A 461,373-nucleotide genomic window follows, 5' to 3' on the forward strand; every position below is an offset into this window, starting at 1 on the left:
AATAAATGAGTGATTTTTTAAGTTTTACTCTTGAAAATATTCGCAATGGCGGAGCTTTTATGGCATGGTTGGAGTCGCGTCGTTTAGAATGGGCTCCTTTGATGGCTGCAAGACTTAAATATCTTTTAGAAGGACGCACTTTTGTATTAATGTGTGATGAACAAAGATCTTGGTATGAAGAGTATTTTTTAAAAAATATAAATTCAAAAGCCACTCGTCCCATGCTCCCTTTTGTGTCGTTAAATTCTTTATGTAAGAAGAAAGTACAAAGTTCAGAAGATATAGCTTTACTTAATGACTTGCTTGACATTTCTTTTCCTAATGGTTATGTATATTTTTATATAGGAAGTGCTTCTGATAATAAATCTTTAATCGCTAAATCAAGAGATGATAGTTTATTGTGGCTTTTTGATGAGCAGTTACAAGATAGTTTTTATTTAAATTCTAAAGATAAAGACTTGGATATCAAGCTTATTAGTTTATATCAACTTTTTGATGTAAGTTTGGATGCAATATTATTTTCCAAGGTGCAATTAGGATAAATATTTTGTTTATTAGTAAGATTATTATCAGTGAAGATTTTTTAGGTATTAAGGAAGAAATGATTAATAATTTTGGTATTAAAAAATTAAGATTTTTTATACCACAAAATGAATTTTTACTTGATGATGCAAGAGCGGTTGAAAAAGAAAGCTATATCGCAGAAACTGAAGAAAAAATTATTGTTTTAATGGCGGATTCTTATAGGATAGAAGCGCAAAATTTTTTACTTAAACTTCTTGAAGAACCTCCAAAAAATATTAAATTTCTTATCGTGGTACCTTCTAAAAATTTACTTTTACCTACCATAAAATCGCGTCTTATTTGTGAAAAAAGAAAAGTTGAAAAGGAGGTTAAAAAACTTGATTTAGACCTTAAAAGAATGGATTTAAGAATGCTTTTTGATTTTTTGCAAAAAAATGAAAATTTGGATAAAAATGAACTTATGGATCAAATTGCATTACTTGCTAAAGAATGTGTAAAATATAAAGATTTTAATGCTGAAGAATTAGAGTTCTTTTATGAAAGTTATGAGCTTGCAAAATTAAATTCTAAAAGTGGGGTACTTTTGGCTACTCTTTTATTAAATTACTATACAAAGAAATAAAATGAAATTTTTTAAAATCAATCCAAATACCGATTTTAATTTACTTTGTTCTTTCATAAATCCCCATAAAATGGGGCAAAAGATCATGAGTGAAAAAACAAAAACTCATTTTATTTTTATCAAAGATATTTCTACTCCTGCAGCAAATATTTTAAAGCAAGATGCTTTAAGAGTAGGAGCTGAACTCATCACCCATAAAGAAGTAATTACTGCCAAAATTACTCATTCAAATGCGCTTTTAATGGCAAGTAAAGAGCAAATTCAAAAGCTTATTGTCAAAGAAAAACTTCAAGATTTTGGACTTAAAAATTTGGCTCTTTTTTTGCAAAAAGATTTTTTAAAACCGAAAAAAGCCGAGCTTATGGCAGTAATTAATGTCAATGAAGACAGTTTTAATGCAAAAAGTCGTGCGAGTGAAGAAGACTTTGAAAAAAGGCTTAATGACTTTCTTGCTTTAAAGCCTGAATATATCGATATAGGTGCGGTAAGTTCAAGACCTGGGAGTGAGTATTGTGGTAAGGAAGAGGAATTTAAAAGACTGAAAAAAGTACTTGACTTAATTTATGAGAAAAATTATTACGAACAAGCGATTTTTAGTTTAGATAGTTTTGATGAATATTGTCTAGAATATGCTTTAAATAAGGGTTTTAAACTCATTAATGATATTACAAGTTTAAGAAATCTTAATCTAGCCAAACTTGCAAGTAAATATGAGGCAAAATATTGCTTAATGCACATGCAAAACAATCCAAATAATATGCAAGATAATCCTTTTTATGAAGATTTGCTTGATGAGATGACTTTATTTTTTAAAGAAAAACTTGAACTTTTAGAAAGTTTTGGAGTAAAAGAAAGTATTTTAGATGTAGGTATTGGTTTTGGAAAGAGTGCGGGGCATAATATGATTTTAATCAAACACTTAGAACATTTTTTGCAATTTAATAAACCTTTACTTATAGGTGCGAGTCGCAAAAGTGTGATTAATGCGTATTTTCAAAGCGAGATTAAAGATCGTTTAGCAGGAACTTTGTATTTGCATTTAAAAGCTTTTGAAAATGGTGCTAGTATTATAAGAGTGCATGATTTATATGAACATAAACAACTTTTTGCTTTAGCGCAGGCAATGGATAATATAGGAGTTTAGATGAAAAAAGAAGAGTATTTAGAAAAAGTTGCTTTAGCAAATTTGTGGATGAGGGCATATTATGAAAAAGATGAACCCTTGGCTAGCGATGAAGAATACGATGCTTTAATCAGAGAATTAAGTGTTTTTGAAGAACAAAACAAAGATGAAATTTCAAAAGACTCTCCAACGCAAAAAATAGCTCCTATCATACAAAGCGAGTTTAAAAAAATAGCTCATTTAAGGCGTATGTGGTCGATGGAAGATGTGTTTGATGAGAGTGAGCTTAGGGCTTGGGTAAAACGCGCAAAATGTGAAAAAAACTTTTTTATAGAGCCTAAATTTGATGGAGCGAGTTTAAATTTACTTTATGAAAATGGTAAATTAGTAAGCGGTGCCACTAGGGGCGATGGCGAAGTGGGTGAGGATATAACGCTTAATGTTTTTGAGATAGAAAATATACCTAAAAATATAGCCTATAAAGAAAGGATAGAAATTCGTGGAGAAGTGGTGATTTTAAAAGATGATTTTGAGAAAATCAACGAAAAAAGAGCCCTTTTAAATCAAAGTTTATTTGCTAATCCACGCAATGCTGCAAGCGGGAGTTTAAGGCAGCTTGATACAAGCATCACTAAAGAAAGAAATTTGAAATTTTATCCTTGGGGAGTAGGGGAAAATACCTTAAATTTCACCAAACACAGCGAGGTGATGCAATTTATCAGAGAGCTTGGTTTTTTAAAGGATGATTTTGTAAGACTTTGCGCTAATTTAGACGAAGTTTTAAAAGCTTATGATGAGCTTTTAGTTTTAAGAGAAAAAAAACCTATGATGATGGATGGAATGGTGGTAAGAGTTGATGATCTTGCACTTTGTGAAGAATTAGGCTATACGGTAAAATTTCCAAAATTTATGGCAGCTTTTAAATTTCCTGCACTTGAAAAAACCACGCGTTTAATAGGGGTAAATTTACAAGTAGGAAGAAGTGGAGTGATCACTCCTGTGGCGGTTTTAGAACCTGTAAATTTAGATGGGGTTGTAGTAAAATCAGCCACCCTTCATAATTTTGATGAAATTGCAAGACTTGATGTTAAAATCAATGATTTTGTAAGCGTGATAAGAAGTGGTGATGTTATTCCTAAGATCACTAAGGTTTTTAAAGAGCGTAGAGAAGGTTTAGAGATGGAAATTTCACGCCCTAAACTTTGTCCTACTTGCCAAAGTGAGCTTTTGGATGAAGGAACTTTAATAAAATGTCAAAATATAGATTGTGAAGATAGACTTGTAAATTCTATCATTCATTTTGTTTCTAAAAAATGTCTTAATATCGACGGACTTGGAGAAAATATAGTAGAACTTTTATACAAGCACAAAAAAATCACTACGCTTGAGAGCATTTTTCATTTAAAATTTAGTGATTTTGAAGGTTTGGAAGGCTTTAAAGAAAAGAAAATCAACAATCTTTTAAATGCCATAGAGCAAGCCAGAGAATGTGAGCTTTTTCGTTTTATCACGGCTTTAGGGATAGAGCATATTGGCGAGGTTGCGGCTAAAAAATTAAGTTTAAGTTTTGGTAAAGAGTGGCACAAGCAAAGCTTTGAAGCTTATGCCAATTTAGAAGGTTTTGGAGAGCAAATGGCCTTAAGTCTTTGCGAATTTACGCGTGTTAATCATACAAGAATTGATGAATTTTACAAGCTTTTAAATTTGAAAATAGAAAAACTTGAAATCAAAAGTGATAGTATGATTTTTGGTAAAACTTTTGTGATTACAGGTACTCTTTCACGTCCAAGAGATGAGTTTAAGGCTTTGATAGAAAAGCTTGGGGGTAAGGTAAGCGGCTCTGTTTCTAAAAAGACTGACTATGTGCTTTTTGGAGAAGAGGCAGGTTCTAAACTTAGCAAGGCTAAAGAGCTTGAAGTAAAATGTATAAATGAAAGTGCTTTTAATGAGCTTGTTAAAGAATAGTTCTTATATTTTAACGCTTTTAAGCCTTTTTGGCTTTTTGCTAACTTGGCAAAGGAGTGCTTTTTCTTTATTTTTTTTAATTCCTATTTTTTTAACACTTTTTTGGGAATTCTTTTTATTTTTAAAGCTTAGAAAAAATATTATAAAAGAAGCTACTTTGATTAAGGGAAGTTTGTTTTATCGTATTAGTATGGGGGATTTTTATCTTTATATTTTTAGCTTTTTTTTGGCGATTTTTGGACTTGTTTCTTTATTTTTAAATTTTTTAAATCTTGAAAAAATTGATTTTGTTTTTATATTTATAATTTTACCTTTATTGATGATATTTTTAAAAAAAGAATTGCATTTGCAATTTGTAGATAATGCTTATAATGATTTTAGAATAGTTGTTATCGCTAGTTTTTTTACTGCTTTATTTTATGCATTTTATGGGTTTTTTTTTACTTACAATGAACTTTTAAATTTAGAACTTTTTTCTAGGAAAATCATTGCTTATAAGAGTGCTTCTTTTGTTTATTTTGATTTTTTATCTGAATTTTTACATTTTGTTTCAAATTTAAAATTTTTTATTTTTTCTTATTTTGGATATTTGGGGTTTAGGGCTTTAAATTTTATTTTTGATTTTTTTAATTTTTTTATGTTTTGTTCTCTTTTGGCTTTTGTTTTTAATTTTGTTTTGAAAATAAACATAAAAATAATTGTTTTATTTTTATGTTTTATCATGGTTTTAGGAAATTATTTTTTAAAAGAGCAAAGAAATAATGCCTTAAAATCCGAACAAGAGCAAATACTTTTATGGATGAATAATTTTAATTTTTTAAAAGATAATAACTTAAGTTTAATTCAAAAAGAAAAAGATCTTTTTGAAAAAGATCTTAAAGATCTTAGAGAAATTTTTAAAAAAAATGCTTTTGAAATAGGTATTTGGTGGTTTTCTAAAGAAAAAGAAGACTTAGAAAAAAGAATAAATGAGAGTTTAAAATGAGATTTGATTTTTTTGTTTCAAAGCGTTTAAATATCAGTAGAAATAAAGCCTTAGAGCTTATAGAAAATGAAGAGATTTTACTTAATGGTAAAAGTTTTAAAGCTTCTTTTGATGTGAAAAATTTTTTAGAAAATTTAAAAAAAACGCAAGATTTAAATCCTGAAGATATACTTTTAGCCAATGAGTTAAAATTGGATCTTTTAAGTGAAATTTATGTTTCAAGAGCAGCTTTGAAATTAAAAAAATTTTTAGAAGAAAATGATATTGAAATAAAACATAAAAATTGTCTTGATATAGGATCTAGTACGGGCGGTTTTGTTCAAATTTTACTTGAAAATCAGGCTTTAAAAATCACTGCTCTTGATGTGGGTAGTAATCAACTCCATCCAAGTTTAAGAGCAAATGAAAAAATTATCTTGCATGAAAATACAGATCTTAGAGCCTTTAAAAGTGAAGAAAAATTTGAACTTGTTACTTGTGATGTGAGTTTTATTTCTCTTATTAATTTACTTTATTACGTCGATAATTTAGCTTTAAAGGAAATTATTTTACTTTTTAAACCTCAGTTTGAAGTGGGAAAAAATATCAAAAGAGATAAAAAAGGTGTTTTAAAAGATGACAAGGCAATCTTAAAAGCAAGAATGGATTTTGAAAAAGAATGTGCTAAGTTAGGTTGGCTTTTAAAAAATACGCAAAAATCAAGCATTAAAGGAAAGGAAGGTAATGTTGAATATTTTTACTACTATATCAAAAATTAATATTACTTCTTTAGCCATAGGTTGTTTTGATGGTATGCATTTAGGACATCTAAAACTTGTAAAATATTTAGATGAGAATGGGGCTTTGCTAGTTATTAATAAATTTAAAGGTCAATTTCTTTGTTCAAATCGTCAAAAAGAAGAAATTTCAGGAAAAAAAGTTATAGAAGTGGATTTTGAAAGTATAAAATCTTTAGATGGTAAAGATTTTTTAAGCTTTTTGAAAAAAGAATTTACCAGTTTAAAATTTATAGTCGTGGGTTATGATTTTTCTTTTGGGAAAAATAGGGCTTATAGTGCTAAAGATATTGAGTTTTTAAGTGGGATAAAAACTATAATAGTTGATGAATTTAGCATAGGTGGAATAGGTGTTCATGCAAGTTTAATTAAGGATTTTTTATCAAGAGCAAATTTGCAAAAAGCAAAAGAATTTTTAGGGAGAAATTATAGCATCAAAGGAAAGGTAATTAAAGGACAAGGCTTAGGTTCTAAAGAACTTTTTGCAACTATAAATTTAGATTGCGAAGGTTATTTTTTGCCTCAAAATGGTGTTTACGCTACTTTGTTAAAAAGTCAAAGAAAAACTTATAAAAGTGTGAGTTTTTTAGGTGTAAGATCAAGCGATGAAAATTTTGCTATAGAAAGTCATATTTTAGAAGAATTGGGTGAAAATTTCACGCAAGGAGAGTTTTTTGAACTCGAGTTTATATCTTTTCTAAGAGAGAATCAAAAATTTCAAGATCTAAAAAAACTTAAAAATCAAATTACTAAAGATATAGAACAGGCTAGAGAATTATTAAGGAAAAATGATGAAAGATGAACTTTTTAAACAAAGCCCTAAAAAACAATTTGAATTTGATAAAAGCGTGGCTAGTGTTTTTGATGATATGATCAATCGTTCTGTACCATTTTATAGAGAAAATTTAGAACTTTGTGGCAATTTATTGGCTAAAATTTTACCTACAAATGCAAGTGTTTGCGATTTGGGCTGCTCAAGTGCTAATTTTTTGATTTTTTTGGCAAATCTAAGAAAGGATTTTAAACTTTTTGGCGTGGATAATTCTGCTTCCATGCTTGAAGTTGCAAAATCAAAAGCTAAAGCTTATGGGCTTGATATAAGTTTTTTTGAAGCTAATTTATGCGAATTTGATTTTTTTACTTGCGATGTTTTTGTAGCAAATTATACCATGCAGTTTATTCGTCCTCCTAAAAGACAAGAATTGCTTGATCAAATTTATAAAAATTTAAACTCTAAAGGCATTTTGATTATGAGTGAAAAAATCCTTTATGAAGATGCTTTTTTGTCTAAAAATATCATAGAACTTTATGCTGATTATAAAGAAAAACAAGGCTATTCTAAGTTTGAAATCGCAGCTAAAAGAGAAGCTTTGGAAAATGTTTTAATTCCTTATAGTCAAAAAGAAAATTTAAATATGCTAGAAAAGGCAGGTTTTAAGAAAATAGAAAGTATTTTTAAATGGGCAAATTTTGAAACTTTCATAGCTTTTAAGGATTAGAAATATTTTCATCTTCCCATTCATCTTTTGGAAAACCTATCTTATATGCATTAACACAATCTTGACTAATGATAGCTTTGTGTCTGCATTCTAAACTTCTTTTTTTTGCTTCCTCGGGGTGATTTTGATAATATTCTACACTTTTGGTTTGTTCGCATGCTGCAAAAAATATACCAATAAGGCTTAAAAAAAGAGTTATTTTCATGGTCATTTTTCCTGTGTCATATTAACATCATCGCTAAAGATAGAACTTTGATTGTTTTCTGTTGTTTTGGAAGGATAAATTTCAGAAGGTGTTTCTGCTATAGGTGGTATTATAATACTTTCATTATTTTCTGAACTTTGGTTAATATCTTTTGTGGTTTTTTCTTTTTTTAAATCATTTTGTTTTAAAGCTTCTAATATTTGATTATCAGATTTTTTCGGTGTGTTTGGACTGTATTTACCCTCTTCATTTGTTGGTTTAACACCAACTTTTAATGCATTAATACAATCTTCGCTAAGAGTTCCGCTTTCTTTGCATTCTTTCGCTTTTTCTTTTGCTTCGCTAGGAAGATTTTTGTAGTAATTTTCTGTTTTACTATCACAAGCTGTTATATTAATAACTATTAAAATTGCAAGTAAAATACTTAGTCTTCGCATTTATCAATCTCCTAAAATTTTTAATATCTTAGCAAACTTGTATAAAGCAACGATAAATTATTTTTCTTCATTGTAAGAAAAAATAGGTAAAGACCATTGATATTTGATAGCTAAAAGCCTTGCAAAAACTCCTATAAAAAGAGTTAAAAGTGTGCAAACTAGGGCATTAAGCTCAAGCCAAATTATTAGAGAATAATAGATTGCTCCTGCAATTATGGCAATTCCTGCATAAATTTCTTTTTGAAACACCAAGGGGATTCTCATACATAAAATATCTCTTAAAATTCCACCAAAAACACCGGTAATTACAGCGGCAGCAACGGCTATGATAAAGCCATGGTTTTGATCTATAGCTATTTGAGCTCCAAGTATGCTAAAAACAACAAGTCCTATAGCATCAAGAGTTAGAAATAAAGTTTCAAGTTTGGTTACTACGCGCGGAATTTTTGTGGCTACAAGGGCGCAAAAACAGATTAAAATAATATATTCAGGATGTTTAACCCAAGTTAAAGGATAATGTCCTAAAAGCACATCTCGTATGCTTCCGCCTCCAATTGCTGTTACGAGAGCAATAAAAATAACTCCAAAAAGATCCATTTTGTGGCGTCCTGCAGCTAAAGCTCCTGTCATTCCTTCTGCGGAAATACCTATGATATAAAGAGTGGTTATCGTAAGAGCATTTATCTCCATAATTTATACCTTAAAATTTATCACAATTTATTTGATACTGTTTAATATTTTCATCATTTACTTCGTGGTTTGGTGCTTGATAGCATTCTTTAAATTTCGGAGTTTTAATAATTTTCACATAAAAACTTGGTATAGCAATACGGTTTTTAATGTATTGTGGTTCTTTATCGTAAAGTACTAAATTTAAAACTTCGATACTTTGAAATTCTAAAGCTAAATTTCTTTCTCTTTGTTCGATTTCATTCCAAATTTTATTATTTATTTGTGCATTTTGTGGGGTAATATTACTCATTAAAAATACTGAATTTTGAGCAGCTTTACTAAAGCTAAAAGAAGCATTGGGTGCAGTGTGTCCTCGTGTGTAACCACTGTTTTTATAATTACTCCAAGTAGTGCGGTATTTTTTAGGAATATTTGTATCATCTTCAAAGCGAGGGCGTTTTTTGATTTGTCTATCTTTCAAATTTGAAGCTTCTACCTTATAAGCAACAGCTTTTGTGCCTTTGAGTTTATAATCATAGCAATTTAGATAAAAAAACTTATCTAAGATTTGCGAGCAATTTATATTGTTAAAATAAGAAGAAAAATCAGCACTAGGCTTGTAAGGTTCTAAGGCAAAAATATTAAGAGATATAGTGAGTAAAAAGATGAAAATTTTCATTTAAGTTCCTTATCTTTACTTTTGCAAAGATGATTTAAAAAACATTCTTTACATAAAGGTTTTTTAGCTTTACAGGTGTAACGTCCAAAAAGAACCATGGCTTGATGAAGATAGTTAAGATTATCTTTAAATGTGCGTGTTAAATCTTCTTCTGTAGCTTCTGGAGTTTTTGCTTTGCTAAGTCCTAAGCGGTGAGAAACTCTAAAAACATGAGTATCTACAGCCATGAAATTTGCTCCGCACCATTCTATTAAAACTACATGAGCGGTTTTTTGTCCTACGCCTGCTAAGGATTTTAAATTTTGTTCATCAAGGGGAATTTCTCCGTCAAAATTTTCACAAACTGCTTTTGCCATTTTTATAAGATTTTGTGCTTTATTATTAAAAAATGAACAAGTTTGTATATAGGTTTTAAGACTTGATAAATTTGCATTTGCAAGGGATTTAATATCAGGATAAGCTTTAAAAAGATCAGGAGTGATGAGATTAACTCTTTTATCAGTGCATTGGGCTGAAAGCATTACGCAGACTAAAAGCTCATATAAATTTGAAAATTTAAGCTCTGTTACAGGCTTGTCAAAATGTTTTAAAAAAAGTTCTTTGATTTCTAAATTTCTTTTCATTTTTTAATTTTAGTTAATTAGCTTTAAACCAAGTTTAGATATAATTGATTTTATATACATTATTATTAAAAAGGAAACCTAATGAAAAAATTTTCTTTAGTCGCAGCAACTTTGATTGCAGGTGTAGTTTTAAATGTAAATGCAGCTACAGTAGCTACTGTTAATGGCAAGAGCATTAGCGATACAGAAGTAAGTGAATTTTTTGCCCCTATGCTTAGAGGACAGGATTTTAAAACTTTGCCAGATAATCAAAAAAAAGCTCTTATTCAGCAATATATTATGCAAGATTTAATTTTGCAAGATGCTAAAAAACAAAATTTAGAAAAAGACCCTTTATACACAAAAGAACTTGATCGTGCAAAAGATGCAATACTTGTTAATGTTTATCAAGAGAAAATTTTAAATACTATTAAAATTGATGCGGCTAAAGTTAAAGCTTTTTATGATCAAAATAAAGACAAATATGTAAAACCTGCAAGAGTGCAAGCAAAACATATCTTAGTAGCGACAGAAAAAGAAGCTAAGGATATTATTAACGAACTTAAAGGTTTAAAAGGTAAAGAACTAGATGCTAAATTTAGCGAGCTTGCTAAAGAGAAATCAATTGATCCAGGTTCAAAAAACCAAGGTGGTGAGCTTGGTTGGTTTGATCAATCAACTATGGTAAAGCCTTTTACAGATGCTGCTTTCGCGCTTAAAAATGGTACTATTACTACAACTCCGGTAAAAACGAATTTTGGTTATCATGTAATCTTAAAAGAAAATTCGCAAGCTAAAGGTCAAATCAAATTTGATGAAGTAAAACAAGGTATTGAAAACGGACTTAAATTTGAAGAATTTAAAAAAGTTATCAATCAAAAAGGCCAAGATCTTTTAAATAGTGCTAAAGTGGAATATAAATAATGGGTGTTTTAGACATTGTAAAAGCAGGGGTGATTAGCGGAGATGAGCTTAATAAAATTTATGACTATGCTAAAGCAGAGGGTTTTGCTATCCCTGCTGTTAATGTTGTAGGAACTGATTCTATTAATGCAGTTTTAGAAGCTGCAAAAAAAGTTAACTCTCCAGTTATTATCCAGTTTTCAAATGGTGGGGCAAAATTTTATGCAGGGAAAAATTGTCCTAATGGAGAAGTTTTAGGTGCAATTAGTGGGGCTAAACATGTACATTTGCTTGCTAAAGCTTATGGTGTACCTGTGATTTTACACACTGATCATGCTGCAAGAAAACTTTTGCCTTGGATTGATGGGCTTATTGAGGCAAATGCACAATATAAAAAAACCCATGGACAAGCTTTATTTAGTTCTCATATGCTTGATCTTAGCGAAGAAAGTTTAGAAGAAAATCTTAGCATTTGTGAAGTTTATCTTCAAAAACTTGATGCTTTAGGTGTCGCGCTTGAAATAGAATTAGGTTGTACAGGTGGCGAAGAAGATGGAGTGGATAATACAGGTATTGATAATTCCAAGCTTTATACCCAACCAGAAGATGTAGCTCTTGCATATGAAAGACTTGGAAAAATTAGTGATAAATTTTCAATCGCAGCAAGTTTTGGAAATGTACATGGAGTTTACAAGCCAGGAAATGTTAGCTTACAACCTGAAATTTTAAAAAATTCGCAAAAATTTGTAAAAGATAAATTTGCTTTAAATAGCGATAAGCCTATAAATTTTGTATTTCATGGCGGTAGCGGTAGTGAGCTAAAAGATATTAAAAATGCAGTAAGCTATGGCGTAATTAAGATGAATATTGACACAGATACTCAATGGGCTTTTTGGGATGGGGTGCGTGAATATGAACTTAAAAATAGGGCTTATTTGCAAGGACAAATTGGAAATCCAGAAGGTGATGACAAGCCAAATAAAAAATACTATGATCCGCGTGTTTGGTTAAGAAGCGGTGAAGAAAGCATGATAAAACGTCTTGAAATCGCTTTTGAAGATTTAAACTGTATAAACAAAAACTAAGCATTTTAAAGGCTTAGTTTTATTTTGTTTTAAAAATTTTTATCAAATTAAGTAGCAATCTTTAAAATAAAATTTTTAATGAGGTATTGGTTTCATGGATATTAAATCAGATGAAATTTCAGAACTTGTTTTGCCTGAAGGCAAAGATGCAAGAGGTTCTTTGGTTTATTTTAAAATTATTTTTATTCCAGCTTTTCTTTATATTTTGATTTTATTGGGTTATTTTAATGTAATTGACTTTAAGGTCGAATTACATACGGTTATTATGACAGGTGTGATTTTTTTTACAGCATTGATTTTTGCTAGACATAGTGCTGAGTATGCGTATAGTATTTTTGAACAACAAAAAGATGAATTTAAACAGGCTTTAAAAAGACATATTATGAGGCATTTTCTTGCCATAGGGAAAGACACGAAATCAAATGCCAATTTTGATGACTTTGCTTATACATATATTAAGGGTGCAAGAAATGAGAATTTTGCTAGTATAGGTTCGGCAATTTTTCCAATGATGGGAATTTTAGGAACTTTTATCAGCATAGCTTTTTCAATGCCAAATTTTAGTTCTAGTGATACAGCTGCTTTAGAACAAGAAATTGCAGATTTGTTAAGTGGAGTGGGAACTGCTTTTTATGTTTCAATTTATGGAATTTTTCTTGCATTATGGTGGATGTTTTTTGAAAAATATGGTAAAAGCAAAATAGATCGTTTGCTAAATCGTCAAAAAAACGCTACAAGTGGATTTTTTTGGACAAAAGAAGAGCTTGATCAAAGATATTTAACTGAGAGTTTGCAACATTTTGAAAAAATTGGAGCAATTTTTAAACAAGTTAGTAATGATGATTTTTTTGCAGAGCTTGATCATGCTATTGATAGAAAATTTGGTATTTTCCAAGATATGCTAAATGTAGAAGAAAAGGCTATTAGATTAAGTAGTGAACATATCAAACAAACCATGGGTGAGCTTAGTAAAGCACAAAGAGATCAACGCGATCTTGGAAAGCTTTATAGTGAAATGTTAAATGGTATAGGTTTGCTCAATCAAAATTTAAAAGAAATCAATACAAGAATGTCAGAACAATATAATCGCTTGCTTGATATCAGTAGTGATAAAATTCATCATCTTGATAAGACGCTAAGTGCATTTGATGAAAAAATAGAGCGTTTTGGTAAAAATTTTGAACTTTATGAAAAAGCAATGTTGGAAAGTCAAGAAAAGGTTTTTGAGGGATTTAAAGCAAGCTTGTTTGAAGGTATGCATAAATTTAAAGAAGTATATGAAGAAGAAAAAAGTATTGATGCTAAAATCAAAATGATGGATGAGCTTAAAAAAGAAATGAAAGCACTTGATGAAGAAACAAGTCAAATGATGAGCAAGCTTTCTGGGGATGAAAATCAGAATAAAGAAAATGAAACCAAACAAATAGAAGATTTTTCAGAGTCTAAGACTGAAGAAAATCAAGATGAAATTCAAGCAGAAATATCTAAGCAAGAAAGCAATGATGAGCTAAAAAATGAAGATAAAGAAAATAAATGAAAAATGAGTCAAAAGAAGATAGCAATTTTTGGATAGCTTATGCTGATTTAATGGCAGGATTGCTGTTTGTTTTTATTTTGCTAATAGGTGCTATTGTTGTAAAATATGTTTTAACTCAAAGTGATTTAAAAGAAATTAAAGATAATCTCAATAAACAAGAGACACGCTTAGAGGAGAGTAAAGAAGAGCTTAGAAATAAAGAAGCCATAGTGTTTAAACTAAGTTCTGATTTAAACAATGCTTCTAGTGCTTTAAATCTTGCTAATTCTCAAAAAGCAGAATTAGAGGCTAATATTACAAATTACAAGCAGTTAAGCAAAGATTTAAACTCAACTTTAGATAATAAAGATAAGCAAATTTTGATTTTACTAGGTCAACTAGAGAAAAAAGATGAAGAGCTTAAAAATTTACAAGAAGATTTTCAAAAAGCTAAAGAAAAGGTGCAAAATCTTGGTTTGATTCGTGAAAATTTAAGCAAGGAATTACAAAGTAAGCTTGATAATAATATCACTATAGATGAAAAGACAGGATCTATTTCTTTGCCTGCTGAAGTACTTTTTGATAAAGATTCTTATGTGTTAAAAAATGAGGCAAAGGCAAGTTTGAGAAAAATCTTAAGCGAATATTTTGATGCTATTCTTGAAGATCCAAAAATTTTTTCTAACATTGAAAATATCATTATTGAAGGACATACTGATAGTGATGGATCTTATATTTATAATTTAGATTTGTCGCAAAAAAGAGCTTATGAGGTGATGAATTTTATCTATACTTTTTATAAGAGTGATAAGCTTCAAAAGCTTTTAATGGCAAGTGGACGTTCTTTTTCAGATCCTGTGTTTGTCAACGGAGTTGAAGATAAGGATAAGAGTCGTCGCATAGAAATAAAATTTAGCATTAAAAATGATAATGCTTTAAAGGATGTAGAAAAATTCTTTGAATTTCATTAAAACAATTAGTCCTATACAAAAAATCAATTTTAACGGATTTGAATTTTATATTAAAAGAGATGATTTATTAGGGGAAATTAATGGAAATAAAGCTAGGAAACTTGCTTTTTATATCCATCAAAGATATCCTAAAAATCAATCTTTTGTAAGTTATGGAGGAAGCCAAAGTAATGCTTTGGCGGCATTAAGTATTTTTGCTAAACAAAGATCATATAAGCTTGTTTTTGCTTGTGAAAAAATTTCTACTTTTCTTAAGAATAATCCTTGTGGAAACTATGCTTTAGCTTTAGAAAATGGTGTTGATTTTGTAGAAAATATCTATTCTTTATCCTTAAAGCAATTTGCTTTGTCTTTGTGTAAAAAAGATGATGTTTTTATAGAACAAGGTATAGCTAATTTAGAAGCTCAATATGGCTATATGGAACTTGCTCAAGAAATTCAAATGCAAAGTCAAAGTTTAAAGCTTGATTTTGATATTTTTTTACCTTCGGGTACAGGCACTTCGGCAGCTTTTTTGGCAAAGTATTCTAAATTTAAAGTATTTACTTGCGCTTGTGTAGGTGATATTAAATATCTTAAAAAACAAATTTTAACATTAGATCCAAGCTATGATTTTTCAAATTTAGAATTTTTAACAAGTGATAAAAAATATCACTTTGCTAAGCCGTATAAAGAATTTTATGAGCTTTATATGGATTTAAAGTTAAAGTGTAATATAGAATTTGACTTGTTGTATGATATTTTAGGATTAAGTATAGCATTAAAACAAGAGTGGAAAAAACCATTGCTTTATATACATCAAGGTGGAATTTTAGGAAATTCCACTATGCTAGAGAGATATAAATTTAAAAAATCAGTTTAAAATTCCATAGATAAAAATGATTAAAATAATCAAAGGTACTATATATTTTACATAATAAAACCAAATTCCAAACCATGAACTTTTAAGTGTATTGTTATTGCTAAGTTCTTTTAGACTTTCTTGTTTGCCTAAAATCCAACCTACATAAATACAGCAAAAAAATGCAGTTAAAACAAACAAAATATTTCCACCAATGAAATCAAAACTATCAAAAATGTTTTTTCCTTTGATGATAACAATATCACGCCAAGGCCCATAAGTTAGAATACAGGGAAGATTGCCAAGTATGAAGATAAACCCTAGAGTTAGGTTAATAGAAAGATTTTTAGAATATTTAAATTTTTCTTCTAATACGCTAATAATAACTTGATAAATTGGCAAGCTTGTGGTTAAAGCTGCAATCAAGAGTAAGACAAAAAATAAAATACACACAATGGTGCCAAAATGGATATGAGAAAATGCTATAGGTAAAGTTTCAAAAACCAAAGAAGGCCCGCTATCTGGAGCAAGTCCCGCTGAGAAAAGTGCTGGAAAAATCATAAAACCAGCCAAAACAGCTATGATAGTATTTAAAACCCCTGTATAAATAGCGGTTTTTGCCATATTTTCATTTTTATTAAGATGAGATGAAAGTGTTATCATTACCCCAAAACCTAGGGATAAAGCAAAAAAGACTTGTCCTAAAACATTGATTAAAAGTTTTGGTGATAAAATTTTACTAAAATCAGGTTCAAGATAAAATTTAACTCCAGCCATAGCTCCATCAAGGGTTAAATTGCGTCCTACAACAATAATAAGACAGATAAATAATAAAGGCATTAAAAATTTTACGGATTTTTCTATACCATCTATAATGCCTCTTTTTAAAATAATATAATTAATAATTACAAAAACAGTGGTAAAAATACCAACTCCTAAAGGATTGAAGGCTATTTTGTCGTTAAAAAACTGATGAGTAAATTCTTTGCTTACTACATTGGCAAGACTAAAATTCCCTAGGGTTAATTCCCAAATATAAACTAAAACCCATCCTCCAAGTACCATGTAGTAAGCCATTATGCCAAAGCTTCCTAAAAGTCCCATATATCCAATACTTTGCCATTTTTGTTTGAAAGCATCTACGCTATTTGTCATCGCTTTTCTGCCTATGACATTTTCAACTAAAATAACAGGAATGCCTATGATAATCATGGCTATACAAAAAACTAATACATAAGCACCGCCACCATTTTCTCCTACAAGATAGGGAAAACGCCAAGTTGCTCCAAATCCTATGGTTGCTCCAGCAACTGTTAGAATATAAGTTAGTGTGCTACTCCATGTTTGTCTTTGCATGATTATCCTTTCGAAAAAGAATTATTTTACCTAAAAATAACTTTAAAAACTTATAAGCTATCCATATAGCTTATATCGTAAGTATTTTTTAAGCGTTTGTGTATCGTTTCGTGCCAATTTTGAGATATGAGAGAGTTTAATTTTTCTAATTTATCTAATAAATTCGGATTTTGCTTAAGAATTTGATGCGGGGAGTAAAAAAGTTGATTGAGTTCAAATACACTAAGTGAAGTAGAATTTTTTTCTAAAATTTTAATGTTTTCATGCTTTCGTATTTGTCCAACTTGTAAAACTTTATAATACCATCCACTCAAGCCCGTTTTAAAAATTTCATGTGTAAAATTTGGATTATTGTGAATTTTAGAAATTTTTACACAAGGTTTTCTAGGTTCGCTTACTTGCAGTATTGCATTTGAAAATTGATGTATATCACCTATGCAAACATTTTGTTCACAAAGCCCATCGATGCTCAAATTTTCACCCATTGAGCCAAAATTTAGCTTTTTATTAAGAAATCTTTCCCATATAGGATAGTTTTGACAAGAGTTGGCAAAAATAGCCTTATAGTAGCCTCCATGATGAATTTTATCAGCTATTTGATCATCTAAAATACTTAGAAAATCAATTTGTATTTCTTCTAGGTAAGTATCTTTAATAAATGCGCTTTGGAAATTTTTATAGTTTTTGATTTTCCCTATTTGCAAACTTTGAATTTTCATGGTTCTAGTTTTTTTAATAAATCATCAGCACTGATAAAACCCGTGATTTTTAATTTTTCTTTTCCATTTTCAAAGAAAATTAAAACAGGTGGGCCAAAAACATTAAATTCTTTCATGGTTTTAATTTGTTCATTATTATTTTCGCTTACATCAACTTTGATAAGTTTGTAATTTTGCATTTTTTGTATGATTCTTTCATCGCTAAAGGTTAATTCATCTAAAAGTTTGCAATTTTCACACCAAGATGCAGTAAAATCAAGCATTATAGGCTTTGTATTTGTTTGTATTTCTTGCTTTAATTGTTCAAAATTGTTGATATAATCATAGCTTAAAGCATGTTTTGAGGCAGATATAGTATTGAAATTTAAAGGATTTAAGAAATTTTTAGCCCCAAAAAGTCCTCCTAGGAAAATACTTAGAGAATAAGCTAAAATAAGAATTAAAATACTTTTTTTAATTTTAGAAATTATTGTAAAACTTTTTTCAAAAATTCCCATAAAAACACTAAAAAATACACCTAAAATTCCATAGGCAATTAAAATGTAATTTTCTTCAATAATTCTAGAAAGTATCCAAATAGCCATAGCCAACATAACAAAACCAAAGAAAATTTTTACTTTTTCCATCCAAAAACCAGGTTTAATAAAACCTAATCCTAAGCCTATGAAAAGCAAAGGTATACCCATGCCAAAACTCATGATAAAAAGTGCACTACCACCTAATAAAGCATTGCCTGTATTGGCTATATAAATTAAAGCACCTGCTAAAGGAGCTGCTACGCAAGGACCTACTATTAAAGCAGATAAAAATCCCATGATGGCTATACCTACAACTCCCTTCCCTTTTTCGCTTTTTTTATGTATAAAGGTTTGAAATCTTAATGGCAATTCAAAACGAAAAGCTCCAAACATAGCAAAAGCAAAAGCTATGAAAATTAGAGCAAAAAGAATTAAAATAATAGGTTTTTGTAAAATTCCTTGAATACTTGCTCCTAGAAAACTTGCTATAACTCCAGCAATAGCATAGGCTAAAGACATGAAAAAAACATAGATAAAAGAGAGAAAAAAACTATATTTTTTTGAAAATTTAGCATTACTTTTTGCTACGATAAGAGAAGATAAAATCGGAATCATAGGTAAAATACAAGGTGTTAAGGAGAGTAAAAGTCCATAGCCAAAAAAACTTAGCAAAATCCAAAAAAAGTTATCTGTTGCTAAAAAATTTGCTATAGAGCTTTCTTCAGATTCAATTTTAGTTTTTTTATCTGTTTTTTGAGCTTTGTAAGGTTTTGAAATTTCAAAAGCATCTTTTTTAGAAATGAGATCAAAGTACCAAGTTTGAGGATTATAACACAAGCCTTGTTCAGAACAGCCTTGAAATTCGAGTTTGATTAAATTTGTGGTATTTTTTGCAAAGCGCTCTAGTAATAAATTTGGCAAAGCTAAATTTAATTTTTGATAATAAACATTTTCATTACCTCTTGTAGAACTTTGAGGTAGATTAATCAAAGAACTTGTATCTTTTTCGTTTATATATAATTTAAGTTTATTAGAATAAAGATAAATATCTTTTCCAAGTTCAATATCAATTGAGATAGAGTTATTATAAGAGTTTGATTTTACATTAAAAGCTTCATTTAAAGATAATATAGAAGCAAAACATAAACAAAAACTTAATAAAATAATACCAAAAATACGCATAAATTTCCTAAAAACTTATTTTTTCCTTTATTTTTAACTTCAATTATAATTTATTATGGTAAATTTACTTTAAATACTTTATAAAGGTTTGAAAATGCAAGAAAATAATTCTCCAAAAGCGCAAGCGGTTGTTAAAAAGAATGAAATTTATGTTTCTGTTAAAAGAAAGAAAAGTACAATAGAATATGAAAAAGATTTAAAGAATTTGCAAATTGAGCTTTTGAAATTTCAAAATCATGTTAAAGCCAAGGGTTTAAAGGTTCTTATACTTATAGAAGGGCGTGATGCGGCTGGAAAAGGTGGGGCGATTAAACGTTTGATTGAGCATTTAAATCCGCGTGGTTGCCGCGTTGTGGCTCTTGAAAAACCTAGTGATGTGGAAAAAACACAGTGGTATTTTCAGCGTTATATAGCACATTTGCCCTCAGCCGGTGAGATTGTGATTTTTGACAGATCTTGGTATAATCGTGCAGGAGTAGAACCGGTTATGGGTTTTTGTACACCGCAACAACATAAAGATTTTTTAAGAGAAGTGCCTTTGTTTGAAAATATGATTTCAAATAGTGATATTATTTTTTTTAAATTTTATTTTTCAGTATCAAAAGACGAGCAAAAAAAACGTTTTGAAAAACGCCGAAGCGATCCACTTAAACAATATAAATTATCTCCTGTGGATCAAAAATCGCAAGAATTATGGGATAAATATACTTTAGCTAAATACTCTATGCTTTTAGCATCTAATACTCCAACTTGTCCTTGGACTATTATTTCTTCTGATGATAAGAAAAAAGCAAGATTAAATTTATTGCGTTTTATACTTTCTAAGGTAGAATATCCAAATAAAAAAACTGGAGATTTTTCCAAAATTGATGCAAAATTAGTGCGTAGTGGAGAAGAAGAAATACGAAAAATGGAGGCGAATTTGGAAAAACTTGACAGTAAAAAAGCAGATGAGAAAATAAAAGATTTAGATTAAGGAAAAGAATGCAAAAGCTGGTTGAAAATTTAGCACTAAAGTACTATGATAAAGTAGTTGATTTAAGACATCAAATTCATATGCATCCTGAGCTTGAATTTGAAGAAGAAAATACAGCCCATTTAGTGTGTAAAATTTTAGATGAGTTTGGCATTAAATATCAAAAAAATATTGCAAAAACAGGAATTTTAGCTATTATAGAAGGAAAAAAGAAGAGTCAGAAAAAACCAAAATGTGTTCTTTTAAGAGCGGATATGGATGCTTTGCCTGTGCAAGAAAAAACTAATCTAAGTTATGCTTCAAAAATTGATGGTAAGATGCACGCATGTGGACATGATGGACATACAGCAGGACTTTTGGGAGCTGCTTTGATATTAAATGAGCTTAAAGATGAATTTTGTGGCACGATTAAGTTTATGTTTCAGCCCGCAGAAGAGGGAAGCGGTGGAGCTAAACCTATGATAGAATCAGGTGTATTGGAAAATCCTTATGTTGATGCGGTTTTTGGTTGTCATTTATGGGGGTCTTTGCTTGAAAATACTGTTCAAATTGTAAGTGGCGAAATGATGGCTGGAACGGATATTTTTGATTTGGAATTTATTGGCAGAGGAGGACATGGAGCTCATCCGCATACTTGTATAGATCCTATAATTATGGCAACGCAATTTGTAAATAATATACAAAGTGTTGTTTCTAGGCGTTTAGCCCCTTATGAAGCAGGGGTGATTACCGTAGGTCAAATTTGTGCAGGAACTACTTATAATGTTATTCCTGCAAATGCTTATTTAAAAGGAACCGTGCGTTTTTTAAATGATAAAACACAAGATATTTTAAAAAGTTCTCTAGAAGAAGTGGCTGCTGCTACAGCAAAATCTAATGGTGGAGATTATAAGCTTAAATATACTAAAGAATTTCCTCCATTGATTAATGATGAAAAAGCTGTTTTAATAGCAAGAAAAGCTTTTGCAAAGGTCTTAGGAGAAGAAAATATCATTGTTTCTTCTAAACCTGACATGGGGGCTGAAGATTTTGCTTTTTTAACACGAGAAAGAATGGGAGCTTATGTATTTGTTGGAATTTCAAAGGATTTAAATCATCCAGCTTTGCACCATAGTTCTACTTTTTGTTGGGATGATGAAAATTTAAAAGTTTTAATGCAGGGTGATGTGATGATGGCTTTAGAATTTTTAAATTTATAAAATAGAATTAAAAATTCACAAAAAATTCACAAAAAATGAGTAAAATTTAATCTTGATTTTTCTTTAGGATTTGTTATTATGAAAAAGAAGATTGTTTTAATCATTTTAATTGCAATACTTGGAAGTGTTGGGGCTTATTTTATTTTTTTTAATAATGATGAAAAAATCAGCTATTTAACTCAAAAAATACAAAAAAAAGATATATCTCAAACCATAGAGGCAGTAGGAAAGGTATATGCCAAAGATCAAGTCGATGTAGGTGCTCAAGTTAGCGGACAAATTATAAAACTTTATGTTGATGTGGGAACTCATGTAAAGCAAGGTGATTTGATCGCTCAAATTGACAAAGATAAACAACAAAACGATTTAGATATTACAAAAGCTCAGCTTGAAAGCGCTAAGGCTAATTTAGAGAGTAAAAAAGTTGCCCTTGAGATTGCGAATAAGCAATATCAAAGAGAGCAAAAACTTTATGCAGCTAAAGCAAGTTCTCTTGAAAATTTAGAAACTCAAAAAAATAATTATTATACTTTAAAAGCCAATGTTGCAGAGCTTAATGCTCAAGTAGTTCAGCTTGAAATCACTCTTAAAAATGCACAAAAAGATTTAGGTTATACAACCATTACTGCTCCTATGGATGGTGTTGTGATTAATGTAGCTGTAGATGAAGGACAAACAGTTAATGCTAATCAAAACACTCCTACTATAGTCCGTATAGCTAATTTAGACGAAATGGAAGTAAGAATGGAAATAGCAGAGGCTGATGTGAGTAAGATAAAAGTAGGAACAGAGCTTGATTTTTCTTTGCTTAATGATCCTCAAAAAACTTATCATGCTAAGATTGCAAGTATAGATCCAGCTGATACTGAAGTGAGTGATTCTAGTACAAGCTCAAGCTCATCAAGTTCGAGTTCTTCAAGCTCAAGCTCATCAAATGCTATTTATTATTACGCAAAATTTTATGTAGCCAATAAAGATGATTTTTTGCGTATTGGTATGAGTATACAAAATGAAATTGTCGTAGCGAGTGCAAAGGCTGTTTTAGCAGTGCCAACTTATGCAATTAAAAGCGATCCAAAAGGCTATTATGTTGAAATTTTGGAAAATCAAAAAGCTGTTAAAAAATATGTCAAACTTGGCATTAAAGATTCTATCAATACTCAAATTTTAGAAGGTGTAAATGAAAATGAAGAATTGATAGTAAGCTCAAGTGCTGATGGTTTAGCTCCTAAAATGAAGTTGAGATTTTAATGATTTTTCTTAAAAATATTTGCAAAAATATAGGCGAAAATGCCATTTTAAAAAATGTAAGTTTAAGTATAGAAAAAGGTGAATTTGTTGCTATTATAGGACAAAGTGGAAGTGGTAAAACTTCACTTTTGAATATCATAGGAACATTAGATACACCAAGTAGTGGAACTTATGTTTTTGATGAGTATGAAGTCACTAAACTTAATAATGATGAAAAAGCAAGATTAAGGCGTGAAAAAATAGGCTTTATATTTCAAAGATACAATCTTTTAAGCTTGCTGAGTGCTAAAGAAAATGTTTCTTTACCTGCAGTTTATGCGGGAAAAAATTTACAAGAAAGAAGTCAAAATGCTAAAAAACTCTTAAATGATTTAGAATTAGCTCACAAGTTAGATTCTAAGCCAAACGAATTAAGCGGAGGGCAGCAACAACGCGTTTCTATAGCAAGAGCTTTAATCAATGGCGGAGAGCTTATTTTGGCTGATGAGCCAACGGGAGCTTTGGATAGTAAAAGCGGTATTATGGTGCTTGAAATTTTACAAAAACTTAACGAGCAAGGTCATACTATAGTCTTAGTAACTCACGATCCAAAAATTGCAGCACAAGCTAAAAGGGTTATAGAGATTAAAGATGGAGAAATTTTAAGCGATACTAAAAAGGAAAAAGCTCAAGAAAAACTTATTTTAAAAACAATGCCCAAAGAGAAAAAAACACTTACTTTGCTTAAAAATCAAGCCTTTGAATGTTTTAAGATAGCTTATTCTTCCATACTTGCACACAAACTTCGTTCTATTTTAACTATGCTTGGAATCATCATAGGTATTGCTTCTGTAGTTTGTGTTGTAGCTTTAGGATTAGGCTCTCAAGCTAAAGTGCTTGAGTCTATTGCAAGACTTGGGACAAATACTATTGAAATTCGCCCTGGAAAAGGATTTGGGGATTTGCGTTCGGGTAAAACAAGGCTTAATTTTAGTGATTTAGAAACGCTAAGATCTTTAGAATATTTAGAAGCAGTTGATGCTCATTCAAATACTTCAGGAGTGGCAACTTATACCAATATTTCTTTAAGCGCAAGAGCTGAAGGAGTAGGGATAAATAATTTTGCTATAGAAGGTTTAAGGATAGATGCGGGAAGAATTTTAAATAATGATGATGTAAAAAATAGTACCAATGTTGCTGTATTGGATTTTAATGCTAAAAAAAATCTTTTTCCTGATGAAAAAAGTGAAAATATTTTAGGTCGTGTGGTGCTTTTTAATTCTCAACCTTTTAAGATTATAGGAGTTTTGCAAAAAGATACAGACAAGCCTATAGAAGATAATGTAGTACGTCTTTATATACCCTATACAACACTGATGAATAAGCTTACAGGAGATAGAAATTTGCGTGAAATCATAGTTAAGGTTAAAGATGATGTGAGTTCAACTTTGGCTGAAAATGCTATTATAAGAATTTTAGAAATTAAACGCGGACAAAAGGATTTTTTTACTTTTAATTCTGACACTTTTAAGCAAGCTATTACAGCAAATAAACGCACTACAACCATACTTACCGCTTGTGTGGCTGTGATTGCTTTGATTGTTGGGGGTATAGGAGTGATGAATATCATGCTTGTTTCTGTAAGTGAAAGAACAAGAGAAATAGGCATACGCATGGCTATAGGGGCTAGAAGAGAAGATATTATGATACAGTTTTTAATCGAAGCGGTTATGATTTGTACTATAGGGGCGATTTTAGGTGTGATTTTATCGATTTTTGTTATTTTTGCTTTTAATACTTTAAGTACGGATTTTCCTATGATTTTAAATGCCTATTCTGTGCTTTTGGGACTTTTAAGTTCTATGTTTATCGGTGTGGTTTTTGGTTTTTTCCCTGCAAGAAATGCAGCAAATTTAAATCCTATTAGTGCATTATCAAAGGAATAAAATGAAAATAATACTTAGCATTTTTTTAGCATTTTTCTTGAGCGCTTGTGGTGTAAAACTTAGCTTGCCTAAAGAAGTTGATTTAACTCAAGAACAAATGAAAGATTTAAATCTTACTTATGATTGGTATAGATCTTATGATAATGCAAAATTAAATGAATTTCTAAATTTTGTTTTATTGAATAATAGTGATATTAATATTGCTAGAAAAACTTTGCTTTCGGCTTTGGCTAGAGCTGATTTGATTGATTATGATTTATATCCGACTTTAAGTGGAAATTTGGGTTTTGGTGCGGATAAAGATTTAAATTCAGGCAAACAAAGTAAAAATTTCAATAATTCTTTAAATTTAAGCTATGAGCTTGATATTTATGGCAAATTAAGAGATAGTGCAAGTGCGAGTGAATTTAGTGCAAAAGCAAGTGCTTATGATCTTGAAAATTTAAAAATAAGTATGATCAATACAGCTTTAAATGATGTGTTTGAGCTGGCTTATTTTAACGATGTAGATAAATTGCTTCGAGCTTATCTTTCAAATTTAGAACAAATGAAAGAGCTTTATAACTATAAATACAAGCTTGGAAAAATAGAAGAATTAGATCTTTTAAACATAGAACAAAGCTTATTAAGAGCTAAACAAAATTTATTAAGCAATGATCAAAATCGTAATTTACTCATAAAAAATTTACAAGATTTATTGGCAAGGCAAGAAGGTTTTGCTTACATAGAGTATTTTAAAACTTTATCTTTAAATGATTTTAAAACCTTAAGTCCTGATTTTAATATACCTTTAAAAGCTTTAGCGTACCGTGCAGATGTGAGATCTAAACTCAATAGCTTAAAATCAGCCTTTAAGGATTATTCTTCCATGCAAAAATCTATTTTGCCTAGTATTTCTTTAGGTGGAGCATTAAGCGGAAGTGATAAAAAAATCGATGATAGTTTTAAATTTGAAATTTTAAGTGGCAATGTTAAGATTTCTTTACCTTTCTTAGATTATGGTAGAGTAAAGCAAAATATCAAAATTTCACAATTTACTTATGAGCAACTTTTAATTTCTTATGAGCAAGCCTTGCAAAGTGCGATGAATGAATTTGCATTGAATTATAAAGATTATCAAAGCGACACCTTGCTTTTGCAAAATTTGCAAAATATTAACATTAAACAAGAGCTTATCACTAAGGCGTATTATGAAAAATATATTTTAGGAAAAAGTGAATTAAAAGATTATTTGGATGCAAACAATACTTTAAATTCTACCCAGCAAGAATTTTTAAGAGCTAGATTTAATCTTTTAAAAACCATTAATTCTTACTATCAAATCACAGCTTTAAGTTTTAATGATGAAAACTTAGAATTTCCTAAGTATTAAATTTAATAATCAATGATATTTTTTAAATCCTCGAGTAACTTTTTAGCCATCAGCTCATAGCCTTTTATAGTAAGATGTACATCATTGAGCGAAAGCTTTTGTTCTATCCATTTGTTTTTTCCCCCACTATCTTGCATAAACTGATGCATATCAAAAATAAGAGTTTTTTCTTCTTTAGCAACTTCATATAATGCTTTGCGTATGGTAAAAAAATCAGGAGCAAGCTTGTAGTTTTTACCTTGTTTTTGAACTACAGTTGGTGGAGAGATTAGCATGATAACAGCGTTTTTATTGTAAGTTTTTAAAATACTAATCCATTTTTTTAAATTATTTTTGAATTTTTGTTTTTCAAACCCTTTAAAGAGTGCATCATTAGAACCATAGGCAAGAATAATTAAATCATTGTGTAAAAGTCCTAGTTCTTTTTTTACAACTGTTTGATTCCAAGAGAGCCATAAATCACTTTTGGCACCATTGATTGCAATGGTATCTAAGAAAACATTATTATCTTTATTTGTGATGAAATATCCTCCTAGCTCAGCATCTTTTTGTAAGGCTGAAATTTGCAAAGGAAGATCAAGTTCTAGTTCTTTATAAGACCATTTGTTAATTTGTGTAGTTCTTAACTCATAGCTTTGGTTTTTTGCATCTTTGATGCTAAAAGCATTGGTATTTTGTTTGGCTTTAAATAAAAATCCTATCTTGAATTTTTTTTTATCTAAGGTTGTATCAAGGTTGATTTTTGCGCCTTTGATTTTTGCTTTGGCTATTATCCCACCTAATGGAAAATTATGTCCAGCATTAGCAGGATTTCTTGAGTTTAAAATTTCAAAGTTTTTATAAGAATAAACAAGATTAAGATTTTGTTGATATTTGGGCTGTAAAGGATAGGCAAAACCTATAGAGTTAGAGCGGATTAAATATCCTCTTATGACACGCGGAAAGAAATCAGCCGCCATATGAGAATCTCCATAAATTCTAATTCCTATGTTTTGATTTTTTTCTAATTTTTTTTCTAGATTTTTAAGATCTTTTTTTAATACATAACTTGTTAAAGCAGAGTGATTTTTGTTTTGATTGAGTATGGAATCTATTGTGTCATTTGTATTTAAATTTTGTGCATAAGAGCTAGTAAAAATAATAAAAAACAATAAGATAATTTTAAATTTATTTACTAGCATTTTCTTCCTTAAGTTTTATGTGTTCTAATAAAAGTTTAGACATTTCTCTTGCACCACTTGGAGTAAAATGAACCCCATCATCTGTTCTTACTTTTATACTTCTATTGTTTTCATCTTTTATATAAGCTGAGTATTCATCATTGACACTAAAAAATAGCTTAGTGTTGATAAAAATTTCTTTATTTTTAAGAATTTCATCGCTGTAAATTTTATTGAGCACTTGTATTTTTTTGTTCAAATCTTCTTTTTTTACAGGAGGGATTTCAAACCAAAAAACTTTGGCTTTATGTTTTTTAGCGATTTTAATGATTTCATCTACACGACTTGTGTAAATATCTATCCAAGAAGGGGAGCCAAAACGATGGTAATTTCCTCCTTTTTTAATATCCCAAGGATCATTAGCGCCAAGAAGAACAACAAGATATTTAATATTTGAGTTTTTAATAAAAGCTTCATTGGTGGCTTTTGACCAGTCAAAATAGGATTTATAAGAAAGGCCTGTATTTTGTTTACTAAGATCGGTTACCTTAAGATTTAAATTTCTTAAATCTCTATTTAAGGCTATTGCAACACCTTGCATTAAAGAATCTCCGATAAATAAAAACTCATCTCCATTTTGTAGCTCTAATTTGGTATTGTCGATAAAACTAATATTTGCATCTTGGATTAAGGTTAGATTTGTTTCTTTATGAGAAGTGTTTTCATCATTTTCTAAAGTGTTTAGAACTTTATCTATTTTACTTAAGTTTTCATCTGTTGATTTACTTTCTTGATTTGTAGTTTCTTCATTGGTTTGAGGCAAGGGTTCGTTGCTTAAAATTGCACGAATTTGTTCTAATTTAATTTTGAAGCCATTGGCTTCTTTTAAAAGATCATTATGAGGATAGAATGCAAAATGATATTTTTGTTCTATATAAGAGCTAATGCTCTGATTCATAACTACAACAACCAAGCCAAGCACTATAATCAAAATGAAGAAAAATCTAACTACACTCATCTAAAAACTCGAATAAATAAAATCAGGAATTCCATCTGGCATAAAAGCAAAAACCAAAAGTAAAATAAAAGCTATAATAAAAGGTTTTAGCAAAAATGGAGTAAGATTTAAAATCTTAATGCAATATTCTTTAAAATTAATAAATAAAGGATAGATCATAAAAAGAACCCCAAAAGCAACCAACATATAGATATCGTTATAAGATGGAATTTGGAAGAAATTATAATAACAAGCTTTAAAATATTCTATTGCATCTTCTAGATTTTTGCTATAGTAAAAGAAAATCCAAGTAAAACATACAAATTGAAAGGTTAAAAATCTTCCTAAAGCTGGAATTTTTTGTAAACTAAATTTGCTTAAAGCTAGCAAATGTATAAAAACTATGCCAATACCATGCAATAAACCCCAAACAATAAAAGCAAGTGTATTGCCATGCCACATACCTGAAAGTATAAAAGCGATGAGTATGTTAACTATAGTGCGTGGCATTCCTTTTCTATTGCCTCCTAAAGGTATATAGATATAATCTCTTATAAAGGTTGAAAGACTGATATGCCATCTAGCCCAAAAATCTTTTAGGTTTTTTGCAAGATAAGGCATGTTAAAGTTAGGCGGAAGGGTAAAACCTAACATTAAAGCAAAAGCACAAACTAAATCAACATATCCGCTAAAATCGCAGTATATTTGAATTGCATAGGCGTAAATTGCGCTTAAAAGTTGTATGAAATTATAAGATTGTGGAAAGTCTAAAATACTTTTAGCATAAATTCCAAGGTAATTGGCTATTAAAACTTTTTTAACTATACCAAAAACAAGCAAGATGATGATTAAATTTGCATGTTTAAATTCGCGTTTTTGATAGGCCTGTTCAAAGAAAAAAGAACTTCGCATAATAGGCCCTGAAAGTAGTGTTGGAAAAAATGATAAGAAGGTTGCTAAATTTAAAAAACTTTCTAAACGGCGTTTTTGATAAACTTCCACAAGATAAGTGATAGAAGTAAAGGTATAAAAACTAATTCCTATTGGTAATACTAAATCAATATTTAAAAATTCTAAACCGAAAAAATTTAATATCTCATCAACACTTCCTTTGATGCTAGGAAAGTATTTAAAAAAACATAAATTTAAAATAATAAAAGCTATACAAGTAGCGAAAATATAACGCTTGCGACGCACAAAAATTAGCAAGGCGAAATAGTGTATAAAAAAGGTATATATAAATAAAACTAAGGCGAAATAAGGATTGATTAAAATATAAATAATATAAGAGAAAATTAAAATTAAAATATTTTGTATTTTATAATCATTTTTAAAAGTCCAATAAATAGCAAAAAAAGCTATCATTAAAATACTAAATTCTAGAGAAAAATAAGTCATACCTTCAATCCAAAGCGAGATTTGCCCATAGTAGGGCAAAGATTATTTTTTTCTACTTAATGCAATATTTTTGATGTATTGATCAGCTAAATAAAGTCCATTTCCGTGTTCTCCGATTAATTTAATCTTGTCAACTATACCGCGGAAAAGTGCTTCTTCTTCGTGTTGTTCGCTTACATACCATTGTAAGAAATTAAAAGTAGAATAGTCTTTATGTGTTAGCATGTGTTCAACTAAAGTATTGATTGACTTTGTGATAAATTGCTCATGTTCATAGGTTTTTTCAAAAACATCAAGTAAAGATTTGAAATTTTGTTCAGGCTGTTTTACTTCTTGAAGCTCTACATGAGAATCTGTTTCATTAAGATAAGTGATAAGCTTTTTAGCATGATCGCTTTCTTCGCTTGCATGTGCAAACAAGAAGGCTCCAGCTCCATCAAGACTGTTTTCATAACACCAAGAACTCATACTAAGATATAAGTTTGCTGCATACATTTCTTTGTTTATTTGTTCATTGAGTAATTTTATAACTTCTTTAGAAAGCATTCTTATCTCCTTATTAAAATTTAAAATGTTTTGTAATGATATATTATTTTTTTAAAAACAAGCTAAATTTTTTGATAGTTAAAAATTATATTTAAGAAAAATACAAAATAAAAAATGTTTCCAAAATGTTTCCAAGTTTTTTTAAACTTCCATTACTTTTTTTAAAGTTAAGGAGAAAAAATGAAAAAAATTCTATCTTTAAGTGTGGCAAATCTTGCACTTTGTGGTGCTTTAAGTGCAGCAGATTTAAAAATCGCAGGTTCATCGACTGTGTATCCTTTTACTTCTTTTGTAGCTGAAGAATATGCTTCGATCAAAAATACAAAAACTCCTATAGTAGAGAGCTTGGGAACAGGGGGTGGATTTAAGGTATTTTGTGAAGGAACTACTGATATTTCTAATGCTTCAAGACCTATGAAATTAAGCGAATTTGAAACTTGCAAAAAAGCAGGGGTAACTGATATAGTAGGGATGATGATAGGTTATGATGGTATAGTTTTAGCTCAAAATAAAACCAATGCTCCATTAAATATCACAAAAAAAGAACTTTTCTTAGCATTGGCAAAAGAAATTCCACAAAATGGAAAACTTATACCAAATCCTTATACAAACTGGAATCAAATCAATAAAAATTTACCAAATCGTAAAATTAGTGTTTATGGTCCACCATCAAGTTCAGGAACAAGAGATGCTATAGAAGAGCTTGTAATGAGCGATGTGTCTAAAAAAATTCCTGAGTATAAAGGCGAGTATAAAACCATACGCCAAGATGGTGCTTATATCCCAAGTGGTGAAAATGATAATCTAATCGTTTCCAAACTTACTATTGATAAGGATGCTTTTGGAATTTTTGGTTATAGCTTTTTAGTGAGCAATTCAGACAAAATCAATGCTGCTAATATCGATGGTGTTACGCCAAGCGAAGAAAGTATCGCAGATGAAAAATACGAACTTGCAAGAAGTTTGTTTATTTATATCAATGCTAAGAAAAATCCAAAAGAAGCCTTTGATTTTGCAAAAATTTATATGAGTGATGATTTGGCAAAAAGTGGTGGAGAGCTTGAAAAAATAGGACTTGTTCCTTTAAGTGATGATAAATTAAAAGCTTCTCAAAAACATGTAGAAGATAGAAAAATTTTAAATGATGAGCTTGTAAAAGCTGGAAAAGTTTTTTAAGGAAAAACTTTGTTAAAAGAAAAAATAATCAAATTTGCACTTTTTTTATGTGCTTTTGTAAGCGTGATAGTAAGTTTTGCTATCATGCTTACAATTTTAATTGAAGCTTTAAAATTCTTTCAAAAAGAAAGCGTTATTACCTTTTTATTCTCAAGTCAGTGGGCAGCTGATGCAGCTTTTATGAATGCAGATGGCACGAGCAAACAAGGTGTTTTTGGAGCGCTATCGCTTTTTTGGGGAACTTTTTATATTTCATTGATTGCTATGCTAACGGCTTTACCTTTAGGGGTTATGTGTGCTATATATTTAGGTGTTTTTGCTGGCAAAAAATCTAAAAATTACTTAAAACCTATTTTAGAAATCATTGCAGGGATTCCTACTGTTGTTTTTGGATTTTTTGCGGCTATAGTTGTAGCGCCTTTTATAGTGTGGTTTTTTTCTTTATTTGGCATACAAGCAAGCTTTCAAAGTGCTTTAGGCGCAGGTTTTATCATGGGGATCATGATAGTACCTATAGTGGCTTCGTTATCTCAAGATTGCATTGAAGCAGTAAGCGAGAAAAGGATTAATGGCGCTTATGCTTTAGGTATGACAAAAAAAGAAGTGGTTTTTGCCGTGATTTTACCTGAGGCTATTCCTGGTATAGTTGCAGCTTGTCTTTTAGGACTTTCAAGAGCCTTAGGCGAAACTATGATAGTGGTGATGGCAGCTTCTTTGCGTCCAAATTTAACTTTAAATTTTTTAGAAGATATGACAACGGTAACGGTAAAAATCGTAGAAGCTTTAAGTGGAGATCAAGCTTTTGATAGTTCTTTGGCTTTAAGTGCTTTTTCTTTAGGTTTGGTGCTTTTTGTCATCACTTTAATCATCAATATGTTTAGCGTTTATCTTATCAATCGCTTTCACAAAAGGAAAAATTTATGAAAAAACTTTTTAAAAAAAGACAAAAAGCTTCAAAGTCTTTTAAAAGACTTTGTAAAATGGGGCTTTATATTAATTTAATTTTTCTTTGTATCTTTTTAGGAAGTGTGGCTTATCTTGGATTTCCTGCTTTTAAGCAAACCTATATTTTTGTAGAGGCTAATAGAAATTCTCCTGCTTATGATCTTTTATCTCGTGCTGAGCAAAGAAAGATAAGAACAGGGCAAATCACTGAAAAATCTTGGCTTTTGGCAAATTCAGAAGTAGATCAATATATGAAGCAAAAATATAATCGCCTTAGTGAAAAACAAAGAACTTTAGTCGATGATCTTATGCAAAAAGGCGAGATAGAGCTTAAATTTAATAGCAATTTCTTTTTAAATGGGGACTCAAAATCTCCTGAAAATTCAGGAATTTTATCTTCAGTTGTAGGGACTTTGCTTGTTATGCTTGTTTGTATGGTTGTGAGTGTTCCTATAGGCGTTGCAGCGGCAATTTACTTAGAAGAATTTGCGCCACAAAATATCCTTACACATTTTATAGAAGTGTGTATTAACAACCTTGCAAGTATTCCAAGTATCTTGTTTGGACTTTTAGGACTTGGAGTGTTTATCAATCTTTTTGGAATGCCTCGCTCAAGTGCTTTAGTGGGTGGGCTTACTTTGGCGATCATGAGTTTACCTATTATCATTGTTTCAACTAAGGCAGCTTTAAAAAGTGTGGACATTAACATGAAAAATGCCGCTTATGCCTTAGGTATGACTAAGGTTCAAATGGTAAAAGGCATTATGCTACCTTTAGCTATGCCTATGATTTTAACAGGTTCTATTTTGACTTTAGCAGGGGCTATAGGCGAGACAGCACCTTTGATGATTATCGGTATGATAGCATTTATCCCTGATGTAGCTAGTTCGATTTTTGATTCAACTAGCGTTTTGCCTGCTCAAATTTACTCATGGTCGGCTATGCCAGAGCGTGCATTTTTAGAAAGAACCGCAGCGGGTATTATTGTGCTTTTAGGACTTTTAGTCGTATTAAATCTTAGTGCAATATTATTAAGAAAATATTTTCAAGGAAAATTAAAGTGATAGCAAAAACAACAAATTTAAATTTATTTTATGGAAAAAAACAAGCTTTATTTGATATCAATATGCAAATAGAACAAAACAAAATTACTGCACTCATCGGTGCTTCAGGATGTGGTAAATCCACTTTTTTGCGCTGTTTTAATAGAATGAATGATAAAATTGCAAAAATCGATGGTTTAGTGGAAATTGAAGGAAAAGATGTTAAAAATCAAGATGTAGTAGCCTTGCGTAAAAATGTAGGCATGGTTTTTCAACAACCTAATGTTTTTGTAAAAAGCATTTATGAAAACATCTCTTATGCACCAAAACTTCATGGTATGATTAAAAACAAAGATGAAGAAGAAGCTTTGGTGGTGGATTGCTTGCAAAAAGTGGGGCTTTTTGAAGAGGTTAAAGATAAATTAAAGCAAAATGCCCTAGCTCTTTCAGGCGGACAACAACAACGCCTTTGTATCGCAAGAGCTTTAGCGATCAAACCTAAACTTTTGCTTTTAGATGAGCCAACTTCTGCACTTGATCCTATAAGTTCAGGCGTGATTGAAGAGCTTTTGAAAGAATTAAGCCATAATCTTTCTATGATCATGGTTACGCATAATATGCAACAAGGCAAACGCGTAGCTGATTATACAGCATTTTTTCACCTAGGTGAGCTTATAGAATTTGGAGAAAGCAAGGAATTTTTTGAAAATCCAAAACAAGAAAAAACCAAGGCTTACTTAAGCGGTGCTTTTGGGTGAGATTTATTTTTTGGAAATTTGATGATATAATTAATTAAAAATTTCCAAAAAAAGGTTTAATATGATTATAAACCAAATTTATTCTATAGATTCTTGTGATGATGTAGAATTAAATATCAAAAGGGGAAGTAAATTAGAATTTAGATTGACTTATGATGATAGTAAAGAAATAGAAGCTATTGTTTGTATTATTCCAGGTGGTGCTGAAGATATGAATAGTTATATTTATATTGATGATTATTTGACTAGAAATTATAAAGTTGCTGTTATTAATATTAACTATCATTGTATAGGAAATAGACCTCATTTGGGTTCTAGTTTTTATTTGGATGATATAGATAAATTCATTTTAGATACTAGTTTAAAGGCTATAAATTTAAAATGTATAAATGTTTATGGTATAAATTCTTATGAAAATCTAAATAATGCTTTTATAAGAATAGATCAAGAAATTCAAAAATTAAAATTAAATCAACAATTACATCAAAACTATAAGTTAAAAACACATGTAAGTTTTTTACCATTTAAAAATGAATATCAAAATTTTGGTATAATGCAAGCTATGGATATTTTAAATGCTATTTTTTATATAAAAGAAAATTCTCCATTTAAACTAATGAGGGGGGGGGGGGGGTATTAGAACGATTTTGTTTGGAAATTCATATGGCGGATATTTAGCAAATTTATGTGCAAAAATAGCTCCTTGGAGTATTGATTTTATATTAGATAATTCTTCTTTTGTTAATTTGTTTGGAAATATTTTTAGACTTATAGGTTTTGGAAAAGAAATCGATTTTACTAGATATCATGGAACATATGATGATACTTTATTTAAAAATATATTTTTATATTTAAGTGATAAAACTTATTGGAATAATAATAAATTTTCAAAAAATTATTTTTCAAATGCTAGAAAAATCATAAGAGAACCATTAAACAAAGAACATCTAATAATACAAAGCTTATACCCAAATCCAAAATATATTTTATATCATAGTATTTTTGATGAAAGATCTCCTTTTAAAAATAAGGAAAATTTTGTACATATTTTAAAAGAATTAAATTTTAAAGTAGAATTTTTTGCTATTTCACAAGTTGATAATAAGTTTATTAAAAATTTAAATCATGGAATGGGATTGAGCACAAAATTATTTTTTAAAAAACATTTATTGCAAATATTAAAAGAACCTTTGCAAGATAAAATTTGCAAGAAGGAAGTCTCATATAAATGTGATGAGCTAGTGTATACTTTCAAAGAAGAAAATCATCAAATTATTTTAAATATAACAAATTGAGTATATTAAATGTTTATATTTAAAAAAGTAATTTTTAAGTAGAATTGTTTTTTAAAAAAATATTTAAAAAAAGAGATAAGATAACATCATGGCAAAAAAACAACTCTCTTTAACAAGACTCAGTTTTCCTATATTTTGGGATTTGCTTTCTAAGTATTTAACCGTGATTATCAATACCGCTATGGTGTCGCATTATTCTAATTTTCTTGTTGGTGCTATGGGCGCTGGAAATCAAATTTTAGATCTTTTTATCACTATTTTTTCATTTTTAAGTGTGGGTTGTAGCGTGGTGATCGCACAAGCAATTGGTGCAAAAGATCATGTTTTAGCAAGAAAAGTGATTCATCAAAGTTTGTTCTTAAATGCACTTTTAGGCTTTGTATGCGGTGTGCTTATTTTATGGCATGGGGAGTATTTGCTTTATCTTTTAAAAATTCCACAAGAATTGCTCAAAGATAGCGAAATTTACTTACATATGCTTGCAATTTGTTTGTTTTTTGATGCCATAGGTATTGTTTTAGCTGCTATTGTAAGGGTTTATAATATGGCTTATTGGGTCATGTTTATAGGTTTTTTGATGGATATAGTGGTGATTTGTGGAAATTATTATGTTTTGCATTATACAAAGTCAGAACTTTTTGGAATAGGGCTTAGTAATATTTTTGCTCGCATTGTTGCTATAGTTGCTTTGTTTGCGATACTTTTTTATAAACTTAAAATTCATCTTAAAATCAAAGAAATGATAAAACTTGAAAAAGAAGTTTTAAAAAAGGTTTTAAATATAGGAGGATTTTCAGCAGGGGAAAATCTTTTGTGGATAGTCCAATATACTATAGCTTTTGCTTTTGTAGCAAGCTTAGGTGAGGCGAGTTTGAGTGTGCAAACGATTTATTTTCAAATTTCAATGCTTATCATGCTTATAGGACAAGCTATAAGCATAGCTAATGAAATCATAGTAGGTAAATTAGTCGGTGCTAGGTATGAAAATATCGCTTACAAACATGCTTGGCGTGCTTTATATTTTAGTGTAATAGCGAGTGCTTTAGTGGCGTTTTTAAACTATCTTTGTCAAGATTTTACTATGCAAATTTTAGGGCTTAAAGAAGAGCTAAAAAATTTAATGATACCTTTATTTGCTCTTTCAATCTTTCTTGAAATTTCACGAACTTTTAATATAGTTATGGTTAATTCCTTGCGCGCAAGTGGCGATGCTAAGTTTCCATTTTTTAGCGGACTTGTTTTTATGATGGGGGTATCTTTGCCTGTGGGTTATGTGCTTTGTTTTCATTTTAATCTTGGAATTTTAGGAGTTTGGATAGGATTTTGTGCAGATGAATTTTTGCGTGGAATGGTAAATTCATACAGATGGAAAAGTAAAAAATGGCAAGGCAAAGCTCTAGTTTAAAATCATTTATTTATAAAGATGAGTGCTATTTTTATTCTAAAAAATGCATAAAAACTTTAAGATTAAGGCTAAATGAAAAGGGTGAATTTGTTCTTAGTATTCCTTATTTTTGCACCTTTAAAAGTGTTTATGAGTTTTTAGATAAATCAAGTTCTTGGATAAATGAGGCAAAAACAAGATTTGAAAAAAAAGTTTTAAAAGATGATGAGTTAATCTTTTTAGCTAAAAAATATCAAATTATTTTTGATGAAAATGCCAAAAAAATTTATTTTGATAAAGATAAAATAATTTGTCAAAATAAAGCAAAATTGGATTTATTTTTAAGACAAAATGCTAAAAAGATTTTTACTTTTTATCTTAAAAAATGGAGTAAAAAAACAGGCTTATTTTACACGCATTTAAGCATTAAAAATATGAAAACACGTTGGGGTTCTTGCAATCACAATAAAGCTTATATTAATTTAAATTTAAAACTCATTCAAAAAAGTTTAAGAGCTATTGAATATGTGATTTTGCATGAAATTAGCCATTTAAAATTTCCCAATCATAGCAAAGAATTTTATACTTTTATAGAGCATTTTATGAGTGATTTTAGGCAAAGAGAGAAAGAATTTTTAAGTTAAAAATGTTATATTTATAGTTTATTTTTCAAAAAAGGCATAATATGACTTTGGATTTTGATTTTATTTATAATGCAGATAATGATATTTTTGAATATTTATTGCGTTTTTATGCGAAAAATTACAATTATATCCTTAGTAAAGAAGAAAATACTTATCATTTTTCTATCGATGCAGATGAAGAAAATTTAAAGACTTTTTGCGATTCTTTGAATTTCATGAGTCATAGCGTTTTTTTGAAAAAATTTGATGTAAAAGCGGGGCAGGGTTTTAACCCTTGTATACCAGAAGATAAAGAATTTTCAAGATTTTCTTATATTACTCATTTAAATTCTAATGCTTATCAAGAAAAAAAACTTTTAAACAAAAACGAATGGGGCGTGTTTTGTGAGTGTGAATTTTCAAGCAATTTATCAGAATTTGAAAAAATCAATGAAGAAAATTTCAATACTTTTTTAAATCTTGCCTTTGATTTGTTAAGTCAAGAAAAAAAGATTTATTTGAAAGATAAAAACGGCATTTATGAATTTTCTTTGTTTAAGAACGAATTTATAGGAGATTTTTTACTTCCTTGTGATATTAAAGCTATAAATTCAGTTTTTGTTTGTTCAAATGAAAATTTAAAACTTCTTGCAAGTTTAGAAAAACCTTTGATGAAGCTAAGGCTTAATGCTATGTTTAGAAAAAATCACAATCTTGATTTTAGTGATTTTAAAATCAGACTTGCTAGAGATTTGTTTTGCTTTGCTTTAGGTTTGAAACTTTTTGAAAATGAGTATAAATTTTTAAGCGTAAAAAAGATAGAAGAATATCAAAAAGATTTTTATATCAGTGCTTTAGATGAGCAAGTGGTGGTTTTGGAAGGCTTTGAATTTATCAATGCTAAGGCAAGAGAGCTTATTTTTTCTAAAGAAGATAAAAATATGGCAAGAATTTCTTATCTTGTAAGCCGTTATAAAGAAAAGGTTTTTATTTTAGAGCTAAGTAAGGATTATGAAGATATTTTGCTTATCAATAAAGAGCTTAATTTACTTAAACTTTGCTTACCAAAACACAGCAAAGAACTTTATAAAGAGATTAAAAAAGATGAAATTGGTGCAAGGCTTTTAGAAAATTTTAACAAGGAATTTCCTCTTTTAGATGAAAATTTTGAGCTTCAAAACAATTTTTATTCCTTGCTTGGCTTGCTGGGTAGAGTGCTAAATTTGGGTAGAAATTTACAAGAGAGTGCTAGCGAGCTTTTAAAAATCGCTGATGAGTCAAAAATGCCTCGTGGGGTAAAGATTGATTATCGTTTGAAAGAAGATAAAAGTTTTGATTATACAAGGACTTTAAGATCTGCCATGAGTTTTATGTTAGCAGGTGTAGATAGTGCTAATATCGCTTATGGAGCGGTTGAGAGTTTGGCTTATTTCTTGCGTGATACTTATGATGAATTAAGAGAGAAAAAGCAAAGTGATTTAGCACTTATAAGTGGATCTTTGTTTGAACATAAATCTTTACTTAAAAATACTTTAAAACATCTTAAAAATTGTCAGTTAAGCGATGCGCCACTTAGGGTATAAGATCAAAATTTCAGGTCTAGTTCAAGGGGTGGGTTTTCGCCCCTTAGTTTATGAACTAGCTTTGAAATCAAAGCTTTTTGGAGAGGTAAGAAATGATGGTTTTGGGGTAGAAATTATTCTTGCTTGCACTCAAAAAGAATGTCAAAATTTCATAGAAAATTTAAAAAATCATCTCCCGCCTTTAGCAAGAATAGATCAGCTTATAATCACGCAAATTTCTATTTCAAACTATGAAAATTTTAGCATCACTCCTTCTTTAGAGAATACAAAAAGCACGCCTATGTTAAGTGATTTTGCACTTTGTAAGGAGTGTAAAAAAGAATTTTTTGATGAAAAAAATCCACGCTTTTTATATCCCTTTATCACTTGCACACATTGTGGGCCACGCTTTAGTATTATAAAAAGTCTTCCTTATGATAGAACCCATACTTCCATGCAAGAATTATTGATGTGTGAGTTTTGTAAAAGCGAATACGAAGATCCTAAAAATAGGCGTTTTCATGCCCAGCCCATCAGTTGTCCTAAGTGTAAAATCAATGTTTTTCTTAAAAATCCAAAGGGTGAAATTTTAGCCAAAGATCAAGAAGCTTTTATACAAAGTGCGAAGTTTTTAAAGGAAGGTAAAATTTTAGCCATTAAAGGCATGGGCGGTTTTCATCTCATGTGTGATGCGTTTAATGAAGAAGCTTTAAAAACTCTAAGACTTAGAAAAAATCGCCCCAAAAAACCCTTTGCTTTGATGTGTAAAGATTTACAAAGTGCTAAAGAACTTGCCTTTATAGATGAAAAAGAAGAAGCTTTACTTGGTGGGGTTTTGGCTCCTATTGTGATTTTAAAGGCAAAAAAAGCCTTTTCTTTAATCGCTCCCGATGTAGATAAAATCGGCATTATGCTAGCTTATACGCCTTTACATCTTTTGCTTTTTGAGTATTTTAAAGGAAGCCTTGTAGCAACAAGTGCGAATTTAAGCGGAGAAAGTATCATTAAAGATGAGTTTAATTTGCGTCAAAAACTTGATAAAGTTTTTGATTTTTATTTGGATTATGATAGGGAAATTATCAATGCAAGTGATGATAGCATCGCTCAAGTGGTAAATGGCAAAACTATGTTTTTGCGTACTTCAAGGGGTTTAAATCCCTTTTATTTGGAAAGAAATTTTAATAAAAAAGGCACTTTTTTAGCTTTGGGTGCGGAACTTAAAAATGAATTTGTGATTTTTTATGAAAATAAACTTTTAATTTCTCCTTATATAGGGGATTTGAAAAGTCTTGATGTGCATGAGAGATTTTTTAAACTTTTAGAATTTTTTAAACAAAATTATGATTTGAAATTTGATGCGATTTTGTGCGATAAACACCCGCATTTTAGCTATGCAAAAGAATTTGAAGAAAGGATTAAAATTTCTCATCATTATGCGCATTTTTGTGCGGCTTATTTTGAATACGAAGAAAATTTTGCAAAAGATGAAAAGGCTTTAGCTTTTATTTGTGATGGAACAGGTTATGGCGAAGATGGCAAAATTTGGGGTGGAGAAGTTTTTGTAGGAAATTTAAAAGAATATGAAAGAATTGCACATTTTGAAAATTTCACTCTTATAAATAGTGATATTAAAAATATACAAAATTTAGCCTTAAGTCTTATTTTTCATTATGATTTAGAAGATAAGGCTAAGGAGTTTTTAGCAAAAATTCCAAAAATCAAACTTGAAAATCTTAAAAAAATTTATTCTCATTCTAACTTACAAACAAGTTCTTTAGGACGCATTATCGATGCTTTTGGAAGTATTGTTTTTAACTTAGAAAAAAGTTCTTATGAAGCTCAAGTTGGCTTAATGTGTGAAGCTTTTTATGATAAAAATCTTGATTTTTCTTATAAGCTTTTTGTAGAAAAAGGGCAGGTTAATTTTAAAAATTTAATCCTAGGGGCTTTGCAAGATGAAAAAACTAAGGCGATTACAGGTATGTTTAATGCCTTGGCAAATTTTATCATAGATTTTAGCAAAGATTATGATTTAAAAGTGCTTTTAAGCGGAGGGGTTTTTCAAAACAAAACCTTGCTTGAAATTTTAAAAGCTAAAAATTTTGATTTTTTTATACCTTTAAAGTACCCTTGTAATGATAGCTCCATAGCCTTAGGACAAATGGTGCATTTTTTAAATTTAGAAAAATAAAGCAAATATTCTAAAAACTCATAATTTTTTAATGCTTTTAAGGTTAAAATGAAACAAAAAATATATAAGGAAAGAAAATGTGTAAAGATTGCGGCTGTTCTATAAATTCAAGCCATACGCATGGTCATCATTACGACCACCATCATGAAAATCCAAGTTTAAAAGAAAGCAAAACCATAGAAGTGATTTCTAAAATTTTAAGCAAAAATGATGAAGAAGCTAAGCACAATAGAGCGCATTTTAATGAAGCTAACACGCTTTGTATCAATTTAATGAGTTCTCCAGGTAGTGGAAAAACCACGCTTTTAGAAAGCACGATTAAGGCTTTGAAAAATGAACTTAAAATTGCTGTGATTGAAGGGGATTTAGAAACCAATAATGACGCTCTAAGGGTAAAAAATGCCGGAGCTTTGGCGTATCAAATCACTACAGGACAAAGCTGTCATTTGGACGCTTTTATGGTGCATGAGGCTTTGCATCATTTAGCCATTGATGATGTGGATTTGCTTTTTATAGAAAATGTTGGAAATTTGGTTTGTCCTGCAAGTTATGATTTAGGAGAGCATTTAAATGTGGTTTTGCTTTCTGTTACCGAAGGAAGCGATAAACCGCAAAAATATCCTGTGATGTTTAAAAAGGCTGATATAGTTTTAATCACAAAGGCAGATTTAGCTCATCATTTTGATTTTGATGTTAAAGAGGCGACTAGGTTGATTAAAGAATTAAATCCTAGAGCAGATATTATCACCCTTGATGCAAAAAATGGCACCAATATGGAGCTTTGGTATAAGGTGCTTAAACTTAAAAAGGAGCTTTTTTAATGTGTTTGTCTATACCTTCTGAAATTTTAGAAATCGATGAGTTAAACAATGCTTTAGTACAAACTTTAGGCGTGAAAAGAAAAGTTAATTTGGATTTGATTGATGAACCTTTAAAACAAGGCGATTATGTATTAATCCATGTAGGCGTTGCTATGGAAAAAATCGACAAAGAAGCTGCACTAGAAAGCATTAAAACCTATCAAGAAATAGTAGAAAAAATGAATAGTGGAGAGATAAAAAGTGATGAAGGAGATTTGGGTTTAAATGAATTTCATCGATGAATTTAGAGATAAAGAAAGCATTTTAGCTTTAAAAAAACTCATAGAACAAGAACTTAAAAATCCTATTAATATCATGGAAATTTGCGGTGGGCATACGCATAGTATCATGAAATATGCTTTGCCTTCTATTTTGCCAAAGGAAATTAACTTTATCCATGGGCCAGGATGTCCTGTTTGTGTTATGCCAAGAGTTCGCATTGATACAGCTATCAAGTTAGCCTCCATGAAAGATACGATTTTTTGTACTTTAGGGGATCTTTTAAGGGTGCCTGGAAGTGAAATTTCTTTACTGGATTTAAGAGCTAAAGGGGCTGATGTTAGAGCGCTTTATTCTCCGCTTGAGGTTTTGGAAATTGCTAAGCAAAATTTAAACAAAAATATCATCTTTTTTGCTATAGGTTTTGAAACTACTACGCCTATGAGTGCTTTACTTCTTCAAAAGGTTATAGAAGAAAAAATAAATAATGTCTTTTTTCATATCAATCATATCACAGTTCCAGCACCTGTAGAAGCGATCATGAATGATGAAAATGTAAAAATCAATGCTTTTTTAGGTCCTTCTCATGTGAGTGTGATAACAGGTTATGGTATTTATGAGCCTTTAGCAGCAAAATTTAAAACCCCTATAGCGGTGAGTGGTTTTGAGCCAGTTGATATTTTAGAAAGTGTGTTAAATATCATAAAACAAAGCAATGAAGGCACTTTTAAAGTGTATAATCAATACAAAAGAGCCGTAAGCAAAGAAGGCAATGTTAAAGCACAAAATTTAGTAAAAAAATACTTTAGGGTGTGTGATTTTGAATTTCGTGGCTTAGGACTTATTAAAGATGGAGGCTTGGAGTTAAAAGAAGAATTTAGCGCTTACGATGCGAGTAAAAAATTTGATTGTACGGTGCAAAGTAAAAATGAAAGCAAAGCCTGTATTTGTGGGCAAATTTTAAGAGGTTTGGCCAAGCCTTATGATTGTAAAGTTTTTGGCAAGGCTTGTACGCCAAGAAGTCCTATAGGAAGTTGTATGGTTTCTGGCGAGGGTGCTTGTGCGGCGTATTATAAATACTCAAAGGTGAATGCATGAAAAATATTTCCTTAGCCCACGGAGGCGGTGGAGAAGAGATGAATGAGCTTTTAACTAAGCTTTTTAAGATCTTTGATAATGAAATTTTAAACGCAAATAATGATGCAGCGATTTTGGGAAATTTGGCTTTAAGCACGGATTCTTTTGTTTTAAGTCCGATTTTTTTAGATGAAGAGGTTAATATAGGTAAACTTTGTGTTTGTGGTTCTATTAACGATGTTTTGATGGTGGGTGCTAAGCCAAAATATCTAAGCTTAGGGCTTATCTTAGAAGAAGGTTTTGAGCTAGAAAAATTAGAACGTATTTTAAAAAGCATTAAAGAAGAATGTGAAAAATGTGGAGTTATGTTAGTTTGTGGCGATACTAAAGTTGTTCCTAAGGGTAAAGCAGATGAAATTTATATCAACACTACAGCCTTAGGTGAAATTATTTCTAAAAAAGAAAGTAAAAATATCAAAGCAGGGCTTAGCATACTTCTTTCAGGCGATATAGGAAGGCATGGAGCTAGTGTTTTAATCAAAAGAAATGAGCTAGAAGCTGATATTAAAAGTGATTGCAAGGCTTTGAATAAAGAGGTTTTAGAGCTTTTAGAAAAAGATATAAAGGTTGTGGCCATGAGAGATGCTACTCGCGGGGGGCTTAGTGCGGTTTTAAATGAGTGGGCAAAGCAAAGTGGAAATGATCTTTTGATCTTTGAAGAAAAAATCATCGTTCAAGATGAGGTTTTAGGACTTTGCGAGCTTTTTGGTTACGAAGCGTATGAGCTTGCAAATGAAGGCACTTTTATACTTTGTGTGGAAAAAGAAGATGAGTTAAAAGCCTTGGAAATTCTAAAAAAATACAATGTAAATGCGAGTATTATAGGAGAAGTTTTAGAAGAGAAAAAAGCACGCGTGATCTTACAAAACGCTTATGGAGCAAAACGCTTTTTAGAAAGTCCTAAAGGCGAACTTTTACCAAGAATTTGCTAATGCACGAATTAAGTATAGTAGAATCTTTAATCGAACTTTGCGAAGAAAATGCCTTAAACAATAAGGCTTGTAATGTGCAAGAAATTTATGTAAAAATCGGGCGTTTAAGCGGTATAGAAGTGGATCTTTTTAAGCGTTGTTTTGAAACTTTTAAAGAAAACTCAAATATTTGCAAAAATGCTAAACTTTTTATAGAGCTTGCTCCGCTTGAAATTTTATGCTTAAAATGCGATCAAACAAGTATTTTAGAAGAAAATGTTTTTAAGTGTCCTAAATGTCAAAGTATAGAATATAAAATCATACAAGGTGAGGACTTACATCTTATGCGACTTGTGATGAAATAATATATTTGGCGTTTTTGTTACAATAGTAAATATTTTATCGATATTATTATTTTAATATTTAACAACCAAGCTAAAAAAATCATAAATTTTGAAATTTTATCTAAAAATGCAAAAACTAAAAAAATATATTTTTAAATTTATTTTAAATAAAATTTAAAAATATTATAAAAATATTGATAATATTTCATACAAATTTATTCTTATTTAAGATATTTTAATTTAAACTAAAAATTTAAACCAAAATTTTAATAATAATTTAAGTATAATTATTATATAGTCTTCACTATTTTCTTATTATAGTTTTATATTATTTTTAAATATAAACAAGAAAATATAAATATAAAAGGAAAGGGAATATTTATGAATAAAACTGCATTAACTAAAACATACACAAAAGATATACAAAATTTCTGTTTAAATTCTAAAAAGATAGTTTTATCTTTAGCTACTATTTCTTTTTCGGCAAGTTGTACTCATGCTACACTTACTCCTGAAATAGAAACTTACGAAGAGACAAATAGACATGCTAAAGCTAGGTCAGGTTTTCGTTTTAAAAGTTCGAATAATGAGACTATAAATAATTTACAAACTTCAACTAAAACTATAAGTAGCACCGGCAATACTCTAGTTATAGAAAGTGGTGGAACTATTACTATTTCTAATGGTGAGCAACAAGCGGTCAATTTCACTCAAGATTCTTCAACTTCTACCTTTTTAAATCAAGGAACTCTTATAGGTGGAAACAATACTGCTAGTGTTCAACTAGGAGCAAATAACAATAACGGTGTTACCATAGAAACCTTTAATAATCAAGGCATCATAGGCAATGGTTCTTCTAAATTTGGAGTAACAGTTTGGGGGGGGGGGTAAAGATAACCCTAAATCTATAATCAATAATTTTAGTAATAGTGGAACTATTCACTCTAATGCTGGTGAAAGTATTTATTTTGGTAACGCCAATATATCAAGTTTTGTTAATAGTGGGACTATTAAGAGTAAACAAGGTGCAGGAGTAAATATATCTCAAGGAACAAGTATAGAGAATTTTAACAATACCGGAACTATTGAAGGCAAGAGAATAGGTGTAAATGTTCGTTCAACAATAAATACCTTCGTCAATAACGGTTTAATTGCTGCAACGAACGATGGAATACAGATAAATGCTAATGTAAAAACATTAATAAATAAGGGAACCATAAAAGGACATGCTACATCTATAAGATCATTAAGTGGAACTATAGAAACATTGACCAATGAAGGCATTATGGATGGTAAAAGTGCTGGTATTTACATGAGCGGAGGTCGTGTTAAAACTCTTATAAATAAAGGTACCATTAATCATACAGACAGTTCGGTAGGTTGGGGTGCTGGTATAAAACTCGAAAATGGTGGTACCATAGAAAATATCATCAACACAGGAACTGTCAATTCTGCTGGTTTTGGAATATCTGTAACTCATGGTAAATTTGGAACACTTACCATAAAAAATGGAGGTACAGTTTATGGCAAATACGTGGGAATAGGAGTGGGTCAATGGCAAACTCTAGGAGATTTATATATAGATGGAAGTTCAAATAATGGCAGAGTAAGTGGAATTTATAGTGATCAACGTGGAATTTCATTAGATGCTGGCTCACGAACTCAAAAAATAGAACTTAAAAATGGCGGCATTATAAAAGGTAAGATCCATGGTATAAGATTGGATAATGGTGCCTCTTTAAGTGGAGAAATGATTTTATCTGGCGAAGGTTCTAGGGTAGAAGGTGGAAGTGGTGCTGGTATATTGAATCGAAGTGGAAAAATAGAAGGCTCTATAACCATAAAAGATGGAGCAACTGTTACGGCTACTTCGAATCGAGCCATAGCTAACTCTCGCTCAGGAAGTATAACAGGTGGTATTACTGTTAGTGGGAAAAACACTAAACTTCAAGGAAATATAATCAATATAGGTAATGCTTCTATAGGTAGTGATATCAAGATAGAAGATGGAGCTAAGGTAGAAGGTGGTCTTGTTAATCAAGATAATGGAAGTATCTCAGGAAGTGTTCAAGTAAGTGGTGGTAGTAGTATTGATTCCATTACCAATGAGGGTAATGGAGCTATTTCTGGTTCAATTACTGTAGATAAAGATAGTAAACTTGATTCTATCACTAACACTTCTACATCATCTACAGGTATAAGTGGTTCTATTACTAACAATAGTGATAATAAGCTTGAAATTTCTAATTCAGGTAATATCGGTGGTAAGATTGAAAGTACAGGTAGTGCTGATATGGTGATTAGCAATAGTAATGGTGGAACTATTAGTGGCGGTATTAGTTCTTCAGGAAGTGGAAGCACTAGTATTTCCAATTCACAAGGCTCAACCATAAATAACGGCATCACTGTTTCAGGATCAGCACAAGTTGAAATCTCCAATCAAGGCTCAGTAGGTAAAGATGAAAATGGTAATACAGTAACTAACAATGGTAGTGGTAGTGTTGGAATCAAAGATTGGCTTGTTTCTACAGATAAAAACACAGGTAAATTAAACACTGTGGTTATAGGTGGAAGTAGAGCTTTTAATGTAAAAGTAGAAAACATCACCGTAGATCAAAGCAATGTTGATCTTGAAGAGCTAAACGATATAAACAACATCATCTCAGGTGTTAATCAAAACAATATTGGCAATATAGGAACCAATGGAAGTGGAGAAATATCTTTAAGCTATGATCCAATAACAGGAAAGCTTACTACAGATTTTAATCTTAATGCTTCCATATCAGGTGCAACCTTTAGATCTTTAATCTCTACTACTTCAAGAAGATCAACCTTTATAGATAATGTTATGGGTAATTCTATGCAAAGCTTTGCTTTAGCTTCTTCAAGTAAATCTCAAAGCATCGCTATGTCTGAAAAGGGTAATTTATATGCAGATGCAAGTGATTATATAAAGAGTGATTTAAATAATGGAAGCTATGGTTCTAATAAAGAACATTCTTTATTCATCCTTCCTTATACTTCTTCACAGAATGTTGAACTTTCTTTAAATGAAGAAAGTAAAGGACACACTAAAGGAACCATTATAGGTTATTCTACTTTAAAAGACAGTGGAATATATGGTGTGTATGCAGGTTATGAAGATACAAAAATGGGTTCAACTTATTTTGATATTAATAATAGAACCTATTATGCAGGTTTAAAATACTTTAATACCTTATTTACTACAGAAAAAGGTCAAGAAGTTTATATCAAAGCTCAAGGTAAAGCTGCTTTGATTAAAAATGATTTAACTGAAAAAATAGGAAATAATGAAGCTAAAGCTGAACCTAATTCTTATGCTTATGGAGTCAATACAGCCTTAGGTATGAATTTTATTTCTAATAAAGATATATTCTCTCCTGAAATAGGTCTTGCTTATGAAGGAGGTTATACTGAAGCTTTTTCTATGAAAGACACCATAGGACAAGCAACAGTTAAAGGTGGAGAAAGAACCTATGCAAACTATTTAAATCTTTTCTCTACTAAAACAAGTCTTACTTGGTTTAGAGATTGGTTGCCTAATTTAAAAACTTCAGTAGAACTTGGAGCTAAGTTTAATATCAATCCTAAAGTAGAAGCTGAGGCTAGATTTGGTAATATAAAAGTAAGTGATGAGTTTGATTTACCAAGAGTACAAAAATTTGTAAGCACTTCTTTTATCGTTCCTGTTAATGAAGCTTTCTATTTTAGTTTAAACTATAATGGAATGTTTGATAAAGATGGCAATACCCATACAGGATTTGCTCAGTTTAATTATCTTTGGTAATCTTATAAAAGATAATACTTAGTTTAATTAGTTTACTCTCCTACTTGTTAAAAATTTCATCCTGATAATTTTAAAATTATTAGGATGGATGTTTTTAAGGTTATTAAACTCTTTTTAGATTGCAATCATTCTTTTAAAGTATTTTAAAAACTCAGTTAAGATTAACAATACAATCATTTTAAATTATTTTAATACGATTAAAAGAAGTGAAGAGGATTGAAGAGTAAAAATTAACTTTTTAAAATCCTTGCAAGTTTAAGCAAATTTGAAATTAAAAATTCTTTTTTTACGAGCTTAGAATTGGTTTTAAGCTCGTATTCGCATTTAAGCAAAAGAGTGAAAATTTCTTTATATTGTTCGATTTTTAAACTAAAGGCTTGAGAGCTTAAATTTTGTCCCACTTGAGGAGGTGGAGTATAGCCTAAAAGCTCTTTAAAATCAATTTTACCATTGACTTTAGCATAAAGTGCGATTTTAAACAAACGATAAAAAGAATTATACAAAGAGTTGATTAAAGCAATTTCATTAAAATTATCTAAAATTTTTTCAAGTTCGCTTTTAAAGTCTTGTTTCTTTAAAATTTTATCAAAAAAGCTTTCAAAACTTCCTGTATTCAAACTATAGCAGTATTGTTCTATGGTTTTTTCATCTACTCTTAAACCACTAAATTTATTAAGCTCACTCGCAGCAAGATATAAGTTTTCATCAAAACTTGTAAAAAGAGTAAATAAAGCATTTTGAGTGATTTCAACCCCTAGTTGTTTTGCTTTTATGCTTAAAAGCTCCACGCCTTCTTTAGCTCCGTTAGCTTTAAAAAATCTTACAAAATGAGGAGAGAAAATTTTTTCTATATCGCTTTGTTTAGAACTTTCATCATAAAGCTCTAAAAGAAAGAAATTGTCCGTATTGTTTTTACAAAGTTCGACTAAAACTTTAAGATCTTTTGTTGGAATTTTTTTAGAAGTTTTAATTTCGAGTAATTTTTTTTCACTAAAAAGCGATCCTGCGCTTAAAAAATCACTCGCACGAGTGAAGTTGTATTCTTCAAAAAAAAGTTTCAAAGTTTCATCGGGCTTATATTTTTCTTTTATAAATTCAGCATAAAGTTCGCTTTGAAAATTATCTGCTCCATAAAGAAAGAAAAAATTAGGTATTGAATCTTTAGAAAGTAAGATTTGAAGCTCTTTTCTATACATTTTCTTCCTTTATAAGTCTTTGGGTGATTTTAGCATAAATTTTTGCCATAACTATATCCGCTTCCATGATTTGTACTTCAACATTTTCTAGCAAATTTACACGCGTATCATAAAGGATTATATCCGCTCCTTTGATTTCATCATCTAGTTTGGCTATGCAAACTCCATCATTTTGGACAACTAAAGCTTTAAATTTTTTGCCTATATTTTTAGCTGCCCATCTAGCAAATTTTCTATCCATAAAATCAAAAGCAACCTTATCCGCCTCTCTTTCAAGTGTGCTAAGATTCTCACAAGTGCTTTCTATGTTTAAAAGTAGATAATTAAAAAGTTTTTCATCGTTTTTTTGCTTGGCTTTTAAAAGTCTGTGCAAAATAAGATCAGAATACCTTCTTATAGGGCTTGTAAAATGTGAGTATTTATCAAAACCTAAGCCAAAATGTCCCGCATTGACGCTAGAATATTCCGCTTTTTTTTGTGCTTTGATGATGAGTTTATCTACTTCTGCTCTTAAATTTAATTCATCGGCTAAAGCTTGTATGTCGCGTATGAGCTCAGGAAGATTGGGCTTAAAATTTACATCGATGCCTAGTTCGCGTAATTCATTTAAAAGCTTATCGATTTTTCTTACATCAGCACTTAAGTGATTTCTAAAAACACCTATATCTATGAGTTTTGCTGCGGCTTTATTGGTTAAAAGCATACAATCTTCGATCAAATTATGCGAAGGCGTGTCTTTTTCAAAAACTGTACTTTTTAGACTTAAATTTTCATCTAAATTCATTCTTAATTCTTCGGTGCGAAATTCAAAGGCATTTTTAAGACGCATTTTGCGTAAATTTTTTGTGATTTCAAAAAGCTCATAAAGCCATGAAAGCTCTTTTAAATCAGGTTTTTGTATCAAAATTTTATCAACTTCATCATAATTAAAACGGCGTTTTGAATTGATAATACCTTCAAAAAGTTCTTCTTTTATGACTTTATTTTCATGATCGAGTGTGATTTTAAAACAATACGCTAAGCGATCTAAATGAGGTTTTAAAGAACAGATATTTTCACTTAAAGGATGCGGTAACATAGGTATAGCAATATGTGGAAAATAAATAGAAAATCCACGATTTCTTGCTTCTTTATCTATAGCACTATAAGCATAAACATATTCGCTAACATCAGCAATAGCTACATAAATTTCTCGTTTTTGGGTGTCAAAATAAATCGCATCATCAAAATCTTTTGCATGTATAGGATCTATGGTGCAAAAAGGCAAGGCTCTTAAATCCATGCGATTTTTATACATACTCGCATCAACACTATCACCGTTTGCTAGAGCTTCTTTGATACAAGCGTCGCTAAATTCGTTATTTTTATTAAAAAGAGCTAGGGAGATTTTTTCATCTACGCTTTCATCATGGATATGCCCTAAAACTTCTATGATATTGTTATTTTCATTTTCTATTTTTAAAATTGTCCCTAAAGGTAGTGCTTTTAAGGATTTTTGAGAAGCTTTTAAGGTGGTGCTTAATCCTGTTTTGATATTCATTCCAAGCACGGCTTCGCCATACCTTTTGGTGATCACTAAAGAGGTTTCATTGGCTCTTTTTAGAACCAAAATCACCTTTGCACTGGGGCGTTTTTTCTTTAAAGGTAGAAGTTTTACTGCGACTATATCTTTATAGTTTGCGCCTTTTAGGTTTTTGTTTTCTATCAAAAGATCTTTTTTGAAACTTTCATCAAAGCATTGTAAAAAACCTGTGCCTTTACTCGAAATATCAAGTACTCCAAAGGCAAAACCATTGTTAAGATAGTATTTGTTTTTGTGTTCTTTGATGATATGATTGGTTAAAAGTTCTCTTAAAATTTGTTTAAATTCATTGTTTACTTCGTGAGAGCTAATGCCATAACTAAGACTGTTTAAAAATTCTTTCACTTTTGATACTTTATGATTTTTTGTAAAATTCTTACATAAAGTTTATAAAAAAAATATGAAATTTATACTTTAATTGCTATAATAATACCTTTAATTTTTGAATTTTTAAGGAGTGAATATGGCTATTACAGTATATTATGATAAAGATTGTGATTTAAATTTAATCAAATCAAAAAAAGTAGCAATTATAGGCTTTGGCTCTCAAGGGCACGCTCATGCGATGAATTTAAGAGATAATGGCGTAAATGTAACTATCGGACTTCGTGAAGGTAGTGTAAGTGCTGTTAAAGCAAAAAATGCTGGTTTTGAAGTGGTGAGTGTGAGTGAGGCTTCTAAGATAGCGGATGTGATTATGATTTTAGCTCCTGATGAAATTCAAGCAGATATTTTTAATGTCGAAATAAAACCAAATTTAAGTGAAGGCAAGGCTATAGCTTTTGCACACGGTTTTAATATCCATTATGGTCAAATTGTTGTTCCAAAAGGTGTAGATGTTATCATGATAGCACCTAAAGCACCAGGTCATACAGTAAGAAATGAATTTACTCTAGGTGGTGGCACTCCTTGTTTAATAGCTATCCATCAAGATGAAAGCAAAAATGCTAAAAATTTAGCCTTAAGTTATGCAAGTGCGATCGGGGGTGGACGTACAGGTATTATAGAAACAACCTTTAAAGCCGAAACAGAAACAGATCTTTTTGGTGAGCAAGCTGTGCTTTGTGGTGGACTTAGTGCTTTGATTCAAGCAGGTTTTGAAACTTTGGTTGAAGCAGGTTATGAACCTGAAATGGCTTATTTTGAGTGTTTGCATGAAATGAAACTCATTGTGGATTTGATTTATCAAGGTGGTATTGCAGATATGCGTTATTCTATTTCAAATACTGCAGAATACGGCGATTACATCACAGGGCCAAAGATTATCACTGAAGAGACTAAAAAAGCGATGAAAGGTGTTTTAAAAGATATACAAAATGGTGTTTTTGCAAAAGATTTTATCTTAGAACGCCGTGCAGGTTTTGCTAGAATGCATGCAGAACGCAAAAATATGAATGATTCTTTGATAGAAAAAACAGGACGCAATTTGCGTGCTATGATGCCTTGGATCAGTGCTAAAAAATTAGTAGATAAAGATAAGAACTAAACATTGTCAAAGAAAAAATTAGTTCAAATTCAGCGTTATTTAATCATAGCTATACTTTTTTTACTTTGCATAGCTTTAGCTTTGGGAATTTTAGTAAAATATCAAAATTCCCAAGATGTTTCTTCTGTTAAGCCGGATTATTTTATTGATAAACAAGAAGATTTAATTTCATTAAATAAAGATCATTATGAAATTGGTATTTTTCAAGAGAATGAGTTTGATAATAATAAATCTGTAAGTATTTTAGAGCAAAAAATTCAAGAAATTGATGATTTAAATACAAGTTTAAATGAGCAAAATTTAAGTAGTGTGGAGCAGAATTTAAGTTTAGAACAAAATTTTATTCTAAAAGATACAAATTTAACCCAAGATCAAAATTTAACTTTTAATGAAGATATTCATTTAAATAAAATTTCTAAAAAACCAAAACTTGCTATTATTATCGATGATATGGCAAATGCAAGTCAGGTTAGAGGTTTAAAAGCTTTAAATTTAAAGTTAAATCCTTCTTTTTTTCCGCCAGATAAAAACCATAGCGAAACGCCAAAACTTGCTTTAAAATTTGATTTTTATATGGTGCATTTACCTTTAGCAGCGATTAATTACAATAAACCTGAGCTTGATACTTTAAATCCAAATGATAGCAAAGAAAGAATTTTTAAAAAAATCAAGCAAATTAAAAAAGATTTTAAGGATTTAAGATATATCAATAATCACACAGGAAGTTTATTTACAAGCAATGAAGAAGCTATGAGAAAGCTTTACGAGGCTTTAAAAAATCAAAATATATTTTTTGTAGATTCTAAAACTATAGGAAATTCTAAGGCAAATAAAATCGCTAAAGAACTCAGTATGCCTTATATACAAAGAGATGTGTTTTTGGATAATGAAGATGATATTAATTATGTTAAAAAACAACTTGAAAGTGCGGTAAAACTTGCACAAAAAAAAGGTTTTGTTATAGCCATAGGACATCCTAGGAAAAATACTTTTAAAGCTTTAGAGCAAAGTAAGGATTTGTTAAAAGGCGTTGATCTTGTGTATTTGAGTGAAATTTATGGCAAGTGAAATTTTGCCTGATGAATTTTTAGAACTTTTTAAAGATTTAAAAAAGCCTCCTAAAAAATTACACTATAAAGGAAATTTATCTTTATTAAAACAAGATAAAATCGCTATTATAGGTTCAAGGCGTATGAGTGTTTATACGAAAAATTGTGTTTTTTCTTTAGCGAGTATGCTTAAAAATGCTCATCTTTGTGTGGTAAGTGGCGGTGCTTTGGGTGTGGATATCACCGCAAGTATGGCAGCTATGCCAAATACTATAGGTATTTTTGCCAATGGTTTAGATCAAATTTATCCAAGAACTAATGAAAAAATCATTAAACAAATTTATGAAAATGCTTTAGCTTTAAGTGAATACGAAGATGATTATTTGCCAAAAAATTATGATTTTTTACTAAGAAATCGTTTGGTTATTGCTTTAAGTAAGGCCGTTGTGGTTGCACAAGCAGATATAAAAAGTGGTTCCATGCAAAGTGCAAAACTTGCTTTAGAACTCAATAAACCTTTATATGTTTTACCACAAAGACTAGAAGAAAGCACAGGAGCTAATTTTCTTTTAAAGGAAAATAAAGCAAAGTTAATTTGTGATTTTAAAGAATTTGTAAGTGAGTTTGCAAGTATAGATATAAATCAAGATGAGTTTTTAGAGTTTTGTAAAAAAGGTGTGAGTGTTGATGAGGCTTTAAAAATTTATGGACAAAAAGTTTATGAATATGAACTTGAGGGAAAAATTTCCATAGAAGGGCTTTTTATAAGGGTTTTAGCATGAGAGCTTTGGCTTTAGATGTAGGTTTAAAACGCATAGGTGTAGCGCTTTGCATAGATAAAAAGATCGCTTTGCCTTTAGATGCAGTTTTAAGAAAAAATCGCAATCAAGCCGCTAATGAAATCAAAAATTTACTTAAAATACATGAAATTTCTTTACTCATTGTAGGCATTCCTAAGGGTGGATCAAGTGAAGAAGAAATGACAAGACGCATTAAGCATTTTGTTTCTTTGCTTGAATTTGATAAAGAAATTTGCTTTGTAGATGAAAGCGGAACAAGCAAAGAAGCTTTAGGATACGGCGTAGCCAATACACGCAAAAAAGATGGTAAATTAGACTCTTTATCCGCTTTTATCATGATAAAGGATTATTTTGCTCTCTAGAATAGAAAAACTTTATACCAAAGATGAAATGCAAAATATTTTATCTTCTTTTGCTCAAGAAAAAAATGTTTGTGTATTTGCAAATACTTTAAAAACTAGCATTGAAGAATTAGAAAAAGAATTTTTAAAACAAAATTTAAAATTTAAAAAGATCAATGCTTATTGTTATTTGTTTGATGCCAAAGATAAGGCTATCTTAAGTTCTATGAAAGCTTTTAATGAGGCGCACTTTTATATACAAAATTATTCTTCTTATTTGTGTGCTTTAAATTTAGAGGTCAAAGCAGGGCAAAGGGTTCTTGATATGTGTGCAGCTCCGGGTGGCAAAAGTATCAATCTTGCAAATTTTATGCAAAATACAGGTTATTTAGCTTGCAATGAGATGAGTAGGGATAGATTTTTTATTTTGCAAAAAAATCTTAAAAATTACGGCGTGAATGCTAAAGTTTTTATGAAAGATGGTAAAAATATAGGCAATTTATGCCCTTTAAAATTTGATAAAATCTTACTTGATGCACCTTGTTCAACTTTTGCTAAAATAGGTTTTGATTTGGAAAAAAGTTATAAAGAAATCAAAAATATTGCAAAAACTCAAAAAAAACTTCTACATTCTGCTTTAAAGGCATTAAAAATAGGCGGAGAGCTTGTATATAGTACTTGCACCTTTACCAAGGAAGAAAATGAAGAAGTGATAGAGAATGCTTTAAAAAGTGAGTTTAAATTAGAGCTTTTAGATATTGATTTGGAAAATGTTGAGGCTAAAGCAGGGCAAAGTGAAGAATTTGCTGAAATTTCAAAATGCAGACGGATTTTACCAAGCTTAGACTATGATGGATTTTTTATAGCTAAGCTTAGGAAATTATGTTAATTAATAAAATTATTCACATTTAAATACAAATTCATAAAAAAACTTAAAAAACAATAAATAATTTTTTCTTTATTTTAAAGCTTAAAGTTCTATTTTTAAGTACTTTGAAAAGAAAATCACAGCGTGAAAAGGCTGTGAATAAAGTTGAAATTTTTTTAACCTTAAAAAGATGAAATTAGTCTGATTGTATTTTTTGCAGTTTTGGAGCTATTATAGCTTGACAATATCCTTGATTGGGATTATTTATAAAATAATGTTGATGATAGTTTTCAGCTTTGTAATAAGTTTGCAATCTTGAAATTTTAGTAACTATTTTTTTGCTAAATATTTTTTGCTGTTCTTCGATGAAATTTTGAGCTAAAATTTTATCTTCTTCATTTTCGTAAAAGATTATTGAGCGATATTGTATACCAATATCTCCACCTTGTTTATCTATACTTGTTGGATCATGAATTTTAAAAAAGAGTGTTAAGATTTCAAGAAGAGAGATTTGTTTTTCATCGTAATTTATTTTGACAACTTCTATGTTGCCATCACCATTACACACGCTTTCATAGCTAGGATTTGGATTTCCTCCGCTATATCCAACTTCAGTATCGATTACACCTTTTAGGCGTTCAAATACGGCTTCAACGCACCAAAAACAACCACCACCTAAAACGATATTTTTCATTGCGAGTTTTCCTTGAGTTTAGCCCTTTGAAGGGCTAGGATTATTTGTAGTTTTTGATTGCTTTTTCTAAAATTTCAATTGCAGCTTTTTCATCTTTGAAATCTTGCACTTTAACCCATTTATTTGGTTCTAAAATTTTATAAGTTTCAAAGAAATTTTTGATTTTATTTAAAGTTGCTTGTGGTAAATCTGTGTAAGTTTTTATATTATCATATCTCGCATCTATTTTTGAATTTGGAACTGCAAGAAGTTTTTCGTCCATTCCACTTTCATCTTCCATGATTAAAACACCGATTAAGCGACAAGGAATCACAGCTCCAGCTTGGATAGGATATTCATTAAGCACTAAAATATCTACAGGATCACCATCATCAGCCAAAGTATTAGCAATAAAACCATAGTTTGCTGGGTAAAACATCGCGCTAGCCATAACGCGATCTACCATGATAGCACCGCTATCTTTATCGATTTCGTATTTTATATTTGAGCCATATGGAATTTCAATTACGGCATTGATTTTATTTGGAATATCTCCGATTTTGATTTTGTTTAAATTCATTTTTTCTCCTTATATACTTTGAATTTTTTTAATCAGTTCTTTCATGTCTGCAACGATAGGTTCGATAGCGCGCTCTCCATCGATAATAAAATGAAGTTTTTTCTTTTGATAAAAATCTAAAATTTCATTTAAAGGTTCTGTATAAACTTTCATTCTATTGTAAAACACTTCTTCATTATCATCTGCGCCGCGATTTCTGCCTAAAACTCTTTCTTTGGCAACTTCTTCGCTTACTCTTACTTCTATGACGCCTTTAAGACAAATTTCATTTTGCTCACTTAAAACCTTATCAAATTCCATCATTTGCTCTACGCTTCTTGGATAGCCATCGATGATGATAGTTTTAGTTGGAGCAGCTTTTAGAGCACAAACTATAGTATTTATAACAACATCTAAAGGAACAAGATTGCCTTTGGAGATAAAACTATCTATAGTTTTTCCAAGCTCGCTCCCACTTGCTACTTCAGCTCTTAAAAGATCTCCTGTTGAATAGTGTGTAATATTTGTCGCATCTGCTTGTGCGATTAAACTAGCATCGGTAGTTTTTCCACTACCTGGTGCACCTATGATTAAAAACAATTCTTTCATTTTATATTCTCCCTTAATTTGATTCCTAATTCTCTCATTGCTTCATTGCTAGCAGGCGATGGTGCATCTGTCATTAAGCATTGCGCTCTTTGGGTTTTTGGAAAGGCTATAACCTCTCTTATGTTGTTTGCTCCTGTAACTAGCATGATGAGTCTATCAAGTCCTATAGCGATACCTCCATGTGGTGGAGCACCAAAACTTAAAGCATCAAGCAAGAAGCCAAATTTTTCTTTTTGTTGTTCTTCATCGATATTTAAAAGTTTAAATACTTTTTGTTGAATATCATTTTTATGGATTCTTATACTACCTCCACCTAGCTCAACGCCATTTAACACTACATCATAAGCAATAGATGAAATTTCTTCTAAATCAGTCTCATCAATATTTTTTGGCATGGTAAAAGGATGGTGCATCGCAGAATAACTTCCGTCATCATTTTGCTCAAACATAGGAAAATCAACAACCCATAAGAATTCCAAGGCATTTGGATCTATAAGTTTTAACTCGTTGGCTAAGAAAATTCTAAATCTTCCCATATAATCAAGCACGGTTTTTTTAGCTCCTGCACCGAAAAATACCACATCTCCTACTTCAAGCTCACAGCGTTTGCTTAGCTCATTTAAATCTTCTTCGCTAAAGAATTTACAAAGTGGACCTTTAAGCCCATCTTTTTTAACTTGTATGAAAGCTAAGCCTTGGGCGCCAAATTTACGCACAAATTCTTCAAATCTTTGCATTTGTCTTTTTGAAAAAATAGTATCGCCTTTTGGAACGCGTATGGCTTTGATGCGATTTTTCTTTGTATCTTTGGCAATATTTGCAAAAATTTCATTATTTGACTTAGTGAAAATATCAATCACATCAATAAATTTAAGATCAAATCTTAAATCCGGCTTATCAGAGCCATAATTTTCCATAGCGTCTTTGTATTGCATTTGTCTAAAAGGGGTTTGAATTTCTTTGCCGCAAGCTTTGAAAATATCTTTTAAAAAAGTTTCAGCTACCTTGATCACATCTTTTTGTTCGCAAAAGCTCATTTCAACATCAATTTGTGTGAATTCAGGTTGGCGATCAGCTCTTAAATCTTCATCTCTAAAACATTTTGCAATTTGAAAATAACGATCAAAACCGCTACACATTAAAAGTTGTTTGAAAAGCTGAGGGCTTTGTGGAAGAGCATAAAATTCACCCTGATGCACACGAGAAGGCACGAGATAATCTCTTGCGCCTTCGGGAGTAGCTTTGGTAAGAATAGGGGTTTCAACTTCTAAAAATCCCATATTTGCCAAAGAATTTCTAGCTGCTATACAAGCTTTAGAACGCAAGGCAAAATTTTCATAAAGTTTAGGATTTCTTAAATCTAAAAAGCGATATTTTAAGCGTAATTCTTCATTTACACTTTCATCAGCGATAGCAAAAGGAGGTACGGCACTTTCATTTTCTATGGTAAGTTTAGAAACAACTACTTCGATTTCTCCTGTTTTTAACTTAGGATTTACAAGTCCTTCGCCACGCGGACGAATAGTACCTTCTGTAATAAGTACAAATTCATTTCTTGCATTGGAAGCGATTTCATGAGCTTCTTTACTATCATTTGGATCGCAAACAAGTTGGATAATACCGCTTCTATCTCTTAAATCTATAAAAATAACTCCACCATGATCGCGGTAGCTATTTACCCAACCGCAAAGTTTAACGCTTTGACCAACATGGGAAATTCCCAAGTCTGTATTATAATGACTTCGCAAATTTATTCCTTGAAAAAGATTTTTTAAGATAATGAGCAAAATTATAGTATTTTTATTCTTTTGCTTTGCTAAGATTTGATATAATTTTTTATGCAAAATAAAATAGATTATAAAAATATTAAAAAAATTGGACTTGTTACGCGACCCAATGTGAGTTTAGATAAGGAAATTTTAAAACTTCAATCGATTTTATCTATATATAAAGTTGAACTTATATTGCTTAAAGAAAGTTCTGAAATTTTAGATTTGCCAAAGTATGGATTGGATGATTTGTTTAAAATATCCGATTTTGTTATTTCTTTAGGTGGAGATGGAACTTTGATTTCTTTATGCCGTAAAGCTTGTGAATATGATAAAGCAGTTTTAGGAATTCATGCTGGACATTTAGGTTTTTTAACAGATTTTAAAGTTGATGAAGCTGAAAATTTTTTTCAAGCTTTTTTTCAAGGAGAATTTAGAATAGAAAAGCCTTATTTGTTAAGTATTTTTTTAGAAGATAGGCAAGGAAAAATTTTAGAAAAATTGGCTTTTAATGATGTGGTTATCAGTAAAAACAATCAAGCTTCTATGGCTCATATAGAAGTTTTTAGAAAAGAAAAGAAATTTAATGAATATTTTGGAGATGGGCTTATTGTTGCAACTCCTGCGGGTTCAACAGCTTATAATTTAAGTGCAAATGGACCCATAGTTTATACTTTAGCTCAAGCTTTTATCTTAACTCCTGTTTGTTCTCATTCTTTAACACAACGCCCTATTGTCTTGCCAAAAGGTTTTGAAATAGAGATTATGGCAAAGGATTGCATGCTTTGCATTGATGGGCAAGAAAATTATAAAATGAATGATTTTAAAAGTATAAAAGTGGGTTTAAGTGATAAAAATGTGGCTTTAATTCATCCAAAAAATAGGGATTATTTTCAAATTTTAAAAGAAAAATTACACTGGGGAAATTGATGATAAATAGAATTTTTATGAAAGAAAATCTTGGTTTTAAAAAGGCTGAGCTTGAAATTTCTAAAGGGCTTACCGTTTTTACAGGCCTAAGTGGAGCTGGAAAATCGGTCTTGTTTAAAGGAATTTTATCCGCATTTTCTTTGAGTGAAAGTGAGGCTAAAATTGTCGAAATAGAAGTAGATGATAAGTTGGATTTAGAAAGTTTTGGTATAGAAAGTGAAGAGGAGAATGTTTTTAAGCTCTTAAAAGAAAAAAACACAAAATATTTTATTAACAATCAAAGCATAGCGAAAAAAAGTTTGCAAAATTTAAGTAAAACTTTTATTAAGTATTTAAGCGCAAAGGAAAATAACGAATTTGGAAATGAAAAATTTTTAAATCTCTTAGATGCCTTGGAGATGCAAGAAAATACAAATTTTGTTTCCTTTTTAGAAGATTTTAAAAAAGATTTTAATGCTTATAGTCAAATTTCTAATGAGCTTAATGCAATTTTAGAAGAAGAAAAAAAAGTAGAAGAATTAAAAGAACTAGCTAGAGCACAAATTGAAAAAATTTCAAGCATTAATCCTAAAATAGGTGAGTATGAAGAGCTTTTAATACTTAAAAAAAAGCTTTCTAAAAAAGATAAATTAGAAGAAGCTTGGAGTAAGGCAGAGCGTATTTTTGAGCTTGAAAAAGTTGTTATTGAAGCTTTAAATTTAAGCGAAGTTGATGCGAGTTTTTTTAGTGAATGTTTAAATGAATTGCGTGTGATTTGCGAAAATCAAAAAATGGAAGATTTGGATTTTGATGTGGAGGCGCTTTTAGATCGCATTGAAAATTTATCCTATCTTATCAAGCGTTATGAAAGCATAGAAAATGCTTTAGAAGTTTTAAAACAAAAAAAATATGAGCTAGAGCATTATGAAAATTTAAGTTTTGAAAAAAAAGAACTTGAAAAAAAATTTCAAGAATTAAAACAAAAATTAGAAGAAAAAGCACAAATTTTAACTCAAACAAGAAAGAAAAACCTTAAAAAATTAGAAAAATGTTTAAATAATTATCTTAAAGATCTTTATATGAAAGATGCAAGTTTGACGCTTAAAGAAAATGAAAAAATTTCAATTTTAGGCAAAGATGAGATAATGCTAGATATTAATTTAGCTCATTTAAAAAATTTAAGTTCGGGTGAATTAAATCGCTTAAGACTTGCTTTTATAGCCACAGAATGTAATATTTTAAATACAGGCAAAGGGATATTATTTTTAGATGAAATTGATGCAAATTTAAGCGGAAAAGAGGCTATGAGTATAGCTAAGGTTTTAGAGGAACTTTCTAAGTTTTATCAAATTTTTGCTATTTCTCATTTGCCTCAACTTTCCTCTAAGGCACATAATCATTTTTTAGTTGAAAAAAATGGTGAAGAAAGTAAGGTAAAAAAGCTTGATCAAGAAGAAAGAATTAAAGAACTTGCTAGGATGGTAAGTGGAGAGCTTGTTAGTGATGAAGCGATCGAATTTGCTAAGACCTTATTTAAGAATTAAGCGGATTTTTTATTTTGCTATGTTAAAATATATAACTATAAAAATTTCCTTTCTTTTGAAACAAATATAATAAAAAATTTTAGATATAAAGGTATTTTACACACTATGAATAAGAAAATTTTAATTATTGATGACAATAAAATGCTCGGCAAACTTTTGGCTAAAAAAATTCAAATGACTTTAGATTATGAGGTAGATATTGCTTTTGGTTTTGCTGAAGCTAAGGAGTTAATGAATAATGATTATTTTTTAGCTTTTGTGGATTTATGCTTGCCAGATGCCCCAAATGGTGAAGTTGTGGATTATGTTATAGAAAAGAAAATTCCTGCTATTGTTCTTACGGCTAGTGGTGATAAGGCTACTAAAGAAAAATTTATGGATAAAGATATATTAGATTATATTTTTAAAGAAAGTGAAACTTGCATTGATGAGATTATTAGTTCTATTGTAAAACTTAATCAATATGCAAAAACTAAAGTGATTGTAGCTATGAGCAAGCTACCTGAACGTAATGAAATTAAAAAAATACTTACTCAAAGACAATTTAATGTTTTAGCTGCGGCTCATGGCGAAGAAGCAATGAGTTATTTAAATGATAATAATGATGTTAAGCTTATTATAGCAGATGTCAATATGCCAGTAATTAGCGGTTTTGAGCTTTTGACTCAAGTAAGAGAACGTTTTAGTGATGATGAATTAGGTGTGATTCTTTTGGGGGATCATAATGATTCATTTGAAGCGAATTCTTTTAAAAATGGAGTTAATGAGTATTTGTTTAAGCCTTTAAGCAAAGAAAGTTTTAATTGTCGCTTAGATCGTTGTTTATCTTACATGGATGATAAAAAATTTTTAAGCACTTATAATGTTTTAGATCCTGTATCTGGGGTTAAAAATTATAATGCTTTAATCGATGGAATAGATGATTATTTTAACGAAATAGCAACAAAAGACGAGGAATTTGCTTTTGCTTTCTTAGATATAGATAATCTTCAAATGATTAACGATGAATACGGCCGTGAAGTTGGTGATGAAGTAATTAAAATCTGCGCCAATGAAATAGTTAATGAAACTAAAGGAAGAGATCTTGTAGGTAGATATAGTGCAGAAAAAATTTGTATTTTACTTAAAAATATATCTCAAGAAAGAGCGATTAAAATCTTTTCTCGTATACGAGTAAATATAAAAAAGGCTGGTGTTTTGGTTAATTTAGATGAAGTCTTTTTTACAGCTTCTATAGGCGTGGTTTTTGGAAAAAGTGGAGATAAGATTGATTCTTTGGTTGATAAAGCAAGTAAAATATTGTCTCAAGCAAAAGATAATGGCAAGGATAGAGTTGAAGTATGTTCTTAAATCTTGATTTTCAAGATGGTTTAAGGATTGTTGATACACATTGCCATCTAGACAGTGAAGCATTTAAAGATGATTTAGATGAAACTTTAAATCGTGCTTTTAAAAATGGTATAGAGAAAATCATCATACCTGGTGCTGATATAAAAGATTTGCCCTATGCAGCTACAATTGCTCATAAATATAAAAATATTTTTTTTGCAGCAGGGGTGCATCCTTATGAAATTGATAATTATGATGAGAAAATTTTAAGGCAGTATTTATGCGATGAAAAGTGTGTAGCTGTAGGTGAATGTGGGCTTGATTATTTTCGTTTTAAAAGTGATCTTGCTGAAGAAATTCAAAAAGAAAAAGAAAATCAAAAAAAGATTTTTATCGCACAGCTTGAACTTGCTATTGAATTTAAAAAACCTGTTATCATTCACTCAAGAGAAGCAAATCATGATACCTATGAGATTTTACATGGGTATTCTAAGGATCTTGTAGGAGGAGTTTTACACTGCTTTAATGCAAGCGAACATTTGCTAACTCTTTTTGAAGATGGATTTTATTTTGGTATTGGGGGAGTTTTAACTTTTAAAAATGCTAAGAAATTAGTTGAAATTTTACCTAAAATTCCAAAAGATAGACTACTACTTGAAACTGATGCTCCATATCTTACTCCAGAGCCTTATCGCGGTAAAAGAAATGAACCTTTGTTAACTCAATTTGTAGCAAACAAAATGTGTGAAGTATTGAATTTATCAAGAAAAGAGCTTCTAGAAATTTGTTTTAACAATTCTGAAAAATTATTTTTTAAAGGTTATTAATGAAAAAAAAATTATTGTGTTTTTTAATATGTTTTAATTTTCTTTTTGCACAAATTAATACTCCTGAATTTTATGAAAGACAAATGAATGTTTTAAGAAATTTAGATATTAATCCAAGTTTTATTAGTGATTTGATTTTTGTGCAAACTCAACAAGATATAAAATCAAAACATGCTCAAACTTTAATAGATAGTATGCAAAATTTTTCAAAAGTTACTCCTATGATAAGAAAAATTTTAGCCCAGCAGGAAGTTCCTGATGAGATTTTGTATCTAGCTATGGTTGAATCAGGCTTGAAAACTCATAGTGTTTCTAATGCCAAGGCTGTAGGGGTTTGGCAATTTATGCAACCAACAGCTAGAAATTTGGGTTTAAGAATCGATGCTTATGTTGATGAAAGGCGTGATCCGGTCAAGTCAACTTATGCCGCTACAAATTATTTAAAAGAGTTAAAAGAAGAATTTGGCAAATGGTATTTAGCACTTTTAGCTTATAATTGCGGAAATGGCAAGCTAAGACAAGCTATCAAGCAAGCAGGAAGTGATGATTTAAGTGTTTTATTGAACCCTGATAAGAAATATCTTTCTTTAGAAACTAGAAATTTTATAAGAAAGATTTTAACGCTTGCTTTTTTAGCTAATGATAGGGATTTTTTGCTAGATAAAGATGCGTCTTTAATGAATTATGCTTTAAGCAATGAATTTGCAAAAGTTGATGTGCCTTCTTCTGCATCTTTAAAAGAAATAGCTAAAAATTTAAATATGGATCTTGCAACTTTTAAGAAATATAATCCACAATTTAAACATAATTTTACGCCTCCTGGTAAAGGGTATTATATGTATATACCACTTAATAAAGTAGCATTTTTTGATAAAAATTTTAAAGCAGAAAAACTTGCAAAGGTTGATACAACTATACCTATGACAAGAACTTATACCGTTAAGTCTGGTGACTCTTTATATAAAATAGCAAAAAATTATAATATAAGTGTTGATGAAATTCGAGAATTCAATAAAATAGCAAAAAATCATCTTAGTATTAATCAAAAATTAATTATACCAATCAAGGAGAATAAAAATGCAAATAAAAACAATTACACTAAAGTTGTCAGCCGTTAGTCTAGGGGCTTTATTTTTTAGTGGTTGTTTAGGCACTAGTTTTTTTTCTAGCTTGGATAATGCTCAAGTGTATTATCCTTCAAATGATTTTAAAAGCAGTCCTAGTTCTTCAGGGGCTAAAGGAACGATGAAGCCTTATACTATCAACGGTAAAACTTATTATCCTACTGTCGTAGCAGTAGGCGAAACTGCTGATGGTATTGCGAGTTGGTATGGGCCAGGCTTTCACGGCAAGAAAACCTCTAATGGCGAAACCTATAATCAAAATGCTTTAACCGCGGCTCATAAAACTTTACCTATGAATACCATCTTAAAAGTAACCAATCTAAATAACAATCGTCAAGTTACCGTTCGTGTGAATGATAGAGGTCCTTTTGTAAATAATCGTATTATAGATTTATCAAAAGGAGCTGCTAGTCAAATTGATATGATTGCTTCAGGAACAGCTCCAGTAAGGCTTGAGGTTATAGGGTTTGGATCAAGTAATTCGGGTAATAATATTGTACATTCTAATGTAAACTATGGAAATAGTGGAGAGATTGCAAATAATGGACAAATTTATGAAGGTGGAAATTTCATGGTTCAAATTGGAGCCTTTAAAAACCCAGCTGGAGCACAAACGATAGCAGCAAGATATAAAACTTATAGAACTTATAGCTCTACTATACGCACAAGTTCAGTGGATGGGTTAAATCGCGTTTTCTTAACAGGCTTTAGAAGTGAAGATGAAGCAAGGGATTTTGCTGCAAGTGGTGCATTTACAGGTGCATTTGTTGTAAGAGAGTAGAAATTATGACAGAATTGATTTTTTTGGATGTAGATGGCTGTTTAACTGATGGAAAAATTATTTATACTTCTAATGGAGAATTTATTAAAGAATTTGATGTAAAAGATGGAGCAGCTATCGAGGCTTGGCTAAAGCTTGGTAAAAAAATTGCTATTATTACAGGTAGAAATTGTCCTTGTGTTGAAAAAAGAGCTAAAGATTTAAAAATAGAAATTTTATATCAAGGCATCAAGGATAAGTTAGCTTGTGCAAAAGAAATTTTACAAAAACTTAATTTAGATTTTTCTCAGTGTGCGGCTATTGGGGATTATTTTAACGATAAGGCTTTGCTTGAAAGTGTAGGACTTAGTTTTAAGCCAAAAGATGGTCATAAAGATTTAAATGTAGACATAGTGCTTAGCAAAAAAGGTGGTAAGGCTGCTGTAGCACAGATGATAGAAATTTTAGTAGAAAAAAATCATCTAGAAGAAGAATGGAATAAGCTTTGGCTATAAAAATTTTTGGAATTTTAATTGCTCTTTTTACAATTACTTTTACGATTTTAAGTTTGCAAGATCCATATTCTTTGAATTTGCAAACTAATGCTTTAAATTTTAAAAATATTGAGGCTAAAAATTTGAAAGCTTATGAGAGTAATACTAGTACAATTAAGGCATATTATAAGGCAAATTCTTGGGTGAGATATGCAGATAGAGATGAATTTAATGATTTTATTACTTTAAATTTAGATTTTAATCTTAGTGCAAATCGTTTAGAATTTTTTAATAAAGATATGAGCAAGGTTTTATTTGAAGGAAATGTTACTTATATAGGTGCTAATAATGTCAAAATTATTTCCCAAGAGGTAGAATACGAACCTAAGAATAAAGTTCTATATATAAATACTGATTTTAAAGCTCTAATTAATGGAAGTATTATTAACGGAAATACTTTAAACTATGATGTAAAAAACAAAATTTTAAATATCCAAGGAGTAAATGCGTGGTTGCAAGACAAATAATTTTATTGTTAGCTTGTGTAAGTGTAACTTGGGCAACTCAAATTGAAGTAAAAGCTTTAAATTTTTACTCAGATGAAAATAAGGGTGAAAGTATTCTTAGTGGAAATGTAGAAGTAATTAGAGGTGATGATATTTTAAATTCTGAAAAATTGATTATTTATACGGATAAAAATCGCAAACCTATTCGTTATGAAGCAATGCAAAATGCTAGGTTTAAGATTGTTTTAAAAGGTAAAACTTATAAAGGTAGTGGAGATAAATTTATTTATAATGTTATTAAAGATACTTACGAGATTAATGGTCATGCTTATATAAATGAGCTTGGAAGCAATCAAAAACTTTTTGGTGATAAAATAATAGTCGATAGAAAAGCTAATATTTATCGAGTGGAGAGTAAGGATCAAAAACCTGCTCGTTTTGTATTTGACCTTAAAGACAAATGATAATTAGTGCTAAATTTATCACTTCTTTAGTGAAATTTGATGAGAATTTGAGCTCAAATTTTAGTGAAGTAGCATTTTTAGGGCGTTCTAATGTCGGAAAAAGTTCTTTAATCAATTCTTTGTGTAAACAAAAAAATTTAGCCAAAAGTTCGGCAACTCCTGGAAAAACTCAGCTTATAAATTTTTTCGAAGTAATTTGCAAAAGAAATGAAGAAAAATTTAATATCAATTTTATCGATTTGCCAGGGTTTGGTTATGCAAAGGTTTCTAAAAATTTAAAAGAAATATGGAATCAAAACTTAGATGAATTTTTAAAATTAAGAACCTCGATAAAGTTATTTATACATTTAATCGACTCAAGACATACTCATTTAGAGATCGATGTAAATTTAAATGACTATTTGAAAAGATTTTTACGACCTGATCAAAAAATTTTAAAAGTTTTTACCAAATGCGATAAATTAAATCAAAGTGAAAAAGCTAAGTTAAAAAATGAATTTAAAGACTCTATTTTAGTTTCAAATTTGAATAAATTTGGCCTTGATTCTTTAGAAGATATTATTATCAATCAAACTTTAGGTCTTGATAAATGAGAAGAAATTTAAGTGCTTATAAAGCAAAATTTAATGGAGCTTATGTCTTTTTAGGATTTTTTTTTCTAATTTATCAGATTCTTGGTTCGACTTTTGTATATACCCCGTTACTTTATGGGATTTTTTTCTGTTATATGTTTTGCTTATTAGAAGAGAGAGAGAGAACTTTTTCAAAGCTTGATTTTAGATGGTATTTTTCTTTATTTTTTTTATTTTTTACTGATATAACTTATAATTTTTTTATTTTTTCATCTTGGTTGGCATTTTTTATTTTTTATTATCTTTGTGCAGATTGGATTAAGACAAATTTAAAAATTGGTAAATTTATCCCTGTTGTTTTTGTGCTTTGTGCTTACGGCATTATTTTGTTTTTGGATATGATATTGTCTTATATTGGAGATGAAAAAATTAAAATTTTAGGATGGGCGTATATTGTTTCAGTTTTTATAGAATGTTGTTTAGCTTATGTGTTTTTTAAAGGTAAAATTTAAATGAGAATGCGTTTAGTTGTTGGATTTATACTATTGTTTTTTATATTTTTATTAAGTCGTGTGTATTATTTGAGTATAAAATCAAATGTATATTATGAAGAGCTTGCTAAACAAAATGCCATAAAAACTGAATTTTTACCACCTGTTAGGGGTCAAATTACAGATAGAAATGGAACTTTATTGGCTATTAATGATTTGGGTTTTAGTATTTCTATTAAACCTTATTTAAGTATTAAAAAGTCAAATAAAGGAATTTTAGATAAAGAATTATCTGAACTTACAAATTTATTTCCCGATTTAAATGCTAGTAAATTAGCAGAAATTTATAAGAGAAATGATTCTTACTATAATCAAGATTTTATTAAAGTTGTAGATTTTATACCCTACGATGAGATTATTCCGCATTATTCAGAGTTAAATCTTAATAAAACAATAAAAATAGATCCTGTTGTAAAAAGAAAATATCCTTTTGGAAAATTGGCTTCGCATATTATTGGGTATGTAGGTAAGGCAAATTTGCAAGATGTTCAAGAAAATGAAATAGCAAAACTTTCTAACTATACGGGAAAAAGCGGTATAGAACGCTATTATAATGATATTTTACAAGGAGAAAAAGGAACTAGGGTTTATAAGGTTAATGCCTTAAATCAAGAAGTAGAACAGCTTTCTTACACTCCTGCTATGTCTAATGATATAGAACTTACGATAGATATAGAGCTTCAGTCTTATTTAACTTCATTGTTTGAAGGGAATGCTGGAGCTGCTATAATTATGAATGTAAATGATGGATCTATTTTAGCTGCAGGGAGTTTCCCTGAATATGATCTTAATCCTTTTGTAACAGGGATTTCTTTTAAGGATTGGGATGAGCTTTCAAATAGTCTTGATCATCCTTTTACAAATAAACTTATAAATGGATATTATCCTCCAGGTTCTGTTGTAAAAATGGGAGTAGGGCTTTCTTTTTTAAATTCTAAAAATATTAGCCCGTCGACTCAATATGTTTGCAATGGAAGCATTGAGCTTGGAGGCAGGTTTTTTAGATGTTGGAATCGATCAGGCCATGGACCTGTGGATTTAAAACATGCGATAAAATATAGTTGTGATGTTTATTTTTATAATGGCAGTTTGCAAGTTGGAATCGATCAAATAAGTGAAACTTTATCTCGCATTGGCTTTGGAGCGAAAACAGGGGTAGATTTACCTAGTGAATTTGTAGGAACTTTACCAAGCAAAGAATGGAAGATGCAAAGATATAGACAATCTTGGTTTCAAGGTGATACTTTAAATACAGCCATAGGTCAAGGTAATTTTCTTGCAACACCTATGCAAATTGCTAGATATACGGCTCAAATCGCAAAAGGTGGAGAGGTTATACCTCATTTTTTAAAAAGCATAGAAAATAATAATACAACTATAGAAAATCAAATGGATGAAAATAAAAAAGAAATTTTTACTTTATTTGAAAAGAGTCAATTGCCTTATATAAGAGATGCAATGTATGCCGTTGCCAATGAGCAAGGAGGAACCTCTTATCGTTATTTGCATAATCTTGATGTGAAAGTTGCAGCAAAAACAGGAACCGCTCAGGTTGTGGGATTTTCACAAACAGATAAAAATAGGGTCGATGAAAAACAATTTGAGTATTATACTAGATCTCATGCGTGGCTTACTTCTTATGCTCCTTATTCTAAGCCAAAATATGTAGTTATCGTTCTTTTGGAGCATGGTGGGAGAAATATTACTTCAGGGGCAACTGTAGCTAAAATTTATCAAAAAATGATTGATCTTGGATATTTTAAATAATTTTTAGTTGTAAATTGAGTTTTTCAAAAAAAACTTTTTTAGCAATTGGTTTAAAAACCTTGTATTAAATAAATTATAAGTTTAATACAAGGAAAATTTATCTATATTAACAAAAGTATCTTAAAAGATGGCTTTTGTTCTTTTTTCAAGCCAAACTAGAGCTTTTGGATAATCACCTAGCTTAGGAGAAAGTTTTTCAAATACTTCTTTGTGGTAATTGTTTAACCACTCTTTTTCTTTTTCATCTAACATTTTTGTATCAATACAAGATATTTCAAAAGGACAAAGAGTAACAGGTTTAAAGTATAAAAACTCTCCAAAATCTTTATTTTTAGGATTTTCTACTTTGGTATGAATAACTAAATTTTCAAGTCTTATACCCCATTTACCTACTTTATAAATACCTGGTTCTATGGAGGTTAGCATACCTTCTTTGGCTTTTGTTTTTTCAAGCACAGGGGATAGATAAGATAAAACTTGTGGACCTTCATGGACATTTAAAAAATATCCCACGCCATGTCCTGTGCCGTGTATATAGTCAATTTGTTCTTTCCATAAAGGTGCGCGTGTGATTGCATCAAGTAAGGGCATAGCTATATCTTTTGGAAAAATTGCACTGGAAATGGCAATATGTGCTTTTAAAACCAAGGTATAGTCATGAATTTGTTCTACATTAGCCTTTCCTATTGGTACAACGCGTGTAATATCTGTTGTGCCGTTTTTATATTGTCCACCAGAATCAATAAGTAAAAGCCCATCTTTTTTAAGATAAGCAAAACTCTCTTTTGTGGCTTTATAATGTGGATATGCTGCATTTTCGTTAAAGCCTGCTATAGTGGCAAAACTATCACTTATGTAGTACTTGCTTTGTGCTCTAAATTCGCTTGCTTTAACATCTATGTCTAATTCGCTTATTAGTTCTTTATTTTCTATCGCTTCTTCAAGCCAGGCAAAAAATTTACATAAAGCCACTCCATCTTCTATCATAGCATCTTGTATATGCGCTATTTCTTTTGTATTTTTAGCTGCTTTTAAGTGAGTGCTTGGATTAATTTCTTGAATGATTTTTACGCTTTTATCTAAAGAATTTATGAGTAAAGCGGTCATTTTTGAAGGTTCAATAAGCAAATTTGTATTTGCAAGTTTTTCAAGCTCCATGATGATTTCATCATAATTTTTAAGCCAAAACCCATCTAAATTTAATTTTTTTTCAAGTTCTGAATTTACTTTTTTCTGATCAACAAAAAGCAAGGCTTTGTCCTCCAAGATTAGCAAATGACTTAAAAATACAGGATTATAATTTACATCATTCCCTCTTAAATTTGTAAGCCAAGCTATATCATCAAGGCTGGAGATTAAATGAGAGGTAACATTTAAATTTTTCATTTTTTGACGCACTAATGCTAATTTTTCTTTTCTTGAGTAAGAGCAGTATTCTAGTTCGTGTTCATAAATTTTTTCTTGTGGTAAAGTGGGACGATCTTTCCAAAGCGGACTTATCAAATCTATATGTTTTAAATTTGCCTTGCAATTAATCTTTAAATCTTTTTGCAAAGATAAAGGTAAAAGTGCAAAATCGATGCCTAAAATTTGATCTTCGCTTAAATTTTTTTCCAACCATTTGGTAAAAGTATTTTTAGCATCTTGCTTTTGTAAAAGTATGCCACTACCTTCTAATTCCTTTTGTGCTTGAAGCCAATATCTTCCATCTACCCACAAAAAGCCCTCTTCTTGTGTGATAAGAACTGTTCCAACAGAACCCTTAAAGCCACTGATAAAGACTCTGTTTTTGTAATATTCTGGTAAATATTCGCTCAAATGCGGATCCGCGCTTAAGATGAGATAGGCGTCAATATTATTTTCTTTCATTAATCTTCTAAGTTCTAATACTCTTTGTTTGTAAATACTCATATTTTCTCCTTAATATTAATTTTTAGTATTTTATTGATAGGTTTTTTGAGTATAAGTAAAATTATAACAGCACCAAGTAATATCCACATATATTGGTAAAATAAATTTGGCAAATAAGCTATATTTTCTTCACTTGCTTTACCACCTATGAATCCAGCTAAAGCATTACCTAATGCACTTGCTACAAACCAAAGTCCCATGACTTGAGATTTAATTAAATTAGGTGCAATTTTTGTCATTATAGAAAGTCCCACAGGGGAAAGGCAAAGCTCTCCTAAAACCATAAGCAAAAAGCTACTGACAAGCCACCAAGGTGAAACTAAAATAATTTGTGATGAATTTTCTAAATTTTCTCTTAATGTATTAGCATCGCCATTTAAACTAATTGCATGATTTGAAGCTAAAGCCATTATTAAAAATGCCAAAGCTGCACCCAAAAGTCCTAATGCAAATTTAATAATAGATGAAATTTCTTTATTATTTTTGGCACATATAGTCCATATAAAAGCACTAAAAGGTGCAAAAAGTATAACAAATAAACCTCCAAGAGATTGAAACCATATTGTAGGAATTTCATAATTTAATATGGTTTTATCTGTTAATTTTTCTGCAAAAAAATTAAAAGAAGTGTATTGTTGCTCATATACTGACCAAAATAACGCAGCCGCTAAAAATAAAACAATAAAAATAATTAAATTTCTTTTTTCTTCTATTTTTAAAGAAGTAAAAGCGAAAAGATATAAAAAATAAATTCCAGCACAAGCTAAGATAGTTAGAATAATATTTTTATTAATAACTTGTGCATCTAATTTTATAAAACTACCAAGGATTAAAAATATTGCTCCAAGCAAAACAATACCTGATACAATGATGATGTAAAATGCGTTTTTGCTTTTTTTGCTTGGTCTATCCCAAGTAGAGTCTATGCCAACTTTTTCATCAAATTCTTTTAAATCAGGCATAGTTTTTAGGTAGAAAATAATTACCGCTAAAAGCATACCAATCCCACCTGCACCAAAACCAAAATGCCATCCGTATTCTTTTTGTAAAAAGCCGCAAATTAAAGGAGCTACAAAAGCACCAAAATTAAAGCACATATAAAAAAGAGTAAAACCAGAGTCACGCCTTGCATCATTTTTTTTATAAAGCATTCCAACCATTACAGAAGCACAAGTTTTAAAAAGTCCTGTACCTATAACCAAAAAAACCATACCAACAAAAATCATTTTATTGTTAAAATAAGAAAAGGCTATGCACAAATGTCCAAATGCTATAGTTAAAGCACCTAGTAAAATTGCTCTTTTTTGTCCTAAGTAATTGTCCGCAAGCCATCCACCTGGCAAAGCAGCAAGATATAAACAACTTGCAAAAATTCCCATAATTGCACTTGCTTCTTCAGGTTTTAAGTTCATTCCACTTTTTTCAAAACTTGCTATCATAAAAAGGTAAAGCAAGGGACGAATTCCGTAAAAAGAAAATCTTTCCCAAAGCTCAGTAAGTGAAAGAGATAAAAGTGGTTTTGGATGTCCAAAAAATGAAGTATCTAAATTTTTTACATTTTTACTCAATTTATATCCTTTGTGTATTTTTATTTATAAATTATAGACAAGAAATTAAAAAATATGTATAACTTTGTAATATTTTTAAATGATTTATATCATAATGTTACTTTTTTGCAAATATAAAAAAAGAAATATTAAGATCAATTTTCAACTTTGGTGTATTTTGTATTTTAAGTTTAGTTAGATAATTGCTTATTTTTTTGTTAAGATGGTTTTTTAGCAATAAAAAGCAAAAGTGCTACAACAAAAAGCATCCACATGCATTGTCCAAAAATATTAGGAAGTTGATCGATGTTTTTAATATTGACATTTCCTCCTATAAGTCCTGTAACAAAATTTCCAAGCGCACTTGCTACAAACCAAAGTCCCATGATTTGATTTTTGATTAAATCAGGGGCAACCTTAGCCATTATAGAGAGTCCAATAGGAGACACGCATAATTCCCCAAGTGTTAAAAAGAATATACTTATGATAATCCAAGCCATGGATATTGGCAAACCATTGTTGTTTATTAGATTTTGTGAAGCAAAGGTCATCATCATAAAACCAATACCGGCAAATAATATTCCTAAAGTAAATTTTCCAATGGAAGAAAAATATATATTTTTTTCTCTAAAAATATCCAAATATAACTTGCTATAGGAGCAAGTATGATGATAAAAATTGGATTAAAAGATTGAAACCAGTTTGTTGGAATTTTCCAATCAAAAATATTTCTATTTGTAAAATCTTGCGCAAAAAGATTATAAGCAGTAGGTTTTTGTTTAAAAGCACTCCAAAAAAAAGTGGCTGCAAAGAATAAAACAATTAAAATTGTTAATTGCTGTTTTTCTCTTTTATTTAAAGCTTTAAAAACAAAAAGATATATGAAATAAATTACCAAGCATAGTAAAATTACAATTAGAAGTTTTTTTTGATAGTATTATATGGGATTAATATTTACAAGATTAATAAACATTAGAAAAAATCCAATAATACTTAACAAGCTTATACTTAGTATAAGAGTTAAATTTTTTACTTTTTTAAATGGTTGTTCCCAGTTTTGCTTTAAGGTACAATTTTTATGAAATTCTTCAAGCTCAAGGGCAGCTTTAAAATATAAAATAAGCAAAGAGATTAGCATACCTAAACCTCCTATGACAAATCCTAAATGATAATTCCATTTTGCTTGAACAAAACCACATATAAGAGGAGCAATGAATGCTCCAATGTTAATTCCTATATAAAAAATCGTATAGCCAGTATCGCATCTTGTATCATTTTGTTTATACAACATTCCAACTGTTACAGAAGCGTTAGTTTTAAAAAATCCAGTACCAATAACGATAAAAGAAGTCCTAGGAAAAATATAGGTGTGCTTAAAATAGATAAGGCTATGCTAATATGTCCTAAAGCTATAATAAAAGAACCTAAAAATAAAGCCTTTTTTTGCCCTAAATAATTATCAGTAATCCAGCCTCCAGGAAGTGCTGCTAAATACAAGCATCCTGCAAAAATGCCATAAATTGCCGAGGCGTATTCAGTGCTTATTCCAAGTCCACCTTTGCTTATGGTTGTTGCCATGAAAAGCACAAGTAAAGATCGTATGCCATAAAAAGCAAATCTTTCCCAAAGTTCTACCATTGATAGAGAGAATAAAGGCTTGGGATGACCTAGTAAATTTGTATCGAGTTTTTGTATTTCTTGTTTAGTCACTTCCCAATACCTTTCTTTTTTATGCTTAAAATATTTTAACTAATAGTAATAGAAAAATAATTAAATTACAATATTTTTAAATATTTTTTTTATAATAATATTTAAAAATATAATATTTTAATATTATTATAAATTAACAAATTTAAACATTAAATCAAGCTTTAATTTTAAACCCTGTGTATTGTATAGTTTTATTTTATCAATTTTTAAAGCTATAGGAAGATTTTCTAAATTTTGTATAAAATTGAGCAAGTCTTTAAAGTTGCCATTTAAACTTAGAGAAGCATAATTATAGTGAATAAAATTTTTGTTTTCTTGGGAAAATTTTATTTCATTAATGATTAAATTTTTGGATAAATTATTGATTTTTTTATTGAAAAAATCTTTATCATAAAAAAATAAATGCAATTTTTCTTTATAGTATTTTAATTTTTCTTCTTCTGTTTTTATCTGTTTTGTTAGCTTTGTCTCTATTTCTTTAAGATGTGAATTTTCTATTTTTGCTTCATTTAATGCAAGGTAATTATGTTCTACTAATGTTTTTTGAAAAATATCTTCCAAAAAGTGATCGTGAATTTTAAAAGCTAAAAACAAAGCACAAAGGCAGATAAAAGAAATAAAAAGAAATTTTTCCCTAGGATTTAAATTTTGCAAAAATATTTCTATTTTATTCATGTATGACTTCTAATATGATATTAAATGTTTCTTCATTTTTATCAAGAATTTTAAAAGCAGAATTTAGATTTTCTAATGCTCTTTTAAAGTGGTTTTCATCGATAAAAGAAAGAATGATTTTTGTTTGTTCAAATTCAAGATTTGTGATTTTAAGTTTATTGGAATTAAGCCATGATATGATTTGATTTAGAATGATTGCCTTATTTTTGTCTAAATTGATTTCTTTTGTTATGGTGGATAAAATATGAAATTGTTGTTGTGTAGATGATATTTTATTAGAAAGAGTAAAGTTTAAATCTTGTATGTTTGTTAATAATTTTTGCTTATCTTGTTTTAGTTTAGAAATTTCTTCTTGTATGATAAAATTTTTATTTTGAATTTCCTTATTTTGTTTGTACTCTATAAAATCTTTAAATAATAAAATCATCATGCTAAGACTAAAGCTAAAAATAAATATTAATATAATTTTAAAAGAAATAGATATTTTTATTTTATTATGCTTGATAAAATTACAATTTTGATCTAGATTTTTTATACTATATGAACTTAATTTCAATAAACTATTTTTATCAAGAATATCATTTAGATTTAAACATTTTATTTGAGATGAGAAGTAATGTTTGATTGTATCCAAATCCTGATAAAGTAGCAATTTGCTTTCATAGTGTTTTAAAAGTTCTGTAAATCGATTTTGTTTAAAAAATAAATCCATATTACCTGGATTGAAATTTTCGATTTTTTTAAGATTGATAAATTTTCCTTCTTGGTAAAAATATAAATATAAAGTTTGATCATATAAATTTAAAACACAATAATCACTTTCCTCAATAAATCTTTCATCAAACAAAGCTTGAAAAATTAAAGGCTCAGGAAAGCAAAAACGACTTTTTTTCAATTTGTAAACAGGCGCTAAAAAACAATGATAAATTTCATTATGTTTAAAAAAAGCTATTTGATAGTCAAAGGGTTTGCTTAGCTTAAAATCTGCGGTTAAATTGTTAAAAAGTTCGTCTTCTTTGGATATTCCTGTTCTTTGAGCATAAAGCAAATCTGTAGATTTTATAAAATTTATTTTATTTAATGAATTAATTTTCATCATTTAAAAGTTTTTTTAAAAATTCTTCATCTTTTTGCCAGTTTTTTTTCACTGTTACGAAAAGCTTTAAAAGTACTTTTTTTTGTGCAAGTTTTGAAATTTTAAAGCGTGCATCTTTGCCTATTCTTTTTAAAGTTGCCCCTTCTTTTCCTATAAGCATACCCTTGTGAGAGTTTGTATCTGTGATGATATTGGCTTCTAGGATTAAAAGATTAGGTGTGTCTTTGGTGCGATTGATAAGCACTTCACTACTATAAGGAAGCTCATCGCTTAAATTTTCATAAATACTTTCAAGTATGAAATCTCTATAAAGTTCTTTTTCGCTACTCGCACTTAAAAATTCAGGATCATAAAAATACTCATGTTCATCAAGGTATTTTACTATCTCATCTAACAAGCCTTTTTTATAGCTTTTTTTCTTAGAAGAATAAGGAATGATAGCCTTAAAATGTTGGCTAAATTTTGCATATTCGCTAAGTTTTTTTAAAAGCGTAGCATTGTCGGTTAAATCTACTTTATTTAAAGCGATGATATGTGATGCTTGTGGGTTTAGACTAAGGAAATTTTCATAGTCTTTTGTACTATCAAAAACACTTGCCACAAATAAAATCACATCACAATCTCCCATGGATTTAATAGCACTTTGGACAAGCAGTTGATTAAGCGTAGCACCGCTTTCGTGAAGTCCTGGGGTATCGATGAAAATGATTTGATTTTTTTCATGCATCACTATGGCTTTGATTTTACGCCTTGTGGCGTTTTGTTTGTGAGAAACTAGGGCGATTTTTTCTTCTAATAAGGAATTGATTAAAGTACTTTTTCCTGCATTAGTACGCCCTATGATACTAACAAAGCCACTTTTCACAAAATATACCTTGCAAGATCTTTATTTTCTATGATATCTCCGAGTTTTTCTTCTACCATTTTTTTATCCACTACGAATTTTTTACCCGCATACTCATCAGCTTCAAAGCTTAGATCTTCAAGTAATTTTTCTATTACAGTATGTAAGCGTCTAGCACCTATATCTTGCATTTCTTCATTGGCTCTTGAAGCTATTTTTGCTATTTCTTTAATAGCTTCATCATTAAATTCAAGTTCTAAATTTTCAGTTTTTAAAAGCTGAGAGTATTGTTTTAAAAGTGAATTTTTAGGGCGTGTTAAAATTTCATAAAGAGCTTTATCATCAAGACTATCTAATTCCACTCTTAAAGGAAAGCGTCCCTGAAGTTCAGGGATAAGATCACTTGGTTTGCTAAGATGAAAAGCCCCTGCAGCGATAAAAAGAATATGATCGGTTTTTAAAGTACCTATTTTTGTTTGTACATTTGATCCCTCGACTATAGGAAGTAAGTCTCTTTGCACCCCTTCTTTACTTGGATCTTGGCGGTTTGAATTTCCGCTTGAAACAGCGATTTTATCGATTTCATCAATAAAAATAATACCTTCATTTTCCGCTCTTTTTAAGGCTTCGCTTTTGATGCTTTCTTGGTCTAGGATTTTTTCTCCTGCTTCATTTTTTAAAGCATTTTTAGCGTCTTTGATTTTCATTTCTTTTTTGACTTTTTTACTGCCAACGCCTATAACCTTAACTATATCTTGCATTGCACCCATTTCAGGAGGTAGGTTAGGATTGGTATCGAACATATTTTGTGAAATTTCTATCTCTATGGTGCTTTCATCAAGATCACCATTTCTTAGTTTAGTTCTCATTTTTTCAAGACTGTTTTTATATTCTTCTTGTTTTTCATCGCTGATACCCTTTGGTAAAGGTGGCAAAAGTTTTTCTAAAATTTTATTTTCTATAAATTCATCGATTTTATCTTTGTTTTTTTCTCTTTGCTCATTTTTTACCAAATTTAAAGCTGCATTGGCAAGATCTCTTACCATGCTTTCTACATCACGACCTACAAAACCTACTTCAGTATATTTACTCGCCTCGATTTTGATGAAAGGAAAGCCCATCATTTTAGCTAAACGCCTAGCGATTTCTGTTTTTCCTATACCTGTAGAACCTATCATCAAGATATTTTTTGGCACTATATCATCTTGCAACTCAGGGCTAAGTTGCATTCTGCGGTAGCGATTTCTTAAAGCTATAGCTATGATTTTTTTAGCTTTTTTTTGTCCTATAACATAATCATCTAAAAATTTAACAATTTCTTTTGGAGTTAGATTCATTTCTCATCCTCGATTACATAAGTTTTGATATTGGTATTGGTATAAATGCAAATTTCACCTGCGATTTGAAGGCTTGATTTTACAAGTTCTTCTTCATCTAAATCGGTATGTTTTGCTAAGGCTCTAGCAGCTGAAAGTGCATAGTTTCCACCACTTCCTATAGCTGCGATTTGCCCATCTTCAGGTTCGACCACATCGCCTGTACCAGAAAGTAGAAAAATGTGATTTCTATCAAGTACGAGCATCATGGCTTCAAGTTTTCTTAGGTATTTGTCTTTTCTCCATTCTTTAGAAAAGTCAATCGCTGCTTTTAAAAGATCGCCTTTAGAACTTTGAAGGAGATTTTCAAACATATCAAAAAGATTAAAAGCATCAGCTGTTGATCCTGCAAAACCTGCTAAAACTTTGCCATTGTTGAGTTTTCTAATCTTTACAGCATTGCCTTTTAGCACCGTATTTCCAAAGCTTACTTGTCCATCTCCGCCAATTACGGATTTATTTTTACCTTTGTAAGCTAAAATCGTTGTTGCGTGAAACATTATTCTGCCTTTATATTTATGTTAAATTTAGCATGGATTGCGTGTCCAAGTTTTACGCTTACTTCGTGGATTCCTAAGCTTTTTAAGGTATCACATTCTAAACTTTTTTTATCGATTTCTATATGGCTTTGTTCTTTTAGGGCGTGAGCGATTTCATCTTTGGTTACGCCACCAAACAAACTTCCATTTGCACCTATGGGTTTTGAAATTTCAAGAGTGATTTTGCTAAGTTCTTCTTTGAGTTTTTCTAAATTTGCGATTTCAAAGCGTAAATTTTCAGCCTCTTTTTTCTTGTCGCTTTCATATTTTCTTAAAACTTCATTAGTAGCTGCTTTAGCAAAGCCTTTAGCGATTAAGAAATTTTGTCCGTAACCGTCTTTTACTTCTTTTATTTCTCCTGCTTTTCCAAGTGCTTTTACATCTTTGATTAATAATACTTTCATTTTATTCCTTTATTAAAATTTTCTTCCATTTTTTCCTGCGATGATAAAACGCAAAGCATTAAGCTTGATAAAGCCTGCTGCATCTTTTTGATTATACACTTCATCTTCTTCAAAAGTACAATAAGCTGCGTTAAACAAGCTATCGTTCGAACTTTCTCGTCCTATAACCATCACATTGCCTTTATAAAGCTCGAGTTTTACTCTGCCATTGGCGTGAATTTGAGACTCATCGATTAAGGCTTGAAGCATCATTCTTTCAGGCGAGAACCAATAGCCATTGTAAATTAAACTTGCGTATTTTGGCATGAGTTCATCTTTTAAGTGTGCTGCTTCTCTATCAAGCGTGATGCTTTCAAGCGCCCTGTGTGCTTTTAAAAGTATGGTACCGCCTGGAGTTTCGTAACAACCACGGCTTTTCATACCTACATAGCGATTTTCTACTATATCAAGGCGTCCTATACCGTGTTTGCAGCCTAGTTCGTTAAGTTTGGTTAAAAGTCCTGCAGGACTTAGTTTTTCTCCATTTATCGCTACTAAATCTCCTTTTTGGAAATCAAGTTCTATAATTTCACTTTCATTTGGAGCATCTTTTGGGCTTTTACTCCATCTCCACATATCTTCTTCAGGTGCGTGTGCAGGATCTTCTAAGATAAGTCCTTCGTAAGAAATATGAAGTAAATTTGCGTCCATAGAATAAGGAGATTTTCCTTTTTTCTTAGAAATATCAATACCGTGTTTTTGTGCATAAGCAAGGAGTTTTTCACGACTGTTTAAATCCCACTCACGCCATGGAGCGATGATTTTTAAATCGGGATTAAAAGCAAGATAACCAAGTTCAAAACGCACTTGATCATTTCCTTTACCTGTGGCACCATGACTTACTGCATCAGCACCTGTTTGCAGGGCGATTTGTGCTTGAGTTTTTGCTATAAGTGGTCTTGCTATACTTGTCCCTAAAAGATATTCTCCTTCATAAATCGCATTGGCTCTAAACATAGGAAATACATAATCTTTAACAAATTCATCTCTTAAATCTTTAATGAAAATATTTTCTTCTTTTATGCCTAAAGAAAGGGCTTTTTTTCTTGCAGGTTCGAGTTCTTCACCTTGACCAATATCTGCTGTAAAAGTTACAACTTCACAATTATACTCATCTTGAAGCCATTTTAAAATAATGCTCGTATCAAGCCCCCCAGAATACGCTAAAACTACTTTTTTTACTTCATTTTTCATAAGATATCCTTTGTTAAAATAGATTTGAAAATTGTAAAATTGTATCCAAATTTCATTAAAGAAAAGTTTTTACTTGCTATTTTCTTAAAAAATAAAGCAAAGGCGTAAGCAAATTTTGTTCCAAAAATTGATTTTTTTTGCTAAAATTGCTTTTATGAGAGTAGATAAATTTTTAAATGTAGTTAATATCACGAAAAGAAGAGCTATTTCTGAAGATATGTGTAAAAGTGGTGTAGTGGGGATTAATGGCGTTATTGTTAAAGCGAGTAAAGAGGTTAAGGTGGGTGATATTATCACTTTACATTTTACTGAATACACTCAAAAATATAAAGTCCTAGCTATACCTAGTACGAAAAGTATTCCTAAAAACGCACAAAATGAATATGTGGTAAAATTATGAAAGAATTTATTTTAGCAAAAGATGAGATCAAAACGATGCTTCAAATAATGCCTAAAGAAGGTGTTGTTTTACTTCAAGGAGATTTAGCTAGTGGAAAAACAAGCTTAGTGCAAGCTTGGGTTAAATTTCTTGGTCTTGATGCAAGGGTGGATTCTCCAACTTTTTCCATTATGCAAAAATATGAAAATCATGATATTTGCATTTATCATTATGATATTTATCAAGAAGGTTTAGAAGGACTTTTAGCAAATGGTTTATTTGAAAATTTTTTTGAAAAAGGTTTACATTTGGTTGAATGGGGCGGTGAAAATTTGAAAAAAACTTTAATGAAATTTGGAATTTCTACTATCCAGATTAAAATTAGCATTAAAGATGACAAAAGAAAGTATGAAATTTATGAGTAAATTAGAAATTGTAAATTTAGAAAAAATTATTAAAAAAACTAAGATTATACATGGAATTTCTTTAGAGGTTAATAGCGGAGAAGTTGTAGGACTTTTAGGGCCAAATGGTGCAGGAAAAACGACAACTTTTTATATGATATGTGGACTTATTTCCCCAAGTAGTGGAAAAGTTCTTTTAGACGGTTTAGATGTGACAAAAGATCCTTTAAACAAAAGAGCTAGATCAGGGATAGGTTATTTACCTCAAGAAAGTAGTATTTTTAAGGATTTAAGTGTAGAAGATAACCTGCTTTTAGCGGCTCAGATTTTTTATAAAGATAAAAAAATTTTACATGATAAAGTTGAGCAAATGCTTGAACTCTTAAGTATAGAGCCTATTCGTTTAAGGAAAGGTTTAAGTTTAAGTGGAGGTGAAAGAAGGCGTTGTGAGATCGCTAGAAGCTTGATGTGTGAACCTAAGTTTTTGCTTCTTGATGAGCCTTTTGCAGGTGTTGATCCTATAGCAGTGGCTGAAATTCAAACTTTAATTAAAGAGCTTAAAAGATTGGGGATTGGGGTTTTAATTACCGATCATAATGTGCGTGAGACTTTGGCTATTTGTGATAGAGCTTATGTTATAAGATCAGGTTCTTTACTTGCTAGTGGGAATGCTGATGAAATTGCAACCAATAAAGATGTGAAAAAGTATTATTTAGGAGCGGAGTTTAAACTCCTTGATTGATGTTAAAGCAAAAAATCACCCAAGCACCCAAGACTAAAATTTCTCAAACTTTACGCTCTTGGTTGCCGATTTTACAAGCAAACATAGAAGATTTAAAAGAAAATTTAGATAAATTTGCTGAGGATAATCCTTTCTTAAATGTTCAAGATTCGATACAAACTCATGATAAGGGTAAGAATTATTTTGATTCATTTTATAAACATAATGTAAATTCGGCTTTTGTGGATAATAAAGGACTTGCCAAAAAAAGTGTTTATGAGCTTTTAAATGAACAGATTCTTCCTCCTTTGTTTCCTACAAACAAATCTCAAGAACTTGCAAAAAAAATTATAGAATGCTTAAATGAGGAAGGATATTTTGAATACGATGAAGAATTTTTAAAAGAGTATTCCTTAGAAGAAATTGAGCGAGTAAGAGCAAGATTTAAATTTTTAGATCCTGTAGGAGTGGGAGCTAAAGATTATAAAGAAGCATTTTTATTTGCTCTTGAAAATATGGAATTAGATGAAGATATTGATGAGTTTTGTAGAATGTTGATTATGGATTTTGAAAATATACAAAACTATACCAAAGAGCCTTTATATAAAGAAGCATTAGCTGTACTTAAGCGTTTTAGCACTCCTCCTTTTTTGGAATATTTTGAAGATTCTCGTATAATTGTTCCTGATATTTTTGTTTATAAAGAAAATGGTGAAATTAAAGTAAAAATCAATGATGATTATTATCCTGAAATTTCAATCCAAACTGATGGTTTAGAGCATGATTTTTTAAGTCATTACATCAAAGAAGCAAAAAATTTAGTCGATGCTCTAGCGATGAGAAAAGCTACTCTTTATAAAATAGGGCTTATGATAGTAGAATATCAATATGATTTTTTCATGGGAAAAGAGATAAAACCTATGACTTTTAAGGATTTAGCACTTGATTTAGAACGCAATGCTTCGACTATATCAAGAGCTGTGGCAAATAAATATTTAAGTTGTGAAAGAGGACTTATTTCCTTGCGTGATTTTTTTGCTTTTGCTCTTGATGAAGAGGGAGAGACTTCAAATGTAGGTGTTAAAGAATTTGTGGCAAATTTAGTAAAGAATGAAGATCGCAATAAACCTTTAAGCGATAGTAAAATTTTAGAATTAATCAAAGAAGAATTTAAAGTCGATATAGGGCGAAGAACTATTACAAAATATCGCAAACATCTTAATATAGCAAGCTCTACAGATAGAAAAAAATTATATGAGCTTGAAGGATAAAATTCTATCAATCTATCAAACCCATTACACTTTTGTTTTATATTTAAATTTAATTTAAATAATATAAAAAATTATTGTTTTATTTTTAGAAATATTATTCTTTAATTTAAAAATATGATACAATAATAACTGTTTTTAAATATTAATTTTCAAAGGAGTTAAAATGGACTTTTTAACCAGTCTAGATGAGAGTATTCAGTTTTTGATACAAATCATCATTGTTTTAATTTGTCTTTTTTACGGTGCAAAAAAAGGTGGTATAGCTCTTGGCTTACTCGGTGGTATAGGTATTTTAATGCTTGTTTTTGCTTTTCATATAAAACCTGGAAAGCCCGCTATAGATGTAATGCTTACTATCTTAGCTGTGGTTGTTGCAAGTGCGACTTTACAAGCAAGTGGCGGTCTTGATGTAATGCTTCAAATAGCTGAAAGAATTTTAAGACGCAATCCTAAATTCTTAACCATTTTAGCTCCCTTTGTAACTTGCTTTTTAACCATACTTTGTGGGACAGGACATGTGGTTTATACTATTATGCCTATTATTTATGACATAGCGATTAAAAATGGAATTCGTCCAGAACGACCTATGGCAGCAGCTTCTATATCTTCACAAATGGGTATTATTGCAAGTCCTGTTTCTGTTGCAGTTGTGAGTTTAACAGCTTTGCTTTTAAATGCAGAACATAAATTAGCAGGTTTTGATGGCTATATCAATCTTCTTCAAATTACTATACCTAGTACGCTTTTTGGTGTTTTATGTGTGGGAATTTTTTCTTGGTTTAGAGGAAAAGATTTGGATAAAGATGAGGTTTTTCAAGAAAAACTTAAAGATCCTGAATTTAAAAAATATGTTTATGGTGATTCTAAAACACTTTTAGGTGTTCAACTTCCAAAAAGCAATTGGATTGCAATGTGGATTTTCTTAGGAGCTATTGCTTTAGTGGCTTTATTAGGTATATTTGATTCTTTACGCCCAAATTGGGGACAAGTTGTAAAAAATGGCATTCCTCAAGTAGATGCTTTAGGCAATCCTAAAATGGATATTTTATCTATGGTTTCAGTGATTCAAATGTTCATGCTTTTAGCAGGTTCTTTGATTATCATCTTTACTAAAACAGATGCAAAGAAAATCGGCTCTAATGAAATTTTTAAATCAGGTATGATAGCACTTGTTGCGGTTTTTGGAATTTCTTGGATGGCTGATACTATGTTTGCAGTTCACACTCCTATGATGAAAGCAGTACTTGGAGATATAGTAAAAGAGCATCCTTGGACTTATGCTGTAATGCTTCTTTTAATTTCAAAATTTGTAAACTCTCAAGCAGCGGCTATTTCAGCTTTTGTTCCTTTGGCTTTAGGAATTGGTGTTGAACCTGGTGTGATTGTTGCTTTTGCGGCTGCTTGTTATGGATATTATATTTTACCAACTTATCCAAGCGATTTGGCTACTATACAATTTGACAGATCAGGTACTACTCACATTGGTAAATTTGTTATCAATCATAGTTTTATTTTACCAGGTCTTATAGGTGTAATCACTTCTTGTATAGCAGGATATTTTATCGCTATGGCAGCGGGTTATCTTTAACAATTTTTAGCAGGATTTTTCCTGCTAAATTCTTCATTTGTCTTTTTATTTAATATAGATAAAAATTATAAATAAATCATAAAATTAGTATTAATCAAAATATAAGCTTAACAAGGATAGAATAAATCCTATTTTGAATCAATGAGAAAGGGCTATCCTATGGATATTATCTTTGCTTCTACTTTTAGCTTTTGGTAGTTTATGGTTTTTTATCTATTTTTGTGAAATTCAAACTTAGGACATGCGGATGATATTTTTACTAGTTTTAAGCTTAATACTTGCTCTTTATTTATTTTATGCTCTATTATATCCTGAAAAATTTTAAAGGAAAAATATGCTAGAAATTTTAATAACACTGATTATAGCTTTTATATTGGCTTTAATTTTTGGAAACTATCTTTATAAAATTGCAAGCTGTAAAAAAACTATTTTTGATTTTATTTTTAATCCAATTGATAACTTAATTTATAAAATTTGTGCAATTGATAGAAAAAATATGACTTGGCAAAAATTATTCTTTGCATTTAATTGCTTTTAATGCCTTAGTGGCTATTTTTTCTTTCGTGATTTTTTATTTGCAAGATAAACTTTTTTTAAATCCCAATTCGATAAATTCTATGAAAGGGGATTTGAATTTAAACACTGTAATTAGTTTTACTACAAATACAAACCTTCAGCATTATAGTGGAGAGAGTGCTTTAAGTTTGCTTTCCCAAAATACAGGCATTTTACTTGCTATGTTTGTTTCAAGTGCAAGTGGATATTCTGCTTGTATGGCTTTTTGTCGTGCTTTATGTGGTATGCAAATGGGAATTTTATGAAGATTTTACGCGTATTATTACGCGTTTGATGTTGCCTTTAAGTTTTATTTTGGCTGTAATTTTTATCTCTGAAGGCGTGGTGTAAAATTATCACGCAAATTTTAGCGTGCTTACTTTAGAAAATAAATTTCAAAGCATTGCCACAGGCCCTGTTGCAGCTCTTGAGTCTATAAAACATTTAGGGACAAATAGGGGTGGTTTTTTTGGTGCTAATTCAAGCATGCCTTTTGAAAATCCTGCTTTACTTACAAATTTTTTGCAAATTTTATCCATGATGCTTATTCCTAGTGCCTGTGTTGTAGCTTTTGGATTGATGGTTTATCATAGAAAAGAAAGACAAGGTTTTGCTCTTATGGGAAAAGAAGGGGGAGTTATTTTTGGTGCAATGGGGATTATTTTTATCATTTCTTTGCTTTTAATTTATTTTAGCGAAAAAATGTCAAATCCAAATTTGGATTCTTTGGGTTTAAATGCAAATTTGGGAAATTTGGAAGGTAAAGAAATAAGATTTGGCACAGATGGTTCGAGTTTATTTAGTGCTGTAACTACTGCTTTTACTGCAGGAAGCGTTAATAATATGCACGATAGTTTAAATCCATTAAGTATCAGTGCTACTTTGCTAAATATGATGCTAAATGTAGCTTTCGGTGGCGAAGGAGTAGGGCTTATGAATATGATTATTTATGTGCTCTTAACCGTGTTTATTTGTGCATTAATGATAGGTAGAACTCCAGAATTCTTGGGTAAAAAAATAGAAAGCGCACAAATGAAGCTTATAGCTTTGGTAATTCTTATCCATCCTTTATTAATCCTTGTTTTAAGTGCATTAGCTGTTGTTTTTGCAAAAGATAGTATAAGCAATCCTAGCTTTCATGACTTGGCTCAAATTTTGTATGAATTTAGTTCTTCGGCAGCAAATAATGGTTCAGGACTTGAAGGTTTAAAAGATGATAATTTATTTTGGAATTTAAGCACAGCTTTTGCTATGTTTTGTGGGCGTTATTTGGTTTTAATAGCTCAGCTTGCTATAGCTGGATCGCTTTTGGCTAAAAATACACAAGAAAATACTGCAAATTCTTTAAAAACAGATAATTTAACTTTTATGTTTGTGCTTGTTTGTATTATATATATTTTTGCTGCACTTACTTTTTTTCCAGTGCTTACTTTATCAAGCGTTGCAGAATATTTATCTTTATGGCATTAAGGAGAGTCAATGTCTAAAAAACAAAATAAACTCATTACAAAAGAAATTTTAAATAATGCCATAAAAGGAGCATTTTTAAAATTTGATCCACGCTTGATGGTAAAAAATCCTGTTATGTTTATGGTGGAAGTTGGATCGATTCTTACTTTGATTTTAAGTATTTTTCCTACTTTATTTAATGGAAATTCTGATGAAAGAATTTATAACATCTTAATCGCTTTTATTTTATTTATAATCTTGCTTTTTGCAAATTTTGCAGAAAGTATTGCAGAAGGAAGGGGTAAAGCCTAAGCAGCTACCTTAAGACAAAGCAAAAAGGATTCTAAAGCTAGACGCATAAAAAGTGATGGCAGTGAAGAAATGCTTAATTCTAGCGAGTTAAAAATAGGTGATATAGTTTTAGTTAAAGCAGGTGAACTTATACCTAATGATGGAGAAATTATAGAAGGTGCTGCAAGTGTTGATGAATCAGCTATTACAGGTGAAAGTGCACCTGTTATGCGTGAAGCGGGCGGTGATTTTTCTTCTGTTACAGGTGGGACTACGGTTTTAACTGATTTTTTAAAGATTAAAATTTTAGTTGGAGCTGGGGAAAGTTTTTTAGATAAAATGATCAATCTTGTAGAAGGTGCTGCGCGTCAAAAAACTCCAAATGAAATTGCTCTTAATACTCTTTTAATTGCACTTAGTTTGAGTTTTTTGGTGGTGGTTGTAAGTTTATATCCTTTTATACAATTTTTAGGCGTGAGTTTGCCTATTTCATGGTTAGTAGCATTGCTTGTATGTCTTATTCCTACAACTATAGGGGGGGGGCTTTTATCAGCTATAGGAATAGCAGGTATGGACAGGGTAACGCGTTTTAATGTGATCGCACTTTCAGGCAAGGCTGTTGAAAGTTGTGGTGATGTTGATACTATGATTTTGGATAAAACAGGAACGATTACTTTTGGAAACCGTTTGGCAAATGAATTTTATGAAGTCCAAGGTATAAGTAAAGAAGAAATGATTAAAGCTTGTGTTTTATCCTCTTTAAAAGATGAAACTCCAGAAGGTAAAAGCATAGTTGCATTGGCTTAAAAAATGGGTTATGAATTAGAAGGTAATGATATTAAAGAATTTATCGAATTTAGCGCTCAAAATAGAATGAGTGGTGTGGATTTGCAAGATAATATAAAAATTCGCAAAGGTGCTTTTGATGCTATAAGAGCTTATATAAGCGAAATGAATGGAAAAATTCCTAGCGATTTAGAAACTAAGGTAATGGAAATTTCAAATCTTGGTGGTACTCCTTTGGTAGTGTGTAAAAATGAAAAAATTTTAAGAGTGATTTATCTAAAGGATATAGTAAAACCAGGACTTAAAGAGCGCTTTGATGAGCTTAGAAAAATGGGCATAAAAACTTTAATGTGTACCGGAGATAATCCTTTAACAGCAGCTACTATAGCCAAAGAAGCAGCCAATATGATAGATCTTGATTCTAATCCTACTAAAATTTTAGAAGTAGTTGAAATAGGAAAAGGTTTGCTTATTACTAGAGGCAGTCTTACAACTTTTAGTATGGCAAATGATATTGCTAAGTATTTTGCTATTTTACCTGCTATGTTTAGTGTGGTTTTACCTCAAATGCAAATTTTAAATATTATGCATTTAGCTACCCCGCAAAGCGCTATTTTATCAGCACTTATTTTTAATGCTATTATTATACCTTTGCTCATCCTATTGCTATGCGTGGAGTTAAATTTAAGCCTATGAAAAGCGAGCATTTGCTTTTAAGAAATTTAAGTATTTATGGTTTAGGTGGTATGATCGCACCTTTTATAGGGATAAAAATAATTGATATTCCTACAGCTTGGATACTTAGAATTTTAGGAGTGTGATATGCTTAGAACTTTGCTTAGTTTTTTTGTGGTAATGCTAATATTGCGTACTCTTATTTATCCTTTTGCTTTAAATACAGTTGCAAAATTTATTTTTCCTTATCAATCAAGTGGAAGTTTAGTAGATAAAGAAGGTCGTCCGACTTTGGATGTAAGCAAAGCGGTAGGTTCAAAGCTTTTGGGTCAAGATTTTAATAAACCTTATTTTCTACATTCAAGAACATCTGTGTCAAATTACAATACAAGCGATACAAATGAAAGCAGTGTAAAGTTCAGGTGGATTTAATTATGCTATGTCAAATCCTGCTTTAAAAGAGCGTGTGCAAAAAGATTTGCAAAAATTTTTAGATGAAAATCCGCAAATTACAAAAGAACAAATTCCTTTGGATTTGTTAAGCGCTTCAGGATCAGGTCTTGATCCTCATATCAGTCTTCAAGCAGCCCTAGTGCAAATTCCTAGGATAAGTCAATCTTCAAAAATCACCAAAGAAGAATTAGAAAAAATCATTCAAGAAAATACAGAGTCTAAATTTTTAGGGATTTTTGGGGAAGAAAAGGTTAATGTTTTAGCCGTTAATATAGCTATTGCTAAAGCCATGAAAAAAGAATAAACATGCAAAGACAAAGTCCTGAACAAATTCTTAAAAAACTTGAGGTTAAAGCTAAGGAAGAAGAAAAAAACAAACTTGCAAAATTAAAAATTTTCTTAGGTTATGCTGCAGGTTCTGGAAAAACTTATGCTATGTTAAGTGAAGCCAGAACTTTAAGGGATAATGGAGTTGATGTTGTTTTAGGCTATATAGAGCCTCACGATAGACCTGAAACAATGGCTTTAGCACAAGGTTTTGAAAGTATAGCTAATCTTGAAATTCCTTATAAAAATATAGTATTAAAAGAATTTGATTTAGACGCTACCCTTAAGAGAAAGCCTGCTTTGGTTTTAGTAGATGAGCTTGCACACTAATGCTAAAGGCTTGCGTAATGAAAAGCGTTTTCAAGATATAGAAGAACTTCTAAAAGCAGGGATTGATGTTTATACTACTTTAAATATACAGCATTTAGAAAGTTTAAATGATTTAGTCGCTAATATCAGTAAGATAGAAGTTAAAGAGCGTATTCCTGATCGTATTTTTGATGAGGCTGATCAGGTTGAACTTGTTGATATTGAACCTAATAAGCTTTTAAAAAGAATGCAAGATGGTAAAATTTATAAGGAAAAACAAGCCAAACTAGCACTTGAAAATTTCTTTCGCCAAGAAAGACTTATAGCTTTGCGTGAGATTGCCTTAAGAAGACTTGCTTCAAGAGTGAATTTAAGAGCAAGTGAACAAAGGCTTATTAATGATGATTTAGCTTATCATACTGGAGAGCATATTTTAGTTTGTATTAATGCTTCAAATGCAAAGGTTATCGTGCAGCTGCAAGACTTGCTTTAGCTTTTCATGCTAAATTGAGTGCGCTTTATATAAAAAATCCCAATATTAAAGAAGCAAAAGCCTTAGAAGAAAATATAGAACTAGCTAAAAGTTTTGATGCTGAAATCATTAGCGTATATGATGATATAGCAAGACAAATTGCAGAGTATTCAAGCCTTAGCAATGTTTCTAAAATTGTTTTAGGCAAAAATAAAGATAAAAAAAGTTTAAAGAAGAGATTTTTGAAGCTGTTGCTAAAAAAGCACCCGATATTGATTTATATCTTGTTAATGAAAATCAAATTTCTACTCCTAAAATACGAAGTAAAAAAAGTTTTGATTTTTTAGGTTTTTTAAAAATCACAGGAGTTTTGCTTTTAGCAACTTTTATAGCTTTTGTATTTCATAAATTTAATACTCAGCCAAGTAATATAGTTATGATTTTTATTTTAGCAGTTTTTGCTTCTTCTTTTATTTCTGACAATAAAATTTTCGCCTTTTATTCTTCTTTGGTAAGTGTTTTGATTTATAATTTTTTCTTTTTAGAACCTATTTTTAGTCTTAAAGTTCATGATAGTGGAAATATTATTACTTTTACAACTATGTTTATAGTTGGATTTTTAACAGCTGTTTTTACTAGAAGATTAAAATTGCAATCTAAAGAACTCACTAAAAGAGCTTATAGAACAGCTATTTTACTTGAAAATAGTGAAAATTTAGCAAGAGTGAAAAGCAAACAAGAGCTTTGGGAACAACTTGGAAATCAAGCTTTAAAATTATAAATTTGCCTATTATTATTTATCCTATAAATAAAAACAATATTTTATCGAAACCTTTGTTGTTTTTTAACGATGATAAGCAAATGTTAAAAAATTGTTTTAGTGCTGATGAGATTGCTATTGCTCAATGGGTTGCAACAAATAAAGAAAGAGCAGGTGTTTGTACAAATACCCTGCCTAATGCTAATGCTATGTATTTACCTATAGAAGATGGGAAAAAACTAAAGGGGTTATAGGTATAGTTTTAAAAGAAAAACGTCCCTTACAAGACTTTCAGTATGAAATTTTAAGTGCTTTACTTAATGAGGCAGGAGTTAGAACAAGGGATATATTTTTATTATAAATCCCTTAATTTATTAATCTCATCTCTAATAGCAGCAGCTTTTTCAAACTCAAGTGCTTTAGCTGCTTCAAGCATTTGTTTTCTTAACTCTTTGACAAGTTTAGCTCTTTCGCTAGCAGGTATTTTTTCTAGTTTTTTACCTTTGCGATAAATTTCGCCTAAATCCTCTTCATTTTTCAAACTCTCTTCAATATGGCGTTTGACTGAGGTTGGGGCAATATTGTATTTTTTATTATAAGCCATTTGAAGTTTGCGGCGTTCATTGGTGGTATCCATAGCTTCTTGCATGGATTTTGTGATTTTTTTGCAAAAAAGCAAAACCTTACCATTGACATTTCTAGCTGCTCTTCCCATGGTTTGGATTAAACTTGTAGCGCTTCTTAAAAATCCTTCCTTATCTGCATCCATAATGGCAATGAGTGAAACTTCAGGTAGATCTAGTCCTTCTCTAAGTAAGTTAATGCCAATTAGCATATCAAAAGCACCGCTTCTTAAACCTCTTATGATTTCATTGCGTTCTATAGCATCGATGTCTGAGTGCATGTATTTGACTTTTATACCAAGCTCTAAATAATACCTTGTAAGTTCTTCAGCGAGTTTTTTAGTTAGCACAGTCACTAAAACACGTTCATTCCTTTGTATGACTTTTTTAGCCTCATCAAATAAAATTTCAACCTGATTATCACTATCTTTTAACTCTATTAAAGGATCAAGCAGTCCCGTAGGACGCATGATTTGATGAAAGATGTTTTCTTTGCTAAGTTCAAGTTCTAAAGGTGCAGGTGTGGCTGAAACAAAAAGAAATTGACAATTTTTATGGATAAATTCATCAAACATTAAAGGACGATTATCCAAGGCTGAAGGCAAACGAAAACCATAATCTACCAAGGTTTGTTTTCTGCTTCTATCTCCTGCAAACATACCTCTAAATTGTGGTAAAGATACATGGCTTTCATCGACTATAACAAGAAATTTCCTATTTTTAATCGCAAAATAATCAAAAAGCGTATAAGGAGTATCACCTTCTTTAAGCCCTGTTAAATGCCTTGCATAGTTTTCAACTCCTTTACACATTCCTGTGCTTGTAAGCATTTCAAGATCAAATTCAACCCTTTGTTTAAGGCGTTGATATTCTACGAGTTTATTTTCATGTTCAAAATAAGCAAGGCGTTCGTTAAGTTCTGCTTTTATGTCTTTTATCGCTTGTTTTAATCTTGTTTCGCCCACGCTAAACTGGCTTGTAGGATAGAGTATGAAGCGTTTTAAATCTTTACCTTTTTTATTTTCTAAAACATTGTAATGATACATAGCATCAAGCTCATCGCCAAAAAATTCAAGTCTTACTACTTCATCTTCATAATAAGCTGGATAAATATCTATAATATCTCCTTGAACTCTAAAATCTGCACGATCAAAAAAATTATCATTTCTTTTATAACCCATATCTACAAGTTTTTTTAAAAGTTCTTTTTGTGAAATTTGCATACCTAGTTCAAAGATTAAAACCATGCCTATGTATTCATTTGGATTACCAAGTCCATAATTTGCCGAAACACTAGCTATGCAAACTACATCTTCATAACTTAAAAGAGAAGCAGTAGCGCTCAGTCTTAAACGCTCTAAGTCTTCATTAATGGAGCTGTCTTTTTCTATGAAAACATCAGTGCGTGGGATATAGGCTTCAGGTTGATAATAATCATAATAAGATATAAAATATTCCACATGATTTTTAGAAAAAAAGCCTTTAAATTCGCTATAAAGTTGTGCACAAAGGCTTTTGTTGTGACTCATGATAAGAGTAGGCATATTAAGTTCTTTAATGACATTTGCCATGGTAAAGGTTTTTCCACTTCCTGTAACGCCTAGTAAGGTTTGATATTTGTTGCCTTTTTTTATACTTTTTACTATACCTTTTATGGCTTCTTGTTGATCAGGACTAGGTTTAAATTCGCTGGTAAGTTCTAACATTTTTCTACTTTATTTTTATTTTTGAAAAAATTTTAAAAGAAAATGCTTTAATTAAAAATTAATTGACAATAAAAACCTAAATTTAAATTTTTTTCTGCTACAATATCAAATAATATTTTCCATAAATTACAAATTTCTTAAGAAGGCAAAAATATGTTTGATGAAAAAATAATCAATACTATGACAGATAAAGTAAATGAACTCATTGAAAAATATAACGAAGTTTGCGAAGCCAATGAGGCTTTAAGAAATGAGCTTGTAAGCGTTAAAGCACAAAATGAAGCAAAAAGTAATCAAATCATGCGTTTAGAAGAAGAACTTAAATCTCGCAATATAGAAAGCGAAGATATTTATAAGAAAATAGAGGCTGTTCTTGGCAGATAATCTAAAACAAGTCATTGTTAATGTTAGTGCAAAAGATTTCATTGTTAAGTGCAGTGAAGAATTTGCAAATTTTTTAGAAGATGATATCGCTTTGATTTCTGGCGGTACTAAAAAAATAGAACTTAAACGCTTTGTAGATGCGTTTGTTAAAAAAAGTTATGAAAATTATATTTTAGAAAGAGAACTTAAGAAACTAATAAAAGCAATCAATGAAGAACTCCCGACAAAATGAATAAAGCTTTTACTCTGCTTGAGCTTGTTTTTGTGATTTTGATTTTGGGAATTTTATCAAGCTTATCTTTATCTTTTATCAATACTACAAAAGATGAGGTTAAAATTTTAAAATTAAAAATGGACTATGAAATGCTAAGCTCAGCTCTTGCTTTAATGCGTAGTCAAATGAGACTTAAAAATTTAAATTTTCCAGAAATTTTAGATAATGCGCAAAACAATCAAGCCAAAGAAAAACTCTTTTATTGTTTAAATGATTGTGATTATTCTTTGCTTGATACACCTATTTATTCTGATTTTAAATCTTGGATAAAAATAGGTAAAAATCACTATAGATTTGCATTAAATGCCAAAGAGATGGTTGAATTTATTTATGATTCTAAAGAAGGTTTGTTAAAGTGTATAGGAAGTTCTAGATGCAAAGATCTGATATAAGATATTATGAACTTGCAATTTGTGGTTTGTATTTGGATAATTTAACTTTTCATAGTTTTGATGAAATCAAACCTTTAACACAGGTATTAGTGGATTTAAAATCTAAAAAAAATCTTAAAGCCATCGTACTTAAAGAATGTCAAAAACCTGATTTTAAAACTATAGAAATTAAAGAAATTACAAAGTATTTTCTAACTCCTTTGCAACTTGAATTGGCAAATTTTATTGTTTATTATTATGCTTCAAAACTTGGTTTTGTTTTGGGCTTTTTCGAAACTAGTCCTAAGTATGAATGTCAAAAAATGTTTTTTAAAGATACCCCTAAGCTAAGCAATCAACAACAAAATGCCTTAAGTTTTCTTCAAAAAGAAAACAATTCTTTGCTTTTTGCTGATACGGGTAGTGGCAAGACTGAAATTTATATTTCTTTAATAAAAGAGTGTTTAGAACAGGGTAAGCAAGCTTTACTTTTGATGCCAGAAATCGCACTTACTCCACAAATGCAAAAGCGTTTAGAAGTGTATTTTAAGGATAATTTTTTCCTGTGGCATTCTAAAATTTCAAAGAAAAAAAAGCAAGAATATTTAGAGTGTTTTTGCAAGGGAGAAGTGCTTTTAGTAGCGGGTGCAAGATCGGCTTTGTTTTTACCCTTTAGAAATTTAGGACTTATTGTAGTAGATGAAGAACATGATAATTCTTATAAGGCTTCTAATCAGCCTTTTATCAATGCGAGAGATTTAGCACTTTTTTTGGGTCAAAAAAATAATATTAAAGTGGTTTTAGGTTCTGCAACCCCATCTTTAACGAGTTTTTACAAACAAAAAAGTTTTAGACTAAAAGGAACTTTTTTTGAGAGTAAAAAGCATTTTTTATATGATGAAAATGAGCTTGGTATAACGCCTATGCTTTTAAGCGAATTAGAAAAAAGTTTAAAACATCAAAAACAAGCTATAGTGTTTTTACCTACAAGGGCTAATTTTAGGCAAATCATTTGCAAGGATTGTGGGGAAACGATAAAATGTCCTTTTTGTTCTATTGCTATGAGTATGCATAAAAAGAAAAATGTTTTAAAATGTCATTATTGTAATTATACTTCTTTAATAGAGCAAAATTGTCCAAGTTGCAAAGGAGAAATGTTAGAAGCTAGAAAAATGGGGACTGCTGAACTTTTAGAGCTTTTGCAAAATGCTTTGCCTTTAGCAAAAATAGCAAAATTTGATAGCGATGAAATCACAAGCGTTAAAAAGCTTAATATTATTTTAAAAGACTTTAATGAAAATAAGATCGATATACTTATTGGCACTTCTATGCTTGCTAAAGGACATGATTATCATAGTGTGGATTTGAGTGTGATTTTAGGGCTTGATGAATATTTGTTGCGTCCTAGTTTTAGAGCGAGTGAAGAAACTTTAGCTTTAGCTATGCAAGTTGCAGGCAGGGCAGGGCGTAAAGGCGAAGCAAGAGTGCTTTTGCAAACAAAAAATAGAGCTTTTTTTGAAAGGTATATAGAGAATTATGATGCTTTTTTAAAAGATGAGTTAGAAAATAGAAAAGATCTTTACCCCCCATTTAAACGCCTTTTAAGAGTTCTTATAGAAGATAAAGATCAAAAAAGTGCACAAAAACTTTGTGAAAAATTTGCTTCTCAATTTAGAAATATCAAACAGGTAGAATTGGTAGGCTATGGAATTTGTGGAGTTGAAATGCTGTATGGAAAATATCGTTTTTATTTGTTGCTTAGAAGTGAAAATCATAAAGCTTTAGTGGCAATTGAAAATTATATTTTGCAATTTAAAAATGCAAGTGCGGATATTGATCCTATTGATTTTGTGTAAGTGATATGATTATTTATCTTTGTATATTTTTTCAAATTCTTTATAATATTTCCAAGAATCAATAATATGAGGATGTGTTTGTTTTAAATGATTTAGTTCATTTTCAAATATATTAAAAAAAGTGTAAATAAGTGATTTATTTTTTATAAAATAATCTATTACATCTTTTTCTTTCATCATTTTTGATTCTGTTTCATCTATGGTTATTTTAATTTGATATAAAAAATCATACAAATAATGTTTAATTGTTGAAAATAAAAGATTGTTTTGTTCTAATTGCTTAAAATCATTTTTATCAATATATACACCCATATCATTACATAGGTCGTTTTTTATAATTTCTTGTATTATGTCTATTTTTTCATGATTGATATGTTTTCTGTCTAAAATTATGGGAATGCTAGAAGTTCTATCAATATTGAAATTTTTATTATTTTTAGGAGTATTGAGATAAAAGGTGTTATTAATATCTTTAGAATTTGCATAAAGTGTAATAGGAAAAAGATAGCGAATATAACCTCTAAATTCTTTAATTTTAAATAAATCTAATTTATCTTTATGGGGGGGGGTAAAATTAAAATTTATAGCAAGTAAATTCATGGTATCGAAGGCCTTTGATTGGCGGATTTCTTCCATATCAAGATAGTATACATTGTCTTTGTTAAAATATTTTAATAAATAAGAGATGATAAAAACTTCTTGTTGTAGTTCATTTATATCGATTTTAATTTTATGATTTTGATGAGTAAGATAGTTGATGTAATAACGCCAATCATAAGTTAGATTAAATTCAGGGGGATAGTTTCTTAAAACTTTACTCCAATCTCTTCCCCAGCTATGCTTTAAAAGTCCTATTGGATCTCGAACTCCGCAAATAATCTTAGAATTAAAATCTAATAAAGATAGATATTTATCAAAATAAGGTAGATTAATTTCTGATATATTAATAGCATATTGAGCAATTGTATTATCATTTAGACACATGTAATTAATACAATATCTCTCTTTGCTATCAGGTGGTAAAACCCAGGAGGCAAAACAAGTTACATCGCAACATTGATTAAGGTATCTTAAAAATGCTGCTGCTCCAACGCCATGTGGAGAAATATAGATAAATTTATAGTGTTTAGGTAGGGGTAAATTTAAATCCCAAGCTAATTCTGCGCAATGTCGACTAGAATCTATTTCTATAAAATTAGGATTGATTAAAGGTGGATAAGGATGTTTTGTTGATAAATATCTATCCCTAAATTCGTTAGAATTGAGCCAAGTGCAAATTGTTTCAATATTTTTCAAAACAAAGGTAAAAAATTTTTCATTATTCGAATTTTTTAAAGCTTGTAAAAGAATTTGAGCTAGGGTTGGAGTTAGGTTATTTTTTATATAGAGTAAAAGATTTTGCATATAACCTCTTTTAATTGTATTTAATTTATATATAATTCATAAATATTTAAATGTCATGAAATTTAAATATATTATCAAAAATAAACTTTAATTAAAGCAATAAAAAGTTAAAATTTGATATTAAAATTTTTCAAAGAGTGAAGTTATGGAGTATAAAAGATTTAAAACCAGACAAATCAAAGTAGGAAATGTTTTAATAGGCGGTGATGCACCCATTTCAGTTCAATCTATGCTTTTTACTAAAACAAGAGATATAGAAGGTTCTTTAGAACAAATCAATCGTCTTTATTTTGCAGGAGCAAACATAGTGCGTTTGGCGTGCTTGGATATGGCTGATGCAAGGGCTTTAAAAGAGATTAAAGCTAAAAGTCCTCTACCTTTAATCGTAGATATTCATTTTAATCATAATTTGGCTGTATATTGTGCTGAATTTATCGATGGCGTGCGTATAAATCCTGGCAATATAGGCTCTAAAGAAAATATTAAAGAAGTGGTAAAAGCATGTAAAGAACGGGGTATCCCTATACGCATCGGTGTAAATCACGGCTCCATAGAAAAACAATTTAGTGATAAATTTGGTTATGGTGTCGATGCCATGCTAGAAAGTGCGATGTATAATATCAAGCTTTTAGAGGATTTAGACTTTTTTGATATTAAAATTTCCATGAAGACTTCAGATGCTCAAAAAACTATAGAAGCTTATGAGAGATTAAGACCGCTTTGTGATTATCCTTTTCACTTAGGGGTAACTGAAGCAGGAACTAAATTTCATAGCACTGTAAAAAGTTCTATAGCTTTAGGAAATTTACTTCTTAAAGGTATAGGCGATACTATGCGTGTTTCTATGACGGGTGAGCTTGAAGAAGAAATTCGTGTAGCAAGAGCAATTTTGCAAGATAGCGGAGTACAAAAAAGCGGAGTAAATATTATTTCATGTCCAACTTGCGGTAGGATTCAAAGTGATTTGTTAAGTGCGATTAAAATCGTAGAGGAAAAAACCAAGCATATAAAAGAACCTTTAAACATCAGTGTCATGGGTTGTGTGGTAAATGCTTTAGGCGAAGCCAAGGGCGCTGATGTGGCTATAGCCTTTGGGAAAAATCAAGGACTTGTCATAAGACATGGTGAAGTTGTAGCTAAATTAAAAGAAAGTGAACTTGTAGATAGATTTTTAGCTGAAGTTGAAGATGAGGTTAAAAGTAGGGCTGTAAAAGAATAAAAGCCTAAAAGCAAGGTTTAACCTTGCTTTTAGAATGGCCATATCGCTTCTATAACTTTACTACCCCAAGGTTTTCTTGTGCTTCTATCCACTTCTCCTTCTGTTTTATATAGAATTTTAGCATCTGCTATATATTTACTATCTATAGTATTGTCTTGACCGATGTCATAAGGACGAATAACACCGCTTAATTGTATGATTTGCTTCTCTCCGTTGATTAAAAGCTCTCTTGAACCTTCGATAAAATAATTACCATTTGATAAAATTTTAATTACACGTGTTGAAATTGTAGTATTGAAACTTTCATTTCTACTTTGTGAGCCTGTTCCTGTGTAGTTGTTTGAACTATTGGTTTGAAAGCCTATATTAGAATAAGCATTGACTTTATTAAGAGCATTAGCTACCACTCCTGAACTTCCTGTTAAAGCACCTCCGCCTAAATTTGAGGTATTAGTTCTACTTGTTGCTTTATTAGCTTGTGTGCTTTGAGTGGTACTTTCTTGTATAACAACTGTAACTAAATCATTTACATTCATAGCTTTTTTATCTGAAAATAAAGGATTATCCCCTTTGCCAAAAAGCGATCCTGGTGCACTTTCTACATTATTGCTTTGTTTTGGTGCAAGTTCTTCTACATAAGCAGGTGGTTTCATTGAAATTTGCGGATCAACCGTTGCAGAACAACCAAAAAATGCAAACGGTAACACATAAAATAAAACTTTTTTCATTTTCGTCCTTTAAAATATGAATTTTTATTTTTCTTTGTTAAAATTAGAAAAAGCAAAGAGTGTTCCACATTTATAAATTCAAGGAGAAAATGATGGCAAATCTTTATTTGATGAGATCTAGAAGTGATGAGTTAAATACTATTATTAGTACAAATTTGCTTAAAAATTATAGCAAAATTTACAAAAATATCGCAATTTATTGCCCTGTGATATACATACATCGCGTTCCTGTTTTGCAGGGTTGGTTGGAAGAATTTAATATCAATCAAACCGTAAAAAGCGCTTATGGTTTTACCTTTAGAGAGGCAATGGAGGAATTTAGCAAAGATCCTCATAATTTTTTTAATGTTATTTTAGAAGAATACGAAGAGTTAAAACGCAAATACGATTTTGTGCTTGTAAATAGTTTTTGCGAATTTGGAATACTTGATGGATTTGATCTTAGTATAAAATTGGCTAAAAATCTTAATACCCCTATCGCTGCTATTATTAACGATGAAGATAAACTTATAGCTCAAAAATATTTTGATCATGCTCTAGATGGTCGTAATTATGTTTTGATTAATGAAAATTTTAATTTTGAAGAAGTGCAAAAACTTAAAGAATATGATTTTATAACTCCTCATCGTTTTAAATATGAATTAATCAAACAAAGTATAAAAAATAAAAAAACCGTTGTTTTGCCAGAAAGTAATGATGAGAGAATTTTAAAAGCTGCTGAAATTTTATTAAAAAGTAAAGTTGTTGATCTTATTTTATTGGGCGATGAAGAAAAAATCAAACAAGATGCTACTAGATTAAGTCTTGATTTAAGTGCTATGCAAATTATGAATCCACTTAATTCAGAATATAATCAAGAATTTACTTCTATTCTTTATGAAGCAAGAAAATCTAAAGGCATGAGTTTAGAAGAGGCTAAGATGCTAGTTCAGGATAAAACTTATTTTGGAACTTTGCTTATACATACTGGAAAAGCTGATGCTATGGTTAGTGGAGCATCAACTACTACAGCTGAAACGATTCGCCCAGCATTACAGCTTATTAAAACCAAAGAAGGTATTAGTTCCGTTTCAGGAATTTTCTTTATGGGGCTTGAAGATCAAGTTTTAGCTTTTGCTGATTGTGCTGTAAATCCAAGTCCAACTGCCGAACAGCTTGCAACTAGTGCTTATGTAAGTGCTATGACTGCTAAATCTTTTGGACTTGAACCAAGAATAGCTTTGCTTTCTTATTCTAGTGGCGATAGTGGTAAAGGGGAAAGCGTAGATCTTGTAAAAGAAGCATTAAAGATTGCTAAAGAAAAATACCCTGAGTTAAATATAGATGGTCCTATGCAGTTTGATTGCGCTTATGATCCAAAGACTGCAGCAAAGAAAATGCCAAATTCTAAGATAGCAGGCCATGCAAATGTATATATTTTTCCTGATCTTAACGCAGCAAATATTTGTTACAAAGCAGTTCAAAGAACTGCTAATGCTTTAGCAATCGGTCCTATTTTGCAAGGTCTTAAAAAACCTGTTAATGATTTAAGTCGTGGATGTTTGGTAGATGATATTGTAGATACTGTTATTTTAAGTGCTATACAAGCTCAATAGAAAGGAATAATAAATGAAAATTTTAGTTTTAAATTCAGGTTCTTCATCGATTAAATTTAAATTTTTTGATAATAAAATCGTTAAAGCCAGTGGATTGGTAGAAAAAATTGGAGAGCAAAATTCAAAGGTTGTATTAAAAAATACTTTAAATAACGAAAGTTTTGAAAGAGAATTAACAATAAATAATCACGAAGAAGGACTTAGTATAGTCAACGAGCTTTTTAAAGAATCAGGAATTTTAGCAGATTTAAATGCGCTTGATGGCTGTGGTCATCGTATAGTTCACGGGGGAAGAAATTTAAGTGAGCATTGTTTAGTAGATGATTATGTTCTTAAAGAGATAGATAGGGTTAGTATTTTTGCTCCTTTGCATAATCCTGCCCATTTAGCAGGTATAAAAACAATGATCAAAGCTGCACCTAGTGTTGCTAATGCAGCTATTTTTGATACAGCTTTTCATCGCACTATGCCTGATTTTGCTTATATGTATGCTTTGCCTTATGATTTTTATGATAAGCATAATATTAGAAGATATGGTTTTCATGGGACTTCTCATGCTTATGTTAGTTCTAGAGCGGCAAAATTTCTTCAAAAAGATCAAAATGAATTAAATGTCATCTCTGCTCATCTTGGAAATGGTGCAAGTGTATGTGCTATAGAAAAAGGTAAGAGTATGGATACTTCTATGGGCTTTACTCCACTTGAAGGACTTATTATGGGAACGCGTTGTGGAGATTTAGACCCTGCTATTTTACCTTTTGTTAGTCATCTTAAGGGTTTAACTATAGAAGAAATAGATACACTGATGAATAAAAAAAGTGGAGTATATGGAATTTGCGGTTATAATGATTTTAGAGATATAGAAAGAGAGATAGAACAAGGTAATGATAAAGCACGCTTGGCTCTTGATATGTTTTGTTATCGTCTTGTTAAATATATAGGATCCTACTTTGCTGTGTTGCCAAAAACCGATGCTATTATTTTTACAGGTGGTATAGGAGAAAATGATAGTTTGGTTCGACAAAAAGTATGCGAGAGATTAGCTCATCTTGGTATCGAGTTAGATTTTGAACTTAACAAACAAAGGATTTCGGGCGAAAGAATGATAAATCATGCAAATTCTAAACTTAAAGTGCTTGTTATTCCTACAGATGAAGAATTAGAAATCGCTAGAATCACAGAAGAACTTATCGGTAAAAATTAAATTTTAAAAACTATATAAATCTTTCATTTATATAGTTTTTAGCAAGGTTGTATATTCACTTTGCTTTTCATTTAAAACTTTAAAAGTGCTTATCATGTAAGAAAATTCATCATCACTTAAATCATAAAGTTTTTTAACCAATAAATCATTTTTTGCTCTTAAGATATCATAAGCCTTTTTAGTTTTTGGAATTTCTTCATTTTTTATATTAAATTCTTGTTTTAGCTCATCAAAATGATGATTTTTATCATTGTAAAGCTGTAAAAGCAAAGCATTTTTAGCGAGGGTTTTATAAATTTCATTGTTTTGAATTTCTTCATCACTTGGTTGAGGCAGAGGAATTCTTTCTAGATAGGTTTTGCTTACATTGATTTGCACCATATTTCTTATGATAAAATCAACCACTAAAGAATTAAACAAAGCCAAAACAAATAAAATTCTTTCATAAGGCACTATATCCATGCAAATTGCATCATCTTTTACAATATATTGTTTCGGAATATTAGAATAAACACTATTTCCGCACCCGCAATTTTTTGGCAATAAAGAAGCTATCAAGGTTCTTTCATTTGTATCGCTTGCAATAGTTCTATATCCAAGTCTAAAAAATTCTCTATCGTATTTTATCAATTTAGGATTTAATTCTTTCCCAGTAGCTTTTTTAGCTCTTGAAAGTTCTTTGCTTTTTAATCGCTCGTCAAATTTAGCCTTTTCTAAAAAATAAGTAGCTTGGCTAAAATTTGTATCAAACTGATGTATCATTTTGCCTTCAAATAAAGGCAAAAGTCCTTCCCTAAACTCTTCTATAAACAAATCTTTATCATTTGTCATATGAAGTTCATTTACAAAATCTATATAATCAAAAGACAAGTTTTGAAAAGCATTGTAGCATTTTCTTAGAATTTCTAAAGCCTGTTTGTCTTTTAACTCCATTAAAGCTAGGTGAGTTGGGCTTAGTTTTTTGATATCTTTTAAACTTAGAGTTAAAATTTCATCTTTGTTTTTTAATGAGTTCATATCTGTTTTATAAAACATCGTTTTGATTTTGTGAGTGTGATTTGCTTGTGTGTTTTTTACTTGCATAAGAGCAAATTTATAGCTTTTATGCACATCAGCAAATATAGCTTGTCTATTTTCAAAACTATAAAAATATTCTAAAGTTTTATTTTCTAAAATTTCTTTTCTTAAAGTTAAGCTTCCATCTTCAAACATCAAAGCACTAGGAAGTACATAAGCTAAATTTCCATCTTGTTTTAAAAGAGAAAGATTTTTTTCTACAAAAAGACGAAATAAATTTCCATCTCCACTGCCTTTGTTTAAAGGATAAGCTTTTTTATAATACTCGCTTAAATCATTTATATATGCTTTTTGTTTTTCATAATTTTGCTTTATATAATCTTTCGCTAGCAAATTGTCTTGAATTTCTTTTTTCTTGCTAGCGATTAAGCTTCTATAATCGCTTTTATATTGCGGAAAGAAATCATCGTCACTAAATTTAGTTTTATCCCAAGGTGGATTACCTATGATGATATCAAAGCCTTTAAAGACTTGATTTTCTACGATTTCAGGAAATTCTAACTCATAGTTAAAGAAATTAAATTCTTTTTGATATTTGCTAATGACAGCTTTTGCTTGTTCATTTTGGCTTAAATTTTGTATATCATCTTGACTTAGGGCTTTTAGAATTTGTAATTCTTCTTTGTTGACAAAATGAAGCGTGTTGATATAGTTTAGATATAAATTTAGTTTCTTAAGTTTTGGTGTGATTTCATTTTGATAGATTTGTTTAGATTGTTTGATTTGTTCTTCGTTGGTATCTTTTAGATTATCAAGTTTTTCAAATACTTCTTGTAAAATTTCAAATTCTTGTGTTATGGAATTTGTAAAAAGGTTGCTTGAGTTTTGTTTTATCAAATCTTTAAAATCACTTAGATTAGAATTTATCAAAGCATTGCCGCACTTTATGTGGTGTTCTATAAAAGAAAGTGGGGTTCCAAAGATAAAACTATCTATCCAAAGGCTAAGTTTAGTAAGCTCTATGCTAAAAGGGTTTAAATCCACCCCATAAATAATGCGTTTTAGTAAAAGTCGTTTTAAAATATCACTCTCATCTATTTCATAGTCTTGCACAAAATCTTTTATATAGTTTAAAATATTTTCTTTTTCTTCTTCGTAAAGTTCTTTTAAATTTGTAAAATGATCAAAATCTGATAAAACAATGTGTGTAATAGCATTTAAAACTCCAACTAAAAAATGTCCACTACCGCAAGCATTGTCTAGTATTTTAAATTTCAAAATATTTTCATTGTTTAGTTTGTCTTTTAAAGCACTTTGGATTAAAAAATTAGCTATGGATTGAGGTGTGTAAAAGCTTGCGCTTGCTTTTCTTGAGTTGCTAGTATTTTTAAGGTAAATTTGTCCTTTTTTGTAAAAGGTGTATTTTTCTACTTTTTTTGATTTTTCTAAAATTTTGAAATCATAATTATCAAAATAACATTCTATTTCTTTTGATTTTTCTTTATAGCTTACATAGTAAATATCTTCATTTGCTATTTCAAAAAAATAAGAAAGCAAGCCTTCATAAATCGTGCCTAAATGTTCTACACTTAAAGTTTTGTAATCTCTTTTAAAGCTTAGATTTTTATCTTTAAAATTTAATAATTGGTTTAAAATGAATTTTAAATCTTTATCATTAAAGATTTTTGGCGTGCTTAAAAGAGCGGTTTTGCTCTCATCAAACAAACCGCCATTAAAAACAGGCATGTCAAAATTGCCTTTGCCTTTGTTGTAAATGTTGAAAATATTTTCAAGTTCTCCAAAGCCACCACTTGAGCTTTCATCTTCTTGTAAATTTTCAAGTAAGGTTCTAAGACTGATTTTACTTTTAAAATACTTATGTTTTTCTAGTATAATTTCAAATTTATCTTCAAAATAAGCAATAAATAAAAGCCTAAAGATAAAATATAAAGAATTTTCATAGATTAGTTTTAAATCCGCCTTTGTTTTATTGTAAATTCTAGAGCCTATGAATTCAAATAAAGATTCATTTCCATTGGTTCCGTAAATGATAGATTTTAAATCATCTTCTATTTTGATTTTTGAAAGTTTATTGTTTTGTAGAGTTATTTCTAAATGATCTTCTTTTTCTGTGAAATTAAAAGCGCTAAATACACTATAAAAATACGCAAAAGCTTCAATATTTTGATCTTCAATGATTTTTTCTAGATTGATTTCGTAAAAAACTTTGTTTGAATTCAGTATAGAATTATCATAAAAACGCCAAAATCTACCATTGGTTAAAAAACCATAATTTTTCTTAAGATTGCCTAGATATCTTAGAATTTGAAAGTGAGGGTTGTCTTTTACTTTTTTATTGTCTATTTCTATATTATAAGCTTTTGACTCTAAAATGATTGTGAAATCATTGCTTGATTTTTTTGTTTCTTTGTCTAAATTTTCGTATTTTGATTTTAATTTGTCATTGCTAAAAAGTAGAAAATCAGGTTTTTCCAATTTTCCTTGTATGATTTTTTCATCTTGTCTTACAAAGCACCATCCTAAAATTTCTAATACTTTTGATATAAATTCATCTTCAAATTGATGTTCGTTTTGTTTTATAAATTTATTTTTGTCGTAAATTTTTGTAATTTTAGTTAAAATATCTCTAAAGGCTTTTTGATTTGCGTTGAAATTATAAATCTTAGGAAAGTCAATTTCTAAAGAATAGCTTGTAAAAAGATTATTGTTGAGGTATTTTTTAAGTTCTTGATAGTAATTCATGGCTTTCTTTCTAAAGTATTTTTAAAAATTTGACATTTTAAATTATATCTAAAAAACTTTAAAGACTTGTGCTTATTTATGAAAATGATTTTTTAGTTGGAATTAATTTTCTTTGGATAAAATTTTAATTAAAAAATAAAGCGTGGATTATGAAAAAATTTAAAGAATTTAGCCTTCGTTTTTTATTTAAAGTATCAGAGCAACCTGTTCTTATAAGAGATTTATTAGAGGCAAATGCACTTTTTAACGATGGAATGCTTGTAGATCCTTCTAAGCTAAATTTTAATTTCAAAATTCTAAATTCTTATATTTATTTTGGTGTTTTTTGCGCTGTGATTTTATTGCCATTGCTTTTAATTACTCATTATTTTTTAACAAAGCTTGACTTTCATATAAGCATAGTGAGCGCTGTTATGGTTACTGCTTGTGTATTTATAGGATATGATATTTTTAAAGTTTATACTCGCAAAATAATCTCAAAAAAAATAATACAAAAAGCCTGGGCTTTACACTTTCCTTATTTTGCTTATGAAAAGTACTCTACAATGGCGGGTGAATTTTATAAAGAAGCTTTAAAAGAAGAAATTCCAAAAGCAAATTTAGAGCAGTATGTTTTAGATAAGATTATTCATTCTAAATAATCTAAAATTTGATTTTGGAATCGCATATTTTCAAGTCTTCTTTTTAAGTCTTTATTTTCCTCGTTTAAAACACTTTCTTCTGTTCTTAATGTAGCAATCTCTCTACTAAGATAATAAATTTGATTTCTAATATAAATTTGTGGGGCAAATAAAAATAATGTAAAACTAACAAGTAAAGCTGCAAAAAGAAGATGATTGAAGTTTAGGTTTCTATCTTCTTTGGTAGCATTAGAGAAGCCTTCTAGTAAAATATTTTTTGCCTTTTGAGCATCTTCATCATTTTGTTGTTTTTCTTGAGCTTGATTAGATGGTTTTGGAAGTTCTTGTTTATTTTCTTGTGGTGTTATTTTTTTTTGTAAATTTTCTAAACTTTTCTTGATATTAGGTTGATTTTTAACATCTAGTTTTTTTTCTATAATTAGGGGTTTTTGTATTTTAGTTTCTGTTTTTTGAATTTTTTCTATAGAATTTGTAAGTCCCTTTTTTTCTTGTTTTGTTTGAGTGGTAGCTTGATTGCTTTTTGTTTGAATTTGTGTTTTGGTTTGGATATTTTTTATTTCGTTTGCTTTTTTTCTGCTAAATAAAAAATTTTTTTTAGTTTTTTTATTTTCTCCTTTTCTTCTTTCTTTCATTTTGGAAAAAATTTTTTTAGCAAGAGATTGCTTTTCTTCTAATTTAACATTGATTAGATCTTCTTTTAAATATATATTTGATTTTTTAGTATGTTTTGACTCATACTCTTCATCGAGTTCTTCTAAGAATTTATTAGGAGTCTTTTTTTTAAAACGACGTCTTAAAATATCATCGCTAGAAATTTCATCTCTTAAATCATCATCAAGCGGTTTGCCTTGATTTATGGCGCGAGAAAATTTCAGCATTTTTTGGCGTATGTTTTGGCGTTCTTTTATAAAATCATCTTCTAGCATTATTTATTATCCAAATTATTAAAATAAAAAGCCCGCATTTTAGCACAACTAGAGCGAGAATTTTTTAAAAGTTCTTCCTTGCTCGCACTTATAGCTTTTTTAGTTATTATTTGTCCTAGGCTATGGTTATTTCCACATTCGCAACGCATTATTTTTTCATTACAAATGCAGTTTTTTGACCATTTTTTGAAAAATTGTTTTACTATTCTATCTTCTAAAGAATGAAAGCTAATGATAGCTAAAATGCAATTTTTTGGTTTTAAATTTTCTAAATGCCCAAGAAAATCTTTAAGCACTTTAAGTTCTTGATTTACTTCTATTCTAATGGCTTGAAATGCTAAAGTAGCTTTGGAAATTTTTCTATGATTTTGTTTACCTTTTCCTATGATTTGATAAAGCTCTTTGGCACTTTTGATTGGATTTTTACTTCTTTTTAGGCAAATTTTTTCAGCAATAAAATGTGCATCATGTAATTCTCCATAATCTTTAAAAATGGAAGTTAATTGCTCTTTTGTATAAGTATTAATAATCTCATAAGCCGATATTTTGGAGTTTTGATTCATTCTCATATCCAAAAAGTCAGAATTTACACTAAAACCTCTTTCGTTATTATCAAGCTGAAATGAAGAAACTCCAATGTCTGCTAAAATACCTCTTAATTCTTCTTTATGTGAAATTTTTTCTAAAACTTCACTAAAATTACTTTGCATAAAAGTTATCCTATTGCGAAAATCTTTAAGACGTTTTTTAGAAAATTCTAAAGCTTGTTGATCTTGATCACAAGCAATGAATTTAAGATCAGGATGATTTTTAAGCAAAGCTTCACTATGTCCGCCAAATCCTAAAGTGCAGTCTAAAAAATAACCTGTTTTAAGATTTTTAAAAATCTCTTGAACTTCATTAAGCAAAACTGGGATATGAGGAATTTCCAAAATCAATCCTAATAAATTTTTATAAACTATAATTATAACTAAATTTCATTGTAAAAATCATAAAATTTAAAGAACAAATATTTTTTGGTAAAAATTTTATAATTAAACTCCACTTAAACACTTCTACGATACAATATCTGGTTTAAATTTAATCAAGGAATGATATGCTTACTTGGATGCAACATCACAAAAAATATCTTGTTGTTACTATATGGGTTAGTACTATAGCTTTTGTTGGCGCTGGCTTTTTAGGTTGGGGTGCTTATGATTTTAATCTCAATAGAAGTTCGAGTGTTGCAACTGTAGGAAATGAAAAGATAGGTTTTAGCGAATTTGATACTAGATATAGACAAATTTTAAGTTATTATAATCAAATTAGCAATGGTGCTTTAACTCCAGAAAATGCTGAGCAACTAGGCATTAAAAATATAGCTTTAAGCTCTCTTGTTGAAGATAAGCTTTTGTTAAATTTTGCCAAAGATTTGGGTATTGGTGTAAACGAGAATGAAATTTTACAAAAACTTGCAAATACTAGAGAATTTCAAGATCCTACAGGGGATTTTAACAAAACAATTTATTATGAACTTTTAAATGCCAATAATTTAGCTCCAAAAGATTATGAAACACAACTTGCAAATGAAGTAATTACCGATAAACTTAATCAAATTTTTAATATTCCTAGCAAAGATGAGGAATTAAAAATGTTAGCTTCTAGTTATTTTATGCAAGATGCTTTAAGTATTGCAAAAATTGATTATGACAAAAAAAATATTAAGATTAACGAAGAGGATTTAAAAAAGCTTTGGAATGAACATAAAGAAGATTATAAAACTAAAAAAATATATGAAATTTCAACTTATTTTTTGCCAGTTAGCAATGAGAAAATTGACGACAAAGAATTAGAAAAATTTTATAATCAAGATGAAAATAAACTAAAATATAAAGATTTTGCAGGTAAAGTGATGGATTTTCAGTCTGCTAAAAATGAAGTTGCTAAAGATTACGCCTTAATGCAACTAAAGAATGTGGCTAATGCTAAATTTTTAGATTTAAAAAATGGGAAAGATAATTTTCAAAAAGATCAAAATATTAGTGAATCTGATGTTTATTATCCAATTGATCTTTTGAGTAAAGCTAAAAATGGAGATGTTTTACGGCCAGCACCTTATAATAACGGATATATCATAGTTAAACTAAATAAAGTAGATCCTATAAGAAATAAAACTTTTGAAGAAGCTAGAGAAGAAGTTTTACCTATGTATTTAAGCGAACAAACTAGAAAAAATTTAGAAGAAAAAGCTAAAAATAGTTTAGTAAATTTTAAAGGCGATGATATAGGCTTTGTAAGTCGAGATAGTTCTCGCGAGAGTGTAAAGGTTAGCGATAAAATATTAAACGATTCTGAATTTGCTTATTTTTTAATGAATGTATTTAATACTGATCAAAATAGTTCTTATGTGGTCATTAATGACAATAAAGCAATATTATATAAAATAAATAAACAAAAATTAGATATGAACTCCGATAAATTTGAACAATACAAAACTATGCTTGAACAAAATTTGCAAAATTTAAAAGCAAATGAGCTTAAGCAAGAACTTGTTAATGAACTTAAAAAGATATATCCGATAAAAATTTATTATAAAGGGAATTGATTTTGAATATATTAGGAATTGACTTAGGCTCAACCCAGACTTGTGCCATTATTGCTCAAAAAGATGAAGATGGATTAAAAATTATTGGTTTTTCCAAGTCGAAAACCAACGGGGTTAAAAAAGGTGCCATTACCAATATAGAGCTTGCTTCTAAATCTATTGAAGAGGCTGTTAGAAGTGCTGAGATGATGAGCGGAGTTCATTATGATAGGGTTGTGGTGTCTATATCAGGTGCTTATACTAAAAGCGTTGATAGCATAGGTGTTGTTAATATTCCAAATCATGAAATAGGCATTAAAGAAATTCATCGTGCTGTAAGTACAGCTAAGCATACTGCCAATCTACCAAGTGGTTATGAAATTATCCATGTTTTGCCTTATAATTTTAAGGTTAATGATCTTGAACATGTTGATGATCCTTTGGGAATGAGTGGTAATCGTTTAGAAGTTTCAACCCATATAGTGATTTCACAAGAATCTCATATTAAAAATCTTAAGAAAGCAGTTGAATTAGCTGATTTAAGAGTGGATAATATAGTTCTTTCAGGATATGCTTCAGCTATAGCTTGTTTAGATGATAGCGAAAAGGAATTAGGTGCTGTTTTGATTGATATGGGTGGAGCGATTTGTGATATGGTTGTTCATACTGGAAATTCAATTAGATATAATGATTGTTTGCAAATTGGCTCGATTAATATCACCCAAGATTTATCAATGGCATTGCATACACCTTTAAAAGAAGCAGAAAAAATCAAGCTTAATTATGCAGCTCTTTCGCAACAGCCTAATACCCTTATACAAATTCCTTCAATGGGTGATGAAAGAAAAGTTAATGAAGTTTCTTTGGATATTATTTCAAACGTAATTTATGCAAGAGCGGAAGAAACTTTGATGATTTTGGCAAAAATCTTAAGTGATAATCGTTATGCCAATGCTATAGGTGGCGGAGTTGTTTTAACAGGTGGAATGACTAAGTTAGCAGGTATTGATGAGCTAGCTCCTGCAACATTTGATAATCGCTCAGTTAGACTGGCTACTGCAAGAAAAGATTTGATTACTGGTTTTAGTGAAATTTTTAATGATCCTGAAAATACTTGTGCTATAGGACTTTGTTTATATGGAGCGGGATATTTTACGCCTTATGAACTTGATTCTAATGAGAAATTAAGATATAAAGGGGAAATTGAAAATTTTAATCGTCAAATTAAACAAGATATTGTTTTGCAAAAAGATACAGAAAGTGAAATAAAATCTGATTTTTTTGATGAAAATTTGCAAGAAAATGATACAATTGCAATACAAGAACAATTAGATTTTAAAGAGCCAAAAGAAAAAAAACCTAGTGTTTTTTCAAATATCTGGCATAAAATTATGAATCAATTTTAACAAGGAGAAATTTTTATGAGTGAATTTTTAGTAGAAGAAATGCAACATAATAAAGGTGCAAAAATTAAGGTTATAGGCTGCGGTGGCGGTGGCGGTAATATGATTAACCATATGGTTAAAATGGGATTAAATGATCTTGATTTAATTGCAGCGAATACTGATGCACAAGCTATTTCAATTTCATTAGCAAAAACTAAAATTCAACTTGGCGAGAAAAAAACTAAAGGTTTGGGCGCTGGTATGCTTCCTGAAGTAGGTGCAGAAAGTGCTAGAGAAAGTTTTGAAGAAATAAAAGCAAGTCTTAGTCAAAGTGATATTGTATTTATTGCTTCAGGTTTTGGTGGAGGTACTGGAACGGGTGCCACTCCAGTTATTGCACAAGCAGCTAAAGAGATTGGAGCTTTAACTGTTTCTGTTGTAACTATGCCTTTTGCATTCGAAGGAAAACAAAGAAAAAAACTTGCTGAAAGCGGTCTCCTTGAGCTTAAAAAAGAAAGTGATTCTATTCTTGTAATTCAAAATGAAAAATTATTGAGCATTATTGATAAAAAAGCAGGCATTAAAGATGCTTTTAGATTGGTTGATGATATTTTAGCTCGTGCTGTAAAAGGTATGGTGTCTATCTTACTTGATAATGGAGATATTAATGTTGACTTTGCGGATGTAAGAACCATCATGAGTCATCGCGGACTCGCGCTTATGGGTGTTGGTAGTGCTAGCGGTGAAAATGCTATAGAAGAGGCTCTTTCAAACGCTATAGAATCTCCTTTGCTTGATGGAATGGATATTAAAGGTGCCAAGGGAGTTATTTTACATTTTAAAACAAGTTCTAATTGCTCTTTGTTTGAAATTTCGGCAGCAGCAAATAGTATACAAGAAATTGTTGATGAAAATGCTAAGATTATTTTTGGTTCTACCACAGATGATAGCATGGAAGATAGAGTTGAAGTAACTATTATTGCGACAGGGTTTGAAGATAAAGATACAGCAGCTAAAAAATCTACCGAAGAAGCTCAAGCTTCTAAGAAAAATCCTTATTTAAGTCTTAAAAAGGTAAGCGGTGGTTACGATGAAGAGATAATGGCGCAAATTGAAACACCAACTTTCTTGCGTCGTCAAATGGATTAAAATTGATTTTTAAAGCAAGATTGAGTCAAATCTTGCTTTTTATAGTTTAAAATTCTCTCCTAATAATCTTTCAAATATTTATTTTTCTTTGTTTTTAAAAGTTGGAACACTCTTTGCTTTTATAGTTATAAAATCTTAAATTTATAGGTGAAAATATGCAAAATGGATATTATCAAGCAACTGGCGGAATGGTAACTCAGTTTAATAAACTTGATGTGATTACTAATAATCTTGCCAATATCAATACAAGTGGATATAAAAGAGATGATGTGGTTATTGCAGATTTTAAAAGGATTTTTAAAGAAACTCAGGATGAGTTGCCTATAGAAAATCACACAAGAGATGCATCTCGTTTTGTAAATACTACAATAGATGAAATCCCACAAGTTTCTCAAGAATATACGGATTTTAGCCTAGGTTCTTTAAAGGCCACAAACAATCCTTTGGATTTGGCAATGACTAGAGAAGATGCTTTTTATTTGGTTCAGACCAAAGATGGAGAAGTAAGATTAACCAAAGATGGAAATTTTCAACTTGATGATGAGGGTTATTTGGTAAATAAGCAAGGATACAAGGTATTAAGTAGTGATTATTTTAATAATCCTCAGAATGCTGGCATACGCATTCCTAATGGTGCTGTTCAAATTAGCGTTGATAAAAACGGAAGCATTGAAGTTGACGGAGCTCAAAATGCAAGATTATTTGTAGCACAAGTAGATGATATAAGAGCTTTGCAAAAAGATGGGGATAATGTCTATAAAATAGATGATCTAACCCGTATTAGAGATTTGAAAAACTCCAATGCTATTCGCCAAGGTTTTTCTCAGGGATCAAATGTTAATCCAGTTACTGAAATGGTAGGACTGATTGAAGCAAACAGAATGGTAGAAATGTATCAAAAAGTTATGACAGCTCATATGGATGACTTAAATCAAGAAGCTATCAATAAGCTTGCAGCTGTTAAATAATTTAAAATAAAATAAAAAAGGATTCAAGATGATGAGATCACTTCATACTGCTGCTACAGGAATGGTAGCGCAGCAAACACAAATTGATGTTACTTCAAATAACATCGCCAATGTTAATACAGCAGGTTTTAAGAAAAGTCGTGCAGAATTTGCTGATCTTATGTATCAAGTTATGAAGTATGCAGGAACTTCAACTTCAGCTACTACTCTTTCTCCTTCGGGTATAGAAGTGGGTGTGGGTGTTCGTCCAACAGCGGTAACTAAAGTTTTTACTGAAGGAAATTTAAAATCAACAAGTACTGATGGTCTTGATATGGCTATTGCAGGCAATGGGTTTTTTCAAATACAACTTCCTGATGGCACTATAGGATATACTAGAAATGGGCAATTTACAAAAGATAATGAAGGTAATATTGTAAATTCAGATGGTTATAGACTTTTACCTGAAATGACAATACCTGAAGGTGCAACAGCAATTAATGTTGCTACAGATGGAACCGTTTCTGTAATGTTACCAGGGGAACAACAAGAAACTCAAATTGGCCAAGTGGAGCTAGTTCAGTTTATAAATCCAGCGGGTCTTCATTCTATGGGTGATAATCTTTATCTTGAAACAGGAGCAAGTGGTGCACCTTTTGCGGGTATAGCAGGGCAAGATGGACTTGGAACCATAAGACATGGATTTATAGAACTTAGTAATGTTCAGCTTGTTGAAGAAATGACAGATCTTATCACAGGACAAAGGGCTTATGAAGCGGGTTCTAAGGCAATTACAACAAGTGATGATATGCTAGGAATTGTAAATCAGCTTAAGCGATAGTTGATATAAAATAAATAATTTTTAATTCTTTTTTAGTTTAATGGCGTGTTAAACGCCATTAAATTTTTAGCAAGAGTAGCAAGTTTTAAATTCATAAGCAGTTGGACGAGCTTCTACTGGCCAAACTTGTGTTTCAAATTTTAAATGCTGATAGTCATCGATAAAAATATCGCTCATTACAGGTTTTAAATAAGAATTATGTCGGATTAAAGCTTCTAAACTTCCTCTTAGAGTATGCGGTAATTGCTCTATCCCTTTTTCACGTATTTCATCCAAAGTAAGATCAAATAAATTTTCATCCATAGGACCTACAGGAATGGTTTTATTTTTGATTCCATCAAGACCTGCCATTAAAAGACTAACAAAAGCTAAATAAGGATTAGCAGTGCTATCAGGGAAGCGAATTTCTATGCGAGCTGAATTTTTACCTATGCCATAAGGAACGCGACAACTTGCTGATCTGTTTTGACAAGAATAAGTTAAAATACAAGGAGCTTCAAAGCCAGGAACTATTCTTTTGTAAGAGTTGGAACTTGGATTTGTAAAAGCTGCGACACTTCTAGCATTTTTTAAAATTCCACCTATATAATTTATAGCAGTTTGACTAAGTCCACTGTATCCATCTTTATCGTAAAATAAATTTACCCCATCTTTCCATAAGCTCATATGAACATGCATACCATTGCCATTATCTCCGTATAAAGGTTTTGGCATAAAAGTGGCAGTTTTGCCATTTAAATGAGCTACCATTTTTACAACATATTTATAAATTTGAACATTGTCAGCCGCTTCTACAAGCGTGCCAAAATTTACTCCTATTTCAGCTTGTCCTTGTGCAACTTCATGATGATGAACAAAAGTTTTAAGGCCTACTTTTTCAAGAGTTTGAACCATTTCAGAACGAATATCTACTAAAGAATCAATTGGCTGAACTGGAAAATATCCACCTTTGTTTCTTGGCCTGTGTCCAGTATTGTAGCTATCAGTAAATTCTCTATCATCATTCCACTCTCCTTCTTCGGTATCAACTTCATACTTAGAACAATGAGTAGTATCAACTATTTTTACACTATCAAAAACAAAGAATTCATTTTCTGGTCCAAAGTAAGCAGTATCAGCTATGCCACTATTTTTAAGGTATTCCATTGCTTTTTTTGCTATGCTTCTTGGACATTTTTCATACATTTGTCCTTTGTAAATATCATACACATCACAAAACACTATGATAGTAGGGTCAGCTGTAAAAGGATCTAAAAAAGCACTTTGTACATCAGGTTTTAAAATCATATCTGATTTTTCTATAGGTTGCCATCCATGAATTGAGCTTCCATCAAATGGAATACCAGTTTGAAATGTTTCTTCATTGATTGCATGAAGATTATAGGTAATATGATGCCAAGTTCCTATCATATCTGTAAAACGAAAATCAACAAAAAGCACTTCATTTTGTTTGCAAAATTTGAAAAAATCATCTATATTATTAACAAATTTTCCCATATTTTTACTCCTTTTATGTAATTAAATTTATAAAATTATATCATAAAATTTTTAATTAAGATTTAATTAATATATTTTTTTTAATAAATTTAAAATTTAATTTAAAAAGATTAAAAAATAAAAATTTATATTTTTGTTTTAGATAAAATTGATTATAATTTTGAGCAATTATTGAAAATCTAGATTTAAAAAAAGGAAAAAAATGACTCAAGAAGAGCTTGATGCTTTGATGAATGGTGATGTTGATCTTGATTCAGAGACAGAAGCAGATGTAAAAACCGAAGAATCGAATACCGAAGAAGATGCTTTGATGTTAGAAGATGTCAAAATAGCTGATTACAAAACTAATCCTAGCGTGGTATGGCCACCACCCCCACCAAATCAGGAGCATAAAGTTGTACATCAGTTAGATGATGTTACAAAAGATAGCGAGCTTAAAGCAACGGAAATGATGGATAAGCTTGAAAGTATTAATAATTTTTTTGCGAATTCTGAAAGTTTACTCAAAGAAATAAATAAAGCAATAGAAAAAAATATTGATATTTTTTCTAAACTTAGTGAAAAATTTCCTAATGTGGAAAGTTTCAGTGAAGCTTTAGAATTAAACAATCAAGCTAAAAAAAGTTCCAAGGAGATTGTCGGAAATCTTCAAAGCGGACAAGATGAAGTGATGATGGCAATGGATGCAATGCAGTATCAAGATATACATCGTCAAAAAATCGAACGTGTTATTAATGTAATGCGTGCTTTAAGCCGTTATATGAGTTCTTTATTTGAAGGTAAAATTGATGATAAAAAACGTGTAAGTTCTGCAGTGCATATTGAAGGTGATAGTACTGCCGATGTTGTAAGTAATGATGATATAGAAGCTTTAATTGCAAGTTTAGGGCAAAAATGATCATTCCTGAAATAGTAGCTCCTGCAGGAAATTTCACAAAATTAAAAATTGCTTTAGCTTACGGCGCAGATGCGGTTTATGCGGGTGTGAATAATTTTTCTTTAAGATCACGCACCGCAAGAGAATTTAATTATGAAAGTTTTGAAGAAGCTATTAAATATACCCATAAGTGTGGTAAGAAAATTTATGTTACTTTAAATGGTTTTCATTTAAGCTCCCAAATTGAAGGTTTAAAAAGACATATATTAAAATTACGCGAGATGAAACCCGATGCTTTTATTGTAGCTTCTGTTGGAGCTATGCGTCTTGTTAAAGAGCTTGCACCTGAAATTTCTTTACATGTTTCTACTCAGGCAAATATTTTAAATTATTTAGATGTTCAAGTTTATAAGGATATGGGTGCTAAAAGGGTTGTAATTGCCAGAGAATTAGGGCTTAAAGACGCTAAAGCTTTAAAGGAAAATTGCGATATTGAACTCGAAGCCTTTGTGCATGGTTCTATGTGTTTTGCTTATTCAGGGCGTTGTTTAATAAGCTCTGTGCAAAGTGGAAGAATGAGCAATCGTGGATCTTGTGCAAATGATTGTAGATTTAATTATGAGCTTTATGCTAAAAATCCAGAAAATGGCACTTTATTTCGCTTAGAAGAAGATGAAAATGGTACTCATATTTTTAATTCTAAAGATTTAAATCTTTGTTCTTATATAGAAAAAATCATGCAAGAAAATTGTATCAGTGCTTTTAAAATAGAAGGGCGTACTAAAAGCGAGTATTATGTTGCGCTTACAACAAGGACTTATAAAATGGCCATACAAGATGCTTTAGAGGGTAAATTTGAGTCAAGTAAGTATGAAAAAGAGATTGCTACACTTAAAAATCGTGGTTTTACAGATGGCTATCTTGTTTCGCGTCCTTTGGAAAAAACCGACACGCAAAATCATAATACAAGCATAGAAGAAGGTTCTCATCAAGTGCATGCTATAAGCGAAGATGGAAGCTTTTTTAAATGTAAAGGGAAAATCGTTTTAAACACGCCTTATGAAATTTTAGCCCCTTTAGGCGATGTGATTCAAACTTGCGATAATGAACTAGGTAAAATTTATCAAAAAGAGGATAAATATTTTATAGAGTTTAAAAAACTCATTGCTAAAAACAATAAAGAATTTAGCGAAATTCATAGTGGCAATGAACATGAAATCCAATTACCAAATAAAATCAGTGCATTAAGTTTTTTAAGAAAGGAAATATAGATGAATTTTGTTTCTATTTTAATGGGAAGCAAGAGTGATTATGAGACTATGAAAGAGGCTGCTAAAACTTTAGAAAGTTTTGGGGTAAAGTATGAACTTATTATCTCATCAGCTCATCGTAGTCCAAAAAGAACAAAAGAGTATATTGCAAATGCTGAAGAAAAAGGTGCGAAAGTTTTTATAGCAGCAGCTGGAATGGCAGCGCATTTAGCTGGAGCTGTTGCAGCTTATACAACAAAACCTGTTTTGGGAGTGCCTATGTCAGGAAGCAATCTTGCAAGTATGGATTCTTTGTTTTCTACGGTGCAAATGCCTAGTGGAATTCCTGTAGGAACTTTAGCTATTGGTAAGGCTGGAGCGATCAATGCTGCTTATTTGGCTATGCAAATTTTAGCTATTTATGATGTTGATTTAGCACAAAAGCTTAAAGAAGATCGTCTTGAAAAAGAAAAAAAACTTGTATCTGATTCAAAAGAAGTAGAAGTTTTATTATAAGGGATAAAAATGCAAACCTATCTTGAACTTGAAGAATTTTGTAAACTTGTGCATTTAAATGAAGATGTGGTTAAGGGTATGATAGCCAATGGGGCTTTAAATTTTAAAGAAGAAGAGGGTAAAATTTACATCGAAGCTCATCAAGGTACTTTTAGTGTAGTACCTAGTTCTGCAAAATCTCAAACTGCAATGGTAAATTCAATGACTTTAGCAGGAGAAAGTTTTGTTGAAAAAACAATAGGAACTATTTTAAATTTGCATGAAAAAGTTTTAGATGCTAAAGATGAAACACTTGAAGCATTAAAAAATGAGAATAAATTTTTAAAAGACGCCCTTTATTCTATGCAAGAACTTTATGATGAAGATAGAAAAACTATAGAAACCTTAAACAATGAGCTAAAACATGCGCGTGAAGAGATAGAATTTCTCAAGCGTAAATATAAATTAATGTGGAGTAAAACCGCAGAAATTTTTGGAGCTAAGACAGAGCCTGATTTGGAAATGAATAAAAATTTAGAAAAACCTATTGAAAATATGGAACAATAAAGAGAGATACAATGACTTTTTCACAAATGATACTTAATTTGCAAAATTATTGGCAAGAGCAAGGTTGTGCGATTATGCAACCTTATGATATGCCAGCAGGTGCAGGAACCTTTCATCCAGCAACTTTTTTAAGAAGTTTAGGAAAAAAACCTTGGGCAGCTGCTTATGTGGCTCCAAGTAGAAGGCCTACTGATGGACGTTATGGTGAAAATCCTAATCGCTTAGGTGCTTATTATCAATTTCAAGTTTTGATTAAACCTAGTCCTGATAATATTCAAGAATTATATCTTAAAAGTCTTGAAAATTTGGGTTTTGATTTAAAAAGTCATGATATTCGTTTTGTTGAAGATAATTGGGAGAGTCCAAGTTTGGGTGCTTGGGGTTTAGGCTGGGAAGTATGGCTTGATGGTATGGAAGTCACTCAATTTACTTATTTTCAGCAAGTTGGTGGTATAGCAGTAGATTTAGTAAGTGCTGAAATTACCTATGGTCTTGAAAGAATAGCCATGTATCTTCAGAATGTTGATAATGTTTATGATATAGTTTGGAGTGAATTTAATGGAGAAAAAATTAAATACGCAGATGTGCATAAGCAAAGTGAATATGAATTTAGTAAATACAATTTTGAAGTAAGTGATATTAAAATCTTAAATGAGCAGTTTGAAAACTCTTACAAAGAATGTAAAAATATTTTAGAACAAGGATTAGCTTTACCTGCTTATGATTATTGTATGCTTGCTGCACATACTTTTAATCTTTTGGATGCAAGAGGAGCAATTTCTGTAGCACAAAGACAAGATTATATGTTAAAAATTCGTGAACTTTCAAAAAATTGTGCTGAAATTTATAAGAAAAATTTAAATGAAGCTGAGTGAAATTTATAATTTTTTAGATCAATTAAGTCCCTTTAATATCCAAGAATCATGGGATAATAGTGGAATTTTGCTTGGAGATAAGGATGGTGAAATTTCAACTGTTTATTTAAGCTTAGATATTGATGAAAATATTATTAAAGAAGTGAGTGAAAATTCTTTAATTATCACACATCACCCTTTGATATTTAAAGGTTTAAAAGATTTATATGACAAGACTTATCCTAGGGCTTTTATTAAAGAAATGATTTGTAAAAATATTTCTTTAATCAGTATGCATACAAATTATGATTTAAGTCATTTAAATACTTATTTTACGGAAGAAATTTTAGGTTTTAAATTTTTTTTTAAAGACGAATTTTTAATTTATGTAGAAAATTCTATGTCTTTTGAAACTTTGTGTGACTGGGTGAAAAAAAAGTTAAATTTACAAATTTTACGTGTAAGCGATTGTGGCAAAAAAGACATTAAGCGTATTGCTATATGTACTGGAAGTGGCGGGGATTTAATTTCTAAAGTAGATGCAGATTGTTTTTTAAGTGGAGATTTTAAATATCATCAAGCTTTAGAGGCGCTTAGCAATCAAATCAGTCTTATTGATTTAGGTCATTTTGAAAGTGAGAGATATTTTTCTCAATGTTTAGCAAAAGACTTGAAAAATTTGCCACTACAAGTTATAATAACAGTTTCAAAAAATCCATTTCAATATTTTTAAGGAAAATAAATGAATAAATATCTCAAACAATTAGTGCTTTTATCAAAAATAGATCAAGAAATTGATAGTTATGAACCAAAAATAGACAGTATTAATAGGACTTTAAAAGATGCTGAGTTAAAAATAGGAAAAATCAACACAGATTTAGAAAAAATCGATGAAGAAATCAAAGATATAGAAAATCAAAAAGTGCAAAATAATGCTCATATTTCCGAGTTTTCAGCAAAAATTAAAGAGCTTTCTAAAAAAAGTGGCGCAGTAAAAACAGAAAAAGAAGCTAATGCTTTAAAAATTGAAGAAGATATTGCAAAAGAGCAATTAGACGCTGCAAATGATGAGATTGTAAGACTGGATAAAATTTTAGAGAATAAAGAAACTTATAAAAAAGAACTCGAAGAAGAAAAAATCAAACAAGAGCAAAACATTAATGAGATTAGAGTAAGTATTAAATCTGAAATGGAAGTTCTTGAAAAAGATAGAATGAGTGTTTATGATAAAAAAACCAAACTTGTGGGCGAGATGAATCAAAAAGTTCTAAGTTTTTATGAGAAAATTCGCAAATGGGCGAAAAATACTGCTGTAGTACCCGTTAAGAAACAAGCATGCTATGGATGTTTTATGAAAATTTACGATAAGACCTATCTATCTGTTGTAAAAGGCGAAGAGATTGTAACTTGTCCTCATTGTGGAAGAATTCTTTATAAAGAGCAAGAAGAACAAAATTGATCTTTTTTTATTATTTTTTAACTTGGATGGCATTTTTATTTTGTGCTGTCTTTATTCTTTTGCTTTCTTTTTTAAAATCCAAATACAAAACTAGTTTAAAATCCCGATTTTTTCTTTATAAAAATTTACATCAAGAAAAAGCTGATGTACATTTTCATGCTTGTTCTTACGGGGAGGTAAGAAGTATTAAAACTTTGGTTTTGAAATTTGATTCAAGAATAACTACTATTACTCAAACAGGTTTTGAATGTGCAAAAGAATTTTGTAAAAAGGTAAATTATCTTGCTTTTGAAAATTTTTTGCCTTTTTGGCTTAAGCCTTGCAAGGTTTTGGTAATTTTTGAAGCAGAATATTGGCTTATGCTTGTTTTTATGGCACGTATTTATAAGGCTAAGATTATTTTGCTTAATGCGAGAATATCTGATAAGTCTTATCATTCTTATCAAAGATTTTCTTTTTTTTATAAAAAAATTTTTTCTTATATTGATGAAGTTTTTGCTCAAAGCGATTTAGATAAAGCAAGACTTGAAAGTTTGGGAGCTAAAAATGTTAAAATTTTTAAAAATATTAAGGCAAATTTAGAAATTAAAAATAATAAAATTTATACCAAACCTAAGGAAAAACTTATCATTTTTGCCAGTACTCATAAGGATGAAGAAGAGCTTTTGCTTGATCATTTTAAACTAGAAGAAAATGAAAAACTCATTATCGCCCCACGACACCCTGAACGTTTTAAAGAAGTTGAAAATTTGCTTTTAAACAAAGGTTTAGAATTTGAAAAATTTAGTTCTTTGAAAGATGAAAATAAGAAATTTTCTAAAAAAATTTTGCTTTTAGATGCTTTAGGGGAGCTTGTAAATTTTTATGCAATTTCTGATGTTGTTGTGCTTGGAGGTTCTTTCATAGAAGGCATAGGAGGACATAATCCTATAGAAGCGGCATATTTTAACAATGTATTAATCAGTGGGAAATTTATTCACAATCAAAAGGTTTTGTTTGAAGAAGTGGAAAATGTATATTTTTGTGAAAAATTAAAAGATTTAAATGATAAAATTCATTATTTAAATTTAAAAGCTAAAATTTCCAAAAAAGAAAATTTAGATCTTATCATACAAACTATACAAAAGGGAATTGATGCAAGAAAAAGCTTATAAACTCTTAGCTTTGCAAGAAAAAATTTCAAATCGTGAAGCTAAAGATTTGATTGATAAGGGTTGTGTTTTTTCACATGGAAAAAAAGTTGTGGTTGCTAGAGCTTTGATGAGCGATAAGGCAAGATTTAATGTGATAAAAGCTAAAAATCCTCAAATTATTTTTGAAGATGATAAGATTATTGCTATTAATAAACCTTATGCTTATGTGAGTGAAGATTTAGAGAAAAAATTTAATGCCAAGCTTTTAAATCGTTTAGACAAAGAAACAAGTGGTGTGATTTTGCTTTGTAAAGATGAAGATTTTAGAAAGCTTTGTATAGAAGAATTTAAAAAACACAGGGTTTATAAAAGTTATATTGCGGTTTTAGATGGGGTTTTGGCTGAAGAGGTTGAAGTGAATGAACCTATTTTTACTATAAAAGTAAAAGGCGGGGCGTTAAGTAAAGTTTCAAAAGATGGTTTAAGTGCTTTAAGTATCATTACTCCTATCATGATGCAGTCAAAAAAAACCTTAGCAAAAATAGTTATTCAAACAGGTAGAACTCATCAAATCAGAGTGCATGCTAAATTTATAAAACATGGCGTTGTAGGTGATGAAAAATATGCTAAAATTTCAAGCGATAGAATGTATTTGCATAGCTATGAAATTAAAATTTTTAATTATCATTTTAGGGCTAATTTAGATAGTGGTTTTGCAAAATTTGGCTTTGATATAAAAAATTTAGATTTTTAAAGCCATTTAAGAAAAAATTTTGTATAATGCAAGGTTTAATTTAAAAATTTTATAGAAAGGTGATAAAGTGTTTGAGTTAGTCAGCGAATCTTTTAAATCAGCGATTAATAAATTACGTTTTGTTGATGATGAAAAAGCACTTAAGAACGCTTTAGAAACCTTAAAAAAAGCTCTTTTAAAAGCAGATGTTCATCATAAGGTAACTAAAGAGCTTTTGACTTTAATAGAAGAAGATGTAAAACAAAATGGCATAGGTCAAAAACAATTTTTAAATGCCATTAAAATAAATTTAGAAAATATTTTAAGTGTCAATGGCAAAAATCAAGGTTTTGTTTTTACTTCTAAACCCCCAACAGTAGTTCTAATGGTAGGTTTGCAAGGAGGCGGTAAGACTACAAGCACTATCAAACTCGCAAATTATTTAAAATTACGCAATAAAAAAGTTTTAGTTGCAGCTTGTGATTTGCAGCGTTTAGCGGCAGTGGAGCAACTAAGACAACTTTGTGAAGCTAATGAAATTGAACTTTTCTTTATAGAAAATGAAAAAGATCCTATTAGAGTTGCTAAAGAGGCTTTAAAAAAGGCTGAAAGTTCCATGGTGGATGTTTTGCTTGTAGATACTGCTGGACGTTTGGCTATAGATGAGGCTTTGATGAATGAATTAAAAGCAGTTAAGGATGTTTTAAATCCTGATGAGATTTTCTATGTTGCTGATGCAATGAGTGGTCAAGATGGGGTTAAGACTGCGGCTAGTTTTAATGAAGCTTTGAATATCAGCGGGGTAATTTTATCAAAATTTGATGCAGATACTAAAGGTGGAGTAGCCTTGGGTATAGCAAAACAAATCGGTATTCCTTTAAGATTTATTGGTGTAGGTGAAAAAGTAGCAGATTTAGAAGTTTTTATACCAGATCGTATAGTAAGTCGCATTATGGGCGAGGGTGATTTGGCTACTTTAGCTGAAAAAACTGCTGCAGTGATTGATGAAAAAGAAGCTAAAAAACTCAATCAAAAAATCAAAAAAGGGGAATTTAATTTTAATGATTTTCTTAACCAAATGGAAAGTATTAAAAAATTAGGAAGTATGAAGTCTTTAATCGGTATGATACCAGGACTTGGTGGAATGGCAAATGCGGTAAAAGATATAGATTTGGATAATTCTAAAGAAATTATACACATTAAAGCAATGATTTCTTCAATGACTCCAAAAGAAAGAGAAAATCCTGATTTATTAAATAATGCTAGAAAGCGTCGTATAGCAGAGGGAGCAGGTCTTTCTCAGGTAGAAGTCAATCGTTTTTTAAAACAATTTAGCAATGCAGCAAAACTTGCAAAAAGATTTTCAGGTAAAAAAGGAATGGAGAGTTTGACACAAATGATGAGTCAAGCTAGAAGACAATTTTAAATTTTATTTATAAATACTTTTTATAGTATCTATAAATAAAATTTTTAATTTTTTAAGGAGTATAAATGACAGTTATTAGACTTACAAGAATGGGTAGAACCAAAAGACCATTTTATCGTATTGTAGTTACGGACAGTAGAAAACGTCGTGATGGTGGTTGGATAGAAAGTATTGGGTATTATAATCCTATGGTAGAACCTGAAGTAATTAAAGTTGATGCAGAGCGTTTAGCTTATTGGAAAAGCGTTGGTGCAAAACTTAGCGATAAAGTTGCTTCTATCACTAGCAAATAATCATGGTAGAGAATTTTCTTAGAGAATACGCAAAATTAATTGCAGATTATCCTGAACAGATTGATACTCAAAAAATTGAATTAAGTGAAAATTTTTTTGAGATTGTTCTTTTTGCACATAAGGTTGATACAGGTAAGCTTATAGGTAAAAATGGAAAAATGATCAATGCTATAAAAACTGTAATCTCTGCTTATAAGAGCAAGGATGCAAGTTCTTATAGAGTAACGGTAAAAGCACTTGAGTGAAAAAGATTTTGTTCAAGTTGCAAAACTTGGTAAAACTGTGGGTCTTAAGGGTTATGTAAAATTGCATAACCTGAGCGACTTTTCTTCTCAATTTAAAAAAGATGCTACTTTTTTTATAAAAAACACTAAAGAAATGTTAAAGATTAAGCATTATAATACAAGCAATTCTACTGTTTTATTTGAAAATTATGAAGATATAGAAAAGGCCAAAGAATTAACTAATCTTATTCTTTTTCAGAGTATCGAGAAAAGTAGACAAACTTGTAAATTAAAAAAAGATGAGTTTTTTTATTTTGATATTTTAGAGTGTGAAGTTTTTGAAGAAGATAAGAGATTAGGTAAAGTGGTTGATATCTTGGAAACTGGAGCTTCTTATTTATTTGAAATTCAAAGTGATGAAAAATGGGTTGAAAAAAAATATCCTAAAATATTTTTTATTCCATATTTAGATAAATTTGTTAAAAATATAGATATAGAAAAACGACAGATTTTTTGCACGCAAGATGCTTTTTTAATTTTAGAAAATTCATGAAATTTAGCTTCATTTCTTTGTTCCCTAATCTTATGGAATTTTACTTTCAAGATTCTATACTTGCAAGAGCAAAAGAAAAAAAACTTTTCAAACTTAATTTTTATAATCCAAGAGATTTTTCTAAAAATTCCTATCATAAAGTCGATGATTATAAAATAGGTGGTGGAGCTGGACTTTTGATGCAAGCTGAACCTATGTATGAGGTGCTAAGAAGTATTCAAGAAAAAAAAGAAAATCCCTATTTTATTTTTTTAAATCCAAGTGGTAAAACCTTTAATCAAAAAGACGCCAAACGCTTAAGTAAAAAAGAACATATAGTTTTTGTATGTGGGCGCTATGAAGGTATAGATGAAAGAGTGCTTGAAATTTTTGCGAATGAAATTTTTAGTATAGGGGATTTTATTTTAACAGGAGGAGAATTACCTGCGCTTGTAATGTGTGATGCGATTTTAAGAAATGTTAATGGGGTTTTAGGAAATATGGAAAGTTTGAAAGAAGAAAGCTTTGAAAATAATTTACTCGAAGCGCCTGCTTTTTCAAAACCTTTTATTTTTGAGAAAAAAAATAAAAAATTTTATACTCCTTCAGAGTTTTTAAAGGGTAATCACGCTAGAATTGCAAGTTTAAAAACTACTTTGGCGTCTTGCAAAACGAAATTTTTTCGTCCAGATTTATTTTTAGAGCATGAACGCAAAAAATAAGGGATTTTTTATGAAAAATAAATATATAGAACAATTTGAAGCAAAACAAATTGAAGGTAAAAATGTTCCAGATTTTCGTGCTGGTGATACTTTAAAGCTTGCAATTCGCATTAAAGAAGGGGATAAAACAAGAATCCAAAATTTTGAGGGTATTTGTATTGCTAGAAGAGGTAATGGCGTAAGTGAAACTTTTATCGTGCGTAAAATTGGCGCTAATAATGTTGGCGTTGAGAGAATTTTCCCTATTTATAGTGAAAGTTTAGAAAGTATTACTGTTTTGCGTCGTGGTCGTGTACGCCGTGCAAGATTATTCTACTTAAGAGATAGACGTGGTAAAGCAGCGCGTATTAAAGAGCTTAAAAAATAATTTATAATTATTTTCTATTATAAGTTTAACAATTAAATAATTATAATTAATTTATAATTATTATTTATTTGATTTTAATTATTAATAATACTCTTGTATAATATTTCTTGTAAATATTATACAAGGAGAGAAAATGTTTTCTATTAAAAAAACTTTATTAATACTAGCAAGCGTGCCAATGTTTTTGAGTGCTACTGAATATCAATTAAGTACTCATGTCTTGGATATTACTTCTGGACAACCTGCTCCTAAAGTAAAAGTTGAGCTTTATAAGTTGGAAGCAAATCAACAGTGGAAAAAAGTAAGTGAAGAATTTACCGAAGAAAATGGTAGAATAGGAGATTTATTACCATATGAAAAAGCTGAAAATAGGGCTTTTGGAATTTATAAGCTTAAATTTTTTACAAAAGACTATTACACATCACACAAAATAAATACTTTTTATCCTTTTGTAGAGGTAAGTTTTGAGCTTTCTAAAGATCAGAAACATTATCATGTTCCAATAACCCTTTCTCCTTTTGGTTATTCAACTTATAGAGGAAGCTGATAAATAAAACGAAAGAAAAAACCATGTGGACTAAGAATTCTTGGAAAAACTATCCTATAAAACAGCAACCTATCTATCCAGATCAAGAGGAAATGAATAGAGTTTTAGCAAGACTTGAGAAACTTCCTCCTTTGGTTTTTGCTGGAGAAGTGAGAAATCTTCAAAAGTCTTTAGCAAGAGTTTGTAAAAAAGAAGCTTTTTTACTTCAAGGTGGAGATTGCGCTGAAAGTTTTGAAAATTTTGGCGCTGTAAATATCCGTGATATGTTTAAAATTTTACTTCAAATGGCTATAGTACTTACATTTGCTGGTGGATGTCCTGTTATAAAAATTGGTCGTATTGCAGGGCAGTTTGCCAAGCCAAGAAGTAGTGATTTTGAAGAGTTAGATGGTATAAGTCTTCCTAGTTATCGTGGTGATATTATTAATGGTTTTGAATTTAGTGAACAAGCACGCATTCCTGATCCACATAGAATGCTTGAAGCTTATTATCAAAGCGCAACAACGCTAAATTTGTTGCGTGGATTTGCTAAGGGTGGTTTAGCAGATTTACATGAAGTACATCGTTGGAATTTGGGCTTTTTAAAAAAGAGTGAACTCCATAAGCAATATACTGATATCAGTGAAAAAATTTCACAAGCTTTAGCTTTTATGGAAGCTTGTGGAATTAATACAAGTAATACTCCAAGTCTAAGAGAAGTTAGTGTTTATACTTCACATGAAGCTTTACTTTTGCCTTATGAAGAAGCTTTAACTAGAGTGGATAGTTTAAGTGGAGAAATTTACGATTGTTCAGCTCACATGCTTTGGATAGGTGAAAGAACAAGGGCGCTTGATGAAGCTCATGTGCATTTTTTAAGTGGAGTAAAAAATCCTTTAGGGGTTAAAATAGGACCTAGTGCAAGTGCTGATGATATCATAGCTTTAGCAAATGTTTTAAATCCAAATAATGAAGAAGGAAGATTAAATATTATTATCCGCATGGGTGCAGATAAAATTATCAATAATTTGCCAAAAATTTTCTCTAAACTTAAAAGTGAAGGTTTAAATTTAGTATATAGCATAGATCCTATGCATGGAAATACGGTAAAAGCAGGCAATTTTAAAACACGTGAGTTTGATAAAATTATGCAAGAAGTGAGATCTTTTTTTGAGATTGCAATAAGCGAAGGGGTTTATCCAGGTGGAGTGCATCTTGAAATGACTGGGAAAGATGTAACAGAATGCACAGGTGGTGCAAGCAATGTTACTGCTCAAAGCTTGGAAGATCGTTATGAGACTCAATGCGATCCAAGACTTAATGCGGATCAAGCATTAGAACTTGCTTTTTTAATCGCAGATTTGGTAAAAAAGGCTAGAAAATGAAATTTTATGGTATTAAAAATTGCAATTCTGTAAAGAAAGCTATAGATGCTTTAACACAAAAAGGTATTGTGTTTGATTTTATGGATATTAAGAAGATTAATCAAGATATTTTATACACATGGTTAAAACAAAAATCTTTTGAAGAACTTATCAATACTGCTGGATTAACTTCTAAAAAACTTGGCTTAAACAAAGAAAAAGTTAAAAATTTAAATGAAAAAGAACTTGAAAAAATTGTATTAGAAAATCCAAGTTGTATTAAGCGTCCTATTATCGAGTATGAGCAAAACATATATATTGGTAAGGAATATGAGAAAATGTTATGATAGAGTGTTTGATTACACTCTATTTTTTATTAATTGATTAATTTCATTTTGATATGGAAATCTTTCACTTTCGCAATTAATAAGTTGTGTTTTAGAGAAGATAACTTTTCCGTCTACTTCAACGATAAAATCACCTCTGCCGCCAATTTCAAATTCTACTTCAACATCTTTGAAATCGCTTTGTAGTTCTTCTGCAATCCTTGCAGCTTGTGGGCGATAATTTCAAAGATTGCAATAAGCAATTTTTACTTTCATCATTTCATCCTTTGAAAAGTTCTTTTTATTAAGATTAAAATCTTAGACTTTATTATAGTTTATTTTGGCTGAATTTTTGCCTTTTTGTCAAATTTAAGTTGAAATTTAGGGCTAATTTCTTTCAAATTCAGCGAGAAAAATTTATAATTTTTATCAAAATTAAAATAAGCCTTAAAAAATTAAAGGAAGAAAATGAGTCAATTTACACACTTGCATTTACATACAGAATATTCTTTGCTTGATGGAGCCAATAAACTTAAAGAATTAGCTTTGACTTTAAAAGAGCAGGGTGCTACAAGTGTTGCTATGACAGATCATGGAAATATGTTTGGGGCAATTGATTTTTATCAAACAATGAAAGCACAAGGTTTAAAACCTATCATTGGTATGGAAGCGTATTTACATAATCATGATGAATTAGATGATAAAAGTTCTCGTCAGCGTTTTCACCTTTGTTTGTATGCAAAAAATGAGATCGGATATCAAAATTTAATGTATTTAAGTTCTCAAAGTTATATTAAAGGTTTGTATTATTATCCGCGTATCAATAAAAAGCTTTTGGAAGATTATAGCGAAGGTCTTATTTGCTCTTCTGCTTGCTTGCAAGGTGAAGTAAATTGGCACTTAAATACTTATAGTGAAAGAAATGTGCGTTTTGGTGCAAAAGGCTATGAAGCAGCAAAAGAAGCGGCATTATGGTATAAAAAAGTTTTTAAAGATGATTTTTATTTTGAAATCATGCGTCATGGTATAGGCGATCAAAGAATGATAGATGATGATATTATCAGACTTTCTAAAGAATTAAATATAAAAATCATTGCTACAAATGATACGCATTATACTTTTAAAGAAAGAGCGGCTGCCCATGAGGTTTTTATGTGTATAGCCATGGGAAAAAAACTTAACGATCCTGATAGAATGCGTCATAGTGTGCATGAATTTTATGTTAAAAGTCCTGAGCAGATGAGTGAGCTTTTTGCAGATATTCCAGAAGCTATAGAAAATACACAAGAAATCGCACAAAAATGTAATTTAGAGCTTAATCTTGGCAATCCCACTCCACCGAATTTTAAATTTACAAGAGAATATGCTAAAGATCATAATATTATCTTACCTGAAGAAACAAAAGAATTTAGCTTTGATAATGATGACATGGTTTTTGAAGAACTTTGTAAAAAAGGACTTGAAGAGAGATTAAAATTTATCGATGAAAGTAAGCATGAAGAATACAAACAAAGACTTGAAGTAGAAATTAACATCATTAAAAATATGAAATTTTCAGGTTATATGCTTATTGTTCATGATTTTATTAAAGTGGCTAAGGATAAAGGTATTCCAGTAGGCCCTGGAAGAGGATCAGCTGCAGGAAGTTTGGTTTCTTATTGTTTAAGGATTACGGATTTAGATCCTATTCCTTATAGTCTACTTTTTGAGCGTTTTTTAAATCCTGAGCGTGTGAGCATGCCTGATATTGATGTGGATTTTTGTCAAGACAGACGTGCTGAAGTGATTGATTATGTGATTGATAAATATGGAGCGGATAAGGTTGCACAGGTGATTACCTTTGGTAAACTTTTGGCTAAAGGGGTGATTCGTGATGTGGCTAGAGTTTGTGATATGAGTATTCAAGATGCTGATGAACTTGCTAAACTTGTGCCTGAAGAGCTTAAAATCACTCTTGATGCTGCTTATGAAAAAGAACCTAAAATCAAAGAATTTATCGATCGTCATCCTAAAGGTCTTGAAGTTTGGGAGTATGCAAGAGCTTTGGAAGGATTAAATCGCAATGCTGGTATGCACGCAGCGGGTGTTGTAATTTCTAATGAAAGTTTATGGAAGAAAACTCCGCTTTTTAGACAAAGTAAAAATGATGAAAGACATTTAGTAACGCAGTATTCTAAAGATCATTTAGAAGATGTGGATTTGATAAAATTTGACTTTTTAGGTCTTAAAACTTTAACAGTAATTAATAATGCAATCAAGCTTATTAAAAAGCGTTACAATAAAGACATTATTTGGGAAACTATAGATGTAAATGATAGCAAGGTTTATAAAACCATACAAAGTGGAAATACTTTAGGGATTTTTCAAATCGAATCAGGCGGTATGCAAAGCTTAAATGCACGCTTAAAACCAGAGCGTTTTGAAGATATCATTGCGGTTCTTGCGCTTTATCGTCCAGGTCCTATGGAATCAGGAATGCTTGATGATTTTATCGATAGAAAGCACGGTTTAAAAAGCATAGAATATCCTTTTGACAGTTTAGAAAAGGTTTTAGAACCTACTTATGGGGTTATTGTTTATCAAGAACAGGTTATGCAAATTGTTCAAATTATAGGTGGCTTTTCTTTAGGAGGTGCTGATGTAGTGCGTCGTGCTATGGGTAAAAAAGATCCTGAGAAGATGAAGAAGCTTAAGACTGATTTTGCAGATGGAGCAGAAAAACAAGGATATGATAGAGTAAAAGCTGAAGATTTATGGGAGCTTATCGTAAAATTTGCAGGATATGGTTTTAATAAATCTCACTCTGCGGCTTATGCGTTGATTACTTTTCAAACAGCTTATTTAAAAACTTATTATCCTAGTGAATTTATGGCAGCGCTTTTAACAAGCGAAGAAAACAATGTGGATAAAATTGCTGTTTATATTGATGAGATGAAAAAAATGAATATTAAACTTTTACCTCCATCGATTAACAAAGCGATCCGTGAATTTAGTGCTTTAGAGCAAGATGGCAAGGATGCTATTATATACGGACTTGGGGCTATAAAAAGTGTGGGTATTCCTGCAGTTGAAAATTTACTTGAAGCAAGGCAAGATGGAGAATTTAAGGATATTAATGATTTCTTAGGTAAGATAGATCCTACCAAGATAAACCGTAGAACATTAGAAAGTCTTATTAAAGCAGGGGCTTTTGATGAGTTTGGTTTTACTAGAAAAGCTTTGTTTGATAATATGGAAAATCTTAGCGAAGCATCGCGTAAAATGGCTGAAGTAAGAAAAAATGCTGCAAGTTCTCTTTTTGGTAAAGAGGAGTTAACTTCAGGTGTTCAAGTAAATTTTACTCCCAAAAATGAAGAATTTGAAGTGATGGAAAAATTGGGATATGAAAAAGAAATTTTAGGAATTTATGTTTCAGGCCATCCTTTAGATCGATTTTATGAACAAATTAATGCCATAGATTATGTTAAAAGTTTAGAGTTTGAAGGTTTAAAAAACAATGGAGAAATTTTAAGTATAGGTAAAATTGAAGATTTTAAATCTATGATGAGTAAAAATAATAAGCGTTATGGTAGAATTGAAATTTTGGATTATTATTCTTCGTTTGATGCTACTGTATTTGAAAGTAATGTAGAAGAAATAGAAAATATCATTAAAGATGAAAATTTGAAAAATAATGCTTATGGTTTTGTATTGGGATTTAAAGCTGAAGGAGGGGAAAAGCCCAGCTTTTTTTTAAAAGCAATTAAAGACTTGCAAAGTCTTGAAGATGGTGAGATTAAAGCTATAAAAAAATTTGGCACAAAAAAAGATTTTAAAAATAAAGAAGAAAATCATTTTACCGCAGAACCTAAGGAATTTGAAAAAAATATCATAGAGCTAGATTTGACAAGGTTAAATAGAGAATTAATCTATGAAATTCATGAAATTGCTAGAAATGCACATAATCCTAATGAAAAAAATAATAAAAAACTTGTTTTAAAAGTTATTAGCGCGGGATCTTGCCTGCTTTATCATACAGATTTTATTATCTCTGATAGTATAGTAGAGGAAATTTCTAATAAATATGCTTAAGTAAGATTGTTTTACTTAAGATTTTTAAATAAAATGCTTCCGAGTCTTACCAGGTTGGATCCGCATTTTATAGCAATTTCAAAATCATTACTCATCCCCATAGAGCAAATCTTAGCCCCATGTTTTTGAAGTTTTTCATAGATTTTATAGGTTGTTTCAAAACTTTTTTCAATTTCTCTTTGATCTTCGCTGTGTGAACCTATGCTCATAACTCCACAAAGATTTAAATTAGGACATTCTTCTTGAATTTGTAAATATTCTTCTATAGCTTGATCCGGATTAAGTCCGCTTTTGCTGAGTTCATTGGCACTATTGATTTCTAGTAAGGTATCTAGTTTATAATTTAGTCTTTTATCCATGGCTTTTGCTATTTTTAATCCATTACAAGAATGCCAGAGTATTGGTTTTTGCTTGATTAAAAGATTGATTTTATTGCTTTGTAGCGTTCCTATAAAATGCCATTTTATATTTAAATCTTTTTTATCAAGAATTTCTTTTTTTTGTACTAGGGTTTGAACTTGATTTTCTCCAAATTCTGTAATTCCTTGAGTAAAAAGTTTTTCGATAATATTTGCATCAACATATTTGCTTGCTGCTACAAGACGGATATTTTTGGTTTTTTCTAAAATTTGTTCTAAAGTCATTTTTATAAAAAGAGAAGCCCTAGATTAGGGCTTTTATCATTGTAATAAGCTAGCAATTTTGCTTTGAAGTTGCATGTTAGATTGTGCAGCGACGAAAGCAGCTGCATTTTCTTTTAGGTAATTGCTATTAAAATCATTGACATTTTTTGCCATATCATTATTCAGCAAATTATTTTCAGCTGCTTTAGTATTGATGCTATTTTGCACACTAGCATTGATATTAGAAGTGATGGCATTGATACTCGATCCTATTTCACTTCTTAAAGCACCAAGTTGATCCATAAAATTTGTAATACTGTCTTGATTATCTATGCTAAGACCACTAGTTGTCAATGGATTTAAATTGGTCGTTTCAGTTCCACTTCCTACTACAAAATTCATAGTTTGGAATACATTTTTTCCATTATAGGTAGCATTATTAAAAGAATCATTAATGGACTCTTGTATGCGTGTTGCTTCTGTTCTTAGCATGCTTTTTTGAGAATCACTTAATGCTGCATTATTCATCTTTACGGAGAGTTCATTAAGTCTATCAGCACTTTGAGAAATATTTGTCAGGCTTGCATCTGCAATTTGTAAAACACCAATAGCATCATAGGCATTTGCGACACCTTGATCTATAGTGCTTGATTGAGATCTTAAAGAATCAGCAATAGCTAAATTAGCACTATCAATCCCACTTATCGCACGGACAGCTGCAATGTTTTCTAAAGCTTTTTCACTAGCTTTTTGAGCATTATTTAAATAATAATTTTGTTGCATCATGCTTGCATCAGAGATCATCATAGCCTACTCCTCCTTATAAATTTTTATTGGATTTTAGCATTTTTTTGCTATTTTAAAGCTTAAGAAATATAGAAAAACTTGCATTAATAAAATAATTTTTATAACCACTTCGCTTGCATTATGTATACTAAGAAATTCTTGGCTTTTTGTAGCTTGTTCGCCCAAATTTTGAAGTTCAATAATGGTATTTGTAAAATACAAAACAAACACTAAGCTCAAAATTAAAATGAGTATAGTAAGCATTAATTTTGAGAATTTAATCTGAAATTTCATATCTTCTTTTGCAAAAGAATAGATTTCAAATAATAAATTAATAATAGAAACAAAAATTAACAAATATCCCATTTTAATGAAAATTTGAGTCATCATTAAGCCACTTTGAAAACGACTTAAAACTCCCTCGCCTATAAGGTTAGCTGGGTAAAAAATTACTGGTGCAACAACTATTCCTAGTATGAGTTCAACCCCTATGATGGAGCCAAGTAAAAATAAATTAACAGCTTTCAAGAGTTTCTCCTTTTATTTTTTATCATAACGCATATTTGTAAATTTAGCTATAAAAGCACGATTATAACCTTGTTCATCTTTGAAAAAATCAACAATGAAATTATTTTGATATAAAATTTTTTCCAAAATTTCTTTTTGATCATAGCCAAATTCGCAAGCTAAAAATTTAACTTTTTTATCAAGGGAAAAATGTATGATTTCTTCTAGAATTTCATATCCTTTTTCTCCGCCAAATAAAGCCTCTTTGGGTTCTTTTTGCACCCAAATATCTATAGGATATGAATTTTTAATATAGGGCGGATTTGAAAAAATAAAATCATAATTTTCTTTAATTTGCTTAAAATTACAAAGTTTAAAGTCAATCAAGTGATCGACTTTGTGTAATTTGGCATTCTCTAAAGCTAATTCTAAGGCTTTGGGATTGATATCGCAGGCTGTGATTTTTAACCCAAGTTCTTTGGCTAAAACAATGCTTAAAATTCCGCTTCCAAATCCTATTTCTAAAATCCCATTAAAAGTATTTTTTTTGCATAAATTTAAAATTTGAAAAAGTAAAATTTCACTATCGTAGCGAGGGATTAGAACACCTTTTTTTATCTTAAATTCTAATCCCCAAAAATCTACTTTTTCAAATATATATTCAAAAGGTTCTCCAGATTTAAAACGCCTTATAAGCTCAAAATAAGGTTCATGATCTATTTGTATATCTTGGTTTAAAAATAACCAAGCTTTATCTTTTTTTAGATATTCGCAAAGTATAAATACTGCTTCATTTTCATAACCTTTTAAGCTAGATTTAGCTTCCATAAGAGCATTTTTTATAGTCAAGAAAGAGCCTTGATTCTATCACTAATACTTGGATGACTGAGATAAAAAAATGTATATATTTTACTTGTTTTGATAAAAGCTTTATTTTCTCTTGCTAGAGCTATCAATGCATTTTTCATATCTTCTTTGCTTGTAACTTTAGCTCCGTGTTGATCAGCTGCAAATTCATTTTTTCTACTTAAGGCATTAAGCATAGGAGAGATTAAAAAGCTAAAAATATTCGCCAAGATAAACAAAAGAGCAAATACGCCACCATTTACTCCTTCTAGATGACTTTCTAAGTAAACAAATTCAGGTAAATTTGCAAAAACAAAAAAAAGTAAAAACATAGTTATAGCGCCGTTAAATAAAGCTTTGATAATATCCTTATGAACAAAATGTCCAAGCTCGTGTCCTAAAACAGCTAAAAGTTCTCTTTCATTTAAGGCTTTTAATAATGTATCAAAAAGCACCACTCTTTTGCTTTTAAAAAGTCCACCAAAATAAGCATTTAAACGTTTATCTCTTTTGCTTGCATCAATAACATAAACCCCATTTGCACTAAACCCGCATTGTTTCATTAAAGAGCTGATTTTTTTCAGTAAATTTTCATCGTCTAGTTTTTCCATTTTATTAAAAATAGGTGCTATCAAGGTAGGGTAGATGAGATTTATAATCACTATAATACAAAAGGCAAAAATAAAGGCTGCAATCCACCAAAAAGTTCCAAAAAAATCATAGCAAAAAAGCAAAGTATAAAGGATTAAAAATCCAAATATTAAAGTTAAAATAAGACTTTTCATAGTGTCTTTGATAAAAAGTTTTACAGTCATATTTGAAAAACCATGGGCTTTATCTTTGATAAAACTTTCATAAATACTTAAAGGTAGATTTAAAATACTTGTGATTATTAAAAAAGATAATAAAAATAAAGTATTTTCAAAACGAGTGTTGTTTAAGATAAGTAATTCTTTAAGGTATAAAAATCCAAAACCTATCCATGCAATATTGATGATTAAATTATAAAAATTGGAAAATAGTTTAAATTTTTCATTTTCGATGGCAATATTTGCTGCATTTTGATAGTCTTTTTCGCTTAAAATTTGAGCTTGTTTGTTTTTTTCTCTTTCTAAGAAACGAATTTGAGTATAGGAAATCCAAGATAAAAGTGCTGTGTAAAGACATAAAATTGCAATTAAAGTCATTATTTTTCCTTGATTAGTTTTTTGCGAATTCTAGCTTAAAATAATGAAATAAAGTTAATAGTTTAAAATCTAAAATAATATTCTTTTCAACTAAGTTGGTGTATATTTATAAAAAAAGGATTAAAGAATGTTTTTTAAGAAAAAGATTTCACAAAAACAAAAAGAAAAGCCTAAAATTCCAATCAATGATGTGATTTTAGATGACAGACTTTGTAAGTTTAAAAATAAAGTGCAAAAGATAAGCAAAGATGAAGCTTCGGCAAGTCTGCTTGCTAGACAATTAAGCAGACTTATCAGAGCTAATAAATTTTTAATTTTGACATTTTTTCTTAGGGCGAAAAACCTTAACAACTTCATCATTTGCTTCTATATAAGCACCTTCTATTAAATCAATGCAATAAGGTATAGCTGGAAAAACAGGCTCTAGACATTCTTTTATAGCTTTGGGATTTCCTGGTAAATTAATGATAAAAGATTTATTGCGAATTCCTGCACTCTGTCTTGAAAGTATAGCTGTTGGCACATATTTTAAACTTTCTAAGCGCATAAGCTCTCCAAAACCTGGCATCATTTTATCACACACGGCTTCCGTGGCTTCTGGGGTTACATCACGAAGTGCTGGACCTGTACCTCCGCTTGTAACAATCAAATCGCATTTTTTTTCATCTGCTAGATAAAGTAATTTTTTAATGATCAAATCATAATCATCGGGGATTAATTCTTTATGATAAATAATATCATTTTTTATATATGAATTTAACACTCTTTCAATTTCAGCAGTGGCTTTATCTTCGTATATACCACTACTTGCTCTATCGCTTAGGGTTAAAATTCCTATGTTTATTGCATCCATTATTTCTCCTTAATAAATTTTTATAACCATCCTTTTTTCTTGAAAACAACCAAAGGTAAAATGATAGAAATTACCATCACGCCAAGCACTATGGGATAAGCATAGTGAAGTTCAAGTTCGGGCATGAATTTAAAATTCATACCATAAACAGTTCCTATTAAAGTAGGTGGCATCATGGCAACAGTTGCAACGGTGAAAATTTTAATGATTTTGTTTTGTTCTATGTTGATTTGGCTGGCTAAAATGGTTTGGATATTATCTAAGATATTAAGTTGCGAAACACTAAATTCAACCAAAGAATTTAAGTCTTTTAAAACTATAGTGAGATTTTGTTTTATATCTTTATCGATTTTATCGCTTTTTAGCAAAGAAGTCATAGCGCGACGCTTATCAAACAAAGAATCTCTTACCCGCATATTAAGCTCTTGTAAACTTGAAATATCCTTTAGCATTTCATCATAACTATATTCATCTTTTTTTTCTAAAACACTTGTTCTTAAGCGTCTTGCTTCTTTATCTATCCATTCTAGTAAATCCGCATCTTTTTCAACGCGTACTTCAAACATTTTATCAATAATATCAAAACCATCTTCAAAATTCTTCGGACTAGCTAAAATCCTTGCTTGAATTTCTTCAAAAGTGCTAAATTCGTTATATCTTATAGTAAATAAGATATTTTTAGCGGTAGCAAAAGTAACAATTTCTGTGCGAAGCTTGATTAAATTCCTATCTTCTTCATCACTTTTAAGATCTCTTACTAAAAAATGAGCATTGATGGTTATTGTCGCATTATCTTCCCAATATTTTGCGCTAAGTTCTATTTCTTCCCTTTCTTCTTTTGTAGGAAACTCAAGATTAAATTCACTTGATATAAAAGCAATTTCTGCTGCACTTGGATGAAGTAAATCAATCCATAAAATATTTTGTGGTAGTTCTTGACTATCGAGATTAAAATTGATTCTTTGAACTAAAGCATTTTGAGTTTTGATATAAATATAAAGCATGATCGCTCCTTGTTTATGACTTTAAAATTATAACCTTGTTTGCTTAAAAATTAACTTGTTTCTAAAATGTTTCTAAAACTCATTAAATTTCCAAAATATTTTTTGAAAGGAAAAAAATGAGTAAGAAATTTTTCTTAAGTTTAGGTCTTGTTGTCTTATTGTTTTCAAATTCACAAGCTATTGATGAGAATTTGATTAAAGCTGCGCAAGCAGAAGGTAGGGTAAATTCTTTAGCTATGCCTGATACTTGGGCAAATTGGAAGGATACTTGGGCAGATCTTAAAAATCTTTATGGCATAGAACATAGTGATACAGATATGAGTTCAGCTCAAGAAATTGCTAAATTTAAAGCCGAAAAGAAAAATGCAAGCGGTGATATAGGGGATGTAGGGGCTTCTTTTGGAGAGATAGCGGTTAAACAAGGAGTAGCTCAGCCTTTTAAGACAAGCTACTGGGATCAAATTCCAACTTGGGCTAAAGATAAAGATGGAAATTGGCTTTTAGCTTATACAGGAACCATAGCTTTTATAGTCAATAAAGATGTAGTAAAAGATATACCTAAAACTTGGCAAGATTTGCTTAAGGGAAATTATAAAATTACCGTGGGTGATGTAAGTGTAGCAGCTCAAGCTGTGAGTGCAGTTTTGGCAGCTAATTATGCCTTAGGTGGGGATGAAAAAGATTTAAGTCCTGCTTTAGCTTTTTTTAATACTTTAGCCAAACAAGGAAGACTTGTAAATAATGATGTAAGTATAGCCAATCTTGAAAAAGGTGAAGTTGAAGTGGGTTTAGTTTGGGATTTTAATGGTTTAGGCTATAGAGATAAAGTGGGCAAAGATCGTTATGAAGTTTTAATCCCTGCTGATGGTAGTGTTATTTCGGGTTATACAACTATTATCAATAAATACGCAAAACATCCAAACGCAGCTAAATTAGCCCGTGAATTTATACTTTCTGATAAAGGACAAATCAATCTAGCAAAAGGTTATGCAAGGCCAATAAGAATTGATCATATTACCTTGCCAGATGATATAAAAGCTAAACTTTTACCAAGTGAGCAATACAAAAATGCAAGAGCAATCAAAGATCAAAAAGCTTGGGAAAAAAGCGCTAAAGAATTGCCACAACTTTGGCAAGAAAAAGTTATAGTGGATATGAAATAAAGGAGATTGGATGAAAAAGGTTATTTTAACAAGTGCTATGCTTTGCAGTGTTTTATTTGGAGTTCAAGAGTATGAGGCCAATTTAGCAGGGCATATTATCATAGATTCTAAAAGTACAGTAAAACCTCCTAAGGATGCTCCTGATTTTTTTAAAACTTATGGGAAATTTGCAAATATCACTAGAGAAGAAAAAATTGGAACTTTTAAATCCAAGGGAAACAGGGAAACAGATTTTTATTTACCTTTTAAAAATCAACCTATACAAGGACATAGTGGGATAAAATATATTCCAAAAAAAGATGTTTTTTGGGTGATTAGTGATAATGGCTTGGGTAAAAAGTATAATTCTTATGATGCTATGCTTTATGCTCACGAGTTTAAATTTGATTTTAAAAACTCAAAATACGAACTTTTAAAAACAGTTTTTTTTAAAGATAGTGATAAAAAATACCCCTATCCTATAACCACCGAAACAACCAAAGAAAGGTATTTAAGTGGGGTTGATTTTGATACTGAGAGTATACAGGTTATCAATGATGAATTTTATATAGGTGATGAATTTGGTCCTTATTTGCTTCATTTTGATAAGAATGGGAATTTAAAAGAAGTTTTTGATGTGTATGTGGAGGGTAAAAAACTTATTTCTCCTGATAATCCAAGTTTAAAATTTAGCGATAAGCCTGATGGAGAAAATGAGAAATTTAATATCAAACGTTCTAAAGGCTTTGAAGCTATGGCAAGCTCTAAAGATGGTTCTAAACTTTATTTGCTTTTAGAAGGAAGCATTTATAATAACAACGCTTATGAGAATGAAAAAGGCAAAGAATATCTAAGAATCATAGAATTTGATGTAAAAAATAAAAAATTCACCGGAAAAACTTATAAATATTTCTTAGAAGATAAAAGCCATTCCATAGGTGATTTTAATATGATAGATGATAAATACGGCATCATCATAGAAAGAGATCAAAAAGAAGGCACTAAAGATAAGACTTGCAAAGAAGGTGAAGATACTAAGCATTGTTTTAATAATGTAGCCCAATTTAAAAGAATTTACAAGGTTAAATTAGATGATAAAACCCATGAAGCTCAAAAAATTTCTTATATAGATCTTTTAAATATTAAAGATAGAAATAAAATTTCTAAAAAGCCTTTGGTAAATGATAAATTTGTTTTTCCTTTTGAAACCATAGAAGGTGTGGATATAGTAGATGACTCTCATATAGTCGTAGAAAATGACAATAACTTTCCTTATTCTTCAAGTAGAGAACCTAATAAAACTGATGATAATGAATTTATTTTACTTGAAGTAAAAGATTTTTTAAAGAGTAAATGATGTCCAAAGTTATTTTAGTTGTGCTTGATGGCTTAAATTGTAAAAGTGCTAGTATAAATATGGGATATTTAAATGCGCTTTGCAAAGAGAATTTAGGCAAATTTTATTCTTTAGAATGCGAACTTCCTAGTATGTCTCGTCCTTTATACGAGTGCTTATTAACAGGCGTAAAGCCTGTTTTAAGTGGGATAATTAATAATAAATTGAGTTTTTCAAAACAAACAAGCATTTTTGACCTTTGTAAAGAACAAGGCTTAAAAGCTGGAGGCGCAGCTTATCATTGGGTTTTTGAGCTTTATAATAAAAAAGAATTTATTCCTTCTTTACATCGCCATATAGAGGATGAAAATTTAACTTTGCCTTATGGACATTTTTATTATGAAGATGATTATTTAGATTCTCATTTATTTGCAGATGGAGAGCATTTAAGAAACAAATATAATCTAGATTTTACTCTTATACACTCTATGAATATAGATGATGCAGGACATAAATTTGGCTCACACTCTATCGAGTATGCTAATAAAACCAAAAAAGTTGATAATTTGATTTCTGAGTATTTGCCTACTTGGTTAGAACAAGGTATTAATGTAATCATCACAAGCGATCATGGTATGACAGAGGGTAAAAGTCATGGAGGCTTAAGCGAAGATGAAATTTTAGTGCCTTTTTTCACTTTTGGTAGTGCTTTTTCGTATGAAAATGCCAAGATAAAACAGGATGAAATTTGTGGCAGTGTCTGTGAAATTTTAGGACTTAAACACGATAAGAGATATAATGATGAAATTTTAAAGGCCAAAAAATGAAAGAAAAATTTCTAGCCTTTTTAAGTATTTTACCTTTTTTTATAGTTTTTACTTTTTTTATGATAGCACCTTTGATTTGGATTGTTTTTAATGCTTTTTATGTAGAAGAGGATGAAATTTATTCTTTAGCCAATTTTATACATATTTTTGAGTCCAAATTCTATCTACAAAGCATTATAAATTCTTTACAAATCAGTTTTATTTCTAGTATTTTTGGACTTTTAATAGGGCTTTTGGCGAGCTATTCTTTATTTATTTTAGCTCCATCAAAAATATGTAATTTTCTCTTTTCTTTAAATACTATGATAAGTAATTTTTCAGGAGTTCCTTTAGCTTTTGCTTTCATTATAGTTCTTGGAAGCAATGGTGTAGTTAATGTGTTTTTGAAGAATTTAGGTATAGAGCCTTTTGTTAGTGTTTATGCTAATTTCGGGGTAAATATTGTTTATGTGTATTTTCAAATTCCTTTGGCGATCTTGCTTTTGCTTCCAGCTTTTAAAAGTCTTGAAAATTCACATTTAAATGCTTGTAAAATGTTAGGTGGAGGCAATTTTTTATATTGGTTAAAAATAGCTTTGCCTTTGCTCGCTCCTGCTTTGTTTGGTGTTTTTGTGATTTTATTTGCCAATGCTTTTGGAGCTTATGCGACTATTTATGCTTTAAGTTCGGGAAATTTTAATGTCGCTCCTGTAAGAATCGCTGCTTTAATCGCAGGCGATATCAATCTTGATCCTTATATGGCTAGTGCTTTAAGTATCATTATAACTATTATCATGCTTGTTGTTACCTTTATGGCCAATTTCCTTTCTAAAAAATATAATTTTAAGGTGCTTTAAATGAATGAAAATTTGAGTTTAAAAGCTAAAATTTATCATTATGCAGTTTTGTTTTTGGTTTTTTTATTTTTAGCTTTGCCTTTAATGGCTACTTTTTTATATTCTATTTCCACTTCTTGGGGTGTAAGTGTTTTGCCTGATGATCTTACGCTTAAATGGTATCAAGAACTTTTTCATGATGAAAGATTTTTACTTGCTCTTTGGCATTCTTTGCTTGTTTGTGTGGGCAGTATTTTACTTTCTGTGATTCTTGTTTTTCCTTTGGTTTTTGTGCTAAATTATTATTTTTTAAAATTAAAAGCCTTTGTAAATATACTTATTATCATGCCTTTTGCTGTACCTCCTATAGTTAGCTGTGTGGGGCTTTTGCAACTTTATGCTGACAATATAGGAGGCACAGCTTGGATACTCATTTTTACTTATTTTACTATAGCTTTGCCTTTTATATATAGGGCTTTAGATAATGCTATGTCTAATGTCAATTTAAATGAACTCATCGCATCTAATGCTATGCTTGGAGGTTCTTTAATGGGAGCGATTTTTAAGCTTGTCTTGCCTAATTTAAGAAATGGAATTTTGGTGGCAGTTTTTTTAAGTTTTTCTTTTTTAATAGGCGAATTTTTATACGCAAATATTCTTGTAGGAAGTGCTTATGAGACTTTACAAGTTTATCTTTATAATATCAAAAATCAAAGCGGGCATTATTCTAGTGCTTTGGTAATAGTTTATTTTGTATTAATTTTTATAACAACTTTTATAGCTAGTTTGATTAAGGAGTGAAAAATGGCTTATTTAAAGATTAAAAATTTTAAAAAAGCTTATGGGGATAAAATTATTTTTGAAGATATTAATTTTAGTGCTAAAAAGGGTGAGTTTATAACCCTTTTAGGCCCAAGTGGCTGTGGAAAATCCACTCTTTTAAGGTGTATAGCAGGGCTTAGCCAAATTAATGGAGGAAAAATTTCTTTAAATGATAAAGATCTTACCAAATTAAGTCCTCAAAAAAGAAATATAGGTATGGTTTTTCAAAATTACGCTCTTTTTCCAAATCTTAACATTTTTGAAAATGTAGCTTTTGGTTTAAAGATCAAAAAAATGGATAAAAAGGACATAGAAAAAAGAGTGAAAAAAATGTTAAAACTCGTCGAGCTTGAAGAATACGCTAAAATTTATCCACATAAGCTTTCAGGCGGACAAATGCAAAGAGTGGCTTTAGCAAGATCTTTGGTGACTAAACCTGATTTACTTTTGCTTGATGAGCCTTTATCGGCACTTGATGCTAAAATTCGTAAGCATTTAAGGGTGCAAATTAAAGAAATTCAAAAAGAACTTGAACTCACCACTATTTTTGTAACGCACGATCAAGAAGAAGCTTTAGAGTTATCCGATAGGATTATTTTAATGAATGAGGGTAAAATCATACAAAATTCCAACGCAAACAATCTTTATCTTTTGCCAGAATCTCATTTTGTGGCTAGCTTTATAGGAAATTACAATATTTTAAGCCCTAAAGAGCTTGATAGCTTGGGTTTAAAACACGATTTTAAAAAAGATATAGCCTTGCGTCCTGAAACCATAGAAATTTCTAACGAAGGCTTAGAGGCTAAGATCAAAGAAAAATCATTGCTAGGTAATATCATACGCTATAGGGTTAGAGTGCAAGAAATTGAATTTAAGGTAGATACTTTAAATTTTAGCACTCATAGTACTTATGAAGCAGGTGATAAAATCGCTTTAAAATTCAATCTTTCTTTAGCAAAAGAGTTAAAATGAAGCTTGTTTTATTTGATTTAGATGATACTTTAATACAAGGCGATAGTGCTAAACTTTGGCTTAAATTTTGTGTTGAAAAAGGTTTTTTACCTCAAGAATATTTAGAAAAAATCGTTTTTTATCAAAAACAATATCAAGAAAAAAAGCTTGATATGGATGAATTTATGACTTTTTTTCTTCAAAGTGTTAAGGGTAAAAATGAAGATAGAATTTCATCTTTAGTAGATGAATTTATAAAAATTTATATAAAACCTTATGAAAAAGCTAAAGAACTTATAATCAAATATCAAGATCAAAGGTGTATTATAATTTCAGCTACGGCTGAATTTTTAGTTAGAAAAATCGCCTCTTTTTTGGGGGTGAGAGAAAGCATAGCCATAAAATGCGAGCGTGTGGGTGATAAATTTAGTGGAAAAGCTTATGGGATTTATAGCTTTAAGGAAGGCAAGGTTTTAAGACTTAAGGAATATTTGGGTAAAGATTATGAAAAATGGATGAAAGATTCTTATTTTTTTAGTGATTCTATCAATGATTTACCTTTACTAGAGTCTGTTAGCAAAGCCTTTGTATGTAATGGTGATGAAAAAATTTTAAAAATTGCAAAAGAGAGAAAATATGAAATTTTAACTTTTTAAGCTATAAGCGTGAAAATTCACGCTTATTCTAATTCATATTTTTTAATTAAAGTATTATAAAATCCATCAGTTTTTGCTTCATCTATGCCTTTGTTAAATATTTCAATAATATCTTTTTGTTTATTTTTATCAAAAGCAAAACTAAAGCCTTCTCCTCCATCTGTTTCTTGGTAGAAACTTACCAATTCTGGATTTTCAGCTAAAAAACCTTTAGCAGTATCTTGATCAGCTACAATAGCATCGATTTTGTTGTTTTTTAGTGCTAAAACAGCTATGTTTAAATCTTTATTGCTTTGTACTTGTGCATTTTTGATAGCTTTTACAGTATTTTCTTGTAAAGTTCCTAGTTGAACTCCTATTTTTTTACCTTCTAAATCATTTTTCGTTTGAAGAGAGTCGTTGTTTTTTAGCTTAAGATAAAGATTTTTACTCATATAGTAAGGTTTGGTAAAATCAACACTTTGTCTTCTTTCGTCAGTTGCGCTCATAGCTGAGGCAATCATATCGATTTTGCCAGCTTTTAAAGCAGGAATCAATCCATCGAAATTGGTTTCAACCCAAACAATTTTAATACCATTTTTTTTGGCGATCTCTTCAACCAAATCAGTATCAAAACCTGTAAGTTTTGAGTTTTCTTTATAATTAAAAGGTTTATAATTTGGAGCAGTTCCAACCTTTAATTCTACACTTGCATTTGATTCTTTATTTTTAGAATCACTACAAGCACCTAAAAATAAACCAACTAAAGCAACTAGGGCAATGCTTAATATTTTTTTCATTTTTTTCCTTTGATATAAAATGTTTTAAAATTATACTTATTTTAAATTTATATTTAATTAAGTCTGGATCAATTTTTAGAAAAGTTATATTAATGTTGTGCTTTTAGATAATATTTAAATAATTATAAAAGTATTTTTTTAATATTTAAAATAAAATTTTATTTAAGAATATATTAATATAAAATTTGTTAAATTTTCATTAAATTTAAATATTGAAAAATAAAATATCAAATTAATATTTTATTTTATAATCAACTCAGGACATACGGGATAGTGTTGCAAATAATCAATTTGCGATAAATCAAAAGGATTTTATTTTAGTGAGAAATGAGATGAAAAAATATTTTAATATTTTTAAAATTTTTACAAATAAGACAAATGCAAAATTTGGATTGGGCGTTTGTAGTGTGGTTTTATCTTCTTCGGTTTGTTTTGCTGCGGTTCAGGCTACAAGCAAGGATGGAAAAATTTTTTATATTTCTGAACATTCTTTTAAGGATAATCAAGTTTATGATCTTCAAGCAGAAATTTTTAAAAAAATTAATGGAAAAAATTTCTATGCTTCTAAGTCAAAATATCCTATATCAAATTTAACTATGATTTATAATAACCCTAAATCTGGAAATAAAAATTTATCCAAGCTTGAAATTTTAACTCCGGATACTTCAAAAGAAGAGATCATAACAGCTTTTAGCACTTTAGGAACCGTATCTTCAGATACTCAAGCCGTTCCTAGTTCTTTTATACCTTTTATTGTAACAGCTTATGCTCAAAATACAAATGCAACAAATAATAAACTTATATTAGAAAATGGAGAATTATCTTCTGTGTATTTTTGCAAACCAAGCATAGGGGATTGTGGAGTGCCTAATAATTCTCAAAAAAGGCGATCGTTTTAAGTATTTAATTACTGCGGCGTTTACTGACAGGGGGGGGGGATTTAACAATCAAACCATTTTAAAAGAAAACTCCTATATTAATAATGGGTGTAGAAAATATCTACACCTTGCCCTTAAATGGAGCTCCTTATATTTCAGGATCTGTAGCTTTTGATGGTGAAGCTAAGGACAATAAATTAATCTTAGAGTCAAATACAAAAATTGACCTTCATAATTCCCAGTATTTTTCAGATGAAGAAGGTAAGGATATTTATGATGAAAGAATTACTCGTTTAATGGGAGCTTTTGGCATAAATTCTAATTTACAAAACAATAAAGTTCTTATCGATTCAGCTAATATCGTCCTTCATGGGCCAGATGGTGAGTATACAGCTCGTTCGACCTTTGAAATTTTGGGTGCTTTAGCTGATGTAAATAATCTTAAAAAATACAATGTAAGTAAAAATTCTGTAATAATTAAAAATTTAAATTTAGATTTAATGGTAAATTCGCAAAATAAAATAACTTTTTATGATGCTGTTTTATTTGGAGAAATTTACGGTGGAAGAACATTACAGGGTAATGCAGAGAAAAATTCTATAGAAGTTTATCATTTTAACTCATTAGATCATCTTAATAAAAACATTAAAACACATGCATCGTTAAACCTCTATGGTGGGTATTCTAACGATGGTGAAGCTAATGGAAATAAAATTGTATTTCGCCTTAAAAAACCTTTAAAAATCAGTGATAATTTTTATGGAAAAAATTATTACAATCTTTACGGAGGTTTTGCTACAGAGGGTGCGAATTTTAATATTATTGATATACAAAATGATTTAACCTATGAAAAAGTTCCACAAAATTATTCTGATAAATTTACTGTATATGCAGCTAGAACTTTAAGTGGAAAAGCAAATAATAATACCTTAAGTATAAAAGATTCTGTTATTTCATTGCCTTTATATGCTTTTATTACAAGTGAAACTACGCTAGATGGTATAGACTATATCGCTGATGAATCAAACAATAATGAAGTAAATTTTGAAAATATTAAATCATCTAAAAATTTAAGTTTGATGATCAATGCTAAAAATGTTTCAAATAATAAAATAAATTATAATCTCATTCAGAGTTTAACCGAAGCGAGTTCTTTAGGAAAGGGCTCAAAAATTATTTTAAAAGCAACTCAAAATGCAAACAACAATCTTATAAAGCTTAAAGATTGTTCTTCGGCTGCCGTGGAAAGTTCGTGCATCATAAAAGCAGATAAAGAAAGTGCTTTTAATAAAATCATCAACAACACAGTTTTTAGTACTGCCTCAGATAAAAGACAAGGTTATGTGGGGTTGATAGCTGGAGTGTCTGCAAATTCTCATGATAATATCATGGAGCTTGTTAATTTAAATATAGATGAGTATAAAAATCAAGATGCTATATTTTTAGCTCCATCTGGAACTTCGGATATTTCAAATTTTAAATCTTATAACAATACTTTATATTTAGGTGGAGAGTTAAATTTCTTTAAAGATGTAAATATCGATTTGCTTTCTGGTTCTGTTTTTCATGAAGTAAATAAAAAAGGCAAAATAATCACTCAAATTCTACCGCATCAAGAAGATTTTTCTAAAAATAATCGTTTGATTATAGATACTCAAGATGTCAAATCAGAAGTGGTAAATAACTTTGAAAATTTTACTTTTATTTTACCAAATAAAATAAAAAATCCTATCTTGACTATAGAAAAACTTATAAATCTTCCTTCAAATGGAAGTATGGAAATTCTTGCTAAAAATAAACCAACAAAAGGAAAATATATTCTCATACAAAGTGATGTTGGAATTTATGATGGTGACAATAGATTGTTAAATCAACAAGAATTAGAAAATTTGTTAGAAAAAATGAAAAATAATAAAAATAAATTTAATTACAACAAGATAGAAAAGTTGGCTAAAAGTACATTGAAAAATGTAAATTTTAGCTTTGAAGTTTCAGATGATGCAAAAATAATTTATATCAACATACTTTAAAGGAGAGTAACATGAAAAAGATGAGTAAACATATAGTTTTATCATTTGCGGTGAGTTCTTTGCTCTTTTCTCAAGCTTATGCTTTGCCACAAGGAGGTAAATTCACTCATGGTACAAGTGGGACTATCCATACCTCTGGCAATACTGTAACGATTGCAGGAAAAGGACAAAATCATGTTATCCAATGGGGTGGCGGTTTTAATATAGGACAAAATGAAAGTGTAAATTTTAACGGCAAAAATCAAAACTACCTAAACATTGCTTATCAAAAAGATGCTTCTAAGATAGACGGAGCTTTAAATAGAGGGAATAACAATATCTTTTTAGTTAATCCTATGGGAGTTTTGATTGGCAAAACAGGAACTATTACTGCGGGAAAATTTGTAGCTAGCACAACAGCTTTAAGCGATGATAATGTCAAAACTTTTTTAGAGAAAGGAGCTAGTTTCTCTCCGGCATTTGATGTAAGCAAACAAGGAAATATTATAAATCTTGGAAAGATCAATGCAGATAATATTGTTTTAATAGGAAATAAGGTTGAAATCAATAAAGGAAAAATTACTTTGGATGTATTAAAACTTGAAGGTAATAAAGTTTATGTTGATGCTGGAGTGGTAAAAGATACAAAAAATATCGTAGCCAAAGCAGAGCAAGAAGTTATCATTCAACAAAGCATAACAAGTTTTGAAGAAAATGGAGCTTTATTGGGTAATTCTAGTAGTAAATTTAGTTTTGATGATAGTAGTAAAGTTAAAAACTGGACTAAATATGGAAGTATTGCGGATGCAACAGAATGGAATAAATTTGCTGATTTTTGGAATGTAAATAAAGAAAAATTTAGAACAGCTTTTGATCATTTTCGTTTGATTGATGATATTGATTTTAGTGGCGTGAAAACATACATAGTAGGTGATAATACAAGCAATGCTTTTGCTAAATCTTTCGATGGTTCTGGTTATGCTTTAAAAAATGTTAATATTAATTCATCAAATCAATATGTAGGAATTTTTGGAGTTGTTCAAAATAGCTATATAAGAAACCTTAATATTCAAGGATTGAAAATTGCTTCAACTGGTTATGATGCTTATGTTGGAGGTATAGTAGGGCAAAATATTGCAAACAGTTATACGGGTTTTGAAAATGTGACTGTTAATGATCTCGTTATTAATACAGCTGTAAATACTAAAGTTGGCGGAATAATAGGCTGGGGAAATGGTAGTGGAGGGAATAACACTATCAATTTTACAAATGTTGCTATTAATAATATAAGTATAGTAGCAAAAAAAGGTTCTTATGTGGGTGGCATAGGCAGACAAATTGATGGTGGTAATTTTAATAATGTTGTGGTTAATGACATAGAAAAACTTATAACTTCTGGGAATGATAGTAAAACAGGAGGATTTACTGGAAAAGTTGGAAATTTAAAGATTAATAATGCTTACTTATTTTATAAAAATGGAGCAATTTTGAGTGCTGGAAACTATAAAACACAAGCTGGAAAAGTTATTGGTGATCCTGGAATTAGTGTAAATAATAATTTTAGTAATATTTATGTTTATCATAATTTAGAAAATGGTTACATTGATGAAGGACAGAATTTTTTTAAGTCTGTGCAATATAATAATGAAGTAACAGGAAAAAAAGATTTTGATAGCGCTGTAAGAAAGAAATTTAACGATATAAAATATCTTAATAATAATTCTTATGCTTTTGCTGATTCTTTTACCAAGGTAACAGATGCTGTGAAATTATCCAAAGACGACTTTGACCCTAAATTACTTCAAAGAATTTTAGATGATTTGATGAATGGAAAATACACTTATGATTTTGATACCAAAACTTGGACTTACGCAGATAGCAAGGGTGTGGCAGGGGAAAATGAAGCCAGTGAGATCACTCAAAGTTTAAATTTCTTAAATGCATTTAAAGATACTGGAGTAGAACAAGAATTTTTAAAGTTATGGCAAGGTTCGCAAGAACAAAGTTATAAAAATTATACCAATCTTTATGAAAAATGGACGCAAAAGAAAACTGCTATGGATAAAATCAAAACCGGCAAAGGTTGTTTCGCTAGTTTTAAAGAAGAATTATAAAAATACCAAGAAGCCTTAGCTCAACTTGACAAAGAAAATAAAAACTATGAAAAATCAAAGAATCAGGCTTAGTTAGCGATGAAACGCTTAGAGTTATGTATGCAAAACTTTTAGAACAAAAAGAAGCTCTTGAAAAGCAGTTTGCGGATCTTAGTGGAAATGAAGGATTTCACTATAAGCTTGAAAATGAGATTCTAAATTCTCAAGGTTTTGCTATAAATGGAAGCGATGTAGATGGTAAAGTGTACACTGGAAAATATAATTTTGAAGGAAAATTAGCCTCATTGCCAGAAAAATCAAATATATCTATCTATGAGCCAGATAAACAAAAAAAAGAGGGAGGGGGTGAAGATCCAGACAAACCTTCTGTATTGCCGCCTGAAATTCCTGAAAAGGTTGTAGAAGCTCCTATAAAAATTCAAACTAAAGTAGACACAAAAAAAGAAGATGATGATCAAGTGGACATAGGAGAAGTAGATGCTAGAAGTAGTGGTTTGCGTTGTATTGTAAGTGATAATTTTAAGACAATGAACATTTGTGTAAATGCAAAATAGGAAATAAAAATGAGAAAAATTTTAGTTGTTTTAATCTTATTGTAAGTATTTTCACATGCTGAAGAGCTAAATAATAATAAAATAAGAGAGCTTATAGAAAGCTCTTCTGAAGCAAATGGACCACAAAATAAAAATTAAAAAATACATTAAAAAATCAAAAAAGCCCTGTAAATTTTAAAGAGCAAAATACTACAAATATTGCAAATTTACAAACTGATCAAAATGAAGCTAAGGTTTTTGTAAGAGAGTATGTTTTGCATATCGATAATAAAGATTTGACATTTAAAAAATTAAGAATTAGCGAAAAATAAATTCAAGATGCAATAGCTGAATATCGCAACCAAGAATTAAGCTTACAAAATTTAAAAGATATAACAAACATTATAGTTTATTATTGTCAATTAAGTGGCCATCCTTCGGCAACTGCTTATATACCACCGCAAGATTTAAGTTCTAACAAAGTGCAAATTAACATAGTTTTTGGAACTTTTAGGAAAAGTAATTATTAAAAACAACTCAGGTGTCAGAGATTATGCTTTAGAGAGTAAATTGAACAAAAATCTTAAAGGGAAAGTTATCACAACTAAAAATGTGGAAAATGAAATTTATAAAATCAATGAAATATACGGAATCCAAACCAATGCTAATTTACAATCAGGTGATGGTTATGGAGAAAGCGATGTTATTATAGAAGTAAACAAAGGTGAGATAGTGCAACTTTAACTTTATATTCTAACAACTATGGGGCTAAAGAAACAGGTCGTTTTAGAGCAGGAATGAGTCAAAGTTTAAACAATATAGCAAGATAAGGGGATAACTTAAATTTTTATCTTCAAGATAGTGATGAAAATCAAACAGATTATGGGATTAATTATAGTACTTTTATAGGGAATTTAAAAATTACTCCATTTGCAACTCAAGGACATTATGTTCCTGGCAGAATTTATAGAAATCTTAGTTTTTATAGGGACTCTATGAATGTTGGAGTAAATTTTTCTTATCCTGTGTTTTTATATACTGAGTATTCTTTATATCTTGTTTCGGGTTTTACTCATAAAAAGATTAAAGATTATTATCTTGATGGTTTAGTAAGCAATGAAAAAGCGAGAAATAGTGTAAATTTGGGCATAGAAAGAACTTATAGAGGTTTGGAGAATAATGTCCTAAGTTATACTTTAAATTTTATATATGGTAATGTTGAAAATGATGGTGATTTTTCTGGATTTAATGAAGTAAATTTAGGAAATTTTGGAAAAATGAATTTAAATTTAAGCAACAAATATCAATTCTAAGAACGCTTAACTCACATTTTTCAACTTAATTATCAAAAAGTTATCAGCGATGCTGTTTTAGATAGTAGTGAATCCGTATCTTTAGGTAGACCTTGTGGTATATGTGTTTGTTTAGAAGGTGAGGGAAGTGCGGATAATGTTGTTTCTGGCGCCTTGGGAATAAGATTTCAAACACCTTTAGAAGGGCTTTACTCGACTCCTTTTTATGATATAGGGTATTCTTGGTATGAAAATAAAGAATATCAAAGTGAAAATCATTATCTTATGGATGCAATGGGTATACAAATACTCTATACAAGAAGTGCTAATTTTTATGTAAAAATGGATGCTGCAAGAGCTGTTCATCGGTTTAAACACGATGGAGAACATTGAGCAAGAGTTTATGCAAGCCTAGAAAAATACTTTTAACTTTGGGGTGATTGGAAAATCCCCCCCCCCCCGCCATTTTTAAACCCACCAAATACTTAATATAAATACTTACACAAATATTTATACTATTTAATCCTTTGTTTAATACACTTTTAAGTTTAATTGGTTATACTTTCATTTCCTTTTTTTGAAAAAAGGACTTAAAATCTTTTAAATTATAAAGTTTCACTAGCTTAGTAGATTTTATAAATTAACTCTTTTGGTTTTTGTCTTATAAACTAAAAGCTTTTTTATAAATCTTGTTTTTTAATTTAAAAACTTTTCTTTTAAAAATGATTTTTTGTTTTGTTCTTTTAACTTAGTATTGTTATTCAAATCTTATTAGTCAATCTTTGAAATCTAAATAAGTGATCGATTGAGCCAGAAAAGATTTAGGCATAAGCAATTATGTAAAATCTATTCAATCTAATAATTAAAAAGATTAAAAGCTTTTCTTTTAATCTTTCATAACTTTTTCTTTGAAGAAAAAGATTAAACTATCTATAATTTTTATGGAGAGTTTGATCCTGGCTCAGAGTGAACGCTGGCGGCGTGCCTAATACATGCAAGTCGAACGATGAAGCTTCTAGCTTGCTAGAAGTGGATTAGTGGCGCACGGGTGAGTAAGGTATAGTTAATCTGCCCTACACAAGAGGACAACAGTTGGAAACGACTGCTAATACTCTATACTCCTGCTTAACACAAGTTGAGTAGGGAAAGTTTTTCGGTGTAGGATGAGACTATATAGTATCAGCTAGTTGGTAAGGTAATGGCTTACCAAGGCTATGACGCTTAACTGGTCTGAGAGGATGATCAGTCACACTGGAACTGAGACACGGTCCAGACTCCTACGGGAGGCAGCAGTAGGGAATATTGCGCAATGGGGGAAACCCTGACGCAGCAACGCCGCGTGGAGGATGACACTTTTCGGAGCGTAAACTCCTTTTCTTAGGGAAGAATTCTGACGGTACCTAAGGAATAAGCACCGGCTAACTCCGTGCCAGCAGCCGCGGTAATACGGAGGGTGCAAGCGTTACTCGGAATCACTGGGCGTAAAGGGCGCGTAGGCGGATTATCAAGTCTCTTGTGAAATCTAATGGCTTAACCATTAAACTGCTTGGGAAACTGATAGTCTAGAGTGAGGGAGAGGCAGATGGAATTGGTGGTGTAGGGGTAAAATCCGTAGATATCACCAAGAATACCCATTGCGAAGGCGATCTGCTGGAACTCAACTGACGCTAAGGCGCGAAAGCGTGGGGAGCAAACAGGATTAGATACCCTGGTAGTCCACGCCCTAAACGATGTACACTAGTTGTTGGGGTGCTAGTCATCTCAGTAATGCAGCTAACGCATTAAGTGTACCGCCTGGGGAGTACGGTCGCAAGATTAAAACTCAAAGGAATAGACGGGGACCCGCACAAGCGGTGGAGCATGTGGTTTAATTCGAAGATACGCGAAGAACCTTACCTGGGCTTGATATCCTAAGAACCTTTTAGAGATAAGAGGGTGCTAGCTTGCTAGAACTTAGAGACAGGTGCTGCACGGCTGTCGTCAGCTCGTGTCGTGAGATGTTGGGTTAAGTCCCGCAACGAGCGCAACCCACGTATTTAGTTGCTAACGGTTCGGCCGAGCACTCTAAATAGACTGCCTTCGTAAGGAGGAGGAAGGTGTGGACGACGTCAAGTCATCATGGCCCTTATGCCCAGGGCGACACACGTGCTACAATGGCATATACAATGAGACGCAATACCGCGAGGTGGAGCAAATCTATAAAATATGTCCCAGTTCGGATTGTTCTCTGCAACTCGAGAGCATGAAGCCGGAATCGCTAGTAATCGTAGATCAGCCATGCTACGGTGAATACGTTCCCGGGTCTTGTACTCACCGCCCGTCACACCATGGGAGTTGATTTCACTCGAAGCCGGAATACTAAACTAGTTACCGTCCACAGTGGAATCAGCGACTGGGGTGAAGTCGTAACAAGGTAACCGTAGGAGAACCTGCGGTTGGATCACCTCCTTTCTAGAGTACAAAGTAATAAGTCTCACAACTATTACTTCAATATATAAACTCAATTGATTCTTGTTTAGATTTCAAAGATTGATGATAAAGCTAATTGTTTATGGGGAATTAGCTCAGCTGGGAGAGCGCCTGCTTTGCACGCAGGAGGTCAGCGGTTCGATCCCGCTATTCTCCACCATTTATTAAGGGCCTATAGCTCAGCTGGTTAGAGTGCACCCCTGATAAGGGTGAGGTCACAAGTTCAAGTCTTGTTAGGCCCACCATAAAAAAGATTTGAATAAAGAAGCTTTAAAATCTAAAGCAAGTATATAAAATAGATTAAATATAAAATATAAACTCTATACTTAGATTTATTTTTATCTTTAACTATAAAAGAATATACTTTAATAGATATAAGTAGCATATACATTATGCATTTATATTTATAATGATTATGTTAATATATATACTTCCTTTAGGTTTTAAACCTAAATGTTCTTTTAATTATCATTGTTAAGAGTCACAAGCAAGTTTTAATAAAAACAATTTTACAGGACTTGTTAAAGGATAAAACCTATTTATCTTTTCTTTAGTTTAACTTAACTTTTAGCTGTCTTCTCTTCTATGAATAAAGAGAATATTAGATTTAAGGATTATAAATTAAAGACAAGTTTCAAACTCACAGCTTAGTTGAGACTAAATCATTTAGTTTTATATTAAGTGTTTGAATGCTTTCCGTCTTAAGATAAAGAAGTCTTATCATAAAAACTTTAACAAGGAAGTGATGCGTTTTAGAATCAATAATAAAAGGTAAAAAAGGTAAGCTACTAAGAGCGAATGGTGGATGCCTTGACTGGTAAAGGCGATGAAGGACGTACTAGACTGCGATAAGCTACGGGGAGCTGTCAAGAAGCTTTGATCCGTAGATTTCCGAATGGGGCAACCCAATGTATAGAGATATACATTACCTATATAGGAGCGAACGAGGGGAATTGAAACATCTTAGTACCCTCAGGAAAAGAAATCAATAGAGATTGCGTCAGTAGCGGCGAGCGAAAGCGCAAGAGGGCAAACCCAGTGCTTGCACTGGGGGTTGTAGGACTGCAATGTGCAAGAGGTAAGTTTAGCAGAACATTCTGGAAAGTATAACCATAGAGGGTGATAGTCCCGTATGCGAAAAACAAACCTTAGCTAGCAGTATCCTGAGTAGGGCGGGACACGAGGAATCCTGTCTGAATCCGGGTCGACCACGATCCAACCCTAAATACTAATACCAGATCGATAGTGCACAAGTACCGTGAGGGAAAGGTGAAAAGAACTGAGGTGATCAGAGTGAAATAGAACCTGAAACCATTTGCTTACAATCATTCAGAGCCCTATGTAGCAATACAGGGTGATGGACTGCCTTTTGCATAATGAGCCTGCGAGTTGTGGTGTCTGGCAAGGTTAAGCAAACGCGAAGCCGTAGCGAAAGCGAGTCTGAATAGGGCGCTTAGTCAGATGCTGCAGACCCGAAACGAAGTGATCTATCCATGAGCAAGTTGAAGCTAGTGTAAGAACTAGTGGAGGACTGAACCCATAGGCGTTGAAAAGCCCCGGGATGACTTGTGGATAGGGGTGAAAGGCCAATCAAACTTCGTGATAGCTGGTTCTCTCCGAAATATATTTAGGTATAGCGTTGTGTCGTAATATAAGGGGGTAGAGCACTGAATGGGCTAGGGCATACACCAATGTACCAAACCCTATCAAACTCCGAATACCTTATATGTAATCACAGCAGTCAGGCGGCGAGTGATAAAATCCGTCGTCAAGAGGGAAACAACCCAGACTACCAGCTAAGGTCCCTAAATCTTACTTAAGTGGAAAACGATGTGAAGTTACTTAAACAACCAGGAGGTTGGCTTAGAAGCAGCCATCCTTTAAAGAAAGCGTAATAGCTCACTGGTCTAGTGATTTTGCGCGGAAAATATAACGGGGCTAAAGTAAGTACCGAAGCTGTAGACTTAGTTTACTAAGTGGTAGGAGAGCGTTCTATTTGCGTCGAAGGTATACCGGTAAGGAGTGCTGGAGCGAATAGAAGTGAGCATGCAGGCATGAGTAGCGATAATTAATGTGAGAATCATTAACGCCGTAAACCCAAGGTTTCCTACGCGATGCTCGTCATCGTAGGGTTAGTCGGGTCCTAAGTCGAGTCCGAAAGGGGTAGACGATGGCAAATTGGTTAATATTCCAATACCAACATTAGTGTGCGATGGAAGGACGCTTAGGGCTAAGGGGGCTAGCGGATGGAAGTGCTAGTCTAAGGTCGTAGGAGGTTATACAGGCAAATCCGTATAACAATACTCCGAGAACTGAAAGGCTTTTTGAAGTCTTCGGATGGATAGAAGAACCCCTGATGCCGTCGAGCCAAGAAAAGTTTCTAAGTTTAGCTAATGTTGCCCGTACCGTAAACCGACACAGGTGGGTGGGATGAGTATTCTAAGGCGCGTGGAAGAACTCTCTTTAAGGAACTCTGCAAAATAGCACCGTATCTTCGGTATAAGGTGTGGTTAGCTTTGTATTAGGATTTACTCCGAAAGCAAGGAAACTTACAACAAAGAGTCCCTCCCGACTGTTTACCAAAAACACAGCACTCTGCTAACTCGTAAGAGGATGTATAGGGTGTGACGCCTGCCCGGTGCTCGAAGGTTAATTGATGGGGTTAGCATTAGCGAAGCTCTTGATCGAAGCCCGAGTAAACGGCGGCCGTAACTATAACGGTCCTAAGGTAGCGAAATTCCTTGTCGGTTAAATACCGACCTGCATGAATGGCGTAACGAGATGGGAGCTGTCTCAAAGAGGGATCCAGTGAAATTGTAGTGGAGGTGAAAATTCCTCCTACCCGCGGCAAGACGGAAAGACCCCGTGGACCTTTACTACAGCTTGACACTGCTACTTGGATAAGAATGTGCAGGATAGGTGGGAGGCTTTGAGTATATGACGCCAGTTGTATATGAGCCATTGTTGAGATACCACTCTTTCTTATTTGGGTAGCTAACCAGCTTGAGTTATCCTCAAGTGGGACAATGTCTGGTGGGTAGTTTGACTGGGGCGGTCGCCTCCCAAATAATAACGGAGGCTTACAAAGGTTGGCTCAGAACGGTTGGAAATCGTTCGTAGAGTATAAAGGTATAAGCCAGCTTAACTGCAAGACATACAAGTCAAGCAGAGACGAAAGTCGGTCTTAGTGATCCGGTGGTTCTGTGTGGAAGGGCCATCGCTCAAAGGATAAAAGGTACCCCGGGGATAACAGGCTGATCTCCCCCAAGAGCTCACATCGACGGGGAGGTTTGGCACCTCGATGTCGGCTCATCGCATCCTGGGGCTGGAGCAGGTCCCAAGGGTATGGCTGTTCGCCATTTAAAGCGGTACGCGAGCTGGGTTCAGAACGTCGTGAGACAGTTCGGTCCCTATCTGCCGTGGGCGTAAGAAGATTGAAGAGATTTGACCCTAGTACGAGAGGACCGGGTTGAACAAACCACTGGTGTAGCTGTTGTTCTGCCAAGAGCATCGCAGCGTAGCTAAGTTTGGAAAGGATAAACGCTGAAAGCATCTAAGCGTGAAGCCAACTCTAAGATGAATCTTCTCTAAGCTCTCTAGAAGACTACTAGTTTGATAGGCTGGGTGTGTAATGGATGAAAGTCCTTTAGCTGACCAGTACTAATAGAGCGTTTGGCTTATCTTTAATAAAGCATCACTTCCTTGTTAAGGTTTTTAAGAAGACTTTGAATATAGATAATATTTAGAGTTTAATAGAAATCTTTCAAGTAGAGTTTGTATTAGAACTTGCTCTTAACATTGTTTTTTAAGTATTCTATATAAAAACTTATCAAAGATAAAAGATAAGAAAAGAAGAAAGAGAATAAAGAAAAAAGTAAAGGAATAAAAGATTAAGTTTTATTCTTAAATTCAATCTTTCAAAGAATATTTAAATAACAATGTCCGTGATTATACAGATGTGGAAACGCCTTGCTCCATCCCGAACCAAGAAGCTAAGCACATCGTGGGTGATGATACTACGCCTTACTGGCAGGGGGAAAGTAGCTCATTGCGGACTTGTTAATTCTGCTTTATCTTATTCTTATAGATTTAAAATCTTAGTTTTTATATGTCAATCGTTGTTTTTATATTTAATTATTTTTTTATGTTTATAGGTTTAATTAGCTTGGGTTGATTTAATTTGTAGTTTTATATTTAAATTGATTTGTTGTGTTGTCAGCTTAGCTATGGTTGTTGATTGGCTTGGGTTAATTTAATGGTTGTTTGAGTTGTTTAGTTTATATGTTTTTATATCTCAATTATTCTTTTATGTTTACTTGTATAGGTTTATTTATTCAATCTATTTTTATGTGTCAATTGTTCTTTATATGTCTAGTTTATATTTTATTATGTAGGTTGGGTTTATTCAATAATTGGGTTGGATTTTTAATCACTCAAGTTTATTTTATAGTGTTTATTGAGGTTTATGGGTTGGGGTTGTTATACACTTCTTGGTTGGGTTAGGGGTTAATGTTGGGTTAGGGTGGATAGACTATGATTGTCTATTCTTGTTGGCGAGAATGAATGTTATACTTGAGATAAATTTTTATCATCGATAGTCTTGCTATTTAATTGATGTTTGTAAAAGAGTGTGTGTAATTTATGGCTTGTTTGGGTTTGGGTGGGATTAGCTTGGTTAATTTATGGTTTTTTATTGTTAATCTTATAAATTAAATTTATTGGTTTAATCAATTAAATTAATTATGCTTGCTTGATTTATTGCTTTATGGGTCGGTTGAGATTGTTTTTGTCTGGGTGATTGAGATTTATTGTTTGCTTGTTCTTTACCAATACTTTTATTTTATAGTGTTTATTGAGGTTTTATGGGTTGGGGGTTGTTTATGATGAAATAAATATTGCTGTAAATACATGCAAGGGTTTAGTGTTGTCTAAAAAAAGATTACTTGCTTTAAATTTATCTTTTTTTATTCAATAAAACTCTCACTTCTTAAGTGGGAGATGAATTGCTTACAGTGTTGTTGTACAGCTCTAGTTAGGTATTTGACATAATCAGTAATTTTTTATAGAATACCTATGCGGAATAATGCTAGAAACTCTTAAAAAATATGCAGAAAATCAAGGCATAGAAGATAATTACCCTAAAAAAATATATAACCAAAAAGAAAAAAAGCCCTAATGGAACAAAGCAATGCAAATAACCAAAGGTTTTAAATATAGAATTCTACCTAAACAAAGAACAACAAAAGCTTATTAATCATCAATGTTTCATCTATATCAAGCCTATAATATTTGTTTAAATTTACAGCAAGAGCAGTGGGATAAAAATAAGAATTTAGATAAAAAAGATAGGAGTTATTTAAAGGCAAGTAAGATAGATAATCAATAAAACTAGCCTTATAAAAGCAAGAGAATTAAGCTATAAAAGTGTTGTAACCCAACAAGCAAGGATTAATCTTCTCGTGCCTTAGAGCAAGTAATTAGAGATAAAAACAAAGGCTTTCCCAAATTTAAAAACTCTAAATTTGCAAAGCAAAGCTTTAATTGGAATAATCAAGCCTACAAAATCAAAGATAGTGATACTACTAAGTTTAAGATATTTAGACTTATGAATACATTTTTTAAAATGCGTTATCACAGAGATTTACCAAATACTTATAAGTTTAATCAAATCACTATTATCAAAAATCACAATAAATACTATTTAGCTTTTAGTATCATTTATGATGAATCAAATGCTTCTTTAATATCTAGCAAAGATTTTGATATTAAAAAAGCAGTTGATATTGATTTAAATATCAATGAGATTACCTTAAGCAGTGGAGAGTTAATAGCTACTAACTCAAAGCTACTTAGTAGAGCTGAATATTAAAAGATTGCAAAGAAAACAAAGCAGGAGAATATTAAAAACAAAAAAGGAGAAAACAAAGTTAAGCCATAATTTCAAAAAAACACAATTAAAATTAAATAAAATCTATGAAAAAAGTTCAAATATCAAAAAGGATAGTTATCACAAGATAACTTCAAAACTCATACAAGAATTTGACTTGCTAGTAGTTGAAGATTTGCAAATTAAGAATATGTCTAAAAGAGCTAAATTAAAGAATATAAAAGCTAAAAGTGGTTTAAATAAATCTATTCTTAATACTTCATTCTATCAATTCTCTCAATATCTAGAGTATAAAGCAAAGCATAATGGCAAATTCTTTATAAAAGTCAATCCACAATATACAAGCAAAACTTGTAGTGTATGTGGAAATATCAAAAAAATCTTATGTTTAAAGATAGAGTGTATCTTTGTGAAAAATGTGGCAACACTTTACATAGAGATATTAATGCTGCAAATAATATCTTAAAGCGTGGATTAAAGTTGTTTGGGTTAGGAATTAGCCTTGAGGACTATAAACTCAAAGCCTTTCGAATTAGCTAATACTAGTTAGCTTTAGCTAGGAAGCTTCTACTTCTAAGCGTTAGCAAAGCTGGAGTGATTTGCATTAAAAATAGAGTATATTGTGAAAGATTTAGCTTAATTTATATACCAATGGTATTTTTATATGAAAAGTTTTTTCATATTGTGGAAATTTTTTAGAAGCTATGCGTATAGTTTCTAAAGCACTTTTATTTAGAAAATCATATTTTGAAGGTTTAAGTATTTTTAAATTTTCTAATTTCTTTTCTTTCGTCCAAGTAAATTCTACAAGAACTTCCCCACTCATACGCATTTTTCTAGCTTGTCTAGGGTAAATTAAGGCTTCATCTATTGCTGATTTTATTTCTTTTAAAAGCTCGCTATTGCTAGTTAAAGATACGCTTTGATGAGAGTTGGTTTGCGGGGTTTGTTGCTGCACGATCGGTTGTTGCGAGCTTGTATCTTTTTTGGGTTGACTTATTGTTTTAGGGTTTATTGAGGGAATTGCCTTTTTAGGTTTGGTGATAGGTTTTTCTTTTCTTGTTTTTGTTTTTTTGATTATTTCTCGTACAGATTCTTCGGGTTGTATGCTAGAAGGTTCTTGTATAGTTTGTATTGGCTGTGTCGGTTTTATATCGGAGGAATTTTGTACAAAATGTTTTATCGCTATATTAAATTTATTTTCTTTAATAGTGTCATTGGGTTGTATGTGTAAAAAATTTTTATAATAAAGAAAAACAAAAAATAAAGGTGTAAAAACAAATAAAGTGATAAGAGAAGATTGATTTTTATGATTGCTTATAAATGCTTTCATTTTTACTCCATTTATGATTTTAATTTCTATTTTTTGTTTAATAAAAACTATAGAGAAAATAGCAATAAAATACCCAAAGTATACTCTATATATATAGGTATTTTTATTTTTCTACTTATTTCTTTAAAAAGCTTATTTTTCAAGAATTATAGCAAGAAAAAATAAATTTTTAATTAATACTAATTATCACAATTGATACAAAATTTATCTTAAATTAATAATTATTATCATAATATTTTGATTTCTAATTAATATTTAACAAAAGGAGAAAAATGAAGAAATTATGTCTATCGGTTTGTGCCATTGGCCTTTTGGCTTCTAATGCTATATCGCAAAATGTAGAGCTAGACAGTTCGATCATTAGTGCTTCTGGATTTGCTCAAGATATTAAAGAAGCTCCTGCTACTATCAATGTTATCACTAAAAAAGAATTGCAAAGTAAGCCTTATAGAGATATTGCAGAAGCTATTGCAGACATCCCAGGTGTTGATTTATATGCTAGCAAGGGAAAAACAGGTTCTTATAATATCACTATGAGGGGTATTACTGGATATACTTTGGTTTTGATTGATGGGCGTCGTCAGGGTATTGGCGGAGAGGTGGGCCCTAATGGTTTTAATGAAATTTCAAATTCTTTCTTACCTCCAATTTCTAGTATAGAAAGGATAGAAGTTATAAAAGGTCCTATGAGTACTTTATACGGATCCGAAGCTTTAGGTGGGGTGGTAAATATCATTACCAAAAAAGTGAGTGATAAATGGGAAACTTCTGTAAGTTTGGATGCTCTTTTAAATGAAAATAAAGACTGGGGCAATACTTATGGAGCAAGTATTTATTCTAGTGGTCCTTTGATGAATGATAAATTAGGTCTAACGCTTCGTTTTAGAGAATTTTACAGACAGCAATCTAATGTTGAATTTACAAATGGAAGTGGACAAAGAGTTCCAGGAGATCAAGCTCAAAGTCCTACAAAGGCAAATAATTTTAACATAGGAACAAGAATTAGTTATTTAGCTAATGATTATAATACCTTTATATTTGATATAGATTTTTCAAGAAATCATTATGATAATAAAAAAGGTCAATTAGGAACTATTACAAAACCAGGTGATAAAGGTAGCTTAATAGGTGGTTATACTGATATAATGGAAGTTGATAAATTTGTGACTTATTTAAGTCATGAGGGTGTTTATGAAAACTTTTCTATCACTTCTGGTTTGCAGTATAATAGAGTAAGCAATAACGGCCGTGAAGTCGTAGGACAAGCCACGCAGCCGTTTTTGGGAGAAAATAGGGATATAGTCGCAGAAGATATTATCTTAGATACTAAGTCTGTTATTCCTCTAGGACAAAGTCATATTTTAAGCGTAGGCGGTGAATATAGGCTTGAAAAAATGCAAGATAAAATAGCTAATCCTACTAATTTTGATCAGTATTTATTGGCAATATTTGCAGAGGATGAGTATAGTATAAAAGATGATTTAAGATTTACTTTTGGAGCAAGATATAATCATCATGAAATTTTTGGAAACAATGTTTCACCAAGAGCTTATTTGGTTTATAATCCTACCGATGAACTTACTTTAAAAGGCGGTGTATCTACGGGTTTTAGGACTCCTTATGCAAATCGTTTGATAAATGGAGCTTATAATTATAGTGGTCAAGGTAGATTCCCTATATATGGAAATCCTGATTTAAAAGAAGAGACATCTTTAAATTATGAAATAGCAGCTATTTATAATAATGATTTATTTTATGTTTCAGCAACAGGTTTTTTAACAAATTTTAAAGATAAAATTTCAACCCAAAGATATGACAAAAATAATATGATTCCAGGAATTGGTACTTGTAATGCTGATAGATGTTTTAGAGCGATCAATCATGGTAAGGTTGAGTACAAAGGTGTAGAGCTTGGAGCAGGGATAAGCCCTCTTGATAATTTAAATGTAAATTTTGCTTATACTTATCTTGATAGTGAGGTTAAAGAAGCACAAGATAAAAGTGTGATAGGTAAACCTGAGCAGGATAGTTTAAAACATAATATTATGTTGAAAACTGAATACAGCTTCTATAATAAAATTACCCCTTGGATAAAAGGCGAATGGCAAATAGATCGCTATATGGGTGATACTAATATAAATAGGGAATATTATAAGGATATCTTTTTAGCTTCTATGGGTGTGCGTTATGATATCAATAAGCAATGGAGTATCAACGCAGCTATTTATAATCTTTTTAACAAAAGTTTTACAGATGGTTGGGAATCTTATCAAAATAGCGGTACTACTACTTGGGTCAATACTTACAATCGCATAGAAGAAGGAAGAAGAATATATATTTCCATTAATGGTAGTTTTTAAGCTTTGATAGAAAAGCCAAAGAGCTTGTAAAGGCTTCTTTGGTTTTTTGTTTATAGCATCTTGTGCTTTTAAAAAAGTTAAATTATCGAATCTATTTAAAATTTCTTATCTAATTATCACCCTGTTTACCAATATTGAAATATATCCTATCCTTATAAAAAAGTAACTAATAAAACTTTAGTTATATAGACTAAATAAAATTAAGTATATTTTTTTATATTTATACTTGACAAAATAACACTCAATGTTGTATAATATATCTAGCAATCAAAAAATAGAGTGCTAGATATAAAGGAAAACATGATGAAAAGTCGAGATAAAAAGGATTTGATTTTAGAGTCTATTATCCAAACTTATCTTTTGGATAATGCACCTATTGGTTCTAATGAATTAAATTCAAACCTTTGTATACCTGCTTCGACTATACGCGTTTATCTTAAAAGACTTAGCGATGAGGGTTTGATCACTCAGCTTCATATAAGTAGTGGTAGAATTCCTACTATTTTAACGATGCAAAATTATTGGCAAAGTTTTTGGGAAAAAGAACAAGATAAAAATATCCATATCAAAAACGAAAGCTTTTTGAAAGAGTTAAGTAAAGAATTTGAAATTTATTGTCTTGTTTATGGAGGTAGAAGTTTAGTACTTAAAGAAGTACTAGATCTTAATACTAAATTTATAGTGCTTGATTTTGAAGATGAAGAGCTGGTTTTAAAATACGAAAAAGAAGCGTGGAATTTTTTACAAAGTCTTATAGGGCTTGATCTTTCTAGTATAGAAAAAATAGCTTTGAGAGTTCATTTTATAGATCTTGTAGAAAAAATAGCTAGCTTAAGACAAAATTTGATTTGCTATAGAAGCAATGAAGAAAGAGCTTATCAAATTTATCAAAATGATGAATTTGTTAAGCTCTTAGATTGTCAAATTCACCGTCATTTTAAAGAAAGTCTTGAATTTGAACCTTTATTTAAAGAAGGTTTTATGGGGCTTAAGGTAGATGCGCAGTTTTTGGGCGAAGATGTAAATATTATCTTAGCAGGTAGTGTTTATACGGATTATAAAAAGATATTACAATACATAAAGGAGGCGGCATGAGCGAACAAAAGCAAGAAATTGAAAATGAAAATGCACAAAATTCTGAAAATTTGCAGGATGATTTGCAAGATAATGAAAAAAACGAAACAAATGAATTACAAAAAGAATTAGAGGAATTAAAAGATAAATATATGCGTGCAAACGCTGAATTTGAAAATATTAAAAAAAGAATAGAAAAAGAAAAGCTAAGTGCTATGGCTTATGCAAATGAAAGCTTTGCAAAGGATTTGCTTGATGTTTTAGATGCTTTAGAAGCAGCTGTTAATGTCGAATGCCAAGATGAAATTAGCTTAAAAATCAAAGAAGGAGTGCAAAATACTTTAGATTTATTTCTTAAGAAACTTGAAAAACATGGGGTGGCTCTTATCAAAGATGAAAAAGAGTTTGATCCTAATTTACACGAAGCAATGTTTCATGTAGATAGTGAAAACCATCAAAGTGGTGAAGTGGTTCAAGTGCTTCAAAAAGGTTATAAAATAGCCGATCGCGTGATCCGCCCAACCAAAGTTAGTGTAGCAAAATAAATTTTAATAAAAGGATAAAAAATGAGTAAAGTTATAGGTATAGATTTAGGAACAACCAATTCTTGTGTTGCTGTGTATGAACGCGGCGAGAGCAAAGTAATCCCAAACAAAGAAGGAAAAAACACAACTCCTTCAGTGGTAGCTTTTACAGATAAAGGCGAAGTTTTAGTAGGCGATAGTGCAAAACGCCAAGCGGTAACCAACCCTGAAAAAACCATTTATTCTATCAAAAGAATTATGGGTTTAATGATCAATGAAGATGCGGCTAAAGAAGCTAAAAATAGACTTCCTTACCACATCACCGAAAGAAATGGTGCGTGCGCAATAGAAATCGCAGGTAAAATTTATACTCCGCAAGAAATTTCAGCAAAAGTTTTGATGAAATTAAAAGAAGATGCAGAAGCTTTTTTGGGTGAAAGTGTTACTGATGCGGTGATTACTGTGCCTGCTTATTTTAACGATGCACAAAGAAAAGCAACAAAAGAAGCAGGAACTATCGCAGGACTTAATGTATTAAGAATTATCAACGAGCCTACTTCAGCAGCTTTAGCTTATGGGCTTGATAAAAAAGATAGTGAAAAAATTGTGGTTTATGATCTAGGTGGGGGAACCTTTGATGTTACCGTACTTGAAACAGGGGATAATGTAGTAGAAGTTTTAGCAACAGGTGGTAACGCTTTCTTAGGTGGTGATGATTTTGATAATAAACTTATAGATTTTCTAGCTAATGAATTTAAAGATGAAACAGGCATAGATCTTAAAAATGATGTTATGGCTTTGCAACGCTTGAAAGAAGCAGCAGAAAATGCTAAAAAAGAATTAAGCTCAGCTAATGAAACTGAAATTAATTTACCATTTATCACAGCAGATGCAAGTGGGCCAAAACATTTGGTTAAAAAACTTACTAGAGCTAAATTTGAAGGTATGATTGATTCTTTAGTGGCTGAAACCATCACTAAAATCAATGAAGTAGTAAGCGATGCAGGGCTTAAAAAAGATGAGATCAAAGAAATCGTTATGGTAGGGGGCTCTACTCGTGTTCCTTTAGTGCAAGAAGAAGTGAAAAAAGCCTTTAATAAAGATCTTAATAAGTCTGTAAATCCTGATGAAGTTGTGGCTATCGGTGCGGCGATTCAAGGTGCGGTTATAAAAGGTGATGTAAAAGATGTGCTTTTACTTGATGTTACTCCGCTCTCTTTGGGTATAGAAACTCTAGGCGGGGTAATGACTAAGATTATCGAAAAAGGTACAACTATTCCAACTAAAAAAGAGCAAGTTTTCTCAACCGCTGAAGATAATCAAAGTGCTGTAACTATCAATGTTTTACAAGGGGAAAGAGAATTTAGTCGTGATAATAAATCTTTAGGAAATTTTAATCTTGAAGGAATTCCACCAGCACCACGCGGTATGCCACAAATCGAAGTTACTTTTGATATCGATGCAAATGGTATTTTAACTGTTAGTGCAAAAGATAAAGCAACAGGTAAGGCTCAAGAGATCAAAATCACAGGTTCAAGCGGACTTAGCGAGGAAGAGATTAATAACATGGTAAAAGATGCTGAACTTCACAAAGAAGAAGACAAAAAACGCAAAGAAGCTGTAGATGCTAGAAATGCAGCTGATAGCTTGGCGCATCAAGTAGAAAAATCTTTAAGTGAGTTGGGTGAAAAAGTTGCCGCTGCTGATAAAGAAAATATTCAAAAAGCTCTTGATGATTTGCGTGAGACTTTGAAAAATCAAAATGCAAGCAAAGAAGAGATTGAAAGCAAAATGAAAGCTTTAAGTGAAGTTTCTCACAAACTAGCTGAAAATATGTATAAAAAAGATGAGCCAAACACAGCAAATGATAAAAAGAAAAAAGATGACGATGTAATCGACGCTGAAGTTGAGTAATCTTAAAATCTCTATTCAAGCCTTTTTAAAAGGCTTGAAAATTTTTTAAAATTTTAAAAAAATGACAAAATCTGTAAAATATAATTTTTTTATTAGCTTGCTACCTAATTTTTCATTGATTTTTTAACCAATTCTTTTTGAAGTTCTAATTTAAATCAGACAATTCATTTTAGTGTAAGCAAACTAAAAAATTAGCAATAAAATAAAATTAATCTAAAAACTTTTTAGATATAATCTTAATAAACATAAAAGGAAAAATTTGAATTTATCATTTAAAACCTTTGATATTTCCAATACACAACGATCAAAAGCTAAAAAAGTGCAGGGTAAAAAATATGAAATTTTTCTTAATGAAAATGAGCACAGTCTTATAACTCCTAAAGTGTCTTTTAAAGAAATTTTGAGGTATTATTATCTTTATCCAAAAAATGCCATCCCTTCTTTTAAGTTACCTTTTTTCAAGCCTGATTTGAGTGGTTTTAGCACTCCGCATATTACTTGGCTTGGACATTCTTCGCTTTTTATAAGTTTTAAAGAATATAAAATTTTGATCGATCCTGTTTTTAACACTCATGCTTCGCCTATTTCTTTTATTAACAAGGCTTTTAAAAATGCTCCTGTTTATAATGTAAATAATTTTAATGAAATTTTTGCTGTGATTATCACGCATTCACATTTTGATCATTTAGATGCTAAGAGTGTCAAAGCTTTAAAAGAAAAAGCACGATTTTTTATCACACCTTTAAAAGTGGGAAATTATCTAAAAAGCTATGGGGTGAGTGAGAAAAAAATCATAGAGCTTGATTGGTGGAGCGGCATAGAATTTGGTGATTTAAAAATCATTGCAACACCTGCACAACACAGTTCAAGCAGGGGAGATGGTAAAAACAAAACCCTTTGGGCTTCTTTTGTGATGGAATTTTTAAGTGTAGATAAGAGAGTGTTTTTTAGCGCAGATGGAGGGTATTTTACACATTTTAAAAAAATAGGTGAGTATTTTGGAGATTTTGACTTAGCTTGTCTTGAAAGCGGACAATTTAATATCGCCTGGCCATATTCACACTCTTTTCCTGAGCAAATTTTAAAAGAAGCAAAAGATCTTAATGCAAAAGCTGTCATGCCTATACATTGGGGGAGATTTTTAGCAGGAACTCATGCATGGAATGAGGTGGTAAAATTTCTTTATGAAAATTTAGATTTACCCCTTATCACACCAAAAATGGGCGAGGCTTATGAAGTAGGAGCTAAATTTAAACAGGATTTTTGGTGGAAAGAAGAATAAATTAACACAAGTTTATAATTTATATTTTGGCTTTTGCTATAGTTTTATAAAACTAAAAAAGGAGATTTTGTGAAAATCATTCAATGGAATGGAGCGGAATTTAGCCCAAAAGAAGTGAAAATCAATGTTTTAATTGATAATGAAAAAGGTAAAGAAATTCAAATTTTATTAGCTAAAGATAGCGTGATGAAAGAGCATAAAGCTCCTTTTGCTATACATGTTCAAGTTTTAAGCGGTAAAATTTGGTTTGAAGTGGAAAAGGAAAAATTTGAATTAAATGTTTTAGATATGATAGGCCTAGAGGCAAATGTAGCGCATTCTTTAGGTGGATTGGAAAATTCTATAATAAGATTGAGTTTAAATAAATCAGATAGTATTCAAAGGGTAAATGCTGTGCTTAAAAAGCCTTGATTTTATTTTGATTTTATAAGGTTTTAATTTGCTTAAATAATTCTAGGCTTTAACCTAGAATTATTTATAGTTTTTAATGAAATTTGCTATTCTTTCTAAACCTTTTTTGATAAGCTTATCGCTCGTAGCATAAGAAAGCCTAAAATATCCATCCATTCCAAAACCTATACCTGGAACAACGGCAACTTTTTCTTGTTCAAGTAATTTTTGGCAAAATTTCATAGAATCTTTTTCTATTTTTTGTATATTTACAAAAAGATAAAAAGCACCTTCTGGTTTATAAATACTGATCTTTGGGATTTGTTTAAGCATATCTAAGGCTAAGTTACGGCGTTTTTCAAAAGCTTGACGCATTTTTTCTATATCTTCATCACATTCTCCATTTAAAGCAGGAATGGCTGCATGTTGAGTGATGGAGCAAATATTTGAAGTGCTTTGTCCTTGAAGTCTTTTAACAGCTGAAATTAGGGCTTTATTTTTGCTTGCCATATAGCCAAAACGCCATCCTGGCATAGCTCCACATTTGCTAAGTCCGTTAATGGTCACAGTGCGTTTTAAAGCATCTTCGCTTACACTTGCAAAAGCTACAAAATCAAAACCATCATAGCGAAGTTTTTCATACATTTCATCACTTAAAACAGTAATTTGCGTTCCTTCTAAAACTTTAGCAATTTGAGTTAATTCTTCTTTAGAATAAATCGATCCCACAGGATTTGAAGGAGAATTTAGCATCAAAACTTTGGTTTTAGCTGTGATAGCTTTTTTTAATTGTTCAGCGGTAATTTTAAAGCCATTTTCTTCTAAGCCTTCTATAAATACAGGTTTTCCACCTGCAAATTTTACCATTTCAGGATAGCTTACCCAGTAAGGACTAGGGATAATCACTTCATCATCTTTTTCTACTAAGCATTCTATACATTCAAAAAGAGAGTGTTTTGCGCCTACATTGGTGATGATTTCATTTGTTTCATAATCAAGATTATTATCTTTTTTAAATTTGGTTTGAATAGCTTTTAATACTTCAGGAATTCCTGCAACAGCAGTGTATTTTCCACATCCTTTTTCAATAGCACTTATAGCGGCATTTTTGATGGTTTGTGGTGTGTCAAAATCAGGTTCACCCGCTGAAAAACTAATGATATCCTCGCCTTTGGCTTTAAGTTCATTGGCAAGTGCAGTGATAGCTAAAGTGATAGATTCTTCTAAAACTTGAGATCTTTTTGTAAGCATTTTTCAATCCTTGATAATTTTTGTTTAATTTTAGCAGAAAATTGCATTTTTACAATAAATTTAATTTAAAAATGAGTTGTAAATTTCAATAAATGTGAAAATTTGTATTAATTTTTAGGAAAAATTAATACGCATAATAATACATATAATTTTATGTATTATAAAAAATTATTATTTTTGTGATTCAGGTTGTTTTAATATAAGATTTTCAAGTTCTAAAATTTTCTTTTCTAACTTTTCTAGTTTGTCATCGCAATTTGCATCTATGGCTCTAATGTTTTTATTTTTACGCTCTTCGATAATATAAGCAGGAATTCCAACGGCAGTTAAATTTGCACCTACATCTTTAACCACTACAGCATTTGAGCCTATTTTGGCATTTTCTCCTATGGTGATATTGCCAAGCACTTTTGCGCCTGAGCCTATGATCACTCCTTTTTTTATGGTTGGATGGCGTTTAGTACCTTTTTCAAGGCTTGTTCCACCTAAAGTAACGCCTTGATAAATTAAAACATCATCTTCTATAATTGCTGTTTGACCTATAACCACTCCATTGGCATGATCTATAAAAATACGCCTTCCAAGTTCTGCTCCAGGGTGCAAATCTACCCCAGTTAAGAATTGTGAAATTCCGCTAATCATTCTAGCAATGCGTTTAAAATTTCTTATGTAAAAAAAATGTGCAAAGCGGTAATTTACTACAGCCCATACTCCAGGGTAATTAAAAAAAAGTTCTATACAAGAATTAAAAGCTGGATCTTGTGCCTTTGGCTGAGAAAAATCTTCTTTTATAATACCCCAAAAATTCATCTAAACTCCTATGCTTTTTAAATAACCATTATCATTTAAGAAAAGATAAAGTTCGCCTAAAATATGCTTTTTTTGCTTATCATTTACAAGCTTAGAATTACTTATGCGTTCATTAAGTATATCCATGATAGCGTGTATATCATAGTCTAAATCTTCTAAGGTATCAAGTATGGATTGCGCTTCTATAATCCCCTCGACTTCATAGCCTTTTTCATTGATGCTTATAATAGCTTCAGTAGGATGAGTAAAAAGATTGTGTTTCATTCCAAGTACTTCTTGATAGGCACCTACAAGAAAAAACCCTAGAAAATAATTTTCTTTTTCTACATCTACATCGTGCAAAAATAAAGGTTTATCTTTAGAGTATGAAATTTCTCCATCGCTATCGCAGGTTATATCCCAAATACTTGCACTTCGTGTCGGTTCTTCATCTAAGCGATCAAGTGGCATGATGGGGAAATTCTGTTCTAAACCCCAAAAATCAGGCATGCTTTGAAAGAGCGAAAAATTTACCAAATACCTTTCTTGCACTTCATCTTGTATGGCAAGTAAATCCGCAGGATTTTGCTTATCGCCTAAAAGCAAGATGGCTTTTTTTGTAATCAAATGAGTTAAAATTTCAGCATTGGAACGATCTTGTAAATCCACATAGCCCAAATCAAAAAGAGTTAAAATACTCTCTAAATGATCTATGCTATCGTGCAAGTATTCTAAAGCATTGGAAGGTTTTATACTTTTATAAAGATCATAAAGCTCATCGATAAGTTTTGGATTTTGTTTTTTAAGTATGAGTTTGTTTTCTGCGTATTCTTGAGAAAAAAGTTCTAATACAGGAGCGATTAAAACAGCGTGATTAGCTGCTACAAAACGTCCACTTTCTATGAAAATATCAGGCTCTAAATCTTTTTTTTGTTCGGCTATGTTTTTTAGGATAAAAACTACATCGTTAGCGTATTCTCTTAGGGTGTAATTTCTACTTTTTTCATTTTTAAATTGTGAGTATTCCACAGCTAAACCGCCACCAAGATTGATAGCTTTTAGATTTTTAGCTCCCATTTTTCTAAGTTCTGTATAGATATTTCCTGCTTCATTTAAGGCTTTTTTCAAGGGGTGAATTTCGGTAATTTGTGAGCCTAGATGAAAGTGAATCATGGTAAATTGTTCTAAAAGTTTGTTTTCTTTGAGTAAATTTACCGCTTCTATGAGTTCAGTGGATGTAAGTCCAAATTTAGAATTAATCCCACCGCTTTTTGCCCAAATTCCAACTCCAGCAGAATGCAAACGTACACGTAAGCCTATATTTGGTTTAGGTTTAAAGCGTTCTTTAGCTATGTCTATGATAGCTTCAAGTTCATTAAGTCCTTCTATGGTTAAAGTGATATTATGTCCCATTTCAGCTGCGATAAAGCCTATGTTGATAAGTTCTCTATCTTTAAAGCCATTTACGGTAATAGGTGCGCCTTCGTTATTATAAGCCATAGCGAGTAAAAGCTCTGCCTTAGAACCTGCTTCAAGTCCATAGTTATAGTCTTTTCCAAGTTTTACAAGATTTTTTACAAAACCAGGGTATTGATTGACCTTTAAAGGATAAACAGCGTTAAATCCTCCTTTATAGCCAAATTCCTTTCTTGCTTTATTGAAATTTCCGTAAATATTTTCAATTTGTTTTTGGATAAGATGAGGAAATCTTAAAAGTAAAGGCCCCTTGTATCCATCATCTCTTAATTCTTTAACTATATCAATAATAGCAGGTTTTTTCTCGTAATTGATACAAACTTTACCATTTTTGATAATGAAATTTTCATTTCCCCAAATATCAATACCATAATCCATCATAAAACCTTCTTTAAGTCTGAAATTTTAATCATTTTTTCTTCTTTTTTTGCTAAATTTTTATAAAACAAACTTTCATTTTGTGCTTCATTTTCTCCCATACAAAGAAAAATTTCAGTATTATTTTTATCCGCGTTTTCAAGATGTTTGGCTAGTTTTCTTGCTTCATAGCTTAAAAGTACTTTATATTCTTTTCTTAAATTTGTAGCGATATGCAAAAGTTTTTGGATATAAATTTCATCCATAGCACAAAGATAAATTCCTTCTCTTTGAATCTTTTCTTCTTTTTGTTCTAAAATAGTTATAATTCTTTCTATACCCATGGCAAAACCTATACCATAGCCACTTTTTCCACCTAAATACTCTATAAGTCTATCGTAGCGTCCTCCACCTGCGATAGCAGCCTTTGCTCCTATTTCATCGCTTATAAATTCAAAAGCCGTTTTAGAATAATAATCCAAACCCCTCACAAGTTTTGAATCTAACTCAAATTTAACTCCATTATCCTTTAAAATTTGTTGCAGTGTTTCAAAGTCTTTTTGGCAAGAGGTGCATAAATTATTGATCAAAAGCGGAGCATTTTCAAGCAAATTTTGACAATGCTCATTTTTACAATCTAAGACACGAATAGGATTTAAATTTTTTCTACGCAAACAATCTTCACAAAAACCTTCTTTGGAATCTAAGAATTCAACGAGCCTATCGCGGTATTTTGGCAAGCATTGTAAGCAGCCTAAAGAATTAAGTTGAAGTTTAAAATCAATGCCAAGGCGTGAGAAAATTTCTACTAGCATTAAAATAATGCTTGCATCTTCATAAACATTAGGTATGCCAAGGCTTTCAACTCCAAATTGATGAAATTCTCTTAAGCGACCCTTTTGAGGTCTTTCATAACGAAACATAGAACCATGATAAAACCATCTTTTCACACTAGTGTTTTTATCGAGTTTTTTTTCTATATAGGCACGCACCACCCCAGCAGTTCCTTCAGGACGCATGCAAACATGATTTTCGCCTTTATCGATAAATTCATACATTTCTTTACCTACTATATCAGAACTTTCTCCTACGCTTCTTTTAAAAAGGGTGCAAAGTTCTAAATGCGGTGTATTGATAAAAGTAAAGCCATAGTTTTTAGCTACTTCTTCGCAGGTTTTAATCACTTTTTCATAATAATACGCATCTTTATCTAATAAATCTTTCATTCCTTTTAAAGCGTTAATCATTGTAAAAATTCCTTTATTTGTTGGTGTAATTTTTCTTTACTTTCTTTTGCGTCAAGTGTTAAAATTTCTACAGAAATTTTTTCTTTTAAAAAATGAAGCACTTTTTCGAGTTTGTCCTGTACACTTAAAAAATACTCAATGCCACGTTTTTCTATACTATCTAGTTCTTTTTGACTGAGGCGTTCTTGGATAAGGTTTGCATCTCCTTTTAAAAAGATAATTTTTTGTGGAAAAAAATTTTCTAAAGCAAAACTATTTAAAGCAAAAAGCAAATCGTTTTCAAAATCTTTGGCATAAGCCATGCCTGAAATAAAACTTCTATCGCTAATAATGAGTTTGTTTTGATTGGTTTTTAAGATTTCTTCAAAATGTTGAGCACGATCAGCTAAAAAAAGCAAGAGTTCAGCTCTTTTGTTAATAGGATGAGTTTTATTAAGTAAAATTTCTCTTAAATGTTTTCCAAGTTCTGTTCCGCCAGGTTCGAGTGTGAAAATGGCATCTTTGTAAATTTCTTTTAAAAGTGAAATTTGCGTACTTTTTCCTACGCAGTCAATACCTTCAAAAACTACATACAAGATTGATCCTTTAAAAAAGGTAGAATTTCTTTTGGAACAAGAGAACTTACATCACCCCCATGTGCTACTATAGAACGCACAATAGAACTTGAAATAAAAGCATGTTTTAGACTTGGCATAAGATAAATGGTTTCCATATCTTCCCAAAGTGCGTGATTTGCATAGCCAATTTGCAATTCGTATTCAAAATCACTCACTGCTCTAAGTCCACGGATTATAGTATTAACTTTTAATTCTTTGGCTAAATCTACAAGTAAATTATCAAAAGCAATGATTTTAACATTTTTTAAATTTTGTGTTGCGAGTAGGGCTAGTTCTTTGCGTTTTTCTAAATTATAGCAAGGTTTTTTATGTTCACTTTTTGCTATGGCAACGATGACTTCATCAAAAATTTTTAAAGCCCGTTTTATAACATCTAAATGCCCGTTGGTAATAGGATCAAAAGTCCCAGGATATAAACAAGTCATTTTTGCTCCAATTTTTTTTAAAAATATAACAAATTTAAACTAAAAATTTTGCCATTTTTCATATAAATTGTGTTTTATTTCTAAAAGATCTAACCATTTACCTGCGATAAAATTTTCCATTTGCTCTAGATTGTTTGCTTTAGAATAGCTTGCGATAATAGGAGGGGCGATAATAACTCCCATTTGGCTAAGTTTTAACATATGTTCTAAATTTAAAGTAGAAAAAGGCATTTCGCGTACGCCTAAGATAAGTTTTTTTCTTTCTTTTAAGGCCACTGCTGCAGCACGCATTAAAAGAGTGTCTGCAAAACCAGCGTGAATTTTTGCTAAACTTGAAATTGAACAAGGAGCAATGATGGTTTTTTCTATTCCAAAAGATCCACTTGCTACACTTAGACTTAAATTTTTATCATCTAAAAAATAAGTGTATTTAAAATTTTCTTGACAAATTTCTTCTAAATTTGCTTGATTTTCAGTTTTGAAGCTAAGTTTTGCACCTTGGGTTAAAATGCAATAAAGTTCGCATTGGTTTTCTAGATTTTTTAATAATTTTAAGCCTAAATTGACACTGCTTGAACCAGAAATTCCTAATAAAACCTTCATTGTATAATCATCCTATTTTTACCCACTACGATGCCTTGCATAACTTTACCTTCTTTGTTTTTTGCACGAATCCTTTCGCCCATATTTGCACTTTGCAAAGCCACAAGTTCGATTAAAACATCAACATTTGCTTCGCTTAAAATCCCGATTATAGGATCATTTCGGCGTATTAAAGCTGTGGTTTTAAACATATTTGCTCTTAAAATGGCGTTTTTGTTAATATTGCTTTTAGCTACAAGATTATCTACATCATCTAAGGTTAAGGCATTTAAAGGAACTTTATCAAAATCAATCAATACGCTTTTATAGTCAAAAGCTCCAAGTTTATCTCCTCTTTTTATAGCGCGTTCGCTTTTTAAAACTTCTAAATTTGCTTGAATGAAATATCTAAAAAATACATTTTTTTGTATATTTTGCGGAGTTTTAAATTCAGCCCTTAAAAAGCCTTGTGCTTGATTAAAACGCCCATTAGCGATTCTTAGAAATTCATATTGATCAAAATCTTTAGGCAATGATGTTATTTTTAAATCAATTTGAGAAATTATAATTTTAGGAAAATTATTTCTAAATTCTTTAGCTAGTGCTGTTTTGATTTCTTCTAAACTAGCTGCTTGGATATAATTTATCACAATAAAAAAAGTTAAAAAAATAATTTTCATTTTTATCCTAAGAATTATAATGCAATAAATAGTATTTTAGCTTTTATAAGTTTAACAAAGCCTTTAGAAGGCTTTGTATAGAGTTAAAAAGTAGGGATAACAGAGCCTTTGTATTTTTCTATGATAAAATTTTTAATTTTATCGCTTGTTAAAATTTCTTTAATAACAAGACTTTTTTGACTTGTTTCTTCACCTTTTCTTGTAGCTAAAACAATAGCATATAAACTATCTTTATCTTCCATAAAAATACCATCTTTTAAAGGGTTTAAGCCTGCTCCAAGAGCATAGTTTGTGGTAATAATAGCCAAATCAGTATCATTTAGGGCTCTTGGAAGTTGTGCGGCTTTAAGCTCTATAAATTTAAGTTTTTTTGGATTTTTACTTATGTCAATAGGGGTTTTAAGGGTGCTTTGACTTTTAAACTCTATTAAATTTGCTTTAGCTAGTAAATCAAGAGCTCTGCTTTCATTGGTAGCATCATTAGGTATAGCGATTTTAGCACCATTAGGAATGTCTTTTATATCTTTTATGGAGTTAGAATATATAGCCATAGGAACTAAAACAATAGCACCTAAAGAACTTAATTTTGTTCCTTTGTGGGTATTAAAATCATCTAAAAAAGGTTTATGCTGATATAAATTTGCATCTAAATCTTTTTCATTTAAAGCGATGTTAGGTATATTATAGTCATTAAATTCCTTAACTATTAACTTCCAACCTTTTTCTTGAAATAAGGGTTTAGAGAAATTTAAAATTTCAGCATAAGGCGTTGGTGTTGCACCTATGATTATGGTTTTATCCGCCCCAAAACTAAGGCTAATTGTAAATAAAACACTTAAAAATATTTTTTTAATATTCATATTATACTCCTAAAAAGCTGGGATTAATATATCTTTATAATGTTCATTAATGATGGCTTTAAATTTATCGCTTCTTAAAATTTCATCAATTACTTTGGTTTTTTCGCTATTTTTATCTTCTGAGTGTACCACAACATAATTTACATAAGGGCTATTTTTATCTTCCCTAAAAATAGTATCTTTACTTGGATTCAGACCGGCTCCAAGTGCGAAATTAGAATTAATTATAGCAATATCAACATCATCTAAAGCTCTTGGAAGTTGTGCGGCTTTAAGTTCTATAAATTTAAGTTTTTTTGGATTTTTGTTTATGTCCAATGGGGTTTTTAGAGTATTTTTGTTAAGCTCTATTAATTTTGCTTTCTCTAAAAGCTCTAAAGCTCTGCTTTCATTGGTCGCATCATTAGGTATAGCAACTCTAGCACCTTCTTTAAGATTTTCTAAATTTTTGATTTTTTTACTATAAACTCCTACTGGAGCTATAAGTACAGGCGTTGTTGCAATTAAATTTGAACCTTTTTTTAGGTTGTATTCTTCTAAAAAAGGTTTGTGTTGATATAAATTTGCATCAAGTTCTTTTTCCTCTAATGCACGATTGGGCAAAATATAGTCTGAAAATTCTACTATTTTAAGCTCATACCCTTTGTTTTTAAAATCATCTTTCATTAGTTCTAGTAAGCTACCAAAAGGATTTGGAGTGGCTCCTATAGTAATGTTTTGTGCAAATAGGCTAGATAAATTTAGAATGTAAGCGAGTATAATAATTTTAAATAAATTCATAAAAACTCCTTTGTATTTAAGAAAAAAGTCCCTAGGTAAGGGACAAAATTAAAAAGCAGGTAAAACAGATCCGTTGTATTTTTCTATGATAAATTGTTTGATTTTATCACTTTGTAGAGCTTGGATTAAGGCTTTGATTTTTGGATCGTTTTCATGTCCCACTCTTACAACAAGAATGTTTGCATACGGGCTTTCTTTATCTTCGATAAATACGCTATCTTTTGCAGGATTTAGATTTGCAGAGAGAGCGTAGTTGGAATTAATTACAGCAAAATCAACATCATCCAAAGCTCTTGGAAGTTGTGCGGGCTTTAATTCTACAAATTTAATTTTTTTAGGATTGTCTATAATATCAAGAGGTGTTTTTAAAGCCTTATCTTTAAATTTTACCAAACCTTTTTTTGCAATAATATCTAAAGCTCTACTTTCATTGGTTGGATCATTTGGAATGGCGATTTTAATCCCTTCTTTAATATCATCTAGACTTTTGTATTTTTTGGAGTAAACAGCCATAGGTTCTATGTGTATGGCAGCTACTTTGATAAGTTTGGTGCCTTTGTTTTTATTAAATTCTTCCAAATAAGGAGTATGTTGGAAAAAATTTGCATCGGCTTCTCCGTTATCAACAGCTAGATTAGGTAAAACATAATCCGTAAATTCTTTGATTTCAAGTTTATAGCCTTGTTTTTCTAAATCAGGTTTTACTTGTTCTAGGATTTCAGCATGAGGGACGGGAGTTGCTGCAACTGTGATGGTTTCTAATGCATTTGCATTAAGACTTAATGTTAAAATACTTGCTATAAATAAAGATTTGATTTTCATTTTTTTCCTTTTTAGTCATTTTGTGCTTGCTTTAATCTTAATAAATTCACTCTGACTATCAGGAAGAAGTATATAAAAACTTGTTGATAGTCAGATTAACGCATCTGATACATCATTTTAATTCCTTTAGTTTTTTGTTTAAATTTTACTTAAAAAAACTTATATTTATCTTAAAAGGAGATATAATCTCCTTATTTTTTGAAACCTTTATAAAGCAAACTTCCTAAAAATAAGATAAAAACAATTACTTGCCAAAAGAAATTTTCATCATTGTTTATATTGATAACTATACTAACTCCAAGTAAAATCAATAGAGTGGCAATGATATATGTAGTTTTACTATTTTTAGCCCAAGTATAAAATAAATTACCTAGAATTTGAACTAACTGAACTAATATAAGTAAAATAACTACAGTTTGAATCATAACTTCTTTGTTAAATCTTTCATAACCATAGCGAATAGCGACATCTCCCAAACCTCCACCACCGACAGTTCCAGCAAGAGCAGAAAAACCAATGGTAAAGATCAAAGTTAGGGTAATTCCGCTAATTATAGCAGGAAGGGCCTCACTAAAGATAACCTTGAAGATAATTTGAATATTGCTAGCACCATAACTTTTTGCTGCTTCTATGATTCCTTTGTCTATTTCTTTAAAAGCGCTTTCAAGCATCTTTGCCAAATAAGGAGCTATTCCGATAGCTAAAGGAACTATGGCAGCATTTGTACCTATGCTTGTGCCTACTATGATTTTAGAAAGTGGTAAAAGAACAACTATAAGAATTAAAAATGGAAAGGCGCGTAATATATTGGTAATAAAATCTAAAATACTATAAGCGATTTTATTTTCTTTAATTCCATTTTTATCCCAAATAGCAAGTAAAATTCCAGGAATGATAGCCAATAAAAATCCAAATAGTACAGCCATTAAACTCATATAAATTGTTTCATTAAGCGCAGGTTTTAAAATGTTTTCATAATTTTCACTGAAACTTGTAATAGAACTTAAACTCACTTCTTTAATATCCTGCCAAGAAAATTCATTAAAAAATTGAGAAATTCTACTAAAAAAAGCACTGATGATAGAGATGTTTTCTTCATTCATGATGCCACCTCCCATAATACTCCACTTTTTTCTATGTAATCAAGAACCTTGTCTTTATCCTTTTCATTTATATTTATAACTAAATTTCCCAAGGCTTTTCCATTCAGTTTTTCTATTTTACCCCAAACTATGTTAAAGTCTATATTTAGAGTTCTTGCCATATGAGTGATGACGCTATTTTGGGCAACTTCTTTTGGAAAGTAAAGTTTGATATTAAGTCCGTGCTCAGGCAAGAAGTCGCTTTCTCCTAAAAATTCTTTCATTTTGGCATTAGGCCTTAAAAAAAGCTCATCAATTGCTCCACTTCCTATGATTTGTCCATGTTCAAGTAATAAAGCTTTTTGAGCTATGTCTTTTACCACATCCATTTCGTGAGTTACTAAAACAACAGTAATCCCAAATTCAGCATTGATTTTAGATATAAGCTCTAAAATATTTTTTGTAGTGTTTGGATCAAGAGCCGAAGTAGCTTCGTCACTAAGTAAAATTTTTGGGTTTAAAGCTAAGGCTCTAGCAATAGCAACGCGTTGTTTTTGCCCTCCGCTCAGTTCTCTTGGGTAGGATTTGTTTTTATGATCAAGCCCTACGATTTCAAGTAAGGAATTGACTTTTTGGGCAATTTCTTTTTCGCTCATGTATTCTTTATTAAAAAGCTTGGCATGAAATTTACACTGAGTATAGTGTGTTCTTAAAGGCATAGCAACATTTTCAAATACATTTTTGCGCTCCATTAGGGCAAAATTTTGAAAAATCATCCCTATATCTTTTCTAAGCATTCTTAACTCTTTTGATTTTTTTTGACTTAAATCTTTAATTTCTTGATCAAAGACTTTTAAACTTCCTTCTTGATAATTCTCAAGTCCATTAATACATCTTAAAAGAGTGGATTTTCCAGCTCCACTATGACCTACTATGGCGTAAATTTCACCCTTTTTAATCTCCAAAGAAACATCGTTTATCACGAGTTCCTTGCCATAATATTTTTTTAAATTTTTTATTTTTATCAAATTTTTAACCTCTTAGATTTTGAAGTTCAACTGATATTTTTTCAAGTTGAATTTTTAAATTTTCTAGAGCTTCTTTATTTTGCTCCACCACCTCTTTAGGTGCGTTAGCGATGAATTTTTCATTTGAAAGCATGGAGTTAAGCTTGAAACTTTCTTTTTCAAGCTTATTTTTTTGATTTTCAAGTCTTGTTAAAATACCACTTAAATCAACATTTTCAAGCGTAATAAAAATTTCTAAATTCTCGCTAACATCACATATTGCCTTTGGTAATTTTTCTTCACTAAATTCTATTTGCTCGCACTTTGCGAGCATTATGATAAAATTCATATAAGCTTTGATTTCATCTTTGATTTTTTTATCGTTAAATTTGATATAAGCTTTTTCTATTTTAGAATTTCCAAGATCGATTAAACTTTTAGCACGGCGGATACTAACTATGCTTTCTATGAGCAAAGAAAAGATTTTTTCTATATTTTTATCTTGTTCTTTAAATTTTGGATATTTGCTTATCATAATAGAAGGGCTTGTTTTAAGTTCTGTATCGCTTAGTTTGTGGTATAAATACTCGCTGATAAAAGGCATGAAAGGATTTAAAAGTTTTAAAGCTTCTTTGAAAATACTACCAAGTTCTTTAACGCTCGATTTTTCGGCTTTGCTAAGCTCTATACCCCAATCGCAAAAATCATCCCAAAAGAATTTATATAGAGTATTGGCTGCATCATTAAAGCGATAATTGTCTAAATTTTCTCTTACATCCTTAACACAAGTTTGAAATTTGGCATAAATATATTTTGCTAATTCTGAATGAAGTGTGATATTTTCCAAATCTTCAAATTTACTTTCATTTAAAAGCAGATAATTTGTAGCATTATAAATTTTATTTGTAAAATTTCTAACTTGTAAAAGTTTATCATTGCTAAGTTTAATATCGCGTCCTTGTATAGCAAGAAGTGCTAAAGTAAAGCGTAAAATATCAGCACTATATTCTTTAATGCTTTCATTTGGGTCGATAACATTTCCAAGGCTTTTACTCATTTTTCTACCTTGCTCATCTTTCACAAGAGCATGTAAATAAATATCTTTAAAAGGAAGTTGATGTAAGACATTGGTGCTTTGAAACATCATTCTAGCCACCCAGAAAAATAAAATATCAAAACCTGTAATGAGTAAAGAATTGGGATAAAAATCTTTTAAATCCTTTTCAGACCAAATTTTATCTTTACCCCAATTTTCATTTCCCCAGCCTAGAGTACTCATAGCCCAAAGTCCTGAAGAAAACCAAGTATCAAGCACATCTTCATCTTGTTTGAAATTTTGACTTTGACATTTTGGACAAGTTTTAGGCGTATGTTGGCTTGCCCATTCATGAGAGCATTCGCAATAATACACAGGAATTTGATGCCCCCACCAAAGTTGTCTTGAAATACACCAATCTCTTAAATCTTTCATCCAAGCATTAAAGCTATTTATCCAGTGATTTGGGTAAAATTTACTTTCTCCAAGCGCAACTTTTTCTATACTTTCTTGGGCGATTTCTTTTTTTACAAACCATTGTTTGGAGATATAAGGTTCAACTATATTGTTGCAACGATAACAATATCCTATTTGATTGTTATACTCTTCTATTTTTTCTATAAAACCAAGACTTTCAAGTTTGGCTACGATTTTTTCTCTTGCTTCTAAGCGTTCTAAACCTTGAAACTCTAAACAATGTTCGTTTAAAATTCCTTTTTCATCAAAAACACTTATAAAATCTAAATTATGTCTAAGTCCTACTTCATAATCGTTCATGTCATGAGCGGGAGTAACTTTTACAACTCCTGTTCCAAATTCTTTTTCTACATGTTCATCGGCTATGATTTTAATGGCTTTTTTGCTTATAGGCAAAATCACTTCTTTGTCCACAAATTTAGCATAGCGTTCATCATCAGGATGCACCATAACTGCAGTATCGCCAAAAAAAGTTTCAGGACGCGTTGTGGCTACTACTAAAAATTCATCGCTATCTTTTAAAAAGTATTTAATATGATAAAGTTTTCCTTTGTTTTCTTTGTATTCAACTTCTATATCACTTAAAGCACCGTCGTGAGTACACCAATTTATCATGTAGTTTCCACGTACAATAAGTCTTTTATCATAAAGTTCTACAAAGGCTTTTTTTACGGCATTAACCAAACCTTCATCCATAGTAAAACGCAAGCGACTCCATGCAGGAGTGATGCCTAGTGTTCTCATTTGGTCTAAAATTTTTCCACCGCTTTGCTCTTTCCACTCCCAGACTTTTTCTATAAATTCCTCTCTACCTAGTTCTTCTTTTTTAATGCCTTGAGCAAGGAGTTGTTTTTCTACAACATTTTGAGTGGCAATACCTGCGTGATCAAGCCCTGGTTGATAAAGAACCTTATAGCCATCCATTCTTTTATAACGCGTCATAATATCTTGTAGAGTAAAAGTTAAAGCATGTCCTATGTGTAAAACTCCAGTGACATTAGGAGGAGGCATCATAATGCAGAAATTTTTATCTTTTTCTTGTATGGTTTTATTGCCATCGATTTCAAAATATCCGCGTTCTTCGCAAATTTGATAATACTCTTTTTCTAAATTTTTATCATACATTATTTGCCTTTATTGTTTTAGCTTATTTAATAGAGCTAATTTCTATAATTTCACAAAACGGGAAGAAATATTGTGCTGTGTTAAGTCCAGTTTTCAAACTTTTGATATGTTTAGAAAAATCACTTCCTTTGCCATCTTTTTTAATTTGAAGTTTAAGTCTTTCTAAAATTTCTTCACGTGCTATATGTTCATTTAATTCTTTTGGATTGTTTAAATATGGGCTTAATCTATCTAAACTAATATATTTATAAGCTTTTTTCATATCTGAAAAGATAATTTCTTTGTTATAGATAGTTAATTTCATTTCCCCTTTTGGTAGCATTTTGACAAAAATACTTAGATAATAATCTTTTGCATTATCTTGTATAACGCTTAGCATATCTTTTAACAGATTGATTCTGTATTGGCTTAAAAATTTTCCATCTAAAATATAAACTTTCATATTTTCTGTGCTAAGTTCAGGTTCTAAACGACTGTTTTTTCCTATGCTTAGATACTCTCTAGCGGTATTTAGATATTTATTTTTGTTTGATTTGTTTGATTGAAGTTCTTTTTTTACAGCTCTTTCTCTTTCTAAGATCTTTTGTTGTTTGCTGATTTCTTTTTTAAGAGCTTCTATTTTGGCTTGTTTATTTTCTTGTTTTAATTTTTCTTTATCCGTATCTAAAATTTGCTTATTTTCATTTGTATTAATATTATTACTTGCATTGGTGTCATTATTTAAGCTTTGATTGTTTTCGCTTATTGATGTATTCAATGTATCGTTATTTAAGCTTTGATTTTCATCTAATAGGTTTGTTTCTTGCTTTTGGATGGTATTGTTATTAATATTTATATCTGATGAATTATTGTTGGTTTGGATCGAGGGTGAATAGGAATTATCGTAGTTATTGGTATACGATTTTTGTTCGGTGTAAGTGTTGGTATTTAAGGTGTAATTCTTTGGTTTTGAATATTCAAAAAGATAATAATATGTTCCACCTAATATTACAATAACAGCAATTAATATGCCAACAATAATAGAAAAAATTTTCAAATTCATTTGCTATCCCTTAAAAACAGAAAGTTAAATAATTTTAGCATTGTACTATAATCTAATATAAAGTAATTTTAAATTTTTATATTTTTAAGTAATTTTTTTTTATAATTTTAACTTTTATAAGGAAAATAATGCCACTTTCAAAATTAAATAATGAACAATATCTTGCTGCTACTGCTGATTTTGGACACAATCTTGTTATTGCAAGTGCAGGGACGGGAAAAACTTCTACTATTGTTGCAAGAATTTCTTATCTTTTAAGCAAGGGAGTGGCACCTCAAAAAATCATGCTTTTAACTTTCACAAATAAAGCCAGTAAAGAAATGATAGGGCGTTTAGGGAAATTTTTTGATAAAAATATTACCAGTAAAATACTTGCAGGAACTTTTCATAGTACGGCTTATACCTTACTTAGAAATGCGGATAAAAATATAGCCTTAAAGCAAGCAAGCGAGTTAAAAACTCTACTTAAAAGTGTCTATGAAAAAAGAACTTTTAGGCATTTAAGTGATATAAAACCTTATCAATCAAGTTATTTATATGATCTTTATTCTTTGTTTCAAAACAAAGCGCACAATCAAGATTTTTATACTTGGTTTTGCCAAAACTACGAAGATCAAAGTATTTATGCTGAAATTTATGAAGATATTTTAAAAGAATATGATAATGAAAAAAAGCGTTTTAATTATGTAGATTTTAATGACTTGCTTATCAATCTAAAAGATCTTTTAAAAGAAGAAAAATATGAATTTGATGAAATTTTAGTAGATGAATATCAAGACACAAATACTTTGCAAAGTTCCTTAATAGAGGCTTTTCATAGTAAAAGTTTGTTTTGCGTAGGGGATTATGATCAAAGTATTTATGCTTTTAATGGAGCGGATATTAATATCATAGGTGGGTTTAAAGATCGTTTTAAAGATGCAAAAATTTTTTCTTTAAATAAAAACTACCGTTCATCAAGAAGTATTTTAGCTTTGGCTAATAAAGTGATTTTAAATAACGAAAGATTATATCCAAAAGAACTTATTGTTACAAGAAATGATGAGTTTAAAGCCCCATCTTTGCTTACTTTTGAAGAATTATTTGATCAGTATCAAAATATAGCCAAAATGATACTTACAAGCGGAGTAAGTTTGGAAGAAATTGCCGTGATTTTTCGCAACAACTCAAGTTCTGATGGGGTTGAAGTAGCTTTAAGGGAGCAGGGCATTGCAAGTGTGAGAAAGGGAAGTGGAAGTTTTTTTGAAAGTTTAGAAGTTAAAGCTTTTAGCTCTATGCTTGCTCTTGTGGTAAATCCTAAGGATATTATGGCTTTTATTCATTTGGTTCAATATACCAAAGGTGTGGGTGGAGTTTTAGCAAAAGAAATTTTTGACGCACTTTTAAAATTAGGGCATGGAAATTTAATAAAAGGTTTTTTAGATCCTGATAAAAATGTAAATTTGCAAAATCATCAAAAAAGAAATTATCAACTTGGGCTTTTTGCGGATTTAGAAGAATTAGCCAGCGAAACTCGTTTTAAATTTGAGAGTGAATTTGATGCACATCCTATTTTAAAACTTTCAAAAATCAATGATTTATGTGCTAGAAATTTAGAAAAAATTTATCTTTTTTTAAAAAAAGCTATGGAAATAAAACATTCTTTGACTTTGGTAAATTTAATTTGTGAAAATTCTTTTTATAGAGAAATTTGTGAAGAACTTGCAATCAAAAGAGCAACAAATAAAGCAGGACAGGTGGATTTATTAAGAAAGAGTGAAAATTTAGAAAAAATAGAAACAAAATTCAATGTCTTAAAAGAGCTTACAAAAAATTATAGTGATATTTATAAGTATTATAATTTTCTAACTTTAGGTGCAAGCGAAATGAGTAGTGGCAAAGGAGTTAATTTGCTTAGTGTGCATGCAAGTAAGGGCTTGGAATTTGATCTTGTTTTTGTGATTGATCTTGCGCAAGGTCGCTTTCCTAATCAAAAGCTTATGGGAATGGGTGGAAGCTTAGAAGAAGAAAGAAGGCTTTTTTATGTTGCAGTAACTAGGGCAAAAAATATACTTTATTTAAGCTATGCTAAATATGATAAAAATAAAAAAACTTCTTTCGCCCCTTCTCGTTTTCTTATAGAAGCAGGGCTTTGCAAGGGAGAGTTAACTATAGATTGATAAAATTTCCTTTATATTATTATAAAGAAAGGTTTATTTTATGAAAAAAATATTAATTTTAAGTTTAGCAGCAGCAAGTTTTTTAAATGCTGAAATTTTAGTTTATGGTCCAGGTGGTCCCGCTCCTGTGCTAAAAGAGCTTGCTTTAAAATTTGAAGAAAAAACAAAAGAAAAGGTGATTGTAACCGCAGGTCCAACTCCAGCTTGGATAGACAAAGCAAAAGAAAATGCAGATTTGATTTTTTCAGGCAATACTTCAATGATGGATGATTTTGCTAAAAAAATTCCAAGTTTAAGTTTGGAAAATTTAAGCGTTTTAAATGTGCGTCCATCAGGTATTATCGTGCGTCCAAATAATCCAAAAAATATTAAAAATTTTGAAGACATTTTAAAAGATGACATAAATGTTATGGTGGTTGATGGCGCAGGACAAGTTGGACTTTATGAAGATATGGCTTTAAAAAGTGCAAAAAGAGAAAATTTGGTAAAATTACGTAAAAATATAAAAATTTATGCTAAAAATTCCAAAGCTGCTGTAGATGAGTGGAATAACAATCCAAATATTGATGCTTTAATCATTTGGTCTCATTGGGCAAAGGCTTTAGGCGATGATAAAGCTTTATTTATCAAAGATAAAAATGCAGTGATTTATCGTGCAGCTGAAATTGCTCCTACAAAAAAAGGTTTAGAAAATAAAAAAGCTTTAGAATTTGTAGATTTTATTAAGAGTAAGGAAGCTCAAAAAGTGTGGAAAAAATATACTTGGAAAGAAGTAAAATAATTTTGAGTGAAATTAAAAAATAATTAATATTTATAGGATATAATCACTCCTAAAACATTAATTGCAATAATGTTTAAAATATCAAAAAAGGAAATTAAATGAGTACAGTAAATTTTAAAGGAAATCCTGTAAAACTTAAAGGAAATTCAGTAGAAGTTGGAGCAGATGCTCCTAAGGTAAATCTTAAAGCTAAAGATTTAAGCGTGATTGAAATCGGTGCAGCGGGTAAAACTCAAATCATTTTAAGTGTTCCAAGCTTAGATACACCAGTTTGTGCTACAGAGGCTAGAGAATTTAATAAAAAAGTAGCCAGTTACAATGGTGCTGAAGTGATTGTAGTAAGTATGGACTTACCTTTTGCTATGGGAAGATTTTGCAGTACAGAAGGTATTGAAAATTTAAGTGTTGCAAGTGATTTTGTGGCAAAAGAATTTGGTGAAAAATATGGTGTTTTGATAAATGAAGGTGCTTTAGAAGGGCTTTTAGCTCGTGCCGTATTTGTGATTAAAGAGGGTAAAGTGGCATATAAAGAACTTGTAAATGAAATCACAGAAATGCCAGATATTGCAAAACTTGATGCATTTTTTGGTGGTTCTAGCTGCTGCGGTGGTTGTGGTTGCCATTAATTTTGATTAAGCCCATTCTTAGGGCTTAATTTTTATATCTTCATTTTTTTATTATTTTAAGTTGATTATATTTTAATTGTTAAGTTGATTATTTTTAATATTTATTTTGTGTAAGAATAATATAAAAAGGACAATAAAACTCCTATAAAATAGAGCTTTAAAATTATTATTTTTATTAAAATTTCAAGAGATTTTTATACTTCATTTTTTATAATAAGATGATTTTTTTATTTTGGAGGAATAAGGATGAATAGAAGGGATTTTATTAAAAATACCGCTATTGCAAGTGCTGCTAGTGTTGCAGGGCTTAGTGTTCCAAGCTCTATGCTTGGCGCGCAAGAAGAAGATTGGAAATGGGATAAAGCTGTTTGTAGATTTTGTGGAACTGGCTGTGGAATTATGATAGCTAGAAAAGATGGCAAAATCGTAGCAACAAAAGGTGATCCTGCAGCACCCGTAAATCGCGGACTTAATTGTATCAAAGGTTATTTTAATGCTAAGATCATGTATGGTGAAGATCGTCTTGTTATGCCTTTGCTTCGCATGAATGAAAAAGGCGAATTTGATAAAAAAGGCAAATTTCAACAAGTTTCTTGGCAAAGAGCCTTTGATGAAATGGAAAAACAATTTAAAAAAGCCTACAATGAACTCGGCGTTACAGGTATAGGGATTTTTGGTAGTGGGCAATACACTATCCAAGAAGGTTATGCTGCTTTAAAGCTTGCAAAAGCGGGTTTTAGAACAAATAATATCGATCCAAATGCAAGACATTGTATGGCCTCTGCAGTGGTTGGTTTTATGCAAACTTTTGGTGTAGATGAGCCATCAGGCTGTTATGATGATATAGAGCTTACAGATACTATTATCACTTGGGGAGCTAATATGGCTGAAATGCACCCAATCCTTTGGTCAAGAGTAAGTGATAGAAAACTAAGCAATCTTGATAAGGTTAAAGTTGTTAATCTAAGCACTTTTTCTAACCGTACTTCAAATATTGCTGATATTGAAATTATTTTTAAACCAAATACAGATTTGGCTATTTGGAACTACATAGCAAGAGAGATTGTTTATAATCATCCAGAGGCTATGGATATGAAATTTATCAAAGATCACTGCGTATTTGCAACTGGTTATGCTGATATTGGTTATGGTATGAGAAATAATCCAAATCATCCAAAATTTAAAGAAAGTGAAAAAGATACGGTTGAAAAAGAAAATGTAATCACTTTAGACGATGAAGAGGCTACTTCTTTATCTTATCTTGGCGTTAAAGCGGGTGATAAATTTGAAATGAAACATCAAGGTGTGGCTGATAAAAACTGGGAAATTTCTTTTGACGAATTTAAAAAAGGTTTAGCCCCTTATACTTTAGAATACACTGCAAGAGTAGCCAAAGGTGATGATAATGAGTCTTTGGAAGATTTTAAGAAAAAACTTCAAGAATTAGCTAATCTTTACATAGAGAAAAATCGCAAAGTCGTAAGTTTTTGGACTATGGGCTTTAATCAACACACAAGAGGTTCTTGGGTAAATGAACAAGCTTATATGGTACATTTTTTGCTAGGAAAGCAAGCTAAACCAGGTAGTGGAGCCTTTTCTTTAACAGGACAGCCAAGTGCCTGTGGAACAGCTAGGGAAGTAGGAACTTTCTCACATCGTTTGCCTGCAGATATGGTTGTAGCCAATCCAAAACACAGAGAAATTTCTGAAAAAATTTGGAAAGTTCCTGCAAAGACTATCAACCCAAAACCAGGTTCTCCTTATCTTAATATCATGAGAGATTTAGAAGATGGAAAAATTAAATTTGCATGGGTGCAAGTGAATAATCCATGGCAAAACACTGCAAATGCAAATCACTGGATCGCAGCAGCAAGAGAAATGGATAATTTTATTGTTGTAAGTGATTGTTATCCTGGAATTTCAGCAAAAGTAGCTGATCTTATTTTGCCAAGTGCTATGATTTATGAAAAATGGGGTGCTTATGGTAATGCTGAAAGAAGAACTCAACATTGGAAACAGCAAGTTTTACCTGTAGGTGCTGCCATGAGTGATACTTGGCAAATTTTAGAATTTGCAAAACGCTTTAAGCTTAAAGAAGTTTGGAAAGAGCAAAAAGTGGATAATAAGCTTACCTTGCCAAGTGTTTTAGAAGAGGCAAAAGCTATGGGTTATAGCGAAGATGATACACTTTTTGATGTACTATTTGCCAATAAAGAAGCAAAAAGCTTTAATCCAAACGATGCTATCGCAAAAGGCTTTGATAATACCGATGTTAAAGGTGATGAGAGAAAAATTCAAGGCAGTGATGGAAAAGAATTTACAGGCTATGGCTTTTTCGTTCAAAAATATCTTTGGGAAGAATATCGTAAATTTGGCTTAGGGCACGGACATGATTTAGCGGATTTTGATACCTATCATAAAGTAAGAGGTTTAAGATGGCCTGTGGTTAATGGCAAGGAAACACAGTGGAGATTTAATACTAAATTTGATTATTATGCTAAAAAAGCGGCTCCAAATTCAGATTTTGCTTTTTATGGTGATTTTAACAAAATGCTTACAAATGGGGATTTAATAGCTCCTAAAGATGAAAAAGAGCACAGTATTAAAAATAAGGCTAAAATTTTCTTTAGGCCATTTATGAAAGCACCTGAAAGACCAAGTAAAGAGTATCCATTCTGGCTTGCAACAGGAAGGGTTTTAGAGCATTGGCATAGTGGAACTATGACTATGCGTGTGCCTGAGCTTTATCGCGCTGTGCCTGAAGCACTTTGCTATATGAGTGAGAAAGATGGAGAGAAATTAGGCTTAAATCAAGGTGATTTGGTTTGGGTGGAATCTCGTCGCGGTAAAGTAAAAGCAAGAGTAGATATGCGCGGAAGAAACAAACCGCCTGTAGGACTTGTGTATGTGCCGTGGTTTGATGAGAATGTATATATCAATAAAGTTACTTTGGATGCGACTTGTCCACTTTCAAAACAAACTGACTTTAAAAAATGCGCTGTAAAAATTTATAAGGCTTAATTTAGGGTTTTGATTAAATGAAAGGTAGAAGAGAATTTTTTGTTAGTGCTTTTAAGGCTGCATGTTTATGTACAGGAGGTGGATTTTTGGCTAATTTGGCTTTAAAAGCCGATGATAATTATACCTTGCGTCCTCCTGGAGCTGAAGATGAAGCTAGATTTTTAAGCAAATGTATTCGTTGTGGGCTTTGTGTAAAAGCCTGTCCTTATGATACTTTAAAGCTTGCTAGCTTGTTAGATAGTCCAAAAAATGGCACGCCTTTTTTTAAGGCAAGAGAAATTCCTTGCTATCTTTGTAAGGATATTCCTTGCATTAGAGAATGTCCAACTGATGCTTTAGATAAAAAGCATTTAGAGCAGGGTATAGAATCTTTGAAAATGGGTATTGCTATTGTTGATAGTGCTTCTTGTGTGGCACACTGGGGAATTCAATGCGATGCTTGTTATAGAGCTTGTCCTTTGATAGATAGGGCTTTAAAACTTGAGCTTAAACGCAATGAACGCACCGCCAAGCACGCTTTTTTACTACCTAGTGTGGATCATGAAGTGTGTGTAGGTTGTGGGCTTTGTGAACTTGCTTGTATTACTGAAAAACCGGCCATTCGTGTTTTGCCAAGGGAGTATGTATTGGGAAAAGCAGGATCTCATTATGTAAAAGGTTGGGATGAAAAAGATGAAGGTCGTATAAAAAATGCAGATACTTCAAAACATTTTGATGCTAAAAAAGCAACCAATTATTTAAATGATGGAGAATTGTGATGAAGTATTTAATTGCTAGACGCATCGTTCAGCTTGGAATTTTAGCGCTTTTTAGTTTTAAAGCTACAGATTTTATCTTGCAGGGAAATTTAAGTTCTTCTAGACTTTTTAATACCATACCTTTAAGCGATCCTTTTGCGGTTTTGCAAATCATTCTAGCAAGCTGGAGTATAGATTTAGTGGCTTTAATAGGAGCTTTGATTATATTTTTTATCTATGGTTTGCTTTTAGGAAGGGTTTTTTGCTCTTGGGTTTGTCCTGTTAATTTAATCACAGATTTTGCTGCTTTTGTGCGAAATAAATTAACCCTTAATAATAAATTTTTAATTTTGCCTAAAAATTTACGCTATTTTGTATTGGTCTTGGTTTTAGTCCTTTCTTTTGTATTTTCATTGCCTGTGTTTGAAAGTTTTTCTTATATAGGAATGATACATAGAGGGATTATTTTTGCTACAAGTTCTTGGATTTTTGTAGCCTTTATACTTTTTTGTATCGATACTTTTTTAAGTCCTAGGGCAATTTGTTCACATTTTTGTCCACTAGGAGCTTTTTATGCTTTTATTTCTCGTTTTGCTTTGCTTAAAATAAAGCATGATAGTGATAAATGCACTAAATGTTATGAATGTATCCGTATTTGTCCTGAAAAACAGGTTTTGTGGATGGTTGGAAAAGAAAGTACTAGCGTGAAATCAGGAGAGTGTATAAGGTGTGCAAGATGTATAGAAGTTTGTAATGATGATGCTTTGAATTTTAATATTTTTGATTTAAGGAATAAATAATGAAGAAGAAATTGGTTTTATTAGGAAGTGCTGCAGTGGTATTTTTTGCCGCTTGTGCAATGAATAGTGGGGTAAGTTCGGAACAAATTGGACTTAGAAAAGCAAGTTTAGAAAATGAAAATAAAGTAAATTTAGTGGAAGCAAATTTCACAACTTTACAACCTGGGGAATCTACTCGTTTTGAGCGTTCTTATGAAAATGCACCACCATTAATTCCGCATGCTATTGAAGATTTGTTACCTATAACTAAAGATAACAATATGTGCTTAAGCTGCCATGATAAGGCTATAGCAGCAGATGCTGGTGCAACTCCACTTCCTGCTAGTCATTATTATGATTTTAGACACAATAAAACCACAGGAGATGTGATTAGCGATAGTCGTTTTAATTGCACTCAGTGTCATGTTCCACAAAGCGATGCAAAACCTTTAGTGGGAAATAACTTTAAACCTGAATTTAAAAATGAACAATTAAAAAGTCGTTCAAATTTAATTGATGTGATTAATGAGGGTGTAAAGTAAATAAATGAAAAAATTTCTTTTTATTTTGAGTCTTTTTTGTGTTTTGTCTTATGCTTATGAGCTGAAATTAAATGCTAATATAACAGCTTTAAAGCTTGATAAGCAAAACTTATATATAGGCACTGATAAAGGTGAAATTTTACAATATAACATTAAAGATAAAAGTTTAAAAGAACTTTTATCTTTACCAAAGATTAAAAATTATTATGGTTATGATTTTGCTAAGATTTATAACATTGATGTTTTTAAACATACACTTTTAATACTTAGCGAGGGTGATTTTGGTGCTAAAAATTTAAGTTTTTATAAGGAAAATTTACAAATCAAAAAGCTCGAAGAAAATAGCATAATAAAAGCATTTTTTATCAATGAAAACACTTATCTTTTGATTTCTATTGGTTCTGAAATAGAATTGATTGATAAAAGTTTAAAAAATATAAAAAAATTTAATTTTTCCCATTCTAGTCTTAATGATGCAGTTTTAAATGAAGATAAGAGTAGACTAGTTGCAGGTTTTGAGAGTGGCGAAGTAGAACTTTTTGATTTGAAAAATTGGAAGATGTTAAAAAACTATGATAAAATGCATAAAGATAATATCTATCAAGTAGATTTTAAAAATAATGTTATTTTAAGTTGTGGAACGGATAGGCGTATAGGAGTTGTAAAAAATGAAGAGCAAAATTTTTTGCAAAAAGATTTTTTGATATATACTTGTGCTTTAAGTCCTAGTGGAGAATTCGCTGTTTATAGCGATAATGAAGCTGGAGTTAGTGAAGTTTTTAGCACAAGTGATTTTAAGCCTGTTAAAACTTTTAATAATGAAAATTTGATGAGTGAGTTTATTATTTTTTTAAACAATAAAGATTTTATCGTTTCAGGCTTTGGTGATAGTATAATGTTTAGGAGTATTGATGAATAATCTTTCTAGTGTTTTGATTTTAGCAAAAGAAGAATATATAAATGATTTAAAAAAGGCTATATCTGAAATTCCTTTTTGTTCTGTAGAACTTTGTGAAAATGAAAAGATTATAGTTGTGATTGAAAGTGAAAATTTAGAAGATGAGTTAAACTCTTATAAAATGCTTGAGAAATTGCCAAATATTATCAGTATTAATATGGTTTTTTCTTATCAAGATTTAAATGATGATATCCAAAAAGCAATCAATAGCGGCGCAATAGAAACGATAGAAAAAAATGAAAATGCTGAGAATGTTCGCTACTATGGTAGTGTATTTAATCAATTTTCTTAAAGTGTAAAGATGGTATTTTTAATCCCATTGCTTATTATAATTGGTGTTATTTTTGGAATTGATTATGTGTATTTTAAAAATCAAGATTTAAAAGCGCAAGTTAAAAAAGAACAAAAAGAATTAAATTCTAGTTTAGAGAAAGAAAAAAAAGAATATATAGAAAAACTGTTTAAAACAAAATAGACATTAAAAAACATCTTATTTTCTTAAAGATAAATTAAAAAGCTTTTTGCTAGAATTAAAGAAAAATTTTAGGAAACAGTGATGAAAAATACAGTCACTGAAGCTTCTATCTATGAGGCTCAAGGGTTAAAAGACGAAGCTTTAGAAATTTATAAAAATATCTTAAAAGAAGATCCGGATAATCAAAACGCTATCGATGCGGTTCGTCGTCTTAGTGGTTTTAGATCCAAGCATAAAGACTTAAACACTCAAATGTTGGATTTTTTTATTAATATGAAAAGCGATGAAGAAATTAATGAATTTAAAAGGTGGTTGATAAAAATATGAATTTGGAAGATTTAGCTAAAAAAACCATTAGCGAAGTTAGCTCTATCATGGAAGAGCAAAGAAGACAAAATGAAATTTTAAAAGAACAAGAATTAAATAGAAAAACTGAAATAAAAGATGAATTACCACCTATGGAGTTTGTATGCGAAGAGCTTGATACTCCGCAAGACTTAGAAGATAAAATTTCTATGGCAAAATTTGAAGAAGAGCAAAAAATACAAAATAATATTGAAATTTCTACTCAGGAAAATAAAGAGTTTAAAAAAGAAGAGCCTTTTTTACAAAGTGAAATTTTAAATCCTAGTGTTATGACAGAGGTTCAAACGCTTAATGAGGATATTTTTTTAAAACATCTTAGAGAGAGAATTTTAGTTCTTTTTGAAGGTTTAAATAGCATAAAAAAAGATGATCTTGAAAATAGGTTAAACTTGACCATAAATTTTTTAGAGTTTTTACTTGCAAATATCGAAGATAAGCTTAAAAAATAATCCCGATTTACAGTTTATTGCTGAGTTTTTAAAGCCTTATACCAAACGAGCGTATTTGGTTGGAGGTAGCGTTAGGGATTTGTTTTTAGGCTTAAAAATTTGTGACTATGATATAGAGCTTTATGATATAAAACCTAAAGATTTTGAAAAGATTATGCAAAAATTGGGCGCACAAGGCTTTGGAAAAAGTTTTTTTGTGTATAAGTTTAAAAATTATGATTTAGCTCTTGCTAGAACCGAAAATAAAATAAGCTATGGACATAAAGGTTTTGAAGTTCAAATTTGTAATGATGAAAAACTTGGCGCCAAAAGACGCGATTTTACCATAAATTCTATGATGATTAATCTTTTTAACGATGAGTTTTTAGATTTTTATGGAGGATTAAAAGATCTAGGAGCAGGCTTTTTAAGGCATATTGATAAACAAAGCTTTCAAGAGGATAGTTTAAGAGTATTAAGAGCAGTAGTATTTGCTTCAAGGTTTAACTTTAAGATAACTAGCGAAAGCTTGAAATTGATGCAAAGTATGGATATAACTGATCTTAGCAAAGATAGGATCAATGCGGAGCTTTATAAATTCTTTAAAAGTCCTAGACTTGATGTCGGCTATAGATATTTGCAAGAACTTGACTTAGAAAAACAGATTTTCGGCTTTGAGAGTATTTTTAAGAGTTTGGAATTTCAAAATTTGCTCAGACAAAGTAGAGAATTTGTAAAAAGCGATGCTTTATTCTTGTATTTGTATTTGAATTTTTTTAATTTAGAAAAAGATATATTTTTTAAAAGAACCAAACTTCAAAAAGAATACCTAAAATACGCAAATCAAGCTTTTTATCTTGATGATATAAGTGATTTTGAGCTAGCAAAAATTGCTTTTGAAATGCCTTTGAAGGAATGGCTTGGACTTTGGAGTAAAAAGCGTATTGAGCAAGCTAAAAGATTAGGGCTTTATGAGAATAAGTTTGAAAGTAAAATTTTAGCAAAAGATTTCATAAATGCTGGATTTTGTGGTAAAATTCTTGGCCTAAAGCTTCAAGAAGCAAGAGAGAATGAATTAAAAGAATATATAAAAGGTTTAGCTAAATGATTTCTGTATTAAAAATTTGCACCAAAGATCAAAAAGGTTTAATCTATAGAATTTCTGATGTTATTTTTAAATATCATATCAATATAGTAAAAAACGATGAATTTGTAGGCGAAGGAATGTTTTTTTTTCGTGCTCTTTTAGAAGGTGAGTTTGATAAAGAAGCTTTTATAGGAACGCTTGAGGCTATGCTTGGACAAGAAGCCTTGATAGAGCTTTGCGAGAAGAGAAAAAAAGATATTGTTGTTTTTGCTACTAAAGAAAGTCATTGTTTGGGAGATTTGCTAATAAAGCATTATAGTAACGAACTTGAAGCAAATATCAAAGCTGTGATTTCAAATCACAACTCTTTAAAGGATTTAGTTGAGAAATTTGAAATTCCTTATCATTTTATCAGCGCTGAAAATTTAGATCGTAAAGAGCAAGAAAATCAGATTTTAAAATGTCTTGAACAATATAAATTTGATTATTTGGTTTTAGCAAAATATATGCGAATTTTATCTCCTGATTTTGTTAGGCATTTTGAAGGCAAGATTATAAATATTCACCATTCTTTTTTACCTGCATTTATAGGAGCAAATCCTTATAAACAAGCCTTTGAAAGAGGGGTTAAAATAATTGGAGCTACGGCACATTTTGTAAATAATAATCTTGATGAAGGTCCTATTATCACTCAAGCTGTTTCGCCTGTAAACCATGAATTTACTTGGCAAGATATGCAGCAAGCAGGTAGAAATATAGAAAAAGATGTTCTTTCAAAAGCACTTGATTTGGCTTTTGAAGATAGAATTTTTATATATAATAATAAAACTATAATATTTTAATGTGATAATTTTATTATAGTTTTATTTAAAGCATTAAAAAAATAATCAATATCCTCTTTTTCATGCGTATAATGCAAGCTTATTCTTAACCAACCTGGTTTTGTTTTAAGTTTTTGATTATCTTTTAAGCCTAGCAAATCATGACCATAAGGCCCAGCACAAGCACATCCAGCGCGTGTTTCTATGTGGTATTTTTTACTAAGTTCGTAAGCGATATCAAAAGGAGAAATTCCTTTGATATTGAAAGCAAAAATAGGCAATCGGGTTTTTAAATTCTTTGCGTATAAAATTAAATTAGGTATAGTTTTTAGTTTTTCAAAAAAATAATCTTTTAGAATTTCTTCTTTTTTTTCTATATTTTTAATCCCTATAGAATCTTTGATTTTAAAAGCTAAGCTAGCGCGAATGAGTTGTAAAATTCCAGGTGTTCCTCCTTCTTCTAAAGCTTCTTCATTGCAAAGGTAGCATTGTGAAGTGCGAGAAACATAGCCCACAGTTCCACCTGCTGCAAAGCTAGGCTTGTTTCCACAAAGATCTTTTTTGATAGCTAAAAGTCCAGAACCGCCAATACCACCGATTAATTTATGAGAACTTATAAACAACGCATCATAGTATTGACAAGATATGTTTTTATAGGGAATGAAACTAGATGCATCAAAAGCAACTATCCCTTTAAATTTACGAACCATTTCAGAAATGCGTTTGTAATCACTTAATATCCCAGTAACATTTGAAGCTAAAGAAAAGCTAGCGATTATTTTTCTTTTTTTGTTTTTTTGTAAAGTTTTTTCTAGAAAATCAAAATCAATTTCCCCATTTTTATCCAAGGGAATTCTAATACATTCGCACAAGCCTTCTCGAAATGAAAGTTCATTAGAATGATGCTCATAAGGCCCTACGATAACTAAAGGTAAGGTATTTTTATCAATTTGCGTAAAATATCTTTCTTTTACAAGAGGGGGAATGTAAATGCCGATCAATTCTTGAAATTTTTTAATAGCACTGCTTGATCCTGTTCCGCAAGCTATAAGGGCAAAATTTTCATCTAATGATAAACTTTTTTTTATATCTTTTCTTGCTTGTTCGTAAGTTTGTTGAGTTTTAAAAGAATTCAAAGAGCTATCAGAATGTGTGTTTGCATAGGTTGGGAGAATTTTTGAAATTTCTTTTTCTACACATTTTAGAGCTAAAGCACTTGCTGTGAAGTCAAAATGCAAAATACCTTTTTTTAAGATCAATTCTTTTTTTAAATCTGAAATTTGCAAATACAATCCTTATAAAAATTTGCTAAAATTATACTATAAAAATGCTTTATAAAAGGAAAAATATAAAATTTAAGAACTTTGTAGATTTGCATAAGAATTTGTCTTTAAGCAAGCTTTTTGATTTTTATAGTGTGTTTGAAGGTTTTGAAAAATTAAACATTTTAAATTTTGAAGACGATGTATTTACAAATATAGAGCGAATTTTGCTTGATGATTATCTAAAAATTAAAAGTTATTTCGCCTTGGATGAAACAAGTTCTTACGCTCTTACTTTACTAGCTAAAAACAATCGCAAGCGTTTTTCTATCAATAGAAAAATTCAACATTTTAAAGCTTTATCTACACTTAAATATCTTTTAGAAACAGGTATAATAAAACTTGAGTATAGTAAGGAAGCTAAAAAAATAAAAGATAAAAGACAAAAAATCAAAAAAGAACTAAGATCTTATGTTGTCCAAGATAAGATTATATTTAGCAACCATTTTACTCGTTTCTTTTTTTATTTTTTAAAGCCCAATGAAAAGCTTATTTTGCAAAATCGTTATAAAGAAGTTTTAGAATGCATTAAGGAAAAATTTGAGCTTTATCAAAGTTTTTGTTTTGAACAACTTTCTAGAGAATTGCTTGAGAAAAAATTCAATATCAACGGAGTGCAAAGCTACTGGGATAAGAATTTAGAACTTGATCTTTATTATCAAAATGAAAATTTGTGTTTTGTCGGAGAAGTTAAATTTAAAAATAAAAAAATTTGTAAAAATATTTTAAATCTTTTAAAATCAAAAGTAAAGTCTTTAAATTTGACTCCAAATTATTACATTATAATCTCAAAAAATGGTTTTAGCAAGGAATTTGATAAAATATGCGAACAGAATTTGCTTTTACTTGATTTGAATGATTTTAAGATTTTATTAGAGGAATGATAAATGAATGAAAGTATTTTAAAAAGTTTAGACTCAAATGAAAAAGAAACCCTACAAAAAGGCTTAGAAAGTCTTATAGAACAAACTTATGTAATAGAAAATGAATACAAAACTTTAAATGAAAACTATAATTCCTTACGCGCAATGGTTGATGAGATTATAGAGGTATTGCCTAGTGCGCTTTGGATTTTAGATAAAGAAAAAAATATTATTTTACAAAATCAAGAAGCCTTGAAAAATCCAAAATTACTTAGTATCATTAGTCTTGATAAAATTCGCGATGAGCTTGAATTTGAAGGTAGGTTTTATGCGGTAAAAATCATAGCACATAATGAAAAAACTATAGTTTCAGCTACAGATATTAGCGATGAAAAACGCAATGAAAGGCTTGCAAGCATGGGTAGTGTAGCGGCTCATTTGGCACATGAGATAAGAAATCCTATTGGATCTATATCTTTGCTTGCTTCAACCCTTTTTGCTCGTAGTGAGCTTAAAAATAAGCATATAGTTCTTGAAATCCAAAAGGCTATTGCTAGAGTAGAGCGTATCGTAAATTCAACTTTACTTTTTACTAAGGGTGTGCACATCAATGCTTTAAATTTTAATCTTTTAGAGTTAAAAGAAGAGTGTGAAAGTGCCATTAACTCTTATAATTTCACTTCTCAAATAGACTTTGAAATATCTTTTTTGGATAAGCAGATTTGTGCTGATAAAGCTCTTCTTGGTTTGGTTTTGCAAAATTTGATTTATAATGCTATTGATGCGATAGAAGAAAGCGAATGTGAAAAGCCTATGATTAAAATTTTAGCAAGTTGTGATAATGAAAAAATATGCATCAGAGTGTATGATAATGGTTGTGAAATAAAAGATGAGAAATTGGTTTTTGAAGCTTTTAAAACAACAAAACTTAAAGGCAATGGGCTTGGCTTGTCTCTTTCTAAAGAAATCATAAACGCTCATAAAGGAGAGTTAAGTTTTCAAAGCGATCCTAAGAATTTTTATTTTACCTTGCCTTTGATGTGATAAATATTTTCTTTTCACCCCAAAACGGAACAGATTTTGCTTATATTATTTTAATATATTTAGATTGAAGGCAAAAAAATCTAAATCAAGGAATTAATATGAGTATCTTTAGCATTAATGATAACTCAAATTATAATTCTATACTTTCACAAGTAAAAGCTAATAAAGAAAGTAAAGAAAATTCTAAAATAAGTTTTGCTAATGCTTTTTTAAAACAAAATGCTAGTAAGTTAAGCGATATAGAAAGTAAAAATTCACAAACTCTAGCAAGAAGTGAAGTATTAAATTCTACTAATACAACAAATACTAGCAATAACACTAATCTTAGCATTAATAATACCACTCAAACAGCTTCCCCTAATTATAATATATCAAGTGAATTTAAAAACTCTATTTATACTCTAAAATACAAACAAGCAGATATAAGCACTTCTACCAATACAGCCTATGGTTATAGTGTAGATAAAGATGGCTATATGGGAAGTGATTTTAACAAAGCTGCGGGACTTCCTGAAGATTTTAAGATACATAAATCTACTTTGGATGAGATATATAACTTTAATGAAGCACAATATCAAGATATAAAAGAACAGCTAGGAATTTCTCGCTATTTTACCAATATCGATATGGCTGATACCATAAAACAATACTATAATCAATTTAATCAAATTGTTAATCATACTTTTAATGATACCAATAAAACAAGTTTCACTGAAGCAGATATAAATTCTATGCCCAAGGGTTATATTTCTGTTGGCTATAAAGGTTTAGATTTTTCAGATCAATCCAATCCTTATAATGCATTAGGACTAGTTAATCATTCTAACACAAAAGTAACTAATGTTTTTAAAACAGATGATGAATTTCATGAAGCTCAAGCAATACAAATGGGAATGATGGGTATTGATTTTTATTCGCAAAAATTAAATATATCAACTCAAAGTTTATCACAAGGAGCTTTAATGGAAGGTGGATTTAATCCTGATATGTCAGTTTATCCACAAAATGAAGATGGAAGTTATTCTAAAGAAGCTTTGTTTATGAGCTTTTTAAAATCAGAAGGTGGTTATATGGTTGCAGGAAAAAATACAACTATTGCACCGCAAGCAATGAATTATAATCTTAATGTTGCCAAACAAAGTATTCCAAAATACTCTAATGTAGATTTCGATGACATCATGACAGGCAAAGTAGATTTTGCAAGTTTATTAAAAGGTTATGCACAAGATGGCTGGCTTGATGCAGATATATATGCAATGGATAAAGGAGTTGCTTGGCAAAATGCAAGCATAGGTTATGGTGGAGCTTGGTTTGATAATCAGTTTAATCAAGCAAAAGCTAATGGTTGGAAAGCAAGTAACCAAAGTATAGACTCTTATGTTAATTCTATAATGGATAGATTAAATAATCTTATAGGGCAGACTAGGGTTTAGGAAGTATTTGCACGAAGTCAAATTGAAAATGATGACATTTGCAAATACTTATGCAAATCACATAAAGCTAGGTGCATCGTTTGAAAAGAGTATCAAATCTCCGTGTTTTGTTTCTTTAGCTAGAGTTTGAACTAGCTGACTCTTTTCTTTAAGTATAATGGTTTTTATTTTTAACTCTTTTTTGAAAATTTCAGCATTGATTTGTGCACTAATGATAGCAAGATCAAAACACTCATTGATGATTTTAGCAAGTTTTATATTTTCTTCTTCGCTTACTTCTACTATACCAGGACTTACTAAAACTTTGCGTCCTTTATAGCTTTTACAAAGTTTATAGCTTGTGCTCATACCTTTAAAATTTCCATTAAAACCATCATCTATGATAAATTTAGGCTCTCTTGAAAGCACTTGCAAGCGATGTTCTACGGAATTTATATTTAAAACTTGCTTTTGAATTTTTTCTAGTTTTATGCCAAGATAATGAGCACAAAGTATACAAACACAAAGATTTTGCGCATTAAAATCCCCTAAAATTTGACTTTTAAAATCATAGGATTTATTTTCTATATCGACTTTAAATTCTAAACCTTCAAGACTTGAATGAATAAGACTTAATTTCTCATCATAAAGGCTGATGAGTTTATCTTCTTCTTTTTGGGTGCTAGAGTGTAAAAAAGCCTTTTCTAGTCTTTTGGAATTTAAGGCTTCAAGTTTGGTTGAGCGGATATTTTCAACACTTTTAAAATACTCTAAATGTGCATTGCCTATCTCTCCTACTATGCTGATGTGAGGTTGTAAAAAACGAGTGATTTCATCAATATCGCCTTTAAGTCTAGCACCTGCTTCAGCTATGTAAATTTGAGTATCTTGGCTTAAATTGGTGTTGATATCAGCAACTATGCCTAGCAAGGTATTGACAGAGCGTGGTGTTTTGTAGCTTTTAAAGTCATCTTTTAAAAGTTCGTATAAAAAATTTTTAATACTTGTTTTTCCAAAACTTGCGGTAATGAGTATGATTTTTAAATTTTCATTGGCTCTTAGTTTGGCTTTGGCTTGTTTTTTATAATATAAATTTGTAAAAAACTCATAAATTTTAAGACTAAATAAAGCAAAAGGAAGGCTAAAAAGATTAAAAAGAAAAGAAAAACGCAAAGCAAGGATAGCAAAAATAGCATTATAAACAAAAACAAAAACAAAAAACCATTTAACCTTACTTGTAAAAACAAGCTTTTTATCTATACCTTTGTTCCAAAAATACAAAATCGGAGTATGGATCAATGCAAAATATGCCAAAGAGTATAAAGGAAAAGCTAAGAATAAAAAATAAGGAATAAATAAAAAATACAAATGCCACAAAGGTTTATGATAATGAAAAAACACGCGTTTAAATTTATAAGAATACCATTGTAAAGCACTCATAAGATAAAAAGCTATACAAAAATTAAAAAATAAAGAATTAATAAAATAAAGAGTATTGACAAGCATTTAAATTTCCTTAATTTTTTGAGCTATGAAAGCAGAATGTTTTAAAAAGAAAAAATGATTTCCCTCTAAAGGATAAAAAGTGCTATTTTTTAAAAATTGATGCATTTTTTCACCACAATACAAAGGCGTAGATTCATCGCTTTCCCCCCAAAAAACCAAGCTTTTAGCCTTTTGCTTGGCAAAAATTTCACTAAAATCCTCATCAACAACCCTTTTAAAGGTTTCATACATCATAGGACTAAGATTTGCTCCATCTTTACTAGCAAAATAGCGATAAAATTTTCCCAAACCAAAGAGTTTTAAAATTTTAAAAATACGGATTTTAAAACGCACTTTTAGAGATTTTTTAGCCAAAATTCCTGCACTTGAAAGTAAGATTAGAGTGTCTTTTTCTTTTGCGAGTAGGGTACTTACTTTTCCGCCAAAAGAATGCCCCATGAAAAAACAGACATTGAGTTTTTTTTGTTTTAAAAAAAGTTCTGTGATATTGGCGTAATCTTGAGTGTTTAAAATTTCTTCCACGCTTGAATTTCCAAAACCCGCCAAATCCATATAAATTTGACAAAAATCTTTTAAAAAAGGACAAAAACTTTGCTTCATAAGTTCTTTATTAGCTCCCCAGCCGTGTAAGATAAGTATTTGCGGTAAGGAAAGATCGCCTAAAATTTCATAAGAAATTTGATAAGTTTTGTTTTTATAAGAAAGTTGAGTTTGAGCCATTTTAAGCCTTTTGATTTTTGTAGATATTTTCTAAAAGTTGCATGGCATTTTGTAAGCGTTCAAATTCTTTCATACTAAGCATTACAGCTTCAAATTTGTTATTTTTTAAAATAACTATTTTTCCACTTTCACTTTTTTTGAGTTTTTCCATAATGGGGCTAAAATTTCTTACCACCTCGGTGGCAGTGTAAATTTCATCTTGTTTAAAAGAGAGCATTTTTCTTCCTAAAATACGCTAAATTTTATGTATAATTTAGCGTATTTTGACTTAAAAGCTTATAATTTTCCTTTTTGTCCGTTGATGGAGTGAAGGAAGTTGTAGTTGATTTTTATCATTTTTTCAAGTGAAATTTGATCAGCTAAAGCGTTTAAAGTGGTATTAAAATCTTTAAAAAGATAATTAGCCAAAGAACCAGGATTTGGGTTGATTTCATTTAAATATATTTCATTATCCAGTATAAAAAAATCGCAGCGTATTAAAGCACCTTTAAACAAAGGATTGTAGATCTTTTTAAAACTGTCTTTGAGTTTTTCTTTTAATTCTTCGCTTAAATCCGCTTCTATAAGCTCATTGTGTCCTGAAAAGCTAAGATATTTTTGTTCAAAGTCTAAAAATTCTTTTTTCTTTGGCTCTTCTATGATGGAAAAAACAAACTCATCATTGATCATACATCCTGCAAGATTGTATTCTTTGATATTGTTTTTAAATTCTTCCACTACAAGATCATTATCAAATTCAAAACCTACATCTTTGGCATATTCTAAATCTTTTTCATCTTTTACTATGCTAATGCCTATACTACTTCCAAGTCTTGCAGGTTTGATAATGCAAGGAAAATTAAGCTTTTCTTTAGAGTTTTGATTTTTTCTTAGCATGGTATAATCAAGTGTTTTTACTCCAACGCTTTTGGCATAAAGTTTGGTAAGTTCTTTGTTGAAAGATAATACACTAGCTTCAAGCCTAGGTCCTATAAATTTAATAGAATAAAACTCAAATAAAGCCGCAATTTTTCCATCTTCTCCATCTCTACCATGGATAAGATTGATCACGCATTCGCACTCTAGTTTATTTTCTTTTAAAAAGCCTTTGCTAAAAAAACCTCCTTGTTTGATGAAAAGTTCTTTTTCTTTTTTATAAGCTTTGGTACTAAAAGTTTTAGAATTCATTTTTTCACTTGGGATATGATAAAATCTTCTTTCTTCATCACAAAAAATAAATTCTAAATTTTGATTGATAACTTTTTTAAGTACTACAGCACTTACTATACTGATCTCATGTTCATAAGAATTTCCGCCAAAAAGTATTGCAAATTTCATTTTATTCCTTTATCCTAGTTTTTTAAGAGCTTCTTTGATGAGTTCGCTTGTGCCTGTTGCTTGAGCACTTGCTAAAACACTTATGATTTTTTCTTGTTTAAAGCCTAGAGTAAGAAGTGCGGCTAAGGCTTCGCTTTTATCATCGCTTACATTTTCAAGTTTGGTTTTTGTGTCAGAAAGTTCTACTATAATGCGTTTTGCACTTTTTGGACCTATGCCAGGTACTTTTTTAAGCACGCTTTCATCGCCCAAACTTAACGCTTTGTAAAAAGAATTTACATCAAGACTAGAGCATACCGCCATAGCAGTATTTGCACCCACTCCATTGACTTTTAAAAGCATTTCAAACATTTTTTGTTCATCTTTATCCAAAAAGCCATAAAATTTATTAGAATCTTCTTTGATGATTTGAGTGATAAAAAACTCATGCTTTTCTTGAGTTTGAATTTTAGCAGAACAAAAAAGCGAAATAAATATCCCATAGCTTAAACCACTAGTGCATTTAACAATGATAAAAGTAGGTTCTTTTTTTGTGATTATTCCTTCGATGCCGACAACCATGCTATATCCTTTTCTTCATAATCTAATTTTTTATGTATTTCTATACTTTCTTGGTTGTTTTGTATGACTTTTTTAATGCCTATAAATTTAGCACTTTCATTAACAAATGAAGAGTAAAAAATATCTTCTTTAGGCTCTAGAAGTGAAAATTTGATTTCATTCATATCAGTCCATTTGCCGCTTTTATTTATAAAAGTTGCTTCAAAAAGCATTTTTTGCAAATTGATTAATTCTAATTGTAAAGATTTTTTGCGTTCAAGAAGTTCTTTTTCTTCATTTTGTAGTTTATTTAATTCAAGATTTTGTAAAGAGAAATCTTTTAGGGCTTTTTCGTATTGTACAGGAACATTTTGACCTTGATTTTTAAGTTCTGTTATCTTTTTTTCAACGCTTAAAATTCCATTTTTGCTTGATAAAATGTATTGTCTTATTTTATTTATTTTATGATTTAACTTAGAAATTTGCTCTCCTAAAATCGCAAATTCTTCATCATAATTTTTATCAAGAGTTTTAATTTTAGCATGAAATTTATTGTTATCCCCGTTAATGCGTTCTATTGTGGTGTTTTCAAAAAACACACAAGAATTATTACTTTCTAAATTTTCTATATAGATTTTATCAGCTTGTATATTTCCGCCTAAACTTTTTTTAATTCTCACTTCTTTGGCTTTGATTGTTCCACCTTCGAGCAAATCTATATTTAAAATTTCGGCTTCTGCAAATCCTCTATGAGTTTTTATATAGGCTTGTTTGGCTTGAATTTTGGCTTTAGAGTGTGTAGTGCCTTCAATTTTCATTTTGGTGGCATTAAGTTGAGTGTTGCTTCCTACGCTTCCGACTACATTTAATTCTTCACATTCTATCCCAACGCCAGAATTTACAGCATCTTTTACTTCTGAAAGAAATTTTATATTGATTTTGACATTTTTGTCTAGTCCAGCTCTTATAATCCCTATATTTTTAAAATCTACCCCATTAAAATCTAGTTCATTTGCAATATCAAATTTTTCACCATCTTGTACTACATAACCTTTTTTTAAGGCTATATATTCTGTGTATCCATCTTGCTCTACTTGTTTAAAAGCTGAAGAACAAGAAAATTTAACTTTATTTTCATTTGCGGCTAAAACTTTTAAGGTGTGCAAATTTAAGTCTTTTCCTTCTTTACCTTGTTTAAATTTGGCGTGTTTTAAAACAACTTCATTTTCATCAACAACAATAATACCTGAGCGTTTTTCATCGATAGTGTAGTTTTTGGTTTTTTCTTTATAAGTCAAGATCAGGGACTCATCTTGACTTTCTATAGGATCAATACCTTGTGCAACGGTGATTTGTATAGTTTTATTTAAAGGGGTGTTTTTATGTTGGTTGCAAAAAGACATTAAATTTCTCTTAAAATCAAAAATGCGGATACCTATTAAAAATTTAAGTTTCAACATCTTTTTATAAATATTTTGCAAAAGTTCTAGTGCTAGTTTTTCATGAAAGTCTAAATTTGTAAAATCAATTTGAGCAACTATTTTGGTTAAATTTTTATTTGCAACTAGTTTGACTGCTTGAGATGCTTTGCTTTGGTTTATACCGTGGAAAATTTCTATTTTGTATTCTTGCTTGATTTGAAGATCATTTTTTAAAAAAATTTCATCTTTATCAAAAAGAATTAATTCTTTTTCAGAGATTTTTCCCCATTCTAAATCTCCAAAACGATATTGTGTAGAAAATGCCAATAAACTAAAATCAAGCTCATTTAAGCTAAGGTTTGTTCGTGAAGCTACGCTTAAAAGCTCTCGAGCTGGATTTTCTGTATAGGCAATAATTTTTTCATCCAAAGCCAAAACTTTCCCCTTGTAAAAAATTAAGAATGTAATTATAGTCAATTTTTAATCAATTTTAGTTAAAATAATTCTCTTTATATTTTGAAATTTATGAAAAAATTTAATGAAGAGTTTAGTATTTAAAAATTTTATTATCAATGCTTTAGGAATTTTATTTTCAAGAATTTTAGGGCTTGCTAGAGATGTTTTAATAGCGCTTTTTTTAGGAGCAGGGCTTTATAGTGATATTTTTTTTGTGGCTTTAAAAATGCCTGCTTTTTTTAGAAGAATTTTTGCAGAAGGGGCTTTTGGACAAAGTTTTTTACCTAATTTTGTAAAAGCGAAAAAAAAAGGAGCTTTTTGTGTTAGTGTAATGATGCAATTTAGCCTTATAGTTTTTTTATTTTGTCTTTTGGTAAGTTTTTTCTCCTCTTTTTTTACTAAGCTTTTTGCTTTTGGGTTTAACGCAGATACTATAGCTTTAGCGGCTCCTTTGGTGGCGATTAATTTTTGGTATTTGTTTTTTATTTTTTTAGTTACTTTTTTAGGAGCTATTTTAAATTATAGACAAAAATTTTTCATTACCTCTTTTTCTGCGGCATTATTTAACTTAAGTATTGTTATAGCTGCTTTTTTTGTGGATAAAAATGCACCGCAAAATACACTTTATTATTTTTCTTATGCAACGGTTTTAAGTGGGGTGGCACAGCTTATTTTACATTTGCTTGTTTTAAAAAACAATCCTGTAATCCGTGCTATGGCTTTAAGTATAAAATTTAAAAAAGCCAAGGCGAAATTACAAGGTTTTTATGGCAATTTTTTTCATGGAGTTTTAGGTTCTTCTGCGACTCAATTTAGCTCATTGCTTGATACAACTATAGCTAGTTTTTTAATGAGCGGGAGTATTTCTTATCTTTATTATGCAAATCGTGTCTTCCAACTTCCCCTTGCACTTTTTGCTATCGCTCTAACTCAAGTTTCTTTTCCAAAAATTTTAAAACATTTAAAAAGTGGTCAAGAAAATTTAGCCTTAAAATTTATGCAAAGAGCATTAGCGCTTTTAAGCATTTTGCTTATTGCTTCTAGTATTGTAGGTTCTGTGTTTGCTTTGGAAATTTCAAAGCTTTTATTTGAAAGAGGAAATTTCACTCACGAAGATAGTGTGATTACGGCTTATGTTTTGATTGCTTATCTTATAGGGCTTTTACCTTTTGGTTTGCAAAAGCTTTTTTCTTTGTGGCTTTATGCAAAATTTAAACAAAAAACAGCAGCTTGGATCGCGGTAAAATCTTTAATTATCAGTGCTTTATGTTCTATGGCTTTTATATTTTTGATTAAAGATGAAAGTTTAAAGGTTATTGCAGTAGCACTTTCAAGCTCTATTAGTGCTTTTTATTTGCTTGGAGCTAATATCAAAGAATTTGGTTTTAAGAAATTTTTTGCTTTAATATCTATTAAAATTTGTTTATTGATTATAGCTGCTTTGATTGTTTTTACAATCTTACTTATTTTGATTAAACCTTATATTTTAAGTTTTTTTATAGGAATTTTTACAAGTTTTAAAGGAGTTTTTTAATGAGATTATTAGACAGTGTAACAAAAGAGAAAATAAAACTTGATAAAAAAGATATTAGTATTTACTTATGCGGGCCTACGGTTTATGATGATGCACATTTAGGACATGCAAGAAGTAGTGTTTGTTTTGATCTTTTGCGTAGGGTTTTACTTGCTCAGGGCAATAGGGTAAAATTTGCTAGAAATTATACAGATATTGATGATAAGATTTTGAAAAAAATGGCTCAAAGTGGTCAAACTTTAGAGGAAATTACGGAATTTTATATCAAAAGTTATGAAGAGGATATGAGGGTTTTAAATGTATTAGATCCTGATTTTAAACCTCGTGCAACGCATTATATAACAGCTATGCTTGATTTGATTAAAAAGCTTGCTAAGGATGGGTTTGTTTATACTCTAGAAGATGGAATTTATTTTGATACAAGTAAAGATGAAAAATATTTAAGCCTATCAAATCGCAATTTAGAAGAAAATATCTCTCGTCTAAGTAATGAAGTGCAAAAAAGAAATGAAAGCGATTTTGTGCTTTGGAAATTTGATGAAAATTTTTACGAAAGTGAATTTGGCAAAGGGCGTCCAGGTTGGCATACTGAATGTGTTGCTATGATTGATTCTATTTTTGAAAATACTCTTGATATACATGCTGGAGGGATAGATTTGCTTTTTCCTCATCATGAAAATGAAGCTGCGCAATGTCGTTGTGGATGTAAGAGAAAATTAGCAAATATTTGGCTTCACAATGGTTTTGTAAAAATCGATGGCGAAAAAATGAGTAAAAGTTTAAATAATAGTTTTTTTATAAAAGATGCTTTAAAAGAATTTATGGGCGAGGCTTTAAGATTTTATCTTTTGAGTTCTCATTATAGATCTCATTTTAATTATTCTTTATCGGATTTAGAAAATGCTAAAAAACGTTTAGATAAATTTTATCGTCTTAAAAAAAGATTGGATTTAGGTGAAATTTCTGATTTTGATGTTTTAAATGATATTGAAATAAAAAGCGAAATTGCTAAGCAAATTTTAGAGATTTTAAATGATGATTTAAATGTTTCTAAAGCCTTAGCTCTTTTGGATGATTTTATCAGTAGTGCAAATTTAGAGTTGGATAAAGAAAGCAAAAATAAAATTTTAAAACAAAATATCAAAGAAGCTTTAAGCGAGCTAGCTAAAATTTTTGGCTTTGGTTTTATGGATACAACTTTATATTTTCAATGGGGTGTAAGCAAAGAAGAACGAGAAGAGATTGAAAAGTTAATTTTAGAAAGAACTGAGGCTAAGAAAAACAAAGATTTTAACACAGCTGATGCAATAAGAGAGCAATTAAATAGTAAAAAAATCACTCTTTTAGATACTCCAAATGGAACAATTTGGGAGAAAATAAATGCATAATGAGATGAATTTAAAAGAGGTTTTAATACGCTTTAAGCCCTTTTATAAAAGATATTGGAAACAATTTGCTATAGCTATTTTTGGTATGATTTTAGCAAGCGGAGGAACTGCTGGAAGTTTTTATGCTTTAGAGCCTATTTTAAATTATATTTTCGTTGAAAAAAATGAAGCTTTACTTTATACAGTGCCTTTTTTGCTAGTATTGATGTATTTTTTTAAAAATCTTGGAACTTATTTACAAAGTTTTTATGTTTCCTTTATAGGAACAGATATGTTAAGAGTATTGCGTGCTAGGGTTTTAAAAAATGTTTTACGCTTGGATATGGATTTTTTTAAACGCTATAGAAGCGGAGAGCTTGTAAGTCGTTGTACTAATGATATTAATGCACTTCAAAGTATAGTATCAAACATTATTCCTGATTTTTTTAGAGAGCTCTTAACTGCTATAGGACTGCTTGCGGTAGTCTTGTATCAAAGTCCTACTTTGGCTTTTTTTGCTTTAGTGATTTTGCCTTTAGCTATTTTTCCTTTGGTATGGTTTGCTAAAAAAGTTAAAAAATATGCAAGAAATATACAAGAAACAAATTCGGATTTACTTTCTTATTTGGGTGAAATTTTTTCAAATATTGAATTGATCAAAGCTAATGATAATGAAAAAAAAGAAAGTGATAAATTTGCTAAGCATAATGATACTTTATGTAAATTAAACCTAAAATCCGCACGTATTGATGCACTTACAAGTCCTTTAATGGATATGATGGGTTCTGTTGGGGTTGCTGTGGTGATTATTGTAGGGGGTAGAGAGGTTATCAATGGTTCTATGAGTGTGGGAAGTTTTATCAGTTTTGTTTCGGCACTTTTTGCGATATATACTCCTTTAAAGCGTCTTTCGTCTTTATATGGAAAACTTCAAGGTGCTGTTGCGGCAAGTGAAAGAACTTTTTATTTATTGGATTTAGAACCTCAAATTAAAGGTGGAAGCAAAGAATTAAAAAACATTGAAAAAATTAGCTTTGAAAATGTTGAATTTGCTTATGAAAACCCGCATAAAAGTGTTTTAAAAGGCGTAAATTTTGATTTTGTTAAAGGGCAAATGCTTGCTCTTGTAGGGACAAGTGGGGGTGGCAAATCTTCTATTATTAATCTTTTGATGTATTTTTATGAAAAGCAAAAAGGTAAAATTTTACTTAATCAAGAAGATATTAGCACTTTTACCATAGAAAGCTTACATGCTAAAATAGGACTTGTAACGCAAAATATTTATCTTTTTAATGATAGTTTTGCTGCAAATATTGCTTATAGCGAAGAGTTAGAAGAAGAAAAAGTCATCCAAGCTTTAAAATTGGCCAATGCCTATGAATTTGTTAAAGAAATGGGCGGGATTTGGGCTGAAGTGAAAGAACATGGTAAGAACTTAAGTGGAGGGCAAAAACAAAGAATAGCAATCGCTAGAGCTTTATATAAAAATCCTGATGTGCTTATTTTTGATGAAGCAACTTCAGCTTTGGATAATGAAAGTGAAAAAGCAATAGTTAAAACTATAGAAAACTTAAAACAAGACAGATTGATTTTAGTGGTTGCACATCGTTTAAGCACTATAGAAAATGCAGATAAAATAGTAGTATTGGATAAGGGCAAAGTATTGGCAATAGGTAAAGATGAAGAGCTTTTGCAAACTTGTTCTTTATACCAAAAATTTAAAAGCAAAGAAAAAACAAAGCCTAGCTTTAGTTAATTTTAGTTAGAATTTTAAAAAGGATTAAAAAATGGCTTATGAAATGATAAAACCTTTACTTTTTAAGTTAAACCCTGAGCATGCACATGCTTTGGTTGAATATAGCTTAAGGGCTTTAAGTGCTAGTTTTCCAGGAGCTTTAAGTTTTTTAGCACACAAATATATAGTTGATGATGAGAGTTTAAGACAAAATTTACTTGGACTTGATTTTAATAATCCTGTAGGTTTAGCAGGAGGCTTTGATAAAAATGCCACTATGATAAGACCTTTGAGTGCTTTAGGATTTGGTTTTTTAGAAGTGGGAACTTTTACTCCAAAACCTCAAGAAGGCAATGAAAAGCCACGCCTATTTAGACTTGTAAAACAAGAAAGTATACAAAATGCTATGGGTTTTAACAACGAAGGTGCTGAAAAGATTGCTTTAAGACTCACAAAAACTTATCCTTTTGTTTTGCCTTTAGGGGTAAATATAGGGAAAAATAAAATCACTCCAAATGACAAAGCCTTGGAGGATTATTTTACTTTGTTTAGAGATTTTAAGGATTTGTGTGATTATTTTATCGTTAATATCTCATCTCCTAATACTAAAAATTTAAGAGAGTTGCAAAATGATGATTTTTTAAATACCTTGCTTGAAGAAGCCAAAAAAATCACTTCTAAGCCTATTTTGATAAAAATTGCTCCTGATATGAAAATAGATGATGCTTTAAATTTATGTGAAAATGCTATTAAAAAAGGTGCAGATGGGTTTATATTAGCCAATACTAGTGTTGATTATAGCTTGCTAGATAATAATCGTACTTTTGGTGGTATTAGTGGAAGGTTGATTACAGAAAAAAGTGGTATTTTTTTCAAAGAAGTAGCTAAAATTCTTTTTGGCAAAACCTTGCTTATTGCAAGTGGAGGGATTGATAGTGCTGATATTGCTTATGAGCGTATTAAAAATGGGGCTAATTTGGTGCAAGTTTATACAGCTTTGATTTTTAAAGGTCCTTCTTTGGTAAAAAATATCAATCAAAATCTTATAGAGCTTTTAAGAAAAGATGGTTTTTTACACATTAGCGAAGCTGTTGGGGTAAATTTAAAATGATTGCTTATGAAAAAATTCAATTAAAAAACAAGCTTGAAGTTTATGCTTTGCCTGTAAATAAAAATAGCGATGTGATTAGCGTTGATATTTTTTATAAAGTGGGTTCAAGAAATGAGATCATGGGAAAAAGTGGCATAGCTCATATGTTAGAACATTTAAATTTTAAAAGTACTAAAAATTTAAAAGCTGGCGAATTTGATGAGATTGTTAAGGGTTTTGGTGGTGTGGATAATGCAAGCACAGGTTTTGACTATACTCATTATTATATTAAATGTGCGAAGAAAAATTTAGATAAAGCTTTGGAACTTTTTGCAGAACTTATGGAGAATTTAAATTTAAAAGATGAAGAATTTCAGCCTGAAAGAGCAGTGGTTTTAGAAGAGCGTAGATGGAGAACAGATAATAATCCTTTGGGATATCTTTATTTTAGACTTTTTAATCATGCATTTATGTATCATCCTTATCATTGGACTCCTATAGGTTTTTTTAAGGATATAGAAAATTGGAGCATTGAAGATATTAAAGAATTTCACAGTATTTACTATCAACCTAAAAATGCGATTTTACTTGTAAGTGGCGATATAGAAAGTAAAGAAGTTTTTGAGCTTTCAAAAAAACATTTTGAAAAGATTAAAAATACTAAGACTATGCCTAAAATTCACACAAAAGAGCCTAAGCAAGATGGAGCAAAAAGAATATATTTGCATAAAAACTCAGATACTGAACTATTAGCCCTTGCTTATAAAATTCCAAATTTCAAGCACAAAGATATACCTGCTTTAAATGCTTTATCCGAGCTTTTAGGAAGTGGGAAAAGTTCTTTAATGAGTGAAATTTTGATTGATAAATTAAATTTAATCAATGATTATTATGCTTATGTTAATGATTGTATAGATGAAAATTTATTTATTTTTATTTGTAATTGTAACCCCAATGTTAATGCAGAAAAAGTAGAAAAAGAGCTTTTAAAAATCATTGATAAGCTTAAAATGGGTAAAATTTCTCAAAAAGATTTGCAAAGAGTGAAAAATAATGTCAAAAGCGATTTTATTTTCTCACTTAACAATGCTAGTGCAGTGGCAAATATTTATGGTTCATATCTAGCAAGAGGAGATATTAATCCTTTGTTAAATTATGAGAAAGATATACAAAATTTGGAATTAAAAGATTTGATTTCTTGTGCTAAAAAATATTTTATTCAAGAAAATTCAACTACGGTAATTCTAAGAAAGGATTCAAATGGATAAAAATATTATTATTGGGGCAATGACGGCCCTTATTACACCGTTTAAAAATGGAAAAGTTGATGAGCAAAGTTATGCAAGATTGATTAAAAGGCAAATAGAAAATGGCATCGATGCAGTAGTTCCAGTAGGAACAACAGGAGAAAGTGCAACTTTAACCCATGAAGAACATAGAACTTGCATAGAAATAGCCGTTGAGACTTGTAAAGGAACTAAAGTTAAGGTTTTAGCAGGTGCGGGAAGTAATGCAACTCATGAGGCAGTGGGTTTGGCTAAATTTGCTAAAGAGCATGGTGCTGATGGGATTTTAAGTGTGGCACCGTATTATAATAAACCTACGCAACAAGGACTTTACGAGCATTATAAGGCTATTGCGCAAAGTGTAGATATTCCTGTGCTTTTATATAATGTTCCAGGAAGAACAGGTTGTGAAATTTCAACGGATACTATTATCAAGCTTTTTAGAGATTGTGAAAATATTTATGGAGTAAAAGAAGCGAGTGGAAATATCGATAAGTGTGTGGATTTGCTTGCACACGAACCTAGAATGATGCTTATTTCAGGGGAAGATGCGATCAATTATCCTATATTTTCAAATGGTGGAAAGGGAGTGATTTCAGTAACTTCAAATTTATTACCCGATATGATTAGCGCTTTAACTCATTTTGCTTTAGATGAAAATTATAAAGAAGCTAAAAAAATCAATGATGAGCTTTATAATATCAATAAAATTTTATTTTGCGAAAGTAATCCTATTCCTATTAAAACGGCTATGTATTTAGCTGGATTGATAGAAAGTTTGGAATTTAGACTTCCTCTTTGTTCTCCAAGTAAGGAAAATTTTGCTAAAATTGAAGAAGTGATGAAAAAATATAAGATCAAAGGATTTTAATGAATACAGAATTTCAAGGAAAAACTTTAGTGATTAGCGGTGGAACTCGCGGGATAGGCAAAGCTATAGTTTATGAATTTGCTAAAGTGGGTGCAAATATAGCTTTTACTTATAATTCTAATGCGCAAATTGCTGATGAAATGGTTCAAGATTTGGAGAAAAATTATAAAATCAAAGCTAGAGCTTATGAGTTTAATATCTTAGAACCTGAAACCTATAAAGAACTTTTTGAAAAAATTGATGTGGATTTTGATAGAGTGGATTATTTTATCTCAAATGCTATCATTTCAGGACGTGCGGTTGTAGGTGGCTATACTAAATTTATGAAGTTAAAACCAAAGGGAATTAATAACATTTTTACAGCCACAGTAAATGCTTTTGTTGTGGGCGCACAAGAAGCAGCTAAAAGGATGGAAAAAGTAGGGGGTGGAAGCATTATTTCTATCTCATCTACAGGAAATTTAGTGTATATAGAAAATTATTCAGGTCATGGTACAGCAAAAGCCGCTGTAGAAGCTATGGCAAGATATGCGGCTACTGAACTTGGAGAAAAAAATATCCGTGTAAATGTCGTAAGTGGTGGGCCTATTGAAACTGATGCTTTAAGAGCTTTTACAAATTATGAAGAAGTAAAACAGGCTACTATAAATTTAAGCCCTTTAAATCGCATGGGGCAGCCTGAAGATTTGGCTGGAGCATGTCTTTTTCTTTGTTCAAGTAAGGCAAGTTGGGTGACAGGACATACTTTCATCGTTGATGGTGGTACAACTTTTAAATAAAAATTAAGAAAAATCAATGGATTTTTCTTAAAAATATTTTTCAATCAAGTTTTAATTTCCACCCTAAAAAAACACTTAATAATGCAAGTAAAAAAATAAAATTTAAAGTCCAATTACCAAAACCTATAAAACCTATAGATAATACGCTGTAAAAAAATCCTCCTACAGCTGAATAAATACAAATCGTACTTAAAGATCCATTTTCTGCCATTTTTTTACATGGGCAGATTTTATAAAATTTTTTATCATTAAATTGATTTTTCTTTTTATTTCCCAAAAATAAACCAAAAAGGGCAAAAAGATTTAAAAAAATAAAAGCATATAATAAAATTTGATCTAATTCCATTTTAATATACCTTAAAAATATCTAAGCCAAGAGGGTAGATGGACTTGCTCTTCTTTTAAAGTAGTTTCTTGTCCATGTCCTGGCAAAAGTTTAAAATCTTCTTTGTAAGTCATAACTTTTTCTAAGCTTTGTTTCATTAAATTTGCATCTGAATAAGGAAAGTCCCATCTTCCTATGCTTCTATAAAATAAAAAATCTCCACTAAACATGATATTTTTACCTACAATTTCTATCATAGTGCAACCTGGTGTATGTCCTGGTAAAAAGTGAAATTTAAAGTCAAGTCCGCCTATAGAAATGATATTTTCATCATCAATCAAATAATCCGCTTTGCTAGGCATAAAACCTTGATTAAAAGGATCTTCAAGCATAAAAGTATCATTTTTATGAATATAAATGGGGATTTGATAGGCTTGTTTTACTTTTTCATTATCCCAAACATGATCGTAATGTCCGTGAGTGTTTAAAATCGCTAAAGGATTTTTTACATGTTTTTTGATGAAATTTAGCGCATCAAAACCAGGATCAATTATAATTTCTCCATGCTCACCAAATAAAATATAACAATTTGTCTCATAAGCTCCACAAGCTTGTTTGATAATTTGCATTTTTTGCCTCTTTAATAAAAAATTTGCCTTAAATAAATATAATTATACATTAAATTTTTTAAAAGGCAAGCTTTATGGATTGGCAAAAGATTACGGAAAAAATGTGTGATTTTATACAAGAAAAAGTGAAAAATTCTCAAAGTCAAGGTGTGGTTTTGGGGCTTAGTGGCGGGATTGATTCTGCTTTGGTAGCAACGCTTTGTAAAAGAGCTTTAAAAGAGAATGTTTTTGCTCTTTTAATGCCAACTCAAATTTCAAACAAAGCCAATCTTGAAGATGCTTTAAGGCTTTGTGCGGATTTAAATCTTGAATATAAAATCATAGAAATTCAAAGCATTTTAGATGCTTTTATAAAGCAAAGTGAAAATACCACTCTAGTATCTTTGGGAAATTTTGCAGCGCGTATTAGAATGAGTTTGCTTTATGATTATTCTGCTTTGAAAAATTCTTTAGTCATAGGCACTTCTAATAAAAGCGAATTGCTTTTAGGTTATGGTACGATTTATGGGGATTTAGCTTGTGCTTTTAATCCTATAGGATCGCTTTATAAAAGTGAAATTTATGCCTTAGCAAAATACCTTAACTTGCATGAAAATTTCATCAAAAAAGCTCCAAGTGCGGATCTTTGGGAAAATCAAAGTGATGAGGCGGATTTAGGTTTTTCTTATGCAAAAATCGATGAAGGTTTAAAAGCTTTAGAAACTAATGATGAAAAACTTTTAAGAACGCTTGATCCTTCTTTGATTGCTATGTTAAAAAATCGCATGCAAAAAAATGCTTTTAAGGGAAAAATGCCTGAAATTTTGGAAATTTAAACAATGAATGAAGAAAAAAATTATGAACTTTGGCTTGATAATTATTTTTTTAAGCCCAATTTTTGGCAAAAATGCCTTGCTTTTATACTTTTACCTTTAAGTGTGCTTTATGCTTTTTTTGCGATTTTAAATACTTTTTTTCGTAAAAAAATAGTTTTTAAAAAACCTGTTATTAGCGTTGGTAATTTAAGTTTTGGAGGTAATGGAAAAACCCCGCTTTGTAAAGCTATAGCAAGGGAATTTGATGGCGTTTTTATAGTACTTAGGGGCTATAAAAGAAAGTCTAAAGGTTTGTTTGTTGTTAAAAATCAAAATGAAATTTTATGCACCTTAGCACAAAGTGGCGATGAAGCTATGGAGTATGCTTTTGAAGAAAATATCAAAGGTGTGATTGTGAGTGAAGATAGAGTAAAAGGTATTGAAAAAGCCTTTGAATTGGGAGCTAAAATCGTTGTACTCGATGATGCTTTTTCTAAATTTCATATTAAAAAATTTGATATTTTGCTTGAAAGCAAAATCAAACCTTATTTTGATTTTACTTTACCAAGTGGAGCTTATCGTTTGCCAAAATTTTATGAAAAAAGGGCTGATTTTATTGCATTAGAAGGCAGGGATTTTGTGCGTTATTCTTTTGTAAAAGAAAATCCAAAGGCTGTTTTGGCAACTGCTATTGCTAAACCTTTTAGATTGTATGAGCATTTTATCAAAGCAAGGGCTTGTTATTTTTTTAAAGATCATTATGAGTTTAAAAAAGAAGAATTAGAAAATTTGCTAAAAAAACATAATTGCGATACACTAATGCTTACTTTTAAGGATTTTGTTAAAGTTAAAGATTTTGGTTTTAAATGTCAAATTATAGAATTAAATATAGAATTAAAAGATTCATTAAGGGAAAAAATAAAAACTTATATCAAGGAGTTTGAGCAATGAAATTAGTCGAGAGTAGAAATGTAAATAATGTATCAAGTTTTAAGGAAGCTTTGATTAACCCAAACGCCCCAGAAGGAGGGCTTTACTCGCCTTTAAATTTGCCTATTTTTGAAGGAGAAAAATATGCCAATTTGTCTTATAAAGATTTTGCTTTAAAGCTTATAGAAAGTTTTGGTTTTGGCGAAGAAGAGCTTTTTAAAAAGGCTTTGAAAAGTTACGAAAGCTTTGATGATAAAAATACACCTATTTCTTTGCAAAAAATCTCTGAAAAAACCTATATTAACGAGCTTTGGCATGGGCCTACAAGAGCTTTTAAAGATATGGCTTTACAGCCTTTTGGCGTGCTTTTAAGCGAATTTTCAAAGGATAAAAATATTTTAATTATTTGTGCTACGAGCGGCGATACAGGACCTGCAACCCTAAAAAGCTTTGAAAATGCAAAAAATGTTAAAGTAGCTTGTATGTATCCAAAAGGTGGCACAAGTGGAGTTCAAGAGTTGCAAATGCGAGCTTTAGATAAGGATAATTTGAAAGTTTTTGCTATAGATGAGGATTTTGACGCAGCGCAACGCACTTTAAAAGAATTGCTTTTTTCAAAAGATTTTCAAAACAAAATTAAAGCTTTAAATTATGAGCTTTGCGCAGCGAATTCTGTAAATTTTGGGCGTATTTTATTTCAGATTATTTATCATTATTATGCGAGTTTAAAACTTTTTAATGAGTTTTTAGAAGAAGTACAAATCATTGTTCCAAGTGGAAATTTTGGCAATGCTTTAGGAGCTTTTTATGCTAAAAAAATGGGAGCTAAAATTTCAAAAATCAAAATCGCTTCAAATGTGAATAATATTTTGAGTGAATTTTTTAATCATGGCGTTTATGATTTGCGTGAAAAAAGTCTTAAGAAGACTATTTCTCCAGCTATGGATATACTTATTTCATCTAATATCGAAAGACTTTTGTTTGCGAAATTTAAAGATAAAAGAACCAAAGAACTGATGAATTTGTTGAAAAATGAGAGATATTTTAAACTTGAAAAAGAAGAATTGCAAAGTTTACAAGAAGATTTTGAGGCGGATTTTTGCACCGATGAAGAATGTATGCAATTTATCAAACAAAGCAAGATTTTAATCGATCCGCACACCGCAACTTGTTTTAAAATGCTTGATCCTTTAAAACCTAGCATTATTACCTCTACAGCAGAATGGACAAAATTTACTCCAAGTATGATAAAAGCTTTATACGATAGGGATTCTAAGAATGAAAAAGAAGATTTAAAATTTATAGCTAAAGAGTTTAATGTCCAAGTTAAAGATGAAATTTTGGCTTTATTTGACTTGAAAAATAGCGATGAAAAGGTATTTGAAGCCAAAAATATAAAAAAAGAAATTTTAGATTGGATGCAAAAATGATTATTATTCCTGCAAGATTAAAATCAAGTCGTTTTCATGAGAAAATTTTATGTGATGTAGGTGGAGTGCCTATGTTTGTGGCTACTGCAAGAAGGGTAAGTAGTGTGGATGAAGTTTGTATAGCTTTAGATGATGAAAAGGTTTTAAGTATCGCTAAAGAATATGGTTTAAATGCAGTTTTAACAAGCAAAAATCATGAAAGCGGTACGGATAGGATTAATGAAGCTTGTAAGAAACTATCTTTAAAAGATGATGAGATTATTATCAATGTCCAAGCTGATGAGCCTTTTATAGAATGTGAAAATTTATTAAAATTTAAAGAATTTGCAAGTTCTTGCTTGGATAAAAAAGCTTTTATGGCGAGTTGTTATAAAAAAATCACTCAAGAAGAAGCTATGGATCCTAATTTGGTTAAAGTGCTTTGCGATAAAGAAGGATATGCTTTGTATTTTTCAAGAGCTAAAATCCCTTATGAAAGAGAAAATTACGAGGAAAGTTTTAAAGGGCATTTAGGCATTTATGCTTATAGTGTAAAAGCTTTAAGAGAGTTTTGTTCTTTATTAAGTTCTACACTTGAAAGAGCGGAAAAATTAGAGCAATTAAGAGCTATAGAAAATGGTAAAAAAATCAAAATGCTTGAAATTTCAACAACAAGCATGGGGATTGATACCAAAGAAGACTATGAAAAGGCTTTAAAAATTTATTTAGAAAAATAACTCCACCCCAAAACGGAACAGATTTTGCTTATATTATTTTAATATATTTAGATTGAAGGCAAAAAAATCTAAATCAAGGAATTAATATGAGTATCTTTAGCATTAATGATAACTCAAATTATAATTCTATACTTTCACAAGTAAAAGCTAATAAAGAAAGTAAAGAAAATTCTAAAATAAGTTTTGCTAATGCTTTTTTAAAACAAAATGCTAGTAAGTTAAGCGATATAGAAAGTAAAAATTCACAAACTCTAGCAAGAAGTGAAGTATTAAATTCTACTAATACAACAAATACTAGCAATAATACTAATTTTAGTATAAGTAGTAAGACAAGTTCTCCTAATTATGATATATCAAGTGAATTTAAAAACTCTATTTATACTCTAAAATATAAACAAGCAGATATAAGCACTTCTACCAATACAGCCTATGGTTATAGTGTGGATAAAGATGGTTATATGGGAAGTGATTTTAACAAAGCTGCGGGACTTCCTGAAGATTTTAAGATACATAAATCTACTTTGGATGAGATAGAAAGATTTAATCAAAATGGTATGGCTGATGAAACTAGTGGAAACTATTATAATAGTTTTGATATGGCTTCTATTGTTAAATCCTATTATAATAGCTTTAATCAAGTAATAAGAGCATTTCCAAATGATAAAACAAGTTTTAGCAAAGCAGATTTAGAGCAATTACCAAAAGGATTAAATTATATTAATAATGAAGACAATGAAAAAATTGTAAAAAATATATTCAATACAGAACAATTTCACGAAGCACAAGCGATTAAATATTCTACTATGGGTTTGGATATGAACCTTATGAAACTTGACTTTTCTCCACAAAGTATGGAGCAAGATCCTTCAATTGAAGGTGACTTTAATCCTGATATGTCAGTTTATCCACAAAATGAAGATGGAAGTTATTCTAAAGAAGCTTTGTTTATGAGTTTTTTAAAGTCTTATCCGCCTTTTCCATCTTCAAATCAAGTTGTTTTAAGTCCTGAAGCAAAAGTTTTGGAAGCACAACGTAAGCAAGAAATGAAAGCAAATCCTTCTTTTGATATTTCCTTAGACGACATCATGACAGGCAAAGTAGATTTTGCAAGTTTGTTAAAAGGCTATGCACAAGATGGCTGGCTTGATGCAGGTATATATGCAATGGAAAAAGGAGTTAAATGGCAAAATGTATACGTAGGCAGTGGAATCTCTTTTGATAGAGAATTTCATCAAGCAAAAGCTAATGGTTGGAAAGCAAGTAATGAAAGTATAAATTCTTTTGTAAATAATATAATGGATAGACTTAATAATCTTATAGGGCAGACTAGGGTTTAGAAGTTTTAATTTTTTAAGTTTGAAACAAATTGCTAATAACAAAATAAGATAAAATTAGTATAATTTTTTTACAAAAAATTTTGAAAGGAAATTATGAAAAAAATTATTTTGATTTTTATCTCTTTTTTTGCTTTAAATTTGAGTGCAAAAGATTTGGTTGTAGGAATGGAGCTTGGATATCCGCCTTTTGAAATGAGCGATAAAACAGGCAAAGCAAGTGGAATTAGCGTGGATTTTTTAGAAGCTTTTGCAAAGAAAAACGGCTATAAACTTGTAGTAAAAAATATCGCTTGGGATGGTTTAATACCTGCTTTAAAAACAGCCAAGATAGATCTTATTATGTCCTCTATGACAATTACCGATGAGAGAAAGAAAGTGGTGGATTTTAGCATTCCTTATGCTAAGGCAAATTTGGCTATTTTAACTCCTTTGAACTCTGATATTACAAATATCAAAGATTTAGATAAAAAGGGCAAAGTTTTGGCTTTAAAGCGTGGCTCTACAGGACATTTATATGCGGTTAAAAATTTAAAAAATGCAACTATTAATTTATTTGATAAAGAAAATGCTGCTATTTTGGAAGTGATTCAAGGTAAGGCTGATGGATTTTTTTATGATCAACTTACGATTTATCGCACTTGGCAAAAACATCAAGATACAACCAGAGCCATTTTGGCGCCTTTTCAAGAAAATCCTGAGTTTTGGGGTATAGCAGTACAAAAAGGCAATGCAGAACTTAAAAAAGAGCTTGATGAATTTATTGCAGAAAGCAAAAAAGATGGGCTTTTTGATTCTTTAGGAGAGAAATATCTTAAAGATGTTAAAGATACTTTTAAAAAGAATAATTTAGAATTCTTTTTCTAAGAAGGATTTTCCTTCTTAGGTTACAAAGCTTTCCACAAGCCTTTGCACTAGCAAATTCCATCCATCCACTAATACAAAAATTAAGAGTTTAAAAGGTAAAGAAATCATAGTAGGAGGTAGCATCATCATACCCATAGCCATTAAAACTGAGCTTACAACCATATCTATGACTAAAAAGGGCAGGTAGATTAAAAACCCTATTTCAAAAGCGGTTTTAAGCTCTGAAATCATAAAAGCAGGAACTAAAACCGTAAGGGGAACATCATCTATGGTTTTGGGATTGGGTAGATTGCGTATGCGATAAAAAAGGGCTAAATCTTTTTCGCGAGTATTTTTAAGCATAAAATCTTTAAAAGGCTTTGCTCCTTTTATAAAAGCCTCTTCATAGCCTATTTTTTCTGCTAAATAAGGTTTTATACCTTCATTATAGGATTTTGTAGCTACAGGTTCCATGATAAAAAAAGTTAAAATTAAAGCCAAGGTTACCAAAATAGTGTTAGGTGGCATACTTTGCGTCCCCATAGCTTGTCGTAAAAATGAAAATACTACAATAAGACGCAAGAAAGAAGTCATAACAAAAACTATACTTGGAGCGAGCACAAGTATGGTTAAAACAATCACTATATTTAAAGTAGTAACAAGCTGATTAGGTGTATTGGGTGCACTTAAGTTTAAATTTACTGTAGGGATAGTTGCTTCAGCAGCAAATAAGCTCATGCTTAAAAGTAAAAATAATAATATTTTTTTCAAAATTTAAAAACCTTTTTTTGTTTTTTATTAAAGAAATTTAAATTTTATCTTTTGATGACTAAAAACTAGTTTAAGGGTATTAGGATTTTAACTTTAAACTGCTAAAATAGTCTTTTAGACTTCTTAATAACAAAGGTAAAAAATGAAAACTTCTATTTTGATTTTAGCGGCAGGATTAGGCACTAGAATGAAATCACAAAAGCCAAAGGTTTTGCAAGAGCTTTGTCAAAAAAGTATGATTTTACACATTTTAAAAAAGGCTTTTGCTTTAAGTGATGATGTAAGTGTAGTTTTATCGCATCAAAAAGAACGCGTTGAAAAAGAAATTTTAGAATATTTTCCAAAAACACAAATTTTAGAGCAAGATTTGCAAAATTATCCAGGAACTGCGGGAGCTTTAAGTGGGTTTGAGCCTAAAAATGAAAGAGTGTTGATTCTTTGTGGTGATATGCCTTTGGTTGAGCAAACAAGTTTGGAAGCTTTGTTGGGTAATAATGCAAAATTAAATCTAGCAGTTTTTAAAGCAAGAGATCCTAAAAGTTATGGTAGGGTGGTGATAAAAAACGATAGCGTTGAAAAAATTGTTGAATTTAAAGATGCAAATACGCAAGAAAAAGAGATAAATACTTGCAATGCTGGGGTTTATGTGATTGACTCGAGGCTTTTAAAAGAGCTTTTACCTTTGATTGATAACAATAATGCGGCAAAAGAGTATTATTTAACCGACATTGTAAAACTAGCAAAAGAAAAAGATGTGATGATTAAAGCAGTTTTTGTAGATGAAGATGAATTTATGGGTATTAATGATAAATTTGAACTCAGTATAGCTGAAAATTTCATGCAAAAAAAAATTAAAAAATACTGGATGCAACAGGGTGTGATTTTTCATTTACCGCAAAGCACTTTTATAGGTGCAGATGTTGAATTTGTAGGTGAATGTGAAGTATATGAAAATGTAAGGATAGAGGGCAAAAGTAAGATTATAAACTCTATCATTAAAAGTTCAAGCGTGATAGAAAATTCCATCGTAGAAAATAGCGATGTAGGGCCTTTGGCACATTTGCGTCCAAATTGTGAGTTAAAAAACACTCATATAGGAAATTTTGTAGAATGTAAAAATGCAAAGTTAAATACCGTAAAAGCAGGGCATTTGAGCTATTTAGGAGATTGTGAGATAGATAGTGGAACCAATATAGGCTGTGGGACTATCACTTGTAATTATGATGGGGTAAAAAAGCATAAAACCATCATAGGAAAAAATGTTTTTGTAGGTTCTGATACGCAATTTATCGCACCTGTAAAAATTGAAGATGAAGTGATCATAGCAGCAGGAAGCACAGTAAGTGTCAATGTAGAAAAGGGTGCTTTGTTTATCAATAGAGCAGGGCATAAAATGATAAAAGATTATTATTATAAGAAATTTCAAAAATGAAAACCATACTTTTAGCCATTAGCGGTAGTATAGCTTTTTATAAATCTTATGAGCTTATTTCTTTGTTTAAAAAAGAAGGCTTTAGGGTAAAAGTTTTGCTTTCTAATGGTTTGTTAAAATTTGCTAGCAAAATGAGTTTTGAAGCCTTGGTTGATGAAGTTTTATGTGAGGAAAATGAAAGTTGGCAAAATTCAAACAATCACATAGCTTTTAGCAAGGATGTAGATCTTGTTTTGTTTGCTCCTGCAAGTGTTAATTCTATCAATAAACTTGCTTTTGGTATAGCGGATAATCTTTTTATCCAAACCTTAATCGCAGCAAATAAACCTCTTATCATAGCTCCTGCGGCAAATACAAATATGTTTCATCATTTTAGCACGCGAAATTCTTTAAAGATACTTAAAGAAAATAAAGCTTTGATTATAGAGCCTATTTGTAAAGTTTTAGCTTGTAAAGATGAAGGCGTAGGAGCCTTAGCTGAAGTTAAGGATATTTTTAATATCACCAAAAGAGAGCTTTTAAAAGAAAAGTTTTGGTGCGATAAAAGTGTAGTTATCACAGGTGGCGGCACAAAAGAAAAGATCGATGATGTGCGTTGTGTGAGTAATTTTTCAAGTGGAAAAATGGCAAAGGCCATAGCTGACGCTTTTTATTTTTTAGGAGCTAGGGTAAAACTTTTAAGCTCTGTGGAATTTGATGCGCCTTATGAGCTTTGCAAATTTGAAAGTTCTAAGGATCTAAAGGAGCTTTTGGATAAAAATTTAAATCATGACTTTTTGATTATGACGGCTGCGGTGAGTGATTTTATCCCTCAAAGTGTAAAAGGGAAAATTAAAAAAAATGAGCATTTACAGGGTTTAAATTTGCATCTATCTTTAAATGAAGATTTGCTTAAAACTTGCAAATTTCAAGGCAAAAAGATAGGTTTTAAGATGGAATTTGATTCTCAAAATGCCTTAGAAAATGCGAAAAAATCTTTAAAAGATAAGCAACTTGATATGGTTTGTCTTAATATCATTGATCAAAAAAATTATTTTGGAAGCGATCAAAATGAGCTTTATTTTATCACTTTAAACAATGAAAATAAAAGCACTTTGCAAAGCAAAGAAAAATTGGCATTTGAATTAGTAAAATGGTGTGAAAAATTATGAGTATGATTAATTCTACCTTACCTATACAAATGAAAGTTTTAGCTAAATCAGGTTATGGACATTATACGCTTTTATTAAATCATAAAAAGATTCAAACCAAAAGCATGATAGAGCTTGAAATTGGTGCTGAATATTTAGCTGAACTTTATATGCAAAATGGTGGAGTTATACAATTTAAACATCTTTCAAAGCGTCCTAATTTTAAACCTTTTGAAGAGGGATTGGCTTTGATAATCGCTATTTTAGAGGATAAAATTTCTTATAAAAAATTCATCATACAAAATCTTTTAGATTGTAAAGATATAGAGCGTTATCAGATATTAAAAGAAATGCTTTTTGCAAGTTTTGAAAATATTTATCATATTCCTTTTATCTTTGAAAATAAATCTTGCTTGTTTCAAATGCGTAAAAGAGCAAAATATTTAGAAATTTACTTATATTTTAGTGTTTTTGGAGCTTTGAAAATTTTAATAGATTCACAAGGTGTTAGTATTTTTACACCTTTTGCTAAGGTGCGAAAATTTTTAAACGAACATTTAGATTTTAATGTATCGCAAGAAAACAAGATTGAACCTTTGTTTGTTTTCAAAAGGCTTTTTGATTTTAAAGGATGAAAAATGAATGAATTAAAACACCTTGCTGTTGTTATGGATGGCAATAGGCGGTGGGCTAGAGCTAAGGGTTTTTTGGCAAAGCTTGGATATTCCCAAGGAGTCAAAACTATGCAAAAATTGATGGAAGTTTGCATGGAAGAAAATATTTCAAATTTAAGCCTTTTTGCTTTTAGTACGGAAAATTGGAAGCGTCCTAAAGATGAAATTGATTTTATCTTTGAACTTTTAGATCGTTGTTTAGATGAAGCTTTAGAAAAATTTGAAAAAAATAATGTGCGTTTAAGAGCTATAGGTGATTTATCGCGCTTGGAAGATAAAGTAAGAGAAAAAATTACCTTAGTTGAAGAAAAAACAAAGCATTGTGACGCACTTTGTGTTAATTTGGCTATAAGTTATGGTGCAAGAGATGAGATTATAAGAGCTGCTAAGCGTGTGATTGAAAAAAAACTTGAGCTAAATGAAGAAAATTTAACGCAAAATTTAGATTTACCTTTAGATGTGGATTTGATGCTTCGCGTTGGAAACGCTAAAAGACTTTCAAATTTCTTACTTTGGCAGTGTTCATATGCTGAAATTTATTTTAGTGAAACTTTATTTCCATCTCTTACCAAGAGAGAATTTAAAAGGATTATTAAAGAATTTAGAAATAGAGAAAGAACTTTTGGAAAATGATATTTTTCATAATAATTCTAGGGGCTTGTTTGGGTTCTTTTTGCACAAGTTTGGCAAGTAGGATAATTGAAAAAAAGCCCTTTTTTATCTCGCGCTCTTTTTGTTTTTCTTGTGATACAAAATTAAAATACTATGAAATTATTCCTATTTTTTCTTATATTTTTTTAAAGGCAAAATGTCAAACTTGTAAATGTCATTTGCCTATTTCTTTGTTAATCAATGAAATTTTAGGCGCAATTTTGCTTATTTTGGTTTATTCTTTAAGTCAAAATTTTTATGATTTTTTATTTTTATCTCTATTTTTATTTAATCTTTTCTTACTTTCTTTAATTGATATTAAACTCAAAGCCGTACCACAAATTTTACTTTGGAGTGCTTTTTTATTTGCTTTTTTTTACGCCTTTAGGGAGAGTGAAATTTTACATTTTTTGATTTTTAAAGAGTTTAGTGGAGGTTTTTTACTAAATGCTTTTAGTTTTGGAGGATTTGTTTTTTTATTAAAAAGTTTGGTTTTTTTTCTAATGAATTTCCAAAAAAAAGATGAAATTTTAGAAAATTTGGGTGATGCTGATATTATTATTATGTCTTGTATAGGTGGAATTTTAGGTTTTGAGTATGGATTTTTAGTATTATTTATAGCTTCTATTTTGACTTTGCCTTTTTTTATTTTTTTTAGAATTAAAGCAATAAAAGAGCAAGAACTTGCTATGATACCCTTTTTAAATATCGCTTTTGTGGCAGTTTTATTTTATAAAAACTTAGGATTATTCTAATGAAGCTTAGTTTAAGATATGTTTTAAATCAATTTTTAAGTACGAATTTGTCTATATTTTTCGTACTTTTTGCTATTGTATCTATGGTGTTTTTTATTCAACTTGCAAAACTTACTTCAAGCATAGAGATTAGTTTTTTGGATCTTTTAAAGCTTTATGGGTTTATGTTGCCTAGAATTTTAATTTTTACCTTGCCTATATCTTTTTTTATTTCTTTAACTTTGGCTTTGTTTAGGCTTTCTAAGGAAAATGAAAGCATAGTACTTTTTACTTTGGGATTTTCACCAATGATTTTGGCAAAATTTTTCCTTAAAATTGCAAGCTTGATTAGTGCTTTTATGCTTGTTGTGGCTTTGGTAATGATACCTATAGTATTTGAACTTCAGGATAACTTTGTAAACTATAAAAGCACTCAAGTGAAATTTAACTACAAAACAGGAGAATTTGGACAAAAATTTTTAGACTGGATGATTTTTATAGAAAAACAAGATAGTGATAAGTATGAAAACATAATTATGTATCGCCCTAAACATAAAGCAGATGATAAAGAACAACTTATCATAGCCAAAGAAGCGCATGTGCAAAGAAAAGATGATAGCTTTGCTTTTAGCTTGAATCAAGGCAAAATGTATAATTTTGAGCAAGGTCAAAGTATTTTTAGTGGAGAATTTGACACTTTAGTAGTAAATACTCAGTTTAATACAGACAATCTTCAAACAAAGAAATTTTATGAATACTGGAATGATTTAAACGAAAATCCACAAAGAGCAAGAGAATTTGTGATTTATACAACTATAGCCTTGTTTCCACTTGCTAGTACGCTTTTTGCGCTTTGTTTTGGTTTGGTTACTTATCGTTATGAAAAAGGCTATGTGTATTTAGGTATGTTTGGAGTGATTGCTATATATTTTGGACTTTTAAGTTCTTTTTCTCAACCTCCAATTTTGGCTTGCCTTGGAATTTTTTCTTTAAGTTTATTTGTTTCGGCTTATTGTTTTAAGAAAATGATTTTGAGTCGTTATTGATGAAAATAAAAATTATATTTTCTTATGATGGCACTGCTTTTTTAGGTTCTGCTACTCAGCCTCATAAAAAAGGTGTTCAAGATGCTTTAAGTGGGGCCTTATCGCATTTGGGTATTTTTTCACCTCTTTTGATGGCTTCTCGTACAGATAAAGGAGTACATGCAAGCTATGCTGTAGCTAGTGTGGAGTGTGGAGATTATTTTACAAATTTAGAATATCTTCAAAAACAGCTTAATAAATTTTCCCATCCTTTTATCCATATCAAAAAAATTGAAAAAGTAAAAGATGATTTTGAAGTAAGATTTGATGTAAAAAGTAGAGAATACCGCTATATATTTTCTCACTCTTCTTATAGTCCTTTTATGGCTTCTTATGTGCATTTTTATCCTAAATTTGACTTAGATAAGGCTAACGAGCTTTTGGGTTTTTTTGTGGGAAAAAAGGATTTAAAGTTTTTTTGCAAAAGTGGAGGAGATAATAAAACGACTTTAAGAGAAATTTTTATTGCTAGAGCTTATGCTTATAAAGATTTTAGCATTTTTCATTTTAAAGCTAATGGTTTTTTAAGAGGGCAAATTAGATTAAGTGTAGCAAGTGTTTTAAAGGTTTTAGAAGGAAAAATGAGTGAAAAAGAACTCAAAGAACAGATTGAGGCCAAAAAGCAATACAATCACTTTTTAGCACCGCCAAATGGACTTTATTTAAGCCGTATATGTTATTAAAAACTTTCATAGAAATTAAAGGCCTTTTGGGTTAAAATTTTTCTTATTTCTTCTTGATGTTCTTTACCTTTGGTTTCTAGGGTAATTGAAATCATCGCATCGCCATAATCAAGCTTGGTGGAAAATCTATCATAGTCGATTTTTACTATATTTGCATTGGCTATTTTTAAGCTGTCTGTAAGGTGTAATAATGCCCCAGGTTTATCTACTAAAGTAACATGAATTTGCATTTTTCTGTAGGATTTAAATAAACCTTTTTCTATGATGATATTTAGCATTTGTGCATCGATATTGCCTCCGCTTAAAACTACGCCAATTTTTTTATGATTTTGTGTATTTATTTTTTGATGAAGTAGGGTGGCTACACTCGCAGCTCCTGCACCTTCAACTATGATTTTATGTTTTTCAAGTAAAAACAATACCGCATTAGCGATTTCTTCATCATCAACTTGGATAAAATCATCTACGCATTCTAAAATAATATTAAAATTAATAGGATTTGCATCACGCACAGCAATACCATCGGCTATAGTGCGTACGCTTTTTGCATTTTTGATTTTTTTGGCATGAAAACTTTCATACATTGCAGGAGCTCCTTTGGCTCCAACTCCGATGATTTTAATGTTTGGATTGATTTGTTTAGCTACACTTGCGATACCACTTATAAGTCCTCCACCTCCAACAGGTGTGATAATCATATCAAGATCGCTTATTTCATCAAGCATTTCAAGCATCAAAGTTCCTTGTCCTGCCATTACAAATTCATCTTCAAAAGGATGGATAAAACTAAGATTATTTTCTTTAGCATAAGAGGTTGCAAAGACATAAGCTTCATCAAAATTGTCCCCTTTGAGTATCACCTCTGCTCCTAAGGCTTTTGTAGCAGAAACTTTTAAGAGCGGAGTAGATTCTGGCATTACAATAACTGCTTTAATGCCAAATTTTTTTGCACTAATGGCCACGCCTTGAGCATGGTTTCCTGCACTTGCCGCAATGACTCCGTGTTGTTTTTGTTCAGCGCTAAGATTGGCTATTTTATTATAAGCTCCACGAATTTTATAAGCACCTGTAATTTGTAAATTTTCATTTTTAAGATAAATCTCACTTTGACAAATATCACTTAAAAAAGAAGAGTATATGAAAGGAGTTTTGTTTACAAACTCTGAAATTTGTTGTTTTGCTTTGTAAATTTTATTAAGCTCTAACACTATTTTTCCTTTGTTTTAAAATACGGATATTCTAGCATAATGCAACGATTTTGTATAAAATTTATATCTAATTTTTTACATTCTTCTTTGGCTGTTTCGTTACTAATACCAAGTTGAAGCCATAGGTTTTTAATATTTTTTTCAACAAGCTTAGGAAGAATTTCTAGTGCCACTTCCCCTTTTCTAAAAAGTATAAGTGTATCGATTTTTTCTTCTATTTGATCTAAATTTCTATAAACTTTTTCATTTAAAATAAACTCTTCTTTAGGATAAATAGGAAAAATTTTATAATTTTTTCTTTGTAAAAATTCTGCTACCCTATAAGAAGCTTTTGTCTTATCTGGACTTAAAGCAAATATGGCAATATTTTTACTTGTATTTATAATATAAGAGATAGTTTCTTTTTCATTCATTGTTAACCTTTGTTTTGGTATTTTATCTTAAATGATTAAAAAATTAACTAAAGTGAATTTAAAAAATGAAAAAAGTGTTATAATATAGCAAATTCCGAAGTTTAATAAGGAGGGAAAAATGGAAGAATTTTATCCATATACTTTAACAATCCATCTTCTTTGTGCTATTTTGTTTATAGGTTATTTGTTTGTTGATGTATTTGTTTTGGGTGTAGTTAAAAAGAAAAATCCTAATTTTGACAAAAGTCTTTTTAGTGCTACTGGGGTTAAAATAATGCCTTTTGTGGTTCTTTTGCTTTTTTTAAGCGGAGGTGCTTTGGCAGGTTTTCATTTTAAACCTTTAAATTTACTTTTTGCTGTAAAAATTATTTTGGCTTTTGGAATTTTATCTTTAGTTGTTTTTTCTTTATTTTGTCATTTTATATTAAAGAAGAAAAATCCACTCGGTGTTTTTATCCACCCTTTTGTATTTGTGCTTTGTATCGCGATAGTAATACTGGCTAAATTAATGAATTATTTTTTTATACCTTGCTAAGAAATACTCCACATTCAAGATGTGGAGTATTGACAAATTGATCAAACAGAGCAAACTCTTCCACTCTATGTGTTAGGCTTAATTCTTTTAAATTTTCTTTTAAAGTGATAGGATTGCAAGAAATATAAATAATATTTTCATATTTTTTTATTAAGTCAATTACGCTTTTATCAAGTCCTGCACGGGGTGGATCAACTAAAACATGAGAGAAATTAAAATCATCTAATCGAATATCTTTTAAACGAAAAAATTCTCTTTCTTTTTTGATAGCAAGACTTAATTCTTCGCTTGAAAGTCTTGCAAAGTGGATATTTGTTGTATTGTTAAGCTCGCAATTTTTTAAAGCAAAATTAATATTGCTTTTTGAAATTTCAGTGGCTAAAACTTTAAAAAAGAATGGTGCTAAAGCTAAAGTAAAATTTCCATATCCACAGTAAAGCTCAAGTAAATCCATTCTTTTTTGAGTGTTTAAAATTTCACACACCCAAGTAATCATTTTTTCATTTATAGTAGTGTTAGGTTGAATAAAACAATCGTTGTTAAATTCATAAAATATTTTTCTACCTTGAATATTTAAAGTTTGTCTTAGATTTTCTGTTTTAAAAATAAGCTTTTTGCCTTTACTTCTTGCTATAAGGTTGATATGAAGAATATTGCTTAAATTTTCTAAATTTGACTTTATATCTTCTATATTTTTATGATAGAGTAAAGTTACGCTAAGTTCTTGCTTTGTGGTTAAAAACTCCACGCCAAAAAGTTTTTCTTTTAATTTGTTATCTTGACGCAAGTATTCTAGAAGTTTTGGCATAAAAGTACAAATTTTTTCATCAGCAAAATCTAAATATTCTATAATGTACTTTTTTTTGTTTTTTGGATCAAACATCGCATAAAAAAGCGTATCGTCATGATAAAATGAAAGTTCAGCTCTTGTACGATAATGCTTATCTTTTGAAGCAAAAAGTTTAAAATCCTTTGTATAAAATTCTTTAAAATATTTTTTTATGAAAGAATGCTTTTCATCTAAAGTAAGAAAATTTCCAAAATTTTCAAGACTCATGGAACTTTCTTTCCGATAAGTCTTAGTAAAAGTGCAATAAGTATGAAATTTAAAGGCAAGACAAACCAAACGCTAAGTCCTAAAGATACAGGAATATATCCAGCGATTAAAGAAATGCCACAGATAAATAAAGCATAAGGAATCTGTGTTCTTACATGCTCCATATGATCGCATTTTGCACTCATAGATGAAAGGATTACATTGTCTGAAATTGGTGAACAATGGTTTCCAAAAATCGCACCTGTTAAAACGCAGCTTATATTAATAACCATATAATGATGCATAGCGTTTGCATCCATGCCATTGATTTTGGCGATTTCATGAGCTAAAGGCACAGCCAAAGGCATTAAAATCCCCATAGTTCCATAGCTTGTTCCTATGGCAAAAGAAATGGCTGAAGCAAAAGCAAAAATAGTAGCAGGCAAAATAAACTCAGGCAATTTATCTGCAAGCAAACTAGTGATAAATAAAGAAGTTCCTAGATCTTTTACTATACTTGAAAGCGACCAAGCAAATAAAAGCAATACTATGGTAAAAATCATGGTTTTCCAGCCATATATCCAAGTTTCTACCGCTTCTTTAAGATTGAAAATTTTACGACGCACCCCGATAAAAATCGCTACAATAGCAGCAAACAAAGCAGCTTGGAATAACACCACAGAAGAATCAGCATTTCCAAAAGCAGCCCTAAAAGTTTCAAAAGACAAAGGATTGGCACTTGCTTTTGCAAGTTCTTCGCCTTCTAAAGTGCTAAGTCCATTAAAATAAAATCCTAATATAGCTAAAATGATTAAAGTAAAAATAGGAACAATAGCATCAAAAGTACGAATTTTAATACCTTCTTTTGGTGCTAAAAATTGATCTTCTAATTCAGTAGTATCTAGTGTGCCTGATTTAGGTAGAGGAGCAATTTGTCCTGTGGTTCTTGCACGCACTTCAGCCTTGTACATAGAACCAAACTCACGCCCCATGATTGCAGTCATGACTACAAAAAAAAGCATGAAGATATTATAAAAACGATAAGGTATGGTTTCAACAAAAATTCCAAAAGCACTAATATTGCTAATGCCTATGTGTTCATAAGCGGTTTTAATTAAAGAAACTTCTAAGCCTATCCAAGTAGAAATTACAGCTATTCCTGCCACAGGAGCTGCGGTAGAGTCGATAATAAAGGCAAATTTTTCACGAGAAATTTTAAATTTATCTGCCAAAGGACGCATAATTGGACCTACGATTAGTAAATTAGCATAGTCATCAAAAAATATTAAAAGCCCTAAAAACCAAGTGTTAACTTGAGCTGATACAGCTGATTTGGCTCTTTTGGCAAATTTTAATGCTACAGCTTTTGCACCTCCCATTTTTGTGATAAGTGCCACAAGACCACCTATACAAAGAATTTGTAAAATGATTCCTGCATTTACTGGATCTGAAGTTGAACCTAAGATATAAGAAATAATTTTTGAAAAAGATTCTACTGTAGTATTGTAATAATTTACAAAAGTTAAATGTTGTGCTTTAAAAATATTTGCAGAAAGGCTAAGTAGAAAAGTTCCACTTAAAACTCCAGTAAAGAGCGATAAAATAACATCTTTTGTGATAAAGGCTAAAGCAATAGCAACTAAAGGTGGTATAAGCGTAAAAGCTCCAAATAAATTAGCATTTGCAGCTGCTTCTGAGGAGTTTGCAAATGCAACTAAAGGTAAAAACAATGAAACTAAAAATTTATTCATTCATCTCTTTCTATATAAAATCCATTCCAAGTTTGTGTTACCGGCATAAGCTCGATTTCATTAACATTAATATGGCTTGGTAGGTTAATGATAGACATTACCACTTTGGCAATATCATTAGCACTGATAAATTGCGTATTTTCATACACTGCATCAGCTTTTTGGATATCTCCTTTAAAACGCACTTCACTAAATTCAGTTTTGCAAAGTCCTGGAGCAATGTTTGTTACTTTGATATTGCTTCCTCTAAGATCATTTCTTAAGGCCAATGAAAATTGTCCTACAAAGGCTTTGGTTCCACAATACACATTGCCTCCAAAATAAGGATTGCGTCCCGCAACCGAACCTAAGTTAAAAATATAAGCATTTTTTTGTTTACGAAGTATAGGAATAACAGCTTTTGCAACATATAAAAATCCTTTGATGTTTGTATCTACCATAGTGTTAATATCTTCAAGGTTTAATTTATCAAATTCATCTACCCCTAAAGCTAAACCTGCATTATTAAAAAGCACATCAATTTCTTGAAATTCTTTAGGTAAATTTTCAATAGCTTCAAAGATTTCTTTTTGATTTCTTACATCTATGCAAAGGGTGTAAATCTTATCTTTATAAGCATTTTTTAGCTCTTCTAGACGCTCTTTGCGTCTAGCAAGGGCGATTACTTTGTAGCCTTCTTGTATAAAAGCTTCAACACAAGCTCTACCAAAACCTGAACTCGCTCCTGTAATAAATGCGGTTTTCATTCCAAACTACCTCCGTAAAATAGATTTTCGTTTGCTTTTAAACCCAAGCTTTTTAGATAATCAGCATTTTCTTTTTTACCTGCTGCTAGCGCAAAGTCAAGTGCATTAAAACCAAGATCATCAACAGCGTTAAAATTTGCTCCTTTTGAAATAAGAAGTTTTAAAATTTCAACATTTCCATAGGCTGCAGCATGCATTAAAACATTTTTTGAAGTGTGCTCTAGAGCGCAAAATGTAATAAAATAAGGCGTATTTGAACCTATGTTCGCACTTAATGCTAATTTTTCATTGTTATTAATATATTTTTGATTAACATTTGCTCCATTATCAAGAAGTAGTTTTATGATATCAAGACGATTAAACTCTATGGCATAAAAAAGTGGGGTTTTACCAAAGGCATTGGCTTGATTAACATTCGCTCCATTTTGGATTAAAAAATTTGTATTTTCATAATTTTCCAATGCGTAAAAAATAGCACTTTCATAACCTTCGTCAATCCTAGCACCAAAACGAATCAAAAGTTCTAAAATTTCTTTTTCTCTTTGATTTAAAAGCGCTGCTTGCAAGGCTATAGTAAGATCATCTTGGCTTGGATTATTTGAAAAAATAAAATCTTGTATATAAGATACTGAATAATTTTTATTTGACATGATTTTTGCTAAAGGACTAATATCTTTGTAAATTTTTGTTTCACCAACAGCCCAATTTAAAAATTCGTTTAAGGCATTGCTAGTATAGTAAATATTACTACCTTTGTCAAAATTAAAATTACTTTCAAAATACTTTTCTAAAGGTTCTATAGCATTGTTATATTCTTTCCAAAAAGCTTTGTAAAGTCTAAAATTTCCTATACTTTGATATGCCCAATATCTAAAATAAGATTTTAAAATATCATATTTTTTTTCTAAATTTTCGGGTGTATCTAAAGTTTTTTGATAAGCGATGGGATCGATAGCTATTTTTAATAATAAAAAATCAAATTGTTGTAATTTTGGCAAATAAGCCACACCATTACAAGAGCTATTGCTTCCGCGAATTTCATTGGAAATTGCATAGAGTTTTTTTGTAAAATCTTGATTTTTTAAAGATTCTTTACAGCTTGAAGTTATATTTAAATAATCTAAATTTGAACTTTCATTTAGCAATGTTTTATTATTTTTAATGTTGTCGCAGTTAATGGCATCGCTAGCCATTAAACTTGCAAAACAACAAAAGGAAGTGAATAATAACTTCAATATTTTTCCTTTGAAAATTTTAATTTTGTTATTTAATCCAAATAAGTATTAAATTTGAATTAATTTTCAAGTTTGAAATTTTCAATCTCATTAAAATTTAAATATCTATAGATATTTGCCTTATGCTCATCACTTAGTTTTTCGCTGACAATTTGTAAGTATTCTTCCTTGCTTGGAATTTTACCTAAAATCGCACAAACTGCCGCAAGTTCTGCACTGCCTAAATATACTTTAGCACCCATTCCCATACGGTTGTCAAAATTTCTTGTAGAAGTTGAGAAAACTACAGCTCCATCATTTACTCTAGCTTGATTACCCATACACAAAGAACAACCAGGAACTTCTATTCTAGCACCTGCTGCGCCAAAGATGCTGTAATAACCTTCATTAGTAAGTTGTGCTTTATCCATTTTTGTTGGAGGCACTACCCAAAGTCTGGTTTTAAGTATGCCTTTATCTTTTAAAATTTCTCCTAAAGCTCTATAATGTCCTATATTTGTCATACAAGAGCCTACAAAAACTTCATCTATATTTTTTGGACGCTTATCATCGGCTAAAATTTCACTCAAAGTCGCCACATCATCAGGGTCATTTGGACAAGCTAGGATTGGCTCTTTAATGTCATTAAGATTAATATCTATAATATAAGCGTATTTTGCATCTTTATCTGCTCTTAAAAGAGTAGGGTTTTTAAGCCATTCTCTCATTTTTTCAGCCCTTCTAGCAAGGGTAGCTTTATTCTCATATCCTGCTTCTATCATAGCTTCAATTAAAGAAATATTGGATTTGATATATTCGCTTACACTTTCTATGCTTAAATCCACACTGCAAGCAGCTGCAGATCTTTCAGCACTTGCATCACTAAGTTCAAAAGCTTGTTCGACTTTTAAGTTTGGCAAGCCTTCTATTTCTAAAATTTTTCCTGCAAAAATATTTTTCTTATTTTTCTTTTCAACGGTAAGTTGTCCTTGTTTGATTGCATAATAAGGTATAGCATTAACCAAATCTCTTAAGGTAACTCCAGCTTGTAATTCCCCGCTAAAACGCACTAAAACACTTTCAGGTACATTTAAAGGCATAGAACCAGTAACCGCAGCAAAAGCCACAAGTCCACTTCCTGCAGGGAAAGAAATTCCTATAGGAAAGCGTGTGTGAGAATCCCCACCCGTTCCTACGGTATCTGGCAATACAAAACGATTAAGCCAAGAGTGAATAACCCCATCACCTGGTTTTAAACTCACCCCACCACGACTTGTCATGAAATTGGGCAAGGTTTTATGTAAATTTGAATCGCTTACTTTTGGATAAGCAGCTGTATGGCAAAAGCTTTGCATCACAAAGTCTGCATTAAAACCTAGGCTTGCAAGTTCTTTAATTTCATCTCTAGTCATAGGACCTGTAGTATCTTGAGAGCCTACGGTTAAAGTCATAGGTTCTATATACATACCTGGACGCACACCTTCAACTCCACAGGCACGACCTAGCATTTTTTGAGCTAAGGTATAACCACCGCTTGAAGATTTAGGTTGTTCAGGTTTGGTAAAGATATTTTCACTTTCCATGCCTAAAAATTCTCTAGCCTTAGCACAAAGCCCACGACCTATGATAAGTGGGATTCTTCCTCCTGCTCTAACTTCATCTAAGAGAGTGTTTGGACTGAGTGTAAATTCTGCAATTGTAGAGCCATTTTTTATGATTTTTCCATCATAAGGATGAATTTCAAACTCATCGCCCATTTCTAAGTTTGTTACATCACAGATGATAGGTAAAGCCCCGCTATCTTGAGCAGTGTTAAAGAAAATCGGTGCTATGGTTGAACCCATTACTATACCACCGCTGTGCTTGTTTGGCACACCTTCTATTTCTTTTCCTAAGTGCCATTGTATGGAATTTATTGCCGATTTTCTACTTGAACCTGTTCCTACAACATCACCTACATAAACCACTTCGCGACCGCTTTTTTTAAGCTCTTTGATTTTTTCTAAGGATCCTGTTTGTCTTACCTTTAGCATGGCATTTGCATGTAAAGGAATATCGCTTCTTGTAAAAGCATCTCCTGCAGGGCTTAGATCATCGGTATTTGTTTCCCCTGCTACTTTAAAAACTATACATTTAATCACTTGTGGTAGTTTTTCTTTTTTATTAAACCAGTCCGCATTTGCCCAGCTTTGTAAAACTTCCTTAGCGTGTGGATTGTTTTTGCTAAGTTCAGCTATGGTATGGAAATTATCATGTACAAAAATAATATTTTTCAACACTTCTGCAGCATCTTTGGCTATGTTTTCATCTTTTAAGGCATCGATTAAAACTTTAACATTATATCCGCCTAGCATAGTTCCAAGCATTCTTAAGGCTCTTTTTTTGTCTATATTTGGAGCACTGATTTTGCCTTTAAGTATGGAATCTAAAAATTCACATTTTACTAAAGCTGCATCATCAACACCAGGATTTACTCTATTTTCTAAAAGATTTGCAAGCTCTTCATTATTTTCATTTTCAAGTAATTTACAAAGTTCTCTAGTTTGATTTGCATTTAAAGGAAGGGGTGGTATACCCAAAGCGGCTCTTTCTTCAACAAGTTTATTGTATTCTTGCATAAAAGACATTTTCTACTCCTTAAATATTTTTTATTATAATTGTAGCTCTTTGAAGGATAAAAAATGTTTAAAGTTTATTATAAAATGCCTTTATGTTACCTATCTTTACATAGTGATGGAAAATTTTTAACTAGAGTTGATTTTTGTGATAATAAAAGATCAGAAAAAAATTGTAGTTTGCTTGACTTAGCAAAATATGAACTTGATTTATATTTTACTCATAAGCTTAGAAAATTTAGCATTCCTGTTTTGATACAAGGTACAGATTTTGAATCAAAGGTTTATAAGGCTTTAATGAAAATTCCTTATGGTAAAATGGTTACCTATAAAGATATAGCCCAAAAAATCAATCATCCTAAAGCTTTTAGAGCTGTCGGAAATGCAAATTCTAAAAATCAAATTCCTATTTTTATACCTTGTCATAGAGTTATTGCAAGCAATGGCATAGGAGGATATAATGGAGGGCTTGAAATAAAAAGATTTTTGCTTGAAAATGAAGGAGTGAATTTAAAATAAGCTTGGGGTTTGATTTTCTTTGTTTTCAAATTCTTGTTCAAAAATATCATAATTTTCAAGAATTAAACAATATTTAAAATTTTTTAATTTTCTTAAATCTGAAAGCTGATTATAGGAAAAATCGCAAAATAAAGAATTTTTAGAAGCAATTTTAAAGTCTTTTATGTTTTTAAATTTTTCTTTCCAGAATTCAAAGGTATTTTGGTTGTTGCTTACAATAAACGCTTGAGAGCTTGAACCAAAAGGAGTGATTTCAAATTTATCATCAATAAAATAAATTTTAAAATCATCAATCTTATTAAAGTCAAATATTATTTTTTGATTTTTTTCTTTTAAAAAAGAAATAATTTTTGCAAAACTATTTGCGTAAAAAAAAGGCAAATTAAGATTTTTAAAATATAAATTTTCACAAATCAAAGTTGTAAAAAAGAAGCTAGATCGCGATAATAAGGTAAAATTAGCATCTTTTAGACTATGAGAATAGGCACAAAGTTTATTTAAGTAATTTTCTTCACAGTAGCAAAAAATTTCACCCTTTTTTGCTTTGATTAGTTTTTCAAAATCAGCAAAAATATTTCCTTTTAAAATGTTAAAATAAAAAGCCTTACAAAGACTTAGTTCGTAAGATTTAAAAAGCAAAAATTCACATTCTTTATCTTCGCAAAAAAAGCGTAAAAATCTTACAAGAGCTTGTTCTAGATTTTCTACTCTAAAGTAAAAAATGTCTTTATCTTCAATAGTAATGTCATTTTCTGTAATTATAGCATAAGCGCCTTTTTTTACAGCTTGGGTAATTTCTTTTTTATTGTTATTAAAGAAGGCAAAGCCTGCTTTAAGTTCGTTTAAATTTATGGCAAAACCTTCCACGCTTAAAACGCTACCTTCATGAATGAGCGTTGCGTTTAAAAGTTCACCTAAATTGCTAATTTGCATATTTTAGCCTACTAAAGAACCGTTTTGCACAAGTTGTTCAGGGGTGATTAAAACAAGCTTATCTCCGCTTTTTGCAGAAAGTATCATACCATCGCTTTCATGTCCAAAAATTTTAGCTTTTTTAAGATTGCTTATAATGCAAACTTGTTTACCGATTAAATCACTGGCTTTATAGTGTTTTGCTATGCCTGAGAGTACTTGACGGATTTCTTTATCGTCAAGTTCGAGTTGAAATTTCAAAAGTTTTTCGCTTCCTTTTATATTTTGACAATCAAGCACCTTAGCGACTTTGATTTCAATTTTTGCAAAATCATCGATTTTTATTTTAGGACTTTCTTCTTTTTTAGGTTCTTCTTTAATTTCTTGTTTTAAAAGAGCTTTTTCTACTTTTGGAAATAAAGCTTCGCAAGGATTTGCTTTAAAATCTAAAAGTTCATTATCAAGTATTATTTTTGCGTAATTTGTAGATGAAATTTCAAAATTTAAAGCTAAGGCCACCTTTTGACAAGACTTTGGTAGAGTAGGGCTTAATAAAAGGCTTGTTTTGGCTAAAATATTTGCACAAAGTGCTACTAAAGCATTAGCTTGTTCGTGTTTGTTTTCTTTGATTAAATTCCAAGGTTCGTATTTGCTAATAGCTAAATTTGCCACACTTAAGGCTTTAAAAAGTTCTTCTAAATAACGATTACACTGTAAGTTTTCTAAAAATTCTACCGCTAAATTTAAGTGTTCTTTTGCTTGATTTAATTCAACATTGTAAAATTTTAAAACACCTTCTTTTGAAATATTTCCTTGAGAATATTTTGTACTCATACCTATAATGCGATTAAGTAAATTTCCAAATTCATTGCTTAGTTCAGCATTGATACGATTTATCAGCATATTTTCGCTAAAATCCCCATCATTACCAAAAGGTACTTCTCTAAGCAAGAAATATCTAAAAGCTTCGCTTCCATAAGTATCAACCACTTCTTTAGGTTTTACAACATTGCCTTTAGATTTGCTCATTTTTTCACCTTCTTTAGTCCACCAGCCATGTGCACCTATAAATTTTGGCAAAGGTAAATCTACGCTCATTAAAAAAGCTGGCCAATAAATGGCATGAAAACGCAAGATATCTTTTCCTACTAAATGCACATGCGCAGGCCAAAATTTAGCATTTTCTCCCTTGCTTTGAAAATCAAGCGAACTTATATAGATAAAAAGTGCATCAAGCCATACATAAACAATATGTTTATCATCATTAATTTCTTGAGGCAGTTTAATCCCCCAATCAAAACTTGTTCTTGTAATGGAAAGATCTTTAAGGCCGCTTTGGACAAAATTTATAAGTTCGTTTTTTTTGTTTTTTGGCAAGATGGGATCTTTTTCTTCATACCATTGTAAAATTTTATCTTGATATTTTGAAAGTTTGAAAAAATAGCTTTCTTCTTTTAAAATCGTAGTGTTTTTGCCACAATCTGGACAAGAACAATCATTGATAAGCTGACTTTGAGTAAAAAAGCTTTCACAAGAAATACAATAGTGTCCTTCGTATTCATCTTTATAAATATCACCTTTTTGCCACATTTTTAAAAACATAGCTTTAACAAATTCAATATGCCTTGTATCAGTTGTTCTTGCGTAAATATCATAGGTGATTTCAAATTCATCCCATAATTTTTTAAATTCAAAACTGATTTTATCAGCGTATTCTTGAGGAGTGGAATTTCTTAGTTTGGCAGCTTCTTCGATTTTTTGTCCATGCTCATCTGTTCCTGTTAGAAATCTTGTTTCATGTCCTTGCAAACGATAAAATCTTGCTAAAGTATCGGCTATGATGGTAGTATAAGCATGACCTAAATGAGGCACATCATTTACATAATAAATTGGTGTTGTAACATAACGCATTTTTTTCCTTTAAAAGTCAAATCCGCCTTCGGTTTTACCCTTAGACATACTATTATAGACTGCATCCACATAATTTTTTCTAGTTTGGCAGTTAAAAATTTCATCGCAATTATAACAAGAGTTTAGATTTTTTGAGTTTTGACATGAAAGTAAAATTTCTTTCTTTTTATCCATATCTTGTTCAAATTCATCTCTAATTTCATTCATTGTAAGCCTTTAAAAGTTTTGAAATTTCATATTCTGAGCCAAAAAAACAAGGAGTTGTCGCATGGATTTTATCAAATTCAAGTTCAAGCAAGGAATGGTTTTTTCCATTTGTAGTTTTTCCGCCTGCTTTTTCTATGATAAAGGCTAGAGGAAAAACTTCAAAAAAGGCGCGAAGTTTACCATTAGGTGCATCTTGTGTTGCAGGATAACTAAAAATCCCACCCCCTTTTAATAAAATTTGATTGATATCGCTTACCATGGCTCCAGAATATCTTAAGCGATAGCCTTCATCAAAAAGATTTTTGATAAATTTAGCGTGTTTTTCTTCCCAAAATTTTTGCGTTCCGCCTGTAGCATTAATCTTGCCTTTTTCATTCATTTTAAGATCTTTTATAAAAATAAATTCATTATTTGCATTTAAGCGATAAAGTTTTGGCTGATCTTTGCAAATCACAAGTTCTAAGCGTGCTCCATACATACTATAAAGTGCAGCTCTTAAATTTTTAGCATTTGCTTTTTCTTCATAGATAGCAAAAATAGAACCTATGGCAAAATTAACATCCATTAAGCTAGAACCATCTAAAGGATCATAAGCTACGATAAAATTTGCCCTCTCGTTAAGCGTTAAAATTTCGTCTTTTTCTTCACTTATGATGGCTTTAATGCTTGAACATTGACTTAGAGTTTTTGTGATGATTTCATCGCTTAAAACATCAAATTTGAGTTGGGTATCGCCTGTAAAATTTTGATTTTGACTGTAGCTTGTATCGGGAAATTTTAAAGCGTTAGAAATTTCTAAAACCGCTTTTTGTATATAAGAAATCACTTCTTGCATTTTATAATTCTCCTTGTAAATTTTTAGCATTTTTAAGTATGTATTGGCAAATAGCTTGTATATCGTTTAAATCAAGCCAAGTAAGATAAGGGTGAGAAATTTTTTCATAGCTTGCAATAGCGTTTGAAAAAGTAAAATAACTTTCATCAATTTCTTTACAAAATACGCTAATGCGTGGTAAATCAAGAGTTTTTAATCCTTCAACCAAACAAATGTCAAAATTGGGTGCTAATTTTAAAGCTTTTAAAATATCTCTATTTTTATGAGAAAAAAAAGTTGTTCTCGTAGGGCTTAAAACCATGACTTCAGCCCCACTTTGAAAAAATTTAAAACTATCTTTACCGTTAAAATCAAATTGAGCTTTATCGGCAGGATCATGTTTAATGATTAAAACTTTTAAATTTTGTTGCAAAAAATTATTAGCTATTTTGGTAATAAGTGTAGTTTTACCTGAATTTGACGGGCCGCTAAAAGCCATGATAAGTTGTTTCATAAAATATACTCTTAATTTTTTTGTAAAATTATATCTTTTTAAACCAAAAAATAGGGTTAAAAGGCTACAATAATACTAAAAAATATGGAAAAAGAATGAAAATTTATAGTGTAATTTTAGGTGCTTTTTTGCTTGGAGCTTGTTCTTTAAAAGATCAGGCGATTGTGGATACAAATTTAAAATCTCAAACTTTAATGTTTACTCAAAAATACAAAATCACACAAGATAAGATTAATGCCATTATAACTATGTCTTATTTAAACCCAATTCTAGACAAGACAAGTAAAGATGATGTATTGGCCTTGTCTTTTACTCCAAATACATTAAAAATTCAAAATTTAGAAGTTTTTATCAATAATAAAAAAGCCAATATTGAAAAATTGGATAATGAGTATTTAAAATATATAATACAAAACAACTATACTGATTATTTTAAAGCATCTCTTCCTAGTGTCAAGGAAGAGACTAGGCTTGTAGCTAAGATTTGTTTAGATCATTTGCCTTGTTTTGAATTAAATTTTCAAAAATATCCGAAATCTTTATACTATCGTTCAGAAGATGTCGATACACAATATAATTAGCTAGAACTTTTTTTCCGTAAATTCGGCTTTCTTGATAAGGAACTAGCTCCATAGACAAGAAAGGTTCAAATTTGCCTGTCTTAAACATATCATTTCTTGCAAGCATACGGTTAGTAAATCCTATACCGCCATTATAAGCATAAGCGACAAAAAGCGGAGATTTTAAACGTGATTCAAGGTAATTTAGATGATGGTTTCCAAAGTAATATGCTATTTCAGGTTTAAACATAAAATCTTGATCGAAATTTGGAATTTTTAATTCTTTTTCCCCTATGTGATTGGCCAAAAATGGCATAAATTGCATCATGCCTAAAGCATAAGAAACTGAAATAGCAGTTGGAATAAAACGACTTTCTTGTCTGGCAATAGCCAAAATTAAAGCTTGTCTTGTTTTGTTATAGTCTTTTATATTGTCATAATAAGGCATTATAAAATAATGTTTTTTAAAATTATTTTTGCGTTCTAATATGTAAGCATAAATAGGCAAGGTTTCTTGTGTGTCAAATTCTTTTGCCAAGACATCTAGTTGACTTGCGTTAGCATCGCGAATTTGTTTGTTTATTTTTTGCCAAGCAAAAGGATCTTGCATATTAAAATTATTTTTTTTCTTGCTTGGATTAAGGCTTTCTATCTTTGGAAAAGGTGTGTTAGTAAGTTCTTTTGCGTAAAGACTATAAATATTTAAAGAAGAACTTTGCGATAAAGTTTTTAAATCTTCTTCATTGTTTTTAATCAACCACATCCAAAATATAGCATTGTCTTTATTGCTTTGCGATTTAAAACTTTGTGCCGCCTTTTTAAAAAAGTCATAAGCAAGCTCTGTTTTATCATAAGTTAAGGCATTGACTCCTAAATAGAAAGCAGAATCTTCACTTACATTTTCAGGATTTATTTCTAGTATAGAATATCTAAATTTTGGATTTTCTTTTTTAATAATAATATTTTGTGCAAAATCTTTAAAACCAATGTGGTTTGGTAGTTTATTGACTAAACTTGTATTTAAATCTAAGTCGTATTTTTTAGAATAATTATAAAGTTTAAAAAAACCATTAATATCTTCTTTTTGTACTATATAGCTCATAGGATCAGAAGTATTAAAAGCTAGCAATAAATTTGTCAAATCAGGTCTTTGATTTTTAAAGGTTTGAGCTAAAGTAGTTCGGTCTTTGGAATTTAGACTCGCTATAAAAACTAATGAATTTAAGCGCACACTTTGACAAGTTAAATTTGCATCTAAGATAGTATTTGCTATATAGGTATAGCATTTAGCATATTTTGGGTTGATATAAGGCTTTAAAGGGATGATTTTTTCAAGTTCAGATTTAATTTTTCCTATATAGCGAAAAATATGAGAATTTAAATCCTGTGCATCTTTTTTACTGATTTTATTTTTTTCTAAAAGCCTATAAATATAATAATCCTTAGCAAGTGAATTTTCTTCCTTTTTGAGTTTTTCTATACTATATTGTGTAGCATTTAAACTTGAAAAAATAAATAAAAAAACGAGTATTTTTTTTATCACAATATACTCCTTAAGATATTCCCAAGAAAAATGCCAAGAAACTGCAATGCTAAGACTATAATCAAAGGCGCAAGATCAATATTACCAATGCGTGTTGGAATTTTTCTAACTAAGGCGTAAGCAGGGTAGCTTAGTTTATATAAAATTTGCACTATAGGATTATAAGGATCAGGGTTTACCCAGCTTAGAAGTGCTGTGATGATAATAATCCAAGTATAAATGTTAATGACAATTTGTAGTACTTGAAAAATAGAAATAATAAAAGAGTCTATAACCATAGTTAAATCCTTGCTAATTCGTGAATAAAATTTTTAATATAAGGATAAAGATCGCTAAGCTCAGGTCCGTGGATATTTCCTGTTAAAATTATCCTTAAAGGCATGAAAAATTTTTTACCTTTTAAGTTGCTTTTGTTTAAAAGTTCATTTTTAAAATCTTCATAATTTTCAAAAAGTTCAATATCTTTTAAGAGTTCTTTTAAAATTTTACATTCTGTTTCAAACTCGCCAAAATTTTTTGCGTTAAAAATAGCTTGCATTTTTTCTTTAAGTTCTTTTATAGTACTTGTTTCTTGAGTGTAAAATTTAGCAAGTTGTGCAAGATCTTTGTTTAAATCTAAAATTTTATTAAGCTCATCATCTTTGATCATTTTGATATGTTCACGATTGATTTGTAAGAGTTTTTTAAGATCAAATCTTGCGGGAGCTTTTGAAACTTTAGAAATATCAAACCATTTTATAGCCTCTTCTAAGGTAAAAATTTCACAAGGAGTTTTATTGCCTAGCATGATCAGATAGTTTGCGATTGCGCTAGGTAAAATTCCACTTTCAAGTAGCCATTTTACAGAAGAATGTGCTTCTCTTTTACTCATTTTAACACCTTCTTCGTTTAAAATGATAGGCAAGTGTGCATAAGTCATGGCTTTATTATAACCTAAGCTTGCGCGGATATGTTCTTGTTTTGGAGTGTTTGAAACATGATCTTCTCCGCGTATAATACAAGTGACATTTTCAAGCATATCATCAACCGCACAAGCAAAATTATAAGTTGGAGTTTTATCCGTTCTCATAATCACAAAAGAGTCTATGTTTTCAGGCTCAAAACTAAGCTCGCCTTTGATAAAATCAGTAAATTTCATAGTATGAGTAGGTTTTTTAAGACGGATAACAAAGGGTTTTTCACATTCTAAAACATCAATATCGGCTAGTTTTTCACAAGTGCCATCGTAGCGATAAGCTTTACCTTGTTTTTTAGCCAGCTCTTTTTTTGCTTCAAGTTCTTCTTCGGTGCAAAAACAAGCAAAAGCTTTTTTTTCGCTTACAAGTTTTAAAGCCATTTGGCGATGGAATTTTAAATTTTCACTTTGTATATAGTAATGCTGCCATGAAATACTAAAAAGATTTAAAATTTCTTTGATTTCTTCTTCTTTTCCTGCTATATTTCTAGCCTTATCAGTATCTTCAATACGTAAGATAAAATCCATATTTTTTTGTCTTGCACAGATATAATTAAAAATTGCTGCGCGTAAATTTCCTATGTGCATATCACCTGTGGGAGAAGGTGCAAAACGGTACATCTTATAGCCTTTAAAATTATTTAAAAGCTTATTATAACAGAAAAATTTATACGGATATTTAATTTTACTTGGTTATAATACTTTTATGATATTTTTAATTTTTTCTTTCATTGTGTTATTAATTTTTGGCTTAGCAAATGTTTATATTTATAAAAGATTAATCAAGAAAATTACTCTTTTTAAGTATTTTTATAAAATTTTTTCCTTTATTTTTATTGTGCTTTTTTTAGCTCAAGCTGTGTTTTTAATATTTCGTAGAGATGAATATTTAAGTGATACTTGGTATGAAATTTTAGCCATGTTTTATGCGCCGACTTATTGTTTGTTTTTTATGACTTTAGCATGGGATTTTGTTAAATTGATTTTAGCTCTTATGGGTAAAAGAGATAAAACATATAATCTTATTTTGCGTTTGATTTTTGAACTTTCTCTTATAGTTTTAAGTGTGTTTTTAATTTATGTAAGTATAAATAATGCTCTAAAAACACCTGAAGTAAAGAGTGTTGATGTTGAAATACCAAATCTTAAAAAAGATTTAAAAATTGTCATGCTTACTGATATACATTTGGGTAAAAATTTGCATGAAAATTTTTTAGACAAGCTCATCACTAAAGTGAATTTGCAAAGTCCTGATATGGTTGTAATAGTAGGGGATCTGATTGATACTAATCCTAAAGATTTAAAAAATTACATCTCAAAACTTAATGATTTTAACTCCACTTACGGAACTTTTTATGCTTTGGGAAATCATGAGTATTATCATGGTATCAATGAAGTTTTGGATTTGCTTAGAAAACATACTAATATGAAAATTTTAGTCAATCAAAATTTAGATTTAGGTTTTATAAATATTGCTGGACTTGGAGATTTAGCCGGACTTGATAGGGGTTTATATGCTCCTGATTTAGCAAGAATAAAAGTGGATTTAAATACAAGTAAAGCTAGTATTTTACTCACACATCAACCTAAAACAGCTTTGCTTTATGATTTAAGTGATTTTGATCTTGTTTTAAGTGGGCATACACATGGAGGGCAAATTTCCCCTTTTATGTTTTTAGTTAAACTTCAGCAAGGTTTTGTTCATGGGCTTTATGATTTAGGAGAAAAAACTAAGCTTTATGTGAGTAGTGGAGCAGGATTTTGGGGGCCAAGTCTTAGAGTTTTTGCTCCGAGTGAAATAGTGATTTTAAATTTAAAAGGAAAAAAATGAGTTTTTCAAAAGAAAGTTCGAGACTTTTTGGTTTTGTAGCGGGGATTAAATTTCCTAAAATGATACAAAAAGTTATTAATGAAAATTATGTTAAGTATTTTAATATCAATATGAGTGAATTTAAAGCTCCTTGTGAATATGAGAGTTTAAATGCTCTTTTTACAAGAACTTTGCAAATTCCAAGAAAATTTGAAGAAGGTTTTATCAGTCCAAGTGATGGTAAAATTTTAGAGTGTGGAAGTACTTTTTTAGCAAATGAAGAACATTTTGCTTTTTCTATAAAAGGACATGCTTATAGCGTTGAGGAGCTTTTAAAAGATAGCTTTGAAAAAGATGAACTTAAAAATGGGCTTGATTATGTCAATATTTATCTTTCTCCAAAAGATTATCATCGTTATCACAGCCCTTGTGATATGCAAATTTTAAGTGCAACTTACACAAGTGGAGTGCTTTATAGCGTAAATGAAAAACATTTAGAACGCATTAGTAATTTATATGTAAAAAATGAAAGAGTGAGCTTGAAATGTCAAAATGAAAAAGGTATTTTTTGGCTTGTTTTTGTAGGAGCGCAAAATGTAGGAAAAATGCGTTTTAATTTTGATGCAAGCATACAAACCAATGCTAAAATTTCTCATAATTTTACTAGAAAATATGAAAATTTAAATTTCAAAAAAGGCGAAGAACTAGGAAATTTTGAGCTAGGTTCTACTATAGTTTTAATCTCTCAAAAAGGACTTTTAACTTTTAATTTAAAAGTAGGGCAGGGTATTAAATTTGGAGAAAAAATAGCGGATTAGTTTTTAGGAGTTTTATTTGCCATTTGATAGATAAAGGCAAAAACTTCAGCTACAGCTTTATACATATTAGGTGGAATTTCATCACCTAAGTCAAGCTTGCTTAAAATTTCTATTAAATCTTCATCTTCTTTAATAGGAACTCCGTGTTCCTTGGCTAAAGAAATAATTTTAGCAGCACTTTCGCCTTTGCCACTTGCAAGCACTTTTGGTGCAGAGTTTTTTTCTTTTTGATAGCCTAGAGCTACAGCTTTTTTAATCGATCTTTTGATTTTGCTCATACTTTTTTATCCATACCCATTTCAAGATCTAAATTTTTCATATTTCTAGTATCAAATTTACTTCTTATGATATCACCTACAAAGAAATTTGCACTTAAAAGTCCTGCTTTATTGATATTTCTTTTAAGCTCATGGGCATTTTCATAGATGGTTTTTCTAAATTCAATATTTTCTGCCATAATATTAATATCTATATATTTTTCATTATTTAAAGAAATAAGAATTTCTAAATCCCCAAGTTTTGCAAATTCGAGTTTAATCTGAGCAAAAAATTTGTCCTTTTTTCCGCGTCTAAACATAATTTTAGAATCATTTAAATCATCCCAAGAAAAAGGCAGATAAGTATTGATAGAATCATTAGCTAAAGACATAAGCTGATTGATTTCAATTTGCGCTAAAAGACGATTAGCTTGATTGTATACAGCTTCATTGCCTTCATTTTTAGCTAAATTTGAAATTTGCAAAAGTGTTGATTTTACATCATGATGTAAAGATTCAGCTATATCTTGTTCTGTTTTTGGTTTAATTTGTGCTAGATCTTTGATAGAAAGATTGAGTTTGTGTTCGAGATTTTTAAGTTCTGCTTGATTAAGCTTGGCATTTTGAGTATAGGGTTCAAGTTCTTTTAAGCTTTCATTAAGTCTACGAGAAAGATTGCTTAAATTTTTACTTAAATCTTGCACTTGTTCTAGATCTAAATTTTCTACATTAAATGCTAAATTTTTTACAATATTTTGTTTTATAAATTCCTGATTTTTAAAAATATTTTGCATAGTTTGGTTATTGTTAGATTGAATATTTTGAGTATTATTTAAATTTTGCGTATTGTTTGTGTTAGGATTTGAAGTGTTGGTATTTGTATTGATTGAAGTTTTGTTTTCTGTTTTTGTTTCATAAAATTTTGGATTTTCTTTGATATTTTCTTCGTGAGTTTTTGTGCTAGAATCTAAATTTGCATTAACTTCTTTTTTAGGTAAATTTTCTTCGTTTTTTACATCTTGTTTAATATCGGTTTTAGCATCATCTGCGAGAGTTTCTTCTTTTGATACTTTTATATGTTTTTCTTCATCTTGGTTTTTTGTGTTATGATTAAGTTGTTCTTCTTTGATATTTTCTTTATTGCTTAAAAGATTTTCTAAAATATTTTCTTTATCTTGTATTTTAGAAGCTTGATTACCTAGTATATTTTTTAAAGTATTTTCAAGTTTTTCAAAGGCTGTAGCAGTTTGCTTAAGGATGTTTGGATCTTTTATCATTAAATTTTCTGGTTTATTAAGAGCTTTGAAAAAATCATTTTTGATGGAATTTAATTCTTTTAAAATTTTATTAGCTATAGGGGTGATTTTTTCTTGAGCATGACTGGGGTTTTTACTTATATAATTTTTAAAATTTTCCAATTTAGAACTTAAATTTAAAAGTGCTTTAAAAGAACTTTGATTTAAAATTTGCTTATTTTCATTTTTGCTAGAATTAATAATATTTTTTAATTCTTTTAGAGTATTTTTTGGATTTAAATTTGTATTTGCAAGTTGGGCTATCTGAACGCTTAGTTTTTCACTACTAAGACCTTTGATTGTGCTTAAAAGAGAATGAAAACTTTTGGGTAGCAATTCTTCGTTTAAGGCATCTTTTAATTTAGCTTCTAAAAATACGCCCGAATTTTTAAATAAAGGAGCTAAGTTATTGTTTTTTATTTCACTGGCAGGTTTTAAAATTTGATTTAATCTATCTAAAACTTGTGTAAAAGTATCGCTTTTTGCAAGTTCTGTGCTTAAAGTTTTTAATTCATTAGCAAAATTAGGAGCTAAATTTAAATTTTTTCCTTGTTTAAGTACAGGGGAATCGGGATTTTTTTGAGCATTGATTTGATCTAAAAGTTTATTAACAAGTTCTTTTAATTTGGTACCTGTTTCATTTTGAACAAATTTTGCTAGTATTTCTTCACTACTAGCGTCCTTGCTTAAACCTAAATTTTGCTTTAAAGCTTGTGCAAGTGCTTCTTTTGGATTGTCCTTTAAATTTGTTTTATCTTTTGAAGTAGAGTTATCTACTTTTAAATCATTTTTTTGTGTATTGGCAATTTGACTTGCTAGTTGAGTATTAATCATCAAATATCACCATATTTCCAGGTTTTTTCTTAAATTTTTTATTTAAAATATTTGGTTTATTGATAGCAAAAAGAATTAAAAATGCTAGAGAAATTATATAAAACCATAAAAAACCTTTGATTTCAAAGTATTGCATTAAAAAACCTAAAACTAAAGGACCAAACAAAGAGCCTAAAGAATAGCAAAAAAGAACCCCACGACCTAACTCTACGCCTTTATTTTTGCTTACTAAAACATCATTTGCTCTAGCAAGTGCTAAAGCATATAAACAAAATATTCCTATACCAAGAGTAATTCCTAAAAAATATTGCATATACAAGTGAAGTTTAAAAAAGATAAATATAAACATGGTGATAAATCCTATGCTTGCACAAGTGATAATGGCAAATTTACGACCAAGTTTGTCCGAAATAGTTCCTATGATGGTTTGTGCAATAAAACCACCTAAAACCCCACAAAATATAAAATAAGAAACCGCTTTTGTATCAAAACCTTGCAAAAGTATAAATAAAGATGCCATAGAAAAAAAGCCATTTATAAGCATTCCAGCTATAAAGCTTGTGACGATAGCCAAAGGAGCTATATCAAAAATTTTAGGTATAGAAATAGGACTTGATGCGGGCAAAACAGGTTCTTTGATTTTAATCAAATTTAAAGGTAAAGATGAAAGTAAAATTAAAGTTGCACTGAGAATAAATACACTATGTTTGCTTAAATTTAACGCTATGATTAAAACTCCAATACCAAATGCAAGATAAAAAACAATTTCATAAAAACCTAAAATTCTAGATCGAATGGCATTTTTGCTTTTTTCATTAAGCCATGATTCTATGACCATTAAAAGTCCATAATAGCAAATTCCTATGAAAAATCTTAAAACAGCCCAAAAAATAAGATTTTCGCTTACTGTATGAAGCATGGCTGAAATTCCAAAAATAGCCCCAAATAGCCCAAAAGAGCGTATATGACCTATACGAGAAATAATTTTATGAGCACTGATGGTTCCAACAAGGGCGCCCACAAAAAAACAAGAACTTACCATTCCAACAGCTAAAGAACTTTCTCCGTTTTCTTTTAATATAACACCTATAGAGCTTACTATCAAGGCATTACCTGCAAATAAAAATGCCATACCAGCAAAAAGCGCTGTCATTGATTTAATAATTTTTTTTGGACTCATACTTTTTTATATATAAAATAAAAATAAACACACAAACTAGCAAGGATGAAATTCCACAAATATAAGCAAAGATATCTAATTTATCTTGGCGATGTAAAAATAAAAATCCAGCAACCAATATCACATAAGCCATCAATTTAAAGAGAGTAAAAAACATAGCAAAAAAATGGATTTTCTCTTTAACATTTGGCTTTAAATCGTCTTTTAGAACTTTAAAATGAATAATTTTTGATAAATTTTGTTTTTTTTTGATAAAAAGCGATGAAATAAAATTAAAATCTTTTTCATAATTTTTTGATTTTTTTATAATGACTTTTTTATAATTTAAATAAGAAACAAAAATAATCAACAAAACACTAAAAAAAGCTATTTCATAGCTTAAAAATGTATTTAATTTAAAATGATTTAACGATGAAAATATGATCCAAAAAAATAAATGAATAATGGCAAAAGTATAAAATAGAGCTTTTTTATGTTCCATTATTTGTTCTTTTCTTTTTGAATTTTTTCTTTGATCAACTCATCTCTTTCTTTAAATTCTTCATAGCTTTTTACTTGAACTTTATAAGCTTTATAAACATTAAGTATGGCAGCACTGATCCCCCAAAAAACTCCAAGCCAAAAAAGCCAAGGATAAGGAGTAAATTTTTTAAGCAAATATCCTATTCCCACACCTATAAATACAGCAACAACCATAGAGATGCCAAGACTTAAACCATCCGCAGCTTCAAGAGTTTTGCGAACGATTTTTTGTCTTTTGTTGTTAGAATTTTCTAAGTGATTTTTTTCTTCTTTTAAAATATTGCTCATATTCTTTTAAAGCTTTCCCTAACAGCCTCTAATGTTATATCTATAACTTTATCATCCATTTTTGAACATATAAAGCCTGTTTCAAATTGAGAAGGTGCTAAATAAATTCCATTTTCAAGCATATTTTTGTGAAATTTTGAAAATAATGCTAGATCAGATTTTAATGCATCTTGGTAATTTAATACAGGATTTTTGGTGAAAAAGTATCCAAACATAGAACCTACATGACAAACTTGCAGTGGAAGTCCTTTTTCATCTGCTAATTTTTTCATTCCTTGGGTAAGTTTTTTTGCTAATGTTCCAAGTTTGTCATAAAGTTTGGTTTTATTTTTGGCTTTTGTAAGACTTGCTATACCTGCAGCCATTGCCAAAGGGTTTCCACTTAAAGTTCCTGCTTGATAAACTCCACCCAAAGGACTTAAAATATCCATAATTTCAGTCCTAGAAGCAAATGCTGCTGCAGGTAGACCGCCTCCTATTACCTTACCAAAAGTAATTATATCTGCTTGAATATGATTGATTCCATAGGAACCAAGGTAAGATGCCCTATATCCACTCATTACTTCATCAAAAATCAGCAGAGTTTGATTGTTTTTACAGATCTTAGCAAGTTCTTCTAAAAAATCTTGTTTAGCTGGAACTAACCCCATATTTCCAGCAATAGGCTCAATGATAACACATGCAATATCTTTATTTTTTTCAAAAAGCTCTTTAACGCTATTTATATCATTATATTTTGCTACTAAAGTGTGTTTGGCCACATCTTCTAAAACACCCAAAGAACTAGGAGAGTTAAAAGTAGCAGCACCACTTCCTGCACTCACTAATAATGAATCAGAATGCCCGTGATAACATCCTTCAAATTTTAAAATTTTATCTTTTTTAGTAAAGCCACGGGCAAGACGAATAGCACTCATGGTTGCTTCTGTTCCACTGCTTACAAAGCGGATTTTTTCTAAATGAGGAAAATCAGATAAAACAAGCTTGGCAAGTTCAGTTTCTAATAAAGTTGGAGCTCCAAAACTTGAACCTTTGTGAAGTGCTTTTTGGCAAGCTTTTTGTATATCTTTATCGCAATGTCCAAAAAGTAAAGGCCCCCAGCTTTGAACATAGTCTATATAAGAATTTCCATCTATATCGAAAATATAAGCACCTTTTCCATGGGAAATAAATTTTGGCTCACTTTGAACATTTGCAAAAGCACGAACTGGAGAATTTACACCACCTGCGATGAATTTACACGCTTCTTTAAAAGCTTTTTTGTTTGTCATTTTTCTTCCTTGCTAAATTGCTTGATGTAATTATATAAAGTTACAATTTCATCATTTGTTAAAGAGTAATTTGGCATGATTGATTTTGCGTCTTTACTCTGATTAAGAGAATTTTTAAAATTCTCAAAACTAAGATTTTGTATACTTGGAACTTTATAAGCTGTTTGAATACCATTTTTCATATAATATCCTAAAATTCGTTCGCTTCCATCTGCTCCATGACATTCTTTACAACTAATGCCCCTTGGATTTTCATAAAGCATTTTAGAGTATTCTTTAAGAGTGATAAAATCAGCGCCAAAAAGACTGATACTAAATAAAAAAAACATTAAAACAATTTTCAAAGTTTCACCTTGTTAATGAAGTTTTAATATGATACAATTTTTACTTTAAAAAAGTGATTAAATTTATAGAAGGAAAATAATGACTTTGCTTGATGGTAAAGCTTTAAGCGCAAAAATCAAAGAAGAATTAAAAGAAAAAAATCAATTTTTGAAAAGCAAAGGGATTGAAAGCTGTTTGGCTGTTATCTTGGTTGGAGATGATCCTGCAAGTCAAACTTATGTAAAATCTAAGGCTAAAGCCTGTGAAGAATGTGGAATTAAATCTTTAGTTTATCATCTTAATGAAAATACTACACAAAATGAACTTTTGGCATTGATTAATACCTTAAATCACGATGATAGTGTTCATGGAATTTTGGTTCAGCTTCCCTTACCTGATCATATTTGTAAAGATTTAATACTTGAAAGTATTATAAGTAGTAAAGATGTTGATGGCTTTCATCCTATTAATGTAGGATATTTAAATTTAGGCTTAGAAAGTGGGTTTTTGCCTTGTACTCCACTTGGAGTTATGAAGCTTTTGAAGGCTTATGAAATTGATTTAGAAGGAAAAGACGCTGTTATTATAGGTGCTTCAAATATAGTAGGTCGTCCTATGGCTACTATGCTTTTAAACGCTGGAGCTACAGTAAGCGTTTGTCATATTAAAACCAAAGATTTGAGCCTTTATACTAGGCAAGCTGATTTGATTATAGTAGCAGCAGGTTGTGTGAATTTACTTCGATCGGATATGGTAAAAGAAGGAGTGATTGTTATTGATGTTGGAATCAATCGTCTTGAAAGTGGAAAGATAGTTGGAGACGTGGATTTTGAAGAGGTATCTAAAAAATCTAGTTATATAACTCCTGTTCCAGGTGGAGTAGGTCCTATGACTATAGCCATGCTTTTAGAAAACACAGTTAAATCTGCTAAAAATAGACTTAATTAGGGAAAATCTATGGAAATTTTAAAGAAATTATATAAATTTTCACAGTCTTGGACTGGAACTGTAGTTATTGTTCTTTTGGTGATTTTTTTCTTTATACAAGCTTTTGTTATTCCTTCTGGTTCTATGAAAAACACCTTATTGGTAGGGGATTTTTTATTTGTTAAAAAATTTAGCTATGGTATCCCAACTCCTCATATTCCTTGGTTGGAAATTCCTGTTTTGCCAGATTTCAATAAAGATGGGCATTTGATAAAAGCACAAGGGTCACAAAGAGGAGATATAGTTGTTTTTAGAAATCCTAGAAATGAAAAAGAACACTTTGTAAAGCGTTGTGTAGGCACAGGAGGAGATAGGATAGTTTATGCAAATAAAACACTTTATGTAAGAATGCATGAGGGTGATGAATTTATGAAAGAACATTATCCGAATGATCTTGTTGCTCTTGGAGGGCAAATTTATGTAAAAGAACCTTATAAACAAAAAGGTATTCATTATGATCCAAAAAAAGATATAGAAAGCGATATTTTACGCTTTCTTAGCATAGGTGATTTTGCTATGTCTCCAACTTATATTAAAGAACTTGGAAATCATATAGGTTTTAGCGGCGGAAATGCTTATGTTTTTGATGTGCCTGAAAATGAGTATTTCATGATGGGTGATAATCGCGATTATTCTTATGATAGTCGTTTTTGGGGTTCTGTTCCTTATAGGTTGATAGTAGGTAAACCTTGGTTTGTATATTTCTCTTGGGATAAAGATAAAAATGTTCGCTGGGAAAGGATAGGGCGTTTTGTTGATACCTTGGAAAATGATGAACAATATATCCATGATCATGATGATGAGGATAAATTAAGCTAATGTTTGTGAAAAACACAAACATTATATTTTTAAAAGCGTGATTTCATCACCTTTTTTTAATTCGCTTATATTTTCTTCACTTATAAGTAAAAATTCACTTTTAATAAGTGGAAGTATCATACCAGATCCAAATTTATTTTCATTAAATGGTGTAAAAATATCTTTTTCTAAATTTCCTAAGATGAGATTATTTCTTCCGCTTTTAAGCTTTAAATCCATACCCATTTTGCCATAAAATGTTAAAGGATTGTCTAGGTTTCCACTTAATAAATTAATGATTTTTTTAGCAAAAATAAAACAAGAAAGATAAGCTGCCATAGGATTTCCTGGTAAAATCAATACGAAATTTTCACCTTTTCTATAAAGCTTAGTAGGTCTTGCAGGGCGTGCTTTTAAACCTTTAAAAAGTGGAGTAAAGCCTAATTCATCTAAAGCTTTTTCCATAAAATCAGCCTCGCCAACGCTTGCACCTCCTGAAGTGATTAAAAGATCAAAATTTGTATTTTCTAAAGCCTCTTTAGTGCTTTTAAAATTATCTTTGATAATACCTAAATAAGAAGCATTTTGAAACATGGTTAGCAAAGGTAAAGCATTGGCATTATAAATACTTTCTTCATCGCATTCTTGCCAAGGTTCTTTAAGTTCATTTCCGCTTGAAAAAATGCCTATGCGAATTTTTCTTATGACTTCTATTTTATAAAGCCCTTGAGAAGCAAGTAGGGCGATATGTTTATCATTAAGTTTAGTGCCTTTTTGAAGCAAAAGTTCGCCTTTTTTTAATTCTTCGCCTTTGTAGCGATAGGCATTGTATTGTTTAGGGGTTTTTTTAATGATGAGTTTATTTTCTTCTATATACTCATCTTCTAACATTAAGATAGTATCAGCATTTTTGGGCATTTTAGCCCCTGTCATGATTTTATAGCATTCATTCTTAGCAACTGTATAAAAATTTTTATCTCCTGCAAAAATAGTCCCTTTAATCTCCAAAGCCTCATTGATATCAGTATAATTAAAAGCATAGCCATCAAGAGCAGCATTGTCAAAACTAGGTAGATTTTTTCTAGCGTATAAATCTTTAGCTAAAATTCTATCCTTTGCTTTTTCAAGGCTAATAAGCTCACTTTCATCTAAACATGAAATTTGATTTTCTAAGTCTTTTAAGGTTTCAAAGATATTTTTCATTCTTCAAGCCTTGTGATTTTCACACCCAAATCTTTAAATTTTTCTTCTAAATTTTCATAACCCCTATCAAGATGGTAAATTCTATGGACTTTGCTTGTACCTTTAGCTGCAAGAGCTGCTAAGATAAGGGCTGAAGAAGCGCGCAAATCTGTAGCCATGACATCAGCAGCGTTAAGTTCTTTTCCGCCTACTATGGTAGCAATATGACCATTGAGTTTAATATCCGCACCCATTCTTAAAAGTTCACTTACATGCATGAAACGATTTTCAAATAGTCTTTCATCAATAATACTAGTTCCATTAGCTTTTAAAGCTAGTGCCATAAACTGCGCTTGCATATCGGTTGGAAAGCCTGGATATTCACTTGTCATGATTTCTACAGGTTTAATTTCTTTAGCAGGAAGTAGGGTGATACTATCTTCTGCAATCAAAGTTTCAAAACCCATTTGATGAAGTTTTGCTAAAACTGCACTAAGATGAGTGGCGTTAACTTTATCTAAAGTAATTTTAGAATTTGTAATAGCCCCTGCACAAAGATAAGTTCCTGCCTCAATTCTATCAGGTATAACGCTAAATTCTTTAAATTCTAAAAGTTCTCCATCACTACCATAAATTTCAAGTTCATCTGTACCTATGCCTTTGATTTCAAGTCCTGCGTCTTTTAAAACTTCGCAAAGTTGAACTACTTCGGGTTCTTTTGCAACATTTAAGAGCTTGGTTTTACCTTTGGCTAAAGCTGCTGCCATGATGATGTTTTCACTACCCGTAACCGTGATTTTATCAAAAAGAATTTCATTGCCTTTTAAATTTCCACTAGCTACGACATAGCCTTGTTTAATTTGTATATTTGCCCCCATTTTTTCCAAGGCTAAAAGATGTAAATCAATAGGTCTTTGTCCTATGGCACATCCACCAGGCAAAGATACTTCACAATGCCCAAAACGAGCAAGCAAAGGCCCTAGAGTAAGTATAGAAGCACGCATTTTACGTACAATGTCATATTTAGCTATGGTTTGATTAAGAGTGTTTGTGTTTAATAAAGCACTATTGTTTTGAAAATTGACCTTAGCTCCTAAATTTTCTAGCAAAGATATAAGAGTTTTTATATCAGCAACATTAGGAACATTGTTGATTTTTACTTCATTTTTAGCAAGTATGCTTGAAACGATCAAGGGTAGGGCAGCATTTTTTGCTCCGCTTATTGTAACATTTCCGCTTAGATGATTTGTGCCTTCGATTTCTAGATAAGTCATATTTTTCCTTGAAAAAGTTTAAAAATGCATCATTATAGCATTCTTAAACTTTTGAAAAAATATAATCAAGTTTGTTGGCTTTGGAGTTCTTGAATTTGAGCTTGAATTATATCTGCTTGAGATTTTAGCACATCAATTTGTTTTTGAAATGTCGTTTTCATTTGTTCGTTAGCGTTTGTCATTTTTTGAGTAAGTTCTGCAATTTTAGCTAAAATTCCAGCTAATTTTGCTATTAAAGCCTCTAATGCGGGATTTACGCCACCTTTGCTATTTTGAATGGAATTTTGGTCTTTGTGGTTTTCTATTTTTTCTTGACTTACTTTGATTTCATATTCTTTTTCATTTTTTGAATTTGTTTGACTTAAACTTCTTGCTTCATCTGAATTTGAATTTTAACCACATTGTCGCTATGAACATTACTTACCAAATCATTGTCTTTGTTTATTTGTGTTTGATAATTGCTAAAATTTTTTGTCAAAGTATCTATTTTCATCTTAAATCTTTTTAAATTAATTTATATTGTTATCGGTTTTTTTATTTATAAATTTATATTAATGATAGTTATTTTAAGGATATTTTGCTTTAGATTTTTATATTTATATTTTAAACGCAAAAAAAACTAAAGTTTCATAAAGTTTTTAAGTATTTTTTTACCTTTTTGAGTTAAAACCGCTTCAGGGTGAAATTGTAATCCATAAATGGGATATTTTTTATGTTTAATTGCCATAATGATATTTTCTGAATTATGAGCTAAAATTTTGCATTTTTTAGGCATAAAACTGATATGTAAAGAATGATATAAACAAATTTCAATTTCTTTTTTAATACCCTTAAAAATAGGATCTTTTTTAAAATAAAGTTTAGAAATTTTACCATGCATAGGATTTTGCATTTTAGAAACCCTACCGCCAAAAACTTCAGCTATACACTGATGCCCTAAACATATACCTAAAATTTTTTTATTTTTTTTAAAATATTTGATTGCTTTTAAGCTTAATTTAGATTCCTTAGGAGAATGAGGCCCAGGAGAGATGATAAGATGAGTAAAATCAAATTTTTCTAATTCTTTGGCTTTTTTAAAGGTATCATTTTTTATCACTTTACATTCAAAACCAAGTTCTTTAAGATAATAGATGATGGTATAACTAAAAGAATCATAATTATCTATAAATAAAATTTTCTTCATTGTAATTTTACCTTTTTTAAACCACGCACGGAATTAATGCAATAAATATTTTCTGCTTCAAATAAATCTTGTTTAAATAATGCTTTTTCTTTTATCAAACCAAGATTGACTAAGAAATTTCTATATACGCCATTTAACATACCACTTTGAATTTGTGGAGTATAAAATTGAGCGTTTTTTTCTAAGATGAGATTGGTTCTTGAGCCTTCGCAAAGTTCATCTTTTTCGTTAAAAAAAGCTATGTCATAACACAAGTTTTGCTGCCATTTGTATGAGTGTTGATTATAAAAACTACGTAAAGAGCTTTTGTGATAGAGATTGTCACTTTTTGAGTTAATTTTATCATCACTTAAAAGCAAAATATCGTTTGAATTTTGTTTTAAGGCACTTTGTTGAAATTCGTATCTTCCGTCTCTGTATAAAATAAGCTTTAAAATTCCTTCTTTATGTGGATTTTTAAAGGGTAGGGGAAAATTATAAAATAAAGAGTGTTTTTTGTGGAAAATTTTTTCATCGAGTTTAAAAAGTGTAAAATTTTGATATTCTTTATAAGAATTTTTTTGATTTAAAACATTATAAAAATCTTTAAAGAGCTTGTGAGTATTAAAATTAAATTTAAGAGCTGAATTTATAAGCCTTAATAAATGTTCTTTTAAAAATAAAATTTGAGAATTTTTAAAATACATGGTTTCAAAAAGATAAAAATCACAAGGATTTAAGATTGCACTTTTAAGTTTTAATTCTTCAAATTCATCTTTGAATTTTGAGTCCCAAACTAAGCCGCTACCCGTGCTATAAGTATAAATTTCATCTTGTTTTTCTAAGGTGCGTATGGCTACGCTAAATTTATTTTTATTTTTGTGTATTAAACCTATAGTTCCGCAGTAAATACCACGATCTCTTTGTTCTAATTCTTCAATAAATTTAATGCTTTCAAGCTTTGGAGCACCTGTAATAGAACCACAAGGAAAGAGAGCTTTAAAAATTTGATATAAAGAAATATTTTTTTTAAGTTTTCCTTGTACGCTTGAAGTCATTTGATGTAAAGTAGGGTGACTTTGAATTTCAAAAAGTTTGGTTTTTAAGCTTTTTTTTGTGATGATTTTTGAAAGATCGTTGCGTAAAAGATCACAAATCATAACATTTTCACTCAGATTTTTTGTATCATTTTGCAAGAAAATTTTATTTTCTTCATCTTTTATAGGATCTTTATCACGCTTAATTGTGCCTTTCATAGGTTTTGTAAATATTTTTCTTTTTTTAGTTTTGAAGAAAAGTTCAGGAGAAAAGGATAAAATTTCTCTTGTTTCATCTTTTATAAAAGCTTTAAATTCAGTATCTTGTCTAGAAAGCAAAAGTTTAAAAAGTTCAAAAGAATCCATTTTGCTATGAAATTTAAAATTTTGAGTAAGGTTGATTTGATAAACTCTTCCTTTAGAGATTGCCTCTTTAACCTTGATGAAATTTTCTTTGTAATTATCTTGATCTAAAAAATTTATAAATTCAGGAATAAATTTTTCTTCATCGATATCTTCTTTTTGAAATTTTTTTCTTTTTTTAAAAGCAAATATAGACAAATAAGCTTTTTTGCTTGTGAAATTTTTATCTTGAAAATATCTATATAGCTCATAATCAGCAAGCATTAAAATATAAAAATCATTTTTATATTTTTCTATAAATTTAAAGCACTTTTTACTTTCTTTGTGGTTAAAGGCTTTTAAAGTGTGTTTTAAATCATGGTAAAAATATTTACCAAAAACAGCATAGTTTTCAAGAGTCACTTAATTCCTTTGCAACCTGTGCGGCAAGTTTTAATTTATCATTATCAAAATGAGTGTAAATTCTTGAGGTATTTAAACTTGCATGCCCTAAAGCTTCTTGAACTAAAACTAAATCTTTTTGCTTTTTATAAAGCAGGGTGGCAAAAGTATGACGCAACATATGAGCACCATTTTTTTGTTTGCGAATTCCTGCACGAAATAAAAGCTGTTCTACTATGCGACTGACATAAGATTGAGTCAGTGGAGTGCCTTTTTTATTGACAAAAAGTAGGGCGTCTTTACTCATATAATTAATACTTACATTTTTAAGCAAATCGTAAATAAGTTCTTTTTTTATCATTACAACACGATATTTATTGCCTTTAGCTCTTATTCTTATGATATAAAGATCGTTTTCTTCGCTAATATCACCCATTTTGATATTGATAGCTTCACTTACCCGTATGCCTGTAAAAATGATGATTTTAATAATAAGTTTATTGCGTACAGTATTGTTTCTAAAATCTGCATTTTCAATAGCATCAAGAAATTTTTTAAGCTCTTCTTCACTCATAAATTCAGGTAATTTTACCCCTTTAGAACCTGCTATACCTGCCCAGTTTTTAAGATTGATATCGAAAATATGCGCTTTTTCATCTTCTTCATTTTGCTTGTCTAAAAAATCAAAAAAATTAATCACAGCAATACGGTAATTTTTTTTGCTTGCATCTGATAAAGCACCTGTTATACTTGCTAAAACTTCTACAATGAGTTCTTCATCAATCTGTTTTAAAGAGTAAAGCTTATAAAAATTTAAATATTCAAATACTTTTTTTAAAGGATTAAAATAAGTATTAACTCCACTTAAACCAGCATTTCTTGCTTTTTTTACTAGAGCATCAAGTTCATCAATATTTTTTACACCTTTTGTAAGAGCAAAATTAACTTCTGCTAAAGCTTGTGGATTTTTTAGCTCTTTGTTAGATAGCGAATTGAGTTTAAATTTTACATATTTTGCTAGCCAAAATAAGAATGATTTTTCAAAATTTTCTTCACAATCTAAAGGGTATTTCATGAAAACTTTTCCTAAAATCTAAAATTTTTTAGCTTTTTAACTATAAAAGGTATTTTAGTATTAACTTAGTAAAAAAAAGCTTTTTTAGGAAAAAGTTTGTTTTTATATGCAAGGCAAAAAGATTGAAATATTTTTATTAAATAAATCTTATATCAATCATAAAAAGATATGATAAAAGGTAAAAATATGTAAAATTTATAATTTTGTATTGAAAACTGTAATTTTCAAACTTTTTTATATACACCTAGATTATTCTACTTTGATATAGATTAAGCTACTATTTTTACATACTTTTATGATTTTACCTTTTGAGTGAAATAAACTTATCCATAAAATACAATGTAAAAAATTGATAATTTTATTTCGTAAATTAAAATTATATTTTACTTTTCTTGAAAACTATAAAGAATATTTAAAAATTAAATTATTTTATATTATTATCAAAATATACATAAAAATGATAACTTGTGCATTAAATTTTTTAATCCCCTATTCTTGATTTTTAGTTAAAGTAAATATTCTTAGTTATAACATTTTTTAAGAATATTTTTATTTTAATAGTTTTATAATGGTTATTACATAAAAACTTAATAAAAAGTTTTATCAAAACCAAATTTCAAGGAGAGGGTAATGAAATTTCCAGTAAAATTAGCAAGATCTATTGTTGTATGTGCTTTTTTAGCAGGTATAAGTGCTAGTGCATTAAGTGAAGGTAAAGAATATGTAATTCTTAAAAATCCTATTGCTAACGCTGATAATTCATTGATTGAAATTTTTTCTTATCGCTGTACTCATTGTTATGATCATCACAAATTTAATACCATGGGTAAAGTTAAAGAAAAATTACCTAATTTAACTTACAAATTTTATCCTGTAAGTTCTATGGGAGATTATGGAAGGCAAGCTAATGAAATTTTTGCTTTTGCGGCATTTAAGGATGGTGTAAATAAAATTGATCCTACGGATAAAAATAGCTTAACTCATAAAGTTGCTGAAGCTTATTTTAATGCATATTTTAAGAAAAAACAAAGATGGGAAAATGGTAAAAATCCTGAAGCTTTTTATAGTGTCGGTTTAAAAGCAATGAATGTAAGTAAAGCTGATTTTGAAAATTTCTTAAAAACTCCAGAGGCTTTGATTGAAATTACTAAAGAACTTAGCAAGCAAAAATGAGTTGTATAAAAATGAAAGATAAATGCAGAAATTTTTCACTTTCTAAATGGCAAGATACGCGTGAACCTTGGTTAATTTTGATTATAGTTACTATAGGACTTACTTGTATAGCACATTTTTTATTTCAAGAATATCTTTTTATGGAACCTTGCGAACAATGTGTATATATAAGATTTGATATGCTTGTTATGGCTATAAGCGGTATGATTGCATTAATCAACCCTACAAATAATATTATAAAAATTTTTTCTTATAGCTTAGCTTTTTATGGAATTTGGCTTGGCTTGGAGCATTGTCTAACTTTAAATCATATTCATGAAGTGGTTCATTCTGAAAATCCTTTTGCAGGTGTAGATGGATGTCGTGAAATTCCTATTTATCCATTTAATTTACCTTTGCATGAGTGGGCTCCTAGTTGGTTTTTGCCAACAGGAGAATGTGGGATGGATACCCCTGTAGTTCCAAAAAATACTTATAATCATCTCAATGCTTTTCAAAAATTTTTTATAGGAACTCTACCTGATTTTGAAAATGGGCTTTATAGCAATGGTTGGTATTTGATTCCTAGTTTAAAGTTTATGAATATGGCAATTTGCTGTCTTATAGCATTTTTATGTTGTTTTATTGTGCTTTTTGCAATGTTTATAGCCTATGTTTTAGATAAAAATAAACCTAATGCTAAAATTTTTGCATTGGTGATTGTTATTTTGGTTTTAGTGCTTAAATTTATAGGCGAACCAAAAAATCCAAATCAAAATATAGTTAGTTTAATTTATTTGAATCAAGTCGTTTTAAGATGCTCTTAAAATACGCAACAAATTATTTTTGTTGCGTATTATTAAAATTTTATTAAGCTATTTTAGGATGGCTTAAATAATTTTAAAGGATTTATCATGAGACTTAGCAAAACTCTTTGCATGGCACTTTTGGCGTGTTCTACCCTGCTTGCGCCTAATGCTTTAATGGCCATGGGTGATCCTAGTGGAGTGAAAATAGATTAGCAAATTCAAGGACAAATGGGTATGATTAAAATGAATCCTTATGGATTATCTCCTTTGACCGCTATTATCATGAATAATGCCTATGTTTTAAGTGATATAAAAGTAACCATTGTTCCTAAACCAAATGGCCAAACTATCTCTTATAATGTGAATTCTAAAATGGCTAAGACTTATGGTGGAATTCCTATTTTTGGACTTTATCCTTCTTATAGTAAAGGTAAGTTATGCTAAATCTACAAATAGTAAAAGTCAAAAAATCATTCATGAGATTTATAAAATTGCAACTCCAGGGGTTAGTATAGAACCAAGTGGAAGGCACTGATCAAAGAGGAACTCTTTTTGAAAATGTGAAAGTATTAAAAATGGATCCAAAATTTTCAGATAGGCTATATTTAGTAAATAATGCTCCTGGAAAATAATCTGGCAAAGACTCATAATCTGTATGGAATAATCTTGTAGGTGGTGCTATGGAATGGGATGGAAATTCAAATGTCTTTATTATAAGATACCAAGGGTGAAATCAGATGGTATTATGATAACAATAAACTAATGAACTGGGGCAATATTTACAATCGTGGAATTATGATAAGTTTTCGTCAAAACAAAGATGGAGCTTTAACTTGGGGATTTGGTCAAAGATATGTAAAATACGATGTCTGGGAAGAGAAATTTTCAATCGCAAATTACCTGCTGCCTATATAGATTTTTTCTCATGCTATGGACAATATGCAAAAAATGGGCATTATCTTTGCGTCCAAGATAGTAAGCATGTACGCACAGTGTGTGATACTATTATAGAAGTAGATGAGGATGGTAATGTTGTTGATGATTGGAGATTGTATGAGATTTTAGATCCTTATAGAAGTACCATTATCAAAGCTTTAGATCAAGGTGCAGTGTGTTTAAATATAGATGCAAGCAAAGCGGGTAAAACTTTAAGCGATGAAGAGCTTGCCAAAATGGATGAAAGCGACAAATTTGGAGATATAGCAGGTATAGGCAGGAATTTGGGCTCATGTAAATAGCGTTGATTATGATCCAAGTGATGATAGTATTATTATTTCTAGTCGCCATCAAAGTGCTGTTGTTAAAATTGGTCGTGATAAAAAATAAAATGGATTTTAGGGGTACATAAAGGGTGGAATAAAGAATTTCAAAAAATATTTATTGCAACCTGTAGATAAAAATGGCAAAAAAATTGTTTGCGATGATTATAGCAAATGCCCAGGTTATGAAAATGACAATGGTGGATTTGATTTTACTTGGACGCAGCATACAGGCTGGAGAATTGATAGTAAATCAAACAAGCGTTATATGTATATAAGTGTTTTTGATAATGGTGATGCAAGAGGAGCTGAACAACCTGTATTTGCAAGTCAAAAATATTCTCGTTCTGTAATTTATAAAATCGATCAGCAAAATAAAACTGTGGAACAAATTTGGGAATATGGCAAAATCGTGGAAATGAATGGTTTTCTCCTGTAACTTCTTTAACTCAATATGAACCAGATAAAAATTCTATTATGGTTTATAGTGCAACAGCCTGAATGGCTTTTGATCTTAGTAAAGGTGTAAGTTTTGGAGAGCCAAAACCTGAAATTGATGAATTTAACTGGGGTGCCAAGGAGCCTTCGGTTCAAATTCAATTTAGCGGTTCAGGAACGGGTTATCAAGCAATGTCTTTTAGTGTTGATCAATAAAAATTACCAAAAAATAAATTTTGGCGGCTTATTTATTTTAGTTAAATAAAATTATCTTTGAAAATTTTATTTAACTAAAGGATATAATATGCGTAAATTTTTTTGCAAATTTGTTTTAACGCTTGTATTTTGTTCAAGTTTTGCATTAGCAAATAATAGTTTTATTACTCTTAATCCAAGTTTACCTAGCTCTGAAAATAGTGTAATAGAAGCATTTTCTTATAAATGTATACATTGTTATAATCATCATAAATTTGGAACCCTTGAAAAACTGAGAGAAGCTTTTCCAAATTTACATTTTAAACTCTATCCTGTAAGTTTAACGAATGGGGAATTTTCCAAAGAAATGAATGAGCTTTTTGCCTTTGCTCAATACAAAGATGAGCAAAATGGTAAAGATGCGAGTTATTCTGATAGTTTATCTCATAAACTTGCTGATATTTATTTTGTTTCTTATTTTTTAAACAAGCAAAGAAATTTTTCAAATTTAGATGAATTTTACGACATAGGTTTAAAGGCTATGAATGTAAATAAAAATGAAGTATTAAATTTTTTAAATACCCCAAAAGCTAAAGAAATTTTAAGCGAGTTTCAAAGAGCTAATGATATAGCTAAAACCTATGGTACCCCTGCTTTTGTTGTTAATGGAAAATATCAAATTAACCCAAGCGCAATCAATTCAATGCAAGATTTAGAAGATCTAGTTAAAAAATTAAGTAATATGAAATAATAAATTTTTAAGGCAATAAAAATTGCCTTAAAATTATTTTTTGATCATATTTGTATAAGGTCCATAGCGATGTTGGGTTGTAGAAAAGCTATCGTCATAAGATTCTACATCCATATCCTAAAGACTTAACCTTTCTATTTGGAAAGTCTTTATCTCTATTTGCTTTAATAGGGCGAGCTTGTGAATTCATGTAAGCTGCTACATCATAAGCATCTTCAAGACTTAAGTCAGGCACACCTTGAGGCATATTTTCTTTAATATAAGAAGCAGCTTTGATAAGACGATATATTCCAGCTCCTGTATTATAACTATCATCACCCCAAAGTGGTGGATTAAAGATAATACGCCCCTGCGCTATCCTCATTTTAAGCCCTAAGCCATTTTCTTGATGACAAACGGCACATTTATCCATATAAATTGCCTTACCTTTTTTAGGATCAGCTGCTCTTAAGATGAAATCTATCTTCTTAAGTCCCTGTCCTTCTATCTTAGCTCCTACTGGAACTCCTTGAGATAACCATTGCATATAAGTTAGCATGGCTTTCATTTCAGGTGTATCACTAGGCATTCTTTTGCCATTCGTAGAGCGTTCAAAACAGCCATTGATCCTATCTGCTAAGGTAATTGCTTTATCTCCTCTTGCATTATATTGTGGAAATCTTGCCCAAATTCCTACAAAACCTGATTGATTTTGCACACTTCCACCATTAGCATGATAGCTTGAACAAGAAAGATTATTTCCCGCAAATCTTTTTTTTAGGATCTTTGGCTTGTGGACCCACATATTTGCTTGTTTCATTAAGAATTTTATTTCCCAAAATAACCATTTTGCTATATTCTGAATTTTTTGGCATTTTAGTTTCATCTATAGTGCCATCTTCATTTAATTCCTTAGGTAAATTCCATTTGGCAGTAGGCAGATCAATACCTGTAGCACTCTTAGTTTTTTCCAAATTTGGATCTAAGGCTAAAGCACAACTTCCACATAACAACAAAGTTAAAACTATAGAAAATTTATTCATCAATTTCCCTCCTTATTTTGCGTAATTTAAATTCAGTATAAGACTTTATTTAGAAAAAGTCAATAAAACCTAATTACATTTTAAGAAAAAAGCTTTAAACCTTAAAATAATATTCGTTTATATTTAAAATAGAACTTATATATTTAAAGCAAAAATAAAGTTTTTTTGCTATAATAAAATCTTGCAATATTTTTAAAGGTTAGGTTAATGAAAAATTTAAGCATTCAAGAAAAAAAAGACTTAGACAACTGCGTTTTTCAAAATCTTGGAAGGCAAGATACTTTTACTTTAAGTGTGGTTTTTAAAAATTTTTATTTAAAAATTAAAGCATTTATTTATTCTAAATAATACCACTTAAAATCTTTTTTTGTGTAGGAAAGATCTTTAAAAGAAGGCGATTGGATAAATAGTTTACACTCTTTATCCAAATTTTCTATTCCGTATATTTTCATAGCCATTCTTGAGTCATGTCTTGTAAGTTCTATTCCAACGCAAGTTTGATTGTTGATTTTGTAAAGTAAAGTGCCACCGTCTTTTTCATCTATATTTAAAATATCCAAATTCTTATTTTTACTCATATCTTTTACATCTTTACTAAAAGAATATCGGAGTTTATAATATATCATAATATCCTGCATGGTATTTTTCAAATTTTGCAAATTTTCATTAATCAAATATCCATTATTTTTATAAAGTTTTAAAAAATCTTCATTAAGAAATTTTTGAAAACTTTCATCTTTAGATAATTTTTGACAAGAATTATAGCTATTTAAAATTCTAACTTGACTGGCTTCTATTAAAAGTTCAAGGCAATCTTTATTTTCTTGTGAAAATTGCACTAATTTAACTTCTTGAATCTTAAAATCTTTATTCGGTTTTTTTTCATAAGCAAAATCATTTAATTTTTCATAAATATTAGCAAAACTTAAAGAATATAAACTAAAAAAAATTAAAATACACTTTTTCATTGAAAAAAATCTTTGTATTTATTTTTTAGAAATTCCACCACTTCTAAAATTTCATCAACCCCTTCTTTGTTGGAATTTTCGAGTACATTATCTATATTATCAATATAAGCTTCTATTGCATTTTCTAATTTTTCTCTTTTAACTCCAGCGTATAAAAGCATAGCTTCTAAAACTATGCTAAGCTCATATTGTAAATCTTCTAATTCATTTTTTAAGGTTTTATTATTGTTTTGATTCATTGTTTTCTTTTTTAAGTTCTTTGCTTTTAATTAAATCAATAATTTGAGCCTTAATATAATTATAATTTGCTCCATCTTTAAATGTCACAAAAAGTCCACCACTAGCATTTTTATGTCCGCCACCACCTACTAAATTTTTAGCCATTAAACTTACATCTATTTTTCCATTTGCACGAAAACTTAAGGTTTTTCTAGAACTAACATCAATAAAAAAGTCATAATCAGGATTTTTTACTAAAAAATCATTTCCAATAACAGAAGTATTTCCTATATTTGAAGTTAAGATGCCTTTATGGCCTTCATATTCTATGCTGAAATTTTCTTTTAGCTCACTTAGTTTTTCAACTACAAAATAAGAAATTAAATTAGAAAGAGTATCATCATTTTTTCTGGCAAAATAATCCTTTTTTATAAAATGAGTAGCATTATCGAGTAAAATATTTGCATTTTCTTTTCCTATAAATTTCCAAGCCTTATCAAGCAAGAAAAACATATAATCAATTTGAGATTCTTTAAACATTACACGATTTATTTCTTTTGCATTGGCAATCAAGCCTAAAAAAACCTTTCCAAGTTCAAAATTTTCATCCTCGCTTAGCCAAATATCAACAGCATTAACCACATCAACAAATTTTGAAAGTTCTAAAACAGGAGTACAGATTTTAGAGAAAAAATCATAAACGATTTTGGTTGCACATCTTTTAGAATCAAGTAAATACCAAGAATATTTTTGAGCACATTCTTCACCACTTTGATGATGATCAAGAAGAAAAATTTTAGTATTTTTCTCTTTGCAAATTTTTTCAAATTCTTCGCATTGATTTAAATTTAAATTTAAATCTGTTATTAGAATAATAGCTTTTCCGAAATTTTCATCTTTTTCTATATCGCCTATAATAGAGTTAAAATTTTCATTAATTTCTTTGCCATAATTAGAATTATAAAATTTCACATTTTTAAAATAAAAATTTACTATAAATTGACAAGCATAGCCATCAAGATCTGTATGCGAAAGATGATAAATTTTCATTATATTCCTTAAAGTTCTATCCTAATAATACCCTCGGTATTAAAATTTGTATTTTCTGCAATTTCTGCAAAACTTAACACTACTATATTAATGCTAAAATTATAACAAATATCAGCAATGAATTTTCTAAGCTGCGGTTCAACGCAAAGTATAAAAGGCTTGATACGACCATTTGCTACTGCGGCAACTTCAGCCCTTAGAGTATCTACTAAAGTACCTGTTTGAGCTACACTTAAAGGCAAGTGATAACTTCCATCTCTAAATTGTACATTTTCCATTAAAACCGCAGAACTAGCAGAGTCTAAGATAAAAATATCCAAATTTCCTTTATCATCTAAATACATATTTGTAATCATTCTAGCTAAGGACGCCCTTACATGTTCAATAATCATATCAAAACTCTTGCTTACTTCTGCTATATCACTTACAGATTCTAAAATAGTAAGCATATCTTTAATTGGTATGTGATGCTTAAGCAAGTCTTTGAGAATTTTTTGAATAAGACTTACAGGTGCAACACCTAAAGCACCTTCTACGATGATTGGATAATCATTTTTAACCTTATCAAGAAGATTTTGTACCTCTTGGCGTGTGAGAAGTTCGCTTGCGTGCGCTTTGATAAGTTCGCTCATATGTGTTGAAATAACACTTGCAGGATCTATTACTATATAGCCATTTAATGTTGCTTCATCTTTTAAATTCGCATCAATCCAAAGTGCATCAGAGTTAAAAGCGGGTTCTTTTGTAGCAATCCCTTCTATCTCTTCTGTGATAAAACCACTATCCATGGCTAAATATTTATCCGGATAAATTTCAGCACTTGCTATAGACACGCCCTTGAGTTTAAAACTATACTCATTTGGTTTAAGTCTTAAATTATCTCTTATTCTTATTTTTGGCATTAAAAATCCTAAACTTTCAGCAATACTTCTTCTCATTGAGCGAATTCTTTCTGTAAGTTCGTTTTCAGCAAGCTTAATAAGTCCGTATCCAAGTTCAAGTTCTAAAATTTCAACTTTGAGTATATCGTTAATCTTGTGCTCTTCTTCTTTGAGAATTTCTTCTTCGCTTTTCTTAGCAGGCGCTGCCGTTGTCCCACCTGCTCCACTTTGAGATGCAGCTGCGGCACTTGGTTTGCTTTTTTTAACTGTAGTTATATCAATTTTACCTTCCTTAACCTGCTTGGTAAGATAGCCAAGGCTTAAAAATACTAAAGCCATAAAGCCCAAGGATAAAGTTGGCAAACCAGGCACTAACGCAAAGATAAAAAGTACAAAACCTACTATTAAAAGCGTGCGATATTCGCTTAAAAGTTGAGTTAAAGTTCCTTCTGCAAAATTTTCCTCATCTTTGCTTGCACGAGTGATAATTATAGCGGTTGCAGTAGAAGTAATAAGCCCTGGAATTTGAGATACAAGTCCATCACCTATGGTTAAAATAGTATAAGTAGAAGCAGCATCGCTTAAAGCCATATCGTGCTGAAAAGATCCTATTAAAAAACCACCTATGATATTTATAATAGTTATGATAATTCCTGCAACAGCATCTCCTTTGATAAATTTAGAAGAACCATCCATTGCACCATAGAAGTTTGCCTCAGCAATAACTTCTTGACGTCTTGCTCTAGCGGTTTGTTCATCAATAAGTCCTGCATTTAAATCTGCATCAATAGCCATTTGTTTACCCGGCATCGCATCAAGTGTAAATCTTGCTTGTACTTCAGAAACCCTTGTACTACCTTTTGTTACAACCATGAAATTAATCAATACTAAAATACAAAATACAATCACGCCAATGACCATATTTCCACCAACAACAAATTCTCCAAATGCTGCTATAATCTCACTCACAGCTTCAGGGCCGTTTTGCCCTTCGCTTAAAATCATCCTTGTGGTAGCTATATTTAATGAAAGCCTAAATAAAGTGATAATCAAGATTAAAGTTGGAAAAGTTGTTAAATCTGTCGGTTTGGGTATATAAATAGAAATTAAAATAATTAATACCGATAAAGCTATACTTAAAGCCAAGAAAAAGTCCAAAATAGGACTTGGTAAAGGAACTATAATAATAGCTAAAATACAAACTAAAAAACCAACAATAGTCAAGCTTTTAGCTTTTAAAACAGGAGCGATTAAAGGCCCCAAGAAAGGAAAAACTAAATCGACTATTTTATTTTTTGCCATTATTTTTCATAATATCTTCTAAAGTAATAGAATCTAAAAATTCATCTACTTTATTTTGTAAATTTACTAACATAGGCATTAAGGTGCAATTTTCTTCTTTATTATTTGGACAAGTGCCACCACTGCATTCAAATACACTGATATCCTTTTTTTCAGCACTATTAACAATTTCTTTTATAGTATATTGACTTGGTTCTTTGATTAAAACAAAACCACCTTTTGCCCCTTTAAAGGATTTTAACAAGCCATCTTTAGCTAAAGTTTGTAAAATTTTAGCTAAAAAACTTTTAGGAATATCAAGCTCTAAAGCTAAAGAATCTACATCTTGAGGTGTTTCTTTTTGAGAAATATAAATTAAAGAAAGTAAAGCGTATTCGCTAGCTTTGGTAAATAGCACAGATTCTCCTTGTTATAACTACAGAAATAGCTGTAATTATAATAAATAATTCTTAGAAAAAGACTTAAATTTTGACAAAACCTTCTAAAAAAGATAAATTCAGTTTATTTTTTGCTTTTTAAGATAAAATTACAGTTCTTTAATTTTATTATTTTACCAATCAGGAGGTCTATCATGGCTTTGGATTCGGCCAAAAAAGCAGAAATAGTTGCGAAATTCGCTAAAAAACCAGGTGATACTGGTTCAACAGAAGTTCAAGTAGCTCTTTTAACTGCAAGAATTGCAGAACTTACAGAACATTTAAAAATCTACAAAAAAGACTTTTCATCAAGATTAGGACTTCTAAAACTTGTAGGTCAAAGAAAAAGACTTTTATCTTATCTTAAAAGAAAAGATTATAATTCTTATAGTAAGTTAATTACTGAATTAAATCTTAGAGATAAATAATTTTTAAGCCCTTTTTACGGGGCTTTTGCCTTTTAAATTTCTTCTTTTGTAATCAGTTTTATATATCAAAAATACAAGAAAAATCTTACAAGATTTCCCTTTGTCCTTTGGCATCAGGTTCGCTTAAAATCCCGTTTTGCGTAAGTTGTTCAATAATATTTGCAGAGCGGTTATAGCCGATTTTTAAACGGCGTTGTAAATAAGAAATGCTTGTTTTTCCATCTTCTAAGATTACTCTTTTAGCTTCTTCATAAAGCTCATCTACTTCCCCATTAAAGCTTTCATTTGTTGTAACACCTACGCTTTGTTGATCCTTTAAAAAGCTTTCATCATATTCTACGCTTTGTTGATTCTTTAGAAAATCCACGATTTTTTCTATTTCAAATTCGCTTGCAAAAGGCGCATGCAAACGCACTATAGAGCTTGTTCCAGGAGGAGTAAATAAACAATCCCCTCTTCCAAGTAAACTTTCAGCACCCATAGCATCTAAAATAACTTTAGAGTCAATTTTTTGCCCTACTTTATAAGAAATTCTACTTGGTAAATTCGCTTTAATTAGTCCTGTTACAACATCAACAGAAGGTCGTTGTGTAGCTACAATCAAGTGGATTCCACTTGCTCTTGCCATTTGCGCAAGTCTTCCTATATAAAATTCTACATCTTTACCCGCAGTCATCATCAAATCAGCAAGTTCATCGATAATTACTACAATAAAAGGAAGTTCTTCTCCGCCTAATTCTTTCATTTTTTCATTGTAATTTTCTATATTTTTGGTTTTTGCATCAGCCATTAAGCGATAGCGTCTTTCCATTTCAGCTACCATATTTGAAAGCGCATTGACTGCTTTTTTTGGATCTGTGATAACAGGAGTTAAAAGATGAGGAATGTCATTATAAATGCTAAATTCAAGCATCTTAGGATCTATCATCATCAAACGCAAGGTTTTTGGAGAGTTGCGATATAAAAGACTTAAAAGCATAGAATTTATCCCCACACTTTTACCACTACCTGTCGTTCCTGCGATGAGTAAATGCGGAAGTTTTTTAAGATCGGTTACAAAAGCATTGCCTACTATATCTTTACCTAAAGCTATGGTTAAAGGACTTTTAGCGTTTTTAAAAACTTCACTTTGTAAAATTTCTCTTAAATAAATGGTTTGAATTTCATCATTTGGAACTTCTATACCTACAACATCTTTTCCTGGTATTGGAGCTTGAATACGGATTGATTTTGCCATTAAAGCCATAGTTAAATCATCTTGTAAATTTAAAATACGACTTACTTTCACATCTGCACTAGGACGAAATTCAAAAGTAGTTACCACAGGACCAACATAAGTGCTTATAACATCGCCGCCTATTTTAAAACGACGCAATTTTTCAAGAAGATTATAAATTTTTTTATCTATTTCACTTTCATTGATTTCTTGTTTGTGTTCTTTTGGATTAGCTAAAAAATCTAATGGCGGCAAGGTGAAATCTTTTGGTTTTTCTACTTCGCCCTGCTCTATTTCACGCAATAAAGCTTGGTTAATAGCAATTTCTTTGGCTAAAACTGCTTTTTGAAGTTTAATTTCTTGATCATTTGTTTTTTCATTATCGATTTTAGTTTCTGTATTTTGGATAAAATCGAGTGTATTTTTTTCTTCTATAACTATTTCATTTATATTTTTTATAGGAGTAGGTTCTATATAAGGATGATTTAACTCTTCTACAATGGGAGCAAATTCAAAGATATTGTCTGCTTTATCTAGATTTTTATTTTCATTTATTTTGTCTGATTCTTCTGTTTCTGTTTTAATTGTTTTTGGGCTATTAAAACTATATTTATTCCCTTCTATAATATCGCTTGAATTTATCGCATCATATTCTTCTAATTTTTTAATTTCTTGTTTTACTTTATTTTCTAAAATTTCATTTTGATAGGCTTTGTATTCTTGTTCTAGTTTTTCTTTTTTTATCAAATTCTCTCTAAGTTCAAGCTCTTTTGTAAAAATTTTTGGTTTAACTTCTTGATTAGAAACTGGAATTTCAATATTTTTACGTTTATAACTTGGCTCATCTAAATTTTTATTTGTATCTATTTGCTTTATATCTTCAAGTTTTTTAGGTTTTAAAAAACGTTCAGGAATCATATCTACCTCTTCTTCTGAAATAAAATTAAAATCTTCATCAAGACTAATGCTCATTTTACTAGCCTTTTGTGCGAAATTTCGCACTTGTTGAGAATGCTCATAAACAAAACTTCTTGATTCTTTTAAACTTTGTTTATCAATCTCTATGGTTTCATCTAAAATTTGATTTTTTAGTTTTTCAAAATTTTCCTTGGCCGTGGTAATTGAATTTTTACTTGCATTGATATTGCTATCTTTAATTATCTGTTCTAAGTTATTGGTTTCCCCTTTTTTGTTTATTTGTAAATTTCCATAAATACTATCTTGCAAAATATTTAATTTTGGAGCTATAGGTTCTGATTTACCTACATCTTCTTTCTCGTTTTCTCCACCAAATACACGCATAAGTAAAGATTTAAAAGCTTGCTCTATTTTTAATAAATAAGTAAAATCTAATTCTATTTTTAAAATTTCTTTTGCAAATTTTGGAAACAATAAAACCAAAGAAAATAGTAGAAGTAAAAGAGCAAAAATTCCGCTCCCTGTACGCCCTAAGATTATAGAAAAAAATCCATATACAATTTCTAAAATATACCCAAACTCTCTATAAAAGACAGAAAATAAAAGCAAGGCAGAAAAAAAGGCCAAAGAAAAACCAAAAAGCTCCCTACGCTTAAAATTTTCTATTTTATATTTTTTTTTATAGTAGAGATAATTTAATATAAGCAAAGAAAATGGATAATAATACCCAAATTCTCCAAATAAAAATAAATTAGCCTTGTAAACCCATTCTCCCATGCCAGGTGCTAGCATACAAAGACAAAGATAAAAAATAACAAGCGTGGAGCTGGTAAAAATGGCTTCTTTTTTAATATTCTTTCCTTGAAAATAAAATCAAAGCCAAATTATACCATAAAAAATTTTACATATAATTTAATAAGCTAAGTTGAGAAATTGTTGTACTAGCTTTAAGAGAAGCTTGATATGCAAGTTGAACTTGCATTAAATTCATCATTGCCTCACCATAATCTACATCAATCACATTTGATTTTATACTTTGGACATTAACGCTTAAAAAGGATGTGCGTGTATTAACACCTTCGATAGTATTATGATATGCTCCCATAGTTGTATTAAGCTTGCTAACATGATCTGCTAAATGATCAAGTCTTTCTAAAGCTCCTTGCATACCTGTATTTCTAGGGTTTTCACTTTCGGAGTCTGCTCTCATATTGCCTTTTAAAACAGCATCAATCATTGAATCTAAATCTTTAATAATATCCACATTTGGCTCATCTATAGTTAAAGAATTATTCGCGCTAAAACTAAAATTTGGACCATTTTGTACAGTAGAAGTTGTGGTAAAAGGAGGTGCTGGAAATTGGCCACTTTGAGAATCACTAAGAGAAATTTTTATATTAGTGCCTGAAGAAAGTTTATCAGTAACACTAATACGACCTTTATAATCCATACTTACATCAACAGTAGCTTGTGAATCTTTCATGAGTTGTTGTATTTGGGTATAATCTGCATTATTAATTTGACCATTATTGGCTTGTATGGTTGTTGTAGGAATTTTATCTGCAGCAAACATACCTATAATATCATTAATTTGACCATAAGTAATATCATTTGATCCTGTAACAACCCCACTATTTCCAGTTGCAGGATTAGTATGCATAATAGGAAAGCTTATGGTTTGACCTGGATTATTAGGATCAGGATAGCTTACAGTTGAAGTTTGTAAATTTATAGTAACATCGTAAGAATTTCCACCTTTGGAATTGACTTTTAAATTTAAAGTAGTACCATTTAGGCTATCTCCTGCCATTACCTCGCTAAGTTTGGTTGAATCAGTGGCATAAGCATTGCTTCCTTTGATAACTTGAGAAACATTACCATAAACAGTATTGCCATTTTTTTCAAAATACACATTATCGTAATCAGCTCCATTAGCAGCATTTCCATCTGTATCTGTCATTTTACTTTTGATAAAATCAGTTTGTTTTAAATCGATTGTGAATTGTTGATTGTTGATTGTTACAGTTACAGGGTTGTTTAATTTTGTTATATCTCCATTACTAGGAGCAGCCGTAGCAGCTTGCATAACCCTATTTGTAACTTCATTCATTGAAATACCCTCTTGATTAGCAGCTTCAATAATATTTTTAAGTTCATCTTTGGTATCAGCTTGTGGTGTGAAAGCTACAGCATGAAAATCGAGTTTATTATTACCTTGCTTTAGATCTGTAATTTGAATTTGACCACTATCATTCATACTTACTTCTACTACTTTATTATTTGGAGTATTACCATAAAGAGCTCCAATATTTTCCATTACATCTTCTAAAGTATCTTCGGGTTTGACGAGTACAGCACTTTTAAAACTTGTTCCATCAGGCTTGGTTCCTTGAACATAAAGAGTTGTTGGAGGAAAATCTAGTTTGCTATCATCATACTCAAAGTCTTTGTCAGCATCTAAGCTATTATCTTTTACATAACCTTGTCCGATAAGTTGTTGCCATTTAGAATCTCCTGTGAGATATTTAGTTTTATCAGGGTCTTTATTTAAATCCCAACGATTATCTGTAAAACTAACATTAGTGCTTATTTGTTTTTTATAGTCTCCATCTGCTTTAAAAAATAAATCCCAACCTGGTATATTGTATGGGCTTTCAGTTCCAGCTCCAGTTACTACATTAATATTATTTTTATCTCCATAATAATTTCCATTAGAATCAAAAGGTTTGTTTGCAACTTGAGAACCTGCAAAAAGATACTGACCATTAACACTGGTATTTGCAAGCTGAACTATGCTTTCTTTTATACGTTCTAGTTCTTTTGCTATAGCTTCTCTTGAGGTTTGAGAATTGCTATCGCTTGCAGCTTGGGTTACTTTAACTTTAAAATCTTCAAGAAGTTTAACCATATCTTGTAAAGCTTTCATACTATTTTGAGTCATTTCTTGAGCTCTACTTGTTGATTCTTTTACTTGTTCTAATGTTTTAATTTCATATTCAAGACGCGTATTATCTATATAAGTGCTTGCATCTTCATATGAATTTTGTATTTTCAAACCTGAAGCAAGTTGTTGAGATATCTGATATAAAGCACTTTGACCGCCCATAGAATTATTCACACTATTTGTGAAGTTAAGTTTATTTGTAATTCTCATTTTTTTCCTCTAAAGTATTAAAGTTAAAATCTTTTCAAACATTGCTAATAAACAAAAGCAATAACTGTTCCAAAAATTTAAATTATATAATTTTATATTGTCTTTTTGAAAATACTTTTTATTTTTAAAGTATTTTTTAGCCTAAAAAAGTATAATTTTAGCTTTAAATCTTAAAAATGAGCCCGAGTGGTGAAACTGGTAGACGCGCCAGACTCAAAATCTGGTAAGGGCAACCTTGTGTCGGTTCGAGTCCGACCTCGGGCACCACTTATTTTTTGCGGGAATAGCTCAGGGGTAGAGCACAACCTTGCCAAGGTTGGGGTCGCGGGTTCGAATCTCGTTTCCCGCTCCATAGAATAAAAAATATAAAATCTCTTTAATTATAAATTCTCGCTTTTCTCTAATACTAAAAAATACTCATTTTCTAGAATTTCAAGTTCTTTTTGCATTACTTCAAGCTCTTGATAAAGCTTGTTAATACCTATTTCTTGATATACATTTGGATCGGATAAATCTTGATTTAATTTAGCTATCCTTTGCTCTAAAAAATCTATTTTTTCAGGATGGTTTTTTAATATCTCATTTTCTTTGTAGCTCAATTTTTTGGAGCTTTTTTCTTTTTGGTTATTATTTTGCTCTTGGGTTTGAAGCTCTAAAGCAAAATTATCCAATTCTTCAATTTCTTTTTCATTTTCAAGATATTCAGTATAAAGAGTGTGTAAAATATTTATATATCCATTTCCCTCAAAAGCATAAAGTTTTGTTGCGATTTTATCAACAAAATATCTATCGTGTGATACTAGCAAAATAGCCCCTTCAAAACTAAGTAAGTATTCTTCTAATATATTAATCGTAGCTATATCAAGATCATTAGTTGGCTCATCTAAAATCAAAACATCATATTCTTTAGTAAAAAGCAAGGCTAAAGCAACGCGATTTTTCTCTCCGCCACTTAAAAGAGCCACGCTTTTATCTAAAAATTCCTTAGGAAATAGAAAATTTTTCAAATATCCATAAACATGCATATTTTTACCACGAACTTCAACCCTATCTCCACCATTGGGACAAAAAATTTCAAGCAAGCTTTTATCAGAATTTACCAAGCTTCTAGCCTGATCAAAATATCCTATCTTAAGCTCTCCGCGTTTTATTTCACCGCTATCTTGTTTTATTTGCCCTAGAAGAATTTTTAACAATGTTGATTTTCCACAACCATTTCTTCCTACGATAGCTATGCGTTCACCTTGTAAAATACGCGTTGAAAAATCTTTAAAAAGATTTTTATTGTTTATATTTTTGCTTATATTTTTAAGCTCAAAAAGCATTTTTTTACGATTGATCGTTTTTTCTCCATTAAAATTTAAAGCCGCTCTTGAAATTTCAAGTTTTAAGCGTTTGATTGCCCCAGGATTTTTTTTCGCTTCTTCACGCATTTTAAAAATGCGTTCTTTTCGTCCTTCATTTCTTTTAAGTCTTGCTTTAACCCCTCTTCTAAGCCATTCTTCTTCGCTTTTTAATTGCTTTAAAAGAGTTTCATGGCTCTTAGCAAGGCTTTGCAAAATTTGTGTTTTTTTCTCTAAATAGTTTGCATATCCGCCTTTAAAAATACTAAGCTTACCCTGCTCTACTTCTACACACTTGTGTGCTATAGCGTCAATAAAATATCTATCATGGGAAATAAAAATCACACACATCTTTGAATTTTTTAGCAATTCTTCCAAAAAGCTTGTCATATATACATCTAAATGATTAGTTGGTTCATCAAGCAATAAAATATCAGGATTTTTTAGTAAAAGTATGCAAAGCCCAACGCGGCGTATTTCTCCACCACTTAAAGTAGATATAATGCGATTTTCATACTCAAGTAAACTAAATTCTTTTAAAACGCGTATTATTTTAGATTCTATACTCCAAGCATCTTTACTATCAATCAAAGTCATAAGCGTATCTATTTTTTGAAGATAATCTTTATTACTAGGATCTTCTTCTAATTTTTTATGCAGTATTTCATATTCTTCTAAGGTATTGTAAATTTCTACAAGCTCTTGCTTGATGGCTTCTTTTACGCTTAAATTTGCATTAAAATCAACGGTTTGTGAAAGCATGGCTATGCTTTTTCCATTTTGTCTTATTATTCTACCGCTATCTAAAGGAAGTGTGCCTAAAAGCGTTTTTAAAAAAGTAGATTTTCCTTCTCCATTTTTGCCTATAATAGCAATCTTTTCTCCCTCGTTTGCGCTAAAATTTACTTCATTTAAAACTATTTTGTCTCCAAATTTTTTTGAAGCTTCAATTAAATCTATAAGAGCCATTTTTTATCCTTGACTGAGTTTAAAGCTAAAACTAGAACCATAACCTAAAGTGCTAGAAATTTCAAGATAACTTTTATGTATATTTAAAATTTTCTTTACTAAAAAAAGTCCCAAACCAAAAGAATTATCACTTTTTACATCAATTTTATAAAATTTTTTTGTAATCAATTTTATTTTATCTTCTTCTATGCCTTTTCCAAAATCTTGCACTATTATCTTTTGATCTCTTGCTGTTAAAATGACTTTTTTTTGACTATATTTTAAAGCATTAGAAAGCAAATTTATAATCACTTGCTCGATTAAAAATTCATCAGCCTTAACTTTCGTGCTTTTACCTTGCAATGCAACTCTTTCAAAGCCTGGGTTTTTAGTGATTTTTTCACATAGAGAAAAAAGATCGAATTCTTGCATCTGCAAGGCTTCACTATTAAGATTAAAAACAAAATTAAGCTTATGGGTTAAAGCATTAAGTTTAACGCTTTGACGTGAAATTTTTTCTAGTAATTCCTTTTTTAATTTTTTATCTTCCAATTTCTCATCTTTTAGCATCTCTAAGCTAAGATCAATCACGCTTAATGGATTTTTAAGCTCATGAGAAATAGCAGAAATCACGCTAGCAAGCTGAGTATTTTTTAAAGTGATTTTATCGCTTTGTTTTTTATTTTTTTGGGTATTCTTTAGAATTTTATCCTTAGTTTTTAAAAGTTTCTCATTTAGTAAATTAAATTCTTTAAACATTCCTTTTTCTAATATAACAACTTTATGATCCCCTATAGAATCCAAAAAATCCAAAATTTTATTAAAATTTTTCTCTATTTTTCTACCTAACAACAACATTAAAATAAAAACAAACAGCAAGCATACTCCAAAACCGATTGCCATTTTTGTCCAAAAAAGTTCTAAATCTAAAAAACGAGGATAAACAATAATAATATATTTATATCCTTTGTAAATAAAGCTTTTAGTGAGAATTTTTTTTGAATTGAAATTTAAAATTTCTCCTTCTTTAAGATTAGAAAAAAAATCAGGATTTTTTACAGAACTTATTTTCATATCATTGTTTAGGATAATAAAATCAGCCCTAGTATCTTTAGCAAAATCCTTGATATTAGCATCATTTAAATGCTCTAAGAGAGAAAATTTTAAAACATCATCAAGGCTTTTGATTTTTTGTTCATATTGTTTTATAAGCAAGAAATTAAGATAAGAATTAGTAAAAGTATAAAAAATAAACCCAAAAATCAAAGCCAATACAACAAAAAAAACTATAAAAATATTTTTAGTTTTTAGCATAATTTATAGCCAATACCCCTAACACTTATAATATGATCTTTTAGTTTTGGAAATTTATTTCTAAGTCTTGTTAGAGCTATATTGATTGTTTTATCACTTGTAGTATCATCTTTCCAAACACTTTCGCTTAAAAATTGTCTAGTAAGCAAGGTATTTGGATTTTCAAAAAAACATTTTAAAAGCTCATAGTCAAGATTTGAGATTTCTAATTTTTGATTTTTGTAAAAGAATTCATAACTAACCAAATCTAAAATAAAATCACCAAAAGATAGTTTTTCTTCTTCTTTTTTATGGCGTTTTAAAATTGCTTTAATGCGAAGCAAAAGCTCATTGAAATCAAAAGGTTTACAAACATAATCATCACAACCACTTTCAAAGCCTTCGAGTAAATCTTGATGTAAAGCCTTGGCTGTAAGAAAAATAACTGCTTCTTTATATCCTTGCTCTCTTAAATCTTGAATTTTTTCTAAAGAATCTCCACTGGGCAAATTTCTATCGACTATTAAAAGATCAATTTGCTCATTATCGAGCAAATCTTCAACTCCAAAAAAATCCGCTAAAGATATAACTTCATAACCACTAGATTTTAACTTTAAAACAAGCAGTTCGTTTAAATCTATATCATCTTCTATAATTAAAATTTTAAATTTCAACATATTGGACAAATACACACGCCTCTAATTGTTTTAGTTCATCTAATACTTCTTTTTGAACTTTTTCATCAATCAAAACAACAGCCAAAGCATACCCAAAACCATCTCTACCAAGCCTAAAATCAGCTATGTTGATATTTTTAGCTGCCAAAACGGAACTGATTTTAGCTATAACTCCTGGTATGTCTTTGTTTTTAAAAATAATCATTTTTCCCTTTGGCTTAAAATCAGTTTTAAAGCCATTTAATCCAACTATGCGTTGTTCATTTTCATTAAACACTGTTCCTGAAACACTGATATTTGAATTTTCGGTGATAATTTTAACGCTAAGTTTATTATTATAACCACTATTTGGAAGAGTTTCGCAAGATAATTCAACTCCTTTTTCTTTGGCAACAAATTCTGCATTAACATAATTAATTTTCTCTCCTAAAATTCCACCCAAAGCACCAACAGCTGCAAAAGTTAGCATAGAATTTGCATACTCACCAATAATTCCTTCAGCCTCTAATTTAATACTTTTTATAGGATTTTTATCAATTTGAACAGCTAAAAAAGCCATTTTAGAAACAAGTTCTATATAAGGAGCTACAAAAGGTGGTAAGTCTTCAGTTTTAATTGGTAAATTTAAGGCATTAGGATAAGCCACGCCTCGTGCTGCACTTAATGCTTGCTCACAAGCTTCTCTTGCGATATTGTCTTGACTTTCTAAAGTATTTGCTCCTAGGTGAGAAGTAACTGAAATATTTTCAAAGTCTAAAAGAGGATGATTGGTTGCGGGTTCTTTATCGAACACATCTATACCAAGCCATGCTATTTTACCACTTTTTAAACCTTCATATAAAGCCTCTTCTGTGTATAATCCTCCGCGAGCACAATTTATTAATCTTATTCCATCTTTCATTTTTGCAATTTCTTGCTTTCCTATCATACCATTGGTTTCTTTGGTTTTTGGTGTGTGAATGGTAATAAAATCACTTTTTTCTAAAATTTCATCCAAATTTTTTGCTTGTTCCATATCTAAATCTGTAATCTTAGAAGCAGAAATATACGGATCATAGGCTAAAATTTTCATACCAAATGCTTTAGCACGGATAGCTACTCTTGAACCTATATTTCCAAAACCTATAACCCCTAGCGTTTTATTCATCAATTCAATGCCATACCATTTTTCTCTTTCCCATTTTCTTTCAATTTTTAAAAAATTATGAGCATTGACAAAGCTTCTAGCTGATGTTAAAAGATGTGCCATTGTTAGTTCAACTGCGGCAATAGTATTTGCAGTTGGGACATTCATCACAATCACTCCTCGTTTAGAACACTCTGGAATATCAACATTATCTACACCCACCCCAGCACGCACAAGCGCTTTTAATTTTTTGGCATGATTTAAAAAATTTACATCTACATCCGTAGAACTTCTAGTAATTGCAACTTCAATATCGCTTAGCATTTGCATAAGTTCATCTTTTGGAAATTTTGCAGCTTCTATAAGCTCAATATCTTCAGCTTTTCTTAGAATATCGACACCTTTATCCAAAATAGCATCACACACTATAATCTTTTTTTTCATAACCAAATTTCCTTTACTTCTGTATTTATTTTATATTTTTTTAATTCTTTGATAATATCATCTATAAGTTTTTCATTGCCTGTATCCAAAAAGATTTCTGGACTATCGCCAGATTTAAGAAGAAAATACTTCACATTAAAAGAATTTAAAGTCTGCCTTAAGCAAAACATAGAATAAATATCATATTTTCCAACTATAAGCTGATAATATTTATTTTTCTCCTTAAGCTCGCTAGTATCTGCATCAAAATATAAGGTAAATTTTTCTGCTGCTGGGGTAAAATCTCTTGTAGGCCATTTTGCTAATTCTTCTTGCCATGAAAGATCTTGATTTTGGGTTTGAATGCTTGGCTGCGTATTTGTATCTTTAGCAAATTGTGGAATGAAATTTACATTAGCTTTAAATTGCCAAAGCAATGTAAAAACAACAGCAAGCAAAATGAGTAATAAAATACTCAAAATGCTTATTGTAATGTATTTTTTCATTAAGCTAGCTGATCTTTAATGATATCACCTAAAGTTACTTTATCATCATTATTGATTTCATTAAGAACTTCTCTTTCTTTCATTCTAACAAGATTTTTGACACTTAGGCGAATTCTATTTTTCTTTTCATCAATAAAAACTATAGCAGCTTCAATATCGTCGCCAATTTTTAAATTTTCAAGCATAGAAGTGCTTATATCTTCTTTATGAATTAAAGCATCAACATTTTTACTTAGCTCTACAAAAACACCAAAATCTTTAATATCACGGATAGTGCCTTTTACAATATCGCCGACTTTATGAATTTTGGCATATTCTTGCACTGGAGAACTGTTTAATTCTTTTGTGCTTAATGATATTTTTTGGTTTTCTTCATCTATTTTGATAATTTTTACCTTGATTTTATCCCCTTGAGAGAATTTGTCTTTACATTTATCGTTTCTATCCCAAGAAGCATCTTCATTATGCAATAGACCTTCAATACCGCCAAGTTTAACAAACGCACCAAAAGAAGTTACTGAGGTAATTTCTCCTTCAACCACATCCGCAATTTTGTAAGATTTCATAAATTCATCAAAAGGTCTAGAAAGTAAATTTCTTAAAGAAACTCTTAAGCGTCTTTCATTTGGATTGATTTCAATTACTTCAACATCAATTTCTTGACCTTTGTTGATATAATCTTTTGGATTTTTAATATTTTTATCCCAAGAAATTTCACTGATATGTAAAAATCCTTCTATATCATTTCCTAAATCCACAAAAGCACCATAAGGCTCTATATTTGATACTATTACTTTAATGGTATCACCTATATCAAGAGTATTTTTTATCTCGCTCCATGGATCGGGTAAAGCCGCTTTTATAGACAAGGATAAATGTTTGCGTTCTTTATCATACTTTATAACTTTAACTGGAACCTTATCACCCTCTTTATAAAGTGTTCCAGGATTTACAGGTCCTTTGTAAGAAATTTCGCTGTAATGAACAAGACCATCAACACCTCCTACATCCACAAACATACCATAAGTAGTAATTTTTTTCACAATACCTTCAATTAAATCTTCTTGTTGTGCTATATTATTGATCAATTCTTTGCGTTTTCTTCTCTCGTCATCTAAAGTTTTTTTACGAGAAACAATGATACTTTGCTCATCTTTGTCGATTTTAATAATTTTAACTTTAAACGTTTTGCCTATAATATTATTTGTTTCTTTGAAGCCATATTGAGATTTTGGTAAGAAAAATTCAACATCATTTTCATCAACAACTATCAATCCGCCTTTATTTTTTCCAACTACTTTTACGGTAAAAATATCATCTTGATTTTCTTGATAGTTTTTAATAAATTCGATAACTTTTTCTTTTCTCAAAGCTTTTTTATGAGAAAGTAAAGATCTGCCACCACGAGAACCCATAACAGCAACTTTAATACCATCGCCTACATTAAATAATAGCTTAGAATTGTCATCTTGTATTTCGCTAAGAGCTAAAATACCTTCAGATTTTTTACCTATATCTACATAAACTTCATCATTTTTGATCTCTACAATCACACCCTCTGTTGTAGCCTCTTCTCTTGATTTATCAAAAGCTTCTAAAAGCTGTCCAAAATCTTCTTCCTCAAGATAATCATCTACGCCGCCTTGAACTTTTTTGTTCACCTCGCTCATTATGGTCCTTTAAAATAATTTTTAGAAATTGATTGATTTTACCTTATTTTTCTTTAATTAGTGTTAAGTTTTTTTATTTTTGTTAATTTTTTTTAAATTTTTGACTTTTTTATTCTATTTGAAAACATTTTTTAATTAATTTTAAAATTTTTTATTTTGGCGATAACTTTTTGTATGATCCAATCAGGAGTACTAGCACCTGCACTAATGCCGCAATGTTTTTTATCCAAAAACCATTCTTTTTTTAACTCTTCTTCGGTTTCAATTAGATAGCTATCTTCACAATTGGTTTTTGCAATTAAAAAAAGTTGTTTTGTATTGGCTGAGTTTTTACCCCCTACAACAACCATAACATCACTTTTAAGCGAGAGTTCTTTAATGGCATCTTGATTTTTAAAGGTTGCATCACATATAGTGTTAAAAACTCTTACTTCTTTGGTTTTAAGTATTAACAAATTTACTATCTCCATAAAATGCTCAGGCTTCTTAGTTGTTTGGCTTACTACAGCTATTTTATTAGGAAGTTTTATATTTTGAAGTTCTTTTTTATCCAAAACTACATAAGCTTTTGTACTTACATAACTTTTGACTCCTTTAACTTCGGGATGATTTTCATCTCCAAAAATAACAACTTCATAACCCTCCTTACTCATTTGCTCGCAAATTTGTTGTGGTTTTGTAACAAAAGGACAAGTGGCATCAAAAATTTCTATATCTTTTTTTCTCAATTCTTCTAAATCTTGCTTTGTAATACCATGAGTTCTTATAATAGCCTTTTTTTCATTACTTAAAGCTTGTATATTTTCCAAAGTTTTGACATTAAATTTTTTTTGCAAACGAGAAATTTCTTCGTTATTGTGAATAAGAGGGCCTATAGTTGCAGCATCTTTTATTTGTTCTGCTTTTTTAATAGCTCTTTTAACACCAAAACAAAAACCATAGTTTTTTGCTAATTCAATAATCAATCCTAGCTCCTAAATTTGATAAAATCTCTATAAAATTTGGAAAAGAAGTTTTTATACAATCACTATCATCAATCTCGATTCCACAAAGCAAACCTAAAATAGCAAAACTCATAGCAATACGGTGATCTCCATAGCTTTTAATTTTTGAAGATTTTAGTTCGCATCCACCTTCTATTTCAAAACCATCATCAAGTTCTCTAGCTTCAACACCACAAAGCTTTAGATTTTCAACCATCACAGCAATCCTATCGCTTTCTTTAACGCGTAATTCTTTAGCATTTATTAAACTAGATTTACCCTTAGCCAAAGCAAAAGCTATAGCCAAAGCAGGCGCTTCATCTATTAACCAAGCGATATTATCTTTAACTTCTATGCCATTAAGCTTGCTAGACTCCACCCTGATCTCACCAATAGTTTCAAAATCATTTTGAGTTATTGTCATTTCAAGTTTGGCACCCATTTTTTGCAAAATTTTATACGCCTCTATACGAGTAGGATTAAGCAAAATATTTTTTAAAATAATTTGAGTTTTAGGTAAAATAATAGCTGCTAAAACAAAATAAAAAGCCGAAGAAGGATCATTAGGAATGATTATATTTTGAGCTTTTAAAGGTTTTTTTAAAGGATTTATTTCAAGACTTAAGCCATCATTACTAACCCTTATTGGAGCTTTCATAGCCTTTAGCATGTTTTCACTATGATTTCGACTAAGAGAAATTTCACTAAAAGTGCATACATTATCAGCTCTAAAAGCAGATAAAATCATAGCTGTTTTAACTTGAGCCGAAGAAATTTCGCTTTTAAAATTAAAAGCTTTTAATTTTTGACCTTCTATACAAAGTGGAGCTAAATTTGCCTCATTTCTTCCATAAATTCTAGCGCCTATTTGAGTAAGTGGTTTGCTTATCCTTCTCATAGGACGATTGTTTAAATACTTATCTCCACTTAAAACAAAAAAACCAGAAATTCCTGCTAAAAATCCTATCATCAAACGCATAGCAGTTCCTGAATTTCCACAGTCTAAAATACAATTTGGAGATAAAATTTCTTTAGGGGGTATAATTTTGACGCAAGAATCTTTTTGTTCAATTTTAGCTCCAAGATTTTTTATAATTTCAAGAGTGTTTAAAGTATCTTGAGCTAAGAGATAATTTTGAGCCTTATTTTCTTCTTGTGTTAAAAGCGAAAATATAGCAAAACGATGAGATATGCTTTTATCTGCTGCTATATTTTCAAGTATAGCATTTACAGGGGTTTGCAATTTGTAAATTTTCATCTTAAATCAAGACCCAAATTTTTAAGAGTATTTAAAATTTTATCCATACATTCATTCACTTGATTATCTTCTAGAGTTTTATTTATATCCCTAAAAGAAAAACTTATAGTAATGCTATAAAATTCTTTAAGGTTTTCATCACTATAAATATCAACTAAACGAAAATTTTCAAGTATTTCTAAATTCAATTCTTCGATACAATTTTTAATCTGATTGTATTCAAAACCTTTAGGTATTAACACACTAAGATCTCTAGTGATAGCTGGGAATTTGGAGTAAGGCTTAGCTATTTTAAAATCTTGCCTGATTAAATCTAAATCAAGTTCGCAAATATATGTTTTTGGTAAATCTCTCTCATTTTCTATTTTTAAATGCAAACGGCCTATAAAACCTACTTTAATATCTGATAGATAAATATCTGCTTGTTCATAAGGGCTTAAAATATTATATTTTGATGATTTTAGTTTAAAATCACCTATAATATTTTTAATGTCTAAAAGAAAATCATAAAATTGCACCGATTCAGGTTTTGCCTTGTTGGAAATTTTAGCTTCTTCTTTTAAGCCAGAATGGATAAATGCGATATGGTTTAATTCTTGATTATTAACATTGAAAACAGCCCCTAGTTCAAAAAGTTTAATAATTTTTTTAGAATTTTTTGCATTTAAACTTGCTGCATTTAACAAATGATTTAAAAGGGTTGTTCTTAAAGTATTAAGTTCTGCTGTAATTGGATTGATTAGTTTTAGTTTAACAGAGTCAAAACCCAATCTTTTAAGTTCTTCTTCATTATCCAAAACGTAATGTAAGCTTTCAAAATAACCACTAGCTACTGCTCTTTTCCTTAAATTTAAAAATTCAATATACTTTTTATATGCAGAATTTAAACGATTTTTTTCTATAAATTCTAAACCCTTGGAGGCAATATTATCAATACCTATAATTCTTACAACTTCCTCGCAAATATCTGATAAATTTTTAATATCAGGACGATGTAAAGGTGCTTTAACATTTATAAGCCCTTCACCTGAAAGTATGAGCTCAAAACCTAATTTCTTTAATATTTTTAATACTTCATCTTTATCAACATTTTGCCCTATTATATCGCCAATACTTTCAATACTTATTGGTATGATTGGTAATTCTTTGTCGGTTAAAATTTGTTGAGAAGAACTATAAATAACAAGATTTGGAATCTGCTCAAAAATACTAAGCAAAAAATCCATTCCTAAATTTAATTTAGGTTCACTTCCCCTAAAACTTCTATAAAGCATTTTTTCATCTTGATCTTTATGATATATTTTAGCATCTGCAATTACCAATGGATCGGTATAATTAGCCTCAATAATAATTATTTTAGAATCATCTTTACATCTACTTTCATTATTTTGGAAAATTCCGCTAAAGCTTAAAAGTTTATCTTTGTAAGATACTTTTGTTTCTCCATGCACTTGCTTGCTTAAATTAATGGTAAATTCTTCATCTTTTTCAGAAAAACTACTTAAATCATAAGCATTAAAAAGAACACCAGTTGAATGCGTTGCATAATTTAATAAATTTTCTATGGAATTTTTTCCCAAACCTTCAATTTGAGCAAGTCTTAAACTAAGCAATAAATTTGTTTGAATTTCTTCTTTTAGCCCTATGGCTCGATAATTATAAAGTCCATTAAGTTCTTTCTCAGCTGCTAAGCGCAAAATTCTACCGATACCTAAAACATTTTCACTTTCTTTAAATGGTTTTGGTTCTTTTAAATTTAAATTTAAAGCTGCGGCTAAATCACGAGCTATACCATAAATACTTAAACAATCACCCCTATTAGGAGTAAGTTCCACTTCTATTAGCTCATCATTAAAAATTTCATAAGTATTTAAAGGTCTCCCAAGTTCTAATTTCCCTATACTCTCATCTAAAAGCATAATTCCTTCATTGATTTTTTCAAAACCCAGTTCTAAACTAGAACAAAGCATACCACAAGAATCCACTCCTCGTAATTTTGCTTCTTTTATTTCCATACCGTTTGGCATGATAGCACCTTTAGTTGCAACAGCTACAAATTGTCCTGCATCAACATTTGCAGCACCGCAGACAATTTGCAAGGTTTCACTTCCGATATCAACTTGACAAATGCTTAATTTATCTGAATTTTCATGTTTAATTTTTTCCTTAACATAGCCTACAACAACTTTATCTGGAGCCTTTAAAGCGCCAACCCTATCAACTTCTATACCTATAGAGTTTAAAGTTTTAGCTATTTTATCCGAACTTATTTCTTCAAGTTCTAACCAATCATTCAACCAACTTTTAGTAATTATCATCTAAACTGCTCCAATAATCTCAAATCACCTTCAAATAAAGATCTTAAATCTGGAATTTGATGCAAAAGCATTGCAAAACGTTCTACTCCCAATCCAAAGGCATAACCACTTACATTTTCATAGCCAACAAAATTATAAACATTAGGATCAACTATTCCACATCCTAAAACTTCAAGCCAACCTGTATGTTTGCAAACTCTACAACCCTTTCCTTTGCAAAATACACAAGAAATATCAACTTCAGCAGAAGGTTCTGTAAATGGAAAAAAACTTGGACGAAAACGAACTTTCACATCCCCAAACATATAACGCAAAAAATCTTCCAATACACTTTTTAAATTTGCAAAGCTAACCTTTTGCCCTTCTTCCACCACAAGGCCTTCAACTTGATGAAACATAGGAGTATGCGTAATATCAAAATCTCTTCTAAATACAGCACCAGGGGCTATCATCCTAATAGGAGGTTTTTGTGCAAGCATTGTCCGTATTTGCACTGGCGAAGTTTGTGTTCTTAAAAGCCTTTTATCATCAAAATAAAAGGTATCTTGCATATCTCTTGCAGGGTGAGATTTAGGTAAATTTAACGCTTCAAAATTATGAAAGTCATCTTCTATTAAAGGCCCTTTTTCTATGCTAAAATTCAAAGCTATAAAATACTCTATGATTTTATCCATGGTGCTCATAACAGGATGCAAGGCACCTGTTGTAATACTTTCATCAAAATAGTTAAAATTTAAAGCATCTTGTTTCATTCTTTCTTCTAAAGCAAGATTTTCCAAATCTTTAAATTTGGCTAAATAAGCCTCATTAAATATTTCTTTTTGTGCATTTAATTTAGCAGCAAATTCTTTTTTCGCCCCATCTTCTAACTCTTTAAGCTTTGTAAAGCCTTCTGTTAAAATACCTTTTTTTCCAAGAACGGAAATCCTAATGGCTTCCAAATCATTTAAATTCTCACATTTTTGAATCTGTTCTATAAAATTTTGCAATTTTCTTACCTTAAATAAAATATTTCAAGTTCTAATTCTATTAAAAACTATTTTAAATTCAGCATAAAAACCAAACTTTAAAGATATAATTGTATCAAACCAACAGTAAAAAAGGATAAATAATGCAAGAAAAAACAATTTTTGAACTCATAGTTGAAGGTAAACTTCCATGCAATAAAGTGCTTGAAAGTGACGATTTTCTAGCATTTCATGATATTGCACCCAAAGCACCCATACATATACTTATAATCCCTAAAAAACATTTTAAAGACTTTCAAGAATTTGATCCTGAACTTATGGCCAAAATGACAAGTTTCATACAAGAATTAGCTGTTCTTTTAGGTGTAGATAAAAGTGGATATCGCTTGGTAACAAACTGTGGAAAAAATAGTGGACAAGAAGTTTTTCATTTGCATTTTCATATGCTTGGAGGTTTTGAACTGCCTAAGGAAAAAACAAAAAAAGAAAATCCTCAAGCTTTATTTTAGTTTAAATGGTAGAAAAACTACCATTTAAACTATTTTGTCAAAGGTAGCAACATTCCCTCGTATAATTTTTGATAAATTTCATCACCGCATAACTTTTTAGCTAGCTCTAAACCAAAAAGAATTGCCGTAGCTGGACCTGCTGAAGTTATAACATTTTTATTTACAACTACAGCCTTGTTAACACGATTTCCATTAAGTCCAACTTCACAACTAGGATAGCAAGCAAACTCGCCCTCTAAAACACCTGCTTCATTTAAGACTATAGGAGAAGCACAGATTGCGGCAACAATTTTATTTTTGCTATGAAGTTGTTTAATGATATTTAAAATAACATTTGAATTCTTAAGATTCATCATACCTTCAAAGCCACCCGCCAAAGCAATGGCATCTAAATTTTCTATATCAACATCCTCTATAGAACAATCTGCTTTTATACTAATGCCATTAGCACCTTTTACTAATAACTCACTGTTTAACGAAGCTATAACAACTTCCAAATCTGGATTTAATTCTTTTGCTCGTTTTAAAACATCCGCAATTCCTATAAATTCAGCTTCCTCAAAACCTTGAGCCAATGGAATTAATACTTTTTTACTCATTTTGTTCTCCTTTTTTATATTTTTTAAATCTTTCTTCTCTTTCTTTGTTTTTTTGCATCATTTGACGATTAAAACCTATGACCAAAACAATCATTAAAAACACAAAAATAACTATTAGAATGAAATCTAAAATTTCCATAAATACAACCTTATTTTTGGGAAATTCTAACACATTTTTTTAAATCTTTAGAGAAAATTCAAAGATATTTCTATAAAATCTTTTTTTAAATAATTTCTCTGAAAAGGTTTACAAATTGAATCAGAAAAATATAAAAATTTTTGTTTTTTTTGTTATTATTATTTTATGGGGCTATTTTTCTTTCCCAATAGAAATATTAAAAATTCAAGATCCTAGTGGAGTTGTAAGCTATGGCTATACAGAAAATGCAAAAGCTTATTTAAAAAGTTATCTTATTACACTTTTATTAACTGCTTGCGCTGTTATTATCGGAGTGATTATTGGTTTTAGTTTAGCTATTTTACACTTCTCTAAATTTAAAACGCTTAATTTTATTATAGATGAATATATAGACATTATACGAGGAACACCAGTAATTTTACAATTGATGATTTTTGCTTTTGTAATTTTTACTTTTATAGATAACCTTTATGCAGCCATTCTTGCACTAGGACTTAATAGCTCGGCTTATATAGCAGAAATTGTAAGAAGTGGCATTAATAGTGTAGATAAGGGACAAATGGAAGCTGCAAGAGCAATGGGGCTTGATTACAAAACTTCAATGAAAGAAATTATTCTTCCACAGGCTACTAAAAACATTCTACCTGCATTAGCTAATGAATTTATTTCTTTATTTAAGGAAACTTCTGTTGTAGGATTTATTAGTGTTATTGATATTACCATGCAAAGTCAAAGCTTGCAAGCCGTACTTTACAATCCAAAACCTATTATTTTCACTGGACTTGTTTATTATGTAAGTGTAAAAATTTTTAGCTATTTTGCAAAAAAACTTGAACTTAGGATGAATAAAAATGATTGAAGTTAAAAATTTACAAAAAAAATATGGAGAATTAGAAGTTTTAAAAAATATTAACACTACAATCTCAAAAGGCGATGTAATAGCTATCATAGGTCCAAGTGGAGGCGGAAAAAGTACATTTTTACGCTGCATCAATCGCTTAGAACTAGCTGATAGTGGGGAAATTTTAATCAATAAGCAAAACATACTTGATAAAGAAATTGATATTAACAAGATCAGGCAAAAAGTTAGCATGGTATTTCAGCATTTTAATCTTTTTGCTAATAAAAATGTTATGGAAAATTTATGTTTAACGCCCATTAAAACAGGAATTTTAAGTCAAGAAGAAGCCATAAAAAAAGCAAAATTACTTCTTGCTAAGGTGGGTTTAGCAGACAAAGAAAATATAATGCCCCATAAGCTCTCTGGCGGACAAAAACAACGCATAGCTATTGCTAGAAGCTTGATGATGAATCCTGATGTTATTTTATTTGATGAACCTACTTCAGCTCTAGATCCTGAAATGATAGGCGAGGTTCTAAGCATTATGAAAGATGTTGCAAAAGAAGGTTTAACTATGCTTGTAGTAACTCATGAAATGGGCTTTGCTAGAAATGTTGCCAATCGTATATTTTTTATGGATAAAGGAAAAATTGCTGTTGATGGAAGCCCTAAAGAAGCATTTGAAAATCCTAGCAATGAAAGATTGAGAGAATTTTTAAACAAGGTTTTAAATCATTAATTCATAAGCCACTAAGGCTTATGAATTTTAATCCCAACATTCAGCGTTTTTAATTCCAAGTTTGCTAGCATTAAATTTAGGATCTATACCAGATTTTTGTTGCATATTAAAATCTTTTAAAACTTTATTTACTATACCACCTAAAAGCAATAAAGATATAATATTTGTCGTTGCCATGAAAGCCATAGTCAAATCAGCCAAATTCCAAGCAAGTTTTAAATTCATTTGCGAGCCTATAAAAATCATAGCCACAGCTGTAATTCTAAACAAATTCATTACAAATTTGGAATTTGTTAAATATTTAACATTAGCTTGAGCATAATAATAATTTCCTATTAAAGAAGTTATTGCAAAAAGAACAATAGCTATAGTAATAAAATGGATTCCAAAGCTACCGTAATACTCACGCATAGCTTCTTGAACTAAAGGCATTCCACCATCAATTTTACTTTCTCCAAGTCCTAAATATGCCATAGAAAAAAGAACTAAAAATCCAGAACTTGTACAAACAACAACATCAATTAAAACTGAAAAGGCTTGTATAACACCTTGTTTAGCTGGATGACTTGTCAAAGCTGCTGCAGCTGCATTAGGTGCCGAGCCCATACCCGCTTCATTTGAAAAAAGTCCTCTTTTAATCCCTATAACCAAAGCAGAACCAGCAAAACCACCAAAAATCGCTTTAAAATCAAAAGCACTTTGTAAAATCATATGAATCACAGAAGGAATTTTATCAAAATTCATTAAAACAGCAATCACGGCAAGTAAAACATAAGCTAAAGCCATAAAAGGAACAATTAAAGAACTAATTTTACCTATTTTAGTATGGTGAGAAAAAAACATCCATGCACCAAAAATAGTTAAAACAATACCAATAATCATTGGCCAAGAACTTGATGCAAAATCTACAGCAGCATTTGGATTAAACATATCATAATAAACTTTAAAAGACGAAGTCATTGTTTGACTTTGAAGTCCATTAAATCCATAAGCATAAGTAATAATAAGAATAAAAGCAAAAAAAGCTCCAAAAAAATGTGAGCCTAAGGCTTTTTTTATATAATAAGCTGGACCACCTTTAAACCCGCCTGTATCATCTTTTGATTTGTAAACTTGAGCTAAGGTACTTTCAGCAAATGCTGAGGCACCACCAAAAAATGCCATAACCCACATCCAAAATAAAGCACCAGCTCCACCTGTAGCCAATGCCAAAGAAATTCCAGCAATATTTCCTATACCAACTCTAGAAGCAGTTGAGATCATTAATGCTTGAAAAGGTGAAATATGTTCTTTAGCGTGTCCTTCGTTTTTTTCTGTAAGAATTTTAAATACAGAACTCAACATACGAAACTGAACAAAGCGAGTTAAAAAACTATAATAAAGCCCACAAACAATAAGTAAAACTACCATAATAATGTCTGTATTTGGGACAATCTTATTAGCTATAATATCAGACGCTTTATTGGCAAAATCTAGCATAATATCTAATTTCATCCAAACTCCTCAAAAAATAATCTAAATTTTACTTTAACATAATTTTTATAAAAAGGACTTTATGATTTTATTTGTTTTAAGCTATTGTGTAAATTTGAAACTTTTAAGAAGCAAAATTTCTAAAATTTTGTCTTAAAGCTTCATAAGAGATTATACCAACGCTTGTGGCTAAATTTAAACTTCTTCCATAAGATTTCATAGGTATAGTTATAGCATTTTCCCAGTTTAATTGCATTAATTCCATAGGCAAACCATAACTCTCACTTCCAAAGAATAAGAAATCATTTTTTTGAAATTCTGCATCAAAATAAGCTTTTTGACTCTTAGTTGTTGCGAAAAAAAAGCGATTTTTATAAATCATATTTTCATTCAAAAATTCTTCAAGATTCTCCCAAATAATAGGCTCTAATTTATCCCAGTAATCAAGTCCTGCCCTTCTAACAGCCTTTTGTGAAATATCAAAAACAGTTGGTTTAACAATATGAAGTTTAAAACCAGCATTAAAGCACATTCTACCTATACTACCTGTATTTTGCGGTATTCTAGGGTGAACTAAAACTATATTAAACATATTTATACTAGAACTCTTTGAATATTAGGATTTAATTTTACTAAAATTTCATAGTTAATAGTATGAAAAAAATCAGCCCAAATATCAGCATCTTTAAACACGCAAATTTCCTCACCAGAATTTTCACAAGAAAAACTATCCATTGACATCTTTCCAAGCATTGTTTTTCCATTTCCAAGTACCAACTCCCCTTTTCCATTGTAACGGAAAAGACCATCAGCATAACCCAAATCATAAGTTGCTACTTCCATATCCTTTGCAGCAGTAAAAATGCCTCCATATCCTATGCTCTGTCCTTTTTGTAAAATCCTTTGACTTAATCTATGAGCATACAAACTTAAAACTCTTTTTAAATTTGAATCCCCATATCCAAATTGAACAAGCCCAACTCTACAATATTCATCTTCAGGAATTTTCCCTCTAAATAATGCTGCAGAATTATACGAATGAAATAATAAATTTGAAAAATATTTTTTTACTATCTTTTTAGCTTTTTGAAAATTTTCTTTTTGAACAAAAAAACTTCCATCCATTTCATCTGCACTAGCAAAATGTGTAAACATTCCAGTAAGTTTTAAATCACTACCTTGAATAAGATTTATAGCATGCTCTAAATTTTCTACACAAATTCCATTGCGATGCATGCCTGTATCTATTTTTAGATGTATTTTTATATCTTGCTTGTAATTTTTTACTTGAGAAATGTCATTTAAAGCATAAATAAATCGAGAATTTTCATTACCATGAGGACGATGTGATAGTATTAATATATTCTCAAAAAATTCTTCGATTTCTCGAGCTTCTTCTTCACTCTTAACAGCAACAAAAGAAACTCCTAAATTTTTGGCTAATGGAGCTAAAAGCTTAGCTCCATGTCCATATGCATTATCTTTAAAAACACAAATTAATCTTTGAAAACTCCCTATTTTTTTAGCAATATGTCTTAAATTGTATTCATAAGCTTTTTGATCAATTTTTATTAAAGACATTTATTGCTCTGCTAAAATTTTCATTTTACCTTTACTATCTATCTTAACGTATAAAATTTTATCGCCTCTAAACTGATAGTTTTTAGTGTAATAATCCTCATAAAATGAAATTCTATACATAGTTTCATTTTCTAAATTCGGATAAGGGCTGATATTAATATCTGAAAATTTAATCTTTTTATCTTCTTTACGAGAAAAAATAGATTTTTTCATGGAAGCAAACTGTTCAAATTTCATTTTATCAAAACGTTTAAATTCTTGCTCATCATAAAAACTTAAATAGGCGTTAGTGTCACTATTTGTCCAAGCTAGTTTCCATGTAAAAAGATCAGCCAATAAACTAGCGATTTGATCCTTTTTAGCTCTAATTTTTTCTTTTTCTTCTGTCATAACAAAAACTTTTTTATCTTGCACAACTTTTGCAAATTTCTCCAAATTATTATTAAATAAAGCAATACACCCTCTTGTTTTAAATTCATCAAGTCTAGAACCATCTAAAGGATAGCCATGGATCCAAATACCACCACCTGTTTTTCCTTGTACTTTATCAAGTAAATTTGGATAAGTTGTGGCAAAAGCAAAGGGACCATAATAAGGATCACCTGGATTAAACTTACGGCCTAACTCATAAAAACCTACTGGCGTTTTCAAATCTCCTTCTATTTTTTTATCACCCATTAATCCAGTTATTATTTCTTTTTGTTCAAAATCTTTTCTTATTTTTCCGTCCTCGTAAGAATAAACACGGAGAATTTTATCTGTTTTATTTGCAAGCACGATAGCAACATTATCATCATAGTATCCAAGTGAAATATTTTTATCTCCTATTTCACTTAACCAAAAATCCTTTTGAGTTAATTCTTTTTCAATCGCTACACCAACAGCATCTAATCCTTGATTAAGATAAATTTTAACAAGATCTGAGGCATGCAACACCAATGAAGAAAGTGCAATTAATAAAGCAAGTCGTTTTAACAATGTTTTTCCTTAGGTATTTCAAATTTTTTTAAGTCAAAAATGTTTGTGATTATAATATTTTTTTTCTTAAAAAATATTAATTATATTAACAATGCAGCCTTATTTATGATATAATTTTTACAAATCATAAAGGCTTGTTTTAAAAGGTTGTCTATAATGATAAGAAATTTTTTTATAGGAATGTCTTTTTTAGGCATTTTGTTTTTAGCTTTTTATACATTATATGATAAAAAGAAAGAAAGTATATTTAGCTTAAATACATGCCAACCTCTAACTTGTGACTTAAATTTACAAGATTGTGTTTTTTCTTTTAATAAAAAAAATATTGAAGTTTCAGCTTACCCAAAACCTATAAAAATTTTCAATAAAACTACTATAAAAATTAAGAATTTTCCTCATTATTCTAATTTAAAGATTAAAATTTATAGTTTAAATTCCTATATAGGCGATATCATTCCTAAATTTAATATAGTTAATGGTGATATTCTTATAAATTTTATAGGTAGAAGCATTACCGATGATTCTAGATTTAGGGTTGAATTTTTAAACAATAATGCTCCAACTGGTTTTTTCTTTGATTTTGATGTTACTATGCAAAAAAATTTCAAACAGGTAACACACATTGAAAAATTTTCAAAATTTTATATTCAAATAAAAATATTTTTTGATATAATGAACAAATATTTAATATTATAAAAATAAGGATACAATATGAAAAAAATTCTTCTCTTAGGTGCTCTTTTTGCTGTAAATCTTTGGGCTGTTAATGATATAGAGGTAAAAAATGCCTTTGTAAAACAAACTCCACCTCATGCGCAAAATAGTGCTATTTTTCTTACTATTTTTAATAATACTGATAAGGATATTGCTCTAATAAGTGCCAAAAGCGATATCAGTGAAGTCAGTGAACTGCATACACATATACATAAAGATGGAAAAATGATGATGCAAAAAATTCCTGAAATTATTATAAAAGCTCATTCAAGCACAGAGCTTAAATCTGGAGGTTACCATATAATGCTTTTAAAACTAAAAAAACCTATTATTAAAGACACGAAGGTAAATTTAGATTTAAAATTTAATAATCACAAAACCATAGAGTTAAAAAATATTGATTCTAAAGAATTTTAATTAATGAGAAAAATTATTTTTATCTTAGCTTTTGCTTTTGTTATTGCTATTTTATATATTATTTTTGATTTTTATGTAATAAAAGATTCTCAAAAAATAACAAAAACTGATTTTTCTACCCCATTGACTTGCGATCTTAATGTTAAAGACTGCACATATAGTTTTAACAATAAAAAAGTCTTAATTTCCCTAAATCCCAAGCCCTTACAATCTTTAGATGTTACAAATCTAAAGATTGTAAATCTAGGAAATTATAACAACTTAGGAATTAAAATTTATGGATTAAATATGTATATGGGCGAAATTAAACCTAAAATACATCGATTAAATTCAACAGACTATGAAAGTAAAATAGTTCTTGCTGCTTGCGTTTTAGATACTATGCGTTTCAGGGTAGAATTTATGGATAATAATAAACCCATAGGGTTTTATTTTGATTTTGAGCTAAAAAAATGAAAAAAAATATTATTTTGTTTATAGTTATAGTTGCCATTATTTTAGGTGTAATATTTTTTATTAAAAATCATCAAAATTCTTATGATTTTATCTTAAAATCAGACTTAAAAGAGGAAACCACCCTAAAAGATTTTAAAGGAGATAAGCTTATTATCTATTTTGGATATACTTATTGCCCTGATGTTTGTCCGGCAACTCTTAGTTTAGTAGGCAAAGCCTTAAAGCAAATCAATAATCCTAAGGCTCGCCTTCTTTTTATTTCTTTAGATCCAAATAGAGATAATAACTTAAGCAATACAAACGAATGGTTACGATACTTTTACCCAAAAGCAGATGCCTTAATTGCAAAAGATGAAAAAACTCTTCAAAAAATAACAAAACAATATAATGTTCAATATCAAAAAATAGATCTAAATGATTCTTTTATGGGTTATTCTATAGCACATAGCAATATGCTTTATCTTATTGATGAAAAAGGTCATTTTTATAAAGAAATTAGCGATTTAAATCCACAAGAAATTTTAAGAGAACTTAGAATTTTTCTAAATTCTCAATAATTATACTTAAGCAAAAAGATCAGTTGAGAGGTATCTTTCAGCCGTATCGTTTAGCATAGTTAAAATTCTTTTATCTGGAAATTTCTTTGCTAGCATACTTGCGGCAAATACATTTGCTCCACTTGATATACCTACCATTAAACCACTTTTGGCAAGTTCTTTGGCTGTATTTATAGCATCTTCATTACTTACTGTGATCACTTCATCTATAACTTCTTTATTTAAAATAGCAGGTATAAAATTCGCCCCTATTCCTTGTATTTTATGGCTTCCCGCTTCACCTTTGCTAAGCAATGGAGAATTTAGAGGCTCGACTCCAACAATATGCACTTTTTCTAATTTTTCTTTTAGTATTTCCCCAACTCCACTAATAGTACCGCCAGTTCCAAAACCAGCTACAAAAATATCAAGTTCATTATCCAAATCTCTTAAAATTTCTAAAGCCGTATTCTTACGATGCGCATTTTTATTTGAAATATTTTCAAATTGAGAAACCATAAAAGAATTTAGAGTATTTAATAATATTTCATTTGCTTTATCAACCGCTCCTTTCATTCCTAAATTTGCAGGAGTTAATTCTAACCTAGCGCCAAAGAGTGTTATTATTTTTCTTCTTTCTAAACTCATAGATTCGGGCATTACAGCAATAAATTTAAGTCCCAAATCTGCACAAATCATAGCCAAAGAAATTCCAGTATTTCCACTAGTTGCTTCAACTATTGTAGTATCTTGATTAATTTTTTTACTATCTAAAGCATCTTTAATCATTTCAAAAGCTGCTCTATCTTTTATAGAATGACTAGGATTTAAAAATTCACATTTAGCAAAAACATTGATACCAAATTTTTTCAAATGTATAATAGGAGTATTTCCTATAAGCTCACTTACTTTTTCATATACTTTCATAATTTTAATATCCTTTTTTATTTAATAATGATAGTTTTATAAAAGTTTAAAAAAATAAAGTAAATAAAAGATACAAAATATCTGAATTAATTAAGAAAGAAGGCTAGAATTTATCTAGCCGAAGTTTTATTTTTTCTTTTTGCCGCTTGCTTTTGCAACAGCTTCTTTAAGGTTTTTACCTACCTTAAATTTTGCAACTCTTGTAGCAGGAACTTTGATTGTTTTTCCTGTGCTTGGTACTCTAGCTTCTCTAGCAGCTCTTTCTTGAGTTGAAAAAGTACCAAAACCAATAAAACTGATGCTATCACCTTTAGCTAAAACATCAGTAATAGTAGAAATAACTGCATCAGTAGCAGTAGTAGCGTCTTTTTTTGTTAGCCCAGCTGTTTGAGCAACTAATGAAATAAAATCTGCTTTAGTCATAAAAGCTCCTTTGTTTTAATTGAAACGCCTAATTTTAGCATATTTAAAAAACAATATCAAGTAAAAAACAGCTTTTTTTAAGTTTTTTTCAAAAAACTTTATTATTTTTTCTTATATCTTTCAAATTCTCCACTATTATCAATTTCATTACCAATTTTCTCGTATAAATCATAATAAAATTTAACAAATTCTTTACACTTAGGCATAATAGGAAGAAAAATATTATCTTCAATTTCACAAAATCTACTTAAAAACTCTTTTGCATCAAGTCTTAAAGCATAGTGTTTTGCTAATTCATGATAATTTTTTAAAGTTAGTTCTTTAAATTTTTCATAATGCCCTAAATCAAAATTTATCTTCAAATTATTATTTTCAAAAATCAATACTTCACTTTCAAAAAGCAAACTAAGATGAATAAGTCCTTCTGTATAATAAGGTCTAACTTCATCAACCCTTTGCCAAGAAATAAGTCCAATAGCTCTTTTTATAAGTTCATGAAAAACAGGCATTATCAAGTCATCTTGTTCATGATAAAAGAAATTTATAAGTCCACCTGTAGTAGCTTTATATTCTTCTATATTTTTAAAAAAACCACTCTGATTCATTGTTTTTTCGGTATCATTAGCAATAAAAAATATATGACCAAATTCATGGCCTATAGTTGATACTTCATAAACCCTTTTCCAAATTTTTTCCTGATAAAATAAAATATTTCTTCCAAAATCCAAAAATTCTTTATCAAAAACCTCGCTAGAAATTTTCATAAAAGGCTTTGTTTTAGCATTTTCATATACAAAATTTATAAAGGCAAATATTTTTTTGCCCGCCTTAGAACTTACAAACTCATCATTTGGAACGACTTGAGCTGAGAATAAACCTTTAAGTTCAGCACCATAAAATATCATCGGAGTGCAAATATAAAGTTGAGTTTTTTCTATATTAGATAAAACTTCTTTTTCTAATTCACAATCTTCAAGTCCTATATTTTTATAAACATGTTCAAAACTTTCCTTAATTTCACTACCAAATTTCAAAACATCAAAATCATTTTCATCTTCTATTCTTATATCCCATTCTAATGCCACCGCATGAGTATAATTATCTTCATAATATTCTAAAGGATGTCCCACTTGTAAAGGTGATTTTACTTTCATCCAAGCAAATTCAGCTTCTTGCCAAGCTTTTATAACCCTATCTTCATCTTTTTCACAAAACGCTAATTTTAATTTTTCAAAATATTCTATATAAGCTTTTTCCTCTTCGCTGCTAGCAAATATTTTAAGCTGATCAATCATATTTTCAAAAGCAAATTCTAATTTTAAAATTTCATTCTCGAAAAATCTCGCATAAGGAACAAATTTCCATAAATTTCCTATTCTAACTAAAACACCATAGCTTCGCTCACAAATTTCTCCTTCTGGAGTTTTTTGATATAAATGATTTTTACGTAAAAATTCCATTGCATCATCTAAATTTGGAAATTGAGTAGATAAAATTTTATTATTTTTTTCTATAATTTCTTTAGTCCAAGAAATTTCAAAAATATTCATAATTAAACCTATATTATGCACTCCTTGTATTAAAGACTGATAAAAATTATTTAAAAGCTTTTTCTCTTTTATTTCATTAATTAAATTTTGATGTTCTTTTTCATAAAACTTTCTAACCTCTTCATAGAACTTATGTTTTAACTCTATAATCTTATCTTCCTTAAAGTTGTTTTTTTTCCACTCTTGAACTAAATTTTCTTCCTTTAAATCAACCAAACGCCTAAGTATGGCTAGCATAGTTGTTTTATCTTGTTTTAACTCACTTAAAGAAATCAAAGATCTAAAATACTCGCCCACATCTTCTTTGTCTAAAAACTCATATAACGCATTATTTCTTTCTTTGTATTTTCTAACCAATTTAGCTATTTCTTTAAAATTATTCATACTTTTATTCTCCTTTTTAACTTTTTTAATTATAATTCATTTTTTAAAATAAGGAGTAAAAATGAGAGATATGGGAGAACCAAAATTAAAAATTGTAGCTATGCCAAGTGACACAAATCCAGCAGGAAATATTTTTGGCGGATGGATACTTTCACAAATCGATTTAGCAGGAGCTATCGCAGCAAGAGAACTTTCTCCTGAACGCGTTGTAACCATCTCTATGGATAAAGTAGTTTTTAAAGAACCTGTTTTTATAGGCGATATAATTTCTTGTTACTCTAAAGTTGTAAATGTGGGCAACACTTCAATCAGCGTTGAAATAGAAGTCACAGCTCAAAGAGTGGATTCTCAAGGTTGTACTTCTTGCATTAATGTAACTTCGGCTTTAGTAACTTATGTAAGTGTTACAAGAGATGGAAAGAAAAAGCCTATTAGTGAAGAACTTAAAAGAATTCATGGCTTTTTAAATGCTTAAAGCTTATTTTGTATGATAAAACTTTATCCTTTAAGCTTATCAGCATTTATTTAAACCGCCACTATTATATTTTTTATCTAGACATTCTTTGAAAAATTCCCCTCTGGTTTTTGGAATTTTTCCTGGATGTTTTTGTTTCATGTGTTCTAAATACTTATCATAACTAGAAAGTCCCACCAAGGGATGAAAAAACCTTTCGGCTTTTTCATAATAATACTTAAATTTTTTGAAATTCATCAATCTTAATATACTTAGTTTCTTTAAGAGGAATTTTAATTTTACCTAAGCAAATTCCTATACAAGAAATTATAACAAGCAAGGTAGCTATCATAAAGAACACACAAAGAATTGCATTAAGTAAATTTCCAACTTTATTTTGAGTGGCTATTGAAATTTCTTTTTTAATTGTAGAAATTTCTTTTTCATCTTTAGTATTATTTAATTTAAATTCTAAATCTTTAATTTTTTGACTTTGTATGCTAACGGCGGCTACATGACTTACCGCATTTGCTATTTTATTGCCTTCTTCATAAGGCATAATTTTTTGAATTCCTCCATACAGAGTTGCCACTAAGACAAATACCGCAGGTACTAAAGTAACCCAAGTATATCTTGCCTTGCCCATTTTTACAAGTATAGTTGTAGCAAGAAGCAAAGCCATACCCGCAAGCATTTGATTGCTCACGCCAAAAAGAGGCCAAAGCGTATAAATTCCTCCCTTAGGATCAATGGCACCTTGATAAAGAAAATATCCCCAACCTGCAACACTTAAAGCCGTAGCCAAAAGTCCAGCTGGATAATTATGAATATCTCCTAAAGGTTTATAAACATTACCCAATATATCTTGCACCATAAAACGACAAGCCCTTGTCCCAGCATCCACCGCTGTTAAAATAAATAAAGCTTCAAACAATATAGCAAAATGATACCAAAAAGCCATCAAATCCACGCCGCCAAAAAGTTCATGCAAGATCAAAGCTACACCTATAGCAAAAGTCGGGGCTCCCCCTGTTCTTGAAAGTATAGTATGCTCTCCTATATTTGTGGTTAAAGTAGTAATTTCTTCAGGAGTAATACTAAATCCCCAACTTGAAATAGTTTGTGCTACATTTACAACATCTGTTCCTATCAAAGCAGAGCTTGAATTTATAGCAAAATAAAGACCTGGATGTAAAATACAAGCACAAATTAAAGCCATAATCGCCACAGCACTCTCAGCAAGCATAGAGCCATATCCAACAGCCAAAGCATGAGTTTCGTTTTCAAGCATTTTAGGAGTAGTTCCACTAGAAATCAAAGCATGAAAACCACTGATCGCACCACAAGCAATGGTAATAAATAAAAATGGAAACACTCCACCTGCAAATACTGGACCTGTTCCATCAAAATACTGAGTATTTGCTTTTGGCATTTGTAAATCAGGAGCAACCAAAACAATAGCTACAGCCATTACCACAATAACACCGATTTTCAAAAAAGTTGAAAGATAATCTCTTGGAGCAAGTAAAAACCACACAGGTAAAACAGAAGCAATAAAACCATAAGCCATCATAACAATTGCCAAAGTTGGAGCTTCTAAAGTAAATATTTTAGCCCAATAAGGATCAGCAGCTATAACGCTACCATAATGAATAGCCAAAATTAAAAGCACAAAACCTATTATAGAAGCCTCCCCTACTCTACCTGGACGGATAAAACGCATATAAATGCCCATAAATATTGCTATAGGAATAGTCATTGCGATAGTAAATAAACCCCATGGAGATTCTGCTAAAGCTTTTACAACCACCATAGCTAAAATGGCAATAATAATAAGCATAATGCCAAAAATCGCCACCATAGCAACTCCACCTGTAAATTTACCCATCTCATCCTTAATCATCTCGCCAAGACTTCTACCTTTTCTACGAGTAGATATAAAAAGAACAACAAAATCATGCACAGCACCCGCTAAAACTCCTCCTACTAAAATCCAAAGCATAGAAGGCAAATATCCCATTTGAGCGGCCAAGATAGGTCCTACTAATGGACCTGCTCCTGCAATAGCAGCAAAATGATGTCCAAATAATACAGCTTTATTTGTAGGCACAAAATCACGCCCATCATTTTCTACAAGTGCTGGTGTTGCACGATTTTTATCAAGTTCTAAAACCTTATAAGCTACAAAACGCCCATAAAATCTATATCCTATCATATAAATACATACAGCAGCAACCACCAAATAAATCGCTGATACACTTTCGCCATTTTGTAAAGCTAAATAACCAAAACAAATAGCGCCTAAAGTTGCAACAAACAACCATAAAATTTTAGTACTTAACTGAGTCATATTTCTCCTAAGAAAATAAAATATTTTCAAAGAATAGCAGATTTATAGATTAAATTGTATAGAAAGATGTTTAGTTTTTTCACATTTTTAAAAAAATATATGTTTTTTGTTTCTTTAAGTAGCATAAAAATGAAAAGCTTAAAAATAATCTTTAAGCTTTTTTAATCTAAATAAAGAGAGAATTTACACTTTCGTTATGATAAACACGACGTATTACTTCAGCAAAAACAGGTGTAACGCTTAATACTTTAATATTTGGTAATTGCTCTTTTAAAGGTATAGTATCTGTTACCACAAGCTCATCTAAAACTCCACTTGCTATTCTCTCATAGGCTTTTCCACTTAAAACTGCATGAGTACAGCAAGCCATAACAGATTTTGCACCTTTTTCTTTTAAAGCTTCCGCGGCTTTAACTATAGTGCCAGCAGTATCAATAATATCATCCACTAAGATAACTTCTTTATCTTTTACATCTCCAATAATATTCATTACTTCACTTTCATTGGCTTTTTCACGACGCTTATCAACTATAACTATATCAAGTCCTAAATGCTTTGCAACACTCCTAGCTCTTGCAACACCCCCTATATCTGGACTTCCTATAATAGCATTTTTAAAATGTTTGGCTTTAATGTAATCATTAAAAACTATACTTCCATAAAGATTATCTACTGGAATATCAAAAAAACCCTGAATTTGTCCTGCATGCAAATCTATCGTAGCTACGCGATCAATCCCAGCTGCTTGAATCAAATTAGCCACAAGTTTAGCAGTAATTGGCACTCTAGGATTTGCTTTTCTATCTTGTCTCGCATAGCCAAAATATGGGATAATAGCCGTAATTGAATTTGCACTTGAGCGACGCAAAGCATCTGTAAGAATTAAAAGTTCTATTAAATTATCGTTTGTAGGAGCGCAAGTACTTTGAATAATAAAAACATCCTTTCCGCGTACACTCTCATCAATTTGAACGCTAATCTCTCCATCACTAAACCGCTTTACTCCAGCATCACTTAAAGGCAGGGAGAGATATTTAGAAACTTGTCTTGCAAATTCGACATTAGCTGAGCCTGAAAAAATTTTATAACCTCGCATAAAAAACCTTAATCAATAAAATTATGAATTAATACAAAAGATTTTAATAAAAAAAATGTTAAAAACTGCTGTAAATTTAAAAAGCTTATATAAAAATATAAGCTTTTTTAAGAAATGTAAGCTGTCTTTTTGGCATAATATCTTACCAACATAGAAAGCGAAAAACATATTATAAAATAAATTCCCGCAACAACACCTATCATCGCTAAAATTTCTTCAAAACTTGTTAGTTTTGCCAATATAGTTTTTGAATTATAAGTAAGTTCAGCTATACCTAAACCCGCTAAATAAGCTGTATCCTTTACAGTGGTTACAATTTGAGATAATAAAGCAGGTATTATTTTTCTAAAAGTTTGTGGTAAAATAATATAAAAAAGAGTAAAAAATTTACCAAAACCTTGAGAATAAGCTGCTTCAAACTGACCTTTTGGTATAGAATTTAATCCACCTCTAATAATTTCAGCCATAACCGAACTCGTATAAAGTGAAAATCCTATAGTACCCCAAAAAGCTTGAGGAAATTGTCCAAAAAATACAGGTAGAACAAAACAAGCTGCAAGCATCCATAATAATAAAGGAGTATTTCTAAAAATATCTATATAGCAAGCTGCTAAAAATTTACTTAATCTATCCCCATAATTTTTAGTTATAGCTAAAAAAGTTCCAAAAACAATCGAAATAATACAAGTTGCTAAGGCTATTTTTAATGTCAGAAATAAACCTTGCATTAAAAATTCAATATTTTGTGCATTAAAAACATTTTCCATTAACAACCCTTTATCTCGTTAAATGTGCTTTTTTTAATTTATTTTCATAAGCCTTTGCAAAATAAGCCAAAGGATAACAAATTATAAAATATAAAACCGCTGCAAATATATAAGCTGGCGCATAATTTCCATAATCAGCTGCATAGCTATCAGCAGAATGCATTAACTCAGCTCCACCTACAATAAGCAATACAGAGGTATTTTTGATTAAATTTACCATTTGATTTGTCATCGGTGGTAAAATAATTCTAATGGTTTGAGGTACTATAATATAACGCATTTGTTGAATATAAGTAAACCCTTGAGAAGCAGAAGCTTCAAACTGACCTCTTGGCACAGCCAAAATTCCACTTCTAACCACCTCGCTTACATAAGCTCCGTGATAAGCTCCAACACCCAATACACCAATAGTAAATATATCAAGTCTTATACCTAAAACAGGCAAGGCATAAAACAAAAAGAAAATTTGTATTACCAAAGGAACATTTTGAAAAAGCTCTACGTAAATTCTAGTGTAGGCTCTGATAATTTTAAATCTACTTGTAGCCATAACTCCGCCTATAGTTCCAAAAATTGTAGCTATAAGCAAAGCAAGAATGCTTACTTCTAAAGTATAAATAAAACCATTAATAAAAGCATCTTTATTATCCAAAGCATCTAAAAATTTCCATACCGCAAAAGGGCTTATACTATTTTCATCATATAAACCCCAAGAAGTAAGAATTTGTCTTAAATGTTCAACAAAACCTACACTTTCATTCATATTATAAACCCCATTTTTTCGCTAAAGCATCAATTTCATTTTTATGTTCTTTTACAAAATCATCAACATATTTTGCAAAAGCTGGATCATCTTTTTTGGTTACAATACCATAACTTTGTGGTTCAAAACTATCTGGCAAAATTTCACTTTTATCATCCACATAACCTAACAATATTGATTTGTCTACAGAAAACGCATCAACTCTTTTAGCATCTAAAGCAGCTTTTATACTTGGATAATCAGGAAATTCACTAAATTTAACATCAATGCCAATTTTTTTAGCAGCTTCACCTATAGCTTTTTTTGTAGTTGCAGCTTGAGCCACTCCAATATTTGCACCTTTCATATCAGCTAGAGATTTATAATTTTTTTCTTTTAAAACCAAAAGCCCTATAGCATCTTGATAATAAGGCTCTGAGAAATTATAAATTCTTTTTCTCTCTGGAGTAATAGTAAAAGTTGCTATCACTGCATCTACACTACCATTATCAAGCAAAGGGCCTCTTGTTTTAGCATTAACTGCAACTAGTTTTATTTTTTTATCATCACCTAATATACTTTTAGCTAGCAATTTGGCAACATCTACTTCGAAACCTTTAATTTCACCTGTTGCTTGATCAAGTAAAGCGTAATGTGGAACATCATTTTTAACACCAACTATTAATTGTCCTTTAGATTTAATAGACTCAAGTTTACCTTCTGCTGCATTAGCATTACTAAATGCAACACAAGCACCTAGAGCAAAAACTGCCAACTTTAACAAAGATTTTCTAAAAACCATTTTTTCTCCTTTCAATTTTGGTTAATTTTTAAGAATTTTCCCTAAAAAGAGTCGCGCTCTTTCAGTTTTTGGATTTGAGAAAAATTCGCTAGGAATATTTTCTTCCACAATAGCACCATCTTCCATAAAAATAATCCTATCTGCTACTTCTTTTGCAAAACCCATTTCGTGTGTAACAACCACCATGGTAGTATTGCTTTGATGTGAAATTTCTTTCATTACATCTAAAACCTCTTGTATGGTTTCTGGATCAAGGGCTGAAGTAGGTTCATCAAATAAAATATAGGGTTTTTTAGTACAAAGTGATCTTGCTATAGCAACGCGTTGTTGTTGTCCACCTGAAAGGGTTGCTGGATAAACATTTGCTTTATCCAGCAACCCTACAACTTTTAAATACTTAAAAGCTGTTTCTTCAGCTTCTTTTTTAGATTTTTTTTGAAGTTTCATTGGAGCTAAGGTCAAATTTTGCAAAACCGTCATATGTGGATATAAATTAAAATGCTGAAAAACCATTGCACAATATTTTCGGCAAATTTCAATTTTATTTTTATGATTTAAAACAAGATTGTTAACTACGACCTCTCCTGAACTAACTTCTTCAAGCCCATTCATGCAACGGATAGTTGTACTTTTTCCACTTCCACTTGGACCTATAATAACAAGCTTCTCACCTTCTTTAACAGAAAGATTAATATTCTTTAGAACATGATGAGTTCCGTAGTATTTGTTTACATTTTTTAATTCAATCAAGTTTTTTCCTTTATTTTTAGCTAAATATAAAATTAATTGAAATTATTTTATCATTAAATAAAGAAAACTACTTCAAAATGTAACTTATTTTTACTAATAAATTTCCAAAGTGTAACTTTTAGTAATTTTTAGAATTTATACTTTTTCATAGTAAACACCTCTTGGAGAGAAAATCTTTTTAAAATAAATAGTCTCTGGAATTAAATCAGCATTGCCAACATAAAGCCTTCCTTTATCATTTAAAATTCTATGAAATCTCTCCATAAGTTTTAGTTTTGATTCATGATCAAAATAAATAATCATATTTCTAGAAGCTATAATATCAAATTTTCCCAATCTTGAAAATTTTTCTTCAAAAACATTGCAAAGTTCAAATTTACAAGTACAAAGCTCATTTTTATTAATAGTATAAAATTTATCTTCGCTTTCTAAAAAAAACCTTCTTTTTTCACTCTCGCTCAATCGCTGTAAAGTTCTTCCTTGATATTTTCCAAGTTTTGCTTTTTCAATCACACTTGAATTAATATCAACGCCTAAAATATACATATCTTTAATAAAATTCTGTGCAGCCAATAATGCCAAAGAATATACTTCTTCTCCACTTGAACAAGGGGCGCTTAGGATATTTACTCTCTTTTCTAAGCTTTTGGCATAATAAATTATTTCTTTCAATTGAGCCAATTCTCTTAAAAAATAAGTTTCACCTATGGTTACAAAATCTAAAGTTTCTTGTTTAAGTTGTCTATTGCTTTTTAATTTTCCCAAAAATTCGGAAAAATTTTTAGTATTAGTTCCTTCAAGAAATTTATTCAACTTTAAAGCTAGTATATTTTTTTTATCGGTTAAATCAATACCACTCATTTCGTTGATAATTTTTATAAATTCATTAAGTTCCAATTCGCTAGGAGTTATTTTTTTTTCCATGCAATTTTCCTTTTATTAATCCTGATCAATAAAATTTACAATTTCTTTTTTAATTTCTTTTAAGCTCATAGGTTTTAAATGCGGATTCATATCTTTTGCTCTTTTTGGCATACCATAAACGACGCTATCTGCTTCATTCTCACATAAACATCTAACTCCTGTTTTATAAAGCTCAAATAAACCTTTTGCGCCATCATCTCCCATGCCCGTTAAAATAATAGCAAGTATTTTATTTGTTTTTGCCAAAGAAACAGCGGAATGAAAAAGTAAATCCACACTCGGTTTAAAGCTTGAAGCCACATCTTGCCAAGCGGCTACAATATTTAAATTTCCAGATAAAATAGTATTTTTAGGGCAAATATAAATTTTATTGCTTAATATCTCTTTATCGTTCAATAAGCACACTTCACTAAAAGCTTCTTTATTAAATTGCCCCACAAAAGATGGAATAAAACTGGCACTCATGTGCTGAGCTATAACTACACAAGTATTTTTTACATCAATATCCTTTAAAAGAAATTTAAGCTGATTAGGACCACCTGTTGAAGATCCTATGAGTATGAGCTTCACTTTCTTCTCCTCTTAATTTATTGAAATTTTATTTTTCTTGTCACATGATTCTAACATATATAAAGAAAAATAAAGCTTATTTTTAAAACAAAGAAAAGCTGTTTTTATGATTTAATATGATAAGATTAGGTTTTTATCTTATTTTATATAGTAATTTAGGAAACCAATGCTTAGGGAAAAAATTTATATTGCTAGTGATCATGCTGGTTTTGAATTAAAAGAAAAAATTTGCGTATTTTTAAAAGAAAAAAATATAATTTTTAACGATTTAGGAACAAACACTTGCGCAAGCTGCGATTATCCTGATTATGCGCATTTACTTGCCGAAAAAATAAACAAACGGAGTTTTGGCATTCTTATTTGTGGAAGTGGAATTGGAATTTCTATTGCAGCAAATCGTCATAAAAACATTCGTTGTGCATTATGCCACGAAAGCTTAAGTGCAGAACTTGCAAGAAGGCATAATGATGCCAATGTTTTGGCATTAGGCGGAAGATTAATTGGGGTTGAATTAGCTATAGATATTATAGAAAAATTCATTCAAACTCCTTTTGAAGAAGGGAGACATATGCAAAGAATTCAAAAAATTGAGGTAAAAATATAATGTTTACAAACTGGCTTGTTTTAACTATATTGATTTGTGCAACTATCTATCTTATTGTAATGTTGTTTTACTATAAAACTCTACTTAATAAAGAAAAAACATCAAAAGATTTTATCAAAAACAATCTTGATGATACTGAGATTGTCATTAGAAAACTACAAATTCAACTTCAAAGAAGCCTTGGAAATATAGATATACTCACAGAAGAGCTTAATAAAATCAAAGCAGACCTTACATCTTTAAGAACCAGAAATTCTCAATATCGCTTGGAAAATGACAAACTAAGACAAAGAATTAAAGAATTAGAAGCAAAAATCGAGGCATTATTATGATAAAACTAACACAAGAAGAAAAAAAATATCTGCTTGATAGCATTAGGATTATTCCTGATTTTCCAAAAAAAGGAATTATTTTTAGAGATATCACCACTCTACTAAATAACAAAGAAGCTTTAAATTTTCTACTTAGACATTTAAAAGAACGCTACAAAGATTACAATCTAGACTTCATAGCAGGAACAGAAAGCAGAGGATTTATCTTTGCATCTATGATTTGTGCAAAACTTAATCTTCCTTTTGTGCCTATTAGAAAACCTGGAAAACTCCCTTTTGAAACCTTTAGCTGCGAATACGATCTTGAATATGGCAGCGATAAAGTAGAACTTCATAAAGATGCATTTAAAAATATTCAAAATGCAAGAGTTTTACTTGTAGATGATTTAATAGCAACTGGCGGAACAGCTATAGCTTCATATGAACTCATTCAAAAAGCTGGAGCTAAATGTGTTGAAGCTTGTTTTTTAATGAATCTTAAAGATTTAAATGGAGCAAATAAACTTGAAAAACTTACTTCAGTTTATAGTGTTTTAGAAATTTAAAACTATAGAAAGGTACAAATGGAAGAATTTTTAAAAAATTTACTTTACCAATACAAAGATCTAGCTTATATTATTATTTTTTTATGGTGCATTTTAGAAGGAGAGTTAGCTTTAATTTTAGCAGGTATTTTTGCTCATCAAGGACATGTAAATTTAGGTTTTGTTATATTTATAGCAGGACTTGGTGGTTTTGTAGGTGATCAAATTTATTTCTATATAGGAAGATATAATAAACGCTACATACAAAAAAAATTAAAAACTCAAAGGCGTAAATTTGCAGTAGCACACCTACTTTTACAACGTTTTGGTTGGCCTATTATTTTTATACAACGCTATATGTATGGTTTTAGAACCATTATACCTATGAGTATAGGAATCACGCGTTATAGTGCAAAAAAATTTGCTATTATCAATCTTTTTAGTGCTTGGGTTTGGGCATCAATCACTATACTTTTAGCTTGGTATTTTGGAGAACAAATTTGGAAGATGGTGACTTGGGCTGAAGAACATTGGTATTATGCAGCCATTATTATTATAGCTTTTTTATCCCTTTTATTATTTGGTTTTAAACAAATGGAAAAAGCTATACTTAAAGATAAAAGGAAAAAATCATGAAATTTGAATTAAACGATAAAAAACTAGATGCTATAAAAGCAGACTTTGAACTTGTTTTTATACAGGATAAAAATTTAAAAATTTTTAACAAAGAAAAAGATTTTTTTAAACTTAATAATTACAAAGGCGAAGGTGCATTATTAGACTTAAACAATAAAAAGCTTTATTTAGAGCTTAAAAGTCTTGCTTATGAGGATATAAGATTAAGTCTTTGCACAGCATATAAAACTCTTGAGAAACTTAATATTAAAAGCGTAAAACTTCCTAGCATAATAGGAGATTGTGTAGTTAGAAGTTTTGCATCTTTAGTTGAAGGCGTACTTTTTGGAGCTTATAAATTTGACAAATATAAAAGCGAGAAAAAAACAAGTACTTTGGAAAAATTTATTATTTCAAGCGAAGAATTAAATGGTGAGAAATTTAATAAAGATGAAGCTAAGATAGGTTTAGAGCGTGGAGAAATTTTAGCTAATGCTACAAATTTTACTAAAAATATAGTCAATGAAATTCCTGAAATTTACACCCCTTTAAAAATGGCAGAAGATGCGCAAAATTTAGCTAAAGAAAATAAAAACATTATTTGTAAAATTTATGATGAAAAATTCTTAGCCAAAGAAAAAATGAATGCCTTTTTAGCGGTAAATCGCGCCTCGATACACCCACCACGCCTCATTCATCTAAGCTATAAAGCCAAAAATGCAAAAAAACGTGTTGTATTTGTTGGAAAAGGCTTAACTTACGATAGCGGTGGATTAAGCTTAAAACCAGCTGATTTTATGCTTACAATGAAAGCTGATAAAAGCGGTGCAGCAGCAGTAATGGGAATCATAAAAGCCGTAGCTGAACTTGCTTTAGATTTAGAAGTGCATTGCATTTTGGGCGCAACTGAAAATATGATAGGCGGCAATGCTTATAAGCCTGATGATGTGTTAATCAGTCGTGAAGGTGTAAGCATAGAGGTAAGAAATACAGATGCAGAAGGACGCTTGGTTTTAGCTGATTGTCTTTCTTTTGCACAGGATTTAAAACCTGATTTACTTATCGATATGGCAACTCTTACTGGAGCTTGTGTTGTAGGACTTGGAGAATTTACAAGTGCTATTATGGGAAATAATGAGGAATTGCAAAATGATTTTTATCTAAGCTCTAAAAAAAGCGGAGAATATACCACAATCTTACATTTCAACCCTCACTTAAGAGAACTTATAAAATCAAATATTGCCGATGTTAGTAATACTGCCTCTAGTCGCTACGGAGGTGCAATTACCGCAGGGTTATTTTTAGATAAATTTATTCGTAAAGAATATAAAGATAAATGGCTGCATCTTGACATAGCAGGACCTGCTTATACAGAAAAATCTTGGGGATATTCTAGTTTTGGTGCAGGTGGAGCTGGAGTTAGAATGTGTGTTAATTATTTAATTCAAATTTTAAGGAAAGCTAAATGAGTTTAAGCGTAGGTATAGTAGGACTTCCAAATGTTGGCAAATCAACAACTTTTAATGCTTTAACTAAAGCACAAAATGCCCAAAGTGCAAACTATCCTTTCTGCACCATAGAGCCTAATAAAGCCATGGTTGAAGTTCCTGATTTAAGACTTAATGAACTTGCTAAAATAGTAAAACCTGAAAGAATTATGCATTCTTTAATAGAATTTGTAGATATCGCTGGACTTGTTAAAGGCGCAAGTAAAGGCGAAGGCTTGGGAAATAAATTTCTTTCAAATATACGTGAAACTGAGGTTATTTTGCATATAGTACGTTGTTTTGATGAAGAAAATATTACCCATGTTGAAGGTGGAGTTGATCCTTTACGTGATGTAGAAATTATCAATACAGAGCTTATTTTAGCAGATATTGAGCAACTGAGTAAAAAAATAGAAAAACTCACCAAAGAAGCCAAAGCCAATCAAAAGGGTGCCAAAGAAAGTCTCGAACTTGCAAATTCCTTACTTGATCATTTAAACAAAGGCTTAGCTGCAAGTTCTTATCCTGAAAAGGAAAGTGAAATTTATCAAGCCCTAATCAAGGAATTAAGACTGCTTTCTGCTAAAGAGGTGATTTATGGTGCAAATGTTGATGAAAATGGTATTAGTGAAGATAATGATTATGTAAAAGCTTTAAAAGAATATGCTAAAAAAAATGATCATGAAGTTATCAAGCTTTGTGCAAAAATCGAAGAAGAATTAGTAGGATTAAGCGATGAAGAAAGTCATGAATTTTTAAGCTCTCTAGGAGTTAACGAAAGCGGTCTTGATCAAATCATACGCACTGCTTTTGCTAAGCTTGGACTGATCAGTTATTTTACCGCTGGTGTAGTTGAAGTGCGTTCTTGGACAATCAAAAAAGGCTGGAAAGCACCAAAAGCAGCAAGCGTGATTCATAATGACTTTGAAAAAGGCTTTATAAAAGCTGAAGTTATTTCCTATGAAGACTATATCCAATACAAAGGCGAAAATGGCGCCAAAGAAGCAGGAAAGCTACGCCTTGAAGGAAAAGACTATATCGTTTTAGACGGCGATGTAATGCACTTTAGATTCAATGTTTAGGCAAAATAGCCTAAACAATATTTATAAATTTTGAATAAAACCTTCCAAAATTTGAATTTGCTTTTCTACGCTTGCAATAGAACTTGAGCCTTCACTTTGCTTAGAATTTAAAGAAAATTCAAAATTTAAAAGTTCCATAGCTTTTTCATCAAATACAGGATCTATTTTTGAAAGATCTTTAATTTCACTTATATCAATACCTTGTGCTTCAGCTTGTGCAACAACATTTCCCACTATAAAATGTGCTTTTCTAAAAGGAATATTTTTTTCACGCACCAAATAATCTGCCAAATCGGTAGCCAATAAATGACCTTTTTTACAAGCATTAAGCATATTTTCTTTATTAATTTGTATTTCTTTTAGCATTGCATTTAAGATGATTAAGCTATCTTTAGCGGTTTTTACACTATCAAAAATCCCTTCTTTATCTTCTTGCATATCTTTATTATAGGCTAAAGGTAAAGCTTTCATTATAGTTAAAAGAGAAATCAAATTTCCATAAACACGCCCTGTTTTTCCACGTATAAGCTCACAAACATCAGGATTTTTTTTCTGAGGCATAATAGAACTTCCTGTTGAAAAGCTATCACTTATAGTTATAAAAGAAAACTCCGAACTTGAAAATAAGATCATTTCTTCGCAAAGTCTTGATGTGTGTGTAAAAATAACTGCTATATCATAAAGCAAATCAAGAGCAAAATCCCTATCACTCACTCCATCCATAGCATTTAGCATAATATCTTTAAATCCTAAAATTTCAGCACTCAACTCACGATTGGTTCTATAGCTTGTTCCTGCACATGCACAAGATCCAAGTGGCGAAAAGTCTGCGAGTTCTAGGCTATTTTGCAAACGCTTAATATCTCGCATTAACATAAAAGCATAAGCTAAAATATAAAAAGAAAAACTCACAGGCTGAGCGTGCTGTAAATGTGTAAAACTTGGCATAATAGTTTTTTTATGCACTTTAGCATGTTCGAGCATGGTTTGAATCAATTCTTTTAAAAGCTTTATAAGTTCAATATGAGATTTTTTGACAAAAAGTTTAAAATCAGTAGCCACTTGATCATTTCTACTTCTTGCAGTATGAAGTCTTCCACCAATTTCACTACCTATAATCTCGCTTAAACGCTTTTCTACGGCCATATGAATATCTTCATCTTTAATATCAAAAATAAATTTACCTTGCTCTATTTCACTTCTAACCTGCTCTAAACCTTTTATAATAGCATCTAATTCTTCTTTTTTTAAAATACCACAACTTTCAAGCATTGTAGCGTGTGCTATAGAACCTTGTATATCTTCATTGAACAAAGTTTTATCTACATTTAAACTTGCATTAAATTCTTTTAAAAGCTCATCACTTGCATCACTAAAACGTCCTGACCACATTTCATTTTTCATTTAAATGCCTTAAATTTTTGGTCCAAATTTGCTAAATTCAATGCCTTCTTTGACATCTTCATAACGTTTAAAATTTTGTATAAACATATGTGCTAATTTATCTCTTGTTGCAATATAAGCATTTTTATCTAACCAAGTATTTATAGGATTTAAAAGTACACTTTCTACACCTTCTAAAGCTTTTGGAATAGCTAAATCAAACACTTCAAAATTTTCAAATTCGCATTTTGTAATACTTCCATCTAGAATAGCATTAATGCAAGCCCTAGTAGCCTTAATGCTCATTCTTTTACCCACACCGTAGCTTCCGCCACTCCAACCCGTATTAACAAGATAAACATTAACTTCATGTTTTTCAATCTTTTCACCAAGCAATCTCGCATAAACCGTTGGATGTAAAGGCATAAAAGGTTCTCCAAAACAAGCTGAAAAAGTTGCTTGAGGCTCTGTTATACCGCGCTCAGTTCCAGCTACTTTTGCTGTATAGCCACTTAAAAAATAATACATAGCCTGCTCTTTGCTTAGTTTGCTCACCGGGGGTAAAATTCCAAAAGCATCTGCACTTAAAAATATAATATTTTTTGGATGCCCTGCTTTTAGACTAGGCTCATGATTTTCAATATGCTCTATAGGATAAGAAACTCTCGTGTTTTCTGTTTTTGAGGCATCAGCATAATCAACACTCTTATCAGCTCTTAAAACTACATTTTCTAAAAGTGCATTTCTTTTAATGGCTCCATAAATTTCAGGCTCATATTCAGGATCAAGATTGATTGTTTTTGCATAGCAACCGCCCTCAAAATTAAACACACCTTCATCATCCCAGCCATGCTCATCATCACCTATGAGTCTTCTTTTTGGATCGGTTGAAAGCGTAGTTTTTCCTGTACCGCTAAGTCCAAAGAAAAGTGCCACATCGTCTTTTTCTCCGACATTTGCACTACAATGCATAGAAAGTTTATTTTCTAGTGGCAACCAATAATTCATCATAGAAAAAATACCTTTTTTCATTTCTCCACCATACCAAGTTCCACCAATAACCGCTATATTTTCTTCAACATTAAAGATCACAAAAACCTCTGAATTTAAACCATCTTGTTTGTAATCTTCATTGATGCATTTGCAAGCATTATAAACAATAAAATCTGCTTTAAAATTCTCAAGTTCCTCTTGACTTGGGCGAATAAACATATTTTTAACAAAATGCGCTTGCCATGCAATTTCAGTAACAAATCTTACTGCTTTGCGACTTTGCAAAGAAGCACCGCAAAAAACATCTTGAACATAAATTTTCTTTCCGCTTAATTCTTGCTTTGCTTTAGTTAAAAGTTTATCAAATAATTCTTTTGTAATAGGCTGATTTACCTTTCCCCAAGCTATATATTTACTAGATGGATCTTGTTTTACAAAATATTTATCTTTAGGACTTCTACCTGTAAAAATCCCTGTATCTACACAAAAAGTATCATTATCCGTGCTTAAACCTTCATTATTTGCTTTTTCATGAGCATTTAATTCATCATAACTTAAATTATGAAAAATTTCCTTTATATTATCCAAACCTAACTTATCAAATTTTTTCATTTTTCCCTCACTTTAATTCTTGTAAATAGCTAATACTTCGCCTTCATTAACAGTATCACCTATTTTAATACAAAGCTCTAAAATAATTCCATCTTTTGGGGCATTAACCTCAATCTCCATCTTCATTGCTTCTAAAACCATAATAGCTTGACCTGATTTTACTTCCTCACCTTCGTTAACATAAATTTTAAAGACATTACCTGAAATACCTGCTAAAATTTCATTTTCAGCATCGACAGAACTTGTTGAATTTGAAGAAATAATATTTTTATTTTCTTCTACTTTTTTTACACTCTTAACATTAACATCTTTATCAAAACCATAACTCACTTCCACATGATATTTATTACCATTTACAGCTACAGTAAATTTGTTTTCATCTACACTCATAGGCTTTGGCATGCTAGCTAATTTGCGTATATTTACCTTTGCCTCTCCTTTTAAAAATGCTATACCTTTTTCTTTACAAGCTGCTGCAATAAATATATTTTCTTCACTCGTTTCTATACCCTCTTTTTCAAGCAAGGTTTTAGTATAAGCTATGCTTTTACTCTCATCTTTATCGGCTATATTAATAGCAAGCTCTGTAGTGGGTTCTAAATTAAGTTGTTTTGAAGCAAGTTCAACAATGTTTGCATCGGGTGTAACTGGAGTTTTTCCAAAATAACCAAGCACCATTTTTCCATAACCTTCTGCGATTTTTTTCCAAGGCCCAAACATAACATTATTAAATGCTTGTTGAAAATAAAATTGAGAAACTGGAGTAACCGAAGTACCAAATCCACCTTTTTCCACAACTTCTCTCATAGCATGAATGACCTGTGGAAATTTATCTAAAATATTATTATCCCTCATCATTTGTGTATTTGCTGTTAAAGCTCCTCCTGGCATAGGAGAAAAAGGAATAAGTGGATTTACCATAGTAGCTTCAGGTGGTAAAAAATACTCTTTTAAACAATCTTTTAAAACTTCTTCGTATCTTAAAATTTTTTCTTCTTCAAGTCCACCTAAATCATAATCTTTGCCTTTTAAAGCATGCATCATGGTTAAAATATCAGGCTGAGAAGTTCCACCACTTACAGGAGCTGCAGCCAAATCAATACCATCAACCCCTGCTTCAAGCGCTGCAAGATAGCAAGCTATACTCACCCCTGCGGTTTCATGCGTATGAAGTCTAATATGTGTATCTTGAGGTAAAATTTTTCTAGCCATTTTAATGGTTTTATAAATTTTATTTGGATTAGAAGTTCCACTTGCATCTTTGAAACAAATACTATGAAAAGGAATTTCTGCTGTTAAAATTTCTTTTAAAATTTTTTCATAAAAAGGCACATCATGAGCACCTTTGCAATTTGACGGTAAATCCATTAAAGTAATAGTAATTTCATGCTTTAACCCATGTTTTACTATACATTCACCACTAAATTTTAAATTATTTACATCATTAAGGGCATCAAAATTTCTTATCGTTGTAGTACCGTGTTTTGCAAAAAGTTTTGCATGCAAATCAATAAGTTCACTATTTCCAGTATCTAAAGTAACGGTATTGACTCCTCTTGCTAAAGTTTGAAGATTAGCATCTTTTCCTACAATAGCCCTAAATCTATCCATCATGGTAAAAGCATCTTCATTAAGATAAAAATACAAGCTTTGAAATCTAGCACCACCACCAAATTCAAAATGAGTAATACCCGCTTCTTTTGCTGCTTCTACTGCAGGAAAAAAATCATCCATTAAAACCCTAGCTCCATAAACAGACTGAAAACCGTCCCTAAAGCTTGTATCCATTACATCGATGAATTTTTTAGCCATTATTTTTCCTTAAAAAAATATTTTTTCATTATTATACAAAAATTTGATAACACATTACCAAAATTATTGCTATAGGCGATATAAAACGAATAAAAAACAACCAAATTAAGAAAATTTTTCGACTTATAAATTTAGAAAAAATTTTATAAATTTGTTTTTTATTCATAAAAAAACCTACAAATATAGAGCATACTATAGCACCAAGTGGAAGTAAAAAATTTGAAGTTAATTTATCTAATAAAGTAAAAAAATCTTTGCCAAAAAAACTAAACATAGAAAAAAAATTTAAATTTAATGACAAGATACAACAAATTCCAAAAACAAAAACAAATAAACCTATTAAAAATAGAGCTTTAACACGAGAAATTTGATAGTTATTAATCATATAAAAAGTTAAAGGCTCTATCATTGAAATAGCTGAAGTAATACCAGCAAAAAAAAGTGCTAAGAAAAAACAAAATGCAAAAATATAGCCTAAAGCTCCAAGTTGATTAAACAAACTCATCAAGGATACAAAAACAATTCCTGCTCCTTGAGTATGCGGATCGGCTCCAAATTCAAAGATAAAAGTAAAAACAATAAGTCCCATAATAAAAGAAATCAATAAATTAATCAAAACAATATACACTGAACTTTTTATAAAATTTGTTTTTTTATCCAAGGCCGATGAATATGTAACTATACAACCTATTCCCAAGCATAAGGTAAAAAATGCAAGCCCTAAAGCTTCGGCAATAGAGCTGAATTTAAAATGTGAAAAATCGGGATAAAATAAATAAGAAAAAGCATTTGCAAAACCTTGCTTAAATCCCATGCAATAAAACAACATAAAAACAAGCATTAAAAATAAGCTAGGCATTATAACAACGTTTAATTTTTCAATCCCTTTGATTAAACCTTTAGATACTATCAATAAAGTAAGAAAAAAAGATAAAGTGAAGAAAAAAACAGAACTTGTCAAATTTGTAGTAATTAAATTCTGAAAATTACTTGCTGCTTCATCTAAAGTTTTAGGAAGATAATAAAGACTCACTACAGTATATTTTAAAACCCATCCCATGATAACTAGATAAAAAGAGAGGATAAAAATACCACCTAACATAAAAACGCCGCCATATCGCCATCTATTGCCATATTTTATGGCAAGATTTGAATAAGCATTTGCAAGATCACTTTTACTTAAACGTCCCATAGCCACTTCAGCCAAAAAAATACTAAATCCTATAGTTAAAGTAAAAAACAAATATAAAAGCACAAAAACAAAACCACCATTTTCTGCGCTTAAAGTTGGAAATTTCCAAGCATTACCTAAACCAACGGCTCCACCAGCAACAGCCAATACAAAACCGATTTTTGAAAAATATGTTCTCATTATTTTTCAAACTCACTTTAAAAAAGCGGCTATCATAACTATAACAACAGCCAAAGGGGAAATAAATCTCAAAAACACATACCAAAGTTCAAAAAATATACCCCTCATATAAGGTTTAAATAAAATTTTTAAAGCTTCTTTTTTCATCACAAATCCCACAAAAATAGCTGCCAAAATTCCACCTAAAGGCATAATAACCTTGCTTGAAACACTATCAAGCAAATCAAAAAAACTCATTCCAAAAAATCCAAACTGAGTACTTTTTAAAGAAGATAAAATACACAACATTCCTAAAATATAAACAACAATTCCTATTAAAATCAAAGCTTTTTTACGGCTCATACCAAAAGTATTAATAAGGTAAAAAGTGAAAGGCTCTATCATTGAAACAGCTGAAGTAATACCAGCAAAGATTAAAGAAATAAAAAACGCTGCTCCAAAAATACAACCAATCACTCCAATTTTTTCAAATAAAGTAGCTAAGGAAATAAAAACAAGTCCTGGTCCTTGCTGATTAGGATTGTAACCAAATTCAAAGATAAAAGTAAAAACAACCAAACCCATTAATAAACCAACTAAAAGATTGATAAAAATAATATTTAAAGTACTGGTAATAAAATTGGTTTTATCAGGCAGACTAGCAGAATAAGTAATAATCGTTCCAACGCCCAAAGAAAGACTAAAAAAAGCAAGTCCTAAGGCTTCAAGAACATTTGAAGTGTTGATTTTGGAAAAATCAGGTACAAAAAGAAATTTAACCGCCATTATAAAACCATCTTTGCTAATAGCATAAACAAGCATCAAAATAAGTAAAATAAACAATGAAGGCATCATCCAAACATTTAACTTTTCAATCCCATTCTTAACACCTTTAGAAACAATATAAAAAACACATAAAAAAACCAAAGTAAAACAAATAAACTGACTTAAAAAATCCTCACTTATAAAAAATCCAAACTGTGCTTTACTTACTTCTAGATCCATAGGCAAATTTCCAGCGATACTTAAAAACACATATTTAACTATCCAGCCAATCACCAAGGTATAAAAAGAAACTATTAAAATCGCCCCCACCATAGTAAAACCAACATAAGACCAAGCTTTTTTATTTGAAGGTGCTAACTTTTCATAGGCATTAACCGGATCTTTTTCACTAATTTTTCCTATGCTAAGCTCAGCTAAAAATATCACAAAACCTACACCCAAAGTAAGAATTATATAAAGCAAGATAAAAGCAGATCCACCACTTTGACCTACTAGTGTTGGAAATTTCCAAGCATTACCCAAACCCACTGCTGAACCTGCTACCGCTAAAATGAAACCTATTTTTGAAAATTTAGAACTCAATGTTACAACCTTAACTTAAAAATTATTTTAAAATATTATTAAAGCAAAAAAACTTTTAAGCTTTATTGAAAACAATCAAATTTAAATCAAAAATGTGAATTTTTGTAAATTTCAATAAAAATAAAGATACTTTTGGTTATAATTCGGATTTATTTTTAAGTCTTAAGTAGGGATACGCAAGCCGAACTGATTTAAAAATTGAAAAAATTTTTTTTATAGAAAGGTTAAGATAATGAAAAAAGTTCTTTTTTTATTATTAGCATGTGCAGCAGTAGCTTTTGCAGCTGAAACTAATGCTCCAGTAGAGCAAGAAGCTATTAATGTATGGATTAAAGCATTTTCAGTTCTTGCAGCAGGCTTAGGTCTTGGTGTTGCAGCACTTGGTGGTGCTATCGGCATGGGTAATACTGCAGCGGCAACAATTGCAGGAACAGCTAGAAACCCTGGTCTTGGGCCAAAATTAATGACAACTATGTTTATCGCTTTAGCGATGATTGAAGCACAAGTTATCTATGCTCTTGTTATCGCGCTAATAGCACTTTACGCAAATCCTTTTATAGTTTTACAATAAAACTTATCAAAGCCCTTTTTGGGCTTTTTTCTATGCGGTTATGGTGGAATTGGTAGACACGCCATCTTGAGGGGGTGGTGCGCTCCGCGTGTGCGAGTTCAAATCTCGCTAACCGCACCATTATTTAAAATTATAATCATTCAGCTTAAAATACTAACTATTCAAAATCAAATTTCAACTTACAATTTCTTAAAGTTACAAAAAATAAAAAAATATTGGTTTTTAAAAAAACTTAAAAAATATTAAGATTTTTTTTAAGTATAAAGAATATAATTCTATCCGTTTTCAAAAAACATCCCTTAAAAAGGATTATTCAATGTTTGTTTTTATACCATTATTTACAATTTTTATTTTACTTGCAGGCGGATATTTTGCCAAAAGAATTGGCGTTTTAAAGCAAAAACAAGCTAGGACTTTTTTAGATTTTGCTATTATTTTTGCTTTACCTTGTTTGATTTTCGATAAAGCATATCATTTAAATTTTAATTTTTCATTGATTATTTTTATTTTTATTGGATTGTTTAGCTGTATATTAGCAGCCTTTTTTGCTATTTTTATTGGAAAAGTTTTTCATTTTTCTAAAGCAACTTTAGTCAGTATGTTTTTGCTTTCTTGTTTTGGAAATACTATATTTGTGGGTATGCCTATTGTTGCTGGTGTATTTAATGACCCACAATTTAGCGCTGAAGTTATATTTTACGATGCTTTAGCCACAACTTTACCTATATCACTTTTTGGACCTTTTATACTTTCTTTGGGAAATGGAGAAAAAGTCAGTTTGCTTACTAATGTTAAAAAAATTCTTAGTTTTCCACCTTTTTTAGCTTTGCTTTTTGGTTTTTTGTGTAAATTAATTGCTTTACCTGAATTTATTTTCTCTCCTATTCGTTTATTTGGTGCCTCTGCAACCCCTGTTGCACTTTTTGCTATAGGTTTAGGACTTGGCTTTATGGCGATTAAAACCTCTTACAAACCTACAGTAGTTGTCATCTTTGCTAAAATGATTTTAGCTCCTTTATTTTTTGTATTTTGTTTGAAAATATTTAATTTAGAATTAAAAGATTCTACCATCGTTGCTATTATAGAAAGCGCAGCTCCTACTATGACCTTAGCAGGGGCTATGGTAATGAAAGCTAAACTAGATAGCAATTTAGCCGTAAGTGCTGTAGCCTTTGGAGTTCTTTTTGCTTTTGTTTCTATGCCAATTTTAATTTGGACTTTGTTATAAGCTCAAATTATAGGGCTAAATTTTTAGCTAATTCTTTAACTTTTTTAAGATCAACTTTTCCTGAACCTAGGAGGGGAATTTTTTCTATTTGAAAATAATATCTAGGTTTAAAAAGTGTAGGTATATTAGAATTTTTTATAGCCTCACATACTCCTTCAAAAATTTCATTATTGCATTCTATGAGTAAAACAATTTGTTCCCCTTTTTTCTCATCTTCTAAAGATGTGGCACAAAATTTAACCACTTCAGTGTCTATAAATTTGGCAATTTCTTCTTCTATTGCACCCAAAGAAATCATCTCTCCGCCAATTTTTGCAAAGCGAGAATAACGATCGACAATATATAAAAAACCATCTTCATCCAAATGTCCCTTATCTCCCGTGTTGTACCATCTTATGCCATCAATTTCTTTAACCACTTCATCGGTTTTTTCTTTGTCATTAAGATAGCCTACCATAACTTGATGACCGCCTATAAGTATGAGTCCATCTTCATTTGTTTTTAAATTTTCATAATTATTTGGATCAACAATACGTACCGCAGTTCCAGGTAGAGGCATTCCTACGCTTCCTTCTTTATTGGCACGATGTATAAGCCAATAATCCGCATCAAAACGATTTGGTAAATTTACACTCGCCACAGGCGTGGTTTCCGTAGCTCCATAACCTTCAAAAATGCTTTTTTTAAACTTCATTTCAAAAGTAGTTCTTACTTCATTTTTTAGTTTTTCAGCGCCCGATACAACTATTCTTAAACTTTCAAACATTAAAGCATCAAGCTTTTTATTTCTTGCATAAATTCCTAAAAAGGTTGAAGTTCCACACATAATAGTGACATTATTTTTAGCAACAGCTTTGGCAACCCCTAAGGCATCGGTTGGATCTGAAAAAGTGATGCTTTTAATACCTTCAAGCAAAGGCAAAAATGTAGTTACGGTAAGTCCAAAAGCATGAAAAGGTGGTAAAGATGAGAGAATGACATCATTATTTCTTGTGCAAAGCACATCAGAAATTTGTGCTATATTGCTTAAAATATTACGGTTATTTAGCATAACACCTTTTGGAGAACCTTCGCTTCCACTACTAAATAAAATAGCTGCTATGGCAAGATTGTTTTTTGAAGGAGTGAAGATGCTTTTGAGTATAAAACTAGGTATAATACTAACTGCTAGCATCATGCTAAAAATTTTAGTTTTTTGCATTTTAAAATCTTCTACAATATCTTCAAAATAAATTAAATGTATATTTGTATCGAAATTTAGGTTTATACTTTTATTTGATAATTTTTCTAAAAAAGTTTTAGAAGTATAAATTTGTGAAATTTGCGCATTTTTTATAGCTGCTTTTAGAGCTTTTTCTCCAGCAGTGAAATTAAGATTTACTGCAATTTTTTCTGCGATTAAAACAGATAGATTGGTTAAAGAACTTGCAAAAGAAGCAGGTAGTAAAATTCCTATAGCTTCCTCTTTAGGAGCGTAACTTCCACGCTGAAGGTTAATGTTTAATTCTTTGGATTTTCTTTTAATAAAAAAATTAAGAATTAAACTAAGACTCAACATTTTTCTATAAGAAATATCTCCAGCTAGCGTATCGATAATAGCTATTTGATTTAGATTTTTTTTAGCTGTATCTATCCAAGCTCTTGCTATAGTATGCATAGCTTCACATTGTGATTTCCAAGCCATAAAAGAAAGTTCAAAAACTTTAGCTTTAACTTCATCTTTTTTAGAATGCAAAGACATAGCTTTACCAAAAGCTATAGCAATTTTTCTTTTATTTAAAGTGCGGTTTCTTGCTGAAAATTCTTCATCGCTTCTTGAAAAAGCGCTACCCCAAAGTCCTCTTATATAAAAAGGAATAATTTTTCCATCATCTTCGCTTAAATATTCACAAGCTAATTCAAATCCTGCTTTAAATTCATTTAATTGTCCATGTCTTGAAAGCGTACCTTCAGGAAACAAGCAAACTAAATTACCTTCTTTGATATGCTTTGCTATCAGTTCTAAACTCGTCTTACTTCCTGTACTTGATACAGGAATAATACCAAATTTATCAAGAAAAATTTTAATATACCATTTAGAATAAATACTTCTTTCCATAACAAAATAAATTTTTCTTGGAATTGCCATTTGTACAACAGCCCAATCAATAAAAGAAATATGATTACCCAAAAGTAAAGCTCCACCTTTTTCTGGTATATTTTCAAAACCTTCCACAAGTAAACGGTATCGTTGTAAAAAAGCTATGCTTAAAAGTATACGCACTAAAGAAAAGGGGAGTTTTAAAAGTATGTAAAAACTTCCTATAAAGGTTACCAAAGCAATAAAATAAAACAAATAAATCACATTGATTTCAAATTTTGCAAATAAAGTTGCTAAGAGTAAAAATCCTAACATGGCAATATTTTGAAAAAAATTATTTCCTGCAAGAATTTGTCCTAATTCATTTTCTTTAGCATGAAATTGGATTAAAGTATTTAAAGGAATGATAAAAAGGGCTCCGCAAAATCCAAAAAAGAAAAATAAAAAACTATAACTTAATAAACTTATAAAACAAGGCATTAAAAAAGCCATTAAAAACATACCCAATGCACCAAGTGGAATAAATCCAAGTTCTATATAATTTTTTGAAAATTTACCAGCTACTAAAGAGCCTAAAATCACTCCTATACCAGAAAAAGCGAGTGAAATTTGCACATAAAAAGTATTTTCTATGAAAAGTTCATTTTTGGCAAAGACAGGAAAGCTGACAAGATAAAGTTGAGATATAGCCCAAAAAAATGAAATTCCAATTATACAAAGCCAAATAGTTTTATTTTTAAAAACAAGCTTAAGATTATTTATTAGAAGTTTTCCATGAATATAGTCTTTTTTATCAAAAACTAAATCTTTATTTGTTTGTTTGAGCTTAGGTAAACGACATGCAAAAAATACTTCGATACAAGAAAATAAAATTAGCACAATTCCTAAAGGTGCTACTTCTTTTAAAATTTCATCTGTTTGATTATACATAGAACTATAAAGACTTTCAAAGCTTAAAGAAAATAAAGCCATTCCCGCTAAGATTGCCACAATGCTTACCGCATTAATTACACCATTACCCATAGCAAGAAAGTCTTTTCCTACGAGTTCTTTAATAAAACCGTATTTACTTGGTGAATAAATCGCTGCTTGTGCTCCCATTATAAAAGTAAAAATAAAAGCCATCCAAAAAGCACCGCTATAGTAACAAATGCAAATTATTAAAGTGAGTATAACATTGAAAATTGCTGAAATTTTCATTACAATATTTTTTGGATATTTATCCGCTAAAAAACCCGAAGGAGAAAGCATAAGAATAAAAGGAAGTAAAATCAAAGCATTAACTATAGCATTTAAAAATAACTGCTCACTTCCTTCATAGGCCTTATAAATAGTATTTTGAATAATAATTTTATGTCCCAAATCCACAAAAGCATTGATGAATGCTATAAGTAAAAAAGGAATTAATCCGTAAATTTTCAAAAAAGATTTTTTTTGCATTATTTAAACCTCGTCAATTAGCACTTATTTTACAAAAGAATTTATCAGTTTTTAGGAAAATTATCTATATTATCTTTTAAAATAATTCCATCGATTTTTAATTTATAAAATTTTTTAAAATTCTCTAATTTATCAACAATCATTAAAACCCTACTATCAAAAACATAAAATTCTGCGACTTTGCTAGCAAATTTTGCAAGTTTTTTATCATTACAAAGCAAAAACTTAGCTCCTAAAGCATTGGCTAAAAATATCTCGTCTTTATTTTGAACTAAAATAGCAAATTCAAAATCATTTTGACTTAAATAAGAAATCAATTTTTCATCATAAATAATACAATAAACTTTATTATCTTTAACTTCTTCAACACTTTCAATAAAAGAAAAATCTAAATTTTTTAATAATTTATGTCCAATAATAAGCATTTTTTTCCTTAGCTCTATTTTTTATTATTTTGCAAATTATACTTATAAAATTGTTACCAAGCAAGATGGCGCAGCGGACGGGGCTCGAACCCGCGACCTCCGCCGTGACAGGGCGGCATTCTAACCAGCTGAACTACCGCTGCATCCAAAGTAAAGAAGTAGAGATTATAAAACCTATTTATGATTTTATAAAATGGTGGTCACTATAAGACTCGAACTTATGACATCCACCTTGTAAGGGTGGCGCTCTACCAACTGAGCTAAGCGACCTATGATTGGCGACCCCTAGAGGATTTGAACCTCTGTTTCCACACAGAGAGAGTGTTGTCCTGGGCCACTAGACGAAAGGGTCATAACCCTAACAATAAAAATGGTGTCCCGTGTTGGATTCGAACCAACGGCCCCCTCCTTAAAAGGGAGATGCTCTACCGGCTGAGCTAACGAGACAAGATGGCGCAGCGGACGGGGCTCGAACCCGCGACCTCCGCCGTGACAGGGCGGCATTCTAACCAGCTGAACTACCGCTGCATCCAAAGTAAAGAAGTAGAGATTATAAAACCTATTTATGATTTTATAAAATGGTGGTCACTATAAGACTCGAACTTATGACATCCACCTTGTAAGGGTGGCGCTCTACCGGCTGAGCTAAGCGACCTTTATAATGGTGTCCCGTGTTGGATTCGAACCAACGGCCCCCTCCTTAAAAGGGAGATGCTCTACCGGCTGAGCTAACGAGACATTTTCTGAAATAAAAATGTGATTATGCCAAAATTAGCTCTATTTGTCAAGCTTTTTTAAATCATTTTTAGCATTTTCTCTCCAAATAACGAGAAAATATACTTATAGGTAAGGTCAAAACAAGATATGTAATAGCCAAAATTACATAAGCTTCAAGAGTAGCAAAAGTATAAGAATTTATCTCTTGCGCACTTTGGGTTAATTCATTTACAGCAATAACGCCTAATAAGGAACTATCTTTAATTAAATTTGCAAATTGTCCACTCAGCGGTGCTAAAATATTTTTTAAAGCTTGGGGAAAAATTACATACGCAAAAACCTGCATCTCTTTTAACCCTAAAGCTCTAGCGCTCTCAAGCTGAGATATAGAAATACTTAAAATTCCAGCTCTAAATATTTCAGCTAAGTAAGCAGCAGAAAAACATGATAAAATAATAACTCCAGCCACATATCGATTATCAAGTCCTAAATTATTTGCAATGATATAATATATCAATAATATCTGCACTAGTAAAGGGGTTCCTCTGATAAGCTCTATGTAAAATGTAGATAAAAATCTTAAAAAAACAATCGAACTTAAAGAAAAAGCACAAAAAACTCCACCCAAAATTATACTCAATAATAAAGAAAAAAAACTGATTATTAAAGTATTTAAAAAACCTTGAAGAAATTTTTCTTTATAGGTCGCAATTGCGCTAAAATCAAAATGATAAGTACTTATACTAAAACTACAATAACAAAACAATATTAAAAATAAAATCAAAAGAATTAAATTAGTGATTATTTTTGACTTTGATAGAGGTTTTAAAGGTTTAAAATTCTTATTTTTTTGAGTAAACAAAGACAATAAAAATCTCCAAAATTACAATTTATTCATTTCTTAAAGTATCTAAAATATTAATTTGAGTTGCTTTTTTTGCAGGATAAAAAGATGATAAAGCTATGATTATTAAAGCACCCACAATGGTTAAAGAAAAATCCATTAAAGACAAATCAAGTGGTAATTTACTGGTTCCATAAACATCAGCAGGTAAAGTTACAATATCAAAATTTCCCAAAAGCCATAAAGCAAAAAATGCAAGTACCACACCCACTATCATACCGCCACCGCCAATAAGCATACCTAAGGCAAAAAAACTCTTTTTTACCTCATTTTTGCTTGCACCTAGAGCAAGTAAAAGTGCTATTTCACTGCGACGATTCATTACTATCATCAATAAAGAACTTACTATATTTAAACTTGCAACCAAAATAATAAGCATCAACACTATAAAAAGCGCTCTTTTTTCAAGTTCTAAGGCTGAAAAGAAATTTTTATTTTGTTCCCACCAACCTACTACAGCATAATCATCTTTTAAATAAGATTTAATTTTTTCAACATCCTTAAAAGCATTATCGCTATATACATGAATTCCATCATAATTTGGATTTTTAGGCATTCCAAGTACTTTTTTCAATGCATCAACATCTGTATACATATAAGCCTTATCATAAAATGCAAGCCCTGAAGTAAAACGCGCTTTAACATCAAAACGTTTAGTTTGCGGTACTAAAGAAAATCCACTAGGATTAAGATTTGAAAAAATAAGTGAAAGTTTGTCATTTTTATGCAAACCAAATTCATCAGTAAGTGCTGATCCTACAAGTATATCAAAACCACTTAAATTCTCATCCTTTAAAGCTTTAGCAACCACTTCGTTTATTTTTTTTTCATCATTAAAATTAACGCCAAAAAGCACACCACCTTCAAAACGATTATCTCCCTTTACAACAACTTGAGTGCTTAAATAAGGGCTAAATAACAAATTTGGAAATGTTTTTCTTAACTCATCTATAAATTCATCATTTACAGGAGCGTAGAATTTAGGCAAAATAGTAATAGGATAATTCATCACAAAAAAGCGTTTTTCAAATTCTTTATCAAAACCATTCATAATTGCCATAGCTACAAGCAAAACGCAAAGTCCTACACAAACTCCTAAAAAGGCCAAAAGCATAGAAAGATTGATAAAGGGTTGCTCTTTATCAAATCTTAAATACTTAAAAAGTAAATATTTTAAAACGCTTTTATTCAAGCTAAAATTCCTTGCTTAGGACCACTTTTTCCATGGCATTCTTTAAATTTTTTTCCACTTCCGCAAGGACAAGGAGCATTGCGTGGAACTTTTTTAAATTCAGCTTCGCCAAGATTATCTTCGCTTGCGCCCATTTCTACTGAGCTTTGAAGTAGCTTTTCATTTTCTTCATTGGCTTTATTTTCTAAATTTTGCGCCTCTTCTTGATTAAATTGCACGCTAAAAAGTAGTTTAATACTATCAAATTTAATACGATTGACCAACTCCAAGAAAAGATTATAACTTTCTTTCTTATATTCCACAAGAGGATCTTTTTGATTGTATCCACGAAGTCCTATTCCTGTTTTTAAAATATCCATTTGATACAAATGCTCTCTCCAAGCATTATCCAAAACTTGCAAATATAAAATACGCTCTATATTACGCAATTCTTTAATCTCAAGTCTTAACATCTTTTCATTATAAGAATTTTCGAGAATTTGACTTAGCTTGTCTTGCATTTCAATGACGCTTAAATTCTCAAAATCTTTTTCACTAATCTGAGTTGAACATTCATACAAAATTTTTGCTTTCAAATTTTCAAAATTTACATTAGAACCGCTTTCGTCAAGCATATAATCATTCATTACATTTGCGCTATATTCAGCGATATTTTGAGAAATTTTAGCTCTAATATCATAGTTTTCATCTAAAAGCTCATTACGATAACGATAAATAGTTTTTCTTTGTTCATTTGCTACATCATCGTATTCTAACAAATGCTTTCTGCTTTCAAAATGCAAGCTTTCAACTTTTTTTTGCGCATTTTCAACCGCTCTTGTAACGATTCTTGATTCTATGCTTTCGCCCTCTTCTATGCCCAAGCGATCCATAATACTTTTAATACGATCCCCACCAAAAATTCTTAAAAGATTATCTTCTAAACTTAGATAAAAACGACTTATTCCAGGATCACCCTGCCTTCCTGCACGACCACGAAGTTGATTATCAATACGGCGGCTTTCATGTCTTTCTGTACCGATGATATAAAGCCCACCCAAAGCCCTAATCTCATCATCGATTTTTATATCCACACCACGACCTGCCATATTTGTAGCGATAGTTACAGCACCTTTTTTACCTGCATCTTGGATAATCAAAGCTTCTTGCTCGTGATTTTTAGCATTTAAAACATGATGAGGGATTTTCTCTTTTACAAGCATATTGTGAAAAACTTCACTGCGCTCTATACTTGCGGTTCCTACAAGTACAGGCTGACCTTTAGCATTGGCTTTTTTAATCTCTTCAATTACAGCTTTGAATTTTTCATTTTGAGTTTTATAGATAAGATCATCTTTATCTTGTCTTTTAATAGGAATATTTGTCGGTATAGAAATAACATCTAAACTATAAATTTGAGAAAATTCAGTCGCTTCTGTTTGTGCAGTTCCTGTCATACCTGCAAGTTTATTGTACATTCTAAAATAATTTTGAAAAGTAATATCTGCTAGAGTTTGGCTTTCTTCTTGAATTTTTACATTTTCTTTAGCTTCTAAAGCTTGATGCAATCCTTCGCTAAAACGACGTCCTTCGCTTAAACGCCCTGTAAATTCGTCAACGATGATAACTTCATTATTTCTTAAAACATAATGCACATCTTTTTCAAAAAGATTATGTGCTTTTAAGGCTTGATCAAGCTGATGAGCTAAGATAGCATTATCAAGACTGTATAAATTTTCTACGCCAAAAAGTTTTTCAGCCTTAGCAATACCTGCTTCTGTAATTAAAATATTACGATTTTTCTCATCTACTACAAAATCACCCTCAGGTTTTGCAGGGGGTAAAACTGCTTCACCTTTTTGCATTTGTTTAGCTACTTCATTGGCTTTAATATAACCATCTAAAGTACGATTTGTAGGACCACTGATGATAAGCGGAGTTCTTGCCTCATCAATTAAAATACTATCTACTTCATCTACGATAACAAAATTATGCTCTCTTTGAACTTTTTCAGCTTTTGAAAATTTCATATTATCACGCAAATAATCAAAACCAAACTCATTATTGGTTCCATAAGTAATATCACAATCATAAGCTTGCTTGTGTTCTATATCACTATTTTGAGAAGAAAGCACCACGCCAACACTAAAACCTAAAAAATTATAAATCGCACTCATTTGCTCAGCATCTCTTTTGGCTAGATAATCATTTACTGTAACGACATGTACGCCTTTGCCACTCATGGCATTTAAAACAACAGGTAAGGTTGCTACAAGAGTTTTACCTTCTCCTGTTTTCATTTCTGCGATTTTTCCATCGTGCAAAACCATACCACCGATTAACTGCACATCAAAATGACGCATATTTAAAGTTCTCTTACCTGTCTCTCTGACTATAGCAAAAACATCATTTAAAACATCATTTTCGTTTTTTTCTCCGCTTAAAATTTGCTCTTTAAATTTTGCAAATTCGGCTTTTAATTCATCATCGCTTAAATTTTGATAGTTGCCTTCTAAAGCATTGATTTGTGCTACACGCTTGAAATATTTCTTAACTTCACGATCATTTTTTGTGCCAAACACGGCTTTTAAAGTATTTAAAAACATTTTTAAACCTTTATAAATTTTTCAAACTATCATTATAACGATTATTTAATTAAAATTAGCTAGAATGACATAAAAAATATATTTTTTTAAGGAAAATAAATGAAAAAAACATTCTTGATATTTTTTATTTTTATAGGACAACTTTTTGCCCTTGATCTTAATTTTAATACCTTTTCAAGCAATTTTATCCAAATAGTAAAATCCAAAAACTCTACACTTTCTTATTCTGGGCATTTTATACTGAGCAAAGATCAAGCATATTGGAGTTATGATATTCCTAGTAAAAAAGAGATTTATATCAACAAAAATCAAGTAACCATAGTAGAGCACGATCTAGAACAAGTCATTTTCTCTCATCTTGATAACATTCCAAATCTTAATGAAATTTTCAAAAAAGCAAGTCTTATAGACAAAGATAAACTTGTAGCGAAATATGATAATATAAATTATACAATTAAACTCAATCAAGAGCAAATTCAAAGCATATCCTATAAAGATGAATTTGAAAATGATGTTATAATCAATCTAAACAATCAAATTAAAAATCCAAAAATCAACTCCGATATTTTCAAGGCAAAAATTCCGCAAAATTATGATATAGTTCGCTAATTTTGCGTTGAATTTTCATCAAGCTTTATATCATAGCCTGTTTGTGGCAAATGATAAGGCTTGCTTGCATTATTTTCTTTGAATATTTGTGGAGGATTGGCGATTAAATCTCTTTTAATTTTTTCTTCTATATCTGGAGTCATTTTAGGTGTATTTAAATTATCTATATTGATTTCTCCATTGTTATTTTTATTTTCTTCATCTGGATCTTTGAAAAGCTGTTCAACTTGTTTGGCTTCTAAATTTGGAACACTAGGAGCTGGGATCTTTTCAACACTAGGAACTTGAGTTTTAGGAACTTCTAAGTTTTCAAGTGCTTTTTTTACCTCACTACCCATACCTTTCTCTTTAGCCTCAGTGCTTTCTAAAAAGCGTTTAAACTCCTCTAAATCAAATTTTTCCACTCCACTTAAAGATATGATATATATATCATCTAGTTTAATCTTATATTTCTTATCTAAAAATTTTTCTAAAGTTTTTTTAAAATTATTTTTTCCAATTTCTGTAAAAATATCTTCATAAAAAAACCCTGAAATTACCGTATTTACAGCATCAATTAACTTATTTTCATTTTCTTTTAAATTATTCCCATCAAATTCCAAAGAAATTTCAACTTTTTTAAGAACATTTGCTCCACTTTTAGAATACAAATCTGTTCTTATTTTATCTATTTCAAGATTTTGAGCATTTAAACTCAAAACCAAAAAAACACTTAAAAATATTTTTTTCATTTAATGCCTTTAAATGATTTGTTCTTGTATTTCGAGATCTAAAAAATTATGTTTTTTATAAAATTCAATCACATTGGAATCTATTTTTAAAATATTAGCAAAATAAAATCCAAAATTTATCTTTTTTGTAGAATAAATTTTTAAAGTATTTGGGTTTGTAGCGCGAGAAAGAGCGACATAAAGCTGTCCATTTTCAAAAATATGATCAATATCACACACTAATTTTTCAATACTCATACCTTGTGATTTGTGTATAGTAATAGCATAAGCTAATTTAATAGGAAACTGTGTAACACTTGCGAGAATATTAACAACAAAATCTTTACCTGATTGCTCAAGTTCTTCCATGAAAAAAGTATAAGGTTCAAGTAAAATTTTCATCCCATTATTTTTAATAATGCTAATATAAATTTTCTCCTCTTCATAAAGAATATCTTCTATAATACCTTGCTCTCCATTATAATAATTCTTATCCCAATTATTTACGCAAAAAATAATACGAGCGCCTATTTTAATATTTAATTCTTCCAATATATTTAAGCTTCTAATCCAAGAATCAAGCTCTTCATCTTTTATTCTCTTATCTTCTTTTTTAACCTGAGCCTTAAAGCATACAAGCGGGGTCTCAAGTTTGCTTAATTTTTCTTGATTGATATTGTTTACTTTTTTATTGATACCACAAAGTAAAGTATAATCATCTTCTAAATTTTCTAATTCTTTATAATCAATTCGCAAAGATTCAAAAAAGCTTAAAATTTTTTCATCTAAAAAACCTTGTCTAATCAAAGATAAATGGTTATAAAATTCCATATTTTGCGTTCTTTTAGGTTGAGAAAGTTTAATATTCTTAAAATTTAAATCTTGCCAAAAAAATGAAGAAAAAGCATAATAAGAATGGTTAAATAAAGTTTCTTTTTTTTCTTTAATTACTGGAGGCAGTTGAAAAAAATCTCCAACAACTAAAATTTTTCCATTAAATTGAGAATTTTTAAGTCTAAAGCCTATCATTTCAAAAACATTTGCGCTAACCATGGAAATTTCATCGATAATAATAAGCTCAATCGTTTTTAAAAGCTCTTTAAGTTTTGTTAATTTTTCTTTTTGTTTTTGATTGCGATCCAATGCGCTTAATTTCATCATATCATCACAATACCCTAAACAAAAAAAGCTGTGTAAAGTAACACCGCCTATATTAAACGCCGATAGAGCACTAGAACCAAGAGCTATGGCTAATTTTTTTTGTTTTCTATAAGATTTGATAAGCTCATTTGTCAAAAAGCTTTTACCAACTCCAGCGCCACCACTTAAAAAAACATTATCATAAGCTAAAATTTTTTCTAGTTTATCAAGCATTATATTTCCTTAGCTTTAATTATAACTATTTTTTCTAAAAAGGTTGATTATGAAATCTTGTTTATATTTTACTTTTATAGTGCTATTTTTAACAGCTTGTTCAACAAAAAATTTAACTTCGCTTCATCATGAAAATTTAGAACAAAAAAATGAAAATCAACATTATGCAAAACTTGAATACGAACAAAATGTAAGCATTTTACCACAATTTACTTACAATATTAATTTTGATGCAAAACGATATAAAAAATATTTCTTTAACCCTTGGCATGATTCATTTAAAAACTACAAAGGACAAAATATTTTTTGGTCCTTTCCTTTATATTTAAATTCAAAAAATACTTATTATTTTTTCAATAAACAAATTATTCCGCTTTCATGGTTTAAAAATACTATAAATAACGCAAATATCCAAGAATTTGGCAAACTTAATCAAAAAGCTTTGATTATCCAAAATACAATCATTAAAAATCTTCCAACCCAAAGAGCTATCTTAAAAAGTCCTTTTTTTGAAAATGAAGGAATTCCTTTTGACTATGCAAGCGATGGCATTTTAAATACTGGATCCCCTGTCTTAATTTCACATTTTAGTAAAGATAAGCGTTATGCTTTTGTTTTAGGTGAAGCTGGATTTGGATTTGTTGAAAGTAAAAATTTGGAATTTTTCTCAAACGATAGAGCGAAAATCTATGAAAATCTCAACTTTATCACACCACTAAAAGAAAAATTTGCTATCTATAGCGAGGATGGTAAATTTTTCTTTGAAAGTAGAATTGGTGCTATCTATCCTTACTACAAAGAAGATAAAAACTATTTTTATGGAAAAATAGGTTCTAAAAAATATAAAATTTCTAAAAAAGATGTATCTAAATTTCCTTTACAATTCAATGATAAAAATTTAAAAAATCAACTTTCACAAGTTTTAAATTTGCCTTATGGCTGGGGCGGTTATAATTTTGAAAGAGATTGTTCTTTACTAACTCGTGATATCTTTTCAGCTTTTGGACTTTATCTACCAAGAAATTCAGCTGCACAAAAAAATTCTTTTAATCATTTTGATATAAGCACTCTTAGCAATTCTCAAAAAAAAGATTTTTTAAACCGCTTTGGAAAAGCTTATTTAAGCTTACTTTATTTACCTGGACATATTATGCTTTATGCAGGACAAATTACAGATAATAATATTGCCATACATAATATATGGGGCTTAAGAAAAGATACAACCCAAAGACTTCTCATAAGTTCTAGCGTCATCACTTCTTTAGAAATAGGAAAAAATGAAATTTTAGAAGATAATTTGCTTTTATCAAGACTTAAAGAAATAAGTTTTATAAATTTAAATGAACAAGAAAAAGAGCAAATAAAAAGCTATCTTGAAAATATACAAAACAAATAAGATTTATTGATTTAATCAATAAATCTTTTAGTTAAATCTGCAAAATATTCTATGCGTCTATCTCGCAAAAAAGGCCACCAACGACGCACATTTTCACTTCTTTTTTTATCTATTTCTATGATTTTTACACATTCGTTTTGAGAATCTAAAAGACAAAGTTCTTCACCTTGAGGGCCAAAAACAAAAGAATTTCCCCAAAATCTAATGCCCTCTTCTATCCCGCTTACATCTTTTTCAAAACCTACTCTATTGATAGCTACTACATATAAACCATTAGCTATAGCATGTCCTTTTTGTACGCCAAGCCAAGCATTGAGCTGTCTTTGTTTTTCTTCATCTTTATCCTTATCAAACCAACCAATTGCCGTGGGATAAATAAGAATCTCAGCTCCTTTTAAAGCCATAATTCTTGCTGCTTCAGGATACCACTGATCCCAACAAATAAGCACTCCAAGCTTACCTAAACTTGTATTTATAGGTTCAAAACCCAAATCTCCAGGAGTAAAATAAAATTTTTCATAAAAACAAGGATCATCGGGTATGTGCATTTTGCGATATTTGCCTGCTATAGAACCATCTTTTTCAAAAACCACTGCAGTATTATGACAAAGTCCGGCACTTCGTTTTTCAAATAGTGAAGCAATAAGCACTATTTGATTTTTTCTAGCTATATTTGCCCAAAATTTCACATCTTTTTCATAATCATTAGCATAGTCAAAAAAATCCACATTTTCACTTTGACAAAAATACTCACTTTGATGAAGTTCTCCTAAGCAAACAAGCTCAGCTCCTTGTTTAGAGGCTTCTTCTATAAATTCGCAAGTTTTTTTTATAGTTTGTTCTTTATTTGAATGAAATTTTTGTTGTATTAAAGCGATTTTCATTGTCTTTGCCTTTCTTGTTCTGCATCATCATAAGGATCTAAATGAATTTGTATATCCCATTTTTCATTTTCAAACATCTTACGCACACCTTCTTCTATTTCATCTGAAATTTTATGCGCATTTAAAAGCGAAATTATAGGACAAAAAACCAAATGCACGCTTAAATAATTACAACTTGGAGTTTTACGCGTCTTTAATTCATGATAGGAAATTATTTCAGGATTATTAGAAATCAAAGTACAAATTTTATCCACTTGTTCCTTAGGTAAAGCCTCATCCATTAAAAAAGCTAAAGCTTTTTTAATGATTTTAAAAGCAGAAAATGCCGTATAAAGACTGATCACTATCCCAAAAATAGCATCAATAATATGTAAATTTGTAAAATAAATCAAAACCAAAGCCCCTAAAGTACAAGCATTGGTTAAGCAATCTGTTTTGTAATGCAAAGCATCACTTTCTATAATCAAACTTTTGGTTTTTTTAGCTACATAATTTAAAAAAAGTACAAGAAAAAAAGTCATAATTAAAGCAAAAATCATCACATAGATGCTTGAATTTAAATCTTTAATTTCTTCTTTATAATAAATCTTTAAAATACTCTCATAAAAAATAAAAATCCCCACGCCAACTATAAAAACACCTTCTAACAAACCCATTAAAGCTTCAATTTTAGAAAAACCAAAATTATAATTTTCATTCGCCTTTTGTGAGCTTTTTTTAAGAGCCAAAAAATTAAAAGCAGAAATAGCAAAATCCATTAAAGAATCAATCGCACTTGAAAGTACTGCAACAGAACCACTTGTTAAGCCTACTATAAATTTAACCAAGGCTAAAACAATGGCACATAAACTTGCTACAAGAGTTGCTTTTTTTTGCAAACTCATCTTAAACCTTTGAAACGATTTTGACAAGAACAATGCAAAGAACCGTTTTGTCGTAAAAACACTCTTGCATCTACTCCTATAATTTTATGACTAGGTAAAGCTTTAGAAAGTCTTTTAGCTATGATTTCATCATTTTTATCCTTATAAAAAGGCACAATTAAAGCATTATTTATAAAAACAAAATTCGCATAAGTTGCGCCCAATCTTCTTCCTTCATAGTATAAAGGATTAGGTATAGGAAGTTCTACTAAATCAAAGCCTGTTTTTTTAAGCTCTTCTTTCATTTTTTGCAAAGGCAAATAATGTTCATCCTCTTCATCTTCACAAATACAATGTGCTATGGTATTTTTATCTATAAATCTTGCTAAGGTATCGATATGATGATCTGTATCATCACCTTTTATGAAACCATTTTCTAGCCAAATAATTTGCTTTAAACCAAAAATTTCTTTTAATTTTATATCAATTTGAGTTTTGTTTAGATGAGAATTTCTATTTTCATTTAAAAGACAATGAGAGCTTGTAAGCATCACACCCTCTCCATTAAAGTCAATACTTCCTCCTTCTAAAATAAAATCAACCTTTTTAAGTTCCTCTTTAAATTTTTCTTTAAAAAGCTTAGAATTTACAGCATTATCAAGCTCACTTTGAAATTTATTTCCCCAAGCATTAAAAGTAAAATCAAGAGCCTTTAAACGACCATTTTCTATTATATCTATAGCTCCAAAATCACGTATCCAAGTATCATTGGTATCACATTTAAAATACTCTACATTTTTTATATCTTTAAAATTTTCAAAATCACTCTGTTTAGGAGCTATAAGTAAAACTTTTTGAAATTCACTCACTGCTTTTACAAATTCTTTATAACTTTGCAAAATTTCCTCTAAATAGGGATTCCAATCGCTTTTTTCATGGGGTAAAGAAAGCATGAGGCATTCTTGCTCACTCCATTCAGGAATTGATTTTATCATTTAACTACCTTTTTTGATAATAAAATTATAATTGTATCATTTTTTAGACTTTTGTCAAATTTAAGAAGATTACCTCGATATTTCGAGGCTTTAGGGTATTATTTAAAAAAGATCTTCATTTCATCATTACTTAAAACAAGTTTTCCATTTTCATTTGAAATTTTAAAAATTCCTTTAAAATTTGAAAGGAAAGAATTTTCAAAATCCATTACATCCATTGGATGACAAAGCATTTGAGTTGAAGCTACGCGATCACCTTCGATTTGCAAAGTATCCGCCTTAGTTTGGTAAGAACCAAAAAAACGATTACACCCTGAATAACCATAAAATTTATTATTTTCAAAACTAATATTTGGACTTTCCTCTGCGTTTTTTGGATCAAAAGTTTTACCATTAACTATAATTTTTTCTATTTTGAAAAGCTGATTTTGTACAAGTTCATTATTACCTTTAGAAGTAGATGAAGTAACAGAAGTACTAGCACAACCTGCAAAAAAAGTTGCAGCTAAAGCAATTTGAAGCGTTTTTTTCATTTTATTCCTTTAAATTTAAAATTGGTTAAGTTCGCTTTCGAGATTATGACACACTATTTTTAACTCATCTACAACTTGAAGTAGAATTTTAGAAATTTCTTCATTCTTTTCACTTACTTCAACATTTTCTTGCATACGAGAAAGTAAATTTTATATATTCTCTTGGGAAATTTTTATTTTTTCAGTACATTGAGTTACCAAAGCCCTAGCATCTTCGTTACATAATTTAACCTCATTAGCATCATCAACCAATAAAGCGGTGTCATCATTTAAAGCTTGTATACTTTGAGTATTTTTCTTTAATTCTGCGTTAACCTCATTAATACTTTGCAAAAGCTCTTTTGTAATTTGAGCTACATTTCCCAAAAATTCTTCACTGTTCTGAGCCAACTGCCTATCATCCTCAGCAATTACAGAAAAACCTAGTCCAAATGCACCAGCCCTAGCTACTTCTATGTCAGCATTTAGGGATGGTAATTTTGTTTTATCTGCGATCTTATCCATCATTTGAGTTGCTTTTTGTATATTACCTGCTTGATTAACCATGTTTTCAACTTTTTTAGCCAATTCATTTTCATTTTGGGATACTATTGATACTTTATTGGCAACATTAAACAAAGATTTAAGCATTTGCTCTAATAATAAAAAGGATTTTTCATTGGCACTATTTGCCTTATTTGACAAACTAGCAAGTTCTCTAAGTTCATTGCCAACATTTGCACCAAGTTTAAAACTTTGATCTATTTGCTTATGACTTTGTGAACTGATATCACTTAAAAAATAGCATTTGAATTTAAAAGATTGCTTTGTTTTTCTACATTTTTTAAATTATGACTTGCACTGCTAACTGCCTTGTGAGTTTTTTCGATAAATTGATTGATATATCCACAAGCTAAAGCAATTTCATCTTGACCTTTAACTGAAATACGAGCTTTTAAAATTGCCGCTTCCTTGAGCCAATTCTTTAGCATGATTTAAAAGCTCTAAAACGGGCTTTCCAACAACAACTTTAAGCATTAAAAGAACCACCACAAAGGGTAAAAATCAAAGCAATAGTAAATATTATAATATAAGATTGACCGGTTTTGCTTATATCTTTTTAAACACCTTCTAAAGAATGTGATATATCCATAACCCCAATCACACTTCCTGTATTAGCATTTCATGACAAGTAACACAACTTTCATCTGCAATCAAAGGGCGTATCAATCTTAAATACACAACACCATTTATATTTTCTTCCAAAGCTTGAATTTTAGGATTTGAAAATTGTTCTATAATACGCTTATCATTTGAAATTTGAGGGGCTTTCATCTCAAAAAGATCTATAGTATCTTTTGAAGGATAAATTTTAATATCACTAATACCCTCTATACTTTTTACATCTTCAATGGCTTCTTTAATTTTTTCAGGATCTCCTAAATTCATAGCCATTCTCATTGTTTGAAAAACAGAAGTACTTACGGTATTTAAATTTGCCCTGCTCATTTTATTGGCAGTATTTTTAAAATCCAAATTTAAAATCACTTGCATTACAATGAAACTTATAAGCAACACCACAAAAATTGCAGCAGAAACCTTAAATCCTATAGTTTTAAACATCATAGTTTCCTAAAAATAAAATTTTTCGGAAATATTTTACACATAATTTATTTAATTTTTATTGAATTATGTGTAAAAAACATAACATTCCATTAAACTTAATGTAAGAAATGTCTTACTCCTGTAAAATAAAGCGCCATACCATACTCATCAGCCGCCTTTACCACTTCATCATCTCTTATACTTCCGCCTGGTTCTACTATAGCTTTAACTCCTACTTTACTTGCTTCATCTATGCTATCTCTAAAAGGAAAAAAGGCTTCACTTGCTAAAACGCAACCTTGCAAATCAAGCCCCATTTCTTTAGCTTTAGCGATTGCTACCTTTGCTGCATCGATTCTGCTTGTCATACCCATGCCTATAGCCACCATAGCGCCATTTTTTACATAAACAACATTGTTTGATTTGGTAAATGCTGCTATTTTCATGGCGATTTCAAGATCTTTTAATTCTTCCTTACTTGCCTCTCTTTGACTCATAAGCTTTGCATTTTTAAACTCATCTTCGCCAACTTCATCGCTGTTTTGATATACAAAACCCCCATCAATATGTTTAAAATCATATTTATCAAAACTGCGGATTAAAAACGAGCTTTCTTGAGTGAAAATTTTAATGCGTTTTTTACCTTCAAACACAGCTAAAGCTTTTTCATCTACATTGGCTGCGATGATTACTTCTACATAAATTTCATTGATTTTATTTGCTAAAGCCTCATCAAGAGTTCCATTGATTGCAACCACTCCTCCATAAGCACTAACGCTATCGCATTTTAAAGCATGTATATAGCTTTGTACTAAATTTTCTTTTATAGCAAAACCGCAAGGATTTCCATGTTTTACTATAGCAATAGCTGGAGCTTTATCGAAACTACTAGCCAAATTTAAAGCTGCGTTAATATCGGTTAGATTATTAAAACTTGCTTCGCCTTTAAGGGCTTTGAAATTTGCACTAAAAAAGGCATCAAACTCGTATAAAGCCCCTTTTTGATGTGGATTTTCTCCATATTTTGTATCAAATACTTTTTGTCCTACTATAAATTTACTCGCTCCAAAACCTCCGTTAAAGCGTTCATTCATATAATTTGCAATATAAGCATCATAATTTGCCGTATGCTCATAAGCTTTTATCATCAAATTTAAACGAAAATTCTCATCAATTTGACCTTTTTTTAAAGTCTCGATGACTTTTTCATAATCAAGCGGATCGCAAAGTACCATCACATCTTTATAGTTCTTTGCTGCACTTCTTATCATCGCAGGCCCACCTATATCGATATTTTCTATAATTTCATCAAAATCATCACTCATGATAGTGGTTTTTTTAAAAGGATATAAATTCACACAAACTAGATCAATTCCTAAAATTTCATTTTCTTTTGCTTGTTTGATATGATTTTCATTGCTTCTTTTGTGTAAAATTCCACCATGAATCTTAGGGTGTAAAGTCTTTACACGCCCTTCAAAAAGCTCAGGACTTTTTGTAAAATCACTCACTTCTATAACTTTTATTCCATTTTCTTTTAAAAACTTAAAAGTCCCACCTGTTGAAAGAATCTCAAAGCCTAAATTTTCAAGCTCTTTGCCAAATTCTACTATACCTTCTTTATCACTCACACTAAGCAATGCTCTCATTTTTACCTTTCTAAATGTTTTTTAACTTTTTCGTAAGCTTCGTTGATTTTTTGAAATTTCCCTACACCGATTTTAAGCTCTTCTTCACTAACATTGTTTGCATTTAAAATATCAGGATGATATTTTTTTGCTAAATTGCGGTATTGTTTTTTTACCGCATTTAAATCTGCATTATTTGGAAGTTCTAAAATAGTAAAAGCTTCATCAAGACTTAATTCTTTTTTAGAACTTTTTAAATTTGAAAGACTTGCTATAAAAGCGTCTAATTCGCTTTTTGCTATATCAAAGGCTTTAGCGATTTGCTCTAAAATTTCACGCTTTTTAGCATTAAAATCTGCATCGATTAAAGCCATAAAAACAAGCACACGCAAAACATTAAAACGCTCATTTTTAGGTAAAGGTACTTCTTTTAAAAAATCTTTTGCCACGTAAAAAGCATCGCTTAAATTTTCTTTATGTTCATTAAAACTTGCTTTTAAAAAAGCTCTTTCTTTTTCATCTTTGGCATTTGCATCTAAAAGATCTTTGATCATTTCAGCTTCATTTTCACTTACTCTGCCATCGCTTTTTGCAATTTTTGCCAAAAGTGCGATAACATAGTAATTCATACGCCTTTTAAACTCATCCATTCTTTCTTCCATAACCCCACGAGCAAAACCCTTAGCAAAGCCTTTGGCTCCTCTTGTAGCTGAGTTTAAAAAATCCTGTTTTCCCCAAGTTTTATAATACCAGTAAAACACCAAAACAACGAGTATAATTAAAACTAAAGTCATTGGATTTGCTCTTTAAAACTTTCAAAATAAAGCTTATCAAGTTCAGCCTTGCTTAACTCAATGCTATCAAGTTTAAAATGTTTTTGGCTAGTACTCACACCTAATTTATAAGCTTTTACTCCAAATTCTTTAGCTAAATTTAAAAAAGCTTCTTCATTTTCTTTACTAAGCCCTACTATAGCACGACTTGCACTCTCATCAAAAATCATTTTTTCATCATCAAAACCACTTGTTAAATTTGCACCTACACTAGAAATAGCAAACATTTTTGCCAAAGTCATAGCAATACCCCCTATTCCTACGCTATTGGCACACTCAAGTAAAGAATTTTGATTGGCTTTATAAAGCAAATCCCAAAGTGCAATTTCAGCTTTATAATCAAGCTCTTTAAGACTTCCTGATACTTTTTTATCTTGGATTTTCATTACCATAGATCCACCAAATTCCCCTAAACTTTCACCCAAAAGATAAACACTTAAATTTTCTTTTTCAAAACTAGCTTTTAAGGTTTTATTTGCATCTTCTAAAACCCCTACGCTTACTATAGTAGGACTTGGATAAATACTTACGCCTTCAGTTTCATTATAAAGTGAAACATTGCCGCTTACTACTGGGGTATTTAACTCTTTACAAGCTTCTTTAATGCCTTCGCAACCTTGTGCAAATTGCCACATCACTTCAGGATTTTGCGGATTTCCATAATTTAAACAATCACTTATTGCCAAAGGCTTAGCCCCCGTGCAAGCAACTTTTCTTCCTGCTGAAGCTACTGCTAAAGCTGCTCCTATTTTAGGATTTACATAATTTAAGCGTGAGTTACATTCTATAGCCATAGCCACACTTGCACCATTTTCTTTGATACGAATGGCACTAGCACCTAATCTTCCATCAGCTTTTATAGTATTGGTTTGCACACTTGAATCAAATTGATCATAAATAAAAGCTTTGTTGTTAATATTTTCATTTTGAAGCATTTGTATAAAAAGCTCTTGAATGCTTAATTTTAACTCAAATTTATAATCTTTAATTTCACTTAAATATTTTGGCTCACTTATAGGACGACTTAAAATCGGCGCTTTTTCACTTAGAGGCTCGATAGGAATAAGCCCTACAAGCTCATCATGCCAAAAAAGCTCCATTTTTCCTGTATTGGTAACTTCACCTATAACCACAGCATCTAAATCCCATTTTTTGAAAATTTCTATAACCTTATCTTCATAGCCTTTTTTCGCACAAATAAGCATTCTTTCTTGAGACTCGCTAAGCATTAACTCATAAGGAGTCATACCGCTTTCACGTATAGGAGTTTTATCTAAGTAAAGTTTCATGCCACTGCCACTTCTTCCTGCCATTTCAAAAGAACTTGAAGTAAGCCCTGCAGCACCCATATCTTGAATACCCACAATATAATCAGTTTTAAAAAGCTCTAAACAAGCTTCCATAAGAAGTTTTTCACTGAAAGGATCGCCAATTTGCACTGTAGGACGCAAAGATTTGCTTTCTTCATTGAAGCTATCACTTGCCATAACCGCTCCACCAAGTCCATCACGCCCTGTTTTTGAACCCACATAAATCACAGGATTTCCTACACCTTCAGCCTTAGCATAAAAGATATCTTCACTTTTACAAACCCCTAAAGCAAAGGCATTAACTAAGATATTTCCATTAAAACACTCATCAAAAGCACATTCTCCACCTATAGTTGGCACACCCATGCAATTTCCATAATGAGAAATTCCATTTACCACACCTTTAACAAGGTATTTTTGATGTTTGCCGCATTTTTCATTATGAATATTGCCAAATTTTAAAGAATTTAGCCCTGCAACCACTCTTGCACCCATAGTAAAAACATCACGTAAAATTCCCCCTACTCCTGTAGCCGCACCTGCAAAAGGTTCAATAAAGCTAGGGTGATTGTGACTTTCTACTTTAAAAACTGCTGCCATACCTTGCCCGATATCAATAACCCCTGCATTTTCACCTGGGCCTTGAATCACCCAAGGTGCTTTAGTTGGAAAACCATTAAGATATTTTTTACTAGATTTATAAGAGCAATGCTCACTCCACATCGCAGAAATAACCCCAAGCTCTAATAAATTTGGCTCACGTCCTAAAATTTCTAAAATTTGTGCATATTCTTCATCGCTAATTTTGTGTGCTTTTATGGTTTCTTTGTCCATTTTTATCCTTTCATTTTCCTAAACAAAAATTACCAAACATTTCGTCTAAAATTTCATCTCTTTGAAAATCTTTGGTAAATCTTGCAAGTTCATTAATCGCTAAATTAAGTTCAAAAGCAAAAAGTTCTAAAGAACTTTCCTCTAAAAGCCCCTTAGCTCTAAAAATCGCTTCACTTGAAATTTTACAAGCATTAATAAGATCTAAAGAACTTACCATAATACCTTCACTATCAAAAGAATTAAGATAATTTTGCAATTCTTCTTTTAACAAAGTGATGTCTTTTTGAGCACTAAGCTTGATAAAATTTTTATTTTGAGTATTTTTGAAAACATTTTCTAAATCACTTTTATTTAAAATCCAAAAGATTTTTTTATCAGTATTTGCTAATAAGTCAAAAATTTTCTCATCTTCTTTATCTTGCACTCTTGAAGCATCAAAGACTGCCAAAATAATATCTGCATCTTCTAAACTTTTTTTACTTAAAGCTACGCCGATTTGTTCTATAACATCTTTACTTTCCCTAATACCCGCTGTATCTATAATGCGTAATAAATGCGTTCCTAATTTAAAGCTCTCTTCTATAGTATCACGAGTGGTGCCTGCTATATCTGAAACAATAGCTCTTTCATAAGAAAGCAAGGCATTTAAAAGCGAAGATTTGCCTACATTTGGCTTACCTACAATAGCGATTTTAAAACCTTCTATGAGTCCTTTTTTGCTTTGAGAAAGCGTATAAATTTCTTTTAAAATTTTAGAATTTTCTTCACACATAGTAGAAATTTGTTCTAATAAATCAGAAGGTAAATCATCATCAGCATAATCAATACTAGTTTCTACAAAAGCTAAAGTTTTAACCAAATCTGTGCGAATTTTTTCTAAAAGTTCTCCTAAGTTTCCTTGCATGTTGCGTGCTATAATTTTAGCTGCAAGTGCAGATTTTGAAAGTATGAGATCTTGTATATTTAAAGCTTTTAAAGGAGTCATTTTGCCATTTAAACACGCTCTTTTGCTAAATTCCCCTGCTAAAGCAAGTCTTGCTCCTAAACTCACAAGTTCTTCGAGTAAAACTTCACTCACACTAAATCCTCCATGAATTTGAAACTCTACTATATCTTCCCCTGTAAAACTATAAGGGGCTTTAAAATATATCATTATAGCTTCATCGATAATTTCATTATTTTGATTAAAAAGTTTTGTAAAAGTAGCATGGCGTGGGGTAAGTTTGGTTTTGTGGCTAAGCTTTAAGGCAAATTCTAAAGCCCTTTCACCGCTTAATCTTACAATAGAAATCGAACCCACACCATGAGCTGTGGCAATAGCCGCTATAGTATCACTCATCTTTTTTGAAAAAGTCGTTTATTACAACAAATCTTTGATCATTATTTTGCTTAATTCCTACATACTTATCTGGAAATTCAGCTCTTAACTGCTCTAAAGCGATTTTTATCAAAACCCCATCTAAAGGTTTGGTTTGTCCGCGTCCATGAATTTTAATTTTTTCAATCACGTTTTGTAAATAAAGCTGCATACCTTGAATTTGATTTTCTAAAAATTGAGCGATCTCAAGGCGCACTAAAAGATTATATTTTAAATTGATCCAATTATGTAAAAGATAAGAAATAGCCTTGTAACGATGTGCTTCTTTACCTATCATCAAAGCAGCATCTTCCCCATCCAATCGAATCAAAACGCAATCTTCATCATACATTCTAAGTTCACTAAGCTCTATTTTAAACTGGGAGCTTTCTAAAAGTTTTACAAGCTGAATGCGAATCTCATCTAAAATATCCTGAGTATTACGCACTCCTTTGCTTTCTCGATGAAAACTATCAAAAATTTCATCACTTTTTACTGTATATTTTTCTTTTTGGCTTTTATTTTTTTCATTTTTTGTTTCAATCTTGTTTTCTTGTTTTGGCTCATGTGTTTCTGGTTTGTGATTTTTTGAACTTGTAAATTCTTTTTTAGGATTTTTTTTCAAAATCCTTTTTTTTGCTTTAGCCTCTATAATTGCCTTTTTTCTTCCAAATCCAAAAAAACCTTTTCTTGGATGCTGAATAATCTCATATTCTAAGTCCATCACAGAACATTCTAAACTTCTTGAAGCTTCTGTTAAGGCACTTTGAAGATCAATGGCTTCGATTTTCATTTTTCATGCTCCGCTTGTTTTTTGTGATGTTCTTTAGCAAATATTTTATTGATAACCCATTGTTGAACCAAAGAACAAAGGTTATTTACAAACCAATAAAGCGTAAGTCCTGCTGGGAAAGTGATAAAGAAAAAAGTAAAAATCACTGGTAAAAATTTCATAATCTTAGCTTGCATAGGATCTTGTATAGTCATAGGTGTAATAAGTTGTTGTAAAAACATCGTTGCACCCATTAAAATAGGCAAAATGAAATAAGGATCCATTACCGATAAATCATGTATCCAAAACGCCCAAGGAGCTGCTTTTAGCTCAATAGCATTAAGCAAAACGCGATAAATAGCAAAGAAAATAGGAATTTGTAAAAGTATAGGCAAACAACCACTCATAGGATTTGCACCATGTTTTTTATAAAGCTCCATCATGTGCATATTCATTTTTTGTGGATCGCCTTTATAACGCTCTCTAATATCTTTCATTTTAGGAGCAAGATCTTTAAGTTTATTCATAGAAATCATAGACTTATAAGTTAGCGGGAATAAAATAATACGCACAATTAAAGTCATCACAACGATAGCCCAACCCCAATTTCCTATATACTGATGCAAGAAATTCAAAAACTCAAACATAGGCTTAGCAATAAAAGTAAACCAACCATATTCAACAACTGCTTCAAGGCGTGGATCTATACTTCTTAAAATCACATGTTCTTTAGAGCCTATATAGCCCCCTGCTTTAAATTCATTATCACTATAAGCAAAAACTATAGGGTTTTGATTAGCATCCTTGCTGATTGCTACATTTAAAGGTTTATCAAAATTATAAAAGAAAGTTGCATAGTATCTATCAAAAGCCGAAGTCATTACGACATTATTAGCACTTTCATCCTTTTCTACATCTCCATCTTTATAAGTTTCGATGGTTTCTTTATTATCCATTACCAAAGCACCATGAACTGTATAACTATCTACGGCAATATTTGGACGATATCCTGGACTTATAAAATAATTTGCATTCTTGCTGAGTTTAACTTCTATCTCATAATTTCCTTTTGGATAAAAAGTAATATCTTTTTCGATTTTCAATCCAGAAAGATTTTGAGTGAGTTTTAAAACTTGACTTCCATTTTCATCAACAAAAAGATTGCTAGCGTTAGCAATATAAGGAATTTTAAAAGCCTCTGAGTTAATACTTGGATCACTAAAACGCATTTCTAAAGGATAAGGACTATTTTCCTTGCTAACAAGATTTATAAATTCTCCTTTCTCATTTTGGTATTTTTTATCTTTTAAATAAAAAGCAGAAATTCTACCAAAAGAGTCAATTTGTGCTTCAAAATGCTTGCTTTGAACCTTAGATATCACACTATCTTGTGAAACTAAAGCTGCACTTGGAGTATTTGTGGTGGTATTTTGTATATTAGGAGTGTTATTTATGCTTGTGTTTTGTTGATTTTGTTGTGTAATGTTTTGTTCTATTTTTAAAGGTTGTTTTGGAATGAAAAAATAATCGTAAACAACAAAAAATAAAAAAGAAATCACAACAGCTAAAAGTATACGCTTTTGCTGAAAAATATTATTTGAATTATTCACTGATTTGTCCTTTTAAAGATGATTTTTATAAGATAAAAACTTTTATTTTTATAAGGTATATATAAAAAACAAAGTTGTTTTTTTGCTAAAAATATAGGCTTAAAACATAAATTTATAGGATAAAAATTTTTAGAAACTCTAGGATAATCAAAACCCCCTTTAAAAAAAGGGTTGCATCTTAAAACTCTAAAAAAAGTAGAAAAAAAAGCTAGAAAAAAATTCTTTTTTTGAAACTGCCAAAGCGCATACTCAGAACAACTAGGATAATACCTACAAGCAGCGGGTTTTAAAGGGCTTAAGAATTTCTGATAAAAACGGAGTATTTTTAGGCATATCATTTGAAACATTCTAGTTTTTTCAATCCCCATTTTAGATTTTTTTCTAACCTAGAAAAAGAAAGTTCAGTGATTTCATTTTTAGCTACAAAAATATATTTGCCATCTTGAAGATATCTTTCAAACTTAGCAAACAAAGCTCTTAAAATTCGTTTTGAACGATTTCTAACCACTGCTTTTCCAACTTTTTTACTAGCAACAACTGCTATTTTTTTTTCATAACTATTCAGATAAAAAATAATCACACCTTCGCAATGCCATTTTTTACCTATTTTGTATACAGATGAAAATTCCTCGTTTGTGCTAAATTTATCAAAATTTTTCACACAGCAAGTCTTTTTCTACCTTTAGCGCGTCTTGCATTGATCACCTTGCGACCATTTTTAGTTTTCATACGAACACGAAAACCATGAGTACGTTTTCTTGGAGTGCCATGTGGCTGATAAGTTCTTTTCATTTGATTTTTCCTTAAAAAATTATAAAATAAACTTGTATTTTATCTTAATCTTACTTATAAATTGCTTTTGATTAAGAGTAATTTTTAAATTCTTTTGATAAATTTTGAAATTATTTTTAAAAGGTTAAAAATGTCAGAATTTAAAATTATTGATTTAAGACAAGAAGATTTAGATATTTTACAAGAAATGATCATAGAATTTGCAAAATACGAAGATATGTTAGATTTTCTTCAATGCACGAAAGAAAAACTGGAACATTCTTTACTAAAAAATAAATTTGCTCGTGCTTTTTTGTTAAAAGAAAATGAAAAAACTATAGGCTATATGATTTATTTTTATACTTTTTCGTCTTTTTGGGGCAGCGGTGGAATTTATCTTGAAGATATTTATATACGAGAAAATTTTCGTAAAAAAGGTTATGGAAAAGCTGTGTTTAAATTTTTAGGAGAAATTTGCAAAAAAGAAAATTTAAAAAGACTCGACTGGGTTTGCTTAAATGATAATATTTTAGGTATTAATTTTTATGAAAGTTTAAACGCTAAACATCTTAAACAATGGAGAAATTATCGTCTAAGTGGAGAAAATTTAGAAAAATTGTGTGATTTATGATAAGAAGTCTTTATTATTTAAAAGCTATGGGATTTAACTTTGTTGATACACATACAAACCACTTTGAACAAGTACAAAATTTTCAAGAATTAAAACAACTTGTTTCATCTTGCACCTTATGCCAATTTTCCAAAACAAGAAAATTTAGTCTTATGGAACCTAAGATAAAAAATGTCAAATTGCTAATTCTTGATGTTTTTGGGCAAAAGAGTGAAAATGAAAGCGGAATTTTACTTAATTCAAAAAAAGGTGAAAAATTAAAACACTATATTTATCAAATTTTAGGGCTTTGCGATGAAGATTTTTATTTTTCTTATTTATTTAAATGTTTTTGTAATGGAAAATTTGATGATTTTTCGCTACAATCTTGCTTACCATTTTTCTGGAACGAACTAAAACTGATTCAACCTGCTTTTTTGCTTTGTCTAGGAGAATACACATTTAAAAACTTGGGATTTAAAGGTTATCACATTTTAAAAGGTGAAGTTTTTGCTTATAAAAATTTTTTCATAATGCCAAGTTATGATTTAGATTTTATAGAAAAAAATCCAAGTTATGAAAAAAATTTCATACAAGATTTAAAAAAAATTAAAGGATTTTTATGAAAAAAATATTTTTAATATTTTTCTTATCTTGCTTTTTGCTTAATGCAAAAGAGCAAAAATTAGTCGATGTAAAACCTGTTGAAAATTTTTATCCTAAATTAAGCGTTCAAGAATGCAACACAAATTGTCTTTTTGATCTTTTAGAATCAAGATTGTATCTCAGTTTTTTAAGTGAATTTGCAGACCAAAACGATCAATTTTTATCCAATGTTTATGCAAAATTATTAAATTCCATTACTGATTTTGAAAAAAATGTTCAAAAAATTACTTCTGTTAAACTTGCGATAATTATCCCAGAAAAAACCATAAAAAGCTACTCAAATACTATAATAAATTCAAGCATAGCCTATCTTTTAAGACAAAGAGCTGAAATCAAAGTAAAAGTTTTTTTAACCGGCACAGAAGATAGTGATAAAATTCGAGCCGCGCTTGATGCAGCACAAGCTCAAGGATATCAGTATGCCATAGCTGGATTTACCTTAAAAGGTGCTAATGAGTTGAAAAATTACTCAGGAAATATGAAAATTTTCATACCGACTATCCATAAAAACAACATGCAAATTTCAAATCAAAATATTATTTTTGGAAGTATTGACTATGATGCTCAAATTGCCACACTTTTAAGCAAATCAAATGCTAATATCGCAATATTTAGCGATGGCTCTGCCTTATCAAGCAATCTAAATTCAAGAATTCTTGCTCAAAATAATAATGCTAGAATATATACCATAGAAGGCGAGAAGCTTGATTTCAGCAGACTTTTAAGATCACAAGGTGGAGTTAATAATGCCTCAATATTTTTTAACGCTCCATTGATCAAAACAGCTCTAGCAAGTTCTCAACTAAGAATTTATAACATTCATCCTTATGTGCTTTTATCCACTCAAATCAACTATAATCCAACATTTTTAAGTTTAACACAACAAGGAGATAGAGAAAATTTTATCATTGCTAATTCTATCAATAACCACGATGATAACTTAGTCTATCTTAATGAAATTTTTAATCAAAGTATAGATTATAACTGGATTGCTTATGCTACTAGCATAGGAGTTGATTACTTTTATACCGAATTCCTAAATAAAAAAAGCGAAAGTTTATTTGATGAGAAAATCAAAAATTCTCAAGTTGATTACAAAGTGCGTCTTATGCAAGGTAAGCAAGCAAGCTTTGAAGAATTAAAATAATTCTTCAAAGAGCTTTTTTAACTGCATATCCATTCTAGCTGGTTTTTCGTTTTTAATAAAAGCTAAAGTTAATTCCATTTTAAAAAACAAAATTTCATCTTTATAAATTTCTTGTAAAATTTCCACAGAAGCATTTTTGACTTCTAAAATTTTTGTTTTAATCTCTATCATATCTCCAAGTTTTGCAGGTTTTAAGAAATTGCAATTTGCTTTTGTAAGTAAAAAATGTCCCTTAGACGCATCAAAAATATCTACTTTTTTATTGAAAAAAATTTCACTTCTTACTCTCTCGCAAAATTTTAAATAATTACTATGATACACCACTCCACCCGCATCAGTATCTTCATAATACACACGCATTTTCATCGCTTTACCTTAAAAAATATTTCACATTTAAAAAACATTAGATTATACAACGGAAATTCTTTGATATCGCTTTTTAGTTTATATTAAAAATTCCGTCCAATCTTAATTTAATAAAGCTTTTTAACTTCACTGGGAGGGGGTATAGAGAAATTTTGTTTTAAACTTTCCATTGTTACCTTCTTAAGCATCAACGCTTTTGCAACCACTCAAGCAAATACTACAGACAATCGAAATTTCAATATTCCAAAGCATTATTTTAATGATAACGAACTTTATGATAAAACCAATTCTACTTATAAAAAATTCCAAGGTATAAATTATTATGCTAAGAGTTCTAAACAATATATTAACAATATTTAACAATCATAAACCAAATATTACAAATATAAACGATTTAAATTTTAAACATTATTTACTTACTCCTGATATGAGAGAAGATGAATTTCTTTCTTTTAAAGCAAGGCATGGTGTTAATACAGCCGATCGTAGTATAAAAACAGTTAGAGTGCTTCCTTTTTTAATCACAGCAAAAACCGATCATGCTGATGCAAGTTATAACAAACTTATATTAGAACAAGGAGAACTTAGTTCAGTTTTTTATCTTAAACCTAAAGATACTCATATAAAAACCCTAGTAATTCTAAAAGCAATCAACGCATGAATTTCTTAATGAGTTCTACCTTTACTCATTATAGTAATGCAAGCTATAACCAAACCATACTTCAAAAAGATGCCCATATTAGTATGGGAGTTGAGAACACTTATGATTTAGCCTTAAATGGTTCTCCTTATTTAATCGGAGCTATAACCACTTATGGAGATTCTACAAATAATAGTTTAAATATAAAAGCAGGTAGCAGTGTAGAGTTTTTTACTTCCTTGCCTAAAAAAGATAAAAATGGTAATAATACCTTTGATGAAAGAATCACTCACCTTGTAGGTGGTTTAGCTTATCAAGGTAATGTAAAAAACAATAAAATCTTTATCAAAGATGCTAATATGATTATCCATGGTCCAAGCAAAGCTTATGCTAGTTTAGCTGCTGCTCATATTAGCGCAGGTTATATAGATAGCGAATCAGATAAAAACTTTCAAGCCAGTAAAAACCTTTTAGACATAGATAGTTTTAATCTTGATATGTATATGAACCATGATAAACAACCCTTAGCTTATAATTCTGTTTTATTTGCTGATTTTTTGGGTGGAAAAACCGAACAAGGACAAGCCTTAGATAATACTATCAATATTAAAAGATATTAAAAACCTAAAAAAATAAAAACAATGAGAACATTTTTGCTCAAGCTTTGTTTAACTTCTACGCAGGAGCTTATAATAATGGAGAAGTAAATTATAATACCTTAAACATAGAATTAAAACATCCTTTAGAAATCGCTAATAACTTCTTAGGTTATAACCAACATTCTTTTTATGGCGACTTTGCAACTAAAGGAGTTAATCATAATACCATTAACATTAAAAACGATCTTACCACAACCGATCTTTCTCAAAGCTATAAAGATGCTTTAAATATTATAGCTGCTAGAATCTTAGAAGGCAGTGCGGATTATAATAAAGTTTATATTAATAATTCTATGTCAACCTTACCTGTATACATTTATACAGCTAAGAAAAACCTTCTTAATAATCAAGACTTTTATCCTAGTAGTGCTAATAACAATAAAGTATCGATTAAAGATTTTGCTTCTTTTAGAAATCTAACTGTATTAACAGAAGCCAAAGAAGCTTCTTATAATACTATAAATTATAACAATGTTCAAAGCATTACTGATGCAAGTAATACAGATAAAGGTTCTAAAATCATCATAAGAGCTTTAGATAAAGCTAATCATAATATCATAGATATAAAAAACTATTCTTCTAATGCAGCTGATAATGCTTATTTGATTATGGCTTATAATGAAGCTGCTTATAATAAAATCATTATCAATGATACTTTATTTGGTGTAGCTTCAGATAAAAGAGAAGGAATTTTAAGTATTATAGCTGGACTTTCAAACAATGGCCATGATAATACCTTAATCATAAACAATCTCAATCTTGATGAGTATAAAAATAACAATTCTGTTTTTATAGTTCCTTCGGCCATTACAGGTTTAAGTGAAGCTAAATCTTATAATAATACCTTATATAGGCGGGAATTTAAATATATTTAAAAACACTTTCATGATATATTAGCAGGAGCCTTAGTACATTATGAAGATAATTATAGTACTTCTAATGCTATAGCTCCTTCAGATATCAGTTTAAGTAAAAACAATAGACTGATTTTAAATACTAAAGTTGAAGCTAGAATTATTAATAACTTTGAGCATTATTATCTTATTGTATCCAATAAAATCAACACAACTCCCCTTTTTGAAGTCATACGATGCTCCTATTAATATTTCTAGCTAAGGAGTATTAGCTCTTTACACCCTCAAAGAGTAATACCCCTATATTAAAATAATCTTACAAAGTGAGCAAGGTTTTATAGATGAAAACTCTAATACTTTAAATCAAGAAGAACTTCAAAGCTTTATTGAAAAAATGCAAAAAACAAAGAAGATTTTAAACTAAGTTCTATAGATAGATTAGAAAATATGGACCTACAAAAGCTTTCTTATGAAGTAAGAATATCTCAAGATGACAAAAACATTTATGCAAGGATAAAATAAATCATTCCTATTTTTAAGATAGGAATGATTTATTTGTATTTTTATAAATATAAACAAAAGATTCTTAAATCTTAATCTTACAAAAAGGAGCAAGTCATGAAAAAGTTAAATAAACTTTCTTTGTCTTTAGTTGTAGGTTCTTTACTTTTTGCACAAAGCTATGCTTTACCAAGTGGGGGTAAGTTCACTCATGGAACAAGTGGAAGTATAAGTGTTAGTGGTGGTTTTAATATAGCAAGTAATGAAACTGTAAATTTTAGACAAGGAAAAACTAACCAAAATTATTTAAATATTGTCTATGGTTCTAAAAGCTCTCATTATAGATGGAACACTCAATAGTGGAAGCAATAATATCTTTTTAATCAATCCTAATGGCATAGTAGTGGGTAAAGGTGGAAAAAAATTGTTCTGTCTGCTTCATCAATAGGTGATAAGGAGATGAAAGAGTTTGCAAAAGATGGAAAACTTTCAGCATTTAAAGGAAATCCTAAAACAATATCACCTGTAATTAAATCCAATGCAGGAAATGTTATAAATTTAGAAACTATAACGGCAGGAGAAAGAGTTGCTATGGCAGGCAATCAAGTTTCAAATATGAAATATGGTGGCACTGATTATGGTAAATTCATTTTTACAAATAAAAAAGAACAATCCAATACCGTCTATCTTAATGTCTATAGTAATGATACATTTGTCATTCGTGGTCCTGCATCAAATACAATAAAAAAGAAGACTCTGTAATATTGAGTATAAGATCTAATAAAGGCTTAACTGGACCAGGAGGAGATCCAACAGACACAATAGGCTATAAAGAAACTAGCGATCTTATTGCTAAAGATAACATCTCAAATGAAGTTTTAAATTCTATATTTAATGACTTGAAATTTAATTCTAGTGTTGATATTAGCGACTTAAGTAAATTTTATAAAGATGGAAAAATATTAACAGCTGATGAACTAACAAGCATTAATCAAAGTATGGATTTTATTACTGCTTTATATGAACAAACTCAAGATAGCAATAATGCAACATTTGCAAACGCTTTAAAGGAAGTATTGGGAAATTCTTATGGTGATCTAGGAAAAGCTAAACAAGCCATTATTAAAACAAAGGAAATTCTTTCTCAAAATTCCTAAAATGACCGAAGGGCAAGAAAACGCTCAAAAAACTTACGATACTGCTGCAAATGCTTATAATGAAGCAGTTAAAGCTATAAGTGGTATAACAGGTAATAATGGCGATAAAGTTATTGCAGGTTTAAAACAAGCTGTAGATAAAGTTTCTAGTGATTTACAACAAGCTACAATAGCTCTTCAAATCGCTACAGCGAGTACTAATTCTAGTTTAGAAAATTCTAATAAAACTTTAGCAAGTGCGAGCATAAATGGAACTAGTCATCTTACAGTCAATGAAAATATAGTGCAAACTATAAGCCAGTATCCATTATAAATTTAGGATCTAACAACTCCAACAACGGAAACGATGGAACCGATTCAGGTGATATTAACAATAGCAACAACAACGGTTCTAATAATAACCCAAATGATACCATAGGACAACAAGAACCTGGCATTGCTACAGCTTTTTATACAAACTACAGATGAAGATCCAAATATCAATGAAGATGATAAACAAGCAAGTATAGATGAAGCCAGTACTCAAGAAAGTGGTAATGTTGTATAGTATCGGATAATTTAAAGCAGGAAATCCTTGCTCAAGATGATTAAAATCCAAAAGGTTAAAAGCCTTTTGGATCTTGTTAAAAAATTAAAAAACAAACAAAGTTTAAAGATTAAAAATCAAACAAACACTAAGGAAAATTTAAATAAAACGCATTATCTTACTATCTAGTTTAGCTATCTTAAGCCTTTATGCTAGTGATACTAAAGATAATAAAAAAACCATACAAATGTTAGAACAATCTCCTTATAAAGAAGATGCTAACTTAAAAAACTACAACAACACTTTAAAAGTAAAAGATGGAGTGATTATCATAGATCATTCTAATACTAGTGATGATAATAATTCAAAAACCATCAACACAAAGAAAAACACTCAAAAAAAATCAACCTAATTTGTCTAATGATAATACTTTAAAAACTAAAACCCCAAATTCAAACACTCCTTCTTTAAAAAATACTTCTAAAGAAGAATCAATTCATAAAGTTAGCTTTAACTTTCATATTACCAATAAAAACATAAACTTTAAAGATCTAGGTTTAGATGAGCAAGTTTTACAAGAAGCCTTAAACGATTACAAAAAAGAAAGTATTTCAGTTCAAGACTTACAAGATATAGCCAATATTATTTCTTATTATGTTTAAGTTAATGGTTATCCTGCTGCTACAGCTTATATCCCACAACAAGAACTAAAAGATCAAATTCAAATCAATATCACCTTAGATGTTTTAGGTAAATATGTGGTTCAAAACAATTCTAGTGTAAGAGATTATGCTATAGAAAGCAAATTACCTAATCATAAAGGTGAAATCATCACTACTAAATTAGTAGAAGATGCGGTTTATAAAGTCAATGAAATGTATGGCATACAAACCCTTGCTTCTTTAAAAGCAGGAGATAATCCAGGCGAAACAGATGTAGTGATAGAAACTACCCCTAGTGATAGCTTTGTTTCTGTATTGTTTTATGGGGATAATTACGGTATAAAAGAATCAGGCAGATAATAGGGGTGGTGCTAGTATGAGTTTTAATAACATAGCTCATCAAGGAGATAGTCTTAATGCTTATTTGCAAAGAAGCGATGAAGCACAAACTAACTATGGTATAAGCTATACTACTTTCTTAGGGAATTTAAAAATCACTCCAAGTTATTCTAAAAGAAACTATGCTTTAGGAGGAGCTTATAAAAATGCAAACTTTATAGGAACTTCTGAAAATCTAGGTATAGATTTAAAATATCCTTTGTGGATTACGACTTATAATTCTTTTTATTTAACTTCAAGTTATTATCATAAAAAGCTTAGTAATTCAAGATTAAATATCATGACTATAGATAAAAGCTCTGATACGATAAGCTTTAGTATAGAAGGAGTTTATAACGGCATTAGTAATGATAGTTTTTCTTATAGTGCTAATGTAAGCTATGGTAATGTTAAAGATGGGGGAACTACTATATTAGGAATGAGTTCTAAAACAGATGGAGATGGCTTTGGAAAATTTGCTAAACTCAATGTCAATCTTAACAATGCTTATTTCTTTAATGATACTTTTACTCATCTTTTTAGTTTAAATTATCAACAAGTTGTCAATGGAGCTACATTAGATAGTAGTGAAACTATATCTTTAGGAGATCCTTATGGAGTAAGGGCTTATAATAATGGAGATGGAGAAGGAGATAATGCTGTAGTGGCTAGCTTTGGACTTAGAATGGCTACTCCTTTAAAAGATTTTTATATCACTCCTTTTTATGATATAAGTTATTCTTGGTATGAGAATGATTCTAAACTATATAGAGCAAGTGAAACAAACTATATGGATGCTTATGGTTTACAACTGCTTTATAATAAAACAGGGAATTTTTATGTCAAGCTTGATTTAGCTAGAGCTTTAAAGAAATATAAACTAGATGATGATTATAGTTCTAAAGCTTATGTAAGCTTTGGGAAGTATTTTTGAGTTTTTAAAAATTTATTTTTGATCAAATACTTAATGCATATGAGATTTATATTGCCATAAAAGCTTTTAATGTTATAATTTAGCATTAAAAGCAAATGTCAAGGATAAAAATGCAAGAAAATTTACTTGAAAAACAATTTCTAAATCACCCTTTATACGCTAAAATTCAAGAACTTAAAGCTCTCAATCTTGCTTGCAATTTTTCTTTAGATGATAGTGTAAATTTATCTACAAATTCTCAAGCCAAAGATGAAATCTTAGCTATAGCAAAAGAACTTAAACCATGGAGAAAAGGTCCTTTTAAAATAGACGATCTTTTCATCGATACAGAATGGCAAAGTTTTATTAAATTCAACATTCTAAAGCCTTTCATGAACGAAATTTCTCAAAAATGCGTTGCTGATATAGGCTGTAATAATGGTTATTATATGTTTAAAATGCTTGAATTTAATCCTGCAAAACTCATAGGTTTTGATCCTTCTATCAAATACCGTTTGCAATTTGAACTCATTAACGCTTTAGCTAAAACTCCTATAAAATACGAACTTTTAGGCGTAGAAGATCTTCCAAGCTATGGCTTGAAATTTGATGTGATTTTCTGTCTTGGGGTGATTTATCATAGAAGTGATCCTATAAAAATGCTAAAAGATTTAAAAGCAGGACTTAATAAAAATGGAGTTGTTTTTTTAGATACCATGTATATAGAAGATGAGAGAGAAATCGCTCTTGTGCCTAATAAAACTTATTCTAAAATTCCAAATATTTATTTTGTACCAAGCATTAGTGCATTAAAAAACTGGTGTGAAAGAGCAGGATTTAAAGAATTTGAAGTTTTGGCTACAAAAAAAACCGATGAAAACGAACAAAGAAAAACAGAATGGATAGACTCTTTTTCGCTGGAAAATTTCTTAGATCCAAAGGATAAAAATCTTACCATTGAAGGCTATGAAGCACCCAAAAGAGTTTATATACGCATTAAAATATAAATTCTTTTTATTTTTTACCGATATTGAAAATTAGATATTTTGAAGTAGATAAGTAGAATTTAAAGGTTAGATATGGCAAAAAAAGATAATTTTGAAGAATATGCACAACTTGAAGAATACGCATCTGCAGAAGATATATCTCGCGTTAGAGCAGAATTACTCACTTGTCCTGAATTAAACACCTCGCTTGCTGGAACCATTATAGAAATTGATAAAAACTATGCCAAATCAATTTTAATAACCACAAGCGAAATGGTAGCAGATGATCAAGGATTGATTTTTGATGCCTTTATTTTCGCTGCGGCAAACTATGTAGCACAAGCCTCTATCAATAAAGAATTTTCAGTGATTATTGGATCAAAGTGTTTTTTTTATGCTCCGCTTAAATTAGGCGATGTTTTAGAACTTGAAGCTCATGCACTTTTTGACGAAACCTCCAAAAAAAGAGATGTAAAAGTGGTTGGACATGTTAAAGAAGTTAAAATGTTTGAAGGAACGATACAAGTTGTTAGCACCGATGAGCATATATTTAAACTCAAGCGTCCGCCACTTAACACTGTTAAACCTACAGAAAATCAAGAACAAGGTGCCAAAATCAACAATCCAGAAGCTGTAGCAGCTGCATTAATGGCCTCTGTGGGTGGAAAATAATCAAGGAGTCATTTTAATATCTACCCAATTTTTTGGGCAATCCTTATGATAAGTTCCACTTCCATCATAATACTCTTTACAATCATCATAAAAACGATTTGAAATCCCTCTTTCATTTACAAAACATCCAGAAATTCCTAAAGCTAATAGCACCATTAAAGTATATTTTTTCATGTTTTTCCTTAGAATTTATTGTGTTTTCTCCATTTATAAGGCTCTATAGGATTACTCTCTTTCCAAAGACCTAAATGATTTTTCTTAGCATTTTCTTGTTCTTTGGTATAAGCGTTACTATAGTAAGTATCAGCCCAAGCATAGCCTTTGCTTACCAAAAATCGATTAATATCAACATCATTAAGCTTTACAATAGCAACAATTCTACCATAAGTATCTTTATTTTTATAAATAATTTCAACTTGTTTGCCGCTTAAAATTCTACTTAAAGCTTCTTTTGATTGCTTTCCAAAACTTTGTTTAAGTTCTGGTGCATCTATACCAAAAAATCTTATTCTAGCGAGTTTGTTTTCATGATTAACTTCTATAGTATCTCCATCAATAATTCTAACTACTTTTCCTTCAAAACTAGAATTTTGGGCAATATAGTTCTGGATAAAAACAACTACAAGAGTGAAGATTAATACAGAAAAAAGTTTTTTTGGATCACTTAATAATTTTCTTAGATTAAATATTTTTTTATAATTTATTCTCATTTTTTAATCATTTTGCCTTTAAATTTTAAAAAATATGCCATAATTTTATCAAAACAAAGGAGATAAAATGCAAAATGTTATAGAAAATTTTAAACAATTATGCAAAATTCCTCATTGCAGTTATGAAACAGAACAAATGAAAGAATTTTTAAGCTCTTATGCTAAAGATAAAGGCTTTAAAGTGAGTGTAGATAAAGCAGGAAATATTCATGCCATAAAAGGCAAACCAAAAATTTGTCTACAAAGCCATTATGATATGGTCTGTATGGGCGATGCACCAAACTTAGAAGTTTATGAAGAAAATGGCTTTTTAAGAGCCAAAAATTCAAGTCTTGGTGCAGATAATGGCATAGGTATAGCCATCATGATGAGCGCTATGGCTGAATTTGAAAATTTAGAATGTCTTTTTACAAACGATGAAGAAGTAGGACTCATGGGAGTGAATTCACTCGAGCACACTTTAGAATCTAAAATGCTTTTAAATTTAGATCATGAAAGCGATGATGAGATCATGATAGGCTGTGCAGGTGGAGTAGATATAGAAGCAAGTTTGTCTTTTAATACCCTTAGAAAAAAGGGTAAAATTTATGAGCTTTGTGCGCAAAATTTTAAAGGTGGACACTCAGGCATAAATATCATACGCAATGAAAAAAGTTCCATCAAAGAAATGGCTAAATTCATACAAGAAAATGAAGGAGAAATCATTTCTTTTGAAGGCGGAGAAAGAATCAATTCTATACCTAAACACGCCAAAGCTTTAGTGTATTTTAAAAATGAAGTAAAGAGCAACGACTGGATAAAATGCGAATTTAAAGAAGAAAATGAATTTGAAATTTGCGATCAAAGTAAAAAACTTTTAAGCCTTATAAATTCTTTTACTCATGGAGTTAGAGCTTATGATGAAAATCTAGGTATAGTTCAAACAAGCATTAACCTAGCTACTTTAAGAATGCAAGATAAACAAATCAAATTCGCACTTTTTGCAAGATCTAATATACTTGATGGACTTAAGCAAGTAGAATTTGAAACTTTAGAATTTTTCAAGGCTTTTGATTTTAAAGTAAGAAGTTTTAATTTCTATCCACCTTGGGAAGGCAAACCAAACGCACTTAGCGACATGGTTTTTAAAGCGCTTAAAAAAGTATCGCCTAATGCCAAAGTTTCAGCTATCCATGCAGGGCTTGAGTGTGGCATTATAGAGAAAAAACAAGAGCTTTTATGCGCTTCTATAGGCCCAAATATCCATAATCCTCATTCAACTGATGAGCATTGTGAAATCGCTTCAGTTAAAAAAATATCTAAGGTTGTTTTTGAAGTTTTAAAAGACAATGCTTAATTCTTTAATCTTGCTTCTTGCAAAAACGCGTTTTAACAAAAACACGCAAAGCAAGGAACAAGATCCCACTATAGCAAGATAAATACCCAAATACTCTTTATAAAAAGCATTAACTATAAAAGGGGTTAAAAAACCTAAAATCGCATAAGAAATATTATAAGCAAAACTAAGCCCGCTAAATTTAAATTCGCTTTTAAAAATTTGCGTCATAAAAACAGGTGCAAAAGTGATAATACCTTGTGCAAAACAAGCCAGTAAAAAATAAAATAAAAAATTCTCATCATAAAAACTAAAAAGCATACCAAAGATAATAAAAGCCATACTAAAAATAGAGCAAATTTTATAGCTTCCCCATTTGCTTGCTAAAAAACCTTGAAATAAAGCTCCAAAAATCACCGCTAAAATAGCAAAATTTTGCACCCATAAAGCAGAAGTTTTACTCATAGCTAAAAGACTTTCAAAATACTTAGGCAAAATCATCAAAGTTGCCACACCGCTTGTTAAAACCATGGTCATTAAAAAACAAACAAGCATACTCATTTTATGAGTTTTTAAAGCTTTAAACAATGGAAAACTTAAAATTTTCTTTTCATTTTGAACTTTTATAAATTCTGGAGTTTCGCTGAGTTTATTTCTTAAAAACAAAGCTAAAATTCCAAAAAATCCTCCTATGATAAAAGGAATTCTCCAAGCATAGCTTTGAACTTCTTCTGGGGTAAAATAAGATCTTATACCTAAAGTGGTAATATTTCCTAGCAATAAACCTATGGTTAAAGTCGCTGAAATAAAACCAAGAGCTAAAGGAATTTGACGCCCTTTGACAAATTCACTCACATAAATCCAAGCTCCGCTCACCTCAGTTCCAACGGCTAAACCTTGCAAAATACGAATAGTAAATAAAATCAAAGTAGCAAATATACCTATACTTTCATAACTTGGTAAAAAAGCTAAAGCAAAACTAGGCAAAACCATCAAAAGCATAGAAATATAAAAAATATTCTTTCTTCCATATCTATCAGCAAAATGTGCCATCACAATAGAACCAAAAGGACGCGCTAAATAAGCAGCACCAAAGGCTATATAAGCATTTATCTGCATCCAAAAAGCATCATTTTGCGGAAAGAATACCTTAGCAAAAATATCCAAAAAAAAGGCAAAAAGCACAAAATCATAAAATTCTAAAATTCCACCCAAAGAAGCATAAATAATATTTTTATATTTTTTTTGCATATTTTATCCTAGATCAATATAAAGGGCAAAAAGCCCTTTGTTAAATTTTTCCACCTTCAATCACTACATCATCAGCCTTAACATCATCTCCAAAATGAGCTTTTAAAGTTTCATCATAAGCCTTGTGAAAAAACTGCTCTTGACCTAGTTTGATGATCAAATTATCGATAAATTCTTTAAGTTCTTTATCGCCTTTTTTAACTGCTGGTGCGATAACATCTTTATTGCCTAACTCTTTGATACCCATTTTAAAATCAGGATGATCTTTTACCCAAGCAAAAAGCAAGGTATTATCATGACTTAAAGCATCACCTCTTTTATCCATCAAAGCGGCAAAAGTTTCAGTATTTTGATCGTATTTTAAAGTTTTAATATTAGGATAATTTTGCGTAAAGTAAGCATCTGCTGTTGTGCCTTTGTTTAAAAGCAAGGTTTTATCTTTTAAATCTTCTACGCTAGTTATATTACTATCCTTTGGTACAGCTACGCCTAAAGCTACTTTCATATAAGGCAAGCAAAAATCAACCTGCTCTGCCCTTTGCGGAGTTTGAGTAAAATTAGCCAAAATAATATCTACTTTATTTGATTTTAAAAACTCAACCCTATTTGCAGCTTCAACAAGAACAAATTGCACCTTATTTTCATCGCCAAAAAGTTCTTTTGCTATGCGTTTAGCTAAAGCTATATCATAGCCTTGATTGTTGCCTTTTTCATCCACATAACCAAAAGGTGGTTTATCGCCAAATACCCCAATCCTAACAACTCCATTTTGCTTGATCTTATCAAGAGAATTTAAAGTTTTAGAGTCAGAATTTCCTCCACAAGCAGCCAATACTACTGCAACAAAGGCCGTTAAAACACTTAGAAGTATTTTTTTCATACATTTCCTTTCTTTAAAAATAAGCTTTAAGCTATTGCAAAAATATATAATAATTGCAAAGTTAATTATACTTAAAATTATAAATAATGCATTTGAAACAAACTAAAAAGATTTTCCTATGTGTAAAAATGTAATTAATCTCACACTCTCTTTTAGCATTGTTTAAATTTTAAGTAAAAAAAGATATAATCTTTTTTTTAAATTTTTAAGGAGAAAACTATGAAAAAAGGTATTTTTCTCTCTATTGGAATAGCTGTTTTGTTTTCAGCTTGCGGAAATTCCATAGATGAAAAAACAGTTAAAAAATATGAAAATCAACTAAATCAAACAGTTAAACAAGAAATTGCAAGCCTTTCTCAGGACTCTGGAATAAAGATTGAATTTTCTGATTTTAAATGCAATGCAGATGGTGATTTTATAGCGTGTTTAAGTCCAAATTTCAAAACTCTTGCAAAAGATAATAACGATGAGTATCAAGAACTATTTCAAGCAAAAAATATCAAAATTCGTTCAAATGAAATTTACAAAGGCGAAGCAAATACATCAATTAGCATTAAAGAATATTACAACGATCTTTTTAAAAACCAAAAAAGCATACAATCAAATTTGGTTTTTGAAGATTTTAAACTTGGAGAAAAAGTTGTTAGTGACATCAATGCAAGCTTATTTCAACAAGATCCAAAAATCAGATCTTTTATCAATAAATTAAGCTCGGATTCTTATACTTTATCATTTGATAACTCTATAAACAAACAAGAAAACAATTATCTAGATAATCTTGATATAAAATTTTATAACGCAAAATTAAATTTCAATACAAATCTAAATATAAATCTAAAAGAAGATTTGCTTAATTACCTTGATTCTAAGGGTATAAAATTTAACACTCAAACTTTAGCTATGGATGAACAAGCTATCAATGAACTTCTTAATATAGCAAACTACGAACAAGCTTCAGATTTTAGCAATACAATCCAAAAATACATCATCTTAAATAATTTTAAAATTGATTCAACTCTTAAAACCGAAGGCGTATTTAGTAGCTATATAGCAACTGCTAAGGAAAATTTACAAACCTTAAAAGCTCAAAGTCAAAATGAAGAACAAGCATTAATCTTTGATAAAGCTTTAGCTATTTTAAACAATACCACTCAAAATGATGATTATAAACTCAATCTTGATTTAAAATTTAAAAACATCCCTGTTAGTGACTATAACGCACAGGGAATCGACAGCATCGAAAAACTAAGCATCAACAATCAAGACGCCACAGAAGCGTTAAAAATTATACTTCCATTTATCATGTTTTCTATGTTAATGGGCGGAGCGTCGTTTTAAATTTTAAAATGATAAAAACTTCAAAAACATTAAAAGCAAGATTAAATTCTTTGCTGTTAATGTTTCATAACATTAACAAAAAAGGCTAAAATGAAAATTTTATTCTCCCCTAGTGAAAGCAAAAATGAAAATTGTACAAAAAATCCTATCAATGAAAACTCATTTATATTTAAAGAATTATTTCCTTATAGAATGGAAACTTTAAAGCATTATAAAGAATTTATCAAAAACGCAAGTTTACAGAATTTACAAGAACTTTTTGGCATTAAAAATGAAAATGAAATTGATAAATTTAAACACGACTTAAAACAAGCTCCCACTCAAGAAGCTATATTGCTTTATACTGGGGTAAGTTATGAATATCTTAATTTTAAAATCCTAGATAAAAAAAGTCAAGCTTATATTTTAGAAAATACTCTTATATTTTCTAATCTTTTTGGCGTTGTAAGAGCTAGTGATACCCTACCCTTTTATAAATTCAAGCAAGGGGCTAAAATAGGAAATTTTGCCATAGAGAAATTTTATAAAGAACATTTTAGTAAAGCCTTAGATGAATACTTAGAAAATGAAGAAATACTTGATCTTAGAGCAGGATTTTATGATAAATTTTATACTCCAAAAAAGAAATTTTATACCTATAAATTTGTAAAAAATGGTAAAGTCATCAGTCATTTTGCTAAAGCTTACAGGGGAATTTTACTCTCCATAAGTGCAAAAAACCAAGTAAAAAACAATAAAGAGCTTTTAGCAAACCTTCCTTCAAATCTAAAACTCAAAGAAATTCAAATCAAAGGTTTAAAGGAAGAAATTGCGCTTGAAATTCTAGATTAGTTTTTATTTTAAGTATTTTAAAGCTAGCTTCGCATAATAACTTGCAGCCCTAGCTAAAAGTTTATCATTAAAAACATAACTAGAATTATGTAAATAAATGTCGTTTTCATTTTCTAAAAAAGCATAGGCACATTTTTTCATTTCGCAAAAAAACCCAAAATCCTCACTTGCCATTAAAGGACGATAATTAAATTCACAATTTTTTTCGCCAAATAATTCTTTTGCAACCTCACTAGCAAAATCCACAGCTTCATCGTTATTCATAGTCACTGGTGCAACAACATTTTTATTGATTTTAATCTCTATATCATTAGCCTGTGCAAGACCTTTACAAATTTTATAAATTTTTTCTTCAGTTAGCTTTCTAGTTTCATTATCTAATGCTCTAACACTCATTTTAATCGTTGCAATATCTGGAATGATATTAAAAGCATGTCCTGCATTAAAAGCTCCTATGCTTACAACTGCTGAATTTTGAGGATCAACATTGCGAGATACTATACTTTGCAAAGCCACCACAAGCAAAGAAGCAGCATAAATAGGATCTTTTGCTTTTTCTGGAGCACTTCCATGACCACCTCTTCCAATAACTTCAATGCTATAACTATCCGAAGAAGCCATCATCGCACCTTTTTTAAGATAAAATTTCTTATCGTTACCAAAAGGCATATTGTGCCATCCAAAAACATAATCACTATCAAATTTTTCAAACAATCCATCTTCTATCATTGCCTTAGCACCACCCAAGCCCTCTTCAGCAGGTTGAAAATAAAGATTTAGAGTACCATTAAAATTCTGACTTGCTAAATACTTTGCAGCAAGCAATAAAGAAGTAGTATGTCCATCATGACCGCAAGCATGCATTACATTTTCTTTTTTGCTTTTATAAGGCAAATTTGTGCATTCTTGCAAAGGCAAAGCATCCATATCTGCACGAAGTCCTATTTTTTTATCGCTATTCCCCTTTTTTAAAACCCCCACAACGCCTGTTTTTCCTATTTCCTCATAAACCTCATAACCAAATTCTTTTAATTTTTGCGCCACTAATTTTGCAGTACATAATTCATCAAAACCAAGCTCAGGATTTTCATGAATTTGATGACGAATTTTTTCAAATTCGCCTTGTAAGTCTAGTATTTCTGGAATTAAATTCATTCTATTTTTCTCCTTGTATAAAATTTTCTCTTCTAGGTAAAACAAATTGTGCTAAGATCGCTGAAATAAAAATCAAAGCAAAAATATAAACAAAACCCAAAGTAAAACTATGGGTTTTATCAACACTCCAAGATACTACCCATAGGTTAAATGATAGTATAACAAAGGTAATACTCCAAAAAGCACTCATAATATAAGCAGTTTGATTTGGATTGGAATTTTTTAGTTCTGAAGGTAGATTAAAGAAAAATGGAAACCACATAGAATAAAAAATGCCTGATAACACAGCAAAAATCTGTATCAATACTAAATTTTGTAAAAATAACATACAAAATCCGCATATAAAAATACACGCTCCTCCAGACAATAGCATTATTTTAAAAGAAATATTTTTTCTTTTAAAAAATAATCCAAGATAAGGACCAAAAATAATAGCAAAATTAGCCAAGGCTGGAATTTCTTTTTTAGCAAAATCAGCTAATTCTTTACTAAAACCCGCATATTGTGCATAAAAAGTTGGTAAAAAAGCAAAAAGAGAATTTAAAAATAAAATAGGCTCTATGTAAAAAATAATCATACCCCAAGTAACACGAGATTTTAAAGCATAAATAAGATCTTTTGCATTATTCTTTTTTTCTTCTTTTTTATTCTCATCTTTACCTACAAAAAGCCACAAAATCAATAAAATCAAATTAATCCAAGCATAAAATGATAAAGAATCTCTCCAATTTCCAAAATAATTTGAGATGCTTTCAGCTAAAATAAGTCCTAGAGTAATGCCTACTAAATTTGAAGTTATATTAAAACTAATTACAAAATGCAAAGCTTTTTTTCAAACCATTGCTGTGCAATAGGCACTAAGCAAACTAAAGCACAAGCTGAACCAAGCCCTGTTAAAAATCTTATAATCAAAATACCACTATAACTATCTACAAAACTTAAAAAGATACCCGAACTCATTAAAATACAGCCTAAAAAATATCCCTTTTTTAATCCGAATTTATAAACCAAAAAAGCAGTAAATGAAGCACCAAAAATTTTCGCAACTACTATCATACTAGTGATTAAAGTAGCTTGCTGAGTATTTAGGGCAAGATCATTTGAAATCAAAGGCATTAAAGACCCTGTTGCTGCCCAAGAGATACTAAAAACAGCATAAACACTAAAAAAGATAAATTCAACTCCAATGCGTCTAAAATGAAATAAAAGTGATTTTCCCATATCAAAATCCTTTTTAGATATTTATTAAAATATAACATAAAAAAATAAGATATTTATTATCTTTAATTATTTTTTTAATTTAATTATTTTTTTAATTTAATTATTTTTTTATATATTTTTTTGTTACTTTTTGAAAATTTATATATAAGTTTAAAGATAAAAAAACTAAAATACAAAATAAAAAAAACCCGTAAAAGTTTTTTGAAGTATTTAAATGATATATTTCAAAATCTAGTTTTAAAAAGGAAAAATATGGAATTTTTAGCATTTATTTTTTTGATTATTATATTTTTATTTGTAGTCTTTATCATCGTTACTCGCTATGAAAAAAAGATAAAATTACTCAACCAAAACATACAAAATATGAAAGAAGATATAGCCGATCTTAAAGAAACAACTCAAAAAAATCGCTCTTTAATTGAAAAAAATCGCTCTAATATAGAAAATATAATAAAATAAAACTAAGAAAGATTTGCGATAAGCTTATAGTGTTTTTTCTGATTTATCATTAAAGTAAAAATTTTTTTACTTGAATTTTCGCTTTTATTTTTATAAATCATACTTTTTAAAAACGGAAAAAGCATCGTACTAGAAGTTTTACCTTGTAAAATAATATGCATAGAACCTTTTAAAATTCCATACTTATAGCTCATACCGCTTGGAAATATATCAAGATTAAAACTTAAACTATCTTCATTGCTATCATAATTTAAAATTTCAATTTTAACAAAGCTAATTTCTTGATCTTCTTGAGATAAATTTTTAAAAATTTCAAGTTTTTCGTGTTTTTTGATAGCAACAACTTCTTGTTTACCTTCTTTAAAATCAGAAAGAAAATTTTCATTTTTAAAAATTCTTGAAAAAAATTTTAAATTTTTAAATTGCATACTTGTTTGTTTTGTGTTTTCATGTATTATTTTTTCGGATTTTAAGATGTCATGTTCTATATCATATTCTTGGTTTTGATTATTTTTGTTTGATTTCATGTCAAAATCTTCAACGATAATCATATCTTCACTATCACAAATATTAAAATGTTTTACAATTTCTTCAAAAGTAAAACTGTCATCATCAAATTCCAAAAGATCTACATTTGAAGTGATAAAATCAACACCATCTCGTTCTTCAATCTTATCTTTAATCACAAAAGCATCAACACAAAAACACGATCTTTGAATTTCATATTCAGAACTTTTGCCTTTAAATACTATCTTCATCATCACAAAGCTTTTGCTATAAGTTCTAAAGGACTAGCAAAAACAACCTTGCTTGAATTTTGTTCTAATGCATTTGAAATTTGCATTCTGCAAGCTGAACACTCGGCACTTACCACACTAGCCTTACTTTCATCGATCATTTGTGCTTTTTTAAGCCCTACACTTAAGGCTCTATCATAATAATCCGTTTGCATACCCACCCCGCCAAAACCGCAACAAGTATTAGAATTACTCATTTCTACAAAATGATAATTTGTTTTTAAAAGTTCTCTTGGCTCTTTAAAAACCCCTTGCATTTTTCTTGCATGGCAAGGATCGTGATAAGTAATGCTATAATTAAATTTATTTTTTGTTTTTAAAATTTCTTCCAAAGAAGTAAATTTATAAAAATACTCGCTAGCCATATATATCTTAGATGACACACATTTTGCGCGTTTTGCCCAGTCTAAATCATTTTGCATTATAAAAAAATGTTCATAATCTATCTTTAACATAGCCGAACAAGTGGCCTCAGGAACTATAATAGCATCTAATTTTTCTAATTTTTTTTCAAAATACTCAATATTTTTTTTAGCCAAAACTTCAACACTTTTAAAATCACCCGTAAAAAATTGCGGTGCTCCACAACACACTTGTTCTTTCATCAAATCCACATTGATTTTTAATTCCTTAGTGATTTTAAGCACTGCATTAGCCGTATCTATGTAAAAATAATTCGCCAAACAACCTACAAAAAAACCTATTGTTTTTTCTCCATCATTATTGATAAATTTTGGATTAGAATTTAAGAAACTTTTTTTATTAAAACTTGTAAGTAATCTTCCCTTTTTAACAAAAGGCATGGAAAATCTTGCCTTCATACCTGTATTTTCATTCTCATTTTGAATTTTAAACGCACAACTTTGAAACACATAGCCAAGCTTAGCTACCAAATCTAAAATTTTGCGTCTTCTTAAAAAGAAAAAAATAAGTTTTTTATACCAAGCTATACCAAATTTTTTAGCTATATCATAACGAACTTCTTCTATGGCATTATCTACTCTTAATTTACTTGGACATACTTCAACACAATTGGTGCATAAAAAACAAGATTCAAAAACTTTCTTAGCTTCTTTATCAAGTTCTAAACTTCCCTCTTTATAAGCAGCCAAAAGATCTAAAAATCCTCTTGGACTAGTAATTTCATCGCGATTTTCTTCATGTATAGTACAAACAGGTATACATTTGCCACATTTAACACAAGCATCACTTATTTGACTAAATTTCATCTTACACCGTTTTTGAGAATACTTTTTTATCTTCACTAATGTTTTTCATATAAGCATCAAAACACATGGCAATATTTCTTATAAGCAAAACGCCTGTTTCATTGACTTTGATAAAATTTTCATCAAAATTAATAAAATCTTTGTATTCTTCTAAAGCTTTTAAATCCTCTTTAAAATACTCCTGAAAATCAATGCAAAATTCTTTTTCTATTGACTTAATATCAAGCTTAAAATTTGCCATTAACTCCATAATAACTGCTTTTCTAAGCTCATCATCATCGCTTAAAACTACACCTCTTTCAAAAGGCAAAACTCCTCTATCTAATGCAGCTTCATAACTTGACATATCTTTGAAATTTTGTGCATAATGTCTTTGTCCTTCACCTATACTTGTAAGCCCAACACCGACTAAATCAGCACCGCCTTTGGTGGTATAACCTTGGAAATTTCTATGTAAAGTTCCATTTTCTAAAGCTTTAAAAAGCTCATCATCTTCTTTTGCAAAATGATCCATTCCTATCATTTTATAGCCGTTTTTACTCAAAAAATTCTCACAAAATTCTAAAATTTCAAGTTTAACATCAGGACTTGGCAGGGTATTTTCATCAAATTTTCTCATATTTTTCTTAAGCCAAGGCACATGAGCGTAATTAAAAATCGCCAAACGATCAGGGTTTAAAAGCATAACTTTTTCTAAAGTTTGTGTAAAGCTTTGTAAATTTTGATAAGGCAAACCATAAATTAAATCCATATTTACAGACTTTATCCCTTTGCTTCTTACAAGATTTAAAGCATTTTGTGTTAATTCAAAAGACTGGATGCGATGAATTTCTTTTTGAACTTTTTCATCAAAATCCTGCACTCCAAAGCTGATACGATTAAAGCTATTTTGCGTTAAAACTATGGCTTGTTTCTCATTTAAAAAACGCGGATCGATCTCACAGCTAATCTCTGCATCTTTAGAAAAATTTCCAAAAACAGATCTGATTTTTAAAATCAAATTTTGAAGTTGTTTAGCACTAAAAAAAGTTGGAGTTCCGCCCCCAAAGTGCATTTGCACCACTTCTCTTTTAGTATCTAAAATAGTACTTAAAATATCAAGCTCTTTAAAAATATAAGTTAAATACCTTTCTTTACTCTCTTCTTTTGCAGTATAAATAACATTGCAACCACAAAAATAACAGGCACTCCTACAAAATGGTAAATGAAAATAAAGCGATAAAGATCTATCTTGCTTTTTTAAAATTTCTATATATTCTTCGTATTTGAAATTTGCATTAAACTCTACTGCTGTAGGATAAGAAGTGTAGCGTGGTCCTGCTTTAGAGTATTTTACAAAAGCTTTATAATCTCTCATTTTGGTTTACCCTTTCTATCATCGCTTGCATATCTACAAATAAATTTGGATGCTCTTGTTTGATTTTAGAAATTAATTTTTCAAGATCAATACTAACTTCCATGGTGCCATTTTGCGCCTTTTGTTTGATCTCATCCATAGCAACCGTCCAAACATCGTTAAAATCTACAGGAATTTGTTGATAAATCGCCTTTTCTAAACGCAATTCAAAATTCTCTTTTTGACTTTGTTTTAAACTTTCAAGTATATTCTTAAGACTTTGTAAAGAAAGCAAAGTGTGAATTTCATCGTTTTCATCGATCACAAACCAAGGTTCAGGAGAATCAAAACTTCCATTTTCAAGAACTAAACATTTTTCGTTTTCATTCTCGCTTTGCTTCATTTTAAAAATCGTTCTATCTTTTTTCTTTATTCCTAGATTTTGACTAAATTCATCAATGCGTTTTAAGCAAGTGCTATACTTTTCTAGCTCTTTCATTCTCTTCCTCTCTGATTATCCAAAAAGCAAAGCAAGGCTTTTACCACATAAAGGCGATTTCTTGCTTCTTCAAAAATCACATCTGCATGTTTTTCAAAAATTTCTTCACTCACTTCATAACCCCTATAAGCAGGCAAACAATGAAGCAATATCGCGTCTTTATTGGCAACGCTCATAGCCTTTTCATCAATCATAAATCCTTCAAATTCTTTAATCTTGCGTTCTTTTTCATTCTCTTCACCCATAGAAACCCAAGTATCGGTAATGACTACATCTTTATCCTTTAAGGCTTCAAATTTATCATGACTTAAGGAAATTTTAGCTCCTGAAATCAAAGCCTGTTTCATAGCAAATTCCCAAATTTCAGGGCTAATTTTATAGTTTTTTGGTATAGCTATACTAAATTCAAAGCCCAAAATCGCAGCCGCAATAAGCCAAGAATTGCACATATTGTTACTATCTCCGATAAAAGCAACTTTTGCTATACCATTTTGCATCTTATTCCATTCTTTGATAGTAAGCAAATCTCCTAAAACCTGAGTAGGGTGATAAAGCTCGCTTAAAGCATTGATCACAGGGGCTTTAGAATATCTTGCAAATTCGAGTAAAGTTTCATGTTTATTGACTCTCATCATCACAAAATCAACCATCGCCCCTACCACCCTAGCTGTATCCTTTACAGGCTCGCCACGACTAAGTTGTAAATCATTGCTACTTAAAAATAAAGCCTTTCCGCCAAGCTCTGTTATGGCTAATTCAAAGGCCATTCTTGTTCTTGTAGAGTTTTTTTCAAAAATCATTGCTAAAGTTTTATCTTGTAAAAGTTTTTTAGGCTCTTTTTTTAACTCGCTAGCATGATTTACAAGGCTTAAATTTTCCTCCTTAGAAAAATCTCTTAAAGTTAAAAAATGTTTCATTTTTCTCCTTTTAACATTTTAGCTAATTCTTTGGCATGATAAGTGATGATAAGCTTTGCCCCTGCTCTTTTAAAAGCTATCATAGTTTCATACAAAACTTTTTCATAATCAATCACTCCTGCATTTTTAGCTGCCTTTAACATAGCATACTCTCCGCTTACATTATAAACACACAAAGGCAAGTTAGAATGAAGGGATATTTCTTTAACCACATCAAGATAAGCAAGAGCGGGTTTTACCATCAAAACATCAGCTCCTTGTGCTTCATCTTCCAAGCTTTCTTCTAAAGCTTCTTTACCATTAGCAAAATCCATTTGATAGCTTTTTCTATCTCCATAACTTGGAGCTGATTCTGCTACATCTCGAAATGGCCCATAATAACTTGAAGCAAATTTAGTAGAATACGCCATTATAGGCAAATTTTCAAAACCTTCTTTATCTAAAGCTTTGCGCAAAGTAGTGATAATACCATCCATCATTCCACTAGGTGCTATCATATCTACCCCTGCTCTTGCGTGAACTAAGGCTTGTTTGGCTGAAATTTCTAAAGTGACATCATTATCCACACTTTTTGTTTTTGGATCGATAATCCCACAATGCCCGTGATCTGTGTATTCACAAAAACAAAGATCACTGATTATAAAAAGATCTGGAAAATTTTTCTTAATCTCTCTTATACTTCTTGCAACAAGCCCTTCATCATCTAAAGCATCGCTTCCACAGCTGTCTTTTTTCTCATTTTCCAAAACGCCAAAAAGTATAATGGCTTTAATGCCTAAATTAACTACATTTTGACACTCTTTTAAAATTTCATCTAAACTCATTTGAAACACATCAGGCATAGAAGAAATTTCTTTTTTTATCCCCGTTCCATTAACCACAAAAAGCGGATAAATCAAATCATTTACACTTAAAGAATTTTCTCTTACCATGGCTCTTAAGTTTTCATTAAGCCTTAATCTTCTAAATCTTTTAAACATTTTTTTGTCCTTTTTTTGCTAAAATCTTAACATAAATTTGATTATAGAGAGTAGTAAATGAAAATAAAAATTTCAGAAATTGCGAATTTACCTAGCAAATGGGGAAATTTCCAAATACAAAGTTTCAAAGAAAATGATAAAGAACATTTATGTATATTTAAAAATACTCCAAAAGACACACTCAATCTAAGAATTCATTCAGAGTGCTTAACAGGAGATGCTTTAGGAAGTTTAAAGTGTGATTGTGGGGAACAGCTTGAATTTTCACTAAAATATATAGAAAAGAATGGCGGAATGGTGATTTATCTTAGGCAAGAAGGAAGGGGTATAGGGCTTTTTAACAAGGTTAATGCTTATGCTTTACAAGATAAAGGTTTTGATACGATTAAAGCAAATCATCAGCTTGGCTTTAAAGCTGATGAGAGAACTTATGAAATTGTAGAATTTATACTCAAACACTATGAAATTTCTAAGGTTAATTTACTCACAAATAACCCTGAAAAGCTAGATTCTATCAAAGAAAAAATCATCACACGCATACCGATTTTAATAGAACCTAATCGTTTTAATGTAGAGTATTTAAACATAAAACAAACTCAAATGGGACATCTTAAATAAATGATTTTTAAAGATTATGATTTTTTGCAAAACTACGATTTAAAAAACTTTGAAGAAAAGGTAAAAATTTATAAAGAATTATTATCTAAATTTAACCGCATTCACAATCTTACTCATTTAAAAAATATAGATGAAAATATCTTTGATAGTATTAAAATTTTAGATTTTTATGATTTTTCTAAAGCAAAAAATATTGCCGATATAGGAAGTGGCGCAGGATTTCCAGCTGTATTTTTAGCTTTTTTACTGCAAAGCAATTTTCATCTTTTCGAACCCAATCCCAAAAAAGCTGCCTTTTTGCGGACATTAAAAATAGAATGTGAACTTCCAAATTTACATATTTACAAAGAAAAAGTTCAAGAATACAAGAATACCTTTAAAGCTGATATCATCACTTCAAGAGCCTTAATGGATGTCAAGCCTTTGCTTGAAATTTGCAAAAATCTAAAAGATGAAAATACAGTTTTTATTTTATGGAAAGGTAGTGAAATTTATCAAGAACTTGAAAATATAAAAGATTATGAAATTTTTGAAAATAATTTAAGAAGATATTGTATTTTAAAGTAGCCCTAAGGCTACTTTTTATTCTGCTAAATCAGCATTAAAACTGATATCCACTAAAGGCCAAGAAATTCCACCATGTCCTGCAGCAACATCGCTTAATGCTTTTAATGCTTTAGAACCATTTTTAAAAGTATGCAAATCAAGTTGTCCTTTAGCTTCAAATTTATTATCTTTGATGGTATAAGTTAAAGGTACAATAGTACTTTTTTTATCCATAGTAATTTTTGCTGAAATAACGCCTTTATTTTCACCCGCAATCACATCTTGAAAAACAACTTTAATATCCGTATCTCCCAATAAAGCAGGGAAAAATACTTTTGTGATATTATTGGTTATAATATCATTGCCTTCACCCATAAAAGCATTGCTTGGCTTTATGGTAGCTTTAGCGCCTTTAAGATAACTTGCCAAATCCTTTATATTTTTAGAAAATTTATATTCTACATTTTTAAATTCACCTTTTGTTCCTATCATATCTTTAGTTTTATATCCTTCAAAAGAAACCTTTAAACTATCTTCTTTAAAAGATACAGCACTTAAAGCCGAAGCTAACAAGCAAGAACTTAAAACACTTACAAGAATTTTTTTCATCTTTATTCCTTTTTAATAAATTTAATTAATGAATTAAATTATATTCTTAGTTGATTAATAAAATAAAATTTTCTAAAATAAAAAATAATTTTTATTACCAAAGTATACCTTTAAAAGCTAAGGTTAAAAAATATCCTCCAAAAATCAAAACAAGCCCTAAAACAAAAGCCAAGCCAAATACCCTAGAACCACTTTTTAAAAATTTTTTAAAGTCAATTTGCAAGCCTAAAGCTGCCATAGCAAAAACGATACATAAAGTACAAAGTGTTTTACCTAAAGAGATGATATCACTCGTAGCAATACCTAAAATACTTTCTTTGCTTGCTAAATAAGTATTTAAAACTATCATGCCTAAAAATGCAAAAGCAAAATAAGGTATAGTGATACTTTTTGCAGTTTTTCCACTGCTTGAATGTTGATTTTTAGCGAAAAAATAAGTCACTATAAGCAAAAAAGGCACAAGTAAAATCACTCTCATCATTTTTATAATCACTGCAACATTAGAAGCACCTTGCTCAAATCCTGCCATATCCTTTGCCATTTCAGCAGCACCTGCGACATTTGCCACCTCATGCAACGTAGCTCCCATAAAAACACCCATAGCATTTTGATCAAAAAAAGGAAAAAGATTTAAAGAAAAAGCTATGGGATATAAGAACATAAATACAAGTCCAAAAATCACCACCGTACCTACAGCTAAAATTCCCTTAAAAGGATCACTTTTCAAACTTGACTCTAGTGCTAAAACCGCTGCCGCACCGCAAATCGCACTTCCAGCTCCAACAAGCATAGAAGTTTCTTTATCGAGTTTAAAAATTTTCGTTCCCACAAATAAAGCAATAATAAAAACAAAAAATATCACTATAGCAGAAAGCAAAAATCCTTTCAATCCTACGCTTAAAAGCTCAGTTAAAGTGATATTAAAACCATATAAAACAATGCCAAGTCTTAAAAGTTTTTTCGCACTAAAATGCACTCCGGCTTGAAAATGATGTTGGTATTTAAAAAACCAAGGAGAAAGCAACACTCCTATGATAATAGCAAAAGCAGTCGCTGCTAAATGAGTGGTATCTTTGATACTTTGAACACTAGAAAGATACATAGCAAAAATCACTATACAAGCAGTAAAAAGCAAACCCTTAAAATTTGATCGCACTATAGCCACGCTATGTGCTAAAAAACTTGTTTTCATTTATTTTCCTTTTTGTAAATTTTGTGTTATTATATTTTTTTTATTAAAATTATAGAAATATATTATTTTAATTTTTATAATAAATTTTTTTTATTAAATAAAGGAATCACTCATGAAAATCAAAGATATGGAAATATTTTTAGATCTTTTAAACACTCAAAGTCCAACTCATACAGCCAACAATTTTTCCATAACTCAACCTAATGTTTCAATAGTAATTAAAAATTTAGAAAATAAATTTGATGGCATTTTATTTGAAAGACTTGGAAAAAAACTCTTACCTACACCAAAAGCTTTAGAACTAGGAAAAAATTGGTTAAAAATTATACAAGCCTACTACCAAAGCTTAGAAAAATTAAACGACGAAAGTATGCTCTTAGGGGAAATAAAAATAGCCTCAACTCAAAGCATTTCTGAACATTTTTTAGCTCCTATTTTATTTGATTTTAAGGCAGAATTTAAAAACATAGAAATTCGCTCTCAAACGCAGAATTCAAAAGAATGTTTAAATTTACTAAAAAACGGAAATATAGAATTTGCAATCATTGAAGCAGAACTTGATCCAGCTTTAGTGGAGTATGAAAATTTAGAAATAAATTTTTGGCAAGATGATGAACTTATAGTAGCTACAAGTGATAAAAAACTCAATGAAAAAGAATTTTATATCGATGAACTTTTGGAACAAAAGTGGATTTTAAGAGAAGTAGGCTCAGGCTTAAGGGATAAATTTTTAAACGAAATTGGTGCAAGCTCAAAAAAACTTAATATTTTTCTTGAACTTGATAGAATGGCTGCGATTAAAGAACTTGTTTTACAAAAAAAAGCAATCTCTATTTTTTCCAAAAAAAGCATAGAAAAAGAATTAAAAAATTCAACACTTTATGAAATTAAATTAAAAAATATCGACCTAAAGCGTAAATTTTATACCTTAAAAAGAAAAAATTATAATTTTAACAGAGCTTTAGAAAAATTTGAAAAAATATTCAAATCATAAACATAATAACCGATTTATATAGAAAGTTAAGCAATTTTTAGATAAAATCCAAAGCTTATATAAATTTCAAGGATAATCAATGAACGCCAAAACTCAAGAAGCTGAATTAGAAGAATTATTTCAAGAAAATGCAAAAGATTATATCACATATGAAAAATTGGTAAAATATCTTACAAAACAACCAAGTGCATCAACCGCTAAAAAAGTGCAAGCATTAATGAAAAAACACAAAGTGCAACTTTTTTCAGCAGCTGAAATTGCACAAATGAAAAACATAGAAGATGCAAAAAGACTTCAAGAAGAAAAACAAAAACTCCAAGATACAAGCCTTGAGAACGAATTTGATTTAGCCAATGAAAACGATTTATTAGAATGGAGCAGATCAGACTCTCCTGTTCGTATGTATTTAAGAGAAATGGGACAAATTGCTTTATTAAACAAAGATGAAGAAATTGAAATTTCCAAAAAAATAGAACTTGGCGAAGATATTATCATTGATGCTTTTTGTTCTGTACCTTATTTGATAGATTTTATTTTAGATTATAAAGAACCTTTAATAAACAGAGAAAGAAGGGTAAAAGAACTATTTAAAAGCTTTGACGATGAAGAAAAAAGTGATGATAAACTTGATGAACTTGATATAGATGAAGATGAAGAAAACGAAACAGAATTAGAATCAGATGAAGAAAATACTAAAAAAAACAGCAAAAAAGAAGATGAAAGAACTTTAAAAATTATAGAAAAATTTAAAGCTCTAGAAAAAGCTAAAAAAGATTGGCTAAAAACATCCAAAGACAAAGAAAGCGGAGATGAACTTTTAGATAAATTAAGCATTGCGTTCAAAAAAAATATTTTAAAAGAAAAATTAATGGATCTAGGCCCTACTTCAAAACTTATTAGCGAAATCGTAAAATCAATGGAAACTGCACTAAAAAGTGATGAAGAATTTGACAAAGAACTTAAGCGTTTAGAATACCGCTTACCTATGTTTTCTGATGAACTTAAAAAACGCCATGCAGATATTTTAAAAGATATTACAAAATTGAGCAAAGAAGAAATCACAGAGCGAGCTTTAGAAACAACCATGGTAAGCACTTATATGGAAATTAAAAAACTATTTCAAACTAAAGAAGCCAGTGAAAAAAGCTTTGATCTTGAAAAATCACGCTTAAAAGAAATTTTGGAGCAAATTAAACGCGGTAAAAAAATCTCTGATGAAGCAAAAGGAAGAATGGCAAAATCAAACTTGCGCCTTGTTGTAAGCATAGCTAAACGCTACACAAATCGTGGTCTGCCTTTCTTAGACCTTATCCAAGAAGGAAATATAGGTTTGATGAAAGCTGTGGATAAATTTGAATACAAAAGGGGTTATAAATTTTCCACTTATGCAACTTGGTGGATCAGGCAAGCTATTTCAAGGGCTATAGCTGATCAAGCAAGAACCATAAGAATTCCAATCCATATGATAGAAACCATCAATCAAATTAACAAAATTATCCGCGAACATCTACAAAAAGATGGAAAAGAACCTGATGTCAGTGTTATAGCTAAAGAAGTAGGTTTAAGCGTAGATAAGGTTAAACAAGTTATTAAAATCACAAAAGAACCAATTTCTCTTGAAGCTCCAATAGGAAATGAAGATGATGGTAAATTTGGAGATTTTGTTGAAGATAGAAATTCACTTTCTCCAATGGATCATATCTTAAAGGATGATTTAAAAGAACAAATTGATGAAGTTTTAGATCAATTAAACGATAGAGAAAAAGCGGTAATTCGTATGCGTTTTGGTTTAATGGATGATGAAAGTGATAGAACTTTAGAGGAAATTGGAAAGGAACTTAATGTCACTCGAGAAAGAGTGAGACAAATAGAAAGCTCAGCTATAAAAAAACTCAAACACCCTAAAGTAGGAAGAAAACTAAAAAATTATATAGAAGGTTGGAAGTAAGAGTCAATCTCCTTACTAAAAACCCAGATCTTTTTCTTCTTTTAACTTGCGTACATGTTCAAAAAAAACTAATTTTCCGCTATGTTTTTTTAAATTTTTAAATTCCTTAATATCAAATTCTAAACACAAGATAGAAGAAGTTGGAAAAGAAGCTAAACATAGCGAACTTAATAACTCTCCAAGCTCCATTAAACTAGGATTATGACCCACTAAAAATACTTCATTAAACTCATCATCAATATTTTGCAGAATTTTTAGCAAATTTTCAACATTGCAAAGATACAATCTTTCATCAAAACAAATTCTATTTTTATCAAAATTATAAAATTTGGCTATTTTTTTCGCTGTTTTAGCGGTTCTAACAGCAGGACTTGATAGCACCAAATCAGGATGAATTTCATGCGAAGCAAGATTTTTAAAAAGTTTTTTTAAATCTTCCTTTCCACTCTTAGTAAGTTTTCTTTCAAAATCATCGATGTCTTCACTCTTACTTGCTTTTGCATGTCTTATAATATAAATTTTTTTCATTTTACCTCTTTTATTTTAGCTAAAATATAACCACACATAAACCCGAAAATATGACCATACCAAGCAACATTTACCCCCATAAGCAATGGCACAAAACTCATAAGTAAAATTGCCACTATAAGTCCTTTTGTGCTATTTTTATCAATAACAGCATAAAAGCCCATTAAAACACAAATTGCACCACTAGCGCCTATGACATTTATATTTTCTCCAAAATATTTAAAATCAAAATACACATAAAAAACACTTAAAAGTGAGCACAACAATCCGCCAATAAAATAAATAAAAATAAAACACAAAGCACCCAAATAAGTTTCTAACATACGCCCAAATTGAAACAAAACTATCATATTTAATATAAGATGAGTTAAATTTCCATGTAAAAACATTGAACTTAAAAGCTGCCAATAAGCTCCATTAAAAAATAAAATATTCAAACCAAGGATATTGTAATAATCATAAGAAATCAAAAAATAACATAAAATATTTAAAAAAATTAAAAAAATTGTAAGCAAAATATAAAACCTTTATTTTTTATAATATTGTCTTAAAATTCACATAAAATTCACATAAATTCTTTACAATTTTACTAAAAAATAATTTAGGAAAAATATTGAAAATTAAATTTTTAAATATTATTACTATTTTAAGTTTATCTTTAAATGCTGATATAATAATTTCTGCTGATAATTTACCAAATGTTTCTAAAGAATTTTTACAACATAATTTCAAAGCGCCTATAGGGATCGTGCAAAAAGACAAAAATTCCTATGAAGTCTATCTTAGCGATGGAACAGAGCTTGAATTTGATATAGATGGAGCTTGGAAGGAAATTGAAAATAAAGCCTTTCCTTTTGATCTAGATTTTTTACCTCAAAATTTAGCCAATATCATCAAAAACGAATTTCCAAATACAAAAGCTAGAGAAATTGAAAGAAAAATCAACCATTATAAGATTAAACTTGATAACGATATAAAAATTCTTATAGATTTTAATGGAACTATCTTATATAAAGAATTTGATGATTAAAATATAATCAAACCTGCATTATATCTTTAACATCGTCATATTCTATCTTTTCTTTTTCAAGCAAAAGCTCTGATAATTTTAAAATTTTATCCTTCATAGAATTTAAAAATTCATCCATTTCTTTTTTTTGTTCACTTAAATTTGACTCTTCCAACATATCAAAACTCAACATATAATCAAGCAATTCTTTAATCTTTAAAAAATCATCTTGCGAGTTAGTATAACTTTCATTGTAAATTAATTTCATAGCTCTAGAACCAGCCAAATAAACTTTTATACGATTGATAAGCTCCGATTTTGATCTTATATTATGCTCATATTCTTTAAAACGATCTTCAATGAGAGTTATTTTATCAAATCCTATGTCAAGATAATACGCACTCAAAGCTTTTGCAGCTTGATAAGTGGCTTGAATTTTCTTCTCTTCATTATTAAAACTTAAAATCTTTTTCTTACCTAAAAGAACTTTATTTAATACAGCATAAAAATCGCTTTCCTCGACTAAAGCACTATTTCTTCTTAAAGCATTAATTGCTGCTTCATTGACCAAAGTTTCAAGCCCTGCTCCACTAAAACCTACGCTTGCTTTAGCGATTTTATTTAAATTGATATTATTGTTTTTATCTTTCATATAAATTTCTAAAATTTTAAGTCTATCCTTAAAATCAGGCAAAGATAAAAAAATTCTCCTATCAAAACGCCCCGAACGCAATAAAGCAGGATCCATAAGTTCGATTTTATTTGTCGCAGCTATAACTATAACCCCGCTATTGTCCTCAAAACCATCCATTTGAGTTAAAAGTTGATTTAAAGTGCTATCTCTTTCAACATTTGACATTTCTCCTCTTGCCTTACCTACGGCATCTATTTCATCAATAAAAACTATGCTAGGCGCCATCATTTTAGCTTTTGAAAAAAGCTCTCTAACTCTTTTTGCACCCATACCTACATAAATTTCAACAAAACTTGAACCACTTTGATAAAAAAATGGCACCCCTGCTTCTCCTGCAACTGCTTTTGCTATCAATGTTTTTCCTACACCAGGTGGGCCTACCATTAAAACACCTTTTGGCATTTTTACACCAAATTCTTTATATTTTTTAGGATTTTGTAAAAAATCCACAAGTTCGCTTAGCTCCATTTTAACTTCATCAACACCTGCTACATCATTAAAAGTAATATTTGAAATCACAGGTTTTATATGGGAACTTTCTAAATTTATATTTGAATTTTGAGCTTGAGTGTGATTTTGATTCTTATTTGATATTGGATATTTAGCCAACTCTTTTTTACGAGCAAAATAACCAAGACTTATAAAAAGTGCGATAATAAAAATAAGTAAAACAAAAAACACCCAAAGTGTATTATCTTTTTTAACCTCTACGGGAACTTTTGATAAAAGTGTTTTTATATCTATGCCATCTTTTATAATTACGTAATTTTCACCTTCTGCCTTAAGCCAAATTTCGTCTTTATCAATCACAGCTTTTTGGATTAAATTTTGGCTTAATAGCCTTTGATAAAGATTTTCATCTATATATTTAGGTTCATTTTTAAAATATAAAATTCCCAAAAGCATACATAAAACCATAAAAGATGCTAAAATTATCTTTTTATTTTTCATTATCTAGCCTTTTAAATTTGTAAAGTTAGACTTTTCTTGTACTTCATATTCAGATATAACGATCCATTCTTTAGCTATATCTTTATCACTTTTAATTTTGATCTTATTAAAAAACTGATCATAACCCTCAAAAAAACCATCTTTTTGATTTTCTACCAAAACTTCAAGTGAAACTTGATTTTTTTTCCTAAATTCATAATTATTTTTTTCTACTATGGATTTTAAAGTGTTTAGCCTTTCTTTAGCTAAAGTTCCATTTATCACATCTTTCATGGTAGCAGAATGCGTGTTGTTTCTAGGGCTAAAAATAAAAGCATGGATATGAGTGAGTGGAAATTCTTTAAAATTTCTTAAAGCTTCTTGCCATAGCTCTTCACTCTCGCCTGGATGAGCTACTATAAAATCCGTCCCTAAAGCATATCCTTTGCTTGCTATAGTATTAAAAAGCTTTAAATCATTATCCGTATGTGATCTTCTTCTCATTATACGAAGCATTTTTTCACTTGTATGTTGCAATGCAATATGTAAATGCCTTTCAAGCCAAGCTTCATCTAAGATTTCTAAAAAACTTTCATCAAGCTGTGCAGGTTCTAAACTACCTAACCTTATGCGTTTTATACCTAAAATTTGTCCCATTTTTTGCAAAAGCTTGCCTAGGGTTGTGCCATTTTTAAGCCCATATGAACCTATATTAGTCCCTGTTAAAACAATTTCACTATAACCATTAGCTCCCAAAATTTCAACCTGTTTTAAAAGAGCTTTTTCATCCACGCTTCTTGATTTTCCCCTCACGCTAGGAATAATACAATAAGAACAAGCAAAATCACAACCTTCTTGAATTTTCACAAAAGCTTTGGTATGATTTTCATACTCACAAACTATATCTTTATCAATAAAATTTAAATTTCCAAGTTCATAAAAACTTGTCTTTGCTCCTAAAAATTCATTGATTTTATCTTTATTTGACGCTCCAAGCACTCCAAAAACTTGCTTTTTATCTAAAAGCTCCTTACCTTTGCTTACAGCACCACAACCTGTAAGTATAACTTTAATGCCTTTTTTTTGCATGGTATTTACATAAGACTTTATTCCGCTATCAGCTCCATTTGTAACCGTGCAAGAATTTACAACGATAATTTGTGCTTTATTCTCATCATTTATAATCTCATAATCTTTTACATAACTTTTTAAAAGCTCTGTATCATAAATATTTGTGCGACATCCAAAGGTTTTAAAAAAAACTTTTTCTTTCAATCCTTATTCCTTGCATGAAAATACATATTTTCATGATGTTGTTCAAAATGATTTTGATTTAAATTTCCTAAATATAAATTTTGCGATGGATAAGCAATTTTTATATCTTTATGCTTATTAAATTCTTTTATAATCTCTTTGCTAATCGTACTTCTTAATACCAAAGCCGCATAAGCATTAGTCATATACCATGCAGAAATTCGCATTCCCCAATGTTCAAAAAACATAAAAAACCTTGGCTCCACTTTAGGATTTTTAATACTATATTCATGTTGCAAACGAGCTATATTTTTTCTAGCAAGCTCAGTATAACCTTTGGCATGGCGTGTAACAATATTTTCCACAATTTCTTGAGCTTTGTCAAGATTGCTATCAAAAGTAACACTTATATCAATGCCATCAAGCACGGTTTTCATACCATGATGAGTATAATTAGCAAGCAAATTTGTAAAAACATAGTTATTAGGAATAAATATAATACGTCCACTACGACGATTTTTACTATAAGTTTCAAGCGTAAGTTCTTCATAAAGAGTAACGCGTAAAAAAGAAATATCTATAATATCTCCTATATAGGTAGTATCATTTTGAAAAACTTTTACACGATCCCCTACTCTAAAACTTCCGCCAAAAATAATCACACACCATCCAAGCATAGACATAAACATATCTTTCATAGCAATAGCTAAGCCTGCAGAAGCAAAACCAAGTATAGTTACAAGATAAGTAATATTTTCTATATAAGCAAAGAGCAAAATAAGAAAAATAATATTTATATTAATAAAATTAATAATCTTCGTAGCAGTATAATATCTTTCACTATCTTTAATGTATTTTTTAGCAATAAATTTCAACATAAAAGCTATAGCTATAACAATAACAATAGCAACAAGTATATTTACAGCCCTTAAGCTTTGAACTTTAATCTCAGCACTTACTCGAGAAAGCTCTTCATCAATTTTTTTCTCATAAACAGAATAAGAAACACTAGCAAAATTTAAAGCTTGCTCAAATTCTTCCAGCTTTTTATCCGAAGCTTTTAAAGCTTCTATATTCTCAACACTTGGTTTAAGCTCAACTAATTCCTTAAGTTCTGAATTTTTTTCCCTGATTTTATCTACTAAATTTTTAAAATCATTAAATTTAAATATATACTCTTCCTTTTCTCCTTTTAATTTCTTAATATGAGAAAAAGCTCCTATAATAGCCAAAGGATTAGTAAGCTTAGATAAAGTTTCTATATTATCAGGGGCACTAAGACTTTGTGCAAAATTTAAATCTTTATATTCTTTAAGCAAGTTCAATTGCTCTTCTAAATTTGCTATCTTGCGTTTAAGTTCTTCTTGTTGGTGAATATCGGAAGTCTTTTTTAAATTAAGATTTAAAATGATTAATTCATCATTTATATCTTGATATTTTATAAAATTTTCATAACGTATATTCCAAATACTAGCACTGATTACAGTATTTAAAGTATTAATTTTCTCATTTATATTATTAATAATAGTCCGATTTACATCACCAAAAGCAAAAACAACAAAAAAGGTTAAAATAATAATTTTTTTCATTGGAATTCTCTTAAAGTTGCAATTATATCTTCTTTAGAAATATCACCTTTTATCAAACCCTTACCCAAAGGACTAGCAAGAACAAAATTGATTTTTTTATTAGAGCTTTTTTTATCCATGAAAAAAGCTTCATAAAATTCATCTACATTGTTGATTTTATATGATATTGGCAAACCGAATTTAAGTAAAATATCTTTTATTCTTTGACTTTGCATTTTATCCAAAAGCCCTAAATTTAAAGCCAATTGATTTGCCATAACCATACCTATAGCCACCGCTTCTCCGTGTAAATAAAGCTTATAATCTGTAAAATTTTCTATAACATGAGCAAAAGTATGACCATAATTTAAAAGCATTCTAAGCCTTGATTCTTTTTCATCTTGTTCAACAACCCTTGATTTAAGCTCTATGCTTTTTGCTATAATTTGAGTAAAAATTTCATTCTCACAAGTAGCATTTAAGAAACTTTTTTCATCAATTTTTTCTATAAAATCAAGTATACTATAATCAAACATTGCTGCCATTTTAATAAATTCAGCCATGCCTGCAGCAAGTTCTCTAGAGCTCAAAGTCTTTAAAAAAAAACTCTCACAATATACAGCTTTAGGTTGATAAAAAGTGCCAATAAGATTTTTACCAAAATTATTATTAACACCTGTTTTTCCACCTACTGCTGCATCAACACAAGCTAAAAGTGTAGTAGGAATATTTATAAAATCAATACCTCTTTGATAAATACTAGCAGCAAATCCGCCCATATCACTAATCACGCCACCACCAAAACTTATAAGTACGCTTTTTCTATCCAATTTAGAATTAAACATTTGGTTTAAAATTTCTTCCATGGTGCTTAAATTTTTATATTCTTCACCATCTTTTACAGTGGCAATAAAAATTTCTTTTGCCTTAATTTTAGAAAGTAATGTTTTCAAATGAAGACCTGAAATCTTAGGATTTGAAAGTATAAAAACCTTACTATCAAATTCTAATTCTTCAAGTTCATCAATATAAACCTTATAAGCATTTTCTTTTAACTTAACTTCTACTTGCATTGAACTACTCTTTTTGCATTTATTTTATCACATTTAATTAATTATTTATTCTACTGGTATGAAAAGTTGGTAATTTTGTCTCATTTTGTAATAATGCCTATTTAAATTTGTACTTAAATTTCTGGCAAAATCTCTATTTAGTAATTCTTTTTGAAAACTCACAAATTGTAACAAATCTTCGCGATATTGCAAATTTAAAAGAGGGTTTTCATCATTTTTATTAATAATTTGTATATTTTTATCATAAAGCTTAGATAAACTTCTAAAATACTCCTCCATATCTGTAGTATTTTGAGAATTTGGATTATAATAATATAAAATAACTCCAAAATCAAGCTGTTTACTTAAATCAGTAATGACATTTGCATTGTTTTCAAGTTCACTCTCATCAGCACTTAAAATAATCGCTTCTTTAAGCTCATCAAAAGAAGCTTCGCCCACCTTCATAATAGGAATTTTTAAATCAAAAAAAGCTTGTTTTTCTTTCTCAAAATTTTTTATATCAGTTACAACTAATCCTATATCATTATTTTGCAACCACATGGAAATTTGTTTAAAATCCGTGTTGAAATAATCAAAAAACACACCTTCTTTATCCTCAGAAAGTTTTTTTAATTTTTCATACATTACCCCTAATTTAGGATTGATAACATGTATAAAAAATCTTTTTGCATTGCTTTTTTGAGTTAATTTTAAAGTAGTATCAAGCACTCTTTCTTGCATATTTTGATTCATATTTTTCATATCAATTAAAGCAAAAACATTACTTCCAAAAGGCATAGGAAATTGCCCTGCTTTGCCTCTTATATTATGAAAAATACTTTGTAAAACAACAGGATCTCCAACGATCAAAATGCTATCATTTGGCTCTAAAACAAAAGATGGTTTTACAAAATAAATCTTAGAATTTCTATAAATAAGGACTATGCGCCACCTTTTTTGTTGTATTGAACTTATGTGCCTATAAGCAAAAATAGACCCTGCTGGAATTTTTACTTCCATAATCTCTCCAACCCCAAGTCCTATATACTGAGCTGTTAAAGCAATATCTGGTAAAAAATCCATAAATCTACGGCTTAAAGTCATTCTAGCATCAGCTAAATTTGCATGAGTATCATTAACACTTAACCCCCAAAAATCCATTATTTCTATTTCTAAATTTGGATTTAAAGAACGCAAAGCCTCATAACTTTTTTTAGTTTCAAATTCATCTTGCATATAAATAAAAGCCTGTTTAAAATCTTTACTTATAATATTTTCAAGACGCGCTGTGCTTGTAGGATCAAAATAATGCAAGTCAATATACTCACTAGAAATATTTAAGTTATTTTTTTCACTATTTTGACACACTACTGTAAAAAAGTAACCTAAGCCTTTTTCAAAACAAAGCCTTTCTAAGAAATGCTTTGCTAAAATACCATCTATTATAATTAAAATATTATTCATTTTAAACTCCAAAAAGGAAATTATAACAAATGGAATTTAAATTAAAGCATAAAGATGGAATGGCAAGGGTTTGTGAAATCACTACCGCACACAGCACTTTTTTAACCCCTGTTTTTATGCCTGTTGGCACAGTAGGAGCGGTTAAAAGTCTTGATGCTAATGATATGAAAAATGAGCTTGATGCAAAAATTATTTTAGCAAATACCTATCACATGTACTTGCGTCCAACTTCCAAAGTAGTAAAAGATTTTGGAGGTTTACATGGATTTACGAAATTTGATAGAAGTTTTTTAACCGATAGTGGTGGTTTTCAAGCTTTTTCTTTAAGTAAAAATTCCAAACATTTTAATGAAGGCATAGAATTTAAAAGTCACATTGATGGAAGTCGTCATCTTTTTACTCCAAAAAGTGTTTTAGATACTCAATATGATTTTAATTCTGATATTATGATGATTTTAGATGATTTAGTAGCCCTACCCGCAACCAAAGAAAGAGTTAAAATTTCTGTTGATCGCACTATACTTTGGGCAAAAGAGGCTATTACTTATCATAAAAATATGCAAAATAAAGGTATAGGTATAGGGCAAAATATTTTTGGTATTATCCAAGGTGGTACAGATTATGAAGAAAGAAAGCGTTGCACTTTAAGTTTAAATGAAATGCCATTTGATGGTTTAGCTATAGGTGGGCTTAGCGTGGGCGAAGAAAACGCCTTGATGTACGAAACAGTCCAAAACTTAAACCCTTATTTAGATGAAAATCGTCCAAGATATTTAATGGGCGTAGGAACGCCTGAAGATTTAGTAGAAAATGTTGAGCGAGGAGTAGATATGTTTGACTGTGTGATGCCAACTAGAAATGCAAGAAATGGAACATTTTTCACAAGTTTTGGAAAATTTAATATCAAAAAAGCAGAATTTATCAACGATCATGAAGTTATAGATCCTACTTGCTCATGTTATACTTGTCGTAATTTTTCAAGGGGTTATTTAAACCATCTTTTTAAAGCTAAAGAACTTACTTTTTTTCGTTTGGCAAGTCTGCACAATCTACATTATTATCTTGAACTTGCAAGAAAGATGCGTGAAGCAATTTTGAACAATTCTTTTACGCAATTTAAAAGAAATTTTTATCACTTAAGAGGCAAATAAAATGCTAGAACTACACGAAAATCTAAAAAAAATCCTACAAGCAAAGAATTTAGAAACTTTTTATAGTGAAATTTATGGACAAAAAATTTTTGTTTATGTGGGATTAAATTTGGAAACTTGGCTTTTTAACGATGAAAAAATTTATAAACTTCAAGATGGAGAATTTAAGCTTTCTAGCATAGAAGAATTTTCAAATTTTATTAAATCCATTTTAGAAGATTTTAAAGTACAAAATACTCATTTTCAAAACCTTTTAGAACACAAAGAAGGTATTATCTTAAAAGGTGGTTTTGTTAAAAATTTTTACAAAAAATCCTTTGTGTTAAGACAAAAAATCAACAAAAATCTAAAGCAAATTAATCTTCTAAGCGAAGCTTTCAATCTTTTGCTTAGTGAACAAGCACAATATAAAAAACATTTAAAAATTTTAAATTTATCCATCAGCATCTTAAGTAAAAACACCAAAGAACATCTAGCAAGAGTTGATACTCTTTATACATTAACAAATGCAATTAAAAATGAAAAAATGAATAAAAGTATTTATCTTTTAAGTATACTTTCTTCTATTTTCTTGCCTTTAAATTTGATCGTAGGATTTTTTGGAATGAATACTAATAATCTTTTTTTCAAAGATAGCCCTTATGGTACACTTTATATTTTTTCTTTGATTTGCTGTATTTTGATTGTAGGTTTTATATTTTATTATTCAAAAAAGACTAAAGAATTTGATTTAGATGAAGGTAAAAAAGCTAAAAAACAAACAAAATAAGCAAAATTTTGCTTATTTTAAGAATATTTATATATAATTTTGACTTATTTTTGCGCTCATAGCTCAGCTGGATAGAGCATTTGATTGCGGTTCAAAAGGCCAGAGGTTCGAATCCTCTTGAGCGCACCATATTATTTATCTTCTTTAATTTTTCTTTTAGCTAATCCCATATGCTCGTAAGCATCAATTTCTTTTTTGTAAGATCCAGAAATTTTCTTAAGTTCTTTATTTAAGTAACTTACTGTTTGTGCACTTGCATTAATATTTGCAGCCAAAGCAGAAACAAATTCTAGTTTCTTTTTTGCTGCTTCATCTAATTCTTTAGAAGTTTTTGAACCAAGTTTATGTGTCTGCACATAAAGTTTGGCAAGTTCTTTTAATTCAATATCCGTTAGTTTAACATCGGAAGCAGCAATTATCATTTTATCTAAGTCTGTATCAAATTTTTTAGTCTTTTCAGCTACATGCTGCTTTTGGCTAGTTTTTTGCTTTTTAATTGTTTTTTTGCCATCACTTGTAATAAGATAAGCAATCACGCCTAAAAACAATAAAAGCGCTAAAGCAGCACAAAAAATAACCAAAAAAATATGGTTCATTTAAAGTTTGCCCACAAAATTTCGCTTCCTTCTTGCAAAAAAAGCTAAAACCACCATCAATGCAAATCCCCAATAAACATAATTAGGAATTTGAGCCGCTTCGCCTGCAGCGTAAGAATGAAGTCCTGTTAAAAAGTAATTTACTCCAAAATAAGTCATAATAATAACCCAATAAGCAAACATACTCCATAAAGCAAACACAAATTGATTACAATATTTTGGAATCATTCTAAGATGCAAAATTGCTGCATAAACCAAAATGCTAACTAAAGCCCAAGTTTCCTTAGAATCCCAACTCCAATATCTCCCCCAACTTTCATTTGCCCAAATTGCTCCTAAAAAATTTCCTACAGTAAGCAAACAAAGTCCAAAAATCATTGCCATTTCATTAATTCTTGTAGCCTCTGTAATATTTCTCAAAATATTAAGATTATATTTTCCATCTTTCTTAAGAAAACACATTAAGAACAATGTAAAGATACCAAGTAAGGCACAAAGTCCTAAAAATCCATAACTAGCAGTAATAACAGATACATGAATACTAAGCCAATAAGAATTAAGCACAGGAACAAGATTTGTAATTTGTGGATTCATTTCGCTTAAATGCGCAACCATTAATACAACACCAGATAAAATAGAAGTTAATGACAAGGCTATAGGACTTTTTCTGGAGAAAAATATACCCGACAAAGACAATGCCCAAGCTATATACACCATACTTTCATAGCCATTACTCCATGGAGCATGACCTGATAAATAAGCACGAAGTCCAAGACCTACTGTATGAATTACAAAAGCTAAAACATTTAAAACATATACCACTTTAAATATAAAAGAGATTTTTAAATTCGGTACGACCATTTTAGAAAAAACAAGAATCAAGAGTAAAAAACCCGCAATTAAATATACAGGAGCGAGTTTAACGAAAATTTCAGCCTTATTAGAAAAAATTTCCATTTCAACCTTGGTTTTACTAGGCATGACTTTATATCCTATTTTTTCTTGATATTCTTTGATAAATTTCAAGCCTTCATCAGCTCTAGTCCAATTACCATCTTTAAAAGCATTTTCCACGGCACTAAAATAATTCTGTATTAAAGCCAAAACAATATGCCCTTCATCCCCCTTAAGAGTAGTTACAGCAGAAAAAGGTGCAAGCCAAACATTATTTGGATTATTTTGAACAGGAATAAATTTAAATAATTCACCACTAAAAACTAAATTTACAACATTAGCTCTTTCATCTAGTTTTATAATTTCCTTATCAAAAACTCCTCTTGCATTTGGGTTTTTACGATTTGCATTTTCAACATATTTTTGAAGTTTATATCGGTTATTCTCATCAAAGAAATCTTTATAAGAAATATATTTAGCACTAGGAATTTCTAAAATATTTGCAATAGCATCACGAACTGCTTGATTTTGTGGCATTAAAATAAAAGGTTCCATTTGCCATTTATCTACATCAACGAGCATGGAAAGCATAACAGCGTTAGAATTTTGACCCTTATAGCTATCACTTTGATGAATTTTTTCTAAAATTTCTCTTGATAGCGTATCAAAAGGCACCATTCTTCCATCTGCTGATTTTTGAACTATTAAAGTGGCAAGAGCTTTAGCATGATTAGTATTTACCATAGGTAAGGTCGAATTTAAATCTTGAGCAAAAGTCTTTTCAGAACCAAAAGATAACAATAAAATAAAAATAATCACACTTGTATGTTTTAAAGTGTCTTTATTAATCAATCTTGCCAAAGTTCTAAATCTAGAATGTGGATTTAAAAAATTCATAAACATTCCAAGACAAAGCAAAAAATAACCTATATAAGTTGGTATTTTGCCTGGATCTTTATTTACAGATAAAACAGTCCCTTTTTCATCTTGATCATAAGAACTTTGATAAAATCTATAGCCATCATAATCTAAAACATTATTCATAAAAATTCTATAATCAAAATTTTCATTATTATTTTTTACGGTAATTTCACTTGCATAAGAAGCTGGAGACATAGAACCTGGATAACGATCTAATACAAAATCTCTTAAATAAATATCAAAAGGCAATTGTTCATAAGAAAGTGCCCAAGAAATAAAGAATTTTTGACCTGCAAGTTCTATCATAATAGGTTTATTATATTCAAAAATATAAAATTCTTTATTTTCATTTTTATAGCTTAATTCTAATTTCAAAGCATTAGAGCCAGTTAATTCTAAGTTTTTATTCTCATTACTTAAGGCAAAATCTTTAAAATGCAATAATAAAGAATTTTTCCAATTTTGAGGCTCGCCAAAAGTAGAAATCAACATAGTTCTACCCACTTCTAACCAAGCAGATTTAAACCATAACCAAAAACTTTCATCTTGAGGTCTATTGGAACCTTCTAAAGCTTCTTGCGCGTGCAAAGAAGCAGCTTTAACTACAAAGCTGATATCATTAATTTCATAGAGTCTTCTTTCCTTAGCATTTGCCTTTTCTCCAATTTTAAGGTCTAAATTTTGTCCATCTAGCATACTTAGAAAATGTAAGTTTTCACTTGAACTTAAAGTTAAATTTTCATCAATTTTTACAAAAGGTGCTTTAACATTATCATTCATAAAAGCAAAGCTAACCCCTTCTATATTCTTAACTTCACCTTTTTCAAATTTAACATCAACACCTTGAGATCCTTTTTGAGAAAGCATCAAAACCAATAAAGGATCAGAATTATTATTTTCTTTATAAGTATAATGAGCATTTAAGATTAAATCTTTATATTTTAATACAGCTTGATCATCACCTAAATTAAGTTTTAGTTTAAAAGAATTAGCAAAAGGCAAATTTCCTATATAACGATCATTAACCGCACTATAGCGTTCTCCATCTTTTATAGCAGAAATACGCAAAGAAGTCTTAGAACTTTCTATAAGTGAATTTTGAGTATGCTCTCTAATAGGTAAAATACCTTCAAAACCAGCATATCTTGTCATTGCAGAACCCACTAAAATAAATAAAAAAGAAATATGAAAAATCATTAAAGGTAATTTTTTAAGCCCAAACATTTTATAACGAAACATCCCGCATAGTAAATTAATACCAAGTAAAAGTTGTATATATTCAAACCAAAAAGTATCATAAACCATTGCCCAAGCCGTAGGAGTTCCATAAGCACTTTCAATAAAAGTTGCCAAAGCACAAAAAAGCGCAAAAAGCAAAAACAATACAACCGAAACTCTTAAATCCCCTATGCTTTTTATTATATTTTTCATTCTTTTTCCTTTAAATTTTAAAGCCCTAAATATTTCTTTCTAATCTCATCATCACCTATTAAATTTTTAGCCTCGTTTTTCATTACAATATGACCATTTTCCAAAACATAAGCATAATCGCTTATTTTTAATGCAGAATAAGCATTTTGCTCTACCAAAAGAATAGTTATACCCTCCTCTTTTAAACGCACAATAATATCAAAAACTTCACCCACAATCTTTGGAGCAAGTCCCAAAGAAGGCTCATCCAACATCAAAAGTTTTGGTTCGCTCATTAAAGCCCTTGAAATCGCAAGCATTTGCGCTTCCCCTCCACTCAATGTTCCAGCTAAAGCATGCTTTTTACTTGCAAGTCTTGGAAAAAGTTTATACATTTGCTCTCTTAAATGCTCATAATTTTCAGCATTATTAAAAGCACCTATTTTTAAATTTTCCTCTACGCTTAAATTAATAAAAACACGCCTTCCTTCAGGAACTAAAGCTATACCTTTTTGAACTAAAGTATGAGTTAAATGCCTTTTAGTATCATAACCTAAGAAATTAACCTCACCGGTTCTTTTAACTGAATTTAAAAGCGCATTTAAAGTTGAAGTTTTACCCGCTCCATTTGAACCTATAAGAGAAACAATATGACTTGTTTCCACTTTAAAATCAATCCCTTTAACAGCTTCAATTAATCCATAATAAACATGCAAATCTTTAACTATTAGCATCAAAATCCCCTAAATACGCAGCAATTACTTCTTTATGATTTACAGCATCGCAAAGTTTACCTTCAAAAATTGTTTTTCCATAATCAAGTACCAATACGCGATCACACATTTTATTTACAAATTTCATATCATGCTCTATAAGCAAAACGCTAATTTTATAATCTTTTCGTAATTTAAAAATGAGCTCAGCAAGTTCATCACTCTCAGAGCTATTCATCCCAGCGGCTGGCTCATCAAGCAATAATAATCTTGGTTGAGTAGCCATTGCTCTTGCAATCTCAACTTTTCTTTGTTGTCCATAACTCAAGCTAGTAGCCTTTTCATAGGCAAATTCTGCAATACCAAGTTCTTCTAATATTGCATAAGCCTTCTCTTTAAATACTTGTTCTATTTTTCCAAAACGCCCTAAATGCAAAAAGGCTTCAAAAATATTATATTTCATTTGTTTATTAAAACCAATAAGAACATTTTCAAGCACATTCATGCTTGAAAAAAGCCTAATATTTTGAAATGTTCTAGCTATTCCTAAATGCACAATCTTATGAGGTTTTAAGTGATCAATTCTTTCTCCTAGAAATTCAACCGAACCTGAACTAGGTTTATAGTTACCTGTTATAATATTAAAAAGAGTTGTTTTGCCAGCCCCATTAGGTCCAATTAAAGCAAAAATTTCACCCTCATTGATTTTAAAAGAAGTTTCATTAATAGCCTTAACACTACCAAAACTTTTTGAAATTTGTTTTAATTCCAAAATCATTTTTTGCTCCTTTTAAAACGCTTTTTAATCCCTCTAATCACATCACTCAACTCATAATAACCCATTATGCCTTTTCTTGCAAAAAGCATTACTAAAATCAGAACAATAGAAAAAACAACCATTCTAAGCCCTGGCGTTGATTGGATATAAAGATTTAAAGAATCTATTTTTATATTTAACTCATCTAAAAATCTAAGCCACTCACTTCCACCAATAACCAATATCGCACCTATAATAGCACCTGTAGTAGAACCAAGTCCACCTAAAACAATAATAATCAAAAGCTGAAAAGTAAGTAAAAAATCAAATTGAGTTGGAGATACGGTAGTCAACAGACAAGCTAAAAGTCCGCCACCTACACCTTCTAAAAATGCTGAAGTGCTAAAAGCTAAAGTTTTTATCCAAAAAGTATTTATTCCCATAGCGCTTGCAGCATCTTCATCATCTCTTATAGCCTTCATTGCACGACCATATTTAGAATAAACTATATTTAAAATTAAAATAACCGCTACAATAGCAATACCACCTGTCCAATAGATCGTGGAAAATTGTGGAATATCTACCAGCCCTCTTGAGCCATTAGTAATAGAAGGAAAATTAATAGCAGCTATTTTAATAATTATTCCAAAGCCTAAAGTTACAATAGCCAAATAATCCCCTCTCACGCGAAATACAGCAAAAGCCAAAATCAGGGCAAGTAAAGATGAACAAATTCCAGCCACAATTAAAGCTAGAATAAAGGAATTTGAATGGATAGCTAAAATAAAAGAACTAGGACCATCTAAAAAAAACTGATCATTTTTTGCATCAGCACTTAAAAGAACTAAAGCAGCCGCATAAGCTCCAATCGCAACAAATCCATTGGGTTCTAGTGAAAATTGTCCAGTTACACCATTAATAAGATTGTAACTCACAGCCAAAATAATAAAAATAGCAATTTGATTAACAATGTTTAATCCATAATCCCCAAAAATATAAGGAGAAATGAAAATAAAAATAATTGAAGCAATTAAAAAGATTAAATGTAAAACCTTAATTCTAACCATCATCAAAACCTACTCTTTTCAAAATTTATACCTAAAATTCCCGTAGGCCTAAATAACAATATAAACACCAAAAAAATAAAAGCAAATGCATCTTTAAAGCCTGATAAATCTGGAAAAAAAGCCACAACAACAACTTCAGTAAATCCTATAATAAGTCCACCCAAAACTGCACCTACCACAGAACCTATACCTCCTAAAACTGCAGCAGCAAAAGCTTTCAAACCTATTAAAGTTCCCATAGTAGGTTCAACAGAGTAATAATTTGCAGCCCAAAAAACACCCCCAACTGCTGCCAAAGCTGAACCTAGGGCAAAAACTATAGCAATAATACGATTTGCATCTATACCCATTAAATTTACTGTTTGTATATCAAATGCCAAAGCACGAATAGCTATACCATATTTGCTTTTATACAAAATCCATAACACTGCTATTAAAATAACAAATGTAAGAGCAGGAACCATTAAAGAACCATAAGTTGTTATCACTCCACCAAAATTAACACTTTCCTCAAAATAACTTGGCGGTGTAAAAGTTCTAGGTGTTGAAGTAAAAAGCATATTAAAAAGATTTTGCAAGAAAAAACTAATACCGATTGCTGTAATCAACAATGAAATTCTAGGAGCCTGTCTTAAAGGTTTATAAGCGATTCTATCTGTAGCTATTCCAACACAAGCAGCAAAAATCATTGCTAAAGACAAAGCTCCTAGAAAAGGAACATTTAGATTAGTCATGCAAAAAAGAGCCGCATAAGCACCAACCATCATAATATCGCCGTGAGCAAAATTAATAAGTCTTAACACGCCATAAACCATAGTATAGCCAACAGCAATAAGGGCATACATACTGCCCAAACTAAGTCCATTAACAAGTTGTTGTAAAAATAAAGTAGAATCCATAATCTTTCTATTTTTCCTTTAAGGATTGATAATATCTTTATAATTTTGCTTCTGATTTTTAATTTCTTTAACCACTACAGAACGAGTTGCATTTCCTGTTTGATCAATACTGATAACACCAGAAACACCTTGATAATTTTTAGTTTGGTGAATTTTTTCATTGACACACTTACTAGTAAGATTTTCAACGCAAGCATTCATAGCATTTAGCATTACAAAATACGCATCAGCACCCATAGCCGAAAAATTTGGAACTTCTTTTGTTCCTTTAGCTTTTTCATAAACACTGATAAATTCTTTGCTTAATTTTGTAGTTGGATTATTAGCATCAAAACTATCTGTGAAAATATAACCCTCGCTTGCATCTCCAGCTAAACTAATAAAAGTTTGATCAGCAACTCCATCTGCAGAACCCATAGGAATATTTAAACCTGCGAGTTTTGATTGTCTTGCAAATAAAGAAGCTTCGCTATAATAAAGCGGTAAAAAAATAAATTCTGGATTTAAACTTTTAACTTGAGCTACAATAGCTCTAAAATCTTTATCACCTGAATTAACTCTTAAAATTCTAAGAATTTGACCACCATTAGACTTGTACTGTTTTTCAAAAGCTTTTGCTAAACCTAAGGAATAGTCAGTGCTTTGATCTACTACAATAACAGCACTTTTGTAATTAAGTTTTGAAAAAACATATTTTGCTAAAGATGAACCTTGAAAACTGTCCATAAAACATACTCGAGAAGAATATATTTTTTTATCAAGCAATCTATCACCAGTTGCAGCAGGAGCGATCAATGGAATTTTATTATCTTCTGCTACGCGCATAACTTGCAATGTATTAGCAGTAACCATTTCCCCTATAAGACCTATAACTTTATCTTGAGAAACTAAACGATTTGCTCCACTCGAAGATTCTAATTTATCACCTTTAGTATCAATAATAGCAAGAGAAACCTTATCTCCATTACTTAAAGTTGATTGCATTGAATTTGCAAGTTTAATCCCTTCTAGTGCACTTTGTCCATATGCTGCAGTAGCTCCGCTAAGCGGTAAAACAACTCCTATTTTGACTTCCGCAGCACTTAAACTTAAACTTAGAATACTTGCTAAAATTAAACTTTTTTTCATTCTCTACCTTTATTTTAGTAATTATGGATTTATAATTGTTTTATAATTTTGTTTTTGATTTTGAATTTCTTTAATCACAACAGAACGAATAGCATTACCGCTTTCATCTATGCTAATCACACCACCAACAGCTTGAAAATCTTTAGTTTGATGAATTTTACTATTAATACATTCGCTGCTAAGATTATCAACGCAAGCATTCATAGCATTGAACATTACAAAATACGCATCAGCCCCCATAGCCGAAAATGCTGGAAGTTCTTTTGTTCCTTTCACTTTCTCATAAGCTACAACAAAATCTATTCCTAATTGTGTAGATGGATTGTTATAATCAAAACTATCAGTGAAAATTACTCCATTAACAGCACTTCCGCCAAGATCTATAAAAGTTTGATTATTAACACCATCTCCTGCTGCTAAAAGTTTATCAAAACCAACTTGTCTTGCTTGTCTCGCAATTAAAGCAGCTTCAGGATGATAAATAGGCATATAAACAAAATCAGGATTTAAACTCTTAAGTTGAGAAACTACAGCTCTAAAATCTTTATCTCCTGAATTAATAACAAGTTTTTTTATAATTTTCCCACCATTATTCTTAAAAGAATTTTCAAAAGCTCTTGCCAAACCTAAAGAATAAACATTGCTTTGATCTATGATGATAACAGCATTTTTAAGTCCTAAATCCTTAGATACATAAGTAGCAAATTTATCTCCTTGAAAACTATCTTTAAAACAAACTCTACTTGCATATTTCTTTTTATCTAGCAATTTATCTCCAGATGCCACTGGAGCTATTAGGGGAATTTTTTTCTCTTCTGCTATAGAAATAGCTTGAATGGTATTTGGAGTTGTAGCTTCACCAATAATCCCAAGGACTTTATCTGTTGCTATTAAACGATTAACTCCATTTGAAGTTTCAAGCTTATCTCCTTTTGTATCTATTGTGATAAGTTTAATAACATCTCCATTTGAAAGTTTTGGCTGTAGCTTATTAGCCAGTTCAATTCCGTTAAAAACATCTTGCCCATAAGCTGCCACAGTTCCAGTTAAAGGTAAAACTACTCCTATATTAATATCCTTAGCATATAAGCAATTTACCATAGTTAAAACACTTAAAGTTAAAGTTAGTTTTTTCATAGTATTCCTTTTAATTATAGTTTTTACATTTTATTTTAGAAATATATTATGTTTTGTTTTTTGCGCAGGTTCTTCTTCAAGAAGATCTTTTACTTGCAAATCAAGCGCAAAATTTCCACCTTTAATATAAGCAATAATATTATCTATATCCTCGTGGCTTAAATTTCTAGCATAAAAAGCCATTTGAGAAGCTGTTGTAGAACTGCTACTATCAAGAGTATAACCTATCAAAGCTCCTTTAATATCCTCAGGAGACATATCTTTTAAAATTCTAGATCCTATAACACTCTTTTCAGCATTATCTCCATGGCAAGTATTGCATTTATTTTGAAAATACAAAGCCTTCGCTTTTTCCATATCATATTGCTTATTTGCATCAAAGGTATAAGTAAAAAATGATTTCAAGTTAATACCAAAAAGCGCAACAACAAATATTGAACTAATAAACAACCAGCGTGCAATCATGATTTTCCTTATTTTATTGTAATTTCTGTTTGTGTTTTATTTTGATATCTATGTGTTTTTTTGTTGTATTTTTTTTCTTTTTTAATATCATAGCGATAACGAACAGTCCCTGAAACTTCTATATCTTTAAAGACTTCATCTAACGGAGCTGCAAAAACAAAATGATTTAAAATCATACCAATTAAAAATATTTTTTTCATTTTTATTCTTTAAACACAAAAAAACGATTATATCAAAAAAAGATAATCCTTGTTAATGACCACCTTTGTGTAAAAAATAAAGTCCTACACAAAGAGCTAAAATCGATCCAGCAAGAAAAGCCATATCCACAGGAGTAGCAAATTTCATCTGTAAAACCCTTTGAAAGAAATTTACCACTAAGACCATAATGATAACTTTTGCAAGCTTGTCTTTTAATTGATCTAAGCTATGCACCTCTAAAACCTTGCTTTGTTTTGTTTGTTTAAATTCTTCTATTTCGCTGATAAAAAGCTCATAAACTCCAAAAGAAAAAATAAACAAAACTAAAGCCATAAGATAAAGATCAACAGCTCCTATAATTAAAGCCACCACATCCTCATGCAAATCCACATTAGAACCTGCATCAAAAAAATAATTATAAGTATAAAATATAACTTTTAAAACATCATAACTTGCAATAAAAAACAATACAAAAGCTCCAATTAAACCAAAAATTACGGGTAAAATTGTAACAATACGACTTCTAACAAGTAAAGATTCAAATATTTTCTCTAACATTTTTTTCCTTATTTATTTTTTAATTCTAACCATTTTTGCGCAATACGCACAGCATTTGTTGCAGCACCTACACGAATTTGATCCGCCACACACCAAAGATGGAGTATTTTTTTATCATACACATCAGCACGAATTCTTCCTACATAAGTTTCATTAGTATCGCTAGTCATTAAGGGCATAGGGTATTTTTTATTTTTAGGATCATCTATGACAATAACACTTGGTGCTTTTTCTAAAATTTCTTTAGCTTTTTTTACATCTATTTCTTTTTCAAAATGCATAGTAATGGCTTCGCTATGACTTCTTAAAACAGGCACTCTTACACAAGTTGCCGAAACTTCTAAATTTTTATGTAAAATTTTTTGAGTTTCATTGACCATTTTAAGTTCTTCTTTAGTGTAATCATTATCCATAAAAACATCAATTTGTGGAATAAGATTAAGTGCCAAAGTATAAGGAAAAGTTTGAGGTTCAAATTCATCAAGTTTAAAAGCAAAAAAACTTTGCATGGCTTCAACCAATTCTTGCATTCCTTCTTTTCCTGCTCCACTTGCAGCCTGATAGGTACTTACATCAACACGCTTTAAATTAAATGCATCATTTAAAGGTTTTAAAACTTGCACCATTTGTATAGTAGAACAATTTGGATTAGCAATAATCCCTGTTTTTTTCCAATCTTTAATATCCTCAGGATTGCATTCAGGAACCACCAAAGGAACATCTTTTTCCATTCTAAAATGACTTGTATTATCAATTACAATAGCACCTGATTCTACTGCAAATTTAGCATATTTTTCACTCACACTTCCACCTGCGCTAAAAAAAGCAATATCAATAGGATTTTCTTTAAATACATTTTCGGTAAGTTCTTTGACTTTATAAGCTTTGCCTTTAAATTCTACTTCACTACCTACACTTTTTGCACTTGCTAAAGGTAAAATACTTTCCACTGGGAAATCAAGTTCATCTAAAACATTTAAAAGCTCTTCCCCAACCGCACCAGTAGCACCCACAATGGCTATTTTTTGTTTTTTTGACATTACTTATCCTTTATTTGATATTTTTTAATTTTTTCATTTAAAATTTTTATATCCATACCTAAAATTTGAGAAGCTTGATCCTTGTCATAATCTACACTTAAAAGAACTTCACAAATCAATTCTTTTTCTAAATTCTTTACATCTTTTTTTATACTTCTAGCTTCTAAGAACAAATCTTCACTTGAAATTTCATCATTTTCACTTAAAATACAAGCTCTTTGTACAACGGATATTAATTCTCTAATATTACCAGGAAAATCATATTCAAGTAAAGCATTTTTAGCTTCTTGACTGAGCTGTTTTTCCTTAAAATCATATTCTTTACAAGTATCTTCTAAAACCTTTTGAGCTATACCTAAAATTTCTTCTTTACGCTCTCTTAAAGGCGGGATATTAATAGGAACAGTGTTTAAACGATAATATAAATCTGAACGAAATTCGCCATTTTTTATTTTTTCATCCAAATTTGCATTAGTTGCACTGATAATTCTTACATCTATTTTGATGCTTTTTGTACTTCCAAGTCGCGTAATTTCTTTTTCTTGCAAAGCTCTTAAAAGTTTGGCTTGAATTTCATAAGGCATTTCGCCAATTTCATCTAAAAATAAAGTGCCCTCATTAGCCATTTCAAAAAGCCCTATTTTAGTTGCATTAGCATCAGTAAAAGCACCTTTTTCAAAACCAAAAAGCTCACTTTCAATCAAATTTGCAGGAATGGCTGCCATATTAATAGCAACAAAAGGCTTATTAGAGCGTTTAGAATGAGTGTGAATATAACGAGAAAATACCTCTTTTCCTACTCCACTCTCTCCAAAAAACATTACAGAGGCATCAGTTTTAGCCGCTTTTTGACTTAAATTTAATGTTTTTTCTAAATTAGGAGAAGTTGAAAAAAAATCTTTATTTTCTTCTTTTTTTTCATTTTTTTTGCTTTTTTTATCGGCTGTTTTTTCTCTTATGATTTTAGCACGCTTAATAGCCTCGACTAAAGTATCAACATCAAAAGGCTTGGTTAAAAAATCTTTTACTCCCAAACGAACCGCTTCTATAGCACGGCTTAAAGTAGCATTTCCTGTCATAATAATAAAATCATATTTATTTTCACAGGCTTTAACAAATTCTATACCATCAATTCCTGGCATATTAATATCTGTAATAATCAAATCTGTATTCTCATCTATTTTTTTTAAAGCTTCAGTAGCAGATTTATAAGATTTAATATTAAATTCTTCATACTCTGCTAATGCAATTTCTAAGGATTTGCGCATATTAATATCATCTTCTACTATGACTAAATTCATCCTAAGCCTTTTAAAAAATTTCTACTATAGTATCCAATTTGCGCTTAATTTTGAATTTACTTTTTTTTAAGATAATAAATTATCGCATTTTGTTCGCCAAATTCCACGGTAAAACGCAAGGGTAAAATTTTAACATAAGTTTCACTTTGAGCACGTAATAAGTCAGTATTAACAATATCCTTAACACTGATTCTAGCCCCTATAAAGCAATCGCTTAACTCATCTTTATGAGAATTTAAAAAATTAAATTTAATTGTTTTTGGCATATTATCATCAATCAATCCTAAAGAAGTTCGAGGTAAAACTTTTAAATCTTGATCACTATAAGAAATTTCACATACCCATTGTTCTTCAACATTTTCGCTTTGCGTCATTGCTAAGGATAAATTTTGATTTTGATGAAAGAGAATGAAATTTTTACTAGAAAGCTCTGCCCAAAAAATAAATTCATCTTGGGCAAAAAGCTTAAAGCTAAGAAAGATTAATAAGCAAACAATTCTTTCCACTTGTCTGCATCGATTTTAAGTTCTAAGTTTACCCTATAAAGCCCTTGATTAAAATTCTGATCAATAATACTTGCATTTTTTATCAAACCATTTACTTGCGCAGTAATAGTTGAACTTCTAAGCATTGCATCTTTTACGGTGTCTTTACCATTCACTTTCACACCATAAAGCTTACTTGCAAGCTGTCTGTAAGCATCTGTAATCGCTGCTCTTTTTGCTAAAGCTAGGGCTTGAGCAGTAGAAACTGTATTCATCGGAGCAATCCCTTCACCAACTGCTGTAAAACTAAGTTCCGTTTCGCTAGCATCTGGAGCCAACATTTTTTCTTCTCTGATAATATCACGCACATCATCTTTATCGACTTTTTGCACGATAACATCTTGAGATGGGGCAGTGCTATTTGCACTTGAATTTTTAGTTGCACTGTTTGCACTTGATACACAACCAGCGAAAATTCCTGCTATTGCTAGCATAAAATAAATTTTTTTCATTTTTACACCTTCAAAATATTGTAATTAGTAAAAAATAAAAAGCAATAAGCGTTCCAACTTTAAACTTATTACAAATCTAAACCAAAGTTTTCATCGCTTAACTCATCCTCATCATTTTCCTCTTTAGGACACTTAGCGATGCTAACCACCTCGTCATTTTCCACATTAACTACAATGACACCACTCGTATTACGCCCTGCTTTTCTAATGCTTTGCATATCAACACGTATCATCTTGCCTGAACTTGTAAGAGCCATCAAATCCATAGTTTCATCTACTATAACTACGCTAATAAGATCTTTGGTTTTTTCTGTAAGTTTCATACAAATTACACCCTTACCACCTCTGCTTTGCAATCTATATTCTCCAGCATTTGTGCGTTTTCCTATACCTTTTGCACTTATGCTTAAAATTTCTTGCTCATCATTTTCTATAACAACTGCACCTACTAATTCGTCATTTTTCTCTTTAAACTTAATAGCCGTCACCCCACGACTTACACGGCCGATTTCACGCACTTTAGCAAGTGGGAATTTGATACACATACCTTTTTTGGTTACTGCAAAGAGCATTTTACCTTGCGTGCTTACACTTTCTTCATTTTCAAGATTTTCATCATCTAAATTTTCAATTTCTTGATTTTCTAAATTTTCTTCACCACCAGTGGCAAAAATTTCATCTTCATCTCTTTGAACAATAATAGCAGTTACCAACTCATCATTTTCATCCAAGTTGATCGCTCTAACTCCTACACTTCTGATATTTTGATATTCACTCAAATTTGTACGCTTTACAATACCATTTTTAGTAAAGAAACATAAAGATTTACTCTCATCAAAATCCGTGGTTGGAATAATAGCCATGATTTTTTCTTCAGCTTGTAAATTAATAAGATTTACCACTGCTTTTCCTTTGGCCGTTCTTGAGCCTTCAGGAATTTTATAAACTTTAAGCCAATAAAGCTGTCCACGATCTGTTACAAACATAAGTGTATCATGTGTATTTGCCGTAAAGAAACTTTCTATAAAATCATCATCATAAGTCGTAACGGCTAATTTTCCTTTTCCGCCTCGTTTTTGCTTTTCATATTGTTTACTAGGCACACGCTTAATATAACCACGATGCGTAATAGTTACAACCATATTTTCATTAGGAATCAAATCTTCAATATCAATATCATCATAATCATCTTCAATTTGAGTAATACGTGGCACATCAAATTTACTTCTAATTTCTTTTAATTCATCGCGAATTAAATTTTCAAGCAAGGTTTCACTTTTTAAAATTTCTTCAAGTCTTGCAATTTCTTTCATTAATTCTGCAAGTTCATTTTCGATTTTTTCTCTTTCAAGTCCTGTTAAACGACCAAGTTTCATATCTAAAATAGCATTCGCTTGAAGCTCACTAAGACCAAATTTAGCTACCAAAGAATCTCTTGCAGTATTATTATCAGAACTATTTTTAATTAAAGCAATCACTTCATCTATATTATCAAGTGCAATTTTAAGACCTTCTAAAATATGAGCTCTTGCTCTTGCCTTTTGAAGTTCAAAAATCGTTCTTCTAATAATAACTGTTTTTCTATGGGTTAAGAAAAGATTTAAAAGTTCTAACAAAGAGAAAATTTTAGGTTCTTTATTGTGAATTGCCAACATAATCACACCAAAAGTACTTTCCATAGTAGTAGATTTAAATAGATTGTTTAAAACAATTTCACTCATAGCCTCACGTTTAAGCTCTATAACAACGCGGATTCCTTCTTTATTGCTCTCATCTCTTACTTCAGATATTCCTTCAATTTGCTTTTCTTTAACAAGCTCTGCAATCTGCTCTATAAGCCTAGCTTTATTGGTTTGATAAGGAAGCTCATCTATAACAATAACATCTTTATTTGTCTTTTTTTCAATATGAGTTTTAGCGCGCACTTTCACGCGACCACGCCCTGTGCGATAAGCTTCTATAATACCTTTTTTACCATAAATTATTCCACCTGTTGGAAAATCTGGACCTTTGATAAACTGCATAATCTCTTCTAAGCTTACATCTTTACTATCAAGCAAATATAAAAGTCCATCTATCAACTCATTTAAACTATGAGGTGGGATGTTTGTCGCCATACCTACAGCTATACCACTTGAACCATTTAATAATAAATTTGGAACCCTAGAAGGTAAGACATCAGGTTCACTTTCTGAACCATCATAATTTGGAACAAAATCGACCGTATCTTTATCTATATCTTTTAAAAGCTCATGAGAAAGTTTACTCATTTTTGCTTCAGTATAACGCATCGCAGCAGCGCTATCACCATCTATAGATCCAAAGTTACCTTGTCCTGTAATACTTGGATATCTCATAGAAAAATCTTGAGCCATTCTAACCAAAGCATCATAAACTGCTGTATCTCCATGTGGATGATAACGACCTATAACAGCACCCACTATACGGGCTGATTTGACAAAATCTGTTCTACTTTTTGCCTCATCATTTTGCATAGCATATAAAATTCTTCTATGAACAGGCTTTAAACCATCTCTTGCGTCAGGCAAAGCACGACCTATAATAACACTCATAGAATAGTCTAAGTAACTACCTTTTATAGAATTTTCTATATCTACAAGTTCAATATCAGAATCTTTGCTAAAAATATTCTCCATAAAAATCCTTCTATTAGTTCAAAGTTTTGATTATAGCATATTAAACTTTTGCATCAGCTAAAACAAGAGCAAAAAGTACAGAAATTTTATTTTCTTCTAAAACTTTTTTAGCTTCCAAAAGGCTAGAACCAGTCGTTACAATATCATCTACTAAAATTACAGGTTCGTGAATGGTTTTTAAGAGTTTGTAATTTCTTTTATGTTTTTGACGAAATTCTAAACTTTTTCCAGAATATTTAATATGATTTTGTGCTTTTAAAACATTAAAAACAGGTTTTACAAATTTTGTTTTAAGATGTCTAGCTAAAATAGCAGAATGCGAATAAAGCATATCTTCAACCTTATCATCTAAAGCTATAACATTAATTGTCATTCTAGGATCAAAAAAATCTTTAAATTTTGCAAAACTTAATTTAGCAAGCATTTTATAAACAAAATAACCATAAAAATAATGTTTAGAGTGAAGCAAGTGTTGTATTTCATGGTATTTATAAAAAGAATAGACTTTGAAATTATTATCAAGCTTTCTTACATTTAAGGAAAATTCAGAAAGCTCTAGCTCGCATAATTCACAAAAGCAGAGCAGAGCAAAAGCTCCGCAATTTATACACCTCAAAGTTCAGAGATTAAGCTAGCTGCTTTATTTGCCATTTGTTTTATTAACAAATGAGTATAAAAAGTTGTTTCTTTTAAATCATCAAAACCTTGTACATCTTGCTTGGTGCGGATTGTAAATTTCTTATTTTTATTTATATCACTAACTTGTAAAACTCCTACTAGTTTTGAATGTAATCCTATAGCATCTTGAGTTGCTCCATAAGATATAAATTCTAAATCAATCTTACTCACATAAGGTGAATTTTGATCGTTATTGTCAAGCACAACTATTCCTCTAGCTTCAAGTTCTTGTTTTAAATAAGTATAAAATACCGCATTAAAATTCACATCAACAAATAACTTTTTCCCTTTAGCATTTAAAACCTTTTGCCCTTCTTTTAAATCATAAAATCTATGTAAATAAACCTTTTTCAAAGCAATACCAGTGTCTAAAGTGCGTTTATTGGCACAACATTGAATTCCAACATCGCTAATGTATAAAAGCCCTTTAATCTTTGCTTCAAAACCACCAGGACTTTCACAAGAACTGCATTGAGAATTTTTAGAAATTTGATTAACTTGAGCAAAAGTATCTTGTTTAGTTGCACAAGCACTCAAAAATAAAATAGGCACTATAAAAATCAAAAATTTTTTAAACATTTTTTCTCCTTAGAAAATTATTTTTAAAATTGTATTAAAAATACAAGCAAATTTCAAGCCAAGTTTTAAATTTATCATCAATCTATCTTTAAAACACTCAAAAAAGCCTCTTGAGGTAAATTTACCTTACCTATAGCTTTCATTCTTTTTTTACCTTCTTTTTGCTTTTCTAAAAGCTTTCTTTTTCTAGTAATATCCCCACCATAACATTTTGCTGTCACATTTTTACCCATGGATTTAACAGTTTCTCTTGCGATGATTTTATTTCCAATACTTGCTTGAATGGCCACTTCAAAAAGCTGTCTAGGAACTATTTCTTTCATAGCACTAACAAGTTCTCTTCCTTTACTTTGCGCTTTTTCATTAGGCACGATAATGCTTAGCGCATCAACATTTTCACCCGCTACCTTAATATCAAGTTTTACCAAATCCCCTACTCTAAATTCTATAGGCTCATAATCAAAACTCGCATAACCTTTTGTTAAGGACTTTAATTTATCATAAAAATCCATCACAATCTCATTTAAAGGCACATCATATTCTAGCAAAACACGCTCAGGTGTGATATAGTCCATTTTAACCTGTACTCCTCTTTTGCGATTTAAAAGAGTGATTAAATTCCCTAAAAATTCACTTGGAGTAATGATAGTAGCTTTAACATAAGGCTCTTTTATATGATCGATTTTATTAACAGGAGGAAGCTCGCTAGGATTTTGAATTTTAATAAGCTCTCCATCGGTTTGATAAATTTCATAAGTCACAGTTGGAGCTGTAGCAATCAAATCAAGATTAAATTCTCTCTCAAGCCTTTCTTTGATAACTTCCATATGTAAAAGCCCTAAAAATCCTACCCTAAAACCAAAGCCTAAGGCCAAAGAAGTTTCAGGCTCATAAGTAATAGAACTATCATTAAGCTTTAATTTATCCAAAGCATCTCTTAAATCTTCAAATTTATCCGTTTCTATAGGATAAAGTCCCGCAAATACAAAAGCTTTAGCCTTTTCAAAACCACCTATGGCTTCTTTAGCTTTGTTTTTTACCAAAGTGATGGTATCGCCTACTTGTACATCACCTACGGTTTTAAGCCCTAAAACCACCACACCTACTTCGCCTGATTGTAAAGATTGAGTTTTAATTGGACTTAAAGGGTGGGGATAAAAAAGATCTTGAACTATATGTTTTTTATCCGTACTCATGACTAAAACTTCATCGTTTTTAGCAATACTTCCTTCATAAATCCTAACCAAAGCCAAAGCACCCAAATAATTATCAAACCAAGAATCATAAATTAAAGCCTTAGTAGGAGCTTCATCATCTGTTTTTGGTGCAGGGATTTTAGTAATAATTGTTTCTATAAGCTCTTTTATACCCACTCCTGTTTTTGCACTCACACAAATTGCATCTTTGCAATCTATACCTATAATATGCTCGATTTCATGCTTTACTTTCTCAACATCAGCATTAGGTAAATCGATTTTATTAATCACAGGAATGATTTCAAGATTATTTTCAAGCGCTATATAAACATTAGCTATAGTCTGTGCTTCAACACCTTGAGAAGCATCTACTACAAGCAAAGCTCCTTCACAACTTGCCAAAGAACGACTCACTTCATAAGAAAAATCCACATGGCCAGGAGTATCAATAAGATTTAAAACAAAATTTTCATTATTAAATCTATAATTTAAACGCACTGATTGTGCTTTTATGGTGATACCACGCTCTTTTTCTATATCCATAGTATCCATAACTTGTGAACTCATCTGCCTATCGCTAATAGCACCACACTCACTAATAATCCTATCTGCAAGAGTAGATTTTCCATGATCTATATGAGCTATAATAGAAAAATTTCTAATATTTTTTACCGACAAAATTTCATCCTAAATATAAAATTTTAAAGCTAGGATTTTAACAAAATTTATGTTTAAAACAAATAAATTTTATTTTATATAAAAAACTTCAATTGAAATTTATATAAAACATATTAAAATATCAAAATGTTTGAAAAATATTTAAAATCAGCTATATTTTTAGCTCTTTATCCCTTAGCAATGTTAGCTTCTAATTTGCACGAATTTATAGCACTAAGTCAAAATAATGAATCCTATCTCATTAAGCAAATGCAAAGCGAACAAGCAAATTTAGACAAAGAACAAGCTTTTAGAAATTACCTACCCTCTCTTAGTCTAAACTCAGCTTATGTAGCCAACAATAAAGATCGCTTCATTATCGATCCACAAGAAAGTTTATTTGCTAAAGTTTCTCTTAATTTTTTGCTTTTTGATGGGGGTGCTAGAGAGGCTAATTTAAGAGCTTTAGAAAGCAGAGAAAAATTAAGCCTTTTAGACAAAGAACAAAATAAAAATTACCTTGCCCTAAATGCAATCACACTTTATTTTAACACCTTAAGTCTTGAAAAAATTTTACTAGCCAATCAACAAAAAGTATCTTTTTTAAAATCAACTTTTGGAAGATTGCAAAAATTTTACGACGCAGGACTTAGCCCTAAAGATGAACTTGAAAGCATTAAGGCTAAATACCATTTAAGCTTATTAGAGCTCAGTCAAAATGAATTAAAACTTGCCAATATACAAAAAGAGATTAAAATTTTAAGCGATACGGATTTTAAAGTGCAAGGGAATGCTTTTTTAGAAAATCCACAACAAGAAAAAAGTCAAAACTATGAAGTAATGATAGCTAAAGAACAAATCAATCTTGCTAAAGAAAGTGTAAATTTAGCAAAAGCTGAATATTTTCCAAAATTTTATATTCAAGATAATTTTAACTTTTATAAAAACAATTATAATCCAAAAGTTCCAGCTCCTTTTGCAAATTTAGCGGATCAATTCTTAGAAAAATATTCTCAAGGTAATCAATTTATTTTAGGTATGGAATGGAAAATTTTTGATTTCAATGCAAGGGCGAAAGAAGTTGAAAAAGAGCGTTTAAATGTTCAAATAGCCAATGCAAATGCAAGATTTAGCGAGAGAAAAAATAAAGAAGAATTAAATTATTTAGACAAAAGTTTAAAAGTTTTACAAGAACAAATTTTAGCTCTTAATCTTAGCTTAAATGCTGCAAATTTAGCTTTTGAAAGTGTAGATAAAAAATACCAAGCAGGACTTGTTTCTTATGTAGAATATCTTCAAGCTTTAGAGGCTAAATTTAAAGCACAAAGCGATTTAGAGCTTGCTAAAAATGAATTTGAAATTACTAAAGCAAATTATTATTTTAATGCGGGTATAGATCTTAATTCAAAGGTTAAAGAATGAAAAAAATTCTATTTTTACTTCTTGTTTTTAATTGCGCCTTTGGCGAAGAAATTTACGCAAGTTTCAATGTAGAAGCATCAAAACAAAGCAAACTTGCCCTTGAAAGCATAGGTTTGGTTCAAAAAATTCCTGTAGAAATTGGACAAAAAGTCAGCAAAGGAGAACTTTTACTTGCTCTTGATCAAGAAAGTGAAAAAATAGCTCTTCAAAATGCTCAAAATTCTTATCAACTTGCCCTTGTAGAATACGAAAATACCAAAAGTAGGATGCAAAAAATCAAAGCTGTAGAAAATGTTATAGACAAACAAAGCTATGAAGATATGAAAGCTAAGTTTGATGCTGCTAATTTAAATTTAAACAAAGCAAAAATCAATATAGCTTATTATAAAAATATCATGGCAAAAAAAGAATTACGCGCACCTTATGATGCTATTATCGCAAACAAATTTATACAAGTGGGTGAAGGAGTAGGAGGAGTAGCTCAACCTTTAATAGAAATTTTTTCCTATCCACAAAGCAAACTGATTTTAAGTTTTGATGAAAAATATAAAGATAAAGTTAGATTAGGCGATGATTTCTTTTATAAAATCGATCAAAATGGTACAGAATTGAAAGGAAAAATCAGCCTTATTTATCCAAGTATAGAAGTAAAAACAAGAAAAATTTATGCTGAAGTGCAAACCACAAATCTAACACCAGGGCTTTTTGGTGAAGGTAGAATCATCACTAAAGATTAAAAATGTTTAAACTAGCTATAAACCGACCTATTACCGTGCTAATGTTTTTCTTAGCTCTTATGATTTTTGGGCTAATCTCTGCTTTTAGCATGAGTGTAAATTTATTTCCTAATGTTTCCATACCTCTTATAAAAATCACAAGCAAGATAAATGGGGATTTAAACTTCGTAGAATCAAAAGTCACTAAAGAAATAGAAAATGCTTTAAGTGAAATCGATGGAGTAAAGACCATAACCTCAGCTGCATATGATAATTTTAGTGTAAGTGTAGTCGAGTTTAAACTGGGTAAAAATCTTGAAGTAGCTGCCAATGATGTGCGTGATAAAATAGGAACTTTAAGCCTACCTTCTAAGCCTGAAATTGAAAAAATCAGTTCAGATTCTGGTTCTGCTATTTCACTTTTTCTATATTCTAAAGATAAATTACAACTCATGCGTGAAATCAATGACAAAATAAAACCTTTTTTGCAAAGAGTTGAAGGAGTAGGTAAAATCGAAGCTAAGGGGTTTTTAGAACCCCAAATTCGCATAGAATTAAAACCAAACGAACTTAGAAAATACAATCTTAACGCCCTTGATGTAGCAAATATCATCAAAAGTCAAAATTTTAAACAAGCCCTAGGCGAACTTAACAACAATCAAGATAACTATATCATCAAAGGCTATTTTGAAGCCACAAATTTAGAAGAACTTAGCAATCTTCGCATAAAAACAGGAGTATTTTTAAGTGATATTGCTAATATTTCAAGCCTTTATGAAGATGAAAAACAAAGTGCTTTATACGAAGGTAAAGAAGGGGTGCTTTTAGAACTCGGAAAAATCACAAATTATAACACCCTTGAAATGATTAAAAATGTCAAAAATGCCTTGCCTATTTTAGAAAAACAAATTCCAAAAGATATAAGCATTAATATGCTTTATGATAAAAGCTTAAATATCCACAAGCACCTTTCTCAAGTGATTTTTGATATGGTTTTGGGGATTTTTCTAACCCTTGTTATCGTGTTTTTATTTTTAAGAAATTTAAGTGCAACTCTCATTGCTTGCATAGCTATACCTACTTCTATCATTTCAACTTTTTTTATTATCGATCTTTTAGGCTATGATTTAAACCGCTTAACTTTTATAGCTTTAACCTTAAGCATAGGAATTTTTATCGATGATGCTATAGTAGTGATTGAAAATATTGCTAAAAAACTAAAAACTTATCCGCCTTTACAAGCTGCTTTTTTAGGTATCAATGAAATAGGTTTTAGCGTTTTAAGCATAAGTATAGTTTTACTTTGTGTTTTTATCCCTATTTCTTATATGAACTCTATATCAGGGCTTTTTTTCAATGCCTTAGGCATAAGTGTTGCAAGTGGGATAGTTATAAGCTTTTTGGTTTCTGTATTTTTAATACCTAGTATTGGGGCAAGATTTTTAAATCCAAAAGAAAACAAGTTTTATGAAAAAACAGAAGCTTTTTTTGAAAAAATAGAGCAAAAGTATGAAAATTTACTCTATAAAATTTTACAAAATAAAGTAAAATTTATCCTAGCCACTCTTGTTTTTATAGGGCTTTCTTTTGCTTTAGCCACTCGCATAGGGCTTGATTTTTTACCTATGGAAGATGATAGTGAAATTCAAGTTTTGCTTGAAAGCAAAAAGGATTTAAGTTTAGAAGCCATGAAAGAAAAAAGTTTAAATTTGCTTGAAAAAATCAAAAATGATAGCAATGTCAAATACGCTTTTTTACTTGTAGGCTATGATGATGCCAAAGATGCTACAAAGGCTAAAATTTATGTTAAACTTAAAAATTTAGACGAAAGAAATTTAAGACAAAGTGCCATAGTAAGTTTATATCGTCAAAAATTTCAAGATGAAAGTTTAAAAATCAAAATTTTAGAACTTCCAAAGATAGAGGGTGCGGGCATTGATGATCCCGTGCAATTTTTAATCTTAGGAGATGATTTAAACACTCTAAAAGAAGCTGCTTCTCAGGCAAAAGAAATTTTAGGCACTAATGCGCGCATTGTAGATATAAGCGATAATGCTAATGCTACAAAAGATGAAGTAGCCTTACACATCAACAAAGAAAAAGCCAAACTTTTAGATGTCAATCCTCAATATATCGCTGGGGTTTTAGGGTATTCTTTCTCGCAACTTAGCGTAGGAAGCATGGATAGAGGCAATTCAAAAGATGATATTATCCTAAGTTTTGCTCCAGAATTTAAAAAAAACATAGAAGCTTTAAAGCGCATTAGCATTAAAAACAACCAAGGTATAAATTTAGAACTTTCAAGCGTGGTGGATTTTATATACAGTAAAGATTTAAAAACTATCAATCGTTACAATAAAAACCGCTCTGTGAAAATCACAGCTGGAGTGAATGATCTTTCCTTAGGAGCGGTGCAAAAACTTTTACTAGATAATATGGATAAAATTTTAAATAACAATCCAAGTCTTAGCTATGCTTTTTCAGGCTTTATCAATCTTTTAGGTGAAACCGTGCAAGGTTTTGCTATGGCAGTAGCACTTGCTTTTGTTTTAATTTATCTTGTTTTAGCCGCACTTTATGAAAGTTTTATTCTGCCTTTAATCATCATGATAACCATGCCTTTAGCCTTTGGCGGAGCTTCTATAGGGCTTTTTATCACAGGGCATAATTTTTCACTTTTTGTACTTATTGCCATCATCTTACTTTTTGGTATGGTGGGGAAAAATGCTATTTTACTCGTAGATGTAGCTAATAAAAAATGCCATGAAGGTTTAGATCCCGATAAAGCTCTTTTAATCGCTGGAAAATCACGCTTAAGGGCTATATTGATGACAACTTTTGCTATGATTTTTGCTATGCTCCCACTTGCTCTTTCAAGGGGTGCGGGCTATGAAGCTAATTCTCCTATGGCAATAGCCATTATCTTTGGACTTATAAGTTCGACTTTGCTTACCTTACTCGTAGTACCTGCACTTTTTAAATTTTGTTTTAAACTAGATAGCAAATTAAGAAAAATTTATGAGAGAGAAAAATTAAATTAACCAAAATGATTAATTTAATTTTTTTAAGTATTATTCTTATAAAGTGCTTTTAAGTTATCATAGGCGATTTGTATTTTTTCAAACTGTTCTCTTGCGTAAGCTTTTTCTATTGCACTTTTTCCTTGATGAAAATCAGGATGATAAAGTTTTACCAAAATCAAATATTTTTGTCTGATTTCACTAAGATCATTTTGCGGAGTGCATTCTAAAGTATTAAAATAATTACTAAAAAGCTTAGCTAAAGCATTAAATTTCCATTTCATATTTTCTTTATTGTGAATATTTTGGCGAAATTTTTTATACTCTTCGCGGTCAACTTCAAAATTCACGCAATATTTTAAATGCTCGCTCTCATCTGCAAAAGCTTCAAAAAGTTCAAGGGTATTCTCGTTTTTATATTCTAAAATTAGAATATTTGTCATTTCATTATATTCTATATTATGATCTTGAAAATAATTTCTTATATAAGTAATAAATAATTTTTCATTAGAGCTTAACTTCATCAAAATTCTACCCGCAACAAAATCAATCTTGATAAACAACATAGGCTTAAGCATATTATTTTGCTCAAAAATTAATCTAAAAGTTTTAAAATGAGCATCTTGTAAATTCTCTATACCTTCATTTGTGCTTTTACGATATTTTTGATCTAAAACTTTTAAGAAATAACGGCGCTGTGGAATTTCATTTTCTTCAAAAAAAGAAAAAATTTTATTTTTTCGTCCTATGACCTTTGTGAAATTTTTGGTAATCAAGTCTTTAAAATACTGAAATACGCTAATATCATCTGTATTAACATTGATAGTTTCTAAAGTTTGCACGATTTGCATCTATTTCTCCCATAAAACCTCATTTTCAAAAAGCTCTTTAGTGCCTTTTAAAATTTCATTGGGTGTATAATCGGCTTTATAAGATAAAGATTGACACTTTTTTACAAAATACCCAAGATAAATATAATCTAAGTTCATTTTTTTAGCTATTTGTATTTCATTGAGCAAAGAAAATTTACCCAAAGAAAAATACGAAAAATCAGGATCATAAAAACAATAAATGCTTGAAATTCCATCCTCTAAAATATCAATCAAATCAACACAAACGAGCTTATCTTCTATATAAAATGCAAGCTCATATCCAAAATTCATAAAACCATCGACATAAAGATTATAATACTGTTTAAAGCTTAAATCATAACGCTTCCAGTTCTTTTTTTCTTCCATAAAACGATGGTATTTATCATATAAAAACAAATGTTCATTGCTTAAATTGGGCGTTCTAAGTATAACTTTGGTGTTAATATTTTTATTTACAACCCTTCTTTCACTTCTTGAAAAATTATATTCATTAACTAAAATTCTAAGACTTAAACATTCATCACAATCTTTACAAATAGGGCGTGAAAAATACCTACCAAAACGACGCCAACCTCGTTTTATTAGCTCATTATTGATTTCTTTAGGGCAATTTTCAATGTATTTATACTCTATTCTTGAACGTTTATCCTTTAAGTAAGGACACTGATCTTCAAGAGTACAAAAACCAATCTCAAGCATTAAATTTTCTTAATATCTGTATTTTTGATAAATTCGGAAAATTCATCCTGTAGTTTTTCTTGCTTTAAGAAAATTTCTTGCATTTCCTTATCTATGTTTGTTTCTTGATTTTTTTCGCGAATATCTTTAGCTAGTTTTTCTAAATTTTTTACACTTGCACCACTCTTGCTTGATTTCTTCGCTAATTTTGAAGTATTGGTGTTAGCTTGCATTTCTTTTTTAATACTTTTAAGACTGTCTAAAAAATCCATCTATTATTCCCTACTTTCTCGTATTTTTTTAAGCGTAGCAGCTATTGCAGCTATAACTTCTTCTTTATTTTCTTGATGACGATCTTCTGTTTTTTCTAATAATTCTTGCATATGTGTTTCTATGAAAGAGGTGTCTAAATACCCCCTTCTAAATTCTCTTGTTTTTGTAATGGCAATTAAAAATGGTATTGTTGTTCTAATATCATCAATCACAAATTCCTTCAAAGCACGCTCAAGCTTATTAACCGCTAAATCATAACTTGTTGCTTTAATAATAAGCTTTGCAAGCATGGAATCATAATAAGGCGGCACAGTATAGTCTTTATAAATATGACTATCAACCCTAACAGATGGTCCAAGAGCTGGGTAGTATTCTCCTATTTTTCCAGGACTTGGAATAAAATTTTTCCATACATTTTCAGCAGTAATTCTAGCTTCAATAGCAAAACCCCTAGGTTTAATATCGCTTTGTTCTAAGTCCAAAATTTCTCCTGCTGCAATACGAATTTGTCTTACAATAAGATCAATACCTGTAATTTCTTCAGTAATTGGATGCTCAACTTGAATTCTTGTATTCATTTCCATAAAATAAAAGCGATTATAATCATCAAGCAAAAACTCTATAGTTCCAGCATTTGTATAACCTACAGCCTTAGCAGCTGCCACAGCTGTAACACCCATGGTTTTTCTAAGATTATCTGAAATTCCAGGGCAAGGTGCTATCTCAATTACCTTTTGATGTCTTCTTTGAATAGAACAATCCCTTTCACAAAGATGGATAATATTTCCGTAGTTATCTCCTAAAATTTGAAATTCTATATGTCTGGGATTAACTACATATTTTTCCATAAATACTTCATCATTATTAAAGTATGTTAAAGCTTCTCTTTTGCAAGATTCAAAGGCATTTTCAAGATCTTGTTCTTTATGAACAACGCGAATTCCGCGTCCACCTCCACCACCTGAAGCTTTTAAAATAACAGGATAACCAATCTTCTCAGCAAAAATTTTAATTTCTTCCATGCTATAGGAATTTAATTTTTCAGTCCCTGGAACAATAGGTATGCCATTTTTAGCCATTAACTTACGAGCGATATTTTTATTTCCCATCTTATGGATTACTTCAGATTTTGGACCTATAAAAATAATTCCAGCATCTTCACAAGCCTTAGCAAATTCGTAATTCTCACTTAAAAATCCATAACCAGGATGGATCGCATCAGCACCACAAGCCTTAGCAATCTCGACAATACGAGCAACATCTAAATATCCTCTTATAGCATCCGTTCCTATGCGATAAGCCTCATCTGCGATTTTTACATGCAAACATTCACGATCAGGCTCTGTAAAAACTGCAACACTTTTAATATGTAAATCTCTACAAGCACGGATTACTCTAACAGCTATTTCAGCTCTATTTGCTATGAGAATTTTATGGATTTGATTCATAATTTGCCTTTTTTGTTATATTTTTATTGTTAATTTTAGCAAATTTTCCTTACAAAAACTTAGCAAAAAATTTAATTTATTTTAGTTATAATAAAACTTTTTAAAATTTTAATTCCAATAAAGAAAAGTTATAATTATAATGGTTGCTGATAAAAGATTATTTTATTTAAGTTGTATTTTAATCACCATAGGAATAGTATTTTCATACTCTCTTACAGCTTTTACTGTTCTTTTTCTTGACTATAGCGAGTTTCATTTTTTTATTCGTCAGCTTTTTTTTGGAATTAGTGGCATACTTATAATGTTTTTTATTTCTCGATTGGATCCTGATAAAGCACTTTCTAAAAAAATTATTTTAGCTATTTTGATTATTTCTTTTATCTTTATCATCATTTTGCCATTTTTACCTTCTGCATTAGCAACAGCTAGCGGAGGAGCTAAACGCTGGATACGCTTAGGCCCACTCTCTATCTCTCCTGTGGAATTTTTTAAAATAGGATTGATTTATTTTTTAGCATGGAGCTATACAAGGCGTATTGATGATAGTAAAAAAGCTATCAGACACGAGGCTTTAATTCTTCTGCCTTATTGTATCTTAGCTTCTATAGTTATAGGATATATTTATATCACTCAAAACGATTTGGGACAAAGTGTAATTTCTTTCTTTTTGATTCTAGCTTTAGCTTTTTTTGCAGGAGCTAGTAAAAGACTTTTTGCTTTTGGAACTTTAATCATTATGATGATAGGTATAATGGTAATTTTTAGTAACCAAAGAAGAATTCAAAGAATCGCTTCTTGGTGGGGGAATATACAAGATGCTTTTTTACCTATGCTTCCTGATTGGCTGGCAAATGCTTTAAGAGTAAGTAGTAACAGCGAGCCTTATCAAATTTCACACTCTTTAAATGCTATAGCCCATGGAGGAATGTTTGGCGAAGGCCTAGGACTTGGAACTTTTAAATTAGGCTTTTTAAGTGAAGTGCATACTGACTTTGTTCTTTCAGGAATTACTGAAGAAATAGGACTTTTAGGTCTTGGGGTTATTTGCTATATTTATCTTTGGATGATTTTAAGAATTTTTAGAATTGCAGGAAGATGTGAAGCTAAACAAGATTTTATTTTTTGTTCAGGCATAGCCTTACTTTTACTTTTTTCTTTCTTTATGAATGCTTTTGGTATTATTTCTCTTACTCCACTAAAAGGTGTAGCGGTTCCACTTTTAAGCTATGGAGGAAGTTCAATGTGGGCAATTTGCATAGGCATAGGATATGTATTAATGATTTCAAAAAAGGTTAAATTATGACAATAGCTTTAACAGGTGGTGGAACTGGAGGACATTTGGCCATAGTGCGTTGCTTATTAGAAAGTGCGATTAAAAAAAATATAGAATGTGTATACATAGGCAGTCAAAATGGTCAAGATAAAGCTTGGTTTGAAAATGAAGTACGCTTTAAGGAAAAATTTTTTTTAAGCTCTAAAGGAGTGGTTAATCAAAGCAAATTTGACAAAATCAGTTCTTTACTCCACACCTTAAAACTCTCCAAAGATTGTAGAGAAATTTTTAAAAAATACCACATCCAAGCCGTTTTTAGTGTAGGTGGATACAGTGCAGCTCCTGCATCTTTTGCGGCTTTATTCTCACATTTGCCTCTTTTTATACATGAACAAAATTCAAAAAGCGGCTCTTTAAATATGCTTTTAAAACCTTTCGCTACAAAATTTTTTAGCGCCTTTGAAAAAGAAATTAGCCCTTATCCTGTAGCAGATAAATTTTTTGATAATGCTAGGATTCGCAAAGAATTAAAAAATATTATTTTCTTAGGAGGATCACAAGGAGCTCAATTTATCAACGAACTAGCTTTAAATTTAGCACCAAAACTTCAAGAACAAAATATCAAAATCATCCATCAATGTGGAAAAAATGATTTTGAAAAGTGCAAAAAACATTATCAAAGCTTAAATATCCAAGCTGATATTTTTGATTTTAGTTTAAATTTGGAAAAAAAAATGAAAAATGCAGATCTAGCTATATCAAGAGCAGGTGCAAGTACTCTTTTTGAACTTTGTGCTAATACTTTGCCCACTATTTTTATACCTTATCCTTATGCAGCTAAAAATCATCAATACTTTAATGCTAAATTTTTACAAGATCAAGCTTTATGTCAAATTTTTATGCAAAACTCTATTAATCTTGATGAATTTTTTAAGTCAATATTAAAACTAAATCTAGAAAATATTTCTACAAGATTGCAAAATATAACCCAAAAAAATGGCGCAGATATGCTAATCCAAAAAGCTTTATTTGATAATTTGACTTTTATAAGATAAATATCCAAAGATATTTACTAAAATTCCAACAAAAACTAACATCAAAATAGCAAATGAAAAATTTTCAAATTTGTCATGCAAAAAACCTATAATCCATTGTCCTTGTGCTGCAATTAAATATCCAAAACCCTGAGCTAAAGCAGAAAGTCTCGCTGCTATTTGAGCATTAGAGCTTTTTTGTGCAATAAAAAGCAACGCAATGCCAAAAACTCCACCCCATGGAAAACCCATGATAAAAGCACTGATAATAATAGAAATTTTACTATCAAAAATAAAGAGCATACCAAAAGCGATCACATACATACTGCACAAACCTGCTATGTAAAAAGTATGTAAATTTTGTCTTAATTTTCCTAAAAGTAAAGGGCCAAAAAGAGACACTGGAGCTGCAACAAGTTGAGCAAATAAAACCATACTTGTAGAAAATTCTTTATCAAATCCTTTTTCTACAACAATTTGAACATACCAAAAAAACAAAGAATAAGCTAAAAAACTTTGAAATCCCATAAAAAGAGTAATTTTCCAAGTTGTTAAATTTATAAAAAGATTGATTTTTTTATGAGCTTTTTTCTTAATACGAAAAAATCTACCATTTTTAGCTTGAGGATAGTAAACTACTAAAGCTACAAAAGAAAAAATAGCCCAGAAAAACATAGCTCCAGCTAAATCAAATACACTAAGCAAAGGTATAGCTAAAGCAATACCTAATAATCGAAGAAATACTCAAAACAAGACTATAAATTCCCATTATACTTGCCATTTTTTTGGAAATTTTTCTTTAATAAAACTAGGGAGTAAAACATTTGCAATTGCTATACCACAGCCCATTGCTAACATTCCTAAAAATAAGCCATATACACCAAAATAAGAACGAATAATTTCGCCTAAAAAAATTAAAAAAATTCCAAAAACAATAGCACGAATAGGAGAAAAATACCCCACAATAAAAGAAATACCTCCAAAAGCTATCAAAGGAAGACTTGTAAGTATGCCTGCTACGGTTGAGTTTAAATAATACTTATCTTTAATAATATCAATAATAGGCCCCACTGCAGTAATTGGGGCTCTAAGATTAAAAGCTACAATAATAACAATAATAACATTAATCCAAAATATCTTTTTAAAAGAAGCCATAAAAGCCTTATTTGTTAAGTTCTACTTTGAATATTTTACCTTCTGCCATCTTAGGAATCCATAAAATATTACCTTCAATAAATATATCTGCAGGACCTTTCATCAAAGGAAGTTCAAGTTTTACAGATTTAACATTATCTAAATTATAAATATATCCATTTAGATTATTTCCCCAAGAACTTACCAATAAACCATCTTTATAAGGAACTATTCCATCATAAGATTCTTTTTCATTTTTAATTATACTGAGTTCTTTTGTATTTAAATCATAAGCCATTACAACACCGCCACTTACACCATCAGGATGATAACCAGTTATAAAAAGCTTATGTTTTTTTCTATCTAGATATAACCCATTTGGACCGCCAAATTTTGCTAAATCAAGTTTTAATAATTCATCATATTGCTTAGTTTTTAAATCAACCTTTAAAATAAGCCCTGTGCCAGTATCGCTAACCAAAAGCGTATTGTCGTCTAATTTTTCTATGTCATTTAAAAAGATTGCACCTTTAATAGGTAAATTAAAAATTTCTTTTTTAGTTTTAAGATCAAAACCGCGTAAAACATCGATATCTACCACATAAAGAGTTTTTCCAATCTCCATCATGCCTTTTGGTGCATTAAGATGGGTTAAAAATTTATATTCTAGCACTTTGCCATTTTTATCAAGCTTAGAAATAAATCCATCATTATCTTTCGCCAAAGGTTCAAGTTTTTCTCCTACATTAGATACATAAACATAGTTTTTATCTACAAAAATACTTTCAGGGCTTTTAAAACCATCAAATTCTTGATATTTTAATTCACTTGCACCAAGCAAACTTCCAAGAAGCGCTAAACTTAAAACATATTTTTTCATATTTTCTCCTTTATTTAAAAATATTTTCATTGAATTATATTTATTTAGATAAAAAAAATGTGCTAGTTTTTTGATAAAAAATACAAGTTTTTTGTTTTTTGATATTGCTTAGGAGTTTGCTCATATTTCTCTTTAAATCTTTCAATAAACCAAGCTACCGAAGAAAAAGCGCACTCATTAGCTATTTCATTGATATTTTTTTTAGAAAATTTAAGTAAAATCTTTGCTTTTTGCAACCTTTTTTCATCTAACCATTTTTTAGGACTTTGTCCAAAACATTTCTTAAATTCTTTAGAAAAAGTTGCTAAATCTAATTTCGCAAAATTAGACATTTCATTTACGCTTAAAAATTCTCTACCACAATACTCAAAAAGTTGGGAAAGATCAAGGCGAAATTCTTTTAAAATTCCTGATAAAAAACTAATAAAATAAATATTCTTATTTAAAAGCAAATGTAAAAAAATCTCTTCAAATTTCAAACTCACTATAGGATCTAAAATTTGCGTATTTTCTTCAAAATGCGGTGAAAAACTTTCCAAAATTCCTTGCAAAATCTTATCATTTTTTACCCAAAAAATTTCATAGTTTTGAAACTTTTGATCTAGTTTAAAAAAATCTTTATACTTATAAATAAGCTCAATTAAAAATGCATTGTCAAAAAAAAATAAATAAGCTTCATAAACTCCTTTACTAAGTCCTACATTGCTTAAAGTATAGCTCCCAGCTTTTAAAAACAAAGTTTCATAAGAGTTAATCTTATAATCTTTTGATGCAGTGTGTAAAATTTTATATCCTTTGCGAACAAAAGTTAAAAGATGACTTCCTACATTAACAAAAGTAGAATGCGAAGTATCCGTTTGTGTATATTTAGCAAAAGTGCAAGATTTAATTTTTTTATAATTGACACCTTTTAATTGCTTTAAATCTTCTGGTAAAGAAAGAATTTTATTCATCGTAAATTTTGCCTACATTCTAAAAGACACTTTTTAAGATCTTTTTCTTTCATTAAAATTTCACGCATGCAAACACCTACTACATTTATATCTTTAAAATTTTCTATATTTTGAGCATTGATACCGCCTATAGCATAAAGTGGAATTTGACTAAATTCAAGCAAGGATTTTAAAAAATCAATCCCTTTAGGTTCTAAACCCATCTTGCAAGAACTTTCAAAAATATGCCCTACAAAAGCATAATTTACCTTATAGCTCATCGCCTCTAAAAGCTCTTCTTTGCTATGGACTGAAGTACCAAGTATATGAAAATATTTTGTTAATTTAGGTTCTTTTCTTAGCAAAGAAAGCGGTGCGTGAAAATAACGATGTCCCAATTTTAAACACTCCCTATCAAAAAAATGCAAAAAACAAGTCACTTTTTGCTTTGCGCAAATGCTTAAAACTTCTTTTGCTAAGTCATAATACTCAAATTCGCTTAAATCTTTTTCTCTTAAAACTATAGCATCTACCTTAGCCTTAGCAAGTTTTTCAATCTGCTTTAAAAAGTCTATCTCTACACATTTTCTATCGCTTATGGCGATGATTTTTTTACCCCACATAGATACTATCGCTCATCACAGCTTGCAAATTTGATCTTTTAAGCATAGCTAAAATTTCATCTACGCTTCTATCATCTGAAATTTCAAACTGCTCATCGCCATTTTTCTCACCCTTATGCTCACCTATACCCACACTCACTCCTGCACTCATTTTAGTAGCACCAAGCTTGATAACCTCATCTCTAAAACCTATTCTTTCACGACTTGAAATGGTAATGCCCGCAAAAGGCAAAAAGAGTCTATAAGCACAAAGTACTTGCAAAAGGCGTTTTTCACTTACATCTTTAGGATGGATTTTGGCATTATTGATAATAGGTCTTAAACGCGGCACTGAAATAGAAATTTCAGCATGCGAATAAGCTTGTTGTAAAAAATGTGCATGAAGCGCCGTAGCAAGAGCGTCTTTTCTAAAATCATCTATACCCAAAAGTGCCGCAAAAGCCACTCCACGCATACCCGCTTTTAAAGCTCTTTCTTGAGCATTAAAGCGATAAGGAAAAATGCGTTTTTCACCAGCTAAATGAATTTTAGAATATTTTAGAGGATTGTAAGTTTCTTGAAAAACAGTCACATAATCACAACCCTTTTCATGCAAAATTTTATATTCATCTTCATTCATAGGATAAATTTCAACGCCCACAACCTTAAAATACTCTCTAGCTATTTTACAAGCATTTGCTATATATTCTACACTTGCAAACTCCCTGCCCTCGCCTGTTAGCATTAAAATTTCTTCTAAACCACTTTTAGCAATGGCTTGCATTTCTTCGTGAATTTCAGCTTCATTTAGCTTAGCTCTTGCGATTTTATTACCTTTTTGAAAACCACAATAAACACATTTAGAATTACAATAATTTGACAAATAAAGTGGGGTAAAAAGAGAGATAGAATTTCCAAAATATTTTTGCTTGACTTTAGCGGATTTAAAGGCTAATTCTTCTATGAAATCTTCTGCTGCACTTGAAAGCAAGGCTTTTAAATGCTCTATGCTTAAATGTGTTTGATTTAAAGCATTTTTAACATCTTTAGCGCTAAATTGACTCTCATCATAGCTTTGAACTTGACTTAAAACCTTATTTAAAATTTCGCTTTTTATTTCCTGCATGTGAGGTAAATGCTGCATATAATCTTGCATAATCAATCCCTTAAAAAGCCTGTTAATGGAGAACTTGCTTTAGCTTCACTCACACTTGCCACACCTGCTAAAAAAGCCGCTCTTCCCGCATTTACTGCCAAAGAAAAAGCTCTAGCCATCAAGGCTATATCTTTAGCTTCAGCTATGGCTGTATTTACCATCACTGCACTTACTCCCATTTGCATAGCTTCACAAGCTTGTGAAGGACTTCCAATACCCGCATCTACAATGATAGGCAAATCAATTTCATTAAGCAAAATTTGTATAAATTCCTTAGCACATAAACCTTTATTACTCCCAATAGGCGCTGCTAAAGGCATGATAGCCGCAGCTCCAGCATCACGCATAGCTCTAGCTGCGTAAAGATCAGCATGCATGTAAGGTAGGGGCGTAAAACCCTCTTTAGCTAAAAGCTCACAAGCTTTAATCGTTTCATAATTATCAGGCAGCAAATACCTACTATCGCTTATCACTTCTATTTTGATAAGTTCTCCACAACCAAGCTCTCTTGAAAGCCTTGCAATGCGTAAGGCTTCATCGGCGTTTCTTGCGCCTGAAGTGTTGGGTAAAAGTGTGATATTTTTAGGGATATAATCAAGTATATTAGCAATTTCCCCTGTATTTGCACGGCGTAAGGCTAGAGTGATAATCTGTGCTTTAGCTTCTTCTATAGCTGATTTTATAAGCTCTAGCGAATATTTTCCAGAACCTAAAATAAATCTTGAATCAAACTCGTATTTGCCTATTTTTAATTTATCGTTTTTTAAATTTTCTTGCATTTTTACTCCTTATTTGCTAAAAGCTCTAAAACAAGGTTACTTTGATGTCCTGCGCAAATATTTACCCTTGGCGCCATAAGTCCATTTCCCACCTTAGCACCATTTACCAAATCCCCGCACACATAGAAATTTTTAGCAATTTTTCTTGTTTGTATGCTGTTGCTATCACCATAGCCCGCAAGCCCTGAAGCGCAGATTAAAATACCATCTTTGTAAAATCTATGAAAATTTTGCGCTATCATTGCTTTTGCGATAGCACTATCAAAGGCTTCACAAACTATATCTATATCTTTAAACAAAGACTCTAAATTATCCTCATCGATTTTTAAAGTACAAATTTCAACGCTGATATAAGGATTAATTTCGCTAATTTGCTCTTTTAAAGCTTCGGTTTTAAACTTGCCCAAATCACTTACACGGTAAGCTTGACGATTTAAATTACTAGGCTCAATCACATCAAAATCAATCAACTTTAAATACCCCACTCCACTTCTTGCCAAATTTATCGCTATATGTGATCCAAGTCCGCCTAAACCACACACCGCCACGCGCCCATTTTTAAGTTTATCGTGAAGCTTTGGTGTATGTCTTGCTCTCATCATAGCATCTAGTGCGTCTTTTGGAGGTAAAGTATTTTTTTCTATACAAAAAAGCTCATCATTTTCATTTAAAGCGATATTCTCTTTTGTTGCAAAACCATTGATAATCCATACATCATTTTCATTTTTGCTGATATTTTCAAAAAATTCCAAACTTGTTTTAAAGTCTGTATCAAGTTCTTTGCCATTGAATTTTACTCTCATCATCCACCTCCTACAAAACTTACGATTTCAGCTTTATCGTTTTCTTTTAAAATCAAATTTTCAAATTCACTCTTAGGTATAATCTCTCCATTTAATTCCAAGGCGATAAGTTCTATTTTCAAGCCTTTTTCTTTGATAAAATCCATAAATTTAAGCTCTTTTAACTCAAGCTTTTGTCCATTGATAATCATCCTAAACCTTTAAAAATTTTCTATCAAGTCTTTAAAAACAAGACAAAGTTTTTCAAATTCTTCTATACTTACCCTTTCATCAATAGCGTGAATTCTATCATTACAAACCCCAAATTCTACTACCTTTACACCGTATTTTGCAAAATACCTTGCATCACTTGTACCGCCTTTGGTATTAAGCTCTGGCACTTCATGAGTGATTTTTTGAACGCTTTCATTCATTTTTTGAACGATTTTATTGTCGATATTTGTCAAAAAAGCTTCGCTTGATTGTTTTAACTCTAACTCATAGTTTAAACCATGACAAATTTTTTCTACATAACTTTTTACATCTTCTAAGCTTGTATCAGGGGAATTGCGTACATTAAACATAAGTTTTAAATCATTTGGCGTTACATTACATACCCCCATACCTCCACGAATATCAGTTATAACGATTTTTGAAGGACTAAATTCAGCACTTCCAGGATCAAGATCAAAACCCGCTAAAAGCTTTAAAACCGGTGCAAAATCATGCACAGGATTGATACATTTTTCAGGATAAGCAACATGCCCTTGTTTTCCACGGATTAAAAGTTTTCCATTGATAGAACCACGACGCCCTATTTTAATACTATCGCCGATTTTTTTAACACAGGTTGGCTCTGCAACCACAGCATAATCAGGTAGCATATCTCTTTCTTGCATCCATTCTAAAACAGCCTTAGTTCCATATATAGCTTCGCCTTCTTCATCACTTGTTAAAATAAGACTCAGTCTTGCTCCTTTAAAATCCGCATTCTTTACCGCATCTACAAAGGCTGCTACTCCGCTTTTCATATCTTGAGCACCCCTTGCATAGATAAAGCCTTCTTTTTCCACAGGCGCAAAAGCATTATTACTCCAACCCTCGCCTGCAGGCACCACATCTACATGCCCACCAAAAGCTAAATGCTCGCCTTCATCTTTAAATTTTTTAGTGAGTAAAAGGTTTTTAATGCCTTCTTTTTCTATAAAAAAAGCTTCAAAATCACTCAGTTCCATAGCGATGAAATTTAAAGCTCCATCATCATTTGGCGTAACAGATTTAAATTTTAAAAGTTCGATTAAAAATTCTTTTGCATTCATTTTTTATCCTATAAAAGTTTTATATAATAAATTAAGAGCAAAATACTCTATAATTATAGCTGAAATTATATTGATTATAAAAACAACTTTTGCACTAAAAACATGACTATATCTTGCCACCACAAAGGCTAAAGCACTTACCCAAAAAAGTATAGCCACAACAAGCCCTAAAGTCATCAAATAAGCATGATCACTACTTAAAACCACACTTGCAGCGCTAAGCCAAAATCCTATCACAAAAGGATTTGAACCATTTAAAAAAGCTCCCTTAATATAACTTTTCAAAAGACTTTCTTTAAATTCTTTATGCTCTAAATTTAAGCTTTCTTTCTTTTTTCTTAGCATCAAATACGCCATATAAGTTAAAAAACAAAAACCAAAAATCGCCAAAGAACGCATAAAAATGACATTGTCTAAAAAATTTAAAAGCCCAAATTGAAGCAAAAAAAGATAAAGCATATCTATGCTAAATGCTCCAAGTCCTACAGCTATGGAATTTTTAAAAGCTTTTAGCGCATAAGTTAAAATCAAAATATTTACAGGCCCAAAAGGCACACTCACTCCAAAACCCAAAAAAACTCCACTTAAAAAAGAATCAAACATTACCATCTTTCATAAAATTTTCTATATCAAGTGCGATTTTATCAATAGCGCTTATAATATCTTCAGTGTAGATTTTATCAAAATACCGCTCTAAATTCGCATCTTTTTCGTAGATATTTAAAATACTTTTTTCGCACATTGAAGCATAACGCCCTACAGGCAAAACCGCCCCACTTGTGCCTACGCTGATAAAAAGCGAAGTTTGATTTAGCAAAGAATAAAGCGTAGCATAAGCAGGGGCTTGCTCTTCAAACATGACTATATTGTGTCTTAAATCCTTACTTTTGCATTTTGGACATTGTTTGTCTATGATTTTTTCATAGCCTATATTAAAAATTCCTTCACATTTTAGGCAACGAAGTTCGGGCAAAAAGCCATGCAAATGTACTACATCTTTACACCCTGCACGCTCTAGCAAATCATCTACATTTTGCGTGATGACAAAAAGGTTTTTACCCCATTTTTCTTTTAACTGTGCGATTTTTTCATGAGCATGATTTGGCTTTACATTTTGAAGTTGCGCTCTTCTTGCATCGTAAAAATCAAGTACTTTTTTAGGATTTTTTCTAAAACCTGTTGCAGAGCAAACCTCCATCACATCGTATTCCTCCCAAAGTCCATCATTATCTCTAAAAGTTTTAAGCCCGCTTGGAACAGACAAACCCGCTCCGCTTAATATCATAATGTTTTTCATCGCTAAACCTTATAAAATTTACAAAGTTTAGCGAAAAATGCTTTAAGAAAATAAATATTTTTGTAAGATTTTTTCTTTTTCTTTTTCTAACAATTCTAATTTAAGATTAAGAAAATCAATTTGTTGTTCCACTAATTCAATGTTTTGAACAATTTTTTCTTGAATTTCTAGCGGTGGGAGTGGGATTGTAAGATTTTCATAAAAACTTATAGGAACTCTTTTGTGTCCACTTGCTCCAGTCATAGCAAGAGCTGCTTTTTCTCTTATATTTTGTTGATTTAGATTATAGAATAAGAAACTGCTATCAAGCCCTGTTTTTGCTCTAAAAATATGAAATTCTGTGCTACCAAAACCTATGTTATTTGTTAGATTTTTTGCGATAGCACATTTACCATTTTCCATGCAAGGAGTAATTTTTGCAATCAAAATATCATTTTCTATAAAATATGTGTAGCCTTTTCTTACTTCGTTTAATGACCTATCTATCTTACTTTGAATATAACCCTTATCTGAAACACTAGCCATTTCTATAAATGAGACAAGTATATTTTCATCAAGTTTTGATATTTCTTTTTTACTAGGATTAAGTTCCATATATTGTTCATTCTTTAAAGAAATTCTCTTCCAGCCATCTTTTGGTGGAGTTGAGAGAGTTTGTAAAAGCTCTTGTATGGTTTTAGAAAAGTTTTTAAAAGCATTAAAATCTTCCTTTCTTTCCTTGCTTTGAGTTTCTTCAACTAATACTTCAGAATGACTAATTTGTTCTTCAATTAGCGAAAGCAAAAGATTAAAGTCAAGTTTAGATTCTAATTTTTGCAAATTTTCTAAAATAGAATTTAGCTCATACCCCCCCCCATCATCTATAATACCGCATTTTTGAAGTATTGCCTTGATTAAATTTTGATACTCTTCTACACTCATTCTTATTGTGTTATACTGCTCTTCTACCTTTTCACATTCTGCCACGATTTGCTTTTGAATCTCAAAGTCTGCATTTGGTATTAAAATAGATTCTAAATTTGTTTTATTGATTCCGCCTTGAGCCGAACCTGTAATTTTAGATTTTAAAGCTTGTTGTCCACTATAAGAATGTAATATATAAAATAAATATTTTTGTTTTGCTATATTATCACAACGCAATAAAAAAATATGCTCATTAATCATTGCAGATTTCCTAATAAATTCATTACGCACCATTGCAATTTTTCCAGTTAATGCACCATCTTTACATATTAAAATATCAAATTGTTTTACAATTCCTTTATCTTGCAACGCAAAACTTTCATAAAATTCTATTGGTACATACTTAGGATTATCTAATTTGATATACCCACTTTTATTGTCTATATGTTCTCCACCAAGACTCAGTGCACCGTTTTCATATTTGCCGACACCACCACTAGGACGCTTTGCGGTTTGAATATCTAATACAAAATCTTTAAGTCTTACTAACTCAAATTTAGAATTTATAAAAGGATTAGACATCTCACTTTGCGTTGAATTGCTAGGATTTAAACTTATAGCTTTATTAAATTCCACTTTTTCAAAATCCATCATATCAACAAGCCTTGCTTTTGTAGCATAAATCTGCAATTCTTGCGGGATAACATCAAGCGTATTTAAAAAAGATTTGTAGATTAAAGTATTAAGCTTAGTCTCATTTTGTGGATTGCCTCTTTCAAAAAGTGGGCTCAAATAAGGCTCGTGCAATTCTTTTAAACCTTCATCACCTTTTCTATTACTCCACTCATAACCTAAAAATTTCTTTTGTTCTTTTATATCACTTGGGGATTTTATGATTAAAACTTCTTGATTAAGACTTAGACTAAAATAAAGCAATTTATCCTTTTCTATTGCCTGAGCATAAGCTAAAAAGGCTTTATCTTCTAAATCTTGCTTATCTTTACTTTCTTTATAAATTTTAGATTCTTTAAGTCTTTTATAATCGCTTGTTTGCCTAAATGCATTGCAATAATCTTTAAAGGCTTCTAGCTCTGCAAGTTTAGAATCTAAGTTTCCATTTAAAAAATTGCTATAAAGCTCTTTATCAAATTTTCTAAAATCACAATACGCACTTAGATAATTTTGATAAAAGTTTTCACTGTCTTTTAAATTTTCAGCTTCTATGCGTTCTTTAATCAAACTATAATCTTGAGAAATAAGATGATTTTCTTGTTTAAAAGTTTCTTTTTTGCGTAAAAATAAAATAATCGTATTTGTCCCTGTTGCTCCAAATGTTTGATTACCTAGCTCTACAATGGCAATAAAATCAAAATTTTGAAATAATATTTCTCTTGTATTTTTATAAATAGAATCTTTATTTAAAATAGAACTTGGTAAGATAATGGCAGCTTTAGCATTATCATTTAAAATTTGATTTGCTCGCTCACAAAAAAAGCATTCAATAGAATTATTTGTTTCTATGTTTATATCATCGTTAAAAAGTTTATAGGTATTTTTAGATTTATCACTTAAAGTTTCTAAAAATCCTTTTACAGAATAAGGCGGATTTGCTATAAGCAAATCAAAACTATTTGATTCTATTTGTGGTTTTGCTTTTTCTCCTTCTAAATTATTTGTATTTGCTAATTCAAAAGAAGCAAGTGCATCAGCGTATAAAATATTGATTTCATTTTGCCCATACATTGCACTTGATACCTTAGAAACCTTACTTAAGCGATACTCTTTTTCAATACCATAAATATTTTTATAATGCTCTTTAAGCTCATCTTCTGTTAGATAACGCTTAAGCTCATTGGCATAGGTGTTTAAAAAATGTCCAGCACCACAAGCATAATCAATCACCCTTAAAGCTTTAGAGTTTTTGCTTAACATTTCGTGAAGCGGTAAAGAATACATAATAAATTCACAAATTTGAATAGGAGTAAAAAACTGACCTTCATCTTGCTTCATACCTTTTTGCAAAAAAAGTTCAAAAAGATTGCCTAAAAATTGATTTGTAGAGTTTTGGGTAAGCTTGTAATTTGCAAAAAGCTCTACTATTTCTTTTAATACAAGTGCATTTTTTAAGAATAATTCTTTATTATGCACTTCTAAAAATGCAAAATCATTATTTGAATAAAATTTTAATTCTTTGATGTAATTTTGCATTACTTCTTTTAAAGTTTTTATCTTTAATTGCTTAAAGTCTTTTTCTATATCTTCATTAGATACAAAGGTAATTTTCTCTCCTAAGAATTCTTTCATAGCTTCTTTATAAAGCCACATTAATCTATCTTGCATATTTGCATAAGTATCTGCCATTACACCAAAATATCCAAATTTGAGATTGTTTTTATTAAAAGTTTCATCATAAATTTTGCAAAGAAAAATATTTACAAGTTTATCAAAGGCATTTTCCTTGCCTGATATATTATGCTTGCGTAAAATTTTTGCAAATTCGTGATATTTGCCTTCTTCTTTAAGTTCTTTAAGATTATCAAAAGTTGGAGTAATTTCTAAAATTTTATAGGCATTGACATTTGCTTCAAAAATACCTTGTTTAAAATATTGCAGTTCATAACTTTCTTTCCAAGTTTTAAAAAGTTCTATATTGTTATTAGATTTTTTATAAGAATTTTGCAATTCCTTTTCTTTTAGATATTCTTCGTTATCGTAAGCTTGTATGATGTAATTTTTATATTCTAACTTATCGCTAAAATCACTTGTATAAAGACAAAGATATTTTACACCTTTTTCTTGCTGAAAATAAGAAAAAAGCTGTCCGCCATCTTCTTGCATTCTATTCCATTCTTTTATAAATTCACTATTTTTAGAATCTGTGGTTTTACATTCTATAATCAAATAAGGATTGTTTTCATTATCCTTTACTAAAATATCAGCCTTACCACCTTTTTTATCCCTGCCAAGATTCCATTTTGGCTCTAACTCTAAATGTTCAGCCTTATAACCTTTTTCTAAAAGTCTATGCACACATTCAAAAACTACAAAATTTTCAGGGTGTGAAAAATTAGAAGTAGTTTTATCGTGAATTTTTATTTCTTTTGGATAATTAATACTTTGGTTTTTATAATCTATTAAAAAAGTGTAATTATTGATTGTTTTTACATAATTTTCATTTTTATTTTTAAAGCCTAAGTTTTCTAAAACTTGTTTTAAATTATCTTTTGCAATCATTTATTTCCTTATAATTTTACCACCTTAGCACCAAAACCACCTTGATTGATCGGTGCGTCATTAAAGCCCTTGACACTTTTATGAGTTTTCAAAAACTCTCTTACAGCAAAGGCAAGCTTTCCTGTTCCTATACCATGGTAAACTAAAACTTCATCAAAGCCTGCAAGCAAAGCATCTGAAATAAATTTATCAAGCCTTGAAATAGCTTCATCACTCCTAAGCCCGTGCAAATCCAAGCTAACGCTAAGATTAGTCGGTTTTGCCACACTAATGCTTGTTTTTGGACTTATTTTAGGTGTAGGAGTGCTTTTTTTAAGCAGTTTTAAAGGCACACGAAGTTTGATCCCATCACTTTCAACCATAGCATCGTTTTTAGAAATGCTTATGATTTTACCCTTAATTTTTTCATATTTTACAAAATCCCCCACACGCAATTCTTCGTTTTGCTCCATACTTGGCAAGATGATTTCTTTTTTAAGTTCATTGGCTTTATTAAGACTTCTTTGCTTGTCTTTTATATCTTTAAGCTGTATGGTTTTTTTAGCTTCTTCTATGGCTTTGTGAAATTTAAATTCTAAATTTCTCAAACTCGTACGAAATTCTTGTTCATTTTTTTCTTTTTGCTCTTTTAAGGAAAGTAAAATTTCATCGACTTTTTGCTCTTTTTTCTCGACATTTTCAAGCTTAGCTTTTAGTTCTAATTCAAGATTGATATTTTTACCCACAAGCTCTTCTAAATTTTCTTTATCCTCGCCATAAAGCTTTTTAGCCTCGCTAACTAAATTCGGCGGAATCTGATAACGCAAAGCGGTTTCAAAGGCATAAGATTTTCCTATGGTGCCTTTTAAAAACTCGTATTTTGGGCGTGAAAGCTCTTCATCATATAAGGCAGCGATGAGTTCAACTTGCTCATTTTTTGCTAAAAGCATGGCAAGGCGTTTGTGGTGTGTAGTAATGATGATTTTAAGATTATTAGTTATGAGTTTTGAAATCAACACACTATACAAACAAGCCGCTTCTTCAAAATCTGTTCCAAGCTCTATTTCATCGATACCTAAAAGCAAATTTTTCTTAGAAAAAAGCCTGGAAAAGTGCAACATTCTTCCTGCAAAAGTTGAAATGTCGTTTTTAACATTTTGCGGATCTTCTATGATGGCATCAAATTCTTTAAAAGTACCGATTTTACTTTCACTTGCTTTTATATGCATAGGCAAAAGATGTTTAGCTAAAAATGCTGCGCTTAGCATGGATTTTAAAAGCATGGATTTTCCGCCTGCATTTACCCCTGTGATGATTAAAACTTGTTTTTTAAATTCCAAACTCACGCTTTTTGGATTTTTTAAGGCAGGATGGGCGAAATTTTTAAGCACTAAATCCGTACTTTGATCGCACAAAATAAATTCAAAATCCCTTTTTTTAGCAAGCAAAACCCTAGCGCTATAATGATCAAAAAGATCAAAGGCTGTATTGATAAATTTTAAAAAAGGTAGATTTTTTGCTAAAAAAGCTGAGAAATTTTTAGCGTATTCATAATAAATTTCTTCTTTTTGATTTTTGATTTTTTCTATATCATTTTGCAAATTTTCAACACTTAAAGGCACGATATAAAAGCCACCGCCACTACTTCTACCTATGATTTTTGCTTTAATAGCGTGATTAAACCCGCCTCTTACAAGCAAGGCTTCAAGATTGTTTATAAGATGGATTTGTGTATCGATAAGATAAGGCATTAAAGCTTTTGTATAGCAAAATTTCTTAAACTCAGCTATTATGCTTTCATTTTTTAATCTTAGAGCGGCATTAAGATTTACAAGTCTTTCATCTAAACTTTCTTTTAACTCCCCTTTTTCATCGAAATTCAAACAAAGCTCCAAAGCCCCGCTAACAAATTCTATCTTTTGTAGCCAAGAGTCTAAATTTGTTCCTAGCTTTATTTTTTTTAACTTTTCAAAATAACGAAAAATTTTTACAAATTCAAAAATTTCATCTAAATGCAAAATTCCTTGCTTACTTAAATGAACCAAGGCTTTATCAAGATTGCTAAGCTCTGGTATAGTAGGAAATTCCACCTCGCAAAGCTCATGTATACGTTTAAAATGAAGATTAGAATCTCCTTGCAAAAAAATCTCCTTATCTCTTGCAAAAAGGGCTTTAAACTCTTCTAAATAGCTGTTTAAATCAAGCTTTGAGATCAATTCTTCTTTTGTATCATTCATCATTTAACCTACAATCTTTAATATCTATGATTAAAGAATTAAAACTTTGATTATTATCCTTTGAAATAAAACTTCCTGTACCAAATTCATAATTAAAATACGCCTTAGAAACATTGATATCTTTACATAAAATATTTTTATTTTGATTAAAAGCTACGATAATATCTGTTCTTAAATGACTTTTTTGCGTGTTTTCAAATTCAAAAAATACCGCTAAAACAATAAAAATCACAAGTAAAATACCAAAAAAAGGTTTAGTTTTTTTGCCTAATTTTTCACGCAAAGCAAAAGTGATTAAGGCTAAAATTAAAATAATTAAAAAATATAAAAAAAACCTACTCATCTTTTTGCCTTAATTTATTACTAATATCTCCTGCACCAAAACCTATAATAAGCCCTTCTTCAAAAACTTGCCCCTTAGAAGCTACTAAAAATCTACCCTCTCTTTTGATATCTTCTACAAATAAAGCCTTAGGAAAAACCGCTTTTAAATCAAGTTCTATAGGCTCTTCTCCTGCAGCATAAACAGGTAAAATTACAAGCTCATCAATACTCTCAAAAGCCCTTGCAAATTCCTTTAAATTTGCAGCCAAACGCGTGTAGCGGTGGGGTTCAAAAATGGCTGTAATTTTTTTATATCCGCCTAATTTTGCGTATTCTTGTGCTGCGCTTAAAGTCGCTTTTATTTCGGTAGGATGATGACCATAATCATCGATTAAAACCAAATTTTCATCAGCATATAAAATATCAAAACGCTTTTTAATACCTTGATAATTTTTAAGCCTAGTTCTTATCGTTTCTATATCTAAGAAATTTAAAGCCGCCAAAATCGCCAAAGACGCATCAAGGGCTAAATGATATCCCATGCCAAAAACCTTAAATTCACCTAAATCTTTCAACTCAAAGCTTGTAAAAGGTTTGAAATTTTCTATACGCATGGTGCAGTTTTTGATATCTTTGCTCGGATAAAGCTTGGTTGACTCATTTTTATAATTTTTCAAAAACTCATCTTCAGCATTAATCACGCGAATTTTAGCCGTATCTAAAAACTCCGCATAAGCATGATGGAGTTTTGAAACTTCATTACCATAATGATCTAAATGCTCTGCTTCTGCATTAGTAACTATAGCCAAATAAGGATTTGAATTTAAAAAAGAACTATCGCTCTCATCAGCTTCAAAAACAAGGTTTTGGCTTTCTTTATAAATCATATTTGAACCAAATTCTTTTAAAATCGCTCCGATGATCACAGAAGCATCATCAAGCAAAGAAGCCAAAATACTTGAAGTTGTGCTTTTTCCATGTGCTCCTGCAACTGCAAAAACGCGCTTATCTTCTAAGATAAGAGGTAAGGCCTCCTTGCGTGAAAGGCATTTAATGCCTAATTCTTTAGCGTGTTTAAATTCAGGATTTTCTTCTTTGATAGCAGTAGAATAAATAACTAAATCTTTGTTTAAAATATTGTCTTTATGATGAGGGATACTGACCTTAACCCCTTCTTTTTCTAGTTCTTTAGTGATTTTACTCTCTTTAAGATCACTTCCGCTAATTTTAAAACCTTTTTCTTTTAAAAATCTTGCTAAAGCGGAAATTCCTATACCGCCTATGCCGATAAAATGGATATTTTGCATCATTTAAACCTTTATACCTTAAAGGCTAAATTTTAGCACTTTTTTACTAAAAAGAAAATATAAACCTTAGCTTCTATCAGCTCTAGATAACTTTTATAAACTTATAAATCTATAAGTATAAATTTAATTTTTAAATTCTTTTATTATCTTATCAAAACCCCAAAGTTTTCTTGCTTCATCACTTTTTTTAGGCTCTATAATAAGCATTTCTTCTTCAGAACCCAATTTACTTTCTATCTCACCAAAAGCATTAATAAACAAAGTATCGCCGTAAAAATTCCACTCATCTTTTGTTTTGCCTATGCGATTTACTCTTAAAATGCTTGTAGAATTTAAAAAAGCTCTTGTTTTTAAAAGTTCTTCCCATCTTTGTTTGCTTTCAAAGGTACAAGCACTAGGAACGATAACCAAATCAATTTTTTTCGCCATAATCTGTTGCCAAAAAATATCAAAATGTGTCTCAAAACCAAAAAGCAAAGCACATTTTAATTTTTCATAATTAAAAGTAAAAATTTTTAATTCTGATGGAGTTTTGTTGCTGAAAAATTTTTCTTCATTCCAATGTTCATAAGGCATTAAAATTTGCTGTTCATAACTTTTCACACCATTTGGAGTAACTTTTAAGCAAAGTTTTTTATAACTTTTAGCTTCAACGCTTACATAAGGAGCGATGATTTCTAATTCGTATTTTTTAGCAAGTTTAATCAAGCTTTCTTTTTTAGCTTCGCTTTGTTCTTTTATCATATTTTTTGGCATATGCAAAAGTTCTGTAAAAAAACTGTTGATCACATATTCTCCCAAAACTACTAAATTTACTCCATTGTCTTTTGAAGCTTTAAGATAATAATCAAGCCTTGATTCACTTAAAGCTAAAGTTGGAAACTGTAAAGCTGCTATTTTACTCATCGATTTGCTCCACTTCTAATTTTGCTTTTTCAAGCTCAAGTCTTGCTTTTTTGATACTCTCTAAACCTTCTTTATAAATTTTTACACTTTCATCTAAGGCAAGCTCTTGATTATTTAATTTTTCCAAAGATTCATTAGCGTGTTTTAAATTTTCTTCAAAACTCATTGATGATTAACCTTGTAGTTTGGTGCTTCATGAGTGATAGTAACATCATGCACGTGACTTTCTTTAAGTCCTGCAGTGGTAATTTCAACAAATTCGGCTCTTTTTTGAAAATCTTCTATATCTTTAGCCCCAACATAACCCATAGAAGAACGCAAACCTCCTAAAAGTTGGTGCACCACACTTCTTATACTTCCCACATAAGGAACACGCCCTTCTATACCTTCAGGAACGAGTTTATCTTGAGCGGTACCTTGCTGAAAATATCTATCCGAACTTCCCTTTTGCATAGCCCCAAGCGAGCCCATACCACGATAAGACTTATATTGTCTTCCTTGATAAGTAAAAAGCTCTCCTGGACTCTCATCTGTTCCAGCTAAAAGCGATCCTATCATAACAGAACTCGCACCTACGGCTAAAGCTTTTGCAATATCACCTGAATATTTAATCCCGCCATCAGCTATCACAGGAATGCCAAATTTATTTGCTTCTTCCACGCACTCATCAATGGCCGAAATTTGAGGCACACCCACACCTGAAACAATACGTGTGGTACAAATACTTCCTGGCCCAATACCTACTTTAACCGCATCTACTCCTGCTTCACAAAGTGCTTTTGCTGCAGCTGCAGTGGCGATATTTCCTGCGATAAGATCTAAATTTGGATATTTAGCTTTAATCGCTTTTACTGTATCAATAATACCCTTAGAATGTCCATGCGCAGAATCAAGCACAACAACATCAACGCCCGCTTCAACTAAAGCATCCACACGATCCATTTGTCCTACTCCTATAGCCGCACCCACACGTAATCTTCCAAAATTATCTTTATTGGCATCAGGATATTCTTTGCGTTTTTTAAGATCTTTTATAGTGATAAGTCCTTCCAAGCGTCCTTGTTCATCCACTATAGGAAGTTTTTCTACTTTGTTGGTACTGAAAATTTTTTCCGCATCATCTAAAGTACAACCCTTTGGAGCAGTGATTAAAGGCATTTTAGTCATAACATTTTCAACCAAATTTGAAAAATCACTCTCAAATCTTAAATCACGATTGGTGAGTATGCCTATTAGTTTCTTATCTTCATCTACTACAGGAACACCTGAAATTCTATACTCTGCCATAATTTCTAAAGCTTCCGCAACACTTGCCTTAGGACTTACAAAAATAGGATCGATAATCACCCCGCTTTCGCTTTTTTTCACTCTTTTTACTTCTCTAACCTGTGAGGTTATATCCATGTTTTTATGAATCACTCCAAGCCCTCCAAGTCTTGCCATCATAATAGCAGCCCTGTGTTCAGTAACTGTATCCATAGCCGCAGAGATTAAAGGCATATTTAAAGTGATATTTTTTGTCAGTTTAGTATGAATTTTTACTTCCTTAGGTAGAACTTCAGAATACCCAGGACGCAATAATACATCTTCAAAAGTTAAAGCTCTTTTTACAATTTTCATCTTTCATCCTTAATTTTTAATCATTTGTTCTAAACTTAAAGCCCCGTCTAACAAGGTTTGTTCATCATAAGCTTTGCAAATCAGTTGTGCTGATATATTAAGCCCTTCTTTATCTTTTGCAACAGGCACACTAATGCCTCCAAGCCCTGCTAAATTTACAGAGATAGTATAAACATCTTCTAAATAAGTTTGTATAGGGCTTTTTTGAGTATCAAATTTAAAAGCCGTTGTAGGCGTTACAGGCATAAAAATAAGATCACAATCTTGTAAAATTTCTTCATATTTTGCCTTGATAAAAGCTCTAGCTTTTTGTGCTTTAATATAATACGCATCATAATATCCACTGCTTAAAACAAAAGTTCCTAACAAAATTCTTCTTTTTACTTCTTCGCCAAAACCTTCGCTGCGTGTATTTACATACATTTCTTTTAAATTTTGGATATTTTCGGAACGCTTACCATAACGCACCCCATCATAACGACTTAAATTTGCACTTGCTTCAGCTGTTGCGATGATATAATACGCTGCAATATCAAACTTAGAATCAAGTAAATTTTTATATACAATCTCATGTCCATTAGCTTTTAACATATCTATGGTTTTTAAAAGTGCGTTTTTTACTTCACTATCTGCATCATTGACATAATTTTCAATCACTGCGATTTTTAATTTTTTATTTGCATTTAAATTTGGAGCGGTTTTGATAAACTCGATATTTGCACTTGTGCTATCCATTTTGTCATATCCTGCGATCGCATCATATAAAATTGCCGCATCTTCTACATTTTGCGTTAAAACCCCGATTTGATCCAAACTTGAAGAATAAGAAACCAAACCATAGCGACTCACTCTTCCATAACTCGGTTTAAATCCTACACAACCACAAAAAGCTGCGGGTTGACGTACAGATCCTCCTGTATCAGAACCCAAACTTGCCAAAGCCAAGCCACCCGCTACCGCAGCAGCACTTCCACCACTTGAACCACCTGGCACACGCTCAAAATTTAAAGGATTTAAAGTTTTGCCATAATAAGAACTCGCTGTTGAACTTCCCATAGCAAATTCATCCATATTACAACGCCCAAAAGGAGAAAAACCATTAGCTTTTAAATTAACAATCGCACTTGCATCATAAGGAGCGATATAACCTTGTAAAATCTTACTCGCACTAGTAAGCTCCCAGCCCTTTACACTGATATTATCTTTTATAGCTACAGGCACACCTTCACCTGAAACACTTAAGTCTTTATCTAAAAATTGTTCGATATAAGCACCTAATTTTTTTTCTTTTTTTGCTTTTTCATTGAGTTCTTTTTTTAAATTTTCAAGTTCTTCTTTGGAGTATTTTAAAGCTTCTTTTAAAGTTATCATTTATTTTCCTTTGTTTTTTTGATCAAAAATACCGCTAAAGCACTAAAAGCCAAAACCACCGCTACAGTTGTGATGATAATGCTATTTGGAATAGGATTTTCTAGCATTGAATCCCTTTTAAAACTTCTTCACATCTTAAACAAGGTGTTTCTTCATCTTTACTTTGAAGTTTCCAACATCTTGGGCATTTACAAAGTGAAGCTTTGGTGATTTTAAATTTCTCATTCTCTACTTCAAATTCAGCCAAAATTTCTTCATTTTCATTGCTGATTTGACTTACCATAAACCAATCGGCTAATTCCTCATTTGGGAATTTATTAAAACTGATGTTTAAATTTAATTCCAAAGTAGATTTAATGATTTTATCTTTTTTAAGTATATCAATCTGTTCAAAAAATTTCTCTCTAGCACTCATTAAAAATGTATCATCTATACCAAAATCATAATCAAAATCCTGAGTTAAACTTAGATCAAATACATCTTTTGCATCGCCTTTGATTAAAACATTAGCATGTTCTAAAGCCTCATCTACACTATAGCTTAAATTTGGAGCAAGTAAATTTAAAAGCTCTTTTGCTATCAAAGCCATAGCCACTTGAGCAGATTTTCTTCTTTGAGCATTTTCGCTATCACAATAAAGTCTATCTTTACTGATATCAAGATAAATCCCACTTAAATCCGCACTTAAGAAATTTAAAAGCAAACTAAAACCTTTAGCAAATTCATAAGCAAAAAATGCCTCTTTACTTGCTTTAAAAACTTTAGTTGCACGGCTTAATATCCATTTATCAATAAAGCTAAATTCTTTAACTTCTAAATCTTTTAAATCATTGGTATTGGCAAGTAAAAATCTTATAGTGTTTCTTATTTTGCGATATTGTTCACCCACTTGTTTTAAGATATTGTCTGAAATTTTTAAATCACTTGAATAATCACTTAAAAGTATCCAAAGTCTTAAAATTTCAACTCCATAGGTTTTTGCTACATATTCAGGAGCAATCACATTGCCTTTAGATTTAGACATTTTTTGCCCTTTTTCATCGGTAGTAAAACCATGAGTTAAAATGCTTTCATAAGGTGTGCTTTCATTGATCGCTGTACCTACAAGCAAAGAGCTTTGAAACCAACCACGATGTTGATCGCTTCCTTCTAAATACATACTTGCTCTTTTTTCTCCTGCGTCATAAAGTCCGCTATTTAAAACCGCATTAAAAGTACTTCCACTATCAAACCAAACATCTAAAATATCATATACTTTTTCTAAATTTTCAGCGTTGTATTTTGAATTTGTAGGAATTAAATCTTTGATTTCAAACTCCCACCACGCATCAGCGCCGTGTTTTTCAAAAATAGCCGCTACAAAGTCAAAAAGTTCATCATCAAAAATCACTTCTTTAGTGTTTTTATCTCTAAAAAAGGCTATAGGCGTTCCCCAGTCCCTTTGTCTTGAAATACACCAATCTGGGCGATTTTCCACCATAGAACCTATTCTTTTTACCCCACTTTGCGGATAAAAGGTTGTTTTTAAAAGTTGTTCTTTTGCACACTCTCTTAAAGTTTTTCCTTGAAGTTTTGGTTCATCCATTAAAATAAACCATTGTTTAGTAGCTCTATAAATCACAGGCTTATGCGTTCTCCAACAAAATGGATAAGAGTGTATAAATTTAGAAGAATGTAAAAGTTTTTCGCCTAAAAGTTCTAAAATTTTTTCATTGGCCTTAAAAATATGAAGACCTATAAACTCTTCAAGCAAATGAGAAGGCAAAAGCCTTTTAGCTCTTAAAGTTTCATCATAACATCCACTATCATCAACAGGCATTAAAACCTCAATGCCATATTTCAAACAAGCATAATAATCATCTTCGCCATGTCCTGGTGCAGTATGCACAAGTCCACTTCCACCATCCATCAATACATGCTCGCCCATAATTAAAACAGATTTTCTTCCATTTAAAGGATTGATAGCTTCAAGTTTTTCAAATTCTTTTGCGTTTAGTTCTTTTTGAATTTCTCCACTTGTAAGTCCTTTTTCTACCATACTTTTAAGTAAAGCACTTGCAAAAATCAAACCCTCTTTGGTGATCACATAATTTTCATTAGGATTTAAAGCTATAGCTTGATTAGCCACCAAAGTCCAAGGCGTAGTTGTCCATATCACTGCGCTTGCTTTTGAAACGCCTAATTTTTCGCAAGCTTTTACATCTAAATCAAAAGCCACAAAGATAGAATAATCTTCTTTATCTTGATACTCTACTTCAGCTTCCGCTAAAGCTGACTTTGCCGCCCAACTCCAAAAAACAGGTTTAGAACGCTCACAAAGTAAGCCTTTTTTAGCAATCTCGCATAAAGTTCTATAAATCGCTGCTTCAAACTCAAATTTCATAGTCAAATAAGGCTTATCCCAATCCGCAATAATGCCTAAATTTTTAAATTCTTCTCTTTGGATATCTACAAATTCACTCGCATGTTGTCTGCAAAACTCACGAATTTCTTTCTTGCTTAAGCTTTTTTTCTTTTCTCCAAGCTTTACTTCTACTTGTTGTTCTATAGGTAAACCATGACAATCCCACCCTGGAGTAAAACGCACACTCTCACCTTTAAAATAATGCGTTTTGATAATAGTTTCTTTTAAAATTTTATTTAAAGCATGTCCTATATGGATATGTCCGTTAGCATAAGGGGGGCCATCGTGTAAGGTAAAACTTTTTTTCGCATTTTTGCGATTTTCTTTCATTTTTTCATAAGCATAATTTTGCTCAAACCATTTTTTAAATCTTTGCGGTTCAAGTTCCGCTAAATTCGCCCGCATAGCAAAACTAGTACTGGGCAAAAGTAGAGTTTCTTTGTAGTCCATTTTTTCCACCTAATTTTTAATAATCTTAAATTCTACTCAAATTAGCTTTAATTTCTACTTTGTTTTTAGCTATAATTATAAGAAAAAAAGGAAAATTTATGAAACATTTGCTTTATCTTATAGGAGATGAGCTTACTATAAACGAAAAATTCAAAAATTATATTTATAGAACTTATGAAGAAAAATTTAAAGAAATTAACGAAATTCGCATACAAAATAAAACCGATAAAGATTTACCCTTTTTGCTTGAAAATCTCTTAAATCAGTATGATTTTATCACTTTATTTACAAGCCCTTTGCATTATGCGACTGTTGCTAAAATTTTAGCAACTTTAAATGATGATAATCTTATCTTAAAAGATGATACCTTGGTTCCAGATAAAGCAGAATTTAGTAAAAATAGCTTTGTGTGTAATTTTTCAAATTCAAAAATCAATGTCGTTAAAATAAATCCAAGCGAAAAATTACCCAATCTTCTTGGGCATATAAAATTAAATTTTGCATATTTTTGCATTTTTGGCATGGATGATGAAAGCGCTATATTACTACTGCAAACCCTAACAAAATCTTATGAGATAAGTATAAAATCAACCAAGCTTTTAGATAATCTTGTGCTTATTAAGGCCACTTGCGCTAATTTTGGAAAACTTGATGGTTTTTTAAATAGCGTAAAAAATCTTTTTGGACAAAAGGTGTTTTTAGGTAAAGATCCTATACATTTTATAAGCTCTAAACTTTTAGAAAAAAAATTAAAAATTTCTTTTGCTGAAAGTTGCACAGGTGGACTTTGTGCAAGTACCTTAACCAAAATTTCAGGTGTAAGTGAAATTTTTGAAGGTTCTATTGTAAGTTATTCCAACCGCATCAAACACGAATGGCTTGGAATTAGCGAAAGCGTCTTAGAAAATAATGGCGAATACAGTGAACGTTGTGTTTATTTTATGCTAAAAGGTATTTTTAAAACAGCTAATCCTGATTTTGCCTTAGCTATTAGCGGAGTAGTTGGCGAAAAAGATGAGGGAAAAATAAAATCAGGCACTATTTATATAGGTGCAATGTTTAGAGATGGAACTTTTATCCAAGAAACGCTTTATTTAGATGGAGATCGTGAATTTATGCAAGAACAAGCTGTTTTGGCAACTTTTTGCTTACTTTTAAAATTAAAACCTGAAATTTTTGAAATTTAAGGGATTTAAAAATGAAAGAAATTAAGCTAAAAGAAGACTTGGAAAAAATTTATCCCTTGATAAAACAATTAAGAAATAACCTATCTTTGAAAGATTTTTTAGACAAAATCCAACTTGCTACACAAACTCAACATTATAAACTTTTTGCCTATGAAAATGAGGGAAGCTACAAAGCAGCTTGTGGAGTCATGCCCTTTAATGTACTTTATCATAATCATTGTCTTTATATTTGTGATTTTGTCGTAGATGAAACTTTAAGAGGAAAGGGTATAGGTCAAGCTTTTTTGAAAAAAATCCAAATTTGGGCAAAAGATCGAGGATATGAAGAATTAGAACTAAGTTCAAGTTTTTTTAGAACACAAGCTCATGAATTTTATATCCAAAAAATGGGTTTTGAAAAATCCGGTTTTGTTTTTAAGAAAAATATCAAACTATAATATTTTTTGATTAAGCTTTGCATTTTATAATTAATATTATTATTTTTGATTTTAAGGAATAAAATGAATTTTAAAGAACTAATTTCAAAACGCAGAGCTTGTAAACTTTTTAATGATAAAAAAATCAATGAAAAGGATTTGCATTTTATCTTAGAAAGCGGAGTCTTAGCCCCAAGCTCACATGGATTTGAGCCTTGGAAATTTGTAGTATTAGAACAAAAAGAACATAATCTTAAGCTCTCAACTCTATGTTACAATCAACAAAATGTAGCAAGTGCGAGTCATAATATTATTTTTCTAGCAAGAAAAGATCTTCAAAGCAAAGATGAATTTGCACAAAAACAAGTGCGTCGTTTCTCAGGTTCTAGCGAAGAAAATTTTCAAAAAATTTTAGAAATTTATACTCATAAAACCAATGCAATGAATGATAATGAACTCTATCATTATGCACAACTTCAATGCTATCTTGCTATGATGCAAATGTCACTAGCTGCAATGAGCTTAGGTATTGATTCTTGTATGATAGGTGGCTTTGAAAAAGCTAAGGTTGATGATTTTCTTAATTTAACTTATCCTTTTGAAACTGCTGTAATTTTATCCTTAGGATATAAAGCCCATGAACCAAAATATTCTACTCAACGCTTAAATTTTAATGAAGTCGTCGAATTTTACAAGGAAAAATAATGAAAAAAGAACTTGAAATTTTTAGTACAAGATATTCTTGTAGAAATTTTAAAAATGAAAAACTCAAAAAAGAGGATTTAAATTCTATTTTAGAAATAGCAAGATTAAGCCCAAGCTCCTTAGGACTGGAACCTTGGAAATTTATAGTAGTGCAAGATGAGAAAAGAAAAGAAGAACTTTCTAAAATTTGCAACCAGCAAAAACATGTAAAAGATTGCGCTGCGTTAATTATCATCATTTCAAGACTTGATTTTTTGGATTATTTTGAAGAAAAACTTAGAAAAAGAGATATGAGTGAAACAGAAATTCAAAAACGCTTAGATGCTTATATGCCTTTTTTAAAATCTCTAAATCAAGAAGAAAAAATATCTTATGCAAGTGAACAAGCTCATATAGCTCTAGCTAGCATACTTTACAGTGCTAATGCTTTAAATATAGCAAGCTGCACTATAGGTGGTTTTGATAAACAAAAGCTTAATTCTTATTTATCACTTGATATTCAAAAAGAAAGATCAAGTTTGGTGGTGGCTTTAGGATATTGCAACGATGAAAAAAATCCTCAAAAAAATCGTTTTAGTTTTGATGAAGTTGTAAAATTTATTTAAATTTTGCTTTTAAGCAAAATTTAAATAAAAATAAACTGATTCTTTTTTGTATTTTTACTAAGTCTTTGCTTAAATTTTATACAATTTTGATTATAATTTTACATTTAATTTCACAAGGCTTGTTATGAATTTACCCAATATCTTGGCGATTTTTAGAATGGTTTTAGCGCCTTTGCTATTTTTTTTATTAATTCATCATTTTGAAAATATTCATCAAAGTTGGATTAACTATTTTGCTGCTTTAACTTTTTCATTAGCAGCTTTAAGTGATTTTTTTGATGGATACATCGCAAGAACTTGGAAACAAACTACAAAACTGGGTGGAATCTTAGATCCATTAGCCGATAAAATGCTTGTTTTAGCAGCTTTTTTAGGGCTTTTACTTACAGGAAAAGCTAATGAATGGGTAATTTATATTATATTAGTAAGGGAATTTTTTATCACAGGTTTTAGAGTTGTAATGATTAGCGAAAATTTAAATGTCAATGCTTCTTTTGCAGGCAAACTTAAAACCGCTTTTCAAATGACTGCGATAGGATTTTTAATCATGGAGTGGATAGGCGGTGAAATTCTACTTTACATAGCTTTGATTTTAACTCTTTATTCTGGATTTGAATACATCTATACTTATATAAAAGCTCAAAAAAAAGGAGAAAAATGAGATCTTTATTATTTTTAATTGTTATTTTGATTTTGGGAATTAAATTTTATTCTATTGAATTTTTAGCAACTGTTTTAGTCATCTCATTTTTAATTTTCTTTCACGAATTAGGACATTTTTTGGCTGCAAGATCTTTGGGTGTAAAAGTTGAAGTTTTTAGTATAGGATTTGGAAAAAGTCTTATAGAGCGTGAATTTAAAGGCACAAACTATCGCTTAAGCACTTTACCACTTGGAGGATATGTTAAACTTAAAGGACAAGATGATATGCGTCCTGGTTTTGAAAATCTAGACAAAGATAGCTATAGCATTTTAAGCCCTTTAAAAAAGATTTATATTCTTTTTGCTGGACCATTTTTTAATCTAATTTTAGCTTTTTTTCTTTATATTATCATAGGAAATTTAGGTCTAAACAAACTTGCTCCGCAAATAGGAAACATAGCGCCAAACTCTGCTGCACAAGAAATAGGACTTCAAAAAAATGATACTATCTTAGAAATTAACGGTATAAGAATTCAAACCTTTGATGAAATTTCAAAGCATTTAAGTTTAGATCCTTTGAAAATATTAATCAATAGAGAAGGAAAAAATTTAGAATTTATTTTAACTCCAAAAATAGGACAAGGATACAATGACTTTGGACAAATCGTTGAAAAACCTCAACTTGGAGTCAGTCCAAATGGGACAAGCACTCTTGTAAAACACCAAGGTTTAGAAAGTTTTAAATATGCCGCACAAGAAAGTTTTCAAGCTTCTACACTCATCATCAAGGGTATTGTAAAACTCATAAGTGGTGAAGTTGAAGCAAAAAATTTAGGCGGTATTATCACCATGACTGAAATTACCTCAAAGGCTGCACAAAATAGCTTTACTTTGCTTTTATTTATCACTGCTTTAATTTCTATAAATTTAGGCATTTTAAATCTTTTACCTATTCCTATGCTTGATGGAGGACATATACTTTTTAATCTTTATGAAATGATTTTTAGACGCAAAGTTCCACAGCGTACTTTTGAATATTTAAGCTATACAGGCATGGCAATACTTTTAAGTTTAATGCTCTTTGCAACTTATAATGATATATCAAGGATTATAGGTGAATAAAAAATTTTCCTACCCTATTCCAAATTTTACTGATAGAAGAAAAAGTATAATCTTTTGGCGCTATTTGCGTTTTCAAGCAAGAAAAATTTTATATTTTCCTCAAGTAAGACTTCTAGAAAAAACGCTTAATAAAGAAAAAAATAAACATTTAAAAGACTTTTTCTCTCAAAGACCCTATGCTTGTTACAATGCTACAAGAAGATTTTGCGATAAAAGTTTTAAAGCAAATGAACGTGTTAAAACACTTATTTATGATGTTGATAAGGGACTCGCTTGTTTTAAATTTCTTCCCGAGGAACAAATAATTTTTTCTTTTGATGAAGATTTTGAGCTTTTTTTAGGATATAACTATAATGTTTGCGAAGAAGGTTTTTGGGCTTTTTCTTTAAAATTTAAAAAATATACAATCTTACAATGTAATTTTTGCTTTACTTTAGAAAACAATCTTCTACTTTCTTGTATACAAGGACATAAATACAAAGATTTTAATATTTTAGAAATTAATAAAATTTTAACTAAAAAATGTCATGGTTTGCGCCCTGTTGCTTTACTTATAGAATGCTCTAAGATGCTTTGTGAAATTTTAAAACTTCAAACTACTTTAGGTGTACATGAAAAAAATCAAATCCGTTCTCAAAAAGGAAAAGAAAAAGGCTATTTTGTAGATTATCAAAAAATTTGGCTAGAAAATGGTGGAGAATTAATAAAAATCAATAAACACAAATACTATAAACTCCACCACTCTCAAAAAAACCTAGAAGAAATCCCTTCGCAAAAACGCTCCATGTATAAAAAACGTTTTGCTATGCTTGAAGAAATCAAAACAAATTTAGATAAAACCTTAAGTATTCAAGACTAATTAAGTATATTTTGATATAATCTAGTCTTGCTTTATGCAAAATCCTTGCTCATAAAAATGGGCTTTAATATCCATAAGGAGAAAAGATGAAACATTATGAGGTTTTATTTATCTTAAAACCAACACTTACTGAAGAGGAAGTGAATGCGAAGTTGGAATTCGTTAAAGAAGTCCTAACCAAAAATAGTGCAGAAATTGAAACTGTTGTTCCAATGGGTACTAGAAAATTAGCGTATAAAATCAAAAAATACGAAAGAGGAACTTATTTTGTGATTTATTTCAAAGCTCCTACAAACTTGATCGCTGAGCTTGAAAGGGTGTTAAGAATCACTGAAGAAGTAATAAGATTTTTAATCGTAAAATATGAAAAT

444 protein-coding genes, 13 tRNA genes, 3 rRNA genes and 20 pseudogenes (2 of these 480 cut by a window edge) are annotated in these 461,373 nt (G+C 30.3%); 240 read left to right on the forward strand and 240 right to left on the reverse strand.

Annotation, left to right across the window (positions count from 1 at the left end; all coding sequences use genetic code 11):
• The 9 genes in view from OT390_RS03080 to cmoA are tightly spaced (at most 5 nt apart) and all read left to right on the forward strand, a layout consistent with a single transcriptional unit that may run on beyond the window.
• On the forward strand, positions 1-5 hold the final stretch of the coding sequence (locus tag OT390_RS03080) for an aspartate kinase (protein ID WP_002859954.1). It extends 1,198 nt beyond the left edge of the window; only the last 5 of its 1,203 coding nucleotides appear in the window; the start codon falls outside the window, past its left edge; the stop codon is at positions 3-5.
• Complete coding sequence (locus OT390_RS03085) at positions 6-542, forward strand: HobA family DNA replication regulator (RefSeq protein ID WP_002852154.1); 537 nt, start codon at positions 6-8, stop codon at positions 540-542.
• A gap of 5 nt (positions 543-547) precedes the next feature.
• Complete coding sequence (locus tag OT390_RS03090; RefSeq protein ID WP_002872578.1) at positions 548-1,147, forward strand: DNA polymerase III subunit delta'; 600 nt, start codon at positions 548-550, stop codon at positions 1,145-1,147.
• Position 1,148: 1 nt separating this feature from the next.
• Positions 1,149-2,291: a dihydropteroate synthase gene (folP, locus tag OT390_RS03095; protein ID WP_002894426.1), complete on the forward strand. Its 1,143-nt coding sequence runs from the start codon at positions 1,149-1,151 to the stop codon at positions 2,289-2,291.
• Complete coding sequence (gene ligA / locus OT390_RS03100; RefSeq protein ID WP_052800272.1) at positions 2,292-4,235, forward strand: NAD-dependent DNA ligase LigA; 1,944 nt, start codon at positions 2,292-2,294, stop codon at positions 4,233-4,235.
• The gene (locus tag OT390_RS03105; RefSeq protein WP_079462649.1) at positions 4,216-5,220 is read left to right on the forward strand and encodes a hypothetical protein; all 1,005 of its coding nucleotides are present in this window, start codon (positions 4,216-4,218) and stop codon (positions 5,218-5,220) included. Before ligA ends, OT390_RS03105 begins: the two co-directional genes overlap by 20 nt.
• The gene (locus OT390_RS03110; protein ID WP_002854799.1) at positions 5,217-5,978 is read left to right on the forward strand and encodes a TlyA family RNA methyltransferase; all 762 of its coding nucleotides are present in this window, start codon (positions 5,217-5,219) and stop codon (positions 5,976-5,978) included. The genes OT390_RS03105 and OT390_RS03110 overlap by 4 nt, the downstream gene beginning before the upstream one ends.
• Entirely contained in the window at positions 5,944-6,798 is an 855-nt protein-coding gene (locus tag OT390_RS03115) for a bifunctional riboflavin kinase/FAD synthetase (protein WP_002854793.1), read from the forward strand. The genes OT390_RS03110 and OT390_RS03115 overlap by 35 nt, the downstream gene beginning before the upstream one ends.
• The gene (gene cmoA, locus OT390_RS03120) at positions 6,785-7,495 is read left to right on the forward strand and encodes a carboxy-S-adenosyl-L-methionine synthase CmoA (protein ID WP_002859101.1); all 711 of its coding nucleotides are present in this window, start codon (positions 6,785-6,787) and stop codon (positions 7,493-7,495) included. Before OT390_RS03115 ends, cmoA begins: the two co-directional genes overlap by 14 nt.
• Here cmoA and OT390_RS03125 read toward each other — a convergent pair.
• Genes OT390_RS03125 through nth form a run of 5 tightly spaced genes read right to left on the reverse strand, consistent with a single transcriptional unit; the run spans position 7,485 to position 10,111 of the window.
• Positions 7,485-7,706: an EexN family lipoprotein gene (locus tag OT390_RS03125; RefSeq protein ID WP_002859102.1), complete on the reverse strand. Its 222-nt coding sequence runs from the start codon at positions 7,704-7,706 to the stop codon at positions 7,485-7,487. The two genes, cmoA and OT390_RS03125, sit on opposite strands and share 11 nt — an antisense overlap.
• Entirely contained in the window at positions 7,703-8,137 is a 435-nt protein-coding gene (locus OT390_RS03130) for an EexN family lipoprotein (RefSeq protein ID WP_002855128.1), read from the reverse strand. The genes OT390_RS03125 and OT390_RS03130 overlap by 4 nt, the downstream gene beginning before the upstream one ends.
• A 57-nt stretch (positions 8,138-8,194) precedes the next feature.
• Complete coding sequence (locus OT390_RS03135; protein WP_002852232.1) at positions 8,195-8,827, reverse strand: trimeric intracellular cation channel family protein; 633 nt, start codon at positions 8,825-8,827, stop codon at positions 8,195-8,197.
• Positions 8,828-8,837: 10 nt separating this feature from the next.
• Complete coding sequence (locus OT390_RS03140; RefSeq protein ID WP_002852117.1) at positions 8,838-9,488, reverse strand: DNA/RNA non-specific endonuclease; 651 nt, start codon at positions 9,486-9,488, stop codon at positions 8,838-8,840.
• Complete coding sequence (gene nth / locus OT390_RS03145) at positions 9,485-10,111, reverse strand: endonuclease III (RefSeq protein WP_002852225.1); 627 nt, start codon at positions 10,109-10,111, stop codon at positions 9,485-9,487. The genes OT390_RS03140 and nth overlap by 4 nt, the downstream gene beginning before the upstream one ends.
• Positions 10,112-10,192: 81 nt before the next feature.
• On the opposite strand from nth, the gene peb4 reads away from it, so the two are divergent.
• The 5 genes from peb4 (at position 10,193) to OT390_RS03170 (ending at position 15,427) form a co-directional block, all read left to right on the forward strand.
• On the forward strand, positions 10,193-11,014 hold the full coding sequence (peb4, locus tag OT390_RS03150) for a peptidylprolyl isomerase PEB4 (RefSeq protein WP_002852119.1): 822 nt from the start codon (positions 10,193-10,195) through the stop codon (positions 11,012-11,014).
• Positions 11,014-12,078 (forward strand): class II fructose-bisphosphate aldolase, encoded by a 1,065-nt coding sequence (gene fbaA / locus OT390_RS03155; protein WP_032586553.1) that lies wholly within the window; start codon positions 11,014-11,016, stop codon positions 12,076-12,078. The genes peb4 and fbaA overlap by 1 nt, the downstream gene beginning before the upstream one ends.
• 94 nt (positions 12,079-12,172) lie before the next feature.
• Complete coding sequence (locus tag OT390_RS03160) at positions 12,173-13,615, forward strand: MotA/TolQ/ExbB proton channel family protein (protein WP_002852205.1); 1,443 nt, start codon at positions 12,173-12,175, stop codon at positions 13,613-13,615.
• On the forward strand, positions 13,612-14,565 hold the full coding sequence (locus OT390_RS03165; RefSeq protein WP_002875369.1) for an OmpA family protein: 954 nt from the start codon (positions 13,612-13,614) through the stop codon (positions 14,563-14,565). Before OT390_RS03160 ends, OT390_RS03165 begins: the two co-directional genes overlap by 4 nt.
• Positions 14,552-15,427: a 1-aminocyclopropane-1-carboxylate deaminase/D-cysteine desulfhydrase gene (locus OT390_RS03170; protein WP_002867705.1), complete on the forward strand. Its 876-nt coding sequence runs from the start codon at positions 14,552-14,554 to the stop codon at positions 15,425-15,427. The genes OT390_RS03165 and OT390_RS03170 overlap by 14 nt, the downstream gene beginning before the upstream one ends.
• Here the strand turns inward: OT390_RS03170 and OT390_RS03175 are convergent.
• Genes OT390_RS03175 through dsbD form a run of 3 tightly spaced genes read right to left on the reverse strand, consistent with a single transcriptional unit; the run spans position 15,419 to position 19,181 of the window.
• The gene (locus OT390_RS03175) at positions 15,419-16,762 is read right to left on the reverse strand and encodes a sodium-dependent transporter (protein ID WP_394535929.1); all 1,344 of its coding nucleotides are present in this window, start codon (positions 16,760-16,762) and stop codon (positions 15,419-15,421) included. The genes OT390_RS03170 and OT390_RS03175 overlap by 9 nt on opposite strands.
• 50 nt (positions 16,763-16,812) lie before the next feature.
• Positions 16,813-17,481 carry an MOSC domain-containing protein gene (locus OT390_RS03180; protein WP_002867707.1) on the reverse strand — a complete coding sequence of 223 codons (669 nt, stop codon included), beginning with the start codon at positions 17,479-17,481 and terminating at the stop codon, positions 16,813-16,815.
• Entirely contained in the window at positions 17,478-19,181 is a 1,704-nt protein-coding gene (gene dsbD / locus OT390_RS03185) for a protein-disulfide reductase DsbD (protein WP_406611512.1), read from the reverse strand. The genes OT390_RS03180 and dsbD overlap by 4 nt, the downstream gene beginning before the upstream one ends.
• Before the next feature lie 94 nt (positions 19,182-19,275).
• Between dsbD and ppk2 the strand changes: the two genes are divergently transcribed.
• The 5 genes from ppk2 (at position 19,276) to OT390_RS03210 (ending at position 25,904) form a co-directional block, all read left to right on the forward strand.
• Positions 19,276-20,157: a polyphosphate kinase 2 gene (gene ppk2 / locus OT390_RS03190; RefSeq protein ID WP_002852184.1), complete on the forward strand. Its 882-nt coding sequence runs from the start codon at positions 19,276-19,278 to the stop codon at positions 20,155-20,157.
• Between the two features lie 8 nt (positions 20,158-20,165).
• Entirely contained in the window at positions 20,166-21,356 is a 1,191-nt protein-coding gene (locus OT390_RS03195) for a M20 family metallopeptidase (RefSeq protein ID WP_002859964.1), read from the forward strand.
• A 78-nt stretch (positions 21,357-21,434) separates the two neighbouring features.
• Positions 21,435-22,607, forward strand: a complete 1,173-nt coding sequence (locus OT390_RS03200; protein ID WP_002859965.1) for an efflux RND transporter periplasmic adaptor subunit — start codon at positions 21,435-21,437, stop codon at positions 22,605-22,607.
• A complete protein-coding gene (locus OT390_RS03205; RefSeq protein ID WP_002867709.1) occupies positions 22,607-24,532 on the forward strand; it encodes an ABC transporter permease in 1,926 nt (641 codons plus the stop codon). Before OT390_RS03200 ends, OT390_RS03205 begins: the two co-directional genes overlap by 1 nt.
• 1 nt (position 24,533) lies before the next feature.
• Positions 24,534-25,904, forward strand: a complete 1,371-nt coding sequence (locus tag OT390_RS03210; RefSeq protein WP_002852248.1) for a TolC family protein — start codon at positions 24,534-24,536, stop codon at positions 25,902-25,904.
• A gap of 2 nt (positions 25,905-25,906) precedes the next feature.
• Here OT390_RS03210 and OT390_RS03215 read toward each other — a convergent pair whose 3' ends face one another.
• From OT390_RS03215 to ctf, 4 genes are read right to left on the reverse strand one after another with little or no spacing between them, the layout of a single operon-like run.
• On the reverse strand, positions 25,907-27,085 hold the full coding sequence (locus OT390_RS03215) for an SGNH/GDSL hydrolase family protein (RefSeq protein ID WP_002858547.1): 1,179 nt from the start codon (positions 27,083-27,085) through the stop codon (positions 25,907-25,909).
• Complete coding sequence (locus OT390_RS03220) at positions 27,072-28,082, reverse strand: GDSL-type esterase/lipase family protein (protein ID WP_002875373.1); 1,011 nt, start codon at positions 28,080-28,082, stop codon at positions 27,072-27,074. Before OT390_RS03220 ends, OT390_RS03215 begins: the two co-directional genes overlap by 14 nt.
• A complete protein-coding gene (locus OT390_RS03225; protein ID WP_002909525.1) occupies positions 28,083-29,459 on the reverse strand; it encodes an MBOAT family protein in 1,377 nt (458 codons plus the stop codon). It lies immediately after the preceding gene.
• A gap of 42 nt (positions 29,460-29,501) precedes the next feature.
• Positions 29,502-30,005: a non-heme ferritin gene (ctf, locus tag OT390_RS03230; RefSeq protein WP_002825034.1), complete on the reverse strand. Its 504-nt coding sequence runs from the start codon at positions 30,003-30,005 to the stop codon at positions 29,502-29,504.
• Positions 30,006-30,185: 180 nt separating this feature from the next.
• On the opposite strand from ctf, the gene OT390_RS03235 reads away from it, so the two are divergent.
• From OT390_RS03235 to OT390_RS03310, 16 genes and pseudogenes are all read left to right on the forward strand, one after another.
• Complete coding sequence (locus OT390_RS03235; RefSeq protein WP_394535928.1) at positions 30,186-31,181, forward strand: substrate-binding domain-containing protein; 996 nt, start codon at positions 30,186-30,188, stop codon at positions 31,179-31,181.
• Positions 31,182-31,190: 9 nt separating this feature from the next.
• Positions 31,191-32,105 carry a phosphate ABC transporter permease subunit PstC gene (pstC, locus tag OT390_RS03240; RefSeq protein WP_002798972.1) on the forward strand — a complete coding sequence of 305 codons (915 nt, stop codon included), beginning with the start codon at positions 31,191-31,193 and terminating at the stop codon, positions 32,103-32,105.
• A complete protein-coding gene (gene pstA / locus OT390_RS03245; protein WP_002864528.1) occupies positions 32,102-33,190 on the forward strand; it encodes a phosphate ABC transporter permease PstA in 1,089 nt (362 codons plus the stop codon). The genes pstC and pstA overlap by 4 nt, the downstream gene beginning before the upstream one ends.
• Positions 33,187-33,927, forward strand: a complete 741-nt coding sequence (pstB, locus tag OT390_RS03250; RefSeq protein ID WP_002776307.1) for a phosphate ABC transporter ATP-binding protein PstB — start codon at positions 33,187-33,189, stop codon at positions 33,925-33,927. Before pstA ends, pstB begins: the two co-directional genes overlap by 4 nt.
• Before the next feature lie 61 nt (positions 33,928-33,988).
• A pseudogene (locus OT390_RS03255) lies at positions 33,989-35,222 on the forward strand (DUF2920 family protein).
• A gap of 88 nt (positions 35,223-35,310) precedes the next feature.
• Complete coding sequence (locus OT390_RS03260; RefSeq protein ID WP_032584688.1) at positions 35,311-36,627, forward strand: MATE family efflux transporter; 1,317 nt, start codon at positions 35,311-35,313, stop codon at positions 36,625-36,627.
• The gene (locus tag OT390_RS03265) at positions 36,603-37,250 is read left to right on the forward strand and encodes a M48 family metallopeptidase (RefSeq protein WP_002902945.1); all 648 of its coding nucleotides are present in this window, start codon (positions 36,603-36,605) and stop codon (positions 37,248-37,250) included. Before OT390_RS03260 ends, OT390_RS03265 begins: the two co-directional genes overlap by 25 nt.
• A gap of 41 nt (positions 37,251-37,291) precedes the next feature.
• Complete coding sequence (locus OT390_RS03270) at positions 37,292-38,812, forward strand: hypothetical protein (RefSeq protein ID WP_032581159.1); 1,521 nt, start codon at positions 37,292-37,294, stop codon at positions 38,810-38,812.
• A complete protein-coding gene (hypF, locus tag OT390_RS03275; RefSeq protein WP_394535927.1) occupies positions 38,793-40,982 on the forward strand; it encodes a carbamoyltransferase HypF in 2,190 nt (729 codons plus the stop codon). The genes OT390_RS03270 and hypF overlap by 20 nt, the downstream gene beginning before the upstream one ends.
• A gap of 77 nt (positions 40,983-41,059) precedes the next feature.
• A complete protein-coding gene (gene hypB, locus OT390_RS03280) occupies positions 41,060-41,803 on the forward strand; it encodes a hydrogenase nickel incorporation protein HypB (RefSeq protein ID WP_215484770.1) in 744 nt (247 codons plus the stop codon).
• Positions 41,803-42,084, forward strand: coding sequence for a HypC/HybG/HupF family hydrogenase formation chaperone (locus OT390_RS03285; protein ID WP_002776342.1), 282 nt, complete (start codon positions 41,803-41,805; stop codon positions 42,082-42,084). The genes hypB and OT390_RS03285 overlap by 1 nt, the downstream gene beginning before the upstream one ends.
• Positions 42,068-43,159, forward strand: a complete 1,092-nt coding sequence (hypD, locus tag OT390_RS03290) for a hydrogenase formation protein HypD (protein ID WP_002776343.1) — start codon at positions 42,068-42,070, stop codon at positions 43,157-43,159. The genes OT390_RS03285 and hypD overlap by 17 nt, the downstream gene beginning before the upstream one ends.
• Positions 43,156-44,130 (forward strand): hydrogenase expression/formation protein HypE, encoded by a 975-nt coding sequence (hypE, locus tag OT390_RS03295; RefSeq protein WP_002776344.1) that lies wholly within the window; start codon positions 43,156-43,158, stop codon positions 44,128-44,130. The genes hypD and hypE overlap by 4 nt, the downstream gene beginning before the upstream one ends.
• Complete coding sequence (gene hypA, locus OT390_RS03300) at positions 44,130-44,474, forward strand: hydrogenase maturation nickel metallochaperone HypA (protein ID WP_002826529.1); 345 nt, start codon at positions 44,130-44,132, stop codon at positions 44,472-44,474. Before hypE ends, hypA begins: the two co-directional genes overlap by 1 nt.
• Before the next feature lie 360 nt (positions 44,475-44,834).
• Positions 44,835-45,344 carry an autotransporter gene (locus OT390_RS03305; RefSeq protein ID WP_406611513.1) on the forward strand — a complete coding sequence of 170 codons (510 nt, stop codon included), beginning with the start codon at positions 44,835-44,837 and terminating at the stop codon, positions 45,342-45,344.
• A gap of 490 nt (positions 45,345-45,834) precedes the next feature.
• Positions 45,835-48,261: pseudogene (locus tag OT390_RS03310) on the forward strand (hypothetical protein); the annotation flags it as partial.
• A 230-nt stretch (positions 48,262-48,491) separates the two neighbouring features.
• Here OT390_RS03310 and holA read toward each other — a convergent pair.
• Positions 48,492-49,457 carry a DNA polymerase III subunit delta gene (holA, locus tag OT390_RS03315; protein WP_052791002.1) on the reverse strand — a complete coding sequence of 322 codons (966 nt, stop codon included), beginning with the start codon at positions 49,455-49,457 and terminating at the stop codon, positions 48,492-48,494.
• On the reverse strand, positions 49,450-51,384 hold the full coding sequence (locus tag OT390_RS03320; RefSeq protein ID WP_052774572.1) for a ribonuclease R family protein: 1,935 nt from the start codon (positions 51,382-51,384) through the stop codon (positions 49,450-49,452). Before OT390_RS03320 ends, holA begins: the two co-directional genes overlap by 8 nt.
• A gap of 118 nt (positions 51,385-51,502) precedes the next feature.
• On the opposite strand from OT390_RS03320, the gene ilvC reads away from it, so the two are divergent.
• From ilvC to OT390_RS03345, 5 genes are read left to right on the forward strand one after another with little or no spacing between them, the layout of a single operon-like run.
• Positions 51,503-52,525, forward strand: coding sequence for a ketol-acid reductoisomerase (gene ilvC, locus OT390_RS03325; RefSeq protein ID WP_002858483.1), 1,023 nt, complete (start codon positions 51,503-51,505; stop codon positions 52,523-52,525).
• A gap of 3 nt (positions 52,526-52,528) precedes the next feature.
• Positions 52,529-53,593, forward strand: coding sequence for a divergent polysaccharide deacetylase family protein (locus OT390_RS03330; RefSeq protein WP_394535925.1), 1,065 nt, complete (start codon positions 52,529-52,531; stop codon positions 53,591-53,593).
• Positions 53,583-54,356 (forward strand): DNA-processing protein DprA, encoded by a 774-nt coding sequence (locus OT390_RS03335; RefSeq protein ID WP_394535924.1) that lies wholly within the window; start codon positions 53,583-53,585, stop codon positions 54,354-54,356. Before OT390_RS03330 ends, OT390_RS03335 begins: the two co-directional genes overlap by 11 nt.
• Entirely contained in the window at positions 54,353-54,736 is a 384-nt protein-coding gene (gene ruvX / locus OT390_RS03340; RefSeq protein WP_002852281.1) for a Holliday junction resolvase RuvX, read from the forward strand. The genes OT390_RS03335 and ruvX overlap by 4 nt, the downstream gene beginning before the upstream one ends.
• Before the next feature lie 28 nt (positions 54,737-54,764).
• The gene (locus OT390_RS03345) at positions 54,765-55,604 is read left to right on the forward strand and encodes an RsmB/NOP family class I SAM-dependent RNA methyltransferase (RefSeq protein ID WP_394535937.1); all 840 of its coding nucleotides are present in this window, start codon (positions 54,765-54,767) and stop codon (positions 55,602-55,604) included.
• Between the two features lie 175 nt (positions 55,605-55,779).
• Here OT390_RS03345 and msrA read toward each other — a convergent pair whose 3' ends face one another.
• Genes msrA through aspS form a run of 4 tightly spaced genes read right to left on the reverse strand, consistent with a single transcriptional unit; the run spans position 55,780 to position 59,172 of the window.
• Entirely contained in the window at positions 55,780-56,277 is a 498-nt protein-coding gene (gene msrA, locus OT390_RS03350; protein WP_002898554.1) for a peptide-methionine (S)-S-oxide reductase MsrA, read from the reverse strand.
• A 40-nt stretch (positions 56,278-56,317) separates the two neighbouring features.
• A complete protein-coding gene (ppa, locus tag OT390_RS03355; RefSeq protein ID WP_002867724.1) occupies positions 56,318-56,836 on the reverse strand; it encodes an inorganic diphosphatase in 519 nt (172 codons plus the stop codon).
• Positions 56,837-56,845: 9 nt separating this feature from the next.
• The gene (locus OT390_RS03360) at positions 56,846-57,424 is read right to left on the reverse strand and encodes an adenylate kinase (protein WP_002859580.1); all 579 of its coding nucleotides are present in this window, start codon (positions 57,422-57,424) and stop codon (positions 56,846-56,848) included.
• Positions 57,421-59,172, reverse strand: coding sequence for an aspartate--tRNA ligase (gene aspS, locus OT390_RS03365; RefSeq protein ID WP_002890710.1), 1,752 nt, complete (start codon positions 59,170-59,172; stop codon positions 57,421-57,423). Before aspS ends, OT390_RS03360 begins: the two co-directional genes overlap by 4 nt.
• Before the next feature lie 90 nt (positions 59,173-59,262).
• Between aspS and OT390_RS03370 the strand changes: the two genes are divergently transcribed.
• The 12 genes from OT390_RS03370 to mrdA all read left to right on the forward strand — a co-directional run bounded on the left by OT390_RS03370 (position 59,263) and on the right by mrdA (position 70,040).
• Positions 59,263-60,123 carry an NAD(+) kinase gene (locus OT390_RS03370; RefSeq protein WP_002859582.1) on the forward strand — a complete coding sequence of 287 codons (861 nt, stop codon included), beginning with the start codon at positions 59,263-59,265 and terminating at the stop codon, positions 60,121-60,123.
• Positions 60,123-61,646, forward strand: coding sequence for a DNA repair protein RecN (locus tag OT390_RS03375; RefSeq protein WP_002875507.1), 1,524 nt, complete (start codon positions 60,123-60,125; stop codon positions 61,644-61,646). The genes OT390_RS03370 and OT390_RS03375 overlap by 1 nt, the downstream gene beginning before the upstream one ends.
• A 105-nt stretch (positions 61,647-61,751) precedes the next feature.
• A complete protein-coding gene (cbrR, locus tag OT390_RS03380; protein ID WP_032584147.1) occupies positions 61,752-62,996 on the forward strand; it encodes a bile resistance response regulator CbrR in 1,245 nt (414 codons plus the stop codon).
• Positions 62,987-63,802, forward strand: a complete 816-nt coding sequence (locus tag OT390_RS03385) for a TatD family hydrolase (RefSeq protein WP_002852210.1) — start codon at positions 62,987-62,989, stop codon at positions 63,800-63,802. Before cbrR ends, OT390_RS03385 begins: the two co-directional genes overlap by 10 nt.
• Entirely contained in the window at positions 63,802-64,920 is a 1,119-nt protein-coding gene (locus tag OT390_RS03390; RefSeq protein ID WP_032586468.1) for a lytic transglycosylase domain-containing protein, read from the forward strand. Before OT390_RS03385 ends, OT390_RS03390 begins: the two co-directional genes overlap by 1 nt.
• On the forward strand, positions 64,880-65,707 hold the full coding sequence (locus OT390_RS03395) for a septal ring lytic transglycosylase RlpA family protein (RefSeq protein WP_406611514.1): 828 nt from the start codon (positions 64,880-64,882) through the stop codon (positions 65,705-65,707). Before OT390_RS03390 ends, OT390_RS03395 begins: the two co-directional genes overlap by 41 nt.
• A gap of 5 nt (positions 65,708-65,712) precedes the next feature.
• Positions 65,713-66,201 (forward strand): HAD-IIIA family hydrolase, encoded by a 489-nt coding sequence (locus tag OT390_RS03400; RefSeq protein WP_002866504.1) that lies wholly within the window; start codon positions 65,713-65,715, stop codon positions 66,199-66,201.
• Complete coding sequence (locus OT390_RS03405) at positions 66,192-66,707, forward strand: hypothetical protein (RefSeq protein WP_032586467.1); 516 nt, start codon at positions 66,192-66,194, stop codon at positions 66,705-66,707. The genes OT390_RS03400 and OT390_RS03405 overlap by 10 nt, the downstream gene beginning before the upstream one ends.
• On the forward strand, positions 66,689-67,150 hold the full coding sequence (locus tag OT390_RS03410) for an LptA/OstA family protein (RefSeq protein ID WP_002859586.1): 462 nt from the start codon (positions 66,689-66,691) through the stop codon (positions 67,148-67,150). Before OT390_RS03405 ends, OT390_RS03410 begins: the two co-directional genes overlap by 19 nt.
• Positions 67,147-67,743 carry a ribosome biogenesis GTP-binding protein YihA/YsxC gene (yihA, locus tag OT390_RS03415; RefSeq protein WP_002867727.1) on the forward strand — a complete coding sequence of 199 codons (597 nt, stop codon included), beginning with the start codon at positions 67,147-67,149 and terminating at the stop codon, positions 67,741-67,743. The genes OT390_RS03410 and yihA overlap by 4 nt, the downstream gene beginning before the upstream one ends.
• Positions 67,740-68,234, forward strand: coding sequence for a membrane protein (locus OT390_RS03420; RefSeq protein WP_002852364.1), 495 nt, complete (start codon positions 67,740-67,742; stop codon positions 68,232-68,234). Before yihA ends, OT390_RS03420 begins: the two co-directional genes overlap by 4 nt.
• Positions 68,235-70,040, forward strand: a complete 1,806-nt coding sequence (gene mrdA, locus OT390_RS03425; RefSeq protein WP_394535923.1) for a penicillin-binding protein 2 — start codon at positions 68,235-68,237, stop codon at positions 70,038-70,040.
• 120 nt (positions 70,041-70,160) lie between these two features.
• Here the strand turns inward: mrdA and OT390_RS03430 are convergent, their stop codons facing one another.
• The 12 genes and pseudogenes from OT390_RS03430 to OT390_RS03485 all read right to left on the reverse strand — a co-directional run bounded on the left by OT390_RS03430 (position 70,161) and on the right by OT390_RS03485 (position 81,375).
• Positions 70,161-71,951 carry an aminopeptidase P family protein gene (locus OT390_RS03430; protein ID WP_406611515.1) on the reverse strand — a complete coding sequence of 597 codons (1,791 nt, stop codon included), beginning with the start codon at positions 71,949-71,951 and terminating at the stop codon, positions 70,161-70,163.
• Positions 71,948-73,519 (reverse strand): peptide MFS transporter, encoded by a 1,572-nt coding sequence (locus OT390_RS03435; RefSeq protein ID WP_052800283.1) that lies wholly within the window; start codon positions 73,517-73,519, stop codon positions 71,948-71,950. Before OT390_RS03435 ends, OT390_RS03430 begins: the two co-directional genes overlap by 4 nt.
• Positions 73,520-73,716: 197 nt before the next feature.
• Positions 73,717-74,396: pseudogene (locus OT390_RS03440) on the reverse strand (oligopeptide:H+ symporter).
• Between the two features lie 39 nt (positions 74,397-74,435).
• The gene (locus OT390_RS03445; RefSeq protein WP_002865666.1) at positions 74,436-74,789 is read right to left on the reverse strand and encodes an amino acid transporter; all 354 of its coding nucleotides are present in this window, start codon (positions 74,787-74,789) and stop codon (positions 74,436-74,438) included.
• An 8-nt stretch (positions 74,790-74,797) separates the two neighbouring features.
• A complete protein-coding gene (locus OT390_RS03450; protein ID WP_032586461.1) occupies positions 74,798-75,208 on the reverse strand; it encodes an amino acid transporter in 411 nt (136 codons plus the stop codon).
• Positions 75,209-75,334: 126 nt separating this feature from the next.
• A complete protein-coding gene (locus OT390_RS03455) occupies positions 75,335-75,883 on the reverse strand; it encodes a hypothetical protein (protein ID WP_032586459.1) in 549 nt (182 codons plus the stop codon).
• The gene (locus tag OT390_RS03460) at positions 75,876-76,982 is read right to left on the reverse strand and encodes a hypothetical protein (protein ID WP_074470954.1); all 1,107 of its coding nucleotides are present in this window, start codon (positions 76,980-76,982) and stop codon (positions 75,876-75,878) included. The genes OT390_RS03455 and OT390_RS03460 overlap by 8 nt, the downstream gene beginning before the upstream one ends.
• On the reverse strand, positions 76,969-77,844 hold the full coding sequence (era, locus tag OT390_RS03465; protein WP_002869808.1) for a GTPase Era: 876 nt from the start codon (positions 77,842-77,844) through the stop codon (positions 76,969-76,971). The genes OT390_RS03460 and era overlap by 14 nt, the downstream gene beginning before the upstream one ends.
• Complete coding sequence (hslU, locus tag OT390_RS03470; RefSeq protein WP_394535922.1) at positions 77,841-79,160, reverse strand: ATP-dependent protease ATPase subunit HslU; 1,320 nt, start codon at positions 79,158-79,160, stop codon at positions 77,841-77,843. Before hslU ends, era begins: the two co-directional genes overlap by 4 nt.
• The gene (hslV, locus tag OT390_RS03475) at positions 79,157-79,699 is read right to left on the reverse strand and encodes an ATP-dependent protease subunit HslV (protein ID WP_002781630.1); all 543 of its coding nucleotides are present in this window, start codon (positions 79,697-79,699) and stop codon (positions 79,157-79,159) included. Before hslV ends, hslU begins: the two co-directional genes overlap by 4 nt.
• Positions 79,699-80,142: a 50S ribosomal protein L9 gene (rplI, locus tag OT390_RS03480; protein ID WP_394535921.1), complete on the reverse strand. Its 444-nt coding sequence runs from the start codon at positions 80,140-80,142 to the stop codon at positions 79,699-79,701. Before rplI ends, hslV begins: the two co-directional genes overlap by 1 nt.
• 12 nt (positions 80,143-80,154) lie before the next feature.
• Positions 80,155-81,375 carry an argininosuccinate synthase gene (locus tag OT390_RS03485; protein WP_032586457.1) on the reverse strand — a complete coding sequence of 407 codons (1,221 nt, stop codon included), beginning with the start codon at positions 81,373-81,375 and terminating at the stop codon, positions 80,155-80,157.
• Positions 81,376-81,529: 154 nt separating this feature from the next.
• Between OT390_RS03485 and OT390_RS03490 the strand changes: the two genes are divergently transcribed.
• From OT390_RS03490 to OT390_RS03560, 15 genes and pseudogenes are all read left to right on the forward strand, one after another.
• Positions 81,530-81,775: an RNA-binding S4 domain-containing protein gene (locus OT390_RS03490; protein ID WP_002860004.1), complete on the forward strand. Its 246-nt coding sequence runs from the start codon at positions 81,530-81,532 to the stop codon at positions 81,773-81,775.
• Positions 81,772-82,179, forward strand: a complete 408-nt coding sequence (gene tsaE / locus OT390_RS03495) for a tRNA (adenosine(37)-N6)-threonylcarbamoyltransferase complex ATPase subunit type 1 TsaE (protein ID WP_002858585.1) — start codon at positions 81,772-81,774, stop codon at positions 82,177-82,179. The genes OT390_RS03490 and tsaE overlap by 4 nt, the downstream gene beginning before the upstream one ends.
• The gene (gene lptB, locus OT390_RS03500) at positions 82,172-82,900 is read left to right on the forward strand and encodes an LPS export ABC transporter ATP-binding protein (protein ID WP_002855252.1); all 729 of its coding nucleotides are present in this window, start codon (positions 82,172-82,174) and stop codon (positions 82,898-82,900) included. The genes tsaE and lptB overlap by 8 nt, the downstream gene beginning before the upstream one ends.
• On the forward strand, positions 82,900-84,150 hold the full coding sequence (locus OT390_RS03505) for an RNA polymerase factor sigma-54 (protein ID WP_057033566.1): 1,251 nt from the start codon (positions 82,900-82,902) through the stop codon (positions 84,148-84,150). The genes lptB and OT390_RS03505 overlap by 1 nt, the downstream gene beginning before the upstream one ends.
• A gap of 163 nt (positions 84,151-84,313) precedes the next feature.
• On the forward strand, positions 84,314-85,738 hold the full coding sequence (locus OT390_RS03510) for an anaerobic C4-dicarboxylate transporter (protein ID WP_057033567.1): 1,425 nt from the start codon (positions 84,314-84,316) through the stop codon (positions 85,736-85,738).
• 141 nt (positions 85,739-85,879) lie between these two features.
• A pseudogene (kdpF, locus tag OT390_RS03515) lies at positions 85,880-86,063 on the forward strand (K(+)-transporting ATPase subunit F).
• Positions 86,064-86,072: 9 nt separating this feature from the next.
• Positions 86,073-86,276 (forward strand): potassium-transporting ATPase subunit KdpA, encoded by a 204-nt coding sequence (locus OT390_RS03520; RefSeq protein WP_002864731.1) that lies wholly within the window; start codon positions 86,073-86,075, stop codon positions 86,274-86,276.
• Between the two features lie 25 nt (positions 86,277-86,301).
• On the forward strand, positions 86,302-86,559 hold the full coding sequence (locus OT390_RS03525) for a potassium-transporting ATPase subunit KdpA (RefSeq protein ID WP_250487999.1): 258 nt from the start codon (positions 86,302-86,304) through the stop codon (positions 86,557-86,559).
• 28 nt (positions 86,560-86,587) lie between these two features.
• Positions 86,588-87,763, forward strand: a pseudogene (kdpA, locus tag OT390_RS03530) (potassium-transporting ATPase subunit KdpA).
• A gap of 9 nt (positions 87,764-87,772) precedes the next feature.
• Positions 87,773-89,640, forward strand: a pseudogene (gene kdpB / locus OT390_RS03535) (potassium-transporting ATPase subunit KdpB).
• 1 nt (position 89,641) lies between these two features.
• Positions 89,642-90,251: pseudogene (kdpC, locus tag OT390_RS03540) on the forward strand (potassium-transporting ATPase subunit KdpC).
• A 131-nt stretch (positions 90,252-90,382) separates the two neighbouring features.
• Positions 90,383-91,076 (forward strand): annotated as a pseudogene (locus OT390_RS03545) (hypothetical protein).
• 14 nt (positions 91,077-91,090) lie between these two features.
• The gene (locus OT390_RS03550) at positions 91,091-91,402 is read left to right on the forward strand and encodes a hypothetical protein (RefSeq protein WP_250531209.1); all 312 of its coding nucleotides are present in this window, start codon (positions 91,091-91,093) and stop codon (positions 91,400-91,402) included.
• A gap of 23 nt (positions 91,403-91,425) precedes the next feature.
• Positions 91,426-91,836 (forward strand): DUF4118 domain-containing protein, encoded by a 411-nt coding sequence (locus tag OT390_RS03555; RefSeq protein WP_240368079.1) that lies wholly within the window; start codon positions 91,426-91,428, stop codon positions 91,834-91,836.
• Between the two features lie 80 nt (positions 91,837-91,916).
• Positions 91,917-92,069 (forward strand): hypothetical protein, encoded by a 153-nt coding sequence (locus tag OT390_RS03560; protein ID WP_224374383.1) that lies wholly within the window; start codon positions 91,917-91,919, stop codon positions 92,067-92,069.
• A gap of 101 nt (positions 92,070-92,170) precedes the next feature.
• Here the strand turns inward: OT390_RS03560 and uvrB are convergent, their stop codons facing one another.
• The gene (gene uvrB, locus OT390_RS03565) at positions 92,171-94,144 is read right to left on the reverse strand and encodes an excinuclease ABC subunit UvrB (RefSeq protein WP_394535741.1); all 1,974 of its coding nucleotides are present in this window, start codon (positions 94,142-94,144) and stop codon (positions 92,171-92,173) included.
• 153 nt (positions 94,145-94,297) lie between these two features.
• On the opposite strand from uvrB, the gene OT390_RS03570 reads away from it, so the two are divergent.
• The 4 genes from OT390_RS03570 to OT390_RS03585 are packed head-to-tail and all read left to right on the forward strand — an operon-like array spanning position 94,298 to position 97,029.
• Positions 94,298-94,528, forward strand: coding sequence for a hypothetical protein (locus OT390_RS03570; protein ID WP_002852327.1), 231 nt, complete (start codon positions 94,298-94,300; stop codon positions 94,526-94,528).
• Complete coding sequence (locus OT390_RS03575; protein ID WP_002852220.1) at positions 94,518-94,760, forward strand: hypothetical protein; 243 nt, start codon at positions 94,518-94,520, stop codon at positions 94,758-94,760. The genes OT390_RS03570 and OT390_RS03575 overlap by 11 nt, the downstream gene beginning before the upstream one ends.
• Complete coding sequence (locus OT390_RS03580) at positions 94,757-95,194, forward strand: prepilin-type N-terminal cleavage/methylation domain-containing protein (protein WP_002852324.1); 438 nt, start codon at positions 94,757-94,759, stop codon at positions 95,192-95,194. The genes OT390_RS03575 and OT390_RS03580 overlap by 4 nt, the downstream gene beginning before the upstream one ends.
• Positions 95,176-97,029 (forward strand): primosomal protein N', encoded by a 1,854-nt coding sequence (locus OT390_RS03585; RefSeq protein ID WP_074470951.1) that lies wholly within the window; start codon positions 95,176-95,178, stop codon positions 97,027-97,029. Before OT390_RS03580 ends, OT390_RS03585 begins: the two co-directional genes overlap by 19 nt.
• A 9-nt stretch (positions 97,030-97,038) precedes the next feature.
• On the opposite strand, the gene OT390_RS03590 is transcribed toward OT390_RS03585, so the two are convergent.
• The gene (locus tag OT390_RS03590) at positions 97,039-98,433 is read right to left on the reverse strand and encodes a DUF2972 domain-containing protein (RefSeq protein ID WP_052800289.1); all 1,395 of its coding nucleotides are present in this window, start codon (positions 98,431-98,433) and stop codon (positions 97,039-97,041) included.
• Between the two features lie 145 nt (positions 98,434-98,578).
• On the opposite strand from OT390_RS03590, the gene ispG reads away from it, so the two are divergent.
• The gene (gene ispG / locus OT390_RS03595) at positions 98,579-99,652 is read left to right on the forward strand and encodes a flavodoxin-dependent (E)-4-hydroxy-3-methylbut-2-enyl-diphosphate synthase (RefSeq protein WP_002854766.1); all 1,074 of its coding nucleotides are present in this window, start codon (positions 98,579-98,581) and stop codon (positions 99,650-99,652) included.
• Between the two features lie 29 nt (positions 99,653-99,681).
• On the opposite strand, the gene flgH is transcribed toward ispG, so the two are convergent.
• Positions 99,682-100,380, reverse strand: coding sequence for a flagellar basal body L-ring protein FlgH (gene flgH, locus OT390_RS03600; RefSeq protein WP_002864738.1), 699 nt, complete (start codon positions 100,378-100,380; stop codon positions 99,682-99,684).
• An 89-nt stretch (positions 100,381-100,469) separates the two neighbouring features.
• Here flgH and pta point away from each other — a divergent pair, with 89 nt between their 5' ends.
• Both pta and OT390_RS03610 read left to right on the forward strand, forming a co-directional pair.
• Positions 100,470-101,975, forward strand: coding sequence for a phosphate acetyltransferase (gene pta, locus OT390_RS03605; RefSeq protein WP_002864739.1), 1,506 nt, complete (start codon positions 100,470-100,472; stop codon positions 101,973-101,975).
• A 13-nt stretch (positions 101,976-101,988) separates the two neighbouring features.
• Entirely contained in the window at positions 101,989-103,179 is a 1,191-nt protein-coding gene (locus tag OT390_RS03610) for an acetate kinase (protein WP_002864740.1), read from the forward strand.
• 27 nt (positions 103,180-103,206) lie between these two features.
• Here the strand turns inward: OT390_RS03610 and OT390_RS03615 are convergent, their stop codons facing one another.
• Positions 103,207-106,959: an Eco57I restriction-modification methylase domain-containing protein gene (locus OT390_RS03615; protein WP_394535742.1), complete on the reverse strand. Its 3,753-nt coding sequence runs from the start codon at positions 106,957-106,959 to the stop codon at positions 103,207-103,209.
• A gap of 149 nt (positions 106,960-107,108) precedes the next feature.
• On the opposite strand from OT390_RS03615, the gene OT390_RS03620 reads away from it, so the two are divergent.
• Positions 107,109-107,600 carry a hypothetical protein gene (locus OT390_RS03620; protein WP_002852223.1) on the forward strand — a complete coding sequence of 164 codons (492 nt, stop codon included), beginning with the start codon at positions 107,109-107,111 and terminating at the stop codon, positions 107,598-107,600.
• Here the strand turns inward: OT390_RS03620 and OT390_RS03625 are convergent.
• Both OT390_RS03625 and rsmH read right to left on the reverse strand, forming a co-directional pair.
• Complete coding sequence (locus OT390_RS03625; RefSeq protein ID WP_406611516.1) at positions 107,588-108,526, reverse strand: hypothetical protein; 939 nt, start codon at positions 108,524-108,526, stop codon at positions 107,588-107,590. The genes OT390_RS03620 and OT390_RS03625 overlap by 13 nt on opposite strands.
• Positions 108,526-109,464: a 16S rRNA (cytosine(1402)-N(4))-methyltransferase RsmH gene (gene rsmH, locus OT390_RS03630; protein ID WP_394535743.1), complete on the reverse strand. Its 939-nt coding sequence runs from the start codon at positions 109,462-109,464 to the stop codon at positions 108,526-108,528. The genes OT390_RS03625 and rsmH overlap by 1 nt, the downstream gene beginning before the upstream one ends.
• Before the next feature lie 158 nt (positions 109,465-109,622).
• On the opposite strand from rsmH, the gene OT390_RS03635 reads away from it, so the two are divergent.
• The 5 genes from OT390_RS03635 (at position 109,623) to flgG (ending at position 115,414) form a co-directional block, all read left to right on the forward strand.
• Entirely contained in the window at positions 109,623-111,113 is a 1,491-nt protein-coding gene (locus OT390_RS03635) for a peptidylprolyl isomerase (RefSeq protein ID WP_394535744.1), read from the forward strand.
• Positions 111,110-112,498 carry a cell division protein FtsA gene (gene ftsA / locus OT390_RS03640; RefSeq protein WP_002859607.1) on the forward strand — a complete coding sequence of 463 codons (1,389 nt, stop codon included), beginning with the start codon at positions 111,110-111,112 and terminating at the stop codon, positions 112,496-112,498. The genes OT390_RS03635 and ftsA overlap by 4 nt, the downstream gene beginning before the upstream one ends.
• 15 nt (positions 112,499-112,513) lie before the next feature.
• The gene (gene ftsZ / locus OT390_RS03645) at positions 112,514-113,626 is read left to right on the forward strand and encodes a cell division protein FtsZ (protein ID WP_032586453.1); all 1,113 of its coding nucleotides are present in this window, start codon (positions 112,514-112,516) and stop codon (positions 113,624-113,626) included.
• A 155-nt stretch (positions 113,627-113,781) separates the two neighbouring features.
• Positions 113,782-114,594 carry a flagellar hook-basal body protein gene (locus tag OT390_RS03650; RefSeq protein WP_032586452.1) on the forward strand — a complete coding sequence of 271 codons (813 nt, stop codon included), beginning with the start codon at positions 113,782-113,784 and terminating at the stop codon, positions 114,592-114,594.
• Positions 114,595-114,622: 28 nt separating this feature from the next.
• Complete coding sequence (flgG, locus tag OT390_RS03655) at positions 114,623-115,414, forward strand: flagellar basal-body rod protein FlgG (protein ID WP_002872614.1); 792 nt, start codon at positions 114,623-114,625, stop codon at positions 115,412-115,414.
• 66 nt (positions 115,415-115,480) lie between these two features.
• Here flgG and glnA read toward each other — a convergent pair whose 3' ends face one another.
• Entirely contained in the window at positions 115,481-116,911 is a 1,431-nt protein-coding gene (gene glnA, locus OT390_RS03660; protein WP_002852312.1) for a type I glutamate--ammonia ligase, read from the reverse strand.
• A 202-nt stretch (positions 116,912-117,113) separates the two neighbouring features.
• Between glnA and OT390_RS03665 the strand changes: the two genes are divergently transcribed.
• From OT390_RS03665 to OT390_RS03750, 18 genes are all read left to right on the forward strand, one after another.
• Positions 117,114-117,809: a chemotaxis protein gene (locus OT390_RS03665; RefSeq protein WP_394535919.1), complete on the forward strand. Its 696-nt coding sequence runs from the start codon at positions 117,114-117,116 to the stop codon at positions 117,807-117,809.
• A complete protein-coding gene (locus tag OT390_RS03670) occupies positions 117,806-119,059 on the forward strand; it encodes a peptidase U32 family protein (protein WP_032586449.1) in 1,254 nt (417 codons plus the stop codon). The genes OT390_RS03665 and OT390_RS03670 overlap by 4 nt, the downstream gene beginning before the upstream one ends.
• The gene (purE, locus tag OT390_RS03675) at positions 119,060-119,554 is read left to right on the forward strand and encodes a 5-(carboxyamino)imidazole ribonucleotide mutase (protein WP_002861384.1); all 495 of its coding nucleotides are present in this window, start codon (positions 119,060-119,062) and stop codon (positions 119,552-119,554) included.
• 9 nt (positions 119,555-119,563) lie between these two features.
• Entirely contained in the window at positions 119,564-120,100 is a 537-nt protein-coding gene (locus OT390_RS03680; protein ID WP_032586447.1) for a DUF3972 domain-containing protein, read from the forward strand.
• 11 nt (positions 120,101-120,111) lie between these two features.
• Complete coding sequence (glyQ, locus tag OT390_RS03685; RefSeq protein WP_002868046.1) at positions 120,112-120,975, forward strand: glycine--tRNA ligase subunit alpha; 864 nt, start codon at positions 120,112-120,114, stop codon at positions 120,973-120,975.
• Positions 120,962-121,687 carry a Nif3-like dinuclear metal center hexameric protein gene (locus tag OT390_RS03690; RefSeq protein WP_032586445.1) on the forward strand — a complete coding sequence of 242 codons (726 nt, stop codon included), beginning with the start codon at positions 120,962-120,964 and terminating at the stop codon, positions 121,685-121,687. The genes glyQ and OT390_RS03690 overlap by 14 nt, the downstream gene beginning before the upstream one ends.
• A 9-nt stretch (positions 121,688-121,696) precedes the next feature.
• Positions 121,697-122,413: a zinc ribbon domain-containing protein gene (locus tag OT390_RS03695; RefSeq protein WP_032586444.1), complete on the forward strand. Its 717-nt coding sequence runs from the start codon at positions 121,697-121,699 to the stop codon at positions 122,411-122,413.
• Entirely contained in the window at positions 122,410-123,567 is a 1,158-nt protein-coding gene (gene waaA, locus OT390_RS03700; RefSeq protein ID WP_061099771.1) for a lipid IV(A) 3-deoxy-D-manno-octulosonic acid transferase, read from the forward strand. Before OT390_RS03695 ends, waaA begins: the two co-directional genes overlap by 4 nt.
• Positions 123,548-124,300 carry an RluA family pseudouridine synthase gene (locus OT390_RS03705; protein ID WP_002868042.1) on the forward strand — a complete coding sequence of 251 codons (753 nt, stop codon included), beginning with the start codon at positions 123,548-123,550 and terminating at the stop codon, positions 124,298-124,300. Before waaA ends, OT390_RS03705 begins: the two co-directional genes overlap by 20 nt.
• Positions 124,301-124,367: 67 nt before the next feature.
• A complete protein-coding gene (ffh, locus tag OT390_RS03710) occupies positions 124,368-125,705 on the forward strand; it encodes a signal recognition particle protein (RefSeq protein WP_032586441.1) in 1,338 nt (445 codons plus the stop codon).
• A gap of 65 nt (positions 125,706-125,770) precedes the next feature.
• Entirely contained in the window at positions 125,771-125,998 is a 228-nt protein-coding gene (gene rpsP, locus OT390_RS03715; RefSeq protein ID WP_002852274.1) for a 30S ribosomal protein S16, read from the forward strand.
• Positions 125,999-126,000: 2 nt separating this feature from the next.
• Entirely contained in the window at positions 126,001-126,243 is a 243-nt protein-coding gene (locus tag OT390_RS03720; protein ID WP_002852144.1) for a KH domain-containing protein, read from the forward strand.
• Positions 126,236-126,775, forward strand: coding sequence for a ribosome maturation factor RimM (gene rimM / locus OT390_RS03725; RefSeq protein ID WP_002868041.1), 540 nt, complete (start codon positions 126,236-126,238; stop codon positions 126,773-126,775). Before OT390_RS03720 ends, rimM begins: the two co-directional genes overlap by 8 nt.
• A complete protein-coding gene (trmD, locus tag OT390_RS03730; protein WP_052800294.1) occupies positions 126,772-127,476 on the forward strand; it encodes a tRNA (guanosine(37)-N1)-methyltransferase TrmD in 705 nt (234 codons plus the stop codon). The genes rimM and trmD overlap by 4 nt, the downstream gene beginning before the upstream one ends.
• Before the next feature lie 10 nt (positions 127,477-127,486).
• Positions 127,487-127,843: a 50S ribosomal protein L19 gene (gene rplS / locus OT390_RS03735; protein ID WP_002852307.1), complete on the forward strand. Its 357-nt coding sequence runs from the start codon at positions 127,487-127,489 to the stop codon at positions 127,841-127,843.
• Positions 127,844-127,976: 133 nt separating this feature from the next.
• Entirely contained in the window at positions 127,977-128,390 is a 414-nt protein-coding gene (gene uraH, locus OT390_RS03740; RefSeq protein ID WP_002852246.1) for a hydroxyisourate hydrolase, read from the forward strand.
• 23 nt (positions 128,391-128,413) lie between these two features.
• Positions 128,414-129,754 (forward strand): class II 3-deoxy-7-phosphoheptulonate synthase, encoded by a 1,341-nt coding sequence (locus OT390_RS03745; protein WP_002868039.1) that lies wholly within the window; start codon positions 128,414-128,416, stop codon positions 129,752-129,754.
• Entirely contained in the window at positions 129,751-130,080 is a 330-nt protein-coding gene (locus tag OT390_RS03750; protein WP_002859623.1) for an ArsC/Spx/MgsR family protein, read from the forward strand. The genes OT390_RS03745 and OT390_RS03750 overlap by 4 nt, the downstream gene beginning before the upstream one ends.
• A 12-nt stretch (positions 130,081-130,092) precedes the next feature.
• Here the strand turns inward: OT390_RS03750 and OT390_RS03755 are convergent, their stop codons facing one another.
• Entirely contained in the window at positions 130,093-130,335 is a 243-nt protein-coding gene (locus tag OT390_RS03755) for a SelT/SelW/SelH family (seleno)protein (protein WP_257225505.1), read from the reverse strand.
• A gap of 192 nt (positions 130,336-130,527) precedes the next feature.
• Here OT390_RS03755 and dnaE point away from each other — a divergent pair, with 192 nt between their 5' ends.
• On the forward strand, positions 130,528-134,130 hold the full coding sequence (gene dnaE, locus OT390_RS03760; protein WP_032586440.1) for a DNA polymerase III subunit alpha: 3,603 nt from the start codon (positions 130,528-130,530) through the stop codon (positions 134,128-134,130).
• 11 nt (positions 134,131-134,141) lie between these two features.
• Here the strand turns inward: dnaE and OT390_RS03765 are convergent, their stop codons facing one another.
• Genes OT390_RS03765 through OT390_RS03785 form a run of 5 tightly spaced genes read right to left on the reverse strand, consistent with a single transcriptional unit; the run spans position 134,142 to position 138,079 of the window.
• On the reverse strand, positions 134,142-134,774 hold the full coding sequence (locus OT390_RS03765; RefSeq protein WP_052800295.1) for a YggS family pyridoxal phosphate-dependent enzyme: 633 nt from the start codon (positions 134,772-134,774) through the stop codon (positions 134,142-134,144).
• Between the two features lie 36 nt (positions 134,775-134,810).
• Positions 134,811-135,560, reverse strand: a complete 750-nt coding sequence (gene flaC, locus OT390_RS03770; RefSeq protein WP_002776533.1) for a flagellin C — start codon at positions 135,558-135,560, stop codon at positions 134,811-134,813.
• 33 nt (positions 135,561-135,593) lie between these two features.
• Positions 135,594-136,067, reverse strand: a complete 474-nt coding sequence (locus OT390_RS03775) for a DUF4149 domain-containing protein (protein ID WP_394535918.1) — start codon at positions 136,065-136,067, stop codon at positions 135,594-135,596.
• A 12-nt stretch (positions 136,068-136,079) separates the two neighbouring features.
• Positions 136,080-136,895, reverse strand: a complete 816-nt coding sequence (locus OT390_RS03780) for a HemK/PrmC family methyltransferase (RefSeq protein ID WP_002888877.1) — start codon at positions 136,893-136,895, stop codon at positions 136,080-136,082.
• Positions 136,892-138,079: a M48 family metallopeptidase gene (locus OT390_RS03785; protein ID WP_002888878.1), complete on the reverse strand. Its 1,188-nt coding sequence runs from the start codon at positions 138,077-138,079 to the stop codon at positions 136,892-136,894. The genes OT390_RS03780 and OT390_RS03785 overlap by 4 nt, the downstream gene beginning before the upstream one ends.
• Positions 138,080-138,206: 127 nt before the next feature.
• On the opposite strand from OT390_RS03785, the pseudogene OT390_RS03790 reads away from it, so the two are divergent.
• Positions 138,207-138,389, forward strand: a pseudogene (locus tag OT390_RS03790) (molybdenum cofactor biosynthesis protein); the annotation flags it as partial.
• On the opposite strand, the gene mog reads toward OT390_RS03790, so the two are convergent.
• Positions 138,390-138,932, reverse strand: coding sequence for a molybdopterin adenylyltransferase (gene mog / locus OT390_RS03795; protein WP_032582043.1), 543 nt, complete (start codon positions 138,930-138,932; stop codon positions 138,390-138,392).
• Positions 138,933-138,952: 20 nt separating this feature from the next.
• Positions 138,953-139,936, reverse strand: a complete 984-nt coding sequence (corA, locus tag OT390_RS03800; protein ID WP_002799370.1) for a magnesium/cobalt transporter CorA — start codon at positions 139,934-139,936, stop codon at positions 138,953-138,955.
• A gap of 116 nt (positions 139,937-140,052) precedes the next feature.
• Between corA and OT390_RS03805 the strand changes: the two genes are divergently transcribed.
• From OT390_RS03805 to OT390_RS03835, 7 genes are read left to right on the forward strand one after another with little or no spacing between them, the layout of a single operon-like run.
• Positions 140,053-141,099: an ABC transporter substrate-binding protein gene (locus OT390_RS03805; protein ID WP_002859629.1), complete on the forward strand. Its 1,047-nt coding sequence runs from the start codon at positions 140,053-140,055 to the stop codon at positions 141,097-141,099.
• A gap of 10 nt (positions 141,100-141,109) precedes the next feature.
• Complete coding sequence (locus OT390_RS03810) at positions 141,110-142,435, forward strand: esterase-like activity of phytase family protein (protein WP_032584657.1); 1,326 nt, start codon at positions 141,110-141,112, stop codon at positions 142,433-142,435.
• Positions 142,432-143,241 carry an alkaline phosphatase family protein gene (locus OT390_RS03815; protein ID WP_072224772.1) on the forward strand — a complete coding sequence of 270 codons (810 nt, stop codon included), beginning with the start codon at positions 142,432-142,434 and terminating at the stop codon, positions 143,239-143,241. The genes OT390_RS03810 and OT390_RS03815 overlap by 4 nt, the downstream gene beginning before the upstream one ends.
• Positions 143,238-144,077, forward strand: a complete 840-nt coding sequence (locus OT390_RS03820) for an ABC transporter permease subunit (RefSeq protein ID WP_002869026.1) — start codon at positions 143,238-143,240, stop codon at positions 144,075-144,077. The genes OT390_RS03815 and OT390_RS03820 overlap by 4 nt, the downstream gene beginning before the upstream one ends.
• Positions 144,078-144,857: an ABC transporter permease gene (locus OT390_RS03825; RefSeq protein WP_002781812.1), complete on the forward strand. Its 780-nt coding sequence runs from the start codon at positions 144,078-144,080 to the stop codon at positions 144,855-144,857. It abuts the gene before it with no gap.
• 3 nt (positions 144,858-144,860) lie between these two features.
• Positions 144,861-145,850 (forward strand): ABC transporter ATP-binding protein, encoded by a 990-nt coding sequence (locus OT390_RS03830; protein WP_032586434.1) that lies wholly within the window; start codon positions 144,861-144,863, stop codon positions 145,848-145,850.
• Positions 145,847-146,485 carry an HAD family phosphatase gene (locus tag OT390_RS03835; RefSeq protein ID WP_002781807.1) on the forward strand — a complete coding sequence of 213 codons (639 nt, stop codon included), beginning with the start codon at positions 145,847-145,849 and terminating at the stop codon, positions 146,483-146,485. Before OT390_RS03830 ends, OT390_RS03835 begins: the two co-directional genes overlap by 4 nt.
• A 23-nt stretch (positions 146,486-146,508) precedes the next feature.
• Here OT390_RS03835 and OT390_RS03840 read toward each other — a convergent pair whose 3' ends face one another.
• The gene (locus OT390_RS03840) at positions 146,509-147,264 is read right to left on the reverse strand and encodes a basic amino acid ABC transporter substrate-binding protein (protein ID WP_394535914.1); all 756 of its coding nucleotides are present in this window, start codon (positions 147,262-147,264) and stop codon (positions 146,509-146,511) included.
• 332 nt (positions 147,265-147,596) lie between these two features.
• On the opposite strand from OT390_RS03840, the pseudogene OT390_RS03845 reads away from it, so the two are divergent.
• The 16 genes and pseudogenes from OT390_RS03845 to OT390_RS03920 all read left to right on the forward strand — a co-directional run bounded on the left by OT390_RS03845 (position 147,597) and on the right by OT390_RS03920 (position 162,986).
• A pseudogene (locus OT390_RS03845) lies at positions 147,597-148,317 on the forward strand (hypothetical protein).
• On the forward strand, positions 148,247-150,172 hold the full coding sequence (locus OT390_RS03850) for a hypothetical protein (RefSeq protein WP_032587389.1): 1,926 nt from the start codon (positions 148,247-148,249) through the stop codon (positions 150,170-150,172). Before OT390_RS03845 ends, OT390_RS03850 begins: the two are co-directional and overlap by 71 nt.
• 20 nt (positions 150,173-150,192) lie before the next feature.
• A pseudogene (locus OT390_RS03855) lies at positions 150,193-150,813 on the forward strand (filamentous hemagglutinin N-terminal domain-containing protein); the annotation flags it as partial.
• Positions 150,814-151,782: 969 nt separating this feature from the next.
• A pseudogene (locus tag OT390_RS03860) lies at positions 151,783-152,708 on the forward strand (hypothetical protein); the annotation flags it as partial.
• Between the two features lie 482 nt (positions 152,709-153,190).
• Entirely contained in the window at positions 153,191-153,328 is a 138-nt protein-coding gene (locus OT390_RS03865) for a hypothetical protein (protein WP_285895008.1), read from the forward strand.
• Complete coding sequence (locus OT390_RS03870) at positions 153,300-153,542, forward strand: hypothetical protein (protein WP_250488236.1); 243 nt, start codon at positions 153,300-153,302, stop codon at positions 153,540-153,542. The genes OT390_RS03865 and OT390_RS03870 overlap by 29 nt, the downstream gene beginning before the upstream one ends.
• A 251-nt stretch (positions 153,543-153,793) precedes the next feature.
• A complete protein-coding gene (locus OT390_RS03875; RefSeq protein WP_050552359.1) occupies positions 153,794-154,111 on the forward strand; it encodes a hypothetical protein in 318 nt (105 codons plus the stop codon).
• 153 nt (positions 154,112-154,264) lie between these two features.
• Complete coding sequence (locus OT390_RS03880) at positions 154,265-154,483, forward strand: hypothetical protein (RefSeq protein ID WP_394535913.1); 219 nt, start codon at positions 154,265-154,267, stop codon at positions 154,481-154,483.
• 545 nt (positions 154,484-155,028) lie between these two features.
• A 16S ribosomal RNA gene (locus tag OT390_RS03885) occupies positions 155,029-156,541 on the forward strand.
• 102 nt (positions 156,542-156,643) lie between these two features.
• Positions 156,644-156,719 (forward strand) — tRNA-Ala (locus OT390_RS03890).
• An 8-nt stretch (positions 156,720-156,727) separates the two neighbouring features.
• Positions 156,728-156,804: transfer RNA gene (locus OT390_RS03895), tRNA-Ile, on the forward strand.
• A gap of 533 nt (positions 156,805-157,337) precedes the next feature.
• Positions 157,338-160,244: ribosomal RNA gene (locus OT390_RS03900) — 23S ribosomal RNA — on the forward strand.
• Between the two features lie 255 nt (positions 160,245-160,499).
• Positions 160,500-160,616: ribosomal RNA gene (gene rrf, locus OT390_RS03905) — 5S ribosomal RNA — on the forward strand.
• Together the 16S, 23S and 5S rRNA genes with 2 tRNA genes alongside form the textbook arrangement of a ribosomal RNA operon.
• A gap of 1,026 nt (positions 160,617-161,642) precedes the next feature.
• Positions 161,643-161,735, forward strand: coding sequence for a hypothetical protein (locus tag OT390_RS03910; protein ID WP_002776614.1), 93 nt, complete (start codon positions 161,643-161,645; stop codon positions 161,733-161,735).
• Positions 161,736-162,164: 429 nt separating this feature from the next.
• Positions 162,165-162,428 carry a hypothetical protein gene (locus tag OT390_RS03915; RefSeq protein WP_032587075.1) on the forward strand — a complete coding sequence of 88 codons (264 nt, stop codon included), beginning with the start codon at positions 162,165-162,167 and terminating at the stop codon, positions 162,426-162,428.
• A gap of 4 nt (positions 162,429-162,432) precedes the next feature.
• Positions 162,433-162,986: pseudogene (locus OT390_RS03920) on the forward strand (RNA-guided endonuclease InsQ/TnpB family protein).
• A gap of 91 nt (positions 162,987-163,077) precedes the next feature.
• Here OT390_RS03920 and OT390_RS03925 read toward each other — a convergent pair.
• Positions 163,078-163,779, reverse strand: a complete 702-nt coding sequence (locus OT390_RS03925) for an energy transducer TonB (protein WP_002868519.1) — start codon at positions 163,777-163,779, stop codon at positions 163,078-163,080.
• A 272-nt stretch (positions 163,780-164,051) separates the two neighbouring features.
• Between OT390_RS03925 and OT390_RS03930 the strand changes: the two genes are divergently transcribed.
• The 6 genes from OT390_RS03930 to OT390_RS03955 all read left to right on the forward strand — a co-directional run bounded on the left by OT390_RS03930 (position 164,052) and on the right by OT390_RS03955 (position 171,344).
• Positions 164,052-166,139, forward strand: coding sequence for a TonB-dependent siderophore receptor (locus OT390_RS03930; RefSeq protein WP_032587072.1), 2,088 nt, complete (start codon positions 164,052-164,054; stop codon positions 166,137-166,139).
• 300 nt (positions 166,140-166,439) lie between these two features.
• Positions 166,440-167,234: an HrcA family transcriptional regulator gene (locus OT390_RS03935; RefSeq protein ID WP_011049776.1), complete on the forward strand. Its 795-nt coding sequence runs from the start codon at positions 166,440-166,442 to the stop codon at positions 167,232-167,234.
• Entirely contained in the window at positions 167,231-167,758 is a 528-nt protein-coding gene (gene grpE / locus OT390_RS03940; RefSeq protein WP_002859792.1) for a nucleotide exchange factor GrpE, read from the forward strand. The genes OT390_RS03935 and grpE overlap by 4 nt, the downstream gene beginning before the upstream one ends.
• A gap of 21 nt (positions 167,759-167,779) precedes the next feature.
• Positions 167,780-169,651 carry a molecular chaperone DnaK gene (gene dnaK, locus OT390_RS03945; protein ID WP_002826316.1) on the forward strand — a complete coding sequence of 624 codons (1,872 nt, stop codon included), beginning with the start codon at positions 167,780-167,782 and terminating at the stop codon, positions 169,649-169,651.
• A gap of 259 nt (positions 169,652-169,910) precedes the next feature.
• On the forward strand, positions 169,911-170,933 hold the full coding sequence (locus OT390_RS03950) for an MBL fold metallo-hydrolase (RefSeq protein WP_042962337.1): 1,023 nt from the start codon (positions 169,911-169,913) through the stop codon (positions 170,931-170,933).
• A gap of 69 nt (positions 170,934-171,002) precedes the next feature.
• Positions 171,003-171,344, forward strand: coding sequence for a cupin domain-containing protein (locus tag OT390_RS03955; protein ID WP_002869841.1), 342 nt, complete (start codon positions 171,003-171,005; stop codon positions 171,342-171,344).
• Between the two features lie 60 nt (positions 171,345-171,404).
• On the opposite strand, the gene OT390_RS03960 is transcribed toward OT390_RS03955, so the two are convergent.
• From OT390_RS03960 to OT390_RS04030, 15 genes are all read right to left on the reverse strand, one after another.
• Positions 171,405-172,574, reverse strand: a complete 1,170-nt coding sequence (locus tag OT390_RS03960; RefSeq protein WP_002860745.1) for a pyridoxal phosphate-dependent aminotransferase — start codon at positions 172,572-172,574, stop codon at positions 171,405-171,407.
• A gap of 171 nt (positions 172,575-172,745) precedes the next feature.
• Complete coding sequence (cysE, locus tag OT390_RS03965; protein ID WP_002860746.1) at positions 172,746-173,384, reverse strand: serine O-acetyltransferase; 639 nt, start codon at positions 173,382-173,384, stop codon at positions 172,746-172,748.
• A complete protein-coding gene (speA, locus tag OT390_RS03970) occupies positions 173,385-175,220 on the reverse strand; it encodes a biosynthetic arginine decarboxylase (RefSeq protein ID WP_010891885.1) in 1,836 nt (611 codons plus the stop codon). It lies immediately after the preceding gene.
• Entirely contained in the window at positions 175,217-176,443 is a 1,227-nt protein-coding gene (hisS, locus tag OT390_RS03975) for a histidine--tRNA ligase (protein ID WP_002860747.1), read from the reverse strand. Before hisS ends, speA begins: the two co-directional genes overlap by 4 nt.
• A complete protein-coding gene (gene tmk / locus OT390_RS03980; protein ID WP_002852526.1) occupies positions 176,440-177,018 on the reverse strand; it encodes a dTMP kinase in 579 nt (192 codons plus the stop codon). Before tmk ends, hisS begins: the two co-directional genes overlap by 4 nt.
• Positions 177,009-177,485, reverse strand: coding sequence for a pantetheine-phosphate adenylyltransferase (gene coaD / locus OT390_RS03985; RefSeq protein ID WP_394535877.1), 477 nt, complete (start codon positions 177,483-177,485; stop codon positions 177,009-177,011). Before coaD ends, tmk begins: the two co-directional genes overlap by 10 nt.
• A 39-nt stretch (positions 177,486-177,524) precedes the next feature.
• Entirely contained in the window at positions 177,525-178,088 is a 564-nt protein-coding gene (locus OT390_RS03990; protein ID WP_002860748.1) for a UbiX family flavin prenyltransferase, read from the reverse strand.
• Positions 178,085-178,747 carry a flagellar basal body P-ring formation chaperone FlgA gene (gene flgA / locus OT390_RS03995; RefSeq protein ID WP_002876101.1) on the reverse strand — a complete coding sequence of 221 codons (663 nt, stop codon included), beginning with the start codon at positions 178,745-178,747 and terminating at the stop codon, positions 178,085-178,087. Before flgA ends, OT390_RS03990 begins: the two co-directional genes overlap by 4 nt.
• An 83-nt stretch (positions 178,748-178,830) precedes the next feature.
• Entirely contained in the window at positions 178,831-179,607 is a 777-nt protein-coding gene (locus OT390_RS04000) for a MetQ/NlpA family ABC transporter substrate-binding protein (RefSeq protein ID WP_002852406.1), read from the reverse strand.
• A 9-nt stretch (positions 179,608-179,616) separates the two neighbouring features.
• Entirely contained in the window at positions 179,617-180,387 is a 771-nt protein-coding gene (locus OT390_RS04005) for a MetQ/NlpA family ABC transporter substrate-binding protein (protein ID WP_002859805.1), read from the reverse strand.
• Positions 180,388-180,435: 48 nt separating this feature from the next.
• Positions 180,436-181,209 carry a MetQ/NlpA family ABC transporter substrate-binding protein gene (locus tag OT390_RS04010; RefSeq protein WP_002859806.1) on the reverse strand — a complete coding sequence of 258 codons (774 nt, stop codon included), beginning with the start codon at positions 181,207-181,209 and terminating at the stop codon, positions 180,436-180,438.
• A 191-nt stretch (positions 181,210-181,400) separates the two neighbouring features.
• Entirely contained in the window at positions 181,401-182,312 is a 912-nt protein-coding gene (locus tag OT390_RS04015; RefSeq protein WP_002861419.1) for a methionine ABC transporter permease, read from the reverse strand.
• Complete coding sequence (locus OT390_RS04020; RefSeq protein WP_002852619.1) at positions 182,309-183,319, reverse strand: methionine ABC transporter ATP-binding protein; 1,011 nt, start codon at positions 183,317-183,319, stop codon at positions 182,309-182,311. The genes OT390_RS04015 and OT390_RS04020 overlap by 4 nt, the downstream gene beginning before the upstream one ends.
• A gap of 4 nt (positions 183,320-183,323) precedes the next feature.
• On the reverse strand, positions 183,324-185,936 hold the full coding sequence (locus tag OT390_RS04025; protein ID WP_002927948.1) for a valine--tRNA ligase: 2,613 nt from the start codon (positions 185,934-185,936) through the stop codon (positions 183,324-183,326).
• Between the two features lie 22 nt (positions 185,937-185,958).
• Positions 185,959-186,978, reverse strand: a complete 1,020-nt coding sequence (locus OT390_RS04030; protein WP_406611517.1) for a coiled-coil domain-containing protein — start codon at positions 186,976-186,978, stop codon at positions 185,959-185,961.
• 128 nt (positions 186,979-187,106) lie between these two features.
• On the opposite strand from OT390_RS04030, the gene OT390_RS04035 reads away from it, so the two are divergent.
• From OT390_RS04035 to purU, 14 genes are all read left to right on the forward strand, one after another.
• Positions 187,107-189,137 (forward strand): ATP-dependent helicase, encoded by a 2,031-nt coding sequence (locus OT390_RS04035; protein ID WP_002927952.1) that lies wholly within the window; start codon positions 187,107-187,109, stop codon positions 189,135-189,137.
• 40 nt (positions 189,138-189,177) lie between these two features.
• The gene (gene peb2, locus OT390_RS04040) at positions 189,178-189,918 is read left to right on the forward strand and encodes an AcfC family adhesin PEB2 (protein ID WP_002867970.1); all 741 of its coding nucleotides are present in this window, start codon (positions 189,178-189,180) and stop codon (positions 189,916-189,918) included.
• Between the two features lie 98 nt (positions 189,919-190,016).
• A complete protein-coding gene (gene tpx / locus OT390_RS04045; protein ID WP_002856712.1) occupies positions 190,017-190,544 on the forward strand; it encodes a thiol peroxidase in 528 nt (175 codons plus the stop codon).
• A gap of 246 nt (positions 190,545-190,790) precedes the next feature.
• Complete coding sequence (gene napA, locus OT390_RS04050) at positions 190,791-193,565, forward strand: periplasmic nitrate reductase subunit alpha (protein WP_002852404.1); 2,775 nt, start codon at positions 190,791-190,793, stop codon at positions 193,563-193,565.
• Between the two features lie 17 nt (positions 193,566-193,582).
• The gene (napG, locus tag OT390_RS04055) at positions 193,583-194,323 is read left to right on the forward strand and encodes a ferredoxin-type protein NapG (RefSeq protein WP_002859812.1); all 741 of its coding nucleotides are present in this window, start codon (positions 193,583-193,585) and stop codon (positions 194,321-194,323) included.
• Positions 194,320-195,102: a quinol dehydrogenase ferredoxin subunit NapH gene (gene napH / locus OT390_RS04060; RefSeq protein WP_074470854.1), complete on the forward strand. Its 783-nt coding sequence runs from the start codon at positions 194,320-194,322 to the stop codon at positions 195,100-195,102. Before napG ends, napH begins: the two co-directional genes overlap by 4 nt.
• Positions 195,099-195,623 carry a nitrate reductase cytochrome c-type subunit gene (locus OT390_RS04065; protein WP_074471030.1) on the forward strand — a complete coding sequence of 175 codons (525 nt, stop codon included), beginning with the start codon at positions 195,099-195,101 and terminating at the stop codon, positions 195,621-195,623. Before napH ends, OT390_RS04065 begins: the two co-directional genes overlap by 4 nt.
• 4 nt (positions 195,624-195,627) lie before the next feature.
• Entirely contained in the window at positions 195,628-196,542 is a 915-nt protein-coding gene (locus tag OT390_RS04070) for a WD40 repeat domain-containing protein (RefSeq protein WP_032587067.1), read from the forward strand.
• Positions 196,535-196,873: a chaperone NapD gene (locus OT390_RS04075; protein ID WP_002852435.1), complete on the forward strand. Its 339-nt coding sequence runs from the start codon at positions 196,535-196,537 to the stop codon at positions 196,871-196,873. Before OT390_RS04070 ends, OT390_RS04075 begins: the two co-directional genes overlap by 8 nt.
• Positions 196,874-196,882: 9 nt before the next feature.
• Positions 196,883-197,056 carry a Sec-independent protein translocase subunit TatA2 gene (gene tatA2 / locus OT390_RS04080; RefSeq protein ID WP_002859817.1) on the forward strand — a complete coding sequence of 58 codons (174 nt, stop codon included), beginning with the start codon at positions 196,883-196,885 and terminating at the stop codon, positions 197,054-197,056.
• A 78-nt stretch (positions 197,057-197,134) separates the two neighbouring features.
• Complete coding sequence (locus OT390_RS04085; protein ID WP_002859818.1) at positions 197,135-197,383, forward strand: tetratricopeptide repeat protein; 249 nt, start codon at positions 197,135-197,137, stop codon at positions 197,381-197,383.
• Positions 197,380-197,871, forward strand: a complete 492-nt coding sequence (locus tag OT390_RS04090) for a CiaD-like domain-containing protein (protein ID WP_002856776.1) — start codon at positions 197,380-197,382, stop codon at positions 197,869-197,871. Before OT390_RS04085 ends, OT390_RS04090 begins: the two co-directional genes overlap by 4 nt.
• Positions 197,840-198,958: a CCA tRNA nucleotidyltransferase gene (locus OT390_RS04095; RefSeq protein WP_020246962.1), complete on the forward strand. Its 1,119-nt coding sequence runs from the start codon at positions 197,840-197,842 to the stop codon at positions 198,956-198,958. Before OT390_RS04090 ends, OT390_RS04095 begins: the two co-directional genes overlap by 32 nt.
• On the forward strand, positions 198,955-199,779 hold the full coding sequence (gene purU / locus OT390_RS04100; RefSeq protein ID WP_002859821.1) for a formyltetrahydrofolate deformylase: 825 nt from the start codon (positions 198,955-198,957) through the stop codon (positions 199,777-199,779). The genes OT390_RS04095 and purU overlap by 4 nt, the downstream gene beginning before the upstream one ends.
• Here the strand turns inward: purU and OT390_RS04105 are convergent.
• Entirely contained in the window at positions 199,776-201,050 is a 1,275-nt protein-coding gene (locus tag OT390_RS04105; RefSeq protein ID WP_079346773.1) for an aminotransferase class V-fold PLP-dependent enzyme, read from the reverse strand. The two genes, purU and OT390_RS04105, sit on opposite strands and share 4 nt — an antisense overlap.
• A 35-nt stretch (positions 201,051-201,085) precedes the next feature.
• On the opposite strand from OT390_RS04105, the gene OT390_RS04110 reads away from it, so the two are divergent.
• The 3 genes from OT390_RS04110 to OT390_RS04120 all read left to right on the forward strand — a co-directional run bounded on the left by OT390_RS04110 (position 201,086) and on the right by OT390_RS04120 (position 204,420).
• Positions 201,086-201,964, forward strand: coding sequence for a DUF234 domain-containing protein (locus OT390_RS04110; RefSeq protein WP_002859822.1), 879 nt, complete (start codon positions 201,086-201,088; stop codon positions 201,962-201,964).
• Between the two features lie 3 nt (positions 201,965-201,967).
• Positions 201,968-202,987, forward strand: coding sequence for a fla regulon two-component system sensor histidine kinase FlgS (gene flgS, locus OT390_RS04115; RefSeq protein WP_002935456.1), 1,020 nt, complete (start codon positions 201,968-201,970; stop codon positions 202,985-202,987).
• A gap of 98 nt (positions 202,988-203,085) precedes the next feature.
• Positions 203,086-204,420 (forward strand): Cj0814 family flagellar-dependent secreted protein, encoded by a 1,335-nt coding sequence (locus tag OT390_RS04120; protein WP_406611518.1) that lies wholly within the window; start codon positions 203,086-203,088, stop codon positions 204,418-204,420.
• A 57-nt stretch (positions 204,421-204,477) separates the two neighbouring features.
• On the opposite strand, the gene OT390_RS04125 is transcribed toward OT390_RS04120, so the two are convergent.
• The 6 genes from OT390_RS04125 to OT390_RS04150 are packed head-to-tail and all read right to left on the reverse strand — an operon-like array spanning position 204,478 to position 210,338.
• A complete protein-coding gene (locus OT390_RS04125; protein ID WP_052800247.1) occupies positions 204,478-205,905 on the reverse strand; it encodes a UDP-N-acetylmuramoyl-tripeptide--D-alanyl-D-alanine ligase in 1,428 nt (475 codons plus the stop codon).
• Positions 205,906-206,625 (reverse strand): alpha/beta fold hydrolase, encoded by a 720-nt coding sequence (locus tag OT390_RS04130; protein ID WP_032580973.1) that lies wholly within the window; start codon positions 206,623-206,625, stop codon positions 205,906-205,908. It lies immediately after the preceding gene.
• 1 nt (position 206,626) lies between these two features.
• Entirely contained in the window at positions 206,627-206,842 is a 216-nt protein-coding gene (locus OT390_RS04135) for a type II toxin-antitoxin system Phd/YefM family antitoxin (RefSeq protein WP_002852622.1), read from the reverse strand.
• Positions 206,843-206,901: 59 nt separating this feature from the next.
• The gene (locus OT390_RS04140) at positions 206,902-207,942 is read right to left on the reverse strand and encodes a D-alanine--D-alanine ligase (protein ID WP_032582892.1); all 1,041 of its coding nucleotides are present in this window, start codon (positions 207,940-207,942) and stop codon (positions 206,902-206,904) included.
• 9 nt (positions 207,943-207,951) lie between these two features.
• A complete protein-coding gene (gene ruvA, locus OT390_RS04145) occupies positions 207,952-208,503 on the reverse strand; it encodes a Holliday junction branch migration protein RuvA (protein ID WP_002859828.1) in 552 nt (183 codons plus the stop codon).
• Positions 208,479-210,338 carry a flagellar assembly protein A gene (locus OT390_RS04150; protein ID WP_032587060.1) on the reverse strand — a complete coding sequence of 620 codons (1,860 nt, stop codon included), beginning with the start codon at positions 210,336-210,338 and terminating at the stop codon, positions 208,479-208,481. The genes ruvA and OT390_RS04150 overlap by 25 nt, the downstream gene beginning before the upstream one ends.
• A gap of 103 nt (positions 210,339-210,441) precedes the next feature.
• Between OT390_RS04150 and murJ the strand changes: the two genes are divergently transcribed.
• From murJ to OT390_RS04185, 7 genes are read left to right on the forward strand one after another with little or no spacing between them, the layout of a single operon-like run.
• Positions 210,442-211,893, forward strand: coding sequence for a murein biosynthesis integral membrane protein MurJ (murJ, locus tag OT390_RS04155; protein ID WP_032587059.1), 1,452 nt, complete (start codon positions 210,442-210,444; stop codon positions 211,891-211,893).
• Positions 211,893-213,281: a cysteine--tRNA ligase gene (cysS, locus tag OT390_RS04160; RefSeq protein ID WP_002859829.1), complete on the forward strand. Its 1,389-nt coding sequence runs from the start codon at positions 211,893-211,895 to the stop codon at positions 213,279-213,281. Before murJ ends, cysS begins: the two co-directional genes overlap by 1 nt.
• The gene (locus tag OT390_RS04165; protein WP_052800245.1) at positions 213,274-215,016 is read left to right on the forward strand and encodes an ABC transporter ATP-binding protein; all 1,743 of its coding nucleotides are present in this window, start codon (positions 213,274-213,276) and stop codon (positions 215,014-215,016) included. The genes cysS and OT390_RS04165 overlap by 8 nt, the downstream gene beginning before the upstream one ends.
• Positions 215,017-215,047: 31 nt before the next feature.
• Positions 215,048-216,106, forward strand: coding sequence for a quinone-dependent dihydroorotate dehydrogenase (locus OT390_RS04170; RefSeq protein ID WP_032587057.1), 1,059 nt, complete (start codon positions 215,048-215,050; stop codon positions 216,104-216,106).
• Positions 216,103-217,353, forward strand: a complete 1,251-nt coding sequence (locus tag OT390_RS04175; protein WP_002889128.1) for a pitrilysin family protein — start codon at positions 216,103-216,105, stop codon at positions 217,351-217,353. Before OT390_RS04170 ends, OT390_RS04175 begins: the two co-directional genes overlap by 4 nt.
• The gene (gene dapA / locus OT390_RS04180) at positions 217,346-218,242 is read left to right on the forward strand and encodes a 4-hydroxy-tetrahydrodipicolinate synthase (RefSeq protein ID WP_032587056.1); all 897 of its coding nucleotides are present in this window, start codon (positions 217,346-217,348) and stop codon (positions 218,240-218,242) included. Before OT390_RS04175 ends, dapA begins: the two co-directional genes overlap by 8 nt.
• Positions 218,242-219,021, forward strand: a complete 780-nt coding sequence (locus OT390_RS04185) for an enoyl-ACP reductase (protein ID WP_002852476.1) — start codon at positions 218,242-218,244, stop codon at positions 219,019-219,021. The genes dapA and OT390_RS04185 overlap by 1 nt, the downstream gene beginning before the upstream one ends.
• A gap of 40 nt (positions 219,022-219,061) precedes the next feature.
• Here OT390_RS04185 and OT390_RS04190 read toward each other — a convergent pair whose 3' ends face one another.
• Both OT390_RS04190 and OT390_RS04195 read right to left on the reverse strand, forming a co-directional pair.
• Positions 219,062-219,367: a hypothetical protein gene (locus OT390_RS04190; RefSeq protein ID WP_002867958.1), complete on the reverse strand. Its 306-nt coding sequence runs from the start codon at positions 219,365-219,367 to the stop codon at positions 219,062-219,064.
• Positions 219,368-219,378: 11 nt separating this feature from the next.
• Positions 219,379-219,975 carry an MBL fold metallo-hydrolase gene (locus tag OT390_RS04195; protein WP_002873848.1) on the reverse strand — a complete coding sequence of 199 codons (597 nt, stop codon included), beginning with the start codon at positions 219,973-219,975 and terminating at the stop codon, positions 219,379-219,381.
• Positions 219,976-220,049: 74 nt separating this feature from the next.
• Here OT390_RS04195 and OT390_RS04200 point away from each other — a divergent pair, with 74 nt between their 5' ends.
• From OT390_RS04200 to OT390_RS04225, 6 genes are all read left to right on the forward strand, one after another.
• Positions 220,050-220,790: an NAD+ synthase gene (locus OT390_RS04200; RefSeq protein ID WP_002857155.1), complete on the forward strand. Its 741-nt coding sequence runs from the start codon at positions 220,050-220,052 to the stop codon at positions 220,788-220,790.
• Positions 220,791-220,793: 3 nt separating this feature from the next.
• On the forward strand, positions 220,794-221,720 hold the full coding sequence (locus OT390_RS04205) for a tetraacyldisaccharide 4'-kinase (protein WP_002860774.1): 927 nt from the start codon (positions 220,794-220,796) through the stop codon (positions 221,718-221,720).
• Positions 221,717-223,129: a threonine synthase gene (gene thrC / locus OT390_RS04210; protein ID WP_002860775.1), complete on the forward strand. Its 1,413-nt coding sequence runs from the start codon at positions 221,717-221,719 to the stop codon at positions 223,127-223,129. The genes OT390_RS04205 and thrC overlap by 4 nt, the downstream gene beginning before the upstream one ends.
• Positions 223,126-223,845, forward strand: a complete 720-nt coding sequence (gene kdsB / locus OT390_RS04215) for a 3-deoxy-manno-octulosonate cytidylyltransferase (RefSeq protein WP_032587080.1) — start codon at positions 223,126-223,128, stop codon at positions 223,843-223,845. Before thrC ends, kdsB begins: the two co-directional genes overlap by 4 nt.
• An 86-nt stretch (positions 223,846-223,931) precedes the next feature.
• On the forward strand, positions 223,932-225,182 hold the full coding sequence (locus OT390_RS04220; RefSeq protein WP_061099784.1) for a Cj0814 family flagellar-dependent secreted protein: 1,251 nt from the start codon (positions 223,932-223,934) through the stop codon (positions 225,180-225,182).
• 93 nt (positions 225,183-225,275) lie between these two features.
• Positions 225,276-226,046 (forward strand): transporter substrate-binding domain-containing protein, encoded by a 771-nt coding sequence (locus OT390_RS04225; protein ID WP_002859503.1) that lies wholly within the window; start codon positions 225,276-225,278, stop codon positions 226,044-226,046.
• A 15-nt stretch (positions 226,047-226,061) separates the two neighbouring features.
• Here the strand turns inward: OT390_RS04225 and fliP are convergent, their stop codons facing one another.
• Positions 226,062-226,796: a flagellar type III secretion system pore protein FliP gene (gene fliP / locus OT390_RS04230; protein ID WP_032587050.1), complete on the reverse strand. Its 735-nt coding sequence runs from the start codon at positions 226,794-226,796 to the stop codon at positions 226,062-226,064.
• A gap of 142 nt (positions 226,797-226,938) precedes the next feature.
• On the opposite strand from fliP, the gene glmU reads away from it, so the two are divergent.
• Genes glmU through truA form a run of 7 tightly spaced genes read left to right on the forward strand, consistent with a single transcriptional unit; the run spans position 226,939 to position 233,185 of the window.
• Positions 226,939-228,228 (forward strand): bifunctional UDP-N-acetylglucosamine diphosphorylase/glucosamine-1-phosphate N-acetyltransferase GlmU, encoded by a 1,290-nt coding sequence (glmU, locus tag OT390_RS04235; RefSeq protein WP_032587048.1) that lies wholly within the window; start codon positions 226,939-226,941, stop codon positions 228,226-228,228.
• Entirely contained in the window at positions 228,225-229,379 is a 1,155-nt protein-coding gene (gene coaBC / locus OT390_RS04240; RefSeq protein WP_032587046.1) for a bifunctional phosphopantothenoylcysteine decarboxylase/phosphopantothenate--cysteine ligase CoaBC, read from the forward strand. The genes glmU and coaBC overlap by 4 nt, the downstream gene beginning before the upstream one ends.
• A complete protein-coding gene (locus OT390_RS04245) occupies positions 229,376-229,993 on the forward strand; it encodes a hypothetical protein (RefSeq protein ID WP_002860494.1) in 618 nt (205 codons plus the stop codon). The genes coaBC and OT390_RS04245 overlap by 4 nt, the downstream gene beginning before the upstream one ends.
• Positions 229,994-229,996: 3 nt before the next feature.
• A complete protein-coding gene (uppS, locus tag OT390_RS04250) occupies positions 229,997-230,665 on the forward strand; it encodes a polyprenyl diphosphate synthase (protein WP_002852565.1) in 669 nt (222 codons plus the stop codon).
• A complete protein-coding gene (locus tag OT390_RS04255; protein ID WP_002859509.1) occupies positions 230,662-231,438 on the forward strand; it encodes an A24 family peptidase in 777 nt (258 codons plus the stop codon). Before uppS ends, OT390_RS04255 begins: the two co-directional genes overlap by 4 nt.
• Positions 231,438-232,463, forward strand: coding sequence for an LptF/LptG family permease (locus OT390_RS04260; protein WP_002856798.1), 1,026 nt, complete (start codon positions 231,438-231,440; stop codon positions 232,461-232,463). The genes OT390_RS04255 and OT390_RS04260 overlap by 1 nt, the downstream gene beginning before the upstream one ends.
• Positions 232,460-233,185: a tRNA pseudouridine(38-40) synthase TruA gene (gene truA, locus OT390_RS04265; protein ID WP_074471096.1), complete on the forward strand. Its 726-nt coding sequence runs from the start codon at positions 232,460-232,462 to the stop codon at positions 233,183-233,185. Before OT390_RS04260 ends, truA begins: the two co-directional genes overlap by 4 nt.
• On the opposite strand, the gene ilvA is transcribed toward truA, so the two are convergent.
• Together ilvA and OT390_RS04275 are read right to left on the reverse strand one after the other, a co-directional pair.
• Positions 233,182-234,393: a threonine ammonia-lyase gene (gene ilvA, locus OT390_RS04270; protein WP_025006515.1), complete on the reverse strand. Its 1,212-nt coding sequence runs from the start codon at positions 234,391-234,393 to the stop codon at positions 233,182-233,184. The two genes, truA and ilvA, sit on opposite strands and share 4 nt — an antisense overlap.
• Positions 234,393-234,806 (reverse strand): CoA-binding protein, encoded by a 414-nt coding sequence (locus OT390_RS04275; protein ID WP_002859511.1) that lies wholly within the window; start codon positions 234,804-234,806, stop codon positions 234,393-234,395. The genes ilvA and OT390_RS04275 overlap by 1 nt, the downstream gene beginning before the upstream one ends.
• A gap of 118 nt (positions 234,807-234,924) precedes the next feature.
• Here OT390_RS04275 and OT390_RS04280 point away from each other — a divergent pair, with 118 nt between their 5' ends.
• Positions 234,925-235,341 (forward strand): membrane protein, encoded by a 417-nt coding sequence (locus OT390_RS04280; RefSeq protein ID WP_002852650.1) that lies wholly within the window; start codon positions 234,925-234,927, stop codon positions 235,339-235,341.
• Here OT390_RS04280 and trmA read toward each other — a convergent pair.
• The 5 genes from trmA to OT390_RS04305 are packed head-to-tail and all read right to left on the reverse strand — an operon-like array spanning position 235,328 to position 242,715.
• Complete coding sequence (gene trmA, locus OT390_RS04285; protein WP_002870017.1) at positions 235,328-236,398, reverse strand: tRNA (uridine(54)-C5)-methyltransferase TrmA; 1,071 nt, start codon at positions 236,396-236,398, stop codon at positions 235,328-235,330. The two genes, OT390_RS04280 and trmA, sit on opposite strands and share 14 nt — an antisense overlap.
• Positions 236,395-238,128: a Na+/H+ antiporter NhaC family protein gene (locus tag OT390_RS04290; RefSeq protein ID WP_025006516.1), complete on the reverse strand. Its 1,734-nt coding sequence runs from the start codon at positions 238,126-238,128 to the stop codon at positions 236,395-236,397. Before OT390_RS04290 ends, trmA begins: the two co-directional genes overlap by 4 nt.
• A complete protein-coding gene (locus tag OT390_RS04295; protein ID WP_002860500.1) occupies positions 238,125-238,874 on the reverse strand; it encodes an SDR family NAD(P)-dependent oxidoreductase in 750 nt (249 codons plus the stop codon). Before OT390_RS04295 ends, OT390_RS04290 begins: the two co-directional genes overlap by 4 nt.
• Entirely contained in the window at positions 238,871-240,109 is a 1,239-nt protein-coding gene (locus tag OT390_RS04300) for an ankyrin repeat domain-containing protein (protein WP_032587041.1), read from the reverse strand. The genes OT390_RS04295 and OT390_RS04300 overlap by 4 nt, the downstream gene beginning before the upstream one ends.
• Positions 240,110-240,168: 59 nt before the next feature.
• Positions 240,169-242,715: a bifunctional aconitate hydratase 2/2-methylisocitrate dehydratase gene (locus OT390_RS04305; RefSeq protein WP_002882330.1), complete on the reverse strand. Its 2,547-nt coding sequence runs from the start codon at positions 242,713-242,715 to the stop codon at positions 240,169-240,171.
• Between the two features lie 54 nt (positions 242,716-242,769).
• On the opposite strand from OT390_RS04305, the gene OT390_RS04310 reads away from it, so the two are divergent.
• Complete coding sequence (locus OT390_RS04310; protein WP_002867485.1) at positions 242,770-243,222, forward strand: methylated-DNA--[protein]-cysteine S-methyltransferase; 453 nt, start codon at positions 242,770-242,772, stop codon at positions 243,220-243,222.
• Here the strand turns inward: OT390_RS04310 and OT390_RS04315 are convergent.
• The 5 genes from OT390_RS04315 to mobB are packed head-to-tail and all read right to left on the reverse strand — an operon-like array spanning position 243,214 to position 247,580.
• Positions 243,214-244,155: a hypothetical protein gene (locus tag OT390_RS04315; protein WP_002868812.1), complete on the reverse strand. Its 942-nt coding sequence runs from the start codon at positions 244,153-244,155 to the stop codon at positions 243,214-243,216. The two genes, OT390_RS04310 and OT390_RS04315, sit on opposite strands and share 9 nt — an antisense overlap.
• 3 nt (positions 244,156-244,158) lie before the next feature.
• Positions 244,159-246,045: a methionine--tRNA ligase gene (metG, locus tag OT390_RS04320; protein ID WP_032587036.1), complete on the reverse strand. Its 1,887-nt coding sequence runs from the start codon at positions 246,043-246,045 to the stop codon at positions 244,159-244,161.
• A 9-nt stretch (positions 246,046-246,054) separates the two neighbouring features.
• Positions 246,055-246,252, reverse strand: coding sequence for a hypothetical protein (locus OT390_RS04325; protein ID WP_002882327.1), 198 nt, complete (start codon positions 246,250-246,252; stop codon positions 246,055-246,057).
• Complete coding sequence (locus tag OT390_RS04330) at positions 246,245-247,087, reverse strand: class 1 fructose-bisphosphatase (RefSeq protein WP_032582866.1); 843 nt, start codon at positions 247,085-247,087, stop codon at positions 246,245-246,247. The genes OT390_RS04325 and OT390_RS04330 overlap by 8 nt, the downstream gene beginning before the upstream one ends.
• Before the next feature lies 1 nt (position 247,088).
• Positions 247,089-247,580 carry a molybdopterin-guanine dinucleotide biosynthesis protein B gene (gene mobB / locus OT390_RS04335; protein WP_002867480.1) on the reverse strand — a complete coding sequence of 164 codons (492 nt, stop codon included), beginning with the start codon at positions 247,578-247,580 and terminating at the stop codon, positions 247,089-247,091.
• A 95-nt stretch (positions 247,581-247,675) separates the two neighbouring features.
• Here mobB and OT390_RS04340 point away from each other — a divergent pair, with 95 nt between their 5' ends.
• The gene (locus OT390_RS04340) at positions 247,676-248,161 is read left to right on the forward strand and encodes a hypothetical protein (RefSeq protein WP_394535879.1); all 486 of its coding nucleotides are present in this window, start codon (positions 247,676-247,678) and stop codon (positions 248,159-248,161) included.
• Here OT390_RS04340 and OT390_RS04345 read toward each other — a convergent pair.
• Genes OT390_RS04345 through gltX form a run of 3 tightly spaced genes read right to left on the reverse strand, consistent with a single transcriptional unit; the run spans position 248,058 to position 251,259 of the window.
• Positions 248,058-249,683 (reverse strand): lytic transglycosylase domain-containing protein, encoded by a 1,626-nt coding sequence (locus OT390_RS04345; RefSeq protein WP_079346762.1) that lies wholly within the window; start codon positions 249,681-249,683, stop codon positions 248,058-248,060. The genes OT390_RS04340 and OT390_RS04345 overlap by 104 nt on opposite strands.
• Positions 249,680-249,961, reverse strand: coding sequence for a YggT family protein (locus OT390_RS04350; protein ID WP_002852501.1), 282 nt, complete (start codon positions 249,959-249,961; stop codon positions 249,680-249,682). Before OT390_RS04350 ends, OT390_RS04345 begins: the two co-directional genes overlap by 4 nt.
• Before the next feature lie 2 nt (positions 249,962-249,963).
• On the reverse strand, positions 249,964-251,259 hold the full coding sequence (gltX, locus tag OT390_RS04355) for a glutamate--tRNA ligase (RefSeq protein ID WP_032587033.1): 1,296 nt from the start codon (positions 251,257-251,259) through the stop codon (positions 249,964-249,966).
• Between the two features lie 85 nt (positions 251,260-251,344).
• On the opposite strand from gltX, the gene OT390_RS04360 reads away from it, so the two are divergent.
• Positions 251,345-252,469 carry a metallophosphoesterase gene (locus OT390_RS04360; protein ID WP_002867478.1) on the forward strand — a complete coding sequence of 375 codons (1,125 nt, stop codon included), beginning with the start codon at positions 251,345-251,347 and terminating at the stop codon, positions 252,467-252,469.
• Positions 252,466-253,266: a phosphatidylserine decarboxylase gene (locus tag OT390_RS04365; RefSeq protein WP_002852452.1), complete on the forward strand. Its 801-nt coding sequence runs from the start codon at positions 252,466-252,468 to the stop codon at positions 253,264-253,266. Before OT390_RS04360 ends, OT390_RS04365 begins: the two co-directional genes overlap by 4 nt.
• On the opposite strand, the gene OT390_RS04370 is transcribed toward OT390_RS04365, so the two are convergent.
• From OT390_RS04370 to OT390_RS04400, 7 genes are read right to left on the reverse strand one after another with little or no spacing between them, the layout of a single operon-like run.
• Positions 253,263-253,544 carry a FlhB-like flagellar biosynthesis protein gene (locus OT390_RS04370; protein ID WP_002852641.1) on the reverse strand — a complete coding sequence of 94 codons (282 nt, stop codon included), beginning with the start codon at positions 253,542-253,544 and terminating at the stop codon, positions 253,263-253,265. The two genes, OT390_RS04365 and OT390_RS04370, sit on opposite strands and share 4 nt — an antisense overlap.
• A complete protein-coding gene (locus OT390_RS04375) occupies positions 253,541-255,652 on the reverse strand; it encodes a flagellar hook-length control protein FliK (RefSeq protein WP_002867477.1) in 2,112 nt (703 codons plus the stop codon). The genes OT390_RS04370 and OT390_RS04375 overlap by 4 nt, the downstream gene beginning before the upstream one ends.
• A complete protein-coding gene (locus tag OT390_RS04380; RefSeq protein ID WP_011990199.1) occupies positions 255,645-256,832 on the reverse strand; it encodes an MFS transporter in 1,188 nt (395 codons plus the stop codon). The genes OT390_RS04375 and OT390_RS04380 overlap by 8 nt, the downstream gene beginning before the upstream one ends.
• Complete coding sequence (locus OT390_RS04385) at positions 256,810-257,313, reverse strand: hypothetical protein (RefSeq protein WP_032587030.1); 504 nt, start codon at positions 257,311-257,313, stop codon at positions 256,810-256,812. The genes OT390_RS04380 and OT390_RS04385 overlap by 23 nt, the downstream gene beginning before the upstream one ends.
• Positions 257,313-257,642, reverse strand: coding sequence for an AtpZ/AtpI family protein (locus OT390_RS04390; RefSeq protein ID WP_029587932.1), 330 nt, complete (start codon positions 257,640-257,642; stop codon positions 257,313-257,315). Before OT390_RS04390 ends, OT390_RS04385 begins: the two co-directional genes overlap by 1 nt.
• Positions 257,639-258,913 (reverse strand): glutamate-1-semialdehyde 2,1-aminomutase, encoded by a 1,275-nt coding sequence (hemL, locus tag OT390_RS04395; protein WP_032587370.1) that lies wholly within the window; start codon positions 258,911-258,913, stop codon positions 257,639-257,641. The genes OT390_RS04390 and hemL overlap by 4 nt, the downstream gene beginning before the upstream one ends.
• A complete protein-coding gene (locus OT390_RS04400; protein ID WP_002871818.1) occupies positions 258,910-259,257 on the reverse strand; it encodes a hypothetical protein in 348 nt (115 codons plus the stop codon). Before OT390_RS04400 ends, hemL begins: the two co-directional genes overlap by 4 nt.
• Positions 259,258-259,336: 79 nt before the next feature.
• Between OT390_RS04400 and folD the strand changes: the two genes are divergently transcribed.
• Both folD and lepB read left to right on the forward strand, forming a co-directional pair.
• Positions 259,337-260,185 carry a bifunctional methylenetetrahydrofolate dehydrogenase/methenyltetrahydrofolate cyclohydrolase FolD gene (folD, locus tag OT390_RS04405; RefSeq protein ID WP_002867475.1) on the forward strand — a complete coding sequence of 283 codons (849 nt, stop codon included), beginning with the start codon at positions 259,337-259,339 and terminating at the stop codon, positions 260,183-260,185.
• Between the two features lie 9 nt (positions 260,186-260,194).
• Entirely contained in the window at positions 260,195-261,043 is an 849-nt protein-coding gene (lepB, locus tag OT390_RS04410; protein ID WP_394535880.1) for a signal peptidase I, read from the forward strand.
• A 21-nt stretch (positions 261,044-261,064) separates the two neighbouring features.
• Here lepB and OT390_RS04415 read toward each other — a convergent pair whose 3' ends face one another.
• From OT390_RS04415 to OT390_RS04440, 6 genes and pseudogenes are all read right to left on the reverse strand, one after another.
• Positions 261,065-262,225 (reverse strand): molybdopterin molybdotransferase MoeA, encoded by a 1,161-nt coding sequence (locus tag OT390_RS04415; RefSeq protein WP_002859532.1) that lies wholly within the window; start codon positions 262,223-262,225, stop codon positions 261,065-261,067.
• Positions 262,222-263,478, reverse strand: a complete 1,257-nt coding sequence (gene murA, locus OT390_RS04420) for a UDP-N-acetylglucosamine 1-carboxyvinyltransferase (protein ID WP_002870028.1) — start codon at positions 263,476-263,478, stop codon at positions 262,222-262,224. Before murA ends, OT390_RS04415 begins: the two co-directional genes overlap by 4 nt.
• Before the next feature lie 65 nt (positions 263,479-263,543).
• A pseudogene (fspA2, locus tag OT390_RS04425) lies at positions 263,544-263,971 on the reverse strand (flagellum-secreted nonflagellar protein FspA2).
• A 126-nt stretch (positions 263,972-264,097) separates the two neighbouring features.
• The gene (locus tag OT390_RS04430; RefSeq protein ID WP_002875776.1) at positions 264,098-264,664 is read right to left on the reverse strand and encodes an aminodeoxychorismate/anthranilate synthase component II; all 567 of its coding nucleotides are present in this window, start codon (positions 264,662-264,664) and stop codon (positions 264,098-264,100) included.
• A complete protein-coding gene (locus OT390_RS04435; RefSeq protein ID WP_002908622.1) occupies positions 264,661-266,445 on the reverse strand; it encodes a bifunctional chorismate-binding protein/class IV aminotransferase in 1,785 nt (594 codons plus the stop codon). The genes OT390_RS04430 and OT390_RS04435 overlap by 4 nt, the downstream gene beginning before the upstream one ends.
• A complete protein-coding gene (locus OT390_RS04440; RefSeq protein WP_032587021.1) occupies positions 266,435-267,499 on the reverse strand; it encodes a tyrosine-type recombinase/integrase in 1,065 nt (354 codons plus the stop codon). The genes OT390_RS04435 and OT390_RS04440 overlap by 11 nt, the downstream gene beginning before the upstream one ends.
• Positions 267,500-268,129: 630 nt before the next feature.
• Here OT390_RS04440 and OT390_RS04445 point away from each other — a divergent pair.
• From OT390_RS04445 to OT390_RS04475, 7 genes and pseudogenes are all read left to right on the forward strand, one after another.
• On the forward strand, positions 268,130-268,672 hold the full coding sequence (locus tag OT390_RS04445; protein WP_052800241.1) for a disulfide bond formation protein DsbA: 543 nt from the start codon (positions 268,130-268,132) through the stop codon (positions 268,670-268,672).
• On the forward strand, positions 268,669-269,478 hold the full coding sequence (dsbI, locus tag OT390_RS04450; RefSeq protein ID WP_032587016.1) for a protein-disulfide oxidoreductase DsbI: 810 nt from the start codon (positions 268,669-268,671) through the stop codon (positions 269,476-269,478). Before OT390_RS04445 ends, dsbI begins: the two co-directional genes overlap by 4 nt.
• 216 nt (positions 269,479-269,694) lie before the next feature.
• Entirely contained in the window at positions 269,695-269,904 is a 210-nt protein-coding gene (locus tag OT390_RS04455) for an aryl-sulfate sulfotransferase N-terminal domain-containing protein (RefSeq protein WP_032584943.1), read from the forward strand.
• Between the two features lie 318 nt (positions 269,905-270,222).
• Positions 270,223-270,698 (forward strand): annotated as a pseudogene (locus tag OT390_RS04460) (aryl-sulfate sulfotransferase).
• Between the two features lie 34 nt (positions 270,699-270,732).
• A pseudogene (locus tag OT390_RS04465) lies at positions 270,733-271,220 on the forward strand (aryl-sulfate sulfotransferase).
• Positions 271,221-271,373 (forward strand): arylsulfatase, encoded by a 153-nt coding sequence (locus tag OT390_RS04470; RefSeq protein ID WP_079742238.1) that lies wholly within the window; start codon positions 271,221-271,223, stop codon positions 271,371-271,373. It abuts the pseudogene before it with no gap.
• A gap of 88 nt (positions 271,374-271,461) precedes the next feature.
• Positions 271,462-272,103: a thiol:disulfide interchange protein DsbA/DsbL gene (locus tag OT390_RS04475; RefSeq protein ID WP_032587011.1), complete on the forward strand. Its 642-nt coding sequence runs from the start codon at positions 271,462-271,464 to the stop codon at positions 272,101-272,103.
• Between the two features lie 94 nt (positions 272,104-272,197).
• Here the strand turns inward: OT390_RS04475 and OT390_RS04480 are convergent, their stop codons facing one another.
• Together OT390_RS04480 and OT390_RS04485 are read right to left on the reverse strand one after the other, a co-directional pair.
• Positions 272,198-272,800: a c-type cytochrome gene (locus tag OT390_RS04480; protein ID WP_283803673.1), complete on the reverse strand. Its 603-nt coding sequence runs from the start codon at positions 272,798-272,800 to the stop codon at positions 272,198-272,200.
• Between the two features lie 37 nt (positions 272,801-272,837).
• Entirely contained in the window at positions 272,838-273,125 is a 288-nt protein-coding gene (locus OT390_RS04485; RefSeq protein WP_002852528.1) for a hypothetical protein, read from the reverse strand.
• A 207-nt stretch (positions 273,126-273,332) separates the two neighbouring features.
• Here OT390_RS04485 and OT390_RS04490 point away from each other — a divergent pair, with 207 nt between their 5' ends.
• Positions 273,333-273,473 carry a hypothetical protein gene (locus OT390_RS04490; RefSeq protein WP_002852524.1) on the forward strand — a complete coding sequence of 47 codons (141 nt, stop codon included), beginning with the start codon at positions 273,333-273,335 and terminating at the stop codon, positions 273,471-273,473.
• On the opposite strand, the gene OT390_RS04495 is transcribed toward OT390_RS04490, so the two are convergent.
• From OT390_RS04495 to OT390_RS04515, 5 genes are read right to left on the reverse strand one after another with little or no spacing between them, the layout of a single operon-like run.
• A complete protein-coding gene (locus OT390_RS04495) occupies positions 273,461-274,093 on the reverse strand; it encodes a hypothetical protein (RefSeq protein WP_032587008.1) in 633 nt (210 codons plus the stop codon). The genes OT390_RS04490 and OT390_RS04495 overlap by 13 nt on opposite strands.
• Complete coding sequence (locus OT390_RS04500) at positions 274,090-274,332, reverse strand: hypothetical protein (RefSeq protein WP_002852415.1); 243 nt, start codon at positions 274,330-274,332, stop codon at positions 274,090-274,092. Before OT390_RS04500 ends, OT390_RS04495 begins: the two co-directional genes overlap by 4 nt.
• The gene (locus OT390_RS04505; RefSeq protein WP_011049801.1) at positions 274,316-275,362 is read right to left on the reverse strand and encodes a DHH family phosphoesterase; all 1,047 of its coding nucleotides are present in this window, start codon (positions 275,360-275,362) and stop codon (positions 274,316-274,318) included. Before OT390_RS04505 ends, OT390_RS04500 begins: the two co-directional genes overlap by 17 nt.
• 8 nt (positions 275,363-275,370) lie before the next feature.
• On the reverse strand, positions 275,371-277,545 hold the full coding sequence (gene flhA / locus OT390_RS04510) for a flagellar biosynthesis protein FlhA (RefSeq protein ID WP_002852599.1): 2,175 nt from the start codon (positions 277,543-277,545) through the stop codon (positions 275,371-275,373).
• Complete coding sequence (locus tag OT390_RS04515; protein ID WP_002852609.1) at positions 277,532-277,942, reverse strand: RrF2 family transcriptional regulator; 411 nt, start codon at positions 277,940-277,942, stop codon at positions 277,532-277,534. The genes flhA and OT390_RS04515 overlap by 14 nt, the downstream gene beginning before the upstream one ends.
• A gap of 174 nt (positions 277,943-278,116) precedes the next feature.
• Between OT390_RS04515 and rpsO the strand changes: the two genes are divergently transcribed.
• Positions 278,117-278,389 (forward strand): 30S ribosomal protein S15, encoded by a 273-nt coding sequence (gene rpsO, locus OT390_RS04520; protein WP_002852579.1) that lies wholly within the window; start codon positions 278,117-278,119, stop codon positions 278,387-278,389.
• 85 nt (positions 278,390-278,474) lie between these two features.
• Here the strand turns inward: rpsO and OT390_RS04525 are convergent, their stop codons facing one another.
• Together OT390_RS04525 and flgL are read right to left on the reverse strand one after the other, a co-directional pair.
• The gene (locus tag OT390_RS04525) at positions 278,475-281,315 is read right to left on the reverse strand and encodes a DNA translocase FtsK (protein ID WP_032587368.1); all 2,841 of its coding nucleotides are present in this window, start codon (positions 281,313-281,315) and stop codon (positions 278,475-278,477) included.
• Between the two features lie 109 nt (positions 281,316-281,424).
• Complete coding sequence (gene flgL / locus OT390_RS04530; RefSeq protein ID WP_394535882.1) at positions 281,425-283,677, reverse strand: flagellar hook-associated protein FlgL; 2,253 nt, start codon at positions 283,675-283,677, stop codon at positions 281,425-281,427.
• Positions 283,678-283,857: 180 nt separating this feature from the next.
• On the opposite strand from flgL, the gene OT390_RS04535 reads away from it, so the two are divergent.
• Positions 283,858-283,944, forward strand: a tRNA-Leu gene (locus OT390_RS04535).
• A gap of 10 nt (positions 283,945-283,954) precedes the next feature.
• Positions 283,955-284,029, forward strand: a tRNA-Gly gene (locus OT390_RS04540).
• Positions 284,030-284,057: 28 nt separating this feature from the next.
• On the opposite strand, the gene abc-f is transcribed toward OT390_RS04540, so the two are convergent.
• From abc-f to pheS, 10 genes are all read right to left on the reverse strand, one after another.
• Positions 284,058-285,989 carry a ribosomal protection-like ABC-F family protein gene (abc-f, locus tag OT390_RS04545; protein ID WP_070311234.1) on the reverse strand — a complete coding sequence of 644 codons (1,932 nt, stop codon included), beginning with the start codon at positions 285,987-285,989 and terminating at the stop codon, positions 284,058-284,060.
• A 3-nt stretch (positions 285,990-285,992) separates the two neighbouring features.
• Positions 285,993-287,282: a sensor histidine kinase gene (locus OT390_RS04550; protein WP_394535883.1), complete on the reverse strand. Its 1,290-nt coding sequence runs from the start codon at positions 287,280-287,282 to the stop codon at positions 285,993-285,995.
• On the reverse strand, positions 287,276-287,938 hold the full coding sequence (locus tag OT390_RS04555) for a response regulator transcription factor (protein WP_002860529.1): 663 nt from the start codon (positions 287,936-287,938) through the stop codon (positions 287,276-287,278). The genes OT390_RS04550 and OT390_RS04555 overlap by 7 nt, the downstream gene beginning before the upstream one ends.
• Positions 287,925-289,508, reverse strand: coding sequence for a phosphoglycerate dehydrogenase (gene serA, locus OT390_RS04560; RefSeq protein WP_002852643.1), 1,584 nt, complete (start codon positions 289,506-289,508; stop codon positions 287,925-287,927). Before serA ends, OT390_RS04555 begins: the two co-directional genes overlap by 14 nt.
• On the reverse strand, positions 289,505-289,993 hold the full coding sequence (locus tag OT390_RS04565) for a hypothetical protein (RefSeq protein WP_002856886.1): 489 nt from the start codon (positions 289,991-289,993) through the stop codon (positions 289,505-289,507). The genes serA and OT390_RS04565 overlap by 4 nt, the downstream gene beginning before the upstream one ends.
• Complete coding sequence (locus tag OT390_RS04570) at positions 289,993-291,663, reverse strand: 30S ribosomal protein S1 (protein ID WP_052800236.1); 1,671 nt, start codon at positions 291,661-291,663, stop codon at positions 289,993-289,995. The genes OT390_RS04565 and OT390_RS04570 overlap by 1 nt, the downstream gene beginning before the upstream one ends.
• Positions 291,664-291,794: 131 nt before the next feature.
• The gene (locus OT390_RS04575; protein ID WP_052800235.1) at positions 291,795-292,628 is read right to left on the reverse strand and encodes a 4-hydroxy-3-methylbut-2-enyl diphosphate reductase; all 834 of its coding nucleotides are present in this window, start codon (positions 292,626-292,628) and stop codon (positions 291,795-291,797) included.
• The gene (gene aroA / locus OT390_RS04580) at positions 292,618-293,904 is read right to left on the reverse strand and encodes a 3-phosphoshikimate 1-carboxyvinyltransferase (RefSeq protein WP_394535884.1); all 1,287 of its coding nucleotides are present in this window, start codon (positions 293,902-293,904) and stop codon (positions 292,618-292,620) included. Before aroA ends, OT390_RS04575 begins: the two co-directional genes overlap by 11 nt.
• Positions 293,901-296,222 carry a phenylalanine--tRNA ligase subunit beta gene (gene pheT, locus OT390_RS04585; RefSeq protein WP_032586105.1) on the reverse strand — a complete coding sequence of 774 codons (2,322 nt, stop codon included), beginning with the start codon at positions 296,220-296,222 and terminating at the stop codon, positions 293,901-293,903. The genes aroA and pheT overlap by 4 nt, the downstream gene beginning before the upstream one ends.
• Positions 296,219-297,211, reverse strand: a complete 993-nt coding sequence (gene pheS, locus OT390_RS04590; RefSeq protein WP_002889021.1) for a phenylalanine--tRNA ligase subunit alpha — start codon at positions 297,209-297,211, stop codon at positions 296,219-296,221. The genes pheT and pheS overlap by 4 nt, the downstream gene beginning before the upstream one ends.
• A 122-nt stretch (positions 297,212-297,333) precedes the next feature.
• On the opposite strand from pheS, the gene OT390_RS04595 reads away from it, so the two are divergent.
• Positions 297,334-297,699, forward strand: a complete 366-nt coding sequence (locus tag OT390_RS04595) for a histidine triad nucleotide-binding protein (RefSeq protein ID WP_002857192.1) — start codon at positions 297,334-297,336, stop codon at positions 297,697-297,699.
• Between the two features lie 29 nt (positions 297,700-297,728).
• On the opposite strand, the gene OT390_RS04600 is transcribed toward OT390_RS04595, so the two are convergent.
• Complete coding sequence (locus OT390_RS04600) at positions 297,729-298,298, reverse strand: DJ-1 family glyoxalase III (RefSeq protein ID WP_002889024.1); 570 nt, start codon at positions 298,296-298,298, stop codon at positions 297,729-297,731.
• Positions 298,291-298,470 carry a hypothetical protein gene (locus tag OT390_RS04605; RefSeq protein ID WP_011812746.1) on the reverse strand — a complete coding sequence of 60 codons (180 nt, stop codon included), beginning with the start codon at positions 298,468-298,470 and terminating at the stop codon, positions 298,291-298,293. The genes OT390_RS04600 and OT390_RS04605 overlap by 8 nt, the downstream gene beginning before the upstream one ends.
• Positions 298,471-298,552: 82 nt before the next feature.
• On the opposite strand from OT390_RS04605, the gene OT390_RS04610 reads away from it, so the two are divergent.
• Both OT390_RS04610 and OT390_RS04615 read left to right on the forward strand, forming a co-directional pair.
• Complete coding sequence (locus OT390_RS04610; RefSeq protein WP_002860538.1) at positions 298,553-299,296, forward strand: amino acid ABC transporter permease; 744 nt, start codon at positions 298,553-298,555, stop codon at positions 299,294-299,296.
• A complete protein-coding gene (locus tag OT390_RS04615) occupies positions 299,289-300,017 on the forward strand; it encodes an amino acid ABC transporter ATP-binding protein (protein WP_002860539.1) in 729 nt (242 codons plus the stop codon). Before OT390_RS04610 ends, OT390_RS04615 begins: the two co-directional genes overlap by 8 nt.
• A gap of 27 nt (positions 300,018-300,044) precedes the next feature.
• Here OT390_RS04615 and OT390_RS04620 read toward each other — a convergent pair whose 3' ends face one another.
• The 4 genes from OT390_RS04620 to OT390_RS04635 form a co-directional block, all read right to left on the reverse strand.
• Complete coding sequence (locus OT390_RS04620; protein WP_002860540.1) at positions 300,045-301,511, reverse strand: sodium:alanine symporter family protein; 1,467 nt, start codon at positions 301,509-301,511, stop codon at positions 300,045-300,047.
• 103 nt (positions 301,512-301,614) lie between these two features.
• On the reverse strand, positions 301,615-302,082 hold the full coding sequence (locus OT390_RS04625; protein WP_002859556.1) for a tRNA (cytidine(34)-2'-O)-methyltransferase: 468 nt from the start codon (positions 302,080-302,082) through the stop codon (positions 301,615-301,617).
• Positions 302,083-302,084: 2 nt separating this feature from the next.
• Positions 302,085-303,071 carry an alanine racemase gene (locus OT390_RS04630; RefSeq protein WP_002859557.1) on the reverse strand — a complete coding sequence of 329 codons (987 nt, stop codon included), beginning with the start codon at positions 303,069-303,071 and terminating at the stop codon, positions 302,085-302,087.
• Positions 303,072-304,049 carry a murein L,D-transpeptidase family protein gene (locus OT390_RS04635; RefSeq protein ID WP_052800234.1) on the reverse strand — a complete coding sequence of 326 codons (978 nt, stop codon included), beginning with the start codon at positions 304,047-304,049 and terminating at the stop codon, positions 303,072-303,074. It lies immediately after the preceding gene.
• Positions 304,050-304,205: 156 nt separating this feature from the next.
• Between OT390_RS04635 and OT390_RS04640 the strand changes: the two are divergent.
• The 4 genes and pseudogenes from OT390_RS04640 (at position 304,206) to OT390_RS04655 (ending at position 306,193) form a co-directional block, all read left to right on the forward strand.
• Positions 304,206-304,675 (forward strand): annotated as a pseudogene (locus OT390_RS04640) (hypothetical protein).
• An 85-nt stretch (positions 304,676-304,760) separates the two neighbouring features.
• Complete coding sequence (locus tag OT390_RS04645; RefSeq protein ID WP_002935814.1) at positions 304,761-305,180, forward strand: copper chaperone PCu(A)C; 420 nt, start codon at positions 304,761-304,763, stop codon at positions 305,178-305,180.
• Between the two features lie 3 nt (positions 305,181-305,183).
• Positions 305,184-305,636 (forward strand): hypothetical protein, encoded by a 453-nt coding sequence (locus OT390_RS04650; RefSeq protein ID WP_002852445.1) that lies wholly within the window; start codon positions 305,184-305,186, stop codon positions 305,634-305,636.
• Positions 305,633-306,193, forward strand: a complete 561-nt coding sequence (locus tag OT390_RS04655) for an SCO family protein (protein ID WP_032586991.1) — start codon at positions 305,633-305,635, stop codon at positions 306,191-306,193. Before OT390_RS04650 ends, OT390_RS04655 begins: the two co-directional genes overlap by 4 nt.
• Before the next feature lie 6 nt (positions 306,194-306,199).
• On the opposite strand, the gene cysM is transcribed toward OT390_RS04655, so the two are convergent.
• The 3 genes from cysM to ciaB all read right to left on the reverse strand — a co-directional run bounded on the left by cysM (position 306,200) and on the right by ciaB (position 309,456).
• Positions 306,200-307,099: a cysteine synthase B gene (gene cysM, locus OT390_RS04660; protein WP_032586990.1), complete on the reverse strand. Its 900-nt coding sequence runs from the start codon at positions 307,097-307,099 to the stop codon at positions 306,200-306,202.
• 126 nt (positions 307,100-307,225) lie between these two features.
• Positions 307,226-307,522: an HU family DNA-binding protein gene (locus OT390_RS04665; protein WP_002859562.1), complete on the reverse strand. Its 297-nt coding sequence runs from the start codon at positions 307,520-307,522 to the stop codon at positions 307,226-307,228.
• Between the two features lie 101 nt (positions 307,523-307,623).
• A complete protein-coding gene (ciaB, locus tag OT390_RS04670) occupies positions 307,624-309,456 on the reverse strand; it encodes an invasion protein CiaB (protein ID WP_002935833.1) in 1,833 nt (610 codons plus the stop codon).
• A gap of 61 nt (positions 309,457-309,517) precedes the next feature.
• Between ciaB and OT390_RS04675 the strand changes: the two genes are divergently transcribed.
• A complete protein-coding gene (locus OT390_RS04675) occupies positions 309,518-309,931 on the forward strand; it encodes an acyl-CoA thioesterase (RefSeq protein ID WP_394535885.1) in 414 nt (137 codons plus the stop codon).
• 39 nt (positions 309,932-309,970) lie between these two features.
• Here the strand turns inward: OT390_RS04675 and kcuS are convergent, their stop codons facing one another.
• From kcuS to OT390_RS04720, 9 genes are all read right to left on the reverse strand, one after another.
• Positions 309,971-310,168 (reverse strand): KCU-star family selenoprotein, encoded by a 198-nt coding sequence (kcuS, locus tag OT390_RS04680; protein WP_002867452.1) that lies wholly within the window; start codon positions 310,166-310,168, stop codon positions 309,971-309,973.
• Positions 310,149-312,260, reverse strand: a complete 2,112-nt coding sequence (locus OT390_RS04685; protein WP_002868124.1) for a carbon starvation CstA family protein — start codon at positions 312,258-312,260, stop codon at positions 310,149-310,151. Before OT390_RS04685 ends, kcuS begins: the two co-directional genes overlap by 20 nt.
• 166 nt (positions 312,261-312,426) lie before the next feature.
• Complete coding sequence (locus tag OT390_RS04690; protein ID WP_002868123.1) at positions 312,427-313,356, reverse strand: ribose-phosphate pyrophosphokinase; 930 nt, start codon at positions 313,354-313,356, stop codon at positions 312,427-312,429.
• Positions 313,357-313,463: 107 nt separating this feature from the next.
• Positions 313,464-314,123 carry an amino acid ABC transporter permease gene (locus tag OT390_RS04695; RefSeq protein WP_002853290.1) on the reverse strand — a complete coding sequence of 220 codons (660 nt, stop codon included), beginning with the start codon at positions 314,121-314,123 and terminating at the stop codon, positions 313,464-313,466.
• Between the two features lie 10 nt (positions 314,124-314,133).
• Positions 314,134-314,886 carry an amino acid ABC transporter permease gene (locus tag OT390_RS04700; RefSeq protein WP_002853332.1) on the reverse strand — a complete coding sequence of 251 codons (753 nt, stop codon included), beginning with the start codon at positions 314,884-314,886 and terminating at the stop codon, positions 314,134-314,136.
• Between the two features lies 1 nt (position 314,887).
• Positions 314,888-315,667, reverse strand: a complete 780-nt coding sequence (gene peb1A / locus OT390_RS04705) for a bifunctional adhesin/ABC transporter aspartate/glutamate-binding protein PEB1a (protein ID WP_002865903.1) — start codon at positions 315,665-315,667, stop codon at positions 314,888-314,890.
• Positions 315,668-315,688: 21 nt separating this feature from the next.
• Positions 315,689-316,417, reverse strand: a complete 729-nt coding sequence (locus OT390_RS04710) for an amino acid ABC transporter ATP-binding protein (RefSeq protein ID WP_002853259.1) — start codon at positions 316,415-316,417, stop codon at positions 315,689-315,691.
• A 135-nt stretch (positions 316,418-316,552) separates the two neighbouring features.
• Positions 316,553-317,341, reverse strand: coding sequence for a CheR family methyltransferase (locus OT390_RS04715; RefSeq protein WP_002853285.1), 789 nt, complete (start codon positions 317,339-317,341; stop codon positions 316,553-316,555).
• A gap of 15 nt (positions 317,342-317,356) precedes the next feature.
• On the reverse strand, positions 317,357-317,911 hold the full coding sequence (locus OT390_RS04720; protein ID WP_002853263.1) for a CheB methylesterase domain-containing protein: 555 nt from the start codon (positions 317,909-317,911) through the stop codon (positions 317,357-317,359).
• Between the two features lie 166 nt (positions 317,912-318,077).
• On the opposite strand from OT390_RS04720, the gene rpiB reads away from it, so the two are divergent.
• From rpiB to ychF, 6 genes are read left to right on the forward strand one after another with little or no spacing between them, the layout of a single operon-like run.
• Complete coding sequence (rpiB, locus tag OT390_RS04725; protein WP_002853308.1) at positions 318,078-318,515, forward strand: ribose 5-phosphate isomerase B; 438 nt, start codon at positions 318,078-318,080, stop codon at positions 318,513-318,515.
• Positions 318,515-318,847 carry a membrane protein gene (locus OT390_RS04730; protein ID WP_002853247.1) on the forward strand — a complete coding sequence of 111 codons (333 nt, stop codon included), beginning with the start codon at positions 318,515-318,517 and terminating at the stop codon, positions 318,845-318,847. The genes rpiB and OT390_RS04730 overlap by 1 nt, the downstream gene beginning before the upstream one ends.
• On the forward strand, positions 318,844-319,392 hold the full coding sequence (gene apt / locus OT390_RS04735; RefSeq protein WP_002859569.1) for an adenine phosphoribosyltransferase: 549 nt from the start codon (positions 318,844-318,846) through the stop codon (positions 319,390-319,392). The genes OT390_RS04730 and apt overlap by 4 nt, the downstream gene beginning before the upstream one ends.
• A gap of 18 nt (positions 319,393-319,410) precedes the next feature.
• The gene (locus OT390_RS04740) at positions 319,411-320,007 is read left to right on the forward strand and encodes a DedA family protein (protein WP_002854047.1); all 597 of its coding nucleotides are present in this window, start codon (positions 319,411-319,413) and stop codon (positions 320,005-320,007) included.
• The gene (locus OT390_RS04745; RefSeq protein WP_032586988.1) at positions 320,004-321,455 is read left to right on the forward strand and encodes a leucyl aminopeptidase; all 1,452 of its coding nucleotides are present in this window, start codon (positions 320,004-320,006) and stop codon (positions 321,453-321,455) included. Before OT390_RS04740 ends, OT390_RS04745 begins: the two co-directional genes overlap by 4 nt.
• A complete protein-coding gene (gene ychF, locus OT390_RS04750) occupies positions 321,452-322,555 on the forward strand; it encodes a redox-regulated ATPase YchF (protein ID WP_002853275.1) in 1,104 nt (367 codons plus the stop codon). The genes OT390_RS04745 and ychF overlap by 4 nt, the downstream gene beginning before the upstream one ends.
• Positions 322,556-322,576: 21 nt before the next feature.
• Here the strand turns inward: ychF and argH are convergent, their stop codons facing one another.
• Genes argH through OT390_RS04775 form a run of 5 tightly spaced genes read right to left on the reverse strand, consistent with a single transcriptional unit; the run spans position 322,577 to position 330,074 of the window.
• Positions 322,577-323,959: an argininosuccinate lyase gene (gene argH, locus OT390_RS04755; RefSeq protein ID WP_002870278.1), complete on the reverse strand. Its 1,383-nt coding sequence runs from the start codon at positions 323,957-323,959 to the stop codon at positions 322,577-322,579.
• 9 nt (positions 323,960-323,968) lie between these two features.
• Positions 323,969-325,543, reverse strand: a complete 1,575-nt coding sequence (gene pckA / locus OT390_RS04760; RefSeq protein ID WP_002859572.1) for a phosphoenolpyruvate carboxykinase (ATP) — start codon at positions 325,541-325,543, stop codon at positions 323,969-323,971.
• Between the two features lie 12 nt (positions 325,544-325,555).
• Positions 325,556-327,355, reverse strand: a complete 1,800-nt coding sequence (locus OT390_RS04765) for a biotin/lipoyl-containing protein (protein WP_002859573.1) — start codon at positions 327,353-327,355, stop codon at positions 325,556-325,558.
• Between the two features lie 31 nt (positions 327,356-327,386).
• Positions 327,387-328,727 carry a sodium-dependent transporter gene (locus tag OT390_RS04770; protein ID WP_032584923.1) on the reverse strand — a complete coding sequence of 447 codons (1,341 nt, stop codon included), beginning with the start codon at positions 328,725-328,727 and terminating at the stop codon, positions 327,387-327,389.
• Positions 328,728-328,739: 12 nt separating this feature from the next.
• The gene (locus OT390_RS04775; RefSeq protein ID WP_052801389.1) at positions 328,740-330,074 is read right to left on the reverse strand and encodes a sodium-dependent transporter; all 1,335 of its coding nucleotides are present in this window, start codon (positions 330,072-330,074) and stop codon (positions 328,740-328,742) included.
• 232 nt (positions 330,075-330,306) lie between these two features.
• Here OT390_RS04775 and OT390_RS04780 point away from each other — a divergent pair, with 232 nt between their 5' ends.
• The 3 genes from OT390_RS04780 (at position 330,307) to OT390_RS04790 (ending at position 331,873) form a co-directional block, all read left to right on the forward strand.
• Positions 330,307-330,645 (forward strand): F0F1 ATP synthase subunit C, encoded by a 339-nt coding sequence (locus OT390_RS04780; RefSeq protein WP_002853683.1) that lies wholly within the window; start codon positions 330,307-330,309, stop codon positions 330,643-330,645.
• A gap of 34 nt (positions 330,646-330,679) precedes the next feature.
• Positions 330,680-330,765: transfer RNA gene (locus OT390_RS04785), tRNA-Leu, on the forward strand.
• 196 nt (positions 330,766-330,961) lie between these two features.
• Entirely contained in the window at positions 330,962-331,873 is a 912-nt protein-coding gene (locus tag OT390_RS04790; protein WP_270990062.1) for an AEC family transporter, read from the forward strand.
• Positions 331,874-331,880: 7 nt separating this feature from the next.
• On the opposite strand, the gene OT390_RS04795 is transcribed toward OT390_RS04790, so the two are convergent.
• The 12 genes from OT390_RS04795 to secA form a co-directional block, all read right to left on the reverse strand.
• The gene (locus OT390_RS04795) at positions 331,881-335,393 is read right to left on the reverse strand and encodes an acyl-[ACP]--phospholipid O-acyltransferase (protein ID WP_394535886.1); all 3,513 of its coding nucleotides are present in this window, start codon (positions 335,391-335,393) and stop codon (positions 331,881-331,883) included.
• A 44-nt stretch (positions 335,394-335,437) separates the two neighbouring features.
• Positions 335,438-335,818: a hypothetical protein gene (locus OT390_RS04800; protein WP_052801404.1), complete on the reverse strand. Its 381-nt coding sequence runs from the start codon at positions 335,816-335,818 to the stop codon at positions 335,438-335,440.
• A 66-nt stretch (positions 335,819-335,884) separates the two neighbouring features.
• Positions 335,885-335,961: transfer RNA gene (locus tag OT390_RS04805), tRNA-Asp, on the reverse strand.
• Between the two features lie 51 nt (positions 335,962-336,012).
• Positions 336,013-336,088 (reverse strand) — tRNA-Val (locus OT390_RS04810).
• Between the two features lie 6 nt (positions 336,089-336,094).
• Positions 336,095-336,170, reverse strand: a tRNA-Arg gene (locus OT390_RS04815).
• 19 nt (positions 336,171-336,189) lie between these two features.
• Positions 336,190-336,265: transfer RNA gene (locus tag OT390_RS04820), tRNA-Lys, on the reverse strand.
• Between the two features lie 4 nt (positions 336,266-336,269).
• Positions 336,270-336,346 (reverse strand) — tRNA-Asp (locus OT390_RS04825).
• Positions 336,347-336,397: 51 nt separating this feature from the next.
• Positions 336,398-336,473: transfer RNA gene (locus OT390_RS04830), tRNA-Val, on the reverse strand.
• 7 nt (positions 336,474-336,480) lie between these two features.
• Positions 336,481-336,556 (reverse strand) — tRNA-Lys (locus OT390_RS04835).
• A gap of 67 nt (positions 336,557-336,623) precedes the next feature.
• Positions 336,624-337,403 (reverse strand): amino acid ABC transporter permease, encoded by a 780-nt coding sequence (locus OT390_RS04840; protein WP_182577129.1) that lies wholly within the window; start codon positions 337,401-337,403, stop codon positions 336,624-336,626.
• 22 nt (positions 337,404-337,425) lie between these two features.
• Positions 337,426-338,631, reverse strand: a complete 1,206-nt coding sequence (locus OT390_RS04845; protein WP_220526035.1) for an ABC transporter permease — start codon at positions 338,629-338,631, stop codon at positions 337,426-337,428.
• A complete protein-coding gene (gene secA / locus OT390_RS04850; protein WP_002875435.1) occupies positions 338,628-341,216 on the reverse strand; it encodes a preprotein translocase subunit SecA in 2,589 nt (862 codons plus the stop codon). Before secA ends, OT390_RS04845 begins: the two co-directional genes overlap by 4 nt.
• A 99-nt stretch (positions 341,217-341,315) precedes the next feature.
• Here secA and lolA point away from each other — a divergent pair, with 99 nt between their 5' ends.
• A complete protein-coding gene (gene lolA, locus OT390_RS04855; RefSeq protein ID WP_394535887.1) occupies positions 341,316-341,825 on the forward strand; it encodes a LolA-like outer membrane lipoprotein chaperone in 510 nt (169 codons plus the stop codon).
• Here lolA and OT390_RS04860 read toward each other — a convergent pair.
• Together OT390_RS04860 and pif1 are read right to left on the reverse strand one after the other, a co-directional pair.
• Entirely contained in the window at positions 341,822-342,556 is a 735-nt protein-coding gene (locus tag OT390_RS04860) for a hypothetical protein (protein WP_100624603.1), read from the reverse strand. The two genes, lolA and OT390_RS04860, sit on opposite strands and share 4 nt — an antisense overlap.
• 9 nt (positions 342,557-342,565) lie before the next feature.
• Positions 342,566-343,909, reverse strand: a complete 1,344-nt coding sequence (gene pif1 / locus OT390_RS04865) for an ATP-dependent DNA helicase Pif1 (RefSeq protein WP_002867436.1) — start codon at positions 343,907-343,909, stop codon at positions 342,566-342,568.
• A gap of 49 nt (positions 343,910-343,958) precedes the next feature.
• On the opposite strand from pif1, the gene OT390_RS04870 reads away from it, so the two are divergent.
• Entirely contained in the window at positions 343,959-345,305 is a 1,347-nt protein-coding gene (locus tag OT390_RS04870; protein ID WP_394535888.1) for an SH3 domain-containing protein, read from the forward strand.
• An 11-nt stretch (positions 345,306-345,316) separates the two neighbouring features.
• On the opposite strand, the gene OT390_RS04875 is transcribed toward OT390_RS04870, so the two are convergent.
• From OT390_RS04875 to rpmH, 17 genes are all read right to left on the reverse strand, one after another.
• Positions 345,317-346,189 (reverse strand): N-carbamoylputrescine amidohydrolase, encoded by an 873-nt coding sequence (locus tag OT390_RS04875; RefSeq protein WP_394535889.1) that lies wholly within the window; start codon positions 346,187-346,189, stop codon positions 345,317-345,319.
• On the reverse strand, positions 346,186-347,073 hold the full coding sequence (locus tag OT390_RS04880) for a cation diffusion facilitator family transporter (protein WP_002853697.1): 888 nt from the start codon (positions 347,071-347,073) through the stop codon (positions 346,186-346,188). The genes OT390_RS04875 and OT390_RS04880 overlap by 4 nt, the downstream gene beginning before the upstream one ends.
• Positions 347,070-348,047 carry an agmatine deiminase family protein gene (locus tag OT390_RS04885; RefSeq protein WP_002860706.1) on the reverse strand — a complete coding sequence of 326 codons (978 nt, stop codon included), beginning with the start codon at positions 348,045-348,047 and terminating at the stop codon, positions 347,070-347,072. Before OT390_RS04885 ends, OT390_RS04880 begins: the two co-directional genes overlap by 4 nt.
• A 98-nt stretch (positions 348,048-348,145) precedes the next feature.
• Positions 348,146-348,580, reverse strand: a complete 435-nt coding sequence (locus tag OT390_RS04890; RefSeq protein WP_002860707.1) for an META domain-containing protein — start codon at positions 348,578-348,580, stop codon at positions 348,146-348,148.
• Between the two features lie 15 nt (positions 348,581-348,595).
• A complete protein-coding gene (locus tag OT390_RS04895; protein WP_002886201.1) occupies positions 348,596-348,715 on the reverse strand; it encodes a hypothetical protein in 120 nt (39 codons plus the stop codon).
• A 15-nt stretch (positions 348,716-348,730) separates the two neighbouring features.
• A complete protein-coding gene (locus OT390_RS04900) occupies positions 348,731-349,264 on the reverse strand; it encodes a methyl-accepting chemotaxis protein (protein WP_002867433.1) in 534 nt (177 codons plus the stop codon).
• A gap of 89 nt (positions 349,265-349,353) precedes the next feature.
• Complete coding sequence (locus OT390_RS04905) at positions 349,354-349,551, reverse strand: hypothetical protein (protein WP_032586661.1); 198 nt, start codon at positions 349,549-349,551, stop codon at positions 349,354-349,356.
• Positions 349,552-349,720: 169 nt separating this feature from the next.
• Entirely contained in the window at positions 349,721-350,182 is a 462-nt protein-coding gene (locus tag OT390_RS04910; protein ID WP_002895881.1) for a membrane protein, read from the reverse strand.
• Between the two features lie 98 nt (positions 350,183-350,280).
• Positions 350,281-351,813, reverse strand: a complete 1,533-nt coding sequence (gene purH / locus OT390_RS04915) for a bifunctional phosphoribosylaminoimidazolecarboxamide formyltransferase/IMP cyclohydrolase (protein WP_394535890.1) — start codon at positions 351,811-351,813, stop codon at positions 350,281-350,283.
• A gap of 2 nt (positions 351,814-351,815) precedes the next feature.
• Positions 351,816-352,586 (reverse strand): DnaJ domain-containing protein, encoded by a 771-nt coding sequence (locus OT390_RS04920; RefSeq protein ID WP_002885199.1) that lies wholly within the window; start codon positions 352,584-352,586, stop codon positions 351,816-351,818.
• Positions 352,583-354,769 carry a phosphoribosylformylglycinamidine synthase subunit PurL gene (gene purL / locus OT390_RS04925; protein WP_002885197.1) on the reverse strand — a complete coding sequence of 729 codons (2,187 nt, stop codon included), beginning with the start codon at positions 354,767-354,769 and terminating at the stop codon, positions 352,583-352,585. Before purL ends, OT390_RS04920 begins: the two co-directional genes overlap by 4 nt.
• Positions 354,770-354,779: 10 nt before the next feature.
• Positions 354,780-356,108 (reverse strand): tRNA uridine-5-carboxymethylaminomethyl(34) synthesis GTPase MnmE, encoded by a 1,329-nt coding sequence (mnmE, locus tag OT390_RS04930; protein WP_002867429.1) that lies wholly within the window; start codon positions 356,106-356,108, stop codon positions 354,780-354,782.
• Complete coding sequence (locus tag OT390_RS04935; protein ID WP_002859220.1) at positions 356,101-356,919, reverse strand: Jag N-terminal domain-containing protein; 819 nt, start codon at positions 356,917-356,919, stop codon at positions 356,101-356,103. The genes mnmE and OT390_RS04935 overlap by 8 nt, the downstream gene beginning before the upstream one ends.
• Positions 356,916-358,508 (reverse strand): membrane protein insertase YidC, encoded by a 1,593-nt coding sequence (gene yidC / locus OT390_RS04940; protein WP_032586663.1) that lies wholly within the window; start codon positions 358,506-358,508, stop codon positions 356,916-356,918. The genes OT390_RS04935 and yidC overlap by 4 nt, the downstream gene beginning before the upstream one ends.
• Positions 358,505-358,846, reverse strand: a complete 342-nt coding sequence (yidD, locus tag OT390_RS04945) for a membrane protein insertion efficiency factor YidD (RefSeq protein ID WP_002869899.1) — start codon at positions 358,844-358,846, stop codon at positions 358,505-358,507. The genes yidC and yidD overlap by 4 nt, the downstream gene beginning before the upstream one ends.
• A complete protein-coding gene (rnpA, locus tag OT390_RS04950) occupies positions 358,843-359,169 on the reverse strand; it encodes a ribonuclease P protein component (RefSeq protein ID WP_002860715.1) in 327 nt (108 codons plus the stop codon). The genes yidD and rnpA overlap by 4 nt, the downstream gene beginning before the upstream one ends.
• Positions 359,166-359,300 carry a 50S ribosomal protein L34 gene (rpmH, locus tag OT390_RS04955; RefSeq protein WP_002776864.1) on the reverse strand — a complete coding sequence of 45 codons (135 nt, stop codon included), beginning with the start codon at positions 359,298-359,300 and terminating at the stop codon, positions 359,166-359,168. The genes rnpA and rpmH overlap by 4 nt, the downstream gene beginning before the upstream one ends.
• 130 nt (positions 359,301-359,430) lie before the next feature.
• Here rpmH and OT390_RS04960 point away from each other — a divergent pair, with 130 nt between their 5' ends.
• The 3 genes from OT390_RS04960 to OT390_RS04970 are packed head-to-tail and all read left to right on the forward strand — an operon-like array spanning position 359,431 to position 361,702.
• Positions 359,431-359,910 carry a GNAT family N-acetyltransferase gene (locus tag OT390_RS04960; RefSeq protein ID WP_002867426.1) on the forward strand — a complete coding sequence of 160 codons (480 nt, stop codon included), beginning with the start codon at positions 359,431-359,433 and terminating at the stop codon, positions 359,908-359,910.
• Complete coding sequence (locus OT390_RS04965) at positions 359,907-360,515, forward strand: uracil-DNA glycosylase family protein (RefSeq protein WP_032586664.1); 609 nt, start codon at positions 359,907-359,909, stop codon at positions 360,513-360,515. Before OT390_RS04960 ends, OT390_RS04965 begins: the two co-directional genes overlap by 4 nt.
• Positions 360,512-361,702 carry a hypothetical protein gene (locus OT390_RS04970; RefSeq protein WP_394535892.1) on the forward strand — a complete coding sequence of 397 codons (1,191 nt, stop codon included), beginning with the start codon at positions 360,512-360,514 and terminating at the stop codon, positions 361,700-361,702. The genes OT390_RS04965 and OT390_RS04970 overlap by 4 nt, the downstream gene beginning before the upstream one ends.
• Here OT390_RS04970 and OT390_RS04975 read toward each other — a convergent pair.
• Complete coding sequence (locus OT390_RS04975; RefSeq protein ID WP_002859213.1) at positions 361,694-362,068, reverse strand: YbgC/FadM family acyl-CoA thioesterase; 375 nt, start codon at positions 362,066-362,068, stop codon at positions 361,694-361,696. The genes OT390_RS04970 and OT390_RS04975 overlap by 9 nt on opposite strands.
• A gap of 141 nt (positions 362,069-362,209) precedes the next feature.
• Between OT390_RS04975 and OT390_RS04980 the strand changes: the two are divergent.
• From OT390_RS04980 to OT390_RS05020, 9 genes and pseudogenes are all read left to right on the forward strand, one after another.
• Positions 362,210-364,483: pseudogene (locus tag OT390_RS04980) on the forward strand (hypothetical protein).
• Between the two features lie 356 nt (positions 364,484-364,839).
• Complete coding sequence (locus OT390_RS04985; protein ID WP_032586669.1) at positions 364,840-365,082, forward strand: hemagglutination domain protein; 243 nt, start codon at positions 364,840-364,842, stop codon at positions 365,080-365,082.
• A gap of 99 nt (positions 365,083-365,181) precedes the next feature.
• Positions 365,182-365,484: a hypothetical protein gene (locus OT390_RS04990; RefSeq protein ID WP_002860718.1), complete on the forward strand. Its 303-nt coding sequence runs from the start codon at positions 365,182-365,184 to the stop codon at positions 365,482-365,484.
• 2 nt (positions 365,485-365,486) lie between these two features.
• Positions 365,487-365,879, forward strand: coding sequence for a hypothetical protein (locus OT390_RS04995; RefSeq protein ID WP_032586671.1), 393 nt, complete (start codon positions 365,487-365,489; stop codon positions 365,877-365,879).
• A 1-nt stretch (position 365,880) separates the two neighbouring features.
• Positions 365,881-366,192 (forward strand): hypothetical protein, encoded by a 312-nt coding sequence (locus OT390_RS05000; protein ID WP_394535893.1) that lies wholly within the window; start codon positions 365,881-365,883, stop codon positions 366,190-366,192.
• Positions 366,193-366,453: 261 nt separating this feature from the next.
• Positions 366,454-366,594: a hypothetical protein gene (locus OT390_RS05005; protein ID WP_002860721.1), complete on the forward strand. Its 141-nt coding sequence runs from the start codon at positions 366,454-366,456 to the stop codon at positions 366,592-366,594.
• 58 nt (positions 366,595-366,652) lie between these two features.
• A pseudogene (locus OT390_RS05010) lies at positions 366,653-368,379 on the forward strand (ShlB/FhaC/HecB family hemolysin secretion/activation protein).
• Positions 368,380-368,474: 95 nt separating this feature from the next.
• Positions 368,475-369,365 carry a tRNA 5-methoxyuridine(34)/uridine 5-oxyacetic acid(34) synthase CmoB gene (cmoB, locus tag OT390_RS05015; protein WP_002859209.1) on the forward strand — a complete coding sequence of 297 codons (891 nt, stop codon included), beginning with the start codon at positions 368,475-368,477 and terminating at the stop codon, positions 369,363-369,365.
• Between the two features lie 72 nt (positions 369,366-369,437).
• Positions 369,438-370,016 carry a hypothetical protein gene (locus OT390_RS05020; protein WP_002853367.1) on the forward strand — a complete coding sequence of 193 codons (579 nt, stop codon included), beginning with the start codon at positions 369,438-369,440 and terminating at the stop codon, positions 370,014-370,016.
• Here the strand turns inward: OT390_RS05020 and OT390_RS05025 are convergent, their stop codons facing one another.
• Positions 370,017-370,190, reverse strand: a complete 174-nt coding sequence (locus tag OT390_RS05025) for a hypothetical protein (protein ID WP_002853638.1) — start codon at positions 370,188-370,190, stop codon at positions 370,017-370,019.
• 8 nt (positions 370,191-370,198) lie between these two features.
• Positions 370,199-370,726, reverse strand: coding sequence for a thermonuclease family protein (locus OT390_RS05030; RefSeq protein ID WP_002853387.1), 528 nt, complete (start codon positions 370,724-370,726; stop codon positions 370,199-370,201).
• Between the two features lie 67 nt (positions 370,727-370,793).
• On the opposite strand from OT390_RS05030, the gene OT390_RS05035 reads away from it, so the two are divergent.
• Positions 370,794-372,062: a M20/M25/M40 family metallo-hydrolase gene (locus OT390_RS05035; RefSeq protein WP_394535894.1), complete on the forward strand. Its 1,269-nt coding sequence runs from the start codon at positions 370,794-370,796 to the stop codon at positions 372,060-372,062.
• Here the strand turns inward: OT390_RS05035 and OT390_RS05040 are convergent.
• Both OT390_RS05040 and OT390_RS05045 read right to left on the reverse strand, forming a co-directional pair.
• On the reverse strand, positions 372,045-373,292 hold the full coding sequence (locus OT390_RS05040; protein WP_306181253.1) for an MFS transporter: 1,248 nt from the start codon (positions 373,290-373,292) through the stop codon (positions 372,045-372,047). The genes OT390_RS05035 and OT390_RS05040 overlap by 18 nt on opposite strands.
• 40 nt (positions 373,293-373,332) lie before the next feature.
• The gene (locus OT390_RS05045) at positions 373,333-374,172 is read right to left on the reverse strand and encodes a cysteine ABC transporter substrate-binding protein (protein WP_002853956.1); all 840 of its coding nucleotides are present in this window, start codon (positions 374,170-374,172) and stop codon (positions 373,333-373,335) included.
• 219 nt (positions 374,173-374,391) lie between these two features.
• Here OT390_RS05045 and jlpA point away from each other — a divergent pair, with 219 nt between their 5' ends.
• On the forward strand, positions 374,392-375,510 hold the full coding sequence (gene jlpA / locus OT390_RS05050; protein WP_044258093.1) for a lipoprotein adhesin JlpA: 1,119 nt from the start codon (positions 374,392-374,394) through the stop codon (positions 375,508-375,510).
• A gap of 90 nt (positions 375,511-375,600) precedes the next feature.
• Complete coding sequence (locus OT390_RS05055) at positions 375,601-376,341, forward strand: YaaA family protein (RefSeq protein ID WP_394535895.1); 741 nt, start codon at positions 375,601-375,603, stop codon at positions 376,339-376,341.
• A gap of 3 nt (positions 376,342-376,344) precedes the next feature.
• Here OT390_RS05055 and OT390_RS05060 read toward each other — a convergent pair whose 3' ends face one another.
• From OT390_RS05060 to OT390_RS05070, 3 genes are read right to left on the reverse strand one after another with little or no spacing between them, the layout of a single operon-like run.
• Positions 376,345-377,496 carry a M20 aminoacylase family protein gene (locus OT390_RS05060; RefSeq protein ID WP_002872802.1) on the reverse strand — a complete coding sequence of 384 codons (1,152 nt, stop codon included), beginning with the start codon at positions 377,494-377,496 and terminating at the stop codon, positions 376,345-376,347.
• Between the two features lies 1 nt (position 377,497).
• Positions 377,498-378,319, reverse strand: coding sequence for an MFS transporter (locus tag OT390_RS05065; protein WP_079346736.1), 822 nt, complete (start codon positions 378,317-378,319; stop codon positions 377,498-377,500).
• Entirely contained in the window at positions 378,307-378,717 is a 411-nt protein-coding gene (locus OT390_RS05070; protein WP_071616368.1) for an MFS transporter, read from the reverse strand. Before OT390_RS05070 ends, OT390_RS05065 begins: the two co-directional genes overlap by 13 nt.
• A gap of 252 nt (positions 378,718-378,969) precedes the next feature.
• Between OT390_RS05070 and OT390_RS05075 the strand changes: the two genes are divergently transcribed.
• Positions 378,970-379,176: a membrane protein gene (locus OT390_RS05075; protein ID WP_002853356.1), complete on the forward strand. Its 207-nt coding sequence runs from the start codon at positions 378,970-378,972 to the stop codon at positions 379,174-379,176.
• Between the two features lie 2 nt (positions 379,177-379,178).
• On the opposite strand, the gene OT390_RS05080 is transcribed toward OT390_RS05075, so the two are convergent.
• From OT390_RS05080 to hemB, 6 genes are read right to left on the reverse strand one after another with little or no spacing between them, the layout of a single operon-like run.
• Positions 379,179-379,940 carry a DUF5416 family protein gene (locus OT390_RS05080; protein ID WP_074471036.1) on the reverse strand — a complete coding sequence of 254 codons (762 nt, stop codon included), beginning with the start codon at positions 379,938-379,940 and terminating at the stop codon, positions 379,179-379,181.
• The gene (locus OT390_RS05085; RefSeq protein WP_002853513.1) at positions 379,937-381,202 is read right to left on the reverse strand and encodes a (Fe-S)-binding protein; all 1,266 of its coding nucleotides are present in this window, start codon (positions 381,200-381,202) and stop codon (positions 379,937-379,939) included. The genes OT390_RS05080 and OT390_RS05085 overlap by 4 nt, the downstream gene beginning before the upstream one ends.
• Before the next feature lies 1 nt (position 381,203).
• Positions 381,204-382,559, reverse strand: coding sequence for an oxygen-independent coproporphyrinogen III oxidase (gene hemN / locus OT390_RS05090; RefSeq protein ID WP_002854004.1), 1,356 nt, complete (start codon positions 382,557-382,559; stop codon positions 381,204-381,206).
• Positions 382,546-383,037: a DUF2603 domain-containing protein gene (locus OT390_RS05095; RefSeq protein ID WP_002853412.1), complete on the reverse strand. Its 492-nt coding sequence runs from the start codon at positions 383,035-383,037 to the stop codon at positions 382,546-382,548. Before OT390_RS05095 ends, hemN begins: the two co-directional genes overlap by 14 nt.
• Positions 383,034-383,954 (reverse strand): ornithine carbamoyltransferase, encoded by a 921-nt coding sequence (argF, locus tag OT390_RS05100; RefSeq protein ID WP_061099801.1) that lies wholly within the window; start codon positions 383,952-383,954, stop codon positions 383,034-383,036. The genes OT390_RS05095 and argF overlap by 4 nt, the downstream gene beginning before the upstream one ends.
• Complete coding sequence (hemB, locus tag OT390_RS05105; protein ID WP_061099802.1) at positions 383,951-384,934, reverse strand: porphobilinogen synthase; 984 nt, start codon at positions 384,932-384,934, stop codon at positions 383,951-383,953. Before hemB ends, argF begins: the two co-directional genes overlap by 4 nt.
• 57 nt (positions 384,935-384,991) lie before the next feature.
• Between hemB and ribA the strand changes: the two genes are divergently transcribed.
• Both ribA and rsmG read left to right on the forward strand, forming a co-directional pair.
• Entirely contained in the window at positions 384,992-385,552 is a 561-nt protein-coding gene (ribA, locus tag OT390_RS05110) for a GTP cyclohydrolase II (protein ID WP_002855920.1), read from the forward strand.
• Complete coding sequence (gene rsmG, locus OT390_RS05115; protein WP_002855974.1) at positions 385,553-386,119, forward strand: 16S rRNA (guanine(527)-N(7))-methyltransferase RsmG; 567 nt, start codon at positions 385,553-385,555, stop codon at positions 386,117-386,119.
• A 15-nt stretch (positions 386,120-386,134) separates the two neighbouring features.
• On the opposite strand, the gene OT390_RS05120 is transcribed toward rsmG, so the two are convergent.
• Together OT390_RS05120 and OT390_RS05125 are read right to left on the reverse strand one after the other, a co-directional pair.
• Positions 386,135-386,707: a hypothetical protein gene (locus OT390_RS05120; RefSeq protein ID WP_002859197.1), complete on the reverse strand. Its 573-nt coding sequence runs from the start codon at positions 386,705-386,707 to the stop codon at positions 386,135-386,137.
• Positions 386,708-386,801: 94 nt separating this feature from the next.
• Positions 386,802-387,899, reverse strand: coding sequence for a YeiH family protein (locus OT390_RS05125; protein WP_002853043.1), 1,098 nt, complete (start codon positions 387,897-387,899; stop codon positions 386,802-386,804).
• A 112-nt stretch (positions 387,900-388,011) separates the two neighbouring features.
• Between OT390_RS05125 and OT390_RS05130 the strand changes: the two genes are divergently transcribed.
• Positions 388,012-388,893 (forward strand): LysR family transcriptional regulator, encoded by an 882-nt coding sequence (locus tag OT390_RS05130; protein ID WP_002855820.1) that lies wholly within the window; start codon positions 388,012-388,014, stop codon positions 388,891-388,893.
• A gap of 79 nt (positions 388,894-388,972) precedes the next feature.
• Positions 388,973-390,841 carry an RNA polymerase sigma factor RpoD gene (gene rpoD / locus OT390_RS05135; RefSeq protein WP_032586356.1) on the forward strand — a complete coding sequence of 623 codons (1,869 nt, stop codon included), beginning with the start codon at positions 388,973-388,975 and terminating at the stop codon, positions 390,839-390,841.
• 15 nt (positions 390,842-390,856) lie between these two features.
• On the opposite strand, the gene OT390_RS05140 is transcribed toward rpoD, so the two are convergent.
• A complete protein-coding gene (locus tag OT390_RS05140) occupies positions 390,857-391,369 on the reverse strand; it encodes a histidine phosphatase family protein (RefSeq protein ID WP_002902307.1) in 513 nt (170 codons plus the stop codon).
• Entirely contained in the window at positions 391,366-391,884 is a 519-nt protein-coding gene (locus OT390_RS05145) for a rhomboid family intramembrane serine protease (protein ID WP_002853058.1), read from the reverse strand. Before OT390_RS05145 ends, OT390_RS05140 begins: the two co-directional genes overlap by 4 nt.
• Positions 391,885-391,982: 98 nt before the next feature.
• On the opposite strand from OT390_RS05145, the gene OT390_RS05150 reads away from it, so the two are divergent.
• Entirely contained in the window at positions 391,983-392,399 is a 417-nt protein-coding gene (locus OT390_RS05150) for a PepSY-like domain-containing protein (protein WP_002853001.1), read from the forward strand.
• Between the two features lie 7 nt (positions 392,400-392,406).
• Here OT390_RS05150 and OT390_RS05155 read toward each other — a convergent pair whose 3' ends face one another.
• From OT390_RS05155 to OT390_RS05175, 5 genes are read right to left on the reverse strand one after another with little or no spacing between them, the layout of a single operon-like run.
• On the reverse strand, positions 392,407-394,023 hold the full coding sequence (locus OT390_RS05155) for an AAA family ATPase (RefSeq protein WP_032587278.1): 1,617 nt from the start codon (positions 394,021-394,023) through the stop codon (positions 392,407-392,409).
• 3 nt (positions 394,024-394,026) lie between these two features.
• Positions 394,027-395,277: a tRNA (N(6)-L-threonylcarbamoyladenosine(37)-C(2))-methylthiotransferase MtaB gene (gene mtaB, locus OT390_RS05160; RefSeq protein WP_002858158.1), complete on the reverse strand. Its 1,251-nt coding sequence runs from the start codon at positions 395,275-395,277 to the stop codon at positions 394,027-394,029.
• Positions 395,274-396,845: a mechanosensitive ion channel family protein gene (locus tag OT390_RS05165; RefSeq protein WP_002867924.1), complete on the reverse strand. Its 1,572-nt coding sequence runs from the start codon at positions 396,843-396,845 to the stop codon at positions 395,274-395,276. Before OT390_RS05165 ends, mtaB begins: the two co-directional genes overlap by 4 nt.
• Entirely contained in the window at positions 396,842-397,897 is a 1,056-nt protein-coding gene (gene aroB, locus OT390_RS05170; protein ID WP_002852978.1) for a 3-dehydroquinate synthase, read from the reverse strand. The genes OT390_RS05165 and aroB overlap by 4 nt, the downstream gene beginning before the upstream one ends.
• Before the next feature lie 45 nt (positions 397,898-397,942).
• Positions 397,943-399,343, reverse strand: a complete 1,401-nt coding sequence (locus OT390_RS05175; protein WP_002908687.1) for a COG3400 family protein — start codon at positions 399,341-399,343, stop codon at positions 397,943-397,945.
• Positions 399,344-399,372: 29 nt separating this feature from the next.
• Here OT390_RS05175 and tgt point away from each other — a divergent pair, with 29 nt between their 5' ends.
• The 3 genes from tgt (at position 399,373) to OT390_RS05190 (ending at position 401,392) form a co-directional block, all read left to right on the forward strand.
• On the forward strand, positions 399,373-400,494 hold the full coding sequence (gene tgt / locus OT390_RS05180) for a tRNA guanosine(34) transglycosylase Tgt (protein WP_052800218.1): 1,122 nt from the start codon (positions 399,373-399,375) through the stop codon (positions 400,492-400,494).
• A 1-nt stretch (position 400,495) separates the two neighbouring features.
• Positions 400,496-401,263, forward strand: coding sequence for a magnesium transporter CorA family protein (locus OT390_RS05185; RefSeq protein ID WP_002912988.1), 768 nt, complete (start codon positions 400,496-400,498; stop codon positions 401,261-401,263).
• A 52-nt stretch (positions 401,264-401,315) separates the two neighbouring features.
• Positions 401,316-401,392 (forward strand) — tRNA-Arg (locus OT390_RS05190).
• A gap of 2 nt (positions 401,393-401,394) precedes the next feature.
• Here the strand turns inward: OT390_RS05190 and OT390_RS05195 are convergent.
• The 19 genes from OT390_RS05195 to lepA all read right to left on the reverse strand — a co-directional run bounded on the left by OT390_RS05195 (position 401,395) and on the right by lepA (position 421,135).
• A complete protein-coding gene (locus OT390_RS05195) occupies positions 401,395-401,844 on the reverse strand; it encodes a hypothetical protein (RefSeq protein ID WP_014517258.1) in 450 nt (149 codons plus the stop codon).
• 15 nt (positions 401,845-401,859) lie between these two features.
• The gene (gene ccsA / locus OT390_RS05200) at positions 401,860-405,105 is read right to left on the reverse strand and encodes a cytochrome c biogenesis protein (protein ID WP_032586352.1); all 3,246 of its coding nucleotides are present in this window, start codon (positions 405,103-405,105) and stop codon (positions 401,860-401,862) included.
• Positions 405,106-405,122: 17 nt separating this feature from the next.
• Entirely contained in the window at positions 405,123-405,818 is a 696-nt protein-coding gene (locus tag OT390_RS05205; RefSeq protein ID WP_032586351.1) for an ABC transporter ATP-binding protein, read from the reverse strand.
• On the reverse strand, positions 405,805-406,575 hold the full coding sequence (locus tag OT390_RS05210) for an ABC transporter ATP-binding protein (RefSeq protein ID WP_032586350.1): 771 nt from the start codon (positions 406,573-406,575) through the stop codon (positions 405,805-405,807). Before OT390_RS05210 ends, OT390_RS05205 begins: the two co-directional genes overlap by 14 nt.
• On the reverse strand, positions 406,572-407,624 hold the full coding sequence (locus OT390_RS05215; protein ID WP_002934947.1) for a branched-chain amino acid ABC transporter permease: 1,053 nt from the start codon (positions 407,622-407,624) through the stop codon (positions 406,572-406,574). The genes OT390_RS05210 and OT390_RS05215 overlap by 4 nt, the downstream gene beginning before the upstream one ends.
• Positions 407,624-408,520, reverse strand: coding sequence for a branched-chain amino acid ABC transporter permease (locus OT390_RS05220; RefSeq protein ID WP_002852952.1), 897 nt, complete (start codon positions 408,518-408,520; stop codon positions 407,624-407,626). The genes OT390_RS05215 and OT390_RS05220 overlap by 1 nt, the downstream gene beginning before the upstream one ends.
• A gap of 18 nt (positions 408,521-408,538) precedes the next feature.
• Positions 408,539-409,648 carry an ABC transporter substrate-binding protein gene (locus OT390_RS05225; protein WP_002853905.1) on the reverse strand — a complete coding sequence of 370 codons (1,110 nt, stop codon included), beginning with the start codon at positions 409,646-409,648 and terminating at the stop codon, positions 408,539-408,541.
• Between the two features lie 21 nt (positions 409,649-409,669).
• Positions 409,670-410,785, reverse strand: a complete 1,116-nt coding sequence (locus tag OT390_RS05230) for an ABC transporter substrate-binding protein (protein ID WP_002934949.1) — start codon at positions 410,783-410,785, stop codon at positions 409,670-409,672.
• A 30-nt stretch (positions 410,786-410,815) separates the two neighbouring features.
• Complete coding sequence (locus OT390_RS05235; protein WP_002853050.1) at positions 410,816-411,250, reverse strand: c-type cytochrome; 435 nt, start codon at positions 411,248-411,250, stop codon at positions 410,816-410,818.
• Between the two features lie 8 nt (positions 411,251-411,258).
• Positions 411,259-411,450 carry a mini-MOMP protein gene (locus OT390_RS05240; RefSeq protein ID WP_002853004.1) on the reverse strand — a complete coding sequence of 64 codons (192 nt, stop codon included), beginning with the start codon at positions 411,448-411,450 and terminating at the stop codon, positions 411,259-411,261.
• 52 nt (positions 411,451-411,502) lie between these two features.
• A complete protein-coding gene (locus OT390_RS05245) occupies positions 411,503-412,009 on the reverse strand; it encodes a YqhA family protein (protein WP_002852919.1) in 507 nt (168 codons plus the stop codon).
• A gap of 8 nt (positions 412,010-412,017) precedes the next feature.
• Positions 412,018-413,049, reverse strand: a complete 1,032-nt coding sequence (locus tag OT390_RS05250) for an aspartate-semialdehyde dehydrogenase (protein ID WP_002859182.1) — start codon at positions 413,047-413,049, stop codon at positions 412,018-412,020.
• Entirely contained in the window at positions 413,049-414,350 is a 1,302-nt protein-coding gene (gene flgR / locus OT390_RS05255; protein WP_002867162.1) for a fla regulon two-component system response regulator, read from the reverse strand. The genes OT390_RS05250 and flgR overlap by 1 nt, the downstream gene beginning before the upstream one ends.
• 56 nt (positions 414,351-414,406) lie before the next feature.
• Positions 414,407-414,856: a flagellar assembly protein FlgQ gene (flgQ, locus tag OT390_RS05260; protein ID WP_002852929.1), complete on the reverse strand. Its 450-nt coding sequence runs from the start codon at positions 414,854-414,856 to the stop codon at positions 414,407-414,409.
• Positions 414,832-415,347, reverse strand: coding sequence for a flagellar assembly lipoprotein FlgP (flgP, locus tag OT390_RS05265; RefSeq protein WP_002859181.1), 516 nt, complete (start codon positions 415,345-415,347; stop codon positions 414,832-414,834). The genes flgQ and flgP overlap by 25 nt, the downstream gene beginning before the upstream one ends.
• Before the next feature lie 68 nt (positions 415,348-415,415).
• Positions 415,416-418,004, reverse strand: a complete 2,589-nt coding sequence (gyrA, locus tag OT390_RS05270) for a DNA topoisomerase (ATP-hydrolyzing) subunit A (protein ID WP_011049870.1) — start codon at positions 418,002-418,004, stop codon at positions 415,416-415,418.
• Between the two features lie 40 nt (positions 418,005-418,044).
• Positions 418,045-418,620, reverse strand: a complete 576-nt coding sequence (locus OT390_RS05275; protein WP_002934653.1) for a ComF family protein — start codon at positions 418,618-418,620, stop codon at positions 418,045-418,047.
• On the reverse strand, positions 418,617-419,261 hold the full coding sequence (mapA, locus tag OT390_RS05280) for an outer membrane lipoprotein MapA (protein WP_002852941.1): 645 nt from the start codon (positions 419,259-419,261) through the stop codon (positions 418,617-418,619). Before mapA ends, OT390_RS05275 begins: the two co-directional genes overlap by 4 nt.
• 77 nt (positions 419,262-419,338) lie before the next feature.
• Positions 419,339-421,135: a translation elongation factor 4 gene (lepA, locus tag OT390_RS05285; protein WP_002853722.1), complete on the reverse strand. Its 1,797-nt coding sequence runs from the start codon at positions 421,133-421,135 to the stop codon at positions 419,339-419,341.
• Between the two features lie 126 nt (positions 421,136-421,261).
• On the opposite strand from lepA, the gene cmeD reads away from it, so the two are divergent.
• Genes cmeD through cmeF form a run of 3 tightly spaced genes read left to right on the forward strand, consistent with a single transcriptional unit; the run spans position 421,262 to position 426,293 of the window.
• The gene (gene cmeD, locus OT390_RS05290; protein ID WP_052800214.1) at positions 421,262-422,536 is read left to right on the forward strand and encodes a multidrug efflux RND transporter outer membrane subunit CmeD; all 1,275 of its coding nucleotides are present in this window, start codon (positions 421,262-421,264) and stop codon (positions 422,534-422,536) included.
• On the forward strand, positions 422,533-423,273 hold the full coding sequence (gene cmeE / locus OT390_RS05295; RefSeq protein WP_002797145.1) for a multidrug efflux RND transporter periplasmic adaptor subunit CmeE: 741 nt from the start codon (positions 422,533-422,535) through the stop codon (positions 423,271-423,273). Before cmeD ends, cmeE begins: the two co-directional genes overlap by 4 nt.
• A 2-nt stretch (positions 423,274-423,275) precedes the next feature.
• On the forward strand, positions 423,276-426,293 hold the full coding sequence (gene cmeF, locus OT390_RS05300) for a multidrug efflux RND transporter permease subunit CmeF (RefSeq protein WP_002860169.1): 3,018 nt from the start codon (positions 423,276-423,278) through the stop codon (positions 426,291-426,293).
• Positions 426,294-426,316: 23 nt separating this feature from the next.
• Here the strand turns inward: cmeF and OT390_RS05305 are convergent, their stop codons facing one another.
• Genes OT390_RS05305 through OT390_RS05320 form a run of 4 tightly spaced genes read right to left on the reverse strand, consistent with a single transcriptional unit; the run spans position 426,317 to position 429,543 of the window.
• A complete protein-coding gene (locus tag OT390_RS05305; RefSeq protein WP_002852998.1) occupies positions 426,317-427,123 on the reverse strand; it encodes an adenylosuccinate lyase in 807 nt (268 codons plus the stop codon).
• Positions 427,124-427,843, reverse strand: coding sequence for an arginyltransferase (locus OT390_RS05310; RefSeq protein WP_002853863.1), 720 nt, complete (start codon positions 427,841-427,843; stop codon positions 427,124-427,126). It abuts the gene before it with no gap.
• Positions 427,843-428,094 carry a hypothetical protein gene (locus OT390_RS05315; RefSeq protein ID WP_002853000.1) on the reverse strand — a complete coding sequence of 84 codons (252 nt, stop codon included), beginning with the start codon at positions 428,092-428,094 and terminating at the stop codon, positions 427,843-427,845. The genes OT390_RS05310 and OT390_RS05315 overlap by 1 nt, the downstream gene beginning before the upstream one ends.
• Positions 428,095-428,097: 3 nt before the next feature.
• Complete coding sequence (locus OT390_RS05320; RefSeq protein WP_002856595.1) at positions 428,098-429,543, reverse strand: acetyl-CoA carboxylase subunit A; 1,446 nt, start codon at positions 429,541-429,543, stop codon at positions 428,098-428,100.
• Positions 429,544-429,682: 139 nt separating this feature from the next.
• Here OT390_RS05320 and ftsW point away from each other — a divergent pair, with 139 nt between their 5' ends.
• Together ftsW and murG are read left to right on the forward strand one after the other, a co-directional pair.
• Positions 429,683-430,846: a putative lipid II flippase FtsW gene (gene ftsW, locus OT390_RS05325; RefSeq protein ID WP_002853553.1), complete on the forward strand. Its 1,164-nt coding sequence runs from the start codon at positions 429,683-429,685 to the stop codon at positions 430,844-430,846.
• Positions 430,843-431,871: an undecaprenyldiphospho-muramoylpentapeptide beta-N-acetylglucosaminyltransferase gene (gene murG / locus OT390_RS05330; RefSeq protein WP_394535898.1), complete on the forward strand. Its 1,029-nt coding sequence runs from the start codon at positions 430,843-430,845 to the stop codon at positions 431,869-431,871. Before ftsW ends, murG begins: the two co-directional genes overlap by 4 nt.
• Here the strand turns inward: murG and OT390_RS05335 are convergent.
• The 21 genes and pseudogenes from OT390_RS05335 to ileS all read right to left on the reverse strand — a co-directional run bounded on the left by OT390_RS05335 (position 431,842) and on the right by ileS (position 455,466).
• A pseudogene (locus OT390_RS05335) lies at positions 431,842-433,005 on the reverse strand (MFS transporter). The gene murG and the pseudogene OT390_RS05335 overlap by 30 nt on opposite strands.
• Before the next feature lie 7 nt (positions 433,006-433,012).
• Entirely contained in the window at positions 433,013-433,864 is an 852-nt protein-coding gene (locus tag OT390_RS05340) for an ATP-binding protein (protein ID WP_002852987.1), read from the reverse strand.
• A gap of 62 nt (positions 433,865-433,926) precedes the next feature.
• Positions 433,927-434,817 carry an AraC family transcriptional regulator gene (locus OT390_RS05345; protein ID WP_002852985.1) on the reverse strand — a complete coding sequence of 297 codons (891 nt, stop codon included), beginning with the start codon at positions 434,815-434,817 and terminating at the stop codon, positions 433,927-433,929.
• On the reverse strand, positions 434,814-435,419 hold the full coding sequence (locus OT390_RS05350) for a thiamine phosphate synthase (protein WP_052798128.1): 606 nt from the start codon (positions 435,417-435,419) through the stop codon (positions 434,814-434,816). Before OT390_RS05350 ends, OT390_RS05345 begins: the two co-directional genes overlap by 4 nt.
• Positions 435,409-436,554: a 2-iminoacetate synthase ThiH gene (gene thiH, locus OT390_RS05355; RefSeq protein ID WP_406611462.1), complete on the reverse strand. Its 1,146-nt coding sequence runs from the start codon at positions 436,552-436,554 to the stop codon at positions 435,409-435,411. Before thiH ends, OT390_RS05350 begins: the two co-directional genes overlap by 11 nt.
• Positions 436,555-436,556: 2 nt before the next feature.
• Positions 436,557-437,333, reverse strand: coding sequence for a thiazole synthase (locus OT390_RS05360; protein WP_002854009.1), 777 nt, complete (start codon positions 437,331-437,333; stop codon positions 436,557-436,559).
• Between the two features lie 2 nt (positions 437,334-437,335).
• Positions 437,336-438,139, reverse strand: a complete 804-nt coding sequence (gene thiF / locus OT390_RS05365; RefSeq protein ID WP_002853687.1) for a thiamine biosynthesis protein ThiF — start codon at positions 438,137-438,139, stop codon at positions 437,336-437,338.
• On the reverse strand, positions 438,136-438,327 hold the full coding sequence (gene thiS / locus OT390_RS05370; RefSeq protein ID WP_002853007.1) for a sulfur carrier protein ThiS: 192 nt from the start codon (positions 438,325-438,327) through the stop codon (positions 438,136-438,138). The genes thiF and thiS overlap by 4 nt, the downstream gene beginning before the upstream one ends.
• A gap of 9 nt (positions 438,328-438,336) precedes the next feature.
• A complete protein-coding gene (dapE, locus tag OT390_RS05375; protein ID WP_002855857.1) occupies positions 438,337-439,434 on the reverse strand; it encodes a succinyl-diaminopimelate desuccinylase in 1,098 nt (365 codons plus the stop codon).
• Positions 439,435-439,437: 3 nt separating this feature from the next.
• The gene (locus tag OT390_RS05380) at positions 439,438-440,037 is read right to left on the reverse strand and encodes a LysE family translocator (RefSeq protein WP_032585128.1); all 600 of its coding nucleotides are present in this window, start codon (positions 440,035-440,037) and stop codon (positions 439,438-439,440) included.
• Positions 440,030-440,731 (reverse strand): NAD-dependent deacetylase, encoded by a 702-nt coding sequence (locus OT390_RS05385; protein ID WP_061099808.1) that lies wholly within the window; start codon positions 440,729-440,731, stop codon positions 440,030-440,032. The genes OT390_RS05380 and OT390_RS05385 overlap by 8 nt, the downstream gene beginning before the upstream one ends.
• A gap of 42 nt (positions 440,732-440,773) precedes the next feature.
• The gene (locus tag OT390_RS05390) at positions 440,774-444,868 is read right to left on the reverse strand and encodes an N-6 DNA methylase (protein WP_406611463.1); all 4,095 of its coding nucleotides are present in this window, start codon (positions 444,866-444,868) and stop codon (positions 440,774-440,776) included.
• An 8-nt stretch (positions 444,869-444,876) separates the two neighbouring features.
• The gene (locus OT390_RS05395) at positions 444,877-447,087 is read right to left on the reverse strand and encodes an endonuclease MutS2 (RefSeq protein ID WP_079346730.1); all 2,211 of its coding nucleotides are present in this window, start codon (positions 447,085-447,087) and stop codon (positions 444,877-444,879) included.
• Entirely contained in the window at positions 447,077-447,427 is a 351-nt protein-coding gene (locus tag OT390_RS05400; RefSeq protein ID WP_002783335.1) for a hypothetical protein, read from the reverse strand. The genes OT390_RS05395 and OT390_RS05400 overlap by 11 nt, the downstream gene beginning before the upstream one ends.
• A complete protein-coding gene (murC, locus tag OT390_RS05405; protein ID WP_074471041.1) occupies positions 447,420-448,718 on the reverse strand; it encodes a UDP-N-acetylmuramate--L-alanine ligase in 1,299 nt (432 codons plus the stop codon). The genes OT390_RS05400 and murC overlap by 8 nt, the downstream gene beginning before the upstream one ends.
• Positions 448,719-448,838: 120 nt before the next feature.
• Entirely contained in the window at positions 448,839-449,621 is a 783-nt protein-coding gene (locus tag OT390_RS05410) for a carbon-nitrogen hydrolase family protein (RefSeq protein WP_002888304.1), read from the reverse strand.
• Entirely contained in the window at positions 449,614-449,787 is a 174-nt protein-coding gene (gene xseB, locus OT390_RS05415; RefSeq protein ID WP_002853034.1) for an exodeoxyribonuclease VII small subunit, read from the reverse strand. Before xseB ends, OT390_RS05410 begins: the two co-directional genes overlap by 8 nt.
• Positions 449,784-451,241 (reverse strand): IMP dehydrogenase, encoded by a 1,458-nt coding sequence (gene guaB / locus OT390_RS05420; protein WP_002868644.1) that lies wholly within the window; start codon positions 451,239-451,241, stop codon positions 449,784-449,786. Before guaB ends, xseB begins: the two co-directional genes overlap by 4 nt.
• A 9-nt stretch (positions 451,242-451,250) precedes the next feature.
• Positions 451,251-452,612, reverse strand: coding sequence for an Asp-tRNA(Asn)/Glu-tRNA(Gln) amidotransferase subunit GatA (gene gatA / locus OT390_RS05425; RefSeq protein WP_032586326.1), 1,362 nt, complete (start codon positions 452,610-452,612; stop codon positions 451,251-451,253).
• A complete protein-coding gene (locus OT390_RS05430) occupies positions 452,609-452,719 on the reverse strand; it encodes a hypothetical protein (RefSeq protein ID WP_002860186.1) in 111 nt (36 codons plus the stop codon). Before OT390_RS05430 ends, gatA begins: the two co-directional genes overlap by 4 nt.
• Positions 452,713-455,466 carry an isoleucine--tRNA ligase gene (gene ileS, locus OT390_RS05435; RefSeq protein WP_002853031.1) on the reverse strand — a complete coding sequence of 918 codons (2,754 nt, stop codon included), beginning with the start codon at positions 455,464-455,466 and terminating at the stop codon, positions 452,713-452,715. The genes OT390_RS05430 and ileS overlap by 7 nt, the downstream gene beginning before the upstream one ends.
• A gap of 98 nt (positions 455,467-455,564) precedes the next feature.
• On the opposite strand from ileS, the gene OT390_RS05440 reads away from it, so the two are divergent.
• The 8 genes from OT390_RS05440 to rpsF all read left to right on the forward strand — a co-directional run.
• Complete coding sequence (locus tag OT390_RS05440; RefSeq protein WP_002852915.1) at positions 455,565-456,653, forward strand: CinA family protein; 1,089 nt, start codon at positions 455,565-455,567, stop codon at positions 456,651-456,653.
• 11 nt (positions 456,654-456,664) lie between these two features.
• On the forward strand, positions 456,665-457,090 hold the full coding sequence (locus tag OT390_RS05445; RefSeq protein ID WP_002859154.1) for an N-acetyltransferase: 426 nt from the start codon (positions 456,665-456,667) through the stop codon (positions 457,088-457,090).
• A 63-nt stretch (positions 457,091-457,153) separates the two neighbouring features.
• Positions 457,154-457,774: an NAD(P)H-dependent oxidoreductase gene (locus OT390_RS05450; RefSeq protein ID WP_002852938.1), complete on the forward strand. Its 621-nt coding sequence runs from the start codon at positions 457,154-457,156 to the stop codon at positions 457,772-457,774.
• Entirely contained in the window at positions 457,774-458,379 is a 606-nt protein-coding gene (locus tag OT390_RS05455; protein ID WP_032586321.1) for an NAD(P)H-dependent oxidoreductase, read from the forward strand. Before OT390_RS05450 ends, OT390_RS05455 begins: the two co-directional genes overlap by 1 nt.
• Before the next feature lie 124 nt (positions 458,380-458,503).
• Positions 458,504-459,040 (forward strand): CDP-diacylglycerol--glycerol-3-phosphate 3-phosphatidyltransferase, encoded by a 537-nt coding sequence (gene pgsA, locus OT390_RS05460; protein WP_002853053.1) that lies wholly within the window; start codon positions 458,504-458,506, stop codon positions 459,038-459,040.
• The gene (gene rseP / locus OT390_RS05465; RefSeq protein ID WP_002852927.1) at positions 459,037-460,143 is read left to right on the forward strand and encodes an RIP metalloprotease RseP; all 1,107 of its coding nucleotides are present in this window, start codon (positions 459,037-459,039) and stop codon (positions 460,141-460,143) included. Before pgsA ends, rseP begins: the two co-directional genes overlap by 4 nt.
• Positions 460,136-461,002, forward strand: a complete 867-nt coding sequence (locus OT390_RS05470) for a VirK family antimicrobial peptide resistance protein (protein ID WP_002859152.1) — start codon at positions 460,136-460,138, stop codon at positions 461,000-461,002. Before rseP ends, OT390_RS05470 begins: the two co-directional genes overlap by 8 nt.
• 86 nt (positions 461,003-461,088) lie before the next feature.
• Positions 461,089-461,373, forward strand: the 5' portion of a protein-coding gene (gene rpsF, locus OT390_RS05475; RefSeq protein WP_002853062.1) for a 30S ribosomal protein S6. The gene runs 93 nt beyond the window's last position; the window shows 285 of its 378 coding nt (coding positions 1-285); it begins with the start codon at positions 461,089-461,091; the stop codon falls past the right edge of the window.

It is taken from the genome of Campylobacter sp. CFSAN122748, assembly GCF_045277125.1.
In the GTDB taxonomy this organism is placed as follows: Bacteria; Campylobacterota; Campylobacteria; order Campylobacterales; family Campylobacteraceae; genus Campylobacter_D; species Campylobacter_D jejuni.

Excerpts from the sequence above, each read along its gene's own strand:
- OT390_RS03400 (WP_002866504.1), top strand. The coding sequence starts at position 65,713 with ATGACAGAATTGATTTTTTTGGATGTAGATGGCTGTTTAACTGATGGA.
- dapA (WP_032587056.1), top strand. The coding sequence starts at position 217,346 with ATGGATAAAAATATTATTATTGGGGCAATGACGGCCCTTATTACACCG.
- OT390_RS04645 (WP_002935814.1), top strand. The coding sequence starts at position 304,761 with ATGAAAAAAATTCTTCTCTTAGGTGCTCTTTTTGCTGTAAATCTTTGG.
- OT390_RS04015 (WP_002861419.1), bottom strand. The coding sequence starts at position 182,312 with ATGAATGAAGAAAACATCTCTATCATCAGTGCTTTTTTTAGTAGAATT.
- OT390_RS03265 (WP_002902945.1), top strand. The coding sequence starts at position 36,603 with ATGGCAAGGCAAAGCTCTAGTTTAAAATCATTTATTTATAAAGATGAG.
- OT390_RS05250 (WP_002859182.1), bottom strand. The coding sequence starts at position 413,049 with ATGTCAAAAAAACAAAAAATAGCCATTGTGGGTGCTACTGGTGCGGTT.
- OT390_RS05045 (WP_002853956.1), bottom strand. The coding sequence starts at position 374,172 with ATGAAAAAAATACTTCTAAGTGTTTTAACGGCCTTTGTTGCAGTAGTA.
- hisS (WP_002860747.1), bottom strand. The coding sequence starts at position 176,443 with ATGATTAACGCTTTAAAAGGAATGAAAGATTTATTAGATAAAGATGCG.
- OT390_RS05220 (WP_002852952.1), bottom strand. The coding sequence starts at position 408,520 with ATGGATTCTACTTTATTTTTACAACAACTTGTTAATGGACTTAGTTTG.
- OT390_RS03670 (WP_032586449.1), top strand. The coding sequence starts at position 117,806 with ATGATCATTCCTGAAATAGTAGCTCCTGCAGGAAATTTCACAAAATTA.
- OT390_RS05455 (WP_032586321.1), top strand. The coding sequence starts at position 457,774 with ATGAAAAAAGAACTTGAAATTTTTAGTACAAGATATTCTTGTAGAAAT.
- OT390_RS03960 (WP_002860745.1), bottom strand. The coding sequence starts at position 172,574 with ATGCTTACAAAAAGATCTCAAGTTTTAGAAGAATCTATCACTTTAGCT.
- cbrR (WP_032584147.1), top strand. The coding sequence starts at position 61,752 with ATGAATAAGAAAATTTTAATTATTGATGACAATAAAATGCTCGGCAAA.
- ppa (WP_002867724.1), bottom strand. The coding sequence starts at position 56,836 with ATGAATTTAAACAAAATCAAAATCGGAGATATTCCAAATAAAATCAAT.
- cysS (WP_002859829.1), top strand. The coding sequence starts at position 211,893 with ATGAGATTATTAGACAGTGTAACAAAAGAGAAAATAAAACTTGATAAA.
- dsbD (WP_406611512.1), bottom strand. The coding sequence starts at position 19,181 with ATGCGTATTTTTGGTATTATTTTATTAAGTTTTTGTTTATGTTTTGCT.
- flgP (WP_002859181.1), bottom strand. The coding sequence starts at position 415,347 with ATGAAAAAAATTTATTTTATGCTAGCAATAGCAGGAATTTTCGCTGGT.
- OT390_RS05395 (WP_079346730.1), bottom strand. The coding sequence starts at position 447,087 with ATGATGAATGATACAAAAGAAGAATTGATCTCAAAGCTTGATTTAAAC.
- hypF (WP_394535927.1), top strand. The coding sequence starts at position 38,793 with ATGCGCCACTTAGGGTATAAGATCAAAATTTCAGGTCTAGTTCAAGGG.
- OT390_RS04190 (WP_002867958.1), bottom strand. The coding sequence starts at position 219,367 with ATGGAATTAGATCAAATTTTATTATATGCTTTTATTTTTTTAAATCTT.
- thiH (WP_406611462.1), bottom strand. The coding sequence starts at position 436,554 with ATGCAAGATTATATGCAGCATTTACCTCACATGCAGGAAATAAAAAGC.
- ribA (WP_002855920.1), top strand. The coding sequence starts at position 384,992 with ATGAAAATAAAAATTTCAGAAATTGCGAATTTACCTAGCAAATGGGGA.
- hslU (WP_394535922.1), bottom strand. The coding sequence starts at position 79,160 with ATGAATCTAACTCCAAAAGAAATTGTTAAATTTTTAGATGATTATGTT.
- OT390_RS03650 (WP_032586452.1), top strand. The coding sequence starts at position 113,782 with ATGCAAAATGGATATTATCAAGCAACTGGCGGAATGGTAACTCAGTTT.
- OT390_RS04005 (WP_002859805.1), bottom strand. The coding sequence starts at position 180,387 with ATGAATTTATTTAAAATTATTATACTCGCTTACATTCTAAATTTATCT.
- OT390_RS04905 (WP_032586661.1), bottom strand. The coding sequence starts at position 349,551 with ATGCTAAAGAATTGGCTCAAGGAAGCGGCAATTTTAAAAGCTCGTATT.
- murJ (WP_032587059.1), top strand. The coding sequence starts at position 210,442 with ATGAAGAGTTTAGTATTTAAAAATTTTATTATCAATGCTTTAGGAATT.
- OT390_RS04010 (WP_002859806.1), bottom strand. The coding sequence starts at position 181,209 with ATGAAAATCAAATCTTTATTTATAGCAAGTATTTTAACATTAAGTCTT.
- ruvX (WP_002852281.1), top strand. The coding sequence starts at position 54,353 with ATGAGAGCTTTGGCTTTAGATGTAGGTTTAAAACGCATAGGTGTAGCG.
- OT390_RS03840 (WP_394535914.1), bottom strand. The coding sequence starts at position 147,264 with ATGAAAAAAATATTAAGCATTGCCCTAGTTGCTTTAGTTGGTTTATTT.
- OT390_RS05410 (WP_002888304.1), bottom strand. The coding sequence starts at position 449,621 with ATGAGTAAAATAGCAGCTTTACAGTTTCCAACTTTAGCTTTAAGTGAA.
- OT390_RS03160 (WP_002852205.1), top strand. The coding sequence starts at position 12,173 with ATGGATATTAAATCAGATGAAATTTCAGAACTTGTTTTGCCTGAAGGC.
- OT390_RS04430 (WP_002875776.1), bottom strand. The coding sequence starts at position 264,664 with ATGAAGAAAATTTTATTTATAGATAATTATGATTCTTTTAGTTATACC.
- OT390_RS03205 (WP_002867709.1), top strand. The coding sequence starts at position 22,607 with ATGATTTTTCTTAAAAATATTTGCAAAAATATAGGCGAAAATGCCATT.
- OT390_RS05165 (WP_002867924.1), bottom strand. The coding sequence starts at position 396,845 with ATGAAAAAAATTATTATTTTAACCTTTTTTGTTGTTTTTGCTTTTGGT.
- OT390_RS04340 (WP_394535879.1), top strand. The coding sequence starts at position 247,676 with ATGAAAATTTATAGTGTAATTTTAGGTGCTTTTTTGCTTGGAGCTTGT.
- OT390_RS04490 (WP_002852524.1), top strand. The coding sequence starts at position 273,333 with ATGAAAAATTTAAGCATTCAAGAAAAAAAAGACTTAGACAACTGCGTT.
- OT390_RS05035 (WP_394535894.1), top strand. The coding sequence starts at position 370,794 with ATGCAAAATGTTATAGAAAATTTTAAACAATTATGCAAAATTCCTCAT.
- OT390_RS04505 (WP_011049801.1), bottom strand. The coding sequence starts at position 275,362 with ATGAAAATTTATCATCTTTCGCATACAGATCTTGATGGCTATGCTTGT.
- OT390_RS04555 (WP_002860529.1), bottom strand. The coding sequence starts at position 287,938 with ATGTTGAAATTTAAAATTTTAATTATAGAAGATGATATAGATTTAAAC.
- OT390_RS03910 (WP_002776614.1), top strand. The coding sequence starts at position 161,643 with ATGCTAGAAACTCTTAAAAAATATGCAGAAAATCAAGGCATAGAAGAT.
- cmoA (WP_002859101.1), top strand. The coding sequence starts at position 6,785 with ATGATGAAAGATGAACTTTTTAAACAAAGCCCTAAAAAACAATTTGAA.
- rplI (WP_394535921.1), bottom strand. The coding sequence starts at position 80,142 with ATGAAAGTATTATTAATCAAAGATGTAAAAGCACTTGGAAAAGCAGGA.
- OT390_RS03165 (WP_002875369.1), top strand. The coding sequence starts at position 13,612 with ATGAAAAATGAGTCAAAAGAAGATAGCAATTTTTGGATAGCTTATGCT.
- pstA (WP_002864528.1), top strand. The coding sequence starts at position 32,102 with ATGAAAAAACTTTTTAAAAAAAGACAAAAAGCTTCAAAGTCTTTTAAA.
- OT390_RS03225 (WP_002909525.1), bottom strand. The coding sequence starts at position 29,459 with ATGACTTATTTTTCTCTAGAATTTAGTATTTTAATGATAGCTTTTTTT.
- peb4 (WP_002852119.1), top strand. The coding sequence starts at position 10,193 with ATGAAAAAATTTTCTTTAGTCGCAGCAACTTTGATTGCAGGTGTAGTT.
- murG (WP_394535898.1), top strand. The coding sequence starts at position 430,843 with ATGACAATAGCTTTAACAGGTGGTGGAACTGGAGGACATTTGGCCATA.
- peb2 (WP_002867970.1), top strand. The coding sequence starts at position 189,178 with ATGAAAAAAATATTAATTTTAAGTTTAGCAGCAGCAAGTTTTTTAAAT.
- yidD (WP_002869899.1), bottom strand. The coding sequence starts at position 358,846 with ATGATATGCCTAAAAATACTCCGTTTTTATCAGAAATTCTTAAGCCCT.
- OT390_RS04870 (WP_394535888.1), top strand. The coding sequence starts at position 343,959 with ATGAAATCTTGTTTATATTTTACTTTTATAGTGCTATTTTTAACAGCT.
- OT390_RS03175 (WP_394535929.1), bottom strand. The coding sequence starts at position 16,762 with ATGCAAAGACAAACATGGAGTAGCACACTAACTTATATTCTAACAGTT.
- OT390_RS04195 (WP_002873848.1), bottom strand. The coding sequence starts at position 219,975 with ATGCAAATTATCAAACAAGCTTGTGGAGCTTATGAGACAAATTGTTAT.
- OT390_RS04370 (WP_002852641.1), bottom strand. The coding sequence starts at position 253,544 with ATGAGCAAAATCAAAAGATCGATTAAAAAAGCTGTAGCTCTAGGCTAT.
- napA (WP_002852404.1), top strand. The coding sequence starts at position 190,791 with ATGAATAGAAGGGATTTTATTAAAAATACCGCTATTGCAAGTGCTGCT.
- OT390_RS05085 (WP_002853513.1), bottom strand. The coding sequence starts at position 381,202 with ATGAAATTTAGTCAAATAAGTGATGCTTGTGTTAAATGTGGCAAATGT.
- OT390_RS03835 (WP_002781807.1), top strand. The coding sequence starts at position 145,847 with ATGAAGCTTGTTTTATTTGATTTAGATGATACTTTAATACAAGGCGAT.
- OT390_RS04525 (WP_032587368.1), bottom strand. The coding sequence starts at position 281,315 with ATGCTAGCACCTGGCATGGGAGAATGGGTTTACAAGGCTAATTTATTT.
- OT390_RS05245 (WP_002852919.1), bottom strand. The coding sequence starts at position 412,009 with ATGTTAGAGAAAATATTTGAATCTTTACTTGTTAGAAGTCGTATTGTT.
- pta (WP_002864739.1), top strand. The coding sequence starts at position 100,470 with ATGATGGCAAATCTTTATTTGATGAGATCTAGAAGTGATGAGTTAAAT.
- OT390_RS04280 (WP_002852650.1), top strand. The coding sequence starts at position 234,925 with ATGGAAGAATTTTATCCATATACTTTAACAATCCATCTTCTTTGTGCT.
- OT390_RS04140 (WP_032582892.1), bottom strand. The coding sequence starts at position 207,942 with ATGAAATTTGCAATACTTTTTGGCGGAAATTCTTATGAACATGAGATC.
- OT390_RS03195 (WP_002859964.1), top strand. The coding sequence starts at position 20,166 with ATGCAAAAGCTGGTTGAAAATTTAGCACTAAAGTACTATGATAAAGTA.
- OT390_RS04000 (WP_002852406.1), bottom strand. The coding sequence starts at position 179,607 with ATGAATATTAAAAAAATATTTTTAAGTGTTTTATTTACAATTAGCCTT.
- OT390_RS05340 (WP_002852987.1), bottom strand. The coding sequence starts at position 433,864 with ATGAAAAAATATGTTTTAAGTTTAGCGCTTCTTGGAAGTTTGCTTGGT.
- OT390_RS03360 (WP_002859580.1), bottom strand. The coding sequence starts at position 57,424 with ATGAAAGAATTGTTTTTAATCATAGGTGCACCAGGTAGTGGAAAAACT.
- flgS (WP_002935456.1), top strand. The coding sequence starts at position 201,968 with ATGAATGAAAGTATTTTAAAAAGTTTAGACTCAAATGAAAAAGAAACC.
- OT390_RS04860 (WP_100624603.1), bottom strand. The coding sequence starts at position 342,556 with ATGAAAAAAATATTTTTAAGTGTTTTTTTGGTTTTGAGTTTAAATGCT.
- OT390_RS03850 (WP_032587389.1), top strand. The coding sequence starts at position 148,247 with ATGGGTGTAGAAAATATCTACACCTTGCCCTTAAATGGAGCTCCTTAT.
- OT390_RS05360 (WP_002854009.1), bottom strand. The coding sequence starts at position 437,333 with ATGCAAGAAAATTTAAAAAACGATAAATTAAAAATAGGCAAATACGAG.
- OT390_RS04690 (WP_002868123.1), bottom strand. The coding sequence starts at position 313,356 with ATGCGAGGTTATAAAATTTTTTCAGGCTCAGCTAATGTCGAATTTGCA.
- OT390_RS05400 (WP_002783335.1), bottom strand. The coding sequence starts at position 447,427 with ATGAGTAGGTTTTTTTTATATTTTTTAATTATTTTAATTTTAGCCTTA.
- glnA (WP_002852312.1), bottom strand. The coding sequence starts at position 116,911 with ATGGGAAAATTTGTTAATAATATAGATGATTTTTTCAAATTTTGCAAA.
- OT390_RS04275 (WP_002859511.1), bottom strand. The coding sequence starts at position 234,806 with ATGAATGAAAAAGAAACTATCTCTTATATTATAAATACAAGTAAAAAT.
- flaC (WP_002776533.1), bottom strand. The coding sequence starts at position 135,560 with ATGATGATCTCTGATGCAAGCATGATGCAACAAAATTATTATTTAAAT.
- OT390_RS05310 (WP_002853863.1), bottom strand. The coding sequence starts at position 427,843 with ATGCTTGAGATTGGTTTTTGTACTCTTGAAGATCAGTGTCCTTACTTA.
- OT390_RS04175 (WP_002889128.1), top strand. The coding sequence starts at position 216,103 with ATGATTGCTTATGAAAAAATTCAATTAAAAAACAAGCTTGAAGTTTAT.
- serA (WP_002852643.1), bottom strand. The coding sequence starts at position 289,508 with ATGAAAAAAAAGATTATAGTGTGTGATGCTATTTTGGATAAAGGTGTC.
- ftsZ (WP_032586453.1), top strand. The coding sequence starts at position 112,514 with ATGAGTGAATTTTTAGTAGAAGAAATGCAACATAATAAAGGTGCAAAA.
- tsaE (WP_002858585.1), top strand. The coding sequence starts at position 81,772 with ATGAAAGAATTTATTTTAGCAAAAGATGAGATCAAAACGATGCTTCAA.
- OT390_RS03745 (WP_002868039.1), top strand. The coding sequence starts at position 128,414 with ATGTGGACTAAGAATTCTTGGAAAAACTATCCTATAAAACAGCAACCT.
- OT390_RS04730 (WP_002853247.1), top strand. The coding sequence starts at position 318,515 with ATGTTTACAAACTGGCTTGTTTTAACTATATTGATTTGTGCAACTATC.
- mapA (WP_002852941.1), bottom strand. The coding sequence starts at position 419,261 with ATGTTTAAAAAATTTTTGATTTTTATAGTGCCTATTTTATTTTTGAGT.
- lepB (WP_394535880.1), top strand. The coding sequence starts at position 260,195 with ATGGAAATTTTAAAGAAATTATATAAATTTTCACAGTCTTGGACTGGA.
- gltX (WP_032587033.1), bottom strand. The coding sequence starts at position 251,259 with ATGTACCGTTTTGCACCTTCTCCCACAGGTGATATGCACATAGGAAAT.
- ychF (WP_002853275.1), top strand. The coding sequence starts at position 321,452 with ATGAGTTTAAGCGTAGGTATAGTAGGACTTCCAAATGTTGGCAAATCA.
- OT390_RS04390 (WP_029587932.1), bottom strand. The coding sequence starts at position 257,642 with ATGAGCAATATTTTAAAAGAAGAAAAAAATCACTTAGAAAATTCTAAC.
- OT390_RS03915 (WP_032587075.1), top strand. The coding sequence starts at position 162,165 with ATGAATACATTTTTTAAAATGCGTTATCACAGAGATTTACCAAATACT.
- OT390_RS05070 (WP_071616368.1), bottom strand. The coding sequence starts at position 378,717 with ATGGGAAAATCACTTTTATTTCATTTTAGACGCATTGGAGTTGAATTT.
- OT390_RS04570 (WP_052800236.1), bottom strand. The coding sequence starts at position 291,663 with ATGAGCGAGGTGAACAAAAAAGTTCAAGGCGGCGTAGATGATTATCTT.
- OT390_RS05040 (WP_306181253.1), bottom strand. The coding sequence starts at position 373,292 with ATGCAAAAAAAATATAAAAATATTATTTATGCTTCTTTGGGTGGAATT.
- OT390_RS04615 (WP_002860539.1), top strand. The coding sequence starts at position 299,289 with ATGATTGAAGTTAAAAATTTACAAAAAAAATATGGAGAATTAGAAGTT.
- OT390_RS04185 (WP_002852476.1), top strand. The coding sequence starts at position 218,242 with ATGAATACAGAATTTCAAGGAAAAACTTTAGTGATTAGCGGTGGAACT.
- holA (WP_052791002.1), bottom strand. The coding sequence starts at position 49,457 with ATGTATAGAAAAGAGCTTCAAATCTTACTTTCTAAAGATTCAATACCT.
- glyQ (WP_002868046.1), top strand. The coding sequence starts at position 120,112 with ATGACTTTTTCACAAATGATACTTAATTTGCAAAATTATTGGCAAGAG.
- hemB (WP_061099802.1), bottom strand. The coding sequence starts at position 384,934 with ATGTTTAAAAGATTTAGAAGATTAAGGCTTAATGAAAACTTAAGAGCC.
- ispG (WP_002854766.1), top strand. The coding sequence starts at position 98,579 with ATGGAGTATAAAAGATTTAAAACCAGACAAATCAAAGTAGGAAATGTT.
- OT390_RS03305 (WP_406611513.1), top strand. The coding sequence starts at position 44,835 with ATGAATAAAACTGCATTAACTAAAACATACACAAAAGATATACAAAAT.
- mog (WP_032582043.1), bottom strand. The coding sequence starts at position 138,932 with ATGGATGCAATAAACATAGGAATTTTAACCCTAAGCGATAGAGCAAGT.
- flgL (WP_394535882.1), bottom strand. The coding sequence starts at position 283,677 with ATGAGAATTACAAATAAACTTAACTTCACAAATAGTGTGAATAATTCT.
- trmA (WP_002870017.1), bottom strand. The coding sequence starts at position 236,398 with ATGAGTCTTGAAAATTTTGGAAATTTTCTTACTTTAGATGAAAAGCAT.
- OT390_RS05315 (WP_002853000.1), bottom strand. The coding sequence starts at position 428,094 with ATGGATTTTTTAGACAGTCTTAAAAGTATTAAAAAAGAAATGCAAGCT.
- grpE (WP_002859792.1), top strand. The coding sequence starts at position 167,231 with ATGAGCGAACAAAAGCAAGAAATTGAAAATGAAAATGCACAAAATTCT.
- OT390_RS04675 (WP_394535885.1), top strand. The coding sequence starts at position 309,518 with ATGAGAGATATGGGAGAACCAAAATTAAAAATTGTAGCTATGCCAAGT.
- OT390_RS04315 (WP_002868812.1), bottom strand. The coding sequence starts at position 244,155 with ATGCAAATTAGCAATTTAGGTGAACTTTTAAACGCAACGCTCATTCAT.
- OT390_RS04090 (WP_002856776.1), top strand. The coding sequence starts at position 197,380 with ATGAATTTGGAAGATTTAGCTAAAAAAACCATTAGCGAAGTTAGCTCT.
- OT390_RS04880 (WP_002853697.1), bottom strand. The coding sequence starts at position 347,073 with ATGAGTTTGCAAAAAAAAGCAACTCTTGTAGCAAGTTTATGTGCCATT.
- hypE (WP_002776344.1), top strand. The coding sequence starts at position 43,156 with ATGAAAAATATTTCCTTAGCCCACGGAGGCGGTGGAGAAGAGATGAAT.
- OT390_RS04935 (WP_002859220.1), bottom strand. The coding sequence starts at position 356,919 with ATGAAAATCGAAGCCATTGATCTTCAAAGTGCCTTAACAGAAGCTTCA.
- OT390_RS05430 (WP_002860186.1), bottom strand. The coding sequence starts at position 452,719 with ATGCTAGAAAATCCTATTCCAAATAGCATTATCATCACAACTGTAGCG.
- OT390_RS03765 (WP_052800295.1), bottom strand. The coding sequence starts at position 134,774 with ATGACTTTAGAACAAATTTTAGAAAAAACCAAAAATATCCGTCTTGTA.
- thiF (WP_002853687.1), bottom strand. The coding sequence starts at position 438,139 with ATGATGAGAGTAAAATTCAATGGCAAAGAACTTGATACAGACTTTAAA.
- dsbI (WP_032587016.1), top strand. The coding sequence starts at position 268,669 with ATGAGTTGTATAAAAATGAAAGATAAATGCAGAAATTTTTCACTTTCT.
- OT390_RS03270 (WP_032581159.1), top strand. The coding sequence starts at position 37,292 with ATGACTTTGGATTTTGATTTTATTTATAATGCAGATAATGATATTTTT.
- jlpA (WP_044258093.1), top strand. The coding sequence starts at position 374,392 with ATGAAAAAAGGTATTTTTCTCTCTATTGGAATAGCTGTTTTGTTTTCA.
- ileS (WP_002853031.1), bottom strand. The coding sequence starts at position 455,466 with ATGGACTACAAAGAAACTCTACTTTTGCCCAGTACTAGTTTTGCTATG.
- OT390_RS05230 (WP_002934949.1), bottom strand. The coding sequence starts at position 410,785 with ATGAAAAAACTAACTTTAACTTTAAGTGTTTTAACTATGGTAAATTGC.
- OT390_RS03455 (WP_032586459.1), bottom strand. The coding sequence starts at position 75,883 with ATGAATAAAATAGAAATATTTTTGCAAAATTTAAATCCTAGGGAAAAA.
- OT390_RS05120 (WP_002859197.1), bottom strand. The coding sequence starts at position 386,707 with ATGAAAAAAATTCTTGTAAGTGTTTTAAGTTCTTGCTTGTTAGCTTCG.
- OT390_RS03825 (WP_002781812.1), top strand. The coding sequence starts at position 144,078 with ATGAATGAAAATTTGAGTTTAAAAGCTAAAATTTATCATTATGCAGTT.
- OT390_RS04565 (WP_002856886.1), bottom strand. The coding sequence starts at position 289,993 with ATGAAAAAATACATTACAATAAGCATTTTGAGTATTTTATTACTCATT.
- OT390_RS05155 (WP_032587278.1), bottom strand. The coding sequence starts at position 394,023 with ATGAAAAATAAAAAGATAATTTTAGCATCTTTTATGGTTTTATGTATG.
- OT390_RS04170 (WP_032587057.1), top strand. The coding sequence starts at position 215,048 with ATGGCTTATGAAATGATAAAACCTTTACTTTTTAAGTTAAACCCTGAG.
- OT390_RS03285 (WP_002776342.1), top strand. The coding sequence starts at position 41,803 with ATGTGTTTGTCTATACCTTCTGAAATTTTAGAAATCGATGAGTTAAAC.
- OT390_RS04120 (WP_406611518.1), top strand. The coding sequence starts at position 203,086 with ATGAGTATCTTTAGCATTAATGATAACTCAAATTATAATTCTATACTT.
- OT390_RS05240 (WP_002853004.1), bottom strand. The coding sequence starts at position 411,450 with ATGAAAAAAATATTTTTAATTGGTATGATTTTAAATCATTTTGTTTTT.
- cmeE (WP_002797145.1), top strand. The coding sequence starts at position 422,533 with ATGAAAAAAATTCTATTTTTACTTCTTGTTTTTAATTGCGCCTTTGGC.
- OT390_RS03505 (WP_057033566.1), top strand. The coding sequence starts at position 82,900 with ATGTTAAAGCAAAAAATCACCCAAGCACCCAAGACTAAAATTTCTCAA.
- OT390_RS04770 (WP_032584923.1), bottom strand. The coding sequence starts at position 328,727 with ATGAGAACATATTTTTCAAAAATCGGTTTTGTATTGGCTGTTGCTGGT.
- OT390_RS05000 (WP_394535893.1), top strand. The coding sequence starts at position 365,881 with ATGACCGAAGGGCAAGAAAACGCTCAAAAAACTTACGATACTGCTGCA.
- OT390_RS05175 (WP_002908687.1), bottom strand. The coding sequence starts at position 399,343 with ATGAATAATATTTTAATTATAATAGATGGTATTTTAGCAAAGCATTTC.
- OT390_RS04295 (WP_002860500.1), bottom strand. The coding sequence starts at position 238,874 with ATGAAAACCGCATTTATTACAGGAGCGAGTTCAGGTTTTGGTAGAGCT.
- OT390_RS04380 (WP_011990199.1), bottom strand. The coding sequence starts at position 256,832 with ATGAGTCCAAAAAAAATTATTAAATCAATGACAGCGCTTTTTGCTGGT.
- argF (WP_061099801.1), bottom strand. The coding sequence starts at position 383,954 with ATGAAACATTTTTTAACTTTAAGAGATTTTTCTAAGGAGGAAAATTTA.
- OT390_RS04920 (WP_002885199.1), bottom strand. The coding sequence starts at position 352,586 with ATGACTTTAGTTTTAATTATACTCGTTGTTTTGGTGTTTTACTGGTAT.
- OT390_RS03135 (WP_002852232.1), bottom strand. The coding sequence starts at position 8,827 with ATGGAGATAAATGCTCTTACGATAACCACTCTTTATATCATAGGTATT.
- OT390_RS03990 (WP_002860748.1), bottom strand. The coding sequence starts at position 178,088 with ATGAAGGTTTTATTAGGAATTTCTGGTTCAAGCAGTGTCAATTTAGGC.
- mnmE (WP_002867429.1), bottom strand. The coding sequence starts at position 356,108 with ATGAGTGATACTATAGCGGCTATTGCCACAGCTCATGGTGTGGGTTCG.
- OT390_RS05030 (WP_002853387.1), bottom strand. The coding sequence starts at position 370,726 with ATGAGAATAAATTATAAAAAAATATTTAATCTAAGAAAATTATTAAGT.
- OT390_RS04360 (WP_002867478.1), top strand. The coding sequence starts at position 251,345 with ATGATATTTTTAATTTTTTCTTTCATTGTGTTATTAATTTTTGGCTTA.
- OT390_RS03520 (WP_002864731.1), top strand. The coding sequence starts at position 86,073 with ATGCTAGAAATTTTAATAACACTGATTATAGCTTTTATATTGGCTTTA.
- OT390_RS04790 (WP_270990062.1), top strand. The coding sequence starts at position 330,962 with ATGTTTGTTTTTATACCATTATTTACAATTTTTATTTTACTTGCAGGC.
- OT390_RS03105 (WP_079462649.1), top strand. The coding sequence starts at position 4,216 with ATGAGCTTGTTAAAGAATAGTTCTTATATTTTAACGCTTTTAAGCCTT.
- kdsB (WP_032587080.1), top strand. The coding sequence starts at position 223,126 with ATGATTATTATTCCTGCAAGATTAAAATCAAGTCGTTTTCATGAGAAA.
- pckA (WP_002859572.1), bottom strand. The coding sequence starts at position 325,543 with ATGAAAAAATTTGATAAGTTAGGTTTGGATAATATAAAGGAAATTTTT.
- OT390_RS04245 (WP_002860494.1), top strand. The coding sequence starts at position 229,376 with ATGAGTATGATTAATTCTACCTTACCTATACAAATGAAAGTTTTAGCT.
- thiS (WP_002853007.1), bottom strand. The coding sequence starts at position 438,327 with ATGATTATCAATGGACAAAAGCTTGAGTTAAAAGAGCTTAAATTTATG.
- OT390_RS04330 (WP_032582866.1), bottom strand. The coding sequence starts at position 247,087 with ATGCAAGAAGTGATTTCTTATATACAAAAAGCGGTTTTAGAAATTTCT.
- OT390_RS04990 (WP_002860718.1), top strand. The coding sequence starts at position 365,182 with ATGAAAGAGTTTGCAAAAGATGGAAAACTTTCAGCATTTAAAGGAAAT.
- aroA (WP_394535884.1), bottom strand. The coding sequence starts at position 293,904 with ATGAAAATTTACAAATTGCAAACCCCTGTAAATGCTATACTTGAAAAT.
- OT390_RS04740 (WP_002854047.1), top strand. The coding sequence starts at position 319,411 with ATGGAAGAATTTTTAAAAAATTTACTTTACCAATACAAAGATCTAGCT.
- hypD (WP_002776343.1), top strand. The coding sequence starts at position 42,068 with ATGAATTTCATCGATGAATTTAGAGATAAAGAAAGCATTTTAGCTTTA.
- mobB (WP_002867480.1), bottom strand. The coding sequence starts at position 247,580 with ATGAAACAACTTATCATGGCTTTTAGCGGCCCGTCAAATTCAGGTAAA.
- OT390_RS04960 (WP_002867426.1), top strand. The coding sequence starts at position 359,431 with ATGTCAGAATTTAAAATTATTGATTTAAGACAAGAAGATTTAGATATT.
- xseB (WP_002853034.1), bottom strand. The coding sequence starts at position 449,787 with ATGAGTTTTGAAGAAAATTTAAAACACGCTAATGAATCTTTGGAAAAA.
- OT390_RS04650 (WP_002852445.1), top strand. The coding sequence starts at position 305,184 with ATGAGAAAAATTATTTTTATCTTAGCTTTTGCTTTTGTTATTGCTATT.
- OT390_RS03805 (WP_002859629.1), top strand. The coding sequence starts at position 140,053 with ATGAGTAAGAAATTTTTCTTAAGTTTAGGTCTTGTTGTCTTATTGTTT.
- OT390_RS04600 (WP_002889024.1), bottom strand. The coding sequence starts at position 298,298 with ATGAGTAAAAAAGTATTAATTCCATTGGCTCAAGGTTTTGAGGAAGCT.
- OT390_RS04885 (WP_002860706.1), bottom strand. The coding sequence starts at position 348,047 with ATGATAAAATCAATTCCTGAATGGAGTGAGCAAGAATGCCTCATGCTT.
- coaD (WP_394535877.1), bottom strand. The coding sequence starts at position 177,485 with ATGACTTGTTTATATCCTGGGACTTTTGATCCTATTACCAACGGGCAT.
- hypA (WP_002826529.1), top strand. The coding sequence starts at position 44,130 with ATGCACGAATTAAGTATAGTAGAATCTTTAATCGAACTTTGCGAAGAA.
- OT390_RS03610 (WP_002864740.1), top strand. The coding sequence starts at position 101,989 with ATGAAAATTTTAGTTTTAAATTCAGGTTCTTCATCGATTAAATTTAAA.
- OT390_RS03750 (WP_002859623.1), top strand. The coding sequence starts at position 129,751 with ATGAAATTTTATGGTATTAAAAATTGCAATTCTGTAAAGAAAGCTATA.
- OT390_RS05320 (WP_002856595.1), bottom strand. The coding sequence starts at position 429,543 with ATGAATCAAATCCATAAAATTCTCATAGCAAATAGAGCTGAAATAGCT.
- OT390_RS03590 (WP_052800289.1), bottom strand. The coding sequence starts at position 98,433 with ATGCAAAATCTTTTACTCTATATAAAAAATAACCTAACTCCAACCCTA.
- corA (WP_002799370.1), bottom strand. The coding sequence starts at position 139,936 with ATGCTTTATATTTATATCAAAACTCAAAATGCTTTAGTTCAAAGAATC.
- OT390_RS04620 (WP_002860540.1), bottom strand. The coding sequence starts at position 301,511 with ATGAAATTAGATATTATGCTAGATTTTGCCAATAAAGCGTCTGATATT.
- cysE (WP_002860746.1), bottom strand. The coding sequence starts at position 173,384 with ATGAATTTTTGGGGTATTATAAAAGAAGATTTTTCTCAGCCAAAGGCA.
- OT390_RS04365 (WP_002852452.1), top strand. The coding sequence starts at position 252,466 with ATGAGTTTTTCAAAAGAAAGTTCGAGACTTTTTGGTTTTGTAGCGGGG.
- OT390_RS04125 (WP_052800247.1), bottom strand. The coding sequence starts at position 205,905 with ATGCTTGTCAATACTCTTTATTTTATTAATTCTTTATTTTTTAATTTT.
- OT390_RS03925 (WP_002868519.1), bottom strand. The coding sequence starts at position 163,779 with ATGAAAGCATTTATAAGCAATCATAAAAATCAATCTTCTCTTATCACT.
- tgt (WP_052800218.1), top strand. The coding sequence starts at position 399,373 with ATGGAATTTAAATTAAAGCATAAAGATGGAATGGCAAGGGTTTGTGAA.
- apt (WP_002859569.1), top strand. The coding sequence starts at position 318,844 with ATGATAAAACTAACACAAGAAGAAAAAAAATATCTGCTTGATAGCATT.
- OT390_RS04135 (WP_002852622.1), bottom strand. The coding sequence starts at position 206,842 with ATGCTCTCTTTTAAACAAGATGAAATTTACACTGCCACCGAGGTGGTA.
- OT390_RS03820 (WP_002869026.1), top strand. The coding sequence starts at position 143,238 with ATGAAAGAAAAATTTCTAGCCTTTTTAAGTATTTTACCTTTTTTTATA.
- OT390_RS03085 (WP_002852154.1), top strand. The coding sequence starts at position 6 with ATGAGTGATTTTTTAAGTTTTACTCTTGAAAATATTCGCAATGGCGGA.
- OT390_RS03460 (WP_074470954.1), bottom strand. The coding sequence starts at position 76,982 with ATGATGAAAATTAATTCATTAAATAAAATAAATTTTATAAAATCTACA.
- OT390_RS03140 (WP_002852117.1), bottom strand. The coding sequence starts at position 9,488 with ATGAAAATTTTCATCTTTTTACTCACTATATCTCTTAATATTTTTGCC.
- OT390_RS05025 (WP_002853638.1), bottom strand. The coding sequence starts at position 370,190 with ATGAAAAAATATACTTTAATGGTGCTATTAGCTTTAGGAATTTCTGGA.
- coaBC (WP_032587046.1), top strand. The coding sequence starts at position 228,225 with ATGAAAACCATACTTTTAGCCATTAGCGGTAGTATAGCTTTTTATAAA.
- OT390_RS03690 (WP_032586445.1), top strand. The coding sequence starts at position 120,962 with ATGAAGCTGAGTGAAATTTATAATTTTTTAGATCAATTAAGTCCCTTT.
- rpmH (WP_002776864.1), bottom strand. The coding sequence starts at position 359,300 with ATGAAAAGAACTTATCAGCCACATGGCACTCCAAGAAAACGTACTCAT.
- OT390_RS04875 (WP_394535889.1), bottom strand. The coding sequence starts at position 346,189 with ATGAAAATCGCTTTAATACAACAAAAATTTCATTCAAATAAAGAACAA.
- napG (WP_002859812.1), top strand. The coding sequence starts at position 193,583 with ATGAAAGGTAGAAGAGAATTTTTTGTTAGTGCTTTTAAGGCTGCATGT.
- OT390_RS03125 (WP_002859102.1), bottom strand. The coding sequence starts at position 7,706 with ATGACCATGAAAATAACTCTTTTTTTAAGCCTTATTGGTATATTTTTT.
- rpiB (WP_002853308.1), top strand. The coding sequence starts at position 318,078 with ATGCTTAGGGAAAAAATTTATATTGCTAGTGATCATGCTGGTTTTGAA.
- ruvA (WP_002859828.1), bottom strand. The coding sequence starts at position 208,503 with ATGGTTGTCGGCATCGAAGGAATAATCACAAAAAAAGAACCTACTTTT.
- OT390_RS04965 (WP_032586664.1), top strand. The coding sequence starts at position 359,907 with ATGATAAGAAGTCTTTATTATTTAAAAGCTATGGGATTTAACTTTGTT.
- flgH (WP_002864738.1), bottom strand. The coding sequence starts at position 100,380 with ATGAAAAAAGTTTTATTTTATGTGTTACCGTTTGCATTTTTTGGTTGT.
- secA (WP_002875435.1), bottom strand. The coding sequence starts at position 341,216 with ATGTTTTTAAATACTTTAAAAGCCGTGTTTGGCACAAAAAATGATCGT.
- OT390_RS04780 (WP_002853683.1), top strand. The coding sequence starts at position 330,307 with ATGAAAAAAGTTCTTTTTTTATTATTAGCATGTGCAGCAGTAGCTTTT.
- OT390_RS03200 (WP_002859965.1), top strand. The coding sequence starts at position 21,435 with ATGAAAAAGAAGATTGTTTTAATCATTTTAATTGCAATACTTGGAAGT.
- OT390_RS04500 (WP_002852415.1), bottom strand. The coding sequence starts at position 274,332 with ATGAATCAAAACAATAATAAAACCTTAAAAAATGAATTAGAAGATTTA.
- OT390_RS05440 (WP_002852915.1), top strand. The coding sequence starts at position 455,565 with ATGAAACATTTGCTTTATCTTATAGGAGATGAGCTTACTATAAACGAA.
- OT390_RS03615 (WP_394535742.1), bottom strand. The coding sequence starts at position 106,959 with ATGAATTACTATCAAGAACTTAAAAAATACCTCAACAATAATCTTTTT.
- OT390_RS04200 (WP_002857155.1), top strand. The coding sequence starts at position 220,050 with ATGGATTGGCAAAAGATTACGGAAAAAATGTGTGATTTTATACAAGAA.
- flgR (WP_002867162.1), bottom strand. The coding sequence starts at position 414,350 with ATGAATTTAGTCATAGTAGAAGATGATATTAATATGCGCAAATCCTTA.
- OT390_RS05075 (WP_002853356.1), top strand. The coding sequence starts at position 378,970 with ATGGAATTTTTAGCATTTATTTTTTTGATTATTATATTTTTATTTGTA.
- OT390_RS04415 (WP_002859532.1), bottom strand. The coding sequence starts at position 262,225 with ATGAAAAATATCTTTGAAACCTTAAAAGACTTAGAAAATCAAATTTCA.
- OT390_RS03130 (WP_002855128.1), bottom strand. The coding sequence starts at position 8,137 with ATGCGAAGACTAAGTATTTTACTTGCAATTTTAATAGTTATTAATATA.
- folP (WP_002894426.1), top strand. The coding sequence starts at position 1,149 with ATGAAATTTTTTAAAATCAATCCAAATACCGATTTTAATTTACTTTGT.
- OT390_RS03115 (WP_002854793.1), top strand. The coding sequence starts at position 5,944 with ATGTTGAATATTTTTACTACTATATCAAAAATTAATATTACTTCTTTA.
- OT390_RS03815 (WP_072224772.1), top strand. The coding sequence starts at position 142,432 with ATGATGTCCAAAGTTATTTTAGTTGTGCTTGATGGCTTAAATTGTAAA.
- OT390_RS05185 (WP_002912988.1), top strand. The coding sequence starts at position 400,496 with ATGCTAGAACTACACGAAAATCTAAAAAAAATCCTACAAGCAAAGAAT.
- OT390_RS03375 (WP_002875507.1), top strand. The coding sequence starts at position 60,123 with ATGATAAATAGAATTTTTATGAAAGAAAATCTTGGTTTTAAAAAGGCT.
- hemL (WP_032587370.1), bottom strand. The coding sequence starts at position 258,913 with ATGACAAACAAAAAAGCTTTTAAAGAAGCGTGTAAATTCATCGCAGGT.
- purU (WP_002859821.1), top strand. The coding sequence starts at position 198,955 with ATGATTTCTGTATTAAAAATTTGCACCAAAGATCAAAAAGGTTTAATC.
- OT390_RS04470 (WP_079742238.1), top strand. The coding sequence starts at position 271,221 with ATGGCTTTTGATCTTAGTAAAGGTGTAAGTTTTGGAGAGCCAAAACCT.
- metG (WP_032587036.1), bottom strand. The coding sequence starts at position 246,045 with ATGCGTTATGTTACAACACCAATTTATTATGTAAATGATGTGCCTCAT.
- speA (WP_010891885.1), bottom strand. The coding sequence starts at position 175,220 with ATGATGGATTATGGTATTGATATTTGGGGAAATGAAAATTTCATTATC.
- OT390_RS05140 (WP_002902307.1), bottom strand. The coding sequence starts at position 391,369 with ATGAAAAAAATTTATATTATAAGACATGCAAAAGCAAGTAAGAGTGAA.
- OT390_RS05345 (WP_002852985.1), bottom strand. The coding sequence starts at position 434,817 with ATGAATAAAATTCTTTCTTTACCAGAAGATTTAAAGCAATTAAAAGGT.
- OT390_RS04075 (WP_002852435.1), top strand. The coding sequence starts at position 196,535 with ATGAATAATCTTTCTAGTGTTTTGATTTTAGCAAAAGAAGAATATATA.
- nth (WP_002852225.1), bottom strand. The coding sequence starts at position 10,111 with ATGAAAAGAAATTTAGAAATCAAAGAACTTTTTTTAAAACATTTTGAC.
- ppk2 (WP_002852184.1), top strand. The coding sequence starts at position 19,276 with ATGCAAGAAAATAATTCTCCAAAAGCGCAAGCGGTTGTTAAAAAGAAT.
- OT390_RS04260 (WP_002856798.1), top strand. The coding sequence starts at position 231,438 with ATGAAGCTTAGTTTAAGATATGTTTTAAATCAATTTTTAAGTACGAAT.
- OT390_RS04665 (WP_002859562.1), bottom strand. The coding sequence starts at position 307,522 with ATGACTAAAGCAGATTTTATTTCATTAGTTGCTCAAACAGCTGGGCTA.
- OT390_RS04485 (WP_002852528.1), bottom strand. The coding sequence starts at position 273,125 with ATGAATAAATTTTCTATAGTTTTAACTTTGTTGTTATGTGGAAGTTGT.
- OT390_RS04375 (WP_002867477.1), bottom strand. The coding sequence starts at position 255,652 with ATGATTAATACTCAACTAGCAAGTCAAATTGCCAATACACAAAAAAAT.
- OT390_RS05350 (WP_052798128.1), bottom strand. The coding sequence starts at position 435,419 with ATGTGGGGTAAAAAAATCATCGCCATAAGCGATAGAAAATGTGTAGAG.
- fbaA (WP_032586553.1), top strand. The coding sequence starts at position 11,014 with ATGGGTGTTTTAGACATTGTAAAAGCAGGGGTGATTAGCGGAGATGAG.
- OT390_RS04715 (WP_002853285.1), bottom strand. The coding sequence starts at position 317,341 with ATGGAAAAAAAAATAACTCCTAGCGAATTGGAACTTAATGAATTTATA.
- flhA (WP_002852599.1), bottom strand. The coding sequence starts at position 277,545 with ATGGCAAAAAATAAAATAGTCGATTTAGTTTTTCCTTTCTTGGGGCCT.
- OT390_RS03395 (WP_406611514.1), top strand. The coding sequence starts at position 64,880 with ATGCAAATAAAAACAATTACACTAAAGTTGTCAGCCGTTAGTCTAGGG.
- OT390_RS04035 (WP_002927952.1), top strand. The coding sequence starts at position 187,107 with ATGCCACTTTCAAAATTAAATAATGAACAATATCTTGCTGCTACTGCT.
- OT390_RS05055 (WP_394535895.1), top strand. The coding sequence starts at position 375,601 with ATGAAAATTTTATTCTCCCCTAGTGAAAGCAAAAATGAAAATTGTACA.
- OT390_RS05305 (WP_002852998.1), bottom strand. The coding sequence starts at position 427,123 with ATGCAAATCGTGCAAACTTTAGAAACTATCAATGTTAATACAGATGAT.
- dnaE (WP_032586440.1), top strand. The coding sequence starts at position 130,528 with ATGAGTCAATTTACACACTTGCATTTACATACAGAATATTCTTTGCTT.
- purE (WP_002861384.1), top strand. The coding sequence starts at position 119,060 with ATGAATTTTGTTTCTATTTTAATGGGAAGCAAGAGTGATTATGAGACT.
- OT390_RS05210 (WP_032586350.1), bottom strand. The coding sequence starts at position 406,575 with ATGATTTTGGAATTAAAACAAATTTCAAAAAGTTTTGGTAGTGTTAAG.
- argH (WP_002870278.1), bottom strand. The coding sequence starts at position 323,959 with ATGAAAAATGAAATGTGGTCAGGACGTTTTAGTGATGCAAGTGATGAG.
- OT390_RS04745 (WP_032586988.1), top strand. The coding sequence starts at position 320,004 with ATGAAATTTGAATTAAACGATAAAAAACTAGATGCTATAAAAGCAGAC.
- OT390_RS03785 (WP_002888878.1), bottom strand. The coding sequence starts at position 138,079 with ATGACTTTAATTGCAATTTTATGTCTTTACACAGCACTTTTATCTTGG.
- OT390_RS05390 (WP_406611463.1), bottom strand. The coding sequence starts at position 444,868 with ATGATTGCAAAAGATAATTTAAAACAAGTTTTAGAAAACTTAGGCTTT.
- OT390_RS03585 (WP_074470951.1), top strand. The coding sequence starts at position 95,176 with ATGCAAAGATCTGATATAAGATATTATGAACTTGCAATTTGTGGTTTG.
- mrdA (WP_394535923.1), top strand. The coding sequence starts at position 68,235 with ATGAGAATGCGTTTAGTTGTTGGATTTATACTATTGTTTTTTATATTT.
- yihA (WP_002867727.1), top strand. The coding sequence starts at position 67,147 with ATGATAATTAGTGCTAAATTTATCACTTCTTTAGTGAAATTTGATGAG.
- OT390_RS04255 (WP_002859509.1), top strand. The coding sequence starts at position 230,662 with ATGATATTTTTCATAATAATTCTAGGGGCTTGTTTGGGTTCTTTTTGC.
- OT390_RS05215 (WP_002934947.1), bottom strand. The coding sequence starts at position 407,624 with ATGATGGTTAGAATTAAGGTTTTACATTTAATCTTTTTAATTGCTTCA.
- abc-f (WP_070311234.1), bottom strand. The coding sequence starts at position 285,989 with ATGGCTCTTATAGATTTAATTGAAGCTTCAAAAAAATTTGGAGACAAA.
- OT390_RS03180 (WP_002867707.1), bottom strand. The coding sequence starts at position 17,481 with ATGAAAATTCAAAGTTTGCAAATAGGGAAAATCAAAAACTATAAAAAT.
- cmoB (WP_002859209.1), top strand. The coding sequence starts at position 368,475 with ATGTCAAGGATAAAAATGCAAGAAAATTTACTTGAAAAACAATTTCTA.
- uvrB (WP_394535741.1), bottom strand. The coding sequence starts at position 94,144 with ATGTTAGAACTTACCAGCGAATTTAAACCTAGTCCTGATCAACAAGAA.
- trmD (WP_052800294.1), top strand. The coding sequence starts at position 126,772 with ATGAAATTTAGCTTCATTTCTTTGTTCCCTAATCTTATGGAATTTTAC.
- msrA (WP_002898554.1), bottom strand. The coding sequence starts at position 56,277 with ATGAAAAATATCGTTTTAGGTGGTGGTTGTTTTTGGTGCGTTGAAGCC.
- OT390_RS05225 (WP_002853905.1), bottom strand. The coding sequence starts at position 409,648 with ATGAAAAAAAGTTTAATTTTAGCAAGTATTCTAAGTTTAAGTTTAAGT.
- flgA (WP_002876101.1), bottom strand. The coding sequence starts at position 178,747 with ATGAAAATTATTTTTTTAACTTTTTTTATTGTGATAAATTATATCCAA.
- hemN (WP_002854004.1), bottom strand. The coding sequence starts at position 382,559 with ATGAGAGATTATAAAGCTTTTGTAAAATACTCTAAAGCAGGACCACGC.
- folD (WP_002867475.1), top strand. The coding sequence starts at position 259,337 with ATGACTTTGCTTGATGGTAAAGCTTTAAGCGCAAAAATCAAAGAAGAA.
- OT390_RS04385 (WP_032587030.1), bottom strand. The coding sequence starts at position 257,313 with ATGGAACATAAAAAAGCTCTATTTTATACTTTTGCCATTATTCATTTA.
- OT390_RS04550 (WP_394535883.1), bottom strand. The coding sequence starts at position 287,282 with ATGCTAAAAACTAAAAATATTTTTATAGTTTTTTTTGTTGTATTGGCT.
- OT390_RS05235 (WP_002853050.1), bottom strand. The coding sequence starts at position 411,250 with ATGATTGCACGCTGGTTGTTTATTAGTTCAATATTTGTTGTTGCGCTT.
- OT390_RS04700 (WP_002853332.1), bottom strand. The coding sequence starts at position 314,886 with ATGAATGAAAGTGTAGGTTTTGTTGAACATTTAAGACAAATTCTTACT.
- cmeD (WP_052800214.1), top strand. The coding sequence starts at position 421,262 with ATGTTTGAAAAATATTTAAAATCAGCTATATTTTTAGCTCTTTATCCC.
- OT390_RS04290 (WP_025006516.1), bottom strand. The coding sequence starts at position 238,128 with ATGAATAAATTTTTAGTTTCATTGTTTTTACCTTTAGTTGCATTTGCA.
- OT390_RS04910 (WP_002895881.1), bottom strand. The coding sequence starts at position 350,182 with ATGTTTAAAACTATAGGATTTAAGGTTTCTGCTGCAATTTTTGTGGTG.
- peb1A (WP_002865903.1), bottom strand. The coding sequence starts at position 315,667 with ATGGTTTTTAGAAAATCTTTGTTAAAGTTGGCAGTTTTTGCTCTAGGT.
- OT390_RS05450 (WP_002852938.1), top strand. The coding sequence starts at position 457,154 with ATGAATTTTAAAGAACTAATTTCAAAACGCAGAGCTTGTAAACTTTTT.
- OT390_RS04685 (WP_002868124.1), bottom strand. The coding sequence starts at position 312,260 with ATGACTCAGTTAAGTACTAAAATTTTATGGTTGTTTGTTGCAACTTTA.
- OT390_RS03695 (WP_032586444.1), top strand. The coding sequence starts at position 121,697 with ATGAATAAATATCTCAAACAATTAGTGCTTTTATCAAAAATAGATCAA.
- OT390_RS05020 (WP_002853367.1), top strand. The coding sequence starts at position 369,438 with ATGGCAAAAAAAGATAATTTTGAAGAATATGCACAACTTGAAGAATAC.
- OT390_RS03875 (WP_050552359.1), top strand. The coding sequence starts at position 153,794 with ATGAATGTTGGAGTAAATTTTTCTTATCCTGTGTTTTTATATACTGAG.
- dnaK (WP_002826316.1), top strand. The coding sequence starts at position 167,780 with ATGAGTAAAGTTATAGGTATAGATTTAGGAACAACCAATTCTTGTGTT.
- ctf (WP_002825034.1), bottom strand. The coding sequence starts at position 30,005 with ATGCTTTCTAAAGAAGTTATAAAATTACTCAATGAACAAATAAACAAA.
- OT390_RS04890 (WP_002860707.1), bottom strand. The coding sequence starts at position 348,580 with ATGAAAAAAACGCTTCAAATTGCTTTAGCTGCAACTTTTTTTGCAGGT.
- OT390_RS03510 (WP_057033567.1), top strand. The coding sequence starts at position 84,314 with ATGGACTTTTTAACCAGTCTAGATGAGAGTATTCAGTTTTTGATACAA.
- cmeF (WP_002860169.1), top strand. The coding sequence starts at position 423,276 with ATGTTTAAACTAGCTATAAACCGACCTATTACCGTGCTAATGTTTTTC.
- ftsW (WP_002853553.1), top strand. The coding sequence starts at position 429,683 with ATGGTTGCTGATAAAAGATTATTTTATTTAAGTTGTATTTTAATCACC.
- rpsO (WP_002852579.1), top strand. The coding sequence starts at position 278,117 with ATGGCTTTGGATTCGGCCAAAAAAGCAGAAATAGTTGCGAAATTCGCT.
- hslV (WP_002781630.1), bottom strand. The coding sequence starts at position 79,699 with ATGTTTCACGCAACAACGATTTTAGCTTACAAAGGTAAAAATAAATCC.
- gyrA (WP_011049870.1), bottom strand. The coding sequence starts at position 418,004 with ATGGAGAATATTTTTAGCAAAGATTCTGATATTGAACTTGTAGATATA.
- OT390_RS03935 (WP_011049776.1), top strand. The coding sequence starts at position 166,440 with ATGATGAAAAGTCGAGATAAAAAGGATTTGATTTTAGAGTCTATTATC.
- OT390_RS05130 (WP_002855820.1), top strand. The coding sequence starts at position 388,012 with ATGAAAATCAAAGATATGGAAATATTTTTAGATCTTTTAAACACTCAA.
- OT390_RS04970 (WP_394535892.1), top strand. The coding sequence starts at position 360,512 with ATGAAAAAAATATTTTTAATATTTTTCTTATCTTGCTTTTTGCTTAAT.
- OT390_RS05205 (WP_032586351.1), bottom strand. The coding sequence starts at position 405,818 with ATGCTAATAGTTAAAGATTTGCATGTTTATTATGGATTAATTGAAGCT.
- hypB (WP_215484770.1), top strand. The coding sequence starts at position 41,060 with ATGTGTAAAGATTGCGGCTGTTCTATAAATTCAAGCCATACGCATGGT.
- lptB (WP_002855252.1), top strand. The coding sequence starts at position 82,172 with ATGAGTAAATTAGAAATTGTAAATTTAGAAAAAATTATTAAAAAAACT.
- OT390_RS03215 (WP_002858547.1), bottom strand. The coding sequence starts at position 27,085 with ATGCTAGTAAATAAATTTAAAATTATCTTATTGTTTTTTATTATTTTT.
- kcuS (WP_002867452.1), bottom strand. The coding sequence starts at position 310,168 with ATGAATTTCAAAAAATTTAAGTATTATTATGAAAAAGCCGAAAGGTTT.
- OT390_RS04350 (WP_002852501.1), bottom strand. The coding sequence starts at position 249,961 with ATGGTTATAGACTCTTTTATTATTTCTATTTTTCAAGTACTACAAATT.
- OT390_RS03665 (WP_394535919.1), top strand. The coding sequence starts at position 117,114 with ATGACTCAAGAAGAGCTTGATGCTTTGATGAATGGTGATGTTGATCTT.
- OT390_RS04440 (WP_032587021.1), bottom strand. The coding sequence starts at position 267,499 with ATGAAATACCCTTTAGATTGTGAAGAAAATTTTGAAAAATCATTCTTA.
- ilvC (WP_002858483.1), top strand. The coding sequence starts at position 51,503 with ATGGCTATTACAGTATATTATGATAAAGATTGTGATTTAAATTTAATC.
- OT390_RS03635 (WP_394535744.1), top strand. The coding sequence starts at position 109,623 with ATGCTTACTTGGATGCAACATCACAAAAAATATCTTGTTGTTACTATA.
- lolA (WP_394535887.1), top strand. The coding sequence starts at position 341,316 with ATGAAAAAAACATTCTTGATATTTTTTATTTTTATAGGACAACTTTTT.
- OT390_RS04625 (WP_002859556.1), bottom strand. The coding sequence starts at position 302,082 with ATGTTTAATATAGTTTTAGTTCACCCTAGAATACCGCAAAATACAGGT.
- purH (WP_394535890.1), bottom strand. The coding sequence starts at position 351,813 with ATGAGAGCATTGCTTAGTGTGAGTGATAAAGAAGGTATAGTAGAATTT.
- OT390_RS03705 (WP_002868042.1), top strand. The coding sequence starts at position 123,548 with ATGCAAGAAAAAGCTTATAAACTCTTAGCTTTGCAAGAAAAAATTTCA.
- OT390_RS03260 (WP_032584688.1), top strand. The coding sequence starts at position 35,311 with ATGGCAAAAAAACAACTCTCTTTAACAAGACTCAGTTTTCCTATATTT.
- murC (WP_074471041.1), bottom strand. The coding sequence starts at position 448,718 with ATGATGCAAAATATCCATTTTATCGGCATAGGCGGTATAGGAATTTCC.
- glmU (WP_032587048.1), top strand. The coding sequence starts at position 226,939 with ATGAAAACTTCTATTTTGATTTTAGCGGCAGGATTAGGCACTAGAATG.
- OT390_RS04800 (WP_052801404.1), bottom strand. The coding sequence starts at position 335,818 with ATGCTTATTATTGGACATAAATTATTAAAAAATTTAGATTTTTCTTTT.
- OT390_RS04225 (WP_002859503.1), top strand. The coding sequence starts at position 225,276 with ATGAAAAAAATTATTTTGATTTTTATCTCTTTTTTTGCTTTAAATTTG.
- OT390_RS03620 (WP_002852223.1), top strand. The coding sequence starts at position 107,109 with ATGAAAAAATTTAAAGAATTTAGCCTTCGTTTTTTATTTAAAGTATCA.
- OT390_RS04655 (WP_032586991.1), top strand. The coding sequence starts at position 305,633 with ATGAAAAAAAATATTATTTTGTTTATAGTTATAGTTGCCATTATTTTA.
- uppS (WP_002852565.1), top strand. The coding sequence starts at position 229,997 with ATGAATGAATTAAAACACCTTGCTGTTGTTATGGATGGCAATAGGCGG.
- OT390_RS03720 (WP_002852144.1), top strand. The coding sequence starts at position 126,001 with ATGGTAGAGAATTTTCTTAGAGAATACGCAAAATTAATTGCAGATTAT.
- OT390_RS03370 (WP_002859582.1), top strand. The coding sequence starts at position 59,263 with ATGCAAAATAAAATAGATTATAAAAATATTAAAAAAATTGGACTTGTT.
- OT390_RS04025 (WP_002927948.1), bottom strand. The coding sequence starts at position 185,936 with ATGTATGATAAAAATTTAGAAAAAGAGTATTATCAAATTTGCGAAGAA.
- OT390_RS05095 (WP_002853412.1), bottom strand. The coding sequence starts at position 383,037 with ATGAAAGAGCTAGAAAAGTATAGCACTTGCTTAAAACGCATTGATGAA.
- OT390_RS04595 (WP_002857192.1), top strand. The coding sequence starts at position 297,334 with ATGCAAGAAAAAACAATTTTTGAACTCATAGTTGAAGGTAAACTTCCA.
- OT390_RS03560 (WP_224374383.1), top strand. The coding sequence starts at position 91,917 with ATGTTAAAAAATTGTTTTAGTGCTGATGAGATTGCTATTGCTCAATGG.
- murA (WP_002870028.1), bottom strand. The coding sequence starts at position 263,478 with ATGACTTATCTAGAAATCGAAGGCACAAATCATCTAAGCGGAAATGTT.
- pif1 (WP_002867436.1), bottom strand. The coding sequence starts at position 343,909 with ATGCTTGATAAACTAGAAAAAATTTTAGCTTATGATAATGTTTTTTTA.
- thrC (WP_002860775.1), top strand. The coding sequence starts at position 221,717 with ATGAAATTAGTCGAGAGTAGAAATGTAAATAATGTATCAAGTTTTAAG.
- OT390_RS04455 (WP_032584943.1), top strand. The coding sequence starts at position 269,695 with ATGATTAAAATGAATCCTTATGGATTATCTCCTTTGACCGCTATTATC.
- OT390_RS03210 (WP_002852248.1), top strand. The coding sequence starts at position 24,534 with ATGAAAATAATACTTAGCATTTTTTTAGCATTTTTCTTGAGCGCTTGT.
- OT390_RS05385 (WP_061099808.1), bottom strand. The coding sequence starts at position 440,731 with ATGAAAAACATTATGATATTAAGCGGAGCGGGTTTGTCTGTTCCAAGC.
- aroB (WP_002852978.1), bottom strand. The coding sequence starts at position 397,897 with ATGCAAGTAGAAGTTAAGTTAAAAGAAAATGCTTATAAGGTTTATATT.
- OT390_RS04695 (WP_002853290.1), bottom strand. The coding sequence starts at position 314,123 with ATGGAAAATGTTTTTAATGCACAAAATATTGAATTTTTAATGCAAGGT.
- pgsA (WP_002853053.1), top strand. The coding sequence starts at position 458,504 with ATGAATTTACCCAATATCTTGGCGATTTTTAGAATGGTTTTAGCGCCT.
- cysM (WP_032586990.1), bottom strand. The coding sequence starts at position 307,099 with ATGAAAGTATATGAAAAAGTAAGTGAGCTTATAGGAAATACTCCTATT.
- OT390_RS04495 (WP_032587008.1), bottom strand. The coding sequence starts at position 274,093 with ATGAAAAAGTGTATTTTAATTTTTTTTAGTTTATATTCTTTAAGTTTT.
- OT390_RS04630 (WP_002859557.1), bottom strand. The coding sequence starts at position 303,071 with ATGTCTTTAATAAAAATTGATCAAAAAGCTTATGAATACAATTTAAGA.
- OT390_RS04985 (WP_032586669.1), top strand. The coding sequence starts at position 364,840 with ATGAAAAAGTTAAATAAACTTTCTTTGTCTTTAGTTGTAGGTTCTTTA.
- flgG (WP_002872614.1), top strand. The coding sequence starts at position 114,623 with ATGATGAGATCACTTCATACTGCTGCTACAGGAATGGTAGCGCAGCAA.
- rsmG (WP_002855974.1), top strand. The coding sequence starts at position 385,553 with ATGATTTTTAAAGATTATGATTTTTTGCAAAACTACGATTTAAAAAAC.
- OT390_RS03580 (WP_002852324.1), top strand. The coding sequence starts at position 94,757 with ATGAATAAAGCTTTTACTCTGCTTGAGCTTGTTTTTGTGATTTTGATT.
- purL (WP_002885197.1), bottom strand. The coding sequence starts at position 354,769 with ATGGACAAAGAAACCATAAAAGCACACAAAATTAGCGATGAAGAATAT.
- OT390_RS04475 (WP_032587011.1), top strand. The coding sequence starts at position 271,462 with ATGCGTAAATTTTTTTGCAAATTTGTTTTAACGCTTGTATTTTGTTCA.
- OT390_RS03220 (WP_002875373.1), bottom strand. The coding sequence starts at position 28,082 with ATGAGTGTAGTTAGATTTTTCTTCATTTTGATTATAGTGCTTGGCTTG.
- OT390_RS05445 (WP_002859154.1), top strand. The coding sequence starts at position 456,665 with ATGAAAGAAATTAAGCTAAAAGAAGACTTGGAAAAAATTTATCCCTTG.
- OT390_RS03930 (WP_032587072.1), top strand. The coding sequence starts at position 164,052 with ATGAAGAAATTATGTCTATCGGTTTGTGCCATTGGCCTTTTGGCTTCT.
- OT390_RS03625 (WP_406611516.1), bottom strand. The coding sequence starts at position 108,526 with ATGCTAGAAGATGATTTTATAAAAGAACGCCAAAACATACGCCAAAAA.
- OT390_RS04765 (WP_002859573.1), bottom strand. The coding sequence starts at position 327,355 with ATGGCTAAAAAATTCATCGATGTAATGGATACAAGCTTTAGGGACGGT.
- OT390_RS03110 (WP_002854799.1), top strand. The coding sequence starts at position 5,217 with ATGAGATTTGATTTTTTTGTTTCAAAGCGTTTAAATATCAGTAGAAAT.
- OT390_RS05060 (WP_002872802.1), bottom strand. The coding sequence starts at position 377,496 with ATGAATTTAATTCCAGAAATACTAGACTTACAAGGCGAATTTGAAAAA.
- OT390_RS04130 (WP_032580973.1), bottom strand. The coding sequence starts at position 206,625 with ATGGCTCAAACTCAACTTTCTTATAAAAACAAAACTTATCAAATTTCT.
- OT390_RS03385 (WP_002852210.1), top strand. The coding sequence starts at position 62,987 with ATGTTCTTAAATCTTGATTTTCAAGATGGTTTAAGGATTGTTGATACA.
- OT390_RS03485 (WP_032586457.1), bottom strand. The coding sequence starts at position 81,375 with ATGAAAAATGAAGTAAAAAAAGTAGTTTTAGCGTATTCTGGGGGGCTT.
- ligA (WP_052800272.1), top strand. The coding sequence starts at position 2,292 with ATGAAAAAAGAAGAGTATTTAGAAAAAGTTGCTTTAGCAAATTTGTGG.
- rpoD (WP_032586356.1), top strand. The coding sequence starts at position 388,973 with ATGAACGCCAAAACTCAAGAAGCTGAATTAGAAGAATTATTTCAAGAA.
- OT390_RS03390 (WP_032586468.1), top strand. The coding sequence starts at position 63,802 with ATGAAAAAAAAATTATTGTGTTTTTTAATATGTTTTAATTTTCTTTTT.
- OT390_RS04310 (WP_002867485.1), top strand. The coding sequence starts at position 242,770 with ATGTTTAAAGTTTATTATAAAATGCCTTTATGTTACCTATCTTTACAT.
- OT390_RS04325 (WP_002882327.1), bottom strand. The coding sequence starts at position 246,252 with ATGAATGAAATTAGAGATGAATTTGAACAAGATATGGATAAAAAGAAA.
- OT390_RS03490 (WP_002860004.1), top strand. The coding sequence starts at position 81,530 with ATGAGAGTAGATAAATTTTTAAATGTAGTTAATATCACGAAAAGAAGA.
- uraH (WP_002852246.1), top strand. The coding sequence starts at position 127,977 with ATGTTTTCTATTAAAAAAACTTTATTAATACTAGCAAGCGTGCCAATG.
- guaB (WP_002868644.1), bottom strand. The coding sequence starts at position 451,241 with ATGAAAATTGTAAAAAGAGCTTTAACTTTTGAAGATGTATTATTGCGT.
- OT390_RS04305 (WP_002882330.1), bottom strand. The coding sequence starts at position 242,715 with ATGTCTTTTATGCAAGAATACAATAAACTTGTTGAAGAAAGAGCCGCT.
- OT390_RS03830 (WP_032586434.1), top strand. The coding sequence starts at position 144,861 with ATGGCTTATTTAAAGATTAAAAATTTTAAAAAAGCTTATGGGGATAAA.
- ciaB (WP_002935833.1), bottom strand. The coding sequence starts at position 309,456 with ATGAATAATTTTAAAGAAATAGCTAAATTGGTTAGAAAATACAAAGAA.
- OT390_RS04795 (WP_394535886.1), bottom strand. The coding sequence starts at position 335,393 with ATGCAAAAAAAATCTTTTTTGAAAATTTACGGATTAATTCCTTTTTTA.
- OT390_RS04220 (WP_061099784.1), top strand. The coding sequence starts at position 223,932 with ATGAGTATCTTTAGCATTAATGATAACTCAAATTATAATTCTATACTT.
- OT390_RS03430 (WP_406611515.1), bottom strand. The coding sequence starts at position 71,951 with ATGAGTATTTACAAACAAAGAGTATTAGAACTTAGAAGATTAATGAAA.
- pheT (WP_032586105.1), bottom strand. The coding sequence starts at position 296,222 with ATGATAATTACTAAAAGTTGGTTGAATGATTGGTTAGAACTTGAAGAA.
- OT390_RS04975 (WP_002859213.1), bottom strand. The coding sequence starts at position 362,068 with ATGAAAATGCGTGTGTATTATGAAGATACTGATGCGGGTGGAGTGGTG.
- OT390_RS04070 (WP_032587067.1), top strand. The coding sequence starts at position 195,628 with ATGAAAAAATTTCTTTTTATTTTGAGTCTTTTTTGTGTTTTGTCTTAT.
- OT390_RS04445 (WP_052800241.1), top strand. The coding sequence starts at position 268,130 with ATGAAATTTCCAGTAAAATTAGCAAGATCTATTGTTGTATGTGCTTTT.
- OT390_RS03570 (WP_002852327.1), top strand. The coding sequence starts at position 94,298 with ATGTTTGATGAAAAAATAATCAATACTATGACAGATAAAGTAAATGAA.
- OT390_RS03810 (WP_032584657.1), top strand. The coding sequence starts at position 141,110 with ATGAAAAAGGTTATTTTAACAAGTGCTATGCTTTGCAGTGTTTTATTT.
- OT390_RS03680 (WP_032586447.1), top strand. The coding sequence starts at position 119,564 with ATGCAAACCTATCTTGAACTTGAAGAATTTTGTAAACTTGTGCATTTA.
- OT390_RS03420 (WP_002852364.1), top strand. The coding sequence starts at position 67,740 with ATGAGAAGAAATTTAAGTGCTTATAAAGCAAAATTTAATGGAGCTTAT.
- OT390_RS04165 (WP_052800245.1), top strand. The coding sequence starts at position 213,274 with ATGCATAATGAGATGAATTTAAAAGAGGTTTTAATACGCTTTAAGCCC.
- tatA2 (WP_002859817.1), top strand. The coding sequence starts at position 196,883 with ATGGTATTTTTAATCCCATTGCTTATTATAATTGGTGTTATTTTTGGA.
- OT390_RS03335 (WP_394535924.1), top strand. The coding sequence starts at position 53,583 with ATGGCAAGTGAAATTTTGCCTGATGAATTTTTAGAACTTTTTAAAGAT.
- OT390_RS04895 (WP_002886201.1), bottom strand. The coding sequence starts at position 348,715 with ATGCAAGAAAATGTTGAAGTAAGTGAAAAGAATGAAGAAATTTCTAAA.
- OT390_RS04110 (WP_002859822.1), top strand. The coding sequence starts at position 201,086 with ATGCTTTATAAAAGGAAAAATATAAAATTTAAGAACTTTGTAGATTTG.
- gatA (WP_032586326.1), bottom strand. The coding sequence starts at position 452,612 with ATGATAACTTTAAAAGAAGCTTTAAAATACTCCAAAGAAGAACTTGAA.
- dapE (WP_002855857.1), bottom strand. The coding sequence starts at position 439,434 with ATGAATGCAAAAGAATTTTTAATCGAACTTTTAAAATTTAAATCTGTT.
- tpx (WP_002856712.1), top strand. The coding sequence starts at position 190,017 with ATGAGTACAGTAAATTTTAAAGGAAATCCTGTAAAACTTAAAGGAAAT.
- ccsA (WP_032586352.1), bottom strand. The coding sequence starts at position 405,105 with ATGAAAAATATAATAAAAAGCATAGGGGATTTAAGAGTTTCGGTTGTA.
- rseP (WP_002852927.1), top strand. The coding sequence starts at position 459,037 with ATGAGATCTTTATTATTTTTAATTGTTATTTTGATTTTGGGAATTAAA.
- OT390_RS05380 (WP_032585128.1), bottom strand. The coding sequence starts at position 440,037 with ATGTTTGATTCTTTTTTAAGTGGAGTTTTTTTGGGTTTTGGAGTGAGT.
- OT390_RS03445 (WP_002865666.1), bottom strand. The coding sequence starts at position 74,789 with ATGTTGTATAAACAAAATGATACAAGATGCGATACTGGCTATACGATT.
- OT390_RS03235 (WP_394535928.1), top strand. The coding sequence starts at position 30,186 with ATGAAAAAAATTCTATCTTTAAGTGTGGCAAATCTTGCACTTTGTGGT.
- OT390_RS05125 (WP_002853043.1), bottom strand. The coding sequence starts at position 387,899 with ATGAAAACAAGTTTTTTAGCACATAGCGTGGCTATAGTGCGATCAAAT.
- OT390_RS04030 (WP_406611517.1), bottom strand. The coding sequence starts at position 186,978 with ATGAATTTGAAAATTTTTTCTATTATTGTTGGCATATTAATTGCTGTT.
- OT390_RS03345 (WP_394535937.1), top strand. The coding sequence starts at position 54,765 with ATGCAAAATATTTTATCTTCTTTTGCTCAAGAAAAAAATGTTTGTGTA.
- rplS (WP_002852307.1), top strand. The coding sequence starts at position 127,487 with ATGAAAAATAAATATATAGAACAATTTGAAGCAAAACAAATTGAAGGT.
- OT390_RS04205 (WP_002860774.1), top strand. The coding sequence starts at position 220,794 with ATGAATGAAGAAAAAAATTATGAACTTTGGCTTGATAATTATTTTTTT.
- rpsP (WP_002852274.1), top strand. The coding sequence starts at position 125,771 with ATGACAGTTATTAGACTTACAAGAATGGGTAGAACCAAAAGACCATTT.